The organism is Paenibacillus melissococcoides (genome assembly GCA_944800085.1).
In the GTDB taxonomy this organism is placed as follows: domain Bacteria; phylum Bacillota; class Bacilli; order Paenibacillales; family Paenibacillaceae; genus Paenibacillus_B; species Paenibacillus_B melissococcoides.
The window spans coordinates 1-461,373 of the sequence record CALYLO010000004.1 but is presented as its reverse complement, the minus strand read 5'-3'; the positions used below and the strand labels follow the sequence as shown (position 1 = coordinate 461,373).

Annotated in this window: 430 protein-coding genes, 2 tRNA genes, 43 pseudogenes, 1 CRISPR repeat array and 3 riboswitches (1 of these 479 only partly in view); of the genes and pseudogenes, 167 read left to right on the top strand and 308 right to left on the bottom strand. The window is 54.0% G+C overall.

Annotated features, from left to right (window positions below; genetic code table 11):
- The 9 genes and pseudogenes from OCY70_RS16915 to OCY70_RS16875 form a co-directional block, all read right to left on the bottom strand.
- Window positions 1–728, bottom strand: partial view of a sensor histidine kinase gene (locus tag OCY70_RS16915; RefSeq protein ID WP_213429627.1) — the 5' portion only. 655 nt of this gene lie to the left of the window's left edge; only the first 728 of its 1,383 coding nucleotides appear in the window; it begins with the start codon at window positions 726–728; the stop codon falls past the left edge of the window.
- Window positions 729–732: 4 nt separating this feature from the next.
- The gene (locus OCY70_RS16910; protein WP_213429626.1) at window positions 733–1,437 is read right to left on the bottom strand and encodes a response regulator transcription factor; all 705 of its coding nucleotides are present in this window, start codon (window positions 1,435–1,437) and stop codon (window positions 733–735) included.
- A 291-nt stretch (window positions 1,438–1,728) separates the two neighbouring features.
- On the bottom strand, window positions 1,729–3,198 hold the full coding sequence (locus OCY70_RS16905; RefSeq protein ID WP_213429625.1) for an ammonium transporter: 1,470 nt from the start codon (window positions 3,196–3,198) through the stop codon (window positions 1,729–1,731).
- A 194-nt stretch (window positions 3,199–3,392) separates the two neighbouring features.
- The gene (locus OCY70_RS16900) at window positions 3,393–3,848 is read right to left on the bottom strand and encodes an NAD-dependent epimerase/dehydratase family protein (RefSeq protein ID WP_249725407.1); all 456 of its coding nucleotides are present in this window, start codon (window positions 3,846–3,848) and stop codon (window positions 3,393–3,395) included.
- 30 nt (window positions 3,849–3,878) lie between these two features.
- Window positions 3,879–4,446 (bottom strand): annotated as a pseudogene (locus OCY70_RS16895) (glycosyltransferase family 2 protein); the annotation flags it as partial.
- Between the two features lie 221 nt (window positions 4,447–4,667).
- Window positions 4,668–6,884: a M1 family metallopeptidase gene (locus tag OCY70_RS16890; RefSeq protein ID WP_249725405.1), complete on the bottom strand. Its 2,217-nt coding sequence runs from the start codon at window positions 6,882–6,884 to the stop codon at window positions 4,668–4,670.
- Window positions 6,885–7,171: 287 nt separating this feature from the next.
- Window positions 7,172–9,128: pseudogene (gene thrS / locus OCY70_RS16885) on the bottom strand (threonine--tRNA ligase).
- 492 nt (window positions 9,129–9,620) lie between these two features.
- Window positions 9,621–10,538, bottom strand: coding sequence for a putative sporulation protein YtxC (ytxC, locus tag OCY70_RS16880; RefSeq protein WP_213429622.1), 918 nt, complete (start codon window positions 10,536–10,538; stop codon window positions 9,621–9,623).
- 700 nt (window positions 10,539–11,238) lie between these two features.
- On the bottom strand, window positions 11,239–12,597 hold the full coding sequence (locus OCY70_RS16875) for an IS1182 family transposase (RefSeq protein ID WP_261944991.1): 1,359 nt from the start codon (window positions 12,595–12,597) through the stop codon (window positions 11,239–11,241).
- A gap of 404 nt (window positions 12,598–13,001) precedes the next feature.
- Between OCY70_RS16875 and OCY70_RS16870 the strand changes: the two genes are divergently transcribed.
- The 6 genes from OCY70_RS16870 to OCY70_RS16845 all read left to right on the top strand — a co-directional run bounded on the left by OCY70_RS16870 (window position 13,002) and on the right by OCY70_RS16845 (window position 20,369).
- Window positions 13,002–13,679, top strand: a complete 678-nt coding sequence (locus OCY70_RS16870) for a response regulator transcription factor (RefSeq protein WP_213431217.1) — start codon at window positions 13,002–13,004, stop codon at window positions 13,677–13,679.
- A 34-nt stretch (window positions 13,680–13,713) separates the two neighbouring features.
- Window positions 13,714–15,153 carry a sensor histidine kinase gene (locus OCY70_RS16865; RefSeq protein WP_213431218.1) on the top strand — a complete coding sequence of 480 codons (1,440 nt, stop codon included), beginning with the start codon at window positions 13,714–13,716 and terminating at the stop codon, window positions 15,151–15,153.
- 73 nt (window positions 15,154–15,226) lie between these two features.
- Entirely contained in the window at window positions 15,227–16,045 is an 819-nt protein-coding gene (locus OCY70_RS16860) for a DUF3919 family protein (RefSeq protein ID WP_261944990.1), read from the top strand.
- Window positions 16,042–17,085, top strand: coding sequence for an ABC transporter substrate-binding protein (locus OCY70_RS16855; protein WP_213431220.1), 1,044 nt, complete (start codon window positions 16,042–16,044; stop codon window positions 17,083–17,085). Before OCY70_RS16860 ends, OCY70_RS16855 begins: the two co-directional genes overlap by 4 nt.
- Before the next feature lie 3 nt (window positions 17,086–17,088).
- Window positions 17,089–18,432 (top strand): MFS transporter, encoded by a 1,344-nt coding sequence (pgtP, locus tag OCY70_RS16850; RefSeq protein ID WP_213431221.1) that lies wholly within the window; start codon window positions 17,089–17,091, stop codon window positions 18,430–18,432.
- Window positions 18,433–19,178: 746 nt separating this feature from the next.
- Window positions 19,179–20,369 (top strand): IS4 family transposase, encoded by a 1,191-nt coding sequence (locus tag OCY70_RS16845; protein WP_261944587.1) that lies wholly within the window; start codon window positions 19,179–19,181, stop codon window positions 20,367–20,369.
- Between the two features lie 591 nt (window positions 20,370–20,960).
- On the opposite strand, the gene OCY70_RS16840 is transcribed toward OCY70_RS16845, so the two are convergent.
- The 5 genes from OCY70_RS16840 to metA form a co-directional block, all read right to left on the bottom strand.
- Window positions 20,961–22,166, bottom strand: a complete 1,206-nt coding sequence (locus tag OCY70_RS16840) for an IS4 family transposase (protein ID WP_261944490.1) — start codon at window positions 22,164–22,166, stop codon at window positions 20,961–20,963.
- Between the two features lie 586 nt (window positions 22,167–22,752).
- Window positions 22,753–23,892: a cyclic dehypoxanthinyl futalosine synthase gene (gene mqnC / locus OCY70_RS16835; RefSeq protein ID WP_213429235.1), complete on the bottom strand. Its 1,140-nt coding sequence runs from the start codon at window positions 23,890–23,892 to the stop codon at window positions 22,753–22,755.
- A 303-nt stretch (window positions 23,893–24,195) separates the two neighbouring features.
- Window positions 24,196–25,386: a trans-sulfuration enzyme family protein gene (locus OCY70_RS16830; RefSeq protein WP_213429234.1), complete on the bottom strand. Its 1,191-nt coding sequence runs from the start codon at window positions 25,384–25,386 to the stop codon at window positions 24,196–24,198.
- Complete coding sequence (locus tag OCY70_RS16825; RefSeq protein WP_213429233.1) at window positions 25,383–26,567, bottom strand: aminotransferase class V-fold PLP-dependent enzyme; 1,185 nt, start codon at window positions 26,565–26,567, stop codon at window positions 25,383–25,385. Before OCY70_RS16825 ends, OCY70_RS16830 begins: the two co-directional genes overlap by 4 nt.
- Window positions 26,567–27,508, bottom strand: coding sequence for a homoserine O-acetyltransferase MetA (metA, locus tag OCY70_RS16820; protein ID WP_213429232.1), 942 nt, complete (start codon window positions 27,506–27,508; stop codon window positions 26,567–26,569). Before metA ends, OCY70_RS16825 begins: the two co-directional genes overlap by 1 nt.
- A 117-nt stretch (window positions 27,509–27,625) precedes the next feature.
- A riboswitch (SAM riboswitch) is annotated at window positions 27,626–27,778 on the bottom strand.
- 511 nt (window positions 27,779–28,289) lie between these two features.
- On the opposite strand from metA, the gene corA reads away from it, so the two are divergent.
- Entirely contained in the window at window positions 28,290–29,225 is a 936-nt protein-coding gene (gene corA, locus OCY70_RS16815; protein WP_213429231.1) for a magnesium/cobalt transporter CorA, read from the top strand.
- Window positions 29,226–29,333: 108 nt separating this feature from the next.
- Here corA and OCY70_RS16810 read toward each other — a convergent pair whose 3' ends face one another.
- Window positions 29,334–30,395, bottom strand: a complete 1,062-nt coding sequence (locus OCY70_RS16810) for an HRDC domain-containing protein (RefSeq protein WP_213429230.1) — start codon at window positions 30,393–30,395, stop codon at window positions 29,334–29,336.
- Window positions 30,396–30,620: 225 nt separating this feature from the next.
- Between OCY70_RS16810 and OCY70_RS16805 the strand changes: the two genes are divergently transcribed.
- The gene (locus OCY70_RS16805) at window positions 30,621–30,917 is read left to right on the top strand and encodes a DUF3055 domain-containing protein (RefSeq protein ID WP_213429229.1); all 297 of its coding nucleotides are present in this window, start codon (window positions 30,621–30,623) and stop codon (window positions 30,915–30,917) included.
- A gap of 29 nt (window positions 30,918–30,946) precedes the next feature.
- Here the strand turns inward: OCY70_RS16805 and OCY70_RS16800 are convergent, their stop codons facing one another.
- The 16 genes from OCY70_RS16800 to OCY70_RS16725 form a co-directional block, all read right to left on the bottom strand.
- Entirely contained in the window at window positions 30,947–32,116 is a 1,170-nt protein-coding gene (locus OCY70_RS16800) for a phosphodiester glycosidase family protein (RefSeq protein WP_249725331.1), read from the bottom strand.
- A 122-nt stretch (window positions 32,117–32,238) separates the two neighbouring features.
- On the bottom strand, window positions 32,239–33,138 hold the full coding sequence (locus OCY70_RS16795; protein WP_213429237.1) for a 5'-3' exonuclease: 900 nt from the start codon (window positions 33,136–33,138) through the stop codon (window positions 32,239–32,241).
- A gap of 181 nt (window positions 33,139–33,319) precedes the next feature.
- Entirely contained in the window at window positions 33,320–33,694 is a 375-nt protein-coding gene (locus OCY70_RS16790; protein WP_373871482.1) for an arsenate reductase family protein, read from the bottom strand.
- 140 nt (window positions 33,695–33,834) lie between these two features.
- Window positions 33,835–34,818 carry an RluA family pseudouridine synthase gene (locus OCY70_RS16785; RefSeq protein WP_213429226.1) on the bottom strand — a complete coding sequence of 328 codons (984 nt, stop codon included), beginning with the start codon at window positions 34,816–34,818 and terminating at the stop codon, window positions 33,835–33,837.
- Window positions 34,805–35,395 carry a cob(I)yrinic acid a,c-diamide adenosyltransferase gene (locus tag OCY70_RS16780; RefSeq protein ID WP_213429225.1) on the bottom strand — a complete coding sequence of 197 codons (591 nt, stop codon included), beginning with the start codon at window positions 35,393–35,395 and terminating at the stop codon, window positions 34,805–34,807. The genes OCY70_RS16785 and OCY70_RS16780 overlap by 14 nt, the downstream gene beginning before the upstream one ends.
- Before the next feature lie 76 nt (window positions 35,396–35,471).
- Window positions 35,472–36,047 (bottom strand): bifunctional adenosylcobinamide kinase/adenosylcobinamide-phosphate guanylyltransferase, encoded by a 576-nt coding sequence (locus OCY70_RS16775; RefSeq protein WP_213429224.1) that lies wholly within the window; start codon window positions 36,045–36,047, stop codon window positions 35,472–35,474.
- A 38-nt stretch (window positions 36,048–36,085) separates the two neighbouring features.
- Window positions 36,086–36,658, bottom strand: coding sequence for a hypothetical protein (locus OCY70_RS16770; protein ID WP_213429223.1), 573 nt, complete (start codon window positions 36,656–36,658; stop codon window positions 36,086–36,088).
- A 75-nt stretch (window positions 36,659–36,733) separates the two neighbouring features.
- A complete protein-coding gene (locus tag OCY70_RS16765; RefSeq protein ID WP_261945010.1) occupies window positions 36,734–36,892 on the bottom strand; it encodes an aspartyl-phosphate phosphatase Spo0E family protein in 159 nt (52 codons plus the stop codon).
- Window positions 36,893–37,143: 251 nt separating this feature from the next.
- The gene (locus OCY70_RS16760) at window positions 37,144–38,352 is read right to left on the bottom strand and encodes an aminotransferase class I/II-fold pyridoxal phosphate-dependent enzyme (RefSeq protein WP_315973919.1); all 1,209 of its coding nucleotides are present in this window, start codon (window positions 38,350–38,352) and stop codon (window positions 37,144–37,146) included.
- Window positions 38,353–38,365: 13 nt separating this feature from the next.
- Window positions 38,366–38,866, bottom strand: a complete 501-nt coding sequence (locus tag OCY70_RS16755; RefSeq protein WP_213429221.1) for an Lrp/AsnC family transcriptional regulator — start codon at window positions 38,864–38,866, stop codon at window positions 38,366–38,368.
- Window positions 38,867–39,038: 172 nt separating this feature from the next.
- The gene (locus OCY70_RS16750) at window positions 39,039–39,494 is read right to left on the bottom strand and encodes a spore coat protein (protein ID WP_213429220.1); all 456 of its coding nucleotides are present in this window, start codon (window positions 39,492–39,494) and stop codon (window positions 39,039–39,041) included.
- A 24-nt stretch (window positions 39,495–39,518) separates the two neighbouring features.
- On the bottom strand, window positions 39,519–39,785 hold the full coding sequence (locus OCY70_RS16745; RefSeq protein WP_213429219.1) for a hypothetical protein: 267 nt from the start codon (window positions 39,783–39,785) through the stop codon (window positions 39,519–39,521).
- Between the two features lie 362 nt (window positions 39,786–40,147).
- On the bottom strand, window positions 40,148–41,350 hold the full coding sequence (locus OCY70_RS16740; RefSeq protein WP_213429218.1) for an MFS transporter: 1,203 nt from the start codon (window positions 41,348–41,350) through the stop codon (window positions 40,148–40,150).
- Between the two features lie 82 nt (window positions 41,351–41,432).
- Window positions 41,433–41,966, bottom strand: a complete 534-nt coding sequence (locus tag OCY70_RS16735) for a hypothetical protein (RefSeq protein WP_213429217.1) — start codon at window positions 41,964–41,966, stop codon at window positions 41,433–41,435.
- 152 nt (window positions 41,967–42,118) lie between these two features.
- The gene (locus tag OCY70_RS16730) at window positions 42,119–42,538 is read right to left on the bottom strand and encodes a DUF350 domain-containing protein (protein WP_197254619.1); all 420 of its coding nucleotides are present in this window, start codon (window positions 42,536–42,538) and stop codon (window positions 42,119–42,121) included.
- A gap of 28 nt (window positions 42,539–42,566) precedes the next feature.
- Window positions 42,567–44,924, bottom strand: coding sequence for an endonuclease MutS2 (locus tag OCY70_RS16725; protein ID WP_213429216.1), 2,358 nt, complete (start codon window positions 44,922–44,924; stop codon window positions 42,567–42,569).
- A gap of 150 nt (window positions 44,925–45,074) precedes the next feature.
- On the opposite strand from OCY70_RS16725, the gene OCY70_RS16720 reads away from it, so the two are divergent.
- On the top strand, window positions 45,075–45,440 hold the full coding sequence (locus OCY70_RS16720; RefSeq protein WP_213429215.1) for a phage holin family protein: 366 nt from the start codon (window positions 45,075–45,077) through the stop codon (window positions 45,438–45,440).
- Between the two features lie 126 nt (window positions 45,441–45,566).
- The gene (locus OCY70_RS16715) at window positions 45,567–45,938 is read left to right on the top strand and encodes a cupredoxin domain-containing protein (RefSeq protein ID WP_249725325.1); all 372 of its coding nucleotides are present in this window, start codon (window positions 45,567–45,569) and stop codon (window positions 45,936–45,938) included.
- Window positions 45,939–46,048: 110 nt separating this feature from the next.
- Here the strand turns inward: OCY70_RS16715 and OCY70_RS16710 are convergent, their stop codons facing one another.
- From OCY70_RS16710 to pheS, 4 genes are all read right to left on the bottom strand, one after another.
- Window positions 46,049–46,645 carry a CvpA family protein gene (locus OCY70_RS16710; RefSeq protein ID WP_261944989.1) on the bottom strand — a complete coding sequence of 199 codons (597 nt, stop codon included), beginning with the start codon at window positions 46,643–46,645 and terminating at the stop codon, window positions 46,049–46,051.
- A 69-nt stretch (window positions 46,646–46,714) separates the two neighbouring features.
- Window positions 46,715–49,537 (bottom strand): cell division protein ZapA, encoded by a 2,823-nt coding sequence (zapA, locus tag OCY70_RS16705; RefSeq protein WP_213429213.1) that lies wholly within the window; start codon window positions 49,535–49,537, stop codon window positions 46,715–46,717.
- 286 nt (window positions 49,538–49,823) lie between these two features.
- Window positions 49,824–52,265, bottom strand: coding sequence for a phenylalanine--tRNA ligase subunit beta (gene pheT, locus OCY70_RS16700; RefSeq protein WP_213429212.1), 2,442 nt, complete (start codon window positions 52,263–52,265; stop codon window positions 49,824–49,826).
- 42 nt (window positions 52,266–52,307) lie between these two features.
- Window positions 52,308–53,342, bottom strand: coding sequence for a phenylalanine--tRNA ligase subunit alpha (gene pheS, locus OCY70_RS16695; protein WP_213429211.1), 1,035 nt, complete (start codon window positions 53,340–53,342; stop codon window positions 52,308–52,310).
- A gap of 499 nt (window positions 53,343–53,841) precedes the next feature.
- On the opposite strand from pheS, the pseudogene OCY70_RS16685 reads away from it, so the two are divergent.
- Window positions 53,842–55,167, top strand: a pseudogene (locus OCY70_RS16685) (ISNCY family transposase).
- Window positions 55,168–55,331: 164 nt separating this feature from the next.
- Here OCY70_RS16685 and OCY70_RS16680 read toward each other — a convergent pair.
- The gene (locus OCY70_RS16680) at window positions 55,332–55,559 is read right to left on the bottom strand and encodes a hypothetical protein (protein WP_213429210.1); all 228 of its coding nucleotides are present in this window, start codon (window positions 55,557–55,559) and stop codon (window positions 55,332–55,334) included.
- 553 nt (window positions 55,560–56,112) lie between these two features.
- Window positions 56,113–56,865, bottom strand: a complete 753-nt coding sequence (locus tag OCY70_RS16675) for a hypothetical protein (protein ID WP_213429209.1) — start codon at window positions 56,863–56,865, stop codon at window positions 56,113–56,115.
- A gap of 358 nt (window positions 56,866–57,223) precedes the next feature.
- On the opposite strand from OCY70_RS16675, the pseudogene OCY70_RS16670 reads away from it, so the two are divergent.
- The 4 genes and pseudogenes from OCY70_RS16670 to ppdK all read left to right on the top strand — a co-directional run bounded on the left by OCY70_RS16670 (window position 57,224) and on the right by ppdK (window position 62,955).
- Window positions 57,224–58,383, top strand: a pseudogene (locus tag OCY70_RS16670) (IS110 family transposase).
- Between the two features lie 716 nt (window positions 58,384–59,099).
- Window positions 59,100–60,140, top strand: coding sequence for a type I glyceraldehyde-3-phosphate dehydrogenase (gap, locus tag OCY70_RS16665; RefSeq protein WP_213431136.1), 1,041 nt, complete (start codon window positions 59,100–59,102; stop codon window positions 60,138–60,140).
- Window positions 60,116–60,280, top strand: a complete 165-nt coding sequence (locus OCY70_RS16660; protein ID WP_213431135.1) for a GapA-binding peptide SR1P — start codon at window positions 60,116–60,118, stop codon at window positions 60,278–60,280. The genes gap and OCY70_RS16660 overlap by 25 nt, the downstream gene beginning before the upstream one ends.
- A complete protein-coding gene (ppdK, locus tag OCY70_RS16655) occupies window positions 60,277–62,955 on the top strand; it encodes a pyruvate, phosphate dikinase (protein ID WP_213431134.1) in 2,679 nt (892 codons plus the stop codon). The genes OCY70_RS16660 and ppdK overlap by 4 nt, the downstream gene beginning before the upstream one ends.
- A 184-nt stretch (window positions 62,956–63,139) precedes the next feature.
- On the opposite strand, the gene OCY70_RS16650 is transcribed toward ppdK, so the two are convergent.
- Window positions 63,140–63,625, bottom strand: coding sequence for a hypothetical protein (locus OCY70_RS16650; protein WP_213431133.1), 486 nt, complete (start codon window positions 63,623–63,625; stop codon window positions 63,140–63,142).
- Between the two features lie 333 nt (window positions 63,626–63,958).
- Here OCY70_RS16650 and OCY70_RS16645 point away from each other — a divergent pair, with 333 nt between their 5' ends.
- Window positions 63,959–65,290, top strand: a complete 1,332-nt coding sequence (locus OCY70_RS16645; protein WP_261944988.1) for an NCS2 family permease — start codon at window positions 63,959–63,961, stop codon at window positions 65,288–65,290.
- A 251-nt stretch (window positions 65,291–65,541) separates the two neighbouring features.
- On the opposite strand, the gene OCY70_RS16640 is transcribed toward OCY70_RS16645, so the two are convergent.
- The 14 genes from OCY70_RS16640 to OCY70_RS16575 form a co-directional block, all read right to left on the bottom strand.
- Entirely contained in the window at window positions 65,542–65,868 is a 327-nt protein-coding gene (locus OCY70_RS16640) for a hypothetical protein (protein ID WP_213431132.1), read from the bottom strand.
- A 159-nt stretch (window positions 65,869–66,027) separates the two neighbouring features.
- Window positions 66,028–66,791, bottom strand: a protein-coding gene (locus tag OCY70_RS16635) for an IS5 family transposase (RefSeq protein WP_261944570.1) whose coding sequence is annotated in 2 segments (ribosomal slippage) — window positions 66,028–66,470 and window positions 66,470–66,791 — 765 coding nt in all. Because the reading frame shifts where the segments join, the coding sequence is not laid out codon by codon here.
- A 24-nt stretch (window positions 66,792–66,815) separates the two neighbouring features.
- Window positions 66,816–67,070, bottom strand: coding sequence for a hypothetical protein (locus tag OCY70_RS16630; RefSeq protein WP_213431027.1), 255 nt, complete (start codon window positions 67,068–67,070; stop codon window positions 66,816–66,818).
- A 916-nt stretch (window positions 67,071–67,986) separates the two neighbouring features.
- A complete protein-coding gene (locus OCY70_RS16625; RefSeq protein ID WP_213431026.1) occupies window positions 67,987–68,142 on the bottom strand; it encodes an XkdX family protein in 156 nt (51 codons plus the stop codon).
- Between the two features lie 2 nt (window positions 68,143–68,144).
- Window positions 68,145–68,693 carry a hypothetical protein gene (locus OCY70_RS16620; RefSeq protein ID WP_213431025.1) on the bottom strand — a complete coding sequence of 183 codons (549 nt, stop codon included), beginning with the start codon at window positions 68,691–68,693 and terminating at the stop codon, window positions 68,145–68,147.
- Window positions 68,693–71,185: a hypothetical protein gene (locus tag OCY70_RS16615; RefSeq protein ID WP_213431024.1), complete on the bottom strand. Its 2,493-nt coding sequence runs from the start codon at window positions 71,183–71,185 to the stop codon at window positions 68,693–68,695. Before OCY70_RS16615 ends, OCY70_RS16620 begins: the two co-directional genes overlap by 1 nt.
- Window positions 71,186–71,470 carry a ketopantoate hydroxymethyltransferase gene (locus OCY70_RS16610; protein ID WP_213431023.1) on the bottom strand — a complete coding sequence of 95 codons (285 nt, stop codon included), beginning with the start codon at window positions 71,468–71,470 and terminating at the stop codon, window positions 71,186–71,188.
- Window positions 71,467–72,054 carry a putative phage tail protein gene (locus OCY70_RS16605; RefSeq protein ID WP_213431022.1) on the bottom strand — a complete coding sequence of 196 codons (588 nt, stop codon included), beginning with the start codon at window positions 72,052–72,054 and terminating at the stop codon, window positions 71,467–71,469. Before OCY70_RS16605 ends, OCY70_RS16610 begins: the two co-directional genes overlap by 4 nt.
- On the bottom strand, window positions 72,044–73,156 hold the full coding sequence (locus OCY70_RS16600) for a baseplate J/gp47 family protein (RefSeq protein ID WP_261948772.1): 1,113 nt from the start codon (window positions 73,154–73,156) through the stop codon (window positions 72,044–72,046). The genes OCY70_RS16605 and OCY70_RS16600 overlap by 11 nt, the downstream gene beginning before the upstream one ends.
- Entirely contained in the window at window positions 73,149–73,562 is a 414-nt protein-coding gene (locus tag OCY70_RS16595) for a DUF2634 domain-containing protein (RefSeq protein WP_197259527.1), read from the bottom strand. The genes OCY70_RS16600 and OCY70_RS16595 overlap by 8 nt, the downstream gene beginning before the upstream one ends.
- A complete protein-coding gene (locus OCY70_RS16590; RefSeq protein ID WP_213431020.1) occupies window positions 73,559–73,858 on the bottom strand; it encodes a DUF2577 domain-containing protein in 300 nt (99 codons plus the stop codon). Before OCY70_RS16590 ends, OCY70_RS16595 begins: the two co-directional genes overlap by 4 nt.
- Window positions 73,859–73,860: 2 nt before the next feature.
- Window positions 73,861–74,829, bottom strand: coding sequence for an XkdQ/YqbQ family protein (locus tag OCY70_RS16585; protein WP_213431019.1), 969 nt, complete (start codon window positions 74,827–74,829; stop codon window positions 73,861–73,863).
- Between the two features lie 11 nt (window positions 74,830–74,840).
- Window positions 74,841–75,512, bottom strand: coding sequence for a LysM peptidoglycan-binding domain-containing protein (locus tag OCY70_RS16580; protein ID WP_213431018.1), 672 nt, complete (start codon window positions 75,510–75,512; stop codon window positions 74,841–74,843).
- Complete coding sequence (locus OCY70_RS16575; RefSeq protein WP_249725615.1) at window positions 75,512–75,841, bottom strand: hypothetical protein; 330 nt, start codon at window positions 75,839–75,841, stop codon at window positions 75,512–75,514. The genes OCY70_RS16580 and OCY70_RS16575 overlap by 1 nt, the downstream gene beginning before the upstream one ends.
- A 190-nt stretch (window positions 75,842–76,031) precedes the next feature.
- Here OCY70_RS16575 and OCY70_RS16570 point away from each other — a divergent pair.
- A pseudogene (locus tag OCY70_RS16570) lies at window positions 76,032–77,542 on the top strand (IS5 family transposase).
- Here the strand turns inward: OCY70_RS16570 and OCY70_RS16565 are convergent.
- From OCY70_RS16565 to OCY70_RS16535, 7 genes are all read right to left on the bottom strand, one after another.
- Window positions 77,508–79,172, bottom strand: coding sequence for a hypothetical protein (locus OCY70_RS16565; protein WP_213427737.1), 1,665 nt, complete (start codon window positions 79,170–79,172; stop codon window positions 77,508–77,510). The pseudogene OCY70_RS16570 and the gene OCY70_RS16565 overlap by 35 nt on opposite strands.
- A gap of 261 nt (window positions 79,173–79,433) precedes the next feature.
- Window positions 79,434–79,856, bottom strand: coding sequence for a phage tail assembly chaperone (locus OCY70_RS16560; protein WP_213427738.1), 423 nt, complete (start codon window positions 79,854–79,856; stop codon window positions 79,434–79,436).
- 30 nt (window positions 79,857–79,886) lie between these two features.
- Window positions 79,887–80,345: a phage tail tube protein gene (locus OCY70_RS16555; protein ID WP_213427739.1), complete on the bottom strand. Its 459-nt coding sequence runs from the start codon at window positions 80,343–80,345 to the stop codon at window positions 79,887–79,889.
- A gap of 1 nt (window position 80,346) precedes the next feature.
- Window positions 80,347–81,663 carry a phage tail sheath family protein gene (locus tag OCY70_RS16550; RefSeq protein WP_213427740.1) on the bottom strand — a complete coding sequence of 439 codons (1,317 nt, stop codon included), beginning with the start codon at window positions 81,661–81,663 and terminating at the stop codon, window positions 80,347–80,349.
- Window positions 81,663–81,836 (bottom strand): hypothetical protein, encoded by a 174-nt coding sequence (locus OCY70_RS16545; RefSeq protein WP_213427741.1) that lies wholly within the window; start codon window positions 81,834–81,836, stop codon window positions 81,663–81,665. Before OCY70_RS16545 ends, OCY70_RS16550 begins: the two co-directional genes overlap by 1 nt.
- Window positions 81,826–82,311, bottom strand: a complete 486-nt coding sequence (locus tag OCY70_RS16540) for a phage tail terminator family protein (RefSeq protein WP_249724919.1) — start codon at window positions 82,309–82,311, stop codon at window positions 81,826–81,828. Before OCY70_RS16540 ends, OCY70_RS16545 begins: the two co-directional genes overlap by 11 nt.
- Before the next feature lie 375 nt (window positions 82,312–82,686).
- Window positions 82,687–83,109 carry an ArpU family phage packaging/lysis transcriptional regulator gene (locus tag OCY70_RS16535; RefSeq protein WP_213427742.1) on the bottom strand — a complete coding sequence of 141 codons (423 nt, stop codon included), beginning with the start codon at window positions 83,107–83,109 and terminating at the stop codon, window positions 82,687–82,689.
- A 324-nt stretch (window positions 83,110–83,433) separates the two neighbouring features.
- Between OCY70_RS16535 and OCY70_RS16530 the strand changes: the two genes are divergently transcribed.
- From OCY70_RS16530 to OCY70_RS16520, 3 genes and pseudogenes are all read left to right on the top strand, one after another.
- Window positions 83,434–83,865, top strand: coding sequence for a helix-turn-helix domain-containing protein (locus OCY70_RS16530; RefSeq protein WP_197259518.1), 432 nt, complete (start codon window positions 83,434–83,436; stop codon window positions 83,863–83,865).
- A gap of 33 nt (window positions 83,866–83,898) precedes the next feature.
- Complete coding sequence (locus tag OCY70_RS16525) at window positions 83,899–84,360, top strand: ImmA/IrrE family metallo-endopeptidase (RefSeq protein ID WP_213427743.1); 462 nt, start codon at window positions 83,899–83,901, stop codon at window positions 84,358–84,360.
- 152 nt (window positions 84,361–84,512) lie between these two features.
- Window positions 84,513–84,782, top strand: a pseudogene (locus OCY70_RS16520) (GDP-mannose 4,6-dehydratase); the annotation flags it as partial.
- A gap of 49 nt (window positions 84,783–84,831) precedes the next feature.
- Here OCY70_RS16520 and OCY70_RS16515 read toward each other — a convergent pair.
- The 3 genes from OCY70_RS16515 to OCY70_RS16505 are packed head-to-tail and all read right to left on the bottom strand — an operon-like array spanning window position 84,832 to window position 86,142.
- A complete protein-coding gene (locus tag OCY70_RS16515; protein WP_213427744.1) occupies window positions 84,832–85,002 on the bottom strand; it encodes a hypothetical protein in 171 nt (56 codons plus the stop codon).
- A gap of 18 nt (window positions 85,003–85,020) precedes the next feature.
- Window positions 85,021–85,449 (bottom strand): ArpU family phage packaging/lysis transcriptional regulator, encoded by a 429-nt coding sequence (locus OCY70_RS16510; RefSeq protein WP_213427745.1) that lies wholly within the window; start codon window positions 85,447–85,449, stop codon window positions 85,021–85,023.
- A 54-nt stretch (window positions 85,450–85,503) separates the two neighbouring features.
- The gene (locus OCY70_RS16505) at window positions 85,504–86,142 is read right to left on the bottom strand and encodes a hypothetical protein (protein ID WP_213427746.1); all 639 of its coding nucleotides are present in this window, start codon (window positions 86,140–86,142) and stop codon (window positions 85,504–85,506) included.
- A gap of 593 nt (window positions 86,143–86,735) precedes the next feature.
- Here OCY70_RS16505 and OCY70_RS16500 point away from each other — a divergent pair.
- Window positions 86,736–86,903 (top strand): hypothetical protein, encoded by a 168-nt coding sequence (locus tag OCY70_RS16500; RefSeq protein WP_213427747.1) that lies wholly within the window; start codon window positions 86,736–86,738, stop codon window positions 86,901–86,903.
- A 44-nt stretch (window positions 86,904–86,947) separates the two neighbouring features.
- Here OCY70_RS16500 and OCY70_RS16495 read toward each other — a convergent pair whose 3' ends face one another.
- The 24 genes and pseudogenes from OCY70_RS16495 to OCY70_RS16380 all read right to left on the bottom strand — a co-directional run bounded on the left by OCY70_RS16495 (window position 86,948) and on the right by OCY70_RS16380 (window position 100,757).
- Window positions 86,948–88,012: a phosphoadenosine phosphosulfate reductase domain-containing protein gene (locus tag OCY70_RS16495; RefSeq protein WP_213427748.1), complete on the bottom strand. Its 1,065-nt coding sequence runs from the start codon at window positions 88,010–88,012 to the stop codon at window positions 86,948–86,950.
- The gene (locus OCY70_RS16490; protein ID WP_213427749.1) at window positions 88,009–88,347 is read right to left on the bottom strand and encodes a hypothetical protein; all 339 of its coding nucleotides are present in this window, start codon (window positions 88,345–88,347) and stop codon (window positions 88,009–88,011) included. Before OCY70_RS16490 ends, OCY70_RS16495 begins: the two co-directional genes overlap by 4 nt.
- Window positions 88,286–88,855: a DNA N-6-adenine-methyltransferase gene (locus OCY70_RS16485; RefSeq protein WP_213427750.1), complete on the bottom strand. Its 570-nt coding sequence runs from the start codon at window positions 88,853–88,855 to the stop codon at window positions 88,286–88,288. The genes OCY70_RS16490 and OCY70_RS16485 overlap by 62 nt, the downstream gene beginning before the upstream one ends.
- A gap of 78 nt (window positions 88,856–88,933) precedes the next feature.
- Window positions 88,934–89,506 carry a hypothetical protein gene (locus tag OCY70_RS16480; protein WP_213427751.1) on the bottom strand — a complete coding sequence of 191 codons (573 nt, stop codon included), beginning with the start codon at window positions 89,504–89,506 and terminating at the stop codon, window positions 88,934–88,936.
- A complete protein-coding gene (locus OCY70_RS16475) occupies window positions 89,506–89,805 on the bottom strand; it encodes a hypothetical protein (protein ID WP_213427752.1) in 300 nt (99 codons plus the stop codon). Before OCY70_RS16475 ends, OCY70_RS16480 begins: the two co-directional genes overlap by 1 nt.
- 31 nt (window positions 89,806–89,836) lie before the next feature.
- Window positions 89,837–90,259 carry a hypothetical protein gene (locus OCY70_RS16470; RefSeq protein WP_213427753.1) on the bottom strand — a complete coding sequence of 141 codons (423 nt, stop codon included), beginning with the start codon at window positions 90,257–90,259 and terminating at the stop codon, window positions 89,837–89,839.
- On the bottom strand, window positions 90,256–90,438 hold the full coding sequence (locus OCY70_RS16465) for a DUF6877 family protein (protein ID WP_133382356.1): 183 nt from the start codon (window positions 90,436–90,438) through the stop codon (window positions 90,256–90,258). The genes OCY70_RS16470 and OCY70_RS16465 overlap by 4 nt, the downstream gene beginning before the upstream one ends.
- Window positions 90,439–90,643: 205 nt before the next feature.
- Window positions 90,644–91,108, bottom strand: coding sequence for an ASCH domain-containing protein (locus tag OCY70_RS16460; protein WP_213427754.1), 465 nt, complete (start codon window positions 91,106–91,108; stop codon window positions 90,644–90,646).
- Complete coding sequence (locus OCY70_RS16455; protein ID WP_213427755.1) at window positions 91,105–91,785, bottom strand: hypothetical protein; 681 nt, start codon at window positions 91,783–91,785, stop codon at window positions 91,105–91,107. The genes OCY70_RS16460 and OCY70_RS16455 overlap by 4 nt, the downstream gene beginning before the upstream one ends.
- Window positions 91,782–92,222, bottom strand: a complete 441-nt coding sequence (locus OCY70_RS16450; RefSeq protein ID WP_213427756.1) for a hypothetical protein — start codon at window positions 92,220–92,222, stop codon at window positions 91,782–91,784. The genes OCY70_RS16455 and OCY70_RS16450 overlap by 4 nt, the downstream gene beginning before the upstream one ends.
- 231 nt (window positions 92,223–92,453) lie before the next feature.
- Window positions 92,454–93,254: a DnaB helicase C-terminal domain-containing protein gene (locus tag OCY70_RS16445; RefSeq protein WP_261944987.1), complete on the bottom strand. Its 801-nt coding sequence runs from the start codon at window positions 93,252–93,254 to the stop codon at window positions 92,454–92,456.
- Between the two features lie 29 nt (window positions 93,255–93,283).
- Window positions 93,284–93,787, bottom strand: a complete 504-nt coding sequence (locus tag OCY70_RS16440; protein WP_249724899.1) for a DnaB-like helicase N-terminal domain-containing protein — start codon at window positions 93,785–93,787, stop codon at window positions 93,284–93,286.
- Complete coding sequence (locus tag OCY70_RS16435) at window positions 93,759–94,613, bottom strand: hypothetical protein (RefSeq protein WP_213427757.1); 855 nt, start codon at window positions 94,611–94,613, stop codon at window positions 93,759–93,761. The genes OCY70_RS16440 and OCY70_RS16435 overlap by 29 nt, the downstream gene beginning before the upstream one ends.
- 12 nt (window positions 94,614–94,625) lie before the next feature.
- Entirely contained in the window at window positions 94,626–95,378 is a 753-nt protein-coding gene (locus OCY70_RS16430; protein WP_213427758.1) for an MBL fold metallo-hydrolase, read from the bottom strand.
- Window positions 95,375–96,304: pseudogene (locus tag OCY70_RS16425) on the bottom strand (RecT family recombinase). The gene OCY70_RS16430 and the pseudogene OCY70_RS16425 overlap by 4 nt, the downstream one beginning before the upstream one ends.
- Before the next feature lie 5 nt (window positions 96,305–96,309).
- Window positions 96,310–96,468, bottom strand: coding sequence for a DUF6906 family protein (locus tag OCY70_RS16420; RefSeq protein ID WP_213427759.1), 159 nt, complete (start codon window positions 96,466–96,468; stop codon window positions 96,310–96,312).
- A 16-nt stretch (window positions 96,469–96,484) separates the two neighbouring features.
- Complete coding sequence (locus OCY70_RS16415; RefSeq protein ID WP_213427760.1) at window positions 96,485–96,976, bottom strand: hypothetical protein; 492 nt, start codon at window positions 96,974–96,976, stop codon at window positions 96,485–96,487.
- A gap of 3 nt (window positions 96,977–96,979) precedes the next feature.
- Entirely contained in the window at window positions 96,980–98,485 is a 1,506-nt protein-coding gene (locus tag OCY70_RS16410; RefSeq protein WP_213427761.1) for an AAA family ATPase, read from the bottom strand.
- Window positions 98,486–98,487: 2 nt separating this feature from the next.
- Window positions 98,488–98,739 (bottom strand): AbrB/MazE/SpoVT family DNA-binding domain-containing protein, encoded by a 252-nt coding sequence (locus OCY70_RS16405; RefSeq protein ID WP_213427762.1) that lies wholly within the window; start codon window positions 98,737–98,739, stop codon window positions 98,488–98,490.
- Window positions 98,736–98,924 carry a hypothetical protein gene (locus OCY70_RS16400; protein ID WP_213427763.1) on the bottom strand — a complete coding sequence of 63 codons (189 nt, stop codon included), beginning with the start codon at window positions 98,922–98,924 and terminating at the stop codon, window positions 98,736–98,738. The genes OCY70_RS16405 and OCY70_RS16400 overlap by 4 nt, the downstream gene beginning before the upstream one ends.
- A gap of 3 nt (window positions 98,925–98,927) precedes the next feature.
- Entirely contained in the window at window positions 98,928–99,062 is a 135-nt protein-coding gene (locus OCY70_RS16395) for a hypothetical protein (protein ID WP_261944986.1), read from the bottom strand.
- Window positions 99,063–99,194: 132 nt separating this feature from the next.
- Window positions 99,195–100,043 (bottom strand): hypothetical protein, encoded by an 849-nt coding sequence (locus tag OCY70_RS16390; RefSeq protein ID WP_213427764.1) that lies wholly within the window; start codon window positions 100,041–100,043, stop codon window positions 99,195–99,197.
- Window positions 99,991–100,491: a helix-turn-helix domain-containing protein gene (locus OCY70_RS16385; RefSeq protein ID WP_249724900.1), complete on the bottom strand. Its 501-nt coding sequence runs from the start codon at window positions 100,489–100,491 to the stop codon at window positions 99,991–99,993. The genes OCY70_RS16390 and OCY70_RS16385 overlap by 53 nt, the downstream gene beginning before the upstream one ends.
- A complete protein-coding gene (locus tag OCY70_RS16380; protein ID WP_213427765.1) occupies window positions 100,488–100,757 on the bottom strand; it encodes a helix-turn-helix transcriptional regulator in 270 nt (89 codons plus the stop codon). Before OCY70_RS16380 ends, OCY70_RS16385 begins: the two co-directional genes overlap by 4 nt.
- 182 nt (window positions 100,758–100,939) lie before the next feature.
- Here OCY70_RS16380 and OCY70_RS16375 point away from each other — a divergent pair, with 182 nt between their 5' ends.
- The 4 genes from OCY70_RS16375 (at window position 100,940) to OCY70_RS16360 (ending at window position 103,337) form a co-directional block, all read left to right on the top strand.
- On the top strand, window positions 100,940–101,596 hold the full coding sequence (locus OCY70_RS16375) for a helix-turn-helix domain-containing protein (protein WP_249724902.1): 657 nt from the start codon (window positions 100,940–100,942) through the stop codon (window positions 101,594–101,596).
- A gap of 66 nt (window positions 101,597–101,662) precedes the next feature.
- On the top strand, window positions 101,663–102,256 hold the full coding sequence (locus OCY70_RS16370; protein ID WP_213427766.1) for an ImmA/IrrE family metallo-endopeptidase: 594 nt from the start codon (window positions 101,663–101,665) through the stop codon (window positions 102,254–102,256).
- The gene (locus tag OCY70_RS16365; protein WP_213427767.1) at window positions 102,253–102,588 is read left to right on the top strand and encodes a hypothetical protein; all 336 of its coding nucleotides are present in this window, start codon (window positions 102,253–102,255) and stop codon (window positions 102,586–102,588) included. The genes OCY70_RS16370 and OCY70_RS16365 overlap by 4 nt, the downstream gene beginning before the upstream one ends.
- Before the next feature lie 83 nt (window positions 102,589–102,671).
- Complete coding sequence (locus OCY70_RS16360) at window positions 102,672–103,337, top strand: hypothetical protein (protein ID WP_261944985.1); 666 nt, start codon at window positions 102,672–102,674, stop codon at window positions 103,335–103,337.
- A 14-nt stretch (window positions 103,338–103,351) separates the two neighbouring features.
- Here OCY70_RS16360 and OCY70_RS16355 read toward each other — a convergent pair whose 3' ends face one another.
- Entirely contained in the window at window positions 103,352–103,840 is a 489-nt protein-coding gene (locus OCY70_RS16355) for a helix-turn-helix domain-containing protein (protein WP_213427769.1), read from the bottom strand.
- A 483-nt stretch (window positions 103,841–104,323) separates the two neighbouring features.
- On the opposite strand from OCY70_RS16355, the gene OCY70_RS16350 reads away from it, so the two are divergent.
- From OCY70_RS16350 to OCY70_RS16335, 4 genes are all read left to right on the top strand, one after another.
- Window positions 104,324–104,479 carry a hypothetical protein gene (locus OCY70_RS16350; RefSeq protein WP_213427770.1) on the top strand — a complete coding sequence of 52 codons (156 nt, stop codon included), beginning with the start codon at window positions 104,324–104,326 and terminating at the stop codon, window positions 104,477–104,479.
- Window positions 104,480–104,541: 62 nt separating this feature from the next.
- Window positions 104,542–104,757 carry a hypothetical protein gene (locus OCY70_RS16345; RefSeq protein WP_213427771.1) on the top strand — a complete coding sequence of 72 codons (216 nt, stop codon included), beginning with the start codon at window positions 104,542–104,544 and terminating at the stop codon, window positions 104,755–104,757.
- A gap of 265 nt (window positions 104,758–105,022) precedes the next feature.
- On the top strand, window positions 105,023–105,241 hold the full coding sequence (locus OCY70_RS16340; RefSeq protein ID WP_213427772.1) for a hypothetical protein: 219 nt from the start codon (window positions 105,023–105,025) through the stop codon (window positions 105,239–105,241).
- A 320-nt stretch (window positions 105,242–105,561) separates the two neighbouring features.
- Window positions 105,562–105,813, top strand: a complete 252-nt coding sequence (locus tag OCY70_RS16335; protein ID WP_213427773.1) for a hypothetical protein — start codon at window positions 105,562–105,564, stop codon at window positions 105,811–105,813.
- Window positions 105,814–106,010: 197 nt separating this feature from the next.
- On the opposite strand, the gene OCY70_RS16330 is transcribed toward OCY70_RS16335, so the two are convergent.
- The 3 genes from OCY70_RS16330 to OCY70_RS16320 all read right to left on the bottom strand — a co-directional run bounded on the left by OCY70_RS16330 (window position 106,011) and on the right by OCY70_RS16320 (window position 107,493).
- The gene (locus tag OCY70_RS16330; protein WP_213427774.1) at window positions 106,011–106,343 is read right to left on the bottom strand and encodes a YolD-like family protein; all 333 of its coding nucleotides are present in this window, start codon (window positions 106,341–106,343) and stop codon (window positions 106,011–106,013) included.
- The gene (locus tag OCY70_RS16325; protein WP_213427775.1) at window positions 106,340–106,543 is read right to left on the bottom strand and encodes a hypothetical protein; all 204 of its coding nucleotides are present in this window, start codon (window positions 106,541–106,543) and stop codon (window positions 106,340–106,342) included. The genes OCY70_RS16330 and OCY70_RS16325 overlap by 4 nt, the downstream gene beginning before the upstream one ends.
- A gap of 257 nt (window positions 106,544–106,800) precedes the next feature.
- Window positions 106,801–107,493: a DUF3800 domain-containing protein gene (locus OCY70_RS16320; RefSeq protein WP_261944984.1), complete on the bottom strand. Its 693-nt coding sequence runs from the start codon at window positions 107,491–107,493 to the stop codon at window positions 106,801–106,803.
- 440 nt (window positions 107,494–107,933) lie between these two features.
- Here OCY70_RS16320 and OCY70_RS16315 point away from each other — a divergent pair, with 440 nt between their 5' ends.
- Together OCY70_RS16315 and OCY70_RS16310 are read left to right on the top strand one after the other, a co-directional pair.
- Window positions 107,934–108,833, top strand: a complete 900-nt coding sequence (locus OCY70_RS16315) for an HINT domain-containing protein (protein WP_261944983.1) — start codon at window positions 107,934–107,936, stop codon at window positions 108,831–108,833.
- 5 nt (window positions 108,834–108,838) lie between these two features.
- Window positions 108,839–109,084 (top strand): DNA-binding protein, encoded by a 246-nt coding sequence (locus tag OCY70_RS16310; RefSeq protein ID WP_213427776.1) that lies wholly within the window; start codon window positions 108,839–108,841, stop codon window positions 109,082–109,084.
- Between the two features lie 157 nt (window positions 109,085–109,241).
- Here the strand turns inward: OCY70_RS16310 and OCY70_RS16305 are convergent, their stop codons facing one another.
- From OCY70_RS16305 to OCY70_RS16160, 30 genes are all read right to left on the bottom strand, one after another.
- Window positions 109,242–109,907: an N-acetylmuramoyl-L-alanine amidase gene (locus tag OCY70_RS16305; protein ID WP_261944982.1), complete on the bottom strand. Its 666-nt coding sequence runs from the start codon at window positions 109,905–109,907 to the stop codon at window positions 109,242–109,244.
- Window positions 109,908–110,258: 351 nt separating this feature from the next.
- Complete coding sequence (locus OCY70_RS16300; RefSeq protein ID WP_213427778.1) at window positions 110,259–110,450, bottom strand: hypothetical protein; 192 nt, start codon at window positions 110,448–110,450, stop codon at window positions 110,259–110,261.
- Window positions 110,450–110,863 carry a phage holin family protein gene (locus tag OCY70_RS16295; protein ID WP_213427779.1) on the bottom strand — a complete coding sequence of 138 codons (414 nt, stop codon included), beginning with the start codon at window positions 110,861–110,863 and terminating at the stop codon, window positions 110,450–110,452. The genes OCY70_RS16300 and OCY70_RS16295 overlap by 1 nt, the downstream gene beginning before the upstream one ends.
- A 221-nt stretch (window positions 110,864–111,084) precedes the next feature.
- Window positions 111,085–111,426 carry a hypothetical protein gene (locus OCY70_RS16290; RefSeq protein ID WP_213427780.1) on the bottom strand — a complete coding sequence of 114 codons (342 nt, stop codon included), beginning with the start codon at window positions 111,424–111,426 and terminating at the stop codon, window positions 111,085–111,087.
- 17 nt (window positions 111,427–111,443) lie between these two features.
- Complete coding sequence (locus OCY70_RS16285) at window positions 111,444–113,378, bottom strand: tail fiber protein (protein WP_213427781.1); 1,935 nt, start codon at window positions 113,376–113,378, stop codon at window positions 111,444–111,446.
- A 13-nt stretch (window positions 113,379–113,391) separates the two neighbouring features.
- Complete coding sequence (locus OCY70_RS16280) at window positions 113,392–113,946, bottom strand: phage tail protein I (RefSeq protein WP_213427782.1); 555 nt, start codon at window positions 113,944–113,946, stop codon at window positions 113,392–113,394.
- A complete protein-coding gene (locus OCY70_RS16275; protein ID WP_213427783.1) occupies window positions 113,939–115,069 on the bottom strand; it encodes a baseplate assembly protein in 1,131 nt (376 codons plus the stop codon). Before OCY70_RS16275 ends, OCY70_RS16280 begins: the two co-directional genes overlap by 8 nt.
- The gene (locus OCY70_RS16270; protein ID WP_213427784.1) at window positions 115,044–115,382 is read right to left on the bottom strand and encodes a GPW/gp25 family protein; all 339 of its coding nucleotides are present in this window, start codon (window positions 115,380–115,382) and stop codon (window positions 115,044–115,046) included. The genes OCY70_RS16275 and OCY70_RS16270 overlap by 26 nt, the downstream gene beginning before the upstream one ends.
- Before the next feature lie 4 nt (window positions 115,383–115,386).
- The gene (locus OCY70_RS16265; protein WP_249724910.1) at window positions 115,387–115,791 is read right to left on the bottom strand and encodes a phage tail protein; all 405 of its coding nucleotides are present in this window, start codon (window positions 115,789–115,791) and stop codon (window positions 115,387–115,389) included.
- Complete coding sequence (locus tag OCY70_RS16260) at window positions 115,791–116,027, bottom strand: hypothetical protein (RefSeq protein WP_213427785.1); 237 nt, start codon at window positions 116,025–116,027, stop codon at window positions 115,791–115,793. The genes OCY70_RS16265 and OCY70_RS16260 overlap by 1 nt, the downstream gene beginning before the upstream one ends.
- Window position 116,028: 1 nt before the next feature.
- On the bottom strand, window positions 116,029–117,048 hold the full coding sequence (locus tag OCY70_RS16255; protein ID WP_213427786.1) for a phage late control D family protein: 1,020 nt from the start codon (window positions 117,046–117,048) through the stop codon (window positions 116,029–116,031).
- The gene (locus tag OCY70_RS16250; RefSeq protein WP_213427787.1) at window positions 117,045–117,254 is read right to left on the bottom strand and encodes a tail protein X; all 210 of its coding nucleotides are present in this window, start codon (window positions 117,252–117,254) and stop codon (window positions 117,045–117,047) included. The genes OCY70_RS16255 and OCY70_RS16250 overlap by 4 nt, the downstream gene beginning before the upstream one ends.
- Before the next feature lie 28 nt (window positions 117,255–117,282).
- Window positions 117,283–120,267, bottom strand: coding sequence for a phage tail tape measure protein (locus OCY70_RS16245; RefSeq protein WP_249724913.1), 2,985 nt, complete (start codon window positions 120,265–120,267; stop codon window positions 117,283–117,285).
- A gap of 148 nt (window positions 120,268–120,415) precedes the next feature.
- Window positions 120,416–120,724, bottom strand: a complete 309-nt coding sequence (locus OCY70_RS16240) for a phage tail assembly protein (protein WP_213427788.1) — start codon at window positions 120,722–120,724, stop codon at window positions 120,416–120,418.
- 6 nt (window positions 120,725–120,730) lie between these two features.
- The gene (locus OCY70_RS16235) at window positions 120,731–121,252 is read right to left on the bottom strand and encodes a phage major tail tube protein (RefSeq protein ID WP_213427789.1); all 522 of its coding nucleotides are present in this window, start codon (window positions 121,250–121,252) and stop codon (window positions 120,731–120,733) included.
- A 20-nt stretch (window positions 121,253–121,272) separates the two neighbouring features.
- Window positions 121,273–122,718, bottom strand: coding sequence for a phage tail sheath family protein (locus OCY70_RS16230; protein WP_213427790.1), 1,446 nt, complete (start codon window positions 122,716–122,718; stop codon window positions 121,273–121,275).
- Window positions 122,719–123,111: a hypothetical protein gene (locus OCY70_RS16225; RefSeq protein WP_213427791.1), complete on the bottom strand. Its 393-nt coding sequence runs from the start codon at window positions 123,109–123,111 to the stop codon at window positions 122,719–122,721.
- Window positions 123,083–123,616, bottom strand: a complete 534-nt coding sequence (locus OCY70_RS16220; protein ID WP_213427792.1) for a hypothetical protein — start codon at window positions 123,614–123,616, stop codon at window positions 123,083–123,085. The genes OCY70_RS16225 and OCY70_RS16220 overlap by 29 nt, the downstream gene beginning before the upstream one ends.
- Window positions 123,613–124,185, bottom strand: coding sequence for a phage tail protein (locus tag OCY70_RS16215; RefSeq protein ID WP_213427793.1), 573 nt, complete (start codon window positions 124,183–124,185; stop codon window positions 123,613–123,615). Before OCY70_RS16215 ends, OCY70_RS16220 begins: the two co-directional genes overlap by 4 nt.
- Complete coding sequence (locus OCY70_RS16210) at window positions 124,182–124,538, bottom strand: hypothetical protein (protein WP_213427794.1); 357 nt, start codon at window positions 124,536–124,538, stop codon at window positions 124,182–124,184. The genes OCY70_RS16215 and OCY70_RS16210 overlap by 4 nt, the downstream gene beginning before the upstream one ends.
- Window positions 124,535–124,699: a DUF7210 family protein gene (locus tag OCY70_RS16205; RefSeq protein WP_213427795.1), complete on the bottom strand. Its 165-nt coding sequence runs from the start codon at window positions 124,697–124,699 to the stop codon at window positions 124,535–124,537. The genes OCY70_RS16210 and OCY70_RS16205 overlap by 4 nt, the downstream gene beginning before the upstream one ends.
- A gap of 14 nt (window positions 124,700–124,713) precedes the next feature.
- A complete protein-coding gene (locus OCY70_RS16200) occupies window positions 124,714–125,748 on the bottom strand; it encodes a major capsid protein (protein WP_213427796.1) in 1,035 nt (344 codons plus the stop codon).
- Window positions 125,749–125,750: 2 nt separating this feature from the next.
- Window positions 125,751–126,128, bottom strand: coding sequence for a head decoration protein (locus tag OCY70_RS16195; RefSeq protein WP_213427797.1), 378 nt, complete (start codon window positions 126,126–126,128; stop codon window positions 125,751–125,753).
- A gap of 1 nt (window position 126,129) precedes the next feature.
- Complete coding sequence (locus OCY70_RS16190) at window positions 126,130–127,203, bottom strand: head maturation protease, ClpP-related (protein WP_213427798.1); 1,074 nt, start codon at window positions 127,201–127,203, stop codon at window positions 126,130–126,132.
- The gene (locus OCY70_RS16185; RefSeq protein WP_249724916.1) at window positions 127,160–128,764 is read right to left on the bottom strand and encodes a phage portal protein; all 1,605 of its coding nucleotides are present in this window, start codon (window positions 128,762–128,764) and stop codon (window positions 127,160–127,162) included. Before OCY70_RS16185 ends, OCY70_RS16190 begins: the two co-directional genes overlap by 44 nt.
- Window positions 128,765–128,766: 2 nt before the next feature.
- The gene (locus OCY70_RS16180) at window positions 128,767–129,000 is read right to left on the bottom strand and encodes a DUF6148 family protein (protein WP_213427799.1); all 234 of its coding nucleotides are present in this window, start codon (window positions 128,998–129,000) and stop codon (window positions 128,767–128,769) included.
- 17 nt (window positions 129,001–129,017) lie between these two features.
- Complete coding sequence (locus tag OCY70_RS16175) at window positions 129,018–130,916, bottom strand: phage terminase large subunit family protein (RefSeq protein ID WP_213427800.1); 1,899 nt, start codon at window positions 130,914–130,916, stop codon at window positions 129,018–129,020.
- On the bottom strand, window positions 130,913–131,410 hold the full coding sequence (locus OCY70_RS16170) for a hypothetical protein (RefSeq protein ID WP_213427801.1): 498 nt from the start codon (window positions 131,408–131,410) through the stop codon (window positions 130,913–130,915). The genes OCY70_RS16175 and OCY70_RS16170 overlap by 4 nt, the downstream gene beginning before the upstream one ends.
- 324 nt (window positions 131,411–131,734) lie before the next feature.
- Window positions 131,735–132,049 (bottom strand): hypothetical protein, encoded by a 315-nt coding sequence (locus tag OCY70_RS16165; RefSeq protein ID WP_213427802.1) that lies wholly within the window; start codon window positions 132,047–132,049, stop codon window positions 131,735–131,737.
- Entirely contained in the window at window positions 132,012–132,425 is a 414-nt protein-coding gene (locus OCY70_RS16160) for a hypothetical protein (RefSeq protein WP_261948771.1), read from the bottom strand. The genes OCY70_RS16165 and OCY70_RS16160 overlap by 38 nt, the downstream gene beginning before the upstream one ends.
- A 255-nt stretch (window positions 132,426–132,680) precedes the next feature.
- Between OCY70_RS16160 and OCY70_RS16155 the strand changes: the two are divergent.
- Window positions 132,681–133,840: pseudogene (locus tag OCY70_RS16155) on the top strand (IS110 family transposase).
- A 516-nt stretch (window positions 133,841–134,356) separates the two neighbouring features.
- Here the strand turns inward: OCY70_RS16155 and OCY70_RS16150 are convergent.
- The 3 genes from OCY70_RS16150 to OCY70_RS16140 form a co-directional block, all read right to left on the bottom strand.
- Window positions 134,357–134,425 carry a toxin-antitoxin system HicB family antitoxin gene (locus tag OCY70_RS16150; protein WP_261945008.1) on the bottom strand — a complete coding sequence of 23 codons (69 nt, stop codon included), beginning with the start codon at window positions 134,423–134,425 and terminating at the stop codon, window positions 134,357–134,359.
- Entirely contained in the window at window positions 134,409–135,125 is a 717-nt protein-coding gene (locus tag OCY70_RS16145; RefSeq protein WP_213431247.1) for a hypothetical protein, read from the bottom strand. The genes OCY70_RS16150 and OCY70_RS16145 overlap by 17 nt, the downstream gene beginning before the upstream one ends.
- 86 nt (window positions 135,126–135,211) lie before the next feature.
- Complete coding sequence (locus OCY70_RS16140) at window positions 135,212–135,421, bottom strand: Acb2/Tad1 domain-containing protein (RefSeq protein ID WP_213431248.1); 210 nt, start codon at window positions 135,419–135,421, stop codon at window positions 135,212–135,214.
- A gap of 359 nt (window positions 135,422–135,780) precedes the next feature.
- On the opposite strand from OCY70_RS16140, the gene OCY70_RS16135 reads away from it, so the two are divergent.
- The gene (locus tag OCY70_RS16135) at window positions 135,781–137,415 is read left to right on the top strand and encodes a recombinase family protein (RefSeq protein WP_213431249.1); all 1,635 of its coding nucleotides are present in this window, start codon (window positions 135,781–135,783) and stop codon (window positions 137,413–137,415) included.
- A gap of 11 nt (window positions 137,416–137,426) precedes the next feature.
- Window positions 137,427–138,143, top strand: a pseudogene (locus tag OCY70_RS16130) (GDP-mannose 4,6-dehydratase); the annotation flags it as partial.
- A gap of 837 nt (window positions 138,144–138,980) precedes the next feature.
- Here OCY70_RS16130 and OCY70_RS16125 read toward each other — a convergent pair.
- The 5 genes from OCY70_RS16125 to OCY70_RS16105 form a co-directional block, all read right to left on the bottom strand.
- Window positions 138,981–139,054, bottom strand: a tRNA-Gly gene (locus tag OCY70_RS16125).
- 63 nt (window positions 139,055–139,117) lie between these two features.
- A tRNA-Pro gene (locus OCY70_RS16120) sits at window positions 139,118–139,194 on the bottom strand.
- Between the two features lie 137 nt (window positions 139,195–139,331).
- Window positions 139,332–139,991 (bottom strand): response regulator, encoded by a 660-nt coding sequence (locus tag OCY70_RS16115; protein WP_197259554.1) that lies wholly within the window; start codon window positions 139,989–139,991, stop codon window positions 139,332–139,334.
- 25 nt (window positions 139,992–140,016) lie between these two features.
- Complete coding sequence (locus OCY70_RS16110) at window positions 140,017–140,868, bottom strand: sensor histidine kinase (RefSeq protein WP_261944973.1); 852 nt, start codon at window positions 140,866–140,868, stop codon at window positions 140,017–140,019.
- A 175-nt stretch (window positions 140,869–141,043) separates the two neighbouring features.
- Complete coding sequence (locus OCY70_RS16105; protein WP_213430655.1) at window positions 141,044–142,045, bottom strand: LacI family DNA-binding transcriptional regulator; 1,002 nt, start codon at window positions 142,043–142,045, stop codon at window positions 141,044–141,046.
- 241 nt (window positions 142,046–142,286) lie between these two features.
- On the opposite strand from OCY70_RS16105, the gene OCY70_RS16100 reads away from it, so the two are divergent.
- Together OCY70_RS16100 and OCY70_RS16095 are read left to right on the top strand one after the other, a co-directional pair.
- Window positions 142,287–142,613 (top strand): YbjQ family protein, encoded by a 327-nt coding sequence (locus tag OCY70_RS16100; protein WP_213430656.1) that lies wholly within the window; start codon window positions 142,287–142,289, stop codon window positions 142,611–142,613.
- 8 nt (window positions 142,614–142,621) lie between these two features.
- Window positions 142,622–142,873 (top strand): HD family phosphohydrolase, encoded by a 252-nt coding sequence (locus OCY70_RS16095; RefSeq protein WP_213430657.1) that lies wholly within the window; start codon window positions 142,622–142,624, stop codon window positions 142,871–142,873.
- 79 nt (window positions 142,874–142,952) lie between these two features.
- On the opposite strand, the gene OCY70_RS16090 is transcribed toward OCY70_RS16095, so the two are convergent.
- Window positions 142,953–143,921 carry an aldolase catalytic domain-containing protein gene (locus tag OCY70_RS16090; RefSeq protein ID WP_213430658.1) on the bottom strand — a complete coding sequence of 323 codons (969 nt, stop codon included), beginning with the start codon at window positions 143,919–143,921 and terminating at the stop codon, window positions 142,953–142,955.
- Between the two features lie 395 nt (window positions 143,922–144,316).
- On the opposite strand from OCY70_RS16090, the gene OCY70_RS16085 reads away from it, so the two are divergent.
- Genes OCY70_RS16085 through OCY70_RS16075 form a run of 3 tightly spaced genes read left to right on the top strand, consistent with a single transcriptional unit; the run spans window position 144,317 to window position 146,871 of the window.
- Window positions 144,317–144,580, top strand: coding sequence for a FeoA family protein (locus tag OCY70_RS16085; RefSeq protein ID WP_213430659.1), 264 nt, complete (start codon window positions 144,317–144,319; stop codon window positions 144,578–144,580).
- Entirely contained in the window at window positions 144,577–146,679 is a 2,103-nt protein-coding gene (gene feoB / locus OCY70_RS16080; RefSeq protein WP_213430660.1) for a ferrous iron transport protein B, read from the top strand. Before OCY70_RS16085 ends, feoB begins: the two co-directional genes overlap by 4 nt.
- A gap of 15 nt (window positions 146,680–146,694) precedes the next feature.
- Window positions 146,695–146,871, top strand: coding sequence for a FeoB-associated Cys-rich membrane protein (locus tag OCY70_RS16075; protein ID WP_249725547.1), 177 nt, complete (start codon window positions 146,695–146,697; stop codon window positions 146,869–146,871).
- A gap of 110 nt (window positions 146,872–146,981) precedes the next feature.
- Here the strand turns inward: OCY70_RS16075 and OCY70_RS16070 are convergent, their stop codons facing one another.
- Window positions 146,982–147,872, bottom strand: a complete 891-nt coding sequence (locus OCY70_RS16070) for a LysR family transcriptional regulator (RefSeq protein WP_213430662.1) — start codon at window positions 147,870–147,872, stop codon at window positions 146,982–146,984.
- A 153-nt stretch (window positions 147,873–148,025) separates the two neighbouring features.
- Between OCY70_RS16070 and OCY70_RS16065 the strand changes: the two genes are divergently transcribed.
- Together OCY70_RS16065 and OCY70_RS16060 are read left to right on the top strand one after the other, a co-directional pair.
- Window positions 148,026–149,030 carry a DMT family transporter gene (locus OCY70_RS16065; protein ID WP_213430663.1) on the top strand — a complete coding sequence of 335 codons (1,005 nt, stop codon included), beginning with the start codon at window positions 148,026–148,028 and terminating at the stop codon, window positions 149,028–149,030.
- A gap of 669 nt (window positions 149,031–149,699) precedes the next feature.
- The gene (locus OCY70_RS16060) at window positions 149,700–150,905 is read left to right on the top strand and encodes an IS4 family transposase (RefSeq protein ID WP_261944490.1); all 1,206 of its coding nucleotides are present in this window, start codon (window positions 149,700–149,702) and stop codon (window positions 150,903–150,905) included.
- Between the two features lie 958 nt (window positions 150,906–151,863).
- On the opposite strand, the gene OCY70_RS16055 is transcribed toward OCY70_RS16060, so the two are convergent.
- The 4 genes from OCY70_RS16055 to OCY70_RS16040 form a co-directional block, all read right to left on the bottom strand.
- Window positions 151,864–153,375: a leucyl aminopeptidase gene (locus tag OCY70_RS16055; protein ID WP_213430475.1), complete on the bottom strand. Its 1,512-nt coding sequence runs from the start codon at window positions 153,373–153,375 to the stop codon at window positions 151,864–151,866.
- Window positions 153,376–153,562: 187 nt separating this feature from the next.
- On the bottom strand, window positions 153,563–154,933 hold the full coding sequence (locus tag OCY70_RS16050; protein ID WP_213430474.1) for an ATP-binding protein: 1,371 nt from the start codon (window positions 154,931–154,933) through the stop codon (window positions 153,563–153,565).
- 16 nt (window positions 154,934–154,949) lie between these two features.
- The gene (locus OCY70_RS16045) at window positions 154,950–155,210 is read right to left on the bottom strand and encodes a hypothetical protein (protein ID WP_213430473.1); all 261 of its coding nucleotides are present in this window, start codon (window positions 155,208–155,210) and stop codon (window positions 154,950–154,952) included.
- 21 nt (window positions 155,211–155,231) lie between these two features.
- A complete protein-coding gene (locus OCY70_RS16040) occupies window positions 155,232–155,636 on the bottom strand; it encodes a hypothetical protein (protein WP_213430472.1) in 405 nt (134 codons plus the stop codon).
- 213 nt (window positions 155,637–155,849) lie between these two features.
- On the opposite strand from OCY70_RS16040, the gene OCY70_RS16035 reads away from it, so the two are divergent.
- Genes OCY70_RS16035 through OCY70_RS16015 form a run of 5 tightly spaced genes read left to right on the top strand, consistent with a single transcriptional unit; the run spans window position 155,850 to window position 164,148 of the window.
- Window positions 155,850–156,104: a KTSC domain-containing protein gene (locus OCY70_RS16035; RefSeq protein WP_213430471.1), complete on the top strand. Its 255-nt coding sequence runs from the start codon at window positions 155,850–155,852 to the stop codon at window positions 156,102–156,104.
- Between the two features lie 8 nt (window positions 156,105–156,112).
- On the top strand, window positions 156,113–156,799 hold the full coding sequence (locus OCY70_RS16030) for a DUF4912 domain-containing protein (protein WP_306433974.1): 687 nt from the start codon (window positions 156,113–156,115) through the stop codon (window positions 156,797–156,799).
- Window positions 156,796–159,729: a 1,4-alpha-glucan branching protein domain-containing protein gene (locus OCY70_RS16025; RefSeq protein WP_213430469.1), complete on the top strand. Its 2,934-nt coding sequence runs from the start codon at window positions 156,796–156,798 to the stop codon at window positions 159,727–159,729. Before OCY70_RS16030 ends, OCY70_RS16025 begins: the two co-directional genes overlap by 4 nt.
- Window positions 159,726–162,158 (top strand): sugar phosphate nucleotidyltransferase, encoded by a 2,433-nt coding sequence (locus tag OCY70_RS16020; RefSeq protein ID WP_213430468.1) that lies wholly within the window; start codon window positions 159,726–159,728, stop codon window positions 162,156–162,158. Before OCY70_RS16025 ends, OCY70_RS16020 begins: the two co-directional genes overlap by 4 nt.
- 4 nt (window positions 162,159–162,162) lie before the next feature.
- Window positions 162,163–164,148 carry a glycoside hydrolase family 15 protein gene (locus tag OCY70_RS16015; RefSeq protein WP_261944969.1) on the top strand — a complete coding sequence of 662 codons (1,986 nt, stop codon included), beginning with the start codon at window positions 162,163–162,165 and terminating at the stop codon, window positions 164,146–164,148.
- A gap of 127 nt (window positions 164,149–164,275) precedes the next feature.
- Here the strand turns inward: OCY70_RS16015 and OCY70_RS16010 are convergent.
- A pseudogene (locus tag OCY70_RS16010) lies at window positions 164,276–164,807 on the bottom strand (GNAT family N-acetyltransferase).
- A gap of 129 nt (window positions 164,808–164,936) precedes the next feature.
- On the opposite strand from OCY70_RS16010, the gene OCY70_RS16005 reads away from it, so the two are divergent.
- The 4 genes from OCY70_RS16005 to OCY70_RS15995 all read left to right on the top strand — a co-directional run bounded on the left by OCY70_RS16005 (window position 164,937) and on the right by OCY70_RS15995 (window position 168,426).
- Entirely contained in the window at window positions 164,937–165,470 is a 534-nt protein-coding gene (locus OCY70_RS16005) for an SgrR family transcriptional regulator (RefSeq protein ID WP_249725528.1), read from the top strand.
- A gap of 36 nt (window positions 165,471–165,506) precedes the next feature.
- Complete coding sequence (locus OCY70_RS36175) at window positions 165,507–165,641, top strand: hypothetical protein (protein ID WP_373871521.1); 135 nt, start codon at window positions 165,507–165,509, stop codon at window positions 165,639–165,641.
- The gene (locus OCY70_RS16000) at window positions 165,629–166,729 is read left to right on the top strand and encodes an ABC transporter substrate-binding protein (protein ID WP_373871520.1); all 1,101 of its coding nucleotides are present in this window, start codon (window positions 165,629–165,631) and stop codon (window positions 166,727–166,729) included. The genes OCY70_RS36175 and OCY70_RS16000 overlap by 13 nt, the downstream gene beginning before the upstream one ends.
- Window positions 166,730–167,235: 506 nt before the next feature.
- Window positions 167,236–168,426, top strand: a complete 1,191-nt coding sequence (locus OCY70_RS15995; RefSeq protein WP_261944552.1) for an IS4 family transposase — start codon at window positions 167,236–167,238, stop codon at window positions 168,424–168,426.
- Between the two features lie 211 nt (window positions 168,427–168,637).
- Here OCY70_RS15995 and OCY70_RS15990 read toward each other — a convergent pair whose 3' ends face one another.
- On the bottom strand, window positions 168,638–168,784 hold the full coding sequence (locus OCY70_RS15990; protein WP_213430390.1) for a hypothetical protein: 147 nt from the start codon (window positions 168,782–168,784) through the stop codon (window positions 168,638–168,640).
- 135 nt (window positions 168,785–168,919) lie between these two features.
- A complete protein-coding gene (locus OCY70_RS15985) occupies window positions 168,920–170,911 on the bottom strand; it encodes a S9 family peptidase (protein ID WP_213430391.1) in 1,992 nt (663 codons plus the stop codon).
- Between the two features lie 334 nt (window positions 170,912–171,245).
- On the opposite strand from OCY70_RS15985, the gene OCY70_RS15980 reads away from it, so the two are divergent.
- Together OCY70_RS15980 and OCY70_RS15975 are read left to right on the top strand one after the other, a co-directional pair.
- The gene (locus tag OCY70_RS15980; RefSeq protein ID WP_213430392.1) at window positions 171,246–171,923 is read left to right on the top strand and encodes a class I SAM-dependent methyltransferase; all 678 of its coding nucleotides are present in this window, start codon (window positions 171,246–171,248) and stop codon (window positions 171,921–171,923) included.
- 71 nt (window positions 171,924–171,994) lie between these two features.
- Entirely contained in the window at window positions 171,995–173,080 is a 1,086-nt protein-coding gene (locus tag OCY70_RS15975; RefSeq protein ID WP_213430393.1) for a glycosyltransferase family 61 protein, read from the top strand.
- A gap of 119 nt (window positions 173,081–173,199) precedes the next feature.
- On the opposite strand, the pseudogene OCY70_RS15970 reads toward OCY70_RS15975, so the two are convergent.
- Window positions 173,200–173,463 (bottom strand): annotated as a pseudogene (locus tag OCY70_RS15970) (redoxin domain-containing protein); the annotation flags it as partial.
- Window positions 173,464–173,705: 242 nt separating this feature from the next.
- Between OCY70_RS15970 and OCY70_RS15965 the strand changes: the two are divergent.
- The 5 genes from OCY70_RS15965 (at window position 173,706) to OCY70_RS15945 (ending at window position 179,189) form a co-directional block, all read left to right on the top strand.
- The gene (locus OCY70_RS15965) at window positions 173,706–174,383 is read left to right on the top strand and encodes a class I SAM-dependent methyltransferase (RefSeq protein WP_213430394.1); all 678 of its coding nucleotides are present in this window, start codon (window positions 173,706–173,708) and stop codon (window positions 174,381–174,383) included.
- Between the two features lie 64 nt (window positions 174,384–174,447).
- Window positions 174,448–175,533, top strand: a complete 1,086-nt coding sequence (locus tag OCY70_RS15960; RefSeq protein WP_213430395.1) for a glycosyltransferase family 61 protein — start codon at window positions 174,448–174,450, stop codon at window positions 175,531–175,533.
- 152 nt (window positions 175,534–175,685) lie between these two features.
- Window positions 175,686–176,327 (top strand): acetyltransferase, encoded by a 642-nt coding sequence (locus tag OCY70_RS15955; RefSeq protein WP_213430396.1) that lies wholly within the window; start codon window positions 175,686–175,688, stop codon window positions 176,325–176,327.
- A 27-nt stretch (window positions 176,328–176,354) separates the two neighbouring features.
- Entirely contained in the window at window positions 176,355–177,473 is a 1,119-nt protein-coding gene (locus OCY70_RS15950; protein WP_213430397.1) for a DegT/DnrJ/EryC1/StrS family aminotransferase, read from the top strand.
- Window positions 177,474–177,494: 21 nt separating this feature from the next.
- Window positions 177,495–179,189: a DUF4214 domain-containing protein gene (locus OCY70_RS15945; RefSeq protein WP_213430398.1), complete on the top strand. Its 1,695-nt coding sequence runs from the start codon at window positions 177,495–177,497 to the stop codon at window positions 179,187–179,189.
- Between the two features lie 21 nt (window positions 179,190–179,210).
- On the opposite strand, the gene OCY70_RS15940 is transcribed toward OCY70_RS15945, so the two are convergent.
- Complete coding sequence (locus OCY70_RS15940; RefSeq protein WP_213430399.1) at window positions 179,211–180,374, bottom strand: glycosyltransferase; 1,164 nt, start codon at window positions 180,372–180,374, stop codon at window positions 179,211–179,213.
- Window positions 180,375–180,643: 269 nt separating this feature from the next.
- Between OCY70_RS15940 and OCY70_RS15935 the strand changes: the two genes are divergently transcribed.
- On the top strand, window positions 180,644–181,756 hold the full coding sequence (locus OCY70_RS15935; protein ID WP_213430400.1) for a glycosyltransferase family 4 protein: 1,113 nt from the start codon (window positions 180,644–180,646) through the stop codon (window positions 181,754–181,756).
- Window positions 181,757–182,871: 1,115 nt separating this feature from the next.
- Here OCY70_RS15935 and leuB read toward each other — a convergent pair.
- Window positions 182,872–183,954, bottom strand: a complete 1,083-nt coding sequence (gene leuB, locus OCY70_RS15930) for a 3-isopropylmalate dehydrogenase (protein WP_213430401.1) — start codon at window positions 183,952–183,954, stop codon at window positions 182,872–182,874.
- Between the two features lie 373 nt (window positions 183,955–184,327).
- On the opposite strand from leuB, the gene OCY70_RS15925 reads away from it, so the two are divergent.
- Complete coding sequence (locus OCY70_RS15925) at window positions 184,328–185,332, top strand: NYN domain-containing protein (protein WP_249725520.1); 1,005 nt, start codon at window positions 184,328–184,330, stop codon at window positions 185,330–185,332.
- 41 nt (window positions 185,333–185,373) lie between these two features.
- On the opposite strand, the gene OCY70_RS15920 is transcribed toward OCY70_RS15925, so the two are convergent.
- Window positions 185,374–186,702: an ISNCY family transposase gene (locus OCY70_RS15920; protein ID WP_261944557.1), complete on the bottom strand. Its 1,329-nt coding sequence runs from the start codon at window positions 186,700–186,702 to the stop codon at window positions 185,374–185,376.
- A gap of 255 nt (window positions 186,703–186,957) precedes the next feature.
- Between OCY70_RS15920 and OCY70_RS15915 the strand changes: the two genes are divergently transcribed.
- The gene (locus tag OCY70_RS15915; protein WP_261944967.1) at window positions 186,958–187,158 is read left to right on the top strand and encodes a hypothetical protein; all 201 of its coding nucleotides are present in this window, start codon (window positions 186,958–186,960) and stop codon (window positions 187,156–187,158) included.
- 115 nt (window positions 187,159–187,273) lie between these two features.
- Window positions 187,274–187,741 carry a hypothetical protein gene (locus OCY70_RS15910; protein ID WP_213429936.1) on the top strand — a complete coding sequence of 156 codons (468 nt, stop codon included), beginning with the start codon at window positions 187,274–187,276 and terminating at the stop codon, window positions 187,739–187,741.
- 316 nt (window positions 187,742–188,057) lie between these two features.
- Here the strand turns inward: OCY70_RS15910 and OCY70_RS15905 are convergent.
- Both OCY70_RS15905 and OCY70_RS15900 read right to left on the bottom strand, forming a co-directional pair.
- Window positions 188,058–189,604, bottom strand: a protein-coding gene (locus OCY70_RS15905; protein WP_390905267.1) for an IS5 family transposase whose coding sequence is annotated in 2 segments (ribosomal slippage) — window positions 188,058–189,313 and window positions 189,313–189,604 — 1,548 coding nt in all. Because the reading frame shifts where the segments join, the coding sequence is not laid out codon by codon here.
- 534 nt (window positions 189,605–190,138) lie between these two features.
- Entirely contained in the window at window positions 190,139–190,360 is a 222-nt protein-coding gene (locus tag OCY70_RS15900; RefSeq protein WP_249725447.1) for a hypothetical protein, read from the bottom strand.
- Window positions 190,361–190,605: 245 nt separating this feature from the next.
- Between OCY70_RS15900 and OCY70_RS15895 the strand changes: the two genes are divergently transcribed.
- Window positions 190,606–190,713: a winged helix-turn-helix transcriptional regulator gene (locus OCY70_RS15895; RefSeq protein ID WP_249725446.1), complete on the top strand. Its 108-nt coding sequence runs from the start codon at window positions 190,606–190,608 to the stop codon at window positions 190,711–190,713.
- Window positions 190,714–190,870: 157 nt separating this feature from the next.
- Here the strand turns inward: OCY70_RS15895 and mnmH are convergent, their stop codons facing one another.
- A complete protein-coding gene (mnmH, locus tag OCY70_RS15890; RefSeq protein ID WP_213429935.1) occupies window positions 190,871–191,923 on the bottom strand; it encodes a tRNA 2-selenouridine(34) synthase MnmH in 1,053 nt (350 codons plus the stop codon).
- Between the two features lie 250 nt (window positions 191,924–192,173).
- Here mnmH and OCY70_RS15885 point away from each other — a divergent pair, with 250 nt between their 5' ends.
- The 4 genes from OCY70_RS15885 to OCY70_RS15870 are packed head-to-tail and all read left to right on the top strand — an operon-like array spanning window position 192,174 to window position 196,191.
- Window positions 192,174–193,241, top strand: a complete 1,068-nt coding sequence (locus OCY70_RS15885) for a mannose-1-phosphate guanylyltransferase (protein ID WP_213429934.1) — start codon at window positions 192,174–192,176, stop codon at window positions 193,239–193,241.
- A 30-nt stretch (window positions 193,242–193,271) separates the two neighbouring features.
- Window positions 193,272–194,384, top strand: a complete 1,113-nt coding sequence (locus OCY70_RS15880; protein WP_261944962.1) for a glycosyltransferase family 4 protein — start codon at window positions 193,272–193,274, stop codon at window positions 194,382–194,384.
- A 17-nt stretch (window positions 194,385–194,401) separates the two neighbouring features.
- Complete coding sequence (locus OCY70_RS15875; RefSeq protein ID WP_213429932.1) at window positions 194,402–195,157, top strand: glycosyltransferase family 2 protein; 756 nt, start codon at window positions 194,402–194,404, stop codon at window positions 195,155–195,157.
- Entirely contained in the window at window positions 195,154–196,191 is a 1,038-nt protein-coding gene (locus OCY70_RS15870; RefSeq protein ID WP_213429931.1) for a glycosyltransferase family 4 protein, read from the top strand. Before OCY70_RS15875 ends, OCY70_RS15870 begins: the two co-directional genes overlap by 4 nt.
- A 116-nt stretch (window positions 196,192–196,307) precedes the next feature.
- On the opposite strand, the gene OCY70_RS15865 is transcribed toward OCY70_RS15870, so the two are convergent.
- The 3 genes from OCY70_RS15865 to OCY70_RS15855 are packed head-to-tail and all read right to left on the bottom strand — an operon-like array spanning window position 196,308 to window position 200,025.
- Entirely contained in the window at window positions 196,308–196,943 is a 636-nt protein-coding gene (locus OCY70_RS15865; protein WP_213429930.1) for a DUF1796 family putative cysteine peptidase, read from the bottom strand.
- Between the two features lie 42 nt (window positions 196,944–196,985).
- Entirely contained in the window at window positions 196,986–197,636 is a 651-nt protein-coding gene (locus tag OCY70_RS15860; protein WP_213429929.1) for a glycosyltransferase family 2 protein, read from the bottom strand.
- A 16-nt stretch (window positions 197,637–197,652) separates the two neighbouring features.
- On the bottom strand, window positions 197,653–200,025 hold the full coding sequence (locus OCY70_RS15855; RefSeq protein WP_213429928.1) for a glycosyltransferase: 2,373 nt from the start codon (window positions 200,023–200,025) through the stop codon (window positions 197,653–197,655).
- 196 nt (window positions 200,026–200,221) lie between these two features.
- Between OCY70_RS15855 and OCY70_RS15850 the strand changes: the two genes are divergently transcribed.
- The 7 genes from OCY70_RS15850 to OCY70_RS15820 all read left to right on the top strand — a co-directional run bounded on the left by OCY70_RS15850 (window position 200,222) and on the right by OCY70_RS15820 (window position 206,011).
- Window positions 200,222–201,631 (top strand): transcriptional regulator, encoded by a 1,410-nt coding sequence (locus OCY70_RS15850; RefSeq protein WP_261948770.1) that lies wholly within the window; start codon window positions 200,222–200,224, stop codon window positions 201,629–201,631.
- A 54-nt stretch (window positions 201,632–201,685) separates the two neighbouring features.
- Window positions 201,686–202,177 (top strand): D-Tyr-tRNAtyr deacylase, encoded by a 492-nt coding sequence (locus OCY70_RS15845; protein WP_213429926.1) that lies wholly within the window; start codon window positions 201,686–201,688, stop codon window positions 202,175–202,177.
- A 119-nt stretch (window positions 202,178–202,296) separates the two neighbouring features.
- Window positions 202,297–202,866, top strand: a complete 570-nt coding sequence (locus OCY70_RS15840; protein ID WP_213429925.1) for a class I SAM-dependent methyltransferase — start codon at window positions 202,297–202,299, stop codon at window positions 202,864–202,866.
- Between the two features lie 85 nt (window positions 202,867–202,951).
- Window positions 202,952–203,500 carry a CatB-related O-acetyltransferase gene (locus OCY70_RS15835; RefSeq protein WP_213429924.1) on the top strand — a complete coding sequence of 183 codons (549 nt, stop codon included), beginning with the start codon at window positions 202,952–202,954 and terminating at the stop codon, window positions 203,498–203,500.
- 19 nt (window positions 203,501–203,519) lie between these two features.
- Entirely contained in the window at window positions 203,520–204,218 is a 699-nt protein-coding gene (locus OCY70_RS15830; protein WP_213429923.1) for a class I SAM-dependent methyltransferase, read from the top strand.
- Window positions 204,219–204,637: 419 nt separating this feature from the next.
- Window positions 204,638–205,276 (top strand): hypothetical protein, encoded by a 639-nt coding sequence (locus OCY70_RS15825; protein ID WP_213429922.1) that lies wholly within the window; start codon window positions 204,638–204,640, stop codon window positions 205,274–205,276.
- Between the two features lie 99 nt (window positions 205,277–205,375).
- Window positions 205,376–206,011: a histones H3 and H4 gene (locus tag OCY70_RS15820; RefSeq protein ID WP_213429921.1), complete on the top strand. Its 636-nt coding sequence runs from the start codon at window positions 205,376–205,378 to the stop codon at window positions 206,009–206,011.
- Window positions 206,012–206,046: 35 nt separating this feature from the next.
- Here the strand turns inward: OCY70_RS15820 and OCY70_RS15815 are convergent, their stop codons facing one another.
- From OCY70_RS15815 to OCY70_RS15805, 3 genes are read right to left on the bottom strand one after another with little or no spacing between them, the layout of a single operon-like run.
- A complete protein-coding gene (locus OCY70_RS15815) occupies window positions 206,047–206,451 on the bottom strand; it encodes a M67 family metallopeptidase (protein WP_213429920.1) in 405 nt (134 codons plus the stop codon).
- Between the two features lies 1 nt (window position 206,452).
- On the bottom strand, window positions 206,453–208,048 hold the full coding sequence (locus tag OCY70_RS15810; protein ID WP_213429919.1) for a cytosine deaminase: 1,596 nt from the start codon (window positions 208,046–208,048) through the stop codon (window positions 206,453–206,455).
- Between the two features lie 38 nt (window positions 208,049–208,086).
- A complete protein-coding gene (locus tag OCY70_RS15805) occupies window positions 208,087–209,364 on the bottom strand; it encodes a carboxylesterase (protein WP_213429918.1) in 1,278 nt (425 codons plus the stop codon).
- A gap of 103 nt (window positions 209,365–209,467) precedes the next feature.
- Between OCY70_RS15805 and OCY70_RS15800 the strand changes: the two genes are divergently transcribed.
- Together OCY70_RS15800 and OCY70_RS15795 are read left to right on the top strand one after the other, a co-directional pair.
- Window positions 209,468–209,929: a BMQ_0737 family morphogenetic spore coat protein gene (locus tag OCY70_RS15800; RefSeq protein ID WP_249725445.1), complete on the top strand. Its 462-nt coding sequence runs from the start codon at window positions 209,468–209,470 to the stop codon at window positions 209,927–209,929.
- A gap of 281 nt (window positions 209,930–210,210) precedes the next feature.
- Window positions 210,211–211,194 carry a CgeB family protein gene (locus OCY70_RS15795; protein WP_213429917.1) on the top strand — a complete coding sequence of 328 codons (984 nt, stop codon included), beginning with the start codon at window positions 210,211–210,213 and terminating at the stop codon, window positions 211,192–211,194.
- Window positions 211,195–211,244: 50 nt separating this feature from the next.
- On the opposite strand, the gene OCY70_RS15790 is transcribed toward OCY70_RS15795, so the two are convergent.
- Window positions 211,245–211,592 carry a DUF1360 domain-containing protein gene (locus OCY70_RS15790; protein WP_213429916.1) on the bottom strand — a complete coding sequence of 116 codons (348 nt, stop codon included), beginning with the start codon at window positions 211,590–211,592 and terminating at the stop codon, window positions 211,245–211,247.
- Window positions 211,593–211,725: 133 nt separating this feature from the next.
- On the opposite strand from OCY70_RS15790, the gene ytxJ reads away from it, so the two are divergent.
- Window positions 211,726–212,088: a bacillithiol system redox-active protein YtxJ gene (gene ytxJ, locus OCY70_RS15785; RefSeq protein ID WP_213429915.1), complete on the top strand. Its 363-nt coding sequence runs from the start codon at window positions 211,726–211,728 to the stop codon at window positions 212,086–212,088.
- Here ytxJ and selD read toward each other — a convergent pair.
- On the bottom strand, window positions 212,085–213,158 hold the full coding sequence (gene selD / locus OCY70_RS15780) for a selenide, water dikinase SelD (protein WP_261944956.1): 1,074 nt from the start codon (window positions 213,156–213,158) through the stop codon (window positions 212,085–212,087). The genes ytxJ and selD overlap by 4 nt on opposite strands.
- 624 nt (window positions 213,159–213,782) lie before the next feature.
- Here selD and OCY70_RS15775 point away from each other — a divergent pair.
- Window positions 213,783–214,973, top strand: coding sequence for an IS4 family transposase (locus tag OCY70_RS15775; RefSeq protein WP_261944955.1), 1,191 nt, complete (start codon window positions 213,783–213,785; stop codon window positions 214,971–214,973).
- A 454-nt stretch (window positions 214,974–215,427) separates the two neighbouring features.
- Here OCY70_RS15775 and OCY70_RS15770 read toward each other — a convergent pair whose 3' ends face one another.
- The 6 genes from OCY70_RS15770 to ilvB all read right to left on the bottom strand — a co-directional run bounded on the left by OCY70_RS15770 (window position 215,428) and on the right by ilvB (window position 222,469).
- Complete coding sequence (locus OCY70_RS15770) at window positions 215,428–216,171, bottom strand: hypothetical protein (protein WP_261944954.1); 744 nt, start codon at window positions 216,169–216,171, stop codon at window positions 215,428–215,430.
- Between the two features lie 470 nt (window positions 216,172–216,641).
- Window positions 216,642–216,845 (bottom strand): NUDIX hydrolase, encoded by a 204-nt coding sequence (locus OCY70_RS15765; protein WP_249724597.1) that lies wholly within the window; start codon window positions 216,843–216,845, stop codon window positions 216,642–216,644.
- A gap of 483 nt (window positions 216,846–217,328) precedes the next feature.
- On the bottom strand, window positions 217,329–218,879 hold the full coding sequence (locus OCY70_RS15760; protein ID WP_213426762.1) for a 2-isopropylmalate synthase: 1,551 nt from the start codon (window positions 218,877–218,879) through the stop codon (window positions 217,329–217,331).
- A 167-nt stretch (window positions 218,880–219,046) separates the two neighbouring features.
- On the bottom strand, window positions 219,047–220,039 hold the full coding sequence (gene ilvC, locus OCY70_RS15755) for a ketol-acid reductoisomerase (protein WP_213426761.1): 993 nt from the start codon (window positions 220,037–220,039) through the stop codon (window positions 219,047–219,049).
- Window positions 220,040–220,226: 187 nt separating this feature from the next.
- Entirely contained in the window at window positions 220,227–220,727 is a 501-nt protein-coding gene (ilvN, locus tag OCY70_RS15750; protein ID WP_213426760.1) for an acetolactate synthase small subunit, read from the bottom strand.
- Complete coding sequence (gene ilvB / locus OCY70_RS15745) at window positions 220,724–222,469, bottom strand: biosynthetic-type acetolactate synthase large subunit (RefSeq protein WP_213426759.1); 1,746 nt, start codon at window positions 222,467–222,469, stop codon at window positions 220,724–220,726. The genes ilvN and ilvB overlap by 4 nt, the downstream gene beginning before the upstream one ends.
- Before the next feature lie 729 nt (window positions 222,470–223,198).
- Between ilvB and OCY70_RS15740 the strand changes: the two genes are divergently transcribed.
- Entirely contained in the window at window positions 223,199–223,648 is a 450-nt protein-coding gene (locus OCY70_RS15740) for a GNAT family N-acetyltransferase (RefSeq protein WP_213426758.1), read from the top strand.
- 111 nt (window positions 223,649–223,759) lie between these two features.
- On the opposite strand, the gene OCY70_RS15735 is transcribed toward OCY70_RS15740, so the two are convergent.
- On the bottom strand, window positions 223,760–224,044 hold the full coding sequence (locus OCY70_RS15735) for a hypothetical protein (protein WP_213426757.1): 285 nt from the start codon (window positions 224,042–224,044) through the stop codon (window positions 223,760–223,762).
- 131 nt (window positions 224,045–224,175) lie between these two features.
- Window positions 224,176–225,240, bottom strand: coding sequence for a nucleoid-associated protein (locus OCY70_RS15730; RefSeq protein ID WP_213426756.1), 1,065 nt, complete (start codon window positions 225,238–225,240; stop codon window positions 224,176–224,178).
- 275 nt (window positions 225,241–225,515) lie between these two features.
- On the opposite strand from OCY70_RS15730, the gene OCY70_RS15725 reads away from it, so the two are divergent.
- Window positions 225,516–226,067 carry an acyl-CoA thioesterase gene (locus tag OCY70_RS15725; RefSeq protein WP_213426755.1) on the top strand — a complete coding sequence of 184 codons (552 nt, stop codon included), beginning with the start codon at window positions 225,516–225,518 and terminating at the stop codon, window positions 226,065–226,067.
- A gap of 37 nt (window positions 226,068–226,104) precedes the next feature.
- On the opposite strand, the gene OCY70_RS36170 is transcribed toward OCY70_RS15725, so the two are convergent.
- Window positions 226,105–226,233: a hypothetical protein gene (locus OCY70_RS36170; protein ID WP_373871419.1), complete on the bottom strand. Its 129-nt coding sequence runs from the start codon at window positions 226,231–226,233 to the stop codon at window positions 226,105–226,107.
- A 131-nt stretch (window positions 226,234–226,364) separates the two neighbouring features.
- On the opposite strand from OCY70_RS36170, the gene OCY70_RS15720 reads away from it, so the two are divergent.
- Window positions 226,365–227,657: a helix-turn-helix domain-containing protein gene (locus OCY70_RS15720; protein WP_213426754.1), complete on the top strand. Its 1,293-nt coding sequence runs from the start codon at window positions 226,365–226,367 to the stop codon at window positions 227,655–227,657.
- A gap of 287 nt (window positions 227,658–227,944) precedes the next feature.
- On the top strand, window positions 227,945–228,058 hold the full coding sequence (locus OCY70_RS15715) for an aspartyl-phosphate phosphatase Spo0E family protein (RefSeq protein ID WP_249724595.1): 114 nt from the start codon (window positions 227,945–227,947) through the stop codon (window positions 228,056–228,058).
- A gap of 94 nt (window positions 228,059–228,152) precedes the next feature.
- Here the strand turns inward: OCY70_RS15715 and rplT are convergent, their stop codons facing one another.
- The 4 genes from rplT to OCY70_RS15695 form a co-directional block, all read right to left on the bottom strand.
- Window positions 228,153–228,512 (bottom strand): 50S ribosomal protein L20, encoded by a 360-nt coding sequence (gene rplT / locus OCY70_RS15710; protein WP_006284825.1) that lies wholly within the window; start codon window positions 228,510–228,512, stop codon window positions 228,153–228,155.
- A 37-nt stretch (window positions 228,513–228,549) separates the two neighbouring features.
- Window positions 228,550–228,750, bottom strand: a complete 201-nt coding sequence (gene rpmI / locus OCY70_RS15705; RefSeq protein WP_006677982.1) for a 50S ribosomal protein L35 — start codon at window positions 228,748–228,750, stop codon at window positions 228,550–228,552.
- A 66-nt stretch (window positions 228,751–228,816) separates the two neighbouring features.
- Complete coding sequence (gene infC, locus OCY70_RS15700; protein WP_168181221.1) at window positions 228,817–229,314, bottom strand: translation initiation factor IF-3; 498 nt, start codon at window positions 229,312–229,314, stop codon at window positions 228,817–228,819.
- A gap of 300 nt (window positions 229,315–229,614) precedes the next feature.
- Window positions 229,615–230,856: a glycosyltransferase family 2 protein gene (locus OCY70_RS15695; protein WP_213426753.1), complete on the bottom strand. Its 1,242-nt coding sequence runs from the start codon at window positions 230,854–230,856 to the stop codon at window positions 229,615–229,617.
- A gap of 741 nt (window positions 230,857–231,597) precedes the next feature.
- Here OCY70_RS15695 and OCY70_RS15690 point away from each other — a divergent pair.
- The gene (locus OCY70_RS15690) at window positions 231,598–232,125 is read left to right on the top strand and encodes a phosphatase PAP2 family protein (RefSeq protein ID WP_373871418.1); all 528 of its coding nucleotides are present in this window, start codon (window positions 231,598–231,600) and stop codon (window positions 232,123–232,125) included.
- Window positions 232,126–232,183: 58 nt separating this feature from the next.
- A pseudogene (locus OCY70_RS15685) lies at window positions 232,184–233,394 on the top strand (MGDG synthase family glycosyltransferase).
- Between the two features lie 136 nt (window positions 233,395–233,530).
- Here the strand turns inward: OCY70_RS15685 and trmB are convergent.
- A complete protein-coding gene (gene trmB, locus OCY70_RS15680) occupies window positions 233,531–234,259 on the bottom strand; it encodes a tRNA (guanosine(46)-N7)-methyltransferase TrmB (RefSeq protein ID WP_213426751.1) in 729 nt (242 codons plus the stop codon).
- Between the two features lie 376 nt (window positions 234,260–234,635).
- Between trmB and OCY70_RS15675 the strand changes: the two genes are divergently transcribed.
- The 7 genes and pseudogenes from OCY70_RS15675 to OCY70_RS36580 all read left to right on the top strand — a co-directional run.
- A complete protein-coding gene (locus OCY70_RS15675) occupies window positions 234,636–235,598 on the top strand; it encodes a TIGR01212 family radical SAM protein (RefSeq protein WP_213426768.1) in 963 nt (320 codons plus the stop codon).
- A 1-nt stretch (window position 235,599) separates the two neighbouring features.
- On the top strand, window positions 235,600–236,205 hold the full coding sequence (locus OCY70_RS15670) for a class I SAM-dependent methyltransferase (protein WP_213426750.1): 606 nt from the start codon (window positions 235,600–235,602) through the stop codon (window positions 236,203–236,205).
- A 36-nt stretch (window positions 236,206–236,241) separates the two neighbouring features.
- A pseudogene (locus OCY70_RS36165) lies at window positions 236,242–236,537 on the top strand (VOC family protein); the annotation flags it as partial.
- 22 nt (window positions 236,538–236,559) lie between these two features.
- Window positions 236,560–237,528: a type I phosphomannose isomerase catalytic subunit gene (locus tag OCY70_RS15660; protein ID WP_213426748.1), complete on the top strand. Its 969-nt coding sequence runs from the start codon at window positions 236,560–236,562 to the stop codon at window positions 237,526–237,528.
- Window positions 237,529–237,777: 249 nt separating this feature from the next.
- A pseudogene (gene tnpA, locus OCY70_RS36160) lies at window positions 237,778–238,023 on the top strand (IS66 family insertion sequence element accessory protein TnpA); the annotation flags it as partial.
- Between the two features lie 25 nt (window positions 238,024–238,048).
- Window positions 238,049–238,255, top strand: a complete 207-nt coding sequence (gene tnpB / locus OCY70_RS36155; RefSeq protein WP_373871417.1) for an IS66 family insertion sequence element accessory protein TnpB — start codon at window positions 238,049–238,051, stop codon at window positions 238,253–238,255.
- A gap of 354 nt (window positions 238,256–238,609) precedes the next feature.
- A pseudogene (locus OCY70_RS36580) lies at window positions 238,610–238,769 on the top strand (ISL3 family transposase); the annotation flags it as partial.
- Window positions 238,770–238,834: 65 nt separating this feature from the next.
- On the opposite strand, the gene OCY70_RS15655 reads toward OCY70_RS36580, so the two are convergent.
- Complete coding sequence (locus OCY70_RS15655) at window positions 238,835–239,134, bottom strand: hypothetical protein (RefSeq protein WP_213426745.1); 300 nt, start codon at window positions 239,132–239,134, stop codon at window positions 238,835–238,837.
- A 512-nt stretch (window positions 239,135–239,646) separates the two neighbouring features.
- On the opposite strand from OCY70_RS15655, the pseudogene OCY70_RS15650 reads away from it, so the two are divergent.
- A pseudogene (locus tag OCY70_RS15650) lies at window positions 239,647–240,030 on the top strand (IS110 family transposase); the annotation flags it as partial.
- A 951-nt stretch (window positions 240,031–240,981) separates the two neighbouring features.
- Here OCY70_RS15650 and OCY70_RS15645 read toward each other — a convergent pair.
- The 4 genes from OCY70_RS15645 to OCY70_RS15630 form a co-directional block, all read right to left on the bottom strand.
- Window positions 240,982–241,587, bottom strand: a complete 606-nt coding sequence (locus OCY70_RS15645) for a hypothetical protein (protein ID WP_213426744.1) — start codon at window positions 241,585–241,587, stop codon at window positions 240,982–240,984.
- Window positions 241,569–242,297, bottom strand: coding sequence for a polymorphic toxin-type HINT domain-containing protein (locus tag OCY70_RS15640; protein ID WP_249724591.1), 729 nt, complete (start codon window positions 242,295–242,297; stop codon window positions 241,569–241,571). The genes OCY70_RS15645 and OCY70_RS15640 overlap by 19 nt, the downstream gene beginning before the upstream one ends.
- A 513-nt stretch (window positions 242,298–242,810) precedes the next feature.
- Window positions 242,811–243,167, bottom strand: coding sequence for a hypothetical protein (locus OCY70_RS15635; protein WP_213426743.1), 357 nt, complete (start codon window positions 243,165–243,167; stop codon window positions 242,811–242,813).
- Window positions 243,151–243,498: a hypothetical protein gene (locus OCY70_RS15630; RefSeq protein ID WP_213426742.1), complete on the bottom strand. Its 348-nt coding sequence runs from the start codon at window positions 243,496–243,498 to the stop codon at window positions 243,151–243,153. Before OCY70_RS15630 ends, OCY70_RS15635 begins: the two co-directional genes overlap by 17 nt.
- Window positions 243,499–243,639: 141 nt before the next feature.
- On the opposite strand from OCY70_RS15630, the gene OCY70_RS15625 reads away from it, so the two are divergent.
- The 4 genes from OCY70_RS15625 (at window position 243,640) to OCY70_RS15610 (ending at window position 248,088) form a co-directional block, all read left to right on the top strand.
- The gene (locus tag OCY70_RS15625; RefSeq protein ID WP_261944949.1) at window positions 243,640–244,128 is read left to right on the top strand and encodes a DUF4358 domain-containing protein; all 489 of its coding nucleotides are present in this window, start codon (window positions 243,640–243,642) and stop codon (window positions 244,126–244,128) included.
- Window positions 244,129–244,176: 48 nt separating this feature from the next.
- Window positions 244,177–245,586 carry an MBOAT family O-acyltransferase gene (locus OCY70_RS15620; RefSeq protein ID WP_213426740.1) on the top strand — a complete coding sequence of 470 codons (1,410 nt, stop codon included), beginning with the start codon at window positions 244,177–244,179 and terminating at the stop codon, window positions 245,584–245,586.
- A gap of 42 nt (window positions 245,587–245,628) precedes the next feature.
- Window positions 245,629–246,756 (top strand): DHHW family protein, encoded by a 1,128-nt coding sequence (locus OCY70_RS15615; protein ID WP_213426739.1) that lies wholly within the window; start codon window positions 245,629–245,631, stop codon window positions 246,754–246,756.
- A gap of 93 nt (window positions 246,757–246,849) precedes the next feature.
- On the top strand, window positions 246,850–248,088 hold the full coding sequence (locus OCY70_RS15610; RefSeq protein WP_213426738.1) for an aminopeptidase: 1,239 nt from the start codon (window positions 246,850–246,852) through the stop codon (window positions 248,086–248,088).
- A gap of 108 nt (window positions 248,089–248,196) precedes the next feature.
- On the opposite strand, the gene OCY70_RS15605 is transcribed toward OCY70_RS15610, so the two are convergent.
- The 5 genes from OCY70_RS15605 to OCY70_RS15585 form a co-directional block, all read right to left on the bottom strand.
- Window positions 248,197–248,664, bottom strand: a complete 468-nt coding sequence (locus OCY70_RS15605) for a hypothetical protein (RefSeq protein ID WP_261944948.1) — start codon at window positions 248,662–248,664, stop codon at window positions 248,197–248,199.
- Between the two features lie 536 nt (window positions 248,665–249,200).
- Window positions 249,201–249,533 (bottom strand): hypothetical protein, encoded by a 333-nt coding sequence (locus tag OCY70_RS15600; protein ID WP_213426736.1) that lies wholly within the window; start codon window positions 249,531–249,533, stop codon window positions 249,201–249,203.
- A gap of 8 nt (window positions 249,534–249,541) precedes the next feature.
- Window positions 249,542–249,763, bottom strand: a complete 222-nt coding sequence (locus OCY70_RS15595) for a hypothetical protein (RefSeq protein ID WP_213426735.1) — start codon at window positions 249,761–249,763, stop codon at window positions 249,542–249,544.
- 117 nt (window positions 249,764–249,880) lie between these two features.
- The gene (locus OCY70_RS15590; protein ID WP_213426734.1) at window positions 249,881–250,459 is read right to left on the bottom strand and encodes a hypothetical protein; all 579 of its coding nucleotides are present in this window, start codon (window positions 250,457–250,459) and stop codon (window positions 249,881–249,883) included.
- Between the two features lie 42 nt (window positions 250,460–250,501).
- Entirely contained in the window at window positions 250,502–251,125 is a 624-nt protein-coding gene (locus tag OCY70_RS15585) for a M23 family metallopeptidase (protein ID WP_213426733.1), read from the bottom strand.
- Window positions 251,126–251,322: 197 nt separating this feature from the next.
- Here OCY70_RS15585 and OCY70_RS15580 point away from each other — a divergent pair, with 197 nt between their 5' ends.
- On the top strand, window positions 251,323–251,568 hold the full coding sequence (locus tag OCY70_RS15580) for a hypothetical protein (RefSeq protein WP_213426732.1): 246 nt from the start codon (window positions 251,323–251,325) through the stop codon (window positions 251,566–251,568).
- 14 nt (window positions 251,569–251,582) lie between these two features.
- Window positions 251,583–251,759, top strand: coding sequence for a hypothetical protein (locus OCY70_RS15575; protein ID WP_261948778.1), 177 nt, complete (start codon window positions 251,583–251,585; stop codon window positions 251,757–251,759).
- A gap of 20 nt (window positions 251,760–251,779) precedes the next feature.
- Here the strand turns inward: OCY70_RS15575 and OCY70_RS15570 are convergent.
- Together OCY70_RS15570 and OCY70_RS15565 are read right to left on the bottom strand one after the other, a co-directional pair.
- Window positions 251,780–251,905 (bottom strand): annotated as a pseudogene (locus tag OCY70_RS15570) (DUF4177 domain-containing protein); the annotation flags it as partial.
- A 147-nt stretch (window positions 251,906–252,052) separates the two neighbouring features.
- Window positions 252,053–252,352, bottom strand: a complete 300-nt coding sequence (locus OCY70_RS15565; protein ID WP_249724589.1) for a hypothetical protein — start codon at window positions 252,350–252,352, stop codon at window positions 252,053–252,055.
- Between OCY70_RS15565 and OCY70_RS15560 the strand changes: the two are divergent.
- Window positions 252,332–252,672 (top strand): annotated as a pseudogene (locus OCY70_RS15560) (L,D-transpeptidase family protein); the annotation flags it as partial. The gene OCY70_RS15565 and the pseudogene OCY70_RS15560 sit on opposite strands and share 21 nt — an antisense overlap.
- A gap of 87 nt (window positions 252,673–252,759) precedes the next feature.
- Here the strand turns inward: OCY70_RS15560 and OCY70_RS15555 are convergent.
- The 3 genes from OCY70_RS15555 to OCY70_RS15545 form a co-directional block, all read right to left on the bottom strand.
- Window positions 252,760–254,040 (bottom strand): Gfo/Idh/MocA family protein, encoded by a 1,281-nt coding sequence (locus OCY70_RS15555; RefSeq protein WP_213426731.1) that lies wholly within the window; start codon window positions 254,038–254,040, stop codon window positions 252,760–252,762.
- Between the two features lie 190 nt (window positions 254,041–254,230).
- Window positions 254,231–254,614 (bottom strand): hypothetical protein, encoded by a 384-nt coding sequence (locus tag OCY70_RS15550; protein WP_213426730.1) that lies wholly within the window; start codon window positions 254,612–254,614, stop codon window positions 254,231–254,233.
- Complete coding sequence (locus OCY70_RS15545) at window positions 254,575–254,985, bottom strand: PD-(D/E)XK nuclease family transposase (protein ID WP_213426729.1); 411 nt, start codon at window positions 254,983–254,985, stop codon at window positions 254,575–254,577. The genes OCY70_RS15550 and OCY70_RS15545 overlap by 40 nt, the downstream gene beginning before the upstream one ends.
- Before the next feature lie 350 nt (window positions 254,986–255,335).
- On the opposite strand from OCY70_RS15545, the gene OCY70_RS15540 reads away from it, so the two are divergent.
- A complete protein-coding gene (locus tag OCY70_RS15540) occupies window positions 255,336–256,526 on the top strand; it encodes an MFS transporter (protein WP_213426728.1) in 1,191 nt (396 codons plus the stop codon).
- Window positions 256,527–256,591: 65 nt separating this feature from the next.
- Here OCY70_RS15540 and OCY70_RS15535 read toward each other — a convergent pair whose 3' ends face one another.
- The 4 genes from OCY70_RS15535 to treB form a co-directional block, all read right to left on the bottom strand.
- Window positions 256,592–256,963 (bottom strand): DUF488 domain-containing protein, encoded by a 372-nt coding sequence (locus OCY70_RS15535; RefSeq protein WP_213426727.1) that lies wholly within the window; start codon window positions 256,961–256,963, stop codon window positions 256,592–256,594.
- A gap of 455 nt (window positions 256,964–257,418) precedes the next feature.
- Complete coding sequence (gene treR, locus OCY70_RS15530) at window positions 257,419–258,153, bottom strand: trehalose operon repressor (RefSeq protein WP_213426726.1); 735 nt, start codon at window positions 258,151–258,153, stop codon at window positions 257,419–257,421.
- A gap of 145 nt (window positions 258,154–258,298) precedes the next feature.
- Window positions 258,299–259,987 carry an alpha,alpha-phosphotrehalase gene (gene treC / locus OCY70_RS15525; protein ID WP_213426725.1) on the bottom strand — a complete coding sequence of 563 codons (1,689 nt, stop codon included), beginning with the start codon at window positions 259,985–259,987 and terminating at the stop codon, window positions 258,299–258,301.
- Between the two features lie 73 nt (window positions 259,988–260,060).
- Window positions 260,061–261,488, bottom strand: a complete 1,428-nt coding sequence (gene treB, locus OCY70_RS15520) for a PTS trehalose transporter subunit IIBC (protein WP_213426724.1) — start codon at window positions 261,486–261,488, stop codon at window positions 260,061–260,063.
- A gap of 461 nt (window positions 261,489–261,949) precedes the next feature.
- Between treB and OCY70_RS15515 the strand changes: the two genes are divergently transcribed.
- The 4 genes from OCY70_RS15515 (at window position 261,950) to OCY70_RS15500 (ending at window position 265,251) form a co-directional block, all read left to right on the top strand.
- Entirely contained in the window at window positions 261,950–263,137 is a 1,188-nt protein-coding gene (locus OCY70_RS15515; protein WP_261945006.1) for an MFS transporter, read from the top strand.
- 141 nt (window positions 263,138–263,278) lie between these two features.
- Complete coding sequence (locus OCY70_RS15510; protein WP_213426723.1) at window positions 263,279–264,073, top strand: fumarylacetoacetate hydrolase family protein; 795 nt, start codon at window positions 263,279–263,281, stop codon at window positions 264,071–264,073.
- Window positions 264,070–264,831, top strand: coding sequence for a fumarylacetoacetate hydrolase family protein (locus OCY70_RS15505; RefSeq protein ID WP_213426722.1), 762 nt, complete (start codon window positions 264,070–264,072; stop codon window positions 264,829–264,831). The genes OCY70_RS15510 and OCY70_RS15505 overlap by 4 nt, the downstream gene beginning before the upstream one ends.
- 33 nt (window positions 264,832–264,864) lie before the next feature.
- Entirely contained in the window at window positions 264,865–265,251 is a 387-nt protein-coding gene (locus tag OCY70_RS15500; RefSeq protein WP_213426721.1) for a 5-carboxymethyl-2-hydroxymuconate Delta-isomerase, read from the top strand.
- 439 nt (window positions 265,252–265,690) lie between these two features.
- On the opposite strand, the gene OCY70_RS15495 is transcribed toward OCY70_RS15500, so the two are convergent.
- The 12 genes and pseudogenes from OCY70_RS15495 to OCY70_RS15440 all read right to left on the bottom strand — a co-directional run bounded on the left by OCY70_RS15495 (window position 265,691) and on the right by OCY70_RS15440 (window position 278,415).
- Window positions 265,691–267,109 (bottom strand): aldehyde dehydrogenase family protein, encoded by a 1,419-nt coding sequence (locus OCY70_RS15495; RefSeq protein ID WP_213426765.1) that lies wholly within the window; start codon window positions 267,107–267,109, stop codon window positions 265,691–265,693.
- A gap of 19 nt (window positions 267,110–267,128) precedes the next feature.
- A complete protein-coding gene (gene hpaD, locus OCY70_RS15490) occupies window positions 267,129–268,112 on the bottom strand; it encodes a 3,4-dihydroxyphenylacetate 2,3-dioxygenase (protein WP_213426720.1) in 984 nt (327 codons plus the stop codon).
- Between the two features lie 26 nt (window positions 268,113–268,138).
- A pseudogene (gene hpaB / locus OCY70_RS15485) lies at window positions 268,139–269,607 on the bottom strand (4-hydroxyphenylacetate 3-monooxygenase, oxygenase component).
- A 51-nt stretch (window positions 269,608–269,658) separates the two neighbouring features.
- Window positions 269,659–271,158, bottom strand: coding sequence for a 5-carboxymethyl-2-hydroxymuconate semialdehyde dehydrogenase (hpaE, locus tag OCY70_RS15480; protein WP_213426718.1), 1,500 nt, complete (start codon window positions 271,156–271,158; stop codon window positions 269,659–269,661).
- 27 nt (window positions 271,159–271,185) lie between these two features.
- Entirely contained in the window at window positions 271,186–272,118 is a 933-nt protein-coding gene (gene hpaI / locus OCY70_RS15475) for a 2,4-dihydroxyhept-2-ene-1,7-dioic acid aldolase (protein WP_213426717.1), read from the bottom strand.
- Window positions 272,115–272,885 carry an ABC transporter ATP-binding protein gene (locus tag OCY70_RS15470; protein WP_213426716.1) on the bottom strand — a complete coding sequence of 257 codons (771 nt, stop codon included), beginning with the start codon at window positions 272,883–272,885 and terminating at the stop codon, window positions 272,115–272,117. Before OCY70_RS15470 ends, hpaI begins: the two co-directional genes overlap by 4 nt.
- Window positions 272,885–273,667, bottom strand: coding sequence for an ABC transporter ATP-binding protein (locus OCY70_RS15465; RefSeq protein WP_213426715.1), 783 nt, complete (start codon window positions 273,665–273,667; stop codon window positions 272,885–272,887). The genes OCY70_RS15470 and OCY70_RS15465 overlap by 1 nt, the downstream gene beginning before the upstream one ends.
- Window positions 273,633–274,715 carry a branched-chain amino acid ABC transporter permease gene (locus OCY70_RS15460; protein WP_213426714.1) on the bottom strand — a complete coding sequence of 361 codons (1,083 nt, stop codon included), beginning with the start codon at window positions 274,713–274,715 and terminating at the stop codon, window positions 273,633–273,635. The genes OCY70_RS15465 and OCY70_RS15460 overlap by 35 nt, the downstream gene beginning before the upstream one ends.
- Before the next feature lie 9 nt (window positions 274,716–274,724).
- On the bottom strand, window positions 274,725–275,606 hold the full coding sequence (locus OCY70_RS15455; RefSeq protein ID WP_213426713.1) for a branched-chain amino acid ABC transporter permease: 882 nt from the start codon (window positions 275,604–275,606) through the stop codon (window positions 274,725–274,727).
- A gap of 33 nt (window positions 275,607–275,639) precedes the next feature.
- Window positions 275,640–276,839 (bottom strand): ABC transporter substrate-binding protein, encoded by a 1,200-nt coding sequence (locus OCY70_RS15450; protein ID WP_213426712.1) that lies wholly within the window; start codon window positions 276,837–276,839, stop codon window positions 275,640–275,642.
- A 211-nt stretch (window positions 276,840–277,050) separates the two neighbouring features.
- Window positions 277,051–277,520, bottom strand: a pseudogene (locus OCY70_RS15445) (flavin reductase family protein).
- A 226-nt stretch (window positions 277,521–277,746) separates the two neighbouring features.
- Entirely contained in the window at window positions 277,747–278,415 is a 669-nt protein-coding gene (locus tag OCY70_RS15440; RefSeq protein ID WP_213426764.1) for a GntR family transcriptional regulator, read from the bottom strand.
- 385 nt (window positions 278,416–278,800) lie between these two features.
- Here OCY70_RS15440 and OCY70_RS15435 point away from each other — a divergent pair, with 385 nt between their 5' ends.
- Entirely contained in the window at window positions 278,801–280,072 is a 1,272-nt protein-coding gene (locus OCY70_RS15435) for an esterase/lipase family protein (protein ID WP_213426711.1), read from the top strand.
- Window positions 280,073–280,155: 83 nt separating this feature from the next.
- Here the strand turns inward: OCY70_RS15435 and OCY70_RS15430 are convergent, their stop codons facing one another.
- The 4 genes from OCY70_RS15430 to OCY70_RS15415 all read right to left on the bottom strand — a co-directional run bounded on the left by OCY70_RS15430 (window position 280,156) and on the right by OCY70_RS15415 (window position 284,928).
- Window positions 280,156–281,487, bottom strand: coding sequence for a CitMHS family transporter (locus OCY70_RS15430; RefSeq protein ID WP_213426710.1), 1,332 nt, complete (start codon window positions 281,485–281,487; stop codon window positions 280,156–280,158).
- Between the two features lie 163 nt (window positions 281,488–281,650).
- A complete protein-coding gene (locus OCY70_RS15425; protein WP_213426709.1) occupies window positions 281,651–282,373 on the bottom strand; it encodes a response regulator in 723 nt (240 codons plus the stop codon).
- A complete protein-coding gene (locus OCY70_RS15420; RefSeq protein WP_213426708.1) occupies window positions 282,370–283,998 on the bottom strand; it encodes an ATP-binding protein in 1,629 nt (542 codons plus the stop codon). The genes OCY70_RS15425 and OCY70_RS15420 overlap by 4 nt, the downstream gene beginning before the upstream one ends.
- A gap of 165 nt (window positions 283,999–284,163) precedes the next feature.
- Window positions 284,164–284,928, bottom strand: coding sequence for a TrmB family transcriptional regulator (locus tag OCY70_RS15415; protein ID WP_261944946.1), 765 nt, complete (start codon window positions 284,926–284,928; stop codon window positions 284,164–284,166).
- A gap of 167 nt (window positions 284,929–285,095) precedes the next feature.
- Between OCY70_RS15415 and OCY70_RS15410 the strand changes: the two genes are divergently transcribed.
- From OCY70_RS15410 to OCY70_RS15400, 3 genes and pseudogenes are all read left to right on the top strand, one after another.
- Window positions 285,096–285,869 (top strand): effector binding domain-containing protein, encoded by a 774-nt coding sequence (locus tag OCY70_RS15410; protein ID WP_213426706.1) that lies wholly within the window; start codon window positions 285,096–285,098, stop codon window positions 285,867–285,869.
- Window positions 285,870–286,206: 337 nt separating this feature from the next.
- A pseudogene (locus tag OCY70_RS15405) lies at window positions 286,207–288,519 on the top strand (S9 family peptidase).
- 877 nt (window positions 288,520–289,396) lie between these two features.
- Entirely contained in the window at window positions 289,397–290,587 is a 1,191-nt protein-coding gene (locus tag OCY70_RS15400) for an IS4 family transposase (RefSeq protein ID WP_261944552.1), read from the top strand.
- A 624-nt stretch (window positions 290,588–291,211) separates the two neighbouring features.
- On the opposite strand, the gene OCY70_RS15395 is transcribed toward OCY70_RS15400, so the two are convergent.
- From OCY70_RS15395 to recQ, 3 genes are all read right to left on the bottom strand, one after another.
- Window positions 291,212–292,975 (bottom strand): B12-binding domain-containing radical SAM protein, encoded by a 1,764-nt coding sequence (locus tag OCY70_RS15395; RefSeq protein WP_213430516.1) that lies wholly within the window; start codon window positions 292,973–292,975, stop codon window positions 291,212–291,214.
- A gap of 70 nt (window positions 292,976–293,045) precedes the next feature.
- Window positions 293,046–293,456 (bottom strand): chaperone CsaA, encoded by a 411-nt coding sequence (gene csaA / locus OCY70_RS15390; RefSeq protein WP_261944945.1) that lies wholly within the window; start codon window positions 293,454–293,456, stop codon window positions 293,046–293,048.
- Window positions 293,453–295,282: a DNA helicase RecQ gene (gene recQ / locus OCY70_RS15385; RefSeq protein ID WP_261944944.1), complete on the bottom strand. Its 1,830-nt coding sequence runs from the start codon at window positions 295,280–295,282 to the stop codon at window positions 293,453–293,455. Before recQ ends, csaA begins: the two co-directional genes overlap by 4 nt.
- Before the next feature lie 269 nt (window positions 295,283–295,551).
- Between recQ and rlmD the strand changes: the two genes are divergently transcribed.
- The 10 genes and pseudogenes from rlmD to OCY70_RS15335 all read left to right on the top strand — a co-directional run bounded on the left by rlmD (window position 295,552) and on the right by OCY70_RS15335 (window position 304,652).
- Window positions 295,552–297,060, top strand: coding sequence for a 23S rRNA (uracil(1939)-C(5))-methyltransferase RlmD (rlmD, locus tag OCY70_RS15380; protein ID WP_249725533.1), 1,509 nt, complete (start codon window positions 295,552–295,554; stop codon window positions 297,058–297,060).
- Between the two features lie 290 nt (window positions 297,061–297,350).
- Window positions 297,351–298,134 (top strand): annotated as a pseudogene (locus OCY70_RS15375) (alpha/beta fold hydrolase).
- Window positions 298,135–298,247: 113 nt separating this feature from the next.
- Entirely contained in the window at window positions 298,248–298,643 is a 396-nt protein-coding gene (locus tag OCY70_RS15370) for an SRPBCC family protein (RefSeq protein ID WP_213430518.1), read from the top strand.
- 400 nt (window positions 298,644–299,043) lie between these two features.
- Window positions 299,044–299,808: a GNAT family N-acetyltransferase gene (locus OCY70_RS15365; RefSeq protein ID WP_261944943.1), complete on the top strand. Its 765-nt coding sequence runs from the start codon at window positions 299,044–299,046 to the stop codon at window positions 299,806–299,808.
- A 37-nt stretch (window positions 299,809–299,845) separates the two neighbouring features.
- A complete protein-coding gene (locus OCY70_RS15360) occupies window positions 299,846–300,034 on the top strand; it encodes a GNAT family N-acetyltransferase (protein WP_213430520.1) in 189 nt (62 codons plus the stop codon).
- 153 nt (window positions 300,035–300,187) lie between these two features.
- Window positions 300,188–300,778, top strand: a complete 591-nt coding sequence (locus OCY70_RS15355) for a DUF3238 domain-containing protein (protein ID WP_213430521.1) — start codon at window positions 300,188–300,190, stop codon at window positions 300,776–300,778.
- Window positions 300,779–301,218: 440 nt separating this feature from the next.
- Window positions 301,219–301,911, top strand: a pseudogene (locus tag OCY70_RS15350) (dihydrolipoamide acetyltransferase family protein); the annotation flags it as partial.
- Window positions 301,912–301,913: 2 nt separating this feature from the next.
- Window positions 301,914–302,237, top strand: coding sequence for a hypothetical protein (locus tag OCY70_RS15345; protein WP_261948769.1), 324 nt, complete (start codon window positions 301,914–301,916; stop codon window positions 302,235–302,237).
- Window positions 302,238–302,526: 289 nt separating this feature from the next.
- Window positions 302,527–303,909 (top strand): amino acid permease, encoded by a 1,383-nt coding sequence (locus OCY70_RS15340; RefSeq protein WP_249725534.1) that lies wholly within the window; start codon window positions 302,527–302,529, stop codon window positions 303,907–303,909.
- 320 nt (window positions 303,910–304,229) lie between these two features.
- Window positions 304,230–304,652, top strand: coding sequence for a phosphotransferase enzyme family protein (locus OCY70_RS15335; RefSeq protein WP_213430523.1), 423 nt, complete (start codon window positions 304,230–304,232; stop codon window positions 304,650–304,652).
- Between the two features lie 340 nt (window positions 304,653–304,992).
- Here OCY70_RS15335 and OCY70_RS15330 read toward each other — a convergent pair whose 3' ends face one another.
- The 8 genes and pseudogenes from OCY70_RS15330 to OCY70_RS15295 form a co-directional block, all read right to left on the bottom strand.
- Window positions 304,993–305,541, bottom strand: a complete 549-nt coding sequence (locus tag OCY70_RS15330) for a hypothetical protein (protein ID WP_213430524.1) — start codon at window positions 305,539–305,541, stop codon at window positions 304,993–304,995.
- A 278-nt stretch (window positions 305,542–305,819) separates the two neighbouring features.
- A protein-coding gene (locus OCY70_RS15325) for an IS630 family transposase (RefSeq protein WP_213431522.1) occupies window positions 305,820–306,859 on the bottom strand; the annotation gives its coding sequence in 2 pieces (ribosomal slippage) (window positions 305,820–306,353 and window positions 306,356–306,859; 1,038 coding nt in all).
- A gap of 515 nt (window positions 306,860–307,374) precedes the next feature.
- Window positions 307,375–307,569: a hypothetical protein gene (locus OCY70_RS15320; RefSeq protein WP_213430749.1), complete on the bottom strand. Its 195-nt coding sequence runs from the start codon at window positions 307,567–307,569 to the stop codon at window positions 307,375–307,377.
- Between the two features lie 78 nt (window positions 307,570–307,647).
- Entirely contained in the window at window positions 307,648–308,127 is a 480-nt protein-coding gene (locus OCY70_RS15315; protein ID WP_213430748.1) for a GNAT family N-acetyltransferase, read from the bottom strand.
- A gap of 201 nt (window positions 308,128–308,328) precedes the next feature.
- Complete coding sequence (locus OCY70_RS15310) at window positions 308,329–309,060, bottom strand: aminoglycoside 3'-phosphotransferase (protein WP_213430747.1); 732 nt, start codon at window positions 309,058–309,060, stop codon at window positions 308,329–308,331.
- Window positions 309,061–309,099: 39 nt separating this feature from the next.
- A pseudogene (locus OCY70_RS15305) lies at window positions 309,100–309,802 on the bottom strand (SAM-dependent methyltransferase).
- Between the two features lie 67 nt (window positions 309,803–309,869).
- Window positions 309,870–310,740, bottom strand: a pseudogene (locus OCY70_RS15300) (DMT family transporter).
- Between the two features lie 89 nt (window positions 310,741–310,829).
- On the bottom strand, window positions 310,830–311,150 hold the full coding sequence (locus OCY70_RS15295) for an ArsR/SmtB family transcription factor (protein WP_213430746.1): 321 nt from the start codon (window positions 311,148–311,150) through the stop codon (window positions 310,830–310,832).
- Between the two features lie 317 nt (window positions 311,151–311,467).
- Between OCY70_RS15295 and OCY70_RS15290 the strand changes: the two genes are divergently transcribed.
- From OCY70_RS15290 to OCY70_RS15280, 3 genes are all read left to right on the top strand, one after another.
- A complete protein-coding gene (locus OCY70_RS15290) occupies window positions 311,468–312,373 on the top strand; it encodes a putative RNA methyltransferase (RefSeq protein WP_213430745.1) in 906 nt (301 codons plus the stop codon).
- A gap of 211 nt (window positions 312,374–312,584) precedes the next feature.
- Window positions 312,585–313,262 (top strand): response regulator transcription factor, encoded by a 678-nt coding sequence (locus tag OCY70_RS15285; RefSeq protein ID WP_213430744.1) that lies wholly within the window; start codon window positions 312,585–312,587, stop codon window positions 313,260–313,262.
- Window positions 313,252–314,766, top strand: a complete 1,515-nt coding sequence (locus tag OCY70_RS15280) for a sensor histidine kinase (RefSeq protein ID WP_213430743.1) — start codon at window positions 313,252–313,254, stop codon at window positions 314,764–314,766. Before OCY70_RS15285 ends, OCY70_RS15280 begins: the two co-directional genes overlap by 11 nt.
- A gap of 177 nt (window positions 314,767–314,943) precedes the next feature.
- Here OCY70_RS15280 and OCY70_RS15275 read toward each other — a convergent pair whose 3' ends face one another.
- The 5 genes from OCY70_RS15275 to OCY70_RS15255 form a co-directional block, all read right to left on the bottom strand.
- A complete protein-coding gene (locus OCY70_RS15275; RefSeq protein WP_213430742.1) occupies window positions 314,944–315,582 on the bottom strand; it encodes a DUF5701 family protein in 639 nt (212 codons plus the stop codon).
- A gap of 267 nt (window positions 315,583–315,849) precedes the next feature.
- Window positions 315,850–317,766 (bottom strand): serine hydrolase domain-containing protein, encoded by a 1,917-nt coding sequence (locus OCY70_RS15270; protein ID WP_261945005.1) that lies wholly within the window; start codon window positions 317,764–317,766, stop codon window positions 315,850–315,852.
- Window positions 317,767–317,902: 136 nt separating this feature from the next.
- Complete coding sequence (locus OCY70_RS15265; RefSeq protein ID WP_213430741.1) at window positions 317,903–318,325, bottom strand: TetR/AcrR family transcriptional regulator; 423 nt, start codon at window positions 318,323–318,325, stop codon at window positions 317,903–317,905.
- Window positions 318,322–318,765, bottom strand: a complete 444-nt coding sequence (locus OCY70_RS15260) for a prepilin peptidase (RefSeq protein WP_249725564.1) — start codon at window positions 318,763–318,765, stop codon at window positions 318,322–318,324. Before OCY70_RS15260 ends, OCY70_RS15265 begins: the two co-directional genes overlap by 4 nt.
- A gap of 94 nt (window positions 318,766–318,859) precedes the next feature.
- The gene (locus tag OCY70_RS15255; protein WP_213430740.1) at window positions 318,860–319,000 is read right to left on the bottom strand and encodes a hypothetical protein; all 141 of its coding nucleotides are present in this window, start codon (window positions 318,998–319,000) and stop codon (window positions 318,860–318,862) included.
- A 619-nt stretch (window positions 319,001–319,619) separates the two neighbouring features.
- Between OCY70_RS15255 and OCY70_RS15250 the strand changes: the two genes are divergently transcribed.
- The gene (locus OCY70_RS15250; protein WP_261944512.1) at window positions 319,620–320,978 is read left to right on the top strand and encodes an IS1182 family transposase; all 1,359 of its coding nucleotides are present in this window, start codon (window positions 319,620–319,622) and stop codon (window positions 320,976–320,978) included.
- Window positions 320,979–321,258: 280 nt separating this feature from the next.
- Here OCY70_RS15250 and OCY70_RS15245 read toward each other — a convergent pair whose 3' ends face one another.
- The 17 genes from OCY70_RS15245 to OCY70_RS15165 all read right to left on the bottom strand — a co-directional run bounded on the left by OCY70_RS15245 (window position 321,259) and on the right by OCY70_RS15165 (window position 337,405).
- Window positions 321,259–321,657, bottom strand: coding sequence for a prepilin-type N-terminal cleavage/methylation domain-containing protein (locus OCY70_RS15245; protein WP_249725430.1), 399 nt, complete (start codon window positions 321,655–321,657; stop codon window positions 321,259–321,261).
- A gap of 92 nt (window positions 321,658–321,749) precedes the next feature.
- Entirely contained in the window at window positions 321,750–322,007 is a 258-nt protein-coding gene (locus OCY70_RS15240; RefSeq protein WP_249725431.1) for a type II secretion system F family protein, read from the bottom strand.
- Window positions 321,953–322,936, bottom strand: a complete 984-nt coding sequence (locus OCY70_RS15235; RefSeq protein ID WP_249725429.1) for a type II secretion system F family protein — start codon at window positions 322,934–322,936, stop codon at window positions 321,953–321,955. Before OCY70_RS15235 ends, OCY70_RS15240 begins: the two co-directional genes overlap by 55 nt.
- Before the next feature lie 64 nt (window positions 322,937–323,000).
- Window positions 323,001–323,345 (bottom strand): GspE/PulE/PilB domain-containing protein, encoded by a 345-nt coding sequence (locus OCY70_RS15230; RefSeq protein WP_249725428.1) that lies wholly within the window; start codon window positions 323,343–323,345, stop codon window positions 323,001–323,003.
- A 497-nt stretch (window positions 323,346–323,842) separates the two neighbouring features.
- Window positions 323,843–324,760, bottom strand: coding sequence for an N-acetylglucosamine kinase (locus OCY70_RS15225; RefSeq protein ID WP_213429799.1), 918 nt, complete (start codon window positions 324,758–324,760; stop codon window positions 323,843–323,845).
- Between the two features lie 78 nt (window positions 324,761–324,838).
- Window positions 324,839–325,981, bottom strand: coding sequence for an exo-beta-N-acetylmuramidase NamZ family protein (locus tag OCY70_RS15220; RefSeq protein ID WP_213429798.1), 1,143 nt, complete (start codon window positions 325,979–325,981; stop codon window positions 324,839–324,841).
- 31 nt (window positions 325,982–326,012) lie between these two features.
- Entirely contained in the window at window positions 326,013–326,717 is a 705-nt protein-coding gene (locus tag OCY70_RS15215) for a PIG-L deacetylase family protein (RefSeq protein ID WP_261944941.1), read from the bottom strand.
- Window positions 326,717–327,685 carry a GNAT family N-acetyltransferase gene (locus OCY70_RS15210; RefSeq protein WP_213429796.1) on the bottom strand — a complete coding sequence of 323 codons (969 nt, stop codon included), beginning with the start codon at window positions 327,683–327,685 and terminating at the stop codon, window positions 326,717–326,719. Before OCY70_RS15210 ends, OCY70_RS15215 begins: the two co-directional genes overlap by 1 nt.
- Window positions 327,686–327,703: 18 nt before the next feature.
- Window positions 327,704–328,564, bottom strand: a complete 861-nt coding sequence (locus tag OCY70_RS15205) for a carbohydrate ABC transporter permease (protein ID WP_213429805.1) — start codon at window positions 328,562–328,564, stop codon at window positions 327,704–327,706.
- A 21-nt stretch (window positions 328,565–328,585) separates the two neighbouring features.
- Window positions 328,586–329,488, bottom strand: coding sequence for a carbohydrate ABC transporter permease (locus OCY70_RS15200; protein WP_213429795.1), 903 nt, complete (start codon window positions 329,486–329,488; stop codon window positions 328,586–328,588).
- A gap of 89 nt (window positions 329,489–329,577) precedes the next feature.
- Window positions 329,578–330,993, bottom strand: a complete 1,416-nt coding sequence (locus OCY70_RS15195; protein WP_213429794.1) for an ABC transporter substrate-binding protein — start codon at window positions 330,991–330,993, stop codon at window positions 329,578–329,580.
- A gap of 31 nt (window positions 330,994–331,024) precedes the next feature.
- Complete coding sequence (gene murQ, locus OCY70_RS15190; protein ID WP_213429793.1) at window positions 331,025–331,939, bottom strand: N-acetylmuramic acid 6-phosphate etherase; 915 nt, start codon at window positions 331,937–331,939, stop codon at window positions 331,025–331,027.
- Window positions 331,940–332,125: 186 nt separating this feature from the next.
- On the bottom strand, window positions 332,126–332,986 hold the full coding sequence (locus tag OCY70_RS15185; protein ID WP_213429804.1) for a MurR/RpiR family transcriptional regulator: 861 nt from the start codon (window positions 332,984–332,986) through the stop codon (window positions 332,126–332,128).
- 202 nt (window positions 332,987–333,188) lie between these two features.
- Window positions 333,189–333,353 carry a hypothetical protein gene (locus tag OCY70_RS15180; RefSeq protein WP_213429792.1) on the bottom strand — a complete coding sequence of 55 codons (165 nt, stop codon included), beginning with the start codon at window positions 333,351–333,353 and terminating at the stop codon, window positions 333,189–333,191.
- Window positions 333,354–333,574: 221 nt separating this feature from the next.
- Window positions 333,575–334,285 carry a purine-nucleoside phosphorylase gene (gene deoD, locus OCY70_RS15175; RefSeq protein WP_213429791.1) on the bottom strand — a complete coding sequence of 237 codons (711 nt, stop codon included), beginning with the start codon at window positions 334,283–334,285 and terminating at the stop codon, window positions 333,575–333,577.
- Between the two features lie 38 nt (window positions 334,286–334,323).
- Entirely contained in the window at window positions 334,324–335,328 is a 1,005-nt protein-coding gene (locus OCY70_RS15170; protein ID WP_213429790.1) for a sugar-binding transcriptional regulator, read from the bottom strand.
- 214 nt (window positions 335,329–335,542) lie between these two features.
- A complete protein-coding gene (locus OCY70_RS15165; RefSeq protein ID WP_213429803.1) occupies window positions 335,543–337,405 on the bottom strand; it encodes a bifunctional metallophosphatase/5'-nucleotidase in 1,863 nt (620 codons plus the stop codon).
- A gap of 362 nt (window positions 337,406–337,767) precedes the next feature.
- Between OCY70_RS15165 and OCY70_RS15160 the strand changes: the two genes are divergently transcribed.
- The 10 genes and pseudogenes from OCY70_RS15160 (at window position 337,768) to OCY70_RS15120 (ending at window position 347,156) form a co-directional block, all read left to right on the top strand.
- A complete protein-coding gene (locus OCY70_RS15160; RefSeq protein WP_249725427.1) occupies window positions 337,768–339,798 on the top strand; it encodes a S9 family peptidase in 2,031 nt (676 codons plus the stop codon).
- Window positions 339,798–339,908: riboswitch (SAM riboswitch) on the top strand. It overlaps the preceding gene by 1 nt.
- A 106-nt stretch (window positions 339,909–340,014) precedes the next feature.
- Window positions 340,015–340,793 (top strand): annotated as a pseudogene (locus OCY70_RS15155) (methionine ABC transporter ATP-binding protein).
- Window position 340,794: 1 nt separating this feature from the next.
- Window positions 340,795–341,454: a methionine ABC transporter permease gene (locus OCY70_RS15150; protein WP_213429789.1), complete on the top strand. Its 660-nt coding sequence runs from the start codon at window positions 340,795–340,797 to the stop codon at window positions 341,452–341,454.
- Between the two features lie 24 nt (window positions 341,455–341,478).
- Window positions 341,479–342,112: pseudogene (locus OCY70_RS15145) on the top strand (MetQ/NlpA family ABC transporter substrate-binding protein).
- 27 nt (window positions 342,113–342,139) lie between these two features.
- Window positions 342,140–343,279: an iron-containing alcohol dehydrogenase family protein gene (locus tag OCY70_RS15140; RefSeq protein WP_249725426.1), complete on the top strand. Its 1,140-nt coding sequence runs from the start codon at window positions 342,140–342,142 to the stop codon at window positions 343,277–343,279.
- Window positions 343,280–343,313: 34 nt separating this feature from the next.
- Window positions 343,314–344,336: a DUF2332 domain-containing protein gene (locus tag OCY70_RS15135; RefSeq protein WP_213429802.1), complete on the top strand. Its 1,023-nt coding sequence runs from the start codon at window positions 343,314–343,316 to the stop codon at window positions 344,334–344,336.
- A gap of 392 nt (window positions 344,337–344,728) precedes the next feature.
- Window positions 344,729–345,286: pseudogene (locus OCY70_RS36575) on the top strand (ATP-binding cassette domain-containing protein); the annotation flags it as partial.
- A gap of 24 nt (window positions 345,287–345,310) precedes the next feature.
- Window positions 345,311–346,267, top strand: a complete 957-nt coding sequence (locus OCY70_RS36570; RefSeq protein WP_444980925.1) for an ABC-F family ATP-binding cassette domain-containing protein — start codon at window positions 345,311–345,313, stop codon at window positions 346,265–346,267.
- Window positions 346,252–346,434 (top strand): hypothetical protein, encoded by a 183-nt coding sequence (locus OCY70_RS15125; RefSeq protein ID WP_213429787.1) that lies wholly within the window; start codon window positions 346,252–346,254, stop codon window positions 346,432–346,434. The genes OCY70_RS36570 and OCY70_RS15125 overlap by 16 nt, the downstream gene beginning before the upstream one ends.
- Window positions 346,435–346,444: 10 nt before the next feature.
- Window positions 346,445–347,156: pseudogene (locus tag OCY70_RS15120) on the top strand (MBL fold metallo-hydrolase).
- A 450-nt stretch (window positions 347,157–347,606) separates the two neighbouring features.
- On the opposite strand, the gene OCY70_RS15115 reads toward OCY70_RS15120, so the two are convergent.
- Window positions 347,607–348,752, bottom strand: a complete 1,146-nt coding sequence (locus OCY70_RS15115; protein ID WP_261948768.1) for an IS4 family transposase — start codon at window positions 348,750–348,752, stop codon at window positions 347,607–347,609.
- Window positions 348,753–349,269: 517 nt separating this feature from the next.
- A pseudogene (locus tag OCY70_RS15110) lies at window positions 349,270–350,014 on the bottom strand (class I SAM-dependent methyltransferase).
- Window positions 350,015–350,427: 413 nt separating this feature from the next.
- Here OCY70_RS15110 and OCY70_RS15105 point away from each other — a divergent pair.
- The 6 genes and pseudogenes from OCY70_RS15105 (at window position 350,428) to OCY70_RS15075 (ending at window position 354,443) form a co-directional block, all read left to right on the top strand.
- Window positions 350,428–351,192 (top strand): class I SAM-dependent methyltransferase, encoded by a 765-nt coding sequence (locus tag OCY70_RS15105; RefSeq protein WP_213431189.1) that lies wholly within the window; start codon window positions 350,428–350,430, stop codon window positions 351,190–351,192.
- 353 nt (window positions 351,193–351,545) lie between these two features.
- Window positions 351,546–351,781 (top strand): annotated as a pseudogene (locus tag OCY70_RS15100) (flavin reductase family protein); the annotation flags it as partial.
- A gap of 163 nt (window positions 351,782–351,944) precedes the next feature.
- Complete coding sequence (locus OCY70_RS15095; protein ID WP_249725643.1) at window positions 351,945–352,397, top strand: PadR family transcriptional regulator; 453 nt, start codon at window positions 351,945–351,947, stop codon at window positions 352,395–352,397.
- A gap of 73 nt (window positions 352,398–352,470) precedes the next feature.
- Window positions 352,471–353,213 (top strand): annotated as a pseudogene (locus OCY70_RS36150) (CPBP family intramembrane glutamic endopeptidase).
- Between the two features lie 121 nt (window positions 353,214–353,334).
- Window positions 353,335–354,051: a DUF421 domain-containing protein gene (locus OCY70_RS15080; RefSeq protein ID WP_213431186.1), complete on the top strand. Its 717-nt coding sequence runs from the start codon at window positions 353,335–353,337 to the stop codon at window positions 354,049–354,051.
- Window positions 354,052–354,071: 20 nt separating this feature from the next.
- Entirely contained in the window at window positions 354,072–354,443 is a 372-nt protein-coding gene (locus OCY70_RS15075; RefSeq protein WP_213431187.1) for a DUF4363 family protein, read from the top strand.
- Between the two features lie 87 nt (window positions 354,444–354,530).
- Here OCY70_RS15075 and OCY70_RS15070 read toward each other — a convergent pair whose 3' ends face one another.
- Window positions 354,531–355,310 carry a hypothetical protein gene (locus OCY70_RS15070; protein ID WP_213431188.1) on the bottom strand — a complete coding sequence of 260 codons (780 nt, stop codon included), beginning with the start codon at window positions 355,308–355,310 and terminating at the stop codon, window positions 354,531–354,533.
- Window positions 355,311–356,086: 776 nt separating this feature from the next.
- Here OCY70_RS15070 and OCY70_RS15065 point away from each other — a divergent pair.
- The 4 genes and pseudogenes from OCY70_RS15065 to OCY70_RS15050 form a co-directional block, all read left to right on the top strand.
- Window positions 356,087–357,277, top strand: a complete 1,191-nt coding sequence (locus OCY70_RS15065) for an IS4 family transposase (protein WP_261944552.1) — start codon at window positions 356,087–356,089, stop codon at window positions 357,275–357,277.
- Between the two features lie 559 nt (window positions 357,278–357,836).
- Window positions 357,837–358,445 carry a DUF2087 domain-containing protein gene (locus OCY70_RS15060; protein ID WP_213431322.1) on the top strand — a complete coding sequence of 203 codons (609 nt, stop codon included), beginning with the start codon at window positions 357,837–357,839 and terminating at the stop codon, window positions 358,443–358,445.
- A gap of 114 nt (window positions 358,446–358,559) precedes the next feature.
- Window positions 358,560–358,998 (top strand): annotated as a pseudogene (locus OCY70_RS15055) (NUDIX hydrolase).
- Between the two features lie 19 nt (window positions 358,999–359,017).
- Window positions 359,018–359,551, top strand: a pseudogene (locus OCY70_RS15050) (carbohydrate ABC transporter permease); the annotation flags it as partial.
- A 115-nt stretch (window positions 359,552–359,666) separates the two neighbouring features.
- Here OCY70_RS15050 and OCY70_RS36145 read toward each other — a convergent pair.
- Window positions 359,667–359,798: pseudogene (locus OCY70_RS36145) on the bottom strand (carbohydrate ABC transporter permease); the annotation flags it as partial.
- A gap of 42 nt (window positions 359,799–359,840) precedes the next feature.
- On the opposite strand from OCY70_RS36145, the gene OCY70_RS36140 reads away from it, so the two are divergent.
- Window positions 359,841–360,203 carry an alcohol dehydrogenase catalytic domain-containing protein gene (locus tag OCY70_RS36140; RefSeq protein ID WP_373871541.1) on the top strand — a complete coding sequence of 121 codons (363 nt, stop codon included), beginning with the start codon at window positions 359,841–359,843 and terminating at the stop codon, window positions 360,201–360,203.
- 21 nt (window positions 360,204–360,224) lie between these two features.
- On the opposite strand, the pseudogene OCY70_RS15040 reads toward OCY70_RS36140, so the two are convergent.
- Window positions 360,225–360,523, bottom strand: a pseudogene (locus OCY70_RS15040) (carbohydrate ABC transporter permease); the annotation flags it as partial.
- The gene (locus tag OCY70_RS15035; protein WP_213431321.1) at window positions 360,517–360,885 is read right to left on the bottom strand and encodes a hypothetical protein; all 369 of its coding nucleotides are present in this window, start codon (window positions 360,883–360,885) and stop codon (window positions 360,517–360,519) included. The gene OCY70_RS15035 and the pseudogene OCY70_RS15040, both read right to left, overlap by 7 nt.
- A gap of 304 nt (window positions 360,886–361,189) precedes the next feature.
- On the opposite strand from OCY70_RS15035, the pseudogene OCY70_RS15030 reads away from it, so the two are divergent.
- Window positions 361,190–362,748 (top strand): annotated as a pseudogene (locus tag OCY70_RS15030) (IS5 family transposase).
- A 218-nt stretch (window positions 362,749–362,966) separates the two neighbouring features.
- On the opposite strand, the gene ltrA reads toward OCY70_RS15030, so the two are convergent.
- Window positions 362,967–364,268, bottom strand: a complete 1,302-nt coding sequence (ltrA, locus tag OCY70_RS15025) for a group II intron reverse transcriptase/maturase (RefSeq protein WP_261944938.1) — start codon at window positions 364,266–364,268, stop codon at window positions 362,967–362,969.
- Window positions 364,269–364,799: 531 nt separating this feature from the next.
- A complete protein-coding gene (locus OCY70_RS15020) occupies window positions 364,800–366,191 on the bottom strand; it encodes an extracellular solute-binding protein (protein WP_213427183.1) in 1,392 nt (463 codons plus the stop codon).
- 265 nt (window positions 366,192–366,456) lie between these two features.
- Here OCY70_RS15020 and OCY70_RS15015 point away from each other — a divergent pair, with 265 nt between their 5' ends.
- Both OCY70_RS15015 and map read left to right on the top strand, forming a co-directional pair.
- A complete protein-coding gene (locus tag OCY70_RS15015) occupies window positions 366,457–367,395 on the top strand; it encodes a helix-turn-helix transcriptional regulator (RefSeq protein WP_213427182.1) in 939 nt (312 codons plus the stop codon).
- Window positions 367,396–367,650: 255 nt separating this feature from the next.
- On the top strand, window positions 367,651–368,400 hold the full coding sequence (gene map, locus OCY70_RS15010) for a type I methionyl aminopeptidase (RefSeq protein WP_213427192.1): 750 nt from the start codon (window positions 367,651–367,653) through the stop codon (window positions 368,398–368,400).
- Window positions 368,401–368,503: 103 nt separating this feature from the next.
- On the opposite strand, the gene OCY70_RS15005 is transcribed toward map, so the two are convergent.
- Window positions 368,504–368,896 carry a rhodanese-like domain-containing protein gene (locus tag OCY70_RS15005; RefSeq protein WP_213427181.1) on the bottom strand — a complete coding sequence of 131 codons (393 nt, stop codon included), beginning with the start codon at window positions 368,894–368,896 and terminating at the stop codon, window positions 368,504–368,506.
- A 232-nt stretch (window positions 368,897–369,128) separates the two neighbouring features.
- Between OCY70_RS15005 and OCY70_RS15000 the strand changes: the two genes are divergently transcribed.
- The gene (locus tag OCY70_RS15000; RefSeq protein ID WP_213427180.1) at window positions 369,129–369,491 is read left to right on the top strand and encodes a VOC family protein; all 363 of its coding nucleotides are present in this window, start codon (window positions 369,129–369,131) and stop codon (window positions 369,489–369,491) included.
- Window positions 369,492–369,674: 183 nt separating this feature from the next.
- Here the strand turns inward: OCY70_RS15000 and OCY70_RS14995 are convergent, their stop codons facing one another.
- Window positions 369,675–370,019 carry a MazG nucleotide pyrophosphohydrolase domain-containing protein gene (locus tag OCY70_RS14995; protein WP_213427179.1) on the bottom strand — a complete coding sequence of 115 codons (345 nt, stop codon included), beginning with the start codon at window positions 370,017–370,019 and terminating at the stop codon, window positions 369,675–369,677.
- A 77-nt stretch (window positions 370,020–370,096) separates the two neighbouring features.
- On the opposite strand from OCY70_RS14995, the gene OCY70_RS14990 reads away from it, so the two are divergent.
- From OCY70_RS14990 to OCY70_RS14975, 4 genes are all read left to right on the top strand, one after another.
- The gene (locus tag OCY70_RS14990) at window positions 370,097–370,675 is read left to right on the top strand and encodes an LOG family protein (RefSeq protein WP_213427178.1); all 579 of its coding nucleotides are present in this window, start codon (window positions 370,097–370,099) and stop codon (window positions 370,673–370,675) included.
- 649 nt (window positions 370,676–371,324) lie between these two features.
- Window positions 371,325–372,242: a transposase gene (locus tag OCY70_RS14985; RefSeq protein ID WP_213427191.1), complete on the top strand. Its 918-nt coding sequence runs from the start codon at window positions 371,325–371,327 to the stop codon at window positions 372,240–372,242.
- 229 nt (window positions 372,243–372,471) lie between these two features.
- Window positions 372,472–373,485, top strand: coding sequence for a hypothetical protein (locus tag OCY70_RS14980; protein ID WP_213427177.1), 1,014 nt, complete (start codon window positions 372,472–372,474; stop codon window positions 373,483–373,485).
- A 179-nt stretch (window positions 373,486–373,664) separates the two neighbouring features.
- Window positions 373,665–374,075, top strand: a complete 411-nt coding sequence (locus OCY70_RS14975; RefSeq protein WP_213427176.1) for a YjdF family protein — start codon at window positions 373,665–373,667, stop codon at window positions 374,073–374,075.
- A gap of 217 nt (window positions 374,076–374,292) precedes the next feature.
- Here the strand turns inward: OCY70_RS14975 and OCY70_RS14970 are convergent, their stop codons facing one another.
- Window positions 374,293–376,035 carry a protoglobin domain-containing protein gene (locus OCY70_RS14970; protein ID WP_249724717.1) on the bottom strand — a complete coding sequence of 581 codons (1,743 nt, stop codon included), beginning with the start codon at window positions 376,033–376,035 and terminating at the stop codon, window positions 374,293–374,295.
- A gap of 227 nt (window positions 376,036–376,262) precedes the next feature.
- On the opposite strand from OCY70_RS14970, the gene OCY70_RS14965 reads away from it, so the two are divergent.
- Window positions 376,263–377,753 carry a hypothetical protein gene (locus OCY70_RS14965; protein ID WP_213427175.1) on the top strand — a complete coding sequence of 497 codons (1,491 nt, stop codon included), beginning with the start codon at window positions 376,263–376,265 and terminating at the stop codon, window positions 377,751–377,753.
- A 379-nt stretch (window positions 377,754–378,132) separates the two neighbouring features.
- On the opposite strand, the gene OCY70_RS14960 is transcribed toward OCY70_RS14965, so the two are convergent.
- The 26 genes and pseudogenes from OCY70_RS14960 to cobD form a co-directional block, all read right to left on the bottom strand.
- Complete coding sequence (locus tag OCY70_RS14960; RefSeq protein WP_213427174.1) at window positions 378,133–379,008, bottom strand: sugar phosphate isomerase/epimerase family protein; 876 nt, start codon at window positions 379,006–379,008, stop codon at window positions 378,133–378,135.
- Between the two features lie 84 nt (window positions 379,009–379,092).
- On the bottom strand, window positions 379,093–381,069 hold the full coding sequence (locus OCY70_RS14955; protein WP_213427173.1) for a hypothetical protein: 1,977 nt from the start codon (window positions 381,067–381,069) through the stop codon (window positions 379,093–379,095).
- Between the two features lie 36 nt (window positions 381,070–381,105).
- Window positions 381,106–382,173 carry a Gfo/Idh/MocA family protein gene (locus tag OCY70_RS14950; RefSeq protein ID WP_213427172.1) on the bottom strand — a complete coding sequence of 356 codons (1,068 nt, stop codon included), beginning with the start codon at window positions 382,171–382,173 and terminating at the stop codon, window positions 381,106–381,108.
- A 77-nt stretch (window positions 382,174–382,250) separates the two neighbouring features.
- A complete protein-coding gene (locus OCY70_RS14945; RefSeq protein WP_213427171.1) occupies window positions 382,251–383,114 on the bottom strand; it encodes a sugar phosphate isomerase/epimerase family protein in 864 nt (287 codons plus the stop codon).
- Window positions 383,115–383,786: 672 nt separating this feature from the next.
- Window positions 383,787–384,527: an ankyrin repeat domain-containing protein gene (locus OCY70_RS14940; RefSeq protein ID WP_213427170.1), complete on the bottom strand. Its 741-nt coding sequence runs from the start codon at window positions 384,525–384,527 to the stop codon at window positions 383,787–383,789.
- A gap of 128 nt (window positions 384,528–384,655) precedes the next feature.
- Window positions 384,656–386,668, bottom strand: coding sequence for an endonuclease MutS2 (locus OCY70_RS14935; protein ID WP_213427169.1), 2,013 nt, complete (start codon window positions 386,666–386,668; stop codon window positions 384,656–384,658).
- 561 nt (window positions 386,669–387,229) lie between these two features.
- Window positions 387,230–388,174 carry an AraC family transcriptional regulator gene (locus OCY70_RS14930; protein WP_213427168.1) on the bottom strand — a complete coding sequence of 315 codons (945 nt, stop codon included), beginning with the start codon at window positions 388,172–388,174 and terminating at the stop codon, window positions 387,230–387,232.
- Between the two features lie 226 nt (window positions 388,175–388,400).
- Entirely contained in the window at window positions 388,401–389,858 is a 1,458-nt protein-coding gene (locus OCY70_RS14925; RefSeq protein ID WP_249724714.1) for an MDR family MFS transporter, read from the bottom strand.
- 302 nt (window positions 389,859–390,160) lie between these two features.
- Window positions 390,161–390,862: an ABC transporter permease gene (locus OCY70_RS14920; protein WP_213427167.1), complete on the bottom strand. Its 702-nt coding sequence runs from the start codon at window positions 390,860–390,862 to the stop codon at window positions 390,161–390,163.
- Window positions 390,863–390,877: 15 nt separating this feature from the next.
- Window positions 390,878–391,774, bottom strand: a complete 897-nt coding sequence (locus OCY70_RS14915) for a glycine betaine ABC transporter substrate-binding protein (RefSeq protein WP_213427166.1) — start codon at window positions 391,772–391,774, stop codon at window positions 390,878–390,880.
- Window positions 391,775–391,832: 58 nt separating this feature from the next.
- Complete coding sequence (locus OCY70_RS14910) at window positions 391,833–392,492, bottom strand: ABC transporter permease (protein ID WP_213427165.1); 660 nt, start codon at window positions 392,490–392,492, stop codon at window positions 391,833–391,835.
- Window positions 392,493–392,495: 3 nt separating this feature from the next.
- Window positions 392,496–393,655 (bottom strand): annotated as a pseudogene (locus OCY70_RS14900) (ABC transporter ATP-binding protein).
- Between the two features lie 337 nt (window positions 393,656–393,992).
- On the bottom strand, window positions 393,993–394,508 hold the full coding sequence (locus OCY70_RS14895) for a DUF2179 domain-containing protein (protein ID WP_006678106.1): 516 nt from the start codon (window positions 394,506–394,508) through the stop codon (window positions 393,993–393,995).
- Window positions 394,509–394,697: 189 nt separating this feature from the next.
- Window positions 394,698–394,856 (bottom strand): hypothetical protein, encoded by a 159-nt coding sequence (locus tag OCY70_RS14890; protein WP_213427164.1) that lies wholly within the window; start codon window positions 394,854–394,856, stop codon window positions 394,698–394,700.
- Complete coding sequence (locus tag OCY70_RS14885) at window positions 394,811–395,302, bottom strand: alpha/beta hydrolase (RefSeq protein ID WP_213427163.1); 492 nt, start codon at window positions 395,300–395,302, stop codon at window positions 394,811–394,813. The genes OCY70_RS14890 and OCY70_RS14885 overlap by 46 nt, the downstream gene beginning before the upstream one ends.
- 577 nt (window positions 395,303–395,879) lie before the next feature.
- A complete protein-coding gene (locus tag OCY70_RS14880) occupies window positions 395,880–397,505 on the bottom strand; it encodes a cobyric acid synthase (RefSeq protein ID WP_373871430.1) in 1,626 nt (541 codons plus the stop codon).
- On the bottom strand, window positions 397,502–398,341 hold the full coding sequence (gene cobS, locus OCY70_RS14875) for an adenosylcobinamide-GDP ribazoletransferase (RefSeq protein WP_213427161.1): 840 nt from the start codon (window positions 398,339–398,341) through the stop codon (window positions 397,502–397,504). Before cobS ends, OCY70_RS14880 begins: the two co-directional genes overlap by 4 nt.
- Window positions 398,338–398,949 carry a bifunctional adenosylcobinamide kinase/adenosylcobinamide-phosphate guanylyltransferase gene (gene cobU, locus OCY70_RS14870; protein WP_213427160.1) on the bottom strand — a complete coding sequence of 204 codons (612 nt, stop codon included), beginning with the start codon at window positions 398,947–398,949 and terminating at the stop codon, window positions 398,338–398,340. The genes cobS and cobU overlap by 4 nt, the downstream gene beginning before the upstream one ends.
- Entirely contained in the window at window positions 398,946–400,025 is a 1,080-nt protein-coding gene (cobT, locus tag OCY70_RS14865) for a nicotinate-nucleotide--dimethylbenzimidazole phosphoribosyltransferase (RefSeq protein WP_213427188.1), read from the bottom strand. The genes cobU and cobT overlap by 4 nt, the downstream gene beginning before the upstream one ends.
- Before the next feature lie 199 nt (window positions 400,026–400,224).
- Window positions 400,225–401,163, bottom strand: a complete 939-nt coding sequence (locus OCY70_RS14860; RefSeq protein WP_249724708.1) for an ABC transporter ATP-binding protein — start codon at window positions 401,161–401,163, stop codon at window positions 400,225–400,227.
- Window positions 401,160–402,203, bottom strand: a complete 1,044-nt coding sequence (locus OCY70_RS14855; protein WP_213427159.1) for a FecCD family ABC transporter permease — start codon at window positions 402,201–402,203, stop codon at window positions 401,160–401,162. The genes OCY70_RS14860 and OCY70_RS14855 overlap by 4 nt, the downstream gene beginning before the upstream one ends.
- A 20-nt stretch (window positions 402,204–402,223) precedes the next feature.
- The gene (locus OCY70_RS14850) at window positions 402,224–403,219 is read right to left on the bottom strand and encodes an ABC transporter substrate-binding protein (RefSeq protein ID WP_213427187.1); all 996 of its coding nucleotides are present in this window, start codon (window positions 403,217–403,219) and stop codon (window positions 402,224–402,226) included.
- Between the two features lie 327 nt (window positions 403,220–403,546).
- Window positions 403,547–403,768: riboswitch (cobalamin riboswitch) on the bottom strand.
- 137 nt (window positions 403,769–403,905) lie between these two features.
- Window positions 403,906–404,784 (bottom strand): histidine phosphatase family protein, encoded by an 879-nt coding sequence (locus tag OCY70_RS14845; protein WP_213427158.1) that lies wholly within the window; start codon window positions 404,782–404,784, stop codon window positions 403,906–403,908.
- Between the two features lie 32 nt (window positions 404,785–404,816).
- The gene (gene cbiB / locus OCY70_RS14840) at window positions 404,817–405,779 is read right to left on the bottom strand and encodes an adenosylcobinamide-phosphate synthase CbiB (RefSeq protein WP_213427157.1); all 963 of its coding nucleotides are present in this window, start codon (window positions 405,777–405,779) and stop codon (window positions 404,817–404,819) included.
- A gap of 126 nt (window positions 405,780–405,905) precedes the next feature.
- Window positions 405,906–406,616 carry an adenosylcobinamide amidohydrolase gene (locus OCY70_RS14835; protein WP_213427156.1) on the bottom strand — a complete coding sequence of 237 codons (711 nt, stop codon included), beginning with the start codon at window positions 406,614–406,616 and terminating at the stop codon, window positions 405,906–405,908.
- A 254-nt stretch (window positions 406,617–406,870) separates the two neighbouring features.
- Window positions 406,871–407,968 (bottom strand): threonine-phosphate decarboxylase CobD, encoded by a 1,098-nt coding sequence (gene cobD, locus OCY70_RS14830; protein ID WP_213427186.1) that lies wholly within the window; start codon window positions 407,966–407,968, stop codon window positions 406,871–406,873.
- Window positions 407,969–408,311: 343 nt separating this feature from the next.
- Between cobD and OCY70_RS14825 the strand changes: the two genes are divergently transcribed.
- Complete coding sequence (locus OCY70_RS14825) at window positions 408,312–408,770, top strand: phosphatase (RefSeq protein WP_197259584.1); 459 nt, start codon at window positions 408,312–408,314, stop codon at window positions 408,768–408,770.
- A 92-nt stretch (window positions 408,771–408,862) separates the two neighbouring features.
- Here the strand turns inward: OCY70_RS14825 and OCY70_RS14820 are convergent, their stop codons facing one another.
- Window positions 408,863–409,420: a nitroreductase family protein gene (locus tag OCY70_RS14820; protein WP_213427155.1), complete on the bottom strand. Its 558-nt coding sequence runs from the start codon at window positions 409,418–409,420 to the stop codon at window positions 408,863–408,865.
- 151 nt (window positions 409,421–409,571) lie between these two features.
- Between OCY70_RS14820 and OCY70_RS14815 the strand changes: the two genes are divergently transcribed.
- Window positions 409,572–410,576 (top strand): lipoate--protein ligase, encoded by a 1,005-nt coding sequence (locus OCY70_RS14815; protein ID WP_213427154.1) that lies wholly within the window; start codon window positions 409,572–409,574, stop codon window positions 410,574–410,576.
- Window positions 410,577–410,664: 88 nt separating this feature from the next.
- On the opposite strand, the gene OCY70_RS14810 is transcribed toward OCY70_RS14815, so the two are convergent.
- Window positions 410,665–411,522 (bottom strand): MurR/RpiR family transcriptional regulator, encoded by an 858-nt coding sequence (locus tag OCY70_RS14810; protein WP_213427185.1) that lies wholly within the window; start codon window positions 411,520–411,522, stop codon window positions 410,665–410,667.
- Window positions 411,523–411,732: 210 nt separating this feature from the next.
- Here OCY70_RS14810 and OCY70_RS14805 point away from each other — a divergent pair, with 210 nt between their 5' ends.
- Both OCY70_RS14805 and OCY70_RS14800 read left to right on the top strand, forming a co-directional pair.
- Window positions 411,733–412,626: a DMT family transporter gene (locus OCY70_RS14805; protein ID WP_213427153.1), complete on the top strand. Its 894-nt coding sequence runs from the start codon at window positions 411,733–411,735 to the stop codon at window positions 412,624–412,626.
- Between the two features lie 116 nt (window positions 412,627–412,742).
- The gene (locus OCY70_RS14800; RefSeq protein ID WP_213427152.1) at window positions 412,743–413,543 is read left to right on the top strand and encodes a Cof-type HAD-IIB family hydrolase; all 801 of its coding nucleotides are present in this window, start codon (window positions 412,743–412,745) and stop codon (window positions 413,541–413,543) included.
- A gap of 43 nt (window positions 413,544–413,586) precedes the next feature.
- Here the strand turns inward: OCY70_RS14800 and OCY70_RS14795 are convergent, their stop codons facing one another.
- Complete coding sequence (locus OCY70_RS14795; RefSeq protein WP_213427151.1) at window positions 413,587–414,477, bottom strand: MBL fold metallo-hydrolase; 891 nt, start codon at window positions 414,475–414,477, stop codon at window positions 413,587–413,589.
- A 234-nt stretch (window positions 414,478–414,711) separates the two neighbouring features.
- Between OCY70_RS14795 and OCY70_RS14790 the strand changes: the two genes are divergently transcribed.
- Window positions 414,712–415,452 (top strand): glycerophosphodiester phosphodiesterase, encoded by a 741-nt coding sequence (locus OCY70_RS14790; protein WP_213427150.1) that lies wholly within the window; start codon window positions 414,712–414,714, stop codon window positions 415,450–415,452.
- A 190-nt stretch (window positions 415,453–415,642) separates the two neighbouring features.
- Here the strand turns inward: OCY70_RS14790 and OCY70_RS14785 are convergent, their stop codons facing one another.
- A complete protein-coding gene (locus OCY70_RS14785) occupies window positions 415,643–415,918 on the bottom strand; it encodes a hypothetical protein (RefSeq protein WP_213427149.1) in 276 nt (91 codons plus the stop codon).
- A gap of 224 nt (window positions 415,919–416,142) precedes the next feature.
- A CRISPR array of direct repeats spans window positions 416,143–416,444; the repeat unit is 32 nt; unit sequence ATTTCAATCCACGCATCCGCGTAGGATGCGAC.
- Window positions 416,445–416,878: 434 nt separating this feature from the next.
- On the opposite strand from OCY70_RS14785, the gene OCY70_RS14780 reads away from it, so the two are divergent.
- Entirely contained in the window at window positions 416,879–417,934 is a 1,056-nt protein-coding gene (locus OCY70_RS14780) for an Rpn family recombination-promoting nuclease/putative transposase (RefSeq protein ID WP_213427148.1), read from the top strand.
- A gap of 1,115 nt (window positions 417,935–419,049) precedes the next feature.
- Here OCY70_RS14780 and OCY70_RS14775 read toward each other — a convergent pair.
- The 7 genes and pseudogenes from OCY70_RS14775 to OCY70_RS14745 form a co-directional block, all read right to left on the bottom strand.
- Window positions 419,050–420,198 carry a sulfate ABC transporter substrate-binding protein gene (locus tag OCY70_RS14775; RefSeq protein ID WP_213427147.1) on the bottom strand — a complete coding sequence of 383 codons (1,149 nt, stop codon included), beginning with the start codon at window positions 420,196–420,198 and terminating at the stop codon, window positions 419,050–419,052.
- Window positions 420,199–420,214: 16 nt separating this feature from the next.
- Window positions 420,215–421,285 carry a sulfate/molybdate ABC transporter ATP-binding protein gene (locus OCY70_RS14770; protein ID WP_213427146.1) on the bottom strand — a complete coding sequence of 357 codons (1,071 nt, stop codon included), beginning with the start codon at window positions 421,283–421,285 and terminating at the stop codon, window positions 420,215–420,217.
- 1 nt (window position 421,286) lies between these two features.
- The gene (locus tag OCY70_RS14765) at window positions 421,287–422,159 is read right to left on the bottom strand and encodes a sulfate ABC transporter permease subunit (RefSeq protein WP_213427145.1); all 873 of its coding nucleotides are present in this window, start codon (window positions 422,157–422,159) and stop codon (window positions 421,287–421,289) included.
- Window positions 422,156–422,971, bottom strand: a complete 816-nt coding sequence (gene cysT / locus OCY70_RS14760; protein ID WP_213427144.1) for a sulfate ABC transporter permease subunit CysT — start codon at window positions 422,969–422,971, stop codon at window positions 422,156–422,158. Before cysT ends, OCY70_RS14765 begins: the two co-directional genes overlap by 4 nt.
- A gap of 436 nt (window positions 422,972–423,407) precedes the next feature.
- A pseudogene (locus OCY70_RS14755) lies at window positions 423,408–424,009 on the bottom strand (TetR/AcrR family transcriptional regulator).
- Window positions 424,010–424,023: 14 nt separating this feature from the next.
- Window positions 424,024–424,656, bottom strand: a complete 633-nt coding sequence (locus OCY70_RS14750) for a YigZ family protein (RefSeq protein WP_213427184.1) — start codon at window positions 424,654–424,656, stop codon at window positions 424,024–424,026.
- A gap of 150 nt (window positions 424,657–424,806) precedes the next feature.
- The gene (locus OCY70_RS14745) at window positions 424,807–426,162 is read right to left on the bottom strand and encodes a glucose-6-phosphate isomerase (RefSeq protein ID WP_213427143.1); all 1,356 of its coding nucleotides are present in this window, start codon (window positions 426,160–426,162) and stop codon (window positions 424,807–424,809) included.
- 251 nt (window positions 426,163–426,413) lie between these two features.
- Here OCY70_RS14745 and OCY70_RS14740 point away from each other — a divergent pair, with 251 nt between their 5' ends.
- Complete coding sequence (locus OCY70_RS14740; RefSeq protein ID WP_213427142.1) at window positions 426,414–427,304, top strand: NAD(P)-dependent oxidoreductase; 891 nt, start codon at window positions 426,414–426,416, stop codon at window positions 427,302–427,304.
- A gap of 460 nt (window positions 427,305–427,764) precedes the next feature.
- Here OCY70_RS14740 and rarD read toward each other — a convergent pair whose 3' ends face one another.
- The 6 genes and pseudogenes from rarD to OCY70_RS14710 all read right to left on the bottom strand — a co-directional run bounded on the left by rarD (window position 427,765) and on the right by OCY70_RS14710 (window position 434,944).
- Window positions 427,765–428,709, bottom strand: coding sequence for an EamA family transporter RarD (gene rarD / locus OCY70_RS14735; RefSeq protein ID WP_213427141.1), 945 nt, complete (start codon window positions 428,707–428,709; stop codon window positions 427,765–427,767).
- A gap of 145 nt (window positions 428,710–428,854) precedes the next feature.
- Window positions 428,855–430,873: a transketolase gene (gene tkt, locus OCY70_RS14730; protein WP_213427140.1), complete on the bottom strand. Its 2,019-nt coding sequence runs from the start codon at window positions 430,871–430,873 to the stop codon at window positions 428,855–428,857.
- 370 nt (window positions 430,874–431,243) lie between these two features.
- A pseudogene (locus OCY70_RS14725) lies at window positions 431,244–431,720 on the bottom strand (formyltetrahydrofolate deformylase); the annotation flags it as partial.
- Window positions 431,721–431,833: 113 nt separating this feature from the next.
- Entirely contained in the window at window positions 431,834–433,192 is a 1,359-nt protein-coding gene (locus OCY70_RS14720; RefSeq protein ID WP_261944512.1) for an IS1182 family transposase, read from the bottom strand.
- An 89-nt stretch (window positions 433,193–433,281) separates the two neighbouring features.
- Window positions 433,282–433,719, bottom strand: a pseudogene (locus tag OCY70_RS14715) (ACT domain-containing protein); the annotation flags it as partial.
- Between the two features lie 106 nt (window positions 433,720–433,825).
- Complete coding sequence (locus tag OCY70_RS14710) at window positions 433,826–434,944, bottom strand: deoxyribonuclease IV (RefSeq protein ID WP_213431161.1); 1,119 nt, start codon at window positions 434,942–434,944, stop codon at window positions 433,826–433,828.
- Window positions 434,945–435,149: 205 nt separating this feature from the next.
- Here OCY70_RS14710 and OCY70_RS14705 point away from each other — a divergent pair, with 205 nt between their 5' ends.
- The 5 genes from OCY70_RS14705 (at window position 435,150) to opp4C (ending at window position 440,554) form a co-directional block, all read left to right on the top strand.
- The gene (locus OCY70_RS14705; RefSeq protein WP_213431166.1) at window positions 435,150–435,590 is read left to right on the top strand and encodes a DUF2621 domain-containing protein; all 441 of its coding nucleotides are present in this window, start codon (window positions 435,150–435,152) and stop codon (window positions 435,588–435,590) included.
- 38 nt (window positions 435,591–435,628) lie between these two features.
- A complete protein-coding gene (locus tag OCY70_RS14700; protein ID WP_213431162.1) occupies window positions 435,629–436,534 on the top strand; it encodes a TIGR01777 family oxidoreductase in 906 nt (301 codons plus the stop codon).
- A gap of 325 nt (window positions 436,535–436,859) precedes the next feature.
- A complete protein-coding gene (locus OCY70_RS14695) occupies window positions 436,860–438,572 on the top strand; it encodes an ABC transporter substrate-binding protein (RefSeq protein WP_213431163.1) in 1,713 nt (570 codons plus the stop codon).
- Window positions 438,573–438,651: 79 nt separating this feature from the next.
- Window positions 438,652–439,605, top strand: coding sequence for an ABC transporter permease (locus OCY70_RS14690; RefSeq protein WP_213431164.1), 954 nt, complete (start codon window positions 438,652–438,654; stop codon window positions 439,603–439,605).
- A gap of 16 nt (window positions 439,606–439,621) precedes the next feature.
- Window positions 439,622–440,554: an oligopeptide ABC transporter permease gene (gene opp4C / locus OCY70_RS14685; protein ID WP_213431165.1), complete on the top strand. Its 933-nt coding sequence runs from the start codon at window positions 439,622–439,624 to the stop codon at window positions 440,552–440,554.
- A gap of 169 nt (window positions 440,555–440,723) precedes the next feature.
- On the opposite strand, the gene OCY70_RS14680 is transcribed toward opp4C, so the two are convergent.
- Window positions 440,724–441,968 (bottom strand): IS110 family transposase, encoded by a 1,245-nt coding sequence (locus OCY70_RS14680; protein WP_261944499.1) that lies wholly within the window; start codon window positions 441,966–441,968, stop codon window positions 440,724–440,726.
- Window positions 441,969–442,377: 409 nt separating this feature from the next.
- Here OCY70_RS14680 and OCY70_RS14675 point away from each other — a divergent pair, with 409 nt between their 5' ends.
- Complete coding sequence (locus OCY70_RS14675) at window positions 442,378–443,376, top strand: ABC transporter ATP-binding protein (RefSeq protein WP_213430529.1); 999 nt, start codon at window positions 442,378–442,380, stop codon at window positions 443,374–443,376.
- The gene (locus tag OCY70_RS14670) at window positions 443,357–444,322 is read left to right on the top strand and encodes an ABC transporter ATP-binding protein (protein WP_213430530.1); all 966 of its coding nucleotides are present in this window, start codon (window positions 443,357–443,359) and stop codon (window positions 444,320–444,322) included. Before OCY70_RS14675 ends, OCY70_RS14670 begins: the two co-directional genes overlap by 20 nt.
- A gap of 858 nt (window positions 444,323–445,180) precedes the next feature.
- Here the strand turns inward: OCY70_RS14670 and OCY70_RS14665 are convergent.
- The 11 genes from OCY70_RS14665 to OCY70_RS14615 form a co-directional block, all read right to left on the bottom strand.
- Window positions 445,181–447,001, bottom strand: a complete 1,821-nt coding sequence (locus OCY70_RS14665; protein WP_249725536.1) for a DUF6382 domain-containing protein — start codon at window positions 446,999–447,001, stop codon at window positions 445,181–445,183.
- Window positions 447,002–447,118: 117 nt separating this feature from the next.
- A complete protein-coding gene (locus OCY70_RS14660; protein WP_249725537.1) occupies window positions 447,119–447,547 on the bottom strand; it encodes an A24 family peptidase in 429 nt (142 codons plus the stop codon).
- A gap of 50 nt (window positions 447,548–447,597) precedes the next feature.
- Entirely contained in the window at window positions 447,598–448,479 is an 882-nt protein-coding gene (locus OCY70_RS14655) for an AAA family ATPase (protein ID WP_213430531.1), read from the bottom strand.
- A 154-nt stretch (window positions 448,480–448,633) separates the two neighbouring features.
- Entirely contained in the window at window positions 448,634–450,886 is a 2,253-nt protein-coding gene (locus OCY70_RS14650) for a TadE/TadG family type IV pilus assembly protein (protein ID WP_213430532.1), read from the bottom strand.
- Between the two features lie 22 nt (window positions 450,887–450,908).
- Window positions 450,909–451,604 carry a TadE/TadG family type IV pilus assembly protein gene (locus tag OCY70_RS14645; RefSeq protein ID WP_213430533.1) on the bottom strand — a complete coding sequence of 232 codons (696 nt, stop codon included), beginning with the start codon at window positions 451,602–451,604 and terminating at the stop codon, window positions 450,909–450,911.
- Window positions 451,605–451,645: 41 nt separating this feature from the next.
- Window positions 451,646–451,831, bottom strand: coding sequence for a Flp1 family type IVb pilin (locus OCY70_RS14640; RefSeq protein WP_213430534.1), 186 nt, complete (start codon window positions 451,829–451,831; stop codon window positions 451,646–451,648).
- Between the two features lie 72 nt (window positions 451,832–451,903).
- Window positions 451,904–452,782, bottom strand: coding sequence for a type II secretion system F family protein (locus tag OCY70_RS14635; RefSeq protein ID WP_249725538.1), 879 nt, complete (start codon window positions 452,780–452,782; stop codon window positions 451,904–451,906).
- Window positions 452,783–452,833: 51 nt separating this feature from the next.
- Window positions 452,834–453,607, bottom strand: a complete 774-nt coding sequence (locus tag OCY70_RS14630) for a type II secretion system F family protein (RefSeq protein ID WP_213430535.1) — start codon at window positions 453,605–453,607, stop codon at window positions 452,834–452,836.
- Complete coding sequence (locus tag OCY70_RS14625; RefSeq protein WP_249725539.1) at window positions 453,582–454,880, bottom strand: CpaF family protein; 1,299 nt, start codon at window positions 454,878–454,880, stop codon at window positions 453,582–453,584. Before OCY70_RS14625 ends, OCY70_RS14630 begins: the two co-directional genes overlap by 26 nt.
- Window positions 454,877–455,035 carry a hypothetical protein gene (locus tag OCY70_RS14620; protein ID WP_249725540.1) on the bottom strand — a complete coding sequence of 53 codons (159 nt, stop codon included), beginning with the start codon at window positions 455,033–455,035 and terminating at the stop codon, window positions 454,877–454,879. The genes OCY70_RS14625 and OCY70_RS14620 overlap by 4 nt, the downstream gene beginning before the upstream one ends.
- Before the next feature lie 191 nt (window positions 455,036–455,226).
- Window positions 455,227–455,406 carry an asparaginase gene (locus OCY70_RS14615; RefSeq protein WP_213430543.1) on the bottom strand — a complete coding sequence of 60 codons (180 nt, stop codon included), beginning with the start codon at window positions 455,404–455,406 and terminating at the stop codon, window positions 455,227–455,229.
- Between the two features lie 156 nt (window positions 455,407–455,562).
- Between OCY70_RS14615 and OCY70_RS14610 the strand changes: the two genes are divergently transcribed.
- Entirely contained in the window at window positions 455,563–455,784 is a 222-nt protein-coding gene (locus OCY70_RS14610) for a helix-turn-helix domain-containing protein (protein WP_315973914.1), read from the top strand.
- A gap of 221 nt (window positions 455,785–456,005) precedes the next feature.
- Here the strand turns inward: OCY70_RS14610 and OCY70_RS14605 are convergent, their stop codons facing one another.
- Window positions 456,006–456,377, bottom strand: a complete 372-nt coding sequence (locus tag OCY70_RS14605) for a LytTR family transcriptional regulator DNA-binding domain-containing protein (RefSeq protein ID WP_213430537.1) — start codon at window positions 456,375–456,377, stop codon at window positions 456,006–456,008.
- Between the two features lie 125 nt (window positions 456,378–456,502).
- Window positions 456,503–456,727 carry a helix-turn-helix domain-containing protein gene (locus tag OCY70_RS14600; RefSeq protein WP_213430538.1) on the bottom strand — a complete coding sequence of 75 codons (225 nt, stop codon included), beginning with the start codon at window positions 456,725–456,727 and terminating at the stop codon, window positions 456,503–456,505.
- A 145-nt stretch (window positions 456,728–456,872) separates the two neighbouring features.
- Here OCY70_RS14600 and OCY70_RS14595 point away from each other — a divergent pair, with 145 nt between their 5' ends.
- Entirely contained in the window at window positions 456,873–456,995 is a 123-nt protein-coding gene (locus tag OCY70_RS14595; RefSeq protein ID WP_261944936.1) for a hypothetical protein, read from the top strand.
- Window positions 456,996–457,661: 666 nt separating this feature from the next.
- Here the strand turns inward: OCY70_RS14595 and OCY70_RS14590 are convergent.
- The 6 genes and pseudogenes from OCY70_RS14590 to OCY70_RS14565 form a co-directional block, all read right to left on the bottom strand.
- A complete protein-coding gene (locus OCY70_RS14590; protein WP_261948777.1) occupies window positions 457,662–458,414 on the bottom strand; it encodes a glucosaminidase domain-containing protein in 753 nt (250 codons plus the stop codon).
- 141 nt (window positions 458,415–458,555) lie between these two features.
- Window positions 458,556–458,732, bottom strand: a pseudogene (locus OCY70_RS36135) (peptidoglycan DD-metalloendopeptidase family protein); the annotation flags it as partial.
- Window positions 458,733–458,859: 127 nt separating this feature from the next.
- Window positions 458,860–459,294: a phage holin family protein gene (locus OCY70_RS14580; protein ID WP_213426120.1), complete on the bottom strand. Its 435-nt coding sequence runs from the start codon at window positions 459,292–459,294 to the stop codon at window positions 458,860–458,862.
- Window positions 459,295–459,377: 83 nt separating this feature from the next.
- On the bottom strand, window positions 459,378–459,527 hold the full coding sequence (locus tag OCY70_RS14575; protein WP_213431628.1) for an XkdX family protein: 150 nt from the start codon (window positions 459,525–459,527) through the stop codon (window positions 459,378–459,380).
- The gene (locus tag OCY70_RS14570) at window positions 459,524–460,162 is read right to left on the bottom strand and encodes a hypothetical protein (RefSeq protein ID WP_261944479.1); all 639 of its coding nucleotides are present in this window, start codon (window positions 460,160–460,162) and stop codon (window positions 459,524–459,526) included. Before OCY70_RS14570 ends, OCY70_RS14575 begins: the two co-directional genes overlap by 4 nt.
- Window positions 460,163–460,173: 11 nt before the next feature.
- Window positions 460,174–461,373: pseudogene (locus tag OCY70_RS14565) on the bottom strand (hypothetical protein); the annotation flags it as partial.

Here is a 461,373-nt window from a genome sequence, read left to right as displayed (position 1 = left end):
TTTTTGAGCTGATCGCTTCGCTGCAACCGGGACGCCATCGTATTTAACGTGTCTGCCAAGGCCCCCAATTCATCCTTGTACCGTTTCTCCGCTCTTGCCGAGAGATTGCCCTCCGCCATCTGGTCTGCGGCCAGCTTCAGCTCCTGAATCGATCCGGTGATCGTGCGCGACAGGAACAGACTGACCACGGCCACAATGGCGACGACCAGCAGGCCGGCCGCAATGCATAAGGCAGCAATCCAGCGGATGGTGGCAATCGTGCCCGTCAAGGACGCTACATATCTGACCACCCCAACCGTCTTGCCGTCCGTCACCAATGGATAGGATACCGCCAGCAAGGACTCCCCAGTAGAAGCGGATGTCCCCCGCCAGATGCCCATCGCTCCATCCCGCGCCTGCCGCACATCCGGATAATCAATCTGACTTCCGAGGGCCTGGACATTGACATTATCCTGAAGCAGGCGTCCCGAGGCGTCGATGATTTGCACCTGTGCCGCGCTATTCTGGGAAAATCCCCGCAGCAGCCGCTCCGATTGCCGAGCCACATCCTGCCCCGAGAAATATTGCTGAAAAAAAGCGGCCGAAATTTCCGCTTGATTGACCAGAATGCGCCTGACGCTGTAATGGTAATAGTAATCCACCGACGCGATCAGGAACACTTCCAATATCGATACCGTAATCAGGATGACCGCCAAATAGCTGCCTACTAATCTTTGTCGGATGCCCACAATGTCATTCGTCCTTTCTCCAGCGGTACCCGGTTCCCCATACCGTCTCAATCCGCTGCGGCTTCGAACAATCGTCTTCGAGCTTCTCTCTCAGCTTCCGAACATGCACATCTACCGTCTTCGGATCGCCGACGAAGTCCTCTCCCCAGACCAGGTTCAACAGATCATCCCGGGATAGAGCTTTGTCGGGATGCTCCATAAACACCTTGACCATCTGATATTCCTTCGGCGTCAACCCGATCACATCATCCTGCTTGTACAGCCGGTTCGCATCCAGGTCGAGCCGGAACGGGCCGGATTCCACAATCTTCCGCGCAGGCGCGGCCGCTTGCCGGGTCCGGCGCAGTACCGTCCGAATTCGGGCGACAAGCTCCAGCGGATTGAACGGCTTGACGATATAATCATCGGCCCCGAGCTCAAGGCCTTTGATCTTGTCCAGATCTTGCCCGCGCGCCGTGAGAAAGATGATGACAATGTCGGGATCCGCCTCTCTCATCCGCTCGCATAAGGCAAAGCCATCGATATCGGGGAGCATAATGTCCAGCACGACCGCTTCCGGATGGGTTGCCGCAAAACGATGCAGCGCCGCCTCTCCTTGCGCCGCCTCCGCGACCTGGAAGCCGTTCCGTTCCAGGTTAATCTTGACAAACCGTCTAATATTATCATCGTCTTCAACGACGAGTACTTGATTGCTGCAGGAAGTATTCATGGCTGCCTCCTTCACTCCCGTTCATGATTGTACAAGGGAGATTCATTTACTTCAGGCGGCCGGAGCGGCATAGCACCGGCTGCCGCAGCGCTGGCATGCAGACAGCGGGTCCGTTCCAGCTTTGCGTTTATCTTCTATTATAACGGGTGACGGCACGGTTCCGCGATCCCCCCTTTTTCAGCCGCTGCAGCAGACCATGCCCAGACAGGATGAACGGCAAAAAGCCCGAGAAGCCATCCGCGTTCAAGACGCAAACCGCTTCTCGGACCTTTATCTTTGCAGACGGTCTTCCTATCTTCTTAGCACGACCGGCTTCGCGGGCGAATGGCCGATCGGTTGAGGCCCCGGGGAACTTGCGGGGCGGTTGTGCTGCGCAGCGTCAAGCTGGCCCATCTGCTCCGGATAGCCGTATTCGCCGTGCTCGCTCAGATCGAGACCGATCACTTCCTCATCCTCTCGCACTCTCAGGCCCAAGATTTGCTTGATGCCATACAACAGAACATAGGAAGCGAGGAAGGCAAACGCGCCGGCTGCCGCGATTCCGTAGGCCTGCACCCCCAACTGGTGGAAGCTGCCCGTATCGAGAAGCCCTCCGGTTCCGACTCCTACCTTGGCCGCCAGCTCCGTCGTCGCGAAAATTCCGTTCGAGAGCGTGCCCCAGATTCCGGCCATTCCATGGACGGACAACGCGTAAATCGGGTCGTCAATGCGCAGTTTATCGAACAGCTTCGCACTGTAGAAAACCAGCACACCGGCGACTAGACCGATAAGCACCGCCGCCCATGGCTCGACAAACGCGCAAGACGCGGTGATTGCCACCAGCCCGGCCAGCGTGCCGTTCAATAGCGTCGGAATATCCGCTTTGCCATTGACGATCCAACTGATCGCGAGCGCCGCTATCGCGCCGGCTCCGGCGCCCAACTGCGTGTTCATCGCCACATATCCGAAAAATCCGTCATCTACGGCCAACGTGCTGCCCGCATTGAAACCGAACCATCCTATCCACAGAATAAGCACGCCAAGCGTGGTGTAAACCTGATTATGCCCCTTCATCTCCTCGGCAGCTCCTTTGCCGCCGAAGCGCCCAAGCCGCGGCTTGAGCAGCAGCGTCGCCGCCAATGCCGCCATCGCGCCTGTCAAGTGAACGACGGTCGATCCGGCAAAGTCCTGCTTCCCATGCTCCGCCAGCCAGCCGCCGCCCCAGATCCAGTGCGCCACGACCGGATAAATGACAGCCGTGAACAGGATGGTGAACAGCACATAGACGGACAGCTTCGCCCGCTCCGCGAAGCCTCCCCACGCAATCGACAGGGCCACGGCCGCGAAGGCGAACTGGAAGGTGAAGAAGACGAACGGGGGGAGGCCGTCAGCGCTCTGCGGGTTGAAGAAAAAATCCCCCCAGCCGACGAATCCGTTCCCGCTGCCGCCAAAGATGAGGCCATAGCCGACGGCCCAATACACCAGCGAGCACAAGCCGACCGTGAACACGGTCTTGCCCGCGATATGGCCCGCATTCTTCATACGGGTCGATCCCGACTCCAGCAGAATGAAGCCCGCCTGCATGAAGAGGACCAGCACGGCCGACAGCATGACCCAGAGGGCATTCATCCCCGTGTTCAACGTCTCGACCGACGGACCATCCGCTGCCCGCGCCGGAACCGGCAGGCTTACCCCCCAGCCGATGCCGAGGAGCGCAACCATCGCCCAGCGGCTCCACCCGCTTGACCTACGTGCCGCTCGAATTGATAGATTGCTCTGCATAATCTCCACTCCCTTATTGTGTCAGATAATATAACACAAATTTGATTTATTATTGGTGATTATAGGGGTGGGATCGCCTTGTTTCAATAGGTTTTCAAGATAATGTATATTTTTCAACAATTAATGTAAATGAATCTGACATAAAACTCGCACAACCGTTTCATGCCGCATGCTGGCCACGGATACATCGTGCCTCATTCCATGGTGCCTTCCCGCACTCTCCTCCACCAGGCAATCGATTCCTCGATTCCGGCCTCTAACGTATATGCGGGCTTCCATTGCACATCCCTCTGCAATCGCTCGATGTCGGCGCCAATGAATAGCGGCTCATCCTCGGGATAAGGGATTGCCCCGAATCGAATCCGGCGGCCCCCTCCGAAGCGCCGCGCAACTGCCAGAGCCAACTCCTTTACTTGAATCGGCTTGCCCGAACCGATATTGACGGTTCCCTGCACATCGCTGAAAAGCATAGCGACCAGAGCTGCGGCAACATCCTTGACATACAGAAAATCCCGATACTGCCGGCCGTGGGTGCATAAAGCCTCTTTGCCCTCGAGCAAAGCCCGGATAATCGCAGACACGAGCCTGTTCCCGGCCTCGCGCGGACCGTACAGGTGGAAGATCCGCGCCCAGCCGCTGCTTACCCCCAACTCTTCTTCATTCCCCTCTCCGATAGAGTCGAATTTCAATATAAAAGCGGGAGCCGGATAGTCCACGCACGGGAACTCACTGTATGGATGGAGAGAATAATGTCTTCCCGTCCAATAGTTGCCATGAGGAAACTTGTGAATGAACCTCCCCATAATCGGCGAAATATACCCGTGATGGCGCTGCCGAACTAACGGAACGGCCGGATGGGGAGCGGCATACCCGTACTTCGGATCATCTACCATATAGATCGATCGGATAAAATACATATTACTTCCCAGTGCCTCCAAAGCTGTGTAAAATTCTTGCTTATCCCGGAAGCATAGAAATTCCGGTCGTGTTCAACACGGTCTTCCACCCTGTGCATTCCATCTCTGCCTCCATCACTTCACGATCAACTAAGACAGCGTCGAACTCATGCACTGTAGAATCTCGAACTTCCCAATGAGGGGCAAACTGTCGGCAGATGTCGACGGAGCGGTCGGTCGATCCGCGATTCAGGAGAATTCCATGATCGAACAACGGAACATGGTGCTGCAGCCACCACGGAAGTAAATACTCTTCGTTATAAAAATGGGAAATGATGGTACTGCGCAACATTGTTTATCTTCCCTCCTTTGTCCTACTATATGAACTCCAGGCGCATTGGCTTGTTCATTTACTCTTGGTCCATCGCCTTTTTTCACGCCTTCTTGCTCCCTTCATAATGGACAAGGGCTGCCCTTGTCATCGTTGATGACAGGGGCAGCCCTTACATGCTGGAAGCAGCCGTTGCAGTGGGAGAAGAAGTCCCGTAAAGCCGCAAGGCATTGAGCGGTATTCTATTCTTTGAACAATTGGGACAGCGGATTTTCGGTAAACTTCTCTTTATAGACCGTGCCGTCCTCTTTGAATACTTGATACTGGTGGAAGTTTTGCGTCGGGAATAACGTGCTGAAGCTGGCCGTTGGCAAAAACGCCTCTGCCGCCTTGTCATTCATATGATCATCCGTCCAGAAGTAATGCACCACGAGCCGGTTCTTGTTGTATGGATGAACCGCGCCGTAAGCGCCATAGAGACCGGGCTTGCCCATGACTTCCTTCCACGGGAAGCCGGATTGCGCCGACTTCTCCACAAGCTGCGGCTTCATCGCTTGCACGAAGGCGTTCTTCGATGAATTTCCGATCGCGATAACATTGCTCTTGGCCAGCGTCGTCTCCATAGTTTTCTTGACCGCCTGCCGCTCCGTCAACACGGTAGCCTTCATGCCCCACATGTCCAGCATATTGAGAAGGCTGTCCTTCACGATGGCCTGCTGGGCCTCGGCTTCCGGACTCACGCCATCGCTCAGCACGATAACCAGCGGCTCGCCATGCAGCGTCTTGGACATGATACGGAGCATCGATGGTTGCGGAAGATCCGGATGTTGTCCCAGGATGCCGTCATACATTTGAGTCATCGTCGTCCGGGTGTAGTTCGCCTTCTCCGCTTCGGTCAACCGGAATTCCGGCTTCAGCTCATATTTCGGCTTGTTCAGATTGTCATCCATCCGCTGGCGAATCTCGGTCCCGAACTGATCCTCTATGGTCTGCAGGAGCCCTTCGACCGTCGCGTTCCGATAAGCGTAACGATCATAATACGCCTTCATGAACGCATCGAACTTGGCTTGTCCCACCGTACGGTACAGCTCATAGATGGCCAGGCGCCCTTTTTTGTAAAATACGGCATCGGGAGAGTCGCCCACATTGTCATTCGTGGAGTTAATCTTTTCTTCCAGCGGAAATTCATCCATCCGCACGCCGTCGAACCCGCTCATCTTGTTGCCCTGCTCTTCATAGAAATAGGCCATGGCGAAGTCGGCAAAGCCTTCATCAAGGAACGATTCATGCTCCGAATCATTGCCGATGATCGAATGGAACCACTGATGCGCAATCTCATGCACGAAGGCCGTCTTATTTTCCGGATCGTCCTGCGCGCTGACCAGCCCCATCTGGATGAGTCTGGAGAATTCGACAGCCACGCCCTCGACATGGGATTCGACGATCCGGAATTCCGGATAATCGTAAGGACCGAACTTCTCGCTGAAGAAGGTGATCGCCTTGAACGCCTGATCGATATATTGATTAATGATGTCCGTCTTCTTCGGATCATTGTCGTCATTATAATAATAATATTCCACGGTCAAGCCGTTCACCGTTTTGCTGGCCTTATGGTACTTCGGGCTGGCAAAGAATACCAACTCCCGGGTATTGTCGGCCTGGGCCGTAACCGTTTTGCGTCCGGGCTCTGCCGCCGCTTCGGACAGTTGGCCCGGCATCGCCACCTGAAGCTTTTCCGGAACATTCAGGCTGACGCGATAATCGGCCATCTCGTAATAATCGGATTCGAACGTTTTGCTGTAAGGCTTTTTCGCCCAAGAATGCGTCTTTCCGTCATAGACCGACATGACCGGGAACCAATGCGCGCCGTTTACAATATCTTTGTAATAAGACAGCCGCTGCATGCCGAACGGAATTTTGGTCTTGTATTCCAGTTCAAGCGTGACGGATTCCCCTTCCTTCAACGCCTTCGCCAACGGAACCGTCAGCGCTTGATTCTCATTCTTGAAATCGAGCGTCCGTCCCGTGCTGGCATCCTTTACGCTAATAATATCGATGCCGCCGAGAAAGTCCTCCGGCTTCTTATCGGGATTATCCTTGGCGATCTGCTCATTGTTCCGTTCGAACATGGCGGGTTGGGTCTCCTTCGAGCGATTCGCATCGGCGAACAGGCGGAAGACGACATCTTGAAGCGGGTCGGATGATGTATTGCGGTAGGTTACTGTCTGCTTTCCTGTAATCGTCATTTTTTCTGTGTCCAGCTTCGCTTGAATATCATATTGCACCTGTGCAGCAGTCTCCCGCTTCGCCTGTTCCGCCGCGGCGTTCTGAGTCAAGCCCGGCTTGCCGCTCTCCTGGGCATAGGCGGTACCGGTCCCGGCCAGAGGGGCCGCCTGCATCGTGAAGGCCATAGCTGCCGCCATGGTCATGTGCAGCAGTTGGCGTCCTGTCAGTTTCATCAATCTCCCACTCCTTATCGTTGCTGATGTCTTACTTGTCACCCCTATTGTAACGGAGACAAGTAGCGGCATACCAGCGATTTTCCTTATCGGAAGCTTACAAACTTGTCAGCCCGGCGTCCGGTTCGATTCCTCGCGCTGCCCGCTTCACTCCTGCACAAAAAAGACGCCTGTCAGCGACAGACGTCTTGTATGGCGGTATGGATTGCCAAGCGGCAATTCGCCCGCTCACCGGATTCGGCTTCCGTCTCGGCCTTTGGCGGCACGCATGCACGCTCGCTAGGTTATTATTCCTTCGGCTCTGCGATATAGCGCGTCCGAATTTCTTCCTGCATCAGGCCGATTAGCTCCGCGAGCGGCTTCATGCCGAGATCGCCTTCTCCGCGCTTCCGGACGGAGACGGCGCCTTCGTTCTTCTCATTCTCGCCGACGACGAGCATGTAAGGCATTTTCTCCAGCTGCGCTTCGCGGATTTTGTACCCGAGCTTCTCGTTCCGCACATCGGCTTCCGCGCGAATGCCCGCATCGAGCAGCTTCTCGGTCACTTCCTTGGCATACGCCTCATACGCCGGCGATACCGGAAGCACCTTCGCCTGCACCGGCGACAGCCAGAGCGGCAGCGCGCCGGCGAAGTTCTCCAGCAGGAACGCCGTCATGCGCTCCATCGTACTAATGATGCCGCGGTGAATGACGACCGGACGATGCTTCTGCCCGTCATCACCGACATATTCAAGCTGGAAGCGCTCCGGCAGCAGGAAGTCGAGCTGCGCGGTGCTCAGCGTCTCTTCCCTGCCCAACGCCGTCTTGATCTGCACATCGACCTTCGGACCATAGAAGGCCGCTTCCCCTTCGGCTTCGAAGAACGGAAGGCCCAGCTCTTCGACGACTTCGCGCAGCATACGCTGGGACATTTCCCACATCGCATCGTCCTGGAAATACTTCTCGGTATCCTGCGGATCCCGGTAGGAGAGGCGGAAGCGGTACTCCTTGATGCCGAAATCTTCGTAGACTTTGCGCAGCAGCGCTATGACCCGCGCGAACTCTTCCTTGATCTGGTCCGGACGGCAGAAAATATGAGCGTCGTTCAACGTCATCGCGCGCACGCGGTGCAGCCCCGTCAACGCGCCGGACATCTCGTAGCGGTGCATCGTGCCGAGCTCGGCAATCCGGATCGGCAAGTCGCGGTAGCTTCGCATCTCACTCTTGTACACCATCATATGATGCGGGCAGTTCATCGGTCGAAGCACAAGTTCCTCATTGTCCATCTCCATTTTCGGGAACATATCTTCTTGGTAGTGCTCCCAGTGACCCGACGTCTTGTACAGCTCGACGTTGGCCAGCACCGGCGTATAGACGTGACTGTAGCCGAGGCGCTCCTCCAAGTCCACGATATAGCGCTCCATCGTGCGGCGCAGCGTGGCCCCGTTCGGCAGCCAGAGCGGCAGCCCCTGTCCGACTTCGCGGGAGAAGGTGAACATTTTCAATTCCTTGCCGAGCTTGCGGTGATCCCGTTTTTTTCGCTTCTTCCAGGTAATGCAAGTATTCGTCGAGCTGCGCCTTCTTCGGGAAGGCGGTGCCGTAAATCCGCTGCAGCATCTTGTTATCCGAATCACCGCGCCAATAAGCGCCTGCCAGGCTGAGCAGCTTGAACACCTTGATTTTGCCGGTTGACGGAACATGCGGGCCGCGGCACAGATCGAAGAATTCGCCCTGATCATAGATCGTGATCACGGAATCCTCCGGCAGATCGCGAATCAGATCCAGCTTCAGCTCGTCGCCAATCTCCTCATAGATCGCCAACGCCTCTTCCCGCGAGACGACGCGGCGCGTAATCGGCAGATTTTCCCCGATAATCCGTTCCATTTCTTTCTCAATCTTCGGCAGATCTTCCGGCGTCAACGAAATATCGAGATCGATATCATAATAGAATCCGTCCTCGATAACCGGACCGATGCCCAGCTTCACATTCGCATCCTTGTACAGCCGTTTAATCGCCTGGGCCATCAGATGGGCGGTGCTGTGACGCATCACTTCCAGCCCTTCCTCCGAATCCGCCGTCACGATCGCCACCTCGGCGTCATGCTCAACCGGCGTCGCCAGATCGACCAGTTTGCCGTCCAACTTGCCGGCCAGCGCGTTCTTCTTCAAGCCGCTGCTGATCGAACCGGCAACCTCCTCCAATGTTGTGCCCTGCGCGTACTCCCGTACGGCGCCGTCGGGCAGAGTTACTTTGACCATAGACATGATGCTGGACCTCCTCATTTCAGCTATTGCGCTGCGATATCCGTATGCGTCATTTGTGCGTTCCCCCGCGAGCCCCCGAATAACAAAAAACACCCGTCCCTGGCAAGGGACGAGTGTTGACTGACGCAGTTAACCCGTGGTTCCACCCTCATTCAACCGGAAGCGCACGTACCCTCGCAACACCGCTGAGCGCAGTTGCTTGGTATCGTTCTCTTTCCGGTTCTTGAGCATTCGGTAACGGGAATGACTCGTTGAGCGATACTGTCCGGCCGAGCCGCATTTCGGCTTCCGGGGTTCCCGCCCAATGCTCCGAAGGGGTCAATATGCGCGGCCACCGAAGGGACTTGCAGCCAAGGTCCCTCTCTCTGGGCGGTTCCAACTCGCCATTGTTGTCTTCGTCACAGCATGTTGCATCGCGACTGATATCGCATTGTTGGATTATGCCATATTATATGGCATTTTCGGCAGGAGGTCAAGCAGGGGCCCAGCCCGTCAATAATCAGGCGCCGTCTCCTGCTTCTGCCAGAGCATCGATTGGCAGGCGTTGCAGCGGATGCAGACATGGACCCGCGATTCAAAAATTTGCTGAATCGTCTTGATGACCTGGGAATCCGGCTCCCGCGTATGAATGATGATATTTTGCGGAGAGACATTGATGAGCGTGCTCACAATCATGTCCTCCATTTCCATATCGCAATCGACCATTTCCACGATCATGCCGTCCATGACATGCTTCGGCTCCAATGGCTGCAATTCCTCATTCAGCAAAGTAAAATCATGGCCTCCGCTGTGCATCAGATGCGCGAGCGGCACCTTCGTTTCCTGAATATAGACAAAATATTTCAACAGCGCGATAAATTCCTGGTATTGCCGTTCGAGCACAAATTCATCCACGGCATAATCGACGACCTCCTGGAGCTCGGCCATATAAGGCTGCAGACGGAAGCGGATGAATCCGTCCAGATGAAGGGAGGTATGCTCCTCCAAATAGCTGCGGATGGCCCGCATCACCTTCTTTTTGCGGCGCCGCCGCGCCTCCTGCCCCCCGGTATCGTCACCGCCGCTCAATAGCAGCAGACAGTAATTTTCGATTTTGAGGCATTCCTCCGGCTCATAGCTCGTATATTTTTGAATCAAGGCGCGCAGAATCTGCTCTTCTTTGGCGGTCAGAATGAATTCGGCCAAGGCGCGGGCACTTCGATTCCGTACTTCGGCGCCATGACGCGCCAGTTGAAAATCCGGCAGCACTCCGCTGCATGCAATGGAGCTTAGCTGTTCACCGAACGTGACATCCAATTGGACAATCGTCTGTTCTTTATGTAAATCACCCAGCTCCTGCTGCAGCAATTTGCTTAAAGACAAAACCTCTTCCCGTGACGCATTCGGAAGCGTTAACGTGAACAGTTCCATATGCCCACTCCTTTCTGTTCCTTCTTCAGTATATGGGGCTGCAGAAACAGATATACGAAGCGGGTTCTGGAAATGAAGCCAAAGCCGGACAAGCTGCGGGATGGCAATTTAGACAAGCTGAGGGCCGGCATGTCAGACAGGCTGGCGGAAGGAGGTCAGACAAGGTGAGGCCATGGCTGTGAGGTGCAAAGCTCTACTGTGCCGCGGCCCGTCAGAAAAGCTCGCTTGGCATGGCGAAATGAGGTATTGCGTTGCATGGCCATACGTATGAGGATTTATGTGGTGAAATGTGTATGCAGTAACGGTGATTCCTGCGTGAGTCGCGCGTAATTCGTTCGGTGTTCGGTGTTTCGTAGGATATGCGTGGAGGGTTGCGTGGAGGGTTGCGTGCAGGGAACGTGCAGTGCAGTGAAAGGTGTTGCGGTGAAGAGGGATCCGGTGAATGCGGCGGCCTTGGCTCAAAATTGCTGCAAATATACAGTTTTCGGCTTGGTGGGGCTTCCCGAAATAGAAATTCCTGCATAAAGACAGGAATTCATACCAATTTCCGCTTATTTAGAGGTGAAACCGGCGAAATCCTGCACTTTTCAGGCTGTTGGAAAACCCCTGTTTTTTACGAAGTAATATCAATGTAATATCATTTTGCTGGGAAAAAGTGGTGTTTGGTGAGAGAGAATGGAGGGGGGATGGGGTCTTTGCTTTACCCCACCCTTCTGGCGAGATGTGTGGCTATCTTTTTTATGTTCTGTGCAGTGGCTGTCATCAGCACTTGCTCCTGCACCTTGTCTCTTCCCCGAAATCGGCAATAGCGAAGTCCATGGAGCACTTTGGCATCCGCGAAACTTCGCTCAATGGTTTGGGCGCGTAGGGCATAAACGGCTTTTCCGCTCTCACTCTGGAAGTTTTGAACTACTTTCTCTTTGTGTTCTTCCCAGATATGCCGTTGTATGGTGCGTTGTTTATTTTTGTTCTCGTTACACTTGCTCAATAATGGACAGGCAGCGCATTGTTTGGGATCGGATTTATAATCTCTGAATCCTTTTCGTGTTGTGGTGCGGTACGTGAGTTTTTGCTGGTTTGGACAGATAAAAACATTCTTTTCTGCATCATAATGAAATTTCTCTTTGGGAAATACACCGTGTTCACGGGTCGAACGCTCTGGAATAACTGCCGTGATGTTTAATTTGTTCGTACGGTAAAAAACATAGGCCGTCATGTAACCAGAGTCGAGTGCAACGGCCTCCAGCGACTTTTCCCAGCCAAACTTCTCTATTTGATGTAGTAGACGATCCACATAAACAACCGAATCATTCACATTTCCAGGCGTAACGTAGCAGTCCGTAATCACGTTGTATTTATGATCTACGGTGCGGTGATCTAAATAATGAAACCCTTCCGGTTTTCCATCCCGATTCAGGTTTCCGCTATCCGGATCTGTTAAGCTAACTTTTTGTTCCTTGGTTTCGGCCTCCTCTTTGGGAGGCAGTGGCTTTTTTCCAAAAGCGACCCGATCCTCATTCACGGCTTGCTCCAGCTCTTGGAGATATTCATAAGGCGTACAAGTGACTTCTCGTTTCTCGTACCGTCCGTTATTGGCATTTGCCTTGATATGCGTGGAGTCGGTAAAGAGCAGCCGCCCTCCCACCATGTTGTGCTGAATCGCCTGCTGAACGATATTATCGAAGATATCTTGGAAGACGGTAGTATCCTTAAACCGATTTTTCCGGTTCCAGCTAAAGATCGAATGGTCAGGCGCTTTGCCGGAAAGCCCGAGCCGTAAGAACCACCGAAAAGCCAGGGAATCGTTGACGACTCGCTCCAGTTCTCGCTCTGAGCGAATGTTATACAAGTAGCCGATCAGCAGCATTTTAAAGAACACAATGGGATCCACAGATGGTCGGCCGTTCGACTCGCTGTAGTAAGGACGCACAAGGTCCAAAATAAAGGTAAAATCAATATGTTTATCGATATGACGAAGCAAGTGATCAGGGGCAACCATATGCTCAAGACAAACCAGTTCATAGTCCAGTTGTGGGTTGGGATCATTCGTGTAAAGCATACAAACACCGCGCTTTCCATGGATTATGATAAGAACATTATACCAAATTAACGCGGTGAATGGGTAATTAACATAGACTTTCTCAACACTCTGACTTTTGCATTAATTCCCCAAATTCTACCTGTGAGAAAAAGAAAATACTGCAGTTTTGCAGAATTCTCCACACTCAAGCCCAGTCACTCTCCCGTACATAACCGGAATATTTTCCCTACGCATATCGCGCGTACTCTCCCCGTCATACCGCGAGTCTTGCGAAGCATTAGCTAGTATATTTTACCGTGTTTAATGAGGAAGCATTTCGTGCACAGTTATGGGTATGTCCGTATAATAGAAGAAGGAGCGGCCTTTTGCCAGGCTGCTTTTTTGTGCGATCAATGATAACCACACCCTAGAAGGAGGACGCGATGAATATTCTAGTTGTCGACGACGAGCAGAGCATCTTGAACCTCATCCGTCTCAATCTCGAGATCGAAGGCTACGCGGTGCACACGGCCGCGAGCGGCCAAGCGGCGCACGAACAATGGCAGGCGCAACAGATAGATTTGATTATTCTTGATGTTATGCTTCCCGATATAGATGGGTATCAATTGCTGCGCGAGTTCCGCAACAGCAATTCAGACGTTCCCGTCATCATGCTTACCGCCAAAGGACAAATCAACGACAAGCTGCTGGGACTGCAATTAGGGGCGGATGATTACCTCGTCAAGCCGTTCCACAGTACGGAGCTGCTGCTCCGAATCAAGGTGATCGAAAGACGGATGAAAAAACAAGATCAGACGAACTCCGGATCCAGCATCATGCATTGCGGACCTTTTCAAGTCGATCCGGAAAAGCGCGCGCTAGTTGTGAACGGACAGGAAATTACGCTAACGTATCGAGAGTATGATCTGCTTCTGCTGTTATTATCCAATAAGCAGCGCATCTTCACTCGCGATGATCTCCTTATGAAGGTGTGGAAGCTTGATTATCCGGAAAATACGAGAGCTGTCGATATTATGATACAGCGCCTCCGCAAAAAACTAGGAAAAGAAGGAGAGCGAATCAAAACCATTTACGGCGTCGGATACAAAATAGATTGTTGAGTTGCACGGCCATTTTGAACAAGGTGGACAACCCATGACTTTACAGAAACGCTTTCACTTGGCACTTCTTGCCCTATTCATTCCTGTCATGCTTTTTCTCTATATCGTGCTTGATATTTCTTTGCAGAATAATGTTTATCACTCCGCGGTCAATTCGCTGCAAAAGCTAAGCGTAGAAGCTCAAATCTACACGATCAATTATGTGGAACGCGAACAAAAAGGAAGACCAGACGTCACGCTTCAAAAAGGGGCGCCGCTCATTGCCTCATATCTGTCCAAGCGCATGGGCATTCGTGTTCAGCTCATTAACGCGCATCATCTCTTCCTGGCCGATACCGAGAGAGGAGCGCTGTCTTATGTGAATCAGGATATGGAACAAGCGATGCTTGGCAATAAGTCCTATATGTTCCAAAAGGCCTCTCCTTTTCCATTGCTGCTGTTCTCTAGCCCAATCTACGTCGACAATCAAGTCATCGGATTAATTCGATTCCTCCAGCCCTTGGAGGATGAATCGCAGCTTCTCAAGCGAATGAAGGTCACCTTCGGGGTGGCTTGCTTGCTTATTCTCGCTGCCGCCGTGTTGATTGCGAATCGCTTCGCCAAGTCGCTGAGCAAACCGATCGAGCAGCTTCGAGATATGGCGAAGAAGCTTGCCAACGGCCATTATGGCAGCCGTATCGAATTGAGCGGTTATGAGGAAATAAGTCAGTTGGCGCATTCCTTGCATGCAATGGCCGATGCAATCGAGCTGCATATCAAGCAGCTAAGCCGGGAGAAGGACAAGCAGCGCGATTTCCTGGATCGAGTCACTCATGAGCTGAAGACGCCTCTGACCGCGATTATGGGATATTCGAACCTTATTCCACGTCTGAAGGATCCGAAGGATGTTCAAGAAAGCCTGCGCCATATTTCCGTGGAAAGCGAGCGCATGCTTACACTTGTCGAGGAACTGCTCAGCCAGTCCAAGTATGGAGACAGCCCGTTCTCGGTATCTCCTACCATATGCGATATCGCGGCGATTGCGAGCGAAGGCGTCTATATAATGCAGCCACGACTCGACAAATATCGGATTCGGCTGCACAACGAGCTAGTACCTACGATGGTTGTCGCGGATCCGGATAAGACGAAGCAGATTTTCCTGAACCTGCTCGATAACGCAATCAAATACAGCGATGCATCCGAGCTAGTGATTCAACAGACATCAAGCGATGATGCCGAGCGAATTACGATCCGAGACGATGGAATCGGCATAAGTCATTCCCTCATTGCACGGTTCGAAAGCTCTTCATCGGACGAGAGCCTGACATCGGACGCAGGCAATGGCTTCGGATTGCTCATATGCAAGCAACTGATGGCCCTGCAAGGAGGAGAAATGTCCATACAATCCGAGGATGGGATCGGAACGACGATCACGCTCCAATTCCGCTCGCCGGCAGCATTGGATACACATCCTCTGCCAATATGCTCGAAATAATACATTTATGAAACAATTACGAGGAGATTATGAAATGATGATTGTTTATGCTGAGCAAGGAGAGTAATGCAGAATGAACAAGCTTATATGGAGTGCCTTTCTTTTTACGGGAATCATTCTATTGCTGTCTTTTGCCGGCTTCTTCCTGAATGAGCAGGTCTATCAGAAGGTCGGCATTATTGACGATAAGCATGAAGTATTGCGAAAAGTAAGCGATTCCCTTCCTGTTCAAGCAGTAATTTCTCATCAGAAATGGGGATCTGTGCATGTCAATGACGAGGTAAGTCTGCACGCGTTCGTATCCTATATGGATCGGATCAAGCAGGAGTATGAACCGAAGCTGTCTACTGAAACCGACAGTGAGCAGGCCATTCTCTCGGGACGTATCCAATATTTGAACGGAAGCGAGCAGACCTTTGAGCTTGGCAGCACCTTTACCCTAGGCAAATGGTCTTACGGCCCTGGACACGAGACTCCTCTGCTGTCTGCCCTGCAGACTCAGTTGCAAAGTCTTTATTATACGCCCGAGCATTTCGCACAATTCATACGAACTGCAAAGGGGCTCACTTTCCGCTCTGATGGCGTACAAGGAAATTTGCTTGATCATGAAAAGGGTTACTTGGTGTCCAGCATTCAACAAGCATTGGAAATCAAAGATCTGGTCGAAATTAAGCAATTGTTGCTCCGCAAGCAGAAGCCGCTCGGCTCTATTACTGCATACAAGGAGGACAAGGAGCTGAAATATGACCGCGCCAATATCCTGCATATTGTCGTGTATTCCGACTATGTCGTCATGCAGTATATGGGCGATGACAACGGAAATTCGATCTATTTGCAGGCGGGCTTGGAGAAGCTGCTTCATCGAAAGAACGCAAAGGCGGATATAAGATGACACGATTACTCTACCTTTTACTATTCGTCTGTCTAGTTGCGCAGACAGGCTGTTCCAATGATCATCATGCCATTACTGTGAATGAGCAAGGTATGCCCGACATGAAGGGGCGCCATCTGGTTGTATACGTGGCCGCTCGAGAAGAAGTCGGCAGTGCGCTGCTGTCCTCCTTCTGTCAACAAACAGGATGTACGTACGAGTACATCCGGCTGTCGACAGAGGAGATATTGCGCCGCGTGTCTCAAGAATCAACGAAGCCGCAAGCGGATCTCGTCATTGGCGGAACGATCGATGCGCACATGACGATGAAGGAAGAGGATCTATCCTCCCCGATTCACAGCGCAAATATGGATCTTATCCCGTTCCCGTTCAAGGATGAGGACGGGTATTGGGCCGGTTACGAGGTTGAGCAGTTATCCATTGCGGTTCATCGCGAACGTTGGAATCAAGAATTTGCGCCGCTCGGGTTGAAGATCCCTACAACGTGGGAAGACCTGCTTGATCCTGCATATCGCGGCAAACTTGTCATGCCAGATCCGAATTACTCCGGAACCGCGTACACGTTTATCGCCTCGTTATACGATGCATGGGGCGACCAGAGAACTTCCGATTATTTGAGACAGTTGAACCGCAATATCGGTCTGCTTACTGTAAACGGCTTCATGCCCGCACAATACGTCAGCTCGGGCGAGTATGCAATCGGTATCAACTTTCTGGGAGATCAGCGCAAGCTGCGCGAGGCCGGGTTCGATATCGTGAGCAGCGTTCCGAAAAATACGAGCCTATTCGTTAATGGCATATCGAAAATCCGGAACGCGCCCAATGAGGCCGCTGCAGACTGGTTCATCAACTACAGCTTGTCACAAGAGGCGGCCGCTGTCTTGGAACGAGTGTCTTACGGCACCCCGACCGTTCACGAGAACAAGCAGGATGCAGCGAATTCCGCTGTCTTACCTGTACACAGTTCCATGCGTAGGCATGAACAAATCATTGACCTTTGGAACAGAATGCGTGCGGACAAAAAAGGTCAAGGAGAATGAAGAATGTTAGGTTGGTTGAAAAAAGCTCCCGCCATACCTCGATTGCCGGAGCACATGATCGCGAAGATGTACCGAATTTTCCGTATGCGTACATTAATCGGTATTTTTATAGGTTACGCAGGCTACTACTTAGTACGCAGCAACTTTACGTTGTCCACACCATATTTGAAGAGTGAGTTCGGATTCACCCCTTCTCAAATCGGTATGTTGAGCGCGGCACTTGCCGTTACCTACGGAATAAGCAAATTCTTCATGGGAAATTTGGCGGACAAAGCCCATACGCAGCGATTTATCGCTGTTGGTTTGTTCTTGTCTGCCGTCGTTAACCTTATCTTAGGATCTACTTCCTCGTTCGGGCTCATCTTCATAATGCTTGTCGTGAACGGGGTGTTTCAAGGCATGGGCGCTCCTCCTTGCAGTATCGTACTGGCGAACTGGTTCTCGAAGAAAGAGCGCGGTACGTATATGGGAATCTGGAATACGTCCCATAATATCGGCGGAGGCATTATCGCGCCAATCGTCGGTGTTGCATTAGGGATTCTAGGCTCGGCTTACTGGCAAACCGGAATTTTCGTCGTTCCCTCGATTATGGCCATGATGATCGCCGTTTTCGTATGGTTCTGGGGCAAGGATACTCCGCAATCGGTTGGTCTGCCGCCAATCGATGAATATCGCAACGATTATGACGATGTGGAACGCAATCCAGACGGCGACAAGCTGTCGATGAAAGAAATCTTGATCAAATATGTACTTAAAAACAAATTCATCTGGTACCTGTGCTTGGCTAACGTATTCGTGTACTTCATTCGCTTCGGCGTCTTGAACTGGGTACCATTATACTTGACGGAAGAAAAAGGCTTCACGCAATCGCAGTATCACGTTGCATTTGCTGTATTCGAATGGGCAGCCATTCTGAGCTCGCTCGTCGTCGGTGTGCTTAGCGACAAGTTGTTCAAAGGCAACCGGATGCCACTCTGTATTATCAGCATGGTCGGCGTCGTGTTGGCTACGCTCGTGTATTGGCAGTCTACGAACGTCCTCGTAATTACTATCGCCGTATCCATTATCGGCTGTCTCATCTATGTGCCGCAGTTCCTGATTGGCCTGAGCGCAATCGACTTCGTACCGAAGTTCGCTGTAGGTACCACTGTTGGCATGACTGGTTTGTTTGCTTACTTGTTCGGCAACTTGACTGCAAGCGCACTCGTTGGATTTATCGTCGAATCCTCCGGTTGGAACGGTTGCTTCCTATTGCTTCTCGCGAGTGGGCTACTGGCAGCACTCTTCCTGACGCTGATTCAGGTCGGCCGCAAGAAGAAGCTGGCTAACGCTGCGAACCAAGCGTAAGTCGTAGCAGGATATAAAAACCCTCTGATGTCACGCTACCAGGGCTGGGCATCAGAGGGTTTGCTTTTTATCGTGCGAGATGGAGCTTCAGGGGCAAGAGCAAAAACATTAGCCATACCCGTTCATTTAGTTATGGGTTCGGAGAACATGTGCTAACGCCCCATTCGTAATATAATACATATCGTACTGCTATCACTTTTGTCATGCCCCGGCTATATCCCAGATCTTAATTAGGCATTTACCTTTGAAAGGAGTACACTTTCTTTTCTTTGCTGGGAGGATCAACGATGTCCTGGATGCTTTCACGTTGGTATGCGGTGGACGACCTTACGAGGACCCAAAAAGGGCTGTCTCCCGTAGAGACAACCCTTTACTCGGAAAAATTCGATTGTCAGTCAAGTAAGCTTCCCATTGTAAACACCAACCCTAAAAATAGCAAAAAGAGCATATCCCCATCAAGCTAACGCAAAGAATATAGAGGCGGGAAAAGGACGAGCTGCGGAAGATGGTTGAGGCACCGAATCCTGCATCTGAGCAAGATTTTATGCTATTTCAGCCACTATCTGATGCAATTCCCGTAAAAGTACCACTAGCGTTGCATCAATCTTTTTACGAAAATTTCTACCCCATAAGTCTCTATATTTGTAACTTATTGAACTATATTCGTGGACAAAAATAAAGAAATCTCCTATTGTTGAGTTACCCAAAGCGTTATCCATAAAAACGCCTCAACAAAGGAGATTTCTATGGATAACGTACCGAATCAAAACGTCATTTGTCAATGCCTAAAATGGTTACATGTTCATTCTACTCGACACGAGTCATTGGATTACCGGGCCCAAAAGTTGTTTGTCGGCGCTTCGACACTCTTATTTGTAGAGGCACAGCTTCAGCAACGAGACTCATACAAAGTCATGTCAGAGCATGTAGCCGCTAATCCTGAATTTCAAGAACTGCTTGGACTCAAGAGCATAAGCGCTTCCCAACTATCGCGGAAGCTGAAACGGCTGCCTATGGAGTATCTTCAGACGCTCTTTTTCTCGCTCATTGATCGAATCAAGCAACTTACAAAAGGGAAACGCGGCATTACGCCTGGTATTGGGAAACTCAAGCTAATCGATTCATCGGGAATTACACTACCTCCCATTCTCGCGAAATGGTCCTATTGTTCCAAAAGTAGCCATGGCGTGAAGATGCACACCTCCTTGGTCGTTGCGGACTCCAAAACGATGTATCCAGACAAGATCGTCGCTTCAACCAAAGATGTAGCCGATCATGAAGTCGTGTTGGAATTTACAGTGGATAAAGATGCGACCTACGTGATGGACCGAGGATACCAGGTGTACGACCATTTTCAGAAATGGGTAGAGGATAAGATTAAATTTGTTTGCCGCGTCAAGCAAAAGAGCCGGTTAACGATCATCAGAAAAAGAGACCTCCCCAAAAGGCAGAATGGGTTTATCCTTGATGCTGATGTGACGATGCCGGAGCTGCCAGCGGTTCTGCGTTTGATTGAGTTTAACGATGACCAAGGGCGTACCTATCGAATTGTAACGAATCGATTTGACTTATCCGCACATCAAATTGCCGAGATTTATCGAAATCGCTGGCATATTGAGTTGTTTTTTAAATGGGTCAAGCAGCATATTCGATTGGTAAAACCCCACGGTTATACGGCCGAAGCGATTTGGAACCAAATGTATATTGCTTTAATCGCGTATGCTCTCTGTTTGCTGATTAAATTAACACTGGACTGTAAAAAGTCGACATGGGACCTCCTCCAGTTGATTCGCATCTATGCGGAAAAACCATGGGAAAATTTGATCGCTGCACTCAACCGCAAGCCGACTCGAACATCTAGAGGTCGACCAAAGCGAAATGGGAGACGTCCGAAAAAGGCAACAAAGTCGATGAAACCGAGACTGATTGTGACGTAATGACAAACGAAAACGATTTTTACATATAATGGATAACGCGTAGGGTCTGTTTCCAGCTCGACTTTTTTAGACTTAGCGCGGACATCGCAAATGTAAATATATATCATATATTGATGTTAATTGAAATTAGATTATGAACTAACCGCTCGATGCAACGCTAGTGTAAAAGTACATCCTTTTCGCCGATTTTTGCTTCCAACCCATAGGCACGGAAGAAAATCCTGCCGTCTTTTACGGGATCCAAGAGACCGCGTCGGATCCTGGGGGCATCATCGCCTTCTGGAGGCATCGTTGCCTTCTGAGGCTTGAACGTTTGGAGGGAATTGCTGCTATTTTACAGGAATTTCGGCTCAATGAGTCCTCATTCCGAGGAATTGCTACATATTTACATCATTTTAGGCCCTTTCGCTCCAAGTCGACACTAGCGTTGCATAGAACCTGACATGAAGAAGACTTTAAACTCCAGATACGGAACTAATAATCATTATTTATATATATTTACAGTTTCTTTTTTCCTAGCAAAGCCAAAAGTCGATCTCCTACTAAACCATAGGAACATGTTACCATCAAATGTTAATATGCCATTATTACCTATTTAATCACCACTTTAACGGTCTTACATTGCTTTGGGTGTTTTCGTGGTCGACCACCCTTTCGTTTCTTCCGCCTGCCCTTCGAGTGCTTGGTTGGTTTGCGGTGCAGTGCCATCAAAAATTGATCCCACGTTTTATTCATATAGACCCGAAGCAGCTTTAGAAATGACCATAGCGTTTGAGTGGTGTCAGCCTCCTTCCGGACCAACATGACTAAACCATATGCGATGAAGGCTAAAAAAATCTGGTTCCATACTGCCTCTGGATGGAAACTGTACAAATGGACTAAGCTCATATGTTGCTTCATCCATTTAAAGAATAATTCAATCATCCAGCGGCGCCGATAAATCTCGCAGATTTGGGCTGCGGACTTATCCCAGACATTCGTAAGCACACGGTACTGGCGGTTCTTCTCATCGGTATACTCCACTAACCGGAGCTGGGCTTCTATCACATGGCCTTCTTCATCCTTGTAGCTCACGATCACGTCAGCATCACGCACCACAGGCGTCGTTTCATCGATCTCGTGCTCGCAGATGATCGCCGTCTTGTTGCTTTTCTTAATGCGTGCCACGAAGCGTAGATTATCATCCAGCCACTGCTTATAGTGACCATATGTGATGTACCCGCGATCCAAAACATGAATGGCATCTTTATCGATCACCAGATCCAAAGCCACTTCGCTGTCAGCAACGCCTCGTGTGGAACAAACAATGTTTTCGGGATAGACGGTATCCGGGTCGCAAACAGCAAGTTTGGTGTGGATCTTTACCCCGTTGCTGTGTTTGGAGCAGTAGGCCCATTTTCCAGCGACATCAGGGAGTGTAAGTACCGTTGAATCGACAATGCTCAGTTTCCCGATGCCGGGGATACCCTGCTTCGGATAAAGTTGTTGCAAACGTTGTGTCACTTGAATCCATAGCTGCTGCAACACCGGTAAAGGCAACGCTCTGAGTGTACGTACGAGTTGGGAAGCGCTAATGGATTTCAAGTGGATCGCCTGCTGCAGCTGTTCGTTCGCACGCAACGCGTTGCAGATATCTTCGAGGTCCGTGCGTTTATTCAATTGAGCATCAATGAGTAGTTTGATCGCTCTCACGAGTGTAAACTTTCGTCGATAATTGAAGATTGGGAATTCGTCGTCCGAGAGCTGAATCAAATTTAGGCATTTACAAATGACGGTCTGATCTGGTATATTACCCATGGTCTTTTCTCCTTTTGGTGAGGGAATGGGTAACATGCCTATCCTTCAACATTAGGAGATTTTTTTATGAGTTACCAGATATAATCGATCAATAAATTGAAGAAAAAGTAATTAATGAGAAATATATTTTTCATGTCAGGTTTGGTGCAAGGCTAGTGCCAAGTCGAAGCGAAACGGGTGAAATTCCTGCAGTTTTGCAGGATTAACTTTCTGGTGAAGTCGTCCATATCGAATTGCTGTATTTGTGCAGCATTTCTGCTACCGGATAGACGTGTCTGGACAAATCGTGTAGTTTTGCGGATTTCGCCTACCGGGATAGACGTGTCTAGGGAAATTGTGCAGTTTTCAGGCCGTTGGAAACCCCTTTTTTTACGAAGGCGTGGAGATTGTCCATTTTCCTAATCAAAACTTAGCACACAGAGCGTTTTAAAAATTTTTTCTACTGAGAGACGAGTCCAAATGAAGTCCCAAAAGAGTTATAAATTCTATAATATTAAAAAAAAGACACCGCACAAGCGATGCCCTATAAAATAACGGAATCAAGCGCATCCTAAACAATAATTAAGATGTCCGCCCTCTGGCAGAACTAATTTTGCATGACGAAGTCGCGATCCACCTTCACGTTCTCGTCGTCGAACACCTTCAAAATATTGTACTTCGTGTCCCGCTGCGCCGGAATTTTGCCGGCCTCGCGGATAAGCTGCAGCGTGCTGCTGATATTGACCTTATGCGTCGTGCCTGCCGCGGAGACGACATTTTCCTCAATCATCGTGCTGCCGAAGTCATTGCAGCCGTAGCTCAGCGTCTTCTTGCCCACTTCCGGACCCATCGTGACCCAGGAGGCTTGGAAGTTCGGAATATTATCAAGGAAGATGCGGCTGATCGCCAGCGTTTTCAAATATTCCTCCGGGCTGACCGGATCCGCCTTCATATTCGTATTCTCCGATTGGAACGTCCATGGAATGAAGGCAAGGAAGCCCTTGGACGGATACTCGTTCTCGATGCACTCGTCCTGAGCCGTGCGGACCCGCTCCAGATGAAGAGCGCGCTCCTCCAGCAGCTCGCCGAAGCCGACGACCATCGTCGCGGTCGTGTTCATGCCCACCTTGTGCGCGGTCTGCATCACATCCATCCAGTCGCGCCAGGAGCCTTTGAGCCGGCTGATCTTGCGGCGGGTGCGATCGTCCAGAATCTCGGCGCCGCCGCCCGGCAGGGAGTCGAGACCCGCCTCGTGAATCGCGCGCACCACGTCCTCCAGCGACAAGCCGTCCGACACTTCCTTCATCTTCATGATTTCCGCTGGAGAGAAGGAATGCATCGTAATGCTAGGGAAGCGCTCCTTAATCGCTTTGAGCAGATTCGTATAATAGCTGAACGGAAGCTCCGGATTGGTTCCGCCCTGCATCAAAATTTCCGTACCGCCGACATCGAGCGTCTCCTGAATCTTCTGGAAGATGACTTCATCCGGAAGCACATAGCCTTCTTTGGAGCCCGGGGCGCGGTAGAACGCGCAGAACCGGCAGTACGTATCGCAGATATTCGTATAATTCACATTGCGTCCGATGACGAACGTGGCAATCGGATCTGGATGCCATTTCAACATGATCTGGTTGGCGACATGCCCGATCTTCTCTACCTGATCGGACGCGAACAACGTCACGCACTCATCCGTGTCGATACGTTCACCGCGCAGCGCTTTATCCAAAATGCGATCAATCGGTGACATCGTCACAGTCACTTCCTCTCTCATAAGTTGCATGCTGTATGAGCGTACATGCAGCACGAAGCGGATGCATCCGGTACGATGCTCCACTATTCGTAAGTCATTCGATATCCGATCCTGACATGAAGCCGCTGCCCGTCCGGGCATAGGACCATTCATGTCAATGACTTCATAATCGTACCACAATTATGGGCGAAAAAACAGCACCCTCTCCAGCGAAACCCGACGCCTAACATAGCCGGTTCTCCGTGCTGAAGAGGGCATAATGCCGTATATATAAGAAGAAATAAAGCAGCGAACGGTCTGTCAGTCGCTCAATGCCTGATCCAAATCTTGCAGCAGATCGTCGATATGCTCCAGTCCGACGGAGAACCGCAGCAGCCCGTCCGTGATGCCGCGCTCCAGCCGGACATCCGCCGGCATCGAGGCATGCGACATCATCGCCGGATAGGACAGGATGCTTTCCACCGCGCCGAGGCTGACGGCGACCAGCGGAAGCTTCACCTGGTTCAGCACGCGCTTCGCCCGTTCGCCGGAGCCGACATCGAACGAGACGACCGCGCCGTAGCCTGCGGATTGCTTCTCGTGAACATCGCGGCGCGGATGATCCGCCAGGCCGGGATAATAGACCCGGCTGATGTCGCCTCGTTCCTCGAGCCAAGCCGCCAAGCGGCGGGCGCTCTGCTCGCCGTGGCTCATCCGCGCGCCCAGCGTCTTCATTCCGCGCATAAGCAGCCAACTGTCCTGCACGCCGAGCACCGTGCCAAGCCCGTTCTGAAGCTGCTTGATGCGCGCGCCCAGCTCCTCGGTCGCCGTCACGATCAATCCGGCCAGCACGTCGCTATGTCCGCTCAGGAACTTGGTCGCGCTGTGGAGGACAATGTCCACCCCATGGACGATCGGAAGCTGATGATACGGCGTCATGAACGTGTTGTCCAGCAGCGTCAGCAGCCCGTGCTCCTTCGCCCAGCCGCATACCTCAGCGATGTCCGTAATTTTGAGCGTCGGGTTGGACGGCGTCTCCATATAGACGGCCCTCGTATTCGGACGCAGGGCCGCTTTTACCTGATCGAGATCGGTCATATCGACGAAGGTCGATTCAATCCGAAGCCGGTTCAGAATCGTCGTGAGCAGCCGGTACGTCCCGCCGTACACATCCTCGGTTACAATAATATGATCGCCTGCGGAAAATAGCAGAAAGGCGGAGGAGATCGCCGCCATCCCGGAAGCGAACGCGTAGCCGTTCGTCCCTCCCTCCAGCAGGGCGATATAATCCTCCAAGGCCTGCCGGGTCGGATTGCCCGAGCGCGAATAATCGAATTCCGGCGGCTCGTAAATATCATGATGATGGAACGTCGTGGCCTGATAGATCGGCACGCTGGACGCGCCTGTCGTCTTGTCGATCTCCCCGCCGAAATGAATCAGCTTCGTGGCAAAATCCACTCCCTGTCCTCGCTTCGAAGCCGGATTCGCTTTATTTGACCCGGGTCCGCTCATCCCTGCTCCACCTCCAACCGGGCCGCTTCCAGCGCCTGCGCCAGATCTGCGGTCAGATCGTCGACATGCTCGATGCCGACGGAAAAGCGCAGCAGCCGATCGTCCACCCCGATCCGGTCCCGAATCTCCGCCGGAATGTCAGCGTGCGTCTGCACCGCCGGATACGTCATGAGCGACTCGACGCCGCCCAAGCTCTCGGCGAACGCGATTAGCTTCAAATGGCGCAGAATCGGATCGACATAGCGGGCATCCTTCAAGCGGAAGGAGAAGATGCCGCTGTTGCCGGAGGACTGGCGCCGCTGAATCTCGCAGCCCGGATGATCCGCCAGTCCGGGGTAATAGACCGCTTCGACCGCCGGGTGCTCCAGCAGCCATTCCGCGATGCGGGTCGCATTGTATTCATGGCGCTCCATCCGCAGGGCCAACGTCTTCATGCCCCGCATCAGCTGATAGGAATCCGACGGGCTCAGGACGGCGCCGATCGAGTTATGGAGAAAAGCCATCTCCTCCGACAGCTCGCGCCCCTTCGTCACGATAAGGCCGGCCAGCACATCGTTGTGGCCGCCGAGATACTTCGTCGCGCTATGTACGACGATGTCCGCTCCCAGCTCCAGCGGGCGCTGGAAGAACGGAGTCAGCAACGTATTGTCCACAATCGTCAGCAGGCCATGCTTCTTCGCCCAGGCCGCCACCCGCTCGATATCCGTAATCATCATCAACGGATTGGTCGGCGTCTCGATGAAGACCGCCTTCGTCTCCGGTGTGCGGGACGACTCCAGCGCATCCAGGTCGTTCGTGTCGACATACGTCGCAGTGACCCCGCAGCGGGACCATATCCGCTCCAGCAGACGGTAAGTGCCGCCGTACAGATCGAGCGATACGATCAGATGATCGCCTTGCCCGAACTTGGCGAACACCGTCTGTATCGCGGCCATGCCCGAGCTGCAGGCGAAGCCGGCATCGCCATGCTCCAGAGCGGCTGCCGCTTCCTCCAGCACCGCGCGCGTCGGATTCTTCGTACGGATATAATCGAAGCCCGTGCTCTGTCCCAATCTCGGATGACGATAAGCGGTGGCTTGGTAAATCGGATAATTAACGGCTCCTGTCGCCGGATCGTGAACCGACCCGATCTGGGCAAGCCGGCTTTCCATGCGGTAATCGGCTTCGTTGCGCTGCACCATTATACGTTGGCCCCTTTCTTACGCAATACGGCTTTGCCCAGTTCGTACGGCGTTTCCTGATAGACATAGTAGTTCAGCCAGTTCGAGAACAAAAGATTGGCATGAGCGCGCCACGACGAGCGCGGCTGGCGCGACGGATCGTTGTTCGGGAAGTAATTGACCGGCAGATCCATCTCCATCCCTTTGGCGATATCCCGATCGTATTCCCATTTCAACGTGCAAGGGTCGTATTCGGAATGTCCGGTCACGAAAATATGCTTCCCGTCCCGCGTCGCCACGATATAGACGCCCGCCTCTTCCGACTCGGCGAGAATGTCCAGCTCAGGGACGCGCTCCACGTCCTCGCGGCGAATCTCCGTATGCCGGGACTGGGGCACGAGGAACACGTCGTCGAAGCCGCGCGTCAGCTTCACATTATCCAAGGTCGTATAGTGCGGGTACACGCCGAAAATTTTGCGCTCAAGCGGATATTTCGGAATGCCGTAATGGAAGTACAAGCCGGCCTGCGAAGCCCAGCAAATATGGAACGTAGACGTCACGTTGGCGGAAGACCACTCCATAATGCGGCACAGCTCGGTCCAATATGTCACTTTCTCGAATTCCATCTGCTCGACCGGCGCCCCCGTAATAATCATGCCGTCGAATTGCTGCTCTTCGATTTCATCGAACGTCTTATAGAATGAAGACAAATGCTCCGCGGATGTATTTTTGGACGTGTGCGTCGCCGGGTGAAGCAGCGTCACATCCACTTGCAGCGGCGTATTGCCTATGAGGCGCAGCAATTGCGTCTCGGTAGTCTCTTTCGTCGGCATCAGGTTCAGGATGACAATTCGCAAGGGACGAATATCTTGGTGATACGCGCGGGTTTCGTCCATGACGAATATATTCTCCTGAGACAATATTTCTTTGGCCGGCAAATGATCGGGAATCTTGATCGGCATGACGCTCTCCTCCTTCATAAATCCATCATCGTTTGGTTGTCGCTTGCGGGAAAAGGGTACAAAAAAACCTTTCCCGACATTCGAGAAAGGTTGTGCATTGCCTGGATTCATGCGCCTCTCTCATCTGTCAGCAGCAGTCTTCTGACCGCTACCGCAAGAATTAGCACCGTGCACGCCGCAGATACGTCCTTGAATGCAAGAACGGCTCTGCGCATCTGGCCGGTTGCCGGGTTTCATCGGGCTTGTCCCTCCACCTGCTCTTGATAAGATTGCTAACATATCATATTCGATTGCAGTCCCGTGAAGCCGAGTAGGACTTGGTAATAATTTAAAGGCAAGTCGAGCCAGAAGTCAAGAGGTAAATCACCTTTTTCTCCTTCCGGCATATCGTATTCCATGTACGCCGCAGCGAACCGATTTTGTCTTGAAAAAGGGACGGGCCGAGCAGTATACTAAACAGGTGCCTGCGCGGCACCGTTGTCATAATGCGTTCGAAGATTATCGTAAATCATTTCAAATTGGGGTGAATTTCGGATGGATGGCGACCCGAGGCAATGCCGAGGTACGAACGGACAACCGAAGAAGGCGATTCGGCGGGACTCCGTGCAGCTTGACGGCTGTCGCGTTCTGTCATTATGCCCATCCCCGAGCATCATGCGCGGATAACTGCCGTGCCCGGAGACGAGGTTCAACGGCTCTCACCTGCATCTGCCCGGCCCGAATCGTCTGAACAGACGAAGCAAGCTGCCGCATCCGACATGCGGCCGAAGGGGAGATAGCATTGAAAATCCGTCTAGTAAACGAAGGCGTCTTTACGCCGGTGGATGACATACAGATGACATTGACTCCGCCGGAGAACGGCTTCTATTGGTTAGATGCCGATATGGAAGATCTGGTCGAGCTGCAGCCCTTGTTCTCCATACATGATCTCGCGGTAGAGGACTGCATGAGCGAAGAAGAGCAGCGGCCCAAAATCGAAATCTATGAAAATCATTATTTCATCGTGCTGAACAGCATCCGCTTCGACGATGAGGAGATATTCCTGCGGGCCTTGAATATATTTCTCGGCAAGCACTACATCATCACCGTGACGAAGCAGAAAATCAATGAATTGCGCATGGTCAAGCCGATGCTGTGGGAGCAGCAGGTGAGCGCGGCCGACCGCATGCTGTACCACTTGATCGATCTTCTCGTGGATAACTACTTCTCGGTAGCCGATCGGATCGAAGCCAAGATCGACACCTTGGAGGAAGAACTGATCGTCAACGCCAAGAAGGCTCATCTGAACGAGATCATCAGTCTGCGCAGCGAGATTCTATGGCTGAAAAAAGGAATGGCGCCGCAAAAAGAAGTGCTGCTGGTCCTCTACCGGAAAGATCTCCGCCTCATCGAGGATGATCTGCAGAAGTACTTCCGGGATATCTATGAAAATGCGGTCAAAGTCTCCGAGACATTCGAGACCTTCCGCGATCTGATGGGCAACCTGCGGGAATCGTATCAGCTCAGCATCGCGAACCGCGCGAACGACATCATGCGCGTATTTACCGCGATTACGACGATCTTCATGCCGCTGACGCTCATTACCGGCATCTACGGGATGAACTTCGATTATATTCCATTCATGGACTGGGCCTACGGCTCGCTTTATATTATCGGCTTTATGCTCATACTCGGAGCCCTCATGTTCTACCTGTTCCGCAAAAAAGACTGGATATAAAGATTTCCTGCAAACGGCCTTATAGGATAAAGACGCGTGAAGACGCACGTTGAAGCCCAAGCCCGCCTCCCGAAACAAGGGATGCGGGCTTGTTCATGCTTTCCCCGATTAACCGGCCTTCGCCTGCCGCGCCTCCCGGCTCTTCCGTCTCCGGTGCAGAAGCCGGAGGAAGCGTATCCGTTCATAGTTGGTCTGCAGCTCGGGTGTCGGCACCTCCAGCGCCGCTTCGCCGAATGCCTTGATATAGATCGGCTTGATATACTCGTCCCCCAATTCAATGAGGGCAGACTCGACCGCCGCGCGCTCGGCGGGAGGCATCGAAGCCAGCTCCTCCTCGGCCAGCCGCTCGAACGCGCCTCCTTCCTTCGCAATCTTCTCGATGCGCATAATCAGTTCGCGCCGATCCACCTGCAGCCGATCCATCAGCTGCTCGATCCCCATCCCTTGCTGCAGCCCTTCCATCAGCAAGCGGCGCTCCGATATTTTGGCCAGCTCATTCGCCTGCTTCGCTTCCCATTCGGCATAGACCCATCTGGCGAATTCAGGCTCGCTGACGGCAGCGGCCACCCAGTCCAGCGGGAAGTCCGTCGCGCGGGCATACTGCTTCGTCATCTGAATAATCTCTTCGCCGAAGTCGCGGACCTTCACCGCGCCGAAGCCCGGAATCTGCTCCAGCTCCTCCAGGCTCTGCGGCAAATAGGCGCTGACCATGCGAAGCATCCGGTTCGACGCGATCCAATACGGAGCGCGTCTCAGCCTCGTGGCCGCTTCCCTGCGCCATTGAGCCAGCCGATCATACACCTCCGCATTCGGATGGAGATCGGCATAGCAGGCGATCCACTCCTGCTGCTCCCGCATGCGGCGCTCATGAATATCCACCTCCGGAACGAAGCCGAGCGACAGCCGGTAGCCTGCGCTCATGAGCCGCGCCATGCCCCGCCGCAGCGATGCCCGCATCTCGGCCCAATCGCCGCCTTCGAACCAGATCTCCGGTTCCGCGCCTTCCGCCTCCCACAGCACCATCCATTGCCCCTGCTCCTCGCCTGCGGTCAGGAGCCCGAAGGGAGCGGCGGACGAATCTTCCTTCCGCTTGCCGCCGCGCTTCGGCCCCTTCTCGCTCCCTTCCTCCTCCATGCCTCGCTCCAATCGCGCCATCCATACAACCTGCATGATCTACCTTCCTCCTTCTCGCTTCTCAATGCCGCTCATACCTAGAAACGCAAAAAAGAAAGCACCTCTTCCAATGCGGCTCTGCGCATCATGAGAGGTGCTTCCTCGTCCTAGTTATGAGTTTATATAAATTATAGCATGACTACAGAATCTGTCAATTGATTATGGCCTTTTCGCAAGCGTGCGGTATAATGAGAGCGTTACCGATACAAGGAGGCTTGTCCCATGAGTGCACATGAACTCGATTTTTTGGCCGATCATACCGAAGCAACGTCAACGAGGTTCGTTACGTTTATCGGCGGCAGCATGCGCCGCTTCGATCTCGCGCTTACGGCGACTTCCCGCTTCTATGGCAAGACGCTCGTCACCGATCTGCAGAGCGGCCTGACCGCCATTCTCGGACAAGACGACCTGGAAGAGGAAGGCTATCTGGAGCATTTCTACCGCTTGACGGACGAAGAAGCCGCCGATCTTCGCCAATTCCTGTCCCTCGTCGTCGGCGCCGCGCATTTTACCGATTGATTCGGATTCCGCGACGGCCGGGAACGGGCTTACTCGGAGAACCAGAGCACATTGCTCAGCTCCCGGCCCGGTCTGGTTACGACCCGGCCGTTGGCGATCAATCCTGCGGAAGCGCCGCCGTCCAGATTCATCGCTTGCACGGCCCCCATCTTCTTCCACATCTCCGCCCACTGCTTCATCGTCGCGGATGGAACCGTGGCCAGCAGTATCGATCCGTCGGGCAGGATGCCGATACCGCTCCGCATCGCCGACTTGGACAATATTTTGTCCTCCTTGAAGCCTTCCGCCAGCGGATTCAATGCTACCTTGCCATCCTTCACGAGCCGGGGGCCCCCGCCCAGCGCAACCTGCACGTCGTCCCAGTCGATCGGACGGCCCAGCCGGTCCGTGTAACGAATCGACATCGTTACTTTATCCCCCACATGGAACCGATCGGCCATCGGCTTCTCCGTCCCCGTGAAGACAAGCACATATCCGTCCTTCGGAATGCTCACATTGCGGCCCGCCGTCACCTTCTTCACGACGCCGCCGCGAACGACGACGGCCCGCCCGTAGGCGAAGCCGAGCGAATTGCCGCGCAGCGGCGTGTACAATACGGCCGCGCTGCCGTCCCGCTTCGGCGTTCGGTTGACGAAATAGGCATGCCATGATGAAGCGCGTTCGGTGGCCGCGTCCGTCACTTGACCGCTAATCTCGATGCGCAGGCTGTCCATCACGGCCCGCCCGTCCGGACGGAAGCCGATAGCCGTGCCGTAGTTGCTCGTATGCTCGACCCGGCCGCGGTTGATAATGGTGCCATACGGCTCGGGACGGCCCCCATAGGCCTCGAAGTAGGTTCCGTTCACCGCCGCCTTCGCTCCGGTCCGGTTCGCGGTGCGGGTCAGCGTCGCGGTCGTGCCGAAGCGGTCCTTGCCGAAGGAGACATGCGGCTTCATTCCTTTCGGCACGCGTACAGTGGTTACACGGAAGACTTTGCGGCCGAGGGAGACCCGCTTCACAGAAACGCTTACCTTGTTCGCGGGCTTGGCTGCCGCGACGACTACGCCAGACGCCGCGGGGCGTCCGTCTTGGACCTCCGATCCCGGCGTCCACGCCCATAACAGACTGAATGCGATCAGGCCCGCAAGGCAGGAACGCCATCGGCCGGCACGGCGTTCCGAAGGAGCCCGGCATACATTGTCCTGATTCAACTCTCTCATTCCCCCAACAATTCGACCCCATCTCTCCCCATACAGAGTGCCGAATACAGGGAGGACAGGGTCTTCTAGTCATTCGATGCGTATCTCGCTATCTATTGTATCGGCAGCGGACAGCCGGATCGTTAGGCCGTCTCGATCAGACGAAGAATGCTTGTCATCTCAAGCTGCTCGAACATGGCCGCGACCGCATCCCGCTGCGGCCGGAACACACATTGATCCGCTTCGCATACGACCGGCGCGTCGCAATGGATGCGCGCCAGGCGCCGCGACAGATGCAGCATCTCCAGATCGGTCTCGATCTTGGCGCGGACGCCTGCAGGGAGCGAGCTCATATTGGCAAGAATCCCGTCTATCGACGAATATTGCTGAATCAGCTTAAGGGCCGTCTTCTCGCCGATTCCGCGGACGCCCGGATAGTTGTCCGACGGATCGCCCATCAGTCCCTTCACATCGATAATCTGCTCCGGCGTAAGCTGCTTCTCTTCCATCAGCGTCTGCGGGCAATAGACGGCATAATTGCCTTGTCCCTTCTTCATGATGACGACGCGGGTCCGCTCATGCACCAATTGAAGCATGTCATGGTCTCCCGTCAATACATACACTTCCATATCATCGCGGAACAGCCGCGAGAGCGTGCCGATGCAATCATCGGCCTCATAGCCCTCGGCCGACACATTCGGTATATGGAAGCTGTCCATGACGTCGCGGATCAATTGGAACTGCGGCACCAGATCGTCCGGGCAATCGGCCCGGTTCGCCTTATACTGGTCGAACTGCTCCGCCCGGAATGTTTTGCTACCCAGATCCCAGCAGCAGGCGATATGCGTCGGCTCGAACCGCTTGACCGCATCCCAGAAGTAGCGCATGAATCCATAGACGGCATTGGTCGGCGTACCGTCCTTCATGCGGCGGATCGATCCGCCGTATGCGCTGGCGTAATACGCGCGGAACAGCAGAGCCATCCCGTCCACCAGCAGCATGCGCGGCTCGGCCGGCTCGGACATCGTGTCCGTATCCCACATCATTCGCGCTCCCCTTTCCTATCTTTTCATGACAGAATTGCTATTTTTCTATATTGCTGACACTGCTCTCCATTATAGCATACATAGGCTTCCGCCAGCGCCGCACGCCCCAACCTGTCAATCCGGCCGCAGCGCTGCAAGCCATGCTCGTGGAAGCTGCCAGTCAGTCTCGTCAACGCTATCAGCCATGCTTGGCCGCGGTCGTCCACATATCGCGGTAGTCGTCTTCGCGGAAGCCGACCGTTACCCGCTTGCCGTCCGTAACGACAGGACGCTTGATAAGCTTGCCGTTCGAGGCAAGCAGCTTGATCTGCTCCTCGCGGCTCATCTGAGGCAGCTTGTCCTTCAGCTTCAACTCCTTGTAGACTTCCCCGCTCGTATTGAACCACTTTTTCAGCTCCAGACCGCTCCGCTCAATCATCTCCTCCAGCTCCCGCTCGCTTGGCGGCTGCTCAAGGATCGGCACCAGCTCCAATTCGAGCCCTTGCTCCTTCAGCCATTGAATCGCTTTGCGGCAGGTGCCGCATTTCGCATAATGATAGACCGTTACCTTCACTTGCTCCAACTCCTTCCTTGTCCTTTCAGGGCTGTGCAAGCCCGTCCTTGCCGTTTTCCCTTTTGTCCCGGCCATTCCTCCTTTGCCAGCAGCGCCGCCGTCTAAGTCCCAGCGCCACTCTGGCCCAACAGCCCCTCAATTCAATGCTGCGGCCCATGCCGCAGGCGCTCCCGCAGCGCCAGCAGATCATCCGGCAGCGGAGCCTTGAATTCCATCGGCTCCCCTGTCATCGGGTGCTTGAACCGAAGTTCGGCCGCATGCAGCGCATGCCGGGTCAACGGCTGCAGCGCTCCGGAGAGCCATGGCGATTCCGGCTGCCCGCCGCCGTAGAACTTGTCCCCCAGCAGGGGGCAGCCGATATGCTTCATATGAACGCGAATCTGATGCGTCCGCCCCGTCTCCAAGCGGCAGGATACGAGGGACGCTTCCTCTCCGTACGTCTCCAGCACCCGGTAATGGGTAATCGAATCATAGCCGGCCTCTGTCACGACACGCAAATGAGGCTCCGTCTTGTCCCGGTCGATCGGAGCCCGAATCGTCCCCTCCTGCGGCGAAGGAACGCCATAGACGAACGCCTCATAGCCTTTCCAGATGTCATCCGTCTGCATCTGATCCGCGAGCTGATGATGGGCATGGCCGTGCTTCGCGACGATGAGCAGCCCGGAGGTCTCCTGATCGAGCCGGTTCGCCGGCCGGAAGCGGGTAAGCTCCCCCTTGGCGCGCCAGTAATGCACTACCCCGTTCGCCAGCGTGCCCCCCGGATAGCCCTTCGTCGGATGGACGACGATTCCCGCCGGCTTGTTCAGCACCAGAATATCGTCGTCCTCGTACACGATATCAATCGGAATCGGCTCCGGCGGTATCGATTCGACCGTCTCCTCCTCGATCCGCACGTGAACGACATCCCCCGCATGAAGGCGCTCTCTCACGCTAAGCGGCCTGCCGCTTCGCTCCGTCAGCCCGTTCACCGTAATGGCCCCTTCCATCGTCTTCAGCCGGGTCAGCAGCCGGCGCGACAGATTGAGCCGCGAGCGCAACACGGCCCGAAGCTGAATCCCCTCGTCTCCTTCCGGCACGATATATTCGAGCTCCGCGGCAAGCTTCCGTCCGTTAGGACCCGTCATGACGGGATCTGCGGCGGAAAACTTCCGCGCTCCGCACATATTCTTCGTCCGGAACCGATGCAATCGCATTGGCCCGGCGGGCGGCGACGAAGAAGTAATCCGAGAGCCGGTTCACATATTTCATGACTTGCGGGTGCACGGTTTCTTCCCGGGCCAGCGTCACGAGGCGCCGTTCGGCGCGGCGGCACACCGTCCGGCACACGTGAAACGCCGAGGCCGCCTCGCTGCCTCCCGGCAAAATGAACTTGCGGATCGCTTCCGTATGCGCATTATGCTCGTCGATCCAGGCTTCCAACCGTTCCACCTGCTCCGCATGCACCTTATAGACGGCCTCGCCCTGCTTTTTCTCCGCATAGGCGACATCCGATCCGCAATCGAACACTTCCTGCTGAATCTCGATCAATTGGTTGCGTAGCTCCTCATAAGCTTCTTCCCGGCAGCATGCCGCCGCCCAGCCGATGAACGAATTCAATTCATCGAGCTCGCCGTAGGCCTCCACGCGCAAATGATCCTTGGATACCCGGCCTCCGATAAGCGCTGTCGTTCCTTCGTCCCCTGTCCGCGTATAGATTCTCACGTCTTTTCCTCCTTGTGTTGACGCCGCCCGGCGCAGCATGTCGTCTGTAGCCCAGCACGGCAGCGGCCGGAAAGCATCATCCTCTGAACCTCCTGGCCGATACCTCCTCCGGCATCCCTGCCTCCAGCCGGAACCATTGATGGCTGCGGCGCGCAATCTCCCGATTGAGAGCCGCATGCTCGATAATATAGCTCCGTTCCTTCGGATCCGCGAACGGCGTATAAGCCGGCGGATCGTTCGTAATAAGGAACAGCTTCCCCTGAAAGGCGAGCAAGGCCTCCTGCAGCCGCTTGCGGGCGGCCGCAATCTCTTCTATATATATGGCGTCATATTCTATATTGCCGCCGTCCGGACGTTTCTTCCATAGCTGCGCATGGACGCCTGCGAGATAGGCGGTCGCGCTGTCCACGACCACGACCCTCCGTTCCGCCCGGAACAGATTGGACTCTTCGTTGATCCGATGCAGAAGTCCCGGCAGCTCTCCTCCCGCTGGCAGATGCTGCCACCGGCAACGGGAAGAATCGGGCATACCATCGGGAAGGCGTGTATGTAATGTCGACAGGTACAGCCCTTCACGGCCGAATCCTGCCGCATAGGACAACGCGAACGCTGTCTTCCCGCTGCCATGGCCTCCGGTAATCCCGATAATCACACTGACTCCCTCCATCCGTCCGCATCATCTGCCGGCCTTCACTTCGCTTCCTCCATCAGCTTCAAAATCTGTATGGATCGCTCTACATTCGGCGTGCGCACCGGAATCGCGACAAACAAGCCCTTCTCGGTGATGCCGAGCTTGTTCAGAAGCGGCAGCTTTTCAGCCGGAAGCGCATATAGATGCTTTTCCTGATGCTCGATATAGCCCTTTTCCGCTTTTTCCAGCACCATGCCGTCAAAATAGCCTTCTTCATATGTGTCCTTGTCGAAATAATCATCCAACGGGATATGGCCGCCCTGCTTGCTCATCGTCTTCACGTCTTCCTCTGGCACGACATGCACGCCGTTATCGCCCGCTGCATATTCGACAAATAATTTCTGCAAATTGTACATCGGCGACGCGAACACGTCTACTGTGAAGTGCCCCTCCAATTTCTGACTCAATTCCGTCTTCAGCGCCTCGGTCAATTCGGATGGCACCGTTGTCGTCGACATCATGAACACGGATATGTCCGCTTTGGGCCCGCAGCCTCCCAGCACAAGCGCCAGTGCGAGCACCATCCCCATCCATCCCCATTTCCGCACGATGTGTTCCCCTTTCTCCAGCATGTCTCTCCGTCTACCCCCAACTATATCACAAACGGCATAAGCAAAAAAAGAAGACCCCTCAGGGTCTTCGGTATGTTAAGATCGCTTGCCGAGCGATTTCATGTACTCGTTAATCTTCAAGTCCAGCATGCTGCTGATTTCAATCATGCTTTCAGCCGTGAAAGACTGCTCTTCTTGAAACATCTGCTCCATTTGCTTGCGCAAAATCCTTATCTCCTGTTCCAGAGCAAGCATCTTGGACGAAACGTTTCTTGTTTTGCCCGACCATTTGGGATGAGATCCATCTTCTCTCAGTAAACTACGTGAATACGTCGTCAAGGTGTAGTTCGAACAAAACAAGCCCTTTCCTCCTTTCGCAGCTGGATCCTCGAAACCCCACCATCGCCCATCTGTGCCATTTGATGGGATAATCACGCGAGACATGTTATATTATACCAGATGAAGGAAAAGAAAACTAGTTCATTTTAGTTCTATTTGAATTTTTTTCACAATTCCTGCTTAATCTTGTCGAGGAAACGCCCCATTCGATCCAGCGCTTCATTCAACTGCGATACCGATGTCGCGTAGGAGCAGCGGATGAAGCCTTCGCCGCCCAAGCCGAATACGTCTCCCGGCACCGCCGCCACCTTCGCCTCGAACAGGAGCCGATGCGCGAACTCCTCGGAGGTAAGCCCAGTCGATTGAATCGAAGGGAAAGCATAGAAGGCGCCCTGCGGCTCGTGGCAGTCAAGCCCGATCTCGCGCAGCCCCTTGACGATAAGGCGGCGCCGCTGGTTGTACGACTCGACCATGCGATCCTTCTCTTCATGCCCGTGCTTCAATGCTTCCAGCGCGGCGATCTGGCCCATAATCGGGGCGCACATGACCGTATATTGATGGATTTTGAGCATGGCCGAAATAAGTTCCTTGTGGCCGCATGCGTAGCCCATGCGCCAGCCGGTCATCGCAAAAGCCTTCGAAAAGCCGCTTACCAGAATCGTGCGATCCTTCATCCCCGGCACGGACGAGAAGCTGACATGCTTCTGATCATAGGTCAACTCGGCGTAGATCTCGTCGGAAATGACAATGAGATCGTTCTCCTCCACGATCTTCGCGATCGGCAGCCAGTCCTCATAGGTCATGATGCCGCCTGTCGGGTTGCTCGGATAACAGAGAATGAGCACTTTCGATTTCGGCGTAATTTTCGCCAGGAGCCCTTCGGCAGTCAGCTTAAAGTTATCCTTCGCGAACGTCTCGATTCCGACCGGTACCCCGCCGCCGATCGACACGATCGGCGAATACGAGATATAGCTTGGCTCGGGTATGAGAATCTCATCGCCCGGAGCGACAAGCGTCCGCAGCGCCAGATCGATCGCTTCCGAGCCGCCTACCGTTACAATGATTTCATCGGCAGGATCATACGTAACCTTGAATGATTCATCCAAATATTTCGCAATCTCCTCCCGCAGCTCCGGCATCCCCGCGTTGGACGTATATTTGGTCCGTCCCCGCTCCAAAGAATAGACGCAGGCTTCGCGCACATGCCAAGGCGTGCAGAAATCCGGTTCCCCTACCCCGAGGGTGATAATATCCTTGCTGGATACCGCCATGTCGAAGAACCTGCGGATGCCGGAAGGCGGAATATCCCGGACCAGCGGATTAATGTATTGATGCATGGAACGGTTCGTCCCCTGCTTCTCCTCTTCCTTAATCATGATCTGTCACCTCTCACGGGGTTACGACGAGACGTTGATCGTCCTCGCGCTCTTCATAGATGATGCCGTCTTGCTTATATTTTTTGAGAATGAAATGCGTCTTGGTCGACAACACCGATTCGATCGGCGACAGCTTATCCGAGACGAACGCCGCCACCTCGCGCAAGCTTTTGCCTTGAACCTCGACCTGCAGATCATAAGAACCCGACATCAGGTAGACCGCCTTGACCTGCGGGAACAGATAGATTCGTTCGGCGATCCCTTCAAATCCGCGGCCGCGCTCCGGCGTAATCTGGACTTCAATCAGAGCCGTGACCATCTCGTCATCGACCTTGCTCCAGTTCACCACCGTCGAATATTTAACAATAACATGCTTTCGTTCCATTTCAGCGATCGCCGATTGAACCTCTTCGACCTCAACCCCCAGCATCGTGGCGATTAGGTCCGGGGAACGGCGGGCGTCCTCTTTTAACAATTTGAGTATTTCAATATCAAGCGAGCTTAAATCTGTCATTCCCATTGCCTCCCTCGACGTGCCTGCAAATCAGCCGATATATTCTTTGATATTTCAATATGATACACCTTTTTGCCGATCCACACCAGCACAAACATATGTCAGGCGCGGTTGCCGGAACAGCAACAGCCGCCCTTCCATGGAATCGGAAAAGCGGCTGTATGGCAGCAAGCTAGGATAGATAATCGGAGTAGCGGCTGCTTGCCGACTGCGTCTGGTACGAGACTTGCTGCTCCGGATGGTATGGAGCTTGCTGCTGTGGCTGCGGCTGATATCCGCCCTGCCCGGAAAAGCCGGCGCCGTAGCCCTGCTGCGCTTGCAGCTTCTGCTGGACGAACTGGTTCGCTTTCTGCATCGTCTGCTCCTGGTCGCGCAGCCGCTTGTTGACTTCCTCCCGAAGCGCCGGGGAGGCGACGGAATACATATTTTGCTGCTGCATCAGGTTGAACAGTTGGCCTTGCATCTGAAGTGTGCTGTTCGCAAGATCGGTGAACATCTGGCGAACGGAAGGGCAAGCCGCCTCGGTTACGCCTGTCGCATATTCTCTTGAAGTGCGCTTCAAGTCATTCAGAATCGTATGTAACAAATCTTTCTCGGGCATGAACCCGCTCATCGAAGTGCCGTTCATAGTCTTAACCTCCTGTCAGTCTCGTTATTGGGACTGGTTCTGCTGTTGGGCGTGAGTCGGCGCGATCTGGGCATGCTGCTGGAGCGATTGCACCAGCACATTCAAATGCTGCTGATGCGCCGACGCCATCTGGCTCAGCGTCTGCTGGATGGCGGGATGATTCGTGCTCGCCGCCGTCGCCGCGCACTGCTTGATCAGCAAATCTTCATTGGAAATGGAATCTACGATATATTCCAATTCTTTCGCCGATAGCGGCTTCATCGAAAGCTGGCTCTGTTGTCCGTATGGCATAGTTGATTTGTGCTCCTTTCAATCGTGAAAGTGATGGTATCGTTTGTATTATGAGTCTCTGCCAAGGAAAATATGTAAATTCGTAGAAACCGAGAGAGGACGCATGAACTTGGGAGCCGGTTCGGCGGTTCGCGACCTGGCCCCATCGGAACCTGCTGATCCGGCATTTCCGAATGCAGGAGAACGTCATGACAAGGCCGTTCCTCGCATGAACAAGTGAGGGGATAGATGGCCTGTCCGTTCAAGACCGGGGATGCCGCTTTGTTCCGTTAGCTCGAGCCGCTGGACATTCCAGCCGTCCGCTGCGGGGGCAACGTGCCGCGACACGACCGCGGACGGCATCTTCGTCTCCAGGAGCGGCGCTACTGCTTGACCGCCTGCTTGACGAGCCGCTGCATGAACAGGGCGCCAATCATCGGCACGCTTCCGGTAACAGCGAGGAACCCGACAATAGCCCACTGCTCGGTCCGCCAGCTGACCAGCGCGATAAAGGCCGCGATCCCCAATATTCTTCCGGCCAACAGACCGAATTCGCGGACGACGGTCAGCTCCACCCGCTGCTTGACCGATTTGTCATCCCGTCCCAAAATATCGAAGGTGGAAGAGGTCATCGGCACGATGAACAGCGGCGAGAACAAGGAAGTGATGACGCCGAACAGGATTAGCATCGCATAATTTACCTGAATAAATAAAGGGACAATGGCCGCCGCCATCGCCACGCTTCCCGCGATCATGCCTGCGGCGCGATAGGAAGCGCGGTACAGCCGGCCCGCAAGATAGAAGCTGACAAGCGCGACAGCCGAAGTGATAAGCGTGTAGTTCCCCAGCTTCAGCTCGTTGGTTGTCGTGATATAGACGACGAGCCCGATCAGGAAGTAGAATACGCCTTCTCGCACCCCCTGGGCGCCCAGCGCGGGCAAGGCAGCGCGCCACGGGCTATGCTTCGGCTTCCAGGCGGTAAACGGCAGCGACCAGCGGTAGGCTCCTTGCGGCGGCCGCTTGTGCAGCCAGAAGCTGAATATGCCGGCTCCGACAAACACGACGAGTGAACTCGTAAATATTAGCGTATACCCCCGATCTCCCCCCAGCTTGGAGATCAGGAAGCCGGATACCCATGGGGCAATCATGGCGCAGCAGGATCCGACCAGCCCTGCCCAGCCATTGTACAAATCGCGGTTGTCCGCGTCCGTAATCTCAAAATAAATGACATTATATGCCAGCCAAAACGCTCCGCTGGCGGACCCCAGTATCAAGCCGAGCGGAAGCATGTAATGTACCGCGCCTTTGCCGAGCCATAGGACCGCTGCGTAGAACAGGGCGGACAGGGCAATCCCCAGGCGAAGGCAGTTCATTTTATTGCCTTCCTTCACCCATTTCCCGGCAAAATAGAACACGATGCCAATGGCCACTTGCTGCATCAAGGCAAACCAGCCAATAAAGGCGAATTCCGATTTCATCTTCCATAAAAAAACATTGACGAACGTCCCGGACAGGGCGTTCGCCAACGAAAATAGACCGAATACGACCAAGAGCAACAAAGACTGGCCGTCAAGACGCGCTTTCACGAAGGTGAACCCTCCCCGCTTTCAGAGCTGGTAGCCATATGGTTACAGCTTTTAACTTGCCCCAAAGCAGGCGTCTTATTTATTAAGCTTTCGCATTTCTCACATTTTCCATCATCGCTTCGCGATAAGGCGCCGCCAATAGTTTGGACACCTGGAAGCAGGACGTGCACACATAGACGTTCAGCTCGAACGGCGGCTGAAGCAGTGGCGCCCCCAGCGCTTCCGGCTTGGCCGGCTTGAAGCCCGATCCGGATACCGTCTCCGTGCCGGCAAGCAGCATATATTCACGGCAGTGCGGACATTCCGGGACTTCCTCCTGGCTGTGCAGGACCTGGTCGACGCCTTCCTGATAACGAAGCGTATCCGTATCGCTGTACAGCACGCCTCCATCATCCCAACCGAAGTTGGACCAGCCCTTTTCTTCGGGCTCTTCCTCATCCTCCCGCTCTCCGGAGGCGGTCCCTTCGTCTTCTTCCTTTTCCAGCTCGATATTGAGCGTGCGGTAATTATTCAGCTCATTATGGCAATGCGGACATTCTTCCTCCGGGCCCAGTTCCTCATCCCACATGATCTCCGTATCGCACCAAGGACATATTGTTTTGCCGGTTTCGCTCATCGGCTTCGACTCCTTTTCACCCTATATTTCTCCAATAAATAATCCCGATAATGAAAAATATCGCAGCCAGCGCAAACAGCGCGCCCCATAAATACTTCATTCCGCATCCCTCCCCAGACGTCATGGAGATCAACCCGCGGCGTCAGGCGGCATCACTTGATGCTCGCCCCGATAATATAGGACAGCGAAATGGAAATAATCATCGCCAACAGTCCGACCGCCCGGTTATCCTTCTCGATCTCTTCATCCAGCCGGAAATAAGGCATCAGGAAGCCGAATAAAAAGTAGGCGGCAAGCAACAGCACGTATCCGAGCGCAGCCCATAGCAAGGATGTGTACAAAGAATCCCTGGCCACGATTCCGAAGCGAAAAATATTGCATATCCCGAAGATTTTACCGGACGTGGCCATCGCAACGCTGAGATTCCCCTTGCGGATCTCATCCCAGCACTTGTATCTCGTCACCAGCTCGAAAATGGACAACAGCAGCACTAAAGCCAGCACGGCTACGGAAAAATAAGCAATCATGGATACGTAAGGATTGCTCAGCCATTGTTCAATCATCACTTCCACGGTGCTCCCCCTTTGGTCTCCAGATATTTTACTTCAACTCAGCTACGGTCACTCCCGTTCCGCCCTCTCCGAAGCTGCCGAGACGGAAGCTCTTGACGTGCTTGTGCTTACGTAAAAATTCCTGAATTCCGGAACGGAGGATACCGGTTCCCTTTCCGTGAATAATATAGACCTGCCCCAGATTGCCGAGCAGCGCCTCATCGAGGAAACGGTCGACTTCCATTAATGCTTCCTCCAGGTTAGCCCCCCGCAGATCGAGCTCGGAACGGACCGTTTCTCCCCGGGTCCGCTTCACATTCGCGCCTGACTGCGCGGTCTTTGCGGCGGTTTTCGCCGAAGAGAGCAGCTCCAGATCGTCAAGCGGCACCTTCATCTTCATGATGCCGAGCTGAACGACCGCTTCCTCGCCGACAAGCTCGACGACGCTGCCCTTTTGATTCAAGCTGTACACCCTGACGTCGTCCCCCGCTTCAATGCGGCGGACCGGCTTCGCGTCCCGCTTCGGCTTCGCAGCCAGCTTCGCCTCGGGCGCAGCCTCATCCAGCCGCTTCCGCGCTTCCGTCAGCATATGCTCCTTGACCTGAACTCCTTCCATCGCCAGCTGCCGCAGCTCGGCGATGATCTCCTGGGCTTCGCGGCGGGCCTTGTCCACAATGGCGCGCGCCTTCTCTTCCGCCTGCTGCTGCCGCTTCTCCCGCTCCGCCTCCTGCTTCTCCAGCTCGCGGGCCAGCTTCTGCCTCATCGCTTCCAGCTCCATGCGCAGCTTCGACGCCGTCTCCCGCTCCGCTTCGGCCTTCAGCCGGTTGTCCTCCAGCGACGCGATCATCGTCTCGACGCGCATATCCTCTTCCGTCACTTCGCCGCGCGCATGATCGATAATCGGCTTCGGCAGCCCAAGACGCTCCGCAATCGCGAACGCATTGCTTCGGCCGGGAACGCCGACCAGCAGCCGGTAGGTCGGGCGCAGCGTCTGGATATCGAATTCCATGCTGGCGTTGATGACGCCTTTGCGCTCATAGGCATACGCCTTCAGTTCGCTATAGTGCGTCGTCGCGACCATCCGGCAGCCCAACCGATGAATATGCTCCAGAATGGCAATCGCCAAGGCAGACCCTTCGGCCGGGTCCGTACCCGCTCCGACCTCGTCCAACAGCACGAGGCTCTTCGGCGTCATTTGCTCCAAAATGCGAATAATATTGGTCAAATGGCTTGAGAACGTGCTCAAGCTCTGCTCAATGCTCTGTTCATCGCCAATATCGGCATAGATGGCATCGAAGACGCACATCTGGCTTCCATCCTCCGCCGGGATGAACAGCCCCGACATCGCCATCAGGTTCAACAGCCCGATGGTTTTCAAGGTGACCGTCTTTCCGCCGGTGTTCGGACCCGTGATCAGAATCGACGTATAGGAATTCCCCAATTCCACGTCGATCGGCACGACCTGATCGGCCGGGATCAGCGGATGCCGGGCCTTCCGCAGCTTGAGGAACCCCCGGTCATTCATCCGCGGCAGGGAAGCCTTCATTTCCCGCGCAAGGCGGGCCTTGGCGAACATGAAGTCCAGCGTCTCCACGGCCCCGGTATCATACTCCAGCACATCCGCAATCCAGCCGATCTGCTCGGTCAGACGGGACAAAATGCGCTCGATCTCCCGCTCCTCCCGCAGCTTGGTCTCGCGCAGCTTATTGTTCATGGCCACGATCGCCTCCGGCTCGATGAACAGCGTCGCGCCGGAACCGGATTGATCATGGACGATGCCGCCGTAGTGGCTCCGGTACTCCTGCTTGACCGGAATCACGTACCGGTCGTTGCGGATCGTAATCAGCTGCTCCTGCAGCATTTTAGCCGCGTTCGAGGAGCGTATCATCGACTCCAGCTTCTCCCGGATGCGCGTCTCGCCGATACGGAGCTCCCGCCGGATGGCCGCCAGCTCGAAGCTGGCCTGGTCGAGAATCTCGCCCTGCTCGTCGATGCATTGGCGGATGTCTTCCTCCAACTGCTTCTGATCGCTAATCGTGTCCGCCAGATCATGCAATAACGGGATCGCTTCCTCCTCATGCACGGCGGCAATATGGCGCTTCGTTCGCCGCGCCGCGAAGAGCAGCGCCGAAATATCCCACAGCTCGGTGGAGCTGAGCATCGCTTGAATCCGCGCCCGCTTCAACGCTCCCCGAATATCCTTCACTCCCGCAAGCGGAGGTCCGCCCTTGAGGCGCTCGACCGTCATCGCTTCGTCGGTCGCCTGCAGACGCCGCTTCACTTCCTCGAAGTCCGAGCTCGGCCTCAGCTTCAGCGCGGCCTGCTCTCCCAGCCCGGTCGCCGCATGTTTGGCAAGGAAAGCTAGTATTTTATGGAAATCCATCGTATTCAATATTTTTGAATCCACAACCAGTTCGACTCCTCTCGGTGTCCATTATAACGAAACTCACTTTTGATAGCTATGATGTCTGAACCTGCCACTAATGTTTATCGAGGAAAAGGTTACACTAATTGTTGCACAACCTATACCCTTTCAAACGAGTAAGGAGGAAAGTCCATGAATTTTCTCGGCCATGTCGTTCGATTTATCGTCGCGGCAATTGTATTGATGGTCACGGGCTGGATTGTGCCGGCGTTTTCCGTAGGCGGCTTCTGGTGTGCCCTGATCCTGGCCTTGGTAATCGCATTGATCGGCTGGATTGTCGAAGGCATCTTCGGCAAAAAAGTTACGCCGTTCGGACGCGGAATTGTCGGCTTTCTGGCCAGCGCCTTGGTCATATATGTAGCCCAATTTTTCGTCGGCGGCGTAACGGTTAGCGTTCTGGGCGCCATTCTGGCCGCGCTGGTCATCGGGTTGATCGACCTGTTCATCCCGGTTGCGTCTCCGTTTGAAGCCGGTAAAGAATCGCAACCCGGACGGTAATCCTTTTCCAAGTCCATACTCTCCCCCTCGTCAGCCGGCAGGCCGGCATTGACGGAATTCCTTGCACGCATAGGCTTGGCAATCCATCAATGCATCCGCTACACTGGACTGATAAGGGGGATGAGCATGAGACGCAGCAGGCTATGGACGATAGGAGCCGCCATTTTGCTTAGCCTTGGGCTGGCCGCATGCGGGGGAACGCAAGCGGATACACCAGCGGCCGCAAGCGAAGCCGCGGATGCCGAATTGGTCATCACAGCGACCAACTACCAGTTCGATCAGCCGGAATATCATATCAAGGCGGGCGAGTCCGTTCGCATTATTTTGGAAGCGAAGGGCAATCACGGCCTTGAAGTGAAGGAACTGGGCCTGAAGCTGGACCCGAACCAGACCGAGCAAGTCATCACGCCCGACCAGCCGGGTACTTATGAATTCTTCTGCACCATCATGTGCGGGCCGGGCCACAAGGACATGCGCGCGAAGCTGATCGTCGATTAACGCACCGGCCGCGCCAGGCAGACAGAGGCCGCCGTCCTGCCCTTCGGGGAGACGGCGGCTTTTGCATGCGGCGCGCTCGGTTCGATCAGAGACGGATGCACTGTGCCCAATTACAGCCATTGCGCCCAGGTGACTGCCTGCGCCATCGCATCCGGTATCCATGCCCCGGTCCATTCCATCCAGACGGATGCTGCCGCCCAATCGCGAATCGCGCCGGCCGGCCAAGCCCGGAGCATCACGTACAAGATGCACCAGAGAAAAGCGAATTGCACCAATCCCAACAAGGCGCCGACCAGCCGATCCACGGCGCGCACCGGTTTCACCGCGGTCAGCTTCTGAATCGCGAACCGGATGAGCCACAGCCCCGCCATCGCGAAGGTAAAGAGCAGAATGAACGCGATCACCGCATGCACCGTGTCCAACAAGGCCGGGGATAGGGACGATGCTGTCCCGCCTGTTCCTGTGCCGCTTCCGGAATCGGGAGTAAACACCCGCCGGCGCACCCAAGGGACGAAATCTTCGTAATACCGCGAAGCGACAATGAACGACACGATACATCCAATGAGGGACAAAAGCTGGGATTTCATGCCCCGCCATGCCCCCCATGCTACCGATGCCGCTGCTGCCGCCGCGAGCACATAATCCAGCCCGTTCCAGGCGGCGAAAGCATTCGCGATATCGCCCCACAGTCTATGCAAAAATTCCAAGATGTCTATATCCATATTTGCTTCCTTTATCCGAATGTGCTCAAAAAGGCCGCTTTTTGAACATCACGATTAGTTAACGTCCTGCTCTATCAATTCCAGCCATTCATTGAACTCGCTCTGGAGCTTCTGATATTCGTCCTTCAGTTGAAGATAAGCCTCCTCCGTCTCCTTGGCCTGCTGCCGCTCCATATCGCGTTCCACCTGCGACAGCCGGAATTGATGGGACAGAACTTCGAATCGCTCCTGAATCTGCTTCAGCTCCTCAAGCTGCTCCTGGCCGCTCTGCTCGGCAGCCTGCAGGCTGCGCAGCTCGGCTTCCGCTTCCCTCAGCCGCCGCTGCAATTCATCCCGTTCTTCGTTCCAGGCCTTGAACGCCAAGGACCAATCCTGCTCCTGCTCCGCCCGCTCGTCGGCCTGAGCCTGCCAAGCGGCTTCGGTCCGCTTCCATTCTTGCTCCCGGGCCTGGAATTGCTCGAAATGCTCCTGCCACTGCCGCTCGCGCTGCTCCCACTTCTGCTCCAGCTCCTGCCAGTGAGCTTCGCGGGCTTGCAGCTTGTCCTGCCATTCCGCCTCCAGACGGCTGCATTCCTCTTCCCGCCGGGCGGTCTGCTCGCGCGCTTCCAACAGCTCGCGCCGGGCCGTCTCGACCGCTGCGGCAGCCTCCTGCTGCGCTTCCTGCACGGTCTCGGCAGCCGCCTTCCAAGTGAGCGCCTCCGCTTCAAGCTGCCGGTTCTTCTCCTCCAGCTCGGCGATCAGCTCATCATAGGTCTGCTGCTCCTGCGCTTCCTTCGCGCGCCATGCGCTGCGCTCCGCTTCATGCTGCTCCCGCAAGGCGGCGATAGCCTGCTCGCTCTGCGCGCGCCACGCGTCCCGCTCGGCCTCGAACTGCTCCTCCAGCCCCCGCTTGCAGCTCGCGAGCTCCGTTTCCCGCTCTTCGGCCGCCTGCTTCCGCCACGCTTCGATCTGCGCTTCGCGCTCCTCCGCATGCTCCAGCAGTTCGCGTTCGCGATCTTCCGCCTGCTGCAGCATCTCCATCGCGTCGGAGAGCGACTGCTGCAGCTCGGCCGCATTCGCATGGGCCTCGTCCCGAACCCGCATCAGGCGCTCCATCTCCACCTGGCGGGCCCGATCCAGCTCTTCCGCCCGGCTCAGGCGGCCCTCCAGCTGCTGGATGCGTGCCGCCGCTTGCGCCAGCTTCGCATCCGCTTCCTCGCGAAGCGCCTGCTCCCCGGCCAATGCTTCCGCATGCTCCTTCGCGGCCTCGGCCGCCTTCGCTTCCGCCGCCTCGCGCAGCGCTCTCTCCTCGGACAGCGCCTGCGCATGCTCCTCCGCGGCTTCGGCCGCCTTCGCTTCCGCCGCCTCGCGCAGCGCTCTCTCCTCGGACAGCGCCTGCGCATGCTTTTCCTCCGCTTCGAGCTGCAGGCTTGTCATCGCGTCCACATCTTCGGCATGGCGATTATACACCTTCTCCAGTTCCTCCGCATGAGCCGCTTGAAGACGAGTCAGCTTGTTCTGCCATTCGCCGCTGCTCTGCTCCAGCTCCTCTTGATGCGCTTCAAGCCATTGCTCGCGCTCGGCCTCATGCGCAGCCTGCAGACGGTCGATCTCGGCGTGGAGCTTCTCCAATTCGGCGGCCGCCTGTTCCTCCGCTTCGCGCTTCGCCTGCTCCAGCGAGGTGGCGTGCTCCGCGGCCCAAGCTTCTCGCTCCGCCTCCAGCTTCTCCTCGGCTTGCTTCAGTTGGAGCGCATGCGCCGACTTAAGTGCGGCCAACTGTTCCTGCTGCTGCTCCTTCAGCTTTTCCATCCGTTCATGGAAGCTGCGTTCGAGCTGCTGCCGCTCGACTACGGCCTCCTGACGCACGTCCTCTTGGGCAGCCTCATATTGCTCCGTCAGCTCGCTCAAGCGACGGTTCAATTCTTCATCATGCAGCCGCGCCTGTTCGGCGAGCTGCTGCCTTGCCTGCTCTTCCAGCTGGCGCGCCCGTTCTTCCGCTTCCGCTGCCTGCGCCGCCAACTGGCCTTCCCAAGCGGCGGTCTGCTCGGCAAGCTGTTCCTCCCAGATCGTCGCTGTCTCCTCGGCCAACTGCTCTGCCGCCGCGATCTTCTCTTTCCATTCCGCCTCCCGGGCAGCCAGCTTCCCGCTCCACGCTTGCTCGCCGGCTTCCAGCTTGGCCTGCCAGCTCTTCGCCTGAGCGGCCAGCTTCTCGCTCCAGCTCCGCTCCTGTTCGGACAGCTTCTGCTTCATCTGCTGTTCGTGCTTCGCGGCGGCTTGCTCCTTCTCCGCCACCGCCTGCTTCCACTTGCCTTCCAGCTCCTGCAGCTTGCGCTTGGTCTCTTGCTCGCGGGCCGCCGCGGACTGCAAGCTGCGTTCCGCTTCCTTCAACTGCTGGCTCAGCTTCTGAAGGCGTTCATCGGCCTGCTTCTTCTGCTCCGATAGCTGCTGATTCGACTCCTTCAGCTTGGCCGTCTCCGCGCGCAGACCCGCCGTTTGCTTCTCGGCGTTCTCCTTCTCCGCCGTCAACGCCTGCTGGAGCTCCTTAATCTGCGCTCCCGTCTCCTTCCGAAGATCCTCCAGCGCCCGTACCGATTGCGACTTCACCCGTTCCAGCTCCCGGGTCAGCTCCAGGCCGGCCTGTTCCTGCTCCTGCAGAGATTGGCTGATCCGCGCATGGTCATCCTGTATTTTCTGCACTTCTTCCGCAATATGCACGGCCGCAAGGACGGCGATGCGCGTCGTGTCCAATCGGGAATTGACGTCCGAGATGGTGCGCATGCGTTCGTCTACCATAGCGGCGATGTTTCTCATGTATTCCTTGCTCGTCGTTCCTACCAATTTATACTGCGTTCCATATATGTCAACCGTAACCCGATGCTTATTGTCCGGAGTGGTCATTCTAGCGTCCTCCTTGCCATCATGTCGCCCTGGCTTCCTGATGCTGCCAAGCGCTGACAATATCTATACTTCCTACCCTATTAGGTTCGGCGTGACAAGCATCATTTCCTTCTCGGTCTCCACAGAAATGTCTTGTTTTCCTTGCGAAAAAAGAGCCTCGAAGCAGGCATTAACGATTCGGCCTCTCAGCAAGAGGAAAGCGTTGCTGCAAGATGATGATAGAAAAGCGGACTGCCCGCTCCCCCATTAGGTCAGAGGGACGGCAATCCGCTTCCTTCATGTCATTCTATTTGCGGAGCTCCGCCTCGAAGCCGGCTTCCAGCGCGGATATGACACGTCCGTGAATCTCCGTAATCTCTTCGTCGGTGAATGTCCGTTCCGGATGGCGGTACGTGAACGAGATCGCTACGCTCTTCTTGTCCGCCGCAATCCGATCCCCGGTATAGACATCGAATACGCGGACCGATTCGAGATATTCTCCCGCCGCGTCCTTCGCCGTCTGCACGAGCTCGCCGACCGCCGTGCCGCGATCGACGACGACCGCGATGTCGCGATCGACAGCCGGGAAGCGAGGAAGCGTCTTGTAGACGATATCGGCCGAAGCCGCTTCAATCAACGGCTTCAGATGAATTTCCGCGACATAGGTGTCGCCCAGATCTTTATCCCGCTGTACCTCCGGATGCAATTGGCCGATGATGCCGAGCCGCTGCTCTTCCCCGTTCGCCTGGAGATACATCGTCGCCGATCGGCCCGGGTGCAAGCCTTGCGGGCGGTTCGCCTCATAGCGGATCTGTCCCTCGAGGCCGAAATGCGCCGCCAAGCTGTCGACAATCCCCTTCACATCATAGAAATCGACCGCTTCCGCCGCGATATTCCATTGCGGCGCCCGGCGCGCGCCCGCCAACAGCAGGCCAAGCACCGGCTCCTCCTGAGGAATCTCCGTCAGCGTTTCCTGCGGCGTCATGTACAAGCTGCCCAATTCGAAAATCTGAATGTTGTCCGATTTGCGGTTCCGGTTGTACGCCGCGACATCGAGCATGCTCGGCAGCAGGCTCGTGCGGAGCACGCTGCGTTCCTCGCTCATCGGCATCAGCAGCTTGACCGGAACGGCATCCGCCGCCACCGCTGGGAACAGCTTCGCTTCCGCCGGATGCGTGAACGAGTACGTGACGGTCTCATGCAGACCGTTGTCCGTCAGCAGTTGGCGGATAGCGCGGCGGATCCGCTGCGGCTTCGTCAGATGGCCCGGCGTCGTCACGCCTTCGATTGCCGTCGTCGGAATCCGGTTATAGCCGTAAATGCGGGCAATCTCTTCAATCAAATCGACTTCGCGCGTAATATCGCCGCGCCGGCCCGGTACCGTCACCTGGAATGCGTCCCCGGACGGTTCCGATTCGAGGCCGAGCCGGTCGAGAATCGCCTTCACTTCCTGCGGCTGGAGCGAGGTGCCAAGCAGGCGATTCGTCTTGTCCAGCGTAAGCGTGACGACAGGGCGCTCATGACGCTGCTTCATCTCTTCGACGATGCCTGCGGAGACCGTGCCGTTCGCCAATTGGCGAATCAATTCGGCCGCGCGGTTCAAGGCCGGGATGACCGCTTCCGGGTTCGCTTCCTTCTCGAAGCGGAGCGACGCTTCGGAGCGAAGTCCGAGCTGACGTGACGTTCTGCGCACGACGCTCCCCGCGAAATGGGCGGATTCCAGCAAAATGTTGACCGTCCGCTCCGTTACCTCCGAATTTTCGCCGCCCATCACGCCCGCGAGCCCGATCGGCTTCGATCCGTCCGTAATGAGGAGCATATGCGGCTCCAGCTTCCGCTCTTGCCCGTCCAGCGTCACGAGGGTCTCGCCTTCGCGCGCGTAGCGGACGTCGATCGTGCCTTCGTTCAATTGGTCGGCATCGAACGCATGCAAAGGCTGCCCGTATTCCAGCATGACGAAATTCGTCACGTCCACGATATTGTTGATCGGGCGCACGCCCGCCGCCAACAGCCGGTTCTGCAGCCACAGCGGGGATGGCTGAATCGCCACATTGCGGATATAGCGGGCCGCATAATGAGTGCAGCCGTCCGCTGCGCTGATGCTGACGCGGATCGCATCCGATGCCGGCTTGGAAGCATCCTCTACCACCTGCGTATCCGGCAAGCGTAGCGGGCGCTCGAGCAGGGCGGACGTCTCATACGCCACGCCCAGCATGCTCAGGCAGTCCGAGCGGTTCGGCGTCAGATCCAGCTCCAACACATGGTCGTTCAGACCGAGCACATCCGCGATAGGCGTTCCGACTTCGGTGCTCTCCGGAAGCACGAGAATCCCTTCCTGCATTTCCTTCGGCAGCAGCTTGTCGTTCATGCCGAGTTCTTTTGCCGAGCAGATCATGCCTTCCGACTCGACGCCGCGCAGCTTCGCCTTCTTGATTTTCATGCCGCCCGGCATGACCGTCCCGATCAGCGCGACGGGAACCTTTTGGCCGGCGTCCACATTTTTGGCTCCGCAGACGATCTGCAGCACTTCGCCTGTTCCGGCATCCACCTGGCACACGTTCAGCTTGTCCGCGTCCGGATGCTTTTCCTTGGACTGGACGTAACCGACAACGACGCCGCTTACTCCTTTGTTGCGATTTTCGATGACATCAATCTCGATGCCGGCTTGCGTCATCCGCGCCGCCAATTCCTCGGCGGTCACGCCGGTCACATCGATATATTCCGATAACCATTGGTAGGATACGTTCATGGCCGTTCTCTTCCTTTCCTGTGAGAAGTAATCCCTTCCGGCTTACATGCGAGCAAATTGCTGCAAAAACCGCAGGTCGTTCGTATAGAAATGGCGGATATCATCCACTCCGTACTTGAGCATCGCAATCCGTTCCACGCCCATGCCGAAAGCGAATCCGGTATACTTCTCCGGATCGTACCCGCTCATCTCCAACACGCGCGGATGAACCATACCCGCTCCCAAAATCTCGATCCAGCCGGTCTGCTTGCAGATTCGGCAGCCGCTGCCGCCGCATTTCACGCAGGTGACATCGACCTCCGTGCTTGGCTCGGTGAACGGGAAGAAGCTCGGACGGAGCCGGATCTGCATATGCGGGCCGAACATTTCGCGCGAGAACTGAAGAAGCGTGCCCTTCAGATCGCTCATTCGGATATTTTCGCCGATCACAAGACCCTCGATCTGATGGAACATGAACGAATGCGTCGCATCGTCATCATCGCGGCGGTATACCCGGCCCGGGCAAATGATTTTGACCGGCACCTCGCCCTTCATCTTCTCCATCGTGCGCACCTGAACCGGCGACGTCTGCGTCCGCATCAGCAGCTCCTCCGTAATGTAGAAGGAATCCTGCATATCGCGGGCCGGATGATCCTTCGGCAGGTTCAGCGCCTCGAAGTTATAGTAATCATGCTCGACCTCCGGTCCTTCCGCTACCGTATAACCCATGCCGATGAAAATGTCTTCAATCTCCTGAATGACCTTTTGCAGCGGGTGAATCGCTCCCTGCGTCATCGGACGTCCCGGCAGCGTCACGTCAATCGTCTCCGCCTGAAGACGCCGTTCCGTCTCCTCGCGCTGGAATTCCGCCTGCTTCTCTTCGATGAATTGCTCGATGGCTCCGCGCACCTCGTTCGCCACCTGGCCGATGAGCGGACGCTCTTCCGCGCTCAGACCGCCCATGCCGCGCAATATTTCAGTAAGCGCCCCTTTTTTGCCAAGAAATTTGACGCGCAGCTCGTTCAAATTGTTCGCATCCTTTACTTGCTGCAGCTTCTCCAGCGCTTCGGCGCGCAACGCCTGCAAACGCTCTTTCATGGTGTCAACCTCCCTTTCATTTTCAGCACAAATCCATATTAAAAACAAAAAAGCCTTCTCTGTCTCAAGGGACGAGAAGGCCGTGGTACCACCCTTATTAGACATCACGCGCTCCGGCATGGCCGGGGCCGCGGGCTGTCTCACTTGATACGACGATAACGGGTCGTTCGCCGGGAGCCCCTACTGGCACAGGCGGTGCCTGCCGTTCAAGGCCCTGCTCCGGAGTGAATTTCGGCAGTCCATGTCTTCAGAAGCGCTCTCAATCGCTGGCGCATCCTCCCTGGGAAGCGGTGCTGCGTACTTGTCTCCATCTTGGCAGTTGCATGGATACGTATGCGTTAGATTAAAACAATGCTGTTGACTATAGTCAACGCGTTACATTTCAAGTATTATAGTCAACTCGCCGCTGTTTTGCAAGTCTAATTCGCGGAGTTAGTTGTTCTTCTGTGATAATGTCACCCTATAACTGTTCTGAGATAATGTCACTATGGATAATGATATTGACGAAGCAGAAATGAAAAAGGTACTCGTTGTGGAGATAATCATAGATGGACGGATGACGAACAAAGAGGGAGCGGCAGCGTTGGGGTTATCAGAACGCCAAGTCATTCGGCTGAAAAGAAATACCAATCCGGAAAAGGAGCACAAGAACTTATACACAAGAATCGGGGAAAACGGCCACGCCACGCCCTACCCAATGAAGTGAAGGCACGAATCGTTGAGCTGCACACAGCCAAGTATTACGGGAGCAATTGCTGACACTTCGCAGAGCTTCTGCAGGAGCATGAATCGTTGACACTGAGCGCTTCCAGCGAAAGACGCATCCTTCTAGCTAGCGGGCTTAAGCAGGCCAAGCAACGGCGCCGCAGTAAAGCCCATCAGCCACGAGAACGTAAACCGCAAGCAGGCATGCTGTGGCAGATTGACGCAACTTCGTATGCCTGGTTGGAGGATCGGGCTTCGTCCTTTACGCTGCATGCTGCTATTGACGATGCAACAGGTACGGTTGTCGGTGCCGTCTTTCGCCCAACCGAATGCAGAGAAGCCTATTCCTTCGTCATGCAGCAAGGTATAGAGAAGTACGGCATTCCACTCGGGCTCTACAGTGATCAGCACACAATTTTCCGGTCGCCTAACGAAAAATTGACGCTAGAGCAAGAGCTCGCTGGGGAGACCAAACCGCTCTCCCACTTCGGCAAAGCGATGGCTGACTTGCATATTGAGCACATCAAGGCAATTACACCACAAGCCAAGGGACGGGTGGAACGTCTCTGGCAAACGTTCCAGGATCGCTTGGTGATCGAACTGCGGCTTCTTGGCATCAAGACGCTGGAAGAGGCGAACGCGGCTCTGCCTAGCCTATTGCAGAAGCACAATCACAAATTTGCTATAGAGCCTAAAATGACCGATTCGGCTTACCTGAAACTTGATCCATCTATCGATTTAAATCATGTGTTCACGCTTCGCCATTATCGGCAACTCGGGACCGGAAACACCCTCTCGTACAACGGAAAGTGCTATACCCTTGCCCAGCCTGCTTCCCTTCGTCTAGATGCAAAAACGACGGTTGAAGTGCGGGAGACGTTAACAGGGGACGTATTATTGTGGACCAAGGCCAGCCCTGGGCACGGAAAGAAACGCAGAAGCCACAGCGCAAAACATCTGGATCAAAAAAGGCGAGTTCTGCGTCGCCACGCAAACCCGCCCAGAATATCCGTGGAAAACCACGTATGATACAACTAAAAGTAAGCGTACCACAAAAAACAGTGCGTTCCAAGATGCAATGTATTCACAACATAATAGCTATGCAGAGGTCACCTGGTAAGGCTGACCTCTGATCACACAAGTGACATTTTCATAGCACAGTTAAAGTGACATTTTCACAGACAATTGACAGAGGCAATTGCGGTTGTCAAAACGAAGGCATTTCCCGAATCTACATAATTAGAGCCAAAAGAGATTTCTTCATTGTTCGCATTGCCACGAACTTCAGGTGTTTCTTTCCTTAAATGATAAAGCAAAAAAGATGATTGAAAGTATTAATGAAACAAGGACCAGCTTATTATCGGTAATGCTAGGGTAAGTTGGAGTAGTATCATAACCATTAGCTTGTCCTATCACAGCGAGAGATGCTGCGATTTTAGCGGCTATCCTTTCCAGAGTAAACAGAAAAACGCTGCATAGAAACAAAAGTAATCCCGTAGTTGAATATTTCATGCTGTTCCGCCTCCTCTTTACATTATTCTTCATGAACACGCCTATTTGATTCACTAAATTATATAACAAAACGAAACATGTTTTGGCTAGAAGAAGTTGAGATAGATCCGTTGCAACCCGAATCTCTCTTCATCTCCCAACAAAACATCCCACGTGATGACGCTCGTGGAACGGTATTACTTACCGAAGTGACACATAACACCTTGAACAAAATTTACGCGCTTAATCTTCATATCCCAAACACTTTGAGACTAGCATTTGCCTCGTCTTGGCTAAGAATAGATTGAAGGATGATTTTGTTTGTTCAAACGATTGAATTAGAAATGACGGTATTTTTTAAGTAATGACGTGCATACATAGGGCCCAAGCTCCTCTAATTTGACGCTTCGGCCTACTCTCATTCACTACTATTCTCATCTCAAAACTTGAAATCGGTGCTGGTGAATTCGAGCATTCCGTCCCGTGTCACATCTGGATACCGTATATTCCTTAGCTCATTCTAAGCAAGAAAGGAAGCAGGATCGCTCCCTTTTTAAGGGGGCGATCCTGCTCTTTATCGGATATCTCGACTCCATTCTATATAATGGGTTGGCTCTTGATAAGTGCCTTTGTAAGGGCCATATGAATCTCCAGAAGGCCATCCAACCCCATCCACGGAAAATTCCCCATAGTCTTTGAATCCTGTAAAATAATAATTTCTAGAAACATAAGGAGAATTTTCAGATGGACCACTCCAAGTTTGTTCTGTGGTATATGTGTTTGATTTTTCGTCCGTTATATTGGATTTCAATTCACTAGAAGCTCCGGATGGTATCGAAACTCCTCCACTCCAAGATATGCTTCTGGTTACCTTTTTTGTGACCGTGGTCGTTAATTTTTTCGTTGCTCCTCGTGCGACAGAAATAATTAATTGTGCCGAATCTGGATTGTCATGCGTGATATTACTTTTAACAACACTCCAGTCAACTCTCACATCATACCAAGTAGAAGGTTTGATTTTTTCTGCATCTTGTGAAACAGGTGATACATTGTTTTTCGGATATGCAGGAGAAACATTATATATAGTCACTTCTCCTCCCCCTGCTGCTTGTGCTTGTCTGGCGATAATCCGCATCTCTTCTTGGGTTACTTTACCAACTGCATTATCAGATAGCTTAATAATTGTGTTCACTCCATCAACTTGCAAACTTTGGACACTGAAAAGTGTAGAATCTTTTGGTGTAATTTCTTGAGCTGATGAAGCAGCAGCAAACATAGAAAATACCAGGCAGAAAGACAATGAAAAGCTAACAAGCTTCTTTTTCAAAATATCTCCCTCCAAAAGATTTTTAGTTGAATACAACATACAACAATCATAATACCATAGATACCCATCATTTCAACCATTTTTTTGGAAAATAAACATTCATGAACTCTCGTTCGCAAACCTAGCATGAAAATAGCGAGGGTTTAGTGGTCGGACCTATTTCCCATACTGCTACTACATGACGCGAAACACGTTCTTTTTAATGGTGGTGTAACCCCGACAAATAAACTGTTGAGGATGAGTTCTGTGTACAAACCTGTGCTGGCTCTGTATGCCCAATCAGAGAACCGCGAACAGAAAAATGCTCAAGCTCGAATTCATCCGCCGTCATGTATTTCAGTTATGGAGGGAAGCCAAGATGGAAGTATTGCTTGAACGCTGTGCTGGAATGGACGTTCACCAAGAGACAATCGTCGTTTGTGTGATGACCACAGATGCTGCGGGGGAGGCCCACAGCGAGATCCGAACCTTTGGAACGATGACCAAACATCTTTTCGAACTGCTTAAGTACCTGGAGTCCCAAGGCGTTACACACATCGCAATGGAGAGCACGGGAATCTATTGGAAACCTGTCTACAACATCCTTGAAGGCTACTTCACCGTCGTACTGGCGAATGCGCAGCGCATTAAGAATGTTCCTGGCCGCAAGACGGATGTTTGTGATGCCGAATGGATCGCGAAGCTGCTTCGAGTCGGTCTAATTGAGCCCAGCTTTGTGCCATCCGAGGACTTAAGGGAGCTACGGGACCTCTGCCGACTTCGAAAAAAACGAATCGGCTCCCTAACAGCGGAGAAAAACCGAATCCAGAAGTATCTTGAAGCAGGTAACGTCAAGCTAGGCAGTGTCATCTCAGACGTATTCGGTGTATCCGGGCGCAGTTTGTTGCAACGCTTAATCGAAAAAGGTTACGTTGACGCGGAAGATGTTGAAGCGAGCGTCAAGGGTTCGATCAAGAACAAAAAAAGTGAAGTTACTGACTCTCTTTTTGGCACGATGACCCCGCATCAAATTCGATTGATTAAAGATTGTTGGGAGCATATCGAATACTTAGAGAAGTCCATTGCTCGGTTGGAAGCCGAAATTAACGATCACTTGGAGCCCTATCGGACGGAGTACGAACTGCTTCAGACCATTCCAGGTGTTAGCGAACGAACAGCTGCAGCACTCCTTGCAGAAATCGGGGCCGATATGGAGCAATTTCCATCCGCAGATCACCTTTCCTCTTGGGCTGGCGTAGCACCCGGCAACCACGAGAGTGCAGGCAAAAAAAAAGTACAAAAAGCGTAAAAGGCAATCCTCATGCAAAAGTGACACTATGCGAAGCGTCTTGGGCAATCGCTCGCTCACGAAACACGGTCTTGGCAACAAAGTTCTGGAAGATTGCTTCACGACGAGGAAAGAAAAAAGCTTGCATTGCCATTTCACGTAAGATACTTATCATTGCTTACCACATGCTGAAGAACAAACAAATTTACATCGAAGGTGGACCACAAGCACCACTCATGCAGATCAACTAACCTTACAGCATTGACGAAACATAGCGATTTTAAACAAGGCCCCTTCAAAGAAGGTGGACCGGGCATCTTATGGTCATTTCTCAGAAAATTGCTGCTTTTTAAAGACGATAATCGTTCATGAGTGCGTTTGGATTTTCACAGAAAAAAATTGTTGATCATAATAAAAGAAAAACCCTAATTCAGTGATTACATTCCAGGGGTGCTATAAAAATACTTGAGATTAGCAAAGAATGTACGTACGCTTTCATCTATTATTCATCTAGCCATGGAACTCTGACCTGCCCTCGTAGATTGTTCTTGATACTCCTAAGAAGGAATATCGTCACGGTACTTGAGTAACAGCCAATATAAACGCTTTCACTCACGACTGCCCCCTTTCCCCGCCTCATTTCATCTCTATAAAATTACTACTTAAATTGAGCCAGGTAATGTAGCTTTTATCGGACTTTGTCCAACTGAGAGGCCTCGAAAAGTTTTTCTCCACCGAAAGTCACTCCCAAAACGCAAGGAGATGAGGAGGAATCAAATTTTCCGTATTTTTTATAAAATCGATTCCCAATCCCCTTCCTAATTGTAAAAAAGAACGCCCCATTTTTATTATGACGTATTATATTAAAAATATGCGATTATATATTACACATCATTTATTTATTGTGATATACTGTATCGTGAAAAAGAAACCAATTATGGATCCACTCTGAAGGAGGAATTCGACAATGGCTTTACCTGTTGCCATCAACGGCATGGGCCGCATCGGCCGTCTCGTGCTGCGCCGCGCTATGGATGAAGCGCATTCGCCGTTCGCCATCCGGGCCGTGAACACTCTTTATCCCGCCGCCACCATCGCGCATCTGCTCAAGTACGACTCCATTCACGGAAAATGGAACGCGAACATCGCCGCTGAAGGCAATACGCTCCTTATTAATGATACGCCTGTTCAGGTCGTCGCAGAAGCCGATCCGGCCCGGCTGCCCTGGCAGTCGCTCGGCATTCATACCGTCATCGATGCAACCGGCAAATTCACGGACCGCCCGGGCGCTTCCAAACATATCGAAGCCGGCGCGGAGAAAGTCGTCATCACCGCTCCAAGCAAAGAGCTCGACCTGACGATCGTGATGGGCGTCAACGAGCATATGTACGACGATAAAAGCCATCATCTTGTCTCGGCCGCATCCTGCACGACAAACTGTCTCGCGCCGCTGCTTCATCTGCTCGATCGCTCGTTCGGCGTCGCATCCGGCTGGATGACCACCATTCATTCCTACACCAATGATCAGAAGCATCTCGATAATCCGCATAAAGATTTGCGACGCGCGCGGGCATGCACGCAGTCCATCGTCCCGACGACCACCGGCGTAGGCAAGGCGCTGGCCGGCATTCTGCCGCATCTGGCGAACTCGGTGCAAGGCATCTCGGTTCGCGTGCCGACGCCGGACGTCTCGCTCGTCGATTTGACGGCCGAAGTGAAAACTTCCGTGACCGCGGACGATGTCCGGCTCGCCTTCCTGCATGCGATCCGCGACGGGCATGATCGTTATCTCGAATGGTGCGACGAGCCGCTCGTCTCCACCGACTTCATCGGCAACGACAAATCGGCCGTCGTCGACGGGATGTCGCTTATCGCCCATGATCGCCACATTAAGCTTCTCGCCTGGTATGACAACGAATGGGCCTACGCGGCCCGGGTCGTCGACTTGACCCGCCACGTTGCGCTGGAGGGAGTGAAAGGCTCATGCAAAACGGCAGCTGCCCGGTAATGCTGGGCGCTATTCTATGCGAACGCTGCGGTACCCTTTTGGAGGAAATCGATACCGAGAAAGTGATCGTGTACTATCATCGGTGCGACGACTGCGCCGTCTGTTCCAAAATCGATAAAATCGGGGGCGAATCAGAATGAAGCCGAATTGGATCTGTCACTTCCGGCATGGCGATGCCGGCATGAAAGCGCTGTTGGGCGGAAAGGGAGCCAATCTCGCGGAGATGACGCGCATCGGGCTGCCCGTGCCGCCGGGCTTCACCATTACGACGGAAGCGTGCCGATCCTACTACGCGCAGAACCGGCTGCCGGACGGCCTGATGGACGATGTGCGCGCCGCGCTGCAAGCCGTCGAGCTCATGCGCGGCCAGCGGTTCGGGGATGCCCGCAATCCGCTTCTCGTCTCCGTCCGCTCCGGTTCCGTGCATTCCATGCCCGGCATGATGGATACGATTCTCAATCTCGGACTGAACGATAAGACCGTTCAAGGCCTCGCTTCCGCTACGGGCGACGAACGCTTCGCCTATGATTGCTACCGCCGCCTCATTCATATGTTCGGCAATGTCGTGTCCGGCGTCGAATCGGGCGATTTCGAGCGCATCCTCGCCGAAGTCAAGGCGGAAAGCGACGCGCGAACGGACCAGGCTCTCTCCGCCGACGCCTTGCGTGAGGTTGTCCGGCGGTATAAGCAATATTTGGAGGAAGATGCAGGCGCACCGTTCCCGCAGGACGTGCATGTTCAGCTGAGGTTGGCCATCGAAGCCGTGTTCCGGAGCTGGAACAATCACCGCGCGCAGGTGTACCGCAAGCTGCACCAGCTCTCCGATGACGAGGGGACGGCCGTCAACATCCAGTCGATGGTGTTCGGCAACCGCGGCGCGGACAGCGGGACGGGCGTGCTGTTCACCCGTCATCCGTCGACGGGCGAGAAGCTGCTGTTCGGGGAGTATTTGACCGATGCGCAGGGGGAGGACGTCGTCGCCGGCACCCGGACGCCGCAGCCGATCGCCAAGATGGCGGAGGAAATGCCGGAGCTGTACCGGCAGCTTGTCGAAGCCGCCGGCCAGCTGGAGCGCCATTATCGAGACATGCAGGATATCGAGTTCACGGTCGAGCGCGGCAAGCTGTTCATCCTGCAGACGCGGGCCGGCAAGCGAACGGCGCAAGCGGCCGTCGCCATCGCGGTCGCGCTCGTGCAGGAAGGGCTGATCACGGCGCAGGAAGCCTTGCTGCGAATGGATGTCGCGCAGCTGGAGCATCTGCTGCACCCGTCCATTGCGCCCGATGCCGCGATTGACACCGTGGCGACCGGCCTGCCCGCCTCGCCGGGAGCCGCTTCCGGCCGCATCGTGCTTGACGCCGACGAGGCTGAGCGGATGGCCGCCGCCGGCGAACGCGTCATTCTCGTCCGGCCGGAGACGACGCCGGAGGACATTCACGGCGTGCTCGCGGCGGAAGGCGTGTTGACGAGCCGGGGCGGCATGACGAGCCACGCGGCCGTCGTCGCCCGCAGCATGGGGAAACCCTGCGTCACAGGTTGCGAGGAGGTCAGCTTCGACTTCGCCAAGAAGCAAATCGCCATTGGCGCTCGCACCTTCCGCGAAGGCGACCTGCTGTCGATCGACGGCGCGACAGGACGCGTCATTGCCGGAGCCGTGCCGGTCGTCGACGCGGAGATGTCGGATGAATTCCAGCAGGTGCTGGAATGGGCCGACCGCGAACGCGAGCTGGGCGTCTATGCGAACGCGGATACGCCCGGGGACGCCGCCAAGGCGCGTGCGCTCGGGGCCGAAGGCGTCGGCCTCTGCCGGACCGAGCATATGTTCATGTCCGCGGATCGGCTTCGCATCGTCCAGGAGATGATTCTGGCCGAATCGGAGGCGGAGCGCCGGAAGGCGCTCGCGCGGCTGCTGCCGCTCCAGCAGGAGGACTTTGAGGGCATTTTCGAGGCGATGGACGGTTATACGGTCACGATTCGGCTGCTGGACCCTCCGCTCCATGAGTTCCTGCCGAATCTGGAGGAGCTTGTCGTCCGGCAGACCGAATGGAAAGCGACCGGAGCCGGAACGGCCCGCGAACGAAAAGAACTGGAGCGCCTGATCGCCAAGGTGCGTTCGCTGCATGAGCTGAATCCGATGCTCGGCCAGCGCGGTTGCCGGCTCGGCATTCTGTTCCCGGAGATCTATGAGATGCAGACGGAGGCGCTGTTCCTCGCCGCCTCCCGCATGCTGCGGAAAGGCGTGCGCGTGCAGCCGGACATCATGGTGCCGCTGGTCGGCCACGCCGCCGAGCTGAAGCTGCTGCGCGAGCTGATCGAGCGCACGGCGGAGCGGGTGCTCGGTCCGGAACGGCGCAACTGCGCATACCGCATCGGCACGATGATCGAGGTGCCGCGCGCGGCGCTGACGGCGGGCCAGATTGCGGAGCATGCCGACTTCTTCTCGTTCGGCACGAACGATCTGACGCAAATGACGTTTGGCTGCAGCCGCGACGACGCGGAGGGCAAGTTCCTCGCCCACTACGTCGACCGCCGCGTGCTGGCGGCGAACCCGTTCCAGGTGCTCGACACGTCCGGCGTCGGCCAGTTGATTGAGCTGGCCGTGGAGCGCGGCCTTGCCGCCAATCCGCAGCTCAAGACCGGCATCTGCGGCGAGCACGGCGGCGAGCGCGATTCGATCCTGTTCTGCCATGCGACGGGGCTCGATTATGTAAGCTGCTCGACGTTCCGCGTCCCGCTCGCCCGCATCGCCGCCGCCCAGGCGAAGCTGCTGCACGGAAGCCGGAACAAAGCTTCCCTGCATTCGATATCGGTGTAGATAGGGCCTGCGGATAGGGCCTGCGCAAGCGGGGCAGCAGGCTGTCGGAATGATCCCCGGCAGCCTGTCACAGCTTCCGTCATGGGGGCTTATACAGCGGGAAGGAGCCATTCGGCCATTGAATCGAACTGAGGAGTTTGGAAGGTTGGCCAGTTCGTGAAGGATTTCTAGGAAGATGAACTGGCTATTCTGTGACTTCTACTTTCTTCGAGGCAGTGTGAATGGAGTACATTTTGCTTTTCCCATCTACATGTACCGTAAACTCAGCAAGCGCCGAGACTTCATACATACCCGGATGCTGAATCTTGTATGTATAATTTTCTGAAACAAACGCTTTGCCAGTCAAATTCCGATTCTTACCCCCATCCGTAACCGCGTACGAGTTGATCTCCTTCCCGGTTCCATCCTTAATCGTATACACAAACAATTGCTCCCGACTGGTTATGGCGAGTTTTTGTTCCGCTTCTTGCTTTAATTCCGCTTTGATTGTAAAGACCTCGTTGATTCCCACTTTTTGCGGAAGGGAGAGATGCGCCGAGAACAGTTCTACTTCCCTATTTTCCATTGTAAAAGAGCCTCCCTCCGTACCCGAGTTCGCCGATCGCTCCACATTCAAGGGCTGACATCCGAGACACGCAAAAAGAACCATAGCAACCAACCATTTTTTCAATTATTATCCACCTCCTTTAACAACAGACGTACCAGCTTCGTTTTTGTTGCAGTCCGTCAGGTCCGAGAAGGCATCCCCTTCTGACCGGACGGGAGAGTGATGCTAAGGATCTGCGGAACAGCCGCCTTCCTTGTTTCAAAAACCGTCCCCCCTCCTCTGAAAACAACAGCGACAATCGACCGCAGACTATCCTTTTATCAGGAAGTGAAATTCCTCTTGTTTATTTCCTTCCAGGATGTGATACAATAAGCGCAATAGCGGCTTTCATGCCGTCTATCTTTCATATTAATGAAAGGGTTGGGTGAGGGGCTACGATGGAAAGCAGGTATTCGATTGGTCCACCAAGAAAGAGAGAGACCATCGCATGCAAAGGAGAATGCTTCACCTAATCCAGCTGTCCGCCTGAATCCTAGCGATTGGCGGCGGGAGCTGTTAGCGGGAATCGTATCTTTTTTTGCGATTGTCTATATTATTATTGTCAATTCATCGATATTGGCGGATGCCGGGATTCCGCAGGAAGCCGGTATTATCGCCACCGTGCTCGCGTCCGCGATCGGCTGCTTCATTATGGGCTGGTGGGGCAAAGCGCCCCTGATCATCGCGCCGGGGATGGGAATCAACGCGATGTTCACGTACACGCTCGTTCAGGGCATGGGGTTGACGTGGCAGCAGGCGCTGGCCGTCACCGCGATATCCGGCATTTGCTTCATTGCCATTAGCATGACTTCGCTCGTCGAGAAGCTGAGAACGGCCATTCCCGCTTCATTGCAGGAAGCGATCTCGGTCGGAATCGGTCTCATGCTCGTCCTCATCGGATTGCAAAAGGGCGGGGTCATCGTCTCGGATCGCTCCTCTATAATTGCGGTGCAATCCTTTGCCGATCCGGGCGTGCTGGTTACGCTGTTGACCTTGGCGTTGACATGCATTCTGTACATGCGGAAGGTTCCGGGGAATCTGCTGCTGGCGATTAGCGGTGGGACCGTGCTCTCCTACCTGTTCGGAGCCGTGCCGACGAAGGCGGCGGCCGGGGGCGGAGGCTTTTCCTGGTCCACCTATGGGGATGTGTTCGGGCAGTTGACCGTGAAGGGCCTACCCGTCGCGACCTTGATTGTCGCGGTCTTCTCGCTGACGCTTGTCATCGTGTTCGAGAGCGTCGGACTGATTAACGCGCAGTTGAATATGAGCGGCCGACAGGAGCGTTTCCAGCGCGTCGTTCAGGCCAACGCGGTCACGGTCTTCCTGAGCGGGATTTTCGGCACAAGTCCGACGGTCTCGACCGTGGAAGCGGCCGCCGGCATCTCGTCCGGAGGAAGAACAGGCTGGACTTCGATCGTCACGGGAGTGCTGTTCCTGTTGACGTTCATTGCGATGCCGGTCATCACGCTCGTTCCGGATCCGGCGGTAGCGCCGATCCTGATCTTCATTGGCGGCTTGATGATTCCCGCCGTCCGGAATATTTCCTTCGAACGGCTGGAGGAAGGCCTTCCCGCCTTCTTCATCATCGCGTTCATTCCGCTGATGCACAGCATCGTGGACGGAATCGCGATCGGCTTCATCAGCTATGCGCTGTTCCACCTGGCGGTGGGCAAAGGGCGCCAAGTCAAGCCCCTGTTCTATATCATTTCGCTTCTGTTTGTTATGCATTTTGTGCTGCAGACGATATAGGCGAAGCAATGGCAGAAGCCCGCTTCGGACGCATCGGCGTTCGAGCGGGCTTTGTGAGTTCCTTCGCGAACAACGGGAGAGCATCGGTATCGGCAAGTATAGTCCCATCCGGAGCCATACGTCCCCATTGGCCGCTTGCAGTCAAGCTTGGATGGCCGCCTTCCCGCCTTGACGAAGCTTTGCTTCGAGATCCTGGATCATGCGCTGCTCGACATTTTCCAGCCGGTAGAACAGTAGCAGTCCGATACACATCAGCAGATAAACGGGATCCAGACGAAATTGAACTGAATGGCTGCCAGTCCGGATACCGCCTGCTCCTGGTTCGGCGCATATTGGCGCTCGCCAGAACCCATGCGACCAAGGCGCCGCCGATTCCCATGCTGAACCTTGACGCCGAAGGAGCTTGAGGCTGTCAGCAGCCCTTGAGCCCTGACGCCGGATCTCCACTCCCCATAAGCAACGGTGTCGGCCAGCATCATACGGTCAATCCGAGGCCGACCTTGCCGGCCACGACTGCTCCGACCAACAGCGGGATCGAGCTTGCCAGCGCCGCCCTTACATGGCCAGTTGACTAACAACCCACCGCCATCCTAAGCAAGGCCGTATTACTCTTCCCGGTCCGCTTAGCTAGCATCGGCATCAATGCGATGCCGGCCATCAGCACCACATTCAGGCTGTTCACGAGCGGAACAAGATCTTCTCGGCCAAGATTGTATTTTAGGGCGTGTATGCAAACCTTAAGCCAACCAGATCATGGAAGAGGCCAGCTTTAAGAAGGCAACAAAAGTACAGGCCAATTTATCGTACCGAGTTGCCAGCCGACGATTATGTTTGAGTTTGTTGAACAGGCATTCGACCAGATGACGCTCTTTATACAACCACCAGTCGGTTGTACGTTGGATCGTGCGATTCTTCTTACTGGGAATGACGGAATGGGCCAGTTTCTCTTCCAAAAGCGCAATGATTTTATCGGTATCGTATCCGCGATCCGCCAAAACATGTTTACCTTGTATGTCTTGGGTTTGCAGGATCTCATAACCCGTTACACAATCATTGATGTTGCCTGCGGTTACTTCGAAGCGTAGCGGATTGCCAAGGCCGTCTACAACGGCATGAATCTTGCTGGTTAATCCTCCGCGTGATCGTCCGATGGCTTGGAATTGCTGCCCCCTTTTGCCCCCGCGCCGTGTTGGTGAACACGAACGATGGAAGCATCGAGCATAACACTTTCGTCATCGGGATTGGCAGCCAGAACGTCTAGCATTCGATCAAAGATGCCTGCTTTCTCCCAGCGGCGGAAACGACTGTAGACACTGCTCCAGGAGCCATAATGCTCTGGCAAGTCTCGCCAAGGCGCACCAGAACGAATCACCCAAAGCATGGCATTGAACATTTTTCGGTTATCGATTGCCGGACGTCCACCCTGTGGTTTCCGTTCCGGTGGCAAGAGGTCTTTGAGTCGTTCCCATTGGTCATCTCGTATCTCATATCGTCTTCTCATAGGATAAGTTTACCAGATATTTGGCTATTTCGATAGTTTGCGTACACGCCCTAGGAAAAAGACGGTCGATCGCCCCTTGCTCGTGAATGCGATCCAAAAGAACACGTTCAGGAAGAGCAGCAGCCACCATAGCACATTGCCCTTCAACGCCTTGAGACTTTCCTTGAACGGGACGACCTGGCTGCCATTGGCCGTCTGCACCCGCTCGCGCGTATTCGCGAACATGATGAAGAACAAGACGACGGCAACCGAGGCGAAGAGCATCATCATCGTCCACAAAAACCCTAGCTGCTGATCGCCTTGGCCCGGCTACCAACGGCAGCGTGCCGATGCTGACAACAAGCCCTCCCAGTTGGCCGAGAATCATCCTCACGGAATTGACAGCCGTCCGTTCCTGCGAATAGACGTCATACTCGGCAAGAGCGAGGTTAGCGGCAGGTTGATTCCCGCATACAAAATGCCAAGTGTAATATACGCAATATAAGCGCATACAATTTTGCCGGTATCTCCGATATCCGGTGTCATGAACATCAGCATGGCTTAGTGTTAAGCGGATGAGAGAGATTCCTTCGCTTGAAAGGGAGAATGCGCTCGTTAACGAACATGTTTCAGTTCCCTCAACACCGAAGCAGGCAGCACAGAAAAGAGACACACTTTTATGAAAAGCGTAGAAAACATTATCACTTGAAATCTCTTGTGAATAAGTCGACGAAATTGCCCTCATCCCTTCTTGGCGTCAGCATTCTTTTGGCTGCGCCAGCCTAGGAAATTGAAGCGGGTTGCCAGCACTACCAAGCCCGTAATCAAGGATGTGCTGGGCGTCGATATCTCATCCTACTCGCAAGAGTACAATAAAAGACTGGGCGAATACCAATTCAGCAGCAAGGGCAAAAGCACCGTCAGAGTCAAACTGGCTTCACAAGGGCATGTGTATGATATTCATTTGGGTTCTGTCACGTAAGCCACAGTCAAATAGAGTCTGATTTCTGACCTGATGGTAGGGCAAGTCTTCACCGCCATATGAACAACCCTCAACACAGGACTGACTCAAACTAATGGTTAATGAGTGTTAAGGTATGGGGATAAGGTTGTACGTATTAGACCTTGCCTGAGGAGCTGTGTCTTGGGGAATGGAATGCCCCCGATATCGGTCGGGGGCGAAATAATAACGCCAGGCTCTTCGGGCGTGAGGCGCTTATTTTGTATTATAAGGTTCCCCGGTAATCGCCTCATACTGCTCCTGTGTTATCTTGCCGAACTCGCAGAACTTCCCGACATACATCGGGTCATTCGGATCCAATTTATAAATTCTCATGTCGTAGTACCGCTTAATCGTTATAAACCAATCCATAGTTAAAGTACTCCTTTCTCCGTCAATTTCTGCACCAACACCTCATGGTTCTGCGTTATTTGCCGATTCTTCGCTTCAAATTCAGCATTTTGCAGGAGTAACGCCGCCGTATCCATCGCCTGCTGTTCACCGCGGGTTTCCATCTCAGCCATTTGAAGGAGCAGTCTTGCGTTTTCCTTCTGTAACAACTCTAATTCACTCGGTTGCCTCTCCGGATTTAGCGCGTCGATTTCCTCCTGCGTGAGGCCATGCTTCCAGTAGCTCGGCCCATCCACAGGTTGTGGCGGAACGGGATGCGGCTTGTCGCTTTCTGGGTAATGCTCGGCCAGGGCAGCCATGTATTCGGAGTATGCGGCCTCATATGCCTTCTGCTCCTCCCTGTAGCCATCGACATCAAATATAGGCTGATACAGTCCATCTGGCATTGTTATGGATATGGTATAACCTATGAGTTCTTCACCCTCATATCTTTCAGAAACCATATCCCCGTTAGCAAACATCGTCGCACGTAAGAACTTGCCATCGATGTCTACAATACTTGAAGAGAACATTACAACACCTCCAATCTGTCATACTCGATTACAAGGCCGTCAAAACTAACATATTTTAAGGCGGAGCCTGCATTTATATTCATGTTGCCGTTTGGTGTCAGATTTACCTGGATATTATTCACATTATCACTTCCACTCCATGTTGCCACTTTCTCCCAAACCCCTTCCGAGGTGTTAATTGGGAGGGAGAACATTGTAGTCTTTGTTGCCGTCCCGTCCTGTAGCAAACCTCTAAGATAAAGTTTGTTACCCACCACTCTAAAACAGCATTTCTTTTTTGGGTAGTGTACCCAACCATTGAGAGGAGTTACAAATATCCATCCGGTGTCTCTTTCCCTTATATCTAAAGTTTCTACCACTGATAGCCGCTGGTCAATCGAACCTACATCTTGTACCAAATCAGATACAGTACCAGGCAGATTCTTGGCGATGGTGCCCGGTATAGTTGAAGGTAGTGTCGGGTCTAACATTGTGTAAGTAGCAAAGTAAATCGCAGTTGGGTCAAACTGCGTCTTACGTTCCTCTGGAATTTTTACTTTTTCAAATCCTTGTGAATTGGAGTTCGCTAGTTTCTCCCAAGACGGATCAAAGTTCTTGTTACGGTACATATAGTAAATATGTTTTGGTGAGTATCTTAAACAACTTTCGGGTCTCGTTTTATCCGCAACATACCAACCATAGCCTGATATATAAGCAGGATTCGCCCGTTCTCTCAGCACAATACCGCTGCCGACCTCGACCATGTTCGAGCCAGCACACAACGTTGCGCCCATTTCGTAGTTGTAGACAGGTTCGACAGTTGGCTGGGCCTTTAGGTATTGGAGACGATAGGGGTGATTAAAAGTGCCGACTGAGTCCACTCCGGCTGGATATGTTGGCGTATTATATTCAACCCAATCCTCCCTACTTAAGCTATGTGACGCATTGACGGTACACATAGAGATTTTGTACCACACTTTCCCTCCTTCTCCATTGTAGAGAACTGTGCGGGGTTGCCCTACTATGCCCATCTTCCATCCCAAGAAATATGCCTTTATCTCGTCAACTGTTGGAGAGTAATCCGGCCCCCATCCGCTGTCTGTATGAGATATTTGCATATGAACATCAGATGTACCTACTACGAATTGGTCAGCATCAGTAGCTGGTTGACCATAAACAGTGCGAGAAAGCATTTTTCCATCGTATTTAACAAGGATTCCCTCATCTTTTACAGCAATATCTTTGAGAATACACACAACAGTTCTATGTCCCACGCCTGAGAGAAAAGAAGAAACTCCTTCGATTAAATCCAAAGTAACCCTTCCCCACTTCTCCAACACATATGGCAGCCCATCGTCTCCTATATAGAGGGTGTCGGGATTGCTGCCATCTATTGGATTCGCTACTAGTTCCGTTTCGAAAGCGAGCATTGAACGTTGCTGCGGAACGAAGTTCTTCGTTTCACGACCGACGGTGAGTATTGGGTTGCGGAATGTATACATTCCGGGACCTAGCAAGACATTACTGAAAAAGAATCGTACGACCGTATTACTTCCAGAATTAAACGTGACTGTCTCTTCGCGCGTGTATGGAGCTACAGCGGTCTTTGAATCAGGCAGGAATACACCTATCCATCCATTATGCTCTGCAGAGAATGTATAATCAGTATTTGGTAACAACGTCATCTCTTTGTAAGTTGATTCATAATTGCCTGCAGCTTTAATCAATGCTGTGTAAGGCCCTGTTATCACAAATGAAGGCGGGGAATACCAGCCATCATAAAATGGCGGTAGCAAATTCCCAGCCGTTACAATCGCATACGGGTTCTTGATATTTGTCATAGAGTCAACATATGGATACCGCTCCGCAACCTGTTCAGGTGTCATGCTTCCGATTGCGTTATACTCAGCTTCGGTAATTTCGTAGAGTCGCGCAGAATCCATATATCCGTAACAATTTGTTTCTCCGGTAATAAGGACATGAAAATTAGATGTTATATCTTCAGAAGGTGATAAACGAATATGAACCGGAGTAAACTTCGAGACATCGGTAGCCAATGTACTATTGATATGATTAAAATTCAAACAGAGCTCGGCAGCATTGCTGTTTTTCAAATCAACCAATGCCACATAATACTTACCAGCTTTAAGTGAAATTTTTTGAATATGGACAAGTCCAGAGCCGGTAACCCCAGTAAATGAAACCTTCATCCCAAATAATCCCGATGTTTTATTTGTCGAATCAAGAATATGAGATGTAAAAGAATCAGCCCAGAGACTCACATCTTCGCATCCTCCAGCACGCCCCAACAAATTCACCAACGTCCGCCCCTTCACCTCCCCCATCCGGAACGGCGTGTCGTTCTCGACCTCTACCACCTGGAGGCCGGGGTTTAGCGTTAGCGGCTGGTAGGCAGGAACATGGGCGTCCTTCAGGCCCTGCTCGATGCGGTTCATGTCCTTCTCGGTGACGAGGTCGTCGTATTTCCAGTCGGTCTTTGCCTCGTATGGCATCTAGGCCACCTCCTTGATTGCGATTGGATGCTTGATGAGCGTATCGGTTGTAAGCGGAATGTATACCGGATTCGAGGTCAGAACCGTTCCGGCTTCATCCTGCAGTTCAATCAGCGTCACGGTCTCCGCCGCGCTGGCAGGGATGATGTATTCCATCAGCACTTCCTGCTCCGATACATCCTTGATCTGAAAATCCGTAATTTCCACGGATTGGTTCAGCACGACCTTGGCGATTCTACGGTTGACGTGCTGCGCCATTTCCTGCAATAAAATAGAACTAATCATTTCAATACGACCTCCTGTCCCCGTTCGGCAAACGGCGTCCGTCCCAGTCTCCAGCCCGTCGACAGCTTCGTCCGGCGGTTAAGCGGGGTACGGCTCAAATGCTCCTGAACCTCGATCCGCTCCGACAAGGATGTAGCCTGCCGATACAAGAGATTGGCCGGCTTCATGAAGCGCACCGTATGCTCCACTTCCTTGAAAATCGCCGCGTCGGTCAGCTTCGCCCGAACGGTAAGCTCGAAGCGGCCGACGTCGAGCTCCACCTTGGCCCGGTCAACGCCAAGCAGGAAGTCGAGCCGCTCCTGCAAGTACCGCACCGTGAACGGCGGCTTGGTGGAGTAACGGTTCATGACCCGTTTTTTCCGGAAATCCAACGATTCCTGTGCCGGGTCAGCCTGGATGCCGAGTTGTTCTTCCCTCCGCTTCAGTGATGCCTCGCTGGCCGTAAGCACAAATTGATCGTTCAGCCATTTCTCGGCCCCTGCCGCTACGCCCTTAAGCTCCGAATCGACGGTCTCTCCCAGCCATTCGAATTCGCGAATGCCCTCATAATAGGGAGGCAAATAGGAGCAATAGTTACGCTCCATGGAGCTTCACCTCCCGCAGCACAGGCACTTCCTCCTCGGCGAGCTCCAGATTGGCCGCGGTTCCGTTCAGCGTCGTGCCGCTCACATCCGCAACCCCCGGCACAGTGAGTATCCGGGCTTCCATCTGGCTGATGCGCACGATCAGCTTCTCCTGGTCCTTCCACGACTCCCGCAGCAGATGCATATATTGCTGCAGCACCTGTTCGACGTCGCCCTGCACTTGGCCAAGCGTCATTCCCTTGTCGAGCTGCAGCGTCGTCTCGACCTGCACCTCCACGGGACGCACAGCCGCGATCGTTACCTGATGCCCGATGGGAGCGAAGCCTCCGCCCAGTCCGGCAGCCGCCTTCGGATCAGTCTGTTCCTGAACCTCGGCAATCAGCTCCGCCGACGGAACTTGATAATCTGAGGAGATGAGCGTACACTTGACGGTTCCGCCCCCTTGCCAGGCCGGGAATACCTTCACTCCGCCTACGCCCGGCATCACGGTGAGCTTCGTTCGATAGTCGGACACATTGCCTCCGAACGGCTGCTCGTTCATCGCTTCAAGATAGCGAGCGCGCAGCGCGTCATCGGATTCCGTGTCCTCCCCGGGAACGAGAATGTCCCCCAATTCCGCCCGGGCCAACCCGGCGATATAGTCGATCGGCGTCAGTTCCCCATAGAGCCGGTTGCCGTCCGCTCCCTCCGTCTCGCAAGTCAGCTCTCTTTCCCCAGGGGTCAGCGATGCCGTTACCCGCCATGTCAAATCTTCGATCGCAAAACGGCTGCCGATCGGCACGCTCTTCGGCGAGCCGTCCGCAGCGTAAAATCTCCCTCGCCGCTTGGCGGCGACAGCGGGCAAGCGGCGCACGCCGAACTCAGCCGTGCGGCGCTCCAGATAAGCGCCTGTAGCCGTATCGGCATAGGATAGCTCACGGTTCAGGCTCATCTCTTGATACCACTGCGCCATTTCGGCCGCGACCGGCGCGAGCGCATCGTAGATGATGCTGCCTTCCCGCTTGTCCACCTCATTGGGAACCCGCTCCAGCATGCGCGCCAAAATATCCTCATAGCGCGGGGTGTCCTGCAAGCGCGCTTGTCCTCCAACTCCATTATCCATTGACGGTCACCTCCTTCATCGTCTGCACCGTCCCTTCCGTCGTCTCCACCATGAAGCTGACCAGCATGGCATCCTCCGCCGATTGGAATTCGAATGCGGTCACGCTCCGCACCCGGTCATCCTGCATCAGCGCTTCGGTAATCGCCCGTTCTAATTCAGATTGAACGAAGCCCGCGCCATATCCAAGATTCGCTCTCAGCTCGGTTCCGTAATTCGGACTATAGATGAGATGCTCATACCGTTCCGTCTGCAGCAGCTTGTCGATCGCCTGCTTCATCGCATCCAGGCCATCAGTTATGCCTGCAACCCTGCCCGCTCCGCGATCAATTCGGTACGTCCGTGTCGGCTGGCTGGCCTCGGCAACCTCAAAAGTATCTTCCATATCCAACAGCACTTGTGGAATCACATGCCCACCACCCTGTCGATGGCAATATACATCTGGCCGCCTTGCGCGCGGGCGAGCAGCACCTTGTCACCGGCCTTCAACCCATGCCGGATGACGGCCTCCTCCGTGCCGATCCTTACCTTATACTCGGTCAACTGCTCGGTTAAGGCGATGGCGCTGGCGGGAAGCGTAAACCGCTGATCCACCTGAATGCGGAGCGGAGCGGCGCTCAGCACCTCGCCGAACAGCAGCGAGACCGGACTGGAAGCCTCGACGGCGCCCACTCCGGCTTTTTTGATAATATCCAGCATCCCCATATCTAGATCACCTTCAATGTTAGTGACATTTTATGTCCCGAACCGTCCCAGTCGTGGGAGCATTCATCGATGAGCATATATTGCTGAATCTGTTGTTCGGGCAAATAAAGAGGGATGTACATTCCGGCCCGAATGCGCACATCCCCTACGGCGTCTACTTTTAATGTTTTTTTCTCGCGGTTGTGAAGCTTCATATAGGATGCGAGAAGCTCCTTGATTTGGGCGTCATTCATGCCCTCTTCGAGTTTGTCGGACAACTGCAGCCTTCCCCATCTCGCGATGTTCGCGCTGTCTTGTATAATGAACGTCTCGCGCTTGCCCGACGCCTTGTTGTCGCGGAACAGCTTCACGCGGTTGTAGGTCTCATCGTCAATCGACCGCTTGTGCGAGAATCCCCGCATCTGGCTTTCTTCGCCGATAATGATATCGGTTGTCCACGTTTTCGCATCCCGCAGCGTCAGCTTGCCGAAGTCGTCATAAAATATGAAAATATTGCGCGTCGCAATCAGCGTCTTGTCCAGCGCGCGGCAGATAATATCGAGCAGCTTCTTGTTATCCTCCATCACGAGGGGAATGACATGCTTCGTGTCGGCCAGATCGCCGATCTTCAGTTCGCAGTCCTTCGCTATTCGCTTGATGAGATCCGTGGCCGTCACATTTTCGAGCACATACGTATCGTTCGTTAGCAAGTACCGGATCTGGTCATAGGCGGTCAGCTTCACCTTATCGTCCTCACCGGTCTCGATGGTGAACACATATCCGTAAAACACCGGCTTGCCGTCGATCCTCACCCGCACGACATCGCCATTGTTGACAGTAAATTTCCGGCTCTGGAACAGCGCTCCGGATACATAAGTCAAGGACATCTTAGCCGGCTTGCCGGAACGGGACGTCGACCAGGTCATATCGGTAACCAGCTCGGAAATATCCCACATCGTCTTATTGCGGTTATCAATAATGACTTCGATCATGCCTGCACCTCCTACCGCAGCCGCAGCTTCCGGCCTTGTTCCAGATCCTTGACTTCATCGCTCCGAAGGCCGTTCAGGCGCTGAATCTCAACAGCCTTGCTCTCATCATTGAAAAATCGTTTGGCTACCGCCCATAGCGATTCGCCGGGGCCAAGCGTATAGGTGGAAGGAATCATGCGTTCATCCGGCCGCTCCGGAGGGGCCTTCTGGATCGTGACGATGCTGTTCGTATTCGCGGACTTCGTCATTTTATGCGCATGGAAAAAGCGATATTCCTTCAAACCGAGCTCATAATCGATATCCCCGACACTGCCGGACGACTCCGACCATGTGAACTTCTCGATGACCATCGCCAGATTGATGCGCATGGAAGGCGAGGTCAGCACGAACCGGATCGGGCGCTGCCGCTTCATCCAGCCGCGCAGCATCTCGACATAGTCCTTCGGCTGGAGCAGCCGCTCAGGAGGGACATGAACATATGGGGCCGGCCCTGCGGGGAACAGGCTGCTGAATTGCAGCTCGGCCAGCTTCATCGGCTGAATCGCGTTCACCTCGCCCAGTCCGATAATGTCGAACGAGGACAGATTCCCGGATTCGCTTACCTGAAGCTGCGGCGGGTTGACGGGCAGCTCCATCACCTGCTCCTGATTGTTGATGCTCAGAAAAATGCGGTACTCATTCATCAGCCGTACACCCCTTCCGCCGTAGAGACGAACTCTTCCTCCAGCTTCTGTTCGATCCGGTTGATGAGCGTATCGAAGTCAAAGCCTTGGTGGATGTCGCCCGTGGAAACCTGCACCGTCGGGGTCAGCGTCACGAAGTTCTGAATGCTGTCCATTTCCGCCAGCTCCCGCATCATCATCAGCTTCTCATCGGAAATGTCGACCTCGCCTTCAACCTTGCCGATTTTGCCGACTTCTCCTACCTTCGAGATTTGCGGCGCATTCATGCCCGTGCTGATCGGCTTGAACTGGTCTGTTCCTGTTGGGCCGGGATCGGCTGCCTTCTTCATCAAATCGCTTGTGAAGCCACTATTTTTAGTTATGAAATCCTGACCCTTTTGAAACGCATCCGCTATGTTAGGGCTTGCTGAACAATCATTTTTCAAAGGTTTTACAAGGATTTCTGGACTCTAACTCGAAATAAAATGCAAGGAAAATGCGAATTTCTTGCAAAAAATCGTGCACGTGGAGTGAGCCGACATGTATCGTAGAACCGAAAGCCAGCTTCAGTTGTTCGAAGATTTCTACTTGCCGTTTGGCGGTAAATTAAATAAGGAGAACCGTTGGGTTCAACTGGCCGCTATCATCCCGTGGTGGCGGGCAGAAGAATTCTACGCGAAGTCGTTCAAGAAATCAATGCGCGGTCAGATCCCTTTGTCTGTTCGTATGGCTTTGGGAGCGCTGTACATTCAGGAACGTATGCAGCTCGATGATCGAGAGACGGTCCAGCAGATCGCCGAAAATCCGTACTACCAGTACTTCCTTGGGCTGCGGCGTTCCAAGATAAGCCTCCGTTCCATCACTCGCTGTTGACCCATTTCCGCAAGCGATTGGGTGCGGATGTCATTGGACAAATCAACGATTGGATTTTGGAAGAGGACGCAGAGCGAAAGAAGCAGGAACAAAACAAGAGCGATCCTCAAGATCCTCCAGGCAGCGGCCATGGCTCTGATGGAACATCCGTTAATGAAGACGGCAAAAGCAAAGAGAAACCATGCAACAAAGGCACCTTGATGCTCGACGCGACCTGCGCACCGGCCGACATCTCGTATCCGACCGATTTGAAATTATTGAACGAGGCGCGGGAAAAACTCGAAGCGATCATCGATGTTCTGCACGAGCCTTTCGTCGGGAAGGCCAAGAAACCGAGAACGTATCGTCAAACCGCCCGCAAACGCTACCTCGAGATCGCCAAGAAACGGCGAACGGGTGCCAAAGCCATCCGGAAAGCGGTTGGCAAACAGCTTCGTTATGTTTCGCGTAATCTTGGCATCATCGAAATGCTGGCAGCGAAAAGCAGCTTGAATCAACTGGGTTCGCAGCAGTATCGGCAATTGCTCGTCATTTCCGAGCTGTATCGTCAACAGCAAGAGATGTACGACAAACGGACACACTCGGTGGAAGATCGAATCGTCAGTCTTTCCCAACCGCATGTACGGCCGATTGTCCGCGGGAAAGTGAATGCTCCCGTCGAGTTTGGAGCAAAGCTGGCGATCAGTCTGGTGGACGGTTACGCTCGGATGGAGAAGCTGTCCTGGGATAACTTCAACGAAAGCATGACACTGAAAGCTTCCGTGGAGTCGTTCGTCCAGCGATATGGGTGTTATCCGGAAGCCATTCTAGCCGACCAAATCTACCGAAATCGGGAGAACCTTCGCTATTGTAAGGAGCATGGAATCCGTTTGAGTGGTCCAAACTTAGGGCGTCCGAAGAAAGAAGCGGAACCCGATCGGAACCAGGCCAGACAGGATGCTTCAATGCGTAACGCAATCGAAGGAAAATTCGGAGAAGGCAAACGCTCCTACGGACTGGGGCGTATTCGAGCACGCCTTCGAGAGACAAGCGAAACGGTCATTGCCCTGCAACTGCTTGTTATGAATCTCGAACGCAAGCTGCGCGTTCTCTTTTTGCCGATTTTCAGACTGCTGCTGAATCTGTGCCGTCAGCCTCTGTGGCCTAAAAGGCAATATGTTCAGCAAGCCCTATGTTAGTCTGCTCCATGCGGTAGTCTGAAAGATCAACCAAATCATCCCCGTCCGCTGTGGGCTTCATTTTTTCTACCCAATCCGTGCTCCACTCGTTAACTGTCTCAAATGTGGAGCCAGTTAATTTATTTATAAAAGTAATGACCTTGTTGATGCCGCGAATGATCGAATTAATCGCGTTAAAAGAAAACTCTACAATGTCTTTAAACAAATCGTAGTATAGTTTTTTTACTGCATAAATGGGGTTTTTGAATATATTTGCAAAGAACTCCCCAAATGCCACTATACGATTCCATGCAAAGGCAATGACATTCATGATTGATGCGCCGAGAGCAAAAAAGTAGCCTATAATAGCACCAATTATGGTTCCTGTAGAAACACCGAAATAATTCAATATTTCCAATATTATTAAAATCGCCCCTATAATCGCAAAAATCGGCCAAGCCGCAATCAGCCACTGAACGAGCCAGATCGCAGCGACCGTGGCAACAACGATGCCGATGGCAACGAGGGCATTTTCGACCAGGCTCCAGTTTTCCAGCAGAAAGCCCACGACCGTTTCCGTGATGGATCCAAGCAAGCTTAATCCGCCATGAATCGCTTCGAAAAAGCCGTTGAACCGCCCTTCCTCAAATGCCTGATTCAATAATTGCAGCACCGGACCGAACGCCGTCATTGCCGTTTCCCCCATCAAAGCCAGCATGCCCTGGAAGCGATTGACGGCAAGCTCCCATTGCTTCACTGGACTTTCCATCAAAAGAGCAAGAGATTCCTGGCTCATCCCGGCCTTGGTCATCAGTTCATCGAAGGCTTCCAGGAAACCGTCCAGATTCCCGGTCTGGCCGAAGGACTCCATTTTTTTCTGAAGCTCCTCATTGATCGGCAGATTCAACTGCCCAAGCAGGCCGTCCGCCTTCCCGAAGTAAGCCTCCTTCATCGAGCCTGCAAGTCCGGCGGCATTTTCATTCGGCCGGAAGGCGGCCAGGCGCTGTACTATTTCATTCATTTTGGTGACGTCATTGGCATTTTTCGAAATCGACGTCAGCACAAGCCCCGACTCCAACGACTGGTTCACATCTCGCCCCGACTTGAGCGCTTGGGACCTCATGGCTTCGAAAACAGCCGCTCCCTGCTGCGCATTCCCATATTGAGCCTGGTAGCGGGAACGGAAATCTTCCGCCGCAGCCGCATTCTGAATCGCTTGGGTGCCCATCGTCTGGAGCGCGTTCAATAAGGGAAGGGCCGCGTTTTTCATTTTCTGCCCAACCGTTATCTTTTCTTCTTCCTTGCCCTTCTTCTTTTGCTGTTCCTTGCCTTCCTCATCTGTGGGCCCTCCTGCTTCCACTGCGGAGGCGCCAGCTGCTTCAACCGCTTTAGTGAAGCTGTGGGCCGCATCGCTCCATTCCTTGCCCGCGTGCGCAGCAAGCTGCTTCCATGACTCTGTCATCGAATGAAATGACTTCTTAACGACTTCATCAATCGAAGCCATGATTCTCAGATGCGTCATCCCCATCATTTTCAGCATCGGGTTGAATTCGAAGCTCCAATTGTTACGCATGCGGTTGACACGCTGGGGGAGCACGACAGGGGCCGGCGGCTGTGGCGGCTTGAAGATGATAAGCTGTTTCTCGTTCATGAACTCTCCTCCTTTCCCCGGCAGACGCCAAGCCTTCCCCTCTACTTCCTCATTGGGTAAAGAGAAGGCTCTGCCATCTGCGGTTGTTCTACCGCTTCTTCATCTTGCGCTGCGCGCGGCGTTCCTCCTCCACGCGGATGTCGATCATCGCATAGATGGCTGCCCGCTCGCGCTCGGGCAGAGCGAGCAGCTCATGCGGCAGAATGCGAAGCTTGTGGAGGGCGTAATAGGCATAGTTCGCTTCCCCGTCGCCCTCCCGGATTAGTTTTTTACTTCATCAATGAGTTCGTTCATGTCCTGATTGAAGCCATTCAGTTCCTGAACCTCTTGCAGCAGCGCCGCATATTCTCCCGGCAGGAGCATCTTGCGAAGCAGCGCTTCCGCGCCCATGACGCCATACGATTGCTGGAGCTCCGAGTTTTTCAGATCCGGAAAGACGACGCTCGCCACGATCAGCTTCGCCGTATATTCATTGAAATCAATCTCCGGCGTCACGGCGCCTCCCTTGCCCTTCTTCTGTTTGGTCGCGGCCTTGCGGCACTGCTCGTTCTCGACCTCGCTGATGCTGCGAAGCTGCCACGGCACCGGCTCACCCTGTTCATCCTTGAAGCGGGCAGAGACGACATAAGCCGTCTCCGTATTCGCCTCCGCATTTTGGGCCAAAAAATATCGCAATGAACTCATCGCTGCTTTCACCTCGCATGTTATTTATAATTATGAAATGCTATTGAAGTTATTTAAAATATCAACGTCGTCAAACGTAAACTCGACTTCCTCTTCCAGCACGTCGCTCTCCGTATCCAGCTTCGCCATGACGACACTGTTCAGATTGACGTTCTTCAAGCAGACCGTCTGCGTGCCAATCGAAGACATCGGATCTTCATTTGTAATCTGGATAATGAAGTTCGTGTCTTTGCCATTCTTGATATATTCAAGCATCATATTGCGGAAAAGCGGCGTCATATAGTAGATCGTCATGCTGCCGGTTCCTGTCCAGCCCGCTGCCTTATGCTGCACGCTGCGGCTGCCGAGCACCTTGACTTCCGCTTTCTGCTTCTCGATCTTCGCCTCCAGCGTCTTTACATAGAACATTTCCTCGTTTTTACCGTCAATTTGGGCAAATGCCCGGCCTTCGCGGCCCGAAATCGTATCCTTTGCCTGCAACAATGCCATGTTACTTCACCTTCACTTTCATATAAATTTTCTCTACGGCGTCAACGGGCTGCACCGCTAACTGAATAACGATACTGTCGCTCGTATCGCCAGGCGTGACCTGTACATCGGTCTGCGCATCAAATGGCTGAATCGCGGACAAGCGCACGAGCTGATCAAGGTAAGCGATGCATTCGCCGCGGAACAGCTGGCGGCCGTCGCCATTGTTGTTTACTTTGCCGACATAGGACGTCTCGAACAATTGCTTCATATCGTTGGCAATGCCGTCAAGCACCCGAACGACCCGGTTTTTGGAGAAAACGCGGCCCTTATCCGGAGTATGAGACGTAAAGCTGTTGATGTCCTGCTCGACGACCGCACGCCCCCGTTGATGGACAAATACGAATTCGCCCGCCTCCAGCGCGGCTTCGACCTGGCGGTTCGTCAGCCGCACATCCGCGTCGATCGCATCTTCATAAGTCGAATAGGTGAGCGACTCATTCATTGCCGCCGCAGCCGTAGCGGCAGCCACCCACACGCACGCTTCGGCTGAGCCGAGCACGGTGCCGTCCGCCAGCTTGACTCCGTTCTTCACGCTGATGACGCCTTCGCTGTCTGCCAGCGGATAGTTAGGCAGCACCGCCTGTATCTTTTTCCCTTCTTCCTCGCGCATCCGCTTGATGAAGGCGGTATAGACAGAAGCGAGCGTCTTGTCCTCCGACGGCAGGGCCACCGTATGGAAATCCTGCACCGCCAGCGCATCAAGGAAGTTCATATGGTCTTCATTTGTCGCCGCGCCGTCCTCGCCCCCAGTCAGCGGCAAGCCCGCGATCGCCTCCAGCGAGCCGCTGCCTTCGAATTCCACCCAAGCGTTGGCCTTGAGTTCCTCTGCCTGGGCGACGGTCTGAAGATCAACCTCGCGACCCGCGACCTTTGTAATGACATCCATCTTCGTATCGTCAAGGACGTTCGGACGCACGACGAGTACGATGTCGTTCCCGCGAACGCCGCCGCAGCGGGCAAACGCCTTCCATTCTTTATGCGTTGCCTGCGCCTTGGTGCCTTCGTTCAACCGGTACAACAGCACCGTCTTGGCCCGCTTGAAGGCCTCACGCACCAGCAGCAGCGCCTTGTCGGTAACCTCATAACCGAGAAGCTCGAAAGTCGCTTCCCCGGCCGGCAGTTCCAGCACCTGACGGGCTGGTCCCCAGCTCAGCTTCAGGGGCAGAGCCACAACCCCGCGCTCTCCCATCGTCCCCATCGGGCCCGCTTCCGAATCGAAGCGCACATATACGCCCGGTCTTACTTTGTTCTGCGTCATCCATGTTCCTCCAGCCATCACAATACCTCCTGAATCATAAATTGTTGCAACAGCGCAGCAACCTGCGCCTTCGTATACATGCCGTCCTCGCGGAGCAGCGCATGCAGCATGTCCCGCTCCCGTCCGCTGTCCGCCTTCGCTTCCAGCCATTGCGCCTTCGTGTAAGCCGTCTCTTGCCCATCAATGCTCATCTTGAATCCGCCCCTCCTGCTTCATTGCTTCCATCTTGCTGCCCGGCTCCCGATCCCGCAGCAGCGTGAGCGCATACTGCACCCGGAAGCGCAGTAGATGATCCGGGTACTCGTGGCCCATCTCGGCGCCGCGGCAGCGCATCGTCCCGAAATCGACGAGCTCCAGCGCATCATACAACGCATCGGCGACCTCGTCGGGATGCGGCCGCTCTCCGGCCTCTCCCGGCACGTAGTCGACCTCCACCTGCCACGCTGCCGCATAGCGGCGCTCCCCTGTGCGCTGCCTGCTGCCGCTTCGAATACGGACGGCGCAATACGGCGCCGTCGCATCCGCTGCCCCTTCGGCATCCAGCACCGGCATACCGGGGAAAATCTCCCCAAGCCGCCGGATCACGCCTGCCCGAATCTCGGCACTGTGCACGTTTTCTCCCCCTTTGTCTTCCGGCGTACGTTTCCCGTAAAGCAGCCACTGCATCTTCGCCAAAACAAAGACCATCCGGCACTCTTAACCGAATGGTCTCTATTCATGGCTTGCCCCCGTCCCGCGTTAGCCGCGGGTCCAATGGCACACCACTTCACGCTATTATCTTATCACCGGAAGCCGCCCGTCTGCGTGCCACCATCCGGCCAACGAGCGGACAAGCGGCAGGCCAGCGACAGAATGGCCGGTGCCACGGCATGTTGGCAGATTCCAAACAGTCGTTCACTTCCAGCTCAGGGAGTTTCATTGCACCAACTCATTCATGCCGATAAAAAACGCCCGTAACGGAGTCCGCAACGAGCGTCGGTTCAATCTAACGACCGGAGAGATCAATTATATACTGCTTCTTGATAACACGCCTTCTTGCCGCTACTCCGCATACACTTCCAGCCCGAGCAGGAAGGCCAGTTCCATTACCCCGCGCGCCTTTATGCGGCGGAAAGTGCGCTCGCTTACGTTCATTTCATGGCAGAGCAAATAATCCGGCGTGCTGTTCTGCGGGCTGAGATAACAGCGCTCGATCACGCCCCGCTCCGCCTCGCCTAAATGTTCAATCGCTTTCGTTACATTATCATGGACAGTCTTCATGTATTGCTCCCGCTCCAGGTTGTGGACGGCGACTTCCTCGACCGGCTTCCCGACCTTGTGCGTCGCGCCGTGATAACGGGGAATATAAGCCAGCGTCGTCCGCATCTCCCACCGAACCGCTCCGGCTTTGCGGTACAGCTTCGCCACAGCCAACACCGATTCTACCCGCTTGCGCGTCTCTGCCCGATTAATGGTTGCCAACATCCTGAACCACTCCCCAATACGTTATTTATAATATAAAAGAAATATAAAAAAACTTTAAAAAGTTATTAAAAACAACAATCAGAAAATAACGAGGGTTCATGCTGCCTGTCTAAACAAACCATCCCAAATCCCCTCAACCTCTGAAAAAGACCTCTTTCGTTATTTACAATAACGGTTTATACTAAAAGAAATTTATTTTCAGCAACATGAATCAAGCTATTGAGAACAAACGTTCGCAATGTTATACTGCAAGCATACCATACCGCCGAAGTGAGCGTCAATAATGAATTGATGCTCATATATTAAAGGACGAGGGTGATAACGATGACTGGCAAGAACAGAGAAGTGATGGGTTCACGAATCAAGCAGCTCCGCTTGAAGCACGGCCTCTCCCAGGATGACGTCGCCCATGCGCTCGGCATGAAGCGCGCCAATGTGGCCAATTATGAAGCGGGACGCACGACGCCGCCGAGCGATATTATCGGTCGCCTGGCCGATATGCTGCACACCTCTGCCGACTATCTGCTCGGGCGGACGGACAACCCGCTCGCGCTGCATGCGGCGGGCACGATACCGGAATGGGCCACTGCCAAGGATAAACGCGATTTCCGCAAAATGCTGGAGGAAGATCCGGAGGTGATGTTCGATGGCGTGCCGATGGACGAAGACGACCGCGAACGGGTCATTCAAGTGCTGGAAGCCTTGTTCTGGGATGCGAAGAAGAGGAACAAACGGAAGCCGAAGCGAACGGAATGAACATTCGAACCTTGAAACCGCGGGGTGCATGGCATGGATGTTGAGAACATCGTAAGCAAGCTGATTCGGAAATACAAAACGAACTGTCCTTTTCAACTGGCGCAGCGGCTGAACATAATCGTCAAGCAGGCGCGGCTCGGCAATTCGACGCGCGGCTTCTATTACCGCAAGCTGCGCCGACGCTATATCGTGATCAATACCGATCTGCCGTTCGAGTGGCAGCGCTTCGTCTGCGCGCATGAGCTTGCCCACGACCGGCTCCATACGGGAACCGGCCATTTCTTCATCGAGCGGAACACGCTGTTCTCCGTCGGCAAATTCGAGCGGCAGGCGAACGAGTTCGCGCTCCGGCTGCTCCTGGACAGCACCGAGGCGCTGCCCGGCGACACGAAGGAGAGCTACTGCATGCGGCATGGCATTCCGCTTGATGTCGCGAAGTTCCTTCCTGACGGCGACGCGAATGACATTGAGCGGGAGCATGACGCAGCCCTCTAGGCCAAAAAATCAGAAACCGGTACGAATGCCGTGGCCTTTTATAGGTGAATCCCATAAAATGTGGCATCTGATGATTAGGTATGTGCCGGGCGAGCGGAGCCAGTATTCTCCGCCCCCATGCCGCAACTATATGAGAGAGGTGATTCCCTTACATGAAGGCGCTGGTTACCGGTGTCTCCGGGTTTGTCGGAAGCCATATGGCGGAATATTTGCTGGATCGGGGCGTTGAGGTCGTCGGAACGATCCGCAACCGGAGCCGGATGGAGCATATCCGCCATATCGAATCCATGATTCATCTGGTCGAGTGCGAGCTGCGCGATCCGTTCTCGGTCGAAACGCTGCTGACGCAGGAAAAGCCGGATTTGATTTTCCATCTGGCGGCGCAGAGCTTTGTCCCGACCTCCTGGAATTCATTTGTGGATATATGATTACCTAGAAATAAGAACTCTGTATAACGAACAAAAAGAGCCGCTAAACAGCGGCTCCATTTAATTTCTGCTTCTGATGTTTTGAAAATCCGACTAATATTGCTGCGGCACAAGCGGAGTGGATGTCATCCATTACCTTCTCTGGGTCTTCATCGCCAATGCTGATGCAGATCGTGCCGTATTCGCCTTGAAGCTTCAGAATAGGTTCCTCCATCACTCTCACCTCGCTGCATTATATTGAGTATTTCTTGTCCTTTATGACGTCTTCCATCCAAATAAATAGCTTCTCTACCGCGGCATCCCTTCGTCTACGGTAAGTCGGATTCCCAATACCAAGTTGGTCATATACGTGATAATCACATATATAGTCCTTGTGCATATATCGCATATCAATTATTTCTCTTTCAGGCTCATCCAACATCCCAACTGCCTTTTCTACCGCTATAATAAGTTTTTTTCGCTGTTCCACAATCTCCACATCCCGTAAAACTGCATCTTCTACAGGCTTACTTATGGCGTTTGTATTCCCGTGGTACCTCGGTTCATAGGATGGTGTTATTTTCGTTTCTGGGGTAACAGAACCCATTCGTTCCAAGCGTTTGAATAATCGATACCGAGAAAAAAGGGCTTCTAATGCAGCACGCTTCTTTTTATCTGACATGCTCTCACCTCACTGTATTTGAATTGCCCCGGCGAACCGGGCGCGGTGCTGTCATTAGAACGGCAGATCGTCATCGCTTGCGAGCGGCGGGAGCTCATCGTCTGGAGCTGCTGCCAGCTGCTCTTCCTGCTTCTCGTCTTTATCCTGCTTGCGTGGCCGGCCGCGGCGCTTGCGCTCCTTGGCGATGTCAGCTACTTTGTCGGACGTCTCCCCCTGCTCGTGATCCTGTACTTCTGCCTGCTCTTGGGCTTCCTCCGCAGCAGCTGCCGCTGCCGCTTCTTCCAAAGTCATCTGGCCCTGGTCCACTTCAACGGTGCCATCCGGATTGACCGTGTATTGTACTCCTTCGTGATCGTCGTCGTAGAATTCATCGATCGACATCTGGGATGACTGCAGGGATAGCTCGACGTTCATCCCGGCCAGGCGGTACAACTCGACTGACGCCTTTTCGTTGTCGCCCTTGATATTGAATTTCAGGGCAGTTTTCTTTGAATCCCGCTGCAGCGTCGCGAACTCGGCCTGAATCTCGCCGGTTTTGAAGCTGGCAGCCTGCACGGAGAGAACCACGATTCCGCCCGCCATCTCAACGAGTTTTTGTGCCTGCGGTAACTCGTCCCCTTGCACTTGGAATACCAAAACTTCTTTCTTGTCATCCTTCTGCATTTTCTTAAAAAGAACGTTTAATTTGATCATCTTTCTACCTCCGTGATCTCTATTTACGAACTCTTATCCCACAATTCATATCCCGCAGTTCTTATCTCACAACTCTTATCTCACACTCATATCTCGCAAAGATGTAATTCAATCTCGACTTTCTATCCCAAAAAGTCACTTCATACTACAAACCTTACTTTTTTCAAGCGACACAATTAAGACAGGGAATCCACAGAGAAAGGGAGATTTCCATGTATAAGAAAAAAGTAAGCAGTGTTATGAAATTTGTTAGCAAAATTAGCGCGAAACTTGTTAGGAAAATTATTGCGAAGCTTGTTCAGTTTTTATTTTTTTATGCAATCGAGAGGATCCTAGACTTCCTGCTTAATTACTTCTTTGGAATCTAAGATCTCGTAGCCTCTCGGACTTCTCGGGAGGCTACTTCTTTCTAGCAGCTCGTAGAGCTAATAAAGAGTTGTCCAATCTGGGCTGCCTCCACCGGATCCACAACACTTCACCAGGCCCTTATTAGTTGAAGTTGCCAATTCGATAGAATTATCTCTCTGCAATTGACTTTGGTAGTTAGGGAGTTGCATTTCAATTCACGAAACCAAGTCGAAAGGGAGATGTCTATGAAAACAAAACTTAAATTGTTGCTACTTGATTTATTAATCAGAAAAGACGTAGCAGGAGAATTGATTACGGATTTGATGATTCAATTTGCCACCTCAATCAGTTTTTTGGGGGTGGCTTTTTCTTTGCTCAAATTCCTGGTCTATTGGATGTTATGGGAGGGTTAGATCCCTCTCATCACTCCTTATGACGCTGCAGTGACCATAAAAATTCATTCGCATAGTCCGTACACACTGGAGCAGAGCGGCACATCTTCCCATTCCAGCGCTTTTATGAGGTCGTATTGCTGCCCGCCGTATGCCGTTTTTGACCACTCCACTACTTCGTGGATTCCGTCTCCAGTTCCGTTTGCGGTTGGGAAAAACGACGCTCCTTGACGCTTGCTCGCCATTTTGACGAGTTGTTCCCACTTCGCGATTCGCTCTATTTCGGCCGGGAATCGGCGGGCAATCTCAAACAACTCCGCCTTGTTGCAGTTAATGCACGGCATGCATCCGACCCGGCCCATGCCCAGCTTGTACAAAGGATTCGGCTCGATCCCATGCTTACGGTGTATCGCAAACACATCATCCACCGTCCAGCGGAGCAGCGGCCGGTATATCTCATATCCTTCCGGCGTGTTCTCTCGTTTCGGTAGCTTTGCTCGGGCCGTGCTTTCCTGCGCTCTCACTCCTTGCCAACTCACGACCTTATGCCCGGCCTCCAGCAACGGAAAGTATACTTGCTGTTCTGTCGGCCTTACCTTTAATTCGACGGTACAAAATCGGCGCCGCGTTGACGGAAAACGGCCTTTCCAAAGGCACAAGTCCAAAAATGGAATTCCGGTTGGATGCAGCACGCTTAGCGCTGTTTCGACCACTTTTGCCGCTTCCTTGTCCGACATGCCTTTTTGCTCTGGGTACCATCTCCAGTGACCAATCTCTATTTGCTGACTCGGATCATCCGGTTTTTCCGGGGGCTCTTCAGCAGCCTCTCGCTCTCCCACTGGTCCGATATAGTACCAGTGTCCGGGGACGTCGACAGTAAGCTTTTGGGGCCAATGCTTTTGTACATATTCACGCTTTCGTGCGATTTGCTCCGAGAAATCAGCTTTGATCCACCGAATGGGCCCGAGTTGCTTTTCAAGGTACTCGCCGTATTCATAAGTCAGTGGGTGCTCGTTACCCGTGTCGCAAAATACGGGCATAATCTCCACGCCTTGCTCAAGCGCATATAACCACATGGCCGTGCTGTCTTTCCCGAAGGAGATGTTCATGACGTTTCTTGTCTGGCTCACTTCGTCCCCTCCCCAGAAAGCAGGCCCAACATGGAGAACGCCTGCAGCAGCTTCTCAAAGGCCCGGCTTCGAATCTTCATGTACGTAACCGCGCTGATCGACGGATCGAACGTGAATGAATAGACTTGCAAATCGGTGATCCTTTCCCGCTTCATGTATCGCTCACGAATGAGCAACTGCTCGTCCGGGTCGAGGTTCGAGACCACATCATCAATGGCTTGACACCAGCGGGCCTCTTCCGGAGTCTCGGCCAGGTTGATTTTGTTTATGAAGTTATGGAACCTGTATGTTTTGAAGACTCCCTCTATCGCCGTTTTCATTGCCTTTTGATCCATGGCTCTTCCTCCAAGATAGAAATCGATACATTGAACAAATGAGGTCTATTCCTTGTGGTGATGCTGGAACGTAGTTTGTTTCCCGTATTGTACAGCCCGGATACCAAACGATGATCGCGCTTGGAAATGGAGCCGGGTCTACTGCACCCTCAAACGTCAGCCGACCTTTCAGGAAAAAGATGTGTCCTAATGTCGCGAAGTCCTGGAACCACCTCGTATCCGTCCGGGCCGCCACCAGGCCGACCACTGTCGCGCCGTTCTGTGCTTCCTTCGCCGCCTTATTCATCCAAGCTGCTACCGCTCGGCCATACGGCGGGTTCATCCAGCAGACCCCCTCCCAGGGCTGGGCCAGGCCATCCGCATCTATGTCGAAATAGTTCGGGTGCTTGTGGTTGCCGGCATTTGCACAGACATCCACGGTGAAGCGAAATGCTTCATTGAGCTGGGCATACAGCCATAGTGGCGTTCCCCAATCGTCCCGCTTGCTGCTAAATAATGCTTCGTTCATCGTGCTCACCCCTCAGAATAAGATCGTATGTTCGATCATCCGGCCGCAGAGTGCCGCAGCCGGATGCATTTAACCGACTTATGCGCGTTTCTTTTTCTTTTCTGGATGAAGAATAGACATGATTACTTCCTGCTGATAGACCGGATAATTCTCAATCGGATAACCATTCTTGACCTTGTAAATAGCCTGAGCGATCTTCGCTAGAACAAAGGCATCAGCGATATTGTCAGTAACTGCATCGAAGCCCCAATGTTCATGAACGGATGCGATGACAAGTTTCTTAACCGTTTTACCATCCAGCCGCTTCTTGCTTCCTTTTTCGCCAATCCAGTTTGATACATTGACGAATTTCTTGAGCTGACCTGGCGTAGCCTCGATGTATTTCAGTCCTGCCCGGTCAACAGCCATCCGCGCAGCCCATCCGTTCCCGCTGGATACCTTGTTCGTATCCCTGGCATCGAGGGCGAATCCTTCGATGCATACCTCATCTTGCGAGCCAAGATGTAGATATATCTCATTTGCAAGGGATCGAATCTTTCTGACGGATGTTGACCCGGAACCGGTTATCTCCTTTGCCTTCAACACGCTGCCTGATGGATCGAGTGCTACAAACCCCGTTCGCGTTGCGGGATCGATTCCCACGAACCGCATCACAGTCTCCCTTCCGCGTGCAGCTGCCGCATGCGTTCGGCTGCCGCCGCCTTCTGTTCTTCCGTCATCTGCCGGCTGTTCGGCGCTGCGAAACGCACCTGCTTGCTGTCCAGTTCCCACTTCGCGGCGATGATGCGCATTTCTCCGTTCGAGGACACTTCTTCCTCTTTCCATGTCGGCTCGCCGGCAATCTTGTTCAACCGCTTGATATGCCCCGGAACGCATGTGTAGACGATCCATTTTCCGGTGTCATGAGAGTAGACGCATGTCGTCTCCATCTCCGTTCGAGTGTATCCCATGCAATCACCCCGTTTTGTCCGATTTTCCTTACTATTTAATAAGGGAATGTGTGTTGTTATGGCTTAATGGATGGATTGCCCTCCCGCAATGACCGTTGTCAATTTTCCTTGTTTCTGAATCACGTTTCCCGGAAAGAATGGCCCATCCGCGTTCCTCCGCGTATCTCTCCATTTTCTTCAGGTGGTCGGTATTCACTCTTTCGAAGACGTGGAAGGCCACCTTATCAACAGATTGTCCGGCGAGCGTTTCCTTTGCCCTGCTGCGTATCAAACCGGCGATCGCCTGCCCAACGTCATAATATTTCTCCAGGAGGCGAGAGACTTCCATATCCTTTGACTCGGCCTCATAGCTAAGTCTTTCGATTTCAAAATATAGCTGTGACCGTTGTTCAATTGGGCCGTATCCTTTCACCGGGTAATCAACAACCGGCAGCGCCACTACGATGTATTTCATTCCCCTGTACCTCCTGATTGCACAAATCTTCTTGCAAACCTTAACTGCTGCTTAATGTATGGATCCGATTCATCACCGCCCATTGCCAGCCAATCGCCAATACGTTGATTTATGTCTTTGAGGACTTTTTCAGGCAGCAAATGCGAAATCATCATGATTTCATGAAGAGGATTTTCCATGACTCTGCGTCCTCCTTATTCATACTTAATGGGCACCACATTCATTGCTTTACAATGCGGGCATTTTGCAACTGGATCCGGAAAGTCATCGAGATTAAAGCGACGAGAGAACCACCTTTTACAATTCCCGCATCGTATATCAAACTTAGGACTTCGACCGAAAAGCATACTCACGGACATGTTCCAACCGTCGAGCCCACTGGCTTTAACAATTTTCATTTCGTTCATAACTCCAATTCCACAGCCCTTGTTGTCCCTTGGCTGGGATTGGCTTCGGCAGTTGGCGGATTTGTATCAAGTCCCAAGCGTATCGTCCGTCGTCGTACCAGCCAAATGCCTCCTCTTGCTTACCAATTGGGTCTTCTCGCATCGTGTTTCCACCATCTTTTTCAAGCACTACGTCTCCTCGCAGACAGCGACTGACTTCCCAGCAGTCAACAATCCGACATACCGCCACCACCGCCCCGGTCGGCAGGTTGTCCGCCGTATATCCGTGGCGGGCAAGCACGCTTCGAAAAGGCTCCTGCTCGCAGGCTTCACGGTCGATCTGCTTGCCGGCATGGATAGCAAGGTCACCGCGGTGCTTTGTCGCCCAGCTGCGTGTCTCAAATTGTTTCGCTCCAAGGGCGATCAGCGTCGCCCATGGCTGAATGATTGTTATAGCTTTCATGAGTCCCCAGCCTCCTTGGCATTCAGCCAATCGCAGTATGCCTGGCATTCTTCAACTGTTTTGAACAGAGCTTTGTACGTGTCCATTTTTTCATAGTCGTTGGAAGTTGTTTCGCTAGTCACATATGAAATGGTCCTTCCTGAAAAGCTCATAATGTCTTCGTGCTTGTTGGCTTGGCACACGTAACGGAGCACCAATCCATTACAGTCACCCCAGGTTTGGACTTTAAATTCGTAGCACACTGCCATACCTGGCGTATATACTAGTTTCGCTTTCTTACACAAGCAGTCTTCTGAAAGGGGATTACCTTGCGGACTTTTAAAGTAGATACGTCTGTATGCATCACAATTCTGGCACTTTTCACCTTGAACGTATTCCCAATTGACCGTGTACATGTCCATCGACATACCTTCCATCAGCTTGCTAAGTCGTTCGTTCCGCACCTCACGAAGAATGCTTTTCTTTTTCTGTTCAAGTTCCAATTCTTTTTTTCGATATTCAGACTTGATTATTTCGAAGTTTTGCTTTACCACTTGCAGTTCCGCATTCTCTTTCCGCAACCGTTCCATTTCCGCCTTATATTCATCCTTGACGGCGTTTACCAGCGATTCCTTTAACGATTCGATCTGCTGCTCGAATTCCGATGGTTCATAGTAAAAATCATCATAGTAACTCATTTCCCCATCTCCTCCTGTATGCGGTCTATGGCCCTGATCGCTCGTGAACCAGCATCTTCTTTCAAAGCAGATATAAATTCGTTCCCTTCAAACTTCCCTTGGATCCAATTAACTGAATCAGCGTACCATTCAAGTTCACGTAATGCCTCAGATAATAAGAATTGATAGTGGGCAGCAAGCTTTTCATATTCGAAACGCTCTTCTCTCAGGCGTCTAATTTCATTGTGCGATTCGCGAAGCGCAACATCACGATCCGTTATCATGGCCGGGTAGGTTGTGTAAACTGCTTCTCGTAGTCGCACAACTTCCGCCTCAAGCCCGCATACGTAACAGTCAGCCTTGATTGGCAGCCCGTGTTTACAAGAACTCGTCTCGAGGTGTTCTAAAAGCTCTTGTAGACCTGACAACATGCAATGTGCATATGCTGATTTATTCATCTTGGCTCTCCTCCTAATAGCCCGCATTCCTCGTATCCCTTTCGCATATACGGGAATTTTGATGAATACTCGCGGGCATGGTATTTTCGTACTGCCAAACATAACGAATCGTATAATTGCATGTATTTCTTGCGATTCTCGGGCGTAGTCAATGGGTGCTCTATCATTTCAGCGCCCTTTAGAATGCGTTCCAGCGTCTCCTGATACTGCTCCTCGTTTTGGATTTCCATGTCATTTCACCTTTTTCGTCTTCGGCAGTTCTTTCGGGACCTCGACGAATTTCTGGTACCACCACTGGAATTCTAAGCGGAAGCGATTCACTCCCACATTCCGCCCCTTGGCAAAGATGGAATCGATCATCTTCTTGGTTCGGTCCGGCTGGTCGTTGTGGTTGTACCAAAGGAATTCTACAACGTCGGCATCCTGTTCGATGCTGCCGGACTCTTTCAGGTGGCGGAGCTTCGGCTCCTCGTTATCGACGGAACGGTCGAGCTGTGATAGCAGGATGAAAACCAGCTTGTTGCGGCGGGCGATGTGCTTCGCGGTCCGCGTAACTTTTCCGATAGCCTGCGCCCGCGTCTCGCTCTTTTTCTGCGGTATCTCCATGATCTGGAGATAGTCCACAATGACAGCAGCCACTTTGCCGTACCGCTTTCGAAACTGCTTGACCGTGGCGCGGATTTCGTCGATGGTAACGCCGGCGGAGTCCTGGACGTGGATTGGCAGCCGCTCGATCTTGTAGTAGGCCATCTCGATCTTTTCCCATTCCTTATCCGTGAAGCCTTCCGGACCGCCTTTGTTGATAAGGCGAGGGTAGTTCACGCCCGCAACCATTGATACCATCCGGTCTTTCACTTCGTTTTCGTCCATTTCCTGCGACCAGATGAGTATGGCGCCCGCGCCTGGATTAAATTCGGCGATGCCATAGGCCATCTGAAGGGCCTTCGCCGTCTTCCCGACACCCGGCCGTCCGGCCAGAATGTAGAGCCACCCGCGCCACAACTGAGCCCATTCGTCGTATTGTTTGAACAACCCTGTCTTGAGTTTTGCCGCCTTCTCCTTCAGGTGATTAAATAGTCCTCCCTGGACTCTTTAAAGCTTCTCATCTTCGTGAAGGTGGTCGGCCTGAGCTCCAAAATCTCTTCCTCAACCGCGGCCAAGAATTCCTCATCCGTTTCAAATTCTTCGCCAGCCATTTCAATCAGCTTATTCCCGTATTCAATTGCCCGCCGACGGATAGCTTTTGAGCGTACGATTTTTGCGTAATATTCGACGTTCGCGGCCGACGGCGCCGAGCCAGCCAGCCGTGAGAGATATGAGACGCTGCCCATATCCTTCAATCGATCGAATTTTTGAAACTCGCTTGTTAATGTCACAATGTCGATAGGAATATCATTTTTTGATAGATGAAGCATGACCTCGAAAATCAACTTATGCTGCTCATTTGCAAAGTCCCTCGGGGATAGAAACATAATGTCATTGATTGCTGCGGAATCCAGGAATATGGAGCCTAGCACCGCTTGTTCCGCCGCCAGATCATGAAGTGTCGTCATATCTGAAATCATCTGGGTTTTCACCCTGCATCACCCATTCCCGTAATTTATCATCGTAATCCAGTTGCTGCTGCCGTTCCCGCGTGGTCGGCATATGTGGCTTCTTTTTTTCCTTTTGCATAGCAAGTACAAGCTTCGGGAACTGCTCCCTAAATTTCTTTGCAGATAGAACCTTGTCCATCCAAAAGTCGTCTTGCACCACCCATTCCATTACCGCAAGAATCAGATACTTATCCTTTTGGCCGTCGCGCTCAACAAGCAACTGAAAATCCTTCGCCCAGCTTTGCATGTTTGCACGCTTGGTCAAGTGCTGCAGCCCATGTTCAGCGGCCATGGCATCCACCTTTTCCCGGAAGTAGGTGGCCATCTTGTAATAAGTGCTGTCCTCCGCGAACTTCTCCGGCTTCTTCTTCGTCGGCTTGGCGGGCGGCTGGGTGGCTTCCGGATTGTCTCCGCCTGTATCCGGTTCCGGCGCCGCCCCCGGCCCGCTCTCATCCTGGTACTCGCTCCAGTTGAGGACAGTCACAATGCTATGGCTGCGGTTGGAGCTAATCATGACCATCTCTTCGCGTTCAAGCACCTGCAGCATTCGCCAGATGGTCGCGGGGCTGCGTTGGTCTTTCTTCTGCAAACCATCGTTAAACTCTCCCGCTAATGAGGTCCGCCCTGTGGTAAACTGCCCCGCTTGTAAAGGAATTGATTTTTTTCCTATGAATTGTCGATAGGGCTTGTGAGCGGCTTTTAATAAGCAGAGCATCCATAGTTTCAGGAAGAATGGATCTTTGAATATCATGTTGTCTGCTATTTTCCTGTGAATCTTGATCCATCCCGCCTGCACCGCTCACACCCCCTAAACAACGTGTAAATAATAATGCTCCCCTGCCTTGAGTCCCTTCGCCCGCAGCGCCCGCTTCACTGTCATTTCGGCGAGCGCCGGCATATTGTTACTGCTGCTCATGTGCGTCAGATAAATATGCTCCCCCTTGCCTCGCAGCAACCGGGCCAGCGCTGCCGCCGCGGCCTGATTCGACAAGTGCCCGGTGTCGGAGAGAATCCGGGACTTGGTGATCTCCGGATACTCCCCGTTGGTCAGCATATCTACATCGTGATTGCATTCGAAAACATAGATATCGCTGTCTTCCATGGCCTTCAGCATCTGCCCCGTCACCGTGCCGGTATCCATCATGATGCTGACTTTCGTATCCTTATCCTGCACTGTAAAGCCAAACGGCTCATATGCATCATGGGAGACGGCGAAGGGACGAACTCGCATTATTGAATCATCGAACGCGTTGAACATAATCAGTGCATCCGGACGCATGGGGGAAGCCGTTTCTACGTCCCCTATGCCTTTCAATGTCCCCGCGCTGGCATGTACCGGGATCTTGTACTTTTCGGCCAGGGCGATGCCTTTGATGTGATCCCCATGCTCGTGCGTGATGAAAATTGCCTCGATCTTCGTCGGGTCGATCCCCTGCTGCAGCATGATTTTCTCGATCTTGGTCTTTGGGAGGCCTACATCAACCAGGATGTTGACCTCTCCGTTACCGAGCCAGATGCAGTTGCCGGACGAACCGGATGCGAGAACCTTGACCTGTATCATTCCAGTGGCTCCAGCCCGCTAGCGGCTGCGGCGATGTCCTGCTGCTCCTCGATCTCCAGTTCCATGATTTTAAGGAGGCCCGTAAGCTCCTGCAGCGTTGGCTTGTCGCCCTTCTGCTTCATGCGCTTCGCGGTGTACTCCGCCATTGCCTTTTCATCTGTGATGCCCAGCTTTTTGAATGCCGCTACGATCTGCCGGCGTACCTTCTTTGTCTCCGTGTCATCGGATGGCGGTTGTGGTTGCGGTTTCGGCTTCGTCAGCTTCTCCGGCTCCGATTGGCTCGCCTCGGCCGTGATGTCGCGGCGCGCTGGTGGCTCATAAGATGGCGTATTCTCAAGCGAGTTCGGCTGGACGTATTCATCTTCTGAAACCTCAATCCCGAACTGACGCTTGAACGCTCGCTTGATTGCATGCTTCACTACCATGTCATCAAAGTAATCCCGCCACATATCGCCGTTACGTCCTTTGAGCAGGTGTTCGACCTGATCCCTCCGCACAATGACCAATACATTTGGAGCATTCTCACGATATGCGATGCAGTACGCGCCGATCGTTTCCCCCGGGTTCATCACATCCGGTTCGTGCTCGACTTCTCCGGTATGAATCTTTGCCTTGAAATGATCATTTTGTCGGATTTATGCGGCGATAAATCCCTTGTATTGTGGATGTTTCTTAGCCAAAGCAACGACACCTTCTACGGCGATCTGGATGCTCATCACAGGGCCGTTCTTGCCGTTGTACACAATGCAGTAAATCTGATTCAGAAATGGATTAAGTCCGGAGCGTGCGCATGTTTGAACGAAAAGCGCAAACTGCTCATCCGTTGTGCCGCGGGCAATAGTAGATTTTAAGGTGTCGAGCTCCGACTGCGAGAAGCCGCCGACAACCGCTTGTGTATTGATTTGAACTGCTGTGGATTTGCTCATTTCTCTCATTCCCCCATTGGTATAATGCGTTCCTTGTTTGTAAATCTATGAATTAAGTGGAGCATGCCGCCGACGGACTTTGCGACAAGCCATTTTTCAGGGCTAAGCCCTGCCCACTCGATAGCGCTCTTCTGGCGACGCGTTGGCTTTTTGCCGTTTTTCAAGATATCTCGCCCCCTACTAGTTGAGATATGGAATGCCGTTCAGCAACTTCTTAAAATCAACCAGTTGACTTCGTTCGATGCCAACAACGGTTGAATCAATCTTGTCTGCCTGTCGTAGCCGTTCCCGATAACTTGCAGGCACCCGTCTACTATGCCAAAGGTTGTTCGTGACCATCACCTTACGAACTTCCCCGTATTCAAGTGGATATGTCTTAGTGACTAAAAACCAACATCCGCCGAAGCCAAGGAAGCTGCTATTGGGATCGGATACTTTCGGGCCGTCAAAATAATAAATATTGGTATCAGTAATGAGAGCTTCACAAGGCGAGCCATATCCCTTGTTGATTGTGAACTCTTCCCCTTTTGGCGCATTAAGAATGCTTTCGAAGACGTCCTCACATTTCACGCAGATGTATTCGCCGTGCTTCTTTTCCTGTTGGTCAATTTCATTTGGCGGTGTAAAACTTCTACCCCACCCACATGCGACGCAGCTTTTTATGTCTATCACTGACTACTGCACCTCCTGAACCGTAAGCGGCATGTCCGCTACACGGCATTCTATCAATTGACTGTTAGGAGCTTTGTATGAGATGATCGATTCAGCGTTATCAACGAAGACTGGTGCTGCAACACCGCTTTGTTGGCTCAAGACGCTGATAAGTTCGAGCCCTGCCAGAATCTTTTCTGCTGTGGATAGCTTCCGGTAGGGCTTCCCATCCATTTCAACCTCGAAGTGCGGCTTCTGCTCGCCGTCCGTCTTGTTCTCTTGGAATAACTTCAGCGTCAGCGTTTCGAACAACCCGCCGACCTTCTCCGCCATCAGCTCCGCTTCCTTGGCACGGAATGCCTTTATCGTATCGAGAATGAACACCGACTCCGTATAGCTGTCGTGGATAGCCTTTTCGTCCTGCTTGGCCTCTTCGATGGCGAGCGCCAGGCGATCCTGTGCTTCGAGCGCCTTCAGCTCCGCTTCGATCTCGGCGCGCCGCTGGAAGAGTTCGGATGTATCATCAACCTCTATCACCTTCAGGACCGCAAGTTCCTCTTTCATTCGGGAGTATTGATCAGATAACATCTGATATCTGCTGCGGAATTCATCCATCTGCTTCTGTTTGTTCCCCGCGGCAACGGCAGCCGCTTCCTCGGCCAGCGTCTGTCCACACACGGTGCAAGTACCCTCAACCGGTTCCGCCTTCATTTTCGTAAAGTCTTCCCGGACTTTGTTCGCTCCGTCCAGCGTCACTTGAAGTTGAGTCTTTAAGCGCTCGATCCGGCTGTTGTTCTCACGTGCTTTGGCTTGTTCACTCTTGATGTTGGCGAGTTTTTCGTCCACCTCGCGCAGCTTCTCGGCGAGCGCCGCGGAGTCGATACCGTCGATGTCCGGCATAGCATGCAGCTGCTCCTCCAGCGTTTTTGTGCGGCTCTTGGCAGCGATTAGCGCCTTGTCTTGTTTCCGGCGGTTTTCTTTGTGCTGTGCTTCGAGGTCATCAAGAGATTTCTTCTTGACCAACGCGGCTAGCTTGTCCGCCTGCGGCGCAGGCAGTTGGGCGAATACTTCCTTGTTCGATGGCGGCAGCACATACCGCAGCAGTTGTGCCCGCTGCTCTTCCCAATGTTGCGTAAAGAAATAGGTTGGCGTGAATAATGATAGGAATAATTGCTTGTCGAACAATTGCTCAACGAACGCTTCATATTCTTTTGCCTTTTTCGGAACCTCATTGATGTAGAAGCGCGCTGCCTTTCCTTTGGGAAGCACCCTGCTCAGAAGGATTCGTTTATCATCAACCGTCAGCAGCAAATGAGCCTCGACCTGCTCAAACTCATATGTAGTCGGTGATGGGTCTGTTTTGCTACCGAACGTGTCCACTCCGTAAAGAGCCCAGGGAATGGATTCGCCGATGCTGGATTTTCCTTCGCCGTTTGCGCCAGTGATGCGTGTGATAGGCCCAAAGTTGACGGTTAGGTCCCTATGGTTTTTGAAGCACACGAGGCCCAATTTATTGAATGTGATTGCCAAGCTTACCCCTCCCCTTCCGCGATCTTCGCCTTACATTTTTGACAGACCGGCTTGCCCTTGAATGAATCCATCCGCTCTAGGCTTTCGCAGAACGTGCAGCTTGGTGCATATTTGCGAACGGTTATGCTGACACCATTCGATTCAATTGAAACGGCCGTTCCCTCCGGCATGCCCAGAGTGGACCGTAATTCTGCCGGAATGACGATCCTGCCAACATTGTCAATGTGTCGGACGATGCCCGTCGTTTTGCTCATGCTTCTTCCCCCCCTGCCGCGATGGTAACGGCGCCCATTGAGTCGGCCAGGCATTCAAAACTGCAATACAGTTCTTTCCCTTTCCTTACTACATTCTGGCCGACATAAATTTCACCGCCGCATGGGCAGTAGTCGATAACCTCGGCTTCCTGCGGATCCGGTAGCCCCTGTTCAAATCGATCCATGTTTCATTCTCCTTTCTTAGCCTTGTGCTTCAGCAGCTCGTATTGCTGGCGGTAGACCCGGCGCATTTCTTGAGATTCCGCCGTTTCCTCCAGTTGTAGCAGGTTCAAGCATACGCGCATTCTTTGCAGCTTCGACATTCTCCATCACCTCCCGTTTATAATCTGAACCCCATCTTCTCTGCCTCCACCGCGGCCCATCGTCCGAATGGGTAGCGGTCCGAGTCGATGCAGGCACGTTGGTATCTCTCGGCCAGTTGGTCAAGAATTTCATCAGGAATCGGCATTGTGACCACCTCCCGGATTCTTGATGATCTTTAATAGCTCCTCAAATTTGCTGGCGTAGTAGTGAGGCTGTGTCTCTCTTGGGTTGGCCGGGCTAATGATGTTCTTCCCGTATTTCAACCCTGTCTCAGTGAGGGACTTGAACATCTTTACTCCGCCTTTGCTGGAAGGCCGCTCCCGCTCCTCCAGCAGCCCGTGTTGTATTAGCAGGGTGTTGAACCTTGCAGCCCCGAACGGTGCACCATGCTTTTTCAGCAGGACTGTCGCTGATTCCGTAACATCCTCATTGACCGCGTATGCTGGTAATGGAACATTGAGGCGATGCGCTTTAGCAAAGTCGCCCATCAGCTTGAGCTTCCCGCTTTCCGGCAGCCGGAGTATATTGCTCGCCGCCTCAAGGAACATCATCTCTTTTCGGAAATGTAGCGTGTCGGCCGATTCCCTGACCGGGTGCGACTGCTCTGCATCCAGTAAGTAGCTCCGCACCGTCTGGGCAATGGTGCTGTCCCGTAAGAGCATTCCGATGCGGAGGACTGCCCGCCGTGGGATGACAGTGAAGGCCGATGCATTCTTTCCAATTAAACCCATGTCCTTAAAGGACTTCAGTTCATTTCCCGTCAATACTCGCAACCCGTCAGACTCCAATTCTCCTCTGTTGTCTTTGATGCAAGAATTAATTGCTTCTTTTCCTACTTCGTAATACTCCGCGGCCATCTCTACGCTTACATGCAAGTCATCCGGCAGCATTGTCAGCTTCTTTACCTTTTCCAGTACGTCTGTACGGTCAATGACCGATTCCCGCAGTGTCTTGCTTTCGATTAGCGCTTGTTGATTCATCTGTTGCTCCCTCCCCCATGTCTAAATATCCGGCGACTTTCATAAGCAGTTCGTAATCCAGACCTAAGCCCTTTGATAGTTTCCAGATTGTTTCCGGACGCGGCGATCTTCGCTGTCCGGTTTCGATTCTTGAAATTTGGGCCACACTCACGCCAGATGCAAACGACAGTTTAGTCAATGTCATTTTCTTGCGCATCCGTTCCTCTCGAAGGAACTTTCCGAATGCAGTTTGTGAATCCGTGCCTGACAGAATCCAGCTTCTGCTTTCTATCATTTTTGCTTTTCGGATTCTTGCATCTATTCTGTAGTAAAGCTGAATCCATCTCTTCCAACTGACATCCCCCGGCTCCTTCGCCCAACAAGGGCTTTGCGGATGGAACTCAATTGAGGTCCCTGCCCGTTCGGCCGTCCTAAGCAGCCGCTCTTTCGAAATTTTGGTTCTGCTCATAGTGGCACCTCTGTTTCCACATCCGTCAACTCTTGCTGCTTGCTAACACCATTCTGTAAACTTTGTGCAACATCATGTGTAAAAAAAATTTCTCGTGGATCCATTTGAAAAACTTTAGAAATACGTAAAGCGATGTCAATAGATGTATTCGCCCCATTCTCAATCGATGAAATGGTCGCTCTGGAAACACCAATGAGATCCGCCAATTCATCTTGTGTTAAATCAAAGTCTTTGCTTCGCCGAAGGTATTTCACAATATTGTTCATCCTGCATAATTCACCTCTCTTTCTGTTGCACATTGTTTACAAGTTCAAGTCTATTCCAAAAAAACACGAACATCAATTCTATTTTTTTAGGAAAATTTATGTTATACTTTTCTTTTTGTAAATTTTGTTTTACAATATGTATCAGGTTTTAAGTATCATTGGGATTAAGGAGTTATGTAGATATGAATGAATTAGGCGAGTTTCTAAGGGAACTGAGAGGGAAAAGAAGCCTCAGGGATATTGCGGCTTTGACCGAGTTGAGTCACACCTACATCGCAGACATTGAGAAAGGTTACCGGCGAGGTACTAACAAGCCTATAAAACCCACCCCTGAGACATTAAAGAAACTTTCAGAGGCATATAACTACTCCTATTTTGATCTCATGGAAAAGGCCGGATACTTGGATGATTTGACTGACGAAGAAAAACACCCGTTTTTTCTTGATTCAGAGTTGAACGAAAAGTTACGTGATCGCTTCACTAAGCTCCAGAGTTTGATCAAGAGAAAACATGTAAAGTATGACGAGTTTTTTAATTCGATGGAGAAAATAATCACTAAAGAAAAAGTTAAAATGACAATTAGCATTCTTTACAGTGATGAAAACTTCAAGGCATTCTGTAGCAAAATTCAGCAAAGTAATAGTTCCCGCTTCAAGCATTCAGTTCTTGAAGCCGTGGAATCACTGATTCAACAGGCTGAAGCAAATGAACCCGTGGGCATGAACTTCTACGGTGGATCAGAAAAATATACTCCAGATGAAATTGAGGTAATGGAGGCTGCCTTGAAGGCATACCGTGAGCAGAAAAAGAAATTGATGGAGCAAATAAAAGACAAATAAGCCCTAAGCGGGCTTTTCCTTTCCTCAAAAAACCGAACACACTTTCGCATATCAAGGGGGAACATCATGGATTTGTCGCTGTATCGAGAAACAGAACTGGAACAATGGGTGTACCATCAATACCACCAACACGGATTCAGGCAGCCGTCCGATCTGGATATCGACTGCATCGCTGCGGCATTCGGCATCGACATCATTTATTACGATCATCACTCTTTTTCTTGTAATGTCTCAGGCGTCATCTTCCTGAACAAGCATTTAGACGAAATACAAATGCGAGATATTTTCTTTCATGAACTATGCCATGTGCTCCGACATGTTGGCGATCAACGAATCATGCCCAGGCTGTTCGAACAGCGCCAAGAGATGGAATCAGGGTGGTTTCAACGGTATGCAGCTATGCCGTTCTACATGATCAAGCAGTTGGGACTGCCGCCAACTCAGCGTGAAGCAATTTTTACATTAGCACAGGAGTTCAGGGTATCTCATCAACTGGCAAAAGACCGGTTGCATCAGATCGAGCGTCGCCTTTTTGAAAGTCGGCTTTGGGAAGAAAATAGAAAAATGATGGAGCCGCAGAAAGAAGAACAAAAGGCATGGTCAATAGAAACTTTGCGGATTTTAAATCAATTAAATAAGCAAATGGGGGCCAAGGCATGAGGCTAGGAGTTATATCGGATTTTTATACATACGGCATCAACCAAATGAAATTAATCATAAAACTCTCAGGAAATGAGGATTGGACACGGGTATTGTTCGTGCATCCTGTGCAGCCATTCGAGGAATTTGATCCGTTGGATCTAGGGGATGTCGTGGGTGCTTCGGTGTTGCTGGAGGATCTGATAATAAATCGAGATGCACCGGGACAGTTTGGGATCAACCTGCCTCAGATCGCTACCCGCTCCGGGACCCACGAGATCGAGCAGCTATACATACAATTGTCGGATGTTGAGGAGGTTCTTATTATGACTTCATGCAGGAAGAACAGGTAAACAAAATTACATTTATTACATAGTTATCATTTTTTCTGAATGGTACAATACCCCTGAAACCAATTTAAGGGGAGGTAATATGTTTGAAGCGAATTACAGCTTTATTTTTGGGGCTGGCTCTGATGTTGAGCGCTTGCGGCGGCACCTCGGTAGACACCGCGCAGATGTCGACATCTTCCAGAGAGGAAGACTACAAAAACACATTAATGTTAGAAGTAAAATATTACTTATTACAGGGTGAAGACGAGTCCCATGATTCTAGCGTAAAAGCAATAAGAACATTTTCTGAAGAAGTTTCTTTACCTGACAGAGAAAAGTTTTTACAGATAGCGGAGCATATCGAAAAAGGCGAGGTCGAAGAGGTAAAGAAGCTTTACGCCGAGTTGGGTGGAGAGGCTCCACCACAATCTAAAAAAACGGATACGGAAAAGCAAGCTGCCATTATGGCTCTCCACGCCATGAATTTATATTTACAAGCTGGGACTGGTTTGCCAGCAAATGATCGAGAATCGGTAACGAAGATCATAAATTCCAATGTCATTCTGATACAAAAAAGCGATTCCGAAAAGTTCATGCAAGCGGCCCGTCATATTGAAGAAGACAAATATGAGGACGTCGAGAAAGTTTTCAAAGAACTACTTCCGGAATACATAGCAGAGAAGAATAAAGAGACATTCGACAAGATGGGAGATTTGAAATCTGAATCAGAACTCAAAGATGCTATAGACCAACTGGTAAATGCAAAATAGACTAAGCCCCGGAACTATTCCCGGGGCTCTTTTTGTTCAGGGATTCGCTTGATAAATTCGTCTCTAATCAAACGCTTTTGTTCTTCGCTCAATTCTCCCTCTCCATCTAATGGAATATCGAGATCTCGGAATATACGCTTGAGATCTACCCCGCCCCATTCGTGTTGCAGGTATAATTCGGCCATAAGACGGATAATTGATGCCTGATATTCATCTTGGACTATTTTTCCGTCCTGCATTTTGTACCCAAAAGGAACGTTCGTTTCTCCCATGTTTTTTGAGCCCGCCGCATCCTGTTCTTTGTCCCATTCGATCAACTCGCTTACGTCATCGAGCTCCAATGCGATCATTAATTTCTCCAGATTCTCCGGCACCCAATGCTTCGCCGTATTTTTCACCATATCGCTGACTGTATTCCATCGAATGCCTGTCATTTCGCTAAGCTCTCTCGTGCTTTTGATTCGTTTTTCAGCCATGATTTGCTCCAATTTAAGTTTGAGCATCAGAATCACCTCAAGTCCAGTATACCCATTATCGAAAAATCAATCAACGTTTTTCGATAAATTATTCAACATATCTCGTTGACATTCAACGCATATCGTTGTATAATTGAAGTGTAGAAAGGAGGTGACCAACTTGAGTTAAAATAAAAAACAGTCCAAGCCACCAATGCCAAAACCACAGCAAAAAGACGACCGAGTCAATGCGACAAGAGAATGGGTGCTGCTTCTCACGGCCATCATCCAACTCCTAGTCGCCATCTCCACCTTAGTCCTCGTCCTTATCAAGGACAAATGACTAAGAAGCTACTCGCCCCTTCGGGGGCGGGTAGTGATTCGGTCGTCGAGAACAGTATACCATAAAAAATTTGGAGGGATACGATGAAAAAGATGCAGAATATCACTGTAGTAGTCATGGTTGCCAATACCCTCATTAACCTGGTGATTCTAGGGATTCTGCTTTTCAAATAAATGGAGGTCATCTCTATGTACGAACCTATAGAAATAATCGCAGCAATACAACGGGTCATTGCCGCCCGAAAATCACGCGGTGCCACTCCGGAAGCAATCGAGCGATACAAGTCGGAAGTACTGACAATCTGGAAAGAGCCTACAATGCAAGCTGCAATCAAGCAAATGTAACGCCGGGGGATTCGGCTCCCCTCTCAATTAAGCCGGCGGGCGTACGCGGGGAGGGTTTCGGGATGGAAAATATCTATACAGTTGAGATTATAAGCCGAGGTATGAAGCACTATACAAACCTGAGAGCTCGAAACAAGGTCGAAGCAGTTACTAGAGGGGTGGATAAGCTACTCCGAAGTTGGCGTGATAAAGACGGCATCGAGGAAATTCGCGTTATTGAGGACTCACGGAATCGCGAATTAGGTGCGGCAGATTACAACAAGGTGATGGTGGACTGACTCGTTGAGAAGTTCGTTTACTAAGAACGGGGCTTCGGCCCCTCTCAAATTACGCGGGGAGGTAATCAGATGGTCAAGGGTGATTGGGTTCGCGTGTATGGCGACGACGCCATGCATGGAGAAAAGGGCGAAGTCGTGGAAATGCTAGATGGCTTCGCACGAGTACCCTTCGTAAGATGGTCCGGTCCTTACACTGTACTCATATGGACAGGCTACCTGCGAGCAGAGCCTCAATTTCTTTGGTCGGTATGTGGGAGGGATTGAGATGAACAGATACCGTTTTACGTACTTGGAAGATGGTCGCTTCGCCGGGGTAGTTCTGGCTGACGATTTTTATGAAGCTTTGAAAAAATTCGGTGAAGCAAACTACCTTACTGAGCCTTTTTCAGATGATGGCAATCCCGATGAAGGACAAACTGCAAAGGTGGAATATATCGATGCAGATGGTTTTGGAGTCGGGTATCGTGTGAGAATCGTTGAATAACACAGTGCTTCGTCCCCCACTCATTCTTTCATACGGAGGAAAAATCATGACTCCATACGAGAAGGTGTTTCGCACATTTGTAAATGAACTCGATCGGGCCGCTCTTCAGCGGGAGGCCCACACATTCTATGTGAATCAGGTCCGAATAATATTGGGCTGGACTGATCTATCGGATTCGCGACTAATTACGGAAATTAGGCGGCTGGATCAAGCATACCGGACCGTTGTTGAACCGATGAAAAGCTGAGGGGCTGCGGCCCCTCTCAAATGGTATGTACGGGGAAAGTACCACATATTCTATCTCCGGGAGGATGATTACAATGACGCTTGATGAACTTAAGGATATCATGAGCACTGAGGACGTCCGCAGTCTCGAAATAAAGCTGCAGCAAGGCGAGATCCTAAAATCAGTCATAACAAAGTCGGAGCATTTTTATGCTTTTGAGTTTTTAGTCGAAACGAAATACGGCAGAATGATCATTGCAGGATACTACGGCCCCTATGGTCTCACCTATATGTGCGACGCGAGCATCAGACACATTGAAACGCTACTCGATTGGGCGAAGTCATAATAAAGAGAAAGCCCCGGAACGCTCCGGGGCTCATCTTTTTCCGAACGTATCATATACAGGCTTCTGACATCGGATACAGGTATAAACCCCTTGTATCCATTTCCCCTTCATTCCGGCCATGCAACTGCACAAACTTGGATCTTTCGGCTTCGCTGCCGCCGGCTTTTCTGCCGATCGTAATTCCTCTCTCCAGTCCTTCACGATAACACCCCAAATATATCCTCTACACGTATCCAGCACCTCTCATTGTCTTGCTGCAGCCGTACACGCTGCCCAATCATATCTATGTCCACTACAACGCCAGTCACTTCTCGTCGCTCGAATGGATCGAACAGTTCTAACGTAAGAGCCTTTCTGTCTTCAAGAGATTCCTGCAGGCTTCTGCTAATCTCATCCCATACCATCTCATCCAGCTGCGGCCGCTCACGTCTTACATTTTCCCGCTGCCGCCTCAATAGCGCTTCCCGGAACTCAGGGACAATGAACCGTGAGCTTTCCCAGATACCATTCCCGGATAACTTTCCGCTCACGCTGTCCGCCCCTTCCCGGCTGGCTGCCAGGACAAGATACGCTCAAGCCTAAACGGGCGCCACGCCCCCGCTGTCAGGCATGTTGCGTGCAGCACGCCGTCACGGATACGGCGCACGACGATCCGCCGCTGCGAGATGCTTCCATTGCGATCCTCATAGATAATTTCAACCTGCTGGCCTATGTAGCGGTCCAGTCTCATTGTCACCATCTCCTAGAACATTTGTTCTCATTATACGGGAATATATGTTCTTTTTTCAATAACAAAAAAACTCCCAGAAAGGGAGTTGGGTGATTTTCTTCATGCATGCGCGCTACCAATAATACGACTACCACACAGGCAGTTTATGTGTTTAAGTATTGTCACACGTATTTATTGGGTTTACACGCGCATGTTTTAGGTAACTTTAGGATACACCAGAACAAGGAAAAAGTAAAGATTTAACTGAGAAAAATTGTTTATCTGTTGATTGTTAAAACTTTACTGGTTCCAAAATATGCTCTTGGAAATAACTCACGCTGTACAACTTTATTTTCAAATAATGAATAATAATATCCATAATCATATTCATATTTTGTTTGAACAGCATTAGCAATAAAGTCCGCAGCCTGAATACCGTAAGAGTTTTGGGACTCCATGTATTTCACGTTTATTGAATACCTGCACTGAAATTCATATTGCATTTTTATTTTTATATAATCTGCAAAAGAATTAACTGATTGCACCCTTATAGTCCGGTTATCCAGGACAATATTAAGATGGTTAACATTGGGGATTCTTGCGTATGGCGTAATAAGAAAATGGAGCATATAGTTATACAAAAGATTTGAATCTTCTTTTAGTCTGCTTTTTACATTTTCTAAATCCGCCACTATATATCTTATTTCCACTTCTTTAGACGCTATCTTTCTTAGGTAATAATCTTTGATGACGGGATTTGAATCACTAGCCTTTACTTCCTGAAACCTCTTAAAATAAGGAAATTGTCTTTTTGTTTTTAATTCCGCCCTACTTAAAGCGTTATTTAATTGTTTATCATTTTTACAAGCCACACAAGCAATTGTAAAGTATCTTCCGTCTCGTCCCATGTTACCCGATTCGTCAAAAAAGAGATTCACATCATCACCCAGGAATATGTAATAGTCTAGCATGTCTATGTATTAGGATCATTATACTATATCTTTTGGAAAATATACACTTTTACAAATGTATAGTTACACCTATGTCTTTGTAAAAAAGTGTCGCTTCCGTTTGAACCGGAGCAAGAAGCAGTCTATTCCAGCTTCCCTCTCCAATCTTATTGCAGTTGACCTCGAACCCATCATTTCGGAGTTTATTACAAATCTTTAAAGTATTTTCAAAAACAAGGACACAATCCGTCATTTTTTGGTATACTCAAAAACGTCATTTTTTGACAAGGAATATACGTCATCCAGCACCATATATAGACAATTTAGCTGTGTGACGAGATAAGGGGGAAGACATTGCTTAATATCAACCGAAGCATGGACATGAAATGCATGGACGACAGTATTCCGTAACCGATGATGAATGCATCCAATTGAATTTCTTTTACAAGAAGGAGACTAACATGAAAAAGTTTATTACCTTGATATTATTTTTTATCCTTTCATTCACAAGCATTCCTCTTGCTTCTGCTCAATCCATCGCTAATTGCAATTTGCATTGTTTCTCTGCTGGTACGCCGGTGCGGACCGAGGCGGGATTTAAGCCGATTGAACAAATTAGCGTGGGAGATCTCGTTCAGACGAAAGATGAAACAACGGGAAAAACAGGGTATCATAGAGTTATCGAGTTATTCCAGAGACAGGCAGATGAGACATATCGCATTACCGTCAAAGGAATTACGATAACAACAACGGAAGAGCATCCCTTCTGGGTGCCCGGCCAAGGTTGGGTTGAGGCACAGTATCTGAAGGTCGGAGACCTGCTTCAGAATCCAGAAGGCAAGCCGTATCCTATCGACCGGATCGAGATTAAGAAAAACAGCACGACCGTATACAACTTCCGTGTCGAAGGAGTACATAATTATTTCGTAACCGAGTTAGAAATATGGACTCATAATTGTGGAGCCGGGGCAAGAAGTATACCGATGAGGGCGCCTTCAGGAGGAGGCTATAGTCAGGCGCCTAAGGGGACGGGTAACAGTGCACAAAATATAGCACAATATGAAAAGTACAAAACCCACCTCACACAAACAGAAAAATACGGAAACTCTCAAGTAAGGGAGCTACCTGACGGAAGAATAAGGTACTATGGAGAAGTAATGCCTGCTAAAAAACTTGGTGAAATGATAGGAAGAAGATTGGTTAGAGAGTGGAGTCCGCAAACAAATAATAAGAGAACATGGCATGAGACTTTAGACCAGTCTGGTAATATAAGACAGGTTAGACCCGACACTAAGTTTACTGGTGGTAATAAAGTTCATTATCGATTCGATAATAATAGAAACTACATTGGACAGTGGTGATTCACTTGAAACAACCGACAAAAGAAGAAGTTATTAGTAAATTATTGTCAATTTTACAAGGCAGTTTATCAAGGGAAGAAGTAGCTGATTGGGCTTCCGAAATTGTAATGCAAGATGAGCCCATTGTAACGGATGAAGAAGTTTGGGAGCTTTTGAAAATCACCTCAGGAGTTGATATAAAAGACTCGCCAGACGAATACTTACATGTAGAACAAGATATTATGGATTGGATAAATAAGTTCAAAAGTTAAGAATTGCTTTAACCTTGATTGGCTTCGTACCTTTCAAGGTTTCTTTTTATTTCGGTAAGTGCATACACGCTCTCATTTCGCGTTAGGTAAGAGCCGCAGGAGTGATCCCGCGGCTCTTATCATGCAACAGGGAGTAGGCTTGGCCCCAGACCTTATATTACCCCTGCTTTTTCAACAGACGATCTACTACAACAGCAATCTCTGCCCGCGTAATCGGTTCATTCGGCGCGAATCCGTTTCCCCGACCGTTCATAATTCCCGAGTCCATAACGCGCCGGATAGACGCCTCTGCCCAATGGCCGGCATAATCCGGCTGCTTTGGTTTCTCCATTCTCTCCAGCTCCTTCTCTATCATCAGTTTAAACCGCTCCCACGCCGTCCATTTTCCCCCATCATACATGAGTCGTGGACATATCTTTCCCGACCAATCATAATGTCGGCGCAGTCTGTCAATTCCCCATCCGCGTTCTTTCAGCATCTTTGCGATCAAGTCTACTGCGTTTTCTAACGTCTTGCTGTAGTTCCCGCTTTCACATATCTCAATCCCAATGGAGCGCCGATTGCCGTCCCCGTTGCCGTCCCCAGCATGCCACGCAACCTCATTGAGTGGTAAAACTTCTATGGCTTCGTATTCGTCAATAACAATGTGATAAGATGCCGTTCGATCGTTCTCTGGGTTTGTGAGCCATCCTCGTTCATTACGGGCGGATGAATCTGGATTGCCCGTCGTGTGAACCGTTAATGTATTGGCGGTCATCGCAATTCCAGGACGCCTGTTGTTGGGCGTATTGCGCGGGATATGATCAACTATATACTTATACATGCAAATTCACCTTCCCCATAATTTTAGGCTCTTGGTAATCCCACTTAGCATGGCATGGCTTACAAAGCCACTTAACTTCAAGCGGTTTTGAATAATCGTAATGCGCTGCTTCTGGTTTGCACTCAGTCCCGCACCACTCGCACTTGCTCGGTCGATACAGCTTCCCAGAAGAAATGGCGCGATACACGGATGATCGTGCACGCGCCATAATTCTCACTTCTTCCTTATGTGCATTGGTATACCGGTCCGCTCGCTGGCGGTATTCCTCGGGAACTCTCAGTCTGCGCTCCTTTTCCTTTAGCCTTTTATGCTCCCTGTTCTTATCAATCCATTTTCTTTGAATGTTAAGCCTCATATTTCTATATTGCTGGTCTGTCGCCCAACGTTCTCTTTCTCGCGCATTGTAGGAGTCACGATTAGCCTTTCGGTACTCTGAACAACACGATTTACACCATGGGTGAAGCCCGTCTGCTCTGCGTCGCTGTCTGTAAAATTCATTTGCTGGTTTGGATTCATCGCATCGTGAGCAACGTTTTTGGTCATCAACGCTCACCGCCTGCGCCTCCTTTCCCCTTTAGCACCTCGACCGCCTGCTTTATGACTGGCGGGAGTGGCACGCCAAGGCGGCCGCCGTTCTCGATGATCGACAGCAGCTCATTGGCCAAATAGAAAAAAATCGCCGCGTCGCGCAGCATGTGTTGATCGCCCAGGACCGTATCCACCTGGTGAGCCACGGCTACCACGAAGAAGATAAACACTTTCCGTGCAATGCCAATGAGTCCGATGCTGCTTTTCAATTTTCCTTCAGCACCGGCCGCCATTACGCCCGTTACGTAATCAATTGCGACGATAATCAGGAGCACTTGCAGCAGCGCCGGCCAGCCGCCGAACAAAAAAGCCGCCGCCCCGCCTGCAGCCGCGAAGGCTGATTTCAAAACTAAATCCAATCTTTCCATGAGTTGATCCCCCTCAAATGAAATAGCCCCCGGGTATCCCGAGGGCATAAATATAGCGCCTACCCTATGGTATGGCGCTTATTCCGTCGTATCTGTGGTTTTTATGATTTCTTGACACTCTTCATTCGAAATGTATTTTGGGACGTATGATTGCAGCTTCGTTTCGTCGGCAAATCCCTTTTTCCAGCAGTCCATCAGAAATCCGAAAAATAGGCTCTTCATTATGCATTACCTCCCGGCGTATCCATCATACCCATTACAGCCAACTGCAAAGCGTCAAGCTGCTTTCGTAGCTCTTCGTTCTCTGCCTTCAATTGTTCAATCGGCCCGGGCTCTTGCTGACGCTCCCGCTCGGCGTTGTATGCCGCTTCGTATTCGGCCTCCGTTACAAGGTGGATATCCTCATGTTTCGGGATATCCACCTGCGCTGTTATGACATAGCAGTCACGTGTTCCCGGAGGGTAGATTTGGGAACCCGCCACGAATAGGTTAATATCCAATCCCTTATAGTCTAAGTTCCCGCTGCGCTCTGGCACAACGTTTATAATCTTCAATCCTATCATAGCTTATTCCTCCTATTTTATCTGTATGCGTACATAGCGAGTAGTGTTGCCGGGTAGTCAAGTCCTGTGCCGACTCCAGATCGCGCAGCGCTGAATGTCGTCCCATTCCTTGTTAGCATGACAATTTCTCCAAAGACTTCAGAGGTATTATACAGCGTTAGCATTATTTTGGTCTTGCTGAGGAATGCGGAAGCGCCAAACGACGCCAATCCATTTGGGCTGTTATCAACCTGATAAAGTACGGTCTGTGTAACAGTCCTTATTTCTGTAGGGCCTCCACTTGGAGACTTATAATACAGTAAAAACGTGTTTGATCCGTCTTTGCAAGCATCTGCTACGTATGCCACGGTGTCAATATTAACTGGCTCCACTACCGCAATTTGCGTTCCGTTATGTGTGTACGCATATAGTGTGTATTCATTTCCTGGCATTTCTCGCCCGTAAACAACGATATCGTCACCGACAACACCTGGGCTTCTCCATGTACCCATATAGTACGGGAAGTCTGGTCCTAACTTTATACTACTGACAATCGTACCTGATGGTGTAACCTCTATAAGGTGTGGTTTGTAGTACGGATGCTCATAGTACGTTTTATAAAACAGGAAATTATTTTTGGTGTTGATGAATCCCTTCTTTCCATATTCAGGGCCGTTCGAACTCGCGTAATCATAACGGAAATTACGTAAGAATGTACTGGAGACATCCAAGCTTCCTGTAGCCTGTCGAATACCCCTGATTGCGGCAGCCAGAGAAGCCCATGAATCATTTGTGGACGCATTGCCTCCCTTGGAGTTGATGGCGTCCACTGTCTGTTGCTTGGCATCAACTCCAGATTGCTTTGCAGCTAGCGCCTCGTCATACGCCTTTTTCACCGCGTTTGTTGTGGCCGCCAGTGTCGTAGACGTGCTGTTCACAGCGTCCGATAACTGCACAATTCCCTTTGCCCCCGTAGTTGCAGATGGCAACCGTGCAGCAGCAATTGTACCTGAATTGATGTCGGATGCATCATGCTTATGATCCTTCGGTGCAGCTCCGACATCATCCGCAGTTAGCACAACGTCACCCGTCTTACCATTTACCGCCTTGACCGGGGCATCAATGTTGCTTGTCTTATCATCGGTGTATGCCTTTGCCTCCTCCAGCGCCTGAACGACCTTTTCCGCCGATCCGGTCGTAGTTTCTATTTGCAGAAACTCCGACCAAGCCTTTTGGGAGCTCGACCACCTACGTGTCCAGATGCGCTGTGTGGCTATGTTTGTCTCGAATACTAATTGTGATACTCTGTTTTTTCCTGTCACAAAAGTGAGAACTTGTCCATTGTTAAACGGCCACCCGCTCTGCATGCCATCCGCATCAAGGTAAAACATGGACACGCCCTTGGGGTACGCATCCCCTGAGTCTTCGGCCGTGAATGCTTTCGGAGCAAGAATTCTTGCGTTGTTTTGCTCATCCGTGTACTTCCTTGCCTCTTGCAGGGCTTCGGCTACATCATCGTGGGTTGCATATACGAGCGACTCATTGATGATCGCTGTAACATTCTGAGCCTGTCCCACCAAAACAAGCGCATCGAAATTCTTGGCGATAACATCGTTTCCACCCTTGGGAGGAATATAATCCGCTGTATCGCCCGCATTCCCGTACCAATACAAGATCTCCCCTTCATCGGGATCGAGCGCATACAATCCGAGCTCCCGAAAGTAAAACCCGGTCGTGATGTCTTGGTTGGACAAGATAAACCCAATTCGTGCCTGATTGGGAGGGGTCATTTTCAGTCGGGCAATATCTGCGGTCTTTTTGGGACTTATTACATTTGTAAGCGCGGCAATCGACTGCCCGGCAAGGTAACCATCCCCAAGAACAATCTTCGTGTACTTCAGTTCTGCCCCGGCTTGCGCCTTTGCTTGTAATGAAATTCCTTTATTCGTCAGTCCTTTGGTGAACGATGACATTGAATCACCTACTTTACTTGATTAAGATATTTTCGCTTACGAGAATGGCCGAACCGTGATATAACTGTAGTTTCTCGGTCGATTCAAGTATCACTTGTTCAAGCTTCGCGGATAATCGCTTGACCGATTCGACTGCCCTGTAAAATTCTTGAGCTCGCTCGTTTGTGGCGGACGGGTCCGATGTCGTCACGCGGAAGTAACCTGGTTGCCCGCCATACTCATACCACTCGCTCACCTGTCCGCTGCCGAATATCGTCGTAATGAGCTCGGCCACCGCCGACGGCGTGCCCTTTCGACGGTGCCAGGCAAGCGAGTTTTTTACAAGTTCCCTCTTTTGTTCAAGGGGAAGAGATGAATCGTAGAAATCGACGTGGAATTGCCATGCCAGCTCGTCTACCCACTCCTCATCCAGTGTGTCGATGTGGTGGAGGATCGCCACATTGGGCATGAGCTCCGTCACCGCGTGCAGCTCGGAATCAATTGCCTCGGCTGCTGCGCGAACATTTTCATCCTCCCGGAGGTTCGGGGGGATCAAGTCAATCAACCGGATCCGTCCGATGTCAATCATCCTCAAGCCCTCCATACGTCACCTTCGGCACGCCAGCGATGGCGACTTGCGTTTTATCAATGATGGTGTGCGCCGGTGACTTGACGGCCACACGGCGGGCCCCTGCATTCATGACTGCGCGGATGAGCTCCGAAGGGATGATATTCCGGCCAATTCGTGCCTTTTGCCATTCGACGTACCCGGTGACGGCCTGCTGTACTTTGGCCTGAATGGCTGCCGCGTCCGTCGCGTCTCGCGAGTCGATCCAGTATGTCAGGTCGACGTCGTAGCTCACCACGTCCGGAGCGAGTACAGTCACACGGTCTGTGAGCGGCCGTACTCTCTTATCGTTGCACGCCTCACTTACGGCGCTAATTATGTCCTCGGTTGGCAGCTCACCGCCTTGCATCAGCACGCGGATTTCAACCTCTACAGGAGCTGGGGACCATACAAGCACGTCCTGGATATCCTTGTGGGCGCTGCGGGCCCAATACTCGTATGCGCCGGTTGGCCCCGCCACGGAAAAGCGCTCCGGCGATGCATAGATGCGCTCGCGGTATCGGTCATCGTCTTCCCGGTCCGTTCCGCCGCTGCTCTCGGTGATGTTTTCGATCCGGTCAATCCACGGTAACGGGTCAACCAGCGTATTGATCTGGCCCGGGATAAAGTCATTTCCGGCGCGGCCGGGCGTCAGACAGTGACAAGAGACGTCCACATACAGCGCGCCGGACTTGATCTCGCCGACGGTCGTCGTGGCGAAGAACAACTCACCGCCAGGGCTCACCCGAATGCCTGCCGGGATCAGTACCGCTTCCGGCCGCGGGGAGGACAAATGAAAGCGGACCGTTGTCATCGCTGGAGCTGCTTCCAGCCGCTCCGTCTCGACCATGGCCCCAAGGTGATCGAGATAATCCCCCTGGGCGTAGCGCAGCAGATTTTGCTTCGCGGTCTGGTTGATCACGATCCGCTGTTGGACGATGATATCGGCCACTGACAACAAAAAAAGCCGCACCGGATCACCCGGAAATAGCTTCTTTTTTGCGATTGCCTCGTATACGGTTATGATGTCATTGCGGATTTTCGTGGGATCAACCGAGACGAATTCAATGTCCGGAAGCTCAAATATATTCGTCTGTGTCGTCATCTTCCTCACCTTCTTTCAAGCGGTACCTCACAATTGGAATGAGCTTCCCGCCCCGTTCTTCCTGCTTAAAATTGACTTCTAGCACCTCGGCGCGTGGCTCGTACTCCTGCAGCAGGTCGTATATTTGGGCTGTCAATTGCGCCTTCGCCCATTCAATCGGTGTATCAAGTGCCGTTATTTCCATCCCGAGCCCTCGGTCCAACGGTACCGTGCCCTGAATCGTGGTAAGGATGGTTCGGATGTTTTGAGCTACTTCATTCGGCCCTGTCGCACCAAAGTCTATAGGCTCACTTTTTCCAGCGACTTCGTTCATGCTATCACCTCGCATATTCCTGCAGCGTGATCGCCGCCTGCGCAACAAGCAAAATTCCCTTGTTGTCAATCTTCTGCCACTCCTGTTCGAGGCTCGTGATGTACCACTTATTCACGCCGATCGCTTTCCCACCGACGATCAACTTGTGGACCTCGCCTGCCCGCTCCATTCTGGTCAATCCGTTAAGTTCCTCTCGTGGGTTTATCCGGTATCGTGCATCAAAGCGGATGCTGAATGATATCTGATCCAACCCGGGGCCAATGAACTGGGATACTGGCTTCTGGCCGATTATTTCATGAGTCGCCCAACGCGGGGAGGCGGACCGCTTGAAGTCGTCGAAGGTTCGGATCTTACCGCCGCCGAGCGCTGACACCATGAAATTGATTTTCCCAAAGCTACCAATCATCATCAGGGACGCCCCCCGCCGATAGATCCCAGGCAGAACCCTTCTACACCGTCATCCAAAAATAAACAAACCACGCTATCCCCTATATCCGGGATAGTAGGCTCAACGTTCTTTAGTGCCGGCACTAGAATCGGAAGCCAGTCCGTCACCAGATCATCCTCATCCTCGCAGATCACCCGTACAGCATACTGCTCCGGCGATACCGAGGACACAACTCCAACCCGCACGCTTTTACTCATCTCAGTATCCCAACACCTTTCTGATTTCAATGTCTGTCGTGTACCCGTTTCGTCCAACGATATGCCGAGCACTTTCGATGATGTATTTTCCGTCAAAAGAATGCCATCCGCTGATGTACACTGTGATGCCAGCCGCCATCCGTGGATCGCCTGCGAGGGTGATCCGGCCCTTTCCAAATTCCTTGTTCTTTTCTCGCAATCGGTTCCGGGCAACTCGGATCGCCTCGGCCTGAGATTCTACCCGTTCGTTGATTTTGAGCATCGGGCCGCCTTTCGGCGCGCCTGGCGGCGTGTATGTGTATGAATACTTTGCCTTTTTCTTCGCGCTCTGATAGCTGACTTGGCATGCTCGATACGCTGCCCCCATCGCATTCCAGGAAAAAGAATAGGTCATCACATTGCTTTTGCCGCGAACGATATATAAACTCGGCTTTTTCTTCTCAAATTCCGCCTCGTCGAATATAACGAGTTTCCGGTTGCTCACCTTTATGCTTGCGCCTTCCTTGGCGCAGAGTTCCACCAAAAATTCGATGTCGCTCTGATCTGTCTGGTCGATCCGGTCATACTTGGGATTTTGCGTGAAATTGAATGCAAGTGTGAGCTTCGCGTTGTTCGCGATATCCTGCGCGATGCGCTTCAGCGTCGCCTTCTCCCAGGACTTTGTTTTCTTTTCGCGGCGCCCGGAGGAATCCAACGGAACGGAAGTCGCCTTGATTTCCACCACGTCCGGCGGGCCGGAGAAATTCACCTCATCGATATCAAATTTCCCGCATGGCAGCGTCAGGTTATCCCCTTCCCAACGCCAGTTTTTTGTGTGGATTTTGGCCCGGATTTCATCGCCTGTATGCGGCTTCCAATCCCCTTGCCACAGCTGCCGGCTGTCCTCCAGCGTGATCTGTAGGTCATCAAATTTCCCGCTGTAATTGTCGGTGTATGAAAACTCAGTCAGGTATTCGCCCATCAACGCCGAAGCATGTACGTCCTCATAGTGGATCTCAAGATCAACCCTTTTTCCTTTCACTCGTCGTCACCCCGCTTCCAGGGGGGAAGGCGATCAGACACATTGGCCGGCATCGGAGGGATCAGCAGGGTCACTCCTGCAGAAAAAATGACCGTGCTGATATGCGCGGGGTTCGCCCGCATCAGCTCGGCCATCTGTGACTCTGTCCCATATACCTTGTATGAGATTCCATCCCATGTATCTCCCTGGATTGTCGTGTAGGTCATCGCATAGCCACCCTCCCTTGCTGCCGCATCATGGCAGAGAATCTGCGCTCGAACTCGTCTGAGCCTGCTTGAGCAGCTGAGAAACCTCTTGCTTCACGTTGACCCCGCCTCCTTGAACCGTAATTTGCGGCGCCCAGGTGACGTTTATTTCATTTCCTTCGCCGCTGGTATGACCCATGATACGGTTCGTTTTTTCCAGTAGATCATGCGATCGCTGTTTGTTGTTGATTGGAATAGCTACTTCCCATCCTGCCTCGCCGAAAATGGATGGTTGATTTGAAAAACCACCATCGGCAAATTGCGGCAATTTAATTGCAGGTTCTGGAATACCATACCGCTCTTTTTTATGTTGTACAGTTGGAATTCCTGGCGTTTTATAATCCACATCCACATCGACTTTGATCTTCTTATGATCAGGAAGAAGAAAAAGACTATTATTCAGTTTGTTGAGAGCTTCCTGAGCCTCATAGAAATGCTTTTTACCTTTATCGGTAAGGCTGTATATCTTTTTGGACTGCTCCTCGATACTCCCCCCGAGATTTAGTTCAATTAGTTTAACTTGGGCATCGTACAACTGCTTATAACTTTCTTCAGCTGCCTTTAACTCGTCGTTTGTGGTGACGAGAGCATCCAAATTTTCTCTGTATTGCTTATAGTAATAATCCGACGAACCTCTTATTTCTCCTAAATTTGAAAACGTGTGCCCAAACTCTTTTCCAACTTCATTTGCTTGCTCAATTATTTCTGATGACTTCTGTTTCCACTCTTCACTCCATGTCTCAAGGCCTGAATTTATTAGACGGGTCCATTCGTTTTCTATTTCTTTCATAGCAACTGAAGCTTCTAGGAAGCGCTCTTTATCAATTGTCTGCTTTTCTTTAGCGTTCCGTAGATTAATTATTTCATCTTCAAGTTTGCCTTTGTTTCCCTGGTTGTCTGCGATATCTTTTTCCAGCTTTAACTTTGCCTCGTCAAGTTCCGCCTTTGATAAGCGGCCGATTAGACCGATCTTTTCTTCCAGTTTTCCATTCTCGATGTCGTGATTAGAGAGTATCTCAGGATACATTTCGATCAATTCTTTTTCTACGTCCCTGAGCTTTCGCTTTGCTTCGGTCAGTTGGGCTGCAGGCGTTTCTGAATCAGCGATCTTTCCTTTCAGCCGATCATACTCCGTGATTAGATCCTTGGTTTTTTGCGTTTGATTTTCAACCGCAGAATAGTCACCGAGTGATTTCTTGAGAGCATCCCCCATCCGTATGAGGTCTTGTCTGGCCTTTTCCTGGTGTTTACGGTACAAATACCATCCACCTGCAAGTGCACCGATCCCTGCAACTGTAAGTCCGATCGGATTAGCGAGTGCTCCGATTGCCGGGCCGATCAGACCTGTTGAGCGAGCGACGATACCCATACTCGATGCCGCACCGGTCCCCGCCTTGGTCATGCCGGCCAGGCTCTTGACGATTTTCCCCGTCCCTTTAACTACCTTCGTCGTGGGCACTGCGAGCGCCCCTGCTGCGAGGATACCTGTCGGGCTGCCGGATAGAGCACCAAGGCTCTCCTTTGCAAGCCCGCTGATGCCGCTCCAGACCATCTTGCCGATCTCTTTTGCTACTCCGGCCACCTGCTGGCGGCCGCTGCTATCCCACCATGCAGCCAGCGGTTCCCCGATGATCTTATCCCAGGCAAGCCGCATCTTGCCAAAGAGATCGGCGTTTTTCCATGCAGGCCCATCCATAAGGCTTTCGAGCTCGCCCATCGCCTGTGGGATCCGCGTTGTGATGTCATCGACTACCCGGCGGACTGTCGGAGCGAACTTCTCGCCCAGGGAGATCTTCGCGCTTTCGAAAGCCGACTCCATCAGCTTCATGCTTCCGGAGAGCGTGTCCATCTGCGTTTCCGCCATTTCCATCAGCGCGCCGCCGGAGTTCTTCACATCTTTTTTCAGCCCACCGTATTCTTTGCCCAAGCCGTCGAGTAGTCCCGTAAAGGTTTTGAGGTGTTCCTTCCCAGCTATCATAGCGATGTACTGCGATCGCTGGGAATCGGTCATCTTATCGACCTTACCCTTTACTTCCAGGAATACTTTTTCCAAACCTTGGAAACGTCCCTTTGAGTCAAAGGCCGATATTTCAAGCTCTTTCATGGCCTTACCAGCCTGACCCATACCACTCGTCAGGTTCGTTATAATCACATTCATAGCCGTTCCGGCTTCCGAACCTTTGTAACCACGATTAGCTAATGTTCCGAGTAGAGACGTCGCCTCTTCCAAAGGCACATTCAGCGTCTTGAAGGTGCCCCCAGAAACCAAGAAAGCATCCATCAACTGCTCTACGCTAGTATTCGATCTCCTGGACGCCTGCGCCACCTTGTCGAGATACGCCGGGAGATCCTTGACCTCCAGCCCGAGCGCAGCCATCGAGTCGGTTGCAAGGTCGGAAGCACGTCCCAGGTCCATTGCACCAGCCTCAGAAAGGCGGAGAACTGGCTCAATCCCTGCAAGCATTTGCTCAGTGTTCCAGCCAGCCAGGGCAAGGTATTGCAGCCCGTCGGCGGCTTCGCTAGCCGTCTTCGATGTCCGCTCTCCCATCTCCCGAGCTTTGGCCGTGAGCAGCTCAAAATCCTTGCTCGTTTTGCCGAGGCCAGACACCGCCCGGACATTTGCCATGCCTTGTTCAAAGTTCGCAAATGTCTGGACGAAATCTTTTCCGAGGTTAAGGACATTCCGCACAGCTAAAAAGCCGGCTACACCTGCACCGGCTTTCTTAATCAACCCAAACATGTTTTCTGCAGCTGATGCGGTCTTTTTCGCATCAGCCTGAGTTTGTCGCATGTTACGCCGAAATGGGTCCAAGAGGCTGCCAAGCAAACCTTTGTTGACGCCTCTGCCTCTCGAAAGATCACTGACCTGTGCCTGGAGTTGTCTGAAGTCACTTGATGCAGAAGTGAACGCCTTAGAGAAGGAGGAATCCGTTTCAGCATCAAGCCTAAATTTTATTTCATATTCCTTTCCCACGGCTATCTCTCCTTCGTCTGCATCAATTCGCTAACCACTTCGATCCACAAAAAAAGCTCCCGAATAGGGAGCGAGAGCCAATATGGAATAGGCGTGTATGTTGCGCGGGATGCGGACACGGCGGCTTGCATCATGAGTCGTCCAATACCTACTCTACCGCTAGCAAGTCCGCCCCGGTGAAAAAATTTTGAACCCGGACTGTCACCTTCGTAAAATCACGAGCTGATAACAGGTAAAAGAACTCCAGCGGCATCTTCGCCGCCCGCGCCGCTGTGATCAACTGATATTCCTTGGAAAGCTCCTTGGAAAACGTGGTTGCATTCTCTGCAGCCAGCGAATTATATTGTCGTTCGACACCGATCATGTCTCCAGCAGTTAACCCGTCCAGGTCGAGATTGATTTCGTTATATGTTACCCCATCAAATTCCACGGGCTTGAATAACTCAATTTTTGACACGGTTCATCACTCCATTCCTAATTTCGAGCGTATATCAGCGAGATAGTCCACACCGTTGAACACGCTCTTGTAATTCAGCTTGTCGATTTCGATCATGTTTTTTCCTTCGATCTCGACTTTTAGATAAATTACTTCCATTTCGTTCGTGCTATCTGTTGTGCTTGAAGGATCGAATTTACCAAGGTCGCCACTCTTTGGCATAGCTCGGACACTGACCTTAACCTGTTGATTTTTCCGGACCCCTGTGGAGGTATCAAGTATCTGCTGCACCCCTCTGAAGTCGATTGCGTGAGTCGTCGGGGCATATAGTTGAACGGCTTCCTGTGTGATTGTGCGCCAGTTGAGCATCACGGTCATGCTGCTGTACTGGCCGATTGTTGGGCTGTCGATTTCCCCGGCGATGCCCGCACCCTTGATCGTATCACTGACCATTTCCAGCGTCGGAAGAGTGATATCTGCGGTGCCGAGATATGTTGAGCCGTTGAGGTATCCCGTGTAGTTGATCAGCTTCTCTGGGATCTGTTTCATAAGTTGCTCCCCCTCCTTTTTTAGGCGGTAAATAGACCGCTCAAATAATTTGCATCGTACTCCACAACAAAGCTGATCTCTTCAGCTGGCGACGGCGGCGTAACGTAAATGTGAAAGCGCACCTTTCCATCCATCAGATCAACTTTGGAGTTTTCGGACTCGTTAAACTCCACGCGGCCGCCCAGGATGTACCCTTGCGACTGGAGTCCGTTCATCCACAGATTCAGCGAGTCGGTTACAGCCTGAACCATCCGCTTTGTCACCGGTGCGTCAAGGTACTGCCAGTAAGTCATCACTACAGTGTTTTGGATCCAATCCATCATGCGGCGGACTGGAATGAATGAATCCTTTGGATCTGTCACGGCAGGATAGGCCCCTGTGCGGTTGCCCCATGCCTTCCAGCCGCCGATGAAGTTCAGGGCTGTCACGATGCCGTTGCCGTTCAGGTACTGCGCCTGATCCGGCCCGAGGAGGACTTCCGTTCCGTCTTCAAGTGCCGCGCCGTCAGCCTGGAAGTTGTGATTCGAGGGCGAGACATACGGCACACCGCCGTTTGCCGCATCCGTTACGGCCATCACGCCGGCGAGCTGTGTGGACATATGATATTGCTTGCTCCCGAGGGTCAGTTTTGGATAACAGTTGATTTGTCCCGCCGATGTGTAATTGTTATCCGTCGACCATTTTGGCGCTGCCGTATATTGCATGTCGGCAGGGATGTCCGTGATTGCCGTGCATTTGAATACCCTGTTGATATTCCGCACCTTGGCGGTCATCACGGCTGCTACGGTCGGATCGGACGAAAATCCTGGCACCACAACCATGCCTGGGACCACCCGGAAGCGCGGGAATACCTGATTGATCAGTTCCAAACCGGTCGGCCGTCCCTCCGCATCGATGCCGCCGATGATGTCAGCCGGCTTGACGGCTGTCGGATCGAGCTTTGCATAAGACACCGTCAGTTCCTTCGTATCCGCTGGGATAATGCCGTTCGGCAGCCGCTGAATAACCAGTTCACCGCTGTCGTTGAAGTTCAACGCATAATCCTTGTCGACCTCGTAGGTGCTAGCATCCTTCTTAACCTTTACCGTATCCTTCAGCACACCCTGAGCCTTGATCGTTGCCAGGCCGTCAGCCATCGGCACGGCCTGATCCGGTATGCTCTTTTTGTGCTTCGACGGATCCAATACGTTTACCAAAACTAACGGAGACGTTTGAAAAAGGTCGAAGTATGCCTTGATCGCCTCCGATAGGGTGAAATTCCAATCTTCCGAATAACCAAAAGCGGCGACTGCCTCCGAATAGGTGAAACACATCACCGGAACATTGATAGGCGGATTTTCCTTATTGTTTAATTTGCTCAGATTAATAGGAGCCGTTCCGAACACAACCGGAACCGAGGCGGACGTAACCGACGGTGTGATCGACGTTGGAATTTCGCTCGTCGTTATACCGTGTTTGTATGCCATCTATTTCATCCCTTTCTGCAACTCTTGATATGCGCTGTGCTCCAGCGTTCCGGGTGTAGCTACCCGCGTCATGGTGGCCGACATCTCAGCCACCGGAACGATCAGGATTTTGATTGCCGGCTGCTTTTCCAGCACATCGGCGAGATAGGCGGGCACACCTTCCCGAAACACCGTGAAACGAGAAAGTCCGGCGCCAGGGAGGTTGGGGCCGACATAGATCAGTTGTTCGATTGTTTCCAGGGGGACAATGAGTTCTGGAACATCCTCCGTTCCAAAAGATGCTAATACGGACTCGGAGACAACACCGCCCGTGGCATAAAGGTTATCGGCCTTCTTCTTCGCCGGCTTCTTTTCCGGCTCTTTCTCATTCGTCCCAGTCAAATTTGTGGCCATGGAGATCAACTCCTTCATTTTGTGTTGTCGCGCTTTGTACGGTCCAGATTGTATGAGCCTGGCCCACCCAAAGCGGATATGGTTGCTCGTCGGGAATATCCCATTTGTACGGTTTTTCGATGATGTATTTATTATCAATGGCAGACTGCCGGAACAGGGCAATCCGAACATGCTCCATCAGGTTCAGGAGGTCATACGCGCCATCCGGATGTGTAAATCCGTCAATCTCTCCACTCTCCCGATAAACCCCAAAAGCAATATCAATCCTGACCGTCGAAAGCAATGGAGCATGCGAGCCCGCATCTATGTCCTCGCCGCTGATGATCCGCGGGGCGATGTATGGGAAATCTATTTTTTCCTCAGCCCTCGGGTTTTTGAACGGCAGATACCATTCAAACACCCTCGGAACTCTGTATTCCCCGTCGTCCCCCTGGGCGGCCGCATAGTCCTTGACGGTCTCCCTCAGAAATATGCAAAGGGCCTGCAGTAGCAGAAAAGCTGTCATTTCGCTCTAAACCTCCCCAGTACTCGATTCACCTCATGATCAAGGCGGACGTTCATCCGGCGGGCTGCCTCTTCCTGCAGGTGCTCAGATACGCCGGGCTCGTTCAGCATCACGGGCACCGCCGGGCCGTACAACTCGCGGATAGGCGTGCGGCGGCGGCCGACTCGTTCAAACGCTCCGATGTGCCCGCTCTTCATCCCCGCTACGAAAGCACCCGGAATAGGTTTCCTGGCGCCACTCTTCTTTACCGAAGCCGTCAATACTTTCGGCTGGCGGGCCGGAGGCTTCGATGGGCGGGTCTTGAATCGGATGAGTGGAATATTAGGACCCTTCGATGTCAGCAGCAGCTGCAGCCGGCCTACATTCGCCTTTGTAACCCTGATATTCCCGTACCGCTTCACGTCCCCCGCCTTGATGTCGTAGGTTTCGCGCACCTTTTTCGATGCTTCGGTTTTCACACCCTGGCCGACTCGGTTCAGCGCGGCGGAAAATGCCTTTGGAATATTTTTTTGAACAAACTGTAGGCCGATTGTGGCCTGCTTCAGCTGCTTACCGTCCACCGATATCATGACCGGTTCGCCTCGATCGTGACCTCCAAGATACCCATTGCCTCCGAAACGTTGGTGACAAAATACGGATATTCCCGTTTTCCAACCTCACCGTATCGCATATCCTGCCCTTCCACTGGTACGTATCCGAGATCATCCATCCGTACAAAGAAGGTGACCACAGAAAGATACACACCTTCCGCAGTCACGTTCTTTCCAATGGCAGAAGAAAGGCCCGGCCGCTCGCTGATCAAGTCCCTATCCTCAACGATCAGAATCTTCTGGCCGCCAATTGATCGGTACTCGCCGAACTCATCGAAGTTCAGGAACACACTGGCGATGTCATGGGCAACTGCATCCTTGAAGATGCTCATTGCTCGGTGTCCTTTTCGGCTTTGGCGGAGGCTTTTTGTTCTTCAGCAACTCCCAATTCAAGGAGTCGTTTCGCCTCTTCTTTTTTCAGGCCCGGGATCTCCTCGCCGGGCTCGTACATCTGTCCGTTGTGATAGATTGTGCCTTTCGCTATGATTGCCACTCAGGCCGCCTCCCTTACAACACTTTTGCCACGACCCATCCATCCACATTCGGAGGGACCGGCAGCGGGCGGGAAAGCATCTGAAGCCAACGTTGAGCCGGCTCTACAGTCACCCAGGATTGAGGCACGATTTGGCCGCGAACTTGGATGAACTGCTCCGTGCGAGGGTCCATGATCACGTTCGCGCCGTAGTGGAACGTGAACTTGTCGCGTGTTGACAGAATTGCGATCGTGCCTTCCGGAATGAATGGGACTTCTTGCCCCTCATCATTGGTATACGTACCGACATAAGAGTATACGTCCATGCCAACGTCGCGCAGTCGACCGTGGTAGGTTACGCCGTCCGGAAGCAGCGTTGTGTCGATGTTTCCAACATCAACGCCGCGGTTGTCTGCCAGTGCCAAGATTTTCGGATGGCGCATAAGTGCGACCGCCGCATCGTAGTCGGCCAGAATGATATTTGGCGTCGGAGCGTTGGCATTCATAATTTTGTGGCGCTCTGCAGCAAGGAATTTGAGCGGATCGCTTTCCGGGTTGCTCCACAAGTCTTTGCCGGACAGCGTGACGATGTTTTCAAAGTCATATTCGATGACCTGGCTCACGCCCTCACCGACTTGAGTAACCTTGCCTGTAAACATGAGTTCTGCTGCCTGCTGTACTTTTCGCCGTGTAATCGTGTCCGTCAGTTCAAGGATGTCACGCGCGAGCAGCTTCCGCGCCCGTGTCTCCGGGCTGTCCGGATTCGCCAGATCTTCACCTGCACGGCGTACTTTCAGGTCGATAGCGGTGATTGGACGTGCCGGCTTGATCAACGCTGGCTTGTACTGTTTTGCCGTGAATCCAGTGCGGGTGATGACCTTACCCGGCTGCATCTCGGACACATACGGCGCGATCGGTTTATTGCCTTTGAGCGTCTGAATCTCTACCCATTCTGTGTCAAACGGTTCGCCGTCCTGGAAAAACGTATCAAGGATATAAGTGCTTGGCGGTGGGAGCTGCCCCACAACCTTCAAAAGAGTCGGCAATGCGTAGATGTCTTTAACTGCCATGTTTATTCCACCACCCGTTTCGTGTAGATTTTCGTATCATTGAGCGCAGCTTCGAAGGCGTCGATCGTGTCGCCATCGGCGAAAATAAGCGCATCGCGGTTGAATTCTCCCTGTACATATGCAGTAGCACGTTGCTCCGCTTGCGTGGCATCAACTTCCACATCCGCCAAAATGCCGACCGGCGTTTTCCCCACGTCGTCGGCAGCCTTAGAGCTAACGATCGTACAGAGCCATGTGCCATCCGGAGCGAAGCCAGTACGTGCCAGGACGGTGCCCCGGTCGTAAACTCCACCTTTTGTGATGATGATCGACTGCGTAACAATCGGCTGCACCATGCCGGCGATCAATTTGTCATACGGTACGCTTGAATATGCTGGCATCTTATTTGCCCCCTCTCAATGCTTTGATCTCCGCTGCCAAGGCTTCCGCCTCAGCGTCATATACAGCCTGCTGGTTCGGCTTCTCCGCAGGCGCCTCGTCCGCCGGCACGCTGTTGACGCCACTGTTTTGTGCGTCATTCATGCGCTTCTGACCTTCGTTAGTGATGCGCTCCTGCGAGGCCTTTACGATCTCCATTGCGGCCTCTCCTGCCGTCAACCCGTTGTCGATCGCCTTTGCAACGATTTCACCCGCCCCCGGGGCGCCCGCCAGTGCATTCAGCTGCGTGATGCGTTCGCGCTCTTGCTTAACGCCTTGGTTCAACACCTCGTTGTACAGGTCAGGGTGTTTTGCTTTCAATTCATCCAAATTCATTGGTTCGTCACTTCCTTCCGCGCCGTCTTCCGGCGCTGTCTTTGTATTCGGAACATGGTTCATAGGCTGCTGGGTACCAGCCTTAAACAGTTCATTCCTGATTTTATCGATGACCTGCTGCGGCAACTCCACAAACGGCGTCGCACTATTGGATATGTCATCAACCGTGTCCTCCGAAAACATGATCTCGTCCGCGAACCCTAATTCAAGGGCTTGCTGGGCATTCATCCATGTTTCCGCGTCCATCAAGGCGAGCAATTCATCCTTGCTTTTCCCGGTTTTCATCCTGTACGCATTGGTAATTGCCTCGTCCACGGAATGCATCATATTCGTGCTGCGCTGATGGGCATGCTTGTCCCCTTCGGTCCCTGACGATGCATTGTGAATCATCATCTGGGCAGTAGGCGAGATTAGGGTCTTGTTTGCGGCCATAGCAATTACGGACGCGGCGCTCGCCGCGACACCGGTAATCTTGACCGTCACTTCGCCTGCATACTCTTTCAGCAGGGTGTACATCTCCGAGCCCGCAAAAACAGAGCCGCCGCCGGAGTTGATGTAAACGTCAACCGGTTCCCCATTGGCCTCTTCCAGGGCATCCGCAACCATGTTCGGACTTGCTACCTGGATTCCAAACCAGCGGTAAATAAACGAGTTGGAATCACTCGTTATCGTCCCGTTGATCTTGATCTTTTTCCTCGACATATTCTGGTTCACCCCCTTCCAAGCCGTACTGCTCGCGTATTTTTTGTTCGTATGCGAGTTGTCTAATGTTCGTTTCAAACTCGCTGCCTGTGAGCTCCGCAGCTTCGCGTTGACGTGTGCTGAATCCATGCTTAACGCGTAGCACTGCGGCGTTGACCTCTTTCACAGGGTCAAGTTGGCCTTGTGATGGTCCATGCCATTCGGCCTTTGTATATGCCTTGAACAGCGCCGGATCGTCGAATATGCCCGGAGCATCAATCCGCCCCTTAATCACAGCCTCAGCAAACCATTCCGCGTAGATGGGTTGGCAGAAGTCCGCCGCCATCCATGCTCGCCGCATGCGAAACATCTTCCAAGCCTCGATCAGGGCGGCACGAGAGGCTGAATACGACGCCGTGAAGTTTTTTAGCAGCAGCTCGTATGGAATTTCAAGCGAAGCCCCAACCTGCCGCAGTATCGCCGAGACAAACGGATCGAACCCGGCGTTCGGTCGGCCCGGGTTGGCGATCGTGGCCTTTTCTCCCGGCTGCAGGAACTGCACCGCGCCAGCTCCAAGCCGTAATTCGTCATCTGTTGGCGGTACCGGTTCACCCGTAGCATTTTCGATTGGCCCGTCAACAGGTGGCAGACTGAACTGGTCCTGATCCGGGCTCTCTGTCTCGATGAAAACCGTAAACATGGCGGAAATGACCGCAGCGGTAAGCTCGGCCTCCGTGTATCTTTCCAGTTGCTTCAACGACTCAATGACGGGGGCCAATATCGGCACCCCCCGGCGTTGCTCAGGCCGCTCTGCCTCCATCAGGTGCAAAACGTTCCGCCGACCGCTTTCGCTCCCAACCACTTCGACCCGGGTCCATTTCATCGGCATGCCGTACATAGAGCCCGGATGACGGTCAGAAAACCAGTACGCCACGATCATTCCATCCTGGTCGACCTCGACACCGGATTGAATCCTGTTTCCGGCCAGACCCTCCTGCGAATTAGGTGTGCTGCATCTGTCTGCTTCGAGCAACTTTATTCGCATGTCATAGATGGAGTGCGGCCGCGGAAGGACTGGCAGCAGCGCGAAGACATCCCCGCTCATCATCTGAGACAAAAAAGCCAACTGCTGCAACTCGTAAAAATCATGGAGCCCGGTGGCGTCGCAGTCCTTTGAATTGGCCCAGATGGAGAATTCGCGTTCGATCTGCGACCGCAGCCTGTCCGCCTGGCCGTCGGTAAGGCGTAAAAAATCGGCATCGAAAGCTGGTTTCAATCGCAGCCCCGTACCGACAATGTTTGTTCGTAATGTTTTTAGCGAGCCGTTCGGCAGCGCGCCGCCCATGTACAGATCCCGGGCACGCGGCCGCAGCTCTTCCAGGTTTTGATGAATGTCTTCGTCAGCGTCGCCGGCAGCTGGGTTCCAGTATTGCAGCGACTTCTTCCGCCGGCTGGCCCCGTGGTCGCCGTAGCCTTGGTTCAGGACCCTCTGCACCGCCTGATGCCGGACAATCTCCGTTTTGGCCCTCTCGCGCTTGGCCGCATACCCTGGTGCCACCGCCATAATGAATCGATCCACCATGCTCATGTGTCCAACGGGACATACCTGCGCACGCGGTTCTTCCTGATCCCCATCGCAAGATCCACTTGTTCCTGCCAGTATTGGATCTGCTTCATGACGTCTTTCAGATCCGCCCGGGTCAGGGAGCGCGTCCCGATTTTGTAGCTCTGCGCGCTGGATATCGCCAGCTCCGCAGCCAGCCAGGCATTCAGATGCTGCTGTGCGACTTCTAAACTGTATCGTGGTCTAATAGGCATTCCCTTTTCACCTCCCTTCAAATGCTGCTATTCGTTCCTCTTCTCCGGCGACGTGGCGCCGGCCCCGCATAAGAAGGAGGAACAGGTTTCATATCTACAGCCGCTTTTACACTACAATAAGGGTCCATATCATCCAAATTGGGCTGCAATATCTCAATGGCCGCCCGATTGTATACGGCCAGGTCAAGCGGTTCGTTCCTGGGCTTGACCTTAACCCACACTTGGTACGGGCTCCCCATTTTGTAGCGCGTGCGCAGTTCCTCCGCCGTCAGCCCCTCGAAGTATTGCCGTTCATACCCTCTGTTTCGCTCGGGCGTGGTCAGGGGGAAGTGGACATATCCCGGCATTTTGTTTCCTGCCTCGTCCGTTGGTGGCAGCGAGAGAGCGCTCATGACCTTTGACTTGCCCTCATCTACGCCGAGCCGGACCACCGTCGCCCGATATCGGTTATTCGTGCTGGTACCAATTATGAGCGGTAGCCTAGTGCCGTCTCCCGATCCTTCCCCCTTGATTGCAAAAAGGCGCTGTGCAGCGCGTTCCTTGCAGAAACGGTACACTTCATTCGTGAAGTGGCCGCCGGAGTCCATGCAGGTGATTGCAATCGGGAATCTGTTACCATAAATGTCCTCCCAGGTCCGTTTCAGGAACTTATCCAGGTCGGCCCAAACCTGTTTTTGCTTTAAATCGCCATATATGACATGGTACTGAATCCGCCAGTTCTCGTGACCAGCGCCCCAGCCCTGAACCTCTACTTCAAAACGATCGTCCTGAGTATCGACGGCAGCCGTAAGAATCTTCACGCCATCCGGAATGTCGGCGTGGTACATCTCCCGCCGGTTATATAGGACATCTTCATCCAGTTGTTCACCTTTTTCTTCCCATGTCTCTGCCAGGACAGTATTAAAAAAGGTTTTGAGCAGTTCGGGACCGCCTCTGTTTGCCTCGTACCACTTATTGACGATTTTTTTCCAGGTTACATTGATGGTGGCATAAAGGGAACTTAGTTTGAATCCTCGCCTAGTCGCATGTTTTTTTTGAGCAATCCAAACCGCATTTTTTGCGTAATCTTTTTTCCATTCGTGTTCAGCATGGAGAGCTCCGCAATATTTACAAACATGTTCGACCCTAATGCATTGACTCGTTTCTTTGTCATACTCATACTTGATTCGGTTCCATTCCAAGATCTGCAGCTCACCACATGACGGGCACGGTAAGTGTAGTTCCTCCATTGTGCTATCTTTGTAAAGAGCCTCAATCTTTGATACATCTTTGACGGTCGGAGTCGACACCCATATCAACTTTTTGTTGTAAAAAGTCTCTGTCCGAGCTGTGACCAAAGATACAGGGTCACCCTCTTTTCCAGCAGATACCGGGAAGCGATCAACCTCGTCACCAATTACCACCCGAATCGGCTTGGATGCCAGCGACGCCGGGGAATTGGCTCCGGCAATATTGATCCGGCCGCCTGGGAATGATTTATACAGGATAGTATTACGGCTGTCCCGGCTTTTGTCCTTAACGACGAGCGTGGATAATTGCGGCGAATCTCGATACATCGGAGTTAAACGGTCGTTCGAAAAGTCCCTTGCAACCATCAGATCCGGTTGAATTACCATGATTGGGGACGGATCGTGACCGGTAAAATAGCCTATTGTGTTGAGTTGGATATCTGTTTTGCCGAGTTGGGCGCCCCACATCAGCACTACAGATTCAACATTGGGATCTGAAATGGCTCTCATCGGCTCTCGTTGATATGGAGCTCGGTCAGTATTCCAAGGGCCTGGCTCCGCAGATGCTTCCGGAGACAGAATCCGGTGTTCGTCCGCCCATTCATCCACACCGATAGCCGCCGGCGGTGCAACCAGATGAATGGTATCTCGGAGAAGTTCAAGCGTTCTACGTCTTTGTGCGTTCATTCCTCATCACTCAACGGATCATATTTCGCAAGTTGCTGGAGGGCGGCGTTAATCTTGTTTTCAAGGAGGATACGGATCTCCCGCGCGTCATCCATGTATGACAGTTCGTTCGCCAGCTTTGGCGGCAATCCGGCCAGACTCCGCCGGAACTCAACCAGCAGCATACCCCAGGCGTGCTCTACGTCCTCGGTGGTGTGCAGGTTCTTTCGCTTCTCCTCCAGCTCCAGCATTGCAATTTCCTTCTTGATCCGTTCGTGCTCCGCCTTCTCGTCCCGGTAGCTGATTTTTCCGTCGGATGACTCGCCCTCGATATGCCGGATGTAATCCTGTACGGCCTCGCCCAGAACGAACTTGCCGCGGCTGACCTGCTGTAGCACGCCGTCACGGGTCAGCTGCCGGATCCACTGTGGTGATTTTCCGACGACTGCACCGAGCTCACTGGTCAGGATCTCCTTTTCATGCAGCTGCTCTCCCTTCTCTTTTGGTTTCGCCATTCCAACCACCTCGACTTTCGCTTTTACGGCTCGAATAGCCGATAAGTATTTTTTATTGCTTCGAATTAAGCGATAAAAAATAGCACCCCCTCCCAGCTCCCTGCTGGGGAAAGCGCTAGTAAAATTGAAATTTAAAATCTAGCCGGATTTCGGGGTCGCCAGCACCCGCACCTCTTCACGACCTCCAGAAGGACCCGTTTGGCTGATTTTCCTTATTCGCGAATCATATCCGACGACCTTTGTCACTTCCCTAGACCAATTCCCTTCCCAACGACGTTAAGCCGTCAGAAGCTGTTTATCTTAAAGGAAATGTCGCCTATCCTTTCATTGCCCTAGTGTCGCGTTGATCTTCTTCTCCAGATCCCGGCGCTGCTTCAGCTTTTCATTGTGAGTCTGCATCATCTCCCGGGCTTCCATCACTCGCTTCGTAAGCTTTTGTTCGAGCGTTACGCCTCGGAGGCGCTCAAACCAGCCAACGGTCACCACTTCGCGGTAGTTCTCGGCGAGAATACGATTGCAGGAAAGGATAGCCTTCGTATCCCCAGTAATATGAACCTGAAGCATGTCCATGCGATACCACCCGGGAATCAACACCACATCGTCAAGCTTTGGAAGCTTCCCCCTTGGATGTTCCCTCACCGTCCTGTCCCTCCTGTTCCTTCTCAGCGCCGACTTCTATTTGTTTGCGCAACGCATCCATCTCGCTTTTCATCTGCTTCTGAAGCTTGGCGATCCTCTTCTTCAGAACTTTTTGATCATACTTCTCATTTCGAAGCTTGGGAGCAGCCTTCCGGATCTTCTTTTGCAGGTTACGAATAGATTCGTCAGTGTAATATCCAACAAACTTCTGACGACAGATCGGGCATGTGATATACACCTTCTCGATTCCCTCGCCCATGTCTTCGGTGTGGATCGCCGTGATATGAAAAGGCGTCTTACACGAACAGCATGACACCCTCATTCCAAAATCTCTCCTTTTCATGTGATTGATAGATTTATAAAAATAAACATTCATGAACTCTCGTTCGCAAACCTAGCATGAAAATAGCGAGGGTTTAGTGGTCGGACCTATTTCCCATACTGCTACTACATGACGCGAAACACGTTCTTTTTAATGGTGGTGTAACCCCGACAAATAAACTGTTGAGGATGAGTTCTGTGTACAAACCTGTGCTGGCTCTGTATGCCCAATCAGAGAACCGCGAACAGAAAAATGCTCAAGCTCGAATTCATCCGCCGTCATGTATTTCAGTTATGGAGGGAAGCCAAGATGGAAGTATTGCTTGAACGCTGTGCTGGAATGGACGTTCACCAAGAGACAATCGTCGTTTGTGTGATGACCACAGATGCTGCGGGGGAGGCCCACAGCGAGATCCGAACCTTTGGAACGATGACCAAACATCTTTTCGAACTGCTTAAGTACCTGGAGTCCCAAGGCGTTACACACATCGCAATGGAGAGCACGGGAATCTATTGGAAACCTGTCTACAACATCCTTGAAGGCTACTTCACCGTCGTACTGGCGAATGCGCAGCGCATTAAGAATGTTCCTGGCCGCAAGACGGATGTTTGTGATGCCGAATGGATCGCGAAGCTGCTTCGAGTCGGTCTAATTGAGCCCAGCTTTGTGCCATCCGAGGACTTAAGGGAGCTACGGGACCTCTGCCGACTTCGAAAAAAACGAATCGGCTCCCTAACAGCGGAGAAAAACCGAATCCAGAAGTATCTTGAAGCAGGTAACGTCAAGCTAGGCAGTGTCATCTCAGACGTATTCGGTGTATCCGGGCGCAGTTTGTTGCAACGCTTAATCGAAAAAGGTTACGTTGACGCGGAAGATGTTGAAGCGAGCGTCAAGGGTTCGATCAAGAACAAAAAAAGTGAAGTTACTGACTCTCTTTTTGGCACGATGACCCCGCATCAAATTCGATTGATTAAAGATTGTTGGGAGCATATCGAATACTTAGAGAAGTCCATTGCTCGGTTGGAAGCCGAAATTAACGATCACTTGGAGCCCTATCGGACGGAGTACGAACTGCTTCAGACCATTCCAGGTGTTAGCGAACGAACAGCTGCAGCACTCCTTGCAGAAATCGGGGCCGATATGGAGCAATTTCCATCCGCAGATCACCTTGCCTCTTGGGCTGGCGTAGCACCCGGCAACCACGAGAGTGCAGGCAAAAAAAAAGTACAAAAAGCGTAAAAGGCAATCCTCATGCAAAAGTGACACTATGCGAAGCGTCTTGGGCAATCGCTCGCTCACGAAACACGGTCTTGGCAACAAAGTTCTGGAAGATTGCTTCACGACGAGGAAAGAAAAAAGCTTGCATTGCCATTTCACGTAAGATACTTATCATTGCTTACCACATGCTGAAGAACAAACAAATTTACATCGAAGGTGGACCACAAGCACCACTCATGCAGATCAACTAACCTTACAGCATTGACGAAACATAGCGATTTTAAACAAGGCCCCTTCAAAGAAGGTGGACCGGGCATCTTATGGTCATTTCTCAGAAAATTGCTGCTTTTTAAAGACGATAATCGTTCATGAGTGCGTTTGGATTTTCACAGAAAAAAACGTCATTCTATTTTGAATGACATTTGCGACGTATCTCTTTATCTAAGTACGTATAAAGTAGATCTAAGATCTAATTATCTATATAGATCTATATATTCTTGATCGTGATCAAATCGTGGTGCAAATCGTTGTTCACGCACATGCCTCAAACCCTTGTGGCTCTAAGGGAAATACCTGCTCAAAAGGTTGATCAAAAGGTTGATCAAACGTTGTTCAAATCGCTGTTCACGGGAATAGCTTAATCCCTTACCCCGTAAGGCTTCGCGGTTGCTCAAAACGTTGTTCACGGGGTCGCTGTCTAACCTTACATGACGTGTAAGAATCTCGGGAAATAATTTTTGGTCAAAATAAAAAGCCGCTGAACTCTGTCAGCGACTCAATTTGTAAAGCACGTATTGGTTTAAGGATACGCCCTCACGCTCAGCCTGCTCCGCCAGTTGCCTGTGAAGGGTGACTTTCAGATGGTCTGCAATACCCATGTATAGTATTTACCAGGCGTCCGTCACGTTCCAGAGATATTATTGCTGTTAAGATTTCCGACCTACTATATTTATTAAAAGCAGGGTCCTCGCATAAGAGATCAAGCAAATTGTCAAGCTGTATAGCACCACGTCCGACTAAAAGCCCGTAAATTCTTCCCTCGATCGCAGACCTGATCTTTCTTTCTCTTACCGTCATATTGTTTATTTTATTCATCAGAATGACCTTCTCAATTTCCGCCATTTTAACAGATTCTTCTCCATCTTTTTGTTGAGCGACAGTCTTTAATTGGTTGAGTACGGTCTCTCTCCATTCCTGTGTGTCCGTTATTTTTTCAATGAGTTCATCCTTAAGCGAACTTACATTTATAAGTTCATCCGAAAATTTTTTCAAAGTAGCCTCTGCTTCTTCAACAGACTCTGCTAGCTTTTGTGCTGACTCCCTCATCTGTCTGGTATTTTCTTTCTGAGATGAACTGTCAATATACGTGTAAACAATCGCAAGAACTGCCAGTATAATCGAAATTAATGTTGATGCTACACTAATTCCAAGAACCGCCTTTTCGGACGTATAAAATACTATCGTGGATATTGTTACAACTCCACTTACCAAAAGCATGATAATGAATGTGTAGATTAGTTCCTTTTTTTTATTCATTTCTCCATCCTCCCCCTATCCGCCATACTTCGACACAAGGGGAGTTAAATCCTGCCAATAAGAATGCCGTCCACAAAGGGAGAAGGTTAATTACGGGCTATCGAGGCATTGGCCCACATAACCGTTTGCTCCAGGTTGGTCATTGCCAGCGACTTCTCCCGGCTGTTCGGGCATTCTGCGTCAAGCAAATAAGCCAGCTCCTTCGCCTTCTCGCGAATGGCCGTGTATTTCTCTGGCTGCTCTTCTTTCGGTGCATGGTACTTAAAATTGTTTTCAATTTGCGGATTCTGCGTCATTTTTAAACCCTTCTCTCCCAGGAATAATTGCGGCGTTTATTAACGCACGCCGCGGCGCCCAGGAGCCACACCTTAGCCGCTCTGGTCACAGCCAAAAGGAGCGCAGCAGTCTCATCTATAGCTTTCCCCCGCTTGATGATGGTCATGCATGCTGCCGCATTAGGGAGGCGTGGCGTCAACGAAAAAGGCGACCATGTAGGCCGCCGTGAATAATCTTGCTGATAATATCATCATACACCCGTTTAAGTGGTAAACGAGAAATAAACAAGAAAAGAAAATCAAATAAAATCTAAACAAACATTTATGGGTGTGTTACCATAGACAGAAGCAGGATACATATTACTAAAAAGGAGGCTGCCATGTATTTAGACGCAAAGAAACTGATTGAACTTGGTGTGGAAAATATCATCAATTATTTACGCCGTTCCCGAGCTGATATCGAGTATGAGAAGAAAACGGGCGAAGATACACTTAAAAAGCAAACTGAAATAATGGACAGAGTCCTTACTCCTTATGGCATCCCTTTCATTCAACGTACGGAGATTGGTAGCGGAGATAAGATAAGTACCAGACCTGTATTTCAAGGCATAATCGAAGAGCTGAGAGCAGGAATATATCAAGCAATTGCTGTTAAGGAAATTCCTCGTTTGGGTCGAGGCTCATATACAGACATGGGCACAATTTACGATCTTATCATCGAGAAAAATATTTACATTATTACTCAGTACCGAGTGTTTGACCCAAGCAACCCAGCTGATCTAAGACAAATACGCTTTGAACTGTTTATGAGTCGCGAAGAATTTGAAACTACAAGGGAAAGACTTATGAGCGGAAGAATTGGCAGTGCTTGGGATGGCAAGTGGGTAGCAGGTGCGCCGCCTTATGGATATGACTATGATGAAAAGTCCGGTAAGCTGGTTATCAATGAAGAGCAAGCAAAAGCAGTTCGCGACTTATTTGAGATGTATATAAACGGAATTCCGGTTCCAAATAATAACACGGGTGAAATAGAATTCAAAGACGCTGGATATTATTCATTGGCCACTCATTTCAAACGAAATACTAATTACTTGACGCCATCTGGTACCAAAGAGTGGAATACTATGGTTGTTAAGAAACTACTCTTAGCTGATCGCTTTATTGGGGTTGCTAGGTTCAAGCCACGGGGAATGGAACCAATTGTAATTGAGGATGCGCATGAGGCGATCATTGACCTAGATACTTGGGAGAAGGTTCAGGCCAAAATCCAAGACAGACGAGATAATTACTCCAAGTACCCACGCACACGATCTGGATATTCAACTTGTGAATTAGCTTCTTTAGTTGTGTGTAAAAAATGTGGTCGTCGCATGATTCGCTCTTTCTCTTCTCAACCTTACAAAAAAAAGAATGGAGAAGTCGTGTACCATGATAAAGAATCGCTCTGGTGTAGGCAAGCAGGGTGTTCATATTTAAGTTATCGCGCTATCGAAAAAGAAATACTTCGTTCTCTTGAAATATTGCAAGAACTTGACTCAAATAGGTTGGAGTCCATCATGGTTGGTCTGATAAGCGAAAGACCAACAGAAAGATTGGAAGAAGCGAAAACTAATGCACTGTCAATCTTAAAAGAGCGTCGTTTAAATCTAAAAAAGCGAATGAATTTTATATACGACAAATACGAAGATGGAAAATACGATGATGAGGTATTTATGGAGCGCAAACAGAGTATTGAAATAGAATTATCAGAAATTGATGAATTAGAACGTGCATATTCCGAAGCTGCCCCATCCAAACAATCAAATAAAGTTGATTCCGCTGTGGTGAAAAAGAATATAACCACCATACTCCAGGCCTATCAGAGTACAGACAATAAAGAAAAAAAGAACGATATTCTTCGTGCTGTATTGGATAGTGTCACCGTAGAACTAACTGAACCAAGACAGGGAAGAAGGCCGGCAAGGTTCAATCTGTACCCCAAACTTCGAGCAGATATATTAAAACCTATTTTTTAGGGTATCATATATCGTTCGATTCTCCCGTCGATACGATTACGAACAATGTGGCGGGGCAGCTTAATATTTTCGAGGCAGTCCGCCGCCACGATCTTGACTGCAAGATCCAGATCGCCTGTTCCAGCGAAGAATACGGCCATGTCGAGCCTCACGAGACGCCGATTACCGAGGACAACCCGCTGCGGCCGCTGAGTCCATATGCGGTGAGCAAGGCAGCACAAGATTATCTTGGTTACCAATATTTCAAAAGCTATGGTCTGCATGTGCTACGCACCCGTACCTTCAATCATACGGGCCCTCGCCGGGGCGAGCAGTTCGTGACGTCCAACTTCGCCAAGCAGATTGCCGAGATCGAGAAGGGGCTTCGGGCGCCGGTCGTCCATGTCGGCAACCTGAACGCGAAGCGGGACTTTACCTACGTGCGGGATGTCGTGCGCGCCTATTGGCTTGCTCTGGAAAAAGGCGAACCCGGCGAATGCTACAATATCGCCTCCGGATCCTGCGTCACGATTCGAGAGATGCTGAACATGCTGCTCTCCTTCAGCAGTGTCAACATCGGCATCGTTCCGGATCCGAGCCGGATGCGGCCGTCGGATGTGGAGATTTTGCTGGGCGATAACACCAAATTCTCCCGCCAGACGGGCTGGAAGCCGGAGATCCCGCTGGAACGGACGCTGGAGGATTTGCTGAACTACTGGCGCGAGCGGGCAGGCAAGCAAGCATTATAAGAGGAGAGGAACCGGAAGCGCCATCTCGGCGGCTCCGGCAATCATTTTGAAGCATTCAACCGTTTCCCGGCAGGTTATCGGGAAGCGGTTTTTTTCATATCATGAAGTTACTCCGCCTATGCAATGCATGCTGCCGCGATCGCCACCAATGACAAAGCGGCATTGCTGAATTATTCTAATCATACGATAAGCATAAAGCCCCGGAACTCTCCACCACAATTCATTTTCGAGAGGTATTAGAACCGATCATACCTGCCCATTTTACTTTTCAAGTTCCCATGTCCATGTTTCAAGATATTGTTCTTGGGTTACTTCAATCAGTTGTACTCATTATAAAAAATACGAATGGAGATCATATCATTCATAATGTGAAACAAAGCAGGTCCTGTTACTTTAGAGATGGTGATGGAAATATACTTGAAATCATATCGCATGATTATATTGAAGAGGGAATTATAAAGCCTGTGGGGAAGTTACAAATTTTATATCTAAGAGAAATCGGTTTCCCTGTAGACCGTGGAATCCTACATCATTACCTCCTAAAATGCATGTACCCTTTGGGAACAATTACCACTGGAAATGGAACATATGTTGCAAGTGCCGAAACTCCGGCTATGTTTACTGTAGAATAAACTGTTGATATTTTCATAAAAAACAAGTCCGTGGAATTCTCACGCGGCTCTTTATTTATTGCCTCATCAAATGGAGTTGGTTTGTAGCAGTTGGAGCTAATTTCATAACCATAAGTTATACGATATGTGACGTTTACCTGAAACCAAAAAAGGCCCCGGTCGCAGCGACCAAGGCAAAAGTAGTAAAAGGTTATGAAGAAAAAATTGGAGCGGGTGATGGGAATCGAACCCACGCTGCTGGCTTGGGAAGCCAGCGTTCTACCATTGAACTACACCCGCGGAGGCCAAAAAACACACCCAGATCCCGCAACAACTGACCGAGTGTGTCCAATCAACAACAGATGGTCGGGACGACACGATTTGAACATGCGACCCCCTGGTCCCAAACCAGGTGCTCTACCAAGCTGAGCTACGTCCCGAAACAAAGTAACTTTTGACAAGAATTAATATACCATATAGTTGAGTATCATGCAAGCCAATTTACGAAAAAATGAACCGGTAAAATGAACCATCCCGAACAGCCCCGGTCACGGAAAACGACGGCCCGCACCGCTCTTTAAGAGTCGACGAGGCCGTTCTCCAATGCGTACCGCGTCAGCTGCACGCGATTCTCCAGATGAAGCTTCTGCAAAATATTTTTCAGATGATTTTTGACCGTGTGCTCGGATAAAGAAAATTGGGCGGCAATCTCCTTGTTCGACTCGCCCCTGGCGACCCGCTCCAATATTTCGCGCTCCCGCACCGTCAACGGGGAATGCGCCGGCGCTTTGCTGTTCTTGGTGGAGAATTCCTGCAAAATGCGGAATGCCAGCTCCTTCGACATGGGCGCCTCGTCAATGGCGATCGCCCGCAAATACTCATGCCATGCCGATGGTTGCAAGTTTTTGAGAAGATAGCCTTGTGCTCCTTTTTTCAGCGCCTCGAACAAATGGGTAATATCGTCGGATACCGTCACCATGACGATTTTGACATAGGGGAACCGCTCCTTAATATGCTTGGTCGCTTCCAGCCCGTCCATCACCGGCATCGAGATATCCATCAGGATCATATCCGGCATCACCGTCTCGGTCATCGCGATCGCTTCTTCGCCATTCACCGCTTCGCCCACGATGGCGAAGGAGGGATCGATCGCCAAAATATCCCGCATCCCTTCTCGCGCATGCGCATGATCGTCCGCGATCAACACGCGGAACACCGGTTGTCCACCCATACTCATCGTCCCCTCTCCTCTCGATTCATGCCTACCGGTCCTCGGCCAGCCGTTCGGCGGCACCGCGCTTCGAGACGCGCATAATCGTCTGTCCGGCCTCCCGCCTCATCTCGAAATGCCAGCCCAGTGTCCTGGCCCGATCCCGGAGCATTTTCAATCCGTACTTCCCGGCCGCGGCGCAAGGATCGCCCGCGAACCCCGTGCCGTCATCCCGCACCTCGCATTCGAAGCCGTCCCCATTGACCCGCCCAATGACTCGCACATGCTTCGCGTCCGCATGCTTCCTCACATTGGTCAATGCTTCCCGCACGCAGGAAAACAAAGCGATCTTCTCCTTAATCGTCAGCGACTCTTCCGGGATGGACCAGGCGACATCCATCTCCCACTCCGTATCTTTATGAATATCCTCGATCATTTGCATGAACGGATGGGACCAGGTAAAATCCTTCTCCTGCGGTACGGTCCGCAGGTTCGCAATCGCTTGCCGCACATCGTCATACACATGCCGCACCGTCTGCCGGAGCTTATCCAGTTGACCCTGCTTCTCCTCCGGAGGGCATGATTCCAGCCGATCGATTTTGACCGACAGCATGAACAACGATTGCGAGATGCCGTCATGCAGCTCCTGCGCCAGCCGCTCCCGTTCCTCCAGCGCCGCCGTCATCCGCTGCTCCCGCCGGAGCGTCGCCTGCGTATCGTCCAGCTTCTTGAACAGGCGCGTCAGCAGCGTAGCCGACACGATGAACACGATGATCGGAGCCAATATATTGCCCATGTCCATCGACAAATAAGGAAGCAAGAAGGAATGTCTGACATATTCCCATAGCCCGATCGTCAATGTCGGAATCCATAATATCAACCGCTTAATCATCTTGTCGCGCATTCGCGCATCCTCCCCGCTCCTTCTGCCGCCCAGACCCTTGCAGCCGGACGATGATCATTCCGTTCCGTTCTGCCGTTCTTTTTCCGGTTGCGCTTCCCAGCAAAAAAGCATGAGATCCCGCACGGGAGCTCATGCCGCCTTCCTGCACACGATGAGACGATGGCCCTGACTGTTCTCATTGCGATTGCGGCGCTGCCGTCGATTCCCGGACGATAATCTCCGAATTGAGACGAACGGTCCGGTTCGTGAGCGAGACGCCGTTCATCTGCTTGACCAGCATGTCCACCGCCGCCTTCCCGATCTGCACGGCCGGCTGCCGCATCGTGGTCAAGCGCGGCCGCAGCTCGGAGGCAAGGACCTGATCGTCGTAGCCGACGATCGACATATGCTCCGGCACCCGCAGGCCCGCTTCCGTCAACGCGTTGATGGCGCCCAGCGCCGTGAAATCGTCCGCGGCGAACAAGGCCGTCGGCAGGTGCCCTTGATCCAGCCATTTGCGAACCGCCTGGTAACCGGATTCAATCGAGAACTCGCCCGGCTCCACCGCGAACGGCTCCAAGCCCGCTTCCGCCAACGCCTGCCTGAATCCGCGCTCCCGCTCGATCGAGCTGAGGAAGAAGTCCGGGCCCTGGATATGGGCGATGGAGCGATGCCCCAGTTCAACGAGATGGCGGGTCGCCTCATAGCCTCCGGTATAATTGTCGACGGTAACGCCGTGAACATCCGGCTGAACGGTCTGATGATCGATGAGCACGAACGGAATGTTCCGGTTCCGAAGCTCCGTCAAGTAGGACAATTCATGAATCGGCGACAGCAGAAGCAGTCCGTCCACCCGGTCCTCCTCGATAAAATCCCTCCCCACGCCTTCCTCCTGGGGATAACTCGCGACTGACAAAGCAAGATAATATCCGTGATCCTTCAACAGCGAAGACACCGTCTGCACGATGCTGTCCAGGAATGAATCCTGGAGCGTCGTGACAATCATGCCGATGACTCCGGTTTTGCCTTTCGCCAAGCTTCGTGCCGCCGCATTCGGGTGATAGTCCAGTTCCTTCATCGCCTGCAGAACCTTCTGGCGATTCTTTTCTCGAACAGTTTGGGCATTGTTCAAGACACGGGATACCGTTACGACAGACAAGCCAGCTTTTTTAGCCACATCAAAAATACTGACTTTCATATCCTTCTCTCCTCATTGTCATCGTCATCCTGTCAGCCACATTGTTGTCATCTAGTATCCATAATAACCAATTTAACGCTTCATTCCAATAAAATCTGCAGCAATCCGCGATTCATTTTGAGTATACTATGAATTAGAGTGGACTTTCGCCAATCGCCGCCTTGAAACGCAATTCAAGTTACGGCGTATTAGGTATATATAGGGTGGATGCATACATTTGCCCACGAAGGAGATGGTAAGAATGATCGTAGCAACAACCGAAAATATCCCCAACTATGAAGTCACTGAAGTGCTTGGCACCGCTTTTGGCGTGGTCGTGCGCGCCCGCGGCATCGGCGGAGACATTATGGCTTCCTTGAAAGGGCTGGTCGGCGGCGAAGTCAAGCAATACACGCAGATGATCGAGGACGCCCGGCGCCAAGCGATGGATCGGATGATCGAAAATGCGCACGCGATGGGCGGCGACGCTGTCACGATGATGCGCTTCGATAGCGGCGACGTGGCCCAGAACATGAGCGAAATCGTGGCTTACGGAACGGTCGTCAAGCTGAGACCTGTTCAGAGGTAGGCATGCCTATGTGGATCGTGATCGGTACGGCGTTAGTCGTATACGGGCTCCCTTTGCTTGCCCTTATCATCCTCATCATCGTCGGCAAAACCTATTATGACAAGCGCTACAAGCAAGTCGATAATCCTCGCGACGCGATCGGCATCAACGCCGATTATGCCCCGACCAAGGAAATTTTTATCGATCCTCGTGACGGTCATAAATATCAGGTATACTACAATGCGAAAACGGGCCAAAGACAATATATCCGTATGGATTGATGAAGGCCCCCACAGCATGGCGTCATGAAAATCAGCCCGCATCCCTGTCTTGGGAGCGGGCCATCTTCGCTTTATCTCATTATTCCGGCTTCTTCTGGGAAAAGCTGACTTCCGGCGTCGTCATGCGATCGTAGAACTCGACGTATTGGTCACGCTCGTCCGAGGCGAGCAGCGCCATGGCCGAACGGGGATGTTCATCGAGCGTTCCGGTGACCAGATAAGGAATCAGGTACCCCCACTCCCATTTTTCGCGCGTCTGCAGCATATAATTTTGGATGAAACCGAGCACCGGACGCATATGGTATCTGCTGTTCTTCAGATGCGTCAGCAGCAGCTCGGTCGGGCAGTTCCCCGCGCCGCGTCCCATGCCGTAGACGGAGGCGTCCAGAATCTCGACGCCCAGTTCGGCTGCGACGAGCGTATTGGAGAAGGCGAGCTGCATATTGTTGTGCGTGTGCACGCCCAGGCGCTTGTTCGGCAGATACTCCTTGAACTTATGCACCAGGTAATGTATATCGTTATGATCGAGGCTGCCGTAAGAATCGACAATATAGACGATGTCTACCGGGCTGTCCTTAATCATGGCGAAGGCTTCAATCAGATCGTTCTCCATCACGTTGGAGAGCGCCATAATATTAATGGTTGTCTCATAGCCCCGATCGTGGAAAAGCTGAATCAGATCAAGCGCTTTGTCGACGTCTTTGCTGTAGCAAGCGACACGGATCAGATCAAGCATGCTCTCGGAACGAGGCAAAATATCATTTTCGTCCACCCGTCCGATATCAACGAGGGCCGACAGCTTGGTTGTTCCTTTTTGCGGAATGACTTTACGCAGGAAATCGTCATCCAAAAAACGCCAAGGGCCTGCTTCATCAGCGCCTTTAAGCAATTTCGGCGAGTTTTTGTAGCCAATTTCCATATAATCGACGCCCGCTTCGTTCAATGAGGCATACAAGCTTTGCACGAACTCGACGCTGAAATCCCAGTTATTGACGAGACCGCCGTCGCGAATGGTGCAGTCGATAATTTTACAATGATTCGTTTTCATCCCGCTATCTCCTTCTCAAAATAATTTTCTCTCTATTCTAATAGAGAACGCCTCTCAAAGTAAAGGAAATCCAGCTTCTTTCTCCATCGCGATTCTACTTTTTCCAATCATTCCATAGTTAAGCGCGTGTTCAAAGAGGCCGGTGTTCGAGCACTGGGAAGATGGGTTGAATTCGATGCGGGAGCGCCGTGCAGGCAAGACTGCATGAGCAGCCACATTGTTTCCGCAGGAAACATACTTCGGAAAATGCCCGGACACTTCTTTTGTCTATGATCAAAATCACAGAGGACCCGGACATGGCTGTGATAAAATCCGATCACCAATTGATAAAGATTCTCATTACCATTTGTTAACTGAGACTATTATTCCGCTCACAGAAAGAAGGTATGAACTCGATGGGCCGTCATTATCCCCGTCCTGCTCTATCAATCACCCCGCTATGCGAACTCAAGCCTGGCCAGACAGGCTGTATTTGCGATCTGTCCGAAGCCAATCCAGCCGTCTGCCGGCGCTTGATGGAGCTCGGAGTCGAGGAAGGCACGCATGTCCAGGTCATGCACGCCGGCCTGCTCGGCGGACCGCTCACGCTCGAAGCGAACGGCCAACTGATCGGCATTCGCCGGAGCGAGGCCGGGCGTATCGGGGTGAATGCGGTATGAGCGCTCAGATTACCGCGCTGGTCGGCAATCCGAATACCGGCAAGACTTCCCTGTTCAACGCCCTGACCCGCTCCTACGAATACGTCGGCAACTGGACAGGCGTAACCGTGGAGAAAAAGGTGGGGCGGCTGCATCGTCAGGCAGGCGCCCTGATTGATCTGCCGGGCATCTACTCGCTTCATCCGATGTCCAAAGATGAGAGCGTCGCCGTGCAGTACCTGCTCGACGAATGCCCGAACGCGATTGTCAATGTCGTGGACGCCTCCCAATTGGAGCGCAACCTTATGCTGACTGTACAGCTGCTGGAGTATGGCGTGCCTGTATATGTCGCCCTCAATATGACGGATGTGGCAGCCGGAAGAGGCATCCATATCGATCCGGCGAAGCTGTCCGCCGCGCTCGGCGTCCCGGTCATTCCGGTGAACGCCCGCAAGAAGCAGGGCATCGCCAATATTTTGGAGCGCCTGCAGCCGCAGGCGGCCGAAGAAGCATCTCCGCAGGCCTCGGCTCGCGGGCCCGCATCTGGCGGCAGCGCAGCAACGCCGCCTGACGACGCCAACGAAAGGCGCAGCCCGCTCGTGCTGAATTACGGCGATGAGGCGGAGCGGGCGATCGAGCGGATCTCCGCGCTTCTTCCCGGCGATGACGCCATTCCGGTTCGGTGGACGGCGCTGCAATATATCGAGCAGAACGAGACGGTTCGCCAATCCGTACAGAAGCGGCTAGGCGCCGAACAAGCCCGCCAGATCGGGCGTATTATCGAGGAAGCCGAGCAGCGCTTACAGGACAGCGGCGCCGCGCTCCATCTTCCGCAGCGGCTGCGCAGCGTCCGGATGGAATTCATCCGTCAGGCCATCGCTTCGTCGGTCCATGCGGAGCAGCGGCCGGCCCGGACCATGACAGAGCGCCTCGACAACATTGTCACGAATCGATGGCTCGGCATTCCGATATTTATCCTGATCATGTTCCTGACCTTCAAAGTCACCTTCGATTGGCTCGGCACGCCGTTGTCGGATGCGCTGGACGCGTTCTTCTCCGGTCCGCTGACCGAAGGGATAGCGGCGCTGCTGGACGCGGCGGGAGCCTCCTCCTTCACGCATGCGCTGCTGGAGGACGGGATTATCGCCGGGGTTGGAGGCGTGCTTGTGTTCGTGCCGCAAATCTTTTTGCTCTTCCTCTTCATCTCGTTCATTGAAGATTCTGGTTATATGGCCCGGGTCACCGTCGTCATGGACCGGCTGATGGAAGCGGTCGGCCTGAACGGCAAAGCGTTCATCCCGTTCGTCATCGGCTTCGGCTGCAACGTGCCGGGCATTATGGCGGCACGCACCATCGAACAGCCGCGGGAGCGACTGGTCACGACGCTGCTCGTCTCGCTCATGTCCTGCTCCGCCCGGCTGTCGGTCTATGCGCTCTTCGCCGGCGTGTTCTTCCAGGCGCATCAGGCGATCGTCGTGCTCAGCCTGTACTTGCTCAGCATCGTGCTGTCGCTGCTGCTGGCGAAGCTGTTCACGAAGCGCTTGATGAAGGAAGAGCACAGCATCTTCGTCGTCGAGCTGCCGCCTTACCGCATGCCGCAATGGCAGACGCTGTTCCGCAGCACATGGGAGAAGGGCAAGGGCTTCGTCCGCAAAGCGGGCACGTTCATTCTCGGCGGCTCGGTCCTGATCTGGTTCCTCACCTACGCCGGCCCCGGCGGGCTCGGAGTAGAGATGGACGATAGCTTCCTGGCGATGATCGGCGGCTTCCTCGCCCCGCTGCTCGCACCGCTTGGATTCGGGACATGGCAAGCCGGGGCCGCGCTCTTGACCGGGTTCCTGGCCAAAGAAATCGTCGTCTCCACGATGAACATCATCTATCATGCGCCGGATACGGCGATGCTGCAGGCACAGATCGCCCAAGCCTTCACGCCGCTGTCCGCTTATACGTTCTGCGTGTTCTTGCTGCTGTACGTCCCTTGTCTCGCGACCGTCGGCATCCTGCGGAAGGAGACGGCTTCATGGCGGTGGACGTGGTTCTCTGTCGGCTATTCGCTCGTCCTTGCCTATGCCGCGGCGCTGGTTGTCACGATAATTGGACATTGGCTTGGCTATCTGTAAGAAAGGATGATGGTGATGCCCTGGTTCGAAATTGCCCTCGTATCCGCTATCTTCGGCTACGCCGGCTGGACGCTGATCCGGCATATCCGCAAAAGCAAGCAGGGCGCTTGCGCCTCATGCGCCCTGAATCGCTCCTGCCCTTCCGGAAGCTGCGCTTCCGCGCCGAAGCCGGAGCAGAAGGGAACTGAATAGAGCGAAGAAGGAGCGCGCCCGCCATGGACCGCTCCTTCTTCGATTCAAACAGTTCGCTCTCCGCCGCGCTGCCTGGACTTTCGTCCTCTATTCGCTGCCGCACAATCGCTTCACGCGGTTCGCCGGCTTCGAATCACTCCGATTGCTTCAATAAATCTCCGTTCCACGCTGCCCAGATAAGAGTCTCCCCGGCGGATGTAGACGACAGACACCTTGTTGAACGGGGCCGGAATCGGAAACACGTTGAGCGTGCCCTCCGCCTCCTGCTTCTTCACGGCGGCCCGCGGCACGACAGTAATGCCGAGTCCGGCCGCGACCGTGCCGATGATCGTCTCCAGCGTGCCGAACTCCATCACCTTCGTCGGCTGAATGCCTTCCTGCTGCAGCCATCGTTCGAGCTGCGCCCGGTATCCGCAGCCGCGCCGGAAGACGAGCAGCGGCAGATGCAGCAGCTCCCGGAACGGAAGCGGCTTGCCGGGCCGGCCCTCCGATGCATCCGGTCCGCAGACAAGCACCAGCTCCTCCTCGAAGACCGGAATCGTCTCGATATTGGCCGCGTTCACCGGCCCGGAGACGAACGCGCCATCCAAGTTATATTCAAGCACCTCTTCGGTCAGCTTCTCGGTCACGCCCGTCACGAGAGAAATATCGACCTTCGGATGGTTGCGGTAGAACAGACTGAGGATATCAGGCAGCCCGACGACCGTCTCGATCGATCCGATAAGCAGAGACCCGGCCGGATCGTCGGGATCCTGGAACGCCTTCTTCATCTCCGACATCAGCAAAGCCATGCGCTCCGCGTAGCGGAGCAGCTTCCGCCCCTCCGCATTCAAGGTCATGCCCCGGCGGTGGCGGTGGAACAGCGGGTATCCGATCTCCTGCTCCATCAGGCGAATCCGGGCGGTCACATTGGACTGGACGTAACCCATCTCTTCCGCCGCCCGGCTGACGCTGCCATGCTCGACGACCGCTAAAAAAATGTGTATATCGCTGATTTCCATCGCTGGCTTGTCCCTCCAATCCCGTGCTGATTCAGGTATCATTACCAGTGATATCTTAAATCACTTTCAATTGTTTTACAAGATAGCTGACCCGCACTATGATGTAGGTTAGCTGCTTTAATTCGGATAGTGAATACAGGAGTGAGTGACATCTTGAGCAAGTCCCGTTTTTGGAAAGGCGCTTTATTTTGTTTGTTCTCCGCAATCGCATGGGGAGCGATGTTCCCTGTCGCCGAGAGCGCGCTGCATCATATCGATCCGTTCTGGTTCTCCGGCATCCGCTACAGCGCCGTCGCCGTGCTGCTGGTTCTGCTTCTTGCCTGGAAGGAAGGCAAAAAGGCATTCCGGACCGAAGGCCACGGCATGAAGCTGTGGGGCTTGGGAACACTCGCTTTTATGGTATATAACTTTGGCGTCTTCTGGGGCCAGCATCACTTGGGCAAATCCGGCGTGCTGCTCGCGTCGATCATGGAATCGTTCATGCCGATGCTCGCCGTGCTGCTCGTCTGGTCGCTGACCCGCAAGCGTCCGAATATCCGGACCTTGGGCTGCGTGGCCGTCGCTTTCATCGGCGTGCTCTTCGTCGTCACGAAGGGCGATTTCACCGCCTTCGCGAACGGCAGTCTGAAGCTGCTGCCCCTCCTGTCGGTATTCGCCGGCGTTATCGGATGGGTCGTCTTCACCGTCGGCAGCGGCCAATTCTCCGGCTGGTCGGCGCTTCGCTTCTCTACGCTGACCTGCATCTACGGAGCGGCGACGACGATAGCCGCCGTCGTCGGCCTGACGCTTCTCGGCCTCATCGAGGTACCCGAAGCGTCCCAGGTGATGAGGGTCATTCCGGAGCTGCTGTTCATGATCGTCGTCGCGGGGCTGATGGCCCTGCTGAGCTGGATACAGGGGATTCAACAGCTCAATTCGGTGAACGGCATGCTGTTCATTAATTTCGTGCCTGCGACGACCTTCGTCATCTCGGTCATCCAGGGCTATGCGGTCTCCGCGGCCGAGATTATCGAATCGCTCCTTATCGTCGGCGCGCTGATCGCCAACAATCTGATTACGCGGCGGGAAGCGGCCCTTGAGGCGCGCAAGCCGGCGGCCTCCCGTCCTTCGGCAGCACGCCGGCCCGCCAAGAAGCAATCGCATGCGCCAACAGGATAAACACACTTTTCACAACATATAACCACTACGGGAAAGGGAGAGACGCCAAAGCGCCCCTCCCTTTTTTCTTCGCGCAGGCAGCCCATAAGGCTGCCCGATCGCATGTTGCCCCTCCCGTATATGTGGCTTGCCGGGATCGAGCTGGCTTTTTCCGGGCACTTAACTTCCCGTAATATTACTGTGTTAGCTTCTTACCAGCCAGGCAATTTACCTCGGCTCGCTTTCAAAGATGAAAATGCCGTTTGGTTCTCATCATCCGCTGCTGCATCATGCGGTTCGGCACTCATCCAACACTGCATAACGCAATCGGCGTTCGTCTAATGCTGCTGCATAACCCAATTCAGCACTCGTCCAGTCCTCTATAATCCGATTCTCCACTCGTTCAATGCTGCAAAACTGCAGTTTCTCCTTGCATCACTATATCCCAAAAAAGAATTCCTGCAAATCAGCATCAATTTTGCCCATTCAGCCGCGATCCGAGGCTTGAGAGACCAAAAAGCTGCGCTTTTGCCACTAGCCTTGCACCAAACCTGACATGAAAAATATATTTCTCATTAATTACTTTTTCTTCAATTTATTGATCGATTATATCTGGTAACTCATAAAAAAATCTCCTAATGTTGAAGGATAGGCATGTTACCCATTCCCTCACCAAAAGGAGAAAAGACCATGGGTAATATACCAGATCAGACCGTCATTTGTAAATGCCTAAATTTGATTCAGCTCTCGGACGACGAATTCCCAATCTTCAATTATCGACGAAAGTTTACACTCGTGAGAGCGATCAAACTACTCATTGATGCTCAATTGAATAAACGCACGGACCTCGAAGATATCTGCAACGCGTTGCGTGCGAACGAACAGCTGCAGCAGGCGATCCACTTGAAATCCATTAGCGCTTCCCAACTCGTACGTACACTCAGAGCGTTGCCTTTACCGGTGTTGCAGCAGCTATGGATTCAAGTGACACAACGTTTGCAACAACTTTATCCGAAGCAGGGTATCCCCGGCATCGGGAAACTGAGCATTGTCGATTCAACGGTACTTACACTCCCTGATGTCGCTGGAAAATGGGCCTACTGCTCCAAACACAGCAACGGGGTAAAGATCCACACCAAACTTGCTGTTTGCGACCCGGATACCGTCTATCCCGAAAACATTGTTTGTTCCACACGAGGCGTTGCTGACAGCGAAGTGGCTTTGGATCTGGTGATCGATAAAGATGCCATTCATGTTTTGGATCGCGGGTACATCACATATGGTCACTATAAGCAGTGGCTGGATGATAATCTACGCTTCGTGGCACGCATTAAGAAAAGCAACAAGACGGCGATCATCTGCGAGCACGAGATCGATGAAACGACGCCTGTGGTGCGTGATGCTGACGTGATCGTGAGCTACAAGGATGAAGAAGGCCATGTGATAGAAGCCCAGCTCCGGTTAGTGGAGTATACCGATGAGAAGAACCGCCAGTACCGTGTGCTTACGAATGTCTGGGATAAGTCCGCAGCCCAAATCTGCGAGATTTATCGGCGCCGCTGGATGATTGAATTATTCTTTAAATGGATGAAGCAACATATGAGCTTAGTCCATTTGTACAGTTTCCATCCAGAGGCAGTATGGAACCAGATTTTTTTAGCCTTCATCGCATATGGTTTAGTCATGTTGGTCCGGAAGGAGGCTGACACCACTCAAACGCTATGGTCATTTCTAAAGCTGCTTCGGGTCTATATGAATAAAACGTGGGATCAATTTTTGATGGCACTGCACCGCAAACCAACCAAGCACTCGAAGGGCAGGCGGAAGAAACGAAAGGGTGGTCGACCACGAAAACACCCAAAGCAATGTAAGACCGTTAAAGTGGTGATTAAATAGGTAATAATGGCATATTAACATTTGATGGTAACATGTTCCTATGGTTTAGTAGGAGATCGACTTTTGGCTTTGCTAGGAAAAAAGAAACTGTAAATATATATAAATAATGATTATTAGTTCCGTATCTGGAGTTTAAAGTCTTCTTCATGTCAGGTTCTATGCAACGCTAGTGCGCTTTTGCAGGAATTTCTTCATTATGCGCGAAAAACCTCGGGAAAAGCTGCATTTTTGCAGGATTCGCAGCAACCAGCGCAGCATAAGGCGAATGCCTTGCATCTGCTTGGAGTCCCCCCGCCCCCTCTCCTCCTTATCTCCCCAGACTCGCCCTGCATCGGCGAAGAGACCAACTAGTCGTCCCACACACATACCGCATCCGCCAAAAGACCAACTAATCGCCCCACTACACACATACCGCATCCGCCACGAGACCAATTAGTCGCCCCACACCTTACCGCATTTGCCAAAAGACCAACTAGTCGCCCCACTACACACCTACCGCTCCGCCACGAGACCAATTAGTCGCCCCACACCTTACCGCATTTGCCAAAAGACCAACTAGTCGCCCCACTACACACCTACCGCATCCGCCACGAGACCAATTAGTCGCCCCACACCTTACCGCATTTGCCAAAAGACCAACTAGTCGCCCCACTACACACCTACCGCTCCGCCACGAGACCAATTAGTCGCCCCACACCTTACCGCATTTGCCAAAAGACCAACTAGTCGCCCCACTACACACCTACCGCTCCGCCACGAGACCAACTATTCTTCCAACACACGTACCTCATCCGCAGAGAGAAAAACTCATCACCCCGCACCCGGCCGCGCTCGCACAGAGAGCAACTCACCGTCCCGCATTCATCCTGCACTCGACCCGGCAAAAAGCACAAAAAATAGCCGAGGCCGACTCTAGGCCGGCCCCGGCTATTATCCCGTTATGTCGAAAGGCAGACCTTTACGCCTCCGACAGTACGTATTCGGTAATGGTGCGGACCATGACCCCGGTAGCGCCCTTCGGATCGACCCCGCGGCCGCTGCTCAGGAAGGCCGTGCCCGCAATGTCGAGGTGAATCCATGGCAGACCGTCGGCGAACATGCCGATGAACAGTCCGCCCGTAATCGTGCCTGCACCGCCAGGAATGGCGTTGCGCACGTCGGCTACGTCGCTTTTCAGCATATCCCAATATTCCTGGTGGGACGGAAGCTGCCACACATATTCGTTCGTGCGCTCCGCCGCTTCCCGGAAGCGGGCAAAGAAAGCATCGTCGTTCGTGACGACACCCGTCGAGATGCTGCCGAGCGCCACGCCTACGGCCCCCGTCAAAGTTGCCGCATCGATAATCTTGCTCGCGCCCAGCTCCTTGGCGTACGTCATGCCGTCCGCCAGCACGAGGCGGCCTTCCGCATCCGTGTTCAACACTTCAATCGTGCGTCCGCTGTAGGAAGTGAGGACATCCCCCGGCTTCAGCGCGTTGCCTGCCGGCATATTTTCGGCCGAAGCGACGACGCAGACCACGTTCACCTGCGGCTTCAGACGGCCAATCGCCGCCATCGCGCCCAACACGGCCGCGGATCCGCCCATGTCGCAGATCATCTCGTCCATATTGACGGAGCGCTTCAGCGAGATACCGCCGGTGTCGAACGTAATGCCCTTGCCGACGAGACCGCATACATCCGTCCATTCCGGCTTGCCCTGGTATTTCAAGGCGATCATGCGCGGCGGGTTGGACGAGCCTTTGCCGACGCCCAGCAGGGCGCCCATGCCCTTCGCCTCGATCTCCTTCTCGTCCAGCACATGCGCCTCGAAGCCGAACTGCTTCGCCAGCTCCATCGCCGTCTCCGCGAGGCGGCTTGGGTACAGAACATTGCCAGGCAGATTCGTCAGATCGCGCGCGAAGGTCGTTCCGTAAGCATAGGCTTGTCCGCGAACCGCGCCTTCGTTCCATGCCTTCTCATCAAGACCTTCTCCGGCCAACGTCAGTGCTTCAACGCAGTGAATCGGCTTTGCGTCTTTCTTGTACGTCACGCGCTGGTATGCTCCGAGCAAGAAGCCCTCCACCATGACATGCGCCATCGCGGCGGCCTCTTCGCCGGCTGCCTTCTTCAGCTCGTCCGGCACGATAACCGCGACGCGGGACAGCTTCAGCTTGACCGCTTCGCGCGCAGCTTCCGCGAGCATCAGGCGCACCTGCTTCGTCGTAAGCGCCTCATCCTTGCGGCCGACCGCAATCAGGACGGGAGCCTTCTCCTGTCCTGTCGCCGCGACATACGTCTTGCAGCAGCCTGCCTCGAACAGCCCGGCCTTCACCGCTGCCTGGCAAGCCTCCGCTCCCGGGAATCCGGAAGCTTGCTCCAGCTCGGAGCGGGATCCGATGACGACGATGCCGTCCGCTTCCATGCCGGTTGCAGCCTTCGCTGCCGTCTGAATGGTTACCTTGTCCAGCCAAGCTACATTCGATAAGTTCACGTATGTATCATCCCTTTTACTTATAATGAAGTGCCCATAGTAATAATAGTATCATATCTTCGATGATTCGGGCATGGCCATGGCGACTTTTTCTGCCAGCAATTGACCGCTTCCGCCGCGCATCTGATTCGGGTGATTACGGTGTGACCAAAGGAAGCTTGATGAAGAATTCCGTCCACTCTTCCGCCTAGCTGTCTACGTCAATGATCCCTCCATGGTTTTTAATAATGCGGTAACTGACCGACAGTCCCAGGCCGGTTCCCTCCGCCTTCGTCGTGAAGAAGGGGTCGAATAAATGCTCCAGCGTCTTCTGCTCCATTCCGATTCCGTTGTCCCGTATCCGGATGGCGACATACCTGCCTTCCTTCTCCGATGTGATCCGAATCCGGCCCTGCCGCACTTCCTCCACGTGGCCGATCGCTTCAATCGCATTGCGGATAATATTCAAAATGACCTGCTTAATCTGCTTCACGTCAATCGAGACGTAATGCGTATCGCCGTGCGGATCCTCTTCCAGCTCGATTTCGCAGCCTTTCATCAACGCTTCGCTTTCGGTAAGGAGTACGACTTCGCGGAGCAGGGAGGAGATGGGAACTTCTGAGGTCATTGGGGCGGATGGTTTGGATGAATTCAGAAATTCAAATATGATGTCATTCGCGCGGTCGATCTCCGCGAGAATGATTCGTGCATACTCTTCCTTGCCCAGATGCATCAGATGCGGGCGCAGCAGTTGGATGAATCCTCGAATCGACGTGAGCGGGTTCCGTATCTCGTGAGCGATGGCCGCCGCAATCTTGCCCAATATCGCCAGCTTGTCGTTCTGGTACGCCGTCTGCTCGATCCGCTTGAAATCCGATACATCCTTGATGCTGAATAAAAAATCGCCGTCCATCTGATCCCCGTAAGTAACGGTAATCAAGTAATGCCTGTCATTCCGGTCAGAGAATTCATGATAGCGCTTACGCCTCAAAATGGTATCTTTGTACAATCGCAATATTTTTTTACGCTTGTCCTGTCTGAGCAGAGGATGGAACAGTAATTCCCGCAGACTGCAGCCGATGAGCGCCTTGCGGGGAATGTCGAGCAGCTTGGCGGCCTCCACATTGATGAACGAAAGAACGCCGCTGCTATCGAACAATACAATGCCGCTATCCATTTGCTGAAGCACACTTTCATATTTATTGCGCGCCATCTGGGTGGAGTACAATGCCTGTGCGGACCGAAACCAAGGTTCGCGAATCGGGTCTAGTACCAATGTGATCCCCTCCTTGCTTCCCTGTTCTGCCTTATTAGCCGTAATCCATTCCATGAAATACAGAAACGAACGATGCATCATTTTCATAGCCTCATCCGCCTCGACATGGGACAGCACGGTAAACATAGCTTCCTCGTGAAAGCTCCATACAATCTCCGGATTCAGCGGAGCGGCACGGGCAGTCTCGCGTGCAAGGTTCAACTCCCTTATTCCGCCGTACAGCATATAACGCCTGAGTCCTTTGACATATCGAAGCTTCCATTCCGACCGTTTACACTCTTCCTGTGCGCTTATCGAATTCATGCGGGACTCACCTCATTTACGGCAACCTGTTCCGTTCGGCAAGTTCAATTCCAACAGTTCCATCATAGTAAAGTTTTGGCAAAAACGTCAACCCTAGATAATGTCGAAAATGTACAAAAAAACTCGTATCCCATAAAAGTAACTTAAAGGATGGGTATCCATGGCCCCATACTAAAAAAGGCGACCCGGCCAGGTATCGATGCCCCGTCATCGCAGCTGTTCCTGCGACGGTCCCGAACGACCGCGTGTCGCCTTCCTCTATGTCGATCTCATCCATTAGACTGGCTCCTATACTGTTCTACTGCTTCATGAGCTGCGCCCTGCGCCGGCTCATCAGAGCAAGTCGCCGCTTCAGCTGCGATTCCCATTGCGTATCCTTCCACTGCTTGGCCAATGCCAGCAAATCGAGCGCATTGTCGATTTGGTTGCGGACCAGCTCGAGCGGATCGTCATTCTCGTGATTAATGCAGTTCTCGAACAGCTGACTGTCGTCCGTCGTGACGTAATCCTTGAAATTCACCTCCTCCACCCCATCGCTTTGCGCATACTCCGCCAAAATTTCGTACTCATTTTCCACGAGAAAATGGACCTCAATACGGTGGCACACCGGACACAGCAACAGGGGAACATTTTGTATGCGCGTGCGGTAATGCTGAAGCGTGCCCTTCGTTCCGATCATGCTTGCTCCACAACAGAAACTCATGTTCTCCCTCCTCGGCATCAATGCAAGGCTTCTGCATACTGTCATCTCTCCGTCGTCTTGTTAGCTTATTCGATAAGGAAGCCGTTAATTCCTTCAACCACAGCGAAGTTCCTCCTAACGTCCCACGTCCGCCCCTCACGCCTGTCACGTCTAATCATCCGCTCAGCCGGCATATAGATGTGACACTAACGTTCTGCAAGGGGAGGTTCGCCGATGAAGCCTAACATGCTGTTCATTGGTTCGAAGCAGATTGACTATGTCCAGTATGACGAAGCAAACGGGCAGCTCTATATTCATTACGCAACCGGGCGGACGGATGCTTATGACTCCGTCTCCCCGCATTGGTATGAACGGCTGCTCCGTTCGGAGAATCGCTATGACGATGTCGTCCAGTTGACGGTTCGCTCGCGCACGGAATCAAGCGGTCAAAGAGCCGTATCTGTAGATAAGGGGACCATATCAAAATAAGGCCCTTCATGTATGTATACCTTTTCGCCGCGGGAATGAAACACTTGTTTTTCCTCTTTTTTCATTTGGAATATTCTGGTTTGCAGTCGGATAGTATTAGGTGTAGTCCGATTTTCGTCCGTTTGCACCCCCCATATTACCGAAAGGAGGGCCATCTTATTTCTATCCGAAATCACCTTTTCCATTCGATCCGCGAACGCCCGTCCGCCATTCATCTGATGGTCAAGAACCCGGACACCCTGTTCGCGTACTGGCATATCTCCCCGCGCAGACGGGCTGCCGCGGAACGGCATTACGGGCGCCCCTGGAGCGAGATGATGAAGAACATCCGCCTCTACGCCGCGCCAGTTCCTGAACGGCTGCAGGCCGGCAACGGGGATGCGCCGCTTCCTTATCACGATTGCCGCGATTCCAGAGTCCAAAGGGATGAAGCGGCTTCGGCATACCTTCGTCCCGTGCTGCCCGGAGGAGCCCATGCGGCGGATTTCGGCATTCTGGATGACGACTCCCGCTTCGTGCCGCTTGTCCGCTCCTCCATTCTATGCATTCCAATGTCCGCGCATGCCTATGCCCGCTCGGCCCGGCTCCATTCCGCTTCATCCGCAATCCTGGCGCCCAAGGCCGGCGGCGGCTCTCTATTCGAGCAATTTTCCGTATATACGCTATATTCCAAGCATGAAGGAGTCCACGCATGATCACAACTGTTCCGCATTGCAAGCGTACCTCCCCCGCTCAGACAGGGCAGATCGCTCTTCTTCTCCATGCCCATCTGCCGTATGTCCGCCATCCGGACCGCAGCGGCACGCTGGAGGAGCGGTGGTACTTCGAAGCCGTGATGGAGACGTATCTTCCGCTGCTGGATCGGTTCCGGCAGCTTGAGCGGGATGGCGTCCCGTTCCGGCTGACGATCTCGCTGTCCCCCACTTTGCTCGCCATGATGGACGACCGCCGGCTTCACGAACGGTTCGAAGCGCATCTGGCTCGGTCCATCTGCCTTGCTTCCTCCGAGATCGAGCGGCTGGCGGCAGAGGATAAGCTGCGGCAAGCCGCCGCCATGTATCTGGAGCGCTGGCGGAGGTACCATGCGTTGTACCGGGATTGGGGAGGGCGTCTCATCGACGGCTTCCGCCATTATATGGAGCGAGGCCATCTGGAGTGCATCACCAGCGCCGCGACCCACGCCTTCCTGCCTTACGTGAAGCAGGAGAAGCTGGTTCGCGCCCAACTGGAGGCTGGGCTGCAGGAAGCGGAGCGCCATCTCGGCCAGCGGCCAGCGGGGCTGTGGCTGCCCGAATGCGCCTATTCGCCGGACCTCGCGCCGCAACTCCAGGCCTGCGGCATCCGTTACGTCGCCGTCGCGTACGAGACCTGGGCGAAGGCGAACCCGGCCCCGCCCGCCCTGCCGTATGCGCCTGTCATGACGACGGGGGGCATCGCGGCCTTCGCCGGGGATCCCGAGTCGTCCCGGCAAGTGTGGAGCAGCCGCGAGGGTTATCCCGGCGATGCCGACTACCGGGAATATTACCGGGATATCGGCTTCGACCTCGGCTGGCATGACGAAGCGGAATGGAAGTATATCCGCCCCTATCTGCTGGATGACGGCAGCCGGCTCAATACCGGGCTCAAATATTACCGGATAACCGGAGCGCAGGCGGCCAAGGCCCCGTATTGTCCGGACCGGGCGCTGGCGAAGGCGCGGGAGCATGCGCGGCATTTCCTCGACTGCCGGGAGCGGGAGCTCCGGGAGGCCGGGACCATCATGGACCGTCTCCCCGTCGCGGTCTGCCCTTACGATGCGGAGCTGTTCGGCCATTGGTGGTACGAAGGGCCGCTCTGGCTCGAGGCCCTCTTCCGGGAGCTGCATGACCGGCAGGCGAGGCAGGCGAGCGGCCTCGCCTTCGTCACGCTGGGGGAGGCCCTCGCCGAAGCGGAGCTGCCGCCGTCGCCCGAGGCCGAGCTTCCGTTCGGAAGCTGGGGCCGCGGAGGGTACGGCGAAGTATGGCTGCAGGAGCGCAACGATTGGATCTATCCGCTCCTGCATGAAGCGGAGGACCGATTGGTCCAGGCAGCGGAACGGCTGGGCAAGCAGGCCGATCCGCGTCCGGTGCTGGACGGCATGATGAACCGGGCGCTGAAGGAATGGATGCTTGCCGCGAGCAGCGACTGGGCCTTCATTATCGATGCCGGCACTGTGGCGGAATATGCGGCAGCGCGGACACGGGAGCATCTGCGCCGCTGCCGGACTCTGCTGGACGCCATCATGGCGGGACAGGATGAAGCCGAACTGCTCCGGCAGTGGGAAGCGGACTATCCGTGCTTTCCCGCCCTCGATTACCGGAAGCTGCTCGGCGGGCAGGCGAACGGTGAAGGGGGGAGCGCCGTTGAGCAGCGCTTCGTCTGGATGGACGCCCCGGAACCTGCCGTGCGGGTGCTGATGCTCGCCTGGGAGTTCCCGCCGCTCGTCGTCGGCGGACTGTCGCGCGCCGTCTACGACCTGTCGCGGCATCTGGCGCGCGGGGATTGCGAGGTGCACGTCCTGACCCGTGATGTCCCCGGGTCTCCGGCGTACGAACGGTTGGACGGCGTCCATGTCCACCGCGTGGCGATGCTGGCTCCGCTGACTCCTCCCGCCTTCATGGATTGGGTCTTCCAGATGAACGCCGCCCTCAGCGACGGCGCGGATGCGCTCGTGCGGGAAGGCTTGCGCTTCGATTATATGCATGCCCATGACTGGCTCGTCTATCCGGCGGCTCACGATCTGAAGGAGACCTACGGCTGGCCGCTCATCAGCACGATCCACGCGACGGAATACGGGCGCAACCACGGGCGGATCGCGAGCGGGCTGCAGCGCCGGATTCACGCCATGGAGCAGCGGCTCGCCGCGGAATCCGATCATGTCATCGTCTGCAGCTCGGCGATGCGGGACGAGGTGCAGCGGATTTTCGATCTGCCGCGCAGCCGCATCTCGATGATTCCGAACGGCGTCGCCATGGCAGAGGAGGACAGTGCAGCGCCTGAAGCGCCGGCCAGGCAGATGGAGCGGACGGCGTCCCCTCCGGCGCATGAAGCGGAAGCCTACGGGCCGATGCTGTTCTATGTCGGCCGGCTCGTCTACGAGAAAGGCATCCACGTCCTGATCGATGCAATGCCGCAGATTCGGCAAGCCGTGCCCGGAGCGGAGCTGCTTATCGCGGGAACGGGACCGATGAAGCAGGAGCTGGCCGCCCGGATCGAGGCTCGCGGGCTCGCGGGGCAGGTCCGGCTGCTCGGCTTCGTGGACGATGAGACGCGCGACGCGTACATACGGGCGGCCCGTGTCTGCGTATTTCCCAGCCTGTACGAACCGTTCGGCATCGTCGCCCTGGAAGCGATGCGCTTCGGCACCCCGGTCGTCGTCTCCGACACCGGCGGGCTCGCCGAGATCATCCGCCACGGGGTCGACGGCTACAAGGCGCTGCCCGGGCATGTCGAATCGCTGGCCTGGCATGTGACCGATCTGCTGCTTCACCCGGAACGGGCCTCCCGCATGGCCGCGGAAGCCGTCCGAACCGTGCGCCGGCATTACGACTGGCGCGCTATCGCCGCATCGACGAGAGAAGTATACGAAGGAGTGAGTCCCTCATGAAAGCCGTAATCATGGCCGGAGGCAAGGGTACCCGGCTGCGCCCGCTCACGCTGCATACCCCGAAACCGATGGTTCCGCTGTTGAACCGGCCCTGCATGGAATATGCGTTGGATCTGCTGCGGCGCTGCGATATTTACGAGATCGGCGTGACGGTGCAGTATCTTCCCGAGGTCATTCGCAATTATTTCGGCGACGGGTCTGACTTCGGCGTGAAGCTCCGCTACTTCGAGGAGGAGAGTCCGCTTGGAACCGCGGGCAGCGTCAAGCATGCCGCTTCCTTCCTCGACGAGACGTTCCTGGTCATCAGCGGAGACGCGCTGACCGACTTCGATCTGCGCGACGCGATCGCGTTCCATCGGCAGAAGCGGGCGCTCGCCACGATGGTGATGGCGCGCGTCGCCTCTCCGCTCGAATACGGGGTCGTCATGACCGACGAGGACGGGCGGGTGACCCGCTTCCTGGAGAAGCCGGGCTGGAGCGAGGTATTCAGCGATACGGTCAATACAGGCATTTATATTTTGGAGCCGGAACTGCTGGAGCGGATCCCGGACGGCGTCAGCTACGACTTCAGTCTCCAGCTCTTCCCGCGGCTGCTGGAGGAAGGCCAGCCGCTCTACGGCTATGCGGCGGAAGGCTACTGGTCCGATATCGGGACGCTCCAGCAGTACCGCCAGACACAGTACGACATGCTCGATCGCAAAGTCGCCGTCCGCATTCAGGCGGCCGAACCGATGCCGGGCCTGTTCGTCGAGCAGGGCGTGCGGCTGCCGTCCCGCATCCGGCTGATCGGCCCGTCCTACATCGGCGCGGGCTGCACCCTTCATCCTTCCTGCTCCATCGGCCCGTATACGATTCTCGGCTCGGGCAATGTCGTCTATCCGCACAGCGCCCTGGAGCGCAGCATCGTCTGGAACGGCTGCAGTATCGGCAGCCGCGCCGAGCTGCAGGAAGCGCTGCTGATGGATCGGACGCAGGTCGGGCAGGACGTCCGCATCCAGGAAGGAGCGGTGATCGGGAGCGGCTGCGCGCTCGGCGACAAGTCGGTCATCCGGCCGGAGGTCAAGCTATGGCCGGGCAAGCGCGTCGACCGCCTGCGCACCGTCAACGCCTCGCTGATCTGGAGCGAGTACGCGCCGGCCTCCCTCTTCCGCGGCAGCCGCGTCTGCGGCACGCCGAACGCGGATCTGACGCCCGCCTTCGCGGGAGAGCTGGCTGCCGCCTACGGCTCGGCGCTGCCGGCGGGGGCGTCCGTCGTGCTGGCCCGCGGCCCGCATGACTTCGATGCGCTGCTCCAGACCGCGTTCGCGGCCGGGCTCCGCTCCGCCGGCGTCCATGTCACCGATATCGGCCAAGTGTCGGCGTCCTGCGCCCGGCACGCGGTGCGGAAGCTCGGCGCAGCCGGCGCAGTGCATATCGGGCTGTGCCCGCCGGCCGCAGGGGGCGGTCCCGAGCGGGGCGTCCTCTGCTGGATGGATGCCGAGGGGCGGCCCCTCGCCAGCGCCGCCGCGCGCAAAATCGAGCAGGCCTACTTCCAGGAGGACTACGCGCGGGGCGCGGTCGATCGGCTGGGCAGACTCGAATCGTATGCCCACGCCCGGGCGGATTATATCGCGGCGCTGCAGCGCGAGCTCGATCTGGAATCGATCGCCGCGGCGAACTACGCCTTCGTCCTGCACGCCCCTGCCGCCCACGCGCCCGAGATCGAGACCTGGGCGGCCATGCTCGGCGGGACCCGGATCCATCTCCGGGCGGAGACGACATGCCCTGCCGCTGTGCTGGAGCAGGTCCGCCGCCTCGGCGCCGACTTCGGCATCGCCTGGGGCGCGGACGACCGGCTGCAGGTCATCACGCCGGACGGCGGCCTGCATGAGCCGGAAGCGCTGCTTCCGCTGATGGTGCGGGCACTGGCCTTGCGCGGCGTCCGGGCTTCCCTGGGCATGCCGGTCAGCGCGCCCGCCGCCGTCGAAGCCGCGGCAGAAGGAAGTCTGCTGCGGATCGTTCGCACGAAGGAGGAGCTCCACGCGCAGATGGAAGCCACCTCCGGCCTGCCCCTTCATCCGGGGGCCCATCCGCTGTATGCGGCCGGACTGCTCATCCAATGCGCCGCCGCCGAAGGAAGGACGCTCCGCGAGCTGCAGGAGCAGCTCCCGTCGCTGTGCATGGCGAAGGAAGAGATTCTGTGCCGCCGGGAGGAGACCGGACCGCTGCTGCGGGGGCTGACCGAATGGGTGCGGAAGGGAAAGCTTCGGGCCGAATTGCTCGACGGCATCCGGCTTCAGGCCGAGGACGGCTGGGTCCTGATTCTGCCTGACGCCGAGGAGCCCCGCTTCCAGATCGTCGCCCAGGCGGACAGCATGGATAGCGCGCGCCGCCTGGCCCGGCAGTATGCGAGCCGGCTGGCGAAGACGCAGCTTCTCATAAGGAAGTGATACGATGCCGAGACCGCTTGTCGTAGGCAACGGCAAGTTCCTTGTCAACCTGGACGATCGATGCTACATCCGGGATATCTATTATCCGTATGTCGGGCAGGTCAATCATGTCGGCGGCTACCGCTGCCGCACCGGCCTCTGGGCGGACGGCCGCTTCAGTTGGCTGGAGGACGACGGCTGGCGCGTCTTGCCGGCCTATGCCGAAGACTCCCTCGTTACCGAGGTGGAGGCCTCCCATGACGGCCTCGGCTTGACGCTGCGGATCAACGATGCCGTCCACCAGCGGGAAAACATCTTTCTGCGGCGCATTCAAGTGCGGAACGAGGCGGATAAGGCGCGGGAGATTCGGATGTTTTTCCATCAGGATCTGGCCATTAACGAGACCGAGGTGGGAGATACGGCCGCCTTCTACCCGGATAACCGGACCCTGTTCCACTACAAAAAAGACAGCTACTTCATGTTCAACGGCCTCTCCGCCCAAGCGGAGGGCACGACGGCCGGAATATACGAGTATACGACCGGGATCAAGCGGTTCCATCAGGCCGAGGGAACGTGGAAGGATGCAGAGGACGGCCATCTAATGGGCAATCCGATCGCGCAAGGCTCGGTGGACAGCACGTTCAGCCTGCGCCTGTTCGTCCCGGGCGGCGAGATGCGGGAAGCCTTTTACTGGTTCAGCGCCGGCATCCGGCTGGAAGAGGTGAAGCGTCTGGACCGCTATGTGGCCGACAGCCACCCCGGGAGACTGATCGATCGGGTGCGGACCTATTGGCAGCGCTGGACGAATAAGCGGAGCAAGCCGTTCGCCGATCTGGAGCCGGATCTCGTGCGGCTTTACAAGCAGAGCCTGCTGGCGGTCCGCAGCCAGACGGACGTGAACGGCGCGATTATCGCCGCCAATGATACGGACATCATGCAGTTCAATCGGGATCATTACAGCTACATGTGGCCGCGAGACGGCGCGCTCGTCGCACAGGCGATGTCCGCCGCGGGCTATCACGGCATGATCGCCCCCTTTTTCCGTTTCTGCGCGGATGCATTGACCGAGGACGGTTATTTGCTTCATAAATATAATCCGGACGGGACAGTCGGCTCCAGCTGGCATCCGTATTTGCATGACGGCCAGGAGCAGCTGCCCATTCAAGAGGATGAGACGGCGCTCGTCCTGCACGCGCTCTGGCAAGATTATGAGCTCCATGAAGACATCGAATTGCCGCAATCGCTGTACCGCACCTTCATCCGGAAGGCGGCGCGCTTCCTGCTCGAATATTGCGACGACCGCCTCGGCCTCCCCCGCCCGAGCTACGATCTGTGGGAAGAGCGGTACGGCATCTTCACCTTCACCTCCGCCGCCGTGTACGGGGGATTGACGGCGGCCGCCCGCTTCGCCGCCCTGTTCGGCGATGACGAGCGCTCGGACGCCTATGCGCGGGGGGCGGAGGAGATCAAGGCCGGGATGCTGCGGCATCTGTGGAACGAGGAACACGGCCGGTTCGCGCGCGGGCTGCACCGGGTCGACGGCCAATGGCGGCAGGATATGACGCCCGAGAGCAGCATCTTCGGCATCTACGCCTTCGGCGTGCTGCCGCCGGACGATCCGCGCGTCGCCTCGACGATGCGCTCCTTGAGAGAGGCCTTGTCGGTGCGCAGCGCCACAGGCGGAATCGCGCGCTATTGGGGCGACTACTATTTCCAGCGCTGCTCCGACATGGAGGTGGCTCCCGGCAATCCGTGGATCATCTGCACGCTCTGGTTCGCTTGTTATGACATCGCCACCGCGACCTCGCTCGAACAGCTCGTATCGGCGCGCCGCACGCTGCGCTGGGTCGCCGATCACAGCCTGCCGAGCGGTCTGCTGCCGGAACAGCTCGATCCGTACGACGGCAGCCCCGTGTCGGTCGCGCCGCTGACTTGGTCGCATGCGACCTATATCGATACGGTGCTCAAATATGTGGCCAAATACGAGCAGCTCCAAGCTTCGCAAACGTGACCCGGATCCGAATTATCGCATATATGAAAAAGCAGCCTGACGGCGGAGGGGTATCTTCCCTCCCGTCAGGCTGCTCTGCCAAGAAGACATGCTTGTCTCCCGCATGCTGGGGTTCCGGCCCGCCGGTTCAGTCCGTGAACTCCGATTGCAGCATGCCCATATGGATAATATGATGCCACGCTCCGTCGCGGTACAACGCTTCCCGGGAGACGCCTTCCCGGCGGAAGCCCATCTTCTCGTACAAGGCGATGGCTCTTGCATTGAAGCTGAACACCCGCAGGGACACGCGGTGAAGATTCAGCTCGCGGAAGGCGTAGGGCAGAAGCAGCGAGAGCGCCTCGCGCCCGTATCCCTTCCCCCAGTAATCCGGCTCGCCGATATCGATAATCAGCTCGGCATTCCGGTTCTTCTCATCGATCGCGATCAGCGAAGTGACGCCGAACGGCTTGTCATCCGCCGCATCCGCGATGATGTAGGTTTTTGGAAGCCGACGAGCCAAGAATGACATTCCTCACAAACCCCGCCGTCTCCTCCTCGCTATATACGTCCATCGCCGGGTTCGTCCAGTACATCGCTTCCGGCGTATTTCTCCACTTGTGATAGACGCTGATGTCCTGCTCCGTCATTTTGCGGAGCTTGATCCGTTCTGTCGCAAACATGTCCGCTCTCCTCTCATTCCTCGTAAATACTAATGGCGCAAGCCTGCCCCCTCTATTATCTCCTTTGTAAAAGCGGAAAAAAGGGTATAATCATGACTTAAATGTCCCCTTTTGCATTAGAGGTAAAACATGAACACCGATTATTTGAAGATGCGCGCCCATTTCTACCCGCGCGAGGCGGAGCGCCGCGTGCGGCTCCGGCTGGACGAGCTGGCCGAAGTCTGGAAATGCAGCAGCAAGCAGGCGAAGCGCAAATTAAAAAAACTGGACGAGGACGGCATCTGCTCCTGCGTTCCCGGCAGAGGCAGGGGCCATTGTTCCGAGATCCGGTTCCGGACCGGTTTTCAAGACGATCTGAACGCGGCGATCCGGCACAGTCTGCTTGCCAAAAATATGGAGCGGTTGATGCATATTCTCCAGCTTCCTTGCCCGAAGCAGTGGAACGGCCAACTGCTGCGGCCGGTTCAAGAGCTGCTGGGGCTTCAGGCGCCGGACCCGATCACCGACGTGCTGCAGGCGCTCGCGACCTTGCCCGTAACGAATCTTGATCCGGCCCAGGCTTCCATTACCTACGATCTGATGCTCGTCCCGCTTATCGGCGACACGCTGCTGCGGTACGATGCGGCGCGGGATCGGCTGCTTCCTCATCTGGCCGCCGCCTGAGAGACGGATGCGGACTCCCGGACGTGGACCGTCTATCTGCGGAAGCAGGTCCGCTTCCATCACCGCCGGCCGCTGGCAAGCGGCGACGTGAAGTTCAGCCTGGAGCGGTTGATGCGCCGGACTGCGCCAATCGATGGCTGGCGGAGGATATCGATGCGGTGGACTGCTTGAACCCGCTTGCCGTCCGGATTGTGCTGAAGCGCCCGAACCCGCTGTTCGGCCGCTTCCTGGCAGCGGCGCCGACGACGATCGTAGCGGCGGATGCCCCTGTTCATGAGCAGCATTTCATCGGAACCGGCCCGTATATGCTCACCGAATGCAATCGGCACAAAGCCGTGCTGGAAGCGTTCGATGATTATTTCGGGCTGCGGCCTTATATCGATACCGTCCAATTTTGGCATGTGCCTCCGGATGCCGCCCGGCAGATCGGCTACCGCCTGGCCGGGAGCGGCGAACCACCCGAAGCAATGAGAGGCGGCAATGAAGAGAAGGAGATGGAGCATGCGGCCGTGGAGGAGCGGGTCGAGCAAGGCTTCCGCTTCCTGTTGTTCAATACGAGGGACGCCGGGCGGATGCAGGACCGGGCGCTGCGGCACGCCATTCAGGAGCTGTGCGACGTGGAGGCGATGTGGCGCGATCTGGGCCGAAGCGGGCTCGTCCCGGCTTCACATTTTGTCCCGGGGAAGAGCAAGCCGTTCGCACGGAGCCTGCGGCAGGCGCGGCATTGGCTGGCCCAGAGCGGTTATAAGGGCGAGGAGGTGCATCTGTCCCTGCTCGATCTGCCTGCGGCATGGGAGGAGGGGCGCTGGCTGAAGCGGCGGGCGGCACGGATCGGGCTCGATCTGGTTCTTCATCCGTATGCCCTCGGCGAGCTGTATGACGGCTCTCGCGAAGAGCGCATGGACTTGATTTTGTCCGGATACGTCTCGTCGCATGATCCGCTTCTGTCCATGATGGGAGCCTTTCAGAATCCGGTGCTTCCTTTTCGGAAATGGATGGCTGACGAGCATATCCAACTTATCGACGGGTTGTTGGAGAAGATAAAGCAAGCGCCTCCGCTTGCGGGGGAAGCGGTTGGCGATGAGATTATCCGCTATCTTCATGACAACATGCTGCTCGTGTTTCTGTATCATCCGCGGCATCGGCATCGCTTCGATCGGATGCTGCGGGATATTCAATTCGATCCGTTCGCCTTCCCCGACGTGACGGCCTTATGGGTGCGGCCGGCGTGGACGGCGGAGGGAAGGCGGCAGCCGTAACGGCAGGATGTTCCGGGCACAAGCGCTGGAAGCGGGCATCAAGCCCCGGCGCGGGGGCTCCCGGCGGCAACGATACCCTAAGGCAACGATGAAAAAAGGCCAACCCGTAATCTCCGGCTGACCTAATAAGATAGCGGGGCTGTCCCTTTTTAATCTCCACGAGACAGCCCCATCCCCGCTTCTCACAGCTCGACTGGACCAAAAAAACGGCGAAAATGCAGTTTTTCCTTGTGACGTGTGTTCCGTTAGAGGACTTCCTGCAAAACGGCATCAATTTCCGGGTATCTGATGGATATTAGACAAAAATGGATAAAAATAATGTATTTTAGCAGGAATTCCATCCAATAGCACTAGCGTTGCATCAATCTTTTTACGAAAATTTCTATCCCATAAGTCTCTATATTTGTAACTTATTGAACTATATTCATGGACAAAAATAAAGAAATCTCCTATTGTTGAGTTACCCTAACGTTATCCATAAAACGCCTCAACAAAGGAGATTTCTTATGGATAACGTACCGAATCATAACGTCATTTGTCAATGCCTAAAATGGTTACATGTCCATTCTACTCGACACGAGTCATTGGATTACCGGGCCCAAAAGCTGTTTGTCGGCTCTTCGACACTCTTATTTGTAGAGGCACAGCTTCAGCAACGAGACTCATACAAAGTCATGTCAGAGCATGTAGCGGCTAATCCTGAATTTCAAGATCTTCTGGGTCTCAAGAGCATAAGCGCTTCTCAACTATCGCGGAAGCTGAAACGGCTGCCTATGGAGTATCTTCAGACGCTCTTTTTCTCGCTCATTGATCGAATCAAGCAACTTACAAAAGGGAAACGCGGCATTACGCCTGGTATTGGGAAACTCAAGCTAATCGATTCATCGGGAATTACACTACCTCCCATTCTCGCGAAATGGTCCTATTGTTCCAAAAGTAGCCATGGCGTGAAGATGCACACCTCCTTGGTCGTTGCGGACTCCAAAACGATGTATCCAGACAAGATCGTCGCTTCAACCAAAGATGTAGCCGATCATGAAGTCGTGTTGGAATTTACAGTGGATAAAGATGCGACCTACGTGATGGACCGAGGATACCAGGTATACGACCATTTTCAGAAATGGGTAGAGGATAAGATTAAATTTGTTTGCCGCGTCAAGCAAAAGAGCCGGTTAACGATCATCAGAAAAAGAGACCTCCCCAAAAGGCAGAATGGGTTTATCCTTGATGCTGATGTGACGATGCCGGAGCTGCCAGCGGTTCTGCGTTTGATTGAGTTTAAGGATGACCAAGGGCGTACCTATCGAATTGTAACGAATCGATTTGACTTATCCGCACATCAAATTGCCGAGATTTATCGAAATCGCTGGCATATTGAGTTGTTTTTTAAATGGGTCAAGCAGCATATTCGATTGGTAAAACCCCACGGTTATACGGCCGAAGCGATTTGGAACCAAATGTATATTGCTTTAATCGCGTATGCTCTCTGTTTGCTGATTAAATTAACACTGGACTGTAAAAAGTCGACATGGGACCTCCTCCAGTTGATTCGCATCTATGCGGAAAAACCATGGGAAAATTTGATCGCTGCACTCAACCGCAAGCCGACTCGAACATCTAGAGGTCGACCAAAGCGAAATGGGAGACGTCCGAAAAAGGCAACAAAGTCGATGAAACCGAGACTGATTGTGACGTAATGACAAACGAAAACGATTTTTACATATAATGGATAACGCGTAGGGTCTGTTTCCAGCTCGACTTTTTTAGACTTAGCGCGGACATCGCAAATGTAAATATATATCATATATTGATGTTAATTGAAATTAGATTATGAACTAACCGCTCGATGCAACGCTAGTGCTCCAATAGCGCACCAAATAACGAAAATTGCTGCATTGGCGCAGGATTTTACTGGCTCATCATCTTCTGCCGCTTTTCCGGCTTCCATTTTTTCCGCCGCCGCTTTTCCGCTTCCGCCTTCTCAGTCAGCCCCTTCGCTCCCTGCTCATCATCCCGCAAGATATCGTGCCGGGGTTCGAGATGTCCTGCAATCATCCGGAATATCGATCCGGTGTGCGCCTGCAATTCATGCGGAATATCGCTCCGGTGTGCGACACATCCTGCAATTCATACGAAATATCGCGCCGGGGCCGGGGCCGGGACGTCCTGCGGGCGTTGACGCAACCCCAACTATACGTATTGCTTCATCCAGCCGGCAATCCGGTTCAGACGCTCTACGCGCAGCTCGGGATGCCCGTTGCGCGACAGATCGTGATTCGCCCCCGGGAACCGCACCAGTTGGGTCGTCTTGCCCAGCCGCTTCAAGGCCACATAGAGCTGCTCGGCCTGCTCGATAGGGCAGCGCAGATCGTCCTCTCCGTGCAGAATAAGCAGAGGCGTCTGCACCTCGTTCACATAAGCGAGCGGCGAATGCTTCCACAGCTTCTCCGGATCCTCCCAAGGCTGGGCGCAGATCTGATACTCGGTGAAATAATAGCCGATATCGCTGACGCCATAGAAAGAGAACCAGTTCGAGATCGAGCGCTGAGTGACGGCGCCCTTGAAGCGGTTCGTATGGCCGACAATCCAGTTGGTCATGAAGCCGCCGTAGCTGCCGCCGGTGACGCCGAGCCGCCCTTCATCCACGAAATCGTAGCGGGCAACGGCCTGATCCAGCGCCTCCATAATGTCCTCGTAATCCTTCCCGCCATAATCTCCGCGGCAAGCATCGACGAACTTCTGTCCGTAGCCGTGGCTGCCGCGCGGGTTCGAATACAGAACCGCATAGCCCTGGGCGGCAAGCAGTTGGAATTCATGCATGAACGAATTCGCGTACATCGTATGCGGCCCGCCGTGAATCTCGACGATGGTCGGCACCTTCTCGCCCGCAGACACTCCTGACGGCTTCATGATCCACGCCTGCACCTTCCAGCCGTCGGAGGTCTCGACCCAGAACGATTCCGGCCGGCTCAGCTTCAGCTCCGCCAGGAAGTCTTCGTTCGGGGCGGCCAGCCGGCGCTCTTCACCCGTTCCCGTATCCCTGATGAACAGCTCTCCGGGCTGCAGCGGATCGGCCGCGATGAAGACGATTCGCTGCCCGTCCTTCGTGGCGGTGAATTGGGTAATCTCCCGGTCGCCAGAGATCAGCACCTCATATCCTCCCTCCAGCGGGAAGCGTGCGAGCTGAACACTGCCTTCCGCCGAGATGAGCGAGTATATGGCGGAGCCGTCCGGGGTGAACACGGGAGCCGAAGAGCCTCCGGCCTTCATGTCGGTCACGGCCGCATTGCCGAGATACAAATCGAGATCGGCGGTTACGCATACGGCGGCGCCCCCAGCGGCAGGTACGATATAGAGGCGGATCAAGGTCGCGTTCTCATATTGGCGGTCATGGCCGAAGAATGCGATCGTTTGCCCATCAGGCGAGAAGGCCAGCTTCCCGATGACAAGACCGGACTCCGTCACGCGGCGGCAAGCGCCGTCCTCGCAGTTCACGACGAAGATGTCTTGCGTGAAGACGAGATCCGGGTCGACCGCTTCATCCTCGACACGCTTGGCGGAGAAGGCGGCATGAACGCCGTCCGGCGACCAGGCGAAATCATGAATATCATAATCTCCGGAAGTCAATTGCACGGTCGAGCCCGATGCGGGATGAAATAAAAATAAATGCGTGCGCTTGCCGTCAAGCAATCCTTTGCCGTCCGCCTTGCATTTCAGCCGATCGACGACGAGCGCCTGCTTGCCAGGCTTCTTCTCGCCGTCTTCCTGCTGCTCCTTCTCTTCGCTCTCGGCCGGAGCGATGCTCGATGTATACAACAGGCGGGAACTGTCCGGCGACCAAGCAAATGCGCTGACGCCGAACTCCGCGTCCGTTATGGCTTCCGCTTCGCCCCCGTCGGCAGCCATCGTCCAGATCTGCTGGTGCTTCCCCTTCTTGCGCAGGAAGGCCAGCTTCGTCCCGTCCGGCGACCAGACAGGCGCGCTGTCCTGCTCCCCGTTCGTAAATGCCTTGCTCTTCGTTCCGTCTGCTGCCGTGATATGTATGCGGGAGCGGTATCCGCTCTTCTCCTCATTGACCTGTCTCGCTACATATGCAATCGTTCCGTCCTGCGGATTGACGGCCGGATCGCTTAACCATACGAACCGGTATAAATCTTCCGCTGTGATGGCACGCTGCTCCATCGTAACACCTCCCATGATTGATATACATAGTATGGCATTCCTTCCCTGCACAAGACAAGCCCAAGACGGCCAAGTTCCACGGACAGATTGCCGGGGACCGGCAGGTTTCCCTTCGATTCGTTCGCAACCGGATGCTTGCCGTCTCGCTTCCCGTTGATTGGGCGCCTTCCGGACTGAATTAGCGCCCTTTCTCCTGCCCGGATCGCGCTCTCCCCGTCGCGACCGGCCACGTCCAAATTGTGCATCTCTCCCCTCTTAGCTGCCCTTGCCGCCTCCTCTGCCCCTGCATACTCTATTCAATGACTCTACTCTTCTATAAAGGCGGTGTTTTAGGATGGATTGGCACTATCACCAGCCCGTGTTCGCCTCGGATTCGGCGCCGGAGCTGCCGCAACTGTTCATGACGAATGGAGCCTGGTCCGGCCATCGCCGGTTCGCGTATGATCTGGTCCGCTTCGCCCGGCCCCGCATCATCGCGGAACTAGGCACCTTGTACGGCACCTCGTTCTTCGCCTTCTGCCAGGCAGTGAAGGACGGACAATTGAACTCACACTGCTTCGCTATCGATTCGTGGGTGGGCGATCCGCATGTCGGCATCTATAACGATACCGTCTTCCAAGCGGTTCAGGCCGTTACGGCCCGCGAATTTCCGAATATCGGCACCTTGGTGCGGAGCGACTTCAACGGAGCGGTGAAATATTTCGCCGACGGATTCATCGATATCCTCCATATTGACGGCTATCATACCTACGACGCGGTTCGGAATGATTATACAACCTGGCTTCCGAAGCTGGCCGGGAACGGAATCGTATTGTTCCATGACATCGCCATCCGCATGGGAGATTTCGGCGTATACCGGCTGTGGGAAGAGCTTCAGGGACATCCCCATATCACGTTCACTCATTCATGCGGACTCGGCGTCCTCTTCCCCAAAGGATGTCCTCCCGAATGGCTGCCGCTGATCGCGAACAAGGAAGCGCTTGTGGCGAACTATGGCGCGGGACAAGCGTAGAGAACTCTTTTTATGTTATCCGTTCCTCTGCCGCAAGACAGCAGCAAATCTGCACAAGGAGGGCTGCATTGATGAATACGATCCCTAATCTTTTCTATCACCGGACGAGAGACTGGGCTGCCGGTGTTGCCTTCGATCTTCAACTGCTGCAAGAGAGATATAAAATCATTTACCCGGAGGAAACCGTTATGTTGCCTGCGCCCAAAGGGGTGGACCTGCCTCGTTGGCCCCCGCTAAGCCGCGTCGATGAGGCCTTCGTGGCAGTCATTCCGGAAGGAAGGGTCATGACAGGGAGCGGATATATCGTAACTCCCGATCACAGGCGGCTTCTTGACGTGGAGCTTGCTTACCCTTACCCGTTCACTGAGCTTCCTCCGCCGCAATATACAACGGAGACCGTGGCCACGTTGATATGGGGCTGGAATATTCCCGGCTACGCCTATACACAGGCCATTTTCGGGCATTGGTTTTTTGATATTTTGCCCCGAATTCATCTGCTGGAGCAGAGCGGAATCGCTATCGATAAATATTTGATTGGCCAACTGACTCATCCATTTCAATATGAATCGCTGCAAATGCTCGGTTTTCCGATGGATAAGTTAATTCAAGTCGACCGCAACGACTTCCATCTGGCCGCGCGCAAGCTGGTCGTCCCTGCTGTCCCGTTCCTTCTGGGCGGATGTCCCCGCTGGGCCTGTCAGTTCATCCGCTCCCGCCTGAAAGACGCTCATGCCATTCCTCCCCGGCCTGGCTATGAACGAATCTATGTCAGCCGGCAGGATGCGCACGCCCGTCACGTCATCAATGAAGAGGAAGTTATGCAAGTACTGGCCGAGAAGGGCTTTGTCCGCATTGTGCTCACGCCGCTGTCCACGGTGGAGAAGATATCCATCTACTCCTCCGCTCAAGTTATCGTCTCTCCATTCGGTAGCGGAAGCATTAATACCGCGTTTTGCAATCCAGGCTCTACCTTGATCGAACTGACGCCTGTAACGGTTATGGATGGTTACTTCTGGAAAATAAGCAATCACGCCGGGATGAATTACTACGAGGTGCTCTGTGATATCGAGCAGCCGCCGAAGCCGCTCGCCGGCGCTGACAACCTGATCGTAGACATTGACAAGCTGAAGCGCGTGCTTCATATGGCAGGCATTTAGTCGCGCCCCCATCAGAAGTGCCGCTGCAAGGGAGCCTCTCATTCTCTCTAGCGGCACAAGCCCGATACAACAAAGTCCCGCAGGCAGATTGCCGCGGGACCGGTATATTCACATTTCGATTAATTGGCAGCCAGATGCTTGTCGCCCGGCTTCCAATCGCTCGGGCACAGACCGCCGGATTGCAGAGCTTGCAGCACACGGAGCGTCTCGTCCACAGTGCGTCCGACATTGTTGTGGTTCACGACTTGATACTTCACTTCGCCTTCCGGGTCGATGATGAAGAGACCGCGAAGCGCTACGCCCTCCTCTTCAATGAGGACACCGTAGTCGCGGGCTACCGATTTCGTGATGTCGGAAGCGAGCGGAAAATTCAGACGGCCGAGGGCTGGCGCAGGTCTGCCAACCAAACGTTCCGGCATGTCCGCTTCTCCTATGAGCTATCTCAAAATATTATGCCACTTCAATGCCGCTTTATCCTCTCCTGGAGCAAGGCCCCGGTACCCGCCCCCCGCTTCTCTCTCAAAATTGTGTGTCTCTCTTCTCTCAGTTGCCCTATTCCGCCTCTCTCCTGCCTGCATAGTCTATCTCAATCAGTCTATTATCTCTGAAGGTGGTGTGCGTTGCGATGCATTGGTACTATCATCAGCCTGTGTTTGCTGCGGATTCCGCGCCGGAGCTGCCGCGTGAGTTCATGACGCATGGAGCCTGGTCCGGCCATCGCCGCTTTGCGTATGATTTGGTTCGCTTTGCCCTGCCCCGGACGATTGTGGAGCTGGGCACGCTGTACGGCACCTCATTCTTTACCTTCTGCCAAGCGGTGAAGGACGGACAGCTTGCCGCCCGCTGCGTCGCTGTCGACACCTGGGAGGGAGACCCGCATGTCGGCAGCTATGACGATGTCGTCTATCAAGCGGTGCAAGCCGTTACCGCCCGTGAATTTCCGCAGATCGGAACCTTGGTGCGGAGCGATTTCGACGGGGCGGCGAATCTCTTCGCCGACGGGTCCATCGATGTGCTTCATATCGACGGTTATCACACCTACGAGGCCGTTCATCACGATTATACGACATGGTATCCGAAGCTGGCCGAGAATGGAATCGTACTGTTCCATGACACTGCCGTCCGCCTGTGGGATTTCGGTGTATACCGGTTGTGGGAAGAGCTCGGGGAGCATCCGCATATCACGTTCCCCCATTCGAACGGGCTCGGCGTTCTGTTCCCAAAAGGATGCCCGGCGAACTGGCTGCCTCTGATCGAGAACAAGGACGCGTTTGTGGCGAACTATGCCGCAGGACAAGTGTGATGCATGGCCTTGCCGGCTACTGCGGCACCTGACGACGATGAGCAGCAGGAGGAGGGCTTGAAATATGAATACGATACCCGTTCAGTTTTATTTGCGGACACGGGACTGGGCTGCCGGATTTGCCGCTGACCCTCATCTCGTGCGTGAAAGGTATAAAGTCATTTATCCGAAGGAAACGATTCATCTGCCTGCGCCCAACGGGGAAGATGTGAAGCGCTGGCCGTCGGCATGTCATTTCGAGGAAGCCTTCGTGGCGGTCATTCCGGAAGGGCGGATCATGACGGGGAACGGTTATGTCGTCACCCCCGATCACAAGCGGCTGCTCGATGTCGAGTATGCCTATCCTTATCCGTTCACCGAGCTTCCTCCGCCGGAATATACGGAGGAGACCGTAGCCACCCTGATATGGGGCTGGAACATTCCCGGGGTCGCTTTTACGCAGGCGATTTACGGCCATTGGTTTTTCGATATTTTGCCGCGAATTCATCTGCTGGAGCAAAGCGGCATCGCCATTGATAAATACTTGATCGGCAAGCTGACCCATTCGTTCCAATATGAATCGCTGCAAATGCTCGGCTTCCCGATGGACAAATTGATTGAAGTCGACCGCAATAATTATCATCTCGTCGCGCGCAAGCTGGTCGTGCCCGCCGTCCCGGTCATCCTCGGCAAGAGCCCGCGCTGGGCCTATCAATTCATCCGCAAGCGGTTGAGAGATGACCGCCACATCCAGCCCCGGCCAGGGTATGAGCGAGTATATGTCAGCCGGGCGGATGCACATGCCCGCGTTGTCGTCAATGAGGAGGAGGTCATGCAGGTACTGGCCGAGAAAGGCTTTACCCGCATCGTGCTCACCCCGCTGTCCATGGAAGACAAAATTTCCATCTACTCTTCCGCTCAAGCCATCGTGGCCCCGTTCGGAAGCGGCAATGTGAATGTGGCGTTCTGCAATCCGGGCACGACGATGATCGAACTGTCGCCCGTCACCGTCGTCGACGATTATTTCTGGAAAATCAGCAATCACGCCTGTATGAATTACTATGAAATCATCTGCGATATCGAGCAGCCGCCGAAGCCGGTTGGCGGGGCCGACAACCTGATCGTAGACATTGAGAAGCTGAAGCGCGTGCTTCATATGGCGGGAATCTAGACGCCCGCATGCCGTCTTCATGCTGTACTGAACATTTCCCTCCTCTATCGACAAATAACTATTTTGCCTTCCACACTACCGATGGCCTAATCTTCTGCTAGCTTGCAATCATACACATACCATATCCAAACGATTGACAGGAGGAATAAGCCTTGTCTGACAGCCAGCGGACGATCGTTATCGGGGCAGGAGGGCATGCCAAAGTCATCATTGACATTCTTCGAGCCGATCCCGCCGTCGACCTTGTCGGCTGCACTTCCGTGGCCGGAAGCGGCTCCGTGGCCGACGTTCCTGTCCTGGGCGATGATTCGATCCTGCCGGACCTGTATGCGCAAGGGATCCATCAGGCGTTCGTGGCCATCGGCGACAACCGTATTCGCAGGAAAATGGCCCGCACCGCCGCGGACATCGGCTACACCCTTATCAACGCCATCAGCCGATACGCCTATATTTCCCCATCGGCAAGCCTTGGGTCAGGCATCGCCATCATGCCCGGGGCCGTGGTCAATGCGGAAGCCTGCATCCAGGATTTCGCCATCATCAACACCGGCGCATCTGTCGATCACGAATCCGTTATCGGAGAAGCATGCCATATCGCTCCGGGAAGCCATTTATCCGGCAATGTGCGGGTCGGGGAAGGCTCCTTTCTCGGTACCGGAACCCAGGTGATTGACGGTATGGCGGTCGGAGCATGGTCCGTTCTGGGAGCTGGCGCCGTCGTCGTTCGCGATATTCCCAATCAATGCCTCGCCGTGGGGGTGCCGGCCCGCGTCATCAAACATTTTGATCGTTAAGCAGTCTTGAATGTCGGAGGGAGATACATGAAGAAATATTATCCTATAGCAGCTCCGATTCTAAACGGGAATGAAAAAAAATATGTAGCCGATTGTCTCGATTCGACGTGGATTTCTTCCCACGGTTCGTATCTGGGCATGTTCGAGCAGCAATTTGCCGCTTTTTGCCAGACGAAGCACGCGATTACTTGCAGCAGCGGTACGACCGCGCTCCATCTGGCCCTCATCGCGCACGGAGTCGGCCCGGGGGATGAAGTGATTGTTCCGACGCTGACCTTCGCCGCCACGGCGAATGCCGTCGTGTATTGCGGAGCGACACCGGTGTTCGTCGATTCCGAGCCGGAGACGTGGAACATGGATCCGGAGGCGGTCGTGCAGAAGATTACGCCCCGAACGAAGGGCATTATTGCCGTCCATCTGTACGGGCACCCCGTTCATATGGATCCGATTATGCAAGCGGCTCAAGAGCACGGCTTATTTGTCATCGAGGATGCCGCCGAAGCCATCGGCGCCGAATACAAAGGAAGAAGAGCGGGCTCTCTCGGCCATACGGCCGCCTTCAGCTTATTCGGCAATAAAATCATTACAACGGGCGAAGGCGGCATCATTACTACGGATGATGACGATATCGCCGAGAACATTCGCCTGTTCAAGGGCCAGGGCATGGATGGGTCCCGAAAATATTGGCACACAGTCATCGGCTACAATTACCGCATGACGAATATCCAGGCCGCGATCGGCTGCGCCCAGCTCGAAAAAATCGACTGGCATATCCAGCAGCGCATTCGGGTAGCGATGCATTACTACGACTGCTTGCAGTACGATGAACGAATCACGCTGCCGGTCCAGAAGGTATGGTCCAAAAACGTCTATTGGATGATGAGCGTCATATTGAACGGGTGCTCGGAAGCGAAGCGGGACCGGGTCATGGAGCGGTTGAAGGAGGATGGCATCGAGACGAGACCGTTCTTCTATCCGATGCACATTCTTCCGCCGTATCAGCATCTGCAGCCGCATACGGAGTTCCCGGTCGCGAACCGAATCGCTGCGCAAGGAATCAACTTGCCGAGCCATGGGGAATTGACCGAGGAAGACATTCATTGGATTGGCGGCAAGCTGCAGCGCGCATTAGACAAAGAATCCTAAAGCTGGAAGGGAGGGAGAAGGTTGAGCCGTCATTATCGAATCATTCATCATCTATATGAGCTGATGAGACGGGAAGGGAATGACTTTGTCAGGCAGATGTACATTCAGATGCTTCACCGGGAACCGGGCGAAGCCGAGCTGCAGCATTACGGCACGCTTCTATCCATGGGGACAGGCAAGTTCACGGTCGCGATGGGCGTTCTGTGCAGCAATGAAGCCGAACAGTTGTACCGCCGCCCGCCCATCACGCTGATTCCCCCGCAGCAAGGCACCATCGCCAGCCGGATTCAATCCTTTTATACTGCTGAACCGCTCTTTTTCCTTCACTCTTTATATGCAGAACTGCTTGGGCGTGCCCCTGATCCGATTGGGATGGAGGGGCATTCGCGCACTCTATCTTCCGGAACTCCGCGCAAGACGCTGCTGCGCACCTTCGCCTCGTCCGAGGAATGCCAGCGGCTCCTTGCCGGACCGGCTCTCCCTCCCCTTCCGCTGCAGCCGCATCCGGCTGCGGAGGGATGGAGCGGGAGCTTTCCCGTGACACAGATCGGCTTCTTCCTGGGCTACCCCCATCCCCTCGCCCTCGACGGCGAAGGGATCGGAAGATTTCTGTACCGGCTTATCGAGGGCTTGCTGACGATACGCCACGATACGGTCATTCACATTGCGGCGACGCATTACAATGAAGGTGACACCCGCAGCACGTTCGATGGATTGAATGCCCGCTTTCCGGGACGCTGCCGGATTGTCGGCTCCAATAATATGGGCTGGATCAACGATCATGTCCCCGCCGACATCTGGATCGTCCCGATCGTGTCGCTCGATCTGGCCTTGCATCTGAAGAAGCCGTACATTCTATGCCTGCATGATCTCGTCCATCATCAATTTCCGGATTTATACTATGCCTACCAGCCTGAATTCTGCCACCGGGTGAACCGCACCGCTTATTATGTGATGGATAGAGCCGCGGCCATCGTATCGAGCTCACAATATGTCCGGCTGCATCACGCCGTCGCCCTGGGAGGAATGCCTCTGGCCAAGACCCATGTCATTCGTCTGGCTCCGCCCAGCAGCGAGTACCATTCCTTCCCGCCTGTTCCCGAAGCGGCATTCCGGGCGGCGTATAAGCTCTTCGATCCTTATATGGTGTTCCCGACGGTCCTGCGTCTTCACAAAAACTTCGAACGCCTTATCGCGGCCTTTCTCCGGTACAGGCATTCGCCGGACGGATTCGCTTCCCGACTGCGTCTCGTGTTCACGGACGATTTGAGAAACAACCCGAAGCGGGCCGAAGTCATGAAGCTTCTCCAGCAGTGCCAGAATAAGGAGATTCGCAGCAGCATCCGCTTTATCGGCCGTATTCCGAAATCCCATATCCCTTCCTTGTACCAATATGCAGCCGGCACCATTGTCCCTACGCTGTTCGAGGGCAGCTGTCCGTTTCCGATACTGGAATCGTTGACGATGGGAACTCCGGCAGCGGTCAGCCAGCTTGAAGTCACGAAGGAACTGATACAGGATATGGAAGGATTTCTGGCTTTCAACCCCTATTCGCTGGAGGAAATGGAGGCCGCCATCCGCGGGCTGCGGCTGCATCGGAATCAATTGCTGCCGCGTCAGCAGTCCGCAATATTCCATGCGATGCAGCGTTCCTGGAACGAGGTCGCCGCCGAATATTACGCCCTCATCCAGCATGTCGCGGCGGCAGGCGGCTGAGGAGCGCCTTTCCATCCGCCCTTACAAACGGTGATATTTCTGGTAAGCGCGATGGAAGACAAGAATATATTTGAGGGCGATATCGTCCCATGTCTCGGTAGGATCATGAATACCGGCCATCGCGGAAGCTTTGTAATGCGCGTAATTGCCAAAAAGCTGTTCAAGCGCCCTTGCGATGGCGTCCGGCGATTCCGGGTCGAACCAGACGACCTCGGCGCTGTGCCTGGACAGATGCTCGCGCATGACAGGGATGTCGGAGCACAGCACCGGCACGCCCAGCTTCAATGCTTCTTCGACGGGATAGCTCCCGCCGCCTTCCGAGAGGCTCGGCATAATCAGGGCCTGGGCCTGGCGAACGAGCGGAATGACATCGTTATCGGGGACGAAGCCGAGCGGATAAATATGTTCGTCCAGCCTCAGACTCTTCCGGTGGATGAGCGACACCAGCGTCGGAATGTACATCTGATCCGGCCATAGCGGCGGCACGCTTCGCAGCAGCTCTGTATTATGCCCGAACAAAATGAGGGGAATCGGATACTTTTCGCGAAACCGGGAGTAAGCCAAGAGCAGATTGTAATGGTTTTTGTGCAGAGAAATATTGCTTGGGTACAAAATATATTGCTGCGGGACACGCGCAGCTACCCCCGGGCTCAATTCGCCTGCCGCCAAGGTCGGGGCAGGCACTATCGCATGCTCGATCACGGTGGCGGCTTCGCACGCAGGGCCGAAATGCTGAATCAGCCTGCCCTTGACATGATGGGAGGAGACGACGATCGATGTCATGTTGTCCAACCATTCCTTGGCGGTCCTCCAGACATGCGTCACGACGGAGCCGCTAAGAAACGGAGGCACGTAATCCAGCACCGTCGTATCGTGGAAGGTGCAGATCGTCGGCATCCCAATCGGGACATATTCGGGCCCATGCGGCCAAAAAAAATAAACGACATGCGTATCCTGAAGAAGGGCCTGCCCTTCGGCGGACTGAATGCTTCCGCTGAAATAGGCGATTTCCATATTCGGATAGCTGATGCCGTTCAATCGCTCGCGAAATCGCGTCTCGGCGGAGATAACGAGCCTGACCCGCTCGATGCCTGCTTGCCTGGCCATGGCAGGCAGCAAATTCGACAGCAGCCGGGCCCCCCCGCCTACGGAAATCAGATTAGCGCACCATATCACAATCTTCATATCGCCGGTCCTCCTCGCTGCGTATGACCCATGAACTGAATTCCATTCTCAACATCCTTAATGAATATGCGGGGCAGTGCCCGAAAATGTATGGACAGCGTCTTCCTCCATGCCGCGTGTATACAATAATAGAACTCCTGCCGCAGCTATCTCCGGCGAGGGGCTTCATCACAAAGCAAGCATGACCCATTTCGATAAAGTCAACGCATAAGGCGGACCTGATTTCAACATGATGACTGCGTCTGGAAAAGTAAGGGAGGTATCGTTCGATGGCTCAAATTGTGTGGCACGGCAATGCATTCGATTCCACCGGCTATGCGAAGGCGACAAGACAATATGTCATGGCTCTCCACGCTCGCGGCGCCGACGTGAAGCTCGTCAGCCATTCCGCTCTTCCTCCGATCGAGCTTCCGCGGGAGCAGCGGGACGTCTTGGAGCATCTGCAAGCCAAGCCGCCGTCGGCCGGCCAGCGGATCAATATTTATCACTACATTCCGGATCTGTGGCGGAGAAGAATTCGTCCCTCCTTCGGATTCACCTATTGGGAAACGTCGAAAATACCGGACTCTTGGGTTCGGCAGGCCAATCAAATGAACGGCGTATTTTTGCCAAGCACGCATAATATCGGCGTATTTCGCAATTCAGGTGTTACGGTACCCTTGATTTACATACGGCCGTGCCTGATGGAGCCGTACCGCCCGCCTTCCCCGCAGGCTGCCCCGCCCTATATTCACGCGTTGCCCCCGTTCCGCTTCCTCAGCGTCTGCTCCTGGATTGAGCGCAAGGGCATTGACGTGCTGCTGAAGGCATTCTGGAACGAGTTCACGGCGGCCGATCAAGTCTGTCTTATCATCAAAACGGCCGGCAACGCAGACGTGCTGCATGAAGTCGAGCGGCTGAAGCAGGAGCAGCGGCTTCCCCATGATCCCGCTCCGGTCTATATTGATCTGGAGCTGCGCAGCGAGCTGGAAATGGACGCATTATACCGGAGCTGTCATGCTTTCGTCCTGGCAAGCCGCGGAGAGGGCGTCGGATATCCGGTGCTGGAAGCGGCGATGAGAGGCGTTCCGGTCATTACGACCGGATGGGGCGGCCACATGGACTTTTTAAATGAATACAACAGCTACGTCATTCCCTATCATCTGGCGCCCGTCAAGCCGCAGCATTATTACAACGGGTATCAAGCCGATCAGTTATGGGCGGAGCCGTCGGGCAGCGACCTGCAGCGCATTCTGCGCCATGTCCTGTCCCACTATGACGAGGCGGCGATGAAGGGTCAGATTGCGAAGCAGCATACGATGACGCATTTCTCCCCCGACAATGCGGCCCAGGAGCTCCTTCAGGCGCTGTCGGGCTTGACGCGCCGATCATTCGCCCGTTAAGCGCGATAGAGCGGTGGCGCCATATAAAGAAAGCATGCATCCTTTGTCCTCTCCCAAAGCGTGCATGCCTCCTATTTCATATTTTCATTTCGCGCCTAGCCCCTGAACAATCCTTCCGGCACGCGGGCATCCCAGCTCTCGGAATCGGCAAGCCGAGAGCCGCTGCCACGACGGCGGCCGTATCCTTGAAGGTCAAGCCTTCCAGATTGGCGTTCGGTTTGACTCATGGTCCGGCTGCCGCCCAAAAGATCGTCCGCTCCGGGTGCCCTCCCGCGCGAGCCGGAAAAAGGACGGATACGCCGAGTCGAGCGGAAATCTCTCGGCGCCGGCGCGCTCGTTGTGGTAACCGTGCTTGTCGGGCGTAACGCCGTGCAGCATCGCCCCCCCCAGCACTCCGCGCTAATCGTCGGCAGCTTGGCATCGCGCCGAGCGTCAAGACTCCTCGCTTTTTCGCAAAGCCGGCAACCTTCGATCGGTCCAACCGCTGAAGAAAATTGACCGCTCCATCCAGCCCCAGTACGAAAACCCGCCGTGCATAGCTTGCCTGCTCCACCTGGATCCTCTCCCGTCTTAAGGATAAAATAATACCGCTATCATAGCGCAATAAGAGGATACGGTGAATCTGTAGCGAAAAAAATTCTCATTCGGATTCGTTCAAGAAGACCGATAAAAGCATGCAACGGGGGTGTCCCAAAAGTAGTATTTCACTACAGTGAGACAGCCCCCCTGCTTCTCAAAGCTCGACTCGCCGAAAAACTTTCAAAACTACACTTTTCCTTTATGACGTGTACTCCGTTCCAGGGAATCCTGCAAAACGGCATCAATTTCTGACTATCCAATCGATAAAAGACAAAAATCGATGAACATCATGTACTTTTGCAGGAATTTCATCAAATAGCTGCTTAAAGAGCAGAAATTGATGCATCCACGCAGCATTTCACTGCTTCATCCATCTTTCACCGGTTTGCGCGCCGCCGTTTTTCCCGCATCCGCATTCTCTGTTACCTCGTCATCTCCATCATTTTGCAGTGCCTGTGAGACACCCCCATCGCATGCTTCCATTGTCCCCTGTCGGAAGGCAGGCCTTCCTATGCAGTGTTCATGTCATATGCCGATCAGGCACGCTTCATGGCTGCGATGATCAAATCGCCCATCGCGGCCGTCCCGATCGCCTTGGATTTGTCGGTCGCGATATCCCCGGTGCGGTGTCCGGCATCCAGCACTTCCTTGACCGCATTCTCAATCGATTGCGCGGCATCCTCATAGCCGAACGTGAGGCGGAACATCAGCGCTACCGACAGAATGGTCGCGATCGGATTCGCCGCGCCCTGGCCCGCAATGTCAGGCGCGGAGCCGTGAACCGGCTCGTAGAGGCCGAAGCTGCCTTCCCCGAGCGAAGCGGAGGACAGCATGCCGATGGACCCCGTCAGCATGGCGGCTTCATCGCTCAAAATATCGCCGAACATATTTTCCGTCACGATGACATCGAAGCTCGACGGCCGGCGCAGCAACTGCATGGCGCAGTTGTCGACGAGCACATGCTCCAGCTCCACATCCGGATAATCCGGAGCGATGCGGTTCACCGTCTCGCGCCAGAGGCGGGATGTCTCCAGCACGTTCGCCTTGTCAACCGAAGCGAGCTTCTTGCGGCGCTTCTGCGCAATCTCGAACGCCTGGCGCACGATGCGCTCCACTTCCTGCACATTATAGACGCAGGTATCGACCGCCTCTTGCCCGTGCTCGCCCTCGCGGCGCAGCTTCTCGCCGAAATAGATGCCCCCGGTCAGCTCCCGCACCACGATGAGGTCGGTTCCCTCCAGCACTTCCGGCTTCAGGGTGGAAGCGTCCTTCAAGCAGTCGAAGATAACCGCCGGACGAATATTCGAGAACAGGCCGAGCGCCTTGCGGATGCCGAGCAGCCCGGTCTCCGGACGAAGCTCCTTCGGATTGCTGTCCCATTTCGGTCCGCCGACCGCCCCGAGCAGCACCGCGTCCGCCGCTTGGCACATCTGAAGCGTCTCCTCCGGAAGCGGGGTTCCCTTCTCGTCAATCGCAATCCCCCCGAACAAACCATGGCTTGTCTCGAAGGCATAGCCGAACAGCTCCTCCGTGCGCTTCAATACTTTTTCCGCTTCGCGGACGACTTCCGGACCGATGCCGTCCCCGGCGATTACCGCGATTTTCTTCACTTCCGCCATGCCAGTCACTCCTCGTGTCATCATCATTTCTTTAGTTGTAACATAAAGCCCGGAGATTGACCAAGATATAAAATCTATTGTTTTGATAGGAGAAACCTATAGAGACGCGGACACATGACGGCAAGCCAGGTTGAGGCGGCACGTTTAGAGCGAAAATGACGGCGATAGTCCGGCAAAGTCGCTTGTAAGGCGAGCAAGCGGCTTCCAGTAAGCGATCGCAATTCTGTAGTTCGACTCATAGGGCGCACGAGTCGATGCGACACAAATATCTTTATTTTTCAAAAGTGTTTATTTGTATAAAAAAGAGGATTTTATTGTAAAATGCCGAATTAAACAATATTTTTATAAACTTAGGCAATTAGGAGGAGGTAACATGTCCATTGATCAGACTTCAAGCAGGGAAACAAAAGGAGAGGGAACCGGAGTTGAAACCGAAGCAGAAGAAGCATTAGACGGTCCAACTGCTATTCATTTGCTTGGTGATTTCATTGAAAAATCCACAGTAAATACATTTAAAGCTATGCACAGGAAAAGCAAGATGGACAATGTAGCTATATTCGTGGATTATGATAACGTGTACTGGAGTCTGACTCAAAATCATTCACATCATCCGAATCACCTGGAACCAGAAAAGAATTTATTTGACCAGCTATGGAATAGATACGGGAAAGATAAAGTAAGAACCTTTAGGGCATATGCAGATTTTGAGAAGATAAAAACGGATTTAACTCGTCTTCAGAAAAAGCGGGTACAAATCCGGCATGTTTATTCCAATGGAAAAGATATAAATCAAAGAAAAAATTCTTCAGATATTGAACTTTGTATAGACGCTATCGAACAAACATACAAAGATCCCAATACTACATGTTACGTTATTGTAACAGCTGACAGCGACATGATTCCTCTAATAAGCAGATTAGTATACAAAGGTATCCGCGTTGAGCTCTATTACATCTCAGATTCGGCTCCAAAGCACGTCGATATAACCGCCTATCCCCATTACAGCGAGGATTTATTGACTTTCTTGAATGTCGATGTAAAGACATATGAAGTAGAAGGAAAGATTGATCATGCATTATTCATAATAAATTCTTGGCATGTTCAATATAAGGAAACTGATCGGTATTTAGGAGCCAAGTACCTAAAAGAGCAATTTGCAAAATCTTTTGGCTTGCCGCCGAAACAGGCGAGCGAGCTGCTTGAACGGCTTGAAATCGAAAAATTGATTACAACAGGTACAAAACGACTTTCGAACGGAGAAGCCAAAAAATCAATCATCCTGTCTCAGGCCGGCGAAGTTAGAATTTCACCTTTAGCTCACTGTTGTACAGACTCCATAACTTTTATGTGTCAATCGTCTGTGAAAATGTCACTTTAACTGTGCTATGAAAATGTCACTTGTGTGATCAGAGGTCAGCCTTACCAGGTGACCTCTGCATAGCTATTATGTTGCGAATACATTGCATCTTGGAACGAACTGTTTTTTGTGGTACGCTTATTTTTAGTGTTATCATACGTGGTTTTCCACGGATGATTCTGGGCGGGTTTGCGTGGCGACGCAGAACTCGCCTTTTTTGATCCAGACGTCTTGCGCTGTGGCTTCTGAGTTTCTTTGAGTGCCCAGGGCTGGCCTTGGTGCCACAACAATACATCCCCTGTTAACGTCTCCCGCACTTCAACCGTCGTTTTTGCATCCAGACGAAGGGAAGCAGGCTGGGCAAGGGTATAGCACTTTCCGTTGTACGAGAGGGTGTTTCCGGTCCCGAGTTGCCGATAATTGCGAAGCGTGAACACATGATTTAAATCGATAGACGGATCAAGCTTCAGGTAAGCCGAATCGGTCATTTTTGGCTCTATGGCAAATTTGTGATTGTGCTTCTGCAATAGGCTGGGCAGAGCCGCGTTCGCCTCTTCCAGCGTCTTGATGCCAAGAAGCCGCAGTTCGATCACCAAGCGATCCTGAAATGTTTGCCAGAGGCGTTCTACCCGTCCCTTGGCTTGCGGTGTAATTGCCTTGATGTGCTCAATATGCAAGTCAGCCATCGCTTTGCCGAAGTGGGAGAGCGGTTTGGTCTCCCCAGCGAGCTCTTGCTCGAGCGTCAGCTTTTCGTTAGGCGACCGGAAAATCGTATGCCGATCACTGTAAAGCCCAAGGGGAACCCCGTATTTTTCTATCCCTTGCTGCATGACTAGAGAGTAGGCCTCCCGGCATTCGTTCGGACGAAAGACGGCACCGACAACGGTACCTGTTGCATCGTCAATCGCAGCATGCAGCGTAAAGGATGAAGCCCGATCCTCCAACCATGCATAAGGAGTTGCGTCAATCTGCCACAGCATGCCGGCTTGCGGTTTGCGTTCCCGTGGCGGATGGGCTTTACTGCGACGCCGCTGCTTGGCTTGCTTGAGCCCACTAGCCAGAAGGATACGTCTCACGCTGGAAGCGCTCAGTGTCAACGATTCATGCTCCTCAAGAAGCTCTGCGAAGTGGCAGCAATTGCTTCCGTAATACTTGGCTGTGTACAGCTCAACGATTCGTTCCTTCACTTCATTGGGAAGGGCGTGATGAGGCTGTTTCCCCCGATTCTTGTGTATAAGTTCTTGTGCTCCTTTTCCGGATTGGTATTTCTTCTTTAGCCGAATGACTTGGCGTTCTGATAAACCCAGCGCTGCCGCTCCCTCCCTATTGGTCATCCGCCCATCTATGATTTTCTCCACAACGAGTACCTTCTTCATTTCTGCTTTCGTCAATGTCAATATCTCCTGTCCCATAGTGACATTATCTCAGAACAGTTATAGGGTGACATTATCACAGAAGAACAACAACTCCATAACTTTTATGTTGACACCGATAACCAGCGATAATATAATTATCCATAACTTTATTATTCGTTAATTAAACATACGTTACCATTTATTCGTTAGAAACGGCGGGGGCATGCCTCGTCGTTTTGCTTTTTTTATTCCCCCCTCCCGCTCAAGCAAGATCTCTAAATAGCGGTAGCGATGGTTGTACGAAGAGAGCAGCCTGAACATGCATGGGACCTCCTCCAGTTGATTCGCATCTATGCGGAAAAATCATGGGAAAATTTGATCGCTGCACTCAACCGCAAGCCGACTCGAACATCTAGAGGTCGACCAAAGCGAAATGGGAGACGTCCGAAAAAGGCAACAAAGTCGATGAAACCGAGACTGATTATGACGTAATGACAAACGAAAACGATTTTTACATATAATGGATAACGCATAGGGTCTGTTTCCAGCTCGACTTTTTTAGACTTATTCACTTAATTATCCGCACACAAAAGAGCATATAGTCCTTATGGAGGCATTATTCGCCGCAATGAAGGGAAACATCGAGCAAGCCATCGAACAGCTTTTAGCATTCCTTGAGAGTTGTAGCGATTTTGCGGCCATCTCTGCATCGAGACAATTGCTTCAATTATACTTAAAACAGAATAACCATGAGGGCATTAAAGATGTACTAAGCAAGTGCAAAAAAATCAAGCCAATTACTACTAATAATAATCCTTTAATTTGTTCTAGGTACACTGATTATTTGCAAGTTAAGGGAGAATGTTACTTAGCATTGGGCGAGTTTGAACAATGCATAGAACTTATGGTGGATGCGGCTCTATATTACTCAAAAATCAGCGATACTGCTAAAGAAAAAGAATGCCTTGACACGGTGATTCGTATACCTTTAGAGCACAATGTCTCCCCGAAATCAACTTTTAAAAAGTTAAACGCGTATTACCAAAGCACAAAAGAAATGGAGGGTCAAGTATGAAGAACTTAATTAAAAAACTATATTCAAATTCCCTTCTTTACACGGTCATCTTTGTAGCGACGGCGGCGGCTTCTCTGGAGACTCCGGAAGTATTTATCCTTGGTAAAGCACCTTAATTGGTGCTTTTTTTATACGCAACACCCGAACTTATGTTTCTATATCAAACCCTCCCCCTTAGTTATACAAAGAACTTTGAACGGCCTACTGGAAATTCCAAGGTCTGAAGAGTTTTATCACAACAATACAACGGACTTCACAATGAACTCCATCAAGGATGGTGATCAACTTGCCATCTGATACCAGAGAACATTGCTTCCTAACTCGATTGGTTTTTTCTTTTTTTCATGTAGTGTTTAATTAGGGCTTGCTGAACATATTGCCTTTTAGGCCACAGAGGCTGACGGCACAGATTCAGCAGCAGTCTGAAAATCGGCAAAAAGAGAACGCGCAGCTTGCGTTCGAGATTCATAACAAGCAGTTGCAGGGCAATGACCGTTTCGCTTGTCTCTCGAAGGCGTGCTCGAATACGCCCCAGTCCGTAGGAGCGTTTGCCTTCTCCGAATTTTCCTTCGATTGCGTTACGCATTGAAGCATCCTGTCTGGCCTGGTTCCGATCGGGTTCCGCTTCTTTCTTCGGACGCCCTAAGTTTGGACCACTCAAACGGATTCCATGCTCCTTACAATAGCGAAGGTTCTCCCGATTTCGGTAGATTTGGTCGGCTAGAATGGCTTCCGGATAACACCCATATCGCTGGACGAACGACTCCACGGAAGCTTTCAGTGTCATGCTTTCGTTGAAGTTATCCCAGGACAGCTTCTCCATCCGAGCGTAACCGTCCACCAGACTGATCGCCAGCTTTGCTCCAAACTCGACGGGAGCATTCACTTTCCCGCGGACAATCGGCCGTACATGCGGTTGGGAAAGACTGACGATTCGATCTTCCACCGAGTGTGTCCGTTTGTCGTACATCTCTTGCTGTTGACGATACAGCTCGGAAATGACGAGCAATTGCCGATACTGCTGCGAACCCAGTTGATTCAAGCTGCTTTTCGCTGCCAGCATTTCGATGATGCCAAGATTACGCGAAACATAACGAAGCTGTTTGCCAACCGCTTTCCGGATGGCTTTGGCACCCGTTCGCCGTTTCTTGGCGATCTCGAGGTAGCGTTTGCGGGCGGTTTGACGATACGTTCTCGGTTTCTTGGCCTTCCCGACGAAAGGCTCGTGCAGAACATCGATGATCGCTTCGAGTTTTTCCCGCGCCTCGTTCAATAATTTCAAATCGGTCGGATACGAGATGTCGGCCGGTGCGCAGGTCGCGTCGAGCATCAAGGTGCCTTTGTTGCATGGTTTCTCTTTGCTTTTGCCGTCTTCATTAACGGATGTTCCATCAGAGCCATGGCCGCTGCCTGGAGGATCTTGAGGATCGCTCTTGTTTTGTTCCTGCTTCTTTCGCTCTGCGTCCTCTTCCAAAATCCAATCGTTGATTTGTCCAATGACATCCGCACCCAATCGCTTGCGGAAATGGGTCAACAGCGAGTGATGGAACGGAGGCTTATCTTGGAACGCCGCAGCCCAAGGAAGTACTGGTAGTACGGATTTTCGGCGATCTGCTGGACCGTCTCTCGATCATCGAGCTGCATACGTTCCTGAATGTACAGCGCTCCCAAAGCCATACGAACAGACAAAGGGATCTGACCGCGCATTGATTTCTTGAACGACTTCGCGTAGAATTCTTCTGCCCGCCACCACGGGATGATAGCGGCCAGTTGAACCCAACGGTTCTCCTTATTTAATTTACCGCCAAACGGCAAGTAGAAATCTTCGAACAACTGAAGCTGGCTTTCGGTTCTACGATACATGTCGGCTCACTCCACGTGCACGATTTTTTGCAAGAAATTCGCATTTTCCTTGCATTTTATTTCGAGTTAGAGTCCAGAAATCCTTGTAAAACCTTTGAAAAATGATTGTTCAGCAAGCCCTAATTAAATCCATAATAACAACCATAATTAACAAAAAAACAGATTGCAAAAAAGGTTTAATGTAGTCTGATTCATCGTAGATATAGAAGTACGCTACTACAAAGTTGACTATGAAAAAAATCAAATATACCAACATTTAATTCATCTCGTCTCAGAACCAGGGATCTACAACAGTAGATTTTCTTATGTCTGTATCAAAAGAACCGCCAGTTCCATTTGAATTTTTTGTGACTCTCATTTCTTTTTTGATTTCATAATCTCCTATGAAATTACCATTCATATCAAAACGCCCCGGCCCCAATTCTCGGTAGTAATACTTGATAAAAGTATATAAGTCTTCTTTATCGGTATTTATGAAGTAATACCCACCGAATCCACCAACAGCTACCGCAAGAAGTTCTTGCCAAGATGTTGTTATCTTTTTCGCAAAAACAGCAAAAGCTGCGGAAAAAGCAGTTTTTGTTGCTGCTGTGAATTTTCTGATCTTACAATATCGTATGTTTTATGGTGCACCCATGGAGTAGGATAAGAAGCAAAAATTGAAATAGAACTTTCAGTGGAAGAGGTGATTTGTGATGCCGAGCTAAGTAAAATATTTGCCTTTGTTACAGCCTCAGGCGTTGCTTGCTTTAACATCAATTTACCATCTATAATTTGAAAATCGATGTTGTTTTTCTCTAGGATGCTTATAGCTCTTTCATATTGCGCTGGTCGACCTTCTGTGCTGTTCTGTGGAATTGCTGGACTTGCTTCATCTTCTCAAACCTCCTCTAATATGGTGCGTTTAGATAAATCTAAACGATACTAAAAATTTAACATATTAGCAGACGCTTGTCTGTCGAAAAATGGCATATATATACAAGTTTTAAGGAAGCGCTTGTATGCATATCAGAAGAATTTTGAAGGTGGAATATTCCTTGACGCCAAAAGGCAAAACGTTAATGCCGATCATTGAGGAAATGTGCATATGGGGAGTAAAAAATCAGTGATGTCCGGTTCAGCGGAAACGATATGACATATGCGGTCTGCAGCAGCCATCCTGCCGCAAGGCGCAGCTATGCTTCGGGACGGACCGGGGGAGCGGCGCATGCTAGCCGCCTGCAAGCTCCCCCTTCTCCTCTCAGTTGGGCTGCCCGCTTCCCTTCGCTAGACGGAACGCGCCTGCGGAACATTCCATCCGCGCAGCAGCGGCACCACCTTCGCATAGGCTTCATTGACATCCGCCGCGTCGATGACGATGGGCTCCCGGTCGTACTGGAGCGCCGCATGCTCATAGCGCGGATCATAGTAATACTCCAGCAGCAGCGCCGCAACATCGTCATAGCGGCCGTCTTCCAGCGCGGACTCCACCTCGCGCGCAGCAGGCGTATGCATGCGGCGGCGAATCCGCTCGAACGAGTCCTTCACCTTCTCCGCATGCTGCTCCGGCTGGTAGTCGGCCATCAGATTGCGTACGCGCTCCCGGACCGGCATGCGCACGGTGAAGACGGTGCCGGAGCGCTTCGCTTCCACCAGGAATTCCGGCAGCACGACCTTGCCGATTCGGCGGCTCTCCCCTTCGATCAGCAGATAAGGCCGGTTCTCCGCTTCCAGCTTCAGCAGCTCATCGAGCAGCAGCGCCTCGAATTTCTTCTGATTGTTCGGCTCCAGCCCGATATGCCCGAAGATCGATCCGCGGTGCCCTGCCAAGCCCTCCAGATCCAGCACGGGATATCCGTCCTCCCGCAGCCGCTGCAGGAGCTGGGTCTTGCCTGTCCCGGTATGGCCCGCCAGCACGATGCACGGGGACTGCAGCCGGTACTCGGCAAGCGTCGATTGCACCCAGCGGCGGTAAGAACGGATGCCCCCGAGAAGCCGGAATGTCTTCAGCCCCATCAGCGACATTACGGTAGCCATCGTGCGGCTCCGCATTCCGCCGCGCCAGCAGTAAATGACGACCGGGCCCTTCAACTCGCGGAACTGCGCGTACAGCGCGGGCAGCTTGGCCGAGGCGATGGCCAGGCCGCGCTCTTTGGCGGCTTCTACGCTCACCTGCTTATAAATCGTGCCGATCTCGGCCCGCTCCTCATCCGTGAACAACGGAATATTGATGCTCCCCGGTATGGTGAATTCCGCATACTCTCCCGGCGAACGAACATCAACCAGCGTCGCGCCCGCGGCGCGCTTCGCCAGGCATTGCTCCAATGATATATCTTGCATGATTTCACCTCTAGTTGTCTGTCTCGTACTTCGCCTGTAAACGTAAGGATGCTCTCAATCTACTCTACCTTATTTTATCATAGACAGCCATGCCTGATCTCATACGGCAGCGGCGCCGCTATCCGCCGGACGTTCGCCGTGCCCTTTTCCCCTTCCGGGACATATGTAGTAATAATTCTCTCGGATATCAGGTCAATCTCAAGTCCGTTCCCAGGAGGTGGTTCTCATTACGACGGTAAAAGCCTTGATTATGGCAGGAGGGAAAGGCACCCGCTTCTGGCCCTTTAGCCGTTCGACCCGCCCGAAGCAATTTTTGCCCATCCTTCACCCGCAATCCATGCTGGCCGATACACTGCAGCGCATGCTGCAACGTGTGCCGCTTGAACATATCCATATCGTGTCGCTGGCGGAATATGTTCCTCTGATTCGGGAACAGCTTCCTTATTTTCCGCCGGATCATATCATCGTGGAACCGATGGCCAAGGATACGGCCGCCTGCATCGGCCTGGCCGCGCTCCATATGCTGCTCCAAGACGAGGATCCGGTCCTTATCACCCTGCCGTCGGATCATTATGTGTCGGATCCGGAAGCGTTCCATGCCGCGCTTCAGACGGGAGTCGAACGCGCCGCGAATGAAGCTTGCGTCGTCACGCTCGGCGTGCGGCCAACCCGCCCGGAGACGGGCTATGGCTATATCCGGGTGGCGCCCGATGAAGATGCCGGGACGATCTCCGGCCTGCAAGTGACGGCAGTGGAGCAATTCATCGAGAAGCCGCCGCTGCCGGTCGCCGGGCGCATCTTCGCCGACGGCAAGCACTATTGGAACACCGGCATCTTCATCTGGAAAGCCTCCACCGTTATGCACCTTCTGGAGCAGCATTTGCCGAAGCTGCACGATATTTTGATGACAATAAAGGAAGTGCTGATGGAGCATCCTCCGGATGAATGCGCCCTCCATTCGCTCTACAGCCAGATCGAGAACCAGTCCATCGATTACGGAGTCATTGAGAAATGCGATTCCATCTACATGATTCCCGTTCACTACGGGTGGGACGATCTGGGCAATTGGAACGCGCTGGAGCGGGCCGAGCCGCAAGATTTATCCCGGAATGTCATTCACGGACTCCATCAAGGCATTGATACGAGCGGCTGCATTATTCACGGCAAGCCGGGGCAGTTGATCACGACAATCGGGGCGGAAAATCTAATCATTGTCGCAACCGATGATGTTATCCTCGTCTGCCGCAAAGACCGGACTCAGGATATCAAAGCGCTGGTCGCCCGTCTGGAGGAGCAGGACCTCCAGCGCTATCTCTAATTCCATCCTCCATCCCAAGGAGGGAAGCACATGAGTGGAGAGACTTCCATCCACAATATAGGCACCCTATTCGAGCCGACGGGATATGCTAAAGCAAACCGGCAATTGCTGCTTCAATTCATCCGCCGGGGAGTATATCCCAAATTCTCCCCTATCCATCCCGAAGCGGTCCATACGCCGATGGCGCCAGCCGTCATGGCTGAATTGGCGGCATTGAGGAATCGTTCGTTAGCGCAGCGCCATACGGTGCTGTTCCATTATCCGGCTCATGCCTTTTTCCGGGATTCGGCCCAATATTCTATCGGCATGACGATGTTCGAATGCAACCGCCTGTCGTTCACCTGGGCGCGCCGCTGCTCCATGATGGATGAAGTATGGGTGCCGTCCACCTTCAATCGGGACACCTTCATTCAATCGGGCGTGCCGGCCCATAAGCTGAGAGTTATGCCATATGGCGTCGATCCGGCGGTGTATCACCCGGGCGTCCCTCCGCTCCCGATTCCCGGCAGACGGGAGTACGCTTTCCTGTCGGTCTGCTCCTTCGACGAGCGCAAGGGCATTGATATTCTCCTGCAAGCGTTCCTGGCGGAGTTCGCTCCATCCGAGGACGTCTGCCTGATTATTAAGACGCGCGCCTCAACGGCTGAGGAGATCGGCCGGCAGCATGCCTATATCAATAACCTCGCCTCGCAATGGACGGGGCGGGCGAACGAATCGGTCATCCTGCTGTCTACGGTCCACTCCTGGTCCGAGGAAGATCTGGCCCGGCTGTATACTTGCGCGGACAGCTACGTTCTGCCGACGCGGGGAGAGGGCTGGAGCATGACCGTGATGGAAGCGATGGCCGCCGGCCTTCCTGTCATTACGACCCGCTGGTCGGCGCACCTCGATTTCGTCAATGATCAGAACGGCTATTTGATCGATGTGGAGCGGTTCACTCCGTTCCTGCCATCGCAATCCCGGCTGCTGTGGGCCTTGCCCAGCGTCGGCCACCTTCGCCGGCTGATTCGCCACGTCCATACCCATCGGCAAGAAGCCGCGGCCAAGGCCGCTCTTGGCCGGCATACCGTCATCGGAATGTATACATGGGAGGCCAGCGCCCTGCGCATGCTGCAGCGACTGCAGGAATTAGACAGCCGGTAAAAGGAGAATCCACCTGTATGATAAGTCTCATAATTCCGACGATCCATCATACGGATCTGGTTAAGCATTGCGTCAACAGCTTCATCAACACGGCCCATGAAGCATACGAGATCATTGTCGTCGATGACGGCAGCCCGCCTCCGATCCAGCAAGATCTGGCCGCCTGGGCCGCCTTGATGAACGTTCGCTTCATCCCCAAGCAGACCAACGAAGGCTTCAGCCGAACCGTGAACCTGGGCTTGCAGCACGCCGTTGGCACCTATGCGCTAATCGCGAACAACGACATCATCTTCCACGAGCCGGGCTGGTTGCAGCATATGCTGGCGGCGATGCAGCTCTCTCCGCAGGTTGGCATCGTCGGGGCGCGGCTGCTGTATCCGAATATGACGATTCAGCATGGCGGCGTCATCCAGGGGCCAAAAGGGAATTTCGATCACCGCTATCGCTTCCAGCCCGCCGATCACCCTCCCGCCCAAGCGCTGGAGGACGCGGCTTCCGTCACAGGCGCCCTGATGCTGATCCGGCGGGAAGTGTTCGGACGGATTGGCCTCTTCTCGGAGGAGTTCTTCATCGCCTATGAAGATGTCGACTTCTGCTACCGCGCCAGACAGCACGGCTTCCGCGTCATCTACTGCGGTACGGCCTGCGCCCTGCATTATGAAGGATTTACGCGCGGGACGACGCGGGCGAATAAAAATCTGTATTGGCGAGTCAAAGAAATGGAGGCCCGCAAAAAGTTCTGGGCCAAATGGGGAGGTTATCACATCCAATGAGCGCGCCGCTTGAAGTTGTCTATGTACTGGAGCTTACCGGCTTGTCCGGCGGCATTCGCAATGTGCTGGAGCAGGTGAACCGGCTGCATGAGATGGGCGTAAAGGTTCATCTGTTCGCGCTGGACGGCCAGCCTTCCTGGTTCCCGCTGCACATCCGCGTGCGCCGCTTCCCGAATTACCGGATGATGCTGCACACCCTGAAACGGATGGACTGCATCAAGGTGGCAACATGGTGGAAGACGCTGGCCGTCGTCTGGCACAGCTGCGATTGGCGCAGAGGCGGGCGCGGCATCCCGTTCTATCTCATTCAGGATATCGAAGAAAGCTATTATCCGAATTGGCCGGATATGCAGGAGCGGGTCCGCCAAACATACCGAGTCCCGGTCCATATGCTGACGATTGCCGATTGGACGACCCGACAGCTGCTGGAACGGTTCCAGCAACACGCAACCAACATCTCGATTGCCGTGGATTTCAATATTTACAAGCCGAACCGGACCCATGACTACGATGGGCAGCGCATTCTCGCCTGCAGCCGCCGCAGCCAGCATTTGAAGGGCTTTGACGTCACCGTGCACGCCGTGACGGCGGCATGCCGCCAACTGCCGCATGCTTCCTTCGTTACGTTCGGCGTCGAGCCTCCGGGCATTTCAGGCATCCCGCACCATCATTTCCCGAACCCGCAGGATCAACAGTTGGCCTACCTGTATGCCAACTGCGGAGTATTCGTGCAGACGTCCTACCACGAAGGCTTCGGGCTCCCGATTTTGGAGGCGATGGCCTGCGGGGCTCCCGTCGTCACGACGAGGGCGGAGGGCAATGAGGAATTTTGCAAGGACGGCTGGAACTGCATCCTCGTCAACAAGGGCGACGCCGATGGCGTGGCCCAGGGCATCGTCCGGGTGCTGTCCGACCCGGAATTCTCCCAATTCCTCGTCGCCAACGGATTCGAGACCGCCAAGCATTACAACTGGCCCCGCGTCATGAACAATCTGTTGAACGCGTTCCACGCCAGGCTGACGCAGCAGGCATAAGGCTTGCGTCAACATGCAAAATCGCCAGCTTCCCTTGAAGCTGGCGATTTGTGCGTTGTGCTCCGCGCAAGTTGCCGGAAGATGAGCCGGCAGGAGCCGTTCCTGCAAGCTCTCTCTTATCCCGGAATGGCCTCGTAGCGGATGCCGGCGAATAATTCATTCCATGCCTGATCGCTCTCCGCATCCCAGGCAATCGGCGCTTCCACCGCGCAAGTATGCGCCAATGGCCAATCGAGCTCCACGATTCGGCGATCGGCCCGCGGATTGACGACGAGCAGGCGGAATTGGTGCCGGACGATCGAGGCCAGCGCGGCTTCCAAGGCCGCCGCCTCCTCATGGGAGGCATGCAGCCGGAAGAAAAAGACCCATTCCGCCTGCTCGATATTGCGGAGGAAGCGGGCAATTCTTCGCTGCAGCGTCTGCTGAAATTCCGGATATTTGCGGACAATCCCCTCCAGTTGATCCGCGACCAAAAAATCATGAACCGACTGCACCCCGTAGACGCGATCCAGCAAGGAGTAGTTATGGCCGTTGAACTCCGTTCCGTCCACCTCGATTTGGTCGGAGTACATAAATCCGGCGAACCGGTTGCGAAGCAGCAGGCAGAGCCCCGGGATCGAGTTGGAGTACATCCAATCGATGACCCCGCTGTAGGGCCGCAGGCCATAGCGCTCCAGCCTCTGCGCCGGGTAACAGTTCGAGCCCAGGCTGTATACCGCCTGATATGTTCGCTTGATGTCGGTCAGGCGCACTGCTCTTGCCCTCCTTTTGATATATGCTCGTGACATCCTCTGTCACATGGCCAGATTGAACGGCGTCGAATACGTCTCCTGCGCCATCCGTCCTCCCCATTTCAGCTCGTAGTACCGCTCGTAAAGCGGCCAGGTCGAATCGATAAGGAAGTTGAGGCGCGGATCCGACTTGCGGCTGGAGCTCTCATGATGATCTACCTGCAGCCCCGTGAAAATCTCCTCATACCCTGCCAGCCGGAGCCGGCGGTGATAGTCGATATCCGCGAAATAACTGCTGAACACCGTATCCCAGGGCCCCGCCGCGCGGACCGCTTCCATATTGTAGGCCGCCAGCGCATCGAAATTCGTCAACGCCAGCCCCCACTTCCTTCCGCTCTGCTTCAGATCCGTCAAGACGCTCAGGAAGGCTTCCGGGGTTCCGGGATGGGCCTCGGCATCCGTATGCATATACATGACCGCGTCCGCCCCCTGCTCGGCGGCAATCCGCTGGAACCAGTTCATGGACTGGGTGAAGGTCAGCGGAACGGGCGGATGGATGATGTTCACCAGCCCGGACAAGGCATGGCCCTTCAGCTCGGAATTCGCCGAGTTATCCAGCACGTACGTATGCGGCCAATAAGGGCGAATGCTGGCAACCGCCCGGTTCAGCAGATCAAGTCGGTTGACATACGGGATGCCCACGATGTAACGCATTGCCGTCACTCTCCATTCATATCAATTGTATGCGGTCGGCAATATGCTGCGCGGCATGCGACCATGTCCAGCGGGACATCACTTCCTGCGCGGCGTTCAGCCCGCGCTCCCGCGCAGCTTCCCGGTTCTCGTATACATGCTTCATCAAAAACGCCAAATGCTCATAGTCCGGGTCGGCCCAGCGGAAATTGGCATAGTACGGGCATTTGGCAACCGCCGGCACGAGCTGCTTGACCCGGATCGGATATCCCGTCCGTTCGTTCAGGAAGTCGCGCTGCGCGCTCCAGTCGGTGGCAATGACGGGCAGGCCGCACGCCATCGCCTCCAGTATCGGCATACCCCATCCTTCCCCGCGGGTCGGTAATACAAAGCAATCCGCGGACCGGTACAAGCTTCCGAGCAAGTACGACGGGAGCTTCTGATTGTACAAAATCAGAATCTTCGATTCCGCATGCTTAAGATTCAGCTTGCGGATTTCGGCCAGCACGTTGATCGTCGGGTCGGCGTTCATGATTTTGCATACGAGCAGGACATTGTCGTTGGCGAATACGTTGGCGAAGGTGCGCAGCATATCCTCCGGATTTTTGCGTTCGCCCCACTCGAATACCGACAGGAACGTAAACCGGTCCGAGAAGCGGGCGGAGCGGATGCCGGGATGGAAATAGTTCGGGTCCACGCCGAGCGGCATAATGCGGATCGGCACTCTTACCCCGCTGTTGCGGAACGTCTCGGCATTGAACTGGGACGGCACCCATATCTCATCCATGCGATTGCATTGATGGACCCATTCCTCCGGAACTCCGTCCACCTCCAGCATCGTGTAGCCGATTTTGTATTTGCCCTCGTTTTTGAAAAAGACATCCCCTTGTCCATAGACGACCTCCGGCGCGTTCGGATCGGCATGGCGCATGCGAAAAATATTGATTCGGTAATCGTCGCTCATCGGCGGCTCTTCCGCGGCATGCGGAGTGCCCGGGCCATACACATAACGGTAATGCATTTTAACCCGTTTCTCGTCCAGCGCGATCATCAAATTTTTGGATGATGTCGCATAGCCGGTTGGCGCATTCACGATCGAATGCCAGTTCAGCCTTTTCTCATAGCTTCCTTCGAGCCGCGACTGCCATTTGTCCCGAAAGATCATGCGCGATTGCTCGAACAGGCCGGAGAAATCGACTTGATTCACCTTTGTCGTCGTATTTTGGGAGTGGGTCAGCGTAACGCGGCCGTCGCAGACGACCCGGTACCCCCGCTCCAGCGCCCGAAGGCAGTAGTCGGTATCCTCGAAATAAGCGAAATAATCCGTATCCAGACCGCCAAGCTCCTCCAGAACGCTCCGCTTCACGTAAGCGCAGGCGAAGACGACCCCCTGCACATCCCGCGCGGACGCATATTGGCGGATGTCCGTTTCCAGACCGCCGATCTGCTGGCCCCAGCAGGTCTCCGCAAATATATAGGTGCCTGCGTGCTGCACCAGTCCGTCGTCGCCGCGCAGCCGGCAGCCGACGACGCCGATATTCGGATCTGAATAGGCCGTCTCCTGCAGCCGTTCCACCCAGTCGGGCTCCTCAGCCACGATATCGTTGTTCAGCATCAGAATATCGCTGCCAGGATCGCAATGGGCGATGGCCAGGTTGTTGCCTGCCGTAAATCCGATGTTGGCGCCATGCTCAATCACCCGAATCCAGGGAATGCTCTGCAGGTAAGGAAGCGTGCCGTCGGTGCTGCCGTTATCGAACACCACGATCTCAATGCGGTCGTGACGGGCCGTCTTCTCCAGAGAAGCGAGGCACCGCTTCGTATGCTCCAATCCGTTCCACGTCAAGATGACAATCGAGACCTTGCGCTGCAGCGGCGGAGCGGGCAGCGCCGGGGGCTTCGTCCCGGGCTCTTCCCCCTGAGACAAGTGGAAGCTGCCGAGCTCAATCGGGCCTTTCAAGCGCGGGAACTCCGGCTGCGCGAGCAGGGCCTGGCACTCCGGGGACGTAAGGATGCCAAGCAGGACGGACATGCGGCTTCTTCCGTGGCGCAGCATATGTTGGTAATGCATGAGCGCCTGGTCTTCGGCGTCGCGGCATAGGAGCTCCACGTACACATCGCGGACGAATTCGGCGTCTCCCCTGGTCAGCATCAGGCTGGAGAAGGGATAGCACAGAGCCGCGCGCTCGTTGTAGCCCCCTCCTCCCTGCGCCAATTTCTTCTTCATCTCGCTGCTGCGAAGGAAGCTGACCAGGATCGACAGCTTGCTGTGGCCGGTTTGAAGCAGCCGGGTGAAGTGCCTGATGCCGCGCGGTTCCGGTTCCTTGTTCAACAGGTGCCTGTATAATTCTGCGATGAATTGCTCGCCTTCCAATCGGAACAACAAGTAGAGCCTTTGGATCAGTATCAATAAGAATCCCTCCAGCACTTGCGGATAATACTGGAATTAGTGTATTAGCACATTCCCCCGTTTGCCTGTGCGTATGACCTTGGCTCGCGCATCGCCTGAAGGAGCCAAGTCCGCCTTGGGGCCCGGAGAGCTAATTCTTCCTTCGGCCGAATAGAATGAATAGAAAGCAACATTTCCAGGGCAGGAGGGAACAGGTATGGAGCTTCGCTATTGGGTAGCTAACAGCAGCCATATGTCCGTCATTCGTCAGGACGGGGACGGCCTCGTCATTGATCTGCTGGAGCACAGCCGGTGCGGCCATACCGCGGAGCTGCGGCTGGCCGATGCTGCCGGCATGTATGATGTATGTCAGGACGCTCGGGACTACGTCCATATTGTATATCTCAACCGCCATCGGGAGCTGGTCCACGCCCGGGTTCATCCCGATCAGGAGGGGCTTCAGACCAGCAAGCTGCCCGGGGAATATGCCGGGCTTGCCGGCTTGAAGCTGACCTGCTGCTCGAACCGGCTCCACCTCTTGCTGCAGTATGCCTTACGCGCCGAGCACGCGGCGCTCACGGGGATCCACTGGAGCGAGCCTGCCGTGATGGCGGAAGCGGACCGCGTCATCGCCATGCAGTGGCTGACGAGCGAACAGGCTCTCTCGGCCTGCGGCCTGCTGATGAGACAGGGCAGGCTTCTTCTATGCCGCTGGAATTACGACTCCGCTTCCGGCTCGTGGAAGGCGGCGGGAGAAGGAATGAACCTGCCTCTGGCGGACGCCGGCGCCCCCTCGCGCCTCGTTCGTCTGCCTGCCGGCGCCGTTCCCGAACCGGAGCGTCCCAGATGTCTCCTCGTCCGGCTCCTGGCCGGGCAGCTCGCGTTCGCGATCTACGAATCGGAAGCGGACGGAAGCTGGCACGCGATCGCCGAAGAAGCGATCGCCATTCCTTCCTCTCCCGCTTCCGTCATCGCCTGCGGCGCCGATCAGGAACGGGTCCGCTTCAGTTGGGCGGCCGGGAATATGATCTCCCGCATTGATTACGATCTTGCCGCGAAGCTCTGGGGACGGCTGTATTCAAGCCCCTCCGCCCATCCGGTCTCGTGGTGCGCGGTCACCGAGGCAAGCTCCGGCGGGCCGGAACCGCAATCGATTACCGACGGCGCCTCGATTCGGGAGGCGATCCGCTTAAGCGGGACGGAGATCGAAGCCTATCGGGCCGATCGCGACTTCCGCTCCAGCATTCATTTCGCGAAGCGGGCCCTCGCCTCCGTCGAGCGGCTCTCTGGCCGCATCGCGCCCTTGGAGGGGGAGCGGAAGCAGTTGGAGCAGTCCCTGCAGATGGTGCAGTCCCGTGTCGCCGATCTGGAGCGGCGCCTCTCCATCCTGGATGAGGAGCTGCGGATTCGCCGCTTAATCAGGCAAGTTGGACGCGCCCGGCACGGCATTCGGCGGCTGCCTGCGGAAGGGCAGCATGGGCAGAGGGGGAAGGAGCCCGCCGAAGCCTCCTTCCGTTCGACCCTGTATGCCGCCCATTCGCGTACGGTCCCTCCGGCGCTTCACCGCCGCAGCATCGCCGCCGGGCCGTCCATACAGCCGGCGGCCGGCACGCCGCCTTTGAACTGAGCGCTCGCCGTTCTATCCTCTTCATGAATTTACGCATAAAGTGAGGTGCGTCGCATGACCGAACCGCAAGCTGCCGTCCCGGCGGCGGAATGCCTGTTCCAATCCGTCATCGACTTCGACATGGAGGCGGAACGCGTCTCCGCCTTCGTCACGATGCTCTTCCGCAACGCCGGATCGGAGCCGATCGAACAGCCTCGCATCATTCTCTCCGTCACCCCCTCCCGTTCCTGCGACATCAGCGGCAAAATCCTGTCTCCCCAGCTCATTCCCGCCTTCAGCGTCTACGGGAAGGACGGCCGGAAATCGGGCTGGTCATTCACCGAGGATGAATGGTTCGCCAACGGCAAGGCCACCGGGGAGTACGTCATTCAATCGATCGAACCGCTGACGATGCCCCCGGGCGTCTGGCTGGAAATGCCGGACTTCCATGTCTCGTGCGCCATTGAGAGGCTGCGGGACGGCCCGCTTGCCATCAACGGACTCCTGGAAGCCGGGGAATCGCGTTTCCCGGTGCTTAACCCGATTTCTATCCACTGCAGCTTCTGAGTGATCCGAATTTTTGTGCGAACGACTAGAGAACTCGCCTCCGCGCTTGCATAGAGTAATGAAGCAGCTCTAGTCCCGGGTCGATCTGCCGCCTCGGGCTAGCCGATAAGGAGGGCATCATGAGACAAATCATCAAAAATTTGGTAGGCATCTGCGCACAGATTTTGCCGTGCGAAGAGCCAATTTATGAATTCGGTTCCTATCAGGTGGAAGGGCAGGTTGGATTTGCGGATTTGCGTCCGTTTTTCCCGGGCAAAACGTATGTCGGCTGCGATATGCGGCCGGGCACCGGCGTCGATCTTATCCTCGATCTCCATCAAATCGCGCTCCCTGACGAGACGGCCGGGACGGTGCTCTCGCTCGATACGCTGGAGCATGTCGAGGATCCGCGTCTTGCGCTGACCGAGATTCATCGCATCCTGAAGCCGAACGGCATCGTCATCATCAGCTCGGTGATGAATTTCGGGATACATGATTACCCTGCCGATTATTGGCGCTTCACCCCGGAAGGCTTCGCCAGCATTTTGAAGCCGTTCGATACCGTCATTACGGATTACGCCGGGGAAGCTTTGTTCCCGCATACGGTCGTCGGCATCGGCATCAAGGGAAGCGCGGTGCCGGAGCCGGTCGTGGCGCAGCTCCGCCATGCCTTGGCCATGTGGAGAGAGAACAGCTACCACCAGCATTAACCTTCGCCATGCGCAGCGGATCCCCATGACTTGATTCACGTCGATTCAAGCCGATCCAGACCGGAAGGAGGGAGGAAATTCAGAAATGAGCGTCTATATGAACCAAAACCCGGCCTATTCCGCCTACGCTATCGGGGATTGGAGCTACGGCGAGCCCGATGTGTTCTCCTGGGGGGAAGGAGCCACCCTGACCATCGGCAAGTTCTGCTCCTTCGCCGCCCGGATCACGATTTTGCTGGGAGGGGAGCATAACGTCGACTGGATCACGACCTACCCGTTTAATCCGATTTTTCCGGCGGCCTCCTCTTTTACAGGGCATCCGAAGACCAAGGGCAACGTTGTCATCGGCCATGACGTCTGGATTGGAATGGACTCCTATGTGCTGTCGGGCGTAACGATCGGCCACGGAGCCGTCATTGCGGCCCGCAGCACCGTCTCCAAGGATATCCCGCCATATGCGATTGCAGGCGGCAACCCGGCGCGCGTCATCCGGTACCGCTTCCCGCCGCATATCATCGAGGGCCTGCTGCGCATCGCCTGGTGGGATTGGCCGATGGAGCGGATTCAAGCCGCTTGGCCGCTGCTGCTCTCGAATCGAGCAGAAGAGTTTGTCCAGCTATATTCAGCCCGATAACGATGGAGGGAGACCGACATTGATCCATTTTTGGAACGCGATTATATGCCCGGTTCTGGAGCTTGCCCGGCCCGCGACCATCGTCGAGGTCGGCTGTGCCCAAGGGTGGAATACGTTGAATCTTCTCAGCTATGTCCAGTCGGTTCCGCAAGGCCGGCTCATCGCCGTCGATCCTTCGCCTCTGTTCGATTTCGCCGCTCTGCAGCAGCAGTTCGGGAGCGCCTTCGTCATGATTCCCGATTTCAGTCTGAACGTGCTGCCTCAGATGGGCCCTTGCGACGCGGCGCTGCTGGACGGGGATCATAACTGGTACACCGTCTACCATGAACTGAAGGCATTGGAAGGACACGGGCGATACCCGATCGTGTTTTTGCATGATTTGGAGTGGCCTTACGGCAGAAGAGATATGTATTATTTTCCGGAGTCGATTCCCGAAGCTTACCGGAAGCCGAGCGCCCGCAAAGGCATGCTGCCGGGAGTGAATGGACTGGTCGAAGGCGGCCATAATTCATCCGTGCATAATGCGGAGTACGAGCACGGGGAGAGAAATGGCGTCTTGACCGCCGTAGAGGACTTCCTTCGGGATACGACTCTTCGCCTCCGGCTGCACCGGGCCCGAAGCCAGCACGGCCTCGGAATTATCGTACCCGACGAATCGGGGGCGGACCATCACCTGAATGAAGCCATTCATCATATCGTTGCCGCCTCGGGCCTGTAGCCCCTGGACGAAGCGCTGCCATGATCCGCAGAACCATCTGCGGATCATTGGCATGCGCACAAGGCGTTATTGCCGGATGATCATGTCGACGAACATCGTGCCGTTAGGACTGCCTGGCGCGATGCCGATGCCCGCCTCATTGAACGACGGACTCATCATATCGGCGCGGAGTCCTGCCAAGTTCAGCCAGGCGGGACGAGCCTGGCCCGCGGAAAGGTTCTAGCCGACGCTCCCTGTTGTCTGCGATATCCTTTGCAACCGCTGCATTTTCTGTCTCTCGAGCTTGCCGCGCCCTGCAAGATTGTGTGAATGAATCTAGTAGATTCATCCAAGCCAAGCTATTCCCTCCTTCATAAATTAGTAACGTAGGAGGACATCCCACCGTCCTTCGAACACAAGATGAAGGAGGTTTTTCACTTATGCCACTCATTCCTATTCAACGGCTCACGAGCAGCACGGCGAATGTCGTCTCTGCTCCGGATCGGGTAACAGCAGTGAACAGTCTCTTGGCTGGAGCGGCCCCCAATGTCGTCAACGTCGGCAATGCGCCAACCATCTGGCCTCAACTCGCCAAGTTCGATAATGACAATACCGCGTTCGCAGCCGCGCCAAATCTGCAATTCGTGTGGACGCAGCCAGCCTTTATTCCAGGCGAGACGCATGGCTTCGCAGCCGTCTCGCTTACGATCCCGTTACAGATCGGCGTAGTCAACGATTTCTTGATTGCGTTGACCGTCTTTGCCGACAACGCGGTTACGGCGCGCATTCAAGCCTTCTCCTCTCTCGGCATCAACTTGTTCCCGGTACCGGGGCTGGATGTCGATTTGATTGCGGGCTCTCTCGATCCGACAACCGGGTTGACGACAGATGTCGCCAACCCGTATAACTGGCAAAATGTCCGCTTCTATTCGATTCCGGCTTCTCTTGGACTGATCAATATCAATATCGGCGTTCGCTTCGTATTCTCGTTCCAGGTAACGAACTACTTTACGACCGGCGCTGTCAATACGGCCGGTCTCGCCTTTGCCGCCGATATCTATCAAAATGCGCTTCTCTAATGGAATCCCCCCCTTATTTCGATTCCATGTTGTGCTGCATAACTTCCGCCATGCTCGCGCTTGCGGGCATGGCAACCTGTTTTGAAGGAGGAGACCGTCATGCCTTTGATTCCGATTCAACGGGTCGTCAGCCACGAGCGCAGCGTCATCTCGGCAGCCGACAGCGCCGCAGCGGCGGCACAGCTGTTGTCCGGAGGCGCTCCCAACGTCGTCCATACGGCCAAGCTGGCTTGGCAAGAAAGCGTTCTCGCATCCCTCATCGATAAATACAGCGAATTCCTGCCGGGTCCGATGCCCGAGCTGATCGCCCCGCCTGCCGGTCCCAAGCGGAATGAAAACAAAGGCTTTGCCGCACAGACCTATCCGATCCGGCTGGAAGTTCCGGATCCTATTCTTATCCGCTTCTGCATATACGATCCGACCCGCACCCATTTCCAGATCGATCTCTGCAATATCGAAAAACTCAATCTGCTGGATGCTCCCGTTCCCACCATCATCGGGGGGCAGCCTTCCACGTCCCTGTTCTGTTCCCGGACAGCCGACCGGCGCAGCGGCAAGGCAACGCAGCTTATACGCTGCTACAACATTCCGATCCAGTTCGATCCGGCTTTCATCGGCCTTGATGTCCAATTTCTCTTCTCCTTCGAGCAAGCCGGCTCCTCTCCCTCCAGCGGGCCTCATATGAGCGGGTTCGCCTTTGCGGCCGAGGTCTATCAATCCGTGCAGGGCAAATAGCCGTGCCGAATTCATGCACGGCGCACCATAACCTCTTATAGGCTGACAAGCAATATCTGCTCTTCCTGTATCGACCCTTCTGCAATGCGGAAGCTGCGGACGCGAGGACGTACCCGCCTCAACGAGATGATGAGATAAGAGCACGGGAACACCGCATGCTCGACATCGAAGGGAGACGGGTAAGGAGAGCCGCTCGGATGGGAATGATACAGGCCCAGCAGCTGCTCGCCAAGGCTCTCCATGTCGCGCAGCGCCCTCGTCAGCTCCTCGCCGTCCATCGTGAATGCGACCGGGCTCTGCTCCGCATTGCGGATACGCCAGCATCGGGCGGCGATGCGATCGCGGCCGGACAACAGCCCGCATGCTTCCAGGGGCTTTTCCTTGATGCAGTGGCCTACCATGTCGCGGTAGGCTTGGGCCGTCATGTGAATCGCATCCATATTACGGCTTTCGGCTCCTTTCCCTGTCTATGGCGAGCATATGAAATGACTCCGGCTTCGTCCGCTTGTCTGCGGACTGCTGAGATTGGTTCAGTTGGCTTACATAGCTGAAAAAAGACGGCTGGGGCTGCTGTCTTCGTTCCGGATCGCGGTGCACCCGGCTGCCGGAATGCGATTGCAGCCATAAGAACATGGAGTAATTGGGTGTGCGCGGCTTGGCTTCCTGCTCCGCAGCCGGGTCCTGCTCCCCGTTCGCGGCGGCCTCCTCCGGAGAACCCGCCGCCCCCTCTTGCTCCGATTGAATAACGGAATGAACCTGTGCTTCCGGAAGCGAAGCTGCGGATTCCGCCGCTTCCCGCACTCGATCCGCCGCGTCCGCCGGGTTCCCGTCCCCTGCGGGCAGGGCTGCCCCTTCCGCCTCTTCCTCTGCAGCCTGCCCGCCGTCCGGCACTGCCGCTTCCGGCTTCAACCCTTCGGCAGATTCCCGCTGTAACGTCTCGGGCTCCGTCCCTTCCGCCTGCTGCGCTTCCGCCAGATTCCCTGCCCGAACGACTGCCGCTAACGCCTCCCGCTCCTCTGTCTGTTCCTTCCGGAGCGGCTCCAGCTCGTTCCCCTGCGCCTTCTCCGCTTCCGCCAGCTCCACCCGGATCGGCTTCAGCTTGGTTGTCTCCACCTTCAGCGCTTCTTGCCGCGGCTGCCCGGCAGACTCCTTCTCCTGTTCCGCCCCTCTCTCTTCTGCGGGCTCCTCCCCGCTCCCTTCCGGCTGCGTTGGCTCCTCCAGCCCTTCCGCTGCCGGTTCGTGGATCCGATCCGCCCCTTTCAGTCCCGTCTCTCCGCCCAGCGCCGGAGCTTCCCCATTAAGCTCGGGACTCCGGGAGCCCGCTGCCGCCTCGGACGCCGCGGGCCGAGGCAATGAGTACCCCGCCTCGATCTGGCGCTCTTCCAATAGCCGCAGCTGCTTCATCAGTTCCATAAGCGGCTTCTTGCCGAAAAAAATCGTTGCCGCGCCGACAACGCCATCGGTTAACTGCAGCCGCTCCTCTGCCGTCATGCTGTCGAAGCCGCCGTAAGCAAGCCCGACCAGATTCAGCGTCTGTCCCGGCTGGGGCAAAATATAACTTAGTCCGCTCTTCCAATGAAAGCTCACACCCTGAATCGGCATATCGCTATATCTGGCGATGTTCTGGACTAACAGGTTGGCGAGCTGCCGGCTTGCCTTCATCTGATGCAGGAAATAATAGACGACGACTTCCTTCTTCTCCTCATCGGCCGGCTGCAGCGTCAGCCACATGCTCTGCTTCCCGCTGTCCCATTCCTCGGAGCAGCGTTCGCGATCTTGTTCCGTCTCGATAATCCACACTTGGAATCCGGCATGCTTCAACGCATCGCGCATCATCTGAAGCAGCGGGGACGCACCGCTCCCTCCCTTGCTCTCCAGCACGATCTGATATTTATGGAGCGGATTGACCACGTTCAAGATTTGCTTGTTTTTATCCAGATGAAAAGTAAATGAATGCTTCCCCAGCAGTTGATACACATCGGGCAAAAACTCGTCGGCAATCGTGCACAGCGGCTTCGCATTGATTTGTATTTCCATATCGTCCTCCTCGCTTTCCGGGCACACTGGTCCTTCTATCATATGACAGTCAGCGAGATCGGTTCCGCTCCTGCCCATTTTTGCAGCTCATTAATTTCCGCCAGCACGGCCCGCTCCTTCTCCTGCAGCCGTTCGTAACAAGCGTTCAGCTCCTCCAGACGAAGCCGCCGGTTCGCCACATCCGTCTCCAAGCGGCGTACCGTATGCGCGGTAGCGTCAGCCCGGGCCATGATCCAATCGAACATCTCACTCAAATGCGAGGGCATCCAGGACAAGGACTCCCCGTCCGTCAGCAGCAGTTCCCGCTGCAGCAGCGGACATAAATCGAAGAAGGCAAGGGAACGCAGATGGGGATAGCCCGTTCCCAATAGCGGCCGCGGCGCGGCATGGCCCGGCCCCCGCTCCATTCCTTGCACGAAGCGCAGCTTCGCCTCCGGGGCGAAACGGATGTCGGCGAACCCGGACCAATCCTCCCCCATGTTCGGAGAGCGGGCGCAACTGATTCGATTGCCTTCCATAATATAGAGCAGGGAGACCTGCTTTCCCATCCACAGAAAATAAGGCTGCGGCACGCTACCCTCAAAGTGGATCTTCAACGGCGAGCAGGAGCGGACGTCGGTCCGATCATTGGCGTAGTAGCACTTGGCCGCCGCACCGCTTCCAATGGACCAGGCCGCATGAGGCCGCCCGCCGCGATCGAGCGACAGGCTGATTCGCCACCGTTGCTGCGGCTGGCGGGAGGCGAAGAGCCTCCGCCATACCGCCTCTTCCGTCCCCGGCTCCAGCTCGAGAAGGTCCAGCGTATGCATTCCGCCATCGTCCTGCAGCCGATGAAAGAGACCGAACAGCCTGCCCTCCCCGCTGACGGCATAGGCCGCGTCCCCTACTTGCATGGCCGTGGAATCGGAATCCGGGAAAGGAAACTCCACCTCCTTCCATGCTCCCTCCGCCGGATTCCGGATAACGCACCGGTTCTGTCCCTCTCCGCTGACGACGCTGCACAGGCGGAGGGCGGAACGATGCCGGAACAAATACGGAAAGGAGCTGGCGGACCGGCCATCGATGCGGACTTCCCGCCGCATTCCGGTAAGCGGATGATACTTGGCGTGGTACAGCCCGCCTTCCGTCTCCAGCAGCATATCGTACTGATCGTCCGACAGCAGCAAGCTGAAGCGGCGAACCGGATAAGGAGCGGGAAGAAGGGTCCGGAGCGGCTTCCCTTCCAGCGGGTACAAGATATGCTCCAACGCCCCGCCGCCGGTTACGCCCATCCAATGCGAACCGCTTCGATCATGGATGTAATGCGCTTTTTCCATCCGCATCCCTCCAAAAAAAACACTGGGGTTTCGTCACCTTTTTATAGGTGCCTCCATAGACTGTAATTGAATTTGAAATCTAAAAAGGAGGCCTGGAACATACATGGAGAGCAAGTTGGTTCAAGGGCAGCAGCAGCCCCCCGAATATTTGCCATTACCCTCTCTGGAATGTATAGAGGTTCCCAAAATATTCGACTGGGTACTGAAAACGACCCAAATAGTTGATGAATCCACGGTTGATTCAGATTGCTTGCCTCTGCCACTTTCGTTTCGTATTGAGGCCAGAGTTCTTGAAGTGAATTGCGAAGAAAAAGTCGGATCCACCCGCGAAAATGTGGTGGTTACGATAGGCGGCAGACCGGTTACTTTGCAGCGGGTAGTGCTGCGGAAGTTCGGTACGTATGAAGTAACAATCATTAATACAGGGGTAACGCCGAACGTCATTCATTGCCGGTTCACGAAGAGCTTCCTCCGCTTCGAGAAAGTTCTGCTGTGCGCTCCTCCGGGAACCGAAATCGATTGCCATATCGTGCCGGAAGCGAGATGTGCTGGATATCGTCAATAACACATTCGTGAACGTGGATATCGTCATTTGCCAGAGCATTCAAGTGAAGGCGATTGTCAAAATGATGGTAGAAGCCGAGTTGTGCCAGCCGCGTGCCGAAATCCCGCTTCCGGAAGGTCCTTGCGTCGTGACTTTCCCTCAACAATGCCCTGACGTCTTCCCAGGTGCACCCTATCCGTTCCCTTAATAATCGAATGCCGTTCGCTTGGGGTGGTGGGCTCAACCACCCCCTTTTTTACTCATCATGTTCCGGCTTCCATACCGTCATGCAAGGAGGGCCCATGAAGCTATATTACATCGCATCCGGCTATCGGAGACCGATTGATATATTGGATAATGCGCTTATCAAGGCCTTGACGCAGCGTTTTCAGGAGGTCTGTTTTTTTCTGTCCAACCGGACGCCGTATTCGCAATTGCTTCCCGACATCCGCCGCGCCGCCCCGGATTATGTGCTGACGATGGTCGGCCCGAAATCGTTCCTTCCGGCCGAGATCATCCGTTCGGTGCGGGCGATGGGAATCCGTACGGGAGCATGGTTCGTGGATGATCCGTATGCCATCGACAACGCCCTGCCCATTGCCCGGGAATATGACGATGTATTCACGATCGATTCGGGCTGTGTTCCTTATTATGCGCGCAGCGGCTGCGCTCGGGTCCATCACCTGCCGCTCGGGACCGATACGGATATTTTCCGCCCGTACGCGGTGCATCCGACGTACCATCATGATGTATGCTTTTTGGGTACAGGGTATGAGAACCGGCTTGTATTTATGAAGGAAATGCTCCGCTATGTCGAACGGAACGTGCGGGTGCAGTTGATCGGCCATTTCTGGGATTCGGTGGATTGGTCTTCCGGCTGCGTGCCGAGCATACGGGGCAAATGGGTGAACTTCTCGGAGACGCCCCGCTATTTCAATGGCGCCGGCATCGTGCTCAACATTCACCGGAGCGAGGACGACCCGCTCCTCGACAAGAACCGGAGCGGCGCGCCCGGACACAGCATCAATAACCGGACCTTCGACATTGCGGCCTGCCGGGCCTTTCAACTGACCGATTACCGGCCCGACCTGCCCTTGTTCTACCAGCCGGGAGAGGAGATCGTCTGCTTCGATTCGCCGAAGGAATGCGCCGAGCTCATCCACCGCTATCTGCATGACCGCCCCGCGCGGGACGAGATTGCCGACCGGGCCTACCGGCGGACCTTGGCCGGGCATACCTTCGCCGCTCGCCTGGATACGATGCTATCGCTGATCCGCTCGGCCTGATTCCGCTCTGGCGCCACATCGAACGATAGGCAAAAGGGCGAGCCGAAGACTCACCCTTTGACATAAGATTCAACGATGCCCGCCGCTCCGGCAATGGCCAGCAGCAGCACAAGCGGAAATATAAGGTCCGGAATGAGCAGATAAGCGGCAACCAGAAAGGCCGCCGACCAAATGCCGACGCACCAGTAGCACGTCAGCAGCTTGCGCATGAAGGTATGGAAGCGGCCGCCCTTCTCATCGACGACGGCATACATCATGCCGGATTCATCCGTCTCGAACCGCTCCTCGACGAACGGACGGCGGACGAAGGACAGAATTTCATCGAACACAATCAGACGGGTCAAACGGTAACTCGCCAAGATGAGCAATATCAGTGTTATCCATGATATGTCCCACACGAACAGACTACCCCCTCGGATGGATCGCTGCGCGGATCAGTTCCATTGTATGGCGCTTCCGCCCGGGCTAGAACCAGGTATTCCGCCGCACTGCCCCGTCATCCGATGGCCGGAACAAGGAGGAGAAGCCCCGATGTCAGGACTCCCGATCATTCAATCCGATGAGCAGCTAACCCACATGCTCCAGCTATCCGCCGAGAAGCCGCTGCTCATATATAAGCACAGCTCCCATTGCGGCTCGAGCAAGGTGGCGCATGTCGGGATCAATCATTTCGTGAACCGCTATCCGGAGGTTGCCTCCCGCTTCGCGATCGGCGTCATCCGTGTCGTGGAGGAGAAGCATTTATCCGATCGCGTGGCGCGGGAGCTCGGCATTCCGCATGTGTCTCCGCAGATTCTGCTCGTCCGCCAAGGGCGGGTCGCCTGGCATGCCGGGCATCAACAGATCAATTCGCAGCAGCTATGCCGGGCCGCGATGCTGTACGGCCAGCCTTAACGGGCCGAGCCGGCTTCCGCGCCGGTGACGCGAATCTCATTCGCGTGCTCGGCGACGACTTCGCCGATGCATGCCGCCGCGACGCCCCGCTCCCGCATGGCGGCCACGAGCGGTTCCGCATCCTCTGCCGCGACAGACAGCAGCAGCCCGCCGGAGGTGACGGCATCGCACAGAATCCACTGCGCGATCTCGTCCAGCCGTTCATCGAACCGGACGCTGTCCTGCACATGGCGGAAGTTGTTCTTCGTTCCGCCGGGAACCGCTCCGCTCTCCGCGAGCTCGCGGACGCGCGGCAGGACAGGCACCCGCTCCGCATAGATATGAAGCCCGGCGCCGCTTCCCTTGGCCATCTCCAGGCTGTGGCCCATCAAGCCGAAGCCGGTCACATCCGTGCAGGCATGAACGCGGAAATCGGCCATGACCTCGGCGGCGGTCTTGTTCAGCGTCGTCATCGTGCGGGTGACAAGCTCGATCTCCTCCGGCCGGAGCAGATCCCGCTTCAGCGACGTCGTCATAATGCCGACGCCGATCGGCTTCGTCAGGATCAGCTTGTCGCCCGGACGAGCCCCGGCATTGGTCAAGACCCGGTCCGGGTGGATAAGGCCGGTGACCGCCATGCCGAACTTCGGCTCCGGATCGTCGATCGAGTGGCCGCCCACCAGCGTCGCTCCCGCCTCCGCAACCTTGTCACCAGCCCCCCGCAAAATATCGGCGAGCACCGATTTGTCCAGCTTCGAAATCGGGAACGCGACAATATTGAGCGCCGTCAACGGCTTGCCGCCCATCGCATAGATGTCGCTAAGCGCATTGGCCGCAGCCACCTGGCCGAAGGAATACGGATCATCGACAATCGGCGTGAAAAAAACGACGGTCTGCACGAGCGCCAGATCGTCGTTCAGCCGGAAGACGCCGGCGTCATCGCTGGTATCCAATCCGACCAGAAGATCCGGGTGCTTCTCCGCCTTCGGAAGCTGGCGCAGCAATTGGGACAGATCGGCCGGACCTATTTTGCAGCCGCAGCCTCCTTTGCTTGATAAGGCCGTCAAACGGACTTGAGATTGTTGTTCCATCTCGCTTCATCTCCTCAATATGGCGTGCATGATATGTCATTATTTTACCACAAGAAATCGAACCGCAAGATAGTGGGCGTGACACAGGGACGCAGACAGCCGGGGCACAAGGCCCGCATGCAGACGGCCAGCGCACAAGGCCCGCACGCATCATTCATTTGGCATCTTTTATTTTTTCTTTGACAAAAAAACAATTCATTGATATACCATATATTAATGAAAATATGCACATTTTTGTATATAAGCGCTTCCCTTTAAAATGTAAAAATACCTTCGCTTCATTCGTGTATAGCGGATTTTCGATAAGGAGTAACTCTTTCTTATCAAATGTTCACTGATTAAATGGGAAATCCTGCAAAATTACAGGAATTACAAGTCATAAGGGATTGGATTGCGGGGAAACGGGTAAAAAGATGCCTTTTTGCAGGAATAGTGGAGAAAAGATTCATTTCAAGGGGATAATGCCACTAGCGTTGCATCAATCTTTTTACGAAAATTTCTACCCCATAAGTCTCTATATTTGTAACTTATTGAACTATATTCGTGGACAAAAATAAAGAAATCTCCTATTGTTGAGTTACCCAAAGCGTTATCCATAAAAACGCCTCAACAAAGGAGATTTCTATGGATAACGTACCGAATCAAAACGTCATTTGTCAATGCCTAAAATGGTTACATGTTCATTCTACTCGACACGAGTCATTGGATTACCGGACCCAAAAGTTGTTTGTCGGCGCTTCGACACTCTTATTTGTAGAGGCACAGCTTCAGCAACGAGACTCATACAAAGTCATGTCAGAGCATGTAGCCGCTAATCCTGAATTTCAAGAACTGCTTGGACTCAAGAGCATAAGCGCTTCCCAACTATCGCGGAAGCTGAAACGGCTGCCTATGGAGTATCTTCAGACGCTCTTTTTCTCGCTCATTGATCGAATCAAGCAACTTACAAAAGGGAAACGCGGCATTACGCCTGGTATTGGGAAACTCAAGCTAATCGATTCATCGGGAATTACACTACCTCCCATTCTCGCGAAATGGTCCTATTGTTCCAAAAGTAGCCATGGCGTGAAGATGCACACCTCCTTGGTCGTTGCGGACTCCAAAACGATGTATCCAGACAAGATCGTCGCTTCAACCAAAGATGTAGCCGATCATGAAGTCGTGTTGGAATTTACAGTGGATAAAGATGCGACCTACGTGATGGACCGAGGATACCAGGTGTACGACCATTTTCAGAAATGGGTAGAGGATAAGATTAAATTTGTTTGCCGCGTCAAGCAAAAGAGCCGGTTAACGATCATCAGAAAAAGAGACCTCCCCAAAAGGCAGAATGGGTTTATCCTTGATGCTGATGTGACGATGCCTGAGCTGCCAGCGGTTCTGCGTTTGATTGAGTTTAACGATGACCAAGGGCGTACCTATCGAATTGTAACGAATCGATTTGACTTATCCGCACATCAAATTGCCGAGATTTATCGAAATCGCTGGCATATTGAGTTGTTTTTTAAATGGGTCAAGCAGCATATTCGATTGGTAAAACCCCACGGTTATACGGCCGAAGCGATTTGGAACCAAATGTATATTGCTTTAATCGCGTATGCTCTCTGTTTGCTGATTAAATTAACACTGGACTGTAAAAAGTCGACATGGGACCTCCTCCAGTTGATTCGCATCTATGCGGAAAAACCATGGGAAAATTTGATCGCTGCACTCAACCGCAAGCCGACTCGAACATCTAGAGGTCGACCAAAGCGAAATGGGAGACGTCCGAAAAAGGCAACAAAGTCGATGAAACCGAGACTGATTGTGACGTAATGACAAACGAAAACGATTTTTACATATAATGGATAACGCGTAGGGTCTGTTTCCAGCTCGACTTTTTTAGACTTAGCGCGGACATCGCAAATGTAAATATATATCATATATTGATGTTAATTGAAATTAGATTATGAACTAACCGCTCGATGCAACGCTAGTGGGATAATGCTGTATTATTGCAGGATTCCTCTCCCATGCTCCATCCAGCGGACGCAAAGACCCGAGGCGAGATCGCGCTGGGTATGACATCTCTAACACCTCGGTTGAAGTCAATCTGGAACAGTTCTCTCCCCCAATACGCTTCCGTCCACAAATCAACAAACCCTGCGAAACCGTTTGGGATAGAATGAATCGCACCTCCTTCTCCGTTGCGGTCCATACAAAAAAGCTGTCCCTCCGATCATGTCTGATCTTCTAGGACAGCCTTGCTTACAATGTAAGTTATGATAGGTTAGCCGCTTATCGGTTCAAAAATGGCAACCTGCCGCTTCCCGACTTTGAAAGCTTCCAATCTTCTAAATTTGTCATGCCGCAGCTTCTGGCGTTTGTCCGCAATAACGGCCATGACGGAACGCTCCGGCTCGAGCCGCGCATACATATTGTCAAAAAAACGGGACAACGGATTGCCGCACTCGCTCTGCCAATGAACGATCTCCCCATAAGGGAGATCGGTAAGAACAATATCGATTACGCCTGCTTGCACGGGCAAATCCGCGGCGGCAGTTGCCGTAACATCATGATGAAACGAGCAGGTTTCTTCTATGTTGGATCGCGTTAAAAGCGGAGCTAGCTTCTCGACGCTCTCCAGCGCTTCGCGATGAGAGGGCTTATTGTATTGCCCCAGCAGATACGCCAGCTCCTTCTTACGCCGGCTCATCCCGTCCGCGGACAGCAGCGACAGGTTCTTCTCCGCGATGCCAAGCACCTCCGGGTTCACATCGGAGGCGACGACCCGCTTCATTCGGTGGCCGTGCAGCAGCCCGACGACCGTAAGCATATACGCGCCGCCGCAGCACGGATCATAGACGGCATACGGCTCATCATTCCCTTTTCCCTCCAGATGCCGGAAGCATCTCTGCATAATCTCGCTGGCGAGCCTTACCGGAAAAGCGGTCGTCCCCCGGGCATTATACAGCACCCTTCCGCTCGCAAAATCTTCATAACCGTTTTGCTTCGTTTCAAAAATATATTCCATTGCGTATTACCTTTCATCTTGTATTGAAAAACATTTTGTACTCCAATATACACCATTGAGGCGAATTGAGCTATCCTGCCACTTTGATGAGCGAGGGTAAACACATCGATTTTGTACTCCCCTAGTGGAAAAAAATCATAATTGTCCATACAAAGGTGGACATGAAGGGGTTATTCTTCTAACGAGGCAAATTTCCATATATAGTTGTCCTATTGCTAAATAAGTCTATATATAGTGTCGATTCGAATAAGCGCAAACTATCTCCTTCACAGAAATGTGTCTACTATTTGGAAGACATTCTCTCTCGATATTCCACTATAGAAGGACAAATTTATAAGATAAGCAAAATCATGCATGCCCCTCTTAACGAGCCCCGCAAGAACAGGAGGCGCTATCCGTTAACAAATTGTCTTTGCTCATCTTCACTTGTTCAATCATATGCCCAATATTGCCTTCACCCGCAAATAAGGTCATGTCAAAAAATTTTGATGTAAATCAGACCAGTATAATTCATTCTCATCCCCTGAAATCACAATATCACGCTTTAATTTGCCCACATAAACTTCAACATAGCAATCATGAACATAGTAGGTAAAATCCATAAGATGATGCAACGCAATATTTTCTCTAGAAATGTTTGTTTCTTCCAGCAGTTCTCTGTAGGCAGCTTGCAATCGTAATGATCCACTTTCTTTTCATAACTATCACTCCTCGCTATCCCGAATAGCAACCGGCTCTTCAGCCATTTTACTATAATATTTCCCATAAAAGGAGGATTACTAATAAACCGGAATGCAGAGAAAAGCGGTGGGTTGTTCAAAGTGACGGATGCACAGCATTTGTACTTCACGAGTGGAAAAACAGCATATTTGTCCATACAAAGGTGGACATACAGCGGTTATTCTTCTAACGAGGCAAATTTCTATATATAGTTGTCCTATCGCTAAATAAGTCTATATATAGTGTCGATCCGAATAAGCGCAAACTATCTCCTTCACAGAAATGTGTCTACTATTTGGAAGACATTCTCTCTCGATTTTCCACTATAGAAGGACATTATGAAGATTAGGGCCATAACTTGTGAAAAAAAAGATGACCCCTGTTCAGAGGTCATCCCAAAGGCCGGATGGGCCGAAGCAAATCAGGCTGAGAAAAGATTAGATCAGCCCGATCTTGTCGCGGCGGCTGCTTCCGCCGAGCTTGCGCTTCTCGATCAGGCGGTTGAGGGCATCCACGTAAGCGCGGGCGCTCGCCTCGAGAATGTCGGTGCTGACGCCGCGGCCCAGCGCGGGCAGGCCGTCCTGCGTCAGGACGACATGGACTTCGCCGAGGGCGTCCTTGCCGTTCGTAACCGATTTGATGGAGTAATCGGTCAGCTCGACGTCTTCCTGCGACGCCTTGTCAATCGCCATATAGATGGCGTCGACGGAGCCGTTGCCGTTCGCTTCCTCTTCCAGCACCTTCCCGTCGATGGTGACGAGGCGGACCTTCGCCGACGGAACGGACTGGTTGCCGTATTCCACATAGACGGTCTCCAGCTTGAACATTTCCGGCGTGTCGATCAGCTTCTCCTCGATCATGGCGCGAATGTCTTCGTCCGACACTTCTTTCTTCTTGTCCGCGAGGTCCTTGAACTGGGCGAAGGCGGTATTGACCTGCTCTTCGCCGAGCGTGTAGCCCAGATCGATCAGCTTCTCGCGGAACGCATGGCGGCCCGAGTGCTTGCCGAGCACGAGCTTGCTCTCCTTCAGGCCGATCGTCTCCGGAGAAATAATCTCGTACGTCGTCTTCTCCTTCAGCATGCCGTCCTGGTGAATGCCGGATTCATGAGCGAAGGCATTGGCGCCGACAATCGCCTTGTTCCCCGGCACGACCATCCCTGTCAGCTTGCTGACCAGACGGCTCGTGCGCGCAATCTCGCTCAGGACGAGCGACGTCTTCGCCTGATAGAAATCTTGCCGCGTCTCCAGCGCCAACGCTACCTCTTCCAGAGCCGTGTTGCCCGCGCGCTCGCCGATGCCGTTGATCGTGCCTTCGATCTGATCGGCCCCGTTCAGCACCGCCGCCAGCGCATTCGCCGTCGCCATGCCGAGATCGTCATGGCAATGCGCGCTAAGCTGAATCTTCTCGATGCCCGGAACGTTCTCCTTCAGCGTCTTGAAGATGTTCCCGTACTCATACGGCGTCAAGTAACCGACCGTATCCGGAATGTTGACGACCGTCGCGCCGGCGCGAATCGCCATTTCGGTCACCTGGCAGAGGAAGTCGAGCTCGGTCCGCCCGGCGTCCTCCGGGGAGAACTCCACCTTCGAGAAATATTTCTTCGCATAACGAATCGCCGCTTCGGCTGTCTCCAGCACCTGCTCCTTCTCCATGCGCAGCTTATGCTTGCGGTGAATCGGCGAAGAAGCGAGGAAGAGATGGAGGCATGGATCCTGGGCGTCCTTCAATGCTTCGTAAGCCGCATCGATGTCCTGCGTCCGCGACCGCGACAGCCCGACGATCGTCGCATTCTTCACTGCGGCGGCAACGGCTCCCACCGCGGCCAAATCACCCGGAGATGCCGCAGGAAACCCCGCTTCGATGCGGTCGACACCGAGGCGCTCCAATTGGTACACGATCTCGAGCTTCTCCTTCGTATTCAAGTTCACGCCCGGAGATTGCTCCCCGTCTCTTAACGTCGTGTCAAAAATATAAATTTTTCGCATCGCTGCACCTCCGTAAGTCTATAGCCATATTACTGCTTCTATTGTATGCACATACAAGAACAGCGCCACCCCGCCTTGACGACGGGCGGGCGCTGTGCGATATCGCCTTCCGGCTTATAAGTCCGCGGCCTGCCGCATGTCCGGGCCGGCTGGCGCAAGTCACATCCTTACTTCTTGATCCAGTGCATCATCTCGCGAAGCTGGCCGCCGACCACTTCGATCGGATGGTTCGCTTCGTTGCGGCGAGTCGCGGTCAGGAACGGACGATCCGCTTTGTTCTCCAGGATGAAGTCGCGCGCGAATTTGCCCTGCTGAATATCGGACAAGACTTCCTTCATCGCTTTCTTCGTCTCGTCGGTCACGATGCGAGGTCCGGTTACATAGTCGCCGTATTCCGCCGTGTTGCTGATGGAATCGCGCATCGTCGCCAGACCGCCTTCATAGATCAGGTCGACGATAAGCTTCATTTCATGCAAGCACTCGAAGTATGCCATTTCCGGGGAGTAACCCGCTTCCACGAGCGTCTCGAAGCCGGCTTTGATCAGCGCGCTGACGCCGCCGCACAATACCGCTTGCTCGCCGAACAGGTCCGTCTCGGTCTCTTCCTTGAAGGAAGTCTCAATGACGCCTGCGCGCGTGCAGCCAATGCCTTTGGCATAGGCCAGGCCGATGGCCTTCGCATTGCCTGTCGCATCCTGCTCGATCGCGATGAGGCCCGGAACGCCGAAGCCTTCGACGTAGGTGCGGCGAACGAGATGTCCCGGCGACTTCGGAGCCACGAGGAGCACGTCATTCTCTTTTGGCGCGACGATTTGGCCAAAGTGTACGTTGAAGCCGTGAGAGAACATCAAGGCAGCGCCTTTTTTCAGGTTCGGCGCGATTTCCGCATGGTATACGGACGCCTGCGTCTCGTCCGGCATGAGGATTTGCACGACATCCGCGCGGCTGGTCGCTTCGCCGACGCTCACCACTTCGAAGCCGTCGTTGCGCGCTTTGTCGGCCGATTTGCCTTCGCGCAGCCCGATAACCACTTGAAGTCCGCTGTCGCGCAGGTTTTGCGCTTGCGCGTGCCCTTGGCTGCCGTAACCGATAACTGCAATCGTCTTGCCCTGCAATACACTTTGATCTGCGTCTTTTTCATAATACATAGTAACTGCCATTCGTATGAGTCCTCCTCTTTCTTCCTATTAATAAAGTGAGATAATAATCAACCCCGAATGAATGAGGGTATTTCAAGGGACAATCGCTTCTTCCGGTTCTGCCTGACTTATCCCCTGAGAGACCCCCTCATTCGGGGGAATGCCCGCGGCCGGCGAAGCGCCGGCCGGAGCCTGTACACGGTACCGGTTACTTCCCGTCCGCCGCCTGACCGCGAACCATCGCGGTCACGCCGGTGCGGCTGATCTCGCGGATGCCGTATGGCTTGAGCAGCTCGATCATCGCTTCGATTTTCTGGGACTCGCCCACCACTTGGACGATGATCGTGCTCGGTCCGATATCGACCACCGTCGCGCGGAACGTCTCGACGACGCCGAGGATCTCCGGACGCTCCCGCGGCTCCGCCTTGACCTTGATCAAGGCCAGTTCGCGGGATACCATCGGTTGAGAGCTCAAATCGACGACTTTGATGACATCGATAATTTTGTACAACTGCTTCTCTACTTGCTCCAGCGTATGCTCGTCGCCGGTCGTCACGATGACCATGCGGGAGAGACCTTCTTCCTCCGAGGCTCCTACCGTAATGCTGTCAATGTTGAATCCGCGGCGGCCGAACAAGCCGGATACGCGCTGCAGTACGCCAGGCTGATCGTTGACGATGACGGCGATGGTGTGCTTCATCGGTTTCATTCGCAATCCCCCATTATCATTTGGTCAATGGTGCAGCCCTGGGTTACCATCGGGAAGACGTTCTCGTGCTTGCGTACGACGAACTCGACGACGGCCGGCCCGGGCGTGTTCAACGCCTCCGTCCAGGCTTGCTCCGCTTCTTCCTTCGTCGTCGCCCGGAAGCCGCGCACGCCGTAGGCTTCCGCCAGCTTGACGAAATCGGGGCTGCCTGCCAAATCGATATGGCTGTAGCGGTGGTCGTAGATAATCTCCTGCCATTGGCGCACCATCCCGAGCACCCGGTTGTTGATGATGGCCACCTTGACCGGGATATTGTGGATGGCGCAGATGGCGAGTTCCTGCGCGCACATTTGCATCCCGCCGTCGCCGTTGATCGAGACGACGGTCCGATCCGGGAACGCCATCTGCGCGCCGATGGCGGACGGGAACCCGAAGCCCATCGTGCCGAGGCCGCCGGATGTAATCCAGGAGCGCGGATGATTGAAGCGGTAGTACTGGGCCGCCCACATCTGATGCTGGCCTACGTCCGTCGTCACGATCGCATTGCCTTGGGTCGTGTCATTAATCATCTGAATGACCCATTGCGGCTTCAGCTCCGAATCGGAGTCGATGAATGCCAGCGGCTTCTCCGCCTTCCACATCTGCACCTGCTCGCGCCACGCGTCTGCTTTATCGTTGTGAACCGCCGTAGCATTAGCCAATTGAAGCGTCGACTTAATATCGCCCACAATCGGAATGTCTGTCGGCACATTTTTGCCAATCTCGGCCGGGTCGATGTCAATATGCACAATCTTCGCCTTCGGAGCGAATCCTTCGAGCTTCATCGTTACGCGGTCATCGAAGCGGGCGCCGATGTTGATAAGCAGGTCCGCTTGCTGAATCGCCATGTTCGACGTGTACGTCCCATGCATGCCGGGCATGCCCATCCACAATTCATGGCCGCTCGGGAAGCCGCCGAGTCCGAGCAAGGTCGTCGTCACCGGGATCTTCGTCTTCGTCACGAACTCGAACAATTCCTCATGCGCGCCGGAATGGATGACGCCGGCTCCGGCCAGAATGACGGGCGACTCCGCTTCCGCGATGGCCTTCAGCATCTTATCCACCTGATACTTGTTCGGCTGGACGGTCGGGTTATACCCGCGAATGTTCACTTCCGTCACCGGCTGGAACAAGGTCGTTGCGGCGGACACGTCCTTCGGAATATCGATGAGCACCGGCCCCTTGCGGCCCGTATTCGCGATGTGGAACGCCTCATGAATGATTCGCGGCAGGTCCTCCACTTTCCGCACCAGATAACTGTGCTTCGTAATCGGCATCGTGATGCCGGTGATGTCCGCCTCCTGGAAGGCGTCTGTTCCGATAAACGTCGTCGCTACATTGCCGGTAATGACGACGAGCGGAACCGAATCCATATATGCCGTAGCGATGCCTGTGACCAGGTTCGTTGCACCGGGACCCGATGTCGCGATGCAGACGCCGACCTTGCCGCTTGCCCGCGCATAACCGTCGGCGGCGTGAATGGCGCCTTGCTCATGCCGGGTCAGGACATGATGGAAATCCTCGCGGCCGTGCATCGCGTCGTAGATGTAGAGCACGGCGCCGCCCGGATAACCGAACACGCACTCCACACCTTCCAACAACAAGCTGCGAAGCAAAATTTCGGAGCCTGTAATCACTTCAGGCTTCATCCATTTTTCTTTTAATTCATCAGTTGAGCGCATTGCCGCTTGATGTGTGCTCATTTTGCCATCCTCCTTACGCATCCTTGTCGATTTCCAATCGGGCTTGGTTGTCATGGTGTGTCGTGCCTGGCCAGGCTTGAAATACAACAAAAAAAACCTTCCGCCCCCGCAGCTTGCCGCTGCCTAAGGGACGAAAGGTTGTGCTTCCGTGGTACCACCCATGTTCATTCCACATCTCGCGATATGAAATCTCTGCAAGTATACGCCCGTACAGTTGTCCATGACATGCATGGACAGCGCATACTCTGGACGCCTAACGCGCGCCTGACGATTCCCCCTACTGACATATCCGGGCCATGGCCTGATATCCGTTCAGGAGAACAGCTCCGAGGTGAGCTCGCCGATAAGGGATTATGGCGCCGGTCTCAGCAAGACTTCCATGCGCTCTCTGTTCATAAGGGCCCTTATGCTTCGTCCTCTTCATTGCCGTTGTAAAATATGGTCAATGTCTTTCAAATGTTTAGAAACATTATATTCCTACGATATGCAGGAGTCAAGAGGCAGTGTTAAAAAATTTTGTAAACCGGTCATCCGGAAAAAAAGGCAGCACACCTTGATAAAATGCCCGAAATCGGCAAAAACCTCGGCTTTTTTCCGTACTATAACGTTTTTGGGCAGCCGGTTTATTCGGGGTTCCACGAAAGGCCGAAAGAGCGGCGGAATCGGCACGGGGGACGAAGCCGGCACATATAATACAACATTCGCGATGCAGCAAAGGGGGAATCGGGCATGAACATCCGGCTTCGGCGCCCCGCTTCCGATGACCGCATCATCCGCCGCCTTGTTCTGGAGGAATTGCTCCCCCGTTCCAACCTCGTCTGGGAAGAGAGCCAGGTACTGAAGGATATTCCGGTTCGGCTTCGGGAGGGCGTCACCTATGTCGCCGCGAACCGCAGAAATCGGCCTGTCGGCTTCGCGCTTGTCCAAGCCAAGAACGACATCCTGCTGATCGATCTGCTCGCCGTCAGCAGCGAAGCCCAAGGCAAAGGATGCGGCTCCGCGCTCCTGGCGCGGGCGGAACGGTACGGGCGCATGCAGCGCTGCCTCCTCTCCCGCGTCTATGTAGATCAAGGCAACGCCGCCGCGCAGCGATTCTACGAGCGGCATGGTTACCGGATAAAGCGGTACATCGCGCAGATCGCCTGCCACGAGATGGAGAAGGCGCTGGACAGGCGCTGACATCCGCCCAATCCGTCCGCAGCATGAAAGCCTGGGGTTCCCCCAGGCTCTCCGCTCCCATATCCTCATGTGGCCCGCTCGTCTTGGAAGTGATGGTTTTGCCGAATTGGTTTACCAGAAATAACCGTACGGATAACCTCCATACCCGTACCCCCCATAAACCCCGTAAGGGTACCCCCCATAGGCGTAAGGGGCTGTGCCGATGGCGAGAAGATCGAATAAAACCAACGGAATGATGGCTTTTGTTTTTACTTTCTTGCCCTTCGGCTGCTCCAGCACCAGCCGGTTCCCGGAAATGCGAATCAGCTTGCCGGACACGACAGATCCGTTCTTGTGCAGCGCATAGATCCGTTTGCCGACAAGCTTGGAAGCCTGAGCTTTCGTAACACCCCGCATGCGAATCCCTCCTTCACGGTTGATTCCATACAAGGTATTCTATCCAGCCCTTTTCCGTCTGTATGATGGCCCTTCCTTCTCAAATCTGGGTCTGGCAAGCTCTGGAGCTTGCGCTGCCGCAAGCCGCGAGTCTATTCCTCCTCGTTATAGAAAACTTTATAATAATGCATGCCCCGTTCTTCATCGAAGCCCTTCTCCACGAAAGCAAAGCTGTCGCTCTTCAGCTTCAGCTCGACTCCCGTATCGGTCCGGATATTATTTTTATACGTTCGCTTCGCCTTTTTCAAGGCGGGCTGGGAAATCGGAAATTCATTCAGCGGAGGCAGCTCGTTCGCTTCCTCGTACGTCTCCTTGTACGCCTTAAAGATCGGCACGATCTCCGGCTGAACGATAACCTCCTCGGCGAAGGTCTCCTCCTCGAACTGCTCATGCTTGGCGAAGTACTCGATCGTATGGTGAATGAACTCCAGCTTCTCTTTCTTCTCCGGCGGTTCCTCCGCCGAGGCGGCGATGACATCCTCATAGAAATGCGTGCACATCTCGATATATTTATCCGTCAAATAATGCTCGTCCTCGAGCAGCCGCACGTTCAAAAAATCTTCCTGCCAATACCGCGCCGCTTCGTTGTTCTTGCCTGCCGAGGTGTCGACGATGCCGACCGAATAGCCCGCCTCCGCCCGCACGTTGAGAATAAGGCAGCCCTTGTCCAGCTTGCGGATGTTCGTTCCTTCCTGGATGCTGACCTGAAGCTCTTCCGGATTGCGCTCCTGCACCTGAAGAAAGACGTCCTTATGCTCCGATTTCATGATGCCGATGGCGTCGATGCTGAAGTTGTTGTACAAAATGTTGTTCAGATGAACGACATACAGCTCCCCCGGCTTAATCTGCGGATGGGAGGATTGCTCATACAAATGATGCAGCAAATGAACGGACTGCTCGTGAAAGGAATCGGGCTGCTGAAAGATGCGGCTCACATACGTGTATACCTCATTCAACGGCAGCTCCGCCTCGTGATGGAAGCGGTAAAAGGCATCGAATTTGAAGCCGGAAATAAAATACTTCATCAGCGTCGCCTTCACTTCGTCGCTCGGCACGTCATAGAGCGCGTGAGAGACGCGAACCCCCTCGTCGCGGGCCTTGCTTCCGACCTGATGCACAACCATTTGCTGGATTTCCGCTTTGGATAAATCAATCATAACATTCCCTCTTTTCTCGAAGTCGCATCCCTCTATTGTAGCGAAAATGAGCGCCGATGAAAACGGAAACCGAAGGCAGTTCCCGCACGCGTGCCGCCGCCTCCTTCCTTTTCCCGCCATGCCAGAGATAGCCGTGCCGCGCCTTGGATACGGGCGTCCGCCCTGGAACGGATTTGGCTTATCCCCCGCTCTGGAGTACAATAGAAGGATGAGAAGCGGCAGCCGCCCCGGCTGCCCCGCCTTCGTGCGGAAGAGCTGTTGCATGGAAAGGACGATTGATTGTGAAGAAAGAATCGGATGTTCATCAATGGAGGCTTGCGCCCAAGCTGTGCCGCGAATCCCGCGTGTTCAAGACGAGCCGCGTATTTCCGAACGATGTCAATAACCATGATTCCCTGTTCGGCGGCAAGCTGATGAGCGCCATCGACGAATTGGCCTCCATCTCGGCCGTGCGGCATTGCCGGTACAACGTGATCACCGCTTCGACCGATTCGGTTGATTTCCTCCGTCCGATACTGCAGTCCGATTCCGTCTGCCTGGAATCGTATGTCACCTGGACGGGCCGAACGAGCATGGAAGTATTCGTCAAGGTCGTCTCGGAGAATCTGTTCTCCGGCGAGCGCGCCATCGCGGCGACTTCCTTCCTGACGTTCGTGGCGGTGGATGAGCATGGCACGCCGATGATCGTGCCGCCCGTCATCCCCCACTCCGAGGAAGAGAAGCTGCTTCACGAATCGGCGCAGGAGCGGGCAGAGCTGCGGAAGAAGAGACGGGCGGGCAGCAAGCAGCTCGCCAGCCAGTTGTCGACCCGAAAATATTGGGAATAGATTGCATGGTAAAAAGGGGCTGTCCCATAAGTAGTTTCTACTGCCTGTAGGATGGCCGATTCCCTATTGCCTTGGTGCAGGCTGCTTTGAGGGAGCAATCCGAGCAGTCCTGACTTTGGTAATGCCTCAATTGAATTTCATACCCACGATCGTTTTTGCTGGCAATCTGTACACTATAAGCAGTGAGCGAATTCCAGCTCCTTTTTATGAAGCTCGCCCTCTACACCTCTTATTTACATACGATTCATCTTATGGCAAAATATAGATAGTCAAATAATGAAGCAAGGAGGGCTGATATTGGAACCCGCAGTCGTCAGAACAATCGGAGAGCTTATCCAGGATATAAGGCGAGCGTTAGATATGACGCTCACTCAGTTATCAGAATTATCAGGTGTTCCTAGAGGGACGATATCAAGAATTGAGAATGGCGAAGTAAAGCGTCCAGAATTTTCGAGTGTTCATCCATTGGCAATGACATTGAATATCCCCTTTGAGACATTGATTGATTATTACGTAGAGGTTGAGAAAAGATCGGATTCATTGCTACATATTCTGCAATCAACGATTCAGCAAGAAAGTTCTATTGGACTGATTCGAAAAGTCGCAACCAAATTTCTTGAATCTCCAAATGAAGACAGCTTTGACTTAACAGAGAAGCTTTACCAATCCATTGACTCCATTGATGATACCTCCGTTAAATTATCATTATACAACCTCATCATTGACTACTCACGATCACATGGAATTATGCCTTACATCGCCAAAGGGATGTATCAACGATACCTGATTGAACGAAATGATTTCAGCAAATTGAAGGAAACGTATTATAGCGGAAAGTATGTTCTTCATTACATCGATTTCTTATCACAACAAGATCGGATTGAGCTATACTACAAGTTAGGAATTCATGCATACAATCTGAGACTCTATACTGAGTGCATTTATCATTGTAAGATGATACTTGAAATAGATTGCGGCGCAAGCCCCTACAAAGTACATGCACTTGGCATGCTTAGAGATTCGTACTTTGCTCTTGAGGAGTATGAAGAATCTGAACTTTACTCATTACAATACAAACAATTCGACTATCCGAATACCAAAGAAAATGTTATTCTTATGGAAGCATTATTAAATGCTAAAAAAGGGAACATCGAACAGTCCATTGAACAACTCCGTTTATTCTTGAAATCATGTAGTAACAATTACACAATTTCTGCAACAAACCAACTTCTTCGATTATACTTAAATCAAAACGACCTTGAAGGCGCTAGAGCTATCCTTGAAAGCAGTAAAATAAACCCGTCCACCATAAACAAAAATAATCCTTTAATTTGTTCAAGATACGCTGATTACCTTCAAGTTCAAGGAGAATACTATTTAGCTATTGGGGATCACGAGAATTGCGTAAGTTACTTGATTGAAGGGGCACTGCACTATTCCAAAATTAACGACACAATTGAAGAGAAAAAATGTCTGAACATGGTTATACGTAATCTTTTGGAACAGAATGTTACCGTGTACAAGTCTACACTAGAAAAGTTAAGCGCATATTATGCTCATAGCATTAAAGAAACGGAGGTTTCAGCATGAAGCAGTTTTTCAAAAAATGGTACGTTAAATCCCTTCCCTGCGCAGTCATATTTGTAACAACGGCAGCAGCATTCACAGGAGATCATGGCAGCATTTATCCGTGGTAGTCGAAGAAGCACCTTGTAGGTGCTTCTTCATTTTCCGACAAAATGCACCAGTAGCACAATTATACATTTTTTTGGTGAAACGTACATTACACTCAATAGAGTTAGATGTACGTGAGGTGAACGGCCATTAAGTCTATTGAGGAAAAAATAAACGAGTTAAGGAGAAAGTTAGTTGAGGCGGTGAGAACTAAAGGGAAATTTACGGATGAAGAAGTGGTTCGGATCAGCCAACAACTGGATTCATACATAGTTGAGTTACAATCGCGTCAAGCTGCAAAAAGAAGGGATCAATAAATTCTGAAGCACCCCAATATTATACATGCCTGTTGTATTATAACAAGCGCCGCACGGCCGTTCCCGGCGATGCGGCGCTCTATATAAAGTCAGCTTACGCGTTTACTTTTTCTTTGGCTACCGCTGCAAGAGAGCTGAATGCATTGGCATCATTGACTGCCATGTCAGCCAGCATTTTGCGGTTGATGTCCACGCCTGCGAGCTTCAAGCCATGCATCATTTTGCTGTAGGACAGTCCGTTCATGCGAGCTGCCGCGTTGATGCGGGCGATCCACAGCTTGCGGAAGTCACGCTTCCGTTGACGGCGATCGCGGTATGCGTACAGCAACGATTTCATCACTTGCTCGTTCGCTGTTTTGAAGATGCGGTGTTTGGAACCGAAGTATCCTTTTGCCAGTTTCAATACTTTCTTATGACGACGACGTGTCGTAAATCCGCCTTTTACTCGTGCCATTTCGTATTAACCTCCCGATTCGATGTCTCCGAATTGCTTATTTCAAGTTTTTCAATTGCTGCTTCATGCGGTTAACGTCGCCTGCTGCCATCACTGGGCTCGTTGCCAGGTTGCGCTTTTGGCGTTGCGATTTATGGGAAAGCAAATGGTTGCGGTACGCTTTGTAGCGACGCACTTTACCAGTACCCGTAATTTTGAAGCGGCCCTTCAAGCTGCTATGCGTTTTCATCTTAGGCATAATCAATTATCCTCCTCAAGTTCGGTGTTCATCCATCCCGCCGCCTTATCCTGAGCGGCAGGTCGCTTAGGTGCTCTTTGGCGCCAAAATCATAATCATGCTGCGGCCTTCCAGCTTCGGAACGCGCTCCACGATGCACAGCTCGTTCGCTTCGGCCAGAACGCGGTCAAGAACCTTCTTGCCGATATCCGCATGGGCAATCTCGCGTCCGCGGAAGCGGACCGAGCATTTGACCTTATCGCCTTCACGCAGGAACTTCAAGACGTTGCGCAGCTTCGTCTGGAAATCATGCTCGTCAATGTTCGCGCGGAACCAGACTTCCTTGATATCCACCGTCTTCTGATTCTTGCGCGCTTCTTTCTCTTTCTTCTGCTGCTCGTAGCGGAACTTGCCGTAGTCCATAATCCGGCATACGGGCGGCTTCGCCTGCGGAGCCACATTCACCAGGTCCAAGTTCGCGTCGTAAGCCATCTGCAGCGCTTCGCGGAACGGCTTGATGCCGATCTGCTCGCCTTCCGGGCCGACCAGCCGAACTTCCTTCGCACGAATCTCCTCGTTAACCAAATGATCTTTGCTAATGGTGTGCCACCTCCATAATCGAATTCCCACTTCGCTCTTGCAAACTTATATTGTATGCAAAAAGGGATGCGGACTCAAGAGCCCACATCCCTCACATCGACCAATTATCATCATGTGAAACACCGCCAACGCGGCAAATCGTCATAACCAGCCAACCTACGTCGGTCAGGTGAGAAGCGGGCGCTCCTGCTTAATCTAAATCATATGCAATTTGAACACTCAATTACTATATCACTCTTGCGGATTCATTGTCAAGACATTCTTTTGCCCCGGGACAGCCCCGAATCAGGATACCTGCTTGCCCTGCATTTCCTCCAAGCGCACGACGCGCGTATGCTCGGTATGGCTCCATACTTTGTTGTTCTGCGTGAAGAACGCATAGAACGTAATCGGCCACCAGGACAGCAGATAGATCGGGAACGTAATGAGCGACGCGTAAATGCGCCACGACTTGACGCCCTCCAGCACGAGCGCCAGCACGAACACGCTGCAGGTCAGCACCATCGACACGACCGGCACCCAAGACGGCAAATATTGAAAGAACGTGGCCACGTTCGGCCCGTTGAATATCGCCGCGTCCACCCACAAGAAGGCGGTCATGAGAAACGTCAGCAGCACGGTGTAGACCGTAATCGTATAGAGCGCCATATCGAACTTCGCCATATTGCGCTCCTTGATGCTCTGCCACAGCAGCGGGAAGAAATAGCGGCGCGCCACCGTGAAGTGGCCCTGCATCCAGCGAAGACGCTGGCGTGCCGACGCCTTGAACGTCAACGGCTTCTCGTCGTATACGCGCGCATTGTAATTCAGCACCGGGTTGATGCCGTTCTTGACGCAGCGCGCCGTGAATTCCAGGTCCTCAACGAGGCTCGTCGCGCCCCAGCCCATATCCTTCAGCAGTTGGCTCTCGAAGCACATGCCGGTTCCGCCAAGGAAGTTCGCCAGCTTCAGATTTTTGCGGGACAGCTGCCACAGCCGGTTGCAGTACCAGTAAGTCACCCCGTAAGCAGCCGTAATCCACGAGTCATGCGGGTTCTTCGTATCGATATAGCCCTGGATGACACGCGCCCCGGAGCACAGATCGTTGTTCATTTCACGCAGGAAATCCATGCTGACCAGATTGTCTGCGTCGAGCATGACGACCGCATCGTACTGGCGCGGCATCTCCCACAGATTCTTCAGCATCCACTCAATGGCGTAGCCCTTGCCGCGCTGATGAGGATTGTGGCGCTCGCATGCCTTCACGCCATGCTCTCTTACGATGTCCGCCGTGTTGTCGGTACAGTTATCGCAAATGACAAAGATATCATACATTTCCTTCGGATAGTCGAGCTGCTTCAAGTTCTCGACAAGCGCTCCAATTACCGCTTCCTCGTTATGTGCGGCCACGATGACGGCGAACGATTTCTGCGGGTCGTAGGTTTTTCGTTTCTTTTCCCGGTAAATGCCGAACAGCGACAAGGTGAATTGATACACCCCGAGCGCGGCCAACAACACCTGCAAGCCGATAAATAACTTATCCACCATGTTGGTGTCCCCCTTTTAACCCCTGATGATATTTCACTTTTTCTGTAAGCATGCCTTTTCTTTGTTTTTCATGGCATGCCTTTGTCATGTTTACCCCGGCAGAAAACGGTCGATCCCGATTTTCTAACGTTTGCATCCGTTTGTCAAAAACCTAATATTGGCTTTCATACGTTATTTGCTTCATTTTCATGCAAGAATGATCGTGAAGTGGCAGGCGTTCGGGCTCTGACGGGGTATTTTCTTTATTTTCGTCCAAATGCTAAGAAATTATGGCTTTGGACCCCCATTTCGTCAAAAAAAGATATCGAACCCGAGCATAAAGGCATTCCGCCTTGCCTTGGACCGCATGGGCATACACCTACATCATATAATAACGTACCAACCCATGCAAAGGTTGCTGACCAAAATCAACCTGCCGAGGCTGGCTTGCAGCTATCACCAAGTTACCCGCTGCGTCCGAAAGTGAAACATTTTTCAGGCGCTCCATTTGCAATCAGGAGAAACGTCCCAGAGCCAAAAGAGAGGGCACGTTGGAATGGGACATCATTCGTCAAGCTTCGCCGCCGGTCTGCATGCGTCTTCACAATAAGATTGAAATTACGAACAAATATAAATATGATTAAGTATGCTTCTCGGTTCCAAGAAAGGGGTACATGAAAAATTCACAAATTCCTTATCTTCTGTTAATGTAAAGTTGTTACGATCGCATCAAAATCTATCGCATAACGGAGGGGTGACATGTTGACCCGTGTTATCGCGTGGCTTGGATACCGTGAACGGCAGTTGTTTCTGTGGATTAATCAGCGTCTTCATCATCACTGGATGAACATGGTGCTCTATACAATGACTCATCTCGGAGGAGCGACATTCACGATCGCATTCTCGCTTATCCTTGGCCTGTTCGCGCCTGACCCTTGGAGCCGGATTGGCTGGCAGTGTCTGGTTGCGCTGGCTGTAAGCCATATTCCCGTTTTTCTTATCAAAAAATGGTACCCGCGGGTTCGCCCCCATCTGGCGCTGCCCGGTATACGAACGTTCCGCAAGCCGCTCATCGACCACTCGTTCCCTTCGGGACATACGACGGCCATCTTTTCGATCGTAACGCCGATTATGATGGCCTTTCCGATTCTGACCTGGGCGCTGCTTCCGGTCGCCTTGATCGTGGCGATGTCCCGCATGTATCTCGGCCTGCATTATCCTTCCGATTGCCTAGCAGGGGCCTTGATCGGAACCGGGGCGGCCGTCGGCACGGTCTCCTTCTGGACATAATGGGCCGCGGATTCGTCAACCAATTAGTAACATTAATTAGGATAGAAGGGTGACCAATATGCAGGAACCTGTCACATGGTCAGTACCGGCAGGCTTCGGATTTACGAACGATAACGAAGGCAAGAAGCGGGTTCTCATCCTGTCGGAACGCTTCGGGGCCGGACACACCCAGGCGGCGCACGCTCTGGCCGTCAGTCTCCGGAAGCTGTCGCCGCATGTGCAGACGCGCGTAATCGAGCTGGGTAGCTTTTTGAATCCGCGGACGGCGCCGCTCATTATCGAGGCCTACCGCAAGACCGTCAGCGTGCAGCCCAAGCTGGTCGGCTTCATGTACAGGATCCAATATAACAAATCGTTGAACCGGCTGACCACGATGGCGCTGCATCGCGTCTTTTATACGCAGGCGATGACGGTCATGCGCCAGTTGAGGCCGGACATGATCGTTTGCACGCATCCGATTCCGAATGCCGTCATCTCGCGGCTGCGCCGGCTGGGCCTGGATGTTCCGCTCTGCACGGTCATTACCGATATGACGCGCATGCGACCTGGGTCAGCCCCGGGGTAAGCCGCTATCTCGTCTCGACGCCTGAAGTGCAAGCGAAGCTGGAATCCCATGGCGTGCCGTCCGATCGCATCCTGGTGACCGGCATCCCCGTTCATCCGAACTTCTGGGAGACGCATGACCGCAATACGAAGGCGGCCATCCGCCGGCGCTTCGGCCTGAAGGAGCTGCCGACCGTCCTCGTCATGGGCGGCGGCTGGGGACTCATTGACCCGAGCCGCTCCAGCGAGCTCCTGACCCGCTGGCGCAATGACATCCAGTTCTTGTTCTGCATCGGCGACAATGAGAAGCTCCGCCAGCGCCTGCTGGACAACCCGAGATTCCGCCATGAGAATATCCACCTCATTGGTTATACGAAGCAGATCGATCAGCTGATGGACGTATCCGACCTCCTGGTCACGAAGCCGGGCGGAATGACCTGCACCGAAGCGATGGCGAAGGGCATTCCGATGCTGTTCTACGAACCGCTGCCGGGCCAGGAAGAAGAGAACTTGCACTATTTTACGGAAAAAGGATACGGCGAGCCAATCGAGAACGCTCATACGATAACGAATTGGATGAACAAGCTGGCGTATCACTATGACGAGGTCGCCTCGCGGCGGCGCGAATTCGAGCTGAACGCCTCGCGGTATCATCCGAAGGCGTGTGCCGACGCGATTTTGAGCATGCTTTACGAGCAGCCGCCTACCGGCAGCTCCTCCGCCTGACTTATCTATTTTTAGGTACCGCCTTTCCCCGGCCCGGGTCTGGACATGCGTCCAGGACCGGGCTTTTTGCTGCGGCCTTAGCAGGACAAAGCCGCCGGTTCCGGGCATGGCCCAAGCCGGCGGCTAACCTGGCGCATTATGGCTGCGGGACGGTCTGTCCTCCGCTGCCGTATGGCAGCGAAGCCCGGTACTGCTCGTAAGCCTCGCGCCCCACCAGAACCTCCACGCGATGAATGTTCATGCCTCTGCTCGAGAACTTCTCCTCGTATTCCGTCATGACATGATCCGGATGAGGACCGTCCCGGTGAAGGTCGAGCGAGATGTTCCGCATCTGAAGACCGACCTCGGCATAGGAATTCAAGGAGTATTCGAACAGCGTCACCGAGTCCGTCTTCTGATGGATCTCTCCGCGTTCATTCAGGACGCGCTTATATTTCTCGATAAAACGGGGATGAGTCAAGCGCCGGCGCGCATGGCGCTTCTTCGGCCACGGATCGCTGAAGTTCAGAAAAATGCGCTCGATCTCGCCCTCCGCAAAAATCGATTCCAGATATTCAATATTCGCCCGCACCAGCCTCAAGTTGGCGCCGGTGTCCACGCCCAGCTCGCCGCGGATCGTCTCGGCCTTCTCGCAGGCGCGCGCGATTAATTCATCGTACATATCGATCCCGATGAAGTTCACATCCGGGTGCAGCTTGCTCATCGTGCTGATGAACTGGCCTTTGCCCATACCCAGTTCCACATAGATCGGACGGCCGTTCCCGAAGATCTCCTGCCAGCGGCCTCGCGCCGATTGCGGGTCCAGGATCGCAATCTTCGATTGCTGCAGCAGCTCCGGAGCCCCTTTTTTGCCTCGTAAACGCATCTGTTTTCCTCCAACCTCAGTATGCTCTAATCTTCTATTCTGCATGACCGGCACGCAATTGTAAAGAGCCGCCTGCCATCACCCGGCGTTGCATTTCCCAGGCGCATCAGCAAGACGCCGTCTCGTTCATACATTTACACGAAATTAACAGCCTCTCGGCTCCGCTTCGTCCCTCTTCCGGTTCCCCCCGCGGGCAGTGCCGTATCTTCGCTTTTCATACGATATCTGCTACAATAAAACCACGGCCGCCTGCCGCCAGCCCAGCGCGCTGCGGCAGGCCGGCGGCGGTTGCGCCCTGGCGCGGCCGCACGCCCCGGATCCGGAAGCAGCCGCTTCCCTCCTGGGGCGACTTCGATCAGGAAAGGGCTTGTCATCATTGAAATATCCGAAGCTTGAACGTCCGCCTGTCCCCCTCGATTGGGGAGACAAGCGGTTCCATACATGGAACGCCGAGATGCGCCGACAGTTCGGGGGCAAGGTATTCAAGGTGATGCTGGATGCCGGCTTCACCTGCCCGAACCGGGACGGACGGATCGCCATCGGCGGCTGCACCTTCTGCAGCTCCCGGGGCTCCGGCGATTTCGCGGGCTCCCGCCGCAACGATCTCGTGACCCAATTCAATACGATTCGCGACCGCCAGCACGCGAAATGGCCGGACGCCAGCTATATCGGCTACTTCCAGGCCTACACGAATACGTATGCGCCGGTCGATACGCTGCGCGACTATTTCGAGGTCATCCTGGAGCAGCCCGGGGTCGTCGGCCTGTCCATCGCGACCCGTCCCGATTGCTTGCCGGACGATGTCGTCGAGTATTTGGCCGAACTGAACGAACGCACCTATCTGTGGCTGGAGATGGGCCTGCAGACGATTCACGAATCGACCTCGAAGCTCATCAACCGGGCGCATGACACCGCTTGCTACGAGGAGGCGGTCGCGAAGCTGCGCAAACACAATATCCGCATCTGCACCCATATTATATATGGACTGCCACAGGAGACGCATGAGATGATGATGGAGACCGCGGCAGAGGTTGCCCGCATGGATGTGCAGGGCATCAAGCTCCATCTGCTCCATCTCATGCGCAAGACGCCCATGGTGAAGCAATATGAAGCGGGCCTGCTCCGCTTCCTCGAGATGGACGAATATGTGAAGCTCATCGTCGACACGCTGGAAATTCTGCCGCCCGAGATGATCGTGCACCGCGTGACGGGCGATGCCCCGCGCGACCTTTTGATCGGGCCGACGTGGAGCCTGCGCAAGTGGGAAGTGCTGAACGCGATCGACGCCGAGCTGCGCCGCCGCGACACGTGGCAGGGCAAGCTGTGGAGGGAGAGTTAACATGGGCTTCCTCTCCGTACTCAGCTTCGCGCAGCAGGCCGTGAAGGAGCGCGTGCAGCCGGGCGACCGCGCCGTCGACGCGACGATGGGCACCGGCGTGGACACGCTCTTCCTCGCCCGGCTCGTCGGGCCGCGCGGGTCTGTCGCGGCCTTCGATATCCAGGCGGCGGCGCTCGAGCTGACCCGCCGCCGCCTGGAGCACGCCTTCGGCGCGGACGGCGGCGCGCGGGTCGAGCTGCTGCGGCACAGCCATGCAGCGATGACCCGCGCGCTGCCCCCGGCATGGCACGGAACGACGGCAGCCGTCATGTTCAACCTCGGCTATCTGCCGACGGTTGACGCGGACAAGCGCGTCATGACGGAGCCGTCCACGACGCTGGCGGCGCTGGAGGACGCCCTGACGCTGCTGCGTCCGGGCGGGGTGCTGACCGCCGTCGTGTACCCGGGCCATGCCGGGGGCGACCGCGAAGCGGACGCCGTCCGCGCCTGGGCGGAGGCGCTGCCCGCCGCCAGAGGCCAGGCGGTCGTCTACCGCATGCTCCAGCGGCCGGAGGCGCCTTACGTCATCGCGGTCGAGAAGGCACGCTCCCGAAGCGCGGAGCAGTAAACATAGAAGACAGGGCGGTTCAGGCGCGGCGCGCGGACGCTGACCCATACGAATGGCGTCCTTCGCCTCGCCCTTCTCGGCTTCCCGGGAGCGGATAAATCCGAGATCGAGTTAGTCGAGGCTACCGCGATGCGCTCCCGGCCGAAGGACTCGTTCATCGTATCGCCTTCACCGTTGACGATATCGATGCCGAATTCGCCCGCATTCAGTCGCTCGGCTCCGTCGAGCATATCGATCAGGAAATCGTCACTTTGCCGAACGGCAGCCGCTACTTTTTCTTCAAGGGGCCTAACGGCGAGGGACTTGAATTTTTCCATACGACCACCAAATAGGGATAACGGGAGTGAGAACATCATGACAACACCATACCCACTGAAGTTTCAACCTGAATTCAAGGAACGCGTCTGGGGCGGCCGCGCCCTGACCCGATTCGGCCTGGATCTGCCGGAAGGGCATATCGGCGAAGGCTGGATGATCGGAGACCATCCGAACGGAACGACGAAGGTTATCAACGGCGAGCTGGCCGGCCAAGGCCTCGATCAAGTGCGCGAGCAATACGGCAAGGAGTGGTTCGGCGCGAAGGGCTTCTCCGAGAAAAACGGCCGCTTCCCGCTGCTGATCAAGCTGCTCGATTGCAACGACGATCTGTCGGTGCAGGTGCATCCGACCGACGATTATGAAGGGCTGCCGACAGGCGAGCTGGGCAAGACCGAGATGTGGTATGTGCTCGATGCCAAGCCAGGGGCCAAGATCATTTATGGCTTGAAGGATGGAATCGACCGCGAGGCACTGGCGGCAGCAATCGCGGAAGGCCGCATCATGGAGGCGCTGCAGGAGGTTCCCGTCCAAGCCGGCGATTCCTTCTACATCCCGGCCGGCACGGTGCATGCGCTGTGCGCCGGCGTCGTCGTCGCCGAGGTGCAGCAGAACTCCGACACGACATACCGCCTGTATGACTATAACCGTCCGGGCCTCGACGGCAAGCCGCGCGAGCTGCACATCGAGGATTCCTTGAATGTCATCGCCTATGAAGGCGCTGGCGCGACCCGGATGAAGACCGACAACGCGAAGCCGAATGAATGGCTGACGCTGGCGGAATCGCCATACTTCCGGGTAGAAAAAGGCATCGTCAAGCAGCCGTGGAGCCTGTCCACGACGGCGGACAGCTTCGTCATCCTCGTCGTGTGCGAAGGCACGGGCACGCTGCGCTGGGCCGATCAAGAGCTGACGCTCGCGGCCGGAGAATGCTTCCTTCTCCCGGCGAACCTCGGCGCGTACACGCTGGAAGGCGACTGCACGGTGCTTCGTTCCGTTGCCCCTTAAGTCTATAGGAACCGTTACGCTCTTCTCTTGCAAGCGGAGCGGACAATAGATGGACGTACAGCAAAAAGCCGGGGACTCCCCGGCTTTTTGTCCTATTCACGTAAGCGTCAAATTGAAAGCACCTTTTCATAAGCGTTCAAAACCGTCACAATGAATCTATCATGTCCAGGAAAGAATAGTTTCTGAATTGGAATTCTATTTGCAAACAATATGGAGCGAGCGTATCGCAGCCTATAGGCCAGTTGTCAAACGATGAAGGCTTGGTGCAAGGAACAGAAGTTAACCGTTCATCAGTTGAAATATTGGGTCTACACAGCCCTTAGACAAGGACGTGCAGCTTCCGCTCCATCTTTCTGTCCCGTCGCTGCCTCCTGCTCACCGGGAACAAACGAATGCCTTCAGGTACAAGTCGGCGTTGCCCGAATCGAAGTTCGGCCCGGCTTTGAACCGGAGTTGCTTCGCGACGTTGTTGAGGCTTTGAGGCCGTTATGTTGAGTTTCACCCACGCTTCGCTGTCTACCTGGCCTGTGACCCCACAGACATGGGCAAATCCATTGACGGGCTGGCCGCGATCGTTCAGGAACAATTCGCACTCGCTCCATTTTCCTCGGCGCTATTCGTATTTTGCAACCGTAGACTCGACCAGCTTAAAATCTTGCACTGGAATCATGCAGGTTTCTGGCTTGTACTACCGCAGACTAGAACGTGGCACGTTTCAGTGGCCTAACTGGCGGCAGCGCCCCGCTGCATCTCACCCTGCGGGAACTGTGATGGCTGCTCGACGGCTTGTCTCTTCTCCAGCGGCAGGCTCACCCTCACGTCCAGCCAGAAGCAGCCATTTAACCCTCTCAGCAGGAATTCGTAAGAGACTTGTCGAACCTTACTTACATGCAAACAGACGCGAAATCCCTTTCCGCCTTGCGCAGCAGAAGCGCTTCGACGCTTCCAGCGAGAAGACGCATCGCCGGGAGGGAAAATGGCCTTTTGGCCACTTCGCCAATCGCGGGGACGCCGGACCCGCCAGAGGCTCCGGTTCAAGCTGCCGCTCGACTGTTGCTTGACTTTGTTTTCATAGGTTACACTTTTTAATTGGCAATCTCTCCGCTGGACAAACGCAACTGTAGAAGGTCGACACAATCGTATAAAAGCTTTTTCAGAGCCTCCATTACTTCACACGAAATCACAGTCGCTATAAAGCAGGCATTCTCATCGAATGTAACCACCATCGGATGTTGGGCTAGCAGTCAAGCACTGTTTTTGAGGTTGAGCCGCCAATATACCTCAATTATCCAATTCTATTAGAGTCTTAATCTAAATCATTATCATCCCCAAAAAGCTCTTTTATCTCTTCTTCTGATAAGCCACCATCTTCAATGTGTGGATATCGCTCAAATCCATTAATGTCAATTACGTACTCGTATAAAGCTGTCTCATCTGAAACTACAATTTCGTATTCATTATCATCTTCGGGCGATAACGTTTCTATTTTTCCAATAACTAACCACGCAGTAAAACCCTTAACATTCTTTGAGAATTTTTTATAAAATCTTACTTCTCCAGTTAATTGATCATAAAACTCATAATTTATCTTTGTATTCTTGCGCAATTAAAAGTGCTTCTTTTTCTGTTAGATTTGTTTTCATTCCATTTCTCCTCGTATAATCGTTATAGAAGCTCATCTTAAGCCAATTTCCAGTTGATCCGGACAGCTGGAATTGCACTTAGATGAATTACCAGTTGGGCAACATGCTTGTGGATACAGCCGAACCCGTACCGCAGCCCGAAGGGCGAGGAACGAAGGTCGGAAAGCGTAGCTTCGCGCCATTTCCACCTGACTCCTCTTATAGGTCCGGACCGTAAGATGAGCTGCCATCCACATCGAGAAGTCTTGGCTTTCTCATCCCCATGCTTCACCCCTTGTTGTACCCGGTTCACCCCCTCGGATGGGGAAGCCGAGCTAAGCATCACGTCGTTACTCGCTTATAGAATATCACCGTGGTTCTGTTTCTTTGTCATGCGCTCTTTCCCAATTTCATAGCCTACGGTTCTTCATGCGAGAGGTCGCATGGATTCAGGAATGCCCGTAGGTATTTTCCTCTTGGACCTGCCTGTGGAACAATGGGGTCGACAAGCTTTTTCAGGAGATTTCTCCTCCTCCTTGCGGACCGAAAGGTACTGCTCCATAAGCCTGTTATCCGTGGAGTAGATAAGCTTGATTATCTAATAACAGGAGGTGATTCCATGTCACCAATGCTGATTGGTATAGACGTAAGCTTACGTCACGAGTTGCAAAGCTATGAGCCGAACGTGAAGTCCCAAGTTTATGTCTTAAATGCAAGAAAGGTGGCTCGTTTCAAGAAGGGGTACGACACCCTTCCGAAGAACGACCGCAACGATGCCTTGGTGATTGCAGACCATCTGCGATTTGGACGACTGCCCCATGAGATGAAAGATATCATCCAATACGAAGCCTTGCAGCGCCTCACCCGCACGAGATTTCACTTTAATCGGGCTTTCTTTCATTCTTTGTGTCAAAGAGGCCATAATCGGAAACAACTGATTTCTCCCTTCTTCTCTTTCCCTAACATCATCCAGTAAATCATGCGCAAAATTCATAATTTGTTGAACACTCTGCCAAAACGATTGACCTTTAAGCAACAACACGTCAAGTTCTGTACCTGTATTTACAGAAAGGAATCTCTTCGTAATCAGGTCAAATCGTACCGTGTCACTTACCTGGATTTCTTGATCTGTTGTTCCCCAAACTTCTTCGGCCACATAAGGAACGATTTCGGTCATCATTTGAATAAAGTCATCTGCTTTTTTATGGCGCTTCTTCTCCTGCTGTAAAAAGCATTCCATTTCTTCGCTCATTGTTTTCTCTTTTTTGAATACGTTGAACATCATCCATTCATCCTCTCATTTTTTATAAATGCAAAAAAGCCGACCTCTGCACAGATTAACCCATGCAAAAATCGGCTTTTAAATCACATTATCCACATTCTACGCGCATGCGTATGCGCACGTGAAACTTTTATCAGCGCCTTTCGGTACTCTTCAATCCTTATCTTCTGCAAACGGAAGTGTCGGAGTAAACTGTATTTTCCCTGTATTTTTCCTCTCTTCTGAATCCAGATTTAAACCGGCAGAAGCCTACAGGAGAGGCATTGCACTTACTTGTCCCTTTAGAACAAGAACCCTATCCCGCTACTCTGTAAAGAGTATGGTCGAAGTAGCGATCAAACTCTTATCTCCGGCAAAAAGGGAGTATAGAGGTTAAGAATATTTACAGGAATTTATGGTGCTAGACTTACGAAAATGCAATCATACGTTTGCCACAAGCGGGCGGCGGAGCTATTTGTCGTTCTGCTCCGTCTCGAAAAAGAGCCGCAGGAATGATCCTGCATGGCGACGAATCAGCAAAATAGTCTGTATTCCGAATCCACGTATATGCTACTCCGGTTCAGAGTAGTTCACGCGTAACGTACGGGCGAAATCCGTTGGAACGACCCCATTCGAAAAATGCATCGGAATGATACCCTGAAGCGCTTCATCCGCTGATCGCCAGGAATGATTAACTTGGAAGGAGTCTATTGTCCGGGTAGCCAGGACACAGAGACCATGCGTCCGATCACCCCAAATCGCCCAGTTCTTAGAAGGTGAGAGCCATACGACCACATCTGAGTTAAATAACAATGCGTCAGCGGGACTGCCTCCCGGCGCCAACTCCAATACACTCCAATAGTCGCCGCCAGACATATTCACAGGTAACTGAAACCAGTTATAACATCCGAACTCTTTACAAAAATAGTCTGTCGGGCTCGGCTCAATAACTCCCATAACAATGTAAGGATCATGAGATTTGTCTGCAATCTCTTGAAGGAAAGGCCAAAAATCAGCGCTCATTGCCCAATCAAATTCTTCAAATCTAAATTTATTGAAGCAATCCCGAAACACTTGATCAGGCATCCTCGACTCGCAAAGTACCACATCCTCAGCTAGTGCGGCAACCTCTTCAAATTGGCTTCTATATCTAATTATCACCATTTCATTTCCCACTGTTTATTGCTCCCCAATCTGATCTTGGTATCAATTTTTGGGCTACCTGCTTTATAAAAGTCGGCTGTTGGCCCGTTAGTTGATTTTGCATTTTCACGAATAGAATACCTTGATCCGTCTTTTTCATAAATCTGGACTTTTCCATCCTTACTAGAAGTTTTATTCCATCCTGCGTCAGAGAGATTTTTTTCGAATTCACTTCTATTCACATTAGTTTCTCTATTATGATATCGACTTCCTGGGCTTGTAATATTTTCATACTTTGATACATTGTTTGTACCCCTAGTGCTAGAACCGGCTCCCCCTCCTGAAGGAGCACTCATTGGGATATTTCTCATTCCCCCGGCTCCGCAATTATGCGTCCAGATTTCCAGTTCGGTTATGAAATAATTATGTACTCCTTCGACACGGAAGTTATAAACAGTCGTGTTGTCGTTCTTAATCTCGATACGATCAATCGGATAGAGTTTGCCTTCTGGATTTTGAAGCAGGTCACCTGCTTTTAGGTGTCTTGCCTCCACCCAACCTCGTCCAGGAATCCAGAACGGATGCTCTTCCGTCGTCGTTATCGTTATTCCTTTGACCGTAATTTGATACGTTTCGTTTGCTTGTCTCTGGAACAATTCAATAACTGGATTATATCCTGTTTTTCCTGTAAGTTCATCCTTCGTTAGTACAAAATCACCAATTCGGATTTCTTCAATCGGCACGGAATGCTGTCGTCCATACACTTCATGTCCATGCTCCGGTTGAGATCAAGCAAACGGACAATCATTTCTTTCCCCCCTTAGCTCGTCACACAGCAAAGTTATCTATATAAGGTGCTGGATGACGGATGGAATCTGTATTTGTCAAAAAATGACGTTTTTGAGTATAACAAAAATGGTGATTAATGTATTTAATATTTTGTAATAATTACCCAATCAGTGGGATTTCGAATGACATGGGAAAAAAGGGTGCCGTGTAATTTGGAATCAGCAGACCAAAACGGCATCAATCAATGGCGTTCCTCTTTGATCGGGGGCAACGCACCTGCCAATGTTCGGGCGGTTGCAGAGGCGGCCGGCTGCAAGGTGAGATGGGACCTAAGAATAGCCCCAATCTAACCGCCAGGTGGGGCTTATTTGACGTTCACCTCCTTTGATTTTGGGCATACAAAAAAAGCTCATTCCTACTCATGTTCAAGTGGGAAAGAGCTTTTGAAAGTTTATCAAGTCTTTGAATTATTTAGTGTTTGGTTTGTTGGTTGTATTGTACGATCTTGTTGTTTTATCATCTTCACTAAGTCCCTCAAAAAGCTCGTTAAACTTAATCTTTGCATCCTTATGACTTAAAAGAGATAGCGTAGCTATTGCAACATGTCCAAATTGCCATGGTCCAATAAACTTACTGTCTGTTAGGAGTTTTCCGAGTTCAGCCAGCCTCTCTACAGCTCCTATATCACAGTAATTTCTCTTAATCAATTTGAACATTGCCATAGCAACAACCCTTAAATTCTTAGCTTCCAAGCATACTAATAAATCTTCATTTTTTATTGTATCAGGCTTAATTTCTTCTACTAATTCAGCTATTGAGGCCATAATAACTTCCTTCCCTCACAACGCCCATAATATTGCCGCAGACGGATGCGCCGACAAGCCGGGAGTTGTAGCGCTTGCGCCGATACGCAGACTTCTTATGGCCCAGGATGTAATGATGCACAAGCAGACCCTGCTGCATCTCGGTCCGGATCTCGAAGACGTGCAGCGAATGCCCTTTGAATTGAACCTGATCCCCAAGCTGAAGCACCCGGTCACGGACCTGAACCTCATACCGGATATAATCCTCTTCATGAAGACCGCTTTCCCCCGCCTTCGCTTCTTTCTGATACTCCATCATGTCCTTATACATGCGGTAATGTAAAATGATCACGGAATGTGAACCTCCCAATCCGCCGACCGTTGACCTGCGGTATCCAATTTGTGGATGCTGCAACCTATTTCCCGCCTTGCCCGTCTACAATTTTGCATACACGAAACATCACTGCGACCTTAGACGAAAGAGGGGATCAAGATGAGAAATTGGCTGGCGGTTATCATGATACTGGCGATTGCTATCACCGGATGCACGACGAAAAAAGAAGAGGCCGTTCAAGTGCCTGTGGCCGATATTATGACGAAATTAAAGGAAAGCGCGGAATTCCCTCCCATGGCCGAAGAGATTGATCTGAAGGCCGATGCGGACATGGCCGGAAAGCTTCGTATCGATCCGGCCCAGTTGGCCGAGGGGCGGATGCTGAAGGCAATGATCAGCGTCAAAGCGGACGAAATCATCGTGCTCAAGGCCGCAGATGAGAAGTACATCGAAGATCTGAAAAAAGCGCTGGAAGAGGAAGGCGCGGCGCAGGAAAAGCAATGGAGCACCTACCTTCCCGATCAGCACGAGATTGTGAAAAACCGGATCATCAAACAGGAAGGCCTTTATCTGGCGCTGATCATTTCGGAAAAAGCCGAGGATGTCGAGCAAGCGTTCACGACAGCGCTCAATCCGGACAGCAAGTAATGTTCCTGCCTGACGGATGCCGGCAGACCCGGAGGGGAGGAACAGCAAGTGGTATTTAGCTCGATTGTCTTTCTGTTTACGTTTCTCCCCGCGGCGCTGCTGCTCTACTATGCGTCTCCCCGGCGCGGGAAGAACGCGGCGCTTTTGCTGATCAGTCTCCTTTTTTATGCGTGGGGCGAGCCGGTATATATCGTGCTGCTGCTGTTCTCCGCCGTCACGGATTATGGGAACGGACTGCTGATCGAACGGTTCCGGGGCAGAGCGGCGCTGCAGCGCCTTACGCTCATTTTCTCTCTTGCGGTGAATGTGGGCGTGCTCTGCTTTTTCAAATATGCCGATTTCCTCATTCATTCGCTGAACGGCACTTTCGGCACGTCGATCGCTCCGCTTGATCTGCCGCTTCCGATCGGGATCTCCTTCTATACGTTCCAGACGATGTCCTACACGATTGACGTCTACCGCGGCCGATGCAAGGCGCAGCGCAGCTTTATCGATTTTGCCGCCTTCGTGTCGATGTTCCCTCAGCTTGTGGCCGGGCCTATCGTGCGCTATGACGAGGTGGAGAAGCAACTGACGGATCGGAGCATCACGCTGGAGCAGTTCGGGTACGGGGTAAGGCGTTTTATTATCGGACTGGGCAAAAAGGTTCTTCTTGCCAACAATATCGGCATGCTGTGGGATGTGAGCCGCAGCGGAATCGATGATCTGACGACGGCGGGCGCATGGATAGGCATCATCGCTTTCGCGTTTCAGATTTACTTCGACTTCAGCGGGTATTCCGATATGGCCATCGGACTGGGGAGCATGCTCGGGTTTCGCTTTCCGGAGAACTTCAACTATCCGTACATCTCCGCCAGCGCTTCGGAATTTTGGCGCCGCTGGCATATGACGCTTGGCTCCTGGTTCCGGGACTATGTCTATTTCCCGTTGGGCGGAAGCCGCACCAGCAAGCCCAGACTTATGTTGAATCTGTTCGTCGTCTGGTTCCTGACCGGATTATGGCATGGCGCGAGCTGGAATTTTGTGTTGTGGGGACTCTATTTCGGCCTGCTGATTGGGTTGGAGAAGCTGTTCCTGGGAGCGTGGCTGGAACGCCTGTGGCGGCCGGTCCGGCATGCCTACCTGTTCGTGGCGGCCCTCTTCGGCTGGGTGCTGTTCGGACTCGAAGACATCGCTTCGATCGGGAACTATACGGGAACGATGCTTGGACTCGGAGACACCATTTTCCTCAACGGCACCGATTTGTACAATCTGCGGAATTACGGCTTGCTGTTGGTCATCCTTGTCATTAGCGCGACGCCTCTCGCCGCCCGGGCGACCGCTGTGCTGCAGCGCCGGCCCGCCCTGCAAGCCGCCGTCTCGGCGGCCGATTACGCGCTGCTTGCCGGAATGCTGTTCGCGAGTACCGCTTATTTGATTGACGGAACGTATAACCCCTTTCTCTATTTCCGGTTCTAACGGCGAGGCATATCCCTATCATCTCAGGAAGGAGGATGGAACATGACCAACAGACGCGCCGCCTGGCTTACGGCCGGCTTTGTCGCCTATATCGCCGTGCTGAGCCTGTGGAGCATCGCGCAGCCGGACCGCAAGCTATCCGAATTCGAGAACCGGTCGCTGCAGCAGTTCCCTTCCTTCTCTGCCGCCAAGCTCTGGGAGGGGCGCTATACGGCGCAGTTAGGGAATTACTTCGCCGATCAATTCGCTGCGCGCGACGCTTGGGTCGGCCTCAAGTCGGATTTGGAGCGCCTTAGCGGCAAGACGGAGAATCGCCAAGTCTTTTTCGGCAAAGACGATTATTTATTCGAGCGCTTCCAGACGCCCGGTGCGCAGTACGAAGCCAATCTCAACGAGATCCGGCGGTTCGCGGCCCGGCATGCGGGCACCCCGATGCATATGCTGCTCGTTCCTTATTCCCAAGCCGTATACGCCGACAAGCTTCCGCCATACGCCCAGGAGACGAGCTATGGTACCGCGGAATTCATGCGCGGCACGTATGAAGCGCTAAGCAATACGGTGACGCCCGTATCCGTGCTGGATGCTCTGAGGCAGCGCAACTCCGATTCTCTCTTCTTCCGCACCGACCATCATTGGACGATGCGCGGCGCTTATTGGGGATATGCGGAATTCGCCCGCGCGGCCGGCTTTGAACCGGTTCCGTTGGAGAGCATGTCTTCGCGCGTCATCAGCAGCAGCTTTTACGGGACCTATTACACGAAGGCGAATAACCGCCATCTGCCCCCGGACAAGCTGGAACTGCTGGAACAGCCTCTCCCGCCTTATACGGTCTGCTACTCGGACGCCTCCGCTTGCTCGGATTCCTTCTATCATATGGAGGCGCTGTCTGTCCGCGATCATTATCAGGTGTTTTTCAACGGCAACCACGCATGGACGACGATAGAGACGGGGGCCGGTACCGGGCGCAGCATTGTCATATTCAAAGATTCGTATGCCAACGCGTTCGTTCCGCTGGTCGCGAAGCACTATTCCAGCATTCATATGATTGACCTTCGTTTTTTCCATGAATCGGTAGACGGCTATCTGTCCAGGCATCACTTCGATCAGATTCTGTTCCTGTATGGCGTGAAGACAGTGGCGGAAGAGGATATTTTCAAATGGCTCAATTAATCGCGACCTTATCGTCCCGCCGGTTTTTGATTGCATCGCGGAAATGAGTTATATTGGAAACATAGGTCCATTTTTATATCGAGGAGGATTCCGATGACTGCAGCAACATTCGAACAGAATTTGAGAAAATATGCCAACCTCATCGTCAAGGTCGGCGTCAACGTGCAGCCGGGACAGGAAGTATATGTGTCGGCTTCCACCGAAGTCGCACCGCTGGCCCGCCTGGTGGCGCGCGAAGCGTATGAAGCCGGAGCTTCCAATGTCCATGTCGATTGGATCGACGAAGAGCTGTCCCGCTTGAAGTATGAAAAGGCCGCTGACGAGATGTTCACGGAATATCCGGAATACGAAGCACTCAAGCGGAATACGTTCGTCGACAAGCGGGCCGCCTTCATCGCTATCGTCTCGTCCAACCCGGATCTGCTCAAAGGAATCGATCCGAAGCGCATCGGCAACTTCCAAAAGGCTTCCGGCCAGGCGCTGGACCATTACCGCAAGGCGGTGCAATCGGACAAGGTGAGCTGGACGGTCGTCGGCGCAGCCAGCGCAGACTGGGCAGCCAAGGTATTCCCGGACGCGGGACGCGAAGAAGCGGTAGAGAAGCTGTGGGACGCGATTTTCGCTTCCGTGCGTCTCTATGCGGACGATCCGGTCCAAGCCTGGGAAGAGCATAACGCCACCTTACATAAAAAGGTCGATATCTTGAACGGCCATCATTTCCACAAGCTGCATTACCGCGCTCCGGGAACCGACCTGACCGTTGAGCTTCCGGAGAAGCATGTGTGGGTAGGCGCAGGCAGCACCAACGAGAAGGAGATTCCGTTCATGGCGAACATGCCGACGGAGGAAGTGTTCACCGTGCCGAAGAAGGACGGCGTCAACGGATATGTATCCAGCACGAAGCCGCTCAGCTACGGCGGCAATCTGATCGACAACTTCAAGCTGACCTTCGAGAACGGCCGCATCGTCAGAGTCGAAGCCGAGCAAGGCCAGGAGATTTTGCAGCATCTGGTCGATACGGACGAAGGCTCGCATTACTTGGGCGAGGTGGCGCTTGTGCCGCATCATTCGCCGATCTCGGAGTCCAATATTTTGTTCTACAATACGCTGTTCGACGAAAATGCCTCCAATCACTTGGCCATCGGCAGCGGCTATGCCTTCAACATTGAAGGCGGCAAAAAAATGTCCCGCGAAGAGCTGGATGCGAACGGCGTCAACAACAGCATCACGCATGTTGACTTCATGATCGGCTCCGCCGAGATGGACATCGACGGCATCCTGAAGGATGGCACTGTGGTTCCGGTGTTCCGCAACGGGAACTGGGCCATCTAATCGCCTCGCGAAGCGAGCGATTCACGGAACAGCGCCCCTGCGCCGGGCGGCCTGGAGATATTCTCCGGCTGCCCGCATGGAGGGGCGCTATGATTTTCTTGCTTTCTTTTAGATCGTCTGCAAATCGGCGATAAGGTGCTTCAGCCCCTCTTCATCATCCACATGACGGGCCAGCTCCTCCGCCCTCATTTTGTACCCGTCCGCGTCTTCGGCCTTGTTCATCAGACTGGCGGCTCGCGCCAGCGCCTCATAAGCATAGGCGGTGTCGAACGCCCCCAAGCTGAACTTGCGGCAAATATCCATGCAGCGTCTGGCATGATACATGGACGCATCCGCCATCCCCGCGACGGCATAGACGCGGGAGATCTGCCACTCCCCGCGGGCGAATTGGAGCTCGCGTCCAACGACGCCCCAATGGTACCGCGATGCATGCGCCGCATGGATCATCATATCGGTCTCCTCCGGCGTGCGATCCGTCTTCTCCATCCATTCCCATACCTTGTTGAATAATTGCTTTGCGCTTTGCTCATGGCTGTCCAGGTCGGTTTGCGCCGGGTAGTTCATCATGGAGGTCATGGACATTGCTCCTTCTTCTATTTAAATTGTTATGCTTATGTATTTTTCCAAAACATACTATACAGGAATGCATGAACCTTGAATATCCTCTGTTCGCAAATTGTTCCTATTGGCGCAGGTGATGTTGCTGGTTTTTTAGATGGAGCGAGACTATTTAACCATGTCTTAGGAACCATTTGTGAATCAAGGAGCAATGCTAGAGCAGAAAAGCTCAGGCAGTCCTATGCCTCTTTTCTTCTTTTATGGCATTCTCCCAACGGCTCAGATTCGTTTTTCGTTATTTGGGTGCCTTCCCCCTCCACCCCAAGTTATTCGTTTCTTGCTGCTTGCATCACTCTCCCAATGAGTCAGAATTGTTCTCTATTCACAGGAACCAGATATTTCGTGGTTGATTATGTGAGCCCCTTCCAAGACTTTCGCCGAGCAGACAACACATCAAAATACGCGCTGCACCTGATTTCTGAAAGATTGGGATATCGCTTATAGGAGGTCTCATATGCTCATTTCTGACCAAAGGGGATAATGCTTATAAAGGTCTAGCATGCAGAGCCGTATATCATCAAAATAAAGAACTCCTCTCCCAGTTCATGCAATTGATCGTGCAAAAACCAGACGACAGGGTAATCCCCGTTGTCATCCATCCGGGTGATATCAAAGCAGACCGGCCCCTGACTGTCCTCCGCTTCCGTAAAAGGGAGATAACCCGCCGAGAGCAGCGGTTCCCATGCCTGAACCATATCCCGATAGCGGGTCAGCCTGTCCTCGGATGACATCGGGGGCAGCTCGATGAACTGGCAGTCTCCTCTGTACCCGGTCTCATCCTCAATGTTATTAAGATGGAGATCCACATAATGATAGGTACGGAACAAAGCTCGCATCAAGGGCGGAAAAGAGATAGAGAATTCCTTCTCCAGTTCCTCGATTCCTCTGCGGTAATGAAGGAAGGGATGCATTTCCAGCGTACCCAGCCGTCCTCGTTAATGTCGCCGTCCCTCATATCCGCGGGAACCCCTTCGGCTACCGATTGGAACAACACCGGATGCATCTGCGCAAGATGCAGGTCCAACTGCCTTGCGATGAAATCGATATCCTCCTTCATTGAAAAACATGTCTCCTTCCTACCAGCTAGATTATGTCTTATCGATTATAGTAGGTGTTCCAGAAGACAACAAACCCAGCGCCGCATGGCACTGGGTTCGGCCGTGTTATTCGCTTGTCAGGGGCGGACCGCCTCTACTTGAGCGATGAGAAGTTTATCTGCCAATATCGTAACCGTTTCCTCAACCTGTACCTCTATCAGTTCTTCGAGGCTGTCGCTATACTGTCCGGAGATGTGAATCTCGTAGCGCCCGTCTGCCTCTGACTTGCTCGATTTCAAGCCAAAATGAATCGAGGACAGCACGCCAAACGACTCCTGCTCCTTCAAGGAATAGTTTCCTTCGGAGCCGGCCTGGAAATAGGAATCGAACAAGCGCTTGGCTTGCTCTTCGCTGTAATAACGGCCCAGCGCAGTCAAGAAAGCTTTTTTGTCCTCTTCGTTCAAGATCAGGCGCTGCGAGTAGCGAAGCAGCCCGTTCGTCCACGACTCCACATCGCGCAGCCATAGAAATAGCGGGATGGAGGAAGTCTGTTCCAGCGTTTCCTTCGTTAACGGCGGGGGCGCGGTCTCCTCCATCACCTGCAGCACGGTCTGAACCGTTACCTTCTTGCCCTCCTTCCCCGAAGAAGAAGGCGTTGTGCCGCATGCGGTTAGCAGGAAGATGACGGAAACGAGCACCAGTATCGTTTTTTTCATCGGTTAACTCCTCTGTCTATAATATGTTCTCATAGCGTATTGCTAGTCTATCGGAATGCCCTTCGATAACCGCTCCTCGGCGGTCATGTTCAGAACCTCCTCCACGCTGTAGAAGATGTCATCGAGCAAGTCATGAACATGCTCCGAGTCTGTCTCTCCAAGCACAAGCGATTTCGGTACTTTGCCCGCATATTCAGGAAAGAAATTCGTGATTGGATTAACCGGATTGGAGGAATTATCTGTCTTGCAGGCGCCCGTACATTTCCTTGTCTCGAAATGAAGATGAACGCCCGTCGCATCTCCCGTCTTGCCCATATACCCGAGCGTGGCCCCATTGCCTACCTTCTGGTTGGTGGACACGGCAGGCGTCTTATTCATATGAGCGTAGCGGGATTGATAGTTGGCGCTGTCGATGACATGATGAACATAGACGACCCAGCCATAGCTGTTGGACCAGCCGGATCGGGCTACGGTGCCGCGATAGAAGGCGGCGATCCGATCGCCGGCGACGCCGGCCTTCTTCGCCCCAATGTCGATGCCTTTGTGCGTGTTGCTTTTGAAGCCCTGAGTAATTCGCGTGGAGTCAGGTACGGGCCAGGTGTATTTACTGTTCGCGGAAGCAATCGTGGAGAGCGAGGCAATGCATAGAGCAACTACGGATAACATCGTTACCAACCTCTTCATTACTCCAATCATCCCCTTTTTTAGGTAAATACACTCTAACGATAACACACTTTTTCTACTTGTAAATATATGTAATTATTTACATTTTGATATTCTTGCTTCTCCCTATAAAAAACAGACCGCCGTATGGACAGTCTGTCGTAAGGTCAGCAAGCTTTAGGCCGCTGGCGGATAAGCCGATGCTATTCAATAAGGCCCTGGAAATGTTCAAGAAGAAACGCAAAATAACTCGGTTCATGGGGGACAAGATCGCTCATGGTCAGCTTGATCTCTGCGCCGCGTTCGCCATTTCCTCGCATGAACTCCTCTGCTTGAATGCAATCCGCGTCGCCGAGGCAAAGCTTGCGGAATGCTACCGCTTCGACCCGGACGATGGAATCGACCTCATCTTCCTGCAGCTGGAAGCGGAGATTGCTCCATCATAACGATAGAAAAAGACATGGCAGAACTCATTATCGATGATGCCCGGCTGCACGATCGAATCGCCGATGACGCCGGCATAGGCCAGCTTCCCCGGCTCTGGCTCGATGCCAAGCTCCTCGCGCAGCTCCCGCACCCCGTCCTGCGGCGTCTCGCCCGCTTGCAGACCGCGATAACGTCCCGCGATTGGCCCTGATTCAGGCTGGTATCGAAGCAGGATACCAGTTCCCATCCGTCCAGTCCAAGCCGGTTCAGCTCCTCCTCGAATTCCTGCTCGTCAACCTTTCCTCCCAGAAAACCTCCGGTTTTGATCTTGAGCGTCTTATATTCCCACTGTTCCATCATGTCTCCTCCTTGCGGTTAGCAATCTTCATGCCACTCTATGGTTTACTCCTGGATGATCGCATCTGTCCATGCCCGGCGCTCGATCTCCCGGACTGTCTCTTCCGGCGTCAGGTCGGACGTGTCGAGCCACATGCCGATCCGAGGCTACTCCTGGCGCAAAATGTGATCGAGAGCCTCCACGGTCCATATCCCGTATCCTTGCTTGGAGCGGGACAACTCCCTTGCCGCCACGACTTCCGCCCGCGGCCAGAGCACGACCACATATAACGGCCGCGTATTGATGAATTCAATGAACGTGCTTAATTCGGGGCCGACGATGACATCCTGCACGACCGTGCTGAATCCCGCCTCGACGTAAGCATCGGCCGCCGCGGCCGCCATGCGGTAACGCATACGAAGCTGCCGGATCGCTTCCTCCGACGGCTCGGGCAGCATCTGAGCCACGGCTGCGTCCGGATGCGCAACCGGGATGTCATCGAGCTGTTCGAGCTGATTCCGGTCGGCACGAAGGTGACGATTCACACGGGCATGTGTTGGGCGGGCTGAAGCATGATCCAAGACTCGTAGCCGAAGGCGACGTGGGCGGAGATGTGCAGCTGGTCCAATCCCGGTTGAAAAGCGCGGGGTACTTCAGTGGAGTCTGCAACGGAAAATTCCGCGCGGATACCACCTATGCGGTCAAGCGGTTCCAGCGCGACCGCCAATTGCCCCAGGACGGGGTCGTAACCATTAGAGTAGATGAGGAACTGGGGCTGTACGAGTAAATAAATGAAGAAGGAATCGGCCGGAGCAAGCGCTGCCACTCCGCTTGCCTGCCATTCCTTCTTCTCTTCTAAGGCCCCATGCAGGCGTTATACTCCCGCGGAAGCCAATGCATTGGCCGAGGTTAACCGATAACGCATGATCATCTCCTGAATCTCGACCGGCACGCCCTGGCTCAACCGCGATTCCTCCGCCGCGAACGCCATCATATGGCTCTGCAGAGAACCGCGGAGCGATTCGATCGCATAGGGGTTGTCCGGATCGGCGGCAAGCCGGCAGAACTCCCTCATCATCTGGGTGCAGCCTTCGCTTCCTTCGTCATGGACCCGAACTTCCCGCGCCGTCCCGCTGACAAAGTCGTAGACGGTAAACGCCTGATCGGTCATATTGCCCCGAATCTCTCCGCGCGTGCCCGAAATGTGAACGGTGCGCGTGCTGTCATGCGTGAAGGCCGACAGCGTGAACGAAGCGGTCGCTCCGTTGACGAACTCCATGCTAATGACTTGGTGGTCGACAACATCGTTGTCGCATTGGTAGACGCAGCGGCCAAAAGGCGTGCTCCGGATCGTCTCCCGGATGCTCTCGTCCGATCCGTCCCGCGTAAAGTGCAGCGCGCGGCGGCGTCCTTCTCCCAAATAAAAGCGCAGATCGGAGTAGCAGCAATTGTCCACGTGAATGCAGCCGTCCGTACAATATTCGGTCGCGCCCTCCGGCATGTTCTCCTTTTTAAAATGAAAGAGAGAACCGAATGACGTCAGCCTTCTGCAATCCTGGTTCATCAGCCACAGGATGATGTCCAGATCGTGGCATGACTTCGCCAGCACAAGCGGACTCGATTCCGCCGTATTGCGCCATGGGCCCCGCACATAGCTGTGCGCCATGTGGCCGAAGCCGATATTTTCACGAAGCTGGATATTCACGACCTTCCCGATACCGCCCTCCTCGATGACTTGACGGATTCCCGACCAGAACGGCGTATACCGGAGAACATAGCATATGGTCAGCACCCGCTGATTGCGGCGGGCGGCGGCTTCAATCTCAATGCATTCGGTCGGAGAAGGCGACATCGGCTTCTCCAGCAGCACATGGTAACCTTGCTCCAGCGCTGCCTTTGCGGCTTCGTAGTGCATCCGATCCTGCGTGCAGATCAACACCGCATCGGCAAACCGCGGCCGTTCGAACACTTCCCGCCAATCTTCATACGCTTGCCCGGGATCGATCCGATGCAAGCGCGCAAACGCCTCACGTTTCTTCACATCCGGCTCCGCGACGGCGACGAATTCCAGTTCTTCCGGGTACTGCAGCGCATGCTTGGCATATACTTCGGCGCCCCGGATTCCTGCCCCGAGCAAGATTGCCTTGATACTCATTGCGTCAACACCTCTTTGCAGGCTATCTGCGTTGTCAATTGGTATGGAACTTCGGTTGAAGTATCTCTACCATAACAAATGATTCGGATCGGTACTATAATTATCTTCCGAAATATTTGCACAAACAGCCTGCCGCCGAACTTCGTTGCGTAAGCGCATCCACGGCTGCCCCAACTGCCGGGGCGTCCCGTTAGAGCGTTTCGTTCGATTTAGGCTCACGCATCATCGCTTCCTTCACCCGTTCAAGCTGTGCGGCATCAAGCCCCGTAATGCGGCAGATAAAGGCGGTGTCCAGCCCTTCCTTCAGCATGTTTGCTGCCGTTTGATATATTCCTTGTTCAAAACCTTTTTCAAGCCCCTGCTCAATCCCTTGCTCGATCCCTTCCTGAAACCCGGCCATACGCGCATCCTGCAGGAGGCTGGCGTGATCATGCAAAGCCTTTTCCCGCAGCGCATAGCGCCGGCGCGTCTCCGCGTCGCTCGCCAAACTGGCTAGACGGTCTTCGGCTTCCTTGAATACCTTATCCAACATCATCAACTCCTCCAGTTGTTCGGCAGTCGCCTTCTGTTCCAAAAACCGCAGCCAGCGATGCAGCGGATCCCATAGTGAAGCGACTCGGTGAGCAGCTTGCCCACATAGAACAGGCTCCGGTAATCCATCCGCACAAAGCGGCGCACTTGCATTTCGACATTCACTTTTTCACGGCCATCGACTTCACATAAAATATCGAGAACGGCTTCCTTATCTTCTACTAACTCGCGCGCGAGCTTCGTATCCTCCAGAATCGACACATCGGTGATCTGCCGAACGCCATCGCGTCGAAGAATCGCATTGAGCAAACTAATAAGCAGCGGCTTGCCTTCCTCCTCACCAAAAAGGCGCTTGAACAAAAAATCATTTTTCGGGTTAAGTCTTTCCGTTTGCTGTCTATCAGCGACTCTCACCTGATTTCCTCCTTATTGTATCATATTCGACTGCTCTTTCCATGCAAATCCAAACATGTAAAAAAGCACGCGCTATCCACAGCTCCTGGTTAAAGGAGATGCGGACAACGCGTGCTTCGCGGTTGTCGTTCAGCTACGATGTTTATATCAAAAGTCGTTTATTTCAATCGGTTTATTTCCAGTATATCACATATAAAGCGTTGAGGCGATTCCAAATATAACTGAATTCGTGTACAGACTTGTAAAATATATCCTAGTCGTTCGCCCAAGATTGGCCGCATAATGGTAGGTAAAGTCTCAATAGATGTTCAACTACCTCTAAAAGCGCTTCCAGGAAGGAGTTTCTCTCCATGCGTATTTGGCAAGATTTCAACGTGTTTGTCAAAATTCCGGGGGCTTGGCTGCTCGTGCTCACCCTCTTCCTGTATGGAATCGGAACCGGGATTCTCGCTCCGATGAATGCTGTCTATCTGCAGGAATCGGTGCAGTTGGGCAAAATCGAAATCGTTTCGATTTTCGCCATCTCGCTCTTCCTCAATATGGTGCTGACGATTACGGTCGGTATCGGAAGCGACCGCATCAAGCGGAAGAAGACGATTCCGATGATCGCTTCCCTGCTGTGCATCGGCGGGCTGCTGATCTATATGAATGCGGACGGCTACGCTACGGCCCTCGTCGGGATGGCGCTCGCCACCGCGCCTTCGGGCATGATTATGGGGCAATTATTTGCGATGGCGCGCAATCACTTCACGCGCCTCGCGCCCGACGTCGTCGAGATTGCGCAGATCTGGCTCCGCGCCACGTACAGCGTCGGCTTTTTCACCGGTCTGCTGTTCGGCGCCAATCTGTATCTGGCCGCCACGTTCCATGGCGTCCTCTGGGGCAATCTGGCGGGCTATGCCGCCTTGTTCCTGCTCCTGCTGTTCTACCGGGAGATTACGGCCTCGCCGCTGACGGCGAAGCAGTCCAGCGCGGGGGAGCCGTTCTCGCTCATCATGCTGTTCGCCATCCTGCTGCTCTCCTGCGCGGACGCGATCCGGGGCTTGTATCTCCCGCTCGTCGTGCACGAGCTGTTCGGCGATCCCCGGCTCATGTCCTACATCTGGAGCACGCAGGCCGTCTTCGAGCTGCTGTTCATGACAATGGCCGGCTACTGGGCGGCCAAATACGGCAGCAAGCGGGTTCTGCTGCTCGGCAGCGGCTTCGCGCTGATTACATATCTGACCTACAGCATGAGCGGATCGCTGCCTGTCTTTTTCCTGGTGCAGCCGCTCTATTCCTTCTTCGTCTCGGTGCTGTATGGCGTCGGGATGGGCTATGTGCAGCGCATGTTCATCCATCGGGCGGGCTTCGGGGCGAGTCTTTATGTGTTCATCTCGCAGACGGCTTCCTTGATCGGATATTTCCTGCCGCTCCTGATCGAAGGAGTGTCGCCAACCATTTTCTGGATTCCGTCGCTGCTCATCGCCGCCTCGATGGGGCTGATGATCAAGGCGCTGTATACGGATCGGAGGCTGAATCAGCAGCAGCTCACAATGTAACCCATGGAAAAAGGAGGGCCGGAGTCCGCGGGCGGGCAGTGAGCCGGCTGCCGGATACAACAACTTTAGTTCATCATCCCCATTCGATCGGTCAAAAACCGCTGCAGGACGACCGCCTGATTATACTGCTCGTCTTTGGAGGCATACAGCAGCGTCACATCGCTCTCCCGCACCCAGGAGATCAATTGCCGGATATCGTCCCGCAGCGCCGCGCTCGTCAGTTCGGCTTCATACCGGCGCTGGAATTCCGGGAATTTTGCAGGAATATGGTTGAACCATTTGCGCAGCTCGGCGCTTGGAGCAATGTCCTTCATCCACGCCGTCAGATGCGCGTTTTCTTTGGACATTCCTCGTGGCCAGATCCGATCCACCAGTACGCGGATGCCGTCGCTGCTGTCTGCCTGCTCATAGATCCGTTTGATTTTGAATGTATGCATGACCGCTACTCCTCCCTGTCCGAACCTAATCGGGTTGAACTTATAATCCAGTCCGAATACCTGTTGCCAGCTTCGTTATCAAAGCCAATAAAAGGGGCTGTCCAATAAGTCAATGAAAAATGAGGAAGGGCAAGACGGGACAGCTGCGAATTGCGGAGGTGGGGGAGGCAGCGAATCCTGCATATGTGCAGGAATTTACGCGATTTCAGCAGCGAACTGATGCCATTCCTGCAAAATTGCATCATTTTCGCCGTTTTTTGCTTTCAATCCATTGGTATAGCTGATATTCCTGCGGTTTTGCAGGACTTCCTTTAACGGAGGAAACTTCACAAGGGAAAACTGTAATTTCGCAGTTTTATTGGCAAGTCGAGCTGTAAAAAGCAAGTGGGGTTGTCTCAGTTGTAGCTAAAAACTACCTATGGGACAACCCCTACATGCATGGAACCGGCTGTTGCTCATTTGAACGGCAAACCGATATTTTCGCGTCTGGCGAAATCGACAAACCTGAATTTATCGGGCCGATGCCTCGACTCGGTATACTGCAACAAGGCGGTATCATTCAGATAAACATGGTTCCTGACGACCACGACATAGGTGTGTTCGCCTAAATCCATGTATTCGCGATCGGCCTCGGTCGCCTGCTCCACCGTGATTTCTTTTTTGGCGAAGCTGATGACAAGTCCCAACTGCGACTCGATATACTCGTAAAGCGAATGCTCCACAATATCTTTCGTAATCGTGGGGACAAATTCTTTATTGACGTAATCGATATCTAAAATAATCCGCTCGCCGGCGATTTCTCTCGATCGGACAATTTTCCATACTTCCGTTTTATGGTTGATTTTAAGCTGCTTCTGAATAAAGCTATCCGGCTTGGCAAGGACCAATTCATGTACAATCGTACGCCATTCCTTCCTTGACCGGTTGGCGATCTCCTTGAAGCTGACCAACCCCGAAATAGGAAAATTGAATTTCTCGATATCCAGGACGACAGAGCCTTTTCCTCTTACCTTGTGGATATAGCCGTTCTGTGACAATTGATTTAACGCCTTGCGAATCGTCTCGCGGGAAGCATTGTACATCTTGGCTAATTCATGCTCGGAAGGCAGCAAACTATTGGATTTCATTTCTCCGGTTTGAATTTTTGTGGCGAGATCATAATATATCCCGGAAAATTTATTGTTTTTCATTCCATTTCTCACCATTTCTCACCATTTCTCCAATAGCATACTCAACATTATAAGCATATATCCTTTTACTCCATGAAGCAACGGATGACGTGCTTGGGCGATCTGTTTGCGTCCTCTCTAAGCTAAACCTTGCTCCGGGCTGGTATTACTCTCCCCTCCAGTAATACACGATAGATTCGTAAGGCCGCAATTGAAGTGCCCGGAAATCTTCCGGCGAATCGGCATAATTGGATATGAAGATGCTGCGTTTCCCATGCTCAGGGTAAATTCCGAGCTCGTCGGCGGTTAGAGATACCGGTTCACGGTAGAAGTTGTTGATAACGAGAAGCGTTTCATTTTGCCATTGTCGCGCATAAGCGAATACCTGTTCATGGTCCGCCAGCAGCAACCGGTAATCTCCATAGGTGATAATGTCATATTGTTTGCGCAGTTGGATTAGTTTTTGATAATGGTAAAAAATCGAGTCCCGATCTTCTAACGCGGCTTCCACGTTAATCTCCGGATAATTCGGAGCCGCTTGAATCCAAGGCGTGCCCTTCGTGAATCCCCCGTGGGGACTGCGGTTCCATTGCATCGGCGTTCTCGAATTATCGCGGGATTTCTGCTTTAATATGTCCATGATCGTGTCATGACTTTTTCCCTGTTCCCGCAATAGGTTGTACATATTTAGCGATTCGACATCTCGGTAATCCGCAAGATGATGGAATTCCGGATTCGTCATCCCGATTTCTTCGCCCTGATATATAAAAGGCGTCCCTTGCATCATGTGAATCGTTGTGCCCAGCATTTTGGCGGATTCCACCCGATACTTGCCGCTGTCGCCGAATCTCGAGACAATGCGCGGCTGATCATGATTGCACCAGAACAACGCGTTCCAGCCCCCGCCCGCATGCATTCGCGCTTGCCATTCCGAGAGAATTTGCTTCAATTTGATAAAATCAAACTCGGCGTGCGTCCATTTTTCTCCGCCGGGATAATCGACTTTGAGATGATGGAAGTTAAACGCCATACTTAATTCCTGCCGCTCGGGATTCGTATACTTGATGCATTCCTCAATCGAAGTGGAGGACATCTCCCCGACCGTCATCGTGTCATGAAGGGAAAACACTTCCCGGTTCATTTCATGCAAATACTCATGAATGCGGGGTCCGTCCGTATAAAATTTGCGGCCGTCCGCCTGCGCATGCTCGCCGCTGTCGTTCGGGAAATTCTGATCTTTCGAAATTAAATTAATGACATCCAAGCGGAATCCGTTGACTCCTTTGGCAAGCCAAAACTTCATCATTTGATAGACTTCCCGCCGCACGCCAGTGTTTTCCCAATTGAGATCCGCCTGCGTAACGTCAAAAAGATGCAAATAATACTGCTTCGTCTTTTCATCGTATTTCCAGGCGCTTCCCCCGAATTTCGACTGCCAATTGTTCGGTTCCCGTCCGTTGTTCGGTTCTTTCCATATATAGTAATCCCGGTATGGAGTATCGAGGGAAGAGCATGATTGCCGGAACCACGGATGCTCCGTCGAGGTGTGGTTCACCACAATGTCCATGATGACCTTAATCCCTCTTTGATGGGCTTCGGATAACAGCTTGTCGAACTCCTCCATCGTGCCATATTGGGGGTTAATCGCATAATAATCGCTAATATCGTAGCCATTATCTTTTTCCGGCGAGGCATAAATCGGGGTTAACCAGATCACATCCACGCCCAGTTCGCGAAGATAATCCAATTTGGCGATAATCCCGTTAATATCTCCAAGACCGCTGCCTGTCGTATCCAGAAAACTTTTCGGATAAATTTGATAGACAGCCGCTCTTTTCCACCAAGGTTCTTGCATCGTTACACTCCTCTTCTGTAATCCGCTCAAATGCCTGTATGAATGGCGTGCAAACGCCCATTCTGGCCGACTCTCACTTTCCGGTTCCTTTTACTTTGGCAAAGACAAGGGTCAGCACAAACGGGACGGCAACGGCGATGCCCATCGCAATAAAGTAAATGCCCCAAAAGTCAGTAAATATGGACAAAAATGCCGGAATTCCGCCGATTCCGATCGAGGAAGCCGTTACATGCCTCCAGGCGACCAGCATTCCTGCACAAGCCGCGCCGATCATGGCGCTGATAAAAGGGAACTTGAAGCGTATATTCACGCCAAACATCGCAGGTTCCGTCACGCCCAGGAAGGCGGAAATGCCCGAGGTGAGCGCCGTTCCTCGCAATTTGTCGTCTTTGCTGGCGAACATCATCGCAAGCGCCGCCGCTCCTTGCGCGATATTGGACATGACAATCACCGGCCACAGGTAGGTGGTGCCGATGCTCGAAATCAACTGCAAATCAAGCGCCAGGAACGTATGGTGCATCCCCGTCATGACAAGCAATGCGCCGATTCCGGCATAGATAAACCCTGCCAGCCAGCCAAAGTGATGGAACATCGCGACTACGCCATCGCTAATGGCGTTGCCGATATGAAACGTAACCGGCCCGATAACGGCAAATGTAATAAAGCCGGTGACCAGCAGCGCGATGGGCGCCACCAGCAGCAATTGAATCGAGTCAGGAATGCGTTTTCTTAAAAAGAGTTCGATTCGGGCAAGTAAAAAGGATGAGAGCAAGACAGGGATGACTTGTCCTTGATAGCCGATTTTATTAATGGACCATCCAAACAGATCCCAGCGGGGAATGTCTCCGCTGCTTAACGCGTCGCTTGCTGGAGCAAGAGTCGGGTGAATGAGCATCAACCCTAAGACAATGCCGAGCAGCGGGCTTCCGCCGAAGCGCTTCACCGCGGACCACCCAATCAATCCCGGCAAAAAGGTAAAAGCCGTGCTCGCAATCAAACTGACAATGTCGGCAAATCCTTCCCAGGCCGGATGCACTTCAATCAACGACTTTTCCGCGTAAAAAATGCCCGGTCCCACCAGTAAATTATTGAGTCCAAGCAGCAAACCGGATGTGACAATGGCGGGAAGGAGCGGAATAAAAATATCTCCCAGCACCTTCACGAATCGTTGCAGCGGATTGATTTTTGTCGCTTCGCCGGCTTGGGCTGCCCCCTGTGCCGGAGCGGGAGCGGAATCGGAAGTCCCTGCCATCCCTGCGATTTGCACCAATTCCTTATGCACTTTATCCACGATTCCCTGGCCAATGACAACTTGAAATTGACCATTCGTGGAAAAGCTGCCTTTCACTAAATCATTCCGGTCGAGCGCTTCTTTATTGACTTTCCCCTCATCCCGCAAGGAAAATCGCAGTCTGGTAATGCAGTGTATAACGTCTGAAATATTGTCCGAGCCTCCAACAGCCTCAAGTATCTGTTCCACGGACTCTCTCTTTATTGCCATCGCTAGCTCCTCCAAAACTCTATGATGCGGTATATATTTTGCTGAAAAACTATCCAACTGTCCAATTGGAGCATCGTTTTTTCATCGTTATCGCTTCCGCGATGTTACGTGAATCATTTCACTTCCATGGCTTCGCTCTGTCCTCATTTTTCGCTTACATCATCTCATCTATCCCCCTAGTAACGCTTACAATCTCTTTTCTACGCAGAACTTGTATATACAAATTATAGAGAAATGATATCATGTATATACATGTTGGTCAACCGCCGAATAAGAGTCCGGGTTCAAAAAAAGCTTCCGCTATGGGAAGCTGGAAACTGGTCGCCTTTCGCCGGTCATCCGTCCCGAACCGCCGGTGGAAAAAAATTAATTGTTGTGTTCTCGTTCTATGGTTACTATAATGGTAGTAACTTTTTGATTCATGCAGATTGGAGTTGTTTCTTTTGAATTTCCGGGTATATATGTTGGCGGTCGCCGCCTTCGTCGTCGGCACGGTGGAGCTGATTATCGGGGGGCTGCTTGACCAGATCGCGTCCGACCTCGGCATTACGGTCAGTGCCGCAGGCCAGTTGATCACGATCTTCTCCGTCGCTTTTGCCGTATCCGCGCCGATATTGATGAACGTGACCGCGCGGTTCGAACGGAAGAAGCTCTACTTATTCTTTTTGCTTATCTTTCTGCTGTCTAATCTTGTCGTCTCCTTCAGCTCCGATTACGGGGAGTTGATGGCCGCCCGGGCGCTGTCCGCCGCCAGCGGATCGCTCATTATCGTCCTGTCGGTCACGATCGCGTCGAAGCTGGTGAAGCCCGAGTATAAAGGCCGGGCAATCGGAACTATCTATATGGGCGTCAGCGGCTCGCTCGTGCTGGGCGTTCCGATCGGCATGGTCATCGGCCATGCTTACGGCTGGAGAGCGCCGTTCCTGTTCGTCGTGCTGCTCACGGTCATCGCCATGATTGCGATTTTCTTCTCGCTGCAGCCCGTCGCGCCGTCGCCGGCGGCGCCGCTTCGCGCCCAGTTCGCCTCGCTGAAGAACGCCAAGCTGGTAAGCGGGCATCTGCTGGCCTATTTCATGCTGACCGGCCATTTGACCTTGTATGCGTATCTGACGCCGTACCTCCAGGCGACCTATCAATTGAGTCCGGAGATGACGAGCGTCGCCTACTTCCTGTTCGGCATCGCCGCCGTCGCCGGCGGGGGACTCGGGGGCTGGATTGCGGATAAATGGGGCACGAAGCGCTCCATCCTGACCGTCGTAGCCAGCTTCGCCTGCATCATGTTCATCCTGCCCTTCGCGGCCCATCTGCCGTTCTACCTGTTCATGGCCGTGGTCATGATGTGGAGCGCCTTGAGCTGGGCGCTCACTCCGGGACAGCAGAGCTATCTGATGCAGTGCGCGCCCGATACCGCAGACATCCAGCTGAGCCTCAGCTCCTCGGTGCTGCATATGGGCATCGCGACCGGCTCGGTCGTCGGCGGGATTGTGATCGAGAAGAGCGCCGTCACCTACAACGCCTGGGTCGGCTGCTCCATCGTCCTGGTGGCGCTAGCCGTGGCGGTCTATTCTTTGAGCCGCCCGTTCCGCGGCAAGGCGGCCGCCGCTCACCAAGCAAGCGGCGGCGCTTCCGCGCCATTAGCTGAATCGTAACCAGAAGCCGCCCCGGGGCAGTAAGCCTCGGGGCGGTGTTGTGATTAGGGGGCACATTTACTGCAGAACAATGAAACCATATTGCCCTCTTTAAATCATATATGATATGATATATGAAAACTAGAAACTGAGGCGAAGCACATGGTCAATGCAATGATTAAGCTATGCGGCATGCAGCAGTGGACGGAGGCATTGGTGTATCCGGAGAATAATACGGTCGAACTAAATGGTAAGCGCATTCATTCCTCCAAGCTGGCGTTGGATGTTCCCGTAACCGGCATGATTTACGGAACGCTGCTCAATTACAAGGGAGTGCTGGAAGCACTGGGGAATGCGGTGAATGAACCGCCTTACAACGCCCCCCCTATCGGTCCGGTCCTGTATATAAAGCCCGCGAATACACATATCAGGTACGGCTCGGCCATTCCTCTTCCCGCAGATGCCGAACAGGTAGCCATCGGCGCCGCGTTAGGCGTCGTCATCGGCCGCACCGCAACCCGGGTTAGCGAATCCGAAGCCCTTGATTATGTGGCAGGCTACACGATCGTGAATGATGTCCAGATCCCGCATCAGCATCTGTTCCGTCCCGCTATCCGCCACCTGTCGCGGGATGGCTTCTGCCCTGCAGGTCCTTGGGTCATGAAGCCGGAAGCGATCGGCGACCCGCATAATCTGAAGATCCGTGTATATGTGAATGGGGTACGGAAGCAAGAACATACGACGGCCGATCTGATTCGCATGATCCCCCGCTTGCTTGCGGAGGTTACGGATTTTATGACGTTGAACGCAGGGGATATGCTGCATGTCGGCATTCCCGAGAACGCGCCGATCGCGGCAGCGGGAGATGATGTCCGGATTGAAATCGATGGTATCGGCTGTCTGGACAATCCCGTTGTGCCTGAGCAGGGGAGAGTTGAAGGAGGAGAAGCGTTATGAGACATGCGCGCGTCGCATATTCAGGCTCGATTCATCACGCGATAGACATGGACGGACGGCTGAAGCTGGATGACGGACGAGAAGTTAGCGAATCGGACGTCGTATGGCTTCCGCCGCTGCAGCCCCGGACGATATTCGCGCTCGGCTTGAATTATGCGGATCATGCCAGAGAGCTATCCTTTGCCGCTCCGGCTGAACCGCTTGTGTTCCTGAAGGGACCGAACACATTAATCGGTCATCGCGGGCATACTCGCCGTCCCGCCGACGCCGCTTATATGCACTATGAGTGCGAACTTGCCGTCGTCATCGGCCGCACCGCACGTGCCGTGAAGCAAGAAGATGCTTACGATTATGTAGCCGGATATACGGTAGCCAATGATTATGCCATCCGCGATTATCTGGAGAACTATTATCGGCCGAATCTCAGAGTGAAGAACCGGGATACATGCACCCCGATCGGCCCTTGGCTCGTTGATGCCGGCGATGTGCCCGATCCGATGAATTTGACTCTTCGCACCTACGTGAACGGCGCCTTGACCCAGGAAGGCTCCACCGCCGACATGATCTTCGGCATTCCTGCACTAATCGAATATTTGAGCAGCTTCATGACGCTGAAGCAAGGCGATATCATCCTGACCGGCACGCCCGAGGGATTGGTCAACACCGAGATCGGGGATGAAGTGGTTACCGAGATCGAAGGCATTGGCCGCCTAGTGAATACAATAGCAGGCGATGATGTTATTCATATACGGGTCTGATCCCGATGGACAAATGATGGGAGGAGGTAGTGTATGCCGCACATTATCGTGGAATATACGAGTAATATTAAAGAGGAAGCCAATATTCCATCCCTGTTACAAACGATCCACCATGTGCTCCTCGCACGGCGCGATAGTTTCCCTATCGGAGGGATTCGTTCGCGGGCGATCGAACTGCATGATTACCTCGTTGCCGATGGCGCGGAGGATGACGCCTTCGTTCACATCACCTTAAAAATCGGCTCCGGCCGTTCGGAACAAGTCAAGCGAAACACATGCGACGCGCTGTTCGAGGCGATCAAGACTCATTTTGCCCCGTTGTTCGACCAACGATATTTGGCGCTGTCGCTGGAACTGGCGGAATTTAGCGACGGCGGCACCTACAAGCATAATAATATTCATAGAAGGTATACAACATAGACGGATCGGCCAATTAAAAGAGGCTGTCTCATAGGCATTGCATAATGATTGGGGTAACAGGTCAACAGAGAATAGAGATGGTATAAAATGGTGCGAGGCAAAGCGGCGGAGAATGGATGAAGCAGTGAAATCCTGCGTGGATGCAGCAATTTCTGTTCTTTAAGCCGTTATTTGATAAAATTACTGCGATAGTACATTATTTCCATCGTTTTTTGTCTTTTATCTATTTGATATTCTGAAATTGATGCCGTTTTGCAGGATTCCCAGTAACGGAGTACACGTCATAAAGGAAAGGTGCATTTTTGCAGTTTTTCGGCGAGTCGAGCTTTGAGAATCAGGGGGGCTGTCTCACTGTAGTGAAATACTACTTGTGGGACACCCCCTTTCTCGTTCGGATTTGGAGACTCTCATTCACCGTACCCTGTTGAGTGAGTTCACTTTACTTTTTCCAGACGACAAGCTTCATTTCTGTCATCTCTTCTATGGCATATTTAATTCCTTCACGCCCGATCCCGCTCTCCTTCACGCCGCCATATGGCATATGATCTACGCGGAAGCTCGGGATGTCGTTAATCATGACGCCGCCGACATGCAGTCGGTCAGCAGCATGCAGCGCTGTTTGCACATTTTCCGTATAAATGCCGGCTTGCAGGCCGAAGCGGGACTCATTCACCTGTTGAATCGCCTCGTCAACCGACTTCACCTGATTGATCACGACAAGCGGTCCGAACACTTCCTGGCAGCAGACCTTCAGCTTAGACCCCGCCTCCAGAATCACCGTCGGATGCAGCACATTGCCGTCGGCACAGCCGCCAGTTGCAATCGTCGCTCCGGCCTGTCTTGCTTCTTCAATCCAATCCAGCAGCCGCCGGACCTCTTCAGGCGAGATCACGGCCGATACATTCGTAGCAGGGTCAAGCGGATCCCCAATCTTCAGTTGCCGCGTTCGCTGAATGAATTTGTCCACAAATTCCTCATGCACCTCTTCATGGACATACACACGCTGCAACGAAATGCATACTTGCCCCTGATAAGCGAAAGCGCCTGTGACGGAACGCTCGATAATATCGTCTATCCGAACGCCTTTGTCGACGATAAGCGCCGAATTGGAGCCAAGCTCCAGGGTTACGCGCTTGAGACCGGCCTGGTTGCGAATCCCGATGCCAACCGCCGGACTGCCGGTGAACGTAATCATCCGAACCCTGTCGTCTGTCACGATTCGCTCGCCAATGAGGCGGCCGCTGCCGGTCACGACGTTCAAAGCACCGGCCGGCAGTCCGGCCTCCTGCAGCAATTCGGCGATGAACAGGCTCGACAGGGGCGATTGCGAGGCAGGCTTGAGCACAATCGCATTGCCCGCCGCGATCGCCGGGCCTACTTTATGAGCGACCAGGTTCATGGGGAAGTTGAACGGGGTAATCGCCCCGATCACTCCAAGAGGTTCTCGCAGCGTATAGGCCAATCTCCCCTCGCCGCTCTTCGATGCGTCCAGCGGCAGTGTCTCCCCGTGTATCCGCTTCGCCTCTTCCGCCGCGAACCGGTACGTCTCAATCGTACGCTCCACTTCAAGCATGGCGGTCCTGATCGGCTTGGCCACCTCGAGCGCGAGAAGGCGAGCTGCCTCGCCCGCGCGTTCTTCGATCAAGCTTGACAAGCGGTCAAGGATTGCCGCGCGCTGATGCGCGGGCATCCTGGCCATGACAGTACCGGCATCATAAGCAGCTTGGATAGCCTGCTCGATGTCTTCTTCCCCGGCAACGGGAATCTCCGCTATCACTTCGCCTGAATAGGGAGAGCGCAGCATACTGTAATGCCGCGTATCCACCCATGCACCGTTAATGAACAGTCTCCTCTTCATCATCGTCACCTGAATATCCTTAGATCAAGTGCTGCGGCTGCCGGGAAGGCAGCGCCGCCGTCAGCAGCTCAGCATGCTCGCCGGTCCAGATATCGACGAATGGCGTGCCTTCATTGAACCAGGATTCCGGTGTCGCGCTCCCCCAGAACGTCTGCCGTCTCGGATCGTGGATGTCCCATTTAATCGGCCCAAGATCAGGATCGCTTGTTAAATAATCTCCATTATACAGTTCAATCCGGATGCCATCCGGATCTCTCAAATAGAGGAAGAAGGCATTAGACAATCCATGCCTGCCGGGTCCGCGTTCAATGCTGCCCTGATAGCCAAGCGATGCCAGCACATCGCACGCATGAATAAGGGCCAACGGATCCGGAAGCCAGAAGCCAATATGATGCAGTCTTGGACCCGCTCCATTCATGAAGGCTTGATCATGTACGTTATGTTTGCGATGCAGCCATGCTGCGTACAAACTGTCATCTTCGAGCGCCGTATATTCGGAGCAAGCGAAACCCAGTTCATTGACGAAAAAATCATAGGCCCGGGCCACATCGGGAACAAAGCAATTGACATGGTCAATGCGCTGAATGCGCGCGCCCGTATATAGATCATACCGTTGCAGCAATCTTTCCACCTTATCCATTTCCGCGTAGAACTGCAGCGGAAGTCCGCTGACATCCTGCACATGCAAAGCCCGGCCCATCGCATGCAGCGTCCCTTGCGGTATCCATCGGGTCGGAAGGCCCCGGGACGCAAATAGCCGTTCCAGTGCGTCCAGGTCGCTTTCCCGCATGACTTTGTAGCCTAGAGCGACGATTCCGGGCTTGTCCGCTTTGATCAGATGCAAGCAGTGATGGTTATGCTCTTCCAGACCGCGGAGATATAAATTGTTTTCGTCGCTTTCCGTTTCAATGAAGCCCAATGCATCTACATAAAATTTCCTCGACTGTTCCAGATCCGTAACATTCATAATGACATTTCCGATTCGAATAATGGAGAAATCCAAATCTATCGCCTCCTCACCTGAATGGATTAATGAGTAACAAGCTGCTCGGAACGCTCCAGAAACTCCTTGACCCGATCGACATATTCCTGCTTATCGTAGCCATTGTATAACGCTCCGGCCATTCTTACCGGATCGCCGAAGAAGAACCGTTCATACAAGGTTTGGCGGCTGCCAAAGGCGCTCATGCACACATCCCATGCCAGCCGGTACAGCTTGACGCGATGGTACGCGTCCTGATTCGCAGCCTGCAAGTATTTGTCCAGATCCGGCCGAAGCACGGATTGAAAATCCGCCTCGTTCGGAAGCGCCATGAGCCCGCTTGCGCCAAGAAGCTGCATAATCTCTGAAAAACGGGGGTACATCTTCGGAAAATAGTTCCGCGCGGCATTCAGAGGCCCAAAGTCAGGGGTCATCACGCCCCAACGATCGATCTTGGCGTTGGCCTCCGAAGCGATCAAGAACGCTTTCAATGTTTCCAGGGCAATAATGACTTCCGCCATTTTCTCCTGCACATGCTGGAATTGGCCGATATTAATGGTCTCCACCATCAGCTGAAGGATGCCAAGAATGAATTCGGTTTTCGCTACATTCTTCGAGACGACCTGGTGTGTCATATGAACCGCCGCGTTGCTGTCCGCATATGCGCGGTTGCAAATATCGGTATTGCCCAGGGCAAAGATTCGATTCCATGGCACCGTCACATCATCAAAGACAACGATCGCGTCCATTTCTTCAAAACGGGAACCGAGCGGGTGATCAAAATGAGATTTGCCGTAATCGAACGATTCCCGGAATATAAATTTCAATCCAGGCGTGTTGTTCGGAATCGAGAATGCAAACGCATACGGATTCTCCTCTTCCGATTGCTTCAATACCGTTGACGGAAAGACCATAATCTCATCCGTAATCCCGCCCTGGGTCGCAAGCAGGCGGGCGCCGCGAATCACCACGCCATCGTCATTCTTCCTTACGATTCGAGCCGCGATATAAGGATCGGACAACTGATGAGTCTGGACTCCCCGGTTCACTTGCGGCTGAATTAACGTATGGGTAAGCGACAGGTCGTTTTCGCGAATATATTCAATATATTGCCGCATATTGTCGGCATACATCGTATCTTGCGCCCCGAATATATCTGCTGCCGCGCCATAGGCCATCATCCCCGAATTGATGTAGTCAGGAGAGCGTCCCATCATTCCGCCATTAAACTTGGCCCACTCCTGTATCATGTTTCTTCGCTTCTCCAGATCTTCTCTGGTGCTTGGCTGGAGGAAGGATGTTCCTACCCGCTCCCCTGTTGTTGGAGATACGTAGGTCATGATCTCGATTTTGCCAGGGTCGAATTGCATATCATACAGAGCGGCCTGACTTCTCATCACTCCCCGGAACGCCGGGTGCTCGGACACGTTCCCTTGGACTTGCTGTCCGTCGATCCAGACATTGGATTTCGCTGCATCAATACGGTCAATATATTGTTGACTGTCTTGGCTGGCATAGAATGACCTCCTTGGCTTCATTCGAATCAGGCGATCTGCCTGTCAGATAACTATCTGGCTGCCTTCTTGCCGAAAGCGGGAATATGCTGTTCATCAAGCGCGACGTGAATGATCTGGGTTTCCGTATAGAAATCGAACCCGTAATGGCCCCCTTCTCTGCCGATTCCGCTTGTTTTGGTCCCGCCGAATGGCGTACGCAAATCCCGCACATTTTGGGAGTTGAGCCATACCATCCCGCACTCAAGCTGCTGTGCCATCCGGTGTCCGCGCTTCATATCGTTCGTCCATACATAACCGGCCAGCCCGTATTTGGAATCATTGGCCATTGTGATCGCTTCCTCCTCGGTGGAGAAGGGAATGACGGTGAGCACGGGGCCGAATATTTCCTCTTGGGCAACCGTCATTTGATTGTTGGCATTCAGAATAAGGGTAGGCGCTACATAATTGCCTGCGCTCAGCCCCTGAGGGATCGAAGCGGAGATGACTTCTGCTCCCTCCTTCCGCGCTGTGTCGATATACCGGATGACATGGTTATAATGTTCGCGGTGAATCAGCGGGCCCACCTCCGTTGCCGGATCTTGCGGATCGCCGACGATAATGTTCCGCAATCTGTCCTTCAGCCTGTCAACAAACGGATCATGAATGGATTCGTGAATAAGCAGTCTCGAATTGGCGGTGCACCGCTCTCCGTTGAAGGAGAAAATCTGCCATACGACCGCGTCCAATGCCGTATCCAGATCGGAATCCTCGAATACGATGGCCGGGGACTTGCCGCCCAGTTCCATCGAGACGCGCTTAAGCGTATCGGAACCGTTCTTAATGATTGCCGAACCGGTCGTCGTCTCCCCCGTGAAAGAAATCAGTTGCACGTCAGGGTGAGCGACTAACGGCGCGCCGCAAGTCTCGCCATAGCCATGGACGACATTGAATACGCCCGGCGGCAACCCGGCTTCATGAATAATCTCGGCCAGCTTGTTCGCCGTAAGCGGAGACCACTCGGCCGGCTTCAAGACACAAGTATTTCCGGTCGCGAGGGTTGGAGCCACTTTCCAGGTGGCCAGCATGAACGGCGCATTCCACGGTGTAATCAAACCCGCTACACCGACCGGCTTATGAATCGTATAGTTGATAAACGAGTTGTCCACTTGATACGATTCGCCGACAAGACGCGTCTTGACCATCTCTGCATAGAAGCGGAAATTGGCAGCCGCGCGTTCGGCCTGCTTCTTCGTCTGGGCAATCGGCAAGCCGCTATCCAGCGATTCCAGGTACGAGAGTTCTTCCGCATATTTCTCTATCAGCTCGGCAATTTTGATGATATATTTCATTCGTTCGTTGACGCGCATCGTCCGCCATGGCCCTTCATCGAACGCTTGGCGCGCTGCCGCGACAGCAAGACCGATATCCTCGGCGAATCCTTCCGCCACTTCATTGATCGGCTCATTGTTGAACGGATTGAGGTTGCTGAATGCGCGGCCAGACACGCTCTCTACGAATTGGCCGTTAATATAATGCAATACGTTGCCGATATGAGTGTGTGACTGCTTCATGTCTTCTCTCCTTCCTCTCCGAGTCTCTCATTCTGAAGACGCATTCATTTGCTTGGTTAACATCCTGTATTGAACCAGCGTGTCCTCGATTTCCTGGCGAAGAGCTTCGGATGGCGGTCCGAGCGGAAGCCGGACGGCCGGATTGATTTTCCCCATCATGCCCAATGCCGTCTTGACCGGTACCGGATTCGTATCCTTGAATAGAACATCATTCAGCGTCAGCAAATGGTAATGAAGCTCCACCGCGCCTTCAACATCCCCGGCAGTCCAGCGGTTATACAGCTCGGCGACTTCCTTCGGCGCTACGTTCGCTGTGGCGGCAACGTGGCCTGCCCCGCCGATCGCCAGCATCGGGTAACACAACAACTCAATCCCTGAATACAGCAGGAAATCCCTTCCGCAGCGATGGAGAACCCGGTTCACATGTTCGAAATCTTTGTTGGACTCTTTGATTCCGACAATATTATTGCAATCTTCTACCAGGCGGGCCAGTGTGCTTACCTCCAAATTCACGCCTGTTCGGCCCGGGATATTATACAGAATGATCGGAATATCCACGGAATCGGCAATCGTTCTGAAATGTTGATATAATGCTTGCTGGTTCGGACGATTATAATACGGCACGATGACAAGCGCCGCATCTGCCCCCATCTCTTGAGCACGCTTCGTCAAGTGCAGCGCTTCCTCATGATTCGTTGATCCCGTGCCCGGAACAATAGGAACGCGTTGATTGACCGTACGAATGACATGCTCCATAATCATCTCGCGTTCCGCAAGCGTGAGCGAGCTTGGCTCTCCGGTCGTTCCGGTAACCGAAATTCCATGAGAACCGGATTCGAGATGCCATTCAATCAAGCCGCTCATCGCCTGCAAATCCACTTGATTGTTGCTGTCAAACGGAGTTACAATCGGCGAGATCGAACCTCTCAATCGTTGTTTCATTTCTTTTGCGTTGATCATTTTGCCAACATCCTTTCGTTCTGTATTGGGATGGTTTCCGCTTCCGCTGCCATGCTTTTGCCGAAATACGCGTGTCGAACATCGGGGTGATCCATGATCTCCGCCGCTGCTCCATGCAATGCGATCTCTCCCCGCTCAATGACGCACGCATAATCTGCAACGCCTAGCGCTGCCTTCACATTTTGTTCGACGAGAATGATCGTCGTCCCGATTTCTTGCTTGAGCTGTACAAAAATGTTCATCATATCTGTGACGATCAGCGGCGCAAGTCCAAGCGAGGGTTCGTCCAGCAACATGACAGCAGGGCGGGACATTAAGCCTCGGCCAATCGCCAGCATCTGCTGTTCGCCGCCGCTCAACAAGCCTCCCGGACGCGACAGCATCGTCTTCAGCTTCGGGAACAACTCAAGCACCTGATCATAGTCTTGCTGGATTCGGCGCTTGTCCTTCCTTCTGCGGTGATAAGCGCCTAGCAACAGATTGTCCTTTACAGACAGAGAGTCAAAGATTTGCCGCCGTTCAGGCACGAGACAAATCCCCTTCGCGACAACCTGCTCCACAGAGAGCCGCGTAATATCAGCCCCTTCGAACATCATCCTCCCTGCCCTTGGTTGGAGCATTCCTGCCAAGGTCCCCAACAGCGTGCTCTTTCCGGCTCCATTCGATCCGACGATGGCCAGCAGTTCTCCCTTCCTTACGGTGAATGAAATCCCTTTAAGAGCATGTAAATGGCCGTAATACGTATGCAAGCCCGTTACTTCCAGCATTAGAGCGCGATCTCCTCATCTCCCAAATAAGCGGCTATAACCGCAGGGTTATTGTAGATTTCTTCCGGCGTGCCTTCCGCAATCTTCTTGCCAAAATCAAGCACAACGATATGATCCGCCATCGACATCACGGTGTCCATGTCATGCTCAACGAACAGAAATGTCATCCCCTCCGCCTGCATTCGTTCGATTGTGGTTACCAGCTTCTTGGATTCTTGCGGATTTAAGCCAGCCATCGGTTCATCAAGCAATATCAGCTTGGGGGCCGATGCCGCAGCCCGGGCGATTTCAAGAAGCCGTTGATTGCCGTAAGGGAGCTTGTCTGCTTCTTCATAGGCATATTCAACCAATCCCACATTCTCCAATAGCTTCAGCGCATTATCATGTGCCCTTCGTTCCTCGCGGCTTACCGCAGGCGGCCGGAATGCCGACCGTATCATCCCCGTCTTGAGCTGCGTGTGCGCGCCTGTCATCACATTTTCGACAACGGACATATTCCCGAAGATTTGCAGGTTCTGAAATGTTCTCGTTATTCCTAACCTCGCAATTTGCGGAGCTTTCATCCCGGTAATCTCGGTATTCTCCAAAAAGATGCGGCCGCTTGTCAGCGGGAGAATGGCCGTAATCAAATTGAACAGGGTCGTCTTGCCCGCACCGTTCGGGCCAATGACCGCCGTGATTTGCCCTGGATACACATCAAAGGAAACCGCTTCGACCGCGGCGACTCCACCGAACCATTTCGTTACCTTACACATCCGAAGAAGGGGCGCTCGCGTTGCCATGTCCGCTCTCACCTCCCGAAGAACCCGCCAGATGGTCTCGTTCGACTTCCTGCTTCGCTGCCGGTCTCAGCTTCCTCGCCAGCTTCCCAATCACAGGCGCCAACCCGTCAGGCAGGTAGATTAATATCGCAACAAGGAGCATTCCGAAAAATATAATGTTGAATTCATCGCTGACGTTCGGCAGGACGAACGGCATGATATCCTTCAACGCTTCGCCGAGCGTTACATAAGCGAGCGCGCCAACAAACCCGCCCCATATGCTTGTCCCTCCTCCCAGAACCGACATGATCAGAAATTGGATAGATGCGTTGGAATGAAAGAGCATCGGGTTAATAAACGAAATATAATGGGCATATACGCTTCCGGCAATCGAGGCAAAAACGGCACTCATCACAAACACTTGCAATTTGTATTTTTGGGTATCAATGCCAATCGAGGCGGATGCAATTTCGCTGCTCTCAATCGAGCGCAGTGCGCGGCCGACACGGGAATGAATCATGTTCCGGGCAGCCAGAATACCGAGAAGCGCCAAGCACCATACGACGTAATAATATTGAACGTCCGTATCAATCCTTAGACCGAATAGGGATAATGACGGTATATTAAGAAACCCGTCCAGCCCTCCGGTGATCCCCTTGAGCTGCTTGAACAAGGCAAACATAATCATTCCGAACCCGAGCGTGGCGAGCGCCAAGTAATGACCGGTTAACCGGAGTGTAGGGATGCCGACGATATAAGCAATGAGCGCTGCCAGCACTATGCCGACCGCCATGCCTGCCAGCGGCGGCATGCCCAGCTTTACCGTAACGAAAGCAGATGAATAAGCGCCGACTCCATAAAACGCGGCGTGACTCAACGATATTTGACCTGCATACCCCATCAGCATGCCGAGACCCGTGCCCACCAAAGCATAAAGCCCGATGATGACCAAAGTGCTTAGAATATAGGCTGACGGAGAGAAGAGCGGAATGATTGCCAGCAACAAGGCAACAGCGGCAATTCCCGTCAAACTCCGATTATATACATCACCTGTTCCTGATTTGATCATGAAGGCCTCCTATACTCGCTTACCTGATATTTTGGCAAACAGGCCGTTAGGCAAAAAGAACAAGACGAGCAGCAACACCCCAAAAATGACGAGGTCCTTGTAACCGCTGGACCACAATCCCTCCGTGAACGCTTCAAGCAGACCGACGATCAAGGCGCCGACAATCGCTGCCGGAGCGTTCGTCAGTCCGCCGATCACAGCGGCGATGAACGCCTTCATCCCGAGCATGAGGCCCATCTCGTAAGAGGCGCCGGAGATAGGGGCGATAATAATGCCGCCGATCGCTCCGAGCGCGGCGCTTGCGCTGATCGACAACAGCGACATCTTCTCCGGCTTGATTCCCATTAACCGGGCTGCAAAGCGATTGATTACACAGGCGGTTACCGCCTTGCCCATAAATGTTCGCTTAAAGAAAACATACATCGCAATTAAGCTAAGCATGGCTACCCCGATGGCCCAGAGACTCTGTAACTGAACGACGGCCCCGAACAGGTTGAACGGTTCACCCGGAGTAAAAGGAGGCAGCATCTTCGGATCGGTCCCCCAGATGAGGAGCGCAATCCCGCGGACGGCAATCGCAACGCCGATCGTAATAATAATCATGGCCGAGCCCTTGGCAAGTCTGGCCGGATGAATCGCTGCCCGCTCGAACAGCGCGCCGCTAACCAGCACGATCAGAATGGCCATGATAAAGGCCGGCATGTAGGAGAGCCCTGCAGCAACGAGCGAAATGGCGATCATGGCCCCGAGCATGGCAAACTCCCCTTGAGCAAAATTCAATACACCCGTAATGTTGTACGTAATGACGAACCCTGTCGCGATTAACGCATAGATACTGCCAATCGTTAATCCCGAAATGATTAATTGAATGATTTGCTCATGGAACCCCATTCGTCATGTCCTCCCCCAAATCATGTTCGTCCCCTACTTTGTCAATTTCCATTTCTTATCTTTAATCTCGATCATCGACAGCGCATCCGGCTTCAGTCCATTATGGTTATTGGCCGACATGGTAAAGACTCCGCTCACACCTACAAGGTCCTTCGTCCCGCTTTCCAATTCATCCCGCAGTGCAACCGGGTCCGTGCCTGCCGTCTCCGCCGCTCGCTTAATCATTTCAAACGCATCCCAGACATGACCGCCAAAGGTGCTCGTTTCATACCCGAATTTGTCTTCAAACTGCTTCTTATACTGCTCCAGCACGTTCTTCTGTGCATTGTCATCCGCTAGCTGACTGGAGACGAGCAGGCTGCCTGCCGGAAACACGACGCCTTCTGCAGCATCGCCCGCAAGCTCAATGAATTGGGAATTCGCAATGCCGTGGGACTCAATAATAGGCAAGTCAATCCCCAGCTCACGCACGTTCTTCGTTACGATGGCCGACTCCTGCGCTGTGCCCCAGATGATGATGGCTTGCGGCTTGGCATTCTTCACACGTGTCAGCATCGGCTTCGCATCGTTCACTGTAGGTTCAAACACATCTTCGATGACAATCGTAATTCCTGCCTCAGACGCCATATTCTTGAATTCTTCATGCGCGCTGGAACCGAAGGAATTGTCCACATTGATCCAGGCAATCTTGGTCAGGTTATGTTCTTTGGCATATTGAATGACACGCGGGACGACCAGATCGTCACCCTGGGCTGTTTTGAAGACAAACGGTTTCGTCGGGACATTAATGTTTTTGCTCGCTGCTACGGCGATGAGGGGAACCTTTGCCTTTTCCGCGAGGGGAATGATGGCCAGCGCATTGCCGGATATGGTGCCCCCGATCACAACCGACACGTTGTCCTGCTCCAGCAATTTCTTCATATTCAGGACGGCTTCGTTCTGATCCGACTTATCATCATACGTATACAGCTCGATCATTCTGCCGCCGATGCCTCCGGACGCATTGGCTTCTTCCACTAGCATTTTGAGTGTATCCATCTGAGGCTTGCCAAGGGTGGAGGCTCCTCCCGACACGGAGAACAGACCGCCGATTTTAATCGTGTCTGCACTGTTGGCCGAGGAATGCGATGGCGAAGCGTCTGCCGAAGATGTCCGGCTGGCATCCCCTCCCCCGCAGCCTGACAGAACGAATACAAGCAGCAAGCTGATGAATATGGACCAACTCTTCTTCATAGAAATCCTCCCATATTCCGAATTGCAAGCGGATACTTTTCTCGACATCAATATCTCATCATCCGGGCGCATATCTCTGGAAGTTAGCAGCCTCCCGATAGTATAAGCTTATTGGTAGATTGCGGTTGATACGTAAGAAGCTGAACAAAGCTGTGGTTGTGGCGGTATTTCTAGATGAGGGAGTCTTACAAAGGTGGGGCGGCCATTGAGTTTAGAGCGATGAGGCCTGCAGCATTCGATAGTTGCCGCCAAAAAATAATAAGGGTTCAAGCTCATGTGTCGTTATATGATTAACCTTCCCGATAAATAAAGTGTGGTCGCCGGCGGCATGCGCATCATACACGTCGCAGACAAGCGCCGCAAGAGAATGGGGCAGGACGGGCATGTCGTTCACCCACGTAAATTCGATTTCCCGCCGCTCTTTCGCCTGACCCGCAAAATATACCGACATTTCTTTCTGTTCCTGACTCAGGACACTAACGGCAAATGCTCCGGATTCTTTCATCGTTTCAAGCATTTTGGCATTCTTGCTTATCGACACCAAAATCAACCTAGGATCCAAAGCACCGAGACGAAAGCGTTTGCAGTCATGCCGTGAACTTCCCCTTGCAAGCATGCCGTGATGACGGTAACGCCCGTGGCAAACTTGCCCATGGCCCTTCGAAAAGCTTTATCGTCCATTCCAAAACCTCCCATACGTTAGAATGAGTTCATTTTACAATAAATCATATATGATTTCAACTTATAAACTATATTTTATTTTATATTTTAATATATTATATATCCAATTGATCATATATCTCTTTAGCATGCAATGCTTAATCTCGCAGGCTTCCATACCGATCCGAATATTTGCTCCTGATAGCAAAAAAGGAGTGCTGATTAAGCACCCCAAAAGGTCCTGCGGCTACGTATCCAGTACGATATCCGAATCTGTACGCTCCTTAAAAGCTTTGACGGTATTGAGCTTATGCTGCCGCACGAATTGTTCATCAAGGTTCTGTTCCTTGATCATCGCGATCATCTGTTCATGTTCTTTTATTGATTCCTTGGCACGTTTGGGCATAAAGGGAAAACCGGATTTGCGGACTCGACCGAGGCGATCCCAGCAATCACGTATTTGTTCCTTCAAATACTTATTCTCGCAATTGTCGATAAGGACATCATGGAATTTACGATTCAATTCACTGAATTGTTCAAACTCAAATTCATACAATGCATCGCTCATGCTGTGGTTAATCTGTTCCAGAAGCCGAATGTCATCCGGGTTCATTCGATTGGCACTGAGTGAAGTCGCATATCCTTCAAGCACTGCCAATACGGCCAATGTCTCCATATATTCTTCTTCGTTGATTTTACTGACTATCGCGCCGCTGTATGGCTTGTATTGGATTAAGCCATCGGCTTCAAGCTGGCGAATCGCTTCCCGGACGGGAATAATGCTAAGTTTAAGCTCCTTGGCAATCTGATCAATCACGATGCGATAGCCGGATCCGAACACGCCGTTCACAATTTGCGAGCGAATGTAATCATAAGCTAACTGTTTCTTATTTACACTTGGTTTTGTCGTTTTCATATGATAATCATAAATAATATCATATATGATTTCAAGTGCTTTGTATAAGGTTTGCGCCAAATAACCCCCACCTTGTACCAAGATGCGGGCTGCGTTAAGCTAAGATTCGAATGAAAACACGGCTGTGCCGGGAGTATAGCGGAAGCAGTCAAGTTTTATTTAAATATAGTTGTAAACAATAGGTTTATATGGTAAATATGTATGTAGAACATAACCATAGTTGCCGCTACACCACGTTACACCGACCCGCCATGCATACTCGCACCAGGAGTACCATTTCTTCTTCCTGAATCCAGCAGCAGTGCAGCACCAGTGCAGCAGAAAATGAGACAGAAATTTGACAACAAGCTCGTTGAAAGCGATTACAATGCGAAGGAGGCTGTTTATGAACCGCAAACGGTCACTTTATGTGGCGCTCTTCTTTCTTCTTTTCTACTCTATTATTTGTCATGTTGGCTTGCCGTCTGCCCGCGCACAGGCCACACATGCCAACAATGATTACCCCATCGTGCTCGTCCATGGCTTTGGAGGCTGGGGTAGAGACGAGATGTTTGGTTTTAAATACTGGGGCGGATTCGGCGATATCCAAGAGAAGCTGCGTAAAGACGGATATTCCGTATTCACGGCCACGGTAGGAACGGTATCGAGCAATTGGGATCGGGCCTGCGAGTTATTTGCGCAGATTAAGGGAGGAACCGTGGATTACGGCAAAGCCCACTCGGAAATGTACGGTCATTCGCGATATGGACGGACGTATGAAGGTCTGTATCCGGAGTGGGGAGAGATCGATCCGGAGACGGGACAGCCGAAGAAGATTCATCTGATCGGCCATAGCATGGGGGGACAAACCGCACGGATACTGGTCCATCTGCTGGAGAACGGAGACGCCGCCGAACGCGATGTTACCGCTGCATCTGAGCTATCGCCATTATTTAGCGATCGGCCGCTGGAGCATGTAAGCAGTCTCGTGTCCATCGCCACGCCCCATGACGGCACCAGCTTCACGCATTTCGTCGAAGGAGTCGCTCCCTATACCCACCAGTTGATAGGCGTGGTTGCCGCAGCCGTCGGTAATTTTGAGCAGCCCTTATATGATTTCAAATTGGATCAATGGGGGCTGAAGCGATTGCCCGATGAATCATGGCTCCGTTATTCCAAACGCGTCCTAAACAGCGAATTCTGGACGCTATCGAAGGACAGCTCGCAGTGGGATTTAAGCCCTGACGGGGCCAAAGCATTGAACGAGCGGGTACAGGCGCAGCCCCGCGTCTACTACTTCTCGATCGCGGCCAACAAATCCTATCGGGTGCCGCTATTGGGATGGCATGTGCCGAAAACGTTCATGAATCCGTTTTTATTGCCGTCCAGCTTTTTTGTCGGCTCCTTTACCTATCATGCCCCGGGGCACGTCACCATCGATCGGACATGGTGGCCGAATGATGGTCTGATCAACACGATTTCCATGAACGGGCCGAAAAACGGTTCAACCGATCAAATCGTGACTTATCGCGGAAAGCCGCAGCGCGGAAAATGGAACTATATGGGCCTCATGGATTCCTGGGATCATCTTGATGTTGTGGGATTGGGAATGAAACCTGTGGACGATTTTTTTCACAACATAGCGAAAATGCTTGCGGGTTTGCCTGTTGGGGATTGAGGGAGCCCAAAACAAAAACCTTGACCGGCGCCAAGCCAATCAAGGTCCATGGACAAGTAACAATTAAGTCCTGCTATTCATCTTTAAATAATTCCTATAAATAGAGCAATAACGACAAGAACCATACTGATGCCCCATATCCAGAACAGCGAATAGCGGATATGGCGGCCCATCTCCAGGCCCGCTAGCCCCAGCGCCAGCCACAGGGCCGGGGACAGCGGGCTCACGAACGTGCCGACGATATTGCCGATCACCATCGCGTACGCCGTGGACAGCGAAGCGACGCCGAAGCCGGAAGCAATCTGATCGACGACGGGCAGGAGGGCGAAGTAGTACGCATCCGTGCTCAAAATTAAATCGAACGGCACGCCCAACAAGCCGACGATAATATGCAGGTAAGGCGCAATGCTTACCGGGAGTATCGTCACGGCGTCATTGGCAATGGCCGTGAGCATGCCGGTTCCGTTCAGGATGCCCAAAAATAAACCGGCCGCAAGAATAATCGAGGCCATCGTGAGCGCATTGGGCGCATGGGCGCGCAGCCGTTCCAGCTGATCATTCACCTTGAAGAAGTTAAGCGGCAGGGCGATGCTTACCCCAATCATGAAGGCGAGGCCCGCCGGGATAATTCCGGCCACGAGCACGCCAACGACCGCGATAGCCAGGCAAGCGTTGACCCACAGCAAGCCGGGGCGGGCGAGGCCGTTCGCCTGCCCGGTCTGGACGGAAGCGGAAGCATCCGGCGCGGCCGCGGTCGCTTCAAGCGCAGCCGCCACCTCCAACGAGCCATACTTTCGGATGATTCTTCGCTTCTCCCGGATGCCGAGAAGTACGGCCAATCCAAGCATGAGCACCATGCCGATGATCTGGATCGGAATGAGCGGCTGCCATAATTCCGTGACATCCGCTTCCAGGACGGTAGCCGTTCGGCCCAGCGGGCCCGCCCACGGAATCATATTCATAATGCTGGCGCTTCCCCCGACCAAGAGGAGCAGCAGATAAGGATTCATGTGCAAGCGTTTATACACGGGCAGCAGCGCGGGAATCGTAATTAAAAAGGTCGAGGCGCCCGAGCCGTCCAAATGGGCAATCGCGGCCACCAAAACCGTTCCGACACTTACCGTAATGATGCTTCCGCGCGAAAAAGCGACCATTTTATTGATTAATGGATCAAAGAGTCCCACATCCTGCATAATGCCGAAAAAGATAATCGCGAAAATAAACATAATCGCAACCTGGATAACCGAGCTGACGCCGTTTCCAAAAAAGCCGCCGATTTCCGTAAAACTATACCCCGCGAGTAATGCGCCAAGTATCGGTGGTATGACCATGGCAACAATCGGGGTCACTTTGCCGCTGATAAGCAAGGCGACAATAATTAAAATCGTAATCAGACCAATCAAGCTCAGACTCAATATGACATCCCCTTTCCGTGATCGCGGCGTTACTTGCCATTCCGAAATGGATGAATGCGTTTACAATTCGCGGTAAACAAAACATCCGTTCAGATTAGTATGAAATTTATCACGGATAAAGCGGACGATAAATATTGCAGCCATAAGAACAATATTTTTCATTTTATCGATTTTGTTCATAAGTTTCACAGAGGATATATTTTCGTTCCGGCCTTCCTACCGTGCCATAGATGAGCTTTGTCTGTACCATCTTCAAGGACACTAAATATTCTAAATAACGCCGCGCCGTGGAACGGCTGATGCCGAGCTCGGCGCTTAATTCAACAGCCGTAATCCCCCCGATCTCCTTGTGCGTGAAGACGCGGTGAATCTTGTCCAGCGTGATCGAGTCGATCCCCTTCGGGAGCACCGCATCCGCCCTGACGGAAGAGCCCGAAGCGCGATGCAGGCCGAATACAGCGTCGATGTCGCTCTGCTCCATTTCTTTGGTGGAGCGCAGCATGCTCCGGTATTCCTTATATTTTGTCAAGGTAAGGCTGAAGCGTTCCTCGTCTACCGGCTTGACGATATAATCGAACACGCCGGCGCGAAGCGCTTCCTGAACCGACCTGGCTTCCTTCTCCGCCGTGACGATAATGATATCGGTGTCATGACTGGACTGGCGAAGCTCCCACAACAGGTTCATCCCTTCCACGTCCGGGATATAGACATCCAACAGGATAAGATCCGGAACCGTTTCGCCGCTTTCCATATATTCCAGCGCTTCTTTACGGCTCTTGGCGACGTCTGGAACGGCAAAGCCGGCTGTTTTTTCGACATATTGCCGATGAATATCCGCTACTCGAAAGTCATCCTCGATAATCAGCACCGAAAACAAGTCCTTCAATGCGATCCCCTTTCATCTTTTGGCATCATGATCATAAAACAAGCTTCTCCGAGCTCCCCTTCCCCGGCTTCTAACCAAATCTCGCCGCCAACGCCATTGAGCATCAGCTTCGAGAGCGCCAGGCCCGTGCCCCGATGGCTGCCCTGCTTCGTTGAAAATCCTTGTTCAAAAAGGCGGGGGATATCCGTCTCGGCCACCCCCGGACCGGAATCTTCAATTTCAAAAATGCAATCGTCCCCGATATCCGTAAAAAAGATGGCCACCTTACGCTGGCCGTCCTCCTTCTGCTTGACCGCCTCCAGCGCATTTTCGATGACGTTGCCGAGCGCGGTTAACAGCGCATCCTGCTTCTCCTCTGTTAAGGAACATTCCAAGCGGCTGTCCGGATGGATGACCATGGAGATGCCGAGCTCATTGGCTTGATTGAACTTTCCCTGAAATAAGGCCTGAAGCAGAGGGGCCGCTACCTTTTCCGATAAAAACGTTAACCTGGCCTGCTGCATATTGCTTTCCTTTTTAATAAAATCGATCGCTTCCTTATGCCGCCGGCTCTGCACCAGCCCCAGGATGATATGCAGCTTGTTGGAGTACTCATGCGTCTGCGCCCGCTGCGCATTCGCGTATTGCTTAATGCGGGACAGCTCCTCCGTCACCGTCTCCAGCTCCGTCTTTTTGCGGAACGTATAGACGCTCCCCGTTACTGCATTTTGACGGACAATGGGCGTCCGGTTGACGAGCACGACATCTTCGCCCAGCACCATTTCCCGGTTCACCGAGCGGCTTGTCTGCTTGCCATGCGCATCCCGGTTCAAGGAAGGAACAATCTGTTGAATGGATGCGCCCGCATAATTTTTTTGCTGCCGCGCCAAATCCGTGAACAAAATCTCCTTGGCCGCTTTATTCATCGCGGTAATGGCCCCCTCATTATCCACCGCGATAATGCCTTCATGCGTGGACTGCAGAATCGCTTCCTTCTGAAGATACAGATGAGAGATCTCCTCGGGCTCCATATTATGCAATAATTTTTTGATATAAGAAGCAGTGAAGACAGCCCCCGCGATGCCGAACAGAATAATGAGACTCAAGGTCAGCCAGAGGGATTTGCTCTGGTCCGCCACGATGCGGTGCACATCATTATTGAGAAACCCGACCGAGACGACCCCTACGATCTGGCCTTCATCGAAAATGGGCACCTTCCCCCGAATCGACAACCCGAGCGTTCCTTCCTTCTTCGAGACGTACGACTCGCCATGACGCAAGGCCCTGTCATTATCGCTGCCGACCATTTTCGCTCCGATAATGCTCGAGTTGGGATGGGATTGCCGGATTTCCTGCGTATCCCCGACCACAATAAATTCCGCGCCCGTCTCCCGCTGAATCCGCTGCACGATCGGTTGAATCACCGCGGAGGGGCTGTCCAAGCGGAAAGCTCTTTGGATTTCCGGGATATTCGCGACGCTTTGCGCCAGATTCAACGCTCTTTTTCCGGTCTGATCCTCGGCCAGCTTCCATATAAAACGTTCCAGAAACACCCCGAAAATCGCGCAGATTCCAATAATCAAGAGGCTGATGAGCACAATCATCTTCAACCGTAAGTTCCATTTTAGATTCCATATCCGGGTCATTCGATTACTCCTAAAAATTGAAATCATTAGTTTTGAGCTATCCTATCGTCAAATAATTCCATTATATCATGATCCGCTTATCTGAGCAGAAGGGATAAGGCCCGTATGGAACGCAACATAAAAACACTCCCGCAGCGGCAGCGCCGTGCAAGAGTGTTTGCGATTCTAATAACGAAGCTGCATCAGCAGGGCCTTCATCTCCTCGTCCTGCATCAGCTCGTCATAATATTTTTGCGAGATGGCCGCCAGCGCGACATCATGATAGAAAAACTCCGTGAAGAAGGTGACGAACGGCTGCGCGCCCGTATGCATCGCCTGCCAGTTCCCGTGGTCGAGTCCGCCGAACATCAGCCTCTCGCCGTCGACGACGATGATCGCGAACCGCTCCAGCCGCTGATGCTCGTCCGTCGGCGTAAGGGTATGCAGCTTCGACAGCCGGGCCTGCGGCACATGGTACCCGGTCACCATCGCCTCGACGCGGACCCCCTCCCGCTCCTTCCGTTCCAACAGCGGCACATAGGCCGCGAAGTCGTCCTTCCACATCGAGATCAGAATCGATCGCTCCGCTCCCTCGATCAGATGCTTGCCGTAAGCTTGAATGCTCGTGTCCGATTTGATGGTCCACACCTGATCGTCGACATGCGCCCTGCGTTCGCTGCTTCGCCGGAGCTGGGCAATGCTGTTCTCGAATTCCTGGGCCAGCTTGTCGATGACGGCCTCCAGCGGCAGCGCCGCATACAGCTTCTTCTTGCCGGAGATGGTGTCGGACGCGACGCCCTTGTCGATAAGCCGGGCCAGCACCTCATAGATTTTCGCTTTGGGGACGCCCGAATATTTCACGACCGTCGTCGCATCCATCGGTTCGCCGCTGGAGACGAGCGCCTCGTATACTTTGCTTTCATATTGGGAAAATCCAAATTTCTGAAGCATGGCTCCTCCTTCTTCCTTCGTTCTCATCCTACGCCGTATCGTTACCTGTCATTTATTTTACCATGTTCTATGGTCGATTATCTTATCTCTTCCGTCCAAACCTGACACAGGGTTGTCAAGTTCCATGGCGTATACTAAAGCCATCACAGAATGAGGGGTGACTGTTCATGGAACAAACGATGCAACGCGAATGCCAAAGCTGCGGAATGCCGCTGCACAGCGAGGAACAGCTTGGAACGGACAAGGAGAACGGCAAAGTGCAGGATTACTGCATCTATTGCTACGAAGGGGGAGCCTTCAAGCAGCCGGATATAACGATGGAAGAGATGATCGAGGTGTGCGTCCCCTTCGTGGTCGAGAACGGGATGGAAGAGCAAGCTGCGCGAGCAATGCTGAAGAACTATCTTCCGACGCTAAAGCGATGGGCTGATCAAGCAGATTCAGCGATTCCGAAGCTGCAGCCGGTCAAAATCATCGAGCGCGGAGAGATGATGCTGGCCGGCATCTCGGCCCGTACCTCGAATATGCTCGAATACACGCCGGAAGCGGTCATTCCGCAGATGTGGGAGCGATTCTGGGAGGAGGGCCTGCTGGCGCGCATTCCGAATGCCGCCGAGCCCGGCGTCGTCTACGGCTGTTATCATGACTATGAGAACGGGGCGTCCGGAGATTATTCGATGCTGATCGGCACGAGCGTCATTACCGATGCGGCGCTGCCGGAAGGTATCGCGGCGGTCACCGTTCCCGCGGCGAAGTATGCGGTATTTACAACGGAACGCGGTCCTGTGACCAAGGTCGTGCCGCAAGCATGGGCAGCTATCTGGAAATGGGCCGCATCCTCGGGGATGACGCGCACGTTCACCGGAGATTTCGAGCGCTACGACGAGCGGAGCGCCAATCCGGAAGACGCACAGGTGGATATTTATATCGCGGTGCAATAAGGATGCGGAGCACCGGGCCAGACGGCTCGGTGCTGCTGCTGTTCCACGCAAGGGAAAAATTTTCCCCAACTTTTCTTCCGGTCGCCCGTATTACTAAGAAGAGCGGCCCAGTCTGACAACGCCTAGGTCGGTGTGATGGCTATAATAGAAGAAAGAAGGTACTCATTGCGGGCATTGACGCATGCGGATATCGGAACATCGGCCGTCAAGCCCATACTACATAATCGCTGCCGCGCTAACGCCCGCCTGACGTTGAAGGAGGAAAGCCGCTGGAACATGGAAGAGAAAAGCGGCATGTTCGCATGTCTTCCATAGTCATGAAGGGGGAAGGGTCAAGTTGAAGAAAAAAATTGTAGCGGCTGTGCTGGCCGCAGTCATGGCATGCTCCATGCCGTTGACCGTCATGGGAGCAGAGAAAGGCTCCGCCGAGCCTTGGTATGAACATGGCGTGAATTCGCTCGTCACGGCAGGAGCCGTCGATGCCAAGGCCGATTTGACTGCCAAGGTCACGGCCAATGATTTCATCCGCTATGCGGTGGCGGCGCTCACGTACAAGCATGGCGTTGATCCGATGAAGGTCGCGCAGGAGGAGGGCTGGCTCCGGGCTCGCATCCCCGGATGAGGCGATTACGCGCGGCGAGGCCGCCCGCATTCTGGTTCGCTCCTTCGGGCAAGACAGCGGAGAGAGCAGCCTGTCCGGCTATGCGGAGCAGGCAAAATCGCTCGGTCTTCTGCACGGCTATCGCGACGGCAGCCTCCGTGCCGACGAGGCGATTAGCTTAAGAGAAGCGGCCGCAGCGCTGGACAACGTGAAGAAGCTGCGCTTAGCCTCGATCGACGATAAGGGCGTCGCTCCGATCCCGGTCGAGGACTTCATGCGCAATCCGGGCAGCCTCGCCTACCAGATCTCTTCGGACGGCAATTATTTGACGTTTATGGCGCCGTGGGAGAACCGGGCCAACGTATTCGTGAAGAACATGGGAGGCAGCGGCGAGCCGGAGCGGGTCACCAGCTCCAAGGATCGGGATATCGCGGGCTTTTTCTGGAAAGGCGACACGCTCTTGTATGTCAAAGATAACGGCGGGGATGAAAACTTCCACATCTACTCGTCCAGCTTCAATGGAGCGCAGGAGAAGGACCTGACCCCGTATTCCGGGGTGCAGGCCGGCCTGGTCAGCCTGCTGTCGGGAGTCAAGGACGAGATTCTCGTCACCTTGAACAAAGAGAATAAAACCGTCTTCGATGTCTACAAGCTGAACATCAAGACAGGCGCGCTTCAGCTCGTCGCCAAAAATCCGGGCAACGTCCAGGGCTGGCTCGCGGATCGCAACGGCAATATCCGGATGGCCGTCGTATCGGACGGGGTCGTGGGCGAAATTATGTACCGCGATTCGGATAAGGAGGAATTCCGCTCCTTCCTGAAGCTGAATGCCGGAGACGAAGTGAGCCTGCTTGGCTTTACGCAGGATAATCAATCGGTCCTCGCCGTATCCAATCAAGGACGGGATAAGGCGGCCCTCGTGCGCTTCGATCTGCAAGCGAACGAGAAGGTGCTCTTCGAGCATCCCGAAGTCGATATTGCGAACGCGATGTATGATTCGAAGCGGGACCGTCTGCTCTATGCGGCTTATGTGACAGACAAGGCTCATCTGCATTTTTTCGATAGCGAATTCGAAGGGCTGTACCGCAAGCTGATGGCGAAGCTGAAGGTGAGCGAAAGCGAAATCGGCATTAACGATTACAACCAGGACATGAACAAGTTCATCGTCAGTGTGTCGAATGACAAGACCTACGGCCGGTATTACTATTACGATTCCACGACCGATCAGTTGACGGAGCTGGCCAATCTGAGCCCGTGGCTGAAGCCGGAGCTGATGGCCGATATGCATCCGATCTCTTATCAGAGCCGGGACGGTCTGACGATTCACGGATATTTGACGCTGCCGAAGAACAAGAAGCCGGAGGACTTGCCGCTTATCGTCAATCCGCATGGCGGGCCATGGGCGCGGGACATGTGGGGCTTCAATCCGGAGGTGCAGTTGCTGGCGAACCGCGGCTATGCGGTCCTGCAGGTGAACTTCCGCTCGTCTACGGGCTATGGCAAGGAATTCCTGAATGCCGGCAACAAGCAGTGGGGACGGAACATTCAAAATGATATTACCGATGGCGTGCAGTGGGCCATCAAGCAAGGCATCGCCGATCCGGATCGCATCGGCATCTACGGCGCATCCTTCGGCGGATACGCGACCTTGGCCGGCATTACCTTCACCCCGGATCTGTATGCCGCTGCCGTCGACTATGTCGGGGTCTCGAATATCTTTACGCTGCTGGAGACGCTGCCGCCGTACTGGGAGACGTTCCGCAATATGTTCTATGAACGGGTCGGCCATCCGGAGCAAGACAAGGACCTGCTGAAAGCCGTCTCGCCGGTCTTCCATGCCGACCGCATCAAGACGCCGCTCTTCGTCGCTCAGGGAGCCAACGACCCGCGCGTCAATCAGGCGGAATCGGATCAGCGCTGAAGAAGCGGGGCGTCGATGTCCAGTACATGCTGAAGGACAACGAAGGACACGGATTCAACAACGAGGAGAACCGGATCGAGTTCTATAACGCGATGATCAAGTTCCTCGACGAACATTTGAAGAAATAAGCAAGGACACTGGCCGGATTTCGCTATAAGGCTTGATTCCGAAGAAAAAGAAGCCCGGGAGGTTCCTCTGCGATGTGCAGGGGGGCTTCGCGGGCTTTTGTTCGGGTACGTCCGCCTCGGCCCTCACCGCAGATAGCGCGCAGATAGCGCAGATAGCGGCGGTTACGGCCGCTCGCCGCTCGCTAGGCACCGCCCTATCCCCAAGCCTCAGGCCGGTTCACGGCACTTAAAAAATCCCTTGGACTTTCTCAACAGCCTGATTTACGGGATCCAAGAGACGCGTCGGATCCTGGGGGCATCATCGCCTTCTGGAGGCATCGTTGCCTCCTGGGGATTGAACGTGTGGAGGGAATTGCTGCTATTTTACAGGAATTTCGGCTCACTGATTCCACATCCCGAGAAATTGCTGCATATCTACATCATTTTAGGCCCTTTTGCACCAAGTCGTAGCGAAACGGGTGAAATTCCTGCAGGTTTGCAGGATTCCCTTTCTGGTGAAGTCGTCCATATCGAATTGCTGTATTTACGCAGTATTTCGCCTACCGAATAGACGTGTCTGGACAAATCGTGCAGTTTTGCCTACCGAATAGACGTGTCTGGACAAATCGTGCAGTTTTGCCTACCGAATAGACGTGTCTGGACAAATCGTGCAGTTTTGCGGATTTCGCTTACCGAATAGGCGTGTCTAGGGAAAGTGTGCAGGTTTCAGACCGTTGGAACACTAGCGTTGCATCAATCTTTTTACGAAAATTTCTATCCCATAAGTCTCTATATTTGTAACTTATTGAACTATATTCATGGACAAAAATAAAGAAATCTCCTATTGTTGAGTTACCCTAACGTTATCCATAAAACGCCTCAACAAAGGAGATTTCTTATGGATAACGTACCGAATCATAACGTCATTTGTCAATGCCTAAAATGGTTACATGTCCATTCTACTCGACACGAGTCATTGGATTACCGGGCCCAAAAGCTGTTTGTCGGCTCTTCGACACTCTTATTTGTAGAGGCACAGCTTCAGCAACGAGACTCATACAAAGTCATGTCAGAGCATGTAGCGGCTAATCCTGAATTTCAAGATCTTCTGGGTCTCAAGAGCATAAGCGCTTCTCAACTATCGCGGAAGCTGAAACGGCTGCCTATGGAGTATCTTCAGACGCTCTTTTTCTCGCTCATTGATCGAATCAAGCAACTTACAAAAGGGAAACGCGGCATTACGCCTGGTATTGGGAAACTCAAGCTAATCGATTCATCGGGAATTACACTACCTCCCATTCTCGCGAAATGGTCCTATTGTTCCAAAAGTAGCCATGGCGTGAAGATGCACACCTCCTTGGTCGTTGCGGACTCCAAAACGATGTATCCAGACAAGATCGTCGCTTCAACCAAAGATGTAGCCGATCATGAAGTCGTGTTGGAATTTACAGTGGATAAAGATGCGACCTACGTGATGGACCGAGGATACCAGGTATACGACCATTTTCAGAAATGGGTAGAGGATAAGATTAAATTTGTTTGCCGCGTCAAGCAAAAGAGCCGGTTAACGATCATCAGAAAAAGAGACCTCCCCAAAAGGCAGAATGGGTTTATCCTTGATGCTGATGTGACGATGCCGGAGCTGCCAGCGGTTCTGCGTTTGATTGAGTTTAAGGATGACCAAGGGCGTACCTATCGAATTGTAACGAATCGATTTGACTTATCCGCACATCAAATTGCCGAGATTTATCGAAATCGCTGGCATATTGAGTTGTTTTTTAAATGGGTCAAGCAGCATATTCGATTGGTAAAACCCCACGGTTATACGGCCGAAGCGATTTGGAACCAAATGTATATTGCTTTAATCGCGTATGCTCTCTGTTTGCTGATTAAATTAACACTGGACTGTAAAAAGTCGACATGGGACCTCCTCCAGTTGATTCGCATCTATGCGGAAAAACCATGGGAAAATTTGATCGCTGCACTCAACCGCAAGCCGACTCGAACATCTAGAGGTCGACCAAAGCGAAATGGGAGACGTCCGAAAAAGGCAACAAAGTCGATGAAACCGAGACTGATTGTGACGTAATGACAAACGAAAACGATTTTTACATATAATGGATAACGCGTAGGGTCTGTTTCCAGCTCGACTTTTTTAGACTTAGCGCGGACATCGCAAATGTAAATATATATCATATATTGATGTTAATTGAAATTAGATTATGAACTAACCGCTCGATGCAACGCTAGTGCCGTTGGAAACTCTTTTTTTACGAAAGCGTGGAGATTATCCATTTTCCTAACCAAAACTTGGCACTCAGAGCGTTTTAAATCAATTTTTTCTACTGAGAGACGAGCCCAAATTAAGTGCCGAAAAATACCTTGGACTTGCAGGAATGTCGGTCACAGAGTAGACGTCAAAATAGAAAACTGTATTTTCGCAGCTTTTCGGCAAGTCAAGCTATGAGAAGCAGGGGGACTATCTCAATGTAGGTAGAAACGACTTATAGAACAGCACCTTCATAGAGTCACAATAGCGCGCTGTTTTGCTAATTCAATGTGCTGCTTCTCTTCAGCGTTCTGCTTCTTCAGCGCCGGCCACGATTCACGCTGAGGCGGAAGACCTGCTTACCCCCCAAAAAAATTATAAATTCTATAATATTGCAAAAAACGCCGGGGACGCAAATCCTCCGGCGCTGCGAAATTGTTCTCGTTACTGCCCACCTGCCCCGATGGAAAACAGCAGCGGCTTCTCGTCTTCCGTCTGCTGGTAGACGACGAGCAGATAGCTCGGGGCGTCCTCCACATCCAGCCTCCCCGCCGCCTGGACGGCATCCGCCTCCCATGCAAAGGGGAGCCGCTCGACGACGGCATGCTTGTGCAGTTCCTTCTCGCTCAAGCCGAGCGCCGCGAAGGCGGAGGACACGGTCTCCGGCCGCTCGGCCGCCTGCCGCATGACGCGGGCCGCTTCTTCCTTCGGCACGCTCGTCTCCCACCATGTCTTGCGCGGCTTGTATTTGTGATTGCGGAAGTAGTCCAGCTTCATCAGCCCGTTCGCTACGTCCGGCCGCCGCAGGCCGTGCGCGTCCAGGAAGGTTTGCAGGCGCACGAACAGATCCTCCAATTGATGCCCGATCTTCTGCCACCCGTTCTCTTCCCAGAAGTCGCCGAACGCCTGGAAGAAATCGAACGGGGAATCGAATTCCTCCCGCATCAGATGCTCCATCGTATAGTCCATCCGGTGCGCGTTCCAATATTTCTCCAGCACATCCTCCAGCCGCTTCAGGCGTACCACGTCGCTGAAGGGCAGCACATCATTGCTCAGCATTTCATAGGGCGCCTGATCCATGTATACATATCCGTACTTGTCCGCGTCGTGGCGCAGCCCGGTCCCCCGCAGCATCTTGAGGAAGCCGAGCTGCAGCTCCTCCGGCCGGAGCGCGAACACATCATTGAACGTTTTGCGGAAGGTTCCGTAGTCTTCGAGCGGCAACCCGGCGATCAGATCGAGATGCTGATCGATTTTGCCGCTGTCCTTCACCTTCGTCACGGTGCGGGTCAGCTTGGCGAAGTTCTGGCGGCGCTTCACGAGCTCGTTCGTCGGATCATTGGTCGACTGGACGCCGATCTCGAAGCGGAAAATGCCGGGCGGCGCGTTCTCCGCCAGGAAGTCAAGCACCTCCGGCCGCATGATGTCCGCCGTAATCTCGAACTGGAACACGCAGCCGCGATGATTCTCGATCAGGAAACGGAACATTTCCATCGCGTAATCCCGCTTGATGTTAAACGTGCGGTCGACGAACTTGATCAGCTTCGCCCCGTTGTCGATCAGGAACAGCAGATCCGCCTTCGTTCGCTCGATATCGAAGTAGCGGACCCCGACCTCGATGCTCGAGAGGCAGAATTGGCAGCTGAACGGACAGCCGCGGCTTGTCTCGAAGTAGACGACCCGCTTGCCCAGATGCGGCAGATCCTCCGGGAACCGGTGCGGAGACGGGATCGTGTTCAGGTCGAGCTTCGGACGGCCCGGATTGATGCGGACCTCGTCCCCTTTGCGGTACGCGAGGCCGAACACGAAATGGTACTTCTGGTCGTCGCGAATCTCGCGCAGCAGATGCAGGAAGGTCTCCTCCCCTTCCCCCATGACGATGAAGTCCACCTCCGGCAGCCGATTCATCCAGTATTCGGTGTCATAGGATACTTCCGGCCCGCCCAGGACGATCCGAAGGTCCGGCCTTACCTTCCGCAGCATGCCGATGACCCGGATCGTCTCCTCGATGTTCCAGATATAGCAGGAGAAGCCGATGACATCCGGCTCGCGGCGGAACAGATCGGAGACGATATTCATCGCCGGATCCTTGATCGTATACTCCGCCAGCTCGACGTCGAACTCGTCGCCGCAGTGCGCCTTCAGGCAGCGGATAGCGAGCGAAGTATGAATATATTTCGCGTTCAATGTGGATAGTACGACTTTCATGTTGACTCCCTTCTATCGTCGCGCAAGCACGGCCAGACCGCATCCTGTCCGGCTCGCCTCGCGCAGTGGCCTAAGCAATCGGCGTTCCGTTCGGCACCGCCTCGTCCGTCCGCAGCAGCACGACATCCCCTTCTTCCGGCACGCCGCCGAGCACGAGCACCTCCGAGGAGAAGCCCGCAATCTTCCGCGGCGGGAAATTGACCACCGCGGCAACCTGGCGTCCGATCAACGCTTCGGGCGTATAGCGGACCGTAATCTGCGCGCTCGAGCGCTTCAGGCCGAGCGGACCGAAATCGATCAGCAGCTTGATCGCGGGCTTGCGCGCCTTGTCAAATGGAGACGCCTCCACGATCGTGCCAATCCGGATATCCAGCTTCATAAAATCTTCGATGGTCGCCTGGGCAACTTGGGGCTGCCTTGCTTCCCCCGCATTCACGCTGCCCGTACCGGCGCCATTGCTATGCTTATTCGAATCCATCATACCCATTCCTCCTGTGCGTCAAGCCGGGCCGACTCGTCTTCCCTTTGACGGAAGAAGGCCATGAACGGCTCGCCGAATTGTTTTAGCTTCGCTTCCCCGACGCCCTTGACGAGCATCATCTCGGCTTCCGTCGTCGGCATCCGCTCCGCCATTTCCCGCAGCGTGCTGTCGTTGAACACAATATAAGGCGGCACGCCCGCCTTGTTCGCCAGCTCGCGGCGGATCAACCGCAGCTGCTCGAAGATCGTCTCGTCGACCGCGCCGGCGGCCTTCGGCTTCAGCGAGGTCGCGACCCGCTGCGTCACCTGGCGCTGCCCCTTCAGCACCTCTGCCGCGGGCGGCAGCAGACGGACGACCGGATACTGTCCTTCGCTCAACTGCAAATAGCCTTCCGCAATGAGCACATAAATCAGGTCGGCGATCGCCTTCTCGGTCAAATGCCGCATCTCTCCGTGCGTCGGCAGCTTCTCGAAGCCATATTGAACCACCTTTTTGTTCCGCGATCCCTTCAGCACGGAGGCGACCATCGAGACGCCGAACCGTTCCCGCATTCGGAAGATGCAGGAGAAGATTTTCTGCGCTTCCGTCGTAATGTCGATCGATTCGCGCTCGTCCTTGCAGTTCCCGCACATGCCGCAGGTCTCGTCCGACATTTCGCCGAAGTAGCGCAGCATGTACGTCTGCAGGCAGCCGGTCGTGTAGCAGTAATCGATCATCGCCTGCAGCTTCTTATATTCGTGCATCTTCCGTTCCGGCGCAGCTTCGCTCTGTTCAATAAAAAATTTCTGAGTCAAAATATCCTGCGGATGGAACAGCAGCACGCATTCGCTCGGCTCGCCGTCCCGGCCCGCGCGCCCGGCCTCCTGCACATACGCCTCCATATGCTTCGGCATATTGTAGTGCAGCACATAGCGCACGTTTGATTTGTCGATGCCCATGCCGAAGGCGTTCGTCGCCACGATGACGCGCAGGTCGTCATACAGGAACGCCTCCTGCATATGCGCGCGCTCCTCGTCCGACATGCCGGCATGGTACCGGCCGGCGGCAAGGCCCGCCTTCCGCAGCATCTCGCACAGATCCTCGACTTCCTTGCGCGTCGAGGCGTAGATGATGCCCGGCTGATGCGTCCGTTCCCTCACATATTGCAGCGTGAACGACCGGCGCTCCTCGCCGCGCAGCACGGCGAACGCCAGGTTGTCCCGCTTGAAGCCGGTGACCACCCGCTCCGGCTCTCCAAGCTCGAGCAGCCGGATCAAGTCCTCCGTCACCTCCGGCGTCGCGGTGGCCGTAAAGGCCGCCATGAGCGGGCGCGGTCGTCCCGCTTCCTCCAGTTCCTTCAGGAAAGGCGCGATCGCGCGGTAGCTCGGGCGGAAATCATGCCCCCACTGCGACACGCAGTGGGCCTCGTCTACCGCAATGAACGCGATCGGCAGCGACTTCGCCCGCTCCCGGAACCATTCGCTCTCCAGCCGCTCCGGCGCGACATAGAGCAGCTTCAGCCGCCCTTCCTCCGCCCGGCGCACAATCCGTCCCGCCTCCCCCATCTCCTGGGTGCTGTTGATGAACGCGGCCTCCACGCCCAAGCTGTGCAGCGCATCGACCTGATCCTTCATCAGCGAGATGAGCGGCGAGACGACCAGCGTAACGCCCTGCAGCATCAGCGCCGGAATCTGGTAGCAGATCGACTTCCCGCCGCCGGTCGGCATAATGCCTACCGTATTTTTTCCTTCTAATATATATTCAATTATTCGCTTCTGTCCCTCGCGGAAGTCATCGTAGCCGAACACCCGCTTCAATGTGCTCCGTGCTTGGTCCATTGATATCATATCCTCGAACTCCTTCTCGCTCTCCCTGCTATTGTTCTAGTATAACCCAACTGGAAGCCGGTTGGGAGGGCCTGGCAGGATTCTCTTGGAGCAAGGTTGAATTCGCATCCGGCTCTTCGGTCTTGATATCGCTTGCGGCCCGTCCCAGCTTGCCTGCATGCTTCGTCCTCACTGCTGATGCTCAGGCCTCGTTGCCGGAATTGGCGCCCATCCATTCTTTTTGCTATAGTGAGAGCAGTTGAATCTGAAGGCAGGAGCGAAGACCAGACATGAACGAACGAAGAACCGGTACGGACCGGAATCATAGAGGAAGCAAGCATAAGGAGCGGGCAGCTTGGAAAAAGGGTCCGCGTCCCGGTGCGGACAAAGCGGGACCGCGGGTGACCGATGCCTCTGCGGAGCAGGTGAAGGTTGGCGACCGCATCGTCGTCACGATTAAGCGGATCGGCATTAACGGGGAAGGCGTCGGCTATTACCGGAAAAAAGCCGTCTTCCTCGACGGCGCTCTTCCGGGCGAAGTCGTGCGGGCGAAGGTGACCGCGGTGCACGACAAGCATATCGTCGCCGCTGTGACGGCGTACGAGAAGGAGTCGCCGGACCGGCGCCAGCCGCCTTGCCCGGTCTACGAGCGCTGCGGCGGCTGTCAGCTGCAGCATCTCGCTTACGAGGGCCAGCTCCGGGCAAAGGAGGAGCTGGTGCGGGAGGCGTTCCGCCGCTATGCCGGCATCGAAGGGGATGCGCTGCCGCTGAAGCCGATGCTGGGCATGGACGATCCGTGGCACTACCGGAACAAAGCCCAGCTGCAGCTCGGCGCCGGACGGGACGGCCGCATCGTGGCCGGCCTGTACGAGGCCCAGTCCCACCAGCTCGTCGATATTACGGGCTGCACGATCCAGCATGACCGCATCAATCAGACGGTCGAAGAGGTCAAGGCGATTCTGGAGCGGCTGCGCATTGCGCCGTATGACGCCAAGCGCCGCACCGGCGTCGTCCGCACGATCATCGTGCGGACCGGCTTCCAGTCCGACGACCTGCAATTGACGCTCGTCACCGGCACGGAGACGCTGCCGAAGAGCGACCAGCTCGTCAGCGAGCTGCTCCGGAAGGTGCCCGACCTGACCACTATCGCGCACAATATCAACACGCGCAAGACGTCGCTCGTGTTCGGCGGCAAGACGCGCATCCTCTGGGGCAAGCCGACGATGGAAGACTCGCTCGGCGACGTGAAATTCTCGCTGTCGCCGCGCGCCTTCTTCCAGCTCAATCCGCAGCAGACGCTGAAGCTGTACGAGGCGGTGCGCGTGGCCGCGGCCTTGAGCGGGCGGGAACGGGTCGTCGACGCCTACTGCGGGACGGGCACGATCGCCCTCTGGCTCGCGCCGTATGCGGCCGAAGTGCGCGGCATCGAGATCATCCCGGAAGCCGTCGACAACGCCCGCCAGAACGCCGAGCGCAGCGGCCGCACGAACGCCGCCTTCTATGCCGGGGAAGCCGAAGCGCTGCTTCCCCGCTGGGTGAAGGACGGCTACCGCCCCGACGTCAACGTCGTCGACCCGCCGCGCACCGGCTGCGACGAGCGTCTGCTGCGGGCCATCCTCGCCGCCAAGCCGAAGCGGCTCGTCTACGTCTCCTGCAATCCGTCCACCTTGGCGAAGGATTGCAAAGCGCTGCTGGCCGGCGGCTACGAACTGGCCTCCGTCCAGCCGGTGGACATGTTCCCGCAGACGGCGCATGTGGAGTGTGTAGCGTTACTTAAATTAAGAGGGGCAAACGATTAATCCCCTCTCTTTTCCAATGCCTTGAGTGAAACGGGGCGGGGAATGTTGTTATGTAGTTCTTGCGGAGGGTCATTCCTTTACCGCAAATCGGCGCAAACGGCGATATGGGCAAATAAACTTTGATTTGCGTTGCTGTTGTTTTCCCCTTTTTGCTTCATCTTCTCTAGTGCTATTAGATGATCTTCCATCACACTATGGAAATGCATGCAAAGGATAGGTATTCACCTATGTTTGCCTATGTGAGTATCTTGTTGTTGAAGATACTTACTTAAACGGACGGGGGAATCTGAATGGGCTACTTTGTTAATGTAGAACCAGGTGTAAATTTATATGTGGAGGATATAAATCCGGGGGGGCAGCAAAATCATCGTTTTTATACATGGTTGGCCGTTAAGCCATAAACAGTTTGAGTATCAGTTTGATGTTCTTCCTGCAATGGGATACCGCTGTATAGGAATTGACTGGAGGGGGTTCGGTAAGTCGGATAAACCAAGGACCGGCTACAACTATGACCGATTGGCAGATGATATTCGCTCCGTTGTGGATGCACTTCAATTGAAAAACTTTACACTAGCGGGTCACTCTACGGGTGGGGCTATCGCTGTTCGTTATATTGCTCGACATAATGGTTATGGAGTATCTAAACTTGTCCTTATTAGCGCTGCCGCTCCTGTAGGCTTTACAACAGAGACGGCGAATAAATTTCTTAATGAAACATTAAATGACCGCCCTAAGATGATGCGGGAAGTAACAGACAGCTTTTTCTTTCAGTATATAACCGCTCCATTCTCAGAATGGTTTTTTCAATTGGGATTACAGGCAGCAGGTTGGTCAACCGCCGCAGTCGTCGTTATGCTAAGAGATGAGAAGCTTTATGCTGATTTGCCAAAAATATCAGTCCCTACTTTAATCGTTCACGGCATTCACGACAAAGTGATTCCATTTGCACAGGCTCAGGAACTAGATCAAAAAATAAGAAATTCACAGCTTTCCCCGTTTTATTACAGCGGTCATGGTCCTTTCTGGGAAGAACGCGACAAGTTTAACCACCTATTGAGGAATTTTATTGGTTAGTCCTCCTAAGCTTTCACCGTAAGGCTTCTTGAGCATCCTATAGCGGCTATGGTCTTCTCCAATTATGAATAGAAAGCATACAATTTAATGAAACCAAATTCCAAGCATGTGTCATGCGCCAATTAAGTGCGTCTCCTGAGCAAGTTTTTAACGCTTGGGTCAATCCCGAGATTGTAAAGAAATGGATGTTTCCAAATGATGAAATCGCGCGAGTTCAAATTGATGCTCGTGTTGGCGGTCATTTTTCCTTTCAAATTCTGCGAAATGGTAATGAGATCGAACATACGGGAGAGTATAAAACAATCGACTGTCCACAACGACTTGCCTTTACATGGGCGACAGTTGATGATTTACCAGACGTTGACCATGTAACTATCGACATTGTACCGGCAGAAACAGGTTCTACACTCACTCTAACCCATGAACTACACCCTAACTGGGTAGATCAAACGGAAAAAGCATGGAGCACTATGCTAGAAGCGATGGAAAAGATACTAAGTGCACGTTGAGGGTGACACCTGGCCGACCCGTAAGTAGCAAATGTCATTCCTTCGGTTCAAGTTTCTTACTCCCTGTCACCTTAACACATATCGAGAATTGCTCACTCTTTTGCCCAATTAGCCTTGAACCAAACAGAAGTGACTCACAAGCTCACGTGATTCCAATCCATTTTCAGATAATAATCCTGGCCAAACCTCTACATCCCGTACTCACCGGGCAAATTCAACATATTCAACGATGGTCCCATCCGGATGCTGAACGGTCATGTTCTATACGCCCCCTCATATCTTCTATGGTAAAATAAGTATACTCTTATGAATAAGTGAAAACAAAAGAGAACAAATGGCGCCTGATTGAACATGCCCGATAGGATGTGACGAAAATAATTCTTATAAAGGAAAGAAACGAATGTTGGCAAATAAACTGGTTACTGCGGACAGTGATATGAGGTTTGCCGGAGTCGTGGCCGGGAATAATCCGGGGCAAGTGTGGGCAGATAACGCAATGAATCCGTCATCCGCCATCGTATGGTCGAGCGGATTGGAAGGCTTCAATTTCATGGGGAGCGCTAGCAACACTTCTTTTAATCAATCTATCGCAACGTACATTGATCATGAAATCATTCCTTTTTTACGAAACAAGAAGATAAACAGCTTTGAATTCTCGGTGGATACGGATGAATGGTATCCTGCTATATATCAATTCATCGGTAACCGAAAGATAGATGAAAGTTTTCAGTATGTTTATAAATCGAATTTGAACAATCATGAGCCCCCCTGCCTAAATCACGTCGTCCCTTATCAGGCTGTGGAAATCGATCAAGCCTTCGCTCTTGAACTGATGAATGGCGAAGTGAAAAATGCCGACTATTTGCTGAATTACATTGAACAATATTGGGGCACTCTTGATAACTTTTTAGAAAAAGGCTATGGATATGCTGCGCTCACAGCTAACAAAGAGGTCGCAAGCCTAGCCATCTCCTCAGCCATGTATGGTTCCGCGCACGCCATTGGATTGGAAACACTTGAAGATTACCAACGGCAAGGATTATCGAGCTCACTCGTGAAATTATTATTACATAAATTCAGCGAAAACAAGATCATTGCCTGGTGGGACTGTATGGAGAGCAATATCGCTTCTCAAAAAAACAGCCGAGAAGGCAGGCTTAGGTAAAACGCATCGTTACAAAATAACGCAGCTTGCAAGGTATATGGGTTTTGAACGTTTGGGGTTACACAGGCTGATAAGCATCATCGCTCCCCAAAACGTAGCCTCGACACGGGTAGCTGAAAGGATCGGCTTCTCCAAGGAAAAAGAGGCTTTTATTTTCGGTAAAAATCATTATATTTCTCGGGGAGCAGGGATAATGTCTGATCGGGGAGAGATCGGCATTAAATAAATCTAGTCGAAAGCAGTCGCTGACTAGTCATCGGCTTATTTCTTTCCCATTGACAGCGAAGTTCGACTTCCGCTTTTCAATTGGCATATATATCAATGATGATTCTATACTGCAAGGCTAGTGTTTTATTAAAAAATATAGGAGGGTGTACCGATGGCACACATTGTCGAGGTACGCTTCGCTGCATTTATCCCTCAAGCATGGATAGAGCATAAGCGAACCGCGAATGCGATCATTCAGTTCAATGGCAACAACAGAAGCTTTACTTATTTCACGGAAGATCAACCCGAGCTTTCGAAAATGGCACAGCATATTGTCGTGGATTTCGAGAAAAAGGAAATAAAACATTTTTGCTCGACAGGTCCCACAATTGAAAGAACGATTGATATAAACAGCGGTAAAGTTTTGCGGGAAGTATTCGGTCATGCCTCTGATTCCGGACTCACCATCTCAAATGAGAGTATCTCAAGCACGTCGGCGTCGTTTTTCATACAAGGCAGTGCGGCCAATCCTTTGAACCCTGACGCTTCTCCGCTGGACTGGGAGTATGACGTAACGGTTGACCGTACAGGAAAAGTAACCGTTAAGGGACACCATGACGGCTTTCCGGCGCATGAAATTTATAAACGTGTAGACAAAGGCACTCCGATCACCATCTATACTCACGATCCGCGCTTGACAGGCGATACGCCCCTGTCTCTGTTTCCTCCAATGGACTGTATAGTAGACAGATTCGCTCCCTAAGCTTCCATACTGTGCTTCAGCTTCCCCTTCACCCAAACCAATCTCGATGCAGCAGAGATCCGTGAAAATACGATAAACTGCAAATACAAGCTGGCATATCTTATTGATGGAATCGGGAAGAGGATCTTGGCATCAATCACGGGAAGGAGCAGGTCTATGAATTTTAAGATGACGGAAGCGCAGCCAGCGCCTGCATTTTTTTTCAATTCAAGCAGCTATGACTCAACCGGCAGTTGAAGAAGTCCAATTATTCGGTTATCATATTTAGTATCTGATACTAATAGCATATACTAATCCACTTTTTTGGTTGCAGGGCTTACACGGGAGGGATAATTTTGGAGGACCTGAGTGCTCCACAACGCCGCGCTGAGAACCATGAGACCGCTCATCAACCGCCAACTCCATGGGCAGAAGTCAGCACACAGATCACCGGAGGCGGCGATTATGTTATCGATGTCACCCCTATTCGCCATACAATCGCTGCGCGCACGAAGCTGAGCAAAGCGGAAATTCCTTATGCCAGGATGATGATCGAAGCGGACGTTACCAACCTTGTATTGCTGCGGGACAAGCGCAAAGACGAGTTCTTGCGCCAGGAAGGGGTTAGTCTTACGTACTTGCCCTTCTTTATCCAAGCCGTGGTTAGCGCGATCAAAGATTATCCCATGATGAACGCTACCTGGGCGGCAGACAAAATTATTGTCAAACGCGACATCAACCTGTCCCTGCTCATTGGGACCGAGGATTCCGTACTCGCGCCTGTCATCCATCACGCCGATCAGAAAAGCATAGCCGGTCTCGCTCTGGCTATCGACTCCCTCACGAAAAAAGCCCGTTCCGGCAAATTGGCCCTTAACGATATGCAAGGCGGGACATTTACGGTCAACAATACCGGCTCGTTCGGTTCCGTGTCCTCCAACCCAACTAGTAATTATCCGCAAGCCGCGATCTTAACGCTGGAGTCCATCGTGAAGAAGCCCGTCGTCATCGGCGAGATGATTGCGATAGGCTCGATGGTGAACCTATGTTTATCCATTGACCACCGCCTACTCGATGGCGTCATATGCGGACGTTTTTTGCAAAGGGTAAAAGAAAATCTGGAGTGCTACGAGTTGAATACGAAGTTGTATTAAATATGAAAGACAACGACGAGCCTGATGCTGCAGTAAGGAGAGATTTCATGCTTATTCGCAAGGCAAAGCCGGATGAAGCCGGTTATTTAAGCGGCCTGGCCTTTCGTTCCAAAGCTTATTGGGGATACAGCCATGACTTCATGGAAGCCTGCCGCGATAGTTTAACGGTTTCACCTGAACGAATTGCCAGGCCGTCACGATCCATAGCGACCCGCATGCCGAAAACTTTTTATCTCCGCATGGGAGCCAGACGGATTGGGGACATCGAATCGACGGTTTTTCCGGGCCGCAAGCTGCCATTGCTGGAGATTGGAATCAGGCTCTGAGCACAGCGCGGGCAAAGCATGCTACAGTTATCCTCCTTAGGAGTTCTATACGAACTCCTATTTTCTTTTCTTCCACGGATCATCCGCAGCCCTTCCTACATGTAAATCAGTGCAAAAATTTAACGAAATTATAAGTGATATATATCACTAATACCCTATTTCCTCCTATGCTACATTCTTAAAACGACAGCATTGAAGTGGTATGCAAAATCATGAATTTCCCAGTTATTGAAATACTATGGGTGTCTTTATGTGTTTACTGCGTACCCTTTGCATGGGAGGAATCATATTGAATCAGCTTTTCCGAAAAAAAACATTGAACCTCATGCTCGCTCACAGTGAGAAAAAAGAATTAGCGCGAACGATGTCATTGATGGATTTAATCTTTCTCGGCGTAGGATGCGTGATCGGGACGGGGATTTTTGTGGTGACGGGTGTCGTCGCGGCAGAATCCGCAGGACCCGGAATCATGTTGTCCTTTGTGCTCGCAGGGATTGCCTGTGCGCTCGCTGCATTCTGTTATGCCGAGTTTTCCTCCGCCGTACCTGTCTCCGGAAGTGTGTATACGTACACGTATGCCACGTTGGGCGAATTATTCGCCTTCCTTATCGGATGGGATCTCATGCTTGAATATGTGATGGCTATTTCTGCCGTTTCGACGGGATGGTCTGCGTACTTTCAATCCTTGCTGGCGGGCTTTCATATCCACCTTCCCGCCGTTCTTACCTCCGCCCCTAGTGTTGGAAAAGGAGGATTCATTGATTTGCCTGCCGTTCTGATCATTTTGGCCATCACGGCGCTCGTCAGCAAAGGCGTAAAGGAAAGCATTAAATTTAACAATATGATGGTGTTCGTCAAATTAGCCGTTATCTTGCTGTTTATTGCAGTAGGAATTTGGTATGTAAAGCCTGATAACTGGGTACCTTTTGCGCCCTTTGGACTTCAGGGGATCGTGACCGGCGCAGCTACGGTGTTCTTTGCCTATATCGGGTTCGATGTGATCGCGACAGCCTCGGAGGAAGTGAAGAATCCGAAAAAAACAATGCCGATCGGGATTATCGCGTCCTTGCTCATTTGCACTCTTTTGTATATGGCGGTCTCTGGGGTATTAACAGGGATGATCTCGTATACCAAGCTAAACGTGGGCGCTCCTGTCGCCCTAGCCTTAGAAACGGTAGGGCAAAATTCTGTCGCCGGAATCATTTCAATCGGGGCGGTATTTGGCATTACAACCGTCATTCTTGCCTTAATCTATGCGCAAGTTCGTTTAACCTACGCCATGAGTCGTGATGGATTATTGCCGAAGCAATTCTCCAAAGTAAATGCAAAAACCAAGACCCCGTTCGCAAACACATGGTTAACCGGGTTTGTGGCCGCAGGTATCGCAGGTTTTATTGATCTCACCACTCTGGCACATTTAGTGAATATGGGCACTTTGGCTGCTTTTACCCTAATATCGATTGCCGTCATCGTCCTGCGGAAGAAATTCCCTGACATCAAAGCTTCATTCCGCGTCCCGTTCGTCCCCGTACTGCCGGCCATTAGCGCCTTGCTTTGTCTTTACCTTGCATTGAGCTTGCCGTTCATCACCTGGATTTCTTTTGTCATCTGGATTGCGATTGGCACGGTGATCTACTTTATTTATTCACGGAAGCACAGCAAGCTGAATTGATATAGTTATAACAATTACTTCCATCTATCCTATGATGTATGATGGAAATACCTTACTGTTGAAGGGAGTGATCGGCATGACACGCCGGACTAGATTGAATACTGTTGCTAATAAGGTGATTCTGAACTGAATATGATAGGCAGACGCAACCGGTCTGCCGCATCTTAAGGATATCGCTGCCCATTTTTCTGACAACCTCGAGGGTTTGTTTGCTTATGCTTTTTTCCCTCTCATATGAATAATGAAGACCGCAGGCGTTAGCCTTGCGGTCTTTTTGCGTGCAAAAAAAGCGGTACGGCAGTACACAGGAATCTCATCCAATGCCATTTATCCCTTCCAATATGAAGGACAGACCCGGCTTTTGCGATGCGTTGGGAAGGCTTCAACAGCTATCCAGCGAGTACGTCCCTGCCACGGCCAAGTGCTGGCCCTACCTCGATGTATTGGGTTGGATTGAGGGGCTGTTCATCGATTCTCCACAGGAGGAAGCAGCGTTGGCGGAGGCGGGATTGCTGCGGGAGCATTTCGCTTCTCTTCCCGTCACCAAGCACAATTTTGGGCTGGTTCATTATGATTTTGAATACGATAACGTGTTCTATGATCAGACAACGCATTCCTGCCATGTCATCGACTTCGATGACGCGATGTATCACTGGTACGCGATGGACATCGAGCAAGCGTTGGCCAGTTTGCGGGACTGCCTTTCCCCGTACAGCTTCAACTCGAAAAAACAATGCTTTTAGACGGTTACCATTCGGAATTTGACATCTCGGATGATAAGGAGGCACTCCTCCCGGCATGCCGGCGGTTCGCCGCTTTGTCCGGATATGCCCGCGTATGGAGAGCCATGGCGGAAGAATGGGCGAACGAACCGGATTGGCTCGTTCAGTTGAGAGAGAGCCTGAGAGGGCATTTAATCGAAGATTCATCCTGCTTCGGGAAGGAGCTTTAGGAAGCCGAGCGTGGCATACTCCCTTAAATTTAATAAACACACATAATCTAGTATTATATTAAATAATATCAATATTACACACAATGTTGAGATAAATTTCTTCATATAGCTAGCTTCCTTTTAATAATTATTCACTCACAAAACTCTATAGGATCACAGTAAACAATACTCCTATCTTTGTTAAGGACTACCGTAACATTCTCTTTTTTCTTTTTGTCGTAAAAAGTCAATCTAAGTTCAGAACTCGGGCTGTTTTTAAGAACTAAATCAACCTCCTTTTGTTGAATTTTGTCGCCAGTTTTTTTTCTTAAAAGAATTACAGTCCTGGTGTACTCTTTTTTTGTTTGTTTTTCACTTTCTTTCGAATCTAATATATATGGCAAATCATTTTCTTGTATAATTTTTTGAATTTCTTTTTGTAGAGACATCTGTGTTTTATGAGAGGGTGGGGTTCTAAAAAAACGACTAATGTCTGCTGAGTAAATAATAATTACTGGAGTTACAATAATAGAAATAATAAAAGTAAAGAAAGCAATCATTACTAACTCTGAGTTCTTCTTGTTCCTGTATAAAAGAAACAACAAAATACTATATCCAATGATAATCATCGATAGTAAAAAAATTTGTATCCCTCTGGGGCCTGGATCATAGACAATAAAGCCGGGCTCACGGAAACTCATCAAAATATTTAAGCCTAGAGCACAGCTAATCAACCGAGACCAATACTAACTAACACTAACAATATCTTTAGAGCAATTCTCAATTTTTATCACCTCCATAGATAATATTAATCGGATAAAATAATAGGAAAATGAATAGATTCTTCCACAGAATCATTATTTAAAATAAGATTGTAACTACTTGATTAGATTAAACTTATAGTGTCATTTTCCTTTATACATGTTATGAAATTTTACTCTGCCTGAAACTATATAAGTTGAACTATTGAACCATTCAACTAGAACCTAATACACAGGCGATCAATAATGGACCATGGAGATTTCATGATCTCGTTCATAAACTGCAGGACATTCTTGCGAATATCGGCAACCGTGTGATAGAACACATTGTTAATGACATCGGACTTCAGCCATTTCCATAGCCCTTCAACAATATTGAGTTGAGGGCTGTAAGGGGGCAGGAAAACAAGTTCAAGCCGCCTTTTCATTTCGTCCAAAAACGGCCGGAGCAGCTTGGCATGATGAATGCGAGCATTATCTAACACGATGACGATTTTGCCTGCAGGATAGTGAGCAACAACCTTTTGGAGAAAACTCAAAAAGGTCTCGGCTGTGTATTGCTCGTCTTCCTGCCAAACCACCTTGCCGGTGGAATAGTCAAGCGTGGCCAGCAGCTTGACTCCACGGTGTTTGCCTGCCGTTCGAATCATTCGCTGTTTGCCCCTAAGAAACCATGTTTTTTGAATGGCTTGGTAGTCACGGATCATGGACTCATCTTCAAATAGCAAATGGTCGATCTCATCATTCATCAGTCTTTTTTTAACGCAGGAAAAATGGTTTCCGAGAACTGGCGTTGCTTCTCCTCGTCTGCTGCAGCTAAAGTGTATGTCGGTTTGGTGTAGCTTAACCCTTGGCGGTGCATCATCTTCGAGACCCCGCGAAGCGAATACGTTTGCCCAAATTCACGCTTAATAAAGGCTGCAATCAGTTCCAGCGTCCAGTTATGGCGAGCGGTAAAGCCCACCTCATGAGGAACACAATGAGCTATGGTCTGCTTCAGCTTTTCCTGCTGCTCTTTTGTTAAGCGAACAGGCGCGCCCGGCGAATGATTCATTTGCAGTCCGGAAAGTCCGCCCTGATCATAAGCCTTGATATATGCCTTTACCGTTTGAACGCTTCGGTCCAACGTATGGGCAATCTCTTTTACCGGAGCCCCTTGGAGATGTAAATATAATGCCTGGTAGCGCTCGTACATTCGGCGATCCTTTGCTTTTCTCATGGCTTGCTTCACTTCGTCAAGCTTCGTTGGGTTTTCCATGTTCTACTCCCTACCTGTCTTTTTGTGGTCCTTTATTCATTCGACATGCAGGTATGAAATTCCTTACCATAATTCTCTAAAACTTTAATTCAATTTATATAGCATAAAAAAAGAGCAAGTTTAATATCCATTTTTTAATAAATATGACATGAAAACGGTTTGGCTGGCCAAATTAAACTTTGGTTCTTCTGGAGCTATTGTCTAGGGGGAAACTAAGCGATCATGAGGCTACTTGCGATCATTTAGTTAAATAAGAGAATGGAAAAAATATCTCGTCTGGATTCAAATCGGATAAGGCAGGCAAGGATATGCATTTAGGAGTATATAGTTGCTAAGGGTGCTCGGGCAAGGGAAAAATAGAAGCGTGGTAATCATTGCATTGTCCCTTATGTCAAGGGTTAAGGAGTTCTTCTGAAAAAATAAATAATCTAGAATATTTACTACGACTACGTATAGAAGCTGCCACTGTCTCGTCTTGTAGTTTATTTTCTCATACTTAGATTGGAGATGATATTCTAAATCCCCACCTCGTCCACGATCGAGCGCAATTGCGCATCATGCTGACAGGACATGACGATTTCGGGATTCCCCGTCACGACGTGGAACAGTTCGGATCGATCCTCGGCGACGACTTCGCCAAGCGTGTGCAGCGTCTCATCCATCGTCATCTTGGGGAACGATATTCCCATAATCTTGGCGACATTATCCATGACGAAACTCCACCTTCGACTAAGATATCCATATCGTACCATGATTCGTCGCCTGGAGCCATCACCGGACCGTCCGCATCAACAACTGCCTATTTTTTTGAAAAACAAGACTCTGCTCTCTCCCCGCCCGTCATAATTGGAATGAACGGACACGCCACCCGCTTCGCTGTCGCCCGGCTCGATACGGAACCCCAACCTCGTATGGAACGCACTCGAAGTGGTATTGATGGGAGAAGTGACACAGCGGACCGTATCGCACCCGAGTTGACATACGTTGTCTATAAATGTCTCATACAACCTTCTCGCCACACCGTTGTTGCGCTGATCGGGATGAACGCCGATAAAATGAAGGTACGCTTCCTTCGGATAAGTCTGGGACTGAAACCCGATCAGGAACCCGATAATTTCGCCTTCCTGTTCCGCAATGAAGCTGGTCGGCTGGAAATGGACAAAAAACAGCTTCGGCAGCATATCAGACATCTGCCTGCCTCCCCACCAATCATTCAGGACCGCAATCACTTCCGCATAGTACGATGCGTTCACCGTACGAATGTTCAATGTGCTGGCTCCTTTCCTTATGCATAGGATTCCATCTTTTTCTACCCGTTGCTATACTAATAACATTATATCTACAAGAGAACATTTTCCAGGTGAAAAAAATGACGCACAAGCTCTTGCCGGCTTACGCGTCATCATTTCCGTTATCCCCCTATGTTGATGCTCTCACCTGAACGGAGAACCCGATTGGCAGTACGCCTGTTACGCTGACTGCTCTATGAAGCTCGTGAAATCCGCCAGACGGTCCGCATCCACATCCTGTCTTCCATACGCGTCAAGAAACCGTTCATGATACCGGTCCGTCTTCAGATTGTAGCGCAGCGTCCACAATCCCCAATAGAGATCGAAATGCCTGTCGCCAACTCCCCCATTCCCCACATCGATAAACGAGCGAAATGAGAAGCGATCCAGAATCACATTCGGCAGGCAATAATCCCCGTGAATCAGCACATCATCATCGCCAGTGAAATTCTTCAAGCGATGCATCAGTCCAGGATCGATCCCCTTGCCGCTCGCTTCCTCTAGCATCTCTGCCGTCCGATGCGGATAAGGACAGCCGTCCACCGGAAGCGAATGCAGCATCCGCAGCGATTCGCCGAACACCGACGCCAATCTGTCCGGCTGTTCGAGATGCACGGCCTCGGCGCCATCCTGCCCGGTCACGGCCTCGGTGAGCAGATAATCCCGCTCCCCGTCCGATTCATACGCGATAACATTCGGCGCGAGGCCAAGACCGTGCATGAACCGCGTCATCCGGCATTCCCGTTCCAGACTGCCGGCGCATATTTTCAGGAACGCGCGCTCCGCCCCCTCTACGAACAAGGTCGTCGCCGCTTCCGAACAGCTGCTGTCATAGATCGTTGCCTGTTCAAGATAGGGCCGCATGGCGCAGGGCACCGTCCCGATATCAAAAGCGATTTTCGTCCTCTTCATTTCTCTTCCTCCTGCCGCCAAAGACGCTCCCTTGCCCGCTTACCCTCTCCGGGACAGCTTCAGCATCATATCCGCATTTTTCTGGAAGCGATACGGAACGCGCACCTCTTCCGCGTCCCACCCTTGGCTGTCAATATATTCGAGCAGCGGTTCGGCATGCTCATACTTGCGGTTCGCCAAGTCCGCCAGCGGGAAAATGCGAATCTCTTCGCGTGTCACCCGCATCAGTTCGCGAATGGTCCGCAGGTGAAAATCATAGTCCAGCCGATCCGCATATATGAACAGGAAATGGGCCGACAAGGTCATATCGAAAGCCGCGTCCGGGAACCGCAGCTCGGGCAGCACGGCCGGCACATAGCGCTCCGGGGCCTGCTTCATGTCTGCCGCGCAATCGCGCAGCGCCTGCATCCGAGTCCGCTTCATTCCAGCTGCCGATTGATATTCGTCCCAGATGTAGTTCGCTTGCGCCTTCTCCATATGCTCCATCGCATGCTCAATATCCTGCCGTCCTTTGCGTTCCAGCTCTTCCGCCGCATAATAGTAAGCGATATCGGCTGCCGTCACATCCGCCCCATGCCGGCTGGCGACGGCCGTGAAGGAGCATGCCCCGGACGGGACAATCCAATATCCGCTTCCCCGCCATCTGCTCCGCCGGCAGATCGAACATCTTCACATACTCTTCGAACGTCCTTCCAATAAACACGATCCGGCTCAAATCCAGCTTTGCCTCGGCTTGACTCATCTCTGCTCAGCTCACCTTTCTCCGCTAAATAATAACTCACTCGCATTGTACCATATGGTGGTGAATTTTACTGCATTTCCGCTTGCCTTGCGGCGGTCTTGCCGCCCAGGGTGCGGGAAGCGGAGGTGGCCAGGTATACCCCGGCCAGGACGACAACCATCCCCGCGGCTTGCTCCCAGGTGACGGTGCTGCCGTAGACAGCAACGGACATCAGCGTCGCCACGTCGCCACGATCGGCGTCAGGTTCAAGTACATGCTGGCCGTGTTCCCGCCCAACACCTCCACCCCTTTATTGAAAATAAGATAACCGATCAGCGTCCCGGCCGCAAGCAGGACGGAGCCCGACAGCATCATGACCGCATTTGCCGGCAATGCGGGAACGCCTTGCAGGATTGCTTTAACCTGTCAAGCCATACAGAACCCCGCATGCCAGCGCCGCCACGAACAGCAGATCCCCGTCATTCAAGCGCAGCGAGAGGAGCGCCGAGACGGAGCCGTTCACGATGACGGCAATGACGCCGACGAGCGACAACGCCACACCCAGTCCGGCACGCGCATTCCATGCCTCCTTGCGGAGGAGAACGGAACCGAACAGGGTGAAGGCCGGCATCGCCGCATTAATGAGCGCCCCATTGGTCGCAGACGTATATTTCAAAGCGGTGAAGAACAACGCATTATAACCGAATATGCCCGATCGCGCCGATAAAAAGCAGCCCCTTCCAGCGCCTTGCGATCTCGGGCCAACGCCATTCCTTCCGCACCGTCACGACGAGCGCCAGGAGAATGCCTGCGATGCCGAAGCGGATCGCCGCCGCGACAAGCGGGGGAATCTCCGTAATCACATGCTTCGCCGCCGCGAACGCCCCTCCCCAAAAGAAAGGCACGAGCAGCATCAGCCAATACATCGCTTTCGGTTTCGTTCCATCCTCTTTTCCCATCCTGGTTTCACATCTCCCATGTTCGATTCATCCTCACCATACGTTTATATGTTTAAAATCTTAAACCTACGAGTCAAAAAAAGAACAAATTAACAATCCGACTCGATCGCCAAGCACAGATCTTTAATTTGCTTCAGGAACTCCCTCGAGCTCAACGCATAATATTTTTCATTTCCTTGCTTGTCGAACCCAATCAGTCCGGCCTGTCTCAAGATTTTCAAATGATGGGACACGGCAGGGCGCGACAGCTCCATTCTCTCTGTAATCTGGTTCACATTCAAGCGCCCCTCTTCCAGCAGCAGCATAATGATCTGCTGACGGTTCTCGTCTCCCAGCGCCTGAAAAATCGGCGTCGCCAAGCGGAACTTCTCCAATACAAGCTCTTTGTTGCTGCATCCGGCGGATTCCATACACATCTCCTTGTAGGTTTAAACTTTTAAACATATATTGTTATCTTCGAGCAGGTCCCCCGTGTCAATCCCTCCCCTGCCTGCGTCCGTCCGAGCAGAGTGTCAGGCCTTATGTTATAATTAAACTTGTCAGGAGCCATGCTGCCCCTGCCTATGAGAACGTTCAGAGAGGGTGCTCCCATACATGATCCATTACATTCGGTTGCGTTAATGAGAGGTGCGGATGAAGGCTCAGCCATTTTTTTTGAGGAATGGCCTGGGTTTATTTTTCTGCGCCTTTTTTCATTCACCAATCCGAATGAATGGGGTGTTTTTGCATGTCTATTTACGACAAAAAACAAATGAGCATTCGTCTCCTTACCAAATATGAAGCGATGCTGGCCTGCCCGATCTGCTCCAGCCCGCTGCAAATGCTGCAGACGGCGAACACGGGCAGCTTGCGCTGCTCTCGCGGCCATTGCTTCGATATCGCCAAGCAGGGGTATGTGAACCTGCTTCCGCAACCTCCGCGCGGCGCTTACGACAAGTCGATGTTCGAAGCCCGCAGGAGAGTGAGCGCCAGCGGATTTTTTGAACCGCTGCTGGAGCGGATCAGCGGCCGAATCTCCCGGGAGCTCGCCTCCGAGGCGGAACCCGCGCATCTCGCGCATCTATTGGATGCCGGTTGCGGAGAAGGCTCCGCTTTAGCCCGCATTGTGCACCTGGTTCACGAACGCACAGCGGCCAAGCTGAGGGGGGCAGGCGTCGACATTTCGAAGGAAGCGATCCGCATCGCGGCAAGAGAATCCTCGCGGGCGATCTGGTGCGTTGCCGATCTGGCCCGGTGCCCGTTCGCCGATCGGACATTCGGCTTCATCCTCAACCTGTTGTCTCCGTCGAACTATTCCGAGTTCCGGCGGCTGCTCGCCGATAGCGGAATGGTCATTAAAGTCATTCCGGGCAGCGCCTATTTGCGCGAGCTCAGGGAGGTGCTGTACCGGCAGACGGACAGGCAGCACTACGATAATGAGCGCACGGCCGCGCTATTTTGCCGGCATTTTCATCTGTTGGAGACCGATTCGGTGCAGTATCGTCTCCCGGCAGCCCCCGCGTTCCTGGAGGATGTGATCCGCATGACGCCCTTGTCCTGGGGCGCGCCGGAAGAGCGGATCCGCCAGGCGCTGCGCATGGAGAACGCCAAGATTACCGCAGACTTCACGATCCTGTACGGGAAGAAAAAATAAAGTTCTGAATCAACTTCCACCCTGCCTGGCGGGTGGAAGTTTTGCTTGTTCCCAGTCTGCCTTCCAAAGGCTGACATCGTCCTGACACCTTCATCCTGTACGCTGTCGGGGAGGGGAACCGATGCCGCCAGATTAATTTTTCCTAAGGCATCGCTCCCCTGTCGCCTGTTACAATAGCCTGTACGTATGAAGCTTGAAAGGATGTCATGTAATGAAAAAAATATTGCTGATCGAAGATGAAGCGCCCATCGCCCGCTTGCTGCAGGCGTACCTGGCGCGTGAACCATATGAAGTGCGCTGGGATGCGGGAGAGGGAGATCTGGAGGGACTTTTTTTGTCATGGAGGCCGGACCTGGTGCTCCTCGATTTGACCCTGCCCGATCAGGACGGGCTGGAGATTCTGAAGCAGCTCAGGCAGTATGGAAGCTGTCCGGTTATTATTGTGACGGCGCGCGGCGCCGTGCCGGACCGGCTGCGGGGACTGCAGGAAGGAGCCGATGACTACATTCCGAAGCCGTTCGACCCGGAAGAGGTTGTCGCCCGCGTCCAAGCGGTTCTGCGGCGATCCACCTATATGGCCGATCACGAGGCCGTGCGGCTGGGGAGTCTGGTCATCGACTTCACCTCCTGCGCCGCTTACTTGAACGAACAGGCGGTGCCGCTTATCCCGCGCGATTGGAATGTGCTCGCCTTCCTTGCCCGGCATCCCAATCAATGCTTCAGCCGCGAGCAGCTCCTGGACAACGTATGGGGAATCGATTATGAAGGCGGCGATCGGGCGGTGGACACGACGATCAAGCGGCTGCGGCAGTGCCTGAAGGATTGGCCGGAATCCGAAGGCGCCATCCGGACCGTGCGGGGAATGGGGTATTCTCTCCATGTCCGCTAGACAGCCGCTCCCGATGCTGCGCGTCTGGACGTGGCGCTACGCCCTGATTCTGTTCGCCGCCCTGCTCCTCATCGGTCTCCTCGCCGGCATCTGGATCTATGCGAACGCATACCGGCACAGCTATGATGTGCTGCAGGCGCGGGCGGAGCAGTTGGCCGATTCCTATGTCCGGATCACCAGTCTGACCAGTGTGCAGGCCGATACCCAGCCTGCTGAGAACAGCCTCAAGACGGATCTGACCGTCCGGCCTATCGTTCCGCTCGCGTCTGCCGATGAGGCCACCCCGGTCCAAGCCATTAGCGCGACCGTAGTAGCAAGACCTGCGAATGGCGAGACGATGCAGATTGTTGATGCGCAAGGCAAGGTGCTCGATATGTATGCGGAAGACAGCGGGAACGCCGATTCCGGAACCGCCGCCGCGCCTTCCGATTACAAGACCGTGCTCTCCGGGCAGGCGACCCGGCAGCGCCTCGTCAAGCAGGACGTGACCTGGCTGCGCATCGGCGTGCCGCTGCAGCAGCAGTCGGGCGTGACAGGGGCGCTGTACTTGAGCGCGCCGATTCAGGAGGATATCGACAAGACGAAGCAGCTTTATGTTCTGATCGCCTTGATGGCCTTCGGCATTGCCGCGGCCGGCTGGGCGGCGATCTATCTGCTGCTGCGGAAGCTGACGCAGCCGCTGCGTCAACTGGCGGATGCCGCGCTGCAGGTCGCCGACGGGCAGTATTCCCCGGCGCTGCCCGCTGTCCACGGGATTAAGGAACAGGAGCTGAGGCAGCTTGTCTCCTCCTTCGGCGACATGACCTCTCGCCTGAAGCAATTGGAGCAGATGCGCACCGATCTGCTGGCCGGGGTGTCGCATGAGCTGCGGACGCCGCTCACCTCGATTCGCGGCATGGTTCAGGCCGTGCATGGACGAGTCGTCGCGGGGAGCGAAGCCGATGAATTCCTGCAAGTCTCGCTTGAGGAAGCGAAGCGGATGCAGGCGATGGTCGACGATCTGCTCGAATTCTCTTCTCTGGAAGCAGGGGCCGTCAAGACCGAGCCCGAGAAGGGCCCGCTCTCCCCGCTCATCCGCAGCGTCGTTCAGCAGTTGCGCTCCTTGCCGTCATTCGCCTCGATTCGGCTGAATGCCGTCCTGCCGGACCAAGAAATCGAGTGCGATGCAGATCAGGGGCAGCTCAAGCAGATAGTGACGAATCTGATCATGAACAGCTCGGCGGCCGGGGCGACGGAGATTGACTTAGAAGCCGCGGTGCTCGACGAGGACATCGTCATCGAGGTCCGGGATAACGGCGGCGGCATCCGTGAATCCGAGGTCCCGTTCATCTTCGAGCGCTATTACCGCGGGAGCAGCCGGCGCAAGAAAAAGCAAGGGCTCGGGCTCGGCTTGCCGCTCAGCCGGCTGCTGGCCCGCGCCAATGGCGGGGATCTCGTCCTCCATTCGACCTCGGAGGCCGGCACCGTGTTCCGGCTGTCCCTGCCCAAGCTGCCCGCGCCGTAGCTGCCCGCGGCTGTCCTTGTGGTGGGCGGCCCTTATGCCGGGACAGATGCGGCTCAGAGCCGCCCCGCAAGCGGAGCGGCCTTCACCTCGTGTCAGGCCTGCCGGGTCCTCCGGACGGGCCGGCCAGGCGGGACGCCTCGCGCCGCCGGGATAAAGGCGAGCCGAGGCGCCCTGCCTCTATCCCCCGATTCGGCGGCCGCATGAAGCGGAGCCGAGCCAGGTATGCGGGTTGCCCGCCCAGCACCAGCCCAGCTTCGGCCGGCCGCCGCTTATCCAGAGCGCCGTGACCCTGCGGTCTCCGCATCGGGAGGCGAGAAGGGAGAAGCCGTTATTTTTCTGCAACATGTCCGGGTAATGGGTAAGGAGCGCAATGCCCTCCTCGATCGTAAGCGGAGAGCGGCCCTGCTGCGCTATCGTCTTGAGCGCCTCATTCGGCGTCACGTCGAGCGTCTCCATCCCCCTGTCGATATCCGCCGCCACATACGCGATGCCGGCAGGAAGCTCAACGCCCTCGATGGGTTGAAAACGGCGGAGCTCTTCGGCATCCATAATGCTGAAGCCCCGCTTGCCCTGCCGCTCGACCTGCTCCATTGCCTGATCCCCGGCCACGCCATCGCTTCTCACGACGATAATGTAAGGAACACGCCCTTCCCGAGGTTCGATCTCTTCTGGCATTGGCAATGACTTAACGCGCTCCCTCAGGGGCGCAAGCTGCTCCTTGAACGCATCTTCGTCCAGCCCGACAAATTCAGGATAGCCCGCCTGAATCAAGTTCCCTACCTGCCGATCGAATTCATTCCTATCCGGTCTACTCATCCGGCCTCCTCCTCCATGCTTCTCTCGCTATTCATCTACAAATCCATCGTACAACATGAAAGCTAATTATAAGCTTGGGTGAAAACAACACCTATTGTATGAGCGTCAAGGGATTTACCCTTTTCCATAAAAAAGCAGTGGTTCTTCCCCAAGATGTACGGCTTTCGCGCAAGGCTGTATATGAAGTTGGAGACAGGCAAGGAGCCGCGTTTGCGTGCCCTGACGGCTAACGAGGAGAGACATCCGCACAGATGCCCTCCTCCCCTTCTATATGATGTTCCAATAATAGAACAGCTCCAGCATTCCTGCCGCCGCAAGCGCAAACAGCGTGTAATGAATTCGCGCCCCGAAGCGCCCGTACCGCTTCCACCAGAGCAGAAGCGTGTGGAGAACGATCAGCGCGCCGAGTCCGGCCAGCACAATGGGAATCCGGTCGATCCAGATTTGCCATGCCGGCGGCTCCATATAAGACGTTGCCGGCAGCCCATACACCGGATCGGCCTTTCCCGCGCTTGCCATGCCCGCCACGGCGAGTACCGTGAGCAGTCCATACGCGACGGCCGTCCAGCGCGCTGCGGACACGATCGCCGGATGCCGCTCGGAACGCCGCCGGATCTGCCGCACAATCGCCCCGATCAGCCAATACAGCGAGGAACCGGCAACCATGAGCACGGCGAAGAGCAGCGCCATCATGGTGAATGAGCTTGTGCCGTACCAAGGCGCCTGCGAATAAGTCATCGGTCCGTCGGACATCAGCATGATGTTGCCGTATGGATCGCGGTCAAATATGATGGTCCGGAATTCGCCGAAATAGTCCTGCGTCCGGCCTTCCCGCAAATTGTGATAGATTCCGGGTTCAACCTCCACGAAGCGGTTCGTCTCCCCGCCATGCGTCACCAGCAAATGACCGTCTTCCTCCATGTCTACCGCGATCGTCCCCATCATCAGACTGACCATGCTCTCCCCTGTCGTGAAATTGCGGCGGTTCTGGTGGTACTCGCCGACATAGGCATGCCCCCGCTCGACACTCCCTGCAAGCGTCGGCTCCAGCGCTGGGCGAGGGGAAGGATAGTAGCGATCCATGAAGGCCTGGAACAGCTCATTATGCGCCAAATAGCTTCCCCCGGTGTAAGACACGAAGATTCCCGCCCCCTGCTCCGGCAGCAGATAGAGCCCGGTATCGAACAGCATCGTATTGCCGTTCTGGAACAGGATGCGCTGGCCGTTAAGCATGCCTTCCATGAAGCCGAAGGTCATGCCGCCAAGCTTCGGATGCTGAGTGAACTGCTGACGATGCATCCGCTCGACCGTATCTTTTTGCAGGATTCGCCTCTCCCCCGCCCGGCCGCCCTGCAGATGGGCGAGCATGAACCGGGCCATATCCGATGCCGTGCTGCTCATGCTGCCGGCCGGCCCGGGCAGAAGATATTCGAACTTCCCTGCCGCATAGCCGCCATCCACGGCGTGGTACGCCTTGGCCAGATTTTGCGCCAGCGCCTCCGGCAGCGGCTGGAGGAAGGAGCTGCGCCCCATTCCGAGCGGAGCGAAAATATGCTGCTCCACATACTCGGCAAAGGGCTGGCCGGATACCCGCTCCACGATATAACCGGCCAAGGCCGCCCCGTAATTGGAATAAGCCGAGACTTTCCCGGGAGGAAAGACCCGCGCGGGAAGGTGCGCGCGGATATACTCCTGCAGCGGGAGCATCTCGTCGGCGGACAGTCTGAATATCGAATCGACGGAATCTTCGAAGCCAGGAGTATGCGTCATCAGATGCGTTAACGTGATCGGCTCGGCTTGATCCGGGGAATGGATGAGCTGCGGCGGGATCTTCACGTCCAGATACCGGTTAATATCCGCATTCAGATCCAGCTTGCCCTGCTCGACAAGCTGCATGACGGCGGTCCAGGTCAATAATTTCGAAGTCGATCCGATGCGGAACAAGGTGCGCTCGGCATCGGCCTGAACCCGCTTCTCCCGATCGGCATATCCATAGCCCTTCGCCAATCGAACCTCTCCCCCCTCGACGACACCTACCGCCGCATTGGTCATGTCGTATTTCTCCATTTGCGCCTTCACGACCTCATCGACGAAGGCTTCCAGATCCGGATATGCCGCCGACTTGGCCCCGGCAGACGAAGGAAACGCCATAAGAACGGAGCCCAAGAGCGCACATAACAGCATCAACACCATTCCTCGCCTTTTCATAGAAAAGGCCCCATCCACCATACGAATTGATATGCAGCGTGAACGACACGCCCTGCATGCTTGCGCCGCTTGTTCCCTCATCTCTTCCCGCTCCTCCTCTACGATTGGGGGCCTATTCCTTCCCAGCGCGCTTGCGCATCCGGGCCGCCGCCATCACATCATTCGCCGCGCCGGACAACAGCTCCATAGCTCGCCCTTCATCCCACGACTCCGGCAGCAGGCCGTTCGCGACCATGACCGATAAGCCAAGCTGGAATATTTTCATTTTCATCAAAATCATCATCAGCTCTTCATCGGAAAATCCTTGCAAATCCGCATCCTGCTTCATCTGTTCGAGCAGGACAGGCCCCATATCCCGCTCATACTCATGCATGTACGGGTTCGGCCTCATGACCAGCTCCCGGAACAGCTCGCTGTATTCCCTGGCGAACCGGAGGCTGGCCGCCCCGATATCATAGAACGGATTGCCGGTGCTCATCTCCTCCAGCATCTGTTGGCTCACCTGGACCGTCTTCTTAATCACCTCCTGAATCAATTCCTCCGCATCTTGAAAATTGACATAAATCGGAGCAATCGAGCTCCCCAGCCGATAATCCGGTTCGGTATAATGCGCCAATCGATATCGGTGATGACCACGGCAATCAAGACCGCGCTCAGCAGCGCGCCCGCCAAGGCTTCGGCGCTCCACGGCATGCGCCAGGCGGCGATGGCGAAGGCGGTTCCCGTCAGCAGTTCTACCGCCGGATAGCGCGCGCGGATCGGCGTGGCGCAGAAGCGGCAGCGCCCGCGCAGCAGGATATAGCTGACGACCGGAATCAGATCATACGGCCGCACCCGCTCCCCGCAGTCCGGACAGCGCGAAGGCGGAGCGACGACCGACTCTCCCCGCGGCACCCGGTAAGCGACCACATTGAGGAAGCTGCCGATGCAGAGCCCGAACAGCGCAAAGCCGCCCACCCACAAGGTCAATTCCATCCTCATCCCCCCTCTAAGGAAAAGGTAACTCTTGCGAGTTACCTTAAGACTATCAACAATGGTTTTAGCGAGATAGGCCGCCTTATACACGGTGTCATTCGTCAATTCCCTGATAGGCGGTCGAATTCCATTCCGTGAGAATCAATTCCTTGTCAGCCAGCCCTTGCTCGGCCAGCAGCCTCATCACCTGCGCAAGCATGTCCCGCAAATCATCCGGATTCGGAAGAGTCCCCATGAACTCCTCCAATATTTGGCGGTACGGATGAACGGGAGCCGCAGCGGAGAGGGCGGTTCGGCGTGAAGCACCCCTCCTCGATATGGTTATGCGGATAGAAATGAGGCGGGAGAAGTCCCGCAAACACGGACTGCTGCGGCAGAACGAAAAATAATTCATAATTCAGCCGCGGCGAGCGAATGGTGATGATCCGCCCGGGCGCGCAGCCGCTCCGAAACGCCCTTCAAGGTCCGATAGGTTCGCAAATACCTCTCTTTCTTCCATCGTTCCCGCCCAGAACGTCCGCAGCTCCGGTCATCTACTCCACTATAGCTGCAGTATCTCCCGCCACTCTAGTCATCTGCTCCGCCAATACTGCAAAAATGCAGCAATTTCAGTGAGACGATGATGCGAAAATAGGATTGCTGCAAAAATACAGCAATTACCCTACGGCAAGGCATAAATAGCATTCAAAATGGAGAAATAATGTAATTTTGCAGGATTTCCTCAGAATTTAGCCTCTTGAGGTTAAAAATGCTGCGCCTGTCAGAGTGTTGAGAAAGTCTATGTTAATTACCCATTCACCGCGTTAATTTGGTATAATGTTCTTATCATAATCCATGGAAAGCGCGGTGTTTGTATGCTTTACACGAATGATCCCAACCCACAACTGGACTATGAACTGGTTTGTCTTGAGCATATGGTTGCCCCTGATCACTTGCTTCGTCATATCGATAAACATATTGATTTTACCTTTATTTTGGACCTTGTGCGTCCTTACTACAGCGAGTCGAACGGCCGACCATCTGTGGATCCCATTGTGTTCTTTAAAATGCTGCTGATCGGCTACTTGTATAACATTCGCTCAGAGCGAGAACTGGAGCGAGTCGTCAACGATTCCCTGGCTTTTCGGTGGTTCTTACGGCTCGGGCTTTCCGGCAAAGCGCCTGACCATTCGATCTTTAGCTGGAACCGGAAAAATCGGTTTAAGGATACTACCGTCTTCCAAGATATCTTCGATAATATCGTTCAGCAGGCGATTCAGCACAACATGGTGGGAGGGCGGCTGCTCTTTACCGACTCCACGCATATCAAGGCAAATGCCAATAACGGACGGTACGAGAAACGAGAAGTCACTTGTACGCCTTATGAATATCTCCAAGAGCTGGAGCAAGCCGTGAATGAGGATCGGGTCGCTTTTGGAAAAAAGCCACTGCCTCCCAAAGAGGAGGCCGAAACCAAGGAACAAAAAGTTAGCTTAACAGATCCGGATAGCGGAAACCTGAATCGGGATGGAAAACCGGAAGGGTTTCATTATTTAGATCACCGCACCGTAGATCATAAATACAACGTGATTACGGACTGCTACGTTACGCCTGGAAATGTGAATGATTCGGTTGTTTATGTGGATCGTCTACTACATCAAATAGAGAAGTTTGGCTGGGAAAAGTCGCTGGAGGCCGTTGCACTCGACTCTGGTTACATGACGGCCTATGTTTGTTACCGTACGAACAAATTAAACATCACGGCAGTTATTCCAGAGCGTTCGACCCGTGAACACGGTGTATTTCCCAAAGAGAAATTTCATTATGATGCAGAAAAGAATGTTTTTATCTGTCCAAACCAGCAAGAACTCACGTACCGCACCACAACACGAAAAGGATTCAGAGATTATAAATCCGATCCCAAACAATGCGCTGCCTGTCCATTATTGAGCAAGTGTAACGAGAACAAAAATAAACAACGCACCATACAACGGCATATCTGGGAAGAACACAAAGAGAAAGTAGTTCAAAACTTCCAGAGTGAGAGCGGAAAAGCCGTTTATGCCCTACGCGCCCAAACCATTGAGCGAAGTTTCGCGGATGCCAAAGTGCTCCATGGACTTCGCTATTGCCGGTTTCGGGGAAGAGACAAGGTGCAGGAGCAAGTGCTGATGACAGCCACTGCACAGAACATAAAAAAGATAGCCACACATCTCGCCAGAAGGGTGGGGTAAAGCAAAGACCCCATCCCCCCTCCATTCTCTCTCACCAAACACCACTTTTTCCCAGCAAAATGATATTACATTGATATTACTTCGTAAAAAACAGGGGTTTTCCAACAGCCTGGCCTGTGCAGCATTTTCATGCGGGGAACCGCTTGCTGCATGCGCGGATCAACTTGCCCTAACCTAACCTGTTCGGCCTTCCCCGGCCCCGTCCATCCTAAGAAAATAACTATCGACGGGACTTTGTCGACAGTCTGAGGTAACACTTGCGAGTTACCTTTTGGATGTATTAGGGTTTTGCTTCCCACTTTGGATCTACTTTTAGAGTCTTGTCTGTGTCTGATTCATATCTTACTACAATAGAGTTCAGTACCTGATTTTGTGAATTCACGGGCGCTTCTTTGATATATCCTCCCTTTACTAGCTGTTCAATAGTAATTGGATGGCCTTTATCGGTAATCTTAATCGTCGGATTGTCCATGATATATCTCTGCGCCGCATCTGTCACGATCTTGAGAGATGTCTTATCCGACGTCTCCTTCGCCTTATCGAACTGCCCCACAATCACCACCGCCGCGATCGCAATAATAATCCCCAGGATGACGATAACCGCCAGCAGCTCGATGAGCGTCATCCCCTTCTCGTTCCGTGCAACCTTCAGCCGTTCCTGTGCCCATGCCATACTCATGATTTTCGTTTCCCCTTTCATGAATACAATGATTTATGTTTTACTTCCGTAAAACCGTTACCTAGGGCGGCGCTCCGGTCCGGATGACCGGATTAGCGCAAATTGTCCATCAGCTTGAAGGACGGGAGCATGACGGCCAAGACGATGAAGCCGACGATGACCGCCAAAACGACAATCATAAGCGGCTCCAGCATCGACTTCAGACGATCCGACATCGTCTTCACATCCCGCTCGTAGAAGTCGGCCACCTTTTCCATCATCTCGTCCAGATTGCCGGTCCGTTCGCCGACTCCCATCATCTGCACCAGCATCGGCGGGAACCAGGCATGATCCGCGAACGTATCCGACAGCGCCCGGCCGCTCTTGACGTCCTCCTGCGCGGCGCGGATGACGCGCCCGTAACGATCGTCAACGTATCGACGATCGGAATGGCCGCGCTGAAGAGAGAAGCGAACGTGCGGGTGAAGCGCGCCAGCGCCTGCTTCTGCTGGAGCTTCCCCAGGATCGGAAAGCGCAGCTTCGCCTTGTCCCATGGATACTGCAGGCGCGGCAGCTTCAGCAACAGCATGCACGCGAACGGAAGCAGGACAAGCCCCGGAATGACGAGATAGCTGTACTGGACCATGAAGCCGCTTATGGCCATGACGACGCGGGTCGGCAGCGGCAGCTCGATGTCCATCGAAGTGAAGCTCAGCACCAGCTTCGGAATCACGAATATCATCAATACGGTGACGACAACGACCGTCATGACCAGCATAATGATCGGGTAGATCATCGCGGACTTCACTTTCTCCCGCGTCTGATGCTCTTTCTCGTAGAAGACGGCCAGCCGCTCCAGCATCTCGTCCAGCTTCCCCGAGGCATCCCCGGCCTTCACCATATTGACGAACATCTGGCTGAATACGCCGGGTGTTCGTTCCGCAGCCTGGGATAAGGAAGTGCCGGATTCGAGATCATCGAGCACCTGATGAAGAACCGCACTGAATGACTTATTGTCGGTCTGTCCCGCCAGCACGCGAATCGATTCCGCAAGCGGAATGCCGGCACGCGCCATCGTGGCGAGCTGGCGGCAAAATACGGTCATCTCCCCGACCTTCACGCGCGGACCGCCAAACGCAATATCTCGATGCAGCCAATGGCTCTTGCGATCCTCCAGCTTCGTAACCCACCAATTCCTTGCCTGCAACTGCTCGGCCGCCTGCTTCTTCGTTGCCGCCTTCACGACACCGCGCCGGCGGGCGCCGTATTCATCCACCGCCTTGTATTGAAAGGTCGCCAACGCCATCAACCTCTTTTCCCCGTTAATATAATCGCTTTAATTCACCCTGCGATGGGAAGCGCCGTTAGAGAGGGACGGCCCCTCTACCCAGCGGATCTTCCATCGCTACGATCAGCTTCGAATCCTTGATGCGGAGGGGAAGCACCCGGTACTGCTCGGCAAGCCGATGCGAGATCAGATCGATGATCTCTTGTTCAATATGATGCCGGTACAGTTGAACATGCGGTATCCCCAACTGGTAATCCAGCACCTCGATCAATTGCTCTTCCGTAATGAGACCCTCAGACAGCAAGACATCGCCAAGCCGTCCTTTTTGCTTTGCCTGAACCGCCAACGCATGCTGCAATTGCGCGGGGGTGATGAGACCGACCTCGACCATCAATTCTCCGATACGCTTGCGCTGCTTCATGAGCTCACCCCATCTCGAATCGCGACGGCAATCCCGTCCCGAAGATATGTACAAGTGCATGAAATACGCGATTGAAAAAACATCCTTGTAAAAAATCCCGAACTTTATTAAAAAAGAACGCAAGCTTCGATGCCAAGCCGCTCCCTGATTGGGTTTCATCGATTTTAGATATTTTAAATTTTAGCGTTTAAACTATTTCTAAGGATATGTAACCACAGGCTATCACCACTATCAATATATCCCATTAGGTATGTTCCCCAAATTCCGAACGTTACCGTTAACAAAGCCGGAAATGTTCACAGTTTTGTGAATTTAGCCTCGGTTGTTCATTTTTCCGACACAAGTGAACGGTACCCGCCATCCCTCACAAAGACGCTCCTCTTTGCCAAGCACGCGTGATCAACCGCTTCCCGAAAACGCAAAAAAAGAGCGCGAACCGTCTTCCGCATCCGCACTCTTTCTGTTGGTTTGCTCCCGTTCCGAACATTGCTGCCGCTTCATCCCGCAGCCAGCTTCCCTAATGCCAGCAGCACCGCGCCATAGGCCGCATCCTTCTCAGCGGCCATGCATTGCATCCCGGGGTACCGCTCTGCGAGCAAAGCGGTCAAGCCGTTCCGCACCTCGCTGTTCTTCAGCAGCACGCTGCCGGCCATCGCCACCGTTCCCGCTTGCAGACCCAGCTTCTCCACCACCGGAACGACAAGCTCGTACAGGGAGCGGGCGCATTTGTCCGCGATGGAGAGCGCCGTCTCGTCCCCAAGCGCACAGGCCTGCGACAAAATCGGGGCCAGGGCCGCGATATCCTTTTTGTTCGTGCTCCGATCATACACGAAGCGGATAAGCTGCTCAATCGATTCCATCTGCAGCTGCCGATACACCATCCCCGTGACGGGTGTCGCGGGGATACGGCCGTCATGCGCGCGCACGACGGCCGACAGCAGCTCGCGGCCAATGCTGTAGCCGCTGCCTTCATCATCGATCAGATGGCCGTAGCCGCCCGCGCGATGGGACTGGCCCGCTTCATTTTGGCCATAGCAGATCGATCCCGTGCCAGCGATAAGGATGACGCCGACGGCCTTCCCGTGCGCGCCGCACAGCGCCGTTGCTTGATCGCCCGTAATGGTCAAGCCGCCTTCATACCCGCATTCGCGAACCCTCGCTTCCAGGCGGGGAACGACCGTTGGATTGCTGACCCCCGCCGCGCCGATACAGACCTGCACGCAGTGCTCCAGCCCTCCGCATACCTCGGCAATCGTCGCGAAAATATCCCGCAGGCTGCTTCGCACGCTCGCCTCATCCTGTCCGTTGTAGTTGATCGCCCCGGACGTGAACGTGTGCACTACCGTCCCTTTCACATCCGCAACGGTGACAGCTGTCTTCGTGCCGCCGCCGTCCACCCCTGCCACATAGTTCAACGTAAGCTCACATCCTTCTTTTGCCTTAAGCTCCGTACAGGCGCACCGCGCGTTCCGGGAAGCAGCGTATGTTCCGCCCTATGGGTACAAATGATACTGCCGCTTCATGTCCGCAAATTCCCGGCTTTCTTCCCGGAACCGCTCCAGCATCGCCGGAACGTCCGCCGGCTCCGCACGGTAGATGCTGTCCCCGCCTAACAGATCAATGAACGGCCGCGAATTTTCCTTCACCGGAGACAAAAAGGAAAACTGCTCATAATTGCGCTTGATGGCGTACAACAGTTGAACGCCCGTTTCCAGCGGCCGCAGCGCGCGGCGATCGAGCACATGAAGCTGCACCCCGCCGCATTGCTCATCCCGGAACTTCGAGAATGAAGGCTTGAAATAGACCGGACGGAAGACGACTCCCGGCAGCTTCATCCGGTTCATCTCCCCGGCCAGCTTCTCCGCTTCAATGAACGGCGCGCCGATAATCTCGAACGGAGCCGTCGTGCCCCGTCCCTCCGAAATATTGGTCCCTTCGAACAAGCAACTGCCCGCGTACAGCAATGCCGAATCGAACCGCGGCAGCCCCAGAGACGGCATGACCCATGGGATTCCGGCGTCAGGGAACTGCATCATCCGCTCCCAGCCTTCGCAGCGCACGACATGCAGCCGGGCGTTCCACTTTATCTGCTCGTTCGCCATCGCCGCCACCTCGCCGGCCGTCAGGCCGTAGCGGACGCAGAGCGGATAATTCCCGACGAAGGAGTGATAGCCCGGCTTCAATAGATTCCCTTCCACCGTCACGCCGTCGAGCGGATTGATCCGGTCCAGCACGACGAACTCCTTGCCCGCCTTCGCGCAATCCTCCAGGGCGTACAGCATCGTGTAAATAAAGGTATAATACCGGACCCCGACATCCTGAATATCGTATACGACCATATCGACTTCATCCAGCATCTCCCGGCTCAAGCGCTTGGAGTCTTTGCGGTACAAGCTGTACACGGGCACCTTCGTATACGGGTCCACATACGTCTCCACCTGGGCCCCCGCCGCCTGATCGCCGCGCACGCCGTGCTCCGGCGAGAACAGCGCGGCCAGATTGAATTTCTCGTGCATAATTTGAATCGTCGAGACGAAGTCCTTCGTCAAGCCGGTCGGCGCCGTAATGAGCCCGATGCGCTTCCCTTGGAACAGATGCGCATACTCCCCGATACAATCAATCCCGTTGCGGATCATAGCAGCCTCCTTTTCATGCGCGCATCCGCCCTTACAATTCGGACTGGCGCAGGCGCATGCTTTCTTCCGGAATCATGAACGTTTCCGCGTATTCCTTCCTCGCCTCGATGCCGCGTACCCGTGCGAGATGCTTATAGTACTCCAGATAAGGGAACGAGGCGCTCCCCGTCACGAACCAATGCAGCGACACCGCCTTCACCCACAAATCATAAGCCTCTTGCGAAAAGTCAACGTAGACGTAAGGCTTGTAGTCCACCGCGTCCTCCCAGTTCTCCGCATAATAGAGCTTGGAAGCGAAGAAGGCGGGCAGCTCCCGCTCGAACGACGGCAAGCCGGCGAAGAAGCGCGCGTCATTGACAATGCGGTGCGTCGTCATATGATCCTTGTGCATGCTGTTCTTGAAATGCGTAATGATAATATTCGGGCGCACCCGGCGAATGACATCGCACACCTTGAGGCGATTCTCTTCATTGTCCTGTAGCTCGCCGTCCGGCGTATCGAACACGATAGCCTCGCCGCCCAGCATCTCCGCGAACGCCTTCGCCTCGTTCACCTTCTGCTCGCGGTATTCCGCCATATCTCTTCCTGCCGGGACCCCGCGCTCCCCTGCGGTCAACGCCAGGGTGACGACGCGATCCCCCTTCAACGAATGGCTTGCCAATATGCCGCCCGCGGTCAGCTCCATATCCCCCACATGACCGCCGATAGCCAGAATCGTTATCTTTTGCTCGCTCATTAGACAAGCTCCTTTCTCATGACAGCGAAAGATTTGACCGTGCGGAAGCCAGCCTTCTCATAAATGCGAATCGCCGGATTCTCGCTCCCGGTATAGAGCGACATATACTCGGTTCCGATGCTTCGGAACGCCTCGCACAGCTTGAAAAACAACAATGTTCCCAAGCCATGCCCTTCATGCTCGGGATGAACGCCAATACCCGAGAAATAGCCGCGTCCGTTCTCCTGGCGAATGACCGGACCGGCGAAGCCGGCGGCCTTCCCTTCATGCGCGGTGACGACGAACGGCACGCCGTCCGCAGCCGCCTGGCCGATCTCCCGCTCCCAGAGCGGATTGTTCAATCCCCGCAGCATCTCATCCAGGCCGCTATGCTTCTCCGGGCCGAACAGCTCGACCGCATAGCCTTCGGAGACGGCTCGCGCCTCCTTGGCCCTGATGTCTTCGGGGATGGCGAACCCGGCCAGCGGCATATACATGGCGCATTCGATCGCGCGCTTGATATACCCTTGCCGCAGCAAAAATTGATGATACGCGCTGCCGACCGGCACGCCGGGCGCATTGTTATGCTCATGCTTGGGCGTATCCGGGATATACCAGGGCAGCATCATCGGATTGAAGAACAAGACCTCCGCCTGCTTCTTCCCCAATGCTTCAAAGCGGCGCTCCACCGCCTCCAGCATCACTTTATAGTTGTCATCGCTGCCGCGATCGCGGGACAGCACGATGCAGGTAATATAGCCGGCTGCCTCCCCGAGAGGCAGATCCGGTCCGGTGCAGCCGCACGCGAATCCGATAACCCGGCCGTCTTCCAGCAGCACAAACGTATTTTCCGGGTCGAAGTGGGCATTCGATAAAAAAATCGCTTCAAAGCTTGCCTCCGTCAGCTCCTTGTACCCGTCCCTCACGGCTTCTTCATTCCATAGCGCAATCACATCGCCGCTATATTTCCGATCCCAGGTTGCCAGCATATTAGGCTGCACCTCCGATTATCCTTTGACCGCGCCGACCGTTACCCCCTTCAGGAAATACTTCTGCAGGCTGAAGAAGAGAATGAACATCGGCAGCGCGGAGATCGTAGCGCCCGCCATCATCGGCGCAAAGTATGTCGTGTTGGCGAAGCGGAAGTTTTTAAGTCCTACCTGAATCGTCTGCATATCCATCGTATTCGTGACCAGGAACGGCCAGAAGAAGGTATTCCAGCTATCCATGAAGGTAAGAATCGCCATGACGGCCAAGACCGTTTTCGACAGCGGCAGGATGATCTTGAAATAGACCTGGAACTGGTTGCAGCCCTCGATCTTCGCGCATTCCAGCACCTCGGTCGGAATGCTGCTCATGAACTGCTTCGCCAGGAAAATATTATATACGGTAACGAGACCAGGCAGGATTAAGGCACTGTACGTATTTTGGATTTGAAAAATGTTGACGATCAAAATGTACAATGGCACTTGCGTTACCTGATACGGAATCATCATCGCTATTAACAGCAGGGTGAACAGCGCCGTTCTGCCCTTGAACTTAATTTTGGAGAAGGCGTATCCGGCCATGCTCGCAAAAAACACGTTCGACACCGTGACCACACTGGCCACAAACAAGGAATTTAACAGCCAGCGAAAGGAATGCTCGCTATATTCGAAAAAGAACTTGTATGATTCCAGACTGAACTTGGTCGGAAAGAGCGAGTAGCTCATCGCACCGGCTTCGACAGGATCCCCGAAGGAAGAAATAATCATAAAATAGATAGGGAAGATCGTGGCCAAAGCAAAAAGCAAAAGTACGGTAATGATGACAGCATTTCTAATATATTTGACTGCCACATTTCCATTATGTGAATGATAGAGTGACATCATCGGCTTCTCCCCTTCCCCTTAATATTCCACGTCTTTGCCCATAAATTTAAATTGAATGAACGAAATGATCGCGATAATGGCGGCCAGCACCAAAGATTGCGCCGCGGCTTTGCCGAATTCAAAGTACTTAAACGCGTTGTTGAAAATAAGCAATCCAACCATCGTCGTTGAATTGTCCGGGCCGCCGCCCGTCATCAGATAAGCGTTCTGGAACACCTGAAAGGAACCGATAACACCGGTTACGAGCAAGAACAACGTCGTTGGCTTCAAAAAAGGAATGACGATATACCACAGCTTCTTCAGGAAGGATGCCCCATCCAATTCCGCTGCCTCATAATAACTGTCGTCAATGCCGAGCAGCGCCGCCAAGTAAATAATAATGGCCGTGCCATGGCTGGCCAGCCAGGACATCAGGACGAGCGAGAACATCGACGTCGAGCTGGATCCGAGCCAGTTCAAATTGCCGATGCCGAACAGTCCAAGCAGTTGGTTCAAAATGCCCGCTTCCATCGGATCGAAGATCCACAGCCATACGACCGACATCGCCACCCCGGACGCGACGGCCGGCAAATAATATACCGCCTTGAACGTCGTCTGCAGCTTCTTATTCAGCGGCAAAATAAGAATGGCGACGACAAAGGAGATAATCAAGGCCACGGGAACCGTCAACACCGTATAGACGGCCGTATTGACGATCGATTTCCAAAACAGCGGATCCTTGAAGGAATTAATATAATTGTCAAAACCGCTAAACGTAGAGCCTAGCGGCTTATAATCCTGGAAGCTGATAATAAAGGCGCTGACAACCGGATAGGCCGTAAATACGGCGAACACAACCAGGGCTACGGCGATAAACGCATATCCCCAGCCTGAATCTCCTCTAATTTTCCGTTTCTTTAACGGCTTCGTTAATTGGGCCATAACGTGAAACCCCTTTCAATACGCAGTCATGCAATGATTTCCGGATAGCCGCACGCGGTTCCATGCGGCTATCCGAAAGTCTGCTCTGTCTAGTCTTTGACAACTCCGTCTTCGCCGAATGCGGCGACGGCAGCCGACTTCACCGCATCATAAATCTCGTTGGCAATCAAGGCCTGAAGCTTCGGAATAATCACTTCATCCTCGAGCTTAATCGCCTTCGCGCCCAGGTCCGTCGGAATATCCGGACGCGCCGGCGTCGCTTGCTTGAGCAATATTTCTACAGCCTCTTTATTGAACTCGTTTCTTTCGATCGGCATGCTTTCGGCCGCTTTTCTGCCGGACTCGGTAATATGCGCGGCGAACAGATCATTGTTCGTCGTGGCCGCTACCTTGCCGCTGGCCAAGAAGTAAGCCGCTTTGACGACATTGGCCTTATGCTCAGGCGTCGGCTCCTGCTTGCCGCGGAAGGTCACATAACCGTCAACCGCGACACTGGCCTGCTGCTTCTCGCCCAAGAAGGTAGGAACCGGCAAGACGATATAATCGACCGGGATGCTTCCTTTGACCTCGCTGCCGTCTTTTTTCTCGATCTTTTCGTTATTTTGGTTCGCGTTATTTTCGAAAGTGGCCAGACCTTTGCCTGTAATCATCGTTTGACCTGTCAGGAACATATTCCAGCGTTTCCCTGCATCGACCGAACTGAGCTCCTTCGGCATGGAACCGTCATCAATGAGCACGCGAATCGCTTTCAGCACTTCCAGGAAGTGTTTGCTCGTGTACGAATATTTCAGATCTTTGTCGAACGCGGCCGGCATGCCCGCATTTTTAAGCAGAATCGCCAAGTAGTCCTTGGACGCTACGCCCGCCGTGGCAAAGACGAAGCCGTAACGGGACGTTTTGTCGCCATCCTTCACGACGCCTTTTTTCACGTCTTCACGGAATTGCTCGAACGTCCAGCCTTCCTTCTGCACCTTCTTCCAATCGATGCCCGCCTGCTCCAGGAACTCCCGGTTGCCCCCAAGCGCGTGGACCTCCATATACGCCGGGAAGCCGTATAATCCGTCGCCGCTCTTCATATATTCCAATGGAATTTCATCGTAATCCGCAATCATTTCCGGCGTGGCAATATCGCTAATATCCATCAGCATGCCTTGCTGAATATATTTCGGAATTCCGGCCGAACCGATGAACGCAATATCCGGCGGGCTGCCCGCGTTCACTTGCGTATCCAGCTTCTGCGTCATGTCTTCCCAGCTTGCCGGCTCGATCTTCAACGTCAGGTCCGGATACAATTCATTGAATTCCTTCTCCATTTGCTTGAAATTATCTCGGAAATTGCCAGACACTGGCGGGAGCAATGCGGTTATCGTATCTTTTGCACTGTTCCCTCCGTTAGCGCCCGCATCTGGCGATTTCGCATCATTCTTCGAGCTTCCGCATGCCGTTAAAGAGGACAAAGCCAAGATTAATGCCAAAATGGATGCCAATACACGCAATTTCCTCATTGATATAAGCCCCCTCAGGTTATCGAATGAATTACACCACTTTTGTAAACATGCCGATCGCTTTCTTCAAGCTGCCCTCGCATTGTTCCAGCGCTTGCTCTGCCGCGGCCGCATCCAGACCGGTCTTAATCATCATGATGGCCAGCTTGCAGCTCATGGAAGCGCTTTCTAAATACGTGGCAGCGGTACCCGCATCAACGCCCGTAGCTGCCTGTATAATCCGTACGGACCGATCTCGCAGCTTGATATTGCTCGCCTTCAAATCGACCATTAAGTTGTTATACGTCTTGCCCAGCTTCACCATCGTGCAAGTGGTAAGCATGTTCAGAACCAGCTTCTGTGCTGTACCCGCTTTCAATCGGGTCGATCCCATGATGACTTCCGGTCCTACAACGGGTGAAATGCAGATATCGCAGACGCTCTCCAGCAAGGATTCCTTGTTATTGACGACGCCGATGGTCGTCGCCCCGATCTCTCGCGCCTTCTTCAAGGCCGCGATGACAAAGCGCGCGCTTCCGCTCGCCGTAATGCCGACAACCGCATCCTTGTCCGTCACGCCGCAATTCTCGATTAATGCAACCCCCTCCTCCGCATTGTCTTCATAGCCTTCTACGGCCCATCTCATCGCAGTATCTCCCCCGGCGATATGTCCTTGCACCAGCTCAGGGTCGGTTCCGAACGTGGGCGGACATTCCGACGTGTCGAGGACGCCCATTCTCCCTGAAGATCCAGCACCGACGTAGAACATCCTGCCACCATGTTTGAGCACTTGATGGAGTGAATTAACCGCTTTCACGATTTGCGGAATTTCAGCCGCGACCGCCTGCGGAACTTGGGCATCCTGCTCGTTCATGAGGCGGAGCATTTGCTCGGTCGTACACTCATCAATGGCCGCTGTCTCCGAATTGATCGCTTCCGTCGTTAGACCCGCTAGATACTCATCCATAGCCATCCTCCTATCCTGTGTGTAACTTACTTATACTGCCATCTTAGCCCCAAAGACAATTGTGGTCAACAGTTTTTGAAATAAAATTTTATTATAAAATAAATTGTTGTTGTTTTATTTTCTTCATTTCAACAAAAAAAGACATCGGACGCGAGCCGATGTCTGACGGTCAAGCCGCTCCCAAGCTTAACGATGCTTGCTAGCCAGTATGTTGTGCGTCTTCGTCAAATATTTCTTCACATGCTTGTATTCCGCGCTGGCCACGCCGGCGAACAAAATATCGATCACCGTCAGCATGGCAATCCGCGAGCCCATGGCGCCGCTGCGGAACGTAATCTCGGGCGTGGAAATGCTCAGCACGATATGGGCGCTTTCCGCCAACGGGCTTTTCGTATACTTCGTAATCGCGATGATGCAGGCGCCGTTCTTTTTGGCGATATCCAGCGCATCGAGAATATCGGCCGTATGGCCGGAATTCGAGATAAAAATCGCCACGTCGTTCTTCTCCAGCAGCGTCGCCGCGGTCAACTGGCTGTGGCCGTCGGTGTACGCATGGCAAATCTTGTTAATGCGCGAAAACTTCTGCTCCGCATCGATCCCGACCAGACCGGAAGCGCCGATGCCAAAAAACACGATCCGCCGGCTCTCTCTCAGCGCCTTCACCGCGCGCTCGACTTCTTTTCTATCAATCACGCAAAGCGTATCCTCGATAGACTTGCTATTATTGCGAGAAATATTCGAGATGATCGTATCCAGATCATCCCCGGGCTGAATATCCGTATACTGATCTTTTTGCTCATCCTCAATGGAGCCAAGCGAAGCGGAAATACTGACAATAAAGCTGCGATATCCGGAATAACCCATCGTCTTGCAAAAACGAAGAACGGACGCGTCACTCGTCTTCGTCAACTGCGCCAGACTCTTGATGGAGAGATGCGGAATCTCCTCCAAATTGTTCAGCACATACTCGGCGACTGTCCTTTCTACCGGCGTCAAGCTGTCCTTCATGTCGCGAATCTTAATCAAAATATTGTCGTGGATTGACATCACTTTTCCCTACTCATCTTTGAAATTTTATTTTAAAGTTTTGCTCCAATAATAAATTTTATTTTATACCGTGCCCCTGCTATTTGCAATACGATACCGCACATCCCGCGAGGACAATCTAGCGTTGGCCGCTCTTGCCCGCCATTCTCCCATCCGATCATGCCTACCCTTCACGTGCTCTTTTCAGCACTCTCCCATCGGGTCAGAACCACCCTGGCCGCTCCTTTTCAACACTCTCCCATCCGGTCAGAATAACCCCGGTCCGCTTCTTGTCAGCACTCTCCCATCCGGTCAGAATAACCCCGGTCCGCTTCTTGTCAGCACTCTCCCATCCGGTCAGAACCAACTTGCCGCGCATCATCTTCATTCCCGCGGGTTCCTGAATCAATAGCACAGAGAAATTGGACTAGCCCCGATGAAAATCATAGGTTTCTGAGCGGTGGGGAGAATGCTCATAAGAGGCGCGCCCCCCCTATTCATGCAGCACTAGCAGGCCCCTCTACCTCTAAAAGAAAAAAAAACGACATCTCTGTCGTTTTTAGCGATATTTCATCATACCGCTTCATGATTTCATCATTCTGTCCATCCCTACTCCTGCGCTACCGCCAGATCCAGGGCGAGCTCAATCATCTCGGTGAAGGTGCTCTCCCGCTCCTCGGCGGTCGTCATCTCGCCTGTCAGCACGTGGTTCGACACGGTCAAGATCGACAGCGCGTTCACTTGATGCCGGGCAGCGAGCGTATAGAGCGCCGCCGTCTCCATTTCCAGCGCCAGAATCTGATAGTCGGCCCACAGCTGAATTTCTTCGCGGTCCTCCATGTAGAACGTATCGGTCGTCATCACATTGCCGACCTTGACGGGCAGCTTTTTTTCACAGGACAGATCATAGGCCTGCTTGAGGAAGCGGAAATCGGCCGTCGGCGCGAAATCAATGCCCCGGAAGCGGCGCTGGTTCACCGCCGAGCTTGTGGAAGCGCTCATCGCGATCACGATGTCCCGCAGCCCCACGTTTTGCTGAATCGCCCCGCAGGTGCCGACGCGGATCATATGCTTGACGCCGTATTCGTGAATCAGCTCATGCGCGTAGATCGAGATGGAAGGCACCCCCATTCCCGTGCCTTGAACGGAGACCCGCTTCCCTTTGTACTTCCCCGTATAGCCGAGCATGCCGCGCACCGCGTTATAGCAATGCGCCTCTTCCAAAAAAGTATCCGCAATAAACCGGGCCCGTATCGGATCGCCGGGCAGCAGAATCGCCTCGGCGATCTCGCCTTGCGGAGCGCCAATGTGTACGCTCATATCTGTCATATCCTCCCCATTATGAAGTAACCGCCTGCTCAGTACAGAGGAATGCTAGAGAGAGGGAAGGAAGAGGAAGTCCCCTCCCGGTGAAGCAGCTCCTGCTCCTTGTCGGCAAGTGATTTGGCCGTGAACTGATCGGTAATGAGCACGTTCGCATACCCTGCCTGAAGCGCGCCGAGTATCGCCTCCACCTTGCCCGGGCCTCCGGCCACAAGGATGGAATGCTCCTTCCGGGCGAGCGAATCGAGCGAGATTCCGATCGTCCGCGCATCCAGTTCAGGCAGACAGATTCGGCCATCGGCATCATAGAACCGGGCGCCAATCTCCCCGCAAGCCGTGCTTGCCAATTCCTTCGCCTCTTCCTCGGTAAAGTATTGCACCGGTAAAACCGGAGAATTCGGCACAGGGACGCCTACGCTGTACAGGGCGATATTCGCCTGTTCTCCCATGTCCAGGACGGCGCGCATATTCCGCTCGGACTCTATCGCCTGCTTCACCAGCGGGTGATCCACGATGACGGGAAGCGGCAGGAAATAAGGAGACGTATGATAAGCGCTGCCAAATAGCTGCATAATCTCGCAGCTATACGTATTCGCTTCCGAATGGCTTACGCCGCCTTGCCACTGCACGACATTGACATTGCTTACATGTTTATGGTTCAACTTTTTCGCTACCTGATAAATCGTCTCTCCCCAAGCCAATGCAATCGTATCTCCATCGGTGACCAGTTCCTCCAGATAGCGCGCGGCATCCTCCGCCAAATACTCTCCGATCAGTTCCTCTTCATAGTGAGGCACCGGGACGACAATCGCCTTTTTCAAGCGGTATTTGTCCTTCAACTGGCAGGCAAGCCGATGCGTATCCTCCGACGGATCCAAAATACGAATCTGCACCAATCCGTCCTCCCGCGCCTGCTGCAGAAATCGGGAAACGGTAGGGCGGGACACGCCAAGCTTGTCCGCGATATCCTGCTGGCTGCAGTCCATGATATAATACATTTTCGCAGCATCAATCATTTTTTTGATTTTCTCCTGATCCATCCCAAGCCACCCATCTATCCAATGTCGAATATAGGAAAAACGGTATATATCTCCTATTATAGCATTGTCGCCGCATCTTATCATTTCGCATTCCCCGGATGGCGGGCGGCAGTCCCCGGCATGCAGAACGAGAACAAGCGCCCCCCTGCACAATCCCTGGGGAGCGCTCGTCGAATCGCGCTCAGCCTATTTAATTATGACGCGGCAGGCGAGATTAGTTAACTCTCACAATGCGGTTCTCTACTTTTGGATGAATGACCTTGTTATTTACCAAGTATTCTTCTACGATTTCATAGAAAGTATAGCCGGTATCCAGCACCTGATCCTTCTTCAGCATCGAGTATCCGTCGCCGCCGGAGGTAATGAAGTCATTCGTCGCCACCTTGTACATCTTCTCCGGATCGAGCGGCTGTCCGCCTACCTTCACCTCGGTGACCCGTTCGCCAGCCGGCTTCTTCACGTCATAGACGAAGGACATGCCGCCTACTTGAAGGAAGGAGCCCGGCAGATCGTCGGTATTCTCCGCTCCTCTCACCGACACCTCCAGCGCAGCCTTCAGATCGGCTCCGGTCGCCTCGACGATAGTCAGCGTATTCGGGAATGGAAGAATGGAGTATAGATCCTTCTTCGTCATCTCTCCCGCCTGCTTGCTGGCGCGGATGCCCCCGCCGTTGACCAGCGCCACATCGGCTTCATAGCCCTTGATCGTTTTCGTCTTGGCGATAAGCGCATCGGCAATGAAGTTGCCCAGATTGGTCTCCTTCGCCCGGACCTGCGTCCGCTCGCCGTCCAGATCGACCTCCGTCTTCCCGACAACGGCCTTCATCGATTCCTCGACCTTGGCCACGACCTCCTGCACGAGCTTCTCGATCTCCGGATCCGCCTTCACGCTCTCGTCATACTCGACCAATCCGCCGCTGAACCCGACAAGCTCCTTGTTGTAATAGAACAGATCGACGCGGCCCAATGATTTGCCGTACTCCCAGTCCTGCACGATATACGTGCCGTTCACGACTTCCGGCGTATGAATCGGCGTATGGGAATGGCCGCCGATGATGAGGTCGATGCCCGAGACGTTCTTCGCGATCTCCCGGTCTTTGTCCACGCCGATATGCGAGACGATAATGACATGATCGGCTTCCTTCTTCATTTCCGGCACCAGCTCCTTGGCGATATCAACCGGATCCTTGAAGGTCAGCCCTTTCACATTGTTCGGATGCGTTACGATCGGCGTTTCTTCCGCGACGAAGCCGATGAAGGCGAACGTCTCGCCGCCCACCTCGGTCTGGAATGTCGGCACGAGCAAGTTGGTGCCGTCCGCCTTGAAGACGTTGGCGCTAATCATCGGATACTTGAGCTGATCGCGAAGCTTGAGAAGCTGCTCGTAGCCGAAGTCAAATTCGTGGTTCCCGGCCGCCATCGCGGTGTAGCCGAGCGCATTGAGAATCGGCAGGATCGATTCTCCCTTGAACTGGTTCGTATAAATCGTGCCCTGGAATGTATCTCCCGCATCCATCAGGAGGAAGTTGTTGTTCTCCTTCTCCCATTCCTTGACGAGCGTCGCGATTTTGGCGTAACCGAACTCCTTGCCTTGCTGATCCTCTTGAATGTGGCCGTGCACATCATTCGTATGAGCGATCGTAATATGCTCCGTCAGCGCGGCTCCCAATGCTTCCGTGAATTGCTCGCGGGTCACGGAGCTGCCGGCGGGCAGCTCAAGCGCAATGCCCAGCTTCTGCGCAATCTCGGCCAGGCGCTCGGCGGAAGGCGCCTGTCTGTCATTGGCGCTTTCCTGCTCCGTAATCGCGCCCTGTCCGGCCGCCCAATCCAGATAACCCTGCGCCCAATAGCCCTTCTGCTCCGGAATCGACGCCCCGGTCCCTCTCGCAATCAGCGCGATAGCTTCCCCCAACGATACGGGCCGCTCAAGCCGCAGATCCCCTTGCTCATAGCCTGCAATGATATGCTTCTGCTGCATCCATTCATTGTGCTCCACCGGTTGAAGCGGGGCGGCAAAGGCCGATGCCGAGAACAGCATCCCCAATGCGCCGGTCATGAGAAATGAAGCCGCTTTCATTTGGAATCTCAAAAAATTCACTCTCCCTTTCATCTTGTTGATTTGATAGAATGACGACATAAAAGTGAACAAATGTAAATATACTAAATTCCTTTTGTCAATTCATAGTATACATAGTTTATTTTTCGGCGGTCAAGACAAAGTTTCATGCCGAGATAGTATGGAAAACATAGGATTTTCATAGTTCATCGCTCCGCACAGAATGAACATTTGTAAAACTGATCGTTTCATATCGAAATAAAAACGAACTTTAGCCAAATTTCCGCCGGGCCATCCCTTTCCCCATTCGGAGTTCATACTCCGTTCATATTCGTTGCTTAGGATGAAGGTGCATACATCGAATGATCAGGAGGAATGCCGATATGAGTAACATGATATCCCGCGAACAGTATGATCGCGCCGCGAGACTGCTGAGCACCGAATGGCAGCGGCATGTGTTCAACGGCCGCGCCGTTCCGAACTGGCTTGCCGGCGGGAACCGGTTCTGGTACCGCCGCGACGTCCGGCTTGGCAGAGAGAAGGGAACCGAGTATATCCTCGTCGATCCCGAGACGAACACCTCGAAGCCGGCCTTTGATCATGAACGCCTCGCTTCTTCCTTGGGCCAGGAGCTTGACCGGACGCTGGATCGCCATCATTTGAAGCTGGAGCGGCTGGAACTGCCCGAGTCCTGCCATCTCATCCGCTTCGATATGGACGGGGAGCGCTGGGAATGCGATCTGTCCAGCTACCGGTGCACCCGCCTTCCGGCCCGGCCGCGGCCAGAGCCGTACGAACTGCCCTCCCCCGACGGGCAGTGGGGCGCCTACGCCGAGAAGCATAATCTGTTCGTCCGCCATATCGAGAGCGGGGAAGTGCGGCAGCTCACCTTCGGCGGCGAGCCTTATTATGATTATGCGGGCAGCGTGGAGGCGATGAACCTGAATCTCCGCCCCGAGGGCAAGTCCTTCCCGGCCGCCTTATGGTCGCCCGACTCGACGAAGATCATGACGATGCGGCTCGATCAGCGTTCGCTCCGCGAGCTTCATCTGCTTCAAAACGTGCCGTCCGCGACAGGCGGGGACCTGCGGCCTGTCCAGCATGCGATACGCTATGCTTGTCCGGGCGATCCCCATGTACCGCTGGCCGACATCGTTATCTGCGATATTGAGCGGCAGGACAGCATCGCCGTGGAGGCGCCCCGGATCATACTCGGTTCCGACAGCCCCTTCAATCCGCTCGCGCCGCAGGCCGGCTGGAGCAAGGACAGCAAGCAGGTCTTCTGCCTGTCGATGGCCCGCGATTACCGTTCGGCCAAGCTGATTGCCGCCGATGCGGAGACGGGAGCGGCGCGACTCGCCGTCGAGGAACAGAGCGATACGTTCCTGTTCATCGATCTGTATCATTTCGGCAATCTGGACTTATACTTGCGGCCGGATCCGAACTTCCGCCTGCTGCATGACGATACGGCTCTATGGCTCTCGGAACGCGACGGGCACGCTCATCTGTATCTGTTCGACAGCCGCTCGGGACAGATCATCCGGCAGATTACTTCCGGCGAATGGAACGTCCGGCGGCTGGCGGCCGTGGATGAGCGGCAGCAATGGATATATTTCACGGCCAGCGCCCGCGAACCGGGGCGCGATCCGTATTATCAGCACCTGTACCGCATCCGTCCCGACGGGTCGGGCCTGAGGCTGCTGACGCCGGAGGATGCGGATCATAAGATCGCCTTTGCTCCGGATATGAGCTGCTTCACGGATACGTATTCGCGTGTCGATCTGCCCCCGGTATCCGTGCTGCGCCACAACGACGGCAGCCTCGCCCGGGAACTGGAGCGGGCCGACATCGATATGCTGCTGGAACAGGGCTATCAGCTGCCGGAACGGTTCACGGTCAAGGCGGCGGATGGAGTTACGGATCTGTACGGCATTCTGGTCCCTCCCGCATCCCGCGAACCGGGGCGGAAGTATCCGCTGATTGACTATTTCTATGGCGGGCCCCAGCTTCTCAATACGCCGAAATCGTTCCTCTGGGAGTCCGCTATCGATTTCTCCGGCGGCGCCCAATCGTTCGCCCAGCTCGGCTTCGTCACGATCGTGATGGACGGGACAGGGACGCCATACCGCTCCAAGGCGTTCCATGACGCGTCCGACGGCAGGCTGGAGCATGCGGCCGGATTGGCGGATCATGCCGCCGCCATCCCGCAGCTTGCCGAACGATACCCTATCATCGATTCGAAGCGCGTCGGCATCTGGGGCGTGTCCGGAGGCGGCTACGGTTCGGCCCGGGCCATCCTGACCTATCCGGATGTCTATTCCGTCGCCGTCTCGGGGGCCGGCAATCATGAAAATAAAATTGACAACCGCAGCAATCCTGTGTATGCTTCTCACAAGACAATTTCATTTTCTTGACCTTATCAAGAGCGACTGAGGGAATAGGCCCTATGACGTCCGGCAACCTTACCCATAACGGTAAAAGGTGCTAAATCCTACAGAATGCGCGGCATTCTGAGAGATAAGTAGTTCCTAACGATGCAATGCAGCCTCTTTCTCTCATGAAAGAGGCTTTTTTTCATTCGTTTACCTGGATGCCGGCCGGACGAGACAATACAGCATGAATGTTGGAGTGTGAGAGAGACGATAGAGATAAGGGATCTCGTCAAGGAGTACCGAAGCAAGACGGGAACGGTCGTCGGTGTCGATAATGTCTCGCTGCATATAGAGAAAGGCGACATTTACGGCATCATCGGGCGAAGCGGAGCGGGCAAAAGCTCCCTGCTGCGCTGCATCAACCTGCTGGAGGACCCGACTTCGGGCAGCAGCCTCGTCGACGGCGTCGATCTGACCAAGCTGCAAGGCGAGCAGCTGCGGCAGGCCCGGTTGAAGATCGGCATGATCTTTCAACATTTTCACCTGATTCGATCCAAGACGGTGTATGAGAACATCGCCTGCAAAAGATCAACCGCGAATGGAAGCTGACCATCGTCCTGATTACCCATGAGATGGAAGTCGTCAAGGCGATCTGCGATCGGATGGCCGTCATGCAGAACGGCCGCGTCGTCGAGGAGGGGCCTGTCTATGATATCTTTTCCAATCCGCAGCATCCGATGACCCGCTCCTTCATCAGCAGCCTGTTCCAATTCGATCTGCCCGACCGCTTGCTCCGGAACAGCGCCGGCACCGTCGTCAAGATTCACTTCGTCGCGCCGCAGGCGGAGGAGGCCGTCATTACCGGCATGCTGAAGCAGTTCGAGGTCAAAGGCAATATCCTGCACGGCAAAATCGAATATATCCATGATACGCCCCTCGGCATCCTCATCCTGGAGCTGAACGGCGAACCGGCCGAAGTGCAGCGGGCCATGGATTATATCGCATCACGAACGCACCGACTGGAGGTAATCAGATAAGATGGACTCCCTGATACAGCTCCTGCCCGATCTGTACAAGGCGTTTTTTCAGACCTTGTATATGGTGGGCATCTCATTAGTTGCCGCTTTAATTCTGATTCTTCCTATTGGAATAATATTATTTGTGACGGATAAAGGACTGTTCCTGGAAAATCGCCTCACCCGCACTATCCTTGGCTTCATCGTCAATATGATCCGATCGGTTCCGTTCATCATTCTGCTCGTCACGCTGCTGCCGCTAACGAAGCTGATCGCCGGCACCACCATCGGCCCGACGGCCGCATCCGTCTCCTTGTCGGTGGCCGCCATCCCGTTCTTCGCCCGGCTCGTCGAGACCGCGCTGCGCGAGATCGACAAGGGCGTTATTGAAGCCGCGGTGTCGATCGGAGCCACGCCGTGGATGATCATCAAGGATGTGCTGCTTCCCGAAGCGAAGCCCGGCATCGTGCAGGAGATTCATATTACCGCCATCAGTCTCGCGGCCTACTCGGCCATGGCCGGGACGGTCGGCGGAGGCGGCATCGGCGATCTGGCAATCCGGTTCGGCTATTACCGCTATGACAACACGGTCATGTTCACCACCGTCATCGTCCTCATCTGCCTCGTGCAGCTCATTCAATTTGGCGGCGATTTCGCGGCCAAAAAGGTAGACAAACGCTAACGCGAGGTTACAACATCATTTCACATATATGGAGGGTATCATCAAGCCATTCTTCTCTCGCTCATCCTGACGTTCGGCCTGTTGGCCGCCTGCGGCAGCGGTTCGTCCTCCAACGGGGACACTGCGAAGCAGGAAGAGAGCAAAACCTTGAAGTTCGGGGCCACCGCCGGCCCATACAGCGATATGCTGACGAAGGCGATCAAGCCGCTTTTGGAGAAAAAGGGCTACACCATCGAAATCGTCGAATTCGGGGATTACGTGCAGCCGAATCTGGCGCTGTCCAACGGCGATCTGGACGCGAACCTGTTCCAGCATAAAATCTATATGGATAACTTCGCCAAGGAAAACAAGCTGGAACTGACCGATCTCATCGCCGTGCCGACGGCGCCGATGGGCATCTACTCCTCGAAGTACAAATCGCTCGACGAGATCGCCGACGGCAGCACCGTCGCGCTGGCGAACGATCCGACCAATCTGCCCCGTTCGCTGGGGCTGCTGCAGGATGCCGGCCTCCTGACGATGAAGGATGACATCGATCCGCTCTGCGTCTCGGAGAAGGACGTCAAGGACAGCGGTCGAGTCGCCGGAATTCGAGCAGATTATCGATGAGCAGTTCCAGGGCTTCGGCAAGCCCGAATGGATGCTGAACCGGAAATAAGGCAGAACCGATGGGGAGTGAGAGGAAATGACAACGCTGGATCAGCCGCTTAATGTCAGGGGGGCTCCCGCCATCTACCGCTGCGAAGCCGGCATCCTGGAGAAGCTGGAGTCTCTGCTCCAGCCGTACGGCTGCCGCCGGGCGCTCGTCGTGCACGGCGAACGCTCCTGGGAGGCCGCGTCTCCGTATTGGCCGCAGCAGACGGAGCTGACGCTGCTGCCCCTGGCGTACCGCGGCGAGTGCACGCTGGCAGAGGCCAGCCGGATCGCCCGCGAGTCACAGGCGGCGCAGGCCGATATTCTGCTCGGCGTCGGCGGGGGCAAAGTGATGGACCTCGTCAAGGCCGCAGGCATCGAAGCCGGACTCGACACGGTGCTCGTGCCGACGCTCGCCTCGAACTGCGCGGCCTGGACGCCGCTCAGCGTGTTCTATGATGAACAGGGCCGCTTCACGCATTATACGCTCCATCCGAAAAGTCCGCTCATGGTGCTGGTCGATCCGCAGATCGCCCTGCGCGCGCCGGCCGCTTACCTGCGGTCCGGCATCGCCGACACGCTGGCGAAATGGTACGAGGCCGACGTGCTCGTCCGCCAGTGGAGCCGGCCGCCCGCGGCGGTGCAGATCGCCCACCTCACCGCCCGCCTGTGCCAGACCGCTCTGCTGGAGCACGGCCTGCAGAGTGTTCGGGATGCGGAGCGGCAGCAATTGACGGACGCGTTCACGCTTGCCGTGGAGACGATCATCATGACGGGCGGCACGGTCGGCGGCTTCGGCGACCATGCGGGCCGGATTGCGGGAGCCCATTCCATCCATAACGGGTTGACGGCAGCTCGGGCGACGCATCATCTTCTGCACGGGGACAAGGTCGCCTATGGTATCCTCGTCCAGCTCGCGCTGGAGGGCAACCTGTCCGAAGTCGAGCGTCTGCTGCCGTTCTACCGGGATATGGGCCTTCCCCGCCGCCTGTCCGATCTCGGGCTGTGGGCGGGAGCATTATGCTTCCGCTTTTCCTCTGCCTCAGCACTGTCGAGCTCTATCCTCTATTTCCCTCTATCTCCGCAACTGCCGGGGTATCCCCTATTCGCCTCAGTCTCCACCTTTTCAATCACTTTTCTTAATCGCCTCTACAAAAAATTAGAAATATCACTTATCACCCGCCCGTTGTAAAATGGTGGAAAAAGGAAAGAGGGACTTGGTTACCATGAGCTTGTCCAACCGCTTTGTACGCTTTGCGCGCCAGGAATGCAAGGGCTCCTGCGATCTGTATGAGCATTTGGCGCTGCACATCGCCGCCGATGATGAATTGCTCCGGATCGCCTCGCATGCAAGGCCGGGGCAGCCGGTGCCGAACCTGCTCTTCGGCGCGGTTCAATACTTGCTGCTCGCCGGCGCCGATCACGAGCTGCGCCGCTATTACGACGGGCTCGTCGAGGAACCGGGAGACATCGGGCAATCGTTTCCCCCGTTCAAGGACTTCTGCCGCCGCTACGCCGACGATATCGTGCCGCTGCTGAGGACCAAGATTGTGCAGACGAACGAGATCAGCCGCTGCGCCTATCTGTACCCGAGCTTCTGCCTCATCTACGAGAAAATACGTAAACCGTTGACGCTGATCGAGATCGGCACGAGTGCGGGGCTGCAACTGATATGGGACCAATACGGCTACTCCTCCGGAGCCAGAGACGTGTACGGGAACCCGGCCGCAGAGGTAAGGATCGATGCGGCCATCCTCGGAGACGCCTCCCCGCCGCTGCTGCCGCAGAGCCCGCCTGTCACGGCCCGGATCGGCGTGGATCTGCACATCAATCGGCTGTCCGATCCGGAAGACTGCCGGTGGCTGCGGGCTCTGATCTGGCCCGGACACCGGGACAGAGTCGCACGGTTCGATAAGGCAGCCCGCACGCTCGCCGGACAGCCGCTGAAGCTGATCGAGGGAGACGGGATCGAGCTGCTGCCGCATCTCGCAGCCGGCATCCCTGGCGAGTCAGACATCTGCGTCTTCCACACCCATGTCGGCAATCAGATGCCGCCGGAAGCGAAGCGGCGCCTCGAGCGTTATATTGGAGAGATCGGCAGCAGACGCGATCTGTTCCACCTATACAATAATATGTGGGACGAGAACCTGCATCTCGACGAATATATAGGCGGGATGGAGCGCAAAACGGTGCTCGCCGAGACGGACGGACACGGACGGTGGTTCCGCTGGATCGATTCCGGTGCATAATAAAGCATTCAGCGAACGCAAGTTGAGTACGTCCGAAGTAATGACGCGTGACATGACTTGACATACCGGCACATTACTGCGTATACTTCACACTGTAAGGAATTAACTTTTAATGAGGTGGAAAGGAAAATGTTGCATTTATCGACTGTTCTTCAACGGGATTTGGCTTAAGACGGGATAGATCTGCCCATTTTTAGCTTTAAGCCAACCGAAGAGCAGAAGATAAAGAACCGATTTCCTTTCATGCATATCGATCGATATGGGTAAGGTGCGTGTTCGCCTTACCTATTTTTTTATATTTTTTACTTTCCGATAACAATCGAAAACTGTCTTTATTTTGCTGTTCTCCCGGTTGGCTTCCCATCTTGAAGCGAACAAAGGAGAGAACCGATATGAGCATTGTCACGGTTGCACAACTGTCCCATACGTACGGGGACAAGAACGTATTTCACAATATTAGCTTCCGCCTCGTGCGGGGAGAGCATGCCGGACTGGTCGGCGGCAACGGCGCGGGCAAGTCGACGCTGCTCCGCATCCTGTCAGGCGAGCTGCTTCCCGATCGCGGCACCGTCGATTGGCTGCCGGGCATCCGCGCCGGCTACCTGCAGCAGCATATCGATCTGCAGGCGGGGATGAGCATTATCGAGTATTTGCGCACCGCTTATGCGGAGCTGTATGCGATGGAGACCCGCATGAATCAGCTCGCGGCCCAGATGACCGAAGCCGGGGAAGATCTCGATTCCTTGTTGACCCGCTACGGCGAGCTGCAGCAGCGGATGGAGCATTCCGGCTTTTATCTGATCGATGCGAAGATCGAGGAGGTCGCGGCCGGACTGGGCATTCTCGCGCTCGGCCCGGATCGCGACGTGAGCGAGCTGAGCGGCGGCCAGCGCACGAAGCTGCTTCTGGGCAAGCTGCTGCTGGAGCAGCCGGATGTCCTCCTGCTTGATGAGCCGACCAACTATTTGGATGACGTGCATATCGAGTGGCTTATCGGATATTTGACCCGGTACGAGCAGGCCTACCTCGTCGTCTCCCATGACGAGCGGTTTTTGAACGCGATTACGACGACGATTTTTCACCTGGAGCACCAGTCGATCCGGCGGTACCCCGGCAATTACGAGCAGTTCAAGCGCAGCTATGAATTGAACAAAGAGCAGCTGCAGGCCGCTTATACGCGCCAGCAGCGAGAGATTGAACGGTTGGAGGAATTCATTCAGAAGAACCGCATTCGCAAGGCGAAGCAGGCCAAGAGCCGGGAAAAAATGCTGGAGCGGATGGAGCGGATCGACAGGCCGTCCTCCGGGCCGCAGCCGCGCTTCGCCTTCCGGGTGCACGCCCATCCGGCAGGCACGGTCATCGAAGCAAGGCAGCTTCAGATCGGCTATCGCGAGCCGCTGTTCGCTCCCGTCGACCTGACGGTGAAACGCGGAGAGAAGATCGCCATCGTCGGCTACAACGGAATCGGCAAGTCGACGATGCTCAAAACCTTGCTCAGCCATATTCCGGCGCTGGGCGGCACGGTGCAATTCGGCGAGCGCGTCAAGACCGCCTACTTCGCCCAGGAGGAGCAGCCTCCCGAGCATAGCCCTTTGGAGCATTTATCGGCGCTGCGCCCGGATATGACGCTGAAGGATTTCCGGCGCCTGCTCGCCCAGTCCGGACTAACCGAGAAGCATATTCGGAAGCCGATCCGCCTCCTGAGCGGCGGGGAGCAGGCCAAGGTTCGGCTGTGCGAGCTGATGCTGACGGACAGCAATGTGCTCGTGCTGGATGAGCCGACCAGCCATCTCGACGTCCGCGCGAAGGACGCCTTCCAGGACGCGCTGCAGAAGTATGGCGGCACGATCCTGCTCGTCTCCCATGAGCCGGATTTCTACCAGAATTGGGTCACGCAAGTATGGAATGTGCAGGAGTGGATCAAGAAGTAACACAGAGAGGGGCCGGCCATCATCCTCCGGATCGCGGATCGGCCCGGGCCGCTCCTTTCTTCCCACCGGCTTGCCCGCTGCCGCCCCCTTCGGTAACGGGAACCGGCGGCAAGCAGAAAAATAACAAAAACGTCAACCGCTTGCCATTGCAATCGGTTGTTGAATAGGAGAATCGATATGACTCATCTACATCCGCTCGAGATCGAGTTTGAATATAATGGGCAGCAGCGGGCCATCACCCCGGTCCTGCTTCAGGGCGGGAACGATACGATACTCGTCGACTGCGGGTATCCGGATTTCGCGCCGCTGCTCGAAGAAGCGGCCAACCGGGAGGGCCTCCCTCTCGACTCGCTGACCGCCTTGATCGTGACCCATCACGATATGGACCATATCGGCTCGCTCGCCGCCTTGAAGCGGGCATACCCGCACATTAACATCATCGCGCACGAGCTGGAGCAGCCGTACATCGAAGGCAGGCGGAATCCACGCTCGATGCCTTGCCGGAGGAAGCCAAGAAGGGGGCGGAGCAGTTCATTCGCTTCCTGCAGTCGATCGAGCCGGCCCGGTCGATCGGACGGTGGCCCACCGAGAGCGGCTGCCCTGGTGCGGCGGCATCGAAATCGTCCATACGCCCGGGCACATATCCGGACATATCTCGCTATATCTGCCCGCAAGCAAGACGCTCATCGCGGGAGACGCCGTCGTCATCGAAGACGGGCAACTGAATCTCGCCAATCCCCAGCATGCGTGGGATTTGAAGGAAGCCGTCCGCTCCGTTCAGCGCCTGCTCGACTACGACATCGAGCGAATCATCTGCTACCATGGGGGCCTATTCGATGGCGATGCCAAGCAGGCGCTCCGGCAGCTCGTTCATGCCTATACGTCTTGAGCGGGACCGGTCTCCGGGAGGAATTCAATGTTCCTGCCGGACGACTGCCCGTGGTGGAGTATCCTCCCGCCGCAATATAACGTGCTCCCAACTCACGGCAGCCATCGTTAGATTGGAATCAGATTCCAGCCAGAAAATAGGCTGTCCCATAGACAGCGCACAAGGAGGATGCGGGCAAGAATGCGGGGTAAGACGGGACAACGGAGAATATAACGGCGGGCAAAGCGGCGGAAGAGGGAACCAGGCGGTGAAATCCTGCGTGAATTCAGCAATTTACGCTAATTGAGCACTAGCGTTGCATCGAGCGGTTAGTTCATAATCTAATTTCAATTAACATCAATATATGATATATATTTACATTTGCGATGTCCGCGCTAAGTCTAAAAAAGTCGAGCTGGAAACAGACCCTACGCGTTATCCATTATATGTAAAAATCGTTTTCGTTTGTCATTACGTCACAATCAGTCTCGGTTTCATCGACTTTGTTGCCTTTTTCGGACGTCTCCCATTTCGCTTTGGTCGACCTCTAGATGTTCGAGTCGGCTTGCGGTTGAGTGCAGCGATCAAATTTTCCCATGGTTTTTCCGCATAGATGCGAATCAACTGGAGGAGGTCCCATGTCGACTTTTTACAGTCCAGTGTTAATTTAATCAGCAAACAGAGAGCATACGCGATTAAAGCAATATACATTTGGTTCCAAATCGCTTCGGCCGTATAACCGTGGGGTTTTACCAATCGAATATGCTGCTTGACCCATTTAAAAAACAACTCAATATGCCAGCGATTTCGATAAATCTCGGCAATTTGATGTGCGGATAAGTCAAATCGATTCGTTACAATTCGATAGGTACGCCCTTGGTCATCCTTAAACTCAATCAAACGCAGAACCGCTGGCAGCTCCGGCATCGTCACATCAGCATCAAGGATAAACCCATTCTGCCTTTTGGGGAGGTCTCTTTTTCTGATGATCGTTAACCGGCTCTTTTGCTTGACGCGGCAAACAAATTTAATCTTATCCTCTACCCATTTCTGAAAATGGTCGTATACCTGGTATCCTCGGTCCATCACGTAGGTCGCATCTTTATCCACTGTAAATTCCAACACGACTTCATGATCGGCTACATCTTTGGTTGAAGCGACGATCTTGTCTGGATACATCGTTTTGGAGTCCGCAACGACCAAGGAGGTGTGCATCTTCACGCCATGGCTACTTTTGGAACAATAGGACCATTTCGCGAGAATGGGAGGTAGTGTAATTCCCGATGAATCGATTAGCTTGAGTTTCCCAATACCAGGCGTAATGCCGCGTTTCCCTTTTGTAAGTTGCTTGATTCGATCAATGAGCGAGAAAAAGAGCGTCTGAAGATACTCCATAGGCAGCCGTTTCAGCTTCCGCGATAGTTGAGAAGCGCTTATGCTCTTGAGACCCAGAAGATCTTGAAATTCAGGATTAGCCGCTACATGCTCTGACATGACTTTGTATGAGTCTCGTTGCTGAAGCTGTGCCTCTACAAATAAGAGTGTCGAAGAGCCGACAAACAGCTTTTGGGCCCGGTAATCCAATGACTCGTGTCGAGTAGAATGACATGTAACCATTTTAGGCATTGACAAATGACGTTATGATTCGGTACGTTATCCATAAGAAATCTCCTTTGTTGAGGCGTTTTATGGATAACGTTAGGGTAACTCAACAATAGGAGATTTCTTTATTTTTGTCCATGAATATAGTTCAATAAGTTACAAATATAGAGACTTATGGGATAGAAATTTTCGTAAAAAGATTGATGCAACGCTAGTGCTAATTGAGTCGCTATTTGATAAGATTCCTGCAATAGTACATTATTTTCGCTGATATTTGCTTTTAATCCCTAGGCATGGCTGAAATTCCTGCCGTTTTGCAGGAACTCCTGTGACGAGATAAACGTCATAGGGGAAAACTGCATTTTTGCAGGTTTCGGCAAGGCGAGCATGAAGAAGTAAGAGTGCTGTCTCACCGCAGCCAAAAACTACTTTGATATGCTCCCCTTACACAGGTTTTGTTATTTCACCTGTCTACCGTAGGGGAGCATATCACTTGCGGGACAGCCCCTTGTTGTTTGCTTGCGCCCGGCTTCTAACGGCGGGCAATGATGAGGAAGCGCGCCGAGTTGGTCTGAATGCCCCGCTCGGTCCGGTTCGCCGCGACGAACCGCTCGAAACGTTCGGCATCCCCCTCGACTTCTCCGAATCAAGGGATAATCGGGGTATGCTTCAACAAGAACAGCAAATCCTCCGCCCCACGCAGATATTCGACCGCATCGTATTCCTCGCAATGAACCTCGGTGAAGCCCGCTTCCTTCAATTGCCCGGCGCAGCGGCGCATCAGCGTTCCGTTCGGCTCGCCATAAGCTTGGCCGCGTCCGAACGCCTCCTTCACATTCCATTTGTCGCGCTCGCTCACCTGCTGGGTGACGAATACGCCGCCTTCCGTCAGCACCCGGGCCACTTCCCCGGCGTCGAACGGAGCATGGCGGCAAATGACGGCATCAAACAGCCCGTCAGGAAACGTCAGCTCTTTCGCATCCATGCATGCAAAGCGGACATGGCACGTGGACGAGCGGGCCGCATGACGCCGAGCCGTCTCGATCATGTCCGGCGAACGGTCGATCCCGATGGCCAGCCTCTTCCGCCAGCGTCAATAACCCCTCTCCTCCACCGGTGCCGATATCGAGCAGCACATCGGTCGGCTTGCACAACTCCATTACTTTCGGACCGTAATCCCAAGCCGCTCCTTCGGTGACCGATCGCATGGAACGGAAATCCCAGCCGTTGATCGCCCCAATCCGGTCATAAAAAGCTTTTTCATCAAATGCAATCATCGTTCATTCTCCTTCCAATGGATATCGCCTGACAGGTGCTTGCCCTGCCACAATCGCTCCGGTACCGGGTACCAAGGGAAGACGGCTCCCTTGATGGCTGGCACGCGTGTCAACCCAGCCCGGAGACTAGCTACCTCGAACGATTCGGAACGGCATTCCCATCACCCCGTTGGAAAGATATAATCAGATTATAGGCATTCAGTAAGCACTTCAACAAGAGGCATCAATCAAGAGGAATTCAATCAAGAAACATTCAATCAGGCCAAACCTGTCATTGGAGAGGAGAACGCCCATGCGATCGATCGAGCACGAGACCTAACAACCTTTCCCTTATGCCCGAGGTCCGCCGGACCGTATCCGTATAGGATGACATTCGATTTTGCGGAATAACGAACGGGAGGGACCTATATATGATGGTAAAAGACAAGCCATTTGAATGGTGGATAGAGCAAGCGAATCAACCGTTCTCGGGATGGGATTTTTCCTATATTTCCGGAACGGGCCGCATGAGCAGCGGCTGCTTGGCGTGGTCCTACGCCAGCATGGCCATTCCGCTCATGCAGAGCGCGCAATCCATGCTGGACATGGGAACCGGCGGCGGCGAGCTGCTCTCGATGCTGAGGCCGTGGCCGAAGTCCGTCTGCGCCACGGAAGGCTATCCGCCGAATCTGCCCGTCGCCAAGGAACGATTGGAGCCGCTGGGCGTGACCGTCCTCCCGGTTGAGGATGACGAGCATCTTCCCTTCGCGACCGGCCAATTCGACCTGGTGCTCAACCAGCACGAATCGTACTCGCCGCGGGAGGTGCGGCGGGTGCTCAGCGATGGCGGCCGCTTCTTCACCCAGCAGGCGGGGGGCAGCGATTGCTTCGAGATCAACGAACGGTTCGGCGTGCCGCTGAATGAAGAATTTGCGGAATGGAAGCTCGACATCGCCGTCCGGGAACTGCAGGAGCATCGCTTCGAGGTCGTGAAGCAGGCGGAGCAATTCCTGAGCCAACGCTTTTATGATGTGGGCGCCCTGGTCTATTATTTGAAAGCCATTCCGTGGCAAATTCCGGATTTCGAGGTGGAGAAATATAGAGAAGAGCTGTATGACATTCATCAGCTTATCGAGCGGCAGGGCTATTTCGAGGTGACGCAGCACCGGTTCTACTTGCTGGCCAAAGCGTTGTCCTAGGCCGGCAGCTGCAGCTCCGCATCGCACAAGGGGGTGTCTCACAGGCACTGCAAAATGATGGAGATGACGAGGTAACAGAGAATGTGGATGCGGGAAAAACGGCGGCGCAAACTGGTGGAATATGGATGTAGCAGTGAAATGCTGCGTGGATGCATCAATTCCTGCTCTTTAAGCCGCTATTTGATTAAATTCCCACAAAATTACATGGTGTTCATCGATTTTTGTCTTTTATCGATTGGATAGTCAGAAATTGATGCCGTTTTGCAGTTTTCGGCGAGTCGAGCTTTGAGAAGCAGTGGGGGCGGTCTCACTGTAGTGAAATACTACTTTTGGGACACCCCCCTTTTTTACGACGAATTGCGGAGTGTCCGCTTCAGATCGAGGCTCAAGTCAGCCATATTCGGATTTCGGACAGCGCGCTGCCGTTCGCCATCGTCGAGACGCAGGCGATTCAGGTGCATGCGCACGAGGAGATCATTATCGGAGAGCATCATATCAACCCGAATCAGCGGAGTCCCCTCATCTATAATTTCCGGCACTACTTCGGTCTCGGCAGGCGCTCGGCAAGACGTTCAAGTCGGAGACATAAAGCGGGACCGCGGAACCAAGCCGAAATCCTGGAGCACCGGGGAAGGCGGAGATTGCCTTGCGGATCTTTTCGTTGATAACCGGCCGACATCGAGTATGATTAATGTATCGATACGATATATCTATTCGATATATTATAGTGCATGGCGAAGGGCTGTCGGCAGATGCTGGAATATATTATTTTAGGCCTTCTGATGGAAGGCCCGATGAGCGGCTATGAGATGAAGAAGACCATTGACAGTTCGGTTGGCCTGTTCTACCGGGCAAGCTTCGGCAGCCTCTATCCCGTGTTGAAGCGGCTGGCGGATAAGGGGGTCCTGTCGGTTGCCGAGGCCGAAGGCGGCAGGAACAAAAAAGAATATACGCTGCTCCCCGCGGGGAAGGAACAGTTTGTGAGCTGGCTGGCCGAGCCGCTTCCCGTCTCCCGCAATGAAGTGCTGCTCCGCATTTTCTTTTACGATTACTTGGACGAAGACACGCGGCAAGCGCGCCTAAGCGAGTACGAGAACAAGCTTGAATCCGAGATGAGGCGCCTTCAGGCAGTGCAGGAGATTGTAGCGGGGGAACTCGAGCATATCGAACACCCGGAGAACTACTTTACCGCGTGTCCGTGCTGACCTATGGATTGCATTATTTCGGAATGGAGAAGCAGTGGATGCAAGTCATTAAGCAGCGGGGAGAAATGAAGCCATGACCTTACAAGCTACAAGATCATTTTCGGAGAAGCGCCCGGTGTGGACGGTCGTGGTGGTCGAACTGCTCTTACTGCTTGCCGTCTTCACCGCCGGAGCGTATGCCACGATGAACCAGCTTCCTTATACATCAGCGGTGCTGATCGCTTTCATTCCGATGGCGCTTGCGCTGCTCTGTTATATGACAATGAAAAAGAGATGGGCGCACTACGGATTCCGTTCGCTCTCCACTCTCCATGCCCGCGACTGGCTCGACTACGCCCCGCTGCTTGTCGTGCTTGTCATTCTCAGCATCAAGAGCTTTCATGACACTACGCTGTCCGAAGCCGGTTTTTTCCTGTTCTTCACGCTGCTCGTCGCCTTCGTGGAGGAGACGATATACAGAGGATTGATTCTGAGGACCCTTATCCGGAAAAGCGCCGCCGCAGCCGTGATCACATCCAGTCTTCTTTTCTCCTGACCCATATGCTCAACATGCTGTCCGGGCAGAACGCGACGGATACCGCAATCCAACTGATCTATTCTCTGCTGGTCGGCCTCATGCTCGCCCTCCTGATGGTGAAGCATCACAACATCTATCCGTTGATTCTGTTTCACTTCGTTCATAACTTTACTCAGTTCATCGGGAACGAGAGCGATCAAATCTATGCTTCCCTCGTTCTCCTCGTGTTAAGCGCGCATTGTATCTGGCTGCTGATCAGCGCAAGAACTTCCGCCTCCAAGACAACCGCTTCGCTCTGACCCTTATCGCCGGAACGACTGCCGCATGGACTCGGACTTCTCCGTATCTATGCGGCTTTTTGCATATTCCTGTTCCTCCCGGGAAGACTAATTCAAAAATCGGGAAAGGCTGGGATAGCACATGATGGAGGAAACCTGGATCGTCATCGTCCGATCCATAATCGCCTTCTTCAGCCTCGTGATCTATACACGGCTATTAGGCAAGCAGCAAATGGGGTCCCTCTCCTATTTCGACTATATTAACGGCATCACGATCGGGTCGTTGGCCGGGACATTGGCGACGGATCTGTCTTCGAAGGGCTGGCTGCATTTCATCGGACTTACGGTGTTCGTAATCATTACGTTTTTATTCCAGATTTGGACATTGAAAAGCCGATTTTTCTCCAAAGTGATCGATTCCGAACCGACCGTAGTTATTCAGCATGGCAAAATTCTGGAGCAGAACTTAAAGAAAATGCGTATCCGCTTCGATGAAATCATGATGCTGCTGCGCGAGAAAGATACATTCGATATCACCAAGGTCGAATACGCGATCCTGGAGCCGAACGGCGGACTCTCCGTCCTGCTCAAATCCGAAGATCAGCCGTTGACACCGAAGGATCTGAACCGGACCGTCACGCCTGCCCGAATAATGACGGATGTCGTGCATGAAGGCAAAATTTTGACCAAAAACCTCGAACGGAGAAACAAGACGACGAAATGGCTTCATCATGAACTAAAGAAGCAAGGGGTCGAAAATATCAAGCAAGTCAGCTTTGCTGCTATCTTGCCTGACGACACGCTATATGTTGACTTGTACAAAGATAACCTGTCCAATGAAACGGATAACCGCGAATAGTTCTTAGCGAGGTGAGCAGCATGCAAAAGAGAAAATGGCTGATGTTGGCCTTGGCCGCTCTTCTTCTCGTTTTTTTCGGCGCCATCCTGGGCTCGGGCAATTTTTTGAAGCAGCCGTTGGGCAAAGAGGATCGGCTGCTGGAAGCCGTGCAGTCCATAGAACAGCATATCGAGAAGAAGAATTGGAATCAGGCCAAGGACAAAATCGAATACGCCTCCAATGCATGGAAACGTATTGTCAATCGGATTCAATTCAGCGTCGAACGCGAGTACATGTACGATATTTCCGGCATTCTCAGCCGCATCCGGGGCGGAATCGTAGCCAAGGACGATGCCGCCGTCATGGAGGAAATCTATTTTTTCTACGAGCTATGGGATAATCTGGGCCGCTAACTTACGCTCTCCCGCGTCAGCGCTTCGTACATCCGCTCCAGCGCCGCGACCCCTTGCTCCTCCGCCGCCTTAGCCGCTTGCAGAGAGTTATCGCCTCGCCCGCGTTTGCCGGCTCGTTAGGCTCTCCGCCATGCGGGAAGGGGAACAGCCGGTGCAGCCCGCGGAGCGCCTCCGCCACGGCTCCGTAATGCTTCGCCGCTTCGGCGCCCAGCCGGCGGAGCGCTTCCTCCCGCTCGAAATCCCCCGGCCATCGTTCCGGGAATGATTCCAGGAAGCGAACCCCGAACTCGCGGGCGCAGCAGACGACCGCCGCGTTGTACGCATTGCCGAAGGATCGACGGTCCGGTGGCGGAACGCCTCGATCCAGGCATCATAACCGGCCAAGCCATGTTTGTACTCGGCCGACATCGTCGGCGCCTGTCCCCGGGCGAACTCAATAATCGACTTCAGCCCCTTCGTCCACGCCTGCAGCGGATCCACGTCATAACTGTCCGTGACCCGCAGCATATAGACGAACTTCAACGGCAGCTCGTTCAGCTTCGCGTAAGGAAGCGCCCCGTCCTGACACGGATCGGGGCAGGACAGCTCCTGCTTCTCGTCGTCATAGCCGTAGATCAGCCCGAACTCGGGAATGAACAGACTCCACCCGATAATCGGCAAACCCCGATCGATGCTCGCTTGGGCGAACTCGATCGCTTCCCTAAGCTGCTCGGGCGTTGCAGGCGTCGGGAAGCCATGCAGCGGCTCCGTTCCGAAGCCCAACAGATGAAGGCCGTGCTCCAGCAGATGTTCGGGATCGAACATCGTCGGACCGGCCGCGTTCACATCCGCAGGATGAATATTGATGCGGAAGGCATGGCCCGACACCCCCATGACATCGGTCAGGGTATAGCGGTCCTTCTAGTCGGTGTACGGCAGCAGCGCATAGATCGCCTGCGCCGCAGAGGTCCATGTCATCGTCCAATCGTTGCAAGTTGTTGTCATTTTTCCGTGCTCCCCTCGGATTATATTCGCTGTGGCGTGGCCAATACGCGGCGCGTCTGCCGTCCGGCCTGCTTCTTCTCGCAGGCGTAGCCTTGAAAATAGACCCGGATGCGTTCCGCTGCACCCGCCGCTTCCGGCTTCACCGGCGGGCCATGTCTACGGCGAAGATTCCGGCTGCGCATCCGGCGGGGGCGGGAGGCGCCTGCCTATGCGGTCGAGGATGGGCTCCCGTCCATGCGGTGCACGCACTATCCCCTAGCCTCATGTGCTGCGCCATCGCCGGGCATACGCGATAAGCGCACATCCACCGCTATTCAGCGGCAGGATGCACAACTGCCTCATTGACACGCATGCCGCACCACGATACTACACCCACATATGTCTCCGCCACAGCACCAATCCTGCAACTTCCCACCAATCCTGCAATAATACAGCTTTGTTTTTTGGAGCAGACGTACTCGATGTCAATCCTGCAAAACTACATCATTTTTCCCGAAGTCCCACTAGCGTTGCATCAATCTTTTTACGAAAATTTCTATCCCATAAGTCTCTATATTTGTAACTTATTGAACTATATTCATGGACAAAAATAAAGAAATCTCCTATTGTTGAGTTACCCTAACGTTATCCATAAAACGCCTCAACAAAGGAGATTTCTTATGGATAACGTACCGAATCATAACGTCATTTGTCAATGCCTAAAATGGTTACATGTCCATTCTACTCGACACGAGTCATTGGATTACCGGGCCCAAAAGCTGTTTGTCGGCTCTTCGACACTCTTATTTGTAGAGGCACAGCTTCAGCAACGAGACTCATACAAAGTCATGTCAGAGCATGTAGCGGCTAATCCTGAATTTCAAGATCTTCTGGGTCTCAAGAGCATAAGCGCTTCTCAACTATCGCGGAAGCTGAAACGGCTGCCTATGGAGTATCTTCAGACGCTCTTTTTCTCGCTCATTGATCGAATCAAGCAACTTACAAAAGGGAAACGCGGCATTACGCCTGGTATTGGGAAACTCAAGCTAATCGATTCATCGGGAATTACACTACCTCCCATTCTCGCGAAATGGTCCTATTGTTCCAAAAGTAGCCATGGCGTGAAGATGCACACCTCCTTGGTCGTTGCGGACTCCAAAACGATGTATCCAGACAAGATCGTCGCTTCAACCAAAGATGTAGCCGATCATGAAGTCGTGTTGGAATTTACAGTGGATAAAGATGCGACCTACGTGATGGACCGAGGATACCAGGTATACGACCATTTTCAGAAATGGGTAGAGGATAAGATTAAATTTGTTTGCCGCGTCAAGCAAAAGAGCCGGTTAACGATCATCAGAAAAAGAGACCTCCCCAAAAGGCAGAATGGGTTTATCCTTGATGCTGATGTGACGATGCCGGAGCTGCCAGCGGTTCTGCGTTTGATTGAGTTTAAGGATGACCAAGGGCGTACCTATCGAATTGTAACGAATCGATTTGACTTATCCGCACATCAAATTGCCGAGATTTATCGAAATCGCTGGCATATTGAGTTGTTTTTTAAATGGGTCAAGCAGCATATTCGATTGGTAAAACCCCACGGTTATACGGCCGAAGCGATTTGGAACCAAATGTATATTGCTTTAATCGCGTATGCTCTCTGTTTGCTGATTAAATTAACACTGGACTGTAAAAAGTCGACATGGGACCTCCTCCAGTTGATTCGCATCTATGCGGAAAAACCATGGGAAAATTTGATCGCTGCACTCAACCGCAAGCCGACTCGAACATCTAGAGGTCGACCAAAGCGAAATGGGAGACGTCCGAAAAAGGCAACAAAGTCGATGAAACCGAGACTGATTGTGACGTAATGACAAACGAAAACGATTTTTACATATAATGGATAACGCGTAGGGTCTGTTTCCAGCTCGACTTTTTTAGACTTAGCGCGGACATCGCAAATGTAAATATATATCATATATTGATGTTAATTGAAATTAGATTATGAACTAACCGCTCGATGCAACGCTAGTGCCGAAGTCCACACCATCCCCCCGTTCTTTCACGAAATTGATGCTCCTGTGCAGGAATTTCTTCTTTTCACAGCAAAAACGGCCAAAAATACTGCACTTTTGCAGCTTTCGCCCCTCCTCGCCCTCACCACGCTCCTGTCCCTCAAAACTATCGCTCCTCCTCGCCCCCACCACGCTCCTGTCCCTCGAAACTATCGCCCTTCCCTCCACACGCAACCTCTGCCCCCGATCTCGACCTCTCCCCCCGCCTGCCTCAGAGCACAACGACAACCAACCTACCTACCGAAATCCGCCAATGATGATTGACAACAGAATCTAATGTAACCATTATCTAATTTAACAAATGTATTATTAGATGATTATAAAATAGTATAAAATGTGAGGTGTGAGACAAACCATGCAATTGGAAAAAATCGTTGCGTATCATAAGGCGCTCTCCGACCCGACGCGCATCAAAATGCTCGTCCTTATCGCCCAGGAGGAATACAGCGGGCAGCGGCTGGCCGAACGTCTCGGGGTCACCCCCGCCACCATCACCCACCATGCCGCCAAGCTGAGGGAGGCCGCCCTCATTAACGAGCGCCGGGACAAAAATACAATCTACTTTTCATTGAACCATTACTTTATGAAAACAAACGCGACGGCGACCTTTGACTTCATCTATCGCCATGCCGCCCAGATGGAGGAGAGCCTTACGCAGGATCACGAAGCCCAACAGAAATACCAGCAGTCCGTTATCAACAATTTCTTCACGGCGGATGGCCGCTTGAAGACGATTCCGGCCCAGTTGAAGAAGAAGCTCATCGTGCTCGAGCATCTTGTCTCGCGCCTCGAGCACGGACGGAAATATACGGAACAGGAAATCAACGCATTCATCCGTTCCTATCACGACGATTTCGCGACCTTGCGCCGGGAATTTGTCATGCAGCATTTCATGTACCGGGAGAATGGCATATACGAACTGAATCCGCCGGAAATGTGGGCCTCCTGGAGACAGCTCAAGTAAACCGTGCCCATGCGCCTCGAACACGAGGAGGCAGAGCGGACACTAGCTGGGAACCGTCATGACATGCAAGGAATATATCCGGTATACTCAAAAAAAACGGGGAGGGGACTGGAAATGTTCATCGTTAATGTCGAAGCGGCGATTTATCGCGAGGGAAAGTGGCTGATTATCGAACGCAGCCAGCAGGAGGAGCATGCCGGCGGCACATTGGCATTCGTCGGCGGCAAAGCAGAGCGGGAGGGGACCGTGCCCGGTATATTGGAAAAGACCATCGCGCGCGAAGTGATGGAGGAGGTCGGGCTGGCCCTTACCGGGACGCCCCGTTACGTGAACAGATCCTCCTTCGTCACGGAGCGCGGAGAGGCTGTCGTCGACATTGTCTTCCTGTGCGAAGCAGAGCCCGGGGAGCCCCGCATACGCCAGTCCGGAGGAAGTGGCGGCCGTTAGCTGGATGACGGCCGAGGAAGTGCTAAGCCATCCGCTCTCCCCGCCCTGGCTGAAGAGAAATCTTCAGCAGGCAGAGCAGGTAAGGCGACAAGCGCGGCGGCAGTGACGGACAGCACGACCCGGGGACGGCGTACAATTTCACGTACATTATCGGGCAGAGCTCGTTCCTGCATTGGATTAAGAACTCGCTTGTCATCACACTGATTCCGGTGGCGACCCAGATTTTTTTCGGGGCGGTGCTCGGGTATATTTTCGCCAAAAAGCAGTTCCCCGGCAGGGAGATCGTGTTCTGGCTCATGATGGCGGTCGTCATGGTGCCCGGCCAGCTGCTCATTATTCCGAAGTATATCATGTTCAGTCAATTCGGCTGGATCAATACGTACGGGGCGATTATCGTTCCGGAGCTGTGGGCTATTATGGGGGTATTCCTCGTGAGTCAGTTCATGATGACGATCCCGAAGGATCTGGAGGAGGCGGCTTACATCGACGGCGCGGGGGATTTCACGATTTTCTTCCGCATTATGCTGCCGTTGGCGAAGCCGGCTATCGCCACAATCGGGACATTCGCGTTCATCAGCTGCTGGAACGATCGGTTCACGCCGCTGATTTTCATGACATCGGAGGAGATGTACCCGATTGCGGTCGGGCTGGCGTCCCTGCGGTATCCACCAGCACGAAATGAGGCTGGAGCACCGGCGCCTCCTTTTCCACGGTATGGACGACGCCATCTGTAGATACGACTGCTTTCATGGGTCATCTCCTCTTTCTATGGTGTTAAGACTTGATACCGTACATGCCGGTCCCTTCCGTGAAATACCGCTGGAAGAAGACGAAAATAAGGAAGGTCGGCACGAATGAGATCGCCGCCCCCGCCATTTCGATCCCGAAGTTCCCTTCCTTCGTCAGGGAGCGGGTCGTGGTGGTCGGCCTCGGCATCCTGGGGCAGATCTGCAGGGGCCGTTCGCCCTGGGTTACAGCGCCGCAGGCATCGTCAGGGAGGTCGGCGAGGGCGTCAGCCATCTCCGTCCGGGAGACCGGGTGGCCTGCTACGGGGCGCCGTTCGTCAAGCACGCTTCGCTGCTTGCCGTGCCGAAGCATCTGGCCGCGCCGCTTCCGCCGCAGGTATCGCTGCGGGAAGCGTCCTTCGCGGTGCTCGGCGCCATGCGTCGGATTCGTCGGAATCCAGAACAACGGATCGGCCGTTGCCTTCTCCACCTTTTGCAGCAAACCGAGAATCACCATCGCAAAAGGAAAAAAGAACAGGATGCCGAGAATGACGAGCAGCACATAAATGGCGGTCTTATGCTTTAAACAAATATTCATGCCAGCCCCCGCGGAATCGAAAATTTGAAAAGAACCGATCGTCGTAATAATGGCAACGTAAAAATGAATCGGCAGCAGCAGCGGGAACGTCACGCTCCAGAACGTGCGCCAGCGTCCGGCGCCGTCGATTTTGCCGCCTCGTACAAGTGATTCGGAATCGATTTGAGTCCGGCATAATAGTAGAACATCGTGCTCCCCGCTACTTTGAAAATGCTCAGGCCCGCCAGCACGGGCAGCGCCTGCGACGAATTCGAGAAGAACAGCTGCGGCTCGATGCCGAACCAGCTGAGCGCATAGTTGATCATGCCGTATCCGATCCGGTCCGTTCCCGGCCGCCAGCGCGGTCAATTTTTTGCTCCCGGTTCTTCCACGGGAGTTCCTCCAGCTTTACCTTCACGTCCGGATATTTGCTGTTATACTCCGCGATAACGCCGTCGAACACCGCTTTCATGTCGTTCTTTTTCTCCTCCGACACATAAGGATGCCCCCATACCGTAACCGTGCCGGACAGCGCTTGCTCTTGCTGCCCCTCCGCCTGGCCAGCGCCCGGCTTGGCCGCTTCCTTCCCCGGGGACTCGGAGCTTCCCGCTCCTCCCGAGCCGCAGGCCGTCAGCAGCATGGACAGCGCCAGCACAAATGCCAGCATCAACAGACTGGAACGTTTCGTCATCTTGTTAGACCATCTCTTCTATACATAACTTTTATAATCCAGATGTATACCAATCCCCTTCACTTCCGTCCCGGCATCAATTTCTTATAATTTCAAATGAAGATGATTAGGCAGCCTCCGCCTCCCTTCCCTGCTCTCTTTTTATAAAATCCTGTATTGCTCCCGATCATTATGCATTTAATTGGGGCTTGCTGAACAATCATTTTTCAAAGGTTTTACAAGGATTTCTGGACTCTAACTCGAAATAAAATGCAAGGAAAATGCGAATTTCTTGCAAAAAATCGTGCACGTGGAGTGAGCCGACATGTATCGTAGAACCGAAAGCCAGCTTCAGTTGTTCGAAGATTTCTACTTGCCGTTTGGCGGTAAATTAAATAAGGAGAACCGTTGGGTTCAACTGGCCGCTATCATCCCGTGGTGGCGGGCAGAAGAATTCTACGCGAAGTCGTTCAAGAAATCAATGCGCGGTCAGATCCCTTTGTCTGTTCGTATGGCTTTGGGAGCGCTGTACATTCAGGAACGTATGCAGCTCGATGATCGAGAGACGGTCCAGCAGATCGCCGAAAATCCGTACTACCAGTACTTCCTTGGGCTGCGGCGTTCCAAGATAAGCCTCCGTTCCATCACTCGCTGTTGACCCATTTCCGCAAGCGATTGGGTGCGGATGTCATTGGACAAATCAACGATTGGATTTTGGAAGAGGACGCAGAGCGAAAGAAGCAGGAACAAAACAAGAGCGATCCTCAAGATCCTCCAGGCAGCGGCCATGGCTCTGATGGAACATCCGTTAATGAAGACGGCAAAAGCAAAGAGAAACCATGCAACAAAGGCACCTTGATGCTCGACGCGACCTGCGCACCGGCCGACATCTCGTATCCGACCGATTTGAAATTATTGAACGAGGCGCGGGAAAAACTCGAAGCGATCATCGATGTTCTGCACGAGCCTTTCGTCGGGAAGGCCAAGAAACCGAGAACGTATCGTCAAACCGCCCGCAAACGCTACCTCGAGATCGCCAAGAAACGGCGAACGGGTGCCAAAGCCATCCGGAAAGCGGTTGGCAAACAGCTTCGTTATGTTTCGCGTAATCTTGGCATCATCGAAATGCTGGCAGCGAAAAGCAGCTTGAATCAACTGGGTTCGCAGCAGTATCGGCAATTGCTCGTCATTTCCGAGCTGTATCGTCAACAGCAAGAGATGTACGACAAACGGACACACTCGGTGGAAGATCGAATCGTCAGTCTTTCCCAACCGCATGTACGGCCGATTGTCCGCGGGAAAGTGAATGCTCCCGTCGAGTTTGGAGCAAAGCTGGCGATCAGTCTGGTGGACGGTTACGCTCGGATGGAGAAGCTGTCCTGGGATAACTTCAACGAAAGCATGACACTGAAAGCTTCCGTGGAGTCGTTCGTCCAGCGATATGGGTGTTATCCGGAAGCCATTCTAGCCGACCAAATCTACCGAAATCGGGAGAACCTTCGCTATTGTAAGGAGCATGGAATCCGTTTGAGTGGTCCAAACTTAGGGCGTCCGAAGAAAGAAGCGGAACCCGATCGGAACCAGGCCAGACAGGATGCTTCAATGCGTAACGCAATCGAAGGAAAATTCGGAGAAGGCAAACGCTCCTACGGACTGGGGCGTATTCGAGCACGCCTTCGAGAGACAAGCGAAACGGTCATTGCCCTGCAACTGCTTGTTATGAATCTCGAACGCAAGCTGCGCGTTCTCTTTTTGCCGATTTTCAGACTGCTGCTGAATCTGTGCCGTCAGCCTCTGTGGCCTAAAAGGCAATATGTTCAGCAAGCCCTAATTGCAATGACCCAGACAAGTTGTAGTTCATATCTGGTATGTAAACAATCATAGACTTCAAAGAAAGCGCTGTCAATCCTGTTTTTAACAAGACGAATTAAAGACCGTGCCCCGGGCGTCCTTCCTCATGTAGAGTAGAGAACTGAAATTTCATTGGAGGGCGAAAACCCTCTTCTTTACTTTTTCAGTTCCCCCTTCATCAAACCGTACGTGAGGTTTTCCCTCATACGGCTTTCCGATGCTCTTCTTCCTCCGGCATTACGGTACTTCCCTTAGTTGGCGAGTTTCTTTAATCCCGCAAGTTGTGCAGCAATGGCTGCTTGCCGGGAATTGCTGTGTTTGTTACGACGGCTACGTTTCTTGTTCCAGAACAGGGTGAGACGCTTACGGATGTACCAATCGATTTTGTTCAGGTACTGGTCAGCAAAGGAGTCTATACCATAGTAGTTCCTCCATCCCTGTATCTTCGGGTTGAGTTCATCTACCATCCGGTTCATCGTCCAGAATAGACGATTGCGCGGTTCTGTTGCTTCCTTTACCTTTTGCTTCATGTTCTTCATCGCCTTCTTTGACGGGTAACTGCGAAGAACATGAACTTCCTTGTTCCTTTTCATCATCCTCGGTATTTTCCGGTGATGCATCCCCAGAAAGTCGAAGCCTTCTTTGTCTCCCCAGAGGTTAACAAGTTTGGACTTCGTCTTGTTCATTTCAAGTTCCAGCTTTCCAAATACCGCTTTGAGGACATCAATCGCCCTCAGAGCTTGTTCTTTGGTTTTGCACAGGATGACCAGATCATCGGCATAACGCACCAGTGTTCCTGCTTCCGCAAACTTCTTCTCCCAGATGGTATCCAGATAGTTCAAGTAGATATTTGCCAAGAGCGGACTTATGACTCCGCCTTGCGGGCTCCCGAGGTCGGTTTCATGAAACTGATCATCTTTCACGAATCCTGCCTTGAGCCACTTGCGGATGAGTTGTAACACTCGTCGATCACTAATTCTCTGTTCCACCAGTCGCATCAGTTTCTCGTGCGGGATATTGTCAAAATATCCGGTGATATCGATGTCGACGACCCAGTATACGCCTTTCTTTACTGCTCGGCGGATATGCCGGATTGCATCATGCTGGCTTCGCTTGGGCCGGAATCCGTAGGAGCAATCCTTGAAATCCGCTTCGAAGACCGGTTCTATAACCATCTTGGTCGCCATTTGAACGACCCTATCTCGGATGACAGGGATACCAAGCGGGCGCATCTTGCCGTCCGGTTTGGGTATCTCTTTCCGTCTTGCAGGCTGTGGATGGTATTTTCCGTTCCTCAGCTTACCTTGGATTTCATCGACAAATCGCTCTTCCCCGAACTCTTTGACGATGTGGTCGATGGTTATGCCATCTACTCCACCGCTTCCGCCCTTCGCCTTGACCCGTTTCCATGCTTCCCAAAGAATGTCGCCGCGGTGTACCTTGTCGTACAGCGCATGAAATCGCCGCCTCGGATTTTCCTTGGCCGCTAGATATAGTACGTTTTGGAGTTGTTGAGCTTTTACTTTGGCGTAGTTAGCCTTTTGGGCATTCACTGACTCTTACCTCCTCCAGTACGTGAACAAAGCAGGGGCTCTTTCCTCCACAAGGTTGTGTTGTCCTTGCTTCACGGGTACTACAACCCCCTCCGCCACCCTTCTCGCAGCTCGCCACTTCACCTTTCGGGCTTATAGGGTCGCTCTTTACGGCGTTGCCGTGCGAGGTAGGGTTTCCCCAGTTCCAGACACAACTTTCTCAACATGCCGTTCCCCATACACCGGAGAGTTCTTCCGCGCTGCGTTTCCAAGAGCTTCACGCGTTCCATGGCCTTCGCTCAATGTTCCGAGGCTCGGCTCTCTCTTGTCCTTTGCAGGTTCTTTTTGACGATGCGGCAGGATTCACTTCATGTTACGGCCTGCTGATTTGCTCGCACTCTCTTGAGAGTTACTTTGTCACAGGGCTTCAACCTTAGGGTCTCTCCACCAGTTGCCTGTCAGCTACGAGGCGACTTGGCTCTTACCTCGACCGGACTCACACCGGCTAGTTGTGCCTAGCTTGGCTAGGCGAGCGAACATAAAAAACCGCCCTTAACGGGCGGCCCTATCGGACAGCAGGCCTTCCAGTCTGCTGCACATCGCTGCTTCGTCTTCGAGTCGCGACCAATACAGCTTCAACGCATTGCATACGTGCTGCAGGTCCGCGGAACGCAGCCCCAGCTCCGTGAAGAAGCGAAGGGACGGAATAATCTCGCGGTACATCGAGAAGCGGCTCGGCCGCGGGAACATTTCCTGCCCGTTCCATTCCGCCGCCTTCTTGTGCGCCGGGATGCTGAACGTATGCTGCCGGATATGAAGCTGTGCCTCGTAGGAGAGCAAGTAATCGACCAGTTCAAGCGCCGCTTCCTTCACCCGAGATGTCCGGTTCACCATCAGGCCGATGGCGAGCAGCAGCGACTTCGCCTCGTTCAAGTAGGGCAGCGGCGCCACCTCGAACGCAAACGGCGCATCCTTCAAATGGTTCAGGCTGAAATAGGTTGCGATAATGACCGATAGCTTGCCCTGCAGGAACAGCCCCTCCGCATCCATATCATTCTCCGACAGATAGGCCGGATACGCGCTCTGACTGTCAATCAGCTCGCGGGTCAGCCGGAGGCCCTCCATCAGCTTCGTTCCGCAGACAGGGACTTGTCCCGCTTCGTCGGGCTCGAACCGCCCGCCGCTCTGCAGCAGGAACACCGGCCAGCGGTTGTTCGAGAGCATATGGAAGTAGAAGCCGAACGTGCCCGGCTCCCTTCCGAGCCGCTCCGCCGCAGCCATCAGCTCCGGCCACCGCCAGCTGCTGTCCGGCTCGGGCAGATCATGCGCCAGGAAATGATCCCGGTTATAGCAGAGCATGACCGGCGAGAAGATGAGCGGCAGGCCCAGCAGCCGCCCTTCATGCCGGAAGCAGTCCGCGATGAACGGATACAGCTCCGGGCGGGGAGCCAACGGCTCCAGCAGCTCATGATGCCCTTCATCCGCGATCCAGCGGAAATCGTTATAATTGACCGTCGCCACATCCAGCATGTCATGCCCGATATAGCCGGAAACCGCATCGGGATAGTTCTCGTACGGAAGGGGAACGAGTTCTACCCGGATGTGCGGATGGGTTTGCTGGAAGCGCTCGATGAGCTGGTCCAGCGCCGCCTCCTGGATGACGGAACGGTAATATCCGAACCGCAGCTTCACCGTGCCGGACGCCCCCGGATCGGCGACCCGGTTCCCGACCCGCGGCACCTTCTCGATCAGCTTCTCCTCGACGAGACGCTCCAAGCCTTTGCGGACCGAGTTTTTGCTTAATTGGAATTGCTCCGCAAGCGCTACCTCCGAGGGCAAATAATCGCCGGCGGCCCGGCGGCCTGTAATAATATCGTCCCGCAGCACGGTAACCATTTCGTCCAATCGCTGTCTAAACGTAGTGCGGCTTGGTCTGCTCGTCATCCTGTACGCTCCTTCAATTTATCGTTAGTTGCAGCTCTCTATCGTTAGCCTCTATCGTTAATCTGTTTCTCTGTCGCCCCAATTCTAGTCTATATCTAGTATATTACTTCATGATATCGGCCGGAAGCCGAAAAGTCAATGAACGCTCTCCTTTCCTTGCCCGCCTCTTTCCCCTCACTCCCCCATACACTACAATAGAGGAAAGAGCAGACTCCCGAAGGGGAATGACGCTGTACGATAATCCATGCTGTGGAGGACGCCAATTGTGAAAATCGATCGCCTGCTCAATATCATCATTCTTCTGCTGAATCGCCCGATCGTGCAGGCCAAAGACTTGGCTGAGCGATTCGAGGTCTCGATTCGCACCATTTATCGCGATATCGATGCGATTAATCAAGCCGGCATTCCGATCGTGACCTTCCAGGGAGCGAACGGCGGCATCGGGCTCGCCGAAGGCTATCGTCTGGACCGGAACCTGCTGACGAACGAGGAACTGGCCGCGATCGTAACCGCGCTCCAGAGCGTGTCCTCCTCCTATCCGGATGAAGGGCATGCCATGCTGGTGGAAAAGATCAGCAGCATTATTCCCGCCTCGGAAGCGGAAGACTTCCAGTTCCGGACGAAGCAATTTGTCGTCGATTTATCCCCTTGGGGGAACCACGACAAGCTGGAAGCGATGATTTTGACGCTGAAAAAAGCGATTGAAGAGCGGCAGGCCGTCCGCTTCTCCTATCGCAACGCCGAAGGGGAGGGAACGGAACGAACCGTGCATCCCTACACCCTCGTGCTGAAGGGACATGCCTGGTATTTATACGCTTATTGCACCGGCAAGGTCGGGTTCCGCTTCTTCAAGCTCGTCCGCATGAAGCGGCTGGAGCCGCTGGATACCCGATTCGAGCGGGAAGACATCTCCCTGGAGGAGCGGCCCTGGGACAAGGAATGGCATGCGCCCGAGCGCCTCGTCTCCCTCAAGCTTCGCTTCGGTCCCGGCATCCGGCATGCCGCCGAGGAGTGGTTCGGAGCGGAATCGCTCCAGGAGGAGGAGACGGGGCATTCGATCGCGAACGTCTCCTTGCCCGACAATGCTTGGCTGTACGGTTTTATTCTCAGCTTCGGCCCCGAAGCCGAGGTCCTGGAGCCGGAATCGGTCCGCCTCCGCATTCGCGACCTGGCCGCCGGCATCACGGCGAACTACCGCGAATAGCGCCGCCCGCAATCACCATCGCGCATTTCAGGCATATATTTACTGTAAAGGACTCTAATCAGGTGATTGTCCGGCATGGCGGCGAGTGATTCAACCGCTCCGCGAGCCGCTGCGGCAGTTACCGATCAGACCGTTTTAGATCAGACCGCTTTCCCATAAAAAGCAGGATTCCGGGATACAGGCTTCTGTTGAAGCAAGATCTAAGGGACCAAGGACACCAATGAAGAGGTTCTGATGAAGAAGGAGAGACACGCGATGGCGAAGCTGAAGACGGCAGCGGAGATTGAGCAGATGAGACGGGCGGGGCAGCTCGTCGCGGCCTGTCACCGCGAGTTGGCGAGGCGCATCCGGCCCGGCGTCAGCACGCTGGAGCTGAACGATTTCGTGGAGCGTTATATTGAAGAGCAGGGCGGGCAGCAATATACGAAGGGCTACAAAGGATTTCCATATGCGACCTGCGCCTCGGTGAACGATGTCATCGCCCACGGATTTCCCAGCCCGGAGCCGCTGCGGAATGGCGATATCGTCAAAATCGACATCGTCGCGGTGTACGACGGATGGGTGGGTGATTCCGCATGGTGCTATGCGGTCGGCGACATTTCCGCCGCCGCGCGCCGGCTGATGCGGGTCACGAAGGAATGCCTCGATCTCGGCATTCGGCAGGCGGTCCCGGGCAACCGGATTGGCGATGTCACCCACGCCATCCAGAGCCATGCCGAGGCGAACGGCTATTCCGTCGTCCGCGACCTGCTAGGGCACGGGGTTGGCCGCGACCTGCACGAGGAGCCGAAGTTCGCCCATGTCGGCAAGCCCGGGCGGGGCTTCCGCCTGCAGGAAGGCATGGTGATCACAATCGAGCCCATGCTCAACGAAGGCACGCATGAGATGTGGATCGACGATGATGGCTGGACCGCCCGCACGTGGGACGGCCGCTTGTCGGCCCAATACGAGCACACCGTGGCCATCACGAAGCATGGCCCGGTCATACTGACAGAGCAGCGCTAAGTCACTCCGGCTGCTCTGTCTTTCTTGTATCCGGCAGGCCAGACTCGCTTCTGCAGCCGAGCCTGCCGGACCGGCGCCGCCGCCTGCATCGGCCGGGGACTGCTTACGCGCAGCCGCAGCAAGGATGCACGCGCGGCGCGAACGCCTCGCACGGGTATATATACCCGTACACTCGGCCGAAGCCGCGACGCTTCAGCAGCCGTGCCGCCTTGCGGATATGCCGCTTCCGCGCCCCGATCAGCACGACCGTATCCCCAGGGCTCAGCACCTGGCTCCACACATAAGGCAGACGGCCGACATACATCGACACCGCCTCCTCCATATGCCGGCAATAATAGTCGGCAGGCTCGCGCACATCCACCTGCTTCACCGGCGAATCCCCCTCGCGAAGCGCCTGCAGCTCATGCGGCTGCAAATATTGAAGGCCTCGCACGGGCCGATGCGTCCACACGGCAGACAGAAGACCCAATATCAACAACATGACGAGAATCCACACCGGCTTTTCCCCCCTAATATATACCCCCCATTGTATAAAGCAGGGCAAAAAAATAATCAACATCAATACCCTAATGGGTATGTATTATACACAAAACCGGCCGCTTTGTAAATGCACCCACCAAGTCTGTCCATCCGCACCTCCCCAATTGATGCGGTTGCTTGCCAATCTGCATTTGAATACAATATTTTCTGGCGCCCGGCGCATATTAAGGAGAAAAGGAGGCATTTTCATGATCAAGCAAATCGCGACCGTCGCGGTCTATGTCGAAGATCAGCAGCAAGCCAAGCGCTTTTGGACCGAACAGGTCGGCTTTACGGTGACCGCGGAGCACCCTATGGGTCCCAACTCCTTGTGGCTGGAAGTCGCTCCGGCAGGAGGCGGAAGCCGTCTCGTCCTCTATCCGCGATCGATGATGAAGAGCTGGGAGGAACAAAAAGCCTCCATCGTGTTCGAATGTGACGACATCATGTCTACATACGCAACGATGAAGGCCAACGGAGTAGAGTTCAATGGCGAACCCAATACAATGCAATGGGGAACCTACGCCAGCTTCTCCGACCCGGACGGCAACCAATTTTTGCTGAAAGGCTGACAGCTCCTCTCCAGAAAGGGACCGCTTCTCCCCGCCGGAGAAGCGGCCCCCTATCCGGCCAAGCCTACACACAGCCCGCTCCCCGCTGTACAGGCTATGGGCATGGGCAACTTCACGCCGGCCACACGCCAGCCTTGTGATTCCCCTCAACATTCCTTCGTCCTATCCAACGGCAGTCTCCTGCTACAATCCCCTACATTTATTTGGAGTCGCCGTGCCGAACCGTTCCGATAGCTTGTTCATATGGCCCTCGGCAATCTCGGATAGACCGATCCCGTATTTCTCCGACAGAATCAGCAGATTGGCCAAGACATCGCCCAACTCCTCAACCAGCTCCTGTCTGAGCTCCGCCGATGATAACTGCGTCTCATCCGGACGATCCCGGCCGATTTCCAGAGCCCGCACCACTCTGGCCACTTCCCCGACTTCTTCCATCAAAAAGCCGACTCGAATAAAAGAATTATATTGCGACCATTCCCGCTGCTTGTAAAATTCGCTTACCCACTCCTGAAATGCATTCATATCCATTTCCGTCTCTTTCCTTCCTTGTGTAAGATGTCTATACTAGAACATGCGTACTATCGAATTGAAGGAGATGCCACTTAATGAAAAAAGTATGTGTATTTGCCGGATCCAACCTGGGCAACCACCCCGAATTCGCTGCCCTGGCGAAAGAACTTGGCCAAGCATTGGCCGAACAACAATTCGAACTGGTCTACGGAGGTTCAACTGTAGGGCTTATGGGCGAAGTCTCCAACGAGATGCTCCGTCTCGGCGGCAGAGTGACCGGCGTCATGCCGCGCGGCCTGTTCCGCGGAGAGATGATGCACAGCGGCTTGACCGAATTCATCGAAGTAGCGGACATGCATGAACGCAAGGCGACCATGCACCGACTGTCCGATGCATTTATCTCCCTGCCAGGCGGGCTCGGAACATTCGAAGAACTGTTCGAGGCGCTAAGCTGGGCTCAGCTCGGCATCCACAAAAAGCCGATCGGCGTGCTCAACATCCAGGGGTACTTTACCCCGATGATCGAGATGATTCGCCACTCCATCCAAGCCGGATTTGCCAGAGCCGAGCACGAGCAGCTGCTGCTCTCCTCAACCGATCCGCGCGAACTGCTGACCATGCTGGCAAGTTATAAAACGCCCGAATTCGGCAACAAATGGAATCAACTCGACTAAACTGGTGTCCGCTATTGTTACTATGCAAGTTCATCTGTGGAGATTTCCGTGTGGTCTTCCAGGCCTCTCCACAGATAGAACGTAGCATAGGCTTCCCAACCGTCTCAACTGCCAGCATAGCGTCCTAACACCTCCCCAATCGGCTTCGCTCCAGCCCATTATCCCTCTCCCTCGACCGTAACCAAGCAGCCGTTCTCCGAACGAACCATATGCCCGCGGCATTTCCTCAACTCAAATTAATCAGGAGCCTCAATAATATTTCTGCTTCCTTCCACCGCCCCGTTAATACTGCTCCTGCCCTGCAATATTCCCCCTCCCTCTGCGCTCATACTATCTACTACTTTATCTTATTTCCCCAATAAGAACAAACGATCGCTTCTCTTTGTTGCATAGCTTTCCCCAGCCAAACCTGGTATCTTCCGTTCCTTAGCAGCATTCTCCCATCGAATCAGAATCCTACCCGAATAGGTTGGGAGCACTTCCTTTGTCGCACTATCCCTTCTCATCAGAAGTGCACATCGAAGTCCCTCCAAAAATTTGCTATTTTTTATCAATCCGGAATATTCCATTTTCATCTTGAAATAAGAACTAATGTTCGTTATAATGGGAGTAGAACAAATGTTCCGTGTTAAGGAGGTTGACGAGGGTGATGGATGATCTGGAGAACCTTACTACTCTTGAGGACTTATACCGCCGCTTCCCGACAGAGTCCGCATGCGCTGATTATCTTGTTCAATGGAAATGGCCGCATGGCTTCTCCTGCCCGCGATGCCGTCATCATAGCGCTTATATCACGAAGACCCGCCGGCTTCCTATCTATGAATGCCGCGCTTGTCGCCATCAGACCACGCCTACCGTAGGCACCGTTATGGAAGGCAGCCGCACGTCTCTGCGCAAGTGGCTCGCCGCCTTCTGGCTATTTTCCCGTGCACAGGAAGGAATCAATGCCGTTCGCCTCCGCTCCCTCATACAGGTTACATATAAGACCGCCTGGTCCATGCTTCATAAGATACGGGCTGCAGTCAGCCATGCCCACGCTGAGAAGCGGCTTTCCGGCGAAGTTCAGGGTATTGTCGTATTCTATGGCAGAGCCTACCGTCCATCTGTCGAACTCCATCCAGGGGAATGCGCTCTAATCGTTGCTGAGTCCATCGAGCCGGAAGGAGAGCCTCCTCAGCTCAAGATGACGTTGGTGGACAGGAAGCATGTTATCGAAAAACGCCTGTACCGTTCTGGCTCCGAACAGTTTATTAACGATCACGTCGAGCCAAGCTCTGCTGCTCGTGTCTCCATTATCGATCAGTATTTTCGGGTACGCAGAAATAGCCCTTTATTTCAGACATTCCGACAAGCCTGCCGTTGGCTGAATGATACATTTCACGGAATCGGTCCCAAGTACTTGCAACGCTATGTAGATGAATTTATTTTCCACAAAAATTTGGTTAAATCCGCAAGCCTGTGGTCACGGCTTCTTTCGTTATGCACATCTGTCGGTCCCCATACTTTCCATGGCAATGAACCACGTACAAGCGCGAACACATTCAACTCGAGAGCAGTAGCTGCTTAATACTTATTTTATCCGTCCATATCGATCCAGCATCACACATCATGCCTGCTAGTATTATTGGGAGGTTCAATCTGAGCCAAGGGGAGAATGCTGATAAGGACCCAGAACCTATAATTTATCCCGGGGTATCATCCTATATCATCAATCAGAAGTCATCAAACATGCCTTCCCCCTGGTTCATCATTCAATATTCATTCGTCGTGCCTATCACCCTGGTTCACCTCCCATATTGATTTATCTGGAAATACAGTTCCATTTCCCTGCTTATATTCCTTGTGAGCGGATTTCGGGTATCACTTTTCACTGGAATTCGATACCACATTCACCCAATGATATACTGGGGAATGTAAAAATGAACGTCAATTTCAATGAAGCCCGCGTGAAAGTGAACGGCAAGCTGGTGCAGAGCAACGTCCTGCTGTACAAGGACAAGGTTTACGCTACTGTCGAAGGGATGGCCAATCTGTTCCAACTCGATTATTTGTACGACAAAGACAGCAAGACCTTCTATCTTGGCATGCTTCCGGCCAGTACGGTCTCCGATGGGGTTATTGAAGCTTGGGAATCGCTCGGCAAAGAGATGAAGAAGACCGGCGAGTTGGCAGAGGTCGCTGGCGATCGCGGCGTAACCGGTATAGTGAATGAATACAAGGTAAGCATTCATGGCCTCCCGGTCGAAGACGATACCATCTCTACCGGAGGGAATCTATATGTTTCGTTCCAGTCGGCAGCCGATATTTTAGGGCTCAAAATGAAATATGACCAAGCTACGAATACAACTTATATCGGGTCGATTCCGGACTCCATTTTGAACCCTCCGAAGAAAGATTCCGCCAAGAGCAAGACGGCACAGAACAAAAAGTCAAAAATGTATGATGTGGCCGCAAGCGGAGATATGAAAGGTTGGCGTTTGTTGAAGGGTCATCCTAATGAGAAGAGCATTGCCGTTTATTACAAACAAGATGGTTCCATCTTGCAAATGGAGTTCAAAGATATCCGCAAAGTCGATTTGAAACGCAAGGTGCAATGGGTGGATGACAATGGATTCAAGCATACCAATACCGTTGGTGAAATATACGAACTATTTACGTTGAGCAACGAATACACTTCCGATTGGTTCAGCTCCAAATTTGGCAAGCTAATATACCGATTGGATGATGGTTCAGGCCTTTCATGGCGAGAAGCTCGTGGAAGATTATTTGAGCTCAAAAGGCAAGCTGAAGTAAGCGGCATCTGTGTATAAAAAATGTTGTGCTATGGCGATCCAGGCCAAAACGTTATAATAGAATCGAGTGTAAAAACACGGTCCGGTTGGTAGTCCGGGCGCATTCGCTTTCGCAATAAATATGGCTGCTGCGGATGTCAGTAACCTTCCCCCCTCGGGATGTCCCTCACTCGAAGTTCATTGAGGGGGAATGGAATGTGAAATTAACCGTTTATTTTGAGGCCCCGTTTTGGGTAGGCGTAGTTGAGGAGCAATTCGGCAATCAAGTGAAGGCTTGCCGCCATGTGTTTGGCGCCGAGCCCAAGGATGCCGAATTGATGGAATTCGTGCTTACCCGAATGAATCCGCTATTTGAGCAGGTTCAGTGCGGTGTTGGAACGGAGACCGGCTGCAAGCGTCCGGTCAATCCGAAGCGGCTTGCCCGAATCGTCGCCAGAGAGATGCAGCGGCACGGAATATCGTCGCAGTCTCAGGAAGCGCTAAGGCTGGAGCTCGAAGCGAGGAAGAAGGAAAGGACGGTACGCACTCGCGAACAACGCGAGGCTCTCAAGGAGAAAAAACGGAGCATTCGCATCCAGAAAAGAAAAGATAAACATAGAGGCAGATAGCCTCCATGCTATCTTGGAAGCCCCGAGCGCTCGCGCAGCGGGGCTTCTTTCTATTTTCGGATTGCCTTTGCAATATTACAGTTTCCTTCCCGGCTGTCGACATTCATTTCCCGGGCAATCATTCCATGTCGATTTCTCCGGGCAAAAAACGCCATCCGCAACAGCCCTTATCTTGGTGCTATACGTGACTGCGCTTGGGTGAATGCTGATCCTGGTGCTATACGTGACTGCGCTTGGGCAATTGCTGATCTAACAGCGTCCGTAGGCCATCCAGATTCTCCAGCAGCTGCGAAGACAGCTCACCCAGTTGTCGATAGCTTTGGATGGATTGCTCCGTCTGTCCGGCGTCGATCTGCCGTGCTGCCGTCTCCGCAAGAGAATGGACTCGATCATGCCGTTCGACCATCTCCCGGAACGCCGGCTGCTGTGTCAGCAACGAACCCGGATTGGCCTTTTGCGCTTCAATCCATTTGCCTAACCGGCAACGTTGCGAATTGCCGATTATCTGAATATCGCTCTTATCGTAGCCGAGCATTCGGTTATAGATCCACCATTTCCATAGCAAATGGTCGGTCTTGAGGACCCGGAGAAGCTGAGAATCGTTCAAATGATGGAACCACTGCAGCGACTCTGACCGCAGCTCTTCCACCGAACGGCTCGTATGATATAAATGTTCCCCCGTGTCTCTTGCCAGCGTGACGACCTGCCGGGTCTGATCGACGATTTCTTTCATATGCTCCGTGATTTCCACCGTGGCCGCCGCTTGCTGTTCGACGATTGAAGCTATCGACTCTTCCGACATTCCCATCTCGTCGATGGCGCGCATCATTTCCTCCAATTGTATGAATGCCCCACGGTTCTTCTCATGCTGCAGCTCCATCTTGCCGGCCATCAGGTCGGTACGTTCCTGAACGGATGTGGCCAACTGCTGGATGTTGGCGATGACTTCATAGACCTCGCTCACGGAGGTTTTGGTCTGCTCGGACAGCTTCCGAACCTCGCCCGCCACGACCGCGAAGCCGCGCCCTTCTTCGCCGGCCCGCGCCGCTTCAATCGATGCGTTCAGCGCAAGCAGATGAGTGGAATCCGCAACGGAGTTGATCATATCGACGACTCCGGACAGCTCCAGGAGCGACTGCTGAAGCTCCTCGAACCGCTCTTTGGTATCATGGAACAAGTCGGTCATCTCCTCCAATCCGTCTATCGTCTGCTCGACGATGGTACGGTTATCCTGAAGCGTGCCGAGCATTTTTTCCGTCGTGGCTGCAGCTTCGGTCGTCTGGGAGGACACTTCCTCGATAGAGGCGGTCAACTGCTCCGCGGACTCCTGGATGTGCTGGGCATCCTTCATCGACGCTTCGGCTGACATTAATAAGGTATGTATTCCGTCCATCTGAATCAGCTTCTCCATCGTCTCGCTGTTCGTACCAAGCAAGCGGAACTCGTAAGCAGACTGGTAGGCCTCCAGCACGATCTGGGCATCCAGCAGCAGGATGCGGTGCAGGGCCAGCAGCAGGTCCGACGCTTCAGCGGTGCGAAAGTCCTGCAGGATCAGCGGGACAAGGTATTCGTATATTCGTAAAAAGGAGGATACGAACCACTCCGGCGCCAGTTGGATATGACTATGCACCACGCCAATCCTCTGCCGTATCCGGATATATTCTTCGTCAAGTTGAACGTTTGGAATGGAATTCAGATAGATGATGAACGTCTTGGCCAACCGTTCGCGCGTACTGTGTCGCTCGATTAATTGCTTCATCTCGGGAATTTCGAACAGCAGCTCATAATGACGGTCGGTAATGGCCTTGGCGTACTTTTCAAAATAAGGGGTCAAACGCTTTAACAGCTTCAAGTCATGGGTCGTCATCTGCAGAAACATCAGCTTGGTCCGAAGCGACGGAAGTGGTTCCATTTGCAGGGCTTCGATATTTCCTGGCATCTTCGGCTTACGGTAAATCAAAATATCCTTCCTTTCTGCAACCAGATCATGAGTTCTGTATTCTATAAGTTTTTTCACACTTATGTAATAATACCATATTTTTCTGCGACAATAGTCCTGAATTTTTTATCGGTTGCGGATGACAAAATCGTAAGCATGGCGTAAGTCAATTCAATAGGACCCGAAATGTGCCTTCGATACAATAAATATAACATACGACAGGACCGATGACGGAAGGAAGATGGCCAATGAGGCTAACGGACGTTTCTATATACAATACACTTCTGCTGCGGCATGCCGGCATTCTCGTCTCCCTGCTGGCCCTTATGTCCGTCCTTGTAGGATGTACGGGGAAGGACAGCAGCGCACAGGCTCTGCAGGGATCATCTCCCATTCAGTATCAAGTGACCGCCGTCTGGGATGATGCTGCTCATTCGCTGAAGGTGACGACGGTCCTGCATTTTCGTAATGTATTCGATCAGGCCTTGAAAGAGCTCGTCTTCCATTGGTATGCCGATAGCTACCGGACTCCGGACACGCAGCCGATTCATGAGCGGAAGCTCAATCAGCGCCTCGCATCCGAAGGGTTACTGGGGACCGCTCTCTCCGATCTGCCTGCCAGCGGCGGAGTCACCACGACCGCCGTAACGCTGGAGAACGGCCAGCCTCTGGAGTACGAGCATGTCAATCAGTCTCTGACCGTACAACTGAAGCAGCCCCTTGCCCCGAACGGCTCCGTATCTCTCCGCATCCGCTACGAGATTCAGCTCCCGTACGGGGCCTGGCGGTTGGCTTACAACGAACAATTCGCCGGCGGCACCTACTGGACGCCGCAGCTTGCGGTATACAACCCGCTGCGCCATGCCTGGAACCGGGTGCCGAATTACCCCGGTTACCCGAGCGATTATTTTTATGCGGCCGATTACGACGTTCATCTCCAACTCCCCGCTTCCTGGATCGTCGTCACGACAGGGCAGCAATTGGATCATCGGGTGCAAGACGCTCTGCAATCCACTCATATCCGCGCCAATGGCATCCGCCAGCTCGCGTTCTACGCCAGCCCGGACTATACCGAGACGAAGCGGCCGCTCCCGGACGGGAAGTCTCTCGCGGTCTACACGTTGGACGACGGGGAGCTGCCGTCCGAGCAATGGCTTGACGCCGCAGCCGATGCGATCGCGTTCTACTCCGATGCCGTCGGGGAGCTGCCGGGAACGCATTTGGCATTCGTCGAAGCTCCGTATGCCGAGATGAGCGACAGCCTCGATGGCGTCGTCCTGTTCGGCCGGGAAGAGAAGCTGAAAGGCCCGCTCTCGCCCGACATGCTTCGCTTGATTGCGAAGCAGTGGTTCGGTTCCGCGATCGGCGTCAATTCACGGACCGACGGATTCCTAGATGAGGGGATGTCCGAATTCGCCGCACGCTTTTATCGGCATCAGCGGCTGCAGGAGCCTTGGCCTTCCGCCTCGACAACCGATTACCGGGCGCTCGCGCTCCCTGCCGCCCGGCTCGGGGAGGACGCCATGACCATCTACCGCGAGCGGGGCGCCGAGCTGCTCGCCGTCTGGACGCAGACCGTCGGAACCGATGCCGTTCCCGTGCTCTGCAAAAGCTATTACAATCGCTACCGGGGGCAATTCGCGAGCATCGAAGGCTTCCTCAATGTAGCAGAGGATGCGCTCGGGCCGGAGGCACATGACCGGCTCTGGCAATTGCTGAACAGCCCGCCCACATCATAAGAAAAAATAAGGGGGTGTCTCAGAGGCACTGCAAAATGATGGAGATGACGAGGTAACAGAGAATGTGGATGCGGGAAAAACGGCGGCGCAAACTGGTGGAAGATGGATGAAGCAGTGAAATGCTGCGTGGATGCATTAATTTCTGCTCTTAAAGCCGCGATTTGATGAAATTCCTGCAAAATTACATGATGTTCATCGATTTTTGTCTTTTATCGATTGGATAGTCAGAAATTGATGCCGTTTTGCAGGATTCCCTGTAACGGAGTACACGTCATAAAGGAAAGCTGCCGTTTTGCAGTTTTCGGCGAGTCGAGCTTTGAGAATCAGGGGGCTGTCTCACTGTAGTTAAATACTACTTTTGGGACACCCCCTTGCTTGTTTAGCCTTTATAGCGCTTAATGAATTCAACCGCTTTGCGGATGTCGGCCTCCGGAGAATCGCCGACTTCGCGTTCGATTGTCAAATAGCCGGTATAGCCGATATCGACCAAGGCTTGGAAATACGCGTCGAAGTCTACTTTGCCTTCGCCGAGCGGCACTTCCTTGAATGGCCCGTCGGTCGCCATGTCCGCAATCTTCTCATGCGACATCGGCTCGAATCCGAGCATGCCGTAGACGAGGCGCGGATCGACTTCGCGCAGACGGACGCCGTCCTTGACGTGCGTATGAACGATGTAATCCTTCAGCGTATGAACGCCTTGCACCGGATCGTCCCCGGTCACCATCACCATGTTCGCCGGGTCGAAGTTGACGGCGACCCCTTTTCCCGACAACGTATCCAGGAACGACTTCAAATGCGCCGCCGGTTCAGGGCCGGTCTCAATCGCAAAATGCGCGCCCAGGCTGTTCGCGTACTGGCTCAGCTCTTCACAAGCCTGCTGCATCGCATAATAAATCTCGTTCTGCTCATGCGGCACGATGCCGATATGCGTCGTCACGACGTTGGTTCCCATATCCAGCGCCAGATCGAGGATGCGCTTCGACTTCTCGATTTTGGCCGGATTCGCCTCTTTGTCCTGGAAGCCGTGACCGCCCAGATCGCCGACCAGCGCCGATATTTTCAAGCCGAGCGAATCGATATACTTCGCCAGCTCTTTGCGAGCATCCTTCGACAAATTATCCGGGTCCATCTCGCCGCTGACCGCATAGATTTGCACGCCGTCCGCGCCTACTTCCTTCGCCTTGGCCAGCGCTTCCCGAAGCGGAAGACGGAAGCTGTCCGTAATGACACCGATTGGATTCGTTAACAATGGCATGTGAATCACTCCTTAAATCAGGTTTATGATAGTAATGCGCTCTTGTACATGTTCAGAATTCAATTTAGCAGGCCGAGCGTCCGGTCAGCGGTTCGGATAGCCCGTTCCCTTCCGCCGCTTCGCGGCATGCTCTTGAAAAAGGGGCGCAAGCTCATCCTTCAGTTCGCCGACCATAAGCCCGCTCGCAATCTCCGCCACCGTCCAGCCCGACTCTATCGCCCATGGGCCCCAGCCCATGTCGGACGGCGATCCGAAGACTTCGCCGAGCTCGACATCGTAAGCCCGTGCCCAGGCGCCGTCGATCTCCGGATTGGCGCTGCTGAGCTGGGCCTGGACCATGAAGTCCGAGCTCTCCGTCCACAAGTCAAGGAACATGCTGTCGCCGGTCACGAAGTAAGCCTGCATCCAAGCCATCGGCAGCCAGTTGTTGGAATACAGCAGGTCCACGACAGGGTGCCCGTTCTCGGTGACGAGCGAGTTGTCCCGCATCCCATTCTCTTCCCACATCGGCGCCTTATAGCCTTCATCCCATTCCAGGTAAGCGCCGCTCGGATGCTTGAAGCGCTGTAAATCCTCGGTTACCCGGTACAGCCACTCGCGATGCCGCTCATCCTGCGTCGACCAATAGAGCCAGCTCAGCGGCAGCACGAGACGGCACAGCTCCTGCGTCTGGCTCTGCTCCCGCACCGTATCCGGGTAGACGCGCATCAGCGCCTCCAGCCCTTTGCGCCCCGCATCGAGGAACAGCCGGATGCCGGTGAGCTGGTGCGCGAGCAGCAGCGCCGCGTAATAATAAGCGTTGTAATGCGCGCTCGGGAATTGGGCCGGCTCGCTGCGCATTCTGTGCAGCTCCTCGGGATGGCGGTCGAATATCATATTATTCGTGCGCGACACCCGCATGCCATCCGACCCGGTCGTCTTCAAGAGGAAGTTGAGCGCCAGCAGACAGTCGTCCAGATGACGTTCGCTGCCCTCCACGAAGCACTGCCACATTTGCGGCAGGATGGCGCGCGACACGTCATCCTGATAACAGATGCTCCACGCCTCTGCGTTAAAACGCATCATGCCGGACCAAAGGACATCCTCTTTGCACAGAAAATACTGGAATACATAATCATTCAGGCGATTGGCAATGGCGAGACTGCGCTCATCGTTCGTCACCTTGTAATGCATGAAATAGGCCATCGCCGTCTCGCCGATGCAATCGGCCCGCTGTTGGCGGCTCAGCCGCTGACTGCCGTCGCCGTATATCTCGGTGCCCCAGCCCTCGTGCACCCCGGTGCGGCCTTCATCATACAGCACGCCCGATCGCTCGAACCAGCGGATGGCGCGTTCCGCGGCTTCTCTGTGGGAAGCCGCCCGCCTTCCGTCAGAGCCGGTGCTGACGACTGGCTCCAGCGGAGACAGAGCCGCGACCTCGACCCGGCGATCAAGCAGCCAGCCGATGATAAAGGCGACGACATGCCGGATGCGCTGCAGAGGAGAATAGCGTGCGCGCAGCCACTGGCAGAGCCGGAAGCCGCAGACGAGCAGCGTGTCCTGCTCGAACCAGAGCGCGCGGTCGGACACTTCCCCGAAGAAGGAATCGTCCAGTTCCACGCGGTCATGCGCATGCACCCGCGCATACTGCAAAATCGGCACGTCATGCAGGCACGCCCCTGCGAAGGGACGAAGACGCAGGCCGCACTGGTCATCGAGCAGCGCGCCGAGCGGCAGTCCCGCCAGATCCGTCTCCTTGGAGCAATAAATGAGACGATGATAGCGCGTCGACTGGGGCGGCTCGCAATAAACATGGCCGATGCTGGCCACATATTCCGCGAATATCCGCTTGCCGGCCGCAATCTGCCTTTCCAGCAGCACGCGCTGATGCGCGGGGAACAGAAGAGGCGTCTCTTCCGTTCCGCCGAGCAGCGCAATCGCCTCGTATACATCCAGTACGCCTTCCCGCACCTCATCCGGATGCAGGACGGCCACATTCGGCTCAATCAGCCGAATCGCCTGCAGCATGTCATTATCATTACTGCGTGTAATTACAGCCAAAGCGGGGTATTTGCCATTCATGCTGTTCTTCCTCCCTCCCGCTTCTTCGCCATTGCATTAAGAGAAAACAATTTCGGTTCCCTTAGCGCTCGATTCGTAAATGGCGCAAAGGATTTTCATCAGCTCCACGCCGTCTTCCACCGGACAAATCGTCTCGGTGCGGCCGAGGCAGCAATCGATGAAATGATCGACTTCTTTTTGGAAGCCCCGTTCGAAATCAAAGCTGAGGTGGTCGATTTGCGGCGTCATGTTCAAGATCGTATTATGCTTCTCTCCCATAACGAGCAGCTGCGGCTCGACTTCAGCGCCGCCCTTGTCCCCGAACAAGCGGACGCTGATCTCGTCCTGCTTCAAATGCAGCGCGAAGCTGATATCGACAGCGATCGACGCTCCGTTCTCGAAGCGGATAAGCGCGTTGGCCATATCCTCGACCGTGTTCACGTTCGCGTCATAATCCGCTGCCTGGTAGAAGGACAGATTCTCGATATGGTTCCGGTTGCCGAGACGGTTGTACGCGTTGCCGCTGACCGATTTGACCTTCGGCTTGCCCATCAGATACCAGCACAGGTCGATGACATGGACGCCCAGGTCGATAAGCGGCCCGCCGCCGGAACGCTCCACATCGCTGAACCATCCGCCCGGGTTGCCCAAACGCCGCAGACAGGATGCCTTCGCATAGTAGATTTCGCCCAGGTCGCCGGCGTCGATGAATTTTTTCAACACGCGGGTATTCATGCCATAGCGGCGGACATAACCCACTTGAAGCGTCTTGCCGCTTTTCTTCTGCGCTTCTTGCACCGCCAGCGCCTGCTCGACCGTCTTGCAGAGCGGCTTCTCGACGAGGACATGCTTGCCCGCTTCCAGCGCGGCAATCGCGATCTCCGCGTGAGAGTTGTTCCATGTGCAGATGCTGACCGCCTCTACATCCGGATTCGCAAGCAGTTCATGATAATCCGTGTAGATCTTCGCGTCGGGAGCCCCGAATTTCTCTGCCTTCTCCTTTGCCCGATCCGCGTTCAGATCGCAGACCGCCACCAGTTCGGCTTCATTGTTCTTTTGATATCCTCCAAAATGCATTTCCGAGATGGAACCTGCGCCAATGACGCCTACTTTGACTTTGCTCATGTTGGACTTCCTCCCATAGATATTGATAATAAAGAGTTGCTTAACTCCGGCTATAAAATAATCGTATTATGGCGCGTTTACACTTCAGACCAGATGCGCCGCGCGTTTTCGATTCCGATTTTCGTACCTCGCAGGCAATCTTCCATGCCCTCGAATTCGATGCTGACATATCCGTCATAGCCCGCTTTCTTCACGGTGCGGATAATATCGTACATTGGCAGATCGCCTTGCCCCACGATGGCGCCGCGCAAGTAATTGCCATGCAGCGAGCGGAACCAGCCTTCGCCCGGATTGCGGTCCGCCGGACGGATGTAGAAATCCTTCAGGTGAACCATGGACGCCAGCCCGACGTTGTTGCGGACGGCATTCAGCGGATTCTCGTCCGCGCACGTGAAGTTGCCCACGTCCATCGTCGTGCGGAAGTTCTCGCGATCGACCGCCAGCACGAGACGCTTCACCCGTTCGCTTGCCTGAATGTAGAAGCCGTGGTTCTCCACGCTTGTCGTAATGCCGAAGCCCGCCGCATAGTCGGCGATTTGGCGGCATGCCTCCACGAGCGCCGGGAAATCCTGCTCGAAGTAGCTGACATCGGTCTCCGGGTAGGACCGCCATGCGACATCATGCCGCATGCGCTTCACGCCGAGACGATGAGCCACGTCCACATGCGACTTGACGCGCGCTACTTCCTTGGCGAACGCTTCGTCGTCGAGTCCGGCGAAGTTCGCCCCGATGCAGTAATTGGACAATTCCAGACCGATCTCCGCCGCCTTCTGGCGAATGGCGTCCACCCGATCGGGATGATTGGCCAAATCGAGATCCATATCCACGATCTCCGCATGATCGGCTCCTTGCGCCTTCATCCAGTCCAGCACGTCCAGTACCGTCATCCGTTTGTCCTGCAGCGCGGCATGCAAGCTGTAAATACTGACTCCTAATTTCACCCTGGCTCACTCCATTTCGTCTTGGTTCAACCGGCTTGTATCCCGCCCTGTTGCTGCAAACGGTTACAGTTCCGGCCGCTCCTCTCACCTCTATTATAGGAAATCCCGTGCAAAACACATTGAACTATAGTCCACAATTGTTGGACTTTCTTACACAAATAAACCCGGCAAGCCGGGACTCCAAGACAAATGTATAAATCAATACGCTCTTTTGGGCAGGGACGACACGGCGTGCCGTACTTAAATAGTCAGCTCTAATCATCCTCTGGCCTCTTACGACCTCTATCCCCTCGGCGCAGAAAAAAACTGGCCTTGCTCTCTTATCACCAATATCCCATCGACGCAGGAAACAAACCTCCCCATGCTCTCTTATCACCAATATCCCATCGACGCAGAAAACGAACCTGCTCATGCTCTCTTATCACCATTATCCCATCGGCACAGGAAGCTTGCATCTAATAGTATCCCTCATCGCCGAACAGTATCCCATCGGAACAGAAAAAAAATAATTCTGACTCAATGGGAGAGTACTCATAAGGACATCAAAGGGGATGAGACAACAAGCAGGCAGCGAACCTGAATCGATGGGAAAGTGAACATAAGAGCAAGGGGACAAATCACTTCGCCTCCACGCCAGGGCAAGGCAGAAGCCAAGGCGAGGCGCTGCCGGCTCTAAGGAGCATCCGCCTTGGCTCCGGCCTGCTCCAGGAGCCGCGCGATCTCGGTGAAGCCGCGCGACTGGGCATGGCTGAGGGCGGTCCCCCCGTCACGATCCGGGATGTTGACGTCCGCGCCATGCCGGATCAGCAGCTCCACCGCCCGCTGGTGCGGCTCCCCGCCGCAGCCCAGCACGACCGCCTCCATAAGGGCGGTCCAGCCGAGGTTGTTCACATGGTTCACATCCACATCCGACGACGTCAGCAAATACTCGATGACGTCAAGATGCGCGTGCTCCGCCGCCGGGATAAGCGCCGTTCCGCCGAAGCGGTTCGTGCGCTTCGTGTCCGCGCCCGCTTCAATCGTCAGCTTCAAAATATCGAGCAGCCCCTCCGCGCCCGCATATAAATACGGGTTGTCCCGGTTATCCGCCTGGATATTGACATCCGCCCCCGACTCAATCAAAAGGCGAACGATCTCCGTATGTCCGCCGAGCGTCGCCAGCATCGCCGGGGTGCGCCCGCTGCCGTCCTGCGCATTGACATCGGCGCCTTCCTTAATATATCGCCGGACGTCTTCCTCCTTGCCCTTCTTCGCCGCGTCAAGCAGCGCCGCATCGCGGGCCTTCGCTTCCCTGCTTCCGCTGTCCTTCCCCGGTTCCTCCTGCATATGGCCGCCTGCGGAGCGATCCGCCGCGTTACCGCAGGCCGATGCCAACACCAGCGACAGGCAGAGCAATACTGCGCGCAGCATCATGAATCCCCTCCTCGATTACCCAATTATCTCGCTTTACTGTATCACGTCCCCACCGATAGCTAAAATATTTTCATTGTTCGCGCTCCATATGATTCGGATCTGACGGGGCCCGCAGGCCCCGCCCGGCATCATTTCTCCGCCTCATGGACAATGCTCAAGCCTTCCACATGCTTGCGCTCCATCAGCTTCCGCTTTTTCCGGTTCTCCTTGGACTCGAACACGATGTCCATATCATAATCTTCCGGATACAATTCCTTGCCTTCGATATACAGCGACAGCCGCTTATGGTTGATTTTGACCTTCTGCCGCTGAATCATCACCCCGACATTGCCCCGTGCATCCGCTGCTTCATATACGATTCCGGTCCGCCCCAGGTACGAGATATAGACGCAATCGCCAATCTCCAGCGGGCGGTCCTGCTTCGCCTCCCCTGCAGGCGGATTCTCCGCTGCCCCATTCTCAGGCGAAGCGGCTTCCTTCACCTCCGCGGACGCCACCGAGGCGGGCATCGGCCGGGACACCGACTCCGCCGGGGAATCGCCGGCCCGCAGCAATGCGGCGTCATAGCCCGCCGCCGTCCCCGCTTCCGCCTCCACGCGCAGCCCCGGCCTTTCCTCCCGGCGCGCCGCGAGTTCCTCCGCCCTGCGGATCAGCTCCGGGTTCAGCCCGAGCTTCCGCGAGATGAGGAAGGCGTAGCTGCTGCCGGCTTCTCCGATGCAGAGCCGATAGAGCGGCCTCAGCGTATCCGGATCGAACTCCATCCGCGCGTTGCGGAAGCCCGGCGTGACGCCGGCGAAATGCTTGATCTCGTTGTAGTGGGTCGTCGCGATGACCATCGTCCCGCGCCGAGACAGCTCCTCCAGCAGCGCGATCGACAGAGCGACCCCTTCTCCCGGATCGGTGCCCGACGCCATCTCATCGATAAGCACGAGTGTCGCCTCATCCGCAAAGGTCAGCATATCGATGACCCGCGTAATATGGGCCGAGAACGTGCTAAGCGACTGCTCCAGACTCTGCCCGTCGCCGATATCGGCCGCGATATGGCGGAACACCGGGAAGCTGCTTCCTTCCCCGGCAGGTACCAGCAAGCCGGACTGCACCATCAGGCACAGCAGCCCGACCGTCTTGAGCGCCACCGTCTTGCCGCCCGTGTTCGGCCCGGTGACGATCAAGGCCCGGTACCCCCGCCCGATCTGAATATCGAGCGGCACCGTGCCGCCGCCGAGCAGCGGATGCTTCGCCTGCCGCAGATCGACGACGCCGTTCTCGTTCAACCGGACCGGCTGCCCTTCGATCGATTGCGCATACTTTCCCCGCGCGAACACATAATCATACCAGCCCACCGTCTCCGCATTGCGGCGCAGCTCCTCCGCCTTCCCTTCGAGCAACTCGGTCAAATAGCTGAGAATCTTCGCCTCTTCCTTCCCTTCCTCGATACGAAGGATCGCCAGCTCCTGCTGCAGCACGGCCAGCTCCTGCGGCTCGACATAGACCGTCTGCCCGCTGGACGATTCGTCAACGACGCTGCCTTTGATCTGCTTCCGGTACTCCTTTTTGATCGGAAAAACATAACGTCCGTTTCGCTGGCTCACGAGATTTTCCTGCATCAGCGAGCGGTACCGGCTCAACAGCGCGTCGATTTTGCCGCGGATCTTATCTTCGACGGCCGTCAATTTGCGCCGGACCTTATGCAGTTCCTTGCTCGCCTCGTCCCGAATCCGGCCGTGCGCGAGGCAGCGGTCGATCTCGGACTCCACCCCGTCCAGCGGATGCATCGAAGCGGCATAGGCGGCGACCGTCGGAGCGATTTCCGCCTTGGCCCGCATATAGGCGATGAGCTGCGAGCAGCTGTGCAGAAACTGCCGTACATGCGCAATATCCTTCTCGCCGAACAGATACCCTGACCCAAGCAGGGACAGTACCGTGTCCATCCCTTGCAGGGAAGGGATCGGAACGCTTGCCCCCTTGGCGAGCATTCGGGTCGCCTCTTCCGTCTCCAGCAGCGCATGCTGCACCGCCTTCGCATCGGTGAGCGGCTTCATCTCCTCAATATGCCGCTGCCCGGCATAGGATAGGGCATACTTCATTACTTCCTGCTTCACGCGTCCGTATTCCAGGCGCTCCATCATTTTGTCGTCCATTGATCAGCACTCCTTCTCGTATCTTTATCCCATACAGATGTCCGCATACGACAAAAAAGGCAGAAGAATGCGCAACTATCGCATCTTCTGCCTTCTGTCATAACGTATCGCGACCCGACGCTCCCGGTCCCTCCCGGGCAGCGCAATCACATGCAAGGAGTTGGAGCGCGCGCCATGAGCGTGCGCGTTTACCCACTCCTGAACACAAAAAAAACCGTGCTCTAACAACAGCACGGATCGGTGTCGCCTGCAGACGTTAATCTTGGCTTCAAATGAATATCCGCTGTTCTTAACTAATTCCGGAAGTCTGATTCGCACATGCTCAAATAAACGTCTCGCAAGACGCATTTTCGAACCTATGCCAAGCTTCCCTATGGAATTGATTAGTTAAGAACGACCGCCAACATTAACATCTCTCCCTGTATATGGATAAATTCATCGTAAACGATTGTACCCGCAAAGTCAAGCATGGCTCCCGTTACTTCCGATCTGCCGACTCCGCGCGCTCTCCCGTCCGCGCGGGACTGCGCTTCCGCCCCTTGAAAATGCGGATTATTCTTCTTACTCCAGCCGCCCGGGCGCCTTCTTCTTGTACTGAGAGGGAGACAGGCCGGTATGGCGCTTGAATATCCGCGAGAAATAAGCCAGATCATTAAACCCGACGCCGAAGCAGATTTCCGTAATCGACATATCGGATTCCAGCAGACAATCAACCGCCTTGCGCACCCGCAGATCAATCAAGTAATCATTGAAGGTCTTGCCGGTGAAGCGCTTGAACAAGTAGCAAAAATACGTCTTCGACAAGCTGAACTCGCGGCACAGCCGTTCCAGCCTCAGCTCTTCCGCATAGTGAAGATGAATATACTCGGTGACGGAGGTAATGACGTCCCGGTATTTTTCCACCCGATCGTCTTCTTCGCTTGTCTTGTCGGCCGGCTTCGTATACTCGCGGATAATAATCGCCAGCAGCCGAAGCAGATCGGCCTTCAGCACCAGTTCGTAATAACGGCGGGTATGCTGATACTCCTCCAGCATCTCCTGCAGCAGCCTCCCCACCTGGATATCGGTATCACCCGTCAGGGCCACCTTCGGCGTCGATTGCTTCTCATCCATCAGGAACTGCTCCAGATAAGAAAAGTCAACGCCCCGCTCGCCGTCGCGCTCCGCCGGATCAAGGACAAAATGCGGCAAAAACTCGCAGCCGATAATCTCAACCTCTTGCCCGGAGACCATTTCTACCCGATGGACCGCGAACGGCGGGATAATGAATAAATTCCCTTTGACCATATGATAACTGTGATGGTTAATCGTATGCTTGAACTCGCCTTTCAGCACGTACCAGATCTGAATGTAGTCATGAGTATGATCCCAGATGTTGCCGATCGACTGATCCAACCTGTACACCTTGCAAGGAAGATGGGCTTGCAGCTCCTGCTCCGAACGAAATTCGATGACGCCGCGCGCCTCAGTCTCGCAGTCATGACCGCGCCTGCCGTCATGTGACATGTACATCACCCTGTCTGTCCATTTAAGAGGTTAAGAGGTTGTTCAAAAAGTCCGTTTTGATCGCGAAGCGACATTTAGGAAACCATCTCGGAAGCGAATCTTGAATCCACAGTCTTTTTGAACACGTTTTCTGATTCCCGTCATCTCTTATTGTACAACGCTTGAATGTGTTTGCCCATCATCGATCGCACAATTCATCCACTATCTGTAGAAATTATTGACCCGCTTAAGAACGGGAAGCTTCCGAGGAAGCGGCCCGGTCAACGGAAGCCGGAAGCCGGTTCGGCGTGCGGCTGAGCAGATAGACGAGCGGGAGTCCGAGCAAGGTCAAGCCGACGCTAATCAGGTTAATATCATTGATGCTCATCGTGTAGGCCGTATCATGCAGCCGCGATGGATCGGCGATGGCGCCGCGCAGCCCGGCCTCATGCGCAATGGTGCGCGAAGCCAGAAGCGAGGTGAAGAGACTGATCGACAACGACGCCAGCCCTTGCCGCAGCCAGCTGTTGATCGAGGAGCCGTAGCCTGACCGCTCCCGCGGAATCGCCGTCATTCCCGCATTTGTCGCCGGGGTGTTCGCCAGGGCGATGCCGACGTTGCGCACAGCCATCCATGCCGTAATATACCAATGCGGCGAATCGGGATGCAGCCGGCTCATCGCATAGGTGGCAACAGCCATCAGCAGAAGCCCGACGGTAATCAGGCGGACCGGGCCGAAACGTTCGTACCAGCGCCCGGTGAAGGGCATGACGAAGGCCATCAACGCGGACGCCGGCAGCAGGACGAGACCCGAGGTCAGCGTCGAAGCGCCCTGAACCTTTTGCAGGAAGAGCGGCGTCAGCAGCGCTCCGGCGTACAAGCTTATCGTGAAAATGCACACGAGCAGCATGCTGACCGTGTACCGTTTGTACGTGAACAGCCGGAAATCGAGCAGCGGCTTCTCTTGACGCAGCGAATGGCGGACGAAGAAGGCGATGATGGCCGTCCCGCAGAGCAGGAGCCCCATCGTCTTCCCTGACAGCCATCCCCAGGCGGAGCTGTTGCCGAAGGCCAGCAGCACCGCCAGACTCCCGGCGACGACGCTCACGAATCCGATCTTGTCAAAATGCCCTTGGCGGTCCAGCCGGTAATACGGAATGAACTTCGCGACGGCAAGCAGCGCCTCCGCCCCGATCGGCACATTGAGCCAGAACAGCCAATGCCAGTCCCCCACGTGCACGATGAAGCCGGCCAGCGTCGGCCCGACGGCCGGTGCGAGCATCGCCGACAAGCCCCACAGACTGATCGCGGTCGCCTGCCGCTCCTTCGGAACGGCCTGATAGACGATCGACATCGTCGTCGGCATAATAATCCCGCTGAAGGCGCCCTGCAGCACCCGAAACGCAGTCAAGCTCCACTCGCTCCAGGACAGTGCGCACAGAATCGAGCAGAGGACGAAGCCTCCCAGGGCGATCATATAAAGCCGTTTCGTGCTGAAGCGGTTGCCGAAATAACCGACCACAGGCGCAATAACGCCCGTCGCCAGCATAAACCCGGTTAACACCCATTGAATCGTCTGGAGCTCCGCGTGAAAATGATCCATCAGCACGGGAAGAGCGATATTGATCGTGTTCGTGCTCAGTACGGCCAAAAAATTTCCAAAGAAAATGGCGAACATAATGCTCCAAAAGGAACGGTTCGTCATCGTATTCCCTTCTCCCATCCTTCCACAGCCTTTCTCGTTTGCCTGTATCGCTTAAGAACCATTCATGCGATAAGATTGCGGACAGCCAGTGCGCATTCATGCGGCCGCTCCCGGCATGGCGCCTGTACCTGTTCCTCCAAAATTGTAAAGGCAGGATCGTTATAATGTCAATATTGACATATGTAATTATTGAAAATCGGCAGTCGAAGAACCGCTGAACAGGTTTGACTTGAGCGCTTTAACCCAAGCAAAATAAGGCCCGCAGCCAGATCGGCGGATCCGGCTGCGGGCTTCAAGCCGCGTTACGTGGCGGAGCGGGTGGAATCGGCCTGAACGCCGTTCTTCCGCGACCTGCGTTCCGTGAGGTTCCATCGTTTCTGCAGGATGGCGAGCAGCACATCCGCGACGATGGCGAGCAGCGCCGCCGGGATCGCCCCGGCGTAGATGCGCAGCGGGTTCTGCGAATTGATGCCGGCATAGATTTCCCGGCCCAATCCGTCCCCGCCGACGATAGGCGCGATCGTCGCGACCCCGATCGCGATGACGGCTGCGATGCGCAGCCCGGTCAGCATATACGTCAGCGCCAGCGGGAACCGCACCTTGAACAATAGCTGCAGCGGGCTCATGCCGACGCCGCGGCCGGCTTCGACATAGCTCGCATTGACCTGCTTCAGGCCGACGTACGTATTCCGTACGATCGGATTGAGCGAATACAGGAGCAGGCCGACGACGACCGTCTTCGTGCCGAGCCCGAACGCGAGCATCAGCAGCACGAGCAGGGCCAGGCTCGGAATGACCTGGAGCGTGCTCGTCACCGCGAGAATGAGCCTGGACAAGCCCTTGTACCGGGAGCACAGCACGCCGAGCGGAACCCCGATGACGAAGGCCAGGCCGACGCCGGTGAGCACCATGATAATATGGGTCACGAAATATTCCCATAACAAATCCGTATTGCGGCCGATATACGCGAGCAAATCGGCAATGGTCCATTCATAGCTTCCCATAGCGGGCCTCCTTTCTTACTGAAGCAATCCGACTCGTTTTAAATAGTTGACGGCCACTTCCCGTTCGCTTTTCTTTTCGACATCCACTTCATAGTTCAAATCGATCATCGTCTTCTCGTCCAAGGTTCCGACGAGCAGGCCGAGCACCTCCTTCAATTCCGGATGCGCCTCCAGCACATCATTGCGCACCACGGTCGAAGCGTCATACGGCGGGAAAAATTGCTTGTCATCCTGCAGCGTCTTCAATTGGTAAGCCTTCAGACGCGAATCGGTGGAATAAGCAAGCACAATATCGACCTGGTTGTTCGCCACCGCCTCGTACACGAGGCTTTGCTCCATCGGGAACTCTTTGCCGAACCGGAAGCCGTACTCATCCTGGAAGCCCTTGTATCCGTCCAGTCCCCGCTCGAGCCAGGTCGTATCGACGCCCAGCCGCAGACTGCCGGCATCCTTCTGCACATCGGATATTTTCTTATATCCGCGCTCCTGCGCCAGATCGCTGCGCACGGTGAAGGCATACGTATTCTCGAAGCCAAGCGGATCGAACCACGTAAAATCAAAATATTTATCGAAGCCCTCCTGGGCCTGCTTCAATACCTCATCCCGCTTTTTCGTCTCGACGACCGGGAAATGGTTGTTGAAGATCTCGCCTGTATACAGCGTGGCAATCTGCATCTCGTTCTTCTTCATCGAGTTAATGACGATGCCGCTCGCCGCCAGATCTGGCAGCACCTTGGCCTTCAGGTCGGTGCGATCTTCAATGAGCGCCTTGTACATTTCGGCCAATATTTTCGCCTCGGAATAGGTCTGCGCTCCGATGACAAGCCGGTTGTCCAGCCCGCAGGAAGACAGCAATATCGTCAACGCCAGCAAGGCAATCGCGATGCCCGCCGGCCGTGTTCGTCCAGTCATACCGAATCCTCCTCCTTCATTCAATCCCGGACCGTACACCCCGTTACGGACGGCAATGTTAAGCAGACAAGCTGCTCGTCCGTCCAAAACGGCGTGTAAGTGCTTTTTCCAATAGCCCGAGAAGTCCGTCGATAACAAACGCGAGCACGATGGCCCCGACGGCTCCGGTAACGATCAGCTCCGGCTTGTTGACGCCCATCCCCGATACGATCAACTGTCCCAGGCCCCCGGCCCCGATCAAGGCGGCGAGCGTCGCCCAGCTAATAATATAGACCGTCGTCACGCGCACGCCGGACATAATATAAGGCAAGGCCAGCGGAAGCTGAATGCGCACAATTCGCTGGAACGTCCCATAGCCCATGCCGCGGGCCGATTCCAGCACGCTTCGGTCCACGGACTCGAAGCCATCGTACGTATTGCGCAGGATCGGCATAATCGAATAGAGGAACAAAGCGAATATGGCCGGCTTCATGCCGATGCCCATCAGCGGAATCATAATGGCCAGCAGGGCCAGACTCGGCACGGTCTGCAGCAGATTGGCAACGAAGAATACGATGCTGTTCAGCCAAGAGAACGTGTTGTAGATCAGCGCGATGCCGAGCGGAATCGCAACGAGGCACCCGATCAGCACCGAAGCGGCCGAGATGACCATATGTTCGGCCAACGCCGTGACGATGTCGCTCCCGCGCTCTTGCAGAAATGTCCACCATCCATCCATCGGTTATGCCTCCTCTCTGAACGTATTCGGCGCGCTCTCCATAATCGAAGGATAGACGTCCGCCAAATGCTTCACGATGCTGCCGCGGGTAATCAAGCCGATAAACTTGCTGTTCTCGTCGACCACAGCCAAAATCGTAAGCCGGTTGTCGCTCATGATCTGCACCGCTTCCGGCAGCGGCGTTCCCGGTCGGACGAAATAACCGATCGGCCGCATCACATCCTTCACCCGCTTGTTCTCCTCGCCGTGTCCAGCACCTTATAAATGGAGACGATGCCCTGCAGCTTGTCGTCACGGTCGACGATGAACAGCGAGTCTACCTTGCGGCTCTCCATCAGCTTGATCGCTTCCGCCAGCCCCCGGTTCGGATACGCCGTCACCGGCTTCGGCACCATCACTTCATCCACGACCGGAATGTCGAAGCCGGCCGCTCCTTCCAGCCGCTTCTGGCCGATGAACGTGCGGACGAAATCATTGGCCGGATGCCGAAGAATATATTCCGGCGAGCCGGTCTGGACGACCTCGCCATCCTTCATCAGCACGATCGTATCCGCGATTTTGATCGCCTCATCCATGTCATGAGTGACGAAAATAATCGTCTTGTTCAGCTCCTGCTGCAGCCGGATCAGCTCATCCTGCAGCTGCTCCCTGCTGATTGGATCGAGCGCGCTGAACGGTTCGTCCATCAAAATGATGTCCGGATCGGCGGCGAATGCGCGAATGACGCCGATGCGCTGCTGCTGGCCTCCGCTCAGCTCGGAAGGATAGCGATCGCGGTACACTTCCGGATCGAGGTGAACGAGCCGCAGCAGTTCATCCACCCGTTTTTCGATCTTGGCTTTATCCCATTTCTTTAATTGCGGGACGACGGCAACGTTTTTGCCGATGGTCATGTGGGGGAATAATCCGATGTTTTGAATGACGTAGCCGATATTGCGCCGCAGCTCGACAGCGTTCTGCTCCGCAATATCTTGGCCGTTAATGAGGATTTTTCCGCTTGAAGGGGTCATCAGACGGTTAATCATTTTCATGGTGGTCGATTTGCCGCATCCGCTCGGTCCGATCAGAACGGTGAGCTCGCCCTTCTTGAATTCCAGATTGATGTCTTTCAATGCGTGAAAGCCACCTTCGTACACCTTATTCACTTGTTGGAATTGGATCATGCGCCGTCACCTCTTTTTTTATAAATAATATTGATAGAAGCTGGTTGGCCCCTGCGGGTGCTGCCAAATATGTAAATGAATCCGGCCGGCCTGACATAGGGAGCGGTTATGTGTTATGTGTACGCGAATCAGCACAAACAATAGAACGGGCCATCGCTGAAAGCGCATTTACACATAAGCATACTTTATAATTAACCCTATCCTGACCATATGAAACAAAAGACTTATGCTTCGACAAAAACGGAGGTCTTTGGATTCATTATCTGCAATTATTGGATTCTTATGTTTACCAAAAAAACCGTCCTTCTCCAAGCGCAATAGAAAAAGGTCTCGCGTCCTAGCGGCGCGTGACCTTGGTCCAAAATCCTCCGTGAAGCTGCGTCGGCTCGGAGGTGACGATAAATGCCTTCGGTTCGATCTCCAAAATCGATTGTTGGAGCATGCCGCGGTTCTTCCGCTTCGCCAGCACCTCAAGCATGAGCCGATGGCCGTCCCGGCCGCTGCCGATCCAGGAGGTGACGCCGAAGCCATGATCCCGCAAATAATTCGGCAGCGGGCTGTCCGGATTGTTGACGATGACCTTGAAGACGACATAGCCGAGCGCGATTTTGTCCTCGATCCAGGAGCCGACCAGCACCCCGATGCCATACCCGACGGCGTACACGATCAGGCTGACCGGTTCATCCAAATATTTGAGCACCATATTCAGCCCAAGCACATAGATGATAATCTCGACCGTGCTGATCGAGGCGGCCAAATAACGCTGTCCCTTCAAGGTCAAGATCATGCGCAGCGTGAAAAAAGAGACATAGACGATTTGTATCGTGAAAATGGCGATGAGAATCGTAAACATGGCGTATTCCTTTCCTTCCGCCGATGCAAGTGCAACGCGAGTAATAGAGATCTTTACCCTTCTTCTCCCTTCCGGAAACGCGGACAAAAAATAAGGCCCCCGGCCGGCAGCCAGACTCCCTTGATTGTAATCTCTTTACAGCCGCAACACAAGCAGCTTCCTGGGGGACGACCCTGCCAATTCAAGGCTTCAGGGCAACTGAATTCCAATGCTCCGGCAGCCGGAAGCATCCATCTCCTTCGCCTGCCGTCCTTCCCATCGCTTTGCCCATCCTTCCAGCGCCTTGCCCGTTCTTCCCGGCGTCACTCCCGTCTTCCGTTCTGCCACGCCCGTTTTCCGTTCCGGCACGCTCGTATCCCCTGCCTGTATTTGCTTACAATGGAGTCAATGCGCCGCTTGTCTATCGTCGCGGGCAGATTCCTAATATCCCATGCAGTGTGCAAAATAAGGCCCTTCAGCCTTGGCTCGCGGACCGCGGCGTAATAAGCAACCGACGCGCCGAAGCTCGTGCCGGACAGGTATACGTCCGGCCCATATTTGCGTATCGCGGCGTCCACGACATCAAGCGCATCCTCCAGGAGCTCCTCATACGCGTGCAGCCCCCGGTCTCCCATGCTCTTGCCATGCCCGCGAAGGTCGACCGCGACAACTCGCAGTCCTTCCCTCCTCAAACGGCTCATTAGGTCCGTATAGAAGCCGGCATGACATCCGATACCATGGACAAGGACCAACGTCGCTTTAGCGTCTTCGTCGCCCGCCACGGTCAGATGAAGATCTGGAGCGCCCTCGCGCACAAGCCATTCGCTGTCTAATCTTTGATGGCTTCCTTTTTCATGAAAAGCTGCCGCGATGCCATTCTATTAGTTTATAATGATAATCATTATCAATTATGTTGTCAAACGAGACTATGCTTGGGAATATGCTGTAGGAATATGCTAGAGAAACATGCTCAGGAACATCCATGGGGAACAGGGGATAAGGAACGGTCTTTCTCCCTTACGACTACTCTCCCATCAGGTCAGAATACGGATGAACGATATATGTGGGAAGCGCGATACATCAGTAAGCACGAGACATCGAGAAAGCACAGTACATCGGGAAAGTCAGTGCATCGGGAAAGCACAGTACATCGGGAAAGCAGAATACATCGGGAAAGCAGAATACATCGGAAAAGCACGGTACGTCTCGGGTAGACGCACTTTTGAGCGGGACAGTTTCTGAGTAAAAGGGAGAATACTCCGAAGAGCCTGAGCCCCCTCCGCAAGCCCCTTGCAGCGGACGCCAAAAGCCCGGCACCTGCAGCGCAAGCGCCGGACTGTCCGCTATCCGATGACCATCAAGCGGGGAGGCGGCATAGCTGCCCCCTCAATATCACGACTGCGGTTCCGCAATCCGCAGTATTCGATAGATCCGCTCCATGTCCAAGTGGCTGCGGGCCCGATCCGCCAAGCGGTCAAAGGCAGCCTCCCGCTGGGCGGCAAAGTTCAATTCGACAGGCAGAGGCGCAAGCCCCTTGGCCTCGCGGAGCCTGTTCAACCAGCCCCTGCGGAAGGCGTCATTATGGAACAAGCCATGCAAATAGGTGCCCATGATGCGTCCATTCGGATGCAGCAGGCCGTCATGCCCGGTGGAAGCCGAATCCGCCGCGTCCGCAGCCCGCAGCTCCAGCAGCGGTTCGGCCGCGATATCCGCCGCCGTCGGCAGCGAACGGCCCATATGAATCTCGTAGCCTTCCATAGGGCAAGCTTCTAGCGGCGTCCCGCCCAGTCCGGAGGCGATGACCGTTCCCCGCACGCGCTCCGTCCGCTTGTCGGCGGCGAACACCGTCTCCATCGGCAGCAGCCCCAGGCCGTTCATGACCGCACCCGCCTCGGCCTCCGCTCCATACGGATCGCGCAGATACTCGCCCAGCATTTGATAGCCTCCGCAAATGCCCGTCACGGCCCCTTCCTTCGCATATGACACCAACGCGTCGGCCAGCCCGTTCTCCCTCATCCATTGCAGATCGGCCATCGTGCTCTTCGTCCCCGGAATAATGATGGCATCCGGCGCGCCGAGCTCTTCCGGCCGACGCACATAGCGGATGCGCACATCAGACTCCGCGGCCAGCGGATCGATGTCGGTGAAGTTGGAGATGCGCGGCAAGCCCACGACCGCAATGTCCAGGTCGTTCTCCGGGAGCACCTTGCCCTTCCACTGCTCCAGCGCGACTGAATCCTCCGCTTCAATGTCCAGATCGTCGGCATAAGGCAGCACGCCGAGCACCGGAATGCCGGTGCGCTCTTCGAGCCAGTCCAGTCCAGGCTGGAGCAGCGTGACGTCGCCGCGGAATTTGTTGATGATGAATCCTTGAACCCGCTCCCGTTCATGCGGCTCCAGCAGCTCCAAGGTGCCGACGATCGAAGCGAACACGCCGCCGCGGTCGATGTCCGCCACGAGCAGGACGGAAGCCTCCGCCCAGGCAGCCATGTTCATATTGACGATATCATTCTGCTTCAGATTGATTTCGGCCGGGCTGCCCGCTCCCTCCATGACGATGATATCGTAGGCGGCGCGCAGCCGGTTCACCGCCTCCACCACGGTCCGTTTCGCTTCGGGCAGGAAGCCGGACCGGTAATCGCGGGCGCTCAGGTTCTTATAAGGCTTGCCGTGGACCACGACCTGCGAATGCATATCCTTCGTCGGCTTAAGCAGCACCGGATTCATGTCCGTCGTCGCCGCGATACCGCAAGCTTCCGCCTGCACGCCCTGCGCGCGCCCAATCTCCTTGCCGTCCGGCGTCACATACGAATTGAGCGCCATATTTTGCGACTTGAACGGGGCTACCCGGTACCCGTCCTGCTTGAAAATGCGGCATAACGCCGTCGTCACAACGCTCTTGCCGACATCGGAGGCGGTTCCTTGGAGCATGATCGTCCGTCCCCGCGGCCGTCCTTCCGTCTCCTTCGCCTGTTCCGCGCCTTGCACGGCGCCGGATGTCTCGCTCATATCCTTCATCCTTTCCCGGTTGCCGCCAGGAGAAGCAGCAGCAAGCCGACGACCTCCGTCCATTCGTTAATCGCGCCGTACGTATCTCCGGTCAGGCCGCCCAGCTTGCGCGACAAATATTCCATTGGCAGGCAGGCCCCCGCCGTGCACAGCAGCGGCGCGGCGACGCTCATCGCGATGGCGGCGGCCGGGGACGAGAGTCCCAGTCCCGTGAGCACACTTAGGCTCGTTCCGGCATCTGCCATTCCCGATGCCGCGACGGCCAGGGCGGCAAGCCCGAAGCCGAGCAGATAGGCGATCGTGACATGCCCGGCCTTCACGCCAAGGAAATACCCGCCGAGCCCCTCTTCCGGGCGCGCCTGAGGCTTGCTCGCCAGCGCCAATACCATCGCGACGCGCGACCAGATGAACGGTACGACAACCCAGCCGTTCCACAAGCCCAGCTCCATCAGAGAGACGAGGAGCGTCCATTTGACCAGCAGCAGCAGAACGCATGCGATGACGCCCATCGCGCCGCTGCGGCTGTCCTTCATAATCTCCAGCATCCGTTCGCGGGAACGCGAGCTGAGCACGCCGTCGGCCGTGTCCATCCAGCCGTCCATATGCAGCCCACCCTGCAGCGCAACGGCAAGGGTAAGCGTCAGCGCGGCTGCCGGGAAGACGGGAAGCAGATGCAGCAATCCCCAGCCGGCCGCCCAGACCAGCCCGCCAATGCAGAAGCCCGCCAGCGGAAAGAAGAAGGTGCTTCGCTTCAGCACCTCGTTCGTGAACGGCACCGAGAACGGAACGGGGATCCTTGTCAGAAATTGCAGCGCCGCAACGAGTCCTTGCCATGTCTGCTTCATAGCTGCACCTCCCGGCTCTTCAGCTCGATCGGAATGCCCGCGGTCACGAGATACACTTCATCCGCTTTCACGGCGATGCGCTGATTCAAGCGGCCGGCCGCGTCACGGAACATCCGGCCGAGCTTGTAGACGGGAACGATGCTGTCCCCGACCTCGTTCGTCACCATCACCAGCGTGCCGCGGAAGCGGCCGGCTTCCTCCGCCAGCCGTTCGATGCGCGCCTCCAGATAGCGCTCGGCTTCCGGGCCCTCTCCCCATTGCCGCTCCGCCTGAAGCAGCTCGTTCGACAGCCAGAGCGTCAGGCAGTCGATAAGCACGGCCGGCCCTTCATGGGCGGCCTCTGCATCCGCGCTGGTGAGGGCGAGCCATTCCGGCAACTGGAGCGGCTCGTTCACCGTCTTCCAGCCGTAACCCGATTGCTCCCGATCCGACTGGTGGCGGCGAATGCGGTCGCGCATCTCGTCATCATGGGCTTCCGCGGTCGCGACATAGATGCCTCCATCCGGGATGCGCTTCATGAACAGCCGCTCCGCGAAGCCGCTTTTGCCGCTGCGCGCGCCGCCCGTGACGAGGACAAGCTTATTTTCTTCGGCAGCCATCCCCGTCATGCTTGTCCCTCGCTCTCGTCCGTGTCTTTGTTGGATACGCCCGCTTGGGCGAAGGTGGCCATCTCTTGCATAATGCGCAGCGAAGCATCGATAATCGGGAACATCAGAGCGCCGCCCGTTCCTTCGCCGAGGCGCATTTTGAAGTGCAGGCCCGGCTTTAGGCCAAGCTCGGCCAGCAAGGCGGCATGTCCGCGCTCTTCGGACAGATGCGAAGCAATCAGATAAGGCTGCGCCGCCGGAGCGAGCCGCACCGCCGCCAGCGCTGCCGCGCTGGAGATGAAGCCGTCGACGACAACCGGGAGCCGATGGGCCGCCGCGCCGAGAATAACGCCGGTCAGTCCGGCGATCTCGAGTCCGCCGACCTTCGCGAGCACATCCAGCGCATCGTCGCGATCGGGCTGGTTCACTTCAAGCGCCTGGCGCACGACGTTGCATTTGTGGGCCCATTGCGCATCGCCGATGCCGGTTCCCCGGCCTACGGCCTCCTCCGGCGCCAATCCGGTCAAGGCGCACAGAATGGCGGCGCTCGGCGTCGTGTTGCCGATGCCCATCTCCCCGGTAGAGAACATGCGAATTCCGGCCTGGACGCACTCGTTCACCGTATCGACGCCGGCCAGAATCGCCGCCACTGCCTCTTCCCGGGTCATCGCCGGACCTTGGGCCATGTTGCCGGTGCCGCGGCGCACCTTGCGCGATTGCAGCTGCGGATGGCTCAAATCGGCGTTGACGCCGACATCGACGCAGATGACCTCGGCTCCGGCCTGACGCGCCAGCACATTGACGGCCGCGCCGCCGGCAAGGAAGTTCATGACCATCTGCGGGGTCACTTCGGCCGGGAAGGCGCTGATCCCTTCCGCGCACACGCCATGATCGCCGGCCATGACAATAATCGCCTTTTGCTTGAATTCCGGTGTGACCGTACCCGTAATGCCGGCCAACTGAACCGCAAGCTCCTCCAGCAGCCCGAGGCTGCCCGGAGGCTTCGTCAGCTGATTCTGATGCGCAGCGGCCGCCTCCATCGCCGTCTTGTCCAGGGCAGGAATCCGCCCGATTACTTCGCTAAGCCGTTCATTCATCGCATTCATCTCGTTCATCTCCGTTTTCCCATTGTTGGTTGCTAGTTGTCATTGCCATCGATGTTCATCCCAATTACAGAAATGATTCTTTTCCTGCGCGTTCGTCTGTCAATCTTCCGCCATGCCGTGGAATCCGCTCGAATTCCATCCAAGGCTTCCCTTGTTACCGGCTGTCGCCGCCTTCACGCTCTCGTCTCCCTCATGCTCTTGCCGCCTCATCATCCTCTGTCCCGGCTTCCACTTCCTTCTGCGCCTGTTTTATCCCCAACTCCTCTTCCGCCTCCGTATGGGCCGGACACATCAGCAGCTGCGGACGTCCGTTCCCCGGATGCGGCACGATGGCGGCGCGGGTATCGAAATAGCGCCTGATGACATCCGGCGACATCAGCTCTTCCGGAGCGCCGTCGGCTGCGATGCGCCCCTCATGCACGACGACGAGCCGGTCGCAATACAGCGCCGCCAGGTTCAGATCATGCAGCACCGAGACGACCGTCAAGCCGCAGTCCTGCTGCCAGTCGCGGACGACATCCATGAACTGCACCTGATACCGGATGTCCAGATAGGTCGTCGGCTCGTCCAGCAACACGATAGACGGCGACTGCGCCATCAGCTTCGCCAGGGCGACCCGCTGGCGCTGGCCGCCGCTGAGCCGGTCGATCGGCCGCTCCTCCAGCTCCGTCAGCTGCAGCCGCTCCATTATCGAATCGATATAGGGGCCGCTGTCCTCCGCCTCCGAGCCGAACCAGGACTGGTACGGGAAGCGGCCCATCTCGACGACCTCGCGGACCGAGTATCCGATCGGCGGAAGCGACTCCTGCAGCAGGACCGCCATCGTTTGCGAGAGCGCTTTGCGCGAGTAAGAGCGAAGAGAGCGCCCCTTCAGCTCAATCCGCCCGCTGGCAGGAGAATCGGCGCCGGACAGCAGCGACAGCAGCGTCGACTTGCCGCTGCCGTTCGGGCCGATGATGCCGACCCACTCTCCGGCGCGGACGGTCAAGGAGACGTCGTTCAGCACCGTGCGGCTGCCATAGCTTTTGCTGATATGCTCGGCCTGAAGAATCGGCTCTCCCAAGCGGACCTGCCCGGATGATGCCCCCGGCTTCGCTGTGATTTCCCGATGCGCGCCTCCCGTCTTCATGACCATCTCCTCCGTTTCGACCGTTTATTTCGGATTAGCAGGTACGCGAAGAACGGAGCGCCGATGAAGGCGGTCACCACGCCGAGCGGTATCTCGGTCGGGGCAAGCGCCGTCCGCGCGATCGTATCCGCCCACATGACATAGATCGCTCCGCCCGCAGCCGACAACGGCACGAGCAAGCGATAATCCGGGCCGACCAGCAGGCGAATCATGTGCGGGACGACGAGCCCGACGAAGCCGATAACTCCCGATACGGAGACGGCGGCCGCCGTAATGAACGTCGACACCAGCAGAACGACCCACTTCGTGCGCTCGACATTCAGCCCGAGATGAGACGCCTGCCGTTCTCCGAGGGCCAGCAGATTGAGCGGGCGGGCATAGGCGATCAGAGCGATAAGTCCGATCGCCATATAGGGCGCCAGCACGGCCGAATAGGACCAGCCCCGCAGTGCCAGGCTTCCCATGACCCAGTACAGAATCTCGTTGATCGTCTGCTTCGACATCGCGACGAGGAAGGACACGATCGAGCCAAGGAACGCCTGCGTGACGACCCCGGCCAGAATCAGCGTCTCGATCGGGATTTTGCCGTCTTCCCTGGCCAGGCGCATGACGGCCAACAGCGTCAGCGTGCCGGTCACGAAGGCGACGATCGGAACCGTCCACTGGCCGAGCAGCGCATACTGCAGACCGAAGTAGATCAGGAACGCGGCGCCGACGGAGGCCCCGGAAGACACGCCCAGCGTGTACGGATCCGCCAGCGGATTGCGCAGCACGCCCTGGAAGCCCGTCCCCGCCAGCCCCAGCGATGCGCCGACGAGCATCGCGAGCACGACGCGCGGGAAGCGGACCTTGAGCATAATGGTCGCGGAAGTGTCGTCCCAGGTGACGGGAATAAGCGATTCCAGCCCGGGAACATGATGCAGCAATATTTTCGCAATCTCCCCCATCGGCATCTTCACCGATCCGACGGACAGGCAGCCTACAATAGATAAAAGGAGCAGCGCCAACATCGCTACTCCAAAGCCCAACCCTTTTTTCATCGATAAATCCATCCCATCATCTATTTGAACAAGTCAGGATAGATCGCTTTCGCCACATCCTGCAGCGCTTCGGCCACACGCGGACCGGGCCGGCTCAGCTTATTGTTGTCCAGTCCGACCAGCTGATTATCCTTGATCGCGGTGATGTTGTCCCAGCCGCTGCGTCCGCGGATAATGTCTTCCAGCGTCTTGTTCGTCTCGCTGTCGACGAGATCCTTCGCGAACAGAATGACGTCCGGATTCGCCTTGATGATGTTTTCCTCATTAATCTGATTCCAGCCGGTCATGTCCGCGGCCGCAATATTGACCCCGCCCGCCAGCTCGATCAGCTCGTTCATGAATTCGCCGCTGCCGACGGTCCAGCCTGGCGAGAATTCAATATAGACCTTCTTCTTCTCGGTAACGCCCTTGACCGCTTCCGCTACGTCATCGCGCACCTTTTTCATCTGATCGGTAATCTCTTTCGCTTCCTTCTGGTGATCGGTAATGAGGCCGTACAGCTCGATATTGCTGATTACGTCGTCATAGGTTTTCGGCTCGACCTTGAAAATTTCAATGCCCAGCTCGCGGAATTTGTTGACGGCTTCTTCCTTCATCGAGATGCCGGTAAATACGACATCCGGCTTCGCCGCAATGATCGCTTCCTCATTCGGTTTCGTGATGCCGCCCATTTTCGGCTTCTGGGACGCTTCTGCCGGGTAGTCGTCATAATCGGACACGCCGACGATGTTGTCGCCAAGTCCAAGGGCAAATAACGATTCCGTCTCTGCCGGCGATACGGAGATGATCCGTTCCGGCGCCTTGTCGAACGTGAATTCATGCCCGGTCGCATCCTTCACCGTCAACGGATAGGTCGTCTTCGCTGCTTCGGATGACGCATTGCCGTTCTCCTGCTGCTGCGCAGTCTCAGGAGCCTTGTCCGCCTCTTTCGCCGGCGCCGCTCCGCAAGCTGCCAGGCTCAAAGCCAGCACGGCCGCTGCCGCGACCGCTATCGTTTTGTTCCACCATTTGCTCATCATGTTTTATCTCCCTCACTTCCCTGAATATATATGCCTCATTCGTTGCCGAAGCGGTGCAAATGCCGTTCCTTCCCGCGGAAGGGCCAACTCCGATTCTTCCCCGGCACGGCATCCTGCCTGTCCGGTTCTCCAGCCGCTTCAAGGCGGGATTGTCAAAGAGCCACAAACACAAAACCCCCGATCCTGGGATCGGGGGAACGCAGTCTCCTGGATGGGATCTTCCAATCTGATCTGCCTGGCGATCACAAGCTGTTCGACAGCATGTCCGCTCAGCAGCAACGGGAAGTCCGTTCCAATGACGCCGCTCCTCTCCGCGAAGGAAATAACTCGTCCTCCTATCGGGCAGGTCTCCTGACTTAGGAGCATCTTGCCGAGCTCGCCTTCCCATCGGCGGATTCGCTTGAATCCGCGCAGACAGTGGCATTGTGAGCGCAGCACTCCATTTACAGTGGCGGGACCGTGCCGGATTCGCACCGGCTTCCCTATTATCCTTGGGCACAAGCTCAATGCTCATGCGGCGCAAGGACCCGATAGATTGCTATTCGCTTGTCTTCCAATCATAACTTGACTATTGATTATAGGGGAATTGCCCTGTCCTTGCAATAACATTCCTCACATACCGCAGGGCATCTCATACTGCAAGACATCTGTTTGTTCCGCCGCTTCAACTGCCGTTCGTTCCATCAAGGCAGCCGCTCCGCCCGCAGGAACTTCCAGCGGCGGGGAGACTTTGCAGCCGTAATCAAGATCCCCGCCCCGATCGGGACGGCCGCTTCCCAGAACGTCTTCTTCGGGAAGGCGAGCGTGTACAGCCTGCGCACCATGCCTCCATGCGTAACAACCAGCACATCGGGCCGCGCCTCATACGCGTTGCCTACCTGGCGCGGACGCTTCCGGCGCAGCCAGGCCGTTCTGCCCCGCTCGCCGCCCTGATTGGGCACGTCCCTGTCCGGCTCGCATTCCCGCCGGTGACGATTCCCGCGGAGGCCTTGACCCGCCGCCACAGCCGTCTGTCTGCCGGCCTTCTGCAGAATCTCCCACCAGACATGCGCCGTCCGCGTGCTGAAGGTCTGCCATGGCTCGCCGCGCGGCGGCTGCACGGAGGTCATATCGTCCAGCCAGCGGCGGTAGGACGGATCCTCCTTCAGATCGTTGTACGTCAAGCCTTCCCACATGCCAAAATCGTATTCGCGCAGCCTTGTGTCGACATGAGCCCGTTCCGCATCGCGCGGACGCAGCTGTGCCAGCGTCTCTCGGCAGCGGCGCATATCGCTCGTATACAGGAGCGGCGCCGGATGGGCCACCGCCCTGCGCATCGGCCGCAGCACCTCTTCCGCTTCCGGAAGCAGCGGGCTGTCCGTATAGCTGATATACCGCCGCTCCACATTCGCCTGCGTCAGCGAATGTCTAACGAGCGCGAACCGCACGATGACGCTGGACGCGCCCGCGCGGCGGCGGATATGCCGGGTGCCGCAGCGCGGAGGCCGGGCTTGTCGTCTAGCTCCTGCTTGACGCCGCCTGCGGCGAACGGGGGGAGCTTTGTATGTGCGCTTTTGTTTCATTTCATCCCATTACTCCTTCATTCGCCTTTCGTCTACAGGAGCCATCCGCCGCAGGCCCAGAGGACGCTTGCGGCCAGGATGGCGAAGAGCAGCGTGCTTCGGGTCAGCAGCCCGCACACTGCCGCAATATGTTCCCCTCCCGTCTCGACGACGGGATCGCCCATATAGGCGCGGAAGGAACATACGCCTTTGTAACAATTCAATCCGCCAAGGCGGATGCCGAGCGCCCCGGCGGCGGCCGCTTCCGGCCAGCCGCTGTTCGGGCTCGGATGCTTCGGCGCGTCGCGCAGGGCCGTCTTCCATGCCCGCTTCGCGTCATAACCGAACAGGGCGCAGATTACGATCAACAGCGCGGTCAAGCGCGCCGGTATCCAGTTCGCCAGATCGTCAAGCCGCGCGGAGGCGTAGCCGAGATTGGCGTATTTCTCATTTTTATAGCCGACCATGGAATCCAGCGTATTGATAGCCCGGTAGGCCATAGCCAGCGGCGCGCCGCCGATGGCCGCGTACAGGAGCGGCGAGATGACGGCATCCATAATATTTTCGGCCACCGTCTCGACGGCGGCGCGGGTAATTTCCGGTTCATCGAGCGTCCCGGTGTCCCTTCCCACGATCATGCCGACCTCGCGCCGCGCTCCGGGCAGATCCCCCGCCGCCAGCCGGGCATGGACGGCCATGCCGGCATCGCGGAGCCCTTTCGTAGCGACGGTCGTGCCGATCAGAAGCGCCTCCGCCGCCGCGCCCAGCCAGACGTTGACGGCATAGAGCCCTGCCAGCACCGCCCACGTCAAGCCAAATGCCCCGCCCGCCATCACCAGCGGCAGCAGAAAGCCCAGCGGCTTGAGCGCCGCTTCGGACGGAGCCGCCCTCCGGATAAGGCGTTCCAGGGCCGAGATCGCTTTCCCCATGCCGATGACCGGATGGGGAAGCCACCTCGGATCGCCAACGATCCGATCCCATAGATATGCTGCGATGATTATTAATGCCGCGATCATGATTGCTCACCTGACTCCTCTTGCCTGCAGCCCGCTCCTCCACTGCCGCTGCGGCCGCGTTCCCCGGCTGCCTGGCAAGTGGCGCGCCTGCTTCTCTTATTCGAACAGCGGCCCGTCGTCTTCCCGCTACGTGCGCACCGACTCCGCCACGGTGCCGTACACCAGCCGTCCCAAGGCGGCGCCCAGCGTCGTCGCCGTACCCGCATAGCGATGCACGGCCTCGTGGCGCCCGCTGTCGACGATCGCGATCGCCACCGCATCGGTCGTCGTCCCCGTCGCGAGGCGGCCCGTCTCCCGGTCGATCACCCTCAGGTCGTCCAGCGCGGCGCACTTGGCTTCCGTTGCGGTAATGACCGCATTCCATACCGCCGCTTCCGCGAGCCTGCCATCCAGCACGATGATCGTATTGATCGTGCCCGGCTTCAATGGCTCGTAAGCGGAGTACACCTGCCGCGGCAGCCCGGCGCGGGCGGCGTTGCCCGTTCCGGCCGTCGTCACGCACAGCAGGGAGAAGCCGTCGCCCTCCTCTTCCATGAGGGACGCATGGGTCACCTTCGCCGCCGTCATCAGGCCGACGGTCGTATCCGGAGCATACCCTTGCTGCAGGCAAATCTCCTTCATATATGCGACCGGATCGGAGCAATCGAAGCCCGACCGAACCATCCGGTTCATGATGCGCGACGCCAGCCTGGAGCCCCCTCCGTTCCATACCGCGCTGCTCCATACCGGAGCCCGGTGCGGCAGCTCCACGGTCATGGTCTCGCTCCCCCAGCTTACCGTCACGCCGGGCACGACTTCCGATGCATAGCTGCGAATGCCTTCGCGGCAAGGCTGCATCACGCTTCCCCCTTGCTTGTCCGATCCGCCCGCGCTCTGTCCTGAGAGATACCTTTCTAAAAAGGTACTGATTCCTGTCACTTCCCCGGTTATGAGTTACCGGAATTTTTCACACGAACACGCGCTTGCAGAGCGGGCTTCACCATAATAATCTATCGAGCCGAATGCCGGACATCCTTACCTCTCGTTCCTTCTATCCCGGCAACGGGCAAAGGCAATGGATGGAGGCCTCTGCACATTGCAGGATCCACATCTTATAAATGTAACACAGCTTGCAGGGCCTCGACTAGACGTTTATTTGCCTGACGGTCCTTCACCGCGATGCGGAAATGTCCGGCCCCAAGCCCTGCATACCCGTCACAATTGCGGATCAGGACGCCCCGGCGTCCAAGTTCTTCCTGTAAGCGCCGGGCGGTCCACGGCGCCGCCGCCTCCGCCAGCAGGAAGTTCGCCTGGCTCGTCCACAGCCGCAGGCCAAGCGCGGCCAACTGCCCGCTCAGCCAGTCCCGCTCGCCGGCAATCAGGCTTCGGGTCCGTTCCGCATAGTCCTCCGCCGCTTCGTCAAGGAGCAGCGCCTCGCCGGCCGCCAGCGCCAGCCCGTTCACGCTCCATGTGACCTGCTTCGAAGCAAGCGAGCGGATCATATCCGGATGGCCCGCCGCATACCCGAGGCGAAGGCCCGGAATGGCATAAAATTTCGTCAGCGACCGGATAACCAGCACGTTCCGCCTGTCCGCCGCGAACCGCAGCAGACTCGCCTCTTCCTCGTCCGGGAGAAAATCGATGAACGCCTCATCCACAATCAGCAGCGTTCCGTTCCGCTCCGCCAGCCGCCCCGCTTCCTCCAGCATCCGGCGCTCGTATACGGCGCCGGTCGGATTGTTCGGCTGGCCGAGGAAGACCATATCGGCATCCGCGACCAGCCGTTCCAGCTCCGGCCACTCCGCCCGGTAATCCCGGGAAGCCTGTCCGATGACGCGCACGACGTCCGCGCCGAATTGCCTTGACAGCGCCTCGTATTCCGAGAAGCAGGGCGCCACCACGCCGACGGTGCGCGGCGCGTGCGCCAGAATCGCCAGCGCCATGCACTCGGCCGCGCCGTTGCCGATCAATAACTGCTCGCAGCCCACCTGAAGGCGGCGGGACAGCGCCTCCTTCATCCGCCGGTGCCCCGGATCGGGATAATGAATAATGCCGGCCAGCTCCTCCCTGAGCCGCGCCATGACGGACGGCGGCGGTCCGAGCGGATTGATGTTCGCGCTGAAATCCACGAACTCGCCGCTCGATCGCCCGAATGCCTCCGCTGCCGTCCATACGTCCCCGCCATGTCCAAACCGTTCTATTATGACCATAAGCCCCTCCTTGAAGACGGACAGACGGTCGCGTACAATATCCCTATAGCGGTCGTTCCAACGGAACTCCGCCATCGTCAATCGGTCCGGTCTGCCCTGTTCTGCCGTACGCTCCGCACTCCCCGGTCCAGCCTGAAGGCAGGCGGAGGAAGCAGGACGCGCATGATTTCTCATGGTACATTATGCGTAACGCAGACCCATTCGTCAAACGGTTTTTCCTTTTCTACGAAATGCCGAAAAACATTGGCACATCGCACACTGTAACGCTGCTGTTAAATGCTGTATAATCACATTGCAGACCGGTATTGGCGCAATGCTATGTCAAGCTCAAGGAGGTTCAATTATGTCGGTGCATCACAAAACATCATGGGCATCCCTGGGCGCCGCCATTATCGTCACTACCTATTACGCGGTGATACTGTTTCGCCTCAAAGGCGACATCGGTTTGTACAGCACAGAGATGATGGCGCTGGCCCGCAACGTATTCGGCGTCGCCGCCGTCGTGCAGGCCGTTATGTACTTCGTGAACTTCATGTCCAAAGACGAGCCCGAAGACAAGGAATTGTCACGTCTGATCTCGCTGCAGGCGAACCAGATGGGATTGGTCTTCCTCGTGCTCTCGGTTGCCTGCTGCGCGGCTTATCTGATCTATGTGTCCGATACAAGCACTCTGCTGCTGTCCCCGCTCGTCAGCGCTCATTTGCTGGTCAGCGTGCTGCTGGCCGCCTGGATCATCAAGTACACGGTCGAGCTGCTGCTGTACTACCGCTATCAGAAAGCGGACTCCTCAGACCTTCCCTAATTTTGAAAACGATTACTTCGGTTCCTGACATTGACAACATGAAGCAAGCGCAGCGGCCCTGGGCCCTGCGCTTGTCAGTGATAAGTATGATTTTAAGATAGCTCGGTGAAGCGTTCCGACGCGTCCGTACGCGGGCGGGACGGCGGAATCTCATCGAAATGCCCCATGCGCAGCACCCCGACGATCTTCTCGCCCGGCTGCACCCCAGCCATTTCACGGAACTTGCGATTGTAAATATAGTCCCCGGTGTGCCACAGCATTCCGAGGCCGCGTTCCCACGCCAGCAGTTGGAAGTTCTGAATCAGGGCGCTTACGGCCGCCAGATCCTCTTCCCAAATGTTCGGCCGCGGATCCTCAGGCATGACGACGATAAGGTAAGCAGGCACGGCCAGATTCGTCCGGATGAACTTCTCCTTTTTCTCTTCGTCCCAGCCTCTCATCTTCGTTCCTTCGACCAGATCCATCACGCAGCGCACAAGCCGGTTCTTCGCCTCTCCTGCCGCATAAATGAACCGCCACGGCTCGCGAAGCCCGTGATTGGGAGCCCAGACGGCATCGTTCAGCAGGGACAGCACCAGTTCCTTGTCGACAGGGCGATCCGAAAAGCGATGAATGCTCCGGCGTTCCCGGATTGTATTCGCAATTGACATTGTTTATCCTCCTTGAATGCCTTTTTTCTCCTAATCTCTTTCTATGCATCCGATACTCCCATTATATTTGATAACGATTATCAATATCAAATACAAGTTGTGTTTTGTTCCAAATTGATTACAATTAACAGAAGAAGGAGGCGGACGAGCCATGAAGTTTATCGACAATCAAGGCATCACCGACCCTCGCGTCAACCTGGCGATCGAGGAATTTGTCCTGAAGCATTTGCCGCTGGAAGAAGACAGCTATTTGTTATTCTATATCAACGAGCCTTCCATCATTATCGGCAAAAATCAAAATACGATCGAAGAAATCAACAGCGATTACGTCAAAGCGAACAACATCCACGTTGTGCGCCGCCTGTCGGGCGGAGGCGCCGTGTATCACGATACAGGCAATTTGAATTTCAGCTTCATCACGAAGGATGACGGGCAGTCGTTCCACAATTTCCGCAAATTCACGCAGCCGGTCATCGATACGCTCCGCTCTCTCGGCGTCAATGCCGATTTGACCGGACGCAATGACATCCAGGTTGGAGAGCAGAAAATCTCCGGCAATGCCCAATTCTCCACGCGCGGGCGCATGTTCAGCCACGGCACGCTGCTGTTCAATTCGGAGATGGAGCATGTCGCCTCTGCACTCAAGGTCAAGCCGATCAAAATCGAATCCAAAGGAACGAAATCGATCCGTTCCCGCGTCGCCAACATTTCCGAGTTTCTCGCCGGACCGATGACCATCGGGCAGTTCAAGGACGCGATCCTGCGCCATATTTTCGGCATGGATCCGGATCAGGTGCCCCAGTACAAGCTGACGGAGCAGGATTGGGAGACGATTCACCGCATCTCGCGGGAACGTTATCAGAACTGGGATTGGAACTATGGCTCATCGCCGAAGTTCAACGTGGAGCACTCGAAAAAATTCCCGGCCGGAATCGTCGACGTGCGCATGGATGTCGAGGACGGATTGATTCAGCGCATGAAAATATACGGCGACTTCTTCGGGGTCGGCGAAGTCAGCGATATCGAGGCGCGCTTGCAGGGCGTCCGTTATGAGGAACAGGCCATTCGCGAAGCGCTTGCCGATATGGATATCAACCACTATCTCGGCAATATCAGCGCGGAAGACTTCATCGGACTCGTCATGCTGAACGAGTAGATCAATAGGCCCGGACTGTCTTGGATGCCAAGACGGCCCGGGTCTGTCTATGTTTTGGGGCCGCGCATGGGCGCCAGGCCGTCAATCATCAGTATACTTTGTCCTGCACGGCCTGAGCCGTCCGATGGAGAGCGCGGTGCGCCCTCTCCTTCGCTTGGAGCGCCACGGCGGCGGACAACATGTCGAGCACGTGAATTTGCGCGATTTTGGAAGAGAAAGCCCCGCCCTGAAGCGGCGTCTCCTTCGCGTGGACAAGCAGAATCGAATCCGCGTATTTCGTTATCGGCGATTTGGCGTGACTCGTGAGGCAGATGAAAAAGACGTTGTTCTCCTTCGCCAGGCGCACGGCATCGACCAGCTCCTTTGTGCTGCCCGAGGTGGAGATGCCGAACACGACATCTTGATCGGTCATCAGCGCCGCGTTCATCGCCATCACATGCGGATCCGATATCGCCTCGCCCGCGTATCCCAGCCGCATGAAGCGGTACTGCGCATCCATCGCGGTCATCGCGGACGAGCCGACGCCGAAGAAAAAGATCCGATTGGAACGGATGATTGCTTCCACCGCTGCTTGCAGGTCCTTCATATTCAGCAGGGACAGCGTATGCTCCAGCGAAGCGGCGTTCTCCAGCGTTATCTTCTGCGCCACGGCCGCCAGATCGTCCTCCTCGACGATCTCGCTCTCTTCATGCTTGAGCGGCGTCATCAGATCTTTGGCCAGGGACAGCTTGAACTCCTGGTAGCTGGTATAGCCCAGATTGCGGCAGAACCGCAGCACCGACGTCTCGCCGGCATCCGACTTCTCGGCCAGATCCGTCACCGTCGCGTACAGGACCTCGTCCGGGCTTCTCAGCACGTAGTCCGCGATTTTCTTCTCCGTTTTCGTTAATGAAGGATATAAGCTCCGCATCAGGAGAAGCGTGTTCGTATGCTCGCCAGTGGTCATCATGGATTCACTTCCATTCCTCGTTCTCCCCTCATTATATCGAACCGGAAAATAAGCCGTCCACACCGATTCCCCCCAAGGTTCGTTCGTGCGTTCCCGCCCAGCATGCAGGAAAGCGGATCGAGGCCAATTCGCTGCGTTCTTGCCAACTCGCCGCGCCTGCTGTAAAATTTGAAAATTCATGTGCACATCAAAGGAGCGTCGCTTGCGGTGAAACATCGAAAATTCACATCGGACTTATGCTTGTTGTTTGTCGCTTTCGTATGGGGAAGCACCTTCCTCGTGGTCCAGCATGCCGTATTCGTTCTGCCCCCGCTGGCCTTCAACGCCGTAAGATTCGCCGGGGCCGCGCTCCTGTTCGGCCTCGTCGCGCTGCTGGGCAGAAGGCGGCGCCAGAGCAACATCCGATCAGACACGCGAGCGCTGCTTCTGCACGGCGCGCTGCTGGGCGCGTTCCTGTTCGGGGGCTACGCCTTCCAGACCATCGGCCTCGTATACACGACGACAACCAATGCCGGCTTCATTACCGGACTGTCGGTTGTGCTCGTGCCCTTTATCAGCCTGTGGCTGGCCAAGCAGCGACTGCAGCCCCGTACCTGGATTGCGGCCGCTCTGGCGCTGGCCGGGCTCTATTTTCTCGCCTTCAATGGCGGCGCGGTTCACTTGAATGAGGGTGACGGCTACGTGCTCCTGTGTTCGTTCTGCTTCGCCCTCCATATCGCCTTCACCGGGAAATATGCGGCCACCCATAATACCGTTCTGCTCGTGACGGTGCAGTTCGCGGTCGTCGCGCTGGCCGCCGCCGGCAGCTCCTTCCTGTTCGAGCCGCAGCTTACGGGAGCGGCGCTGTGGGAAGCGCTGGCGGAGCCGAAGGTCATCGTCGCCCTGCTGATCTCCATCTGTATCTCCACCGCCTTCGCGTATTGGGCGCAGACATGGTGCCAGCAATACACCTCCGCCAGCAGAGTCGCCGTCATCTTCGCGATGGAGCCGGTCTTCGCCGCCATTACGGGCGTTACCTTCGCCGGAGAGACGGTCGGCCTGTGGGCGATAATGGGCTGCCTGTTAATTTTGGCGGGAATGCTCGTCGCTGAATTGAAATGAGGCCGGCATGCGGTACAATAGAGGGAGAGATTCTTGCAGCTATTGAATATCATCGGAGCGCCGGTCTGACATAGAGAGAGTGCCCGGGCGGCTCGGAAAAAGGAGAGACATCGACATTGTACAAGCTTATTGCCATTGATATCGACGATACGCTCATTACGGATGACAAGGAGATTACGCCCGGCACGAAGCGCGCGCTGGAGCTGGCTGTCGCCGCTGGCGCTGCGGTCACCCTCGCCACGGGCCGCATGTATGCGTCCGCCCGCAACCTGGCCATGCAGACCGGATTGAACGTTCCGCTCATCACCTATCAGGGCTCCCTCGTGAAAAACGTGATGGACGGCCATATATTGTACGAGCGGGCGGTGCCGAAGGAAGCGGCGATGCGCCTGCTCCGCTATTGCGATGAACGCGGCCTTCATCTTCAGCTCTATATCGACGATCATCTGTACGCCCGCCAGGAAAATGACAAGCTGATCGCTTATGCGCAGCTATCTGATATTCCTTATACGATCGAACCGGATTTCGATCGGCTGCTCGCTTCCCCTTCCACCAAAATGCTCATCATTGACGAGCCAGCGACGCTGGACGCGGCCGCCGCCGAATTGAAAGAGCTGCTTGGGCCGGATGTCCATATTACGAAGTCCAAACCTCACTTCCTGGAAATAACGCACCGGGAAGGCACCAAGGGCAGCGCCCTGCGCCATTTGGCGCAGCATGTCGGCTGCAGCTTGGAGGAGACGATCGCCATCGGCGATTCGTGGAACGATCATGATATGATCGAGACGGCCGGCCTCGGCGTCGCCATGGGCAATGCCGTCGACTCGCTCAAGGGGGTGGCCGATTACGTGACGCGCACCAACAATGAGGAAGGCGTGCGGCATGTCATCGAGAAATTCGTCCTGAACCAGGCGTAACGCCTGCCTTCCGCCGCCGGGCCCGTTCCCGGCGGCTTGCTTATTATTGCAGTGGAATGACCATCCCCGTGCGGGCCAGCGTTACCGAGTCCGGCAGCTGGGGATAATTCTCCCGAAGGTCGACGCCGTGAGACAAATGAGTGAACACCGTCTTGCGCGGCTTCACCTCGCGAAGGACCTCCACCGCTTCCCGCATGTCATAGACGGAGCGGGTCTCGTAAGGGGCCTCCTCATGGACGAAATTCGTCCCGAGAATCAACACATCCAGCGCCCGGAACCAGGCCAACTCCTTCTCGCCGAGCCCGATCGCATCCGAGGCATAAAGCCAGCTGTGAACCTCCGGCTTGTTCTCGCTTGCGGGCCTGCCGCTTGTCCATGGATCGAAGCGATAGGCATATGAATAGCCATTCTTGCCGTGATTGACGCGTATAGGCTGAATGCTCCACTCTTTCCAGCGCCACGGCCCTTCGATATATTGGAACTCAATATACCTTTCCAGCCAAGGGTACATCGTCCGGATCGTCTCTCCGACCTCGGCCGGCATCGTCGCCCGCCCCTTCCGCTGCAGCCAGCGGCAGGCATCCGCGTAGGCCGTCAAGCCTGCGATATGATCCTGATGGGCATGCGTAATCAAAATATCATCCAGCCAGAACAGCCCCGCTCTCTCCATCTGCCCCGTCCAGTCGGGGCCGCAATCGACGAGCAGACGTTCCTCGCCCCGTTCGAGAAGCACGGACGAACGATAGCGCCGGTTCACGCCTTCCTTCCTCGCCTCCTCGCATACCGGGCAAGCGCAGTATACTCGCGGCACGCCCATCGAGTCGCCGGTTCCCCAGAACGTGACGCTCCACCGTCTGCCGGATTTGTCGGAACTTTCGCCGGAACCCTCTTCGCCATGGAATAGTCCTGGAAGCTCCATCGATTGGTCTGTCATCTCTATTCCTCCTCTAGAACAGGCGGTGCCTTTACAATATCCATATGATTTTGTCGGCAATTCTCCATTGTTCTCCTATCATGCTTCCAGTATAATCGGTTTCAAATCGATATGCATGGCAAACAAGCGTCAGCCTTCAGATTTGCTTGCCGACGAACACACCGCCGACAGCTGGCCGCCTCGATAATTCAAGGATGCTTTTACATATCGTCAACAACCGAAGGAGGCCTACTCATGACTGTTCGCTTACAAACGAGCCGTGTGGAAATCGTCGCCCATCGCGGCTACGCTGCCCTTTTTCCCGAAAATACGATGATCGCGTTCCGGCGGGCGCTTGACATGGGCGCGGATGCGCTGGAGATCGACGTGCACCATTCGGCTGAAGGGGTCCCGGTCGTCATTCATGACGACACGCTGGACCGGACGACCGATCGCTCGGGACCTGTCCGGAGCAAGACCGTGGCCGAGCTGCAGCAGGCGGACGCCGGCATCAAATTCCATCCGGATTACGCCGGAAACGGCATCCCTCTCCTCGAAGAGGTGTTGGCGCTGCTGTCCGAGGACCAGGCCGGCCTGCAGCTGGAATTGAAGGAGCGCATTAACGAGCAGGAAGCGGCAGGGCTGCTGCATTTACTGGATACCTATAAATTGACGAAACGCACCATGATTATTTCATTCCACGTGGATAATTTGCGATTGATTCGAAGCCTGCATCCCGATATCGAGGTAGGCTGGCTCTCCGACAAATTGGTCGATCTCGACCTATTGACCGGACTCGGCCATGCGGCGCTGCTGCTGCAATATCACGCCGTCTTGAAACATCCTGACATCGTCGCCACCGCCCGGGAGAAGGGCTTCAGTCTCGCTGCATGGACGATCCGCGACGAAGCCGATGCCCGCAAGCTGTACGCTCTGGGCGTACGCCGCATAACGACCGACATTCCATTGAAGGGCGTCTTGCCCGCCTCGGAATAATCCGGGAGCGTGAGGGAGTCTTTCGCGGTGAGCCAACGCTTAGCGTATCCCCCTCGGAGCAAAATTTATCGCCTCGCTCAAGGCACGATGTGCCGACTGAGCGGGGCTTTTTTGCCTTCAACTGAACAATCCGCTCTGTGCTTGGGGCACATCCCCCTCTTCTCATCCTTATAAGCAATCTCCCATCCCCTCAGAAAACGAGCACATTTCTGACTGAAGGGGAGAGTGCGCATAGGGAACCGTACATGGCAATGCACTGATTTATGGCATACACCTTGGCACGATGCGACAGAAATTGCGTTACGCTCAGGCATACTGCGTTATTCACGCCGCCGCTTTGCAAACCTTCTTCAAGCTGTGCAAGGGCACGATTTCTATTCCCTTTTTTCGCATGCAGAACAGCGGTCACTGTTGATTTTACGTTATCTTTAATATGAGGATACGGATAAGTCATAAACTGTTTCAAATATGATTCGCTTGATACCAATAGGGATATGTAATGCGAAAACGAGGCCCACCCATAGACAATCAGATGATATTACTATCCCGCCTGACTTACCTCTTCAGAAGTTTTCGGACACGCCTCTAGCCGTGTCCTTCGCACTCTTGTAGAAAGCGCATACAATTTTAATATACATGTCCTCGTAGGACGCGACATGTTCGTGAAAATAACACAGAACGTTGCTGGGAATTTCAATCTACGCATCCACGTAGGATGCGACTATGTTACGCCGGAGCAAGCCCGGCAGATCGAACAATTTCAATCCACGCATCCGCGTAGGATGCGACAAGGCTTCGACCTGCGGGAATGATCGAGTTAGGCGTATTTCAATCCACGCATCCGCGTAGGATGCGACTGTCGGCCCACCCAGAGGCAGACTTAGAGCAGTACAGATTTCAATCCACGCATCCGCGTAGGATGCGACGGGAAAAACGCTGAAGATATTAAGACCATGTTTAATTTCAATCCACGCATCCGCGTAGGATGCGACAGCGAAAAATAACATAAAATATAACAATGCAATCAGTTTTTTGCAAAAACCTCGGAGCAAATGAGAGATTTAGCTCGAAATAGCCTTGAAACAATTAACTTTCACAAACTGAATTGGATAACATTTCAATAAATATGGTGCGAATCCCCCAGGGATTTCATGTGCACTTCACATTCGCACCGGTTTATTGAATCTTTTTTTCCATTTTATTCGGGTTTCTTTTTTCAGTATATCACAGGGATCCAAATGACGGTTAACTTAAGACTATTCTGAACAAGCACTGAGTTAGATCGCCCTCTCAATAGAGAAACCGAAAAATCGGAAACTCCGTGGAGTGGATATGAAAGCATAGACTCGGCTAGATTCCCCCCCTGTTCCCCACCGCTTATAATCAGGTATAATAAAGGAAAAGATGGTAGGAAGGAGAGGCTTGTATGGGGACGGAAACTGATGAACACAACACGGTACATCACCGCCACGATACGTCATATCGCTTCCTGTTGTCCAGTAAAAAGCTGTTTGTCGAATTGCTTCGCTCCTTTGTTCAAAAAGAATGGGTGGAGCGCATAGACGAAACGAATGTGCAGGAAATCCCCCATTCATTTGTCCTGCAAGATTTCAAGCGGAAGGAAGCCGATTTGGTGTACCGCGTGAAGCTGAATGGACAAGATGTCGTGTTTTATTTGTTGCTGGAAATGCAGTCCACAGTGGACTTCCTGATGCCATACCGTCTTCTGCTTTATCAGGTGGAGATCTGGCGTTATCTTATGAAAGACCAGGAAAAAACAAAGGGCAAGCCGAAAGCATTCCGGTTGCCTCCCATTGTGCCGATTGTGCTGTACAATGGGAAGAGACGCTGGACCGCCAGCCGCCAATTTCGCCACCTGTTAGCCAATGAGACGATGTTCGGTTCGGAACTTCTTAATTTTGAATATGTGCTTATTGATGTTGCTCGATATACGGAAGAAGAGTTGTTGGCTCTTTCCAATACGATTGGTTCTGTCTTTTTGCTCGATCAGACGGAGGATCAGGCGGAATTGCTGGATCGGCTCGGCAAACTGATGCATACCATACAGCAATTGCCGGAGGATAGCCAGCAGAAATTAGTCTCCTGGATGGCGAATATTTTAAGTCAGAAATTGCCGGAAAATGAACCGCATTTGCGCGAGCTTATCCAGAACGAAAAAGGAGGCGTGTCGGTTATGGGGCTTGAAAAAACCTTGGATGCCATTAAGCGCGAGGGAAGACGCGAAGGCCGAAGAGAAGGTCTTCGACAGGGTCTACAAGAAGGTATACGAGAAGGCAGAAGAAAAGGGCTGCAAGAAGGTATACAGGAAGGCCGAAGAGAAGGCAAGCAAGAAGGCAAGAGGGAAGCAAAAGAAGAAGTGGTCAAACAAATGCTTGCCGAAAATCTGGATCCTGAATTGATCGCGAGAGTAACAGGCTTCTCCTTAGACATGATCACACAGTTAAGAGAGAGATCCCATTAATTCATATTTCCGGCCGTTTTTCAGTTCGAAACGGCTTTTTTTATTTTCCATAACACCTGAGCAACCTTCCGAACGGAAAATCAGATTGCTGGTCTCCCTCTTAGTAAAACAGCTTACATGAAAGAAGATGTACACGCTGAAACAGATATTGGCGAGCACCCGTTTTTAAGGCAAAGATGTCAACCGAGATATCGAAAAGATCGCATACCAATCTGTCAGAGAGCGATGAAGCGTCAAGCTTACCTGCTCTCTGTCGATCCCCGGCACCTTAGGAAATGGAATAAAGGCGATTTCAATTCACTCATCTGTGTAGGATGCGACGCGCATCTTCTTACTGTCTATGGACATGTATACGAATTTCAATCCACGCATCCGCATAGGATGCGACAGCGAAAAATGACATAATATATAACAAAATAAATACTTTTTTGCTTAAATTTCACGTCAAGTGAGGATAGCGTTTAAAATAAGCCGCAACTAATTAACTTGTAAAAATTAATTTGGATAACTTTTCAATAAAGTTGGTGCGAATCCCCCGGGAATTTCATGTGCACTCCACATTCGCACTTGAAACGAAATGAGATTTTTGTGCATCAACCGGAATAAATACCATTTTATCATTGTCCTCATTTAAAGTGTATATCATGCTTCCATACCTTGCGCTAAATCCATGACAGACAGCTTTAAGCAAAAAAACAATTCAAGAGGAGTGCTTCCCCCATCTATCAAGGCTTTCCGGATACCATCTGTCCCGATGAATCTCTACCTAATCAGCAAAACAATCGCCGCCTCCCGTTTCTGGCAGGAGTGGACGAGGTCCTGAACCCATAATTTGCGTTCGCGAACAGCGCGTGCAGAAGCTTGCGGCCATCGTCGATTTCTTTCTGAGTGGAAGGGAGAATGCTCATAAAGAGCGAGCAAGGTGTATCTCCAACAGCCTCCCCAGCGACACGGGCACTTCCGTTCCCGCAGCGACACGATTAGCACCAACAGCCTCAGCATAATACTTGAACCGGAATCATCCGCACTCGTGAACCTTCCCCCTCTCCATGGCAAAAGAAAATGCGCAGGCATTACCGCCATGCGCAATTCATCCCCGTTCGCTTAATCGGGCTCTATTCTTCAATCCCTGCGAGCACCTCGTACCAGATGCCCCGCTTGCTGTACAGGGTCTCGCGGACATGCTTCCAGCCGCCCATATCTTCGATGCCGAACAATCCCGCCGGCTCGGGATAGCGGTCCGCCGTCTCCTCTCTCACGGACGGAGCGACAGGACGGAACCCGGCTTCCGCCAACAGACGCTGGGCCTTCGGCTCCCGCAAGTAATCGACGAACGCTTGGGCGAGTTCTGTGGTGCCATGCTTTTGCGCATATTGATCGACGACGACGACAGGGTTGTCGATGCGAATCGTCCGCTCCGGGCGGACCAGCTCGTAGGGGACGCCCGCCTGCATGCGGGACAAAATTTCGTTCTCGTAGGTGACGATGACATCGCCTACGCCGTATTCGAAGGCAGCCATCGACGCCCGGCCGCTTTTGTCCATCGAGATGACATTCCGGTGAACGCTCATCAGCAGCTCCTTCGCCCGGCGCGGACCGTTCTCTCCCCGCTCCTTCGCCTCCAGAAGGCCGGCTCCGTAGATCGCGTTAATATCCCATTGGGCGCCGCCCGATGTCTTCGGGTTCGGGTAGAGAACTTGAACGCCGGGCTTGGTCAGATCGATCCAGCCGCGAATCTGATGCGGGTTCCCTTCCCGCGTTCCCAGCACGACGATGGAGCCGGTGACCATGCCTCCATAAGCGTCCCGCGCTTGCCAATCGGCAGGCACCAGTCCGGCCTGTACGAGCTTATCGACATCTCCCTCCATCGAGAAGAGCGCGATATCGGCTTCCAGGCCGCCGGCAATCGATCGCGCTTGCGTCCCCGAGGCTTCATAGGATTCCTGGAATACGACCTGCTGCCCGGTCTTCGCCTTCCAATCGGCCGCGAATTCAGGCAGTATCCGCTGCATCACGTCCTTCACGACGGAATAGGCGCCAATGACGAGCGTAACGCTGTCTTGACCGGACTCCCCCGGCGAAGGAGAGACGGATGCATCCCCTGAGGGGGACTGCTGAGGGACAGATACGGCCGTTGTTGTCTCGTCCTGCCTCTCCTCCTGCACAGAGGCATCCCGGACGCCTGGACTGCAGCCGAACAAGAGGATAAAGATGATAACTGTCGCAATAAAGCCGGATAGGCCGCGTGACTCGTCCCTGTCCATCTTGCCCCTCCTCCGTTCAGCCCGTAATATGAACAGGCATCGGTTCCGTCTTCAACCGGTTCTCGACCACCCAGCTCTCGTCTCCCTCGAACATATAGACGCGATGGATCAGAACCTGGACCTGCTCGCCTGCCTGAAGCTGCGGTCTTTCCAAGGAACGGTATGTCTTCAGCACCAGATTCCCCACCTGGACCTCCACCATCCATTCACTGCCCCGGAAATGGACCGCCTTGACCCGTCCGGACTCGCTCGCCGACGCCAGCCTGACCTCGCCTTCCCTCCCGACCTCGATATATTCCGGCCGAATGAGGGCTCTCATCTCTTCCCCGACATTTAACATCTCAAATCCTTTTAAGGCATAAATATTGTTCAAAATGGTCGATTCCCCAATGAATTCCGCTACAAAAGGCGTCTCCGGCATTTTGTAAATTTCCCATGGCGTCCCTTTTTGCTCGACGCGGCCCTGGTTGATGATCATAATCTCGTCCGCCACCTCAATCGCCTCATCCTGGTCATGCGTCACAAAGATCGAGGTGATGCCTACGCGCTCGATTAACTCCCGCAGCCAGCTTCGCAGCTCCTGGCGAATCTTCGCGTCAATAGCCGCGAACGGCTCGTCGAGGAGCAGCAGCTGCGGCTCCGGGGCCAGCGCCCGGGCGAACGCCACCCGCTGCCGCTGCCCGCCGGACAGCTGATGCGGATACCTCCGTTCCACGCCGGACAGTCCGGTCAGCTCCAAGAGCTCGGCTACGCGTTCGCGAATCCGCGGCTTCGGCCATTTCTGAATATGCAGACCGAAGGCGATGTTGTCATAGACATTCATATGCTTGAATAGCGCATAGTTCTGGAACACGAAGCCGATGCCCCGCTGCTGGGGCGGCACATCATTGACGACGGTGTCCCGGAACAATATCTCGCCTTGGTCCGGATGTTCCAGCCCGGCCAGCATCCGCAGCACCGATGTCTTCCCGCCGCCGCTCGGCCCGAGCAGGCCGATGAGCTGGCCGGCTTCGACCGAGAAGCTAACATCCCGCACGGCGTGATAGCCGCCGAACCATTTATTTAACTGGCGAACCTCGATATGCATGTCAATCGACTCCTTTGTGCCCTTTATGCTTTTTCGCCCATTCCATAAGCAAAAGCAGTACGACCGATACGCATGCCAACACAAGCGCGAGGCTGCCGGCCGAACCGATATTGAAATTCTCCACGTCCTGATAGACCAGCGTCGTCGCCGTCTGGGTCTTATTCATGATATTGCCGGATACGACCAGGACGGCCCCGAATTCGCCGAGCGAACGGGCGATCGTAAGCACGATCCCGTACGTGACCGCCCACTGGATGGACGGCCAAGTGACCTTCCAGAAAATCGTCCAATCGTACGCGCCCAGCGTCGAAGCCGCCTCTTCCTGCTGCGTGCCGAGCTCCTGCAGCACGGGGGCCACTTCCCTGACCATCATCGGGAACGTCACGAATAAGGTCGCAAGCACCATGCCGGGGAAAGCATAGACGACAGGCATGCCCAACCCGGAGAACAGGGCGCCGAGCACCGTATTCGGCCCGAGCAGCAGCACGATCATGAAGCCGCCGATGACCGGCGATACGGCGAATGGAAGATCGACGATGCTGTTCAGCAGCCGCCGGGCCCGCTTGCCCAGCCAGCGCCCGCGAACGAGAAGCAGGGCGAACAGAACACCGAATATCGTGTTGAGTATCGTCACGACGATGACGACGGCTCCGGTCATGCCCAGCGCGTGCAGCGCCTCCGGCCGGGTCAGGGCGGCGGCGAAGGAGGAGAAGCCGCCGCGGAACGCTTCGGCTCCGATCTGGGCCAATGGAGCCAGCAGCAGAAGCAAAAAAACGGCATATGTCATCCCGATGAAGGCGGCTCGCGTTTTGGACGACCTCGCCGTTCTCAAATGCCGGGAAGATACGGTGAGGGATGCGGATTGCTCTGTCATGGCGATACCCTCCGCGACTGCAGCATGCCGGCCAGCCAGAGAATCAGGAACGAGATCGTGAGCAGGAGCACCGAGACGACGGCGGCTCCTTGGGGATTGTCGCTCTCGATCTCCCCGAAAATGTACACCGACGCAACGAGCGTCTTGCCTGGGATGTTGCCCGCGACGAGCACGACAGCCCCGAATTCGGCCATCGCCCGGGAAAAGGCGAGCATCGCGCCGCTGACGATGCCCGGAAGCATCTGCGGCAGCAGTACGCGCACGAAGGTCCGCAGCCGGGACGCGCCGAGCGTGTAGGACGCTTCCTCCTCGGAGCGATCCGCCTCTTCGAGCAGCGGCTGCACCGCCCGGATGACGAAAGGGAAGGTGACAAAGACCATCGAGACGACAATCGCCGGCTCGGCAAGAACAAGGCGCCAGCCGACGGCTTCGGCCGCCTGGCCCGCCAGGCTCCCGGGACCGAGCAGAAGCAGAATCATCAGCCCGCCCACCGCGGTCGGCAGCGCAAACGGAAGATCAACGAGGCTGTTCAACCATGCTCTTCCGGCGAACCGGTACCGATGAAGCACCCAGGCTGTCATCGTGCCGATGAACATATTGATTGCGGTGGCGATTAGCGCCAGCCGGAACGTCAATGCAACGGCATGCCAGGCAAGCGGCTCGGCGATGCTTTCCCGGAATGCCTGCCAGCCTCCGCTGAACGATTGCACATAGATTCCGCCGATCGGCAGCACAATGAGCAGAACAACATATAGCAGCAATGTCGAGCGGAAACCCCAGATTGCGCCTTTGTGCCGCAGAACACCATTCACCCCAGACTCCTCCTATCTGCAACAAATATAACATTAATCCTACTTGTTTACTTGGTGTTTATTGTGATTACAATACCAAAAACAAGAACAAAACGTCAATACCTAACTGATTCTTATGCAACTTATTCGAAATGCTTATGATAGGTGATTACCCAGTGCTTGGATTTTTGCGAAGGGTGGTAATCTTGGGGCGAATGCTTTGGGTAGTAAGGGAAAGAGCAGAAACGTGCTTCGGAGGCGAAGGCAGCAGAATCAGAGGGAAGACATAAGATTTCGAAGGGAAATGACGGGCCATGGAAAGCCGTGTTTATCCCGTGTTTGGATGGAAGCGGAGCGCAAGCGCTTGCGGGCGCAGATCAAAACAGGGCAGCCCCGGCAAGATGACGGGCTGCCCTGCCTGTCGGATGAGCAGGGTCTATCCGGGGAAAGGCAGGAACTACGCCGATTGCGCCGCATCCAATACCCTTCGGTACAAAAAACGAATATGGGCCAGGGCAGCCGGTTTGATCTCTTCATAGGTGACTTGATCTTGAATATAGAAGGAGATGAACCCGTGCATCGCCAAAAATAAACTAAGCGGAATATGATGACGCTCTTGCTCCGAATGCCCGCTGCCTGCCATGGACTGCCTGACGATCGTCGAGAACAACTCCAGGCAGGGGCCCTGCTCGGTCCGCGCGTAGGCGAGCAATTCCTCATCTCGCGTCATGAACATAATCTCGTAATGGTGGGGATGTTCCAGACCGAACCGGACGAACTCCAGCATGACTTGCTCCATCTTGGACAATCCTTCGGAAGGACCTGGTTGAGAACGCGTTCGAACAGCCGTTCGAGCCGATTGAAATCTTCCCGGACAAGCGCATAGAACAGTTCGGCTTTATCTTTGAAATGATAGTAGAGCGAGCCGTGGCTGTACCCCAGATGCTGGCCGATGCTTCGCATGGAGATAGCCCGGTACCCTTTGGTTACGAACAAGTGGCGCGCCACTTCCAAGATTCGCTCTCGCGACAATTCTTGATCCACTGCTTTTCTCGGCATAGCGGTTGTTCTCCTTATTCCCCTTCAATGTAATAAGCAGGATCTCCCTTCCGAATCACGGCCTGCCCTTGCGTCAGATCCGTGATCCATGCGACAAACCGGTCGGCGTCCGACGCCACGGGCAAGCACGTCAAGGTCACCTTGTCGGTAAATTGTGTCTCTCCCATCCTTGTCTCTTTATTGCGCAATTCATTTTCCAACTTGCCTAGCCATGTGTAATCAATGTCAACGAACACTTCCTGATGCAGCACTTTCTCAATGGCCTCCGCCGCTTCGATCGCGGCAACGGCCCCGTCGGTGTAGGCCCGAATCAGACCTCCGGCTCCGAGCAGAATTCCGCCGAAATACCGGGTTACGACAATCGCCGTATTTTTCAGCCCTTGGTTGCGAATGACCTCCAGAATCGGCTTGCCGGCCGTTCCGCTGGGTTCGCCGTCATCCGAGGCCTTCTGAATCTCGTCGCGCTCGCCTATCATATAGGCCGAGCAGTTGTGCGTGGCATTCCAATGTTTACGCTTAATTTCCTCTATAAATGCAATTGCCTCTTCCTCGGTCTCGACCGGGCGGCCGTATCCGATAAAGCGGGACTTTTTGATAACAATCTCCTTGCTTCCGAATTGACGAACCGTCTTGTAACGTTCTAACAGGGGTATCACCTCTCCACGCATGTTCAACAAGGCCCGGTATCCGCCCCTGTCAAACACCCTCTTCCATGAGTGCCAAGAAAGCAGTTCTCCCGTACGGAGAACTGCTTCCCGGCTTATCGCTTATCTTCGATGTATGGGCGGCCGACCCGATTAGCGGGACAGTCTCGCCTCCAGTTCAGCCTTCTCAGCCTCATAGCCTGGTTTGCCCAGCAAGGCGAACATATTTTTCTTATAGGCTTCCACACCCGGCTGATCGAAAGGATTGACGCCAAGCAGGTAGCCGCTGATCCCGCATGCCTTTTCAAAGAAGTATACCAAATACCCGAAGGAGTAAGGGGTCATGTCTGGAATCGTAACAATCAGATTCGGCACATTGCCATCCGTATGCGCAAGCATCGTTCCTTCGAACGCTTTCTTGTTGACGAAATCCATCGTCTTGCCGGCCAGGAAGTTCAGCCCGTCCAAGTCTTCCGGATCTTCCTGAATCGTCACTTGATGCGGCACTTCATCCACTTGGATAATCGTCTCGAACAGGTTCCGCGTTCCTTCTTGAATAAACTGGCCCATCGAGTGAAGATCAGTCGAGAAGTCGACCGCCGCCGGGTAGATGCCTTTATTGTCTTTGCCTTCGCTCTCCCCGTACAGCTGCTTCCACCATTCCGATACGTAGTGCAGAGACGGCTCATAGTTCACGAGAATCTCGATCGCCTTGCCTTTGCGGTACAGCGCGTTGCGGACGGCCGCATACTGATAGCTCTCGTTCTGGGCCACATCGGGATTGCTGTACGCTTCCGCCGCGGCTTGCGCCCCTTGCATCATCTCGTCGATATTGATGCCGGCTACCGCGATTGGCAGCAAGCCTACCGCCGTCAACACCGAATATCTTCCGCCCACGTCGTCCGGAATGACGAACGTCTCGTAGCCTTCCTCGGTCGCCAGCTTTTTCAGCGCGCCCTTCTCGCGGTCCGTCGTCGCAAAGATGCGCTTCTTCGCTTCTTCCTTGCCGTATTTTTTCTCCAGCGCCTCGCGGAAAATGCGGAACGCAATCGCCGGCTCTGTCGTTGTGCCGGATTTGGAGATGACATTGACGGAGAAATCCTTGCCCTCGATCAGTTCCATCAGATGGGCAATATAAGTCGAACTGATGTTGTTCCCCGCAAAATAAATCTCCGGCGTCTTGCGCTTGTCCTTCGGCAGCATGTTGTAGAAGGAGTGTCCCAGCATTTCGATGGCTGCGCGCGCTCCCAGGTAAGAGCCCCCGATGCCGATGACGATCAGCACGTCGGAGTTGGCTTGAATCCGGGCCGCCGCTTCCTTGATGCGCGCGAATTCTTCCTTGTCATATTGGGAAGGGAGGTCGATCCAGCCCAGGTAATCCGAACCGGCTCCGCTCTTGTTATGTAGTTGTTCATGCGCCAGGCGAATAGGCTCTTTGAAGTAATCAATTTCATGCTGACTTACGAATGTCAACGCCTTGCTGTAATCAAAGTGCACTTTTTTGGTCATCGTACACCCTCCTCGAGTATTGGTTGACTTTGCCACTTTAACCCGTGAAAATCAATATAGTCCTAGGATACTGGATTTCTCCTTGAAACACAAGGGAACGCCAGGCAATGAAAATGTTTACATGATAAAATTAATTACTATTATACCATGAAACGGGCGGCAACATACAGAAACGGGCGCGGACAAGAAGGTTGCTTTTCTATGTTACAATTGAGTCGAAGGACAAGACAACGTGAGAGGTGACGATGCGAATGAAAGTAGCCGTATTGGGTTTAGGAACGATGGGAGCGCCGATGGCCGCCAATCTGATTCGCCAAGGCTTCGAGGTGACGGTATACAACCGTTCCGCCGGCAAAGCGGACGAGCTGGTGGCGATGGGCGCCCGTGCAGCGCAATCGCCGCGGGAAGCGGCCCTCCATCAGGATATCGTCTTGACGATGGTAAGCGACGACCATTCGATTGAAGCGGTCTATTATGGCGAGCAGGGCCTGCTTGACAGCGTTCGCGAAGGCATAGTCGTGATAGATTCGAGCACGATCTCGCCTTCTCTGGTCAAGCGGGTGGCCGCGGATGTGGAAGCTCGCGGCGGCGCTTTCCTCGACGCCCCGGTGACGGGGAGCAAGCCGGCCGCGATCGAGGGCACGCTCGTGTTCATGGTCGGCGGGCCGCAGAAGGCGCTCCACCAGGCGATGCCGGCATTCGAGGCGATGGGAAGCCGAATCGTCCATATGGGGCCGAACGGCAGCGGATCCACTACGAAGCTGGCGCATAACGCCATCGTCGGCATCAACAATGCGGCGCTCGCCGAAGGCTTCTCGATGGTGGCGCGCGCGGGCGTCGATCCGGCGGGATTTCTCGAAGTCGTGCGCAACGGCAGCGCCGGCAGCAAGGCAGCCGAGCTGAAGGGAGAGAAAATTATCGAAGGCAACTTCGACAATCAATTCTCCTTGAAGCTGATGCTGAAGGATCTGAAGCTCGCATCCCGTCTCACCGAAGATATGCAATCCCCTTCCCCGATGCTGGATGCGGCCAAGAGCCTGTTCCAGATGGGGCAGACGGCCGGATATGGCGAGGAGGATCTGTGCGCCGTCGTGAAAATGTATGAGCAGTGGATCGGGCATCCGATCGGGAAAAACAAATAAACGCCGATAAATGACAAAGGGAGTGTCTCACAGGCACTGCAAAATGATGGAGATGACGAGGTAACAGAGAATGTGGATGCGGGAAAAACGGCGGCGCGCAAACCGGTGAAAGATGGATGAAGCAGTGAAATGCTGCGTGGATGCATCAATTTCTGCTCTTTAAGCCGCTATTTGATGAAATTCCTGCAAAAGTACATGATGTTCATCGATTTTTGTCTTTTATCGATTGGATAGTCAGAAATTGATGCCGTTTTGCAGGATTCCCTGTAACGGAGTACACATCATAAAGGAAAAGTGTAGTTTTGCAGTTTTTCGGCGAGTCGAGCTTTGAGAATCAGGGGGGCTGTCTCACTGTAGTGAAATACTACTTGTGGGACACCCCCCTTTGTGCAATTCTCACCATGATGGCCGCGGCATCGGTCTGCCCCTTGCCGGCCCGCAACCTCGGGCAGCAGCTCGCCTAGGCCTGCAGCTTGCGTGCGTCGTCAAGCTTGGCCTCGCTTGTTCTGCGCACGAACATGCCTCTTGACCGGGACCACGAAAAAATAATCAACGCGACCCAGATCAAGGCGAACGCGAACAACTGCGACGCGTCGAACGGTTCATGGAACACGAACAATCCCAAGAGCAGCATGATCGTCGGCGCGATATATTGGAGAAAGCCCACCAGCGTAAACGAGATCCGCTTCGTCCCGGCCGCGAATAAAAGCAGCGGAACCGCCGTCACGACACCGGCCCCCATTAACAGCAGCACGGTTGATGACTGCTCCTCCGCCAACGGAACCGCGCCTGAATTGAAAAAGAACAAGAAGATAAGAGCAAACGGCGCCATGATGAAGGTTTCCAAGGTCAGCCCCGTCCAGGCTCCAACCGGAATCTTCTTTTTGATGAGCCCGTACAAGCCGAAGGTCGCCGCCAGCGTCAGCGCCGCCCAAGGAAAGGTGCCGAAATAGACCGTCAGCCACAGCACGCCGGCCGCCGCGATGGCTACCGACAGCCATTCGGCCTTGCTCAAGCGCTCCTTCAGGAAGAAGGTCGCCAGAAATACATTGAACAGCGGGTTGATGTAATAGCCCAGACTTGCCTCGACGACATGATTGCTTTCGACCGCAAAAATATAGACGAGCCAATTGATGCTGATGAGCACGGAGGCGATGATGACGCCGGCGGCCTGCTTTTTGTGGCGGCAGACCGCTTTGATCTCCGCTGCGACAAGCTTCCACTTCCCCAGCAGGAGCAGGAGAAGGAGCATGAACGCGAGCGACCATAGGATGCGATGCGCCAGCACCTCTCCGGCGGGAACAGTGCCGACCGCCTTCCAGTACAGCGGCAGAAAGCCCCAAATCAGATAAGACAGCCCGGCTGCCAGCACCCCCATCACATATTGGCTTTGCTTCTGTTCCACCGTAAATCCACCTTTCTGTCTGCAACAAAGACCGCTGGCAAGGACTGAGTCTGATGCTCAAATCCGTCCGCCAGCGGCCTGTAAGCTATTGCAATCCGGCTAATGGCGCCGGATCACGGTTTATGTTATTGCCTAAGGCTTGAACTTACAGCAATGCCTTCACGCGGCTGACGACATTCTCCACCGTGAAGCCGTATTCGGCCATGACACGGTCGCCAGGCGCGGATGCGCCGAACGTCGAGATGCCCAAGATGCCGCCTTGATCGCCGACATAGCGTTCCCATCCGAATGGATGAGCCATTTCCACTGCCAGGCGGGCTTTGACATTCGGCAGCAGGACGGAATCCTTGTATTCCTGCGGCTGCTTGTCGAACAGATCCCAGCTCGGCATGCTGATGACGCGAACGTGGATGCCTTCTTCAGCCAGCGCTTGCTGCGCGCGCACAGCCAGCTGCACCTCGGAGCCCGTCGCGATAATTTGCGCCTGCGGTTGGCCGTTCGACGCCTCGCTGGCGACATACGCCCCGCGCGCCACGCCTTCGCGAGCGCGTTCCGCCGACGTCTCCAGAATCGGCAGGTTCTGGCGCGTCAGGACGAGCACGACCGGATTCGAACGGTTCTCCATCGCATACGCCCACGCAGCCGATGTCTCGTTGCCGTCAGCCGGACGGATCACCGTCAAGCCCGGAATAATGCGGACGGAAGCCAACTGTTCGATCGGCTCATGCGTAGGTCCGTCTTCGCCGACCGCGATGCTGTCATGCGTCAGCACGTAAGTGACCGGAAGCTGCATCAAGGCAGACAGACGAACCGCCGGACGGAGGTAATCCGTGAACACGAAGAAGGTGCCGCCGAATACCTTCACGCCGCCGTGCAGCGCCATGCCGTTCATGGCCGCCGCCATCGCGAACTCGCGGACGCCGAAGTAAATGTTGCGGCCGTCATATTGGCCCGGACGGTATACCGGCAAGCCTTTGAGATGCGTCATCGTGGAGCTCTCCAGATCCGCCGATCCGCCCATCAGATGCGGCACATTGCCCGCCAAGCCGTTCAGCGCGTTGCCGGAAGCGACGCGTGTCGATACCGGCTTGTCCTCTGCCGTGTAGGCCGGCAGGTTCGCATCCCAATTCGCAGGAAGCTCGCCCTTCACCGCCGTCTCGAACTGGGCGGCCAATTCCGGATACGCCTGCTTATACTGCTGGAACATCCGATCCCAAGCTTCGTTCGCCTGGATTCCCTTGTTTTTCACATTCTCTTCGAAATGTTTGTATACTTCTTCCGGCACGAAGAAATCTTCATGCTCCCATTGGTAGAACTGCTTCGTCAGCTTCGCTTCCTCCGGTCCGAGCGGGGACCCGTGGGTGCCGCCATGACCGCCCTTGCCTTGCTTGTTCGGGCTGCCGTAGCCGATCACCGTTTTCACTTCGATGAGCGTCGGCTTATCCGACACTTGCTTCGCCTGCTCCACCGCGCGCGCGATCGCGTCGAGATCGTTGCCGTCCTCGACCAGCAGGGTCTGCCAGCCGTACGCTTCATAGCGCTGGCGCACATTCTCGCTGAAGGACAAGTCCGCTTCCCCGTCCAGCGTAATATTATTGGAATCGTACAGAACGATTAATTTGCCTAATTTCAGGTGGCCGGCCAGAGATGCCGCCTCGCTTGCCACGCCTTCCATCATGTCCCCGTCGCCGCAGATGACAAAGGTATGATGATCAATGACTGAATAACCGTCACGGTTGTAAGTGGCTCCCATTTGCGCCTCGGCCATTGCCATGCCGACAGCCATGGCGATGCCTTGGCCCAGCGGACCGGTCGTCGCGTCTACCCCTGCTGTATGGCCGAACTCAGGATGCCCCGGCGTCTTGCTGCCCCATTGGCGGAACTGCTTGATTTCTTCCATCGGAAGATCATAGCCGCTCAGATGAAGCAATCCGTAGAGCAGCATCGACCCGTGGCCCGCGGACAATACAAAGCGGTCACGGTTAATCCATGTCGGATTGGCCGGGTTATGCGTCATCTCTTTCGCGAACAGATGATAACCCATCGGTGCAGCCCCCATCGGCATTCCCGGATGTCCCGACTTCGCTTTTTCGATCGCATCGATAGCCAAAGTTCGGATGGCCGCTACAGAGAGCGTGTCCAATTGCGCTTGGTTGACAGTCATTGCTGATTTCCTCCTCATATCCTTCTCTGTCCAAGGAACGAACGGCCGCGGCAAATTGCCCGCCCTCGCTCAGCTTGTCCTTTTATGCATTTGATTTATTGTACCATTACAATTCCTTCGACGCCACTTTTTACATAGCAAAAACCCGTCTGGATCCGGATCGAAATCATTCCCATGAGGGACGGAGTCCGCTTCTATTATGGTTCGCTTCCCGTCTCGGCATTCGCGCTGCCGCGGCGGCAGGCCGGGCTCAAATGCCGCAACGCCCTTCTGCAGCGAAGGGCGTTGCCGTAAATTCCCGCATTTCATGTGCATGCTCAAAAAGGCCGGTTTTCAGCACCGGGAAGGTCTGGCCTTTTGAACAAACTTTTTAATTGAATACGACCGTCTTGTTCTGGTGCACCAAAATCCGGTCTTCGATATGCCAATGGACGGCCCGCGCGAGGACGACACGCTCAATCGTGCGCCCCATCCGTTTCAGCTCATCCACGTCGGCGCGATGCGTGACCCGCTCCACGTCCTGCTCGATAATCGGCCCGCCGTCCAATTCCTCCGTCACATAATGCGCCGTCGCGCCGATCAGCTTGACGCCGCGCACGTAGGCCTGCTGATAAGGCTTGCCTCCGATAAAGGCGGGCAGGAAGGAATGGTGAATATTGATAATCCGGTTCGGATACCGTTCGATGAACTCGGGAGCGATGATCTGCATGTAGCGGGCCAAGATAATAAGGTCCGCCTTCCCTTCCACCGCTTCCAACTGCCGGCGCGCCGCTTCCGGCTTATTGTCCCGGGTGACCGGAATATGCACGTACGGAATGCCGAAGGATTCCACGTACTCCCGCATATCCCAGGCTGTTGGAAAACCCCTGTTTTTTACGAAGTAATATCAATGTAATATCATTTTGCTGGGAAAAAGTGGTGTTTGGTGAGAGAGAATGGAGGGGGGATGGGGTCTTTGCTTTACCCCACCCTTCTGGCGAGATGTGTGGCTATCTTTTTTATGTTCTGTGCAGTGGCTGTCATCAGCACTTGCTCCTGCACCTTGTCTCTTCCCCGAAACCGGCAATAGCGAAGTCCATGGAGCACTTTGGCATCCGCGAAACTTCGCTCAATGGTTTGGGCGCGTAGGGCATAAACGGCTTTTCCGCTCTCACTCTGGAAGTTTTGAACTACTTTCTCTTTGTGTTCTTCCCAGATATGCCGTTGTATGGTGCGTTGTTTATTTTTGTTCTCGTTACACTTGCTCAATAATGGACAGGCAGCGCATTGTTTGGGATCGGATTTATAATCTCTGAATCCTTTTCGTGTTGTGGTGCGGTACGTGAGTTCTTGCTGGTTTGGACAGATAAAAACATTCTTTTCTGCATCATAATGAAATTTCTCTTTGGGAAATACACCGTGTTCACGGGTCGAACGCTCTGGAATAACTGCCGTGATGTTTAATTTGTTCGTACGGTAACAAACATAGGCCGTCATGTAACCAGAGTCGAGTGCAACGGCCTCCAGCGACTTTTCCCAGCCAAACTTCTCTATTTGATGTAGTAGACGATCCACATAAACAACCGAATCATTCACATTTCCAGGCGTAACGTAGCAGTCCGTAATCACGTTGTATTTATGATCTACGGTGCGGTGATCTAAATAATGAAACCCTTCCGGTTTTCCATCCCGATTCAGGTTTCCGCTATCCGGATCTGTTAAGCTAACTTTTTGTTCCTTGGTTTCGGCCTCCTCTTTGGGAGGCAGTGGCTTTTTTCCAAAAGCGACCCGATCCTCATTCACGGCTTGCTCCAGCTCTTGGAGATATTCATAAGGCGTACAAGTGACTTCTCGTTTCTCGTACCGTCCGTTATTGGCATTTGCCTTGATATGCGTGGAGTCGGTAAAGAGCAGCCGCCCTCCCACCATGTTGTGCTGAATCGCCTGCTGAACGATATTATCGAAGATATCTTGGAAGACGGTAGTATCCTTAAACCGATTTTTCCGGTTCCAGCTAAAGATCGAATGGTCAGGCGCTTTGCCGGAAAGCCCGAGCCGTAAGAACCACCGAAAAGCCAGGGAATCGTTGACGACTCGCTCCAGTTCTCGCTCTGAGCGAATGTTATACAAGTAGCCGATCAGCAGCATTTTAAAGAACACAATGGGATCCACAGATGGTCGGCCGTTCGACTCGCTGTAGTAAGGACGCACAAGGTCCAAAATAAAGGTAAAATCAATATGTTTATCGATATGACGAAGCAAGTGATCAGGGGCAACCATATGCTCAAGACAAACCAGTTCATAGTCCAGTTGTGGGTTGGGATCATTCGTGTAAAGCATACAAACACCGCGCTTTCCATGGATTATGATAAGAACATTATACCAAATTAACGCGGTGAATGGGTAATTAACATAGACTTTCTCAACACTCTGACATCCGGATGATTGCTTACGACCATCGCAATGTCGGCATCCAGATCGCCGGCCTGCCACTGCCAGAGCAGCTCAACGAGGCAATGATCCTCCTTCGATACGAAGATCGCCAACCGCTTCTTCTGACTGACCCGCGAAAAGCGCCACTCCATCTTGAATTCATCCGCGATGACGCGGAAATCCTCCTCCATCTGCGGCAGGCGCTGCTCCAATCCGGCCATGTCGAACTCAATCCGCATGAAAAACATGCCGCCCTCCGGATCCAATGTATATTGATCCGATTGAACGATATTCGCTTCATGCTCGTACAGGAAGCGCGATACCGCCGCGACGATGCCGGCCCGATCCGGGCAGGAGATAAGCATGCGCGCGCGGTTCCTCGTGTTCTCGCCGGCCTGCTCGCGGGCGTGAACCATCGTATGCTGGTGCTTCATTAGCCTATGTCCTCCACTGCTCCAATATTTGGTCTATCCTTCTCTCTGTTCGCATTTCTATATCGGCCATCGCTATCGGCATCGCGGCCCGCGGGGGCCGATAGCGCTATTCCGCGGCTTGTCCCGTATACCATGCGGTAATACGCTGATTAATCTCTTCTTCGGTCCGATCCGGAAGCAGTTCCGCATCGACGATCATATCGTACAGCCGCTCCATCGGCTCGCGCGGATCGGCCTTCTTCGCCTTGGCGTCGTTTTTGAGCACATTCCACGTCTCCAGCACGAAATCCCGGCAGTGAACATCCTGCTTCTCGAAGAAGTGGCGCATCCGCTCGACGTCCTCCCAGAACTCCTCGCCGAAGCGCTCCTTGGCGTCGCCGCGCAGGAGCGCGATCTCCGCCTCGTACATCGGATGCTGCTGCTTCGGATCTTTGCCGATCCACGGCGTCTCCAGAATGAACGGTCTGCCAAGCAGCGCTTCATGCCGCACGACATTGCGGATCGCGTCAAAGCCGAGATAGCCCGCTCCGATAGGCGCGTGGCGGTCCTTGGCCGCCCCGATCGGGTTTTTGCTGTCATTGATATGAACGACGGCGATGCGGCCGAGGCCGATCACGCGGTCGAACTCCTCCAGCACGCCGTCCAGATCGTTGACGATGTCGTAACCGGCGTCATGGATGTGGCAGGTATCCAGACACACGGTCAGGCGCCCGTTATCTTCGACCTTGTCGATAATCGCCGCGATCTCCTCGAAGCTGCGGCCGACCTCGGTGCCTTTGCCCGCCATCGTCTCCAACGCGATGTTCACATTCGTCTCCTTCGTGTTCCGCAGCACTTCATTCAAGCCTTCCGCAATGCGGTTAATCCCGTATTCGGCATCCTTGTCCGTATAGGCGCCCGGATGAAGCACGATATTATTGACGCCGATGCAATCCGTGCGGTGAATCTCATCCTGCAGGAACGATACGGCCAATTCGAACGTCTGGGGCTTGTACGATCCAAGGTTGATAATATAAGGCGCGTGCACCACGATTTCGTCGATGCCGTGCTTGTTCATCAGTTCCTTGCCTTCCTCGATGAACAGCTTGTCTATCGGTTTGCGACGCGTATTTTGAGGCGCTCCGGTATATATCATGAACGAGCTGGATCCATAGCTTATCGCTTCCTCCGTCGCCGTCAACAGCCCTTTTTCGGAAAAGGATACATGAGAACCAATCTTCAGCATACGTTCTCTCCTCTCAAATCATTTCCCTTATTCTACAAGGATTATCGAAATAAATCTAGGAATGCGGTATAATTTCTATAGCTATCATTTATGTTCATATAAGGCCGATTTCGGTATAAAACGACGGAAAAAGACGCGCATAAAGCGAATACTTTATAATCCGGTGAGGTGAAATGGCGTGCGTTCTTTCTTCTATTTACCATTCATGGCCGACGGGCCTAACAAGTGGTTCATGAATTCTATCGCGTTCTGGACTTTCGTTCTTCTTGGACTAATGGCGATCGGCGGATTTTTCATGTTCCGGAAGTTTCTCAAAGTGCTGCCGAAGAGCGACGGCATGTCCAAGCTCGACTGGCAAAATTACTGGGTGGAGCGAAGCCGGGAGATGTGGACCGAGGATACGAAGGCGTTCCTGGACATGCTGGTCGCCCCGGTCCCGAAGCCGTTCCGCGATATCGCGCGCCACTCCATTGCCGCCAAGATCGGCGAGGTCGCCATTGAGAACGGCGCTACCGAAGTAACCCGCGAGCACTGCATCAAGGGTTATATTATGGCGACGCCCAAGCGGGACTACCGCAGCCTTGTCCGCCACCTGGACAAAAACAACATCGACTACAGACCATACCGGCATCTGTTGAACAAATAGCCGTCCGCTGGCAGGGCAGCGTTCGAGGGGGGATTGGATTGAAAATCATGATTAGCGGCGGTACCGGACTAATCGGGAAAGCGCTATACAAAGCATGGCTGGAGCAAGGACATGAGGTCATAATTTTGTCGCGCTCCGGCACCAAGCTGCGGGCGAAGGAGACGCACCCGCATGTTCATGTGGTCAGCTGGCCCGAGCTGGAGAATCATCCCCCAAGCTGCAGCGGCGTCGACGTGGTGGTCAATCTGGCCGGCGAGACGATCAGCCAGCGGTGGACCGTGACGGCAAAGAACCGGATCGTCGCTTCGCGCATCGTGCCCGCCCGCAGGCTGGCGGAGTGGGCGGAGCAGCAGCCGCGCAAGCTCCCCTTGCTCATCAATGCCTCCGGCAGCTCGGGCTACGGTTCGTCCGAAACGGAGGTGTTCGATGAAGAGAGACCGCTGGCGGGACAAGATTTTTTGTCCGATGTCATCCGGAAGTGGGAGGCCGCGGCTGACGCGATTCCCGCCGAACGGCGCGTCAAGCTCCGCATCGTCCCCGTGCTCTCCAATGACGGCGGCGTCTTTCCTCTTATGAGATTGCCTTACAAGCTCGGTTTCGGCGGCAGAATCGGCAGCGGCCGTCAGGCCTTCTCCTGGATTCATATCGACGATATGGTGCGGCTTATCGATTTTGCCGTGCAGGAACCGTCTCTGTCCGGTCCCGTCAATGCCAGCGCTCCGGATGCGGTGACGAACGATGAATTCGGCCGGAAGCTGGGGGCCGTCTATCGCCGCCCGCATTGGTTCCCTGCTCCCGCTTGGGCGCTCAAGCTGGCGCTCGGCGAGATGTCGATGCTGATATTGGAAGGGCAGCGCGTCTATCCCGCCGCCGCCTTGAACGCCGGCTTCACCTTCCGTTACGGGAAGCTGGATGAAGCGTTGCGGGCGCTCCGGGACGAGTAAGCGCAGTCCCTTCGTTCTTGCATTCCGCGATCTTCTATACGGCGGTCTATACAGCCAATACATCTATACAGCAGAACAGCGGTACGCGAAGTTGAGCTCCAACGCGATTTGGCATGCCGGCCCTTTTTCGCATGGTAAACGGTGCCTGTCCTTCAGACAGACGCCGTTTTTTTGCGTTTGCAGCTTCTCCGCTTCCTCCTGGGCGATAGACTCTTTTACCCAAAATGAAATCAACTTTTAATGTTGACTTATCAGATCGGATTAATTAAACTTTGGCTTACATTTCAATGATTTTCCATCTCATCGTTCAGGAGGTAATTCATTCATGGCCAAATTGATCCGTGCGCTCGTCCTGCTGTCCCTGATCGGAGGCTTGCTCCCCGGCTGCGGGGACCGGCCCTCTGCCGCTTCCGGCAAGGAGTCTGCCGCCGCCGCTGATGTCAGCACGAGCGTTCAACATTTGGGGACCCATATCATTCCCGCTTCGGATATCAGCAAGCTGCCGGAAGCAGCCAAGAAGCGAAGCGATACATTCGTCGCCGGCTTGATCGAGCCAAGCGGGGCGTTCACGCCGCATTTCCACCAGAGCGGCTATGACGGCAATGTCGCGTCCGTCCTGTTCGCTCCGCTGGTTACCGTCGACAAGTCGGGACTCCCTATTCCGCTGCTGGCAGAGAAGTGGGAGATATCTCCCGACCAGCTTACGTATACCTACAAGCTGCGCAAAGGCTTGAAGTTCAGCGACGGTTCGCCGCTGACGGCAGATGATGTCGCCTTTACGCTGACGATTCTGCACGACAAGTCCTATGACGGGGGCACGGATATTTTCCAGACTCATATCAGAGGCGGGCAGGCCTACAAGGAGGGCAAGACTGACAAAATCGAAGGCATTCGGGTCATCGATCCGCTAACCATCGAGATTACGACGGAGCAGGTGAACGCGACCGCTCTGCTGACCCTTGGCGGCATGGTGCTGTCGAAGGCCTACTATGGCAAAGACTACGTGCCCGGCCATCTCGACTACATTCGCGAGCTTCATGCGAAGCCGGTGGGCGCAGGCCCCTACAAGCTGGAGAAGCATCTGCCGGGGCAGGAAATCCGGTTTATTGCGAACGAGCACTACTTTGCCGGGAAGCCGCAGGTCGAGCGCTTCATTTATAAGACGACCGAGGGCGACACGTTCCAGTTCCTGGAGACGGGGGAGCAGGACTTCGCTTCCTTCTCGGCGACACAGGACAATCTGGAGAAGCTGCAGCGGCTCGGCTTCGTCAATCTGCAATTGAATACCTCCAGCGCTTACGGCTATATCGCGTTCAACCACCACAAACCGTATTTGAAGGATAAAAAGGTTCGCCAAGCGCTCATCTATGGCCTGGATCGCAAGACGATCGTCGAAGGCGTGTCGCAGGGCTCCGCTCAAGTCGCCAATGTGCCTGTCTCTCCTACCTCCTGGGCGTACACGGAAGAGGGCATCAACCCGTACGATTATGATCCGGACAAAGCGAAGCAGCTGCTGGAGGAAGCGGGCTGGAAAGCCGGGGCGCAAGGCATCCGGGAAAAAGACGGGCAAAAGCTGGTCATCCGCTATCTGTCCTCCAAAAGCAAAAACAGCGACGCCTTCATTGCCATCGCCAAAGAAAATTATGAAGCGATCGGCATCCAATTCGAGCCGGAGCAGTTCGCCGACTTCAACGCGCTGCGGGCCAAGGTTGAGGGCGGAGATTACGATCTCGCCAGCTTCTCGACGCCGATGATCATCGATCCGGCATACGGCGTGGCCGATTTCGCCACGGAGGAGGCGGAAGGCTACTCCAATCCGGCCGTCGACAAGCTCATTCAGGAAGGGCTGGGAACATTGGACACTGAGAAGCGGAAGGAAATCTACAAAAAGCTGTATCAGAAGCTGAACGAGGATCCGCCGTACATTTTTTACAGCTATTCGAAGCTGCTCTATGCCTATAACGCCCGGGTACAGGGACTCGAGCCGAATCCGTACCGGGGGATCGCCACGAGTCTGCCGTCGATCCGCATCGAATAGACTTCCTCCCGCCTGATGCCATGGCCGAGCGCCGAAGCAGGCGGGCGGGATTCATCTTTATCCAAAGGGGGCGCATCAATTGGGAACGTACTTGCTGAGAAGAACGCTGTACATGCTGCTTACGCTGCTGGGCGCATCCGTCCTTATTTTTGCGCTGTATGCGCTGACGCCAGGCGATTTCGTCGACAATGACATGAATCTGACCCAAGCCCGCAAGCTGGAGCTGAAAGAAATGTACGGTCTGAACAAGCCGATTATCGAACGTTATCTTATCTGGATGGGCAACGTGGTGAAAGGGGATTTCGGTTACTCCCTCCAGCACCAGCAGCCGATCACCGCCTTGTTCAGCCAATATATTTGGAACTCCTTCCTGCTCGCGGCCGCTTCTACGTTCCTGACCTGGTTCATCGCTGTCATTATCGGCGTCCTGAGCGCCTACAAGCAATATTCATGGTTCGATCGGATTGTCACGATCGGCATCTTCGCCGCGATGTCCGTGCCGGTATTCTTCATCGGGCTGTTCCTCATCAAGCTGCTGGCGGTCGATGCCAAGCTGCTTCCGCCGGGAGGCATGATTACGACCGGGAGCAATGCGACCGGGATCGCCTATGTTGCCGAGGTCGCCCATCATATGTTCCTGCCCGTCATGGTGATGACGCTGCTCGGGACCGGCGGGCTGACCCGATATTTCCGGACCCATATGCTCGAAGCGATGAAGCAGGACTACGTGCGCACCGCGCGGGCCAAAGGAATGAAGGAGCGGGCGATTCTGTACCGCCATGCCTTGCGGAATGCGATGCTGCCGGCCATTACGCTTATCGGCTTCGAGCTGCCGGGGCTGTTCGGCGGTTCGCTGATATTGGAGAAAATCTTCAACTGGCCGGGAATCGGGCAGTTATATATGCAGTCGTTCACCATGCGGGACTATCCCTTGCTCATGGGATTCACGATGCTGATCGCGATCCTGACCGTGATCGGGACCTTGCTGTCCGACCTGCTGTATCGTGTCGCCGATCCGCGCGTTCGGTTGTAGGAAGGAGGAATCGATCATGACCCATTTATCGATGACAGGGAAATTAGCGCGGGGGAGTTCCGTCGCACAGCCTGCGGCGAGGCCCTCGCTCTGGAGCCAGTCGATCCAGCGGCTGCGGCGCAATAAGCTGGCGCTAAGCGGGTTGGCGGTCATCGCCTTCATGTTCGCGGCCTGCTTCATCGGTCCCCTCTTCTCGCCCTACGCGGCAGGCAAAGTGAATCTGGCCGTGATGAATCAGGCGCCCAGCTCGGCGCACTGGCTCGGGACCGATCATTTGGGCCGCGATGTGCTCACCCGCCTGCTGCAGGCCGGACGCATCTCATTGACGGTCGGGCTGGCCTCGATGGTGCTGTCGGTCCTCATCGGCACCGTCCTCGGCGCGATAGCGGGCTATTACCGCGGCGTGGTCGATCAGTTGATCATGCGGACCGCGGATCTGCTGATGACCATTCCCGGCCTGCCGCTGCTGTTCATTATCGGCGCGATTCTGTCCGAATGGAAGGTGCCGACCGAGTACCGGCTCTATATCGTCATGCTGATGCTCAGCCTCGTGGGATGGCCCGGGCTCGCCCGGCTCGTGCGCGGGGAACTGCTTAGCCTGCGGGAACGGGACTTCATGCAGGCGGCGGAGGCGCTCGGCCTGAACGACCGCCGCAAGCTGTTCCGCCATCTCCTGCCGAACCTGTTCCCCCTGCTGATCGTCGTGGCGACGCTCAGCACGGGCGGGGCGATTCTGAGCGAATCGGTGCTCAGCTACTTCGGCCTTGGCGTCATGCCGCCCACCCCGACGTGGGGCAATATGATCGATGCCGCGAATTCGATCATCGATTTCGAGAAGCGGCCTTGGCTCTGGATCCCGCCGGGATTGGCCATCTTCGTCACGGTCATGTCCATCAACATCTTCGGAGACGGCTTGCGGGACGCGCTCGATCCGAAGCAAAAGCGATAAGTCCAGCGGTATGATGTCAAGTCCCTGATTGATGAGAATTGGAAAATTTCCTTGGCGTGCAGCAGGATCAATCCCAAAAAAGGCATCACCAAACTAGACCCAGTCGAAAATTAAGTAAAATACCATAATTTAACTGGGAATTAGAGAAGAAAATTCATGAGCCAAGGCATTATTGCTCTGTCGGCTTCACCTTCCTTCTGGGCGTATAGAGTTGGTCGTTGCGTAGCAGCACATCGACCAGACGCACAAGTTTTCTTGCCGTTAAGACGAGGGCACGTTTGTGTTGATGCTTAGGGACTTCATTGAATTTCTTCCGGTAGTACTCCCCGAATTCCGGGTCGCGGTTTTTTACCGAGTTGGCAGCTTCAACAAGGTAGTAGCGAAGGAATCGGTTGCCGGAACGAATGCGCTTTGTATCTTCCGCCTCGAAGGAGCCGGATTGGTGCTTGCGCCACGTCAGACCCGCATACTTGGCCAAGGCGGCTTGATCCGTGAAGCGGTCGATGTCGCCGATCTCGGCCAGGATGCCTGCGGCATAGACCCGATCAATGCCCGGAATGGAACGGAGGCACTGGCTGCTGGAAATGCCGTCTAAAATGCGCTCAATCGCCTTGTCGAGCTCTTTAAGCTGACTCTGGATGCTCCGGATCGACTGAATTGAGGTGCCCAGCACCAAATCAATGGAATCCTCGACAACCTTCGAGAGACGGTACGAGGCCCGAGCCGCCTTTTGAATACAGCGGGCGACGTGTTCGGGATCGGGGAAACGATTTCTCCCCTTGTCCTTGAGATAGTCAGCCAAACGGGCGACATCCATATTCGCCATCTCATCCAGACTATACTTTTCCGAGAGCATTTCCATGATGGCATGGCCGAACACGGAACTGTCCACCTCCGCGCGAAAAGCATTGCACTTGTAGAACAGATTTTGCAAAAAGTATTGCTTCTCGCGGGTAAGGTTGTGTACGAGATGGAATCGCATGCGAGTGAGCCGCTGCAAGGCGATGTACTGTTCCTGCATCACGATAGTCGTCGTGAGTCTGCCAAAACGCAGGCGGTCTGCAATGATCCAGGCATCGATGCGATCGGTTTTGTCCAGGTCGGCATAAGCGTCTTTGAATTTGTTAATCAGCTTCGGATTAATGGTGAACACCTTGGCATTCAATTGTTGAAGGGCCTCATCCTCATGCAAGTACATGGCTGGATGCCAACTGTAGACGGATGTGGCTTCAAGCCCGATATGAACCTCAGAGCAGGCTGTCTTGACCGCAGCAGAAATGATGCGATCCCGCAAGTAAGAAGCGCCGTGCAGATTGTTGGTGGTCTTGAAGGTCTCCAGGGTGTCGCCATCCGATTTCATCAAACAGGCTTCCAGTTCTTCGGAACTGACGTCAATACCGACAAAAAGCTTCAAGAGAATTCCTCCTTTCTATAAGGGATTCAGGGAACGGACTCTCCGGACTGTCTCCGGCGCACTCGCCGATCAATCACCCTCGCATATGAGAACACGCTTCGGTTCACGAGCTGCCCCGACGCTGCTACAGTCGGGCATGAGTTGCCGAAGGGAACAGCCAGCGGGTAAGAAGTGCAAGCGAGTACCGGAGAAACAGACTTAAAAAGTAGATTGGACTACAGGAGGGAGACGAATTTCCCCGAATGGAACCCTAAGTTCCATTGTCCAGAGACATTCCGGAAAGTCCAGTCCCCATATTAATTTTCAATGTGCAAGCTGGAAATTTTGAAGGCATTCTATGTTTCTATAAAGGACTGGAAAAAGACTCAAAACTGCCTTCAGGAAATACTATACGAGCGGAGGGTAGCTCATGAATGCACTGCTCGACATCCGGAATTTAAGTACTCATTTCTACGCTGGGGAAGGCATCGTCAAAGCCGTCGATGATGTCAGCCTGCGCATCAAGGAAGGAGAGACGGTGTGCGTCGTCGGGGAATCGGGCTGCGGCAAAAGCGTGACCGCCATGTCGGTTATGGGACTGCTTCCCGATCCGTCCGGGCGTATCGTCTCCGGCGAAATCCGCTTCAACGGCCAGGACATCAGGCAGTGGAGCAAGGAGCAGCTCCGGCGGCTGCGCGGGAACGAGATCGCAATCGTATTCCAGGAGCCCATGTCGGCCATGAATCCGGTGCTCACCATCGGCAAGCAGATGACCGAACCGCTGCGGGAGCATCTTCATCTGAAAGAGACCGCTGCAAGGGCCAGGGCGGTTGACCTGCTCAATCTGGTCGGCATTCCCCGGGCGGAAGCCATCTTGAACGCCTATCCGCATGAGCTGAGCGGCGGAATGCTGCAGCGCGTCATGATCGCGACAGCGTTGGCATGCCGCCCGCGGCTGCTCATCGCCGACGAACCGACGACGGCCCTCGATGTCACCATCCAGGCGCAAATTCTCGATATTTTGCATCAGGTGAAGGATGAGATGCAGACGGCCATCCTGCTGATTACGCATGATCTCGGCATCGTGGCCGAGATGGCGGACTATGTCGTCGTCATGTACGCCGGCAAAATCGTGGAGGAAGCCCCGGTCGAGGAGCTGTTCGATCGCCCTCAGCATCCGTACACCCAAGGGCTGCTCCGCTCCAAGCCGGTGCTGCATCAGCGGCGGAAGATGCTCTATTCCATACCGGGCCAGGTGCCCAACCCGCTGGAGCTGGGCTCATCCTGCTATTTCTATGACCGCTGCGATCAGCGGACGGGAGCATGCCGGACAGCCCATCCCGAACTGCGCCGCACTGGGCCGGATCATCATGTCGCCTGCTGGCTGTACGGGGAAGGAGAGAAACGCCATGAGCGAAGCGCTGATTGAAGTTCACCGCCTGAAAAAATATTATCCTGTTCGCGCAGGCTTGTTCAACCGCACCGTCAACCACGTCAAGGCGGTCGATGATATCAGCTTCTCGATCTACCCGGGCGAGACATTCGGCCTCGTCGGCGAATCCGGCAGCGGCAAGAGCACGGCCGGCCGGGCGATCCTGCGGCTGACCGGCAAGACCTCCGGCGACGTCCGCTATCAAGGGACCGACATCCATCAGTTGTCCCGCGCGGATATGCGCCGGCTGCGCCCCGAGCTGCAGTTCATCTTCCAGGATCCGTACAGCTCGCTGAATCCGCGGATGCGCGTCGGCGATGCGATCGGCGAGGCGCTGCTCCAGCACGGGCTGGCCGCCAAGGAAGAGATCCGGGATCGGGTGGAGGACATCCTGTCCGTCTGCGGGATGGCGGCCTATCATTATGACCGGTACCCCCATGAGTTTTCCGGGGGGCAGCGCCAGCGGATCGGCATCGCCCGGGCCATCATCCTGCAGCCCCGCTTCATTGTCGCTGACGAACCGGTATCCGCGCTGGACGTATCCATTCAGGCGCAGATAATCAATCTGTTCCGCCAGCTGCAGGAAGAGAGAGGCCTGACCTATCTGTTCATCTCGCATGATCTGAGCGTGGTCGAGCATTTATGCTCCCGGATCGGCGTCATGTATTTGGGCTCGCTTGTCGAGCTTGCGCCGCGGGACGAACTGTTCCGCCAGCCTCTCCATCCGTATACCCAGGCGCTGCTCTCGGCCATTCCGATCCCCGTTCCGAAGCGCAAGCGGTCGCGGATCGTGCTCCGCGGCGACATCCCGAGCCCGGTCAATCCTCCGTCCGGCTGCAAATTCCACACCCGCTGCCCGGTGGCCAAGGATATTTGCCGTCAGGAGGCCCCCCTCTTCCGGGAAGTGGGCAGCCGGCATTATGCGGCATGCCACCTCATCTGAGCAGATAGAGGGAAAGGCGGGTGTCTCACAGGCACTGCAAAATGATGGAGATGACAAGTTAACAGAGAATGTGGATGCGGGAAAAACGGCGGCGCGCAAATCAGTGAAAGATGGATGAAGCAGTGAAATGCTGCGTGGATGCATCAATTTCTGCTCTTTAAGCCGCTATTTGATGAAATTCCTGCAAAAGTACATGATGTTCATCCATTTTTGTCTTTTATCGATTGGATAGTCAGAAATTGATGCCGTTTTGCAGGATTCCCTGTAACGGAGTACACATCATAAAGGAAAAGTGTAGTTTTGCAGTTTTTCGGCGAGTCGAGCTTTGAGAATCAGGGGGGGGCTGACTCACTGTAGTGAAATACTACTTTTGGGACACCCCCCTCTTCTGTCCTCTAGATGTGGAAAACCAGGAAGAATGTCTTTCAAATAGTGGCCACTTTTTTTAGAGAGAGACCTATTCTAGTTTGGTCCCATACCACTATATAAGTAGTTACCATTTGTTCTAACCACTATATATGGACATCCATCCGTACGGTACAATATCCCCCTCTTTGTCCACCTTTGTATAGACAAATTCGCCTTTTATCCACTATGGGTGGACAAAGAAATCATCTAACCTTCCGTCATATCACAATAAGTTCATCAGCCCTTATATTCATTGCTCACTCCAACCTTATTGACGAAGCCGCGCCGCAGCGGCATCAGATTGATGAGTTCGATCCGGTCAGCTTATCTGAGACCGCACCAGTGTTTCTAATGATCTCACTTAAACTTTTCATAATGATCTCGCCTGTACTCTTCAGAGTGAACTCATCTGCAAAAAACGAAAATAAAATGTCTATCACCTGGTCAAGTTCAGCAATGAAACTGAAACACCGTGCCCGCCACCGAAAAGCGATCCCCGCTCTGCAATGGGTACAGCTTGTAGGGAATGATCGGCTCCCCCTCCAGCTCGGTTCCGTTGCGCGATCCGAGATCGCGTAGCGCCACTGCGCCGTCTTCGCCTTGAACCAGCTCACAGTGGTGCTTCGAGACGCCTGCTCCGGCTTCACGCCACTGCACCCCTTCTTCCGATCGGCCAATCACGAAGGGAAAGGCCAGAGGAATTCGTTCAACGGCGGCCGCCGCTTCTTCAGGAATGCCCGTCCCTCTGGCTCCCGTACTTCCTCCAATCCCGCCCAGCCTTTGCAGATAAGGCGGGCACCGCTCCCCTTCTCGAAAGTCCGTATCGGTGCCAGGCTTTTGTCCAAGGACGACTGTCGCTTCGCAGACGGAACTGTCGAGCACGGACGTATGCATAGGCAGTTCAGCATAGAAGGAATCCATCCGCGGCCCATCAGGCCTTGAAGGTCCGTTCCCTAATCCCTGCGGGAAGCTGGCATACTCCCTTGATTGGCTATCACGTTCCGCTGAGGGGCGAACGGCATCCGACACTGCTAGGTGAATGCCTTGCGCCACAGCTAGGTGCACGCCACCATGCCCCCCAGCCAGGCGAACGCCGTTCGCCGGAGCCGGTTCGCCCTCTGCCTGGAGCTCCAGCTTCATCCATTCCGGCCGCAGCAGCTCATCCCCGAAGTGAGCCTGCCCAGGGGAGAGAGCTTCCGTTCCTACCGCCGCAGATGAAGCGTCGCTCTCCCGGCGGGCGAGCATCCCAGGAATGCGGGCCAGCATTCCCGATATCCAGGCGGCCCCCAAGGCAACGGCCCCTATGCTGATTCCAACCGAGATAAGCAGCGTGTTCAAGGCCGGATTGTCTATATAGATATATCTCCAGGCCAGCGCGGCCGTTACGATAGCGGCCCCTCCCGCGGCATAATAGCTTTTGCCGAAAGGCGTTCCGTTGTTCTCCGGAACGGTACCCTCGTCCTCTCCCTGGAGCGTATCGGCTTCTCCCGGGATCGGGATGCCCGTGGCCGTCCGAACTGGCCAAGAAGCGGCTGGTTCATGAAGGGGGCCGATCCGTGGATTATCGCCCTCCTGCTTCTTCGACCCATCAGGGCCTGCTTCCGGCGGAGACATGCTTCCCATCCACTCGCTCCCCTCGGAAAGCCATAGGCTGACCGGGCGTTCTGCTTCCATAACGTTACCGTTTGTGCCGGCAATAAGGGATTGAAGCAGCTTCCGCACGTCGGCAAGGGAATGATCCTCCTGGGACAAGCATTGAACCAGCCGCTGGAATCCGTCTCCATTCCACTGGGCAACATGGGTGGACAGCAAAATGCCCAGTCTGCGCAGACCGTCCATTCCGGCCCGCGGCTGCAGCGGTTCCATCAATGGCAAGTAGGCGACATGCAATCCCCCGTCCGCGGCTTGTTCGTCGACAAAGACGCATTCCTCATGCAGAAGCACATGATCCGGATGCAGCATATAGGCCCGGCAATTTTCCAGAATGCGGACCAGCTGCAGCATCCACTCGAAATATTGGATCGAAGTCATTCTCATGCTTCTTAGAGCCTGCTTGAGCATTCGTTTGCCGCTGATATCGTAGATAAAGGAGAGCTCCAGATCGACTTCACGGATATCAAGGCGAAGGAAATTCGGCACCCGGTTATAGCCCAGCATCTTGGCTTGATGCTGATCCAGCGCTTCGGATGGAACGGGATTATCGCGGGTCAGCATCATGCCCATTCTTTCTTCCTGAATAAATTGAACCCGGTAACCGTAGATGAGACTCACGCTCCTTCCTGTTCGGATGGCTCATCATGAGGGCGATACCACGGTCAAGTAAGCGGTCAGCGCTCCCGGCAGCACGGCCCACATGAAAGGAAAGGTGGCTTGCTTTCCCGCTTCCTGCTAAACGGGCGCCAAGGAGCGGAACAGCCAACCGCTCATCAACGCAGACCACCAGCCGCGAATTGTCCCGCTGCGGCCGCCCGCCATCATGCATGCCGCAATAAGCCCGCCATACAGAATCGAAAAGATAAAGATATGCCAAGTCAAATCCATTCCCGTCAGCGCGCCAATGGCGGCAAACAGCTTCACGTCCCCGGCCCCGACGGCCTTGATGATGTACAGCAGCAGCATGATTCCGAACCCGCATCCCGCTCCGAGACCGCTAAAAGCAAGTCCCTGCCATCCATTCGCGGCACCGTGTATCATTAATCCGGCAGCAGCGGCAAACATCGTCAGCCGATTCGGTATTTTATGGGTCCGCACATCGGCAGCAAACGCAGCGAGCAGCATCACCCCGCATGTCCATATCGCACCGTTCATCCCGTTCATCGCTTTCTCCCTTCTATCATCCGCTTCAATCCGTTTCCGGTTTGAACCCGTTATTTTACCTCAAACGCCCGTTCAGCGCTTCGCCCGTCCTCCGTCTTCACGGCCAGCCGCCATGTTCCTGAGGTCGTATTGCCCGAGACATGCCATTCCCACATCACGACGCCATCCGCATCGGCGGTTGCCCAGCCAACATGCTTCGCCTGACTCTTGCCGCTCTTGTAATAGACGACCAGTTCCAGCCGTTCATACGGGTCCGCCTTGGCGGTAAGCCGCGCTTTTCTGCCGGGAAGGAGCGGATCGGGCGTCAGCTCCACCAAGGCCGGCGCCGGCTTGTCGGGCGAATCGCTGCCGGAAACAGACGGGGCCGGTCCGTCGCCGACCCAGACCCGCTCCACGGCTCGAGCGGACAACGTCAGCGTCGTATTCAGGAACGGGACCCGCATCGGCAAATCATAGGCAACCTCTATGGCGAAATAAGGATCGGTCTTCTTATCCAGATCCGGCAGCTTCACATGCGTAACCCGGATTCGCTCCTCTCTCAGCACGCCTTGAACGCCATAGCGGATGAGCAATGGCTTGATAACCGTCTCGGCGAGGCGAGCCTGGCCCGCTTCCCCTGCCGCCTCCGCCTGCCGGACAGCCCATTCCGTGCCGTCCTGCACCCATTCGCTGACAGGCTGTGGCAGCTCGCTCCCGAATGAGCGGCCGAAGTCCTGCACCGCCATCTTCATTCTCTGGGCCGGAGGCAGCCATTTGCCCGGCTTCCCCGAACGATCTCCATCCGCATCGGCGGACTGGGCGGCAATCAGACTGACAGGATACAAATGAGCGGATACCTGCTTCACCGCATTCATGGCGGCTGACTGCAGAGACGTCGTGATGACGGCGGCCTGAATCATGAACACGAAGAACATGAATACGAGCAGCACCATCGGCAGGAGTAAAGCGGCTTCAACCGTGATGCTTCCGCCCCTGTCAATCGACAGGCTCCGAGACGGGACCCGGCCCGCTCTCCTCCGAGATGTCGGGTCTCTTCCGGATTTAGATGCCGGGACTCTTACGCATTTAACCGGGTCTCTTCCGCGTTTAATAGGAGAACACGGAACGCTTGACCGCGTAGTAACGTCCATTCTCGATCTCACCGTCCCATAACCCGGCGTAACCCAGCAGCTTCATCAATCCCGGCAGGAACCAGAGCGGCGTGCTGAGACGGACTTCGGTCTCGCCATAGGTCCCCCTCGCAGCCGGATCGATTCCGGTATGATAATGAATCAACGCCAGCATCCGCTTCAGCATTCCTTCCCGGCCTCCATGAGCCAGCATGAAGAGACGAAGGTGACCTGCATAGTTCAGCTTCACCGCCGGCAAATAACGCGAGATCGGAATCTCGTTCTTCGTAACGAGCAGCAGCATATCCTGGACCGCTTGCTGAATGCCGTAAAGAATCGCTGACGCCAGAATAAGCAGCGGATGTCCGAGCTTGCCGAATTCCACGAAGCCCTCCATCGTGCGAATGGCGAGCCGCATCGTAAAAATCTCTCCATAGGCGGCCGCAATATTGCCGACCGGATTGTGAAAGCCGTACAGAATATATTCCAGCTCCTGGTTGGCAATGCCCAGCGTTTTCACGACTTCCTCTCCCGCATCCATTGAATCCAGCAATGATTTCAATTGCCGAGGGTCATAGGAGGTGAAGTACATATAGGCATATTCGTTCCGGTACAGACGATCGCGCAGCGATAATAACCCGTCTGCCGCTTGATCATACAGCGCGGTGACGGAATCCATGGACTGCCTGCTCTCCTCGACGGCATCGCCGACGACCGTTCGCTCCGCAGGCGTCTCGGTTGACGATTGGTTATAGGCATCAATCGCTTCCATCTTGCCGCGGACTTCATCAAAAGCAGCCTGGTGCTCCTGCAGCTTGCTTTTCAGCTCAGACAGCGAAGAGAGCAAGCCTTTAGCTTTTTCCAATTCCTTGTCCGCTTCCTGCTCTACCTGTTTGCGCTTCTTGTCCTTTCCTTGGTGATCGATCATTGCCGCCTCTCTCCGTTCAATATAGCTGCCGGCCGAACGGATAAACTCGGTGGCATACGTTTCGTAAGTCTCCAGCAGCTCTCTCGCCTTATTCTTCAATGTATAAGCAGAGGTGGAGTAAGCAGATATGCTATCCGCCAAGTGGTGGAAGACGGAAGCGGCGTTATCGATCCTCGACATGACCGCTTGCTGACGATCGATTTCTCCGCTCCATTCCTCGAAGAAAGAGTCTGGCATAACCAATTGCTCGGCGGAAGCATTGATTTCTTTGATGGCATCTTCAATCTGCTTGCCGTTATCCATCGTTCCCCCATCCGGAATAGCCGACTGGCCTACCTTGTCATAGCCGGCATAGTCGGGGCTGGAACGCACCTCTTCGATAACCCGCTTCATCTCTTCGTTAAAGTCCCTGGCTTCCTTCAAATGCGGTCTGGCTTCGCGGAGCCAGCGCTCATGATTCCCGTTATGGAGGGTGACGGCCCGCCGCAATCGCCATGCATGCTCGCGCGAATCCTTCTCGTAACGAGCCGTATCGTCCCGATGCTGCGGATCCTCATCGTCTCCCCTGCGGTCATCATCGCGTTTCTTCTCCGCGTAATCGGCATATTGAGCTGCAATATCGGCCGCCGATCGAATCGAGCCAACGAGACGATCCTCCATCATATCGTTCCTGTTAGCCGCGATTCCCTTGCCGATCCCCGAGCGGTCCAGCGCATCGCGGGATTTTTTCTGCAGCTTCAAGACAGCCAACAGCTCCTTATCCCTCCGATCCACCAGCTTCTGCAGCTTGGCGAGCAGCTCCGTCGTCTGAGCCGCTTCCTTCAACGCTCCCGATATCGGCTTCAGCTTGCCGGACAGCTCGAATACAAATTGCACCGGCGCCTTGTATTTCATCTCCTCCCCAATCTGGCGTTCCATCTCGTCGTAGTCCGCAAGCGGGCGGGTGACCGAGGTCGTATGACTGTCCAACAGCAGAGGAACCCACGGAAATACGCCTGCCGATCGCAGCCGATTTTGATCCTGCATCACATAGTCCAGGATCTGCGCCGGGTCGGTGGCCCCGTATGCGAATAATTGGTATCTCTCCTGCAGCGCGGGCTCATAAGCGGACATGACGGAGCGTATGCCTGCCCGGGCCAACGCCTCAATGCGCCACTCGGCCGCCGCGATACGGGCATAATCAATGAACACCGCTATGAATAAGAACATGGCGGCCACAATAAACACAAGCAATATCGACACCGATCCGTCCTTTGCCATAAAAATCCGCTTCGCCAATCGGTTCAGCCGATTGCGATTCACAGGCAGCACTCCCCTCTGCTCGTTATGACGGTCCCGAAATCTGTCCCGCCGCTTGCTTCAATATGCCTTCCGCTTCCCGTGTCGGGACGCCTTGTCCTTTCCATTCCTTCAGCTTCGCTGCCATATACCGCGCGAACTCCACCGTACGGATGAACTCTGCCGGCTCCACGATGGCCGACACAGCCTGCCCCTCATTCGAGTGCTCTCTTCCCGCTATGTTCCGGAACATCGTCTGATACAAGGGCTTGTCCAGAGCCGCGGTAATTCTGCGGTCCAGAAGGCCATTCTCGTAGCTCATCTTCCCGTGAAAAACATCAGGCACCAGTCTGGCGGCCCGGATCAGCTTCCGTTCGGGAAGAGAGCCGCCGGCAGCGGCGGCAGGCAATTTCACCATATGGTTCTCCCCGCCGAAGCCTCTACCGAGCACCTTGTCCAACATCCGGTCGTCGAGCAGGCGCCAATACAATCCATCCTGCTGCCCTGCCTCAAAGGCGCCGGTCACTGCCTCCTTGCGGCTGTTATCCCAGAAGGCCGCCGCCCGTTCCGCGGCCAGTTCCGCGGCATGCGAGCTCAGCACCGTCTGATAGATGAGCATGGCGAAGAACAGAATCGCCAGCGTACAGTAAAAAATGACGGGAAATACGAGCGAAGCTTCCACAATCATCGAGCCTTCTTCCTCCTGAACGGAACGCAGCCAGCCACGCAGCTTTGTGCTCAAGCCATATCCTCCTTTCACAAACATTGCAAACGGAACTCCTTCTATTTAAAAATCTTGTCTGTTTCCTTTGTCGCTCTGGAGATCAAATTTTCCAGGAACGTCGTGATTTGCTCTCTAAAGACAAGCGCCAACACCACGATCACCGCGATAATAATGACAATCTCCACCATGCCGAGCCCATCTTCCTCTTTCCACAGCCGTTTGAAAAACAGCAAGCCTATGTCCATGTCCCGCTTCCTTCTTTCTGATCCGTTTTTTCTTTGCGATTATTTTCCTGTTTTTTTCGGCGCTTCATCTCATCATTTCATCATGAGCAAAGCCGGAGCGCCCACGACGGCCAAGATGACCAGGAACATCAGCATCATCGGGAAAACCAGCTTCGTCGACGCTTCCTCCCCTCTCCGGCGGGCCACCGCCTTGCGTTTCTCCCAGAGCTGCCGGCCGACATCCTGCATCGCCAGCACGAATGTATCCCCGCCGCGGCGCTGATTGATCAGCACCGTCGTGACGAACACCGATACCTCCGGCAGGGAGCATCGCTTCGAGAATTGCTCCATTGCCTGCGCGAACGAGTACCCGTTATGCGCATCCTTCTGCATCCTGGCAAGCTCGGTGTAAAGCGGATGGCTCCATTCCTCCCGCTTGCGTTCGATGCAGATGGCCAGCGCCCTAGGTACCGTCTCGCCCGCCTGCACGAGCAAGGTCAGCTTGCTGATCAGTTCCGGCAGCTCCAGCTGCAGATCCTGCTTCTTCCGCTCAGCCCGATTCAGCGTATCCTTCACCTTCGCCAGCGGCAGAACGACGGCAACCAGCAGGCCGCCCGCCAGATTCGTGACGCTGCCGTCCGTCAGCGCCGGCAGCAGCAATGCCCCGCAGATGCCCGCGTACAGGTACAACGCCAGCTCAGCCAGCAGCACCCGGTACATCGTATGGCTCTGGGCCGGGCCGTGGATTTGCATTAACGCTTGGCGGACCGGAGACAGAGCCGGAGTCGTATCGAGAGCCGGCTGGACCCTCTCCAGCCAGCGCAGCGGCGCCGCAAGCCAGCGGACCGTCTTCGTCCGGGGGTTCAAGACTGCCAGCAGCGTCTCGTAGCGCGGCTGATTCCTATGATTCAGCAGCAGGAACACGAGCAGCAGAAGGGCGGAGCCGGAAGCCCATACCCACGGCGGCATCATCGCTTCCTCATCACCTCATTCCAAGAAAAATGATGTAACTGGCGGGTAACGCTACACACGGATATCCATCAGCTTGTGAATCAACCACGCGCCGAGCAGCAGAAGCAGCAGCGCCACCGTGGCGATAACGCGGCCGATGCCTTCATACAGCGCCGCCATGAAATCCGGGGAAGCCAGATTAAGAAAGGCTAAAAACAGGAACGGAGCCGCCATCATCACTTTCATCTCCAGCCGCTTCTGGGCGACAAGAACATCAATCTCCTGCTTCATATCCATCTTCTCGCCAATGACGGAAGACGTTCTGCGCACGACCTCGATCAAATCTCCTCCCGTCCGCTTGCAGGTGACCAGCACGTCGGCGAAGTTCGAGATGTCTTCATGCGCGGCCCGGCGGCTCAAATCCATTACCGCCTGCTCGATCGGCTCCCCATTATCCATCCGCATCGCAATAATTCGCAGCTCCCGCTCCATCTCCACCTCGGTTCCCGGGTAGAGCAGCTTCAAATCCGTTATCGCTTCTCGGAACGCATTTTCCATGGAGCGCCCCGCTGACAGCGATGAGGATAAGGAATAAAGCGCTTGCTTGAACTGCTGCGCGAGCCGGGTCCGCTTGCGCGCGAGCAGCGCTTGCCGGCGAATGCCGGTATAGCGCAGCCCGGCGGCAGCCAGCACGAGCATCCCCAGCCAGTGGCGATAGAACAAGTACCCGACGGCGGCCATGACAGCGGCTCCGGCACTCAGGGCCGCGATCTTCTCCCCAGGGGTCAAAATATACTCGATGTATTGCGGCAGCCGCTGTTCAGCCGACTCCGGCTGCTTCTCCATCGCTATGCACCTCCTTGTCCTCCGGCAGCCGGAACCCGGCCATCGTCAGCTTGTGCCGGTCCCGAAGCATATGCTGCGGGACAAGGCGCCCGGCCACTTGGCCTTCATCTGTGCCGGACTCCTCGAACCGGAACAGCGGCGCGAGGCACACCTCCCCGTCCTGCAGGCCGATAACCTCCGAAATCTCCATCACCTTGCGCGAGCCGTCGCGAAGACGGGCCAGATGAACGATGATATCGATCGCTGAGGCGATCTGCCGCCGAACGACCTCGATGGGGAGATTCGCGCCGCTCAGCACCATCGTCTCCAGGCGGCTGATCATATCAGCGGGTCCGTTGCTATGGCCAGTGGACAAGGCGCCGTCATGGCCGGTATTCATCGCCTGCAGCATATCGAGCGCCTCCGCCCCCCGGACTTCCCCGACGATGATGCGGTCCGGCCGCATCCGCAGCGAAGCCCGGATCAAATCCCGCATCGTGACGGCCCCCTTTCCCTCCGTATTGGCATTGCGCGTCTCCAGGGACACCAGATTCGGAACGGCCCGAATCTGGAGCTCGGCCGCATCCTCGATCGTAATAACCCGTTCCTGGTGAGGAATGTACTGCGACAATGCATTGAGAAATGTCGTCTTGCCCGAAGCCGTCCCCCCGCTGATGAAAATATTGAACTTGGCGGCGACCAGCGTCTGCAGAAGCAAAGCAGCCTGCTCGCTCAACGCGCCCAACCGGATCAGTTCGTCCATCTTCATCGGATCGGCCGGGAATTTGCGAATGGTAACCGTCGGCCCCTTGAGGGCGATCGGCGGCAGCACAACATGCACCCGCGAGCCGTCCGGCAGCCGTGCATCCACGATCGGGGACGATTCGTTAACAACCCGGTTCACCTGGGACACGACCGCCTGAATGACATCCTCCAGCTTCTCCTCGTTCTCAAAGGCGATCTCCGCTCGTTCGACCCGCCCCTTGCGCTCGATGAAGCACTCCTGATGGCTGTTGATCATAATCTCCGTAATGTCCGGATCGTCGACCAGCGGCTGGAGGGCGTCCAGACCGCGGAACGAGTAATAGACCCGCTTGACGATCTGCTCCAAAGCCTCCGACGTGAATTGTCCTGCTTGAGGGCTGGAGAACAGCGTCTGCTCAATTCTCCCCATAAACGCTTCGTCCGGAATGGGGTCCCCCCATTCGAGGCTGTCCCGAACGCGCTGCCGGGTCCAGGCATACGCTTCATCCATCGCTTGTTGGACGGAAGGAACTGCTGTGCTATCGTTCATGAGGCTTCCCTTCCGGACGGCAGCCTGTGCAGAAGCTGGCGATCCGCCCACTCGGCGACGGCAGCTTGATAAACGGCTGACTGCAGCCACTGATCGCTGCGGTGCATCTGCTTCCAGCTCGGAATATACGGCAAATATTTCGGATGTATGGACAACGGAGGACATCCGAAGACAAAATGCCGTAACAGCGCGGTTTTTCGGGGTTTCCTCGTGGTCATGGATGGACAAAGGGGGGCGTTGTTTGACAGTGTTTTTGTGGGTAACCTGTGGGTATGTGGGGAGTGTGGGCAAAAGGAAAAGCCCCGGGACTAACGCCGGGGCTTTCTTATGAATAACAAGAGTAGTATTAAAATGTTTCATTCATTAGTTCTTCAAGTTCGAGTACAGCTTCGAATAAATCAGGGCTAACGTGCCTAACTTCATGGCAAAATATGTTGAAGAGCATAAAAAACCTTTCCAGTTCTTCCTCTCGTCGCATTTTATTCTCTTCATATACTTGTTTATATGCAGCTTCCCATCTTACCATCAACTCATCCGCCCCTCTACATATTGATATCTAGTTTTCGATGTTTACCGTTAACATGATTATATACCGAACGCATGTTCCCATTCAATAGTCCTATCTATCTAATCAACTTTCAAAATGATATAATTGCGGATGTAAAGCACTTCCCTTAAATAGGTGATTCAGGTGGCTAGAATTACTCGGGGGAGATGCCTGCTAAAAGTCCGTATTAAGGAAGCCAACACAACCCAGGCTGAGTTGGCCCGCAAGTCAGGGTATTCTCCACAAAGAATATCCAACTGGGCCAATAACCGCGAACCAATGCCTTATGAGGTGGCTGTCCTTATTTCGTACATGCTCAACTGTCACGCAGAAGATATGTACGAATGGATTCTATAACGCCTTGCAGGCGTCCCTCCCGAGAAATGTATAGATATATCTATACACGCCCTAAATTTATCTAACCTTCCCCTACTTCCCTCCTCGCCGTATTTGTCTTAGCAGCGGCCGCCACCTACCTATTTTGTACTACATTTTCGGCAGTATGTACACTTCAGTTCATCCTGCGAATTTTCTCATATGCTCATACATAAATCGACAAAATCCGAGTGACTTCGCGCTTAATTTATGTTATTGGGGATCTCCGGAAATTTTTTTACAAATTCTTCGCACAAATAATGTGACATCGTGCATTTCTTTGGTTTACCACCCGGTGCATAAAAAAGCGCATGTCTAGTTATTACATCAATATAGGTTACGTTTTTTACGTTGACAATAACGTTACGATCTACAATTTCGTATGTATGGCCGCTAGCGTTCAGTGCATTCACCCAGTATTTAAGCGTACCAATCATAAAATATTCTCTTCTAGGGGTATGCACGATGATTCGGTCGCTGCTACTGTCGTATAATAAAAACCACACTCGCTCCGCTGATGTCGTTAACAAGCCCGTATCCGCGTTAGGATCGAGTGATACTGTCAAAAGGGTCATAATCTATTTACCCTATATAGTAGAGTCATCATACAGCACCCCCATTAGATGCTGTATTCCCCTTTAGTTATCAACTTATTCCCGGAAAATGAAGCCAGTCGGGAATATAAGAAAAAGCCTCGGGACTACTCCCGGGGCTCCTTTTCGTCTTCTACAAATTCAATTAGATCGTGTATAGATTCGAGTTCCAACGCCTTAAATATCGTATTTAATGCTTCAGGCGACCATTGCTTTGCTTTGTTGTTTACAAGGTCGCTAACCGTGTTAGGACGGATTCCGGTCATTTGGTGGAGCTTGTACATTGATATATCCCGTTGTTTTAATATCTCGTCCAACTTTAGCCGTATCACTTCCTCCACCTCCTACACTTTAAACATAACAAAAAAAGTTTAACGAATCAAGTTAGAGTGTATTGACTCTTAACGAAATTCGTTATATACTCTATTTAACGATAAACGTTAAACGAAAAATGTTTATCGTGGGAGGTGGGGGCAAGTGAAAGATTGGGTTCAGCTTCTTACGGCAATCATCCAGAGTTTTACCGCATTACTCATTTTGATTCAAGGCCGTAAGAAAAAGAAAAAGGGCACTAAACGGCGCGGACGGCGCAATCGTTAAGTACCCACGGGAGGCCGTTCGCTACAACGGCCTCCTCCCCCAATCTTAACACGAACCCTCGCCTCACAACAATACGCGGGAGGATGGACAAGCCATGGAATACATTACTTGGACATTCATTACTTTGGCATTCATTTTCACTATTGCAGCTTTGGTAATTGCGTTGCGGTGGAATAAAAAATAAGCCGGCGGGCGTATGCGGGAGAGGAGGAGAGCAATGACTCCGTATGAAAGGGTGTTCTTGTTCCGTGCGTTTGTTTCTGAACTTGACGGGTCTGATTTAATGCAACAAGCTCATACATTTTACGTCGGCCAAGTCCGTAACATATTAGGATGGACTGATCTTACAGATTCGAGATTGCTCGCGGAGATTCGGACGCTAGATAATGCATTCCGAACAATCGTTAGAAGATAAGCATGAAATCAAGGAGTTGTATTGAGAATGACGAATTGCAACTGTTTAGGGAAGGAAGAGGAATGGCACTTTGATGATGACTTAGGCTGCTGGTATGTATGTAGAGAATGCGAAGAATGCGGGTATTATTGGGAGGGACCTTATTATCATCTGGACGATCCTGAACTACGTCCCGAATAAAACGCTAAGGGCCGCGGTATATCACCGTGGCCCTTCTTTCGGAGGCAAGGAATCTCCAATAGTGTCTCCAATCAAGTGGTAGTTATACCGACCTTTCGTTCCTTTGCATCCCATTTAACTTTGACCCCGGCAGCATCAGCAACCGCCCGGATAGGAGCGTATGCGCTGCCGCCGATAAGTTCACCTGGCACAGGCGCGCCATTGATTGATGCCGTTTTGCTCTGCTGGTTCCAGCCAATCTTGGCGCCAAGCGCTTCGCCTACGGCCCGAATCGGAGCGAGAACCGTTCCATCGACTAGTGGCCCTTCGGCAATCTTTTTACCGTTGATTTCAATTCCGGCCATTACAACCTTCTTCCCCTGCTCATCGTATTTCATTAGTCCGTATTGTTCGATTAGGCCAATCAATAGCTGCGGATACTTCGGATCGGTCGCATATCCACCACGCCAGATTTCCCGGCAAGCTGTTTTGTAATCAGCGTTCAATACGCCGTGATAACGCTTCGGCTTGTCCTTTGTCCCGTTAAGGACGAGTTTCGAATGATCTTCGATGCTCTCAGCCCAGTTATGATACGCCCGAAAAGCAGCTTCTATTTGATAAGGTGTTCGGTCCGTTCTGTACTCCGTAGTAGGCATATTTACGCTGCCTGCCGGGCCCTTTCCCTTGATGCCGAATAGATTGTTCGCTTTTTTCGTCAGGCCGCTCTCTCCCCAGCCGCTTTCCAATGCAGCCTGGGCGATTGTGAGTGATGCGGGCACCCCTGTCCGCTTCATATCTTCCACGGCTGCCGGTGCAATCTTCGCAATGAAATCCGTTTGCTTCATGCTCCCCTTATCCTTTCCTTGTCCCTGATATTTTGAGAGGTACGCCCCGGGGTCTGTATGCATGCCGTAACCAAATGAAGGCGCTGCCTTGGTCCGTACCTCATAATGCAAATGCGAGCCGGTGCTGCGGCCTGTTGTCCCCTGCTTTCCGACTTCCTGTCCTGCTACTACTCTTTGACCGACCTTCACGGTGCAGGAATCCAGATGCGCGTAACAGTGCAGTGCGCCGCGCCCGTCCCTAATGGCGACTACAATACCAAAATTACCGAAGCCTGTTCCCGCTCGTCCTTCTCGGGCATGGACCACTTCCCCGCCCATAAACGCAAAAATAGGCGCTTTATGCGCCTTCACCAAGTCGATGCCGGTATGTTCTTTTTGTTTGCCATCAATAGGATCTTTTCGCGGCCCGAAAGGGCTTGTCACACGGTATCCATGCTTTCCCCAGTCATACATTTTTCTCGCCGCCCTTTCCTTTCAAAACAGCAATAACATCTTTCAATTGACTAGGCATGTTCATTCCGACGCGGCCAAGATTCTCTGTAATTGAAAGCAATTCATTTGCAATGAAAAAGTAAATTGCTCCAGACATAATTGCGTTCGTGCCTAAAATCAAATCAACATGATGGGCGAGCCCTACGATCAAGAACATTAGTCCTTTTTTAGCGAGCCCCCAAAAACCTACTTCGCTGCTCAAACCCTTGCTTGAATCTGTTGGGTTGTCGCGACCTTCTTTATATGCCGCCGCAAATCCTGTGATGTAGTCAACAGTAACAACAACGGCCAAAGCAGTCAGAAGCGAGCTCCACCCTCCATAAAAGAATGATGTAAACCCGCCAACGGCGGCGGCTCCCCACTTAATTAGCAAATCCCATCTTTCCATGAGTTTATCCCCCTATTGACATATGAAATAGCCCCCGGGTATCCCGAGGGCATAAATAAAGCGCCTGCTCTATGGCGTGGCGCTTATTCCTGTGTCGGAAATTTTATCCCAGTAATCTTCTCGTACTCTTCCGGCGTGATTTCCCCGAATCGGTTGGCCTCCGTCTTAACGGCTGCGCATAGCCCCTCTGCGTCGATCCATTCACAATCAAAAGCAAGTTTCCAGAAATTCATTCCGTTTGCCCTCCTTTAAATTCAATAATTTCAAGTTTAGCATTCGTCAATTCCGCACCCAGGCTGTCGATAGTCTGCTTTTTCTGCATGCTGTCCAGCCGCGATTGGGTCAACATTCTGCCAAGGTCATCAATGACGCTCTGCTGCTGGATATTCCTGATTTTCATTTGCGTCAATTCTTGGCCCAGCGCGTCGGTCTGTGACGGCTGCGGATCCGGATTCAGCGCTTCGATTTCCTCGTCCGTGAGTCCGTTCCGCCAGAAGCTTGGGCCGTCCACGGGTTGCGGCGGCTCCGGCAGCGGATCGTCGCTCTCCGGGTCATGCTCGGCCAGCACGGCCATGTATTCGGCGTATGCAGCCTCATAAGCCTCCTGCGCTGCTCTGTAGCCCTCGACATCGAATATAGGCTGATACAGCCCGTCAGGCATCGGCACAGCTACGGTGTAGCCTACGAGTACCGTTTCCGGTTCGTCAGGCTGCTCGTCGTCACGCTGCTCCGGTTCAGACTGCGGAAGGCTGCCGGGTTCGTCCGGTTCAACCGGTTCCCGCCGATCAAAAACGCCCGTCACGGAGTCCGCAACGAGCGTCGGTTCGATGTAGCGACCGGATAGGTCGGTTATGATTGCTTCTTTCATGTCGTGCCTCCTTATTTATTTGCAAGGAACGATATACCTTGCAATGAGAGATAATCATTTTTTGCATTAGGCGAGCCAATCTTTACAATCCCCGTTGGATCCACGTCAATGCGGACAAGAGCCTCGCCTACACCTGTTACCCATCCAAGCACAGGGAAAATAAGCGATTTGTCAGGTCTAAACCCTGTTGGAAGTATAAACAAAGATGTACCCAACGCTGCCGTTCCCCTACCTATCAAGCCCTCAATCGAAACAACATTCGAATCATCCTTATAGTAGAACGAATGTTCAAAAGGCGATCCATAATCTACCCACCCATTCAATAATGTAGGTTTAATCCGCAGAGGAGGTGGCGCATCCTTCTCCGCCTTCTGCGTCTCCACCACCGACAGCCGCCGCCCGATGTCACCTACATCCTTCACCAAGTCCGACACAGTCCCACGCAGGTTGGCCGCCACGGTGCCGCTGATTGGAGGCGCAAGAGTTGGATGAAGCATCGTATAGGTGACGTGGTAGATTGCGGTTGGGTCGTAATAACTAGGTTCAGTTTGTAAAACATTGTCGCCCTTCGCGATCCACGCCCTGTCAATTGCGTTATTTTTATAAACTATTGCACTAGCTACATGTGTCCTGTGTCGGAGCATCGTTGCAGGCAGATATGCATTGTTAATATTTCCTTCATCGCTAACACCGGGCGCTGGATTCGCCCGTTCCCGGATCACAATACCGCTGCCGACCTCGACCATGTTAGAGCCTGCGGAGAGTGTCGCGCCCAACTCGTAATTCCTGACGGGCTCGACGGTTGGCTTCGCCTTCAGGTATTGGAGGCGGTAAGGCGTCCATTCCGGATATGACGTTGTTGGCGTGTCAGCTACACTTGGATCGCTTGGCTTATTTATCTTAAACCATTGCTTTTTACCACTTGTATATGGAGTTTCGCGGCTCCCTTCTTGGTACATCCTCCAACCGTTAAAATACGCCTTAATCTCGTCGGGTTCCGGATTGTAATTTCCTCCCCATCCACTTTCATTATTGTGCACTGAAATATAAGCATTAGATGTGAAAATGCGAGTAACATCACTAAAACCCCAATTTTCTACATTTATAGGTTTATCATTTACGCTTAATAGACTGCCATTGTATTTTGTAACGAAAAGTCTGCCGTAGTCATCTTCATCTGCTGGGGAACTGTTATTTGGAACACAATCATT

Bases quoted from the DNA above. Each gene is read 5' to 3' on its own strand.
- OCY70_RS15270 (WP_261945005.1), bottom strand. From the start codon at position 317,766: ATGCTGTTATGTGCGCTCTTGGGCTCCGTTCTTATGGCGTTTCCTTCG.
- OCY70_RS15585 (WP_213426733.1), bottom strand. From the start codon at position 251,125: ATGTTATCCGTAGTTGCTCTATGCATTGCCTCGCTCTCCACGATTGCT.
- OCY70_RS16405 (WP_213427762.1), bottom strand. From the start codon at position 98,739: ATGAGCAAAACGACGGGCATCGTCCGACACATTGACAATGTTGGCAGG.
- OCY70_RS16270 (WP_213427784.1), bottom strand. From the start codon at position 115,382: ATGAACGAAGTCGCTGGAAAAAGTGAGCCTATAGACTTTGGTGCGACA.
- OCY70_RS15250 (WP_261944512.1), top strand. From the start codon at position 319,620: ATGCTTTACACGAATGATCCCAACCCACAACTGGACTATGAACTGGTT.
- OCY70_RS16555 (WP_213427739.1), bottom strand. From the start codon at position 80,345: ATGGCATTGTTGCAGGCAAAGGATACGATTTCGGGCCGCGAAGGCCGG.
- OCY70_RS16265 (WP_249724910.1), bottom strand. From the start codon at position 115,791: ATGATGATTGGTAGCTTTGGGAAAATCAATTTCATGGTGTCAGCGCTC.
- OCY70_RS16100 (WP_213430656.1), top strand. From the start codon at position 142,287: ATGATCGTAGCAACAACCGAAAATATCCCCAACTATGAAGTCACTGAA.
- OCY70_RS15105 (WP_213431189.1), top strand. From the start codon at position 350,428: ATGGTAAAAGACAAGCCATTTGAATGGTGGATAGAGCAAGCGAATCAA.
- OCY70_RS16170 (WP_213427801.1), bottom strand. From the start codon at position 131,410: ATGGCGAAACCAAAAGAGAAGGGAGAGCAGCTGCATGAAAAGGAGATC.
- OCY70_RS15635 (WP_213426743.1), bottom strand. From the start codon at position 243,167: ATGGCCTCAATAGCTGAATTAGTAGAAGAAATTAAGCCTGATACAATA.
- OCY70_RS15990 (WP_213430390.1), bottom strand. From the start codon at position 168,784: ATGATTGCAGGACATCTCGAACCCCGGCACGATATCTTGCGGGATGAT.
- OCY70_RS16505 (WP_213427746.1), bottom strand. From the start codon at position 86,142: ATGATCAAATTAAACGTTCTTTTTAAGAAAATGCAGAAGGATGACAAG.
- OCY70_RS16180 (WP_213427799.1), bottom strand. From the start codon at position 129,000: ATGCCTATTAGACCACGATACAGTTTAGAAGTCGCACAGCAGCATCTG.
- OCY70_RS15460 (WP_213426714.1), bottom strand. From the start codon at position 274,715: ATGATCAAATCAGGAACAGGTGATGTATATAATCGGAGTTTGACGGGA.
- ytxC (WP_213429622.1), bottom strand. From the start codon at position 10,538: ATGGAACTGTTCACGTTAACGCTTCCGAATGCGTCACGGGAAGAGGTT.
- OCY70_RS16720 (WP_213429215.1), top strand. From the start codon at position 45,075: ATGAATTTTCTCGGCCATGTCGTTCGATTTATCGTCGCGGCAATTGTA.
- OCY70_RS16115 (WP_197259554.1), bottom strand. From the start codon at position 139,991: ATGAGTATGGGTGGACAACCGGTGTTCCGCGTGTTGATCGCGGACGAT.
- deoD (WP_213429791.1), bottom strand. From the start codon at position 334,285: ATGAGCGTACACATTGGCGCTCCGCAAGGCGAGATCGCCGAGGCGATT.
- OCY70_RS16380 (WP_213427765.1), bottom strand. From the start codon at position 100,757: ATGAACAATATTGTGAAATACCTTCGGCGAAGCAAAGACTTTGATTTA.
- OCY70_RS16320 (WP_261944984.1), bottom strand. From the start codon at position 107,493: ATGCTAGACTATTACATATTCCTGGGTGATGATGTGAATCTCTTTTTT.
- OCY70_RS15185 (WP_213429804.1), bottom strand. From the start codon at position 332,986: ATGTCAATCCACGACAATATTTTGATTAAGATTCGCGACATGAAGGAC.
- OCY70_RS15095 (WP_249725643.1), top strand. From the start codon at position 351,945: ATGCTGGAATATATTATTTTAGGCCTTCTGATGGAAGGCCCGATGAGC.
- OCY70_RS15935 (WP_213430400.1), top strand. From the start codon at position 180,644: ATGGCTCAAATTGTGTGGCACGGCAATGCATTCGATTCCACCGGCTAT.
- OCY70_RS16105 (WP_213430655.1), bottom strand. From the start codon at position 142,045: ATGAAAGTCAGTATTTTTGATGTGGCTAAAAAAGCTGGCTTGTCTGTC.
- selD (WP_261944956.1), bottom strand. From the start codon at position 213,158: ATGGAACAACAATCTCAAGTCCGTTTGACGGCCTTATCAAGCAAAGGA.
- OCY70_RS15210 (WP_213429796.1), bottom strand. From the start codon at position 327,685: ATGCTGGCAACCTGGGATCGGAAATATAGCGGCGATGTGATTGCGCTA.
- OCY70_RS14940 (WP_213427170.1), bottom strand. From the start codon at position 384,527: ATGATGCTGCGCGCAGTATTGCTCTGCCTGTCGCTGGTGTTGGCATCG.
- treC (WP_213426725.1), bottom strand. From the start codon at position 259,987: ATGCAAGAACCTTGGTGGAAAAGAGCGGCTGTCTATCAAATTTATCCG.
- metA (WP_213429232.1), bottom strand. From the start codon at position 27,508: ATGCCGATCAAGATTCCCGATCATTTGCCGGCCAAAGAAATATTGTCT.
- OCY70_RS15415 (WP_261944946.1), bottom strand. From the start codon at position 284,928: ATGCTTCAGAAATTTGGATTTTCCCAATATGAAAGCAAAGTATACGAG.
- OCY70_RS16275 (WP_213427783.1), bottom strand. From the start codon at position 115,069: ATGACGACACAGACGAATATATTTGAGCTTCCGGACATTGAATTCGTC.
- OCY70_RS16545 (WP_213427741.1), bottom strand. From the start codon at position 81,836: ATGAGCATTGATGGGCAAGAGACGGCTTACACGAAGGCGCAATGGCTG.
- OCY70_RS15810 (WP_213429919.1), bottom strand. From the start codon at position 208,048: ATGGAAATACAAATCAATGCGAAGCCGCTGTGCACGATTGCCGACGAG.
- ilvB (WP_213426759.1), bottom strand. From the start codon at position 222,469: ATGAGCACACATCAAGCGGCAATGCGCTCAACTGATGAATTAAAAGAA.
- OCY70_RS16315 (WP_261944983.1), top strand. From the start codon at position 107,934: ATGAAAAAGTTTATTACCTTGATATTATTTTTTATCCTTTCATTCACA.
- OCY70_RS15360 (WP_213430520.1), top strand. From the start codon at position 299,846: ATGGGTTTTGAACGTTTGGGGTTACACAGGCTGATAAGCATCATCGCT.
- OCY70_RS16510 (WP_213427745.1), bottom strand. From the start codon at position 85,449: ATGTCAGATAAAAAGAAGCGTGCTGCATTAGAAGCCCTTTTTTCTCGG.
- OCY70_RS15805 (WP_213429918.1), bottom strand. From the start codon at position 209,364: ATGGAAAAAGCGCATTACATCCATGATCGAAGCGGTTCGCATTGGATG.
- OCY70_RS15410 (WP_213426706.1), top strand. From the start codon at position 285,096: ATGGAACAAACGATGCAACGCGAATGCCAAAGCTGCGGAATGCCGCTG.
- OCY70_RS15220 (WP_213429798.1), bottom strand. From the start codon at position 325,981: ATGATCCGCAACGGGATTGATTGTATCGGGGAGTATGCGCATCTGTTC.
- OCY70_RS15420 (WP_213426708.1), bottom strand. From the start codon at position 283,998: ATGACCCGGATATGGAATCTAAAATGGAACTTACGGTTGAAGATGATT.
- OCY70_RS16335 (WP_213427773.1), top strand. From the start codon at position 105,562: ATGACGCTTGATGAACTTAAGGATATCATGAGCACTGAGGACGTCCGC.
- OCY70_RS16400 (WP_213427763.1), bottom strand. From the start codon at position 98,924: ATGGATCGATTTGAACAGGGGCTACCGGATCCGCAGGAAGCCGAGGTT.
- OCY70_RS15020 (WP_213427183.1), bottom strand. From the start codon at position 366,191: ATGACGAGCAGACCAAGCCGCACTACGTTTAGACAGCGATTGGACGAA.
- OCY70_RS14965 (WP_213427175.1), top strand. From the start codon at position 376,263: ATGAGGCTAACGGACGTTTCTATATACAATACACTTCTGCTGCGGCAT.
- mnmH (WP_213429935.1), bottom strand. From the start codon at position 191,923: ATGCAAGATATATCATTGGAGCAATGCCTGGCGAAGCGCGCCGCGGGC.
- OCY70_RS15160 (WP_249725427.1), top strand. From the start codon at position 337,768: ATGAGTAACATGATATCCCGCGAACAGTATGATCGCGCCGCGAGACTG.
- OCY70_RS16605 (WP_213431022.1), bottom strand. From the start codon at position 72,054: ATGGAGCGTAACTATTGCTCCTATTTGCCTCCCTATTATGAGGGCATT.
- zapA (WP_213429213.1), bottom strand. From the start codon at position 49,537: ATGACCACTCCGGACAATAAGCATCGGGTTACGGTTGACATATATGGA.
- OCY70_RS16060 (WP_261944490.1), top strand. From the start codon at position 149,700: ATGGGTAATATACCAGATCAGACCGTCATTTGTAAATGCCTAAATTTG.
- OCY70_RS14640 (WP_213430534.1), bottom strand. From the start codon at position 451,831: ATGGACATAGGCTTGCTGTTTTTCAAACGGCTGTGGAAAGAGGAAGAT.
- OCY70_RS15365 (WP_261944943.1), top strand. From the start codon at position 299,044: ATGTTGGCAAATAAACTGGTTACTGCGGACAGTGATATGAGGTTTGCC.
- OCY70_RS16215 (WP_213427793.1), bottom strand. From the start codon at position 124,185: ATGATATCGGTGGACGGTAAGCAGCTGAAGCAGGCCACAATCGGCCTA.
- OCY70_RS14850 (WP_213427187.1), bottom strand. From the start codon at position 403,219: ATGAGCAAATGGTGGAACAAAACGATAGCGGTCGCGGCAGCGGCCGTG.
- cobD (WP_213427186.1), bottom strand. From the start codon at position 407,968: ATGGTCATAATAGAACGGTTTGGACATGGCGGGGACGTATGGACGGCA.
- OCY70_RS14920 (WP_213427167.1), bottom strand. From the start codon at position 390,862: ATGGGAAGCTATGAATGGACCATTGCCGATTTGCTCGCGTATATCGGC.
- OCY70_RS15580 (WP_213426732.1), top strand. From the start codon at position 251,323: ATGCTATTCAATAAGGCCCTGGAAATGTTCAAGAAGAAACGCAAAATA.
- OCY70_RS16175 (WP_213427800.1), bottom strand. From the start codon at position 130,916: ATGAACGCACAAAGACGTAGAACGCTTGAACTTCTCCGAGATACCATT.
- OCY70_RS16525 (WP_213427743.1), top strand. From the start codon at position 83,899: ATGGATGTTGAGAACATCGTAAGCAAGCTGATTCGGAAATACAAAACG.
- OCY70_RS16830 (WP_213429234.1), bottom strand. From the start codon at position 25,386: ATGAGCGGACCCGGGTCAAATAAAGCGAATCCGGCTTCGAAGCGAGGA.
- OCY70_RS14880 (WP_373871430.1), bottom strand. From the start codon at position 397,505: ATGAAGGATATGAGCGAGACATCCGGCGCCGTGCAAGGCGCGGAACAG.
- OCY70_RS16805 (WP_213429229.1), top strand. From the start codon at position 30,621: ATGAGTGCACATGAACTCGATTTTTTGGCCGATCATACCGAAGCAACG.
- OCY70_RS16345 (WP_213427771.1), top strand. From the start codon at position 104,542: ATGGAAAATATCTATACAGTTGAGATTATAAGCCGAGGTATGAAGCAC.
- OCY70_RS16800 (WP_249725331.1), bottom strand. From the start codon at position 32,116: ATGAGAGAGTTGAATCAGGACAATGTATGCCGGGCTCCTTCGGAACGC.
- OCY70_RS15795 (WP_213429917.1), top strand. From the start codon at position 210,211: ATGAAGCTATATTACATCGCATCCGGCTATCGGAGACCGATTGATATA.
- OCY70_RS15575 (WP_261948778.1), top strand. From the start codon at position 251,583: ATGGCAGAACTCATTATCGATGATGCCCGGCTGCACGATCGAATCGCC.
- OCY70_RS14835 (WP_213427156.1), bottom strand. From the start codon at position 406,616: ATGCAGCCTTGCCGCGAAGGCATTCGCAGCTATGCATCGGAAGTCGTG.
- OCY70_RS15845 (WP_213429926.1), top strand. From the start codon at position 201,686: ATGACCGAACCGCAAGCTGCCGTCCCGGCGGCGGAATGCCTGTTCCAA.
- OCY70_RS15230 (WP_249725428.1), bottom strand. From the start codon at position 323,345: ATGAAGCAGCGCAAGCGTATCGGAGAATTGATGGTCGAGGTCGGTCTC.
- OCY70_RS14820 (WP_213427155.1), bottom strand. From the start codon at position 409,420: ATGTCAATTGCGAATACAATCCGGGAACGCCGGAGCATTCATCGCTTT.
- pheT (WP_213429212.1), bottom strand. From the start codon at position 52,265: ATGAACGTATCCTACCAATGGTTATCGGAATATATCGATGTGACCGGC.
- OCY70_RS16500 (WP_213427747.1), top strand. From the start codon at position 86,736: ATGAAAACAAAACTTAAATTGTTGCTACTTGATTTATTAATCAGAAAA.
- ppdK (WP_213431134.1), top strand. From the start codon at position 60,277: ATGAAGCCGAATTGGATCTGTCACTTCCGGCATGGCGATGCCGGCATG.
- OCY70_RS15345 (WP_261948769.1), top strand. From the start codon at position 301,914: ATGAAAGACAACGACGAGCCTGATGCTGCAGTAAGGAGAGATTTCATG.
- OCY70_RS16375 (WP_249724902.1), top strand. From the start codon at position 100,940: ATGAATGAATTAGGCGAGTTTCTAAGGGAACTGAGAGGGAAAAGAAGC.
- OCY70_RS16585 (WP_213431019.1), bottom strand. From the start codon at position 74,829: ATGATCGAAGTCATTATTGATAACCGCAATAAGACGATGTGGGATATT.
- OCY70_RS16465 (WP_133382356.1), bottom strand. From the start codon at position 90,438: ATGGAAAATCCTCTTCATGAAATCATGATGATTTCGCATTTGCTGCCT.
- OCY70_RS15275 (WP_213430742.1), bottom strand. From the start codon at position 315,582: ATGAGTAGACCGGATAGGAATGAATTCGATCGGCAGGTAGGGAACTTG.
- OCY70_RS14775 (WP_213427147.1), bottom strand. From the start codon at position 420,198: ATGGACAGGGACGAGTCACGCGGCCTATCCGGCTTTATTGCGACAGTT.
- OCY70_RS16845 (WP_261944587.1), top strand. From the start codon at position 19,179: ATGGATAACGTACCGAATCAAAACGTCATTTGTCAATGCCTAAAATGG.
- OCY70_RS14660 (WP_249725537.1), bottom strand. From the start codon at position 447,547: ATGAACGGGATGAACGGTGCGATATGGACATGCGGGGTGATGCTGCTC.
- OCY70_RS14625 (WP_249725539.1), bottom strand. From the start codon at position 454,880: ATGAACGATAGCACAGCAGTTCCTTCCGTCCAACAAGCGATGGATGAA.
- OCY70_RS15605 (WP_261944948.1), bottom strand. From the start codon at position 248,664: ATGACCTCCATGATGAACTACCCGGCGCAAACCGACCTGGACAGCCAT.
- OCY70_RS15440 (WP_213426764.1), bottom strand. From the start codon at position 278,415: ATGAAAACGACAAAACCAAGTGTAAATAAGAAACAGTTAGCTTATGAT.
- OCY70_RS14720 (WP_261944512.1), bottom strand. From the start codon at position 433,192: ATGCTTTACACGAATGATCCCAACCCACAACTGGACTATGAACTGGTT.
- OCY70_RS16025 (WP_213430469.1), top strand. From the start codon at position 156,796: ATGATCACAACTGTTCCGCATTGCAAGCGTACCTCCCCCGCTCAGACA.
- hpaE (WP_213426718.1), bottom strand. From the start codon at position 271,158: ATGAAGCAGTCACACACTCATATCGGCAACGTATTGCATTATATTAAC.
- OCY70_RS16045 (WP_213430473.1), bottom strand. From the start codon at position 155,210: ATGGATGAGATCGACATAGAGGAAGGCGACACGCGGTCGTTCGGGACC.
- ilvN (WP_213426760.1), bottom strand. From the start codon at position 220,727: ATGAAACCGATGAAGCACACCATCGCCGTCATCGTCAACGATCAGCCT.
- OCY70_RS16490 (WP_213427749.1), bottom strand. From the start codon at position 88,347: ATGGATCAAAAGGCAATGAAAACGGCGATAGAGGGAGTCTTCAAAACA.
- OCY70_RS15290 (WP_213430745.1), top strand. From the start codon at position 311,468: ATGTCTATTTACGACAAAAAACAAATGAGCATTCGTCTCCTTACCAAA.
- OCY70_RS16040 (WP_213430472.1), bottom strand. From the start codon at position 155,636: ATGAGTTTCTGTTGTGGAGCAAGCATGATCGGAACGAAGGGCACGCTT.
- OCY70_RS16750 (WP_213429220.1), bottom strand. From the start codon at position 39,494: ATGAACGGCACTTCGATGAGCGGGTTCATGCCCGAGAAAGATTTGTTA.
- OCY70_RS16615 (WP_213431024.1), bottom strand. From the start codon at position 71,185: ATGCCATACGAGGCAAAGACCGACTGGAAATACGACGACCTCGTCACC.
- feoB (WP_213430660.1), top strand. From the start codon at position 144,577: ATGAGCGCTCAGATTACCGCGCTGGTCGGCAATCCGAATACCGGCAAG.
- OCY70_RS15625 (WP_261944949.1), top strand. From the start codon at position 243,640: ATGAGAAATTGGCTGGCGGTTATCATGATACTGGCGATTGCTATCACC.
- OCY70_RS15995 (WP_261944552.1), top strand. From the start codon at position 167,236: ATGGATAACGTACCGAATCATAACGTCATTTGTCAATGCCTAAAATGG.
- OCY70_RS15115 (WP_261948768.1), bottom strand. From the start codon at position 348,752: ATGGTTACATGTCATTCTACTCGACACGAGTCATTGGATTACCGGGCC.
- OCY70_RS15895 (WP_249725446.1), top strand. From the start codon at position 190,606: ATGCATATCAGAAGAATTTTGAAGGTGGAATATTCCTTGACGCCAAAA.
- OCY70_RS15850 (WP_261948770.1), top strand. From the start codon at position 200,222: ATGGAGCTTCGCTATTGGGTAGCTAACAGCAGCCATATGTCCGTCATT.
- OCY70_RS16305 (WP_261944982.1), bottom strand. From the start codon at position 109,907: ATGTATAAGTATATAGTTGATCATATCCCGCGCAATACGCCCAACAAC.
- OCY70_RS15730 (WP_213426756.1), bottom strand. From the start codon at position 225,240: ATGATTGATTTATCCAAAGCGGAAATCCAGCAAATGGTTGTGCATCAG.
- OCY70_RS15205 (WP_213429805.1), bottom strand. From the start codon at position 328,564: ATGTCACTCTATCATTCACATAATGGAAATGTGGCAGTCAAATATATT.
- OCY70_RS15470 (WP_213426716.1), bottom strand. From the start codon at position 272,885: ATGCTGGAAGTAACGGGCTTGCATACGTATTACGGCCATTTACATGCT.
- OCY70_RS14815 (WP_213427154.1), top strand. From the start codon at position 409,572: ATGAAGTTTATCGACAATCAAGGCATCACCGACCCTCGCGTCAACCTG.
- OCY70_RS14590 (WP_261948777.1), bottom strand. From the start codon at position 458,414: ATGAAGCAAACGGATTTCATTGCGAAGATTGCACCGGCAGCCGTGGAA.
- OCY70_RS14795 (WP_213427151.1), bottom strand. From the start codon at position 414,477: ATGACAGACCAATCGATGGAGCTTCCAGGACTATTCCATGGCGAAGAG.
- OCY70_RS14635 (WP_249725538.1), bottom strand. From the start codon at position 452,782: ATGATGCCGCCGTGGGTATGGGCTTCCGGCTCCGCCCTTCTGCTGCTC.
- OCY70_RS14570 (WP_261944479.1), bottom strand. From the start codon at position 460,162: ATGAAAGAAGCAATCATAACCGACCTATCCGGTCGCTACATCGAACCG.
- OCY70_RS16590 (WP_213431020.1), bottom strand. From the start codon at position 73,858: ATGGGGATGCTGGATATTATCAAAAAAGCCGGAGTGGGCGCCGTCGAG.
- OCY70_RS15255 (WP_213430740.1), bottom strand. From the start codon at position 319,000: ATGGGGACTCTTCCGAATCCGGATGATTTGCGGGACATGCTTGCGCAG.
- OCY70_RS15880 (WP_261944962.1), top strand. From the start codon at position 193,272: ATGAGTGGAGAGACTTCCATCCACAATATAGGCACCCTATTCGAGCCG.
- OCY70_RS15985 (WP_213430391.1), bottom strand. From the start codon at position 170,911: ATGGAGCAGCGTGCCATCACAGCGGAAGATTTATACCGGTTCGTATGG.
- OCY70_RS15940 (WP_213430399.1), bottom strand. From the start codon at position 180,374: ATGAAGATTGTGATATGGTGCGCTAATCTGATTTCCGTAGGCGGGGGG.
- OCY70_RS15910 (WP_213429936.1), top strand. From the start codon at position 187,274: ATGGAGGCATTATTCGCCGCAATGAAGGGAAACATCGAGCAAGCCATC.
- hpaI (WP_213426717.1), bottom strand. From the start codon at position 272,118: ATGATCAACGCAAAAGAAATGAAACAACGATTGAGAGGTTCGATCTCG.
- OCY70_RS16250 (WP_213427787.1), bottom strand. From the start codon at position 117,254: ATGACCTACACGACAATCCAGGGAGATACATGGGATGGAATCTCATAC.
- OCY70_RS14895 (WP_006678106.1), bottom strand. From the start codon at position 394,508: ATGTTTACGATTCTCATCGCCATTTTCACGATACAAATCGTCTATGTC.
- OCY70_RS16530 (WP_197259518.1), top strand. From the start codon at position 83,434: ATGACTGGCAAGAACAGAGAAGTGATGGGTTCACGAATCAAGCAGCTC.
- OCY70_RS15135 (WP_213429802.1), top strand. From the start codon at position 343,314: ATGAGCTTGTCCAACCGCTTTGTACGCTTTGCGCGCCAGGAATGCAAG.
- ytxJ (WP_213429915.1), top strand. From the start codon at position 211,726: ATGTCAGGACTCCCGATCATTCAATCCGATGAGCAGCTAACCCACATG.
- map (WP_213427192.1), top strand. From the start codon at position 367,651: ATGGCGAAGCTGAAGACGGCAGCGGAGATTGAGCAGATGAGACGGGCG.
- OCY70_RS16035 (WP_213430471.1), top strand. From the start codon at position 155,850: ATGAAGCCTAACATGCTGTTCATTGGTTCGAAGCAGATTGACTATGTC.
- OCY70_RS15775 (WP_261944955.1), top strand. From the start codon at position 213,783: ATGGATAACGTACCGAATCAAAACGTCATTTGTCAATGCCTAAAATGG.
- OCY70_RS14655 (WP_213430531.1), bottom strand. From the start codon at position 448,479: ATGGTGCTGCTCGTATTCATGTTCTTCGTGTTCATGATTCAGGCCGCC.
- OCY70_RS14845 (WP_213427158.1), bottom strand. From the start codon at position 404,784: ATGAAACAAAAGCGCACATACAAAGCTCCCCCCGTTCGCCGCAGGCGG.
- OCY70_RS16770 (WP_213429223.1), bottom strand. From the start codon at position 36,658: ATGCTGGAGAAAGGGGAACACATCGTGCGGAAATGGGGATGGATGGGG.
- OCY70_RS16785 (WP_213429226.1), bottom strand. From the start codon at position 34,818: ATGACGGGTCCTAACGGACGGAAGCTTGCCGCGGAGCTCGAATATATC.
- OCY70_RS16765 (WP_261945010.1), bottom strand. From the start codon at position 36,892: ATGCTTGCTCTGGAACAGGAGATAAGGATTTTGCGCAAGCAAATGGAG.
- OCY70_RS16890 (WP_249725405.1), bottom strand. From the start codon at position 6,884: ATGAAACTGACAGGACGCCAACTGCTGCACATGACCATGGCGGCAGCT.
- OCY70_RS16660 (WP_213431135.1), top strand. From the start codon at position 60,116: ATGCAAAACGGCAGCTGCCCGGTAATGCTGGGCGCTATTCTATGCGAA.
- OCY70_RS16070 (WP_213430662.1), bottom strand. From the start codon at position 147,872: ATGGAAATCAGCGATATACACATTTTTTTAGCGGTCGTCGAGCATGGC.
- OCY70_RS15980 (WP_213430392.1), top strand. From the start codon at position 171,246: ATGGATTGGCACTATCACCAGCCCGTGTTCGCCTCGGATTCGGCGCCG.
- OCY70_RS16160 (WP_261948771.1), bottom strand. From the start codon at position 132,425: ATGAATGTTTATTTTTATAAATCTATCAATCACATGAAAAGGAGAGAT.
- OCY70_RS16005 (WP_249725528.1), top strand. From the start codon at position 164,937: ATGAACACCGATTATTTGAAGATGCGCGCCCATTTCTACCCGCGCGAG.
- recQ (WP_261944944.1), bottom strand. From the start codon at position 295,282: ATGATATCAATGGACCAAGCACGGAGCACATTGAAGCGGGTGTTCGGC.
- OCY70_RS15735 (WP_213426757.1), bottom strand. From the start codon at position 224,044: ATGCGGGGTGTTACGAAAGCTCAGGCTTCCAAGCTTGTCGGCAAACGG.
- OCY70_RS15820 (WP_213429921.1), top strand. From the start codon at position 205,376: ATGCCTTTGATTCCGATTCAACGGGTCGTCAGCCACGAGCGCAGCGTC.
- OCY70_RS15245 (WP_249725430.1), bottom strand. From the start codon at position 321,657: ATGAGTATGGCATGGGCACAGGAACGGCTGAAGGTTGCACGGAACGAG.
- murQ (WP_213429793.1), bottom strand. From the start codon at position 331,939: ATGGATGAGTATCTAGCGGGTCTAACGACGGAAGCGATCAATTCGGAG.
- OCY70_RS15510 (WP_213426723.1), top strand. From the start codon at position 263,279: ATGGTCAATGCAATGATTAAGCTATGCGGCATGCAGCAGTGGACGGAG.
- OCY70_RS14860 (WP_249724708.1), bottom strand. From the start codon at position 401,163: ATGAAGACGGGAGGCGCGCATCGGGAAATCACAGCGAAGCCGGGGGCA.
- OCY70_RS16860 (WP_261944990.1), top strand. From the start codon at position 15,227: ATGAACAAGCTTATATGGAGTGCCTTTCTTTTTACGGGAATCATTCTA.
- OCY70_RS16870 (WP_213431217.1), top strand. From the start codon at position 13,002: ATGAATATTCTAGTTGTCGACGACGAGCAGAGCATCTTGAACCTCATC.
- opp4C (WP_213431165.1), top strand. From the start codon at position 439,622: ATGACCCATTTATCGATGACAGGGAAATTAGCGCGGGGGAGTTCCGTC.
- OCY70_RS16550 (WP_213427740.1), bottom strand. From the start codon at position 81,663: ATGGCTGGAGGAACATGGATGACGCAGAACAAAGTAAGACCGGGCGTA.
- OCY70_RS15740 (WP_213426758.1), top strand. From the start codon at position 223,199: ATGAACATCCGGCTTCGGCGCCCCGCTTCCGATGACCGCATCATCCGC.
- OCY70_RS16110 (WP_261944973.1), bottom strand. From the start codon at position 140,868: ATGCGCGACAAGATGATTAAGCGGTTGATATTATGGATTCCGACATTG.
- OCY70_RS16195 (WP_213427797.1), bottom strand. From the start codon at position 126,128: ATGCCAGCATATTCAAGCGTACCGTATGACAAATTGATCGCCGGCATG.
- OCY70_RS15455 (WP_213426713.1), bottom strand. From the start codon at position 275,606: ATGGGGTTCCATGAGCAAATCATTCAATTAATCATTTCGGGATTAACG.
- OCY70_RS15310 (WP_213430747.1), bottom strand. From the start codon at position 309,060: ATGAAGAGGACGAAAATCGCTTTTGATATCGGGACGGTGCCCTGCGCC.
- OCY70_RS15590 (WP_213426734.1), bottom strand. From the start codon at position 250,459: ATGAAAAAAACGATACTGGTGCTCGTTTCCGTCATCTTCCTGCTAACC.
- OCY70_RS15870 (WP_213429931.1), top strand. From the start codon at position 195,154: ATGAGCGCGCCGCTTGAAGTTGTCTATGTACTGGAGCTTACCGGCTTG.
- OCY70_RS16390 (WP_213427764.1), bottom strand. From the start codon at position 100,043: ATGAATCAACAAGCGCTAATCGAAAGCAAGACACTGCGGGAATCGGTC.
- OCY70_RS16745 (WP_213429219.1), bottom strand. From the start codon at position 39,785: ATGCCATACGGACAACAGAGCCAGCTTTCGATGAAGCCGCTATCGGCG.
- OCY70_RS16460 (WP_213427754.1), bottom strand. From the start codon at position 91,108: ATGAAAGCTATAACAATCATTCAGCCATGGGCGACGCTGATCGCCCTT.
- OCY70_RS14960 (WP_213427174.1), bottom strand. From the start codon at position 379,008: ATGCCATTGTTAACGAATCCAATCGGTGTCATTACGGACAGCTTCCGT.
- OCY70_RS16200 (WP_213427796.1), bottom strand. From the start codon at position 125,748: ATGGCAGTTAAAGACATCTACGCATTGCCGACTCTTTTGAAGGTTGTG.
- OCY70_RS16295 (WP_213427779.1), bottom strand. From the start codon at position 110,863: ATGGAAAGATTGGATTTAGTTTTGAAATCAGCCTTCGCGGCTGCAGGC.
- OCY70_RS16455 (WP_213427755.1), bottom strand. From the start codon at position 91,785: ATGAGTTACTATGATGATTTTTACTATGAACCATCGGAATTCGAGCAG.
- OCY70_RS14770 (WP_213427146.1), bottom strand. From the start codon at position 421,285: ATGCATATCGAGGTTCGCCAGTTAAATAAATGGTTCGGCGGCTATCAC.
- OCY70_RS16535 (WP_213427742.1), bottom strand. From the start codon at position 83,109: ATGTTGGCAACCATTAATCGGGCAGAGACGCGCAAGCGGGTAGAATCG.
- OCY70_RS16285 (WP_213427781.1), bottom strand. From the start codon at position 113,378: ATGTCATCGTTCACCAAAGGACTGACGAATAAAGGAATTTCATTACAA.
- OCY70_RS16735 (WP_213429217.1), bottom strand. From the start codon at position 41,966: ATGAGCGAAACCGGCAAAACAATATGTCCTTGGTGCGATACGGAGATC.
- OCY70_RS16225 (WP_213427791.1), bottom strand. From the start codon at position 123,111: ATGGCCACAAATTTGACTGGGACGAATGAGAAAGAGCCGGAAAAGAAG.
- csaA (WP_261944945.1), bottom strand. From the start codon at position 293,456: ATGATGGATTCGAATAAGCATAGCAATGGCGCCGGTACGGGCAGCGTG.
- rplT (WP_006284825.1), bottom strand. From the start codon at position 228,512: ATGGCACGAGTAAAAGGCGGATTTACGACACGTCGTCGTCATAAGAAA.
- OCY70_RS15835 (WP_213429924.1), top strand. From the start codon at position 202,952: ATGAGCGTCTATATGAACCAAAACCCGGCCTATTCCGCCTACGCTATC.
- cobS (WP_213427161.1), bottom strand. From the start codon at position 398,341: ATGAAGCAGACATGGCAAGGACTCGTTGCGGCGCTGCAATTTCTGACA.
- tkt (WP_213427140.1), bottom strand. From the start codon at position 430,873: ATGACTGTCAACCAAGCGCAATTGGACACGCTCTCTGTAGCGGCCATC.
- OCY70_RS15435 (WP_213426711.1), top strand. From the start codon at position 278,801: ATGAACCGCAAACGGTCACTTTATGTGGCGCTCTTCTTTCTTCTTTTC.
- OCY70_RS16385 (WP_249724900.1), bottom strand. From the start codon at position 100,491: ATGAGCAGAACCAAAATTTCGAAAGAGCGGCTGCTTAGGACGGCCGAA.
- OCY70_RS14915 (WP_213427166.1), bottom strand. From the start codon at position 391,774: ATGACTGGACGAACACGGCCGGCGGGCATCGCGATTGCCTTGCTGGCG.
- OCY70_RS16475 (WP_213427752.1), bottom strand. From the start codon at position 89,805: ATGGGATACACTCGAACGGAGATGGAGACGACATGCGTCTACTCTCAT.
- OCY70_RS15610 (WP_213426738.1), top strand. From the start codon at position 246,850: ATGACTGCAGCAACATTCGAACAGAATTTGAGAAAATATGCCAACCTC.
- OCY70_RS16355 (WP_213427769.1), bottom strand. From the start codon at position 103,840: ATGCTCAAACTTAAATTGGAGCAAATCATGGCTGAAAAACGAATCAAA.
- OCY70_RS15815 (WP_213429920.1), bottom strand. From the start codon at position 206,451: ATGGATGCGATTCACATGACGGCCCAAGCCTACCGCGACATGGTAGGC.
- OCY70_RS15535 (WP_213426727.1), bottom strand. From the start codon at position 256,963: ATGCATACATTCAAAATCAAACGGATCTATGAGCAGGCAGACAGCAGC.
- OCY70_RS16680 (WP_213429210.1), bottom strand. From the start codon at position 55,559: ATGAAATATTCAACTACGGGATTACTTTTGTTTCTATGCAGCGTTTTT.
- OCY70_RS14825 (WP_197259584.1), top strand. From the start codon at position 408,312: ATGTCGGTGCATCACAAAACATCATGGGCATCCCTGGGCGCCGCCATT.
- OCY70_RS15840 (WP_213429925.1), top strand. From the start codon at position 202,297: ATGAGACAAATCATCAAAAATTTGGTAGGCATCTGCGCACAGATTTTG.
- OCY70_RS14710 (WP_213431161.1), bottom strand. From the start codon at position 434,944: ATGCTGAAGATTGGTTCTCATGTATCCTTTTCCGAAAAAGGGCTGTTG.
- OCY70_RS15555 (WP_213426731.1), bottom strand. From the start codon at position 254,040: ATGAGTATCAAGGCAATCTTGCTCGGGGCAGGAATCCGGGGCGCCGAA.
- OCY70_RS15900 (WP_249725447.1), bottom strand. From the start codon at position 190,360: ATGTTAAAGCAAGCAACGCCTGAGGCTGTAACAAAGGCAAATATTTTA.
- OCY70_RS14985 (WP_213427191.1), top strand. From the start codon at position 371,325: ATGGATGATCTGGAGAACCTTACTACTCTTGAGGACTTATACCGCCGC.
- OCY70_RS15800 (WP_249725445.1), top strand. From the start codon at position 209,468: ATGGAGAGCAAGTTGGTTCAAGGGCAGCAGCAGCCCCCCGAATATTTG.
- OCY70_RS15280 (WP_213430743.1), top strand. From the start codon at position 313,252: ATGTCCGCTAGACAGCCGCTCCCGATGCTGCGCGTCTGGACGTGGCGC.
- OCY70_RS16135 (WP_213431249.1), top strand. From the start codon at position 135,781: ATGTATTTAGACGCAAAGAAACTGATTGAACTTGGTGTGGAAAATATC.
- OCY70_RS15335 (WP_213430523.1), top strand. From the start codon at position 304,230: ATGCCATTTATCCCTTCCAATATGAAGGACAGACCCGGCTTTTGCGAT.
- rpmI (WP_006677982.1), bottom strand. From the start codon at position 228,750: ATGCCTAAGATGAAAACGCATAGCAGCTTGAAGGGCCGCTTCAAAATT.
- OCY70_RS16910 (WP_213429626.1), bottom strand. From the start codon at position 1,437: ATGAATACTTCCTGCAGCAATCAAGTACTCGTCGTTGAAGACGATGAT.
- OCY70_RS15320 (WP_213430749.1), bottom strand. From the start codon at position 307,569: ATGGATAATGTCGCCAAGATTATGGGAATATCGTTCCCCAAGATGACG.
- OCY70_RS15285 (WP_213430744.1), top strand. From the start codon at position 312,585: ATGAAAAAAATATTGCTGATCGAAGATGAAGCGCCCATCGCCCGCTTG.
- OCY70_RS16715 (WP_249725325.1), top strand. From the start codon at position 45,567: ATGAGACGCAGCAGGCTATGGACGATAGGAGCCGCCATTTTGCTTAGC.
- OCY70_RS16450 (WP_213427756.1), bottom strand. From the start codon at position 92,222: ATGAATAAATCAGCATATGCACATTGCATGTTGTCAGGTCTACAAGAG.
- OCY70_RS16395 (WP_261944986.1), bottom strand. From the start codon at position 99,062: ATGTCGAAGCTGCAAAGAATGCGCGTATGCTTGAACCTGCTACAACTG.
- OCY70_RS16485 (WP_213427750.1), bottom strand. From the start codon at position 88,855: ATGAACGAAGCATTATTTAGCAGCAAGCGGGACGATTGGGGAACGCCA.
- OCY70_RS15395 (WP_213430516.1), bottom strand. From the start codon at position 292,975: ATGAAAGTCGTACTATCCACATTGAACGCGAAATATATTCATACTTCG.
- OCY70_RS14810 (WP_213427185.1), bottom strand. From the start codon at position 411,522: ATGACCACTGGCGAGCATACGAACACGCTTCTCCTGATGCGGAGCTTA.
- OCY70_RS15370 (WP_213430518.1), top strand. From the start codon at position 298,248: ATGCGCCAATTAAGTGCGTCTCCTGAGCAAGTTTTTAACGCTTGGGTC.
- OCY70_RS15170 (WP_213429790.1), bottom strand. From the start codon at position 335,328: ATGGATCAGGAGAAAATCAAAAAAATGATTGATGCTGCGAAAATGTAT.
- OCY70_RS16625 (WP_213431026.1), bottom strand. From the start codon at position 68,142: ATGGATTGGTTTATAACGATTAAGCGGTACTACGACATGAGAATTTAT.
- OCY70_RS16140 (WP_213431248.1), bottom strand. From the start codon at position 135,421: ATGACGCAGAATCCGCAAATTGAAAACAATTTTAAGTACCATGCACCG.
- OCY70_RS15875 (WP_213429932.1), top strand. From the start codon at position 194,402: ATGATAAGTCTCATAATTCCGACGATCCATCATACGGATCTGGTTAAG.
- OCY70_RS16565 (WP_213427737.1), bottom strand. From the start codon at position 79,172: ATGAACGAGAAACAGCTTATCATCTTCAAGCCGCCACAGCCGCCGGCC.
- OCY70_RS16470 (WP_213427753.1), bottom strand. From the start codon at position 90,259: ATGAAATACATCGTAGTGGCGCTGCCGGTTGTTGATTACCCGGTGAAA.
- OCY70_RS14575 (WP_213431628.1), bottom strand. From the start codon at position 459,527: ATGAATTTCTGGAAACTTGCTTTTGATTGTGAATGGATCGACGCAGAG.
- OCY70_RS16515 (WP_213427744.1), bottom strand. From the start codon at position 85,002: ATGGAGGAACCTATTCTGAAGCTTCAAGGCGAATACGGCACGATCTGC.
- OCY70_RS15000 (WP_213427180.1), top strand. From the start codon at position 369,129: ATGATCAAGCAAATCGCGACCGTCGCGGTCTATGTCGAAGATCAGCAG.
- OCY70_RS16580 (WP_213431018.1), bottom strand. From the start codon at position 75,512: ATGAATGAGTACCGCATTTTTCTGAGCATCAACAATCAGGAGCAGGTG.
- OCY70_RS14605 (WP_213430537.1), bottom strand. From the start codon at position 456,377: ATGACCCTTTTGACAGTATCACTCGATCCTAACGCGGATACGGGCTTG.
- OCY70_RS16865 (WP_213431218.1), top strand. From the start codon at position 13,714: ATGACTTTACAGAAACGCTTTCACTTGGCACTTCTTGCCCTATTCATT.
- OCY70_RS16280 (WP_213427782.1), bottom strand. From the start codon at position 113,946: ATGATTGACATCGGACGGATCCGGTTGATTGACTTGATCCCCCCGAAC.
- OCY70_RS15200 (WP_213429795.1), bottom strand. From the start codon at position 329,488: ATGGCCCAATTAACGAAGCCGTTAAAGAAACGGAAAATTAGAGGAGAT.
- OCY70_RS14580 (WP_213426120.1), bottom strand. From the start codon at position 459,294: ATGGAAAGATGGGATTTGCTAATTAAGTGGGGAGCCGCCGCCGTTGGC.
- OCY70_RS15295 (WP_213430746.1), bottom strand. From the start codon at position 311,150: ATGGAATCCGCCGGATGCAGCAACAAAGAGCTTGTATTGGAGAAGTTC.
- OCY70_RS16030 (WP_306433974.1), top strand. From the start codon at position 156,113: ATGTATGTATACCTTTTCGCCGCGGGAATGAAACACTTGTTTTTCCTC.
- OCY70_RS15960 (WP_213430395.1), top strand. From the start codon at position 174,448: ATGAATACGATACCCGTTCAGTTTTATTTGCGGACACGGGACTGGGCT.
- OCY70_RS14705 (WP_213431166.1), top strand. From the start codon at position 435,150: ATGGCCGACGGGCCTAACAAGTGGTTCATGAATTCTATCGCGTTCTGG.
- OCY70_RS16220 (WP_213427792.1), bottom strand. From the start codon at position 123,616: ATGACAGCTTTTCTGCTACTGCAGGCCCTTTGCATATTTCTGAGGGAG.
- OCY70_RS15950 (WP_213430397.1), top strand. From the start codon at position 176,355: ATGAAGAAATATTATCCTATAGCAGCTCCGATTCTAAACGGGAATGAA.
- OCY70_RS16855 (WP_213431220.1), top strand. From the start codon at position 16,042: ATGACACGATTACTCTACCTTTTACTATTCGTCTGTCTAGTTGCGCAG.
- OCY70_RS16600 (WP_261948772.1), bottom strand. From the start codon at position 73,156: ATGGATAATGGAGTTGGAGGACAAGCGCGCTTGCAGGACACCCCGCGC.
- OCY70_RS15975 (WP_213430393.1), top strand. From the start codon at position 171,995: ATGAATACGATCCCTAATCTTTTCTATCACCGGACGAGAGACTGGGCT.
- OCY70_RS16095 (WP_213430657.1), top strand. From the start codon at position 142,622: ATGTGGATCGTGATCGGTACGGCGTTAGTCGTATACGGGCTCCCTTTG.
- OCY70_RS15885 (WP_213429934.1), top strand. From the start codon at position 192,174: ATGGCAGGAGGGAAAGGCACCCGCTTCTGGCCCTTTAGCCGTTCGACC.
- OCY70_RS16050 (WP_213430474.1), bottom strand. From the start codon at position 154,933: ATGAATTCGATAAGCGCACAGGAAGAGTGTAAACGGTCGGAATGGAAG.
- OCY70_RS15965 (WP_213430394.1), top strand. From the start codon at position 173,706: ATGCATTGGTACTATCATCAGCCTGTGTTTGCTGCGGATTCCGCGCCG.
- OCY70_RS15465 (WP_213426715.1), bottom strand. From the start codon at position 273,667: ATGGCAACGCGAGCGCCCCTTCTTCGGATGTGTAAGGTAACGAAATGG.
- ilvC (WP_213426761.1), bottom strand. From the start codon at position 220,039: ATGGCAGTTACTATGTATTATGAAAAAGACGCAGATCAAAGTGTATTG.
- OCY70_RS16760 (WP_315973919.1), bottom strand. From the start codon at position 38,352: ATGATTAAGGAAGAGGAGAAGCAGGGGACGAACCGTTCCATGCATCAA.
- gap (WP_213431136.1), top strand. From the start codon at position 59,100: ATGGCTTTACCTGTTGCCATCAACGGCATGGGCCGCATCGGCCGTCTC.
- OCY70_RS15770 (WP_261944954.1), bottom strand. From the start codon at position 216,171: ATGGAATATATTTTTGAAACGAAGCAAAACGGTTATGAAGATTTTGCG.
- trmB (WP_213426751.1), bottom strand. From the start codon at position 234,259: ATGCGTTTACGAGGCAAAAAAGGGGCTCCGGAGCTGCTGCAGCAATCG.
- OCY70_RS16210 (WP_213427794.1), bottom strand. From the start codon at position 124,538: ATGAGCATCTTCAAGGATGCAGTTGCCCATGACATCGCCAGTGTGTTC.
- OCY70_RS16620 (WP_213431025.1), bottom strand. From the start codon at position 68,693: ATGTTCTCTTCAAGTATTGTAGACATCGATGGCAAGTTCTTACGTGCG.
- OCY70_RS16755 (WP_213429221.1), bottom strand. From the start codon at position 38,866: ATGACAGATTTAAGCTCGCTTGATATTGAAATACTCAAATTGTTAAAA.
- cbiB (WP_213427157.1), bottom strand. From the start codon at position 405,779: ATGATCGCGGCATTAATAATCATCGCAGCATATCTATGGGATCGGATC.
- OCY70_RS16365 (WP_213427767.1), top strand. From the start codon at position 102,253: ATGAGGCTAGGAGTTATATCGGATTTTTATACATACGGCATCAACCAA.
- OCY70_RS15035 (WP_213431321.1), bottom strand. From the start codon at position 360,885: ATGACGAAACGTTCCAGTCTGTTGATGCTGGCATTTGTGCTGGCGCTG.
- OCY70_RS16090 (WP_213430658.1), bottom strand. From the start codon at position 143,921: ATGAAAACGAATCATTGTAAAATTATCGACTGCACCATTCGCGACGGC.
- treR (WP_213426726.1), bottom strand. From the start codon at position 258,153: ATGAAAAACAATAAATTTTCCGGGATATATTATGATCTCGCCACAAAA.
- OCY70_RS15860 (WP_213429929.1), bottom strand. From the start codon at position 197,636: ATGCGTTACATCGTGGGCATCCCGTATGTCAACCGACTTGATCTGCTG.
- OCY70_RS15695 (WP_213426753.1), bottom strand. From the start codon at position 230,856: ATGGTGGATAAGTTATTTATCGGCTTGCAGGTGTTGTTGGCCGCGCTC.
- OCY70_RS15165 (WP_213429803.1), bottom strand. From the start codon at position 337,405: ATGAAAGCGGCTTCATTTCTCATGACCGGCGCATTGGGGATGCTGTTC.
- OCY70_RS16260 (WP_213427785.1), bottom strand. From the start codon at position 116,027: ATGAGTAAAAGCGTGCGGGTTGGAGTTGTGTCCTCGGTATCGCCGGAG.
- OCY70_RS15215 (WP_261944941.1), bottom strand. From the start codon at position 326,717: ATGAGCGAGCAAAAGATAACGATTCTGGCTATCGGCGGTCATGTGGGG.
- treB (WP_213426724.1), bottom strand. From the start codon at position 261,488: ATGGCAATAAAGAGAGAGTCCGTGGAACAGATACTTGAGGCTGTTGGA.
- OCY70_RS14745 (WP_213427143.1), bottom strand. From the start codon at position 426,162: ATGACCAAAAAAGTGCACTTTGATTACAGCAAGGCGTTGACATTCGTA.
- OCY70_RS15540 (WP_213426728.1), top strand. From the start codon at position 255,336: ATGCGTATTTGGCAAGATTTCAACGTGTTTGTCAAAATTCCGGGGGCT.
- OCY70_RS14990 (WP_213427178.1), top strand. From the start codon at position 370,097: ATGAAAAAAGTATGTGTATTTGCCGGATCCAACCTGGGCAACCACCCC.
- OCY70_RS15195 (WP_213429794.1), bottom strand. From the start codon at position 330,993: ATGAGGAAATTGCGTGTATTGGCATCCATTTTGGCATTAATCTTGGCT.
- OCY70_RS16825 (WP_213429233.1), bottom strand. From the start codon at position 26,567: ATGGTGCAGCGCAACGAAGCCGATTACCGCATGGAAAGCCGGCTTGCC.
- OCY70_RS16810 (WP_213429230.1), bottom strand. From the start codon at position 30,395: ATGCAGGTTGTATGGATGGCGCGATTGGAGCGAGGCATGGAGGAGGAA.
- OCY70_RS16075 (WP_249725547.1), top strand. From the start codon at position 146,695: ATGCCCTGGTTCGAAATTGCCCTCGTATCCGCTATCTTCGGCTACGCC.
- mqnC (WP_213429235.1), bottom strand. From the start codon at position 23,892: ATGTCACCGATTGATCGCATTTTGGATAAAGCGCTGCGCGGTGAACGT.
- OCY70_RS16840 (WP_261944490.1), bottom strand. From the start codon at position 22,166: ATGGGTAATATACCAGATCAGACCGTCATTTGTAAATGCCTAAATTTG.
- OCY70_RS14935 (WP_213427169.1), bottom strand. From the start codon at position 386,668: ATGGACGACAAAATGATGGAGCGCCTGGAATACGGACGCGTGAAGCAG.
- OCY70_RS14910 (WP_213427165.1), bottom strand. From the start codon at position 392,492: ATGGATGGATGGTGGACATTTCTGCAAGAGCGCGGGAGCGACATCGTC.
- OCY70_RS15500 (WP_213426721.1), top strand. From the start codon at position 264,865: ATGCCGCACATTATCGTGGAATATACGAGTAATATTAAAGAGGAAGCC.
- OCY70_RS15760 (WP_213426762.1), bottom strand. From the start codon at position 218,879: ATGCGAAAAATTTATATTTTTGACACGACGTTAAGAGACGGGGAGCAA.
- OCY70_RS15925 (WP_249725520.1), top strand. From the start codon at position 184,328: ATGTCCATTGATCAGACTTCAAGCAGGGAAACAAAAGGAGAGGGAACC.
- cobU (WP_213427160.1), bottom strand. From the start codon at position 398,949: ATGACGGGGATGGCTGCCGAAGAAAATAAGCTTGTCCTCGTCACGGGC.
- OCY70_RS16795 (WP_213429237.1), bottom strand. From the start codon at position 33,138: ATGTGGGATACGGACACGATGTCCGAGCCGGCCGAGCCGCGCATGCTG.
- OCY70_RS16015 (WP_261944969.1), top strand. From the start codon at position 162,163: ATGCCGAGACCGCTTGTCGTAGGCAACGGCAAGTTCCTTGTCAACCTG.
- OCY70_RS16875 (WP_261944991.1), bottom strand. From the start codon at position 12,597: ATGCTTTACACGAATGATCCCAACCCACAACTGGACTATGAACTGGTT.
- OCY70_RS15075 (WP_213431187.1), top strand. From the start codon at position 354,072: ATGCAAAAGAGAAAATGGCTGATGTTGGCCTTGGCCGCTCTTCTTCTC.
- OCY70_RS15330 (WP_213430524.1), bottom strand. From the start codon at position 305,541: ATGAGTTTCCGTGAGCCCGGCTTTATTGTCTATGATCCAGGCCCCAGA.
- pheS (WP_213429211.1), bottom strand. From the start codon at position 53,342: ATGAAAGAGCGTTTGCAGGCGTTGCGCGCCGAAGCGCTGGAGAAGCTG.
- OCY70_RS16020 (WP_213430468.1), top strand. From the start codon at position 159,726: ATGAAAGCCGTAATCATGGCCGGAGGCAAGGGTACCCGGCTGCGCCCG.
- OCY70_RS14855 (WP_213427159.1), bottom strand. From the start codon at position 402,203: ATGAAAAAAGGGTTGGGCTTTGGAGTAGCGATGTTGGCGCTGCTCCTT.
- OCY70_RS14695 (WP_213431163.1), top strand. From the start codon at position 436,860: ATGGCCAAATTGATCCGTGCGCTCGTCCTGCTGTCCCTGATCGGAGGC.
- OCY70_RS16085 (WP_213430659.1), top strand. From the start codon at position 144,317: ATGGGCCGTCATTATCCCCGTCCTGCTCTATCAATCACCCCGCTATGC.
- OCY70_RS14790 (WP_213427150.1), top strand. From the start codon at position 414,712: ATGACTGTTCGCTTACAAACGAGCCGTGTGGAAATCGTCGCCCATCGC.
- OCY70_RS15495 (WP_213426765.1), bottom strand. From the start codon at position 267,109: ATGAAGAGGAGACTGTTCATTAACGGTGCATGGGTGGATACGCGGCAT.
- OCY70_RS14995 (WP_213427179.1), bottom strand. From the start codon at position 370,019: ATGGATATGAATGCATTTCAGGAGTGGGTAAGCGAATTTTACAAGCAG.
- OCY70_RS15595 (WP_213426735.1), bottom strand. From the start codon at position 249,763: ATGAAGGAGGATATCGATTTCATCGCAAGGCAGTTGGACCTGCATCTT.
- OCY70_RS16575 (WP_249725615.1), bottom strand. From the start codon at position 75,841: ATGAAGAAGGCAGCCGATCCCGGCCCAACAGGAACAGACCAGTTCAAG.
- pgtP (WP_213431221.1), top strand. From the start codon at position 17,089: ATGTTAGGTTGGTTGAAAAAAGCTCCCGCCATACCTCGATTGCCGGAG.
- OCY70_RS16235 (WP_213427789.1), bottom strand. From the start codon at position 121,252: ATGAAACAGATCCCAGAGAAGCTGATCAACTACACGGGATACCTCAAC.
- OCY70_RS15915 (WP_261944967.1), top strand. From the start codon at position 186,958: ATGGTTGTACGAAGAGAGCAGCCTGAACATGCATGGGACCTCCTCCAG.
- leuB (WP_213430401.1), bottom strand. From the start codon at position 183,954: ATGGCGGAAGTGAAGAAAATCGCGGTAATCGCCGGGGACGGCATCGGT.
- OCY70_RS15660 (WP_213426748.1), top strand. From the start codon at position 236,560: ATGACAACACCATACCCACTGAAGTTTCAACCTGAATTCAAGGAACGC.
- OCY70_RS14615 (WP_213430543.1), bottom strand. From the start codon at position 455,406: ATGGTAAGATGGGAAGCTGCATATAAACAAGTATATGAAGAGAATAAA.
- OCY70_RS16370 (WP_213427766.1), top strand. From the start codon at position 101,663: ATGGATTTGTCGCTGTATCGAGAAACAGAACTGGAACAATGGGTGTAC.
- OCY70_RS15825 (WP_213429922.1), top strand. From the start codon at position 204,638: ATGCCACTCATTCCTATTCAACGGCTCACGAGCAGCACGGCGAATGTC.
- OCY70_RS14675 (WP_213430529.1), top strand. From the start codon at position 442,378: ATGAATGCACTGCTCGACATCCGGAATTTAAGTACTCATTTCTACGCT.
- OCY70_RS14780 (WP_213427148.1), top strand. From the start codon at position 416,879: ATGGGGACGGAAACTGATGAACACAACACGGTACATCACCGCCACGAT.
- OCY70_RS14950 (WP_213427172.1), bottom strand. From the start codon at position 382,173: ATGAGCAAAGTCAAAGTAGGCGTCATTGGCGCAGGTTCCATCTCGGAA.
- OCY70_RS16190 (WP_213427798.1), bottom strand. From the start codon at position 127,203: ATGTCGAGGAAAAAGATCAAGATCAACGGGACGATAACGAGTGATTCC.
- OCY70_RS16440 (WP_249724899.1), bottom strand. From the start codon at position 93,787: ATGATTTCAGATATGACGACACTTCATGATCTGGCGGCGGAACAAGCG.
- OCY70_RS15505 (WP_213426722.1), top strand. From the start codon at position 264,070: ATGAGACATGCGCGCGTCGCATATTCAGGCTCGATTCATCACGCGATA.
- OCY70_RS15450 (WP_213426712.1), bottom strand. From the start codon at position 276,839: ATGAAGAAGAGTTGGTCCATATTCATCAGCTTGCTGCTTGTATTCGTT.
- OCY70_RS16290 (WP_213427780.1), bottom strand. From the start codon at position 111,426: ATGATAGGATTGAAGATTATAAACGTTGTGCCAGAGCGCAGCGGGAAC.
- OCY70_RS15355 (WP_213430521.1), top strand. From the start codon at position 300,188: ATGGCACACATTGTCGAGGTACGCTTCGCTGCATTTATCCCTCAAGCA.
- OCY70_RS15615 (WP_213426739.1), top strand. From the start codon at position 245,629: ATGACCAACAGACGCGCCGCCTGGCTTACGGCCGGCTTTGTCGCCTAT.
- OCY70_RS14670 (WP_213430530.1), top strand. From the start codon at position 443,357: ATGAGCGAAGCGCTGATTGAAGTTCACCGCCTGAAAAAATATTATCCT.
- OCY70_RS14930 (WP_213427168.1), bottom strand. From the start codon at position 388,174: ATGTCACATGACGGCAGGCGCGGTCATGACTGCGAGACTGAGGCGCGC.
- OCY70_RS16540 (WP_249724919.1), bottom strand. From the start codon at position 82,311: ATGCAGTGGCTGCTTTACGGGAAACGTACGCCGGAAGACAAAGGGGGA.
- OCY70_RS15515 (WP_261945006.1), top strand. From the start codon at position 261,950: ATGTTGGCGGTCGCCGCCTTCGTCGTCGGCACGGTGGAGCTGATTATC.
- OCY70_RS15180 (WP_213429792.1), bottom strand. From the start codon at position 333,353: ATGAAGATGATGCGCGGCAAGTTGGTTCTGACCGGATGGGAGAGTGCT.
- OCY70_RS14740 (WP_213427142.1), top strand. From the start codon at position 426,414: ATGAAAGTAGCCGTATTGGGTTTAGGAACGATGGGAGCGCCGATGGCC.
- OCY70_RS16350 (WP_213427770.1), top strand. From the start codon at position 104,324: ATGTACGAACCTATAGAAATAATCGCAGCAATACAACGGGTCATTGCC.
- OCY70_RS14925 (WP_249724714.1), bottom strand. From the start codon at position 389,858: ATGACGAACCGTTCCTTTTGGAGCATTATGTTCGCCATTTTCTTTGGA.
- OCY70_RS16230 (WP_213427790.1), bottom strand. From the start codon at position 122,718: ATGGCATACAAACACGGTATAACGACGAGCGAAATTCCAACGTCGATC.
- OCY70_RS16905 (WP_213429625.1), bottom strand. From the start codon at position 3,198: ATGCAGAGCAATCTATCAATTCGAGCGGCACGTAGGTCAAGCGGGTGG.
- OCY70_RS15080 (WP_213431186.1), top strand. From the start codon at position 353,335: ATGATGGAGGAAACCTGGATCGTCATCGTCCGATCCATAATCGCCTTC.
- OCY70_RS15400 (WP_261944552.1), top strand. From the start codon at position 289,397: ATGGATAACGTACCGAATCATAACGTCATTTGTCAATGCCTAAAATGG.
- OCY70_RS16340 (WP_213427772.1), top strand. From the start codon at position 105,023: ATGAACAGATACCGTTTTACGTACTTGGAAGATGGTCGCTTCGCCGGG.
- OCY70_RS15065 (WP_261944552.1), top strand. From the start codon at position 356,087: ATGGATAACGTACCGAATCATAACGTCATTTGTCAATGCCTAAAATGG.
- OCY70_RS14955 (WP_213427173.1), bottom strand. From the start codon at position 381,069: ATGAATGGCAAATACCCCGCTTTGGCTGTAATTACACGCAGTAATGAT.
- rlmD (WP_249725533.1), top strand. From the start codon at position 295,552: ATGAACGAACGAAGAACCGGTACGGACCGGAATCATAGAGGAAGCAAG.
- OCY70_RS15150 (WP_213429789.1), top strand. From the start codon at position 340,795: ATGGACTCCCTGATACAGCTCCTGCCCGATCTGTACAAGGCGTTTTTT.
- OCY70_RS16430 (WP_213427758.1), bottom strand. From the start codon at position 95,378: ATGATACAGGTCAAGGTTCTCGCATCCGGTTCGTCCGGCAACTGCATC.
- OCY70_RS16300 (WP_213427778.1), bottom strand. From the start codon at position 110,450: ATGACCAAAAACGTTGCTCACGATGCGATGAATCCAAACCAGCAAATG.
- OCY70_RS16480 (WP_213427751.1), bottom strand. From the start codon at position 89,506: ATGCGGTTCGTGGGAATCGATCCCGCAACGCGAACGGGGTTTGTAGCA.
- OCY70_RS16185 (WP_249724916.1), bottom strand. From the start codon at position 128,764: ATGGTGGATCGATTCATTATGGCGGTGGCACCAGGGTATGCGGCCAAG.
- OCY70_RS16325 (WP_213427775.1), bottom strand. From the start codon at position 106,543: ATGAGACTGGACCGCTACATAGGCCAGCAGGTTGAAATTATCTATGAG.
- OCY70_RS14630 (WP_213430535.1), bottom strand. From the start codon at position 453,607: ATGGAGAAGCAGCCGGAGTCGGCTGAACAGCGGCTGCCGCAATACATC.
- OCY70_RS16145 (WP_213431247.1), bottom strand. From the start codon at position 135,125: ATGAATAAAAAAAAGGAACTAATCTACACATTCATTATCATGCTTTTG.
- OCY70_RS16610 (WP_213431023.1), bottom strand. From the start codon at position 71,470: ATGATTAGTTCTATTTTATTGCAGGAAATGGCGCAGCACGTCAACCGT.
- OCY70_RS15260 (WP_249725564.1), bottom strand. From the start codon at position 318,765: ATGGAATTGACCTTGTGGGTGGGCGGCTTTGCGCTGTTCGGGCTCTGC.
- cobT (WP_213427188.1), bottom strand. From the start codon at position 400,025: ATGAATGAACGGCTTAGCGAAGTAATCGGGCGGATTCCTGCCCTGGAC.
- OCY70_RS15670 (WP_213426750.1), top strand. From the start codon at position 235,600: ATGGGCTTCCTCTCCGTACTCAGCTTCGCGCAGCAGGCCGTGAAGGAG.
- OCY70_RS15140 (WP_249725426.1), top strand. From the start codon at position 342,140: ATGACAACGCTGGATCAGCCGCTTAATGTCAGGGGGGCTCCCGCCATC.
- OCY70_RS14765 (WP_213427145.1), bottom strand. From the start codon at position 422,159: ATGACAGAGCAATCCGCATCCCTCACCGTATCTTCCCGGCATTTGAGA.
- OCY70_RS16560 (WP_213427738.1), bottom strand. From the start codon at position 79,856: ATGAGTTCATTGCGATATTTTTTGGCCCAAAATGCGGAGGCGAATACG.
- OCY70_RS15060 (WP_213431322.1), top strand. From the start codon at position 357,837: ATGCAATTGGAAAAAATCGTTGCGTATCATAAGGCGCTCTCCGACCCG.